The organism is Ruegeria sp. C9 (assembly GCF_056537585.1).
This window is the reverse complement of the sequence record NZ_JBQFRU010000001.1, coordinates 223903-685275: the sequence shown is the minus strand read 5'-3', so window position 1 is coordinate 685275 and position 461373 is coordinate 223903. Positions and strand designations below refer to the sequence as shown.

Annotated in this window: 390 protein-coding genes, 2 tRNA genes, 4 pseudogenes and 2 riboswitches (2 of these 398 cut by a window edge); of the genes and pseudogenes, 225 read left to right on the top strand and 171 right to left on the bottom strand. The window is 55.9% G+C overall.

Annotation, left to right across the window (positions count from 1 at the left end; genetic code table 11):
• The 7 genes from ACR0NE_RS03090 to ACR0NE_RS03060 form a co-directional block, all read left to right on the top strand.
• Positions 1 to 64 carry the final stretch of a peptide ABC transporter substrate-binding protein gene (locus tag ACR0NE_RS03090; protein ID WP_170596173.1) on the top strand. 1565 nt of this gene lie to the left of the window's left edge, so the window shows 64 of its 1629 coding nt (coding positions 1566–1629); its start codon lies beyond the left edge, outside the window; the stop codon is at positions 62 to 64.
• A gap of 66 nt (positions 65 to 130) precedes the next feature.
• Positions 131 to 1054, top strand: coding sequence for an oligopeptide ABC transporter permease OppB (oppB, locus tag ACR0NE_RS03085; protein ID WP_170394485.1), 924 nt, complete (start codon positions 131 to 133; stop codon positions 1052 to 1054).
• A 10-nt stretch (positions 1055 to 1064) separates the two neighbouring features.
• Positions 1065 to 1994 carry an ABC transporter permease subunit gene (locus tag ACR0NE_RS03080; RefSeq protein WP_170407802.1) on the top strand — a complete coding sequence of 310 codons (930 nt, stop codon included), beginning with the start codon at positions 1065 to 1067 and terminating at the stop codon, positions 1992 to 1994.
• A 1-nt stretch (position 1995) separates the two neighbouring features.
• Positions 1996 to 3801 (top strand): ABC transporter ATP-binding protein, encoded by a 1806-nt coding sequence (locus tag ACR0NE_RS03075; RefSeq protein WP_170596175.1) that lies wholly within the window; start codon positions 1996 to 1998, stop codon positions 3799 to 3801.
• 242 nt (positions 3802 to 4043) lie between these two features.
• Complete coding sequence (galU, locus tag ACR0NE_RS03070; RefSeq protein WP_170407796.1) at positions 4044 to 4937, top strand: UTP--glucose-1-phosphate uridylyltransferase GalU; 894 nt, start codon at positions 4044 to 4046, stop codon at positions 4935 to 4937.
• A gap of 77 nt (positions 4938 to 5014) precedes the next feature.
• Positions 5015 to 6445 carry a mannose-1-phosphate guanylyltransferase/mannose-6-phosphate isomerase gene (locus ACR0NE_RS03065; RefSeq protein ID WP_170596177.1) on the top strand — a complete coding sequence of 477 codons (1431 nt, stop codon included), beginning with the start codon at positions 5015 to 5017 and terminating at the stop codon, positions 6443 to 6445.
• A 180-nt stretch (positions 6446 to 6625) separates the two neighbouring features.
• The gene (locus ACR0NE_RS03060) at positions 6626 to 7702 is read left to right on the top strand and encodes a DUF2793 domain-containing protein (protein WP_170561532.1); all 1077 of its coding nucleotides are present in this window, start codon (positions 6626 to 6628) and stop codon (positions 7700 to 7702) included.
• 172 nt (positions 7703 to 7874) lie between these two features.
• Here the strand turns inward: ACR0NE_RS03060 and ACR0NE_RS03055 are convergent, their stop codons facing one another.
• From ACR0NE_RS03055 to ACR0NE_RS03045, 3 genes are read right to left on the bottom strand one after another with little or no spacing between them, the layout of a single operon-like run.
• On the bottom strand, positions 7875 to 8954 hold the full coding sequence (locus ACR0NE_RS03055; RefSeq protein ID WP_170561534.1) for a helix-turn-helix domain-containing protein: 1080 nt from the start codon (positions 8952 to 8954) through the stop codon (positions 7875 to 7877).
• A gap of 59 nt (positions 8955 to 9013) precedes the next feature.
• A complete protein-coding gene (locus ACR0NE_RS03050) occupies positions 9014 to 9751 on the bottom strand; it encodes a hypothetical protein (protein ID WP_170596179.1) in 738 nt (245 codons plus the stop codon).
• Positions 9748 to 10272, bottom strand: coding sequence for an RNA polymerase sigma factor (locus tag ACR0NE_RS03045; RefSeq protein ID WP_255612221.1), 525 nt, complete (start codon positions 10270 to 10272; stop codon positions 9748 to 9750). Before ACR0NE_RS03045 ends, ACR0NE_RS03050 begins: the two co-directional genes overlap by 4 nt.
• Positions 10273 to 10370: 98 nt before the next feature.
• Here ACR0NE_RS03045 and ACR0NE_RS03040 point away from each other — a divergent pair, with 98 nt between their 5' ends.
• Positions 10371 to 10952: a YceI family protein gene (locus tag ACR0NE_RS03040; RefSeq protein ID WP_170509625.1), complete on the top strand. Its 582-nt coding sequence runs from the start codon at positions 10371 to 10373 to the stop codon at positions 10950 to 10952.
• A gap of 37 nt (positions 10953 to 10989) precedes the next feature.
• Here ACR0NE_RS03040 and ACR0NE_RS03035 read toward each other — a convergent pair whose 3' ends face one another.
• The 3 genes from ACR0NE_RS03035 to ACR0NE_RS03025 form a co-directional block, all read right to left on the bottom strand.
• Positions 10990 to 12012 (bottom strand): trans-3-hydroxy-L-proline dehydratase, encoded by a 1023-nt coding sequence (locus ACR0NE_RS03035; RefSeq protein ID WP_170422843.1) that lies wholly within the window; start codon positions 12010 to 12012, stop codon positions 10990 to 10992.
• Positions 12013 to 12075: 63 nt separating this feature from the next.
• On the bottom strand, positions 12076 to 13134 hold the full coding sequence (locus ACR0NE_RS03030) for a sn-glycerol-3-phosphate ABC transporter ATP-binding protein UgpC (RefSeq protein WP_170394453.1): 1059 nt from the start codon (positions 13132 to 13134) through the stop codon (positions 12076 to 12078).
• Positions 13131 to 13925: an IclR family transcriptional regulator gene (locus tag ACR0NE_RS03025; protein ID WP_170394450.1), complete on the bottom strand. Its 795-nt coding sequence runs from the start codon at positions 13923 to 13925 to the stop codon at positions 13131 to 13133. Before ACR0NE_RS03025 ends, ACR0NE_RS03030 begins: the two co-directional genes overlap by 4 nt.
• 140 nt (positions 13926 to 14065) lie before the next feature.
• On the opposite strand from ACR0NE_RS03025, the gene ACR0NE_RS03020 reads away from it, so the two are divergent.
• From ACR0NE_RS03020 to ACR0NE_RS02965, 12 genes are all read left to right on the top strand, one after another.
• The gene (locus ACR0NE_RS03020) at positions 14066 to 15325 is read left to right on the top strand and encodes an ABC transporter substrate-binding protein (RefSeq protein ID WP_170394448.1); all 1260 of its coding nucleotides are present in this window, start codon (positions 14066 to 14068) and stop codon (positions 15323 to 15325) included.
• A gap of 94 nt (positions 15326 to 15419) precedes the next feature.
• Positions 15420 to 16346, top strand: a complete 927-nt coding sequence (locus tag ACR0NE_RS03015) for a carbohydrate ABC transporter permease (protein WP_170394445.1) — start codon at positions 15420 to 15422, stop codon at positions 16344 to 16346.
• 1 nt (position 16347) lies between these two features.
• Positions 16348 to 17196 (top strand): carbohydrate ABC transporter permease, encoded by an 849-nt coding sequence (locus ACR0NE_RS03010; RefSeq protein WP_170394442.1) that lies wholly within the window; start codon positions 16348 to 16350, stop codon positions 17194 to 17196.
• A 22-nt stretch (positions 17197 to 17218) separates the two neighbouring features.
• Complete coding sequence (melA, locus tag ACR0NE_RS03005; RefSeq protein ID WP_170407771.1) at positions 17219 to 18559, top strand: alpha-glucosidase/alpha-galactosidase; 1341 nt, start codon at positions 17219 to 17221, stop codon at positions 18557 to 18559.
• Between the two features lie 54 nt (positions 18560 to 18613).
• On the top strand, positions 18614 to 20323 hold the full coding sequence (locus ACR0NE_RS03000) for an IlvD/Edd family dehydratase (protein ID WP_170407768.1): 1710 nt from the start codon (positions 18614 to 18616) through the stop codon (positions 20321 to 20323).
• Entirely contained in the window at positions 20323 to 21090 is a 768-nt protein-coding gene (locus tag ACR0NE_RS02995) for an SDR family oxidoreductase (protein WP_170596181.1), read from the top strand. The genes ACR0NE_RS03000 and ACR0NE_RS02995 overlap by 1 nt, the downstream gene beginning before the upstream one ends.
• A 4-nt stretch (positions 21091 to 21094) precedes the next feature.
• Complete coding sequence (locus tag ACR0NE_RS02990) at positions 21095 to 21988, top strand: 2-dehydro-3-deoxygalactonokinase (RefSeq protein ID WP_170596183.1); 894 nt, start codon at positions 21095 to 21097, stop codon at positions 21986 to 21988.
• Positions 21985 to 22590 (top strand): 2-dehydro-3-deoxy-6-phosphogalactonate aldolase, encoded by a 606-nt coding sequence (locus ACR0NE_RS02985; RefSeq protein WP_170596185.1) that lies wholly within the window; start codon positions 21985 to 21987, stop codon positions 22588 to 22590. Before ACR0NE_RS02990 ends, ACR0NE_RS02985 begins: the two co-directional genes overlap by 4 nt.
• The gene (locus tag ACR0NE_RS02980) at positions 22587 to 23447 is read left to right on the top strand and encodes an SMP-30/gluconolactonase/LRE family protein (RefSeq protein WP_170511969.1); all 861 of its coding nucleotides are present in this window, start codon (positions 22587 to 22589) and stop codon (positions 23445 to 23447) included. Before ACR0NE_RS02985 ends, ACR0NE_RS02980 begins: the two co-directional genes overlap by 4 nt.
• Entirely contained in the window at positions 23444 to 25357 is a 1914-nt protein-coding gene (locus tag ACR0NE_RS02975; protein ID WP_170596187.1) for a beta-galactosidase, read from the top strand. The genes ACR0NE_RS02980 and ACR0NE_RS02975 overlap by 4 nt, the downstream gene beginning before the upstream one ends.
• 67 nt (positions 25358 to 25424) lie before the next feature.
• Positions 25425 to 27269 carry a family 1 glycosylhydrolase gene (locus tag ACR0NE_RS02970; protein WP_170596189.1) on the top strand — a complete coding sequence of 615 codons (1845 nt, stop codon included), beginning with the start codon at positions 25425 to 25427 and terminating at the stop codon, positions 27267 to 27269.
• A 39-nt stretch (positions 27270 to 27308) separates the two neighbouring features.
• Positions 27309 to 28235: a carbohydrate kinase family protein gene (locus tag ACR0NE_RS02965; RefSeq protein ID WP_170422864.1), complete on the top strand. Its 927-nt coding sequence runs from the start codon at positions 27309 to 27311 to the stop codon at positions 28233 to 28235.
• A gap of 135 nt (positions 28236 to 28370) precedes the next feature.
• On the opposite strand, the gene ACR0NE_RS02960 is transcribed toward ACR0NE_RS02965, so the two are convergent.
• The 3 genes from ACR0NE_RS02960 to ACR0NE_RS02950 all read right to left on the bottom strand — a co-directional run bounded on the left by ACR0NE_RS02960 (position 28371) and on the right by ACR0NE_RS02950 (position 31509).
• A complete protein-coding gene (locus tag ACR0NE_RS02960; protein WP_170596191.1) occupies positions 28371 to 29636 on the bottom strand; it encodes an ABC transporter permease subunit in 1266 nt (421 codons plus the stop codon).
• The gene (locus tag ACR0NE_RS02955; protein WP_170394409.1) at positions 29633 to 30439 is read right to left on the bottom strand and encodes a taurine ABC transporter ATP-binding protein; all 807 of its coding nucleotides are present in this window, start codon (positions 30437 to 30439) and stop codon (positions 29633 to 29635) included. The genes ACR0NE_RS02960 and ACR0NE_RS02955 overlap by 4 nt, the downstream gene beginning before the upstream one ends.
• A 74-nt stretch (positions 30440 to 30513) precedes the next feature.
• Positions 30514 to 31509, bottom strand: a complete 996-nt coding sequence (locus tag ACR0NE_RS02950) for a taurine ABC transporter substrate-binding protein (RefSeq protein ID WP_170394406.1) — start codon at positions 31507 to 31509, stop codon at positions 30514 to 30516.
• A gap of 176 nt (positions 31510 to 31685) precedes the next feature.
• Between ACR0NE_RS02950 and ACR0NE_RS02945 the strand changes: the two genes are divergently transcribed.
• The 4 genes from ACR0NE_RS02945 (at position 31686) to hisD (ACR0NE_RS02930) (ending at position 35906) form a co-directional block, all read left to right on the top strand.
• Positions 31686 to 32660: a LysR family transcriptional regulator gene (locus ACR0NE_RS02945; RefSeq protein ID WP_170394403.1), complete on the top strand. Its 975-nt coding sequence runs from the start codon at positions 31686 to 31688 to the stop codon at positions 32658 to 32660.
• A gap of 218 nt (positions 32661 to 32878) precedes the next feature.
• Positions 32879 to 33892 carry a D-cysteate sulfo-lyase gene (gene cuyA / locus ACR0NE_RS02940; RefSeq protein ID WP_170561560.1) on the top strand — a complete coding sequence of 338 codons (1014 nt, stop codon included), beginning with the start codon at positions 32879 to 32881 and terminating at the stop codon, positions 33890 to 33892.
• A gap of 35 nt (positions 33893 to 33927) precedes the next feature.
• Positions 33928 to 34623, top strand: coding sequence for a cysteate racemase (gene cuyB / locus ACR0NE_RS02935; RefSeq protein WP_170561562.1), 696 nt, complete (start codon positions 33928 to 33930; stop codon positions 34621 to 34623).
• A gap of 8 nt (positions 34624 to 34631) precedes the next feature.
• Positions 34632 to 35906, top strand: coding sequence for a histidinol dehydrogenase (hisD, locus tag ACR0NE_RS02930; protein WP_170561564.1), 1275 nt, complete (start codon positions 34632 to 34634; stop codon positions 35904 to 35906).
• Positions 35907 to 35939: 33 nt separating this feature from the next.
• On the opposite strand, the gene ACR0NE_RS02925 is transcribed toward hisD (ACR0NE_RS02930), so the two are convergent.
• From ACR0NE_RS02925 to ACR0NE_RS02905, 5 genes are read right to left on the bottom strand one after another with little or no spacing between them, the layout of a single operon-like run.
• On the bottom strand, positions 35940 to 37406 hold the full coding sequence (locus ACR0NE_RS02925) for an aldehyde dehydrogenase (protein ID WP_170596193.1): 1467 nt from the start codon (positions 37404 to 37406) through the stop codon (positions 35940 to 35942).
• Between the two features lie 9 nt (positions 37407 to 37415).
• Positions 37416 to 38453 carry an LLM class flavin-dependent oxidoreductase gene (locus tag ACR0NE_RS02920; protein ID WP_170407735.1) on the bottom strand — a complete coding sequence of 346 codons (1038 nt, stop codon included), beginning with the start codon at positions 38451 to 38453 and terminating at the stop codon, positions 37416 to 37418.
• Position 38454: 1 nt separating this feature from the next.
• On the bottom strand, positions 38455 to 39375 hold the full coding sequence (locus ACR0NE_RS02915) for a flavin reductase (RefSeq protein WP_170596195.1): 921 nt from the start codon (positions 39373 to 39375) through the stop codon (positions 38455 to 38457).
• Entirely contained in the window at positions 39372 to 40184 is an 813-nt protein-coding gene (locus ACR0NE_RS02910) for an alpha/beta fold hydrolase (protein ID WP_170596197.1), read from the bottom strand. The genes ACR0NE_RS02915 and ACR0NE_RS02910 overlap by 4 nt, the downstream gene beginning before the upstream one ends.
• Complete coding sequence (locus ACR0NE_RS02905; protein WP_170596199.1) at positions 40156 to 40758, bottom strand: amino acid synthesis family protein; 603 nt, start codon at positions 40756 to 40758, stop codon at positions 40156 to 40158. Before ACR0NE_RS02905 ends, ACR0NE_RS02910 begins: the two co-directional genes overlap by 29 nt.
• 102 nt (positions 40759 to 40860) lie before the next feature.
• Here ACR0NE_RS02905 and ACR0NE_RS02900 point away from each other — a divergent pair, with 102 nt between their 5' ends.
• Complete coding sequence (locus ACR0NE_RS02900; RefSeq protein ID WP_170596201.1) at positions 40861 to 41547, top strand: GntR family transcriptional regulator; 687 nt, start codon at positions 40861 to 40863, stop codon at positions 41545 to 41547.
• Between the two features lie 100 nt (positions 41548 to 41647).
• Positions 41648 to 42622 (top strand): LysR family transcriptional regulator, encoded by a 975-nt coding sequence (locus tag ACR0NE_RS02895; protein ID WP_170596203.1) that lies wholly within the window; start codon positions 41648 to 41650, stop codon positions 42620 to 42622.
• A 14-nt stretch (positions 42623 to 42636) separates the two neighbouring features.
• Here ACR0NE_RS02895 and ACR0NE_RS02890 read toward each other — a convergent pair whose 3' ends face one another.
• A complete protein-coding gene (locus ACR0NE_RS02890; RefSeq protein WP_170596205.1) occupies positions 42637 to 44154 on the bottom strand; it encodes a trimethylamine methyltransferase family protein in 1518 nt (505 codons plus the stop codon).
• A 189-nt stretch (positions 44155 to 44343) separates the two neighbouring features.
• On the opposite strand from ACR0NE_RS02890, the gene ACR0NE_RS02885 reads away from it, so the two are divergent.
• The gene (locus ACR0NE_RS02885) at positions 44344 to 46779 is read left to right on the top strand and encodes a GcvT family protein (protein WP_170596207.1); all 2436 of its coding nucleotides are present in this window, start codon (positions 44344 to 44346) and stop codon (positions 46777 to 46779) included.
• An 8-nt stretch (positions 46780 to 46787) separates the two neighbouring features.
• Here the strand turns inward: ACR0NE_RS02885 and ACR0NE_RS02880 are convergent, their stop codons facing one another.
• Positions 46788 to 47705, bottom strand: coding sequence for a GlxA family transcriptional regulator (locus ACR0NE_RS02880; RefSeq protein ID WP_170596209.1), 918 nt, complete (start codon positions 47703 to 47705; stop codon positions 46788 to 46790).
• 95 nt (positions 47706 to 47800) lie between these two features.
• Here ACR0NE_RS02880 and ACR0NE_RS02875 point away from each other — a divergent pair, with 95 nt between their 5' ends.
• From ACR0NE_RS02875 to ACR0NE_RS02860, 4 genes are all read left to right on the top strand, one after another.
• Complete coding sequence (locus ACR0NE_RS02875) at positions 47801 to 48961, top strand: acyl-CoA dehydrogenase family protein (protein WP_170596211.1); 1161 nt, start codon at positions 47801 to 47803, stop codon at positions 48959 to 48961.
• Between the two features lie 7 nt (positions 48962 to 48968).
• A complete protein-coding gene (locus ACR0NE_RS02870; RefSeq protein WP_170596214.1) occupies positions 48969 to 50984 on the top strand; it encodes an acetate--CoA ligase family protein in 2016 nt (671 codons plus the stop codon).
• A gap of 3 nt (positions 50985 to 50987) precedes the next feature.
• Positions 50988 to 51767, top strand: coding sequence for a carnitinyl-CoA dehydratase (locus ACR0NE_RS02865; protein WP_170561597.1), 780 nt, complete (start codon positions 50988 to 50990; stop codon positions 51765 to 51767).
• Positions 51768 to 51914: 147 nt separating this feature from the next.
• Positions 51915 to 52496 (top strand): XRE family transcriptional regulator, encoded by a 582-nt coding sequence (locus ACR0NE_RS02860; RefSeq protein WP_170561599.1) that lies wholly within the window; start codon positions 51915 to 51917, stop codon positions 52494 to 52496.
• Between the two features lie 14 nt (positions 52497 to 52510).
• Here the strand turns inward: ACR0NE_RS02860 and ACR0NE_RS02855 are convergent, their stop codons facing one another.
• The 3 genes from ACR0NE_RS02855 to ACR0NE_RS02845 are packed head-to-tail and all read right to left on the bottom strand — an operon-like array spanning position 52511 to position 54575.
• Positions 52511 to 53308, bottom strand: a complete 798-nt coding sequence (locus ACR0NE_RS02855; protein ID WP_170596216.1) for a metal ABC transporter permease — start codon at positions 53306 to 53308, stop codon at positions 52511 to 52513.
• The gene (locus ACR0NE_RS02850; RefSeq protein ID WP_170394347.1) at positions 53308 to 54060 is read right to left on the bottom strand and encodes a metal ABC transporter ATP-binding protein; all 753 of its coding nucleotides are present in this window, start codon (positions 54058 to 54060) and stop codon (positions 53308 to 53310) included. Before ACR0NE_RS02850 ends, ACR0NE_RS02855 begins: the two co-directional genes overlap by 1 nt.
• Positions 54061 to 54062: 2 nt before the next feature.
• On the bottom strand, positions 54063 to 54575 hold the full coding sequence (locus tag ACR0NE_RS02845) for a Fur family transcriptional regulator (protein WP_170512013.1): 513 nt from the start codon (positions 54573 to 54575) through the stop codon (positions 54063 to 54065).
• A gap of 56 nt (positions 54576 to 54631) precedes the next feature.
• On the opposite strand from ACR0NE_RS02845, the gene ACR0NE_RS02840 reads away from it, so the two are divergent.
• Complete coding sequence (locus ACR0NE_RS02840) at positions 54632 to 55756, top strand: metal ABC transporter solute-binding protein, Zn/Mn family (RefSeq protein WP_170512015.1); 1125 nt, start codon at positions 54632 to 54634, stop codon at positions 55754 to 55756.
• A gap of 335 nt (positions 55757 to 56091) precedes the next feature.
• Here ACR0NE_RS02840 and ACR0NE_RS02835 read toward each other — a convergent pair whose 3' ends face one another.
• The 3 genes from ACR0NE_RS02835 to ACR0NE_RS02825 form a co-directional block, all read right to left on the bottom strand.
• On the bottom strand, positions 56092 to 56565 hold the full coding sequence (locus tag ACR0NE_RS02835) for a 6TM ABC transporter family protein (RefSeq protein WP_170596218.1): 474 nt from the start codon (positions 56563 to 56565) through the stop codon (positions 56092 to 56094).
• A gap of 371 nt (positions 56566 to 56936) precedes the next feature.
• Positions 56937 to 58085, bottom strand: coding sequence for a TolC family protein (locus ACR0NE_RS02830; protein ID WP_170596220.1), 1149 nt, complete (start codon positions 58083 to 58085; stop codon positions 56937 to 56939).
• Positions 58086 to 58530: 445 nt separating this feature from the next.
• Positions 58531 to 59724 carry an alpha-D-ribose 1-methylphosphonate 5-triphosphate diphosphatase gene (locus tag ACR0NE_RS02825; protein WP_480459514.1) on the bottom strand — a complete coding sequence of 398 codons (1194 nt, stop codon included), beginning with the start codon at positions 59722 to 59724 and terminating at the stop codon, positions 58531 to 58533.
• On the opposite strand from ACR0NE_RS02825, the gene ACR0NE_RS02820 reads away from it, so the two are divergent.
• Positions 59723 to 60394, top strand: a complete 672-nt coding sequence (locus ACR0NE_RS02820) for a DUF1045 domain-containing protein (protein ID WP_170596221.1) — start codon at positions 59723 to 59725, stop codon at positions 60392 to 60394. The two genes, ACR0NE_RS02825 and ACR0NE_RS02820, sit on opposite strands and share 2 nt — an antisense overlap.
• Here the strand turns inward: ACR0NE_RS02820 and phnN are convergent.
• Genes phnN through phnG form a run of 7 tightly spaced genes read right to left on the bottom strand, consistent with a single transcriptional unit; the run spans position 60370 to position 65326 of the window.
• Positions 60370 to 60921 (bottom strand): phosphonate metabolism protein/1,5-bisphosphokinase (PRPP-forming) PhnN, encoded by a 552-nt coding sequence (gene phnN, locus ACR0NE_RS02815; RefSeq protein ID WP_170596223.1) that lies wholly within the window; start codon positions 60919 to 60921, stop codon positions 60370 to 60372. The two genes, ACR0NE_RS02820 and phnN, sit on opposite strands and share 25 nt — an antisense overlap.
• Positions 60918 to 61601, bottom strand: coding sequence for a phosphonate C-P lyase system protein PhnL (gene phnL / locus ACR0NE_RS02810; protein WP_170596225.1), 684 nt, complete (start codon positions 61599 to 61601; stop codon positions 60918 to 60920). Before phnL ends, phnN begins: the two co-directional genes overlap by 4 nt.
• Before the next feature lie 3 nt (positions 61602 to 61604).
• A complete protein-coding gene (gene phnK, locus ACR0NE_RS02805) occupies positions 61605 to 62375 on the bottom strand; it encodes a phosphonate C-P lyase system protein PhnK (protein WP_170596227.1) in 771 nt (256 codons plus the stop codon).
• Positions 62372 to 63223 carry an alpha-D-ribose 1-methylphosphonate 5-phosphate C-P-lyase PhnJ gene (locus tag ACR0NE_RS02800; RefSeq protein WP_170596229.1) on the bottom strand — a complete coding sequence of 284 codons (852 nt, stop codon included), beginning with the start codon at positions 63221 to 63223 and terminating at the stop codon, positions 62372 to 62374. The genes phnK and ACR0NE_RS02800 overlap by 4 nt, the downstream gene beginning before the upstream one ends.
• On the bottom strand, positions 63220 to 64308 hold the full coding sequence (locus tag ACR0NE_RS02795) for a carbon-phosphorus lyase complex subunit PhnI (protein ID WP_170596231.1): 1089 nt from the start codon (positions 64306 to 64308) through the stop codon (positions 63220 to 63222). The genes ACR0NE_RS02800 and ACR0NE_RS02795 overlap by 4 nt, the downstream gene beginning before the upstream one ends.
• Positions 64308 to 64871 carry a phosphonate C-P lyase system protein PhnH gene (gene phnH / locus ACR0NE_RS02790; RefSeq protein ID WP_170596233.1) on the bottom strand — a complete coding sequence of 188 codons (564 nt, stop codon included), beginning with the start codon at positions 64869 to 64871 and terminating at the stop codon, positions 64308 to 64310. Before phnH ends, ACR0NE_RS02795 begins: the two co-directional genes overlap by 1 nt.
• On the bottom strand, positions 64871 to 65326 hold the full coding sequence (gene phnG, locus ACR0NE_RS02785; RefSeq protein ID WP_170596235.1) for a phosphonate C-P lyase system protein PhnG: 456 nt from the start codon (positions 65324 to 65326) through the stop codon (positions 64871 to 64873). The genes phnH and phnG overlap by 1 nt, the downstream gene beginning before the upstream one ends.
• 81 nt (positions 65327 to 65407) lie before the next feature.
• Between phnG and phnF the strand changes: the two genes are divergently transcribed.
• Complete coding sequence (gene phnF, locus ACR0NE_RS02780) at positions 65408 to 66127, top strand: phosphonate metabolism transcriptional regulator PhnF (protein WP_170422919.1); 720 nt, start codon at positions 65408 to 65410, stop codon at positions 66125 to 66127.
• On the opposite strand, the gene ACR0NE_RS02775 is transcribed toward phnF, so the two are convergent.
• From ACR0NE_RS02775 to phnC, 5 genes are all read right to left on the bottom strand, one after another.
• Positions 66124 to 66741: a DapH/DapD/GlmU-related protein gene (locus ACR0NE_RS02775; RefSeq protein ID WP_170596236.1), complete on the bottom strand. Its 618-nt coding sequence runs from the start codon at positions 66739 to 66741 to the stop codon at positions 66124 to 66126. The genes phnF and ACR0NE_RS02775 overlap by 4 nt on opposite strands.
• Positions 66741 to 68066 carry a phosphonate ABC transporter, permease protein PhnE gene (phnE, locus tag ACR0NE_RS02770; RefSeq protein WP_170596238.1) on the bottom strand — a complete coding sequence of 442 codons (1326 nt, stop codon included), beginning with the start codon at positions 68064 to 68066 and terminating at the stop codon, positions 66741 to 66743. Before phnE (ACR0NE_RS02770) ends, ACR0NE_RS02775 begins: the two co-directional genes overlap by 1 nt.
• Entirely contained in the window at positions 68063 to 68938 is an 876-nt protein-coding gene (gene phnE / locus ACR0NE_RS02765) for a phosphonate ABC transporter, permease protein PhnE (RefSeq protein ID WP_170596240.1), read from the bottom strand. Before phnE (ACR0NE_RS02765) ends, phnE (ACR0NE_RS02770) begins: the two co-directional genes overlap by 4 nt.
• Before the next feature lie 65 nt (positions 68939 to 69003).
• Complete coding sequence (phnD, locus tag ACR0NE_RS02760; protein ID WP_170407648.1) at positions 69004 to 69915, bottom strand: phosphonate ABC transporter substrate-binding protein; 912 nt, start codon at positions 69913 to 69915, stop codon at positions 69004 to 69006.
• A 58-nt stretch (positions 69916 to 69973) separates the two neighbouring features.
• Entirely contained in the window at positions 69974 to 70789 is an 816-nt protein-coding gene (gene phnC, locus ACR0NE_RS02755) for a phosphonate ABC transporter ATP-binding protein (protein ID WP_170422930.1), read from the bottom strand.
• Between the two features lie 218 nt (positions 70790 to 71007).
• On the opposite strand from phnC, the gene ACR0NE_RS02750 reads away from it, so the two are divergent.
• Complete coding sequence (locus ACR0NE_RS02750; RefSeq protein ID WP_170407642.1) at positions 71008 to 71301, top strand: hypothetical protein; 294 nt, start codon at positions 71008 to 71010, stop codon at positions 71299 to 71301.
• 86 nt (positions 71302 to 71387) lie between these two features.
• On the opposite strand, the gene ACR0NE_RS02745 is transcribed toward ACR0NE_RS02750, so the two are convergent.
• On the bottom strand, positions 71388 to 71774 hold the full coding sequence (locus tag ACR0NE_RS02745) for a carboxymuconolactone decarboxylase family protein (protein ID WP_480436495.1): 387 nt from the start codon (positions 71772 to 71774) through the stop codon (positions 71388 to 71390).
• 198 nt (positions 71775 to 71972) lie between these two features.
• A complete protein-coding gene (locus tag ACR0NE_RS02740) occupies positions 71973 to 73064 on the bottom strand; it encodes an aromatic ring-hydroxylating oxygenase subunit alpha (RefSeq protein ID WP_170509504.1) in 1092 nt (363 codons plus the stop codon).
• A 214-nt stretch (positions 73065 to 73278) separates the two neighbouring features.
• Between ACR0NE_RS02740 and ACR0NE_RS02735 the strand changes: the two genes are divergently transcribed.
• From ACR0NE_RS02735 to ACR0NE_RS02720, 4 genes are read left to right on the top strand one after another with little or no spacing between them, the layout of a single operon-like run.
• A complete protein-coding gene (locus tag ACR0NE_RS02735; RefSeq protein WP_170596241.1) occupies positions 73279 to 75753 on the top strand; it encodes an FAD-dependent oxidoreductase in 2475 nt (824 codons plus the stop codon).
• Between the two features lie 47 nt (positions 75754 to 75800).
• Positions 75801 to 76916 (top strand): mandelate racemase/muconate lactonizing enzyme family protein, encoded by a 1116-nt coding sequence (locus tag ACR0NE_RS02730; RefSeq protein WP_170596243.1) that lies wholly within the window; start codon positions 75801 to 75803, stop codon positions 76914 to 76916.
• Positions 76917 to 76929: 13 nt separating this feature from the next.
• Positions 76930 to 78033, top strand: coding sequence for an enolase C-terminal domain-like protein (locus tag ACR0NE_RS02725; RefSeq protein WP_170596245.1), 1104 nt, complete (start codon positions 76930 to 76932; stop codon positions 78031 to 78033).
• Positions 78034 to 78062: 29 nt separating this feature from the next.
• Entirely contained in the window at positions 78063 to 79424 is a 1362-nt protein-coding gene (locus ACR0NE_RS02720) for an aminotransferase class III-fold pyridoxal phosphate-dependent enzyme (protein ID WP_170596247.1), read from the top strand.
• A 173-nt stretch (positions 79425 to 79597) separates the two neighbouring features.
• On the opposite strand, the gene ACR0NE_RS02715 is transcribed toward ACR0NE_RS02720, so the two are convergent.
• Together ACR0NE_RS02715 and ACR0NE_RS02710 are read right to left on the bottom strand one after the other, a co-directional pair.
• Positions 79598 to 80077: an invasion associated locus B family protein gene (locus ACR0NE_RS02715; RefSeq protein ID WP_170407630.1), complete on the bottom strand. Its 480-nt coding sequence runs from the start codon at positions 80075 to 80077 to the stop codon at positions 79598 to 79600.
• 18 nt (positions 80078 to 80095) lie between these two features.
• Positions 80096 to 93307 (bottom strand): autotransporter outer membrane beta-barrel domain-containing protein, encoded by a 13212-nt coding sequence (locus ACR0NE_RS02710; protein WP_170596249.1) that lies wholly within the window; start codon positions 93305 to 93307, stop codon positions 80096 to 80098.
• Positions 93308 to 93690: 383 nt separating this feature from the next.
• Between ACR0NE_RS02710 and ACR0NE_RS02705 the strand changes: the two genes are divergently transcribed.
• Positions 93691 to 94728 (top strand): zinc-dependent alcohol dehydrogenase family protein, encoded by a 1038-nt coding sequence (locus ACR0NE_RS02705; RefSeq protein WP_170596251.1) that lies wholly within the window; start codon positions 93691 to 93693, stop codon positions 94726 to 94728.
• 65 nt (positions 94729 to 94793) lie between these two features.
• Here ACR0NE_RS02705 and ACR0NE_RS02700 read toward each other — a convergent pair whose 3' ends face one another.
• The gene (locus tag ACR0NE_RS02700; RefSeq protein WP_170407624.1) at positions 94794 to 95597 is read right to left on the bottom strand and encodes a helix-turn-helix domain-containing protein; all 804 of its coding nucleotides are present in this window, start codon (positions 95595 to 95597) and stop codon (positions 94794 to 94796) included.
• 131 nt (positions 95598 to 95728) lie between these two features.
• On the opposite strand from ACR0NE_RS02700, the gene ACR0NE_RS02695 reads away from it, so the two are divergent.
• The 11 genes from ACR0NE_RS02695 to ACR0NE_RS02645 all read left to right on the top strand — a co-directional run bounded on the left by ACR0NE_RS02695 (position 95729) and on the right by ACR0NE_RS02645 (position 109906).
• Complete coding sequence (locus ACR0NE_RS02695; RefSeq protein WP_480459508.1) at positions 95729 to 97705, top strand: CocE/NonD family hydrolase; 1977 nt, start codon at positions 95729 to 95731, stop codon at positions 97703 to 97705.
• A 25-nt stretch (positions 97706 to 97730) separates the two neighbouring features.
• On the top strand, positions 97731 to 99296 hold the full coding sequence (locus tag ACR0NE_RS02690; protein ID WP_170509482.1) for an ABC transporter substrate-binding protein: 1566 nt from the start codon (positions 97731 to 97733) through the stop codon (positions 99294 to 99296).
• A gap of 86 nt (positions 99297 to 99382) precedes the next feature.
• Positions 99383 to 100321 (top strand): ABC transporter permease, encoded by a 939-nt coding sequence (locus tag ACR0NE_RS02685; RefSeq protein WP_170422950.1) that lies wholly within the window; start codon positions 99383 to 99385, stop codon positions 100319 to 100321.
• An 11-nt stretch (positions 100322 to 100332) separates the two neighbouring features.
• Entirely contained in the window at positions 100333 to 101190 is an 858-nt protein-coding gene (locus ACR0NE_RS02680; protein ID WP_170512064.1) for an ABC transporter permease, read from the top strand.
• Positions 101187 to 102167: an ABC transporter ATP-binding protein gene (locus ACR0NE_RS02675; RefSeq protein ID WP_170596255.1), complete on the top strand. Its 981-nt coding sequence runs from the start codon at positions 101187 to 101189 to the stop codon at positions 102165 to 102167. Before ACR0NE_RS02680 ends, ACR0NE_RS02675 begins: the two co-directional genes overlap by 4 nt.
• Positions 102164 to 103108, top strand: coding sequence for an ABC transporter ATP-binding protein (locus tag ACR0NE_RS02670; RefSeq protein ID WP_170596257.1), 945 nt, complete (start codon positions 102164 to 102166; stop codon positions 103106 to 103108). The genes ACR0NE_RS02675 and ACR0NE_RS02670 overlap by 4 nt, the downstream gene beginning before the upstream one ends.
• A 3-nt stretch (positions 103109 to 103111) precedes the next feature.
• Positions 103112 to 104755 (top strand): amidohydrolase, encoded by a 1644-nt coding sequence (locus ACR0NE_RS02665; protein WP_170596259.1) that lies wholly within the window; start codon positions 103112 to 103114, stop codon positions 104753 to 104755.
• A 1-nt stretch (position 104756) separates the two neighbouring features.
• Positions 104757 to 106262 carry a M81 family metallopeptidase gene (locus ACR0NE_RS02660; RefSeq protein ID WP_170596262.1) on the top strand — a complete coding sequence of 502 codons (1506 nt, stop codon included), beginning with the start codon at positions 104757 to 104759 and terminating at the stop codon, positions 106260 to 106262.
• Between the two features lie 613 nt (positions 106263 to 106875).
• Positions 106876 to 107961: a hypothetical protein gene (locus ACR0NE_RS02655; RefSeq protein ID WP_170596264.1), complete on the top strand. Its 1086-nt coding sequence runs from the start codon at positions 106876 to 106878 to the stop codon at positions 107959 to 107961.
• The gene (locus ACR0NE_RS02650; protein WP_480459507.1) at positions 107951 to 109234 is read left to right on the top strand and encodes a glycosyltransferase family 2 protein; all 1284 of its coding nucleotides are present in this window, start codon (positions 107951 to 107953) and stop codon (positions 109232 to 109234) included. Before ACR0NE_RS02655 ends, ACR0NE_RS02650 begins: the two co-directional genes overlap by 11 nt.
• Before the next feature lie 12 nt (positions 109235 to 109246).
• Complete coding sequence (locus ACR0NE_RS02645; protein ID WP_170596266.1) at positions 109247 to 109906, top strand: sulfotransferase; 660 nt, start codon at positions 109247 to 109249, stop codon at positions 109904 to 109906.
• Between the two features lie 289 nt (positions 109907 to 110195).
• Here ACR0NE_RS02645 and nadC read toward each other — a convergent pair whose 3' ends face one another.
• The 5 genes from nadC to ACR0NE_RS02620 all read right to left on the bottom strand — a co-directional run bounded on the left by nadC (position 110196) and on the right by ACR0NE_RS02620 (position 117453).
• Entirely contained in the window at positions 110196 to 111047 is an 852-nt protein-coding gene (gene nadC / locus ACR0NE_RS02640) for a carboxylating nicotinate-nucleotide diphosphorylase (RefSeq protein WP_170596268.1), read from the bottom strand.
• Between the two features lie 12 nt (positions 111048 to 111059).
• Positions 111060 to 112598, bottom strand: coding sequence for an L-aspartate oxidase (locus tag ACR0NE_RS02635; protein WP_170596270.1), 1539 nt, complete (start codon positions 112596 to 112598; stop codon positions 111060 to 111062).
• Positions 112595 to 113566: a quinolinate synthase NadA gene (nadA, locus tag ACR0NE_RS02630; RefSeq protein ID WP_170596272.1), complete on the bottom strand. Its 972-nt coding sequence runs from the start codon at positions 113564 to 113566 to the stop codon at positions 112595 to 112597. Before nadA ends, ACR0NE_RS02635 begins: the two co-directional genes overlap by 4 nt.
• A gap of 77 nt (positions 113567 to 113643) precedes the next feature.
• On the bottom strand, positions 113644 to 114525 hold the full coding sequence (locus tag ACR0NE_RS02625) for an NUDIX hydrolase (RefSeq protein WP_170561666.1): 882 nt from the start codon (positions 114523 to 114525) through the stop codon (positions 113644 to 113646).
• Positions 114526 to 115389: 864 nt separating this feature from the next.
• Positions 115390 to 117453, bottom strand: coding sequence for an alkyl sulfatase dimerization domain-containing protein (locus tag ACR0NE_RS02620; RefSeq protein WP_170596274.1), 2064 nt, complete (start codon positions 117451 to 117453; stop codon positions 115390 to 115392).
• Between the two features lie 293 nt (positions 117454 to 117746).
• Between ACR0NE_RS02620 and ACR0NE_RS02615 the strand changes: the two genes are divergently transcribed.
• Positions 117747 to 119444, top strand: a complete 1698-nt coding sequence (locus ACR0NE_RS02615; protein WP_170596277.1) for a tetratricopeptide repeat protein — start codon at positions 117747 to 117749, stop codon at positions 119442 to 119444.
• Between the two features lie 565 nt (positions 119445 to 120009).
• Here the strand turns inward: ACR0NE_RS02615 and ACR0NE_RS02610 are convergent.
• Both ACR0NE_RS02610 and acdA read right to left on the bottom strand, forming a co-directional pair.
• Positions 120010 to 120363, bottom strand: a complete 354-nt coding sequence (locus tag ACR0NE_RS02610; protein WP_170509429.1) for a hypothetical protein — start codon at positions 120361 to 120363, stop codon at positions 120010 to 120012.
• Between the two features lie 341 nt (positions 120364 to 120704).
• The gene (gene acdA / locus ACR0NE_RS02605; RefSeq protein ID WP_170561667.1) at positions 120705 to 121922 is read right to left on the bottom strand and encodes a 3-sulfinopropanoyl-CoA desulfinase; all 1218 of its coding nucleotides are present in this window, start codon (positions 121920 to 121922) and stop codon (positions 120705 to 120707) included.
• Between the two features lie 95 nt (positions 121923 to 122017).
• On the opposite strand from acdA, the gene ACR0NE_RS02600 reads away from it, so the two are divergent.
• On the top strand, positions 122018 to 122902 hold the full coding sequence (locus tag ACR0NE_RS02600) for a LysR family transcriptional regulator (protein ID WP_170596278.1): 885 nt from the start codon (positions 122018 to 122020) through the stop codon (positions 122900 to 122902).
• A gap of 287 nt (positions 122903 to 123189) precedes the next feature.
• On the opposite strand, the gene ACR0NE_RS02595 is transcribed toward ACR0NE_RS02600, so the two are convergent.
• Positions 123190 to 124101 (bottom strand): LysR family transcriptional regulator, encoded by a 912-nt coding sequence (locus tag ACR0NE_RS02595; protein ID WP_170596280.1) that lies wholly within the window; start codon positions 124099 to 124101, stop codon positions 123190 to 123192.
• Positions 124102 to 124208: 107 nt separating this feature from the next.
• Here ACR0NE_RS02595 and ACR0NE_RS02590 point away from each other — a divergent pair, with 107 nt between their 5' ends.
• From ACR0NE_RS02590 to ACR0NE_RS02570, 5 genes are all read left to right on the top strand, one after another.
• Positions 124209 to 124985 carry a CmcJ/NvfI family oxidoreductase gene (locus ACR0NE_RS02590; protein ID WP_170596282.1) on the top strand — a complete coding sequence of 259 codons (777 nt, stop codon included), beginning with the start codon at positions 124209 to 124211 and terminating at the stop codon, positions 124983 to 124985.
• 13 nt (positions 124986 to 124998) lie between these two features.
• Positions 124999 to 125964, top strand: coding sequence for an LLM class oxidoreductase (locus tag ACR0NE_RS02585; RefSeq protein ID WP_170596284.1), 966 nt, complete (start codon positions 124999 to 125001; stop codon positions 125962 to 125964).
• Positions 125965 to 125976: 12 nt separating this feature from the next.
• Positions 125977 to 126765, top strand: coding sequence for an SDR family NAD(P)-dependent oxidoreductase (locus tag ACR0NE_RS02580; protein WP_170596286.1), 789 nt, complete (start codon positions 125977 to 125979; stop codon positions 126763 to 126765).
• A 91-nt stretch (positions 126766 to 126856) separates the two neighbouring features.
• Positions 126857 to 127702, top strand: coding sequence for an enoyl-CoA hydratase/isomerase family protein (locus ACR0NE_RS02575; RefSeq protein WP_170596288.1), 846 nt, complete (start codon positions 126857 to 126859; stop codon positions 127700 to 127702).
• Positions 127703 to 127784: 82 nt separating this feature from the next.
• On the top strand, positions 127785 to 128771 hold the full coding sequence (locus ACR0NE_RS02570) for a zinc-dependent alcohol dehydrogenase family protein (RefSeq protein WP_170596291.1): 987 nt from the start codon (positions 127785 to 127787) through the stop codon (positions 128769 to 128771).
• Positions 128772 to 128953: 182 nt separating this feature from the next.
• Here the strand turns inward: ACR0NE_RS02570 and ACR0NE_RS02565 are convergent, their stop codons facing one another.
• From ACR0NE_RS02565 to ACR0NE_RS02550, 4 genes are read right to left on the bottom strand one after another with little or no spacing between them, the layout of a single operon-like run.
• A complete protein-coding gene (locus ACR0NE_RS02565; protein WP_170407528.1) occupies positions 128954 to 129751 on the bottom strand; it encodes an ABC transporter permease in 798 nt (265 codons plus the stop codon).
• A complete protein-coding gene (locus ACR0NE_RS02560; RefSeq protein ID WP_170423024.1) occupies positions 129748 to 130500 on the bottom strand; it encodes an ABC transporter permease in 753 nt (250 codons plus the stop codon). The genes ACR0NE_RS02565 and ACR0NE_RS02560 overlap by 4 nt, the downstream gene beginning before the upstream one ends.
• A 9-nt stretch (positions 130501 to 130509) precedes the next feature.
• On the bottom strand, positions 130510 to 131274 hold the full coding sequence (locus ACR0NE_RS02555) for a transporter substrate-binding domain-containing protein (RefSeq protein WP_170394204.1): 765 nt from the start codon (positions 131272 to 131274) through the stop codon (positions 130510 to 130512).
• A gap of 41 nt (positions 131275 to 131315) precedes the next feature.
• On the bottom strand, positions 131316 to 132113 hold the full coding sequence (locus tag ACR0NE_RS02550) for an ATP-binding cassette domain-containing protein (RefSeq protein WP_170407522.1): 798 nt from the start codon (positions 132111 to 132113) through the stop codon (positions 131316 to 131318).
• Between the two features lie 77 nt (positions 132114 to 132190).
• Between ACR0NE_RS02550 and ACR0NE_RS02545 the strand changes: the two genes are divergently transcribed.
• Genes ACR0NE_RS02545 through ACR0NE_RS02530 form a run of 4 tightly spaced genes read left to right on the top strand, consistent with a single transcriptional unit; the run spans position 132191 to position 136415 of the window.
• Complete coding sequence (locus tag ACR0NE_RS02545; protein WP_480459505.1) at positions 132191 to 132847, top strand: TetR/AcrR family transcriptional regulator; 657 nt, start codon at positions 132191 to 132193, stop codon at positions 132845 to 132847.
• A complete protein-coding gene (locus tag ACR0NE_RS02540; RefSeq protein ID WP_170509399.1) occupies positions 132844 to 134028 on the top strand; it encodes a pyridoxal phosphate-dependent aminotransferase in 1185 nt (394 codons plus the stop codon). Before ACR0NE_RS02545 ends, ACR0NE_RS02540 begins: the two co-directional genes overlap by 4 nt.
• Positions 134025 to 135629, top strand: coding sequence for a 5-guanidino-2-oxopentanoate decarboxylase (locus ACR0NE_RS02535; protein WP_170509397.1), 1605 nt, complete (start codon positions 134025 to 134027; stop codon positions 135627 to 135629). The genes ACR0NE_RS02540 and ACR0NE_RS02535 overlap by 4 nt, the downstream gene beginning before the upstream one ends.
• Before the next feature lie 3 nt (positions 135630 to 135632).
• A complete protein-coding gene (locus ACR0NE_RS02530; protein WP_170596293.1) occupies positions 135633 to 136415 on the top strand; it encodes an arginine deiminase family protein in 783 nt (260 codons plus the stop codon).
• Positions 136416 to 136534: 119 nt separating this feature from the next.
• Here ACR0NE_RS02530 and ACR0NE_RS02525 read toward each other — a convergent pair whose 3' ends face one another.
• The 3 genes from ACR0NE_RS02525 to ACR0NE_RS02515 all read right to left on the bottom strand — a co-directional run bounded on the left by ACR0NE_RS02525 (position 136535) and on the right by ACR0NE_RS02515 (position 140556).
• Entirely contained in the window at positions 136535 to 137923 is a 1389-nt protein-coding gene (locus tag ACR0NE_RS02525) for a glycosyltransferase family 2 protein (protein WP_480459503.1), read from the bottom strand.
• Positions 137924 to 138144: 221 nt separating this feature from the next.
• A complete protein-coding gene (locus ACR0NE_RS02520; protein WP_170596297.1) occupies positions 138145 to 139275 on the bottom strand; it encodes a glycosyltransferase family 61 protein in 1131 nt (376 codons plus the stop codon).
• A 522-nt stretch (positions 139276 to 139797) separates the two neighbouring features.
• Positions 139798 to 140556: a hypothetical protein gene (locus ACR0NE_RS02515; protein WP_170596299.1), complete on the bottom strand. Its 759-nt coding sequence runs from the start codon at positions 140554 to 140556 to the stop codon at positions 139798 to 139800.
• A 588-nt stretch (positions 140557 to 141144) separates the two neighbouring features.
• Here ACR0NE_RS02515 and ACR0NE_RS02510 point away from each other — a divergent pair.
• From ACR0NE_RS02510 to ACR0NE_RS02450, 13 genes are all read left to right on the top strand, one after another.
• On the top strand, positions 141145 to 142140 hold the full coding sequence (locus tag ACR0NE_RS02510) for a glycosyltransferase family 2 protein (RefSeq protein ID WP_170596302.1): 996 nt from the start codon (positions 141145 to 141147) through the stop codon (positions 142138 to 142140).
• A gap of 72 nt (positions 142141 to 142212) precedes the next feature.
• A complete protein-coding gene (locus tag ACR0NE_RS02505; protein ID WP_170407497.1) occupies positions 142213 to 142908 on the top strand; it encodes an FkbM family methyltransferase in 696 nt (231 codons plus the stop codon).
• Between the two features lie 396 nt (positions 142909 to 143304).
• A riboswitch (TPP riboswitch) is annotated at positions 143305 to 143405 on the top strand.
• Positions 143406 to 143484: 79 nt separating this feature from the next.
• Entirely contained in the window at positions 143485 to 144273 is a 789-nt protein-coding gene (gene thiD, locus ACR0NE_RS02500) for a bifunctional hydroxymethylpyrimidine kinase/phosphomethylpyrimidine kinase (RefSeq protein ID WP_170596304.1), read from the top strand.
• The gene (locus ACR0NE_RS02495) at positions 144270 to 145298 is read left to right on the top strand and encodes an FAD-dependent oxidoreductase (RefSeq protein ID WP_170596306.1); all 1029 of its coding nucleotides are present in this window, start codon (positions 144270 to 144272) and stop codon (positions 145296 to 145298) included. Before thiD ends, ACR0NE_RS02495 begins: the two co-directional genes overlap by 4 nt.
• Positions 145295 to 145492, top strand: coding sequence for a sulfur carrier protein ThiS (thiS, locus tag ACR0NE_RS02490; RefSeq protein ID WP_170596308.1), 198 nt, complete (start codon positions 145295 to 145297; stop codon positions 145490 to 145492). Before ACR0NE_RS02495 ends, thiS begins: the two co-directional genes overlap by 4 nt.
• Position 145493: 1 nt before the next feature.
• The gene (locus tag ACR0NE_RS02485) at positions 145494 to 146264 is read left to right on the top strand and encodes a thiazole synthase (protein ID WP_170596310.1); all 771 of its coding nucleotides are present in this window, start codon (positions 145494 to 145496) and stop codon (positions 146262 to 146264) included.
• Positions 146261 to 146857: a thiamine phosphate synthase gene (locus ACR0NE_RS02480; RefSeq protein WP_170596312.1), complete on the top strand. Its 597-nt coding sequence runs from the start codon at positions 146261 to 146263 to the stop codon at positions 146855 to 146857. The genes ACR0NE_RS02485 and ACR0NE_RS02480 overlap by 4 nt, the downstream gene beginning before the upstream one ends.
• The gene (locus ACR0NE_RS02475) at positions 146854 to 147822 is read left to right on the top strand and encodes a HesA/MoeB/ThiF family protein (RefSeq protein ID WP_170596314.1); all 969 of its coding nucleotides are present in this window, start codon (positions 146854 to 146856) and stop codon (positions 147820 to 147822) included. The genes ACR0NE_RS02480 and ACR0NE_RS02475 overlap by 4 nt, the downstream gene beginning before the upstream one ends.
• Before the next feature lie 42 nt (positions 147823 to 147864).
• Positions 147865 to 148773 (top strand): ABC transporter substrate-binding protein, encoded by a 909-nt coding sequence (locus ACR0NE_RS02470; protein ID WP_480459563.1) that lies wholly within the window; start codon positions 147865 to 147867, stop codon positions 148771 to 148773.
• Entirely contained in the window at positions 148770 to 149441 is a 672-nt protein-coding gene (gene tenA, locus ACR0NE_RS02465) for a thiaminase II (protein WP_170423092.1), read from the top strand. Before ACR0NE_RS02470 ends, tenA begins: the two co-directional genes overlap by 4 nt.
• Entirely contained in the window at positions 149438 to 150163 is a 726-nt protein-coding gene (locus ACR0NE_RS02460; RefSeq protein ID WP_170596318.1) for an ABC transporter ATP-binding protein, read from the top strand. The genes tenA and ACR0NE_RS02460 overlap by 4 nt, the downstream gene beginning before the upstream one ends.
• The gene (locus tag ACR0NE_RS02455) at positions 150160 to 150813 is read left to right on the top strand and encodes a TenA family protein (protein ID WP_170596320.1); all 654 of its coding nucleotides are present in this window, start codon (positions 150160 to 150162) and stop codon (positions 150811 to 150813) included. Before ACR0NE_RS02460 ends, ACR0NE_RS02455 begins: the two co-directional genes overlap by 4 nt.
• Complete coding sequence (locus ACR0NE_RS02450) at positions 150810 to 151553, top strand: ABC transporter permease (protein ID WP_170407462.1); 744 nt, start codon at positions 150810 to 150812, stop codon at positions 151551 to 151553. Before ACR0NE_RS02455 ends, ACR0NE_RS02450 begins: the two co-directional genes overlap by 4 nt.
• 258 nt (positions 151554 to 151811) lie before the next feature.
• On the opposite strand, the gene ACR0NE_RS02445 is transcribed toward ACR0NE_RS02450, so the two are convergent.
• From ACR0NE_RS02445 to ACR0NE_RS02435, 3 genes are all read right to left on the bottom strand, one after another.
• Positions 151812 to 152741: a glycosyltransferase gene (locus ACR0NE_RS02445; RefSeq protein ID WP_170596322.1), complete on the bottom strand. Its 930-nt coding sequence runs from the start codon at positions 152739 to 152741 to the stop codon at positions 151812 to 151814.
• Positions 152731 to 154479 carry an ABC transporter ATP-binding protein gene (locus ACR0NE_RS02440; protein WP_480436466.1) on the bottom strand — a complete coding sequence of 583 codons (1749 nt, stop codon included), beginning with the start codon at positions 154477 to 154479 and terminating at the stop codon, positions 152731 to 152733. The genes ACR0NE_RS02445 and ACR0NE_RS02440 overlap by 11 nt, the downstream gene beginning before the upstream one ends.
• Before the next feature lie 137 nt (positions 154480 to 154616).
• Positions 154617 to 155330, bottom strand: a complete 714-nt coding sequence (locus tag ACR0NE_RS02435) for a DnaA N-terminal domain-containing protein (protein ID WP_480780084.1) — start codon at positions 155328 to 155330, stop codon at positions 154617 to 154619.
• Positions 155331 to 155770: 440 nt separating this feature from the next.
• Here ACR0NE_RS02435 and ACR0NE_RS02430 point away from each other — a divergent pair, with 440 nt between their 5' ends.
• Positions 155771 to 157078 (top strand): AAA family ATPase, encoded by a 1308-nt coding sequence (locus tag ACR0NE_RS02430; protein WP_170423104.1) that lies wholly within the window; start codon positions 155771 to 155773, stop codon positions 157076 to 157078.
• A complete protein-coding gene (locus ACR0NE_RS02425) occupies positions 157075 to 158181 on the top strand; it encodes a ParB N-terminal domain-containing protein (RefSeq protein ID WP_170596324.1) in 1107 nt (368 codons plus the stop codon). Before ACR0NE_RS02430 ends, ACR0NE_RS02425 begins: the two co-directional genes overlap by 4 nt.
• Before the next feature lie 881 nt (positions 158182 to 159062).
• Here the strand turns inward: ACR0NE_RS02425 and ACR0NE_RS02420 are convergent.
• Genes ACR0NE_RS02420 through ACR0NE_RS02385 form a run of 8 tightly spaced genes read right to left on the bottom strand, consistent with a single transcriptional unit; the run spans position 159063 to position 166347 of the window.
• Positions 159063 to 159905 (bottom strand): fumarylacetoacetate hydrolase family protein, encoded by an 843-nt coding sequence (locus ACR0NE_RS02420; protein WP_170596326.1) that lies wholly within the window; start codon positions 159903 to 159905, stop codon positions 159063 to 159065.
• Positions 159906 to 159922: 17 nt separating this feature from the next.
• Positions 159923 to 160678 (bottom strand): SDR family oxidoreductase, encoded by a 756-nt coding sequence (locus ACR0NE_RS02415; protein ID WP_170596328.1) that lies wholly within the window; start codon positions 160676 to 160678, stop codon positions 159923 to 159925.
• Between the two features lie 8 nt (positions 160679 to 160686).
• The gene (locus ACR0NE_RS02410; protein ID WP_170596330.1) at positions 160687 to 162189 is read right to left on the bottom strand and encodes an aldehyde dehydrogenase (NADP(+)); all 1503 of its coding nucleotides are present in this window, start codon (positions 162187 to 162189) and stop codon (positions 160687 to 160689) included.
• A 12-nt stretch (positions 162190 to 162201) separates the two neighbouring features.
• The gene (locus tag ACR0NE_RS02405; protein ID WP_170596332.1) at positions 162202 to 163314 is read right to left on the bottom strand and encodes a fumarylacetoacetate hydrolase family protein; all 1113 of its coding nucleotides are present in this window, start codon (positions 163312 to 163314) and stop codon (positions 162202 to 162204) included.
• Between the two features lies 1 nt (position 163315).
• Positions 163316 to 164146: an amidohydrolase family protein gene (locus ACR0NE_RS02400; protein ID WP_170596334.1), complete on the bottom strand. Its 831-nt coding sequence runs from the start codon at positions 164144 to 164146 to the stop codon at positions 163316 to 163318.
• Positions 164143 to 164571, bottom strand: a complete 429-nt coding sequence (locus ACR0NE_RS02395; RefSeq protein ID WP_170596336.1) for an RbsD/FucU domain-containing protein — start codon at positions 164569 to 164571, stop codon at positions 164143 to 164145. Before ACR0NE_RS02395 ends, ACR0NE_RS02400 begins: the two co-directional genes overlap by 4 nt.
• Positions 164561 to 165613, bottom strand: a complete 1053-nt coding sequence (locus ACR0NE_RS02390) for an aldo/keto reductase (protein WP_170596355.1) — start codon at positions 165611 to 165613, stop codon at positions 164561 to 164563. Before ACR0NE_RS02390 ends, ACR0NE_RS02395 begins: the two co-directional genes overlap by 11 nt.
• Positions 165610 to 166347 carry a GntR family transcriptional regulator gene (locus ACR0NE_RS02385; protein ID WP_170596357.1) on the bottom strand — a complete coding sequence of 246 codons (738 nt, stop codon included), beginning with the start codon at positions 166345 to 166347 and terminating at the stop codon, positions 165610 to 165612. The genes ACR0NE_RS02390 and ACR0NE_RS02385 overlap by 4 nt, the downstream gene beginning before the upstream one ends.
• Positions 166348 to 166431: 84 nt before the next feature.
• On the opposite strand from ACR0NE_RS02385, the gene ACR0NE_RS02380 reads away from it, so the two are divergent.
• The 6 genes from ACR0NE_RS02380 (at position 166432) to ACR0NE_RS02355 (ending at position 176105) form a co-directional block, all read left to right on the top strand.
• Positions 166432 to 167985, top strand: a complete 1554-nt coding sequence (locus ACR0NE_RS02380) for an altronate dehydratase family protein (protein WP_170596359.1) — start codon at positions 166432 to 166434, stop codon at positions 167983 to 167985.
• Between the two features lie 29 nt (positions 167986 to 168014).
• Complete coding sequence (locus ACR0NE_RS02375; RefSeq protein WP_480459497.1) at positions 168015 to 169553, top strand: sugar ABC transporter ATP-binding protein; 1539 nt, start codon at positions 168015 to 168017, stop codon at positions 169551 to 169553.
• On the top strand, positions 169550 to 170557 hold the full coding sequence (locus tag ACR0NE_RS02370; protein ID WP_170394139.1) for an ABC transporter permease: 1008 nt from the start codon (positions 169550 to 169552) through the stop codon (positions 170555 to 170557). Before ACR0NE_RS02375 ends, ACR0NE_RS02370 begins: the two co-directional genes overlap by 4 nt.
• Positions 170558 to 170604: 47 nt before the next feature.
• On the top strand, positions 170605 to 171549 hold the full coding sequence (locus tag ACR0NE_RS02365; protein ID WP_170407420.1) for an ABC transporter substrate-binding protein: 945 nt from the start codon (positions 170605 to 170607) through the stop codon (positions 171547 to 171549).
• Between the two features lie 839 nt (positions 171550 to 172388).
• Positions 172389 to 173639: an aminotransferase class V-fold PLP-dependent enzyme gene (locus tag ACR0NE_RS02360; RefSeq protein ID WP_170596361.1), complete on the top strand. Its 1251-nt coding sequence runs from the start codon at positions 172389 to 172391 to the stop codon at positions 173637 to 173639.
• A 21-nt stretch (positions 173640 to 173660) separates the two neighbouring features.
• Positions 173661 to 176105 carry an FAD-dependent oxidoreductase gene (locus ACR0NE_RS02355; protein WP_170596363.1) on the top strand — a complete coding sequence of 815 codons (2445 nt, stop codon included), beginning with the start codon at positions 173661 to 173663 and terminating at the stop codon, positions 176103 to 176105.
• Between the two features lie 16 nt (positions 176106 to 176121).
• On the opposite strand, the gene ACR0NE_RS02350 is transcribed toward ACR0NE_RS02355, so the two are convergent.
• Positions 176122 to 177009, bottom strand: a complete 888-nt coding sequence (locus tag ACR0NE_RS02350) for a LysR substrate-binding domain-containing protein (RefSeq protein ID WP_170394131.1) — start codon at positions 177007 to 177009, stop codon at positions 176122 to 176124.
• A 203-nt stretch (positions 177010 to 177212) separates the two neighbouring features.
• Here ACR0NE_RS02350 and ACR0NE_RS02345 point away from each other — a divergent pair, with 203 nt between their 5' ends.
• From ACR0NE_RS02345 to ACR0NE_RS02315, 7 genes are read left to right on the top strand one after another with little or no spacing between them, the layout of a single operon-like run.
• Positions 177213 to 178568, top strand: coding sequence for an MmgE/PrpD family protein (locus tag ACR0NE_RS02345; protein ID WP_170596365.1), 1356 nt, complete (start codon positions 177213 to 177215; stop codon positions 178566 to 178568).
• Between the two features lie 16 nt (positions 178569 to 178584).
• Positions 178585 to 179826, top strand: coding sequence for an FAD-dependent oxidoreductase (locus ACR0NE_RS02340; RefSeq protein ID WP_170596367.1), 1242 nt, complete (start codon positions 178585 to 178587; stop codon positions 179824 to 179826).
• 1 nt (position 179827) lies between these two features.
• Positions 179828 to 180091, top strand: a complete 264-nt coding sequence (locus ACR0NE_RS02335; RefSeq protein ID WP_170596369.1) for a sarcosine oxidase subunit delta — start codon at positions 179828 to 179830, stop codon at positions 180089 to 180091.
• Positions 180091 to 182928, top strand: a complete 2838-nt coding sequence (locus ACR0NE_RS02330; protein ID WP_170596372.1) for a 2Fe-2S iron-sulfur cluster-binding protein — start codon at positions 180091 to 180093, stop codon at positions 182926 to 182928. Before ACR0NE_RS02335 ends, ACR0NE_RS02330 begins: the two co-directional genes overlap by 1 nt.
• Before the next feature lie 2 nt (positions 182929 to 182930).
• A complete protein-coding gene (locus ACR0NE_RS02325; RefSeq protein WP_170596374.1) occupies positions 182931 to 183479 on the top strand; it encodes an aminomethyltransferase family protein in 549 nt (182 codons plus the stop codon).
• The gene (locus ACR0NE_RS02320; protein WP_170511600.1) at positions 183476 to 184441 is read left to right on the top strand and encodes a D-2-hydroxyacid dehydrogenase; all 966 of its coding nucleotides are present in this window, start codon (positions 183476 to 183478) and stop codon (positions 184439 to 184441) included. Before ACR0NE_RS02325 ends, ACR0NE_RS02320 begins: the two co-directional genes overlap by 4 nt.
• A gap of 4 nt (positions 184442 to 184445) precedes the next feature.
• Positions 184446 to 185984, top strand: coding sequence for a trimethylamine methyltransferase family protein (locus tag ACR0NE_RS02315; protein WP_170596376.1), 1539 nt, complete (start codon positions 184446 to 184448; stop codon positions 185982 to 185984).
• Positions 185985 to 186026: 42 nt separating this feature from the next.
• On the opposite strand, the gene ACR0NE_RS02310 is transcribed toward ACR0NE_RS02315, so the two are convergent.
• The 5 genes from ACR0NE_RS02310 to ACR0NE_RS02290 form a co-directional block, all read right to left on the bottom strand.
• Positions 186027 to 186767: an aspartate racemase/maleate isomerase family protein gene (locus ACR0NE_RS02310; protein WP_170596378.1), complete on the bottom strand. Its 741-nt coding sequence runs from the start codon at positions 186765 to 186767 to the stop codon at positions 186027 to 186029.
• Positions 186764 to 187831 (bottom strand): aminotransferase class I/II-fold pyridoxal phosphate-dependent enzyme, encoded by a 1068-nt coding sequence (locus ACR0NE_RS02305; protein WP_170596380.1) that lies wholly within the window; start codon positions 187829 to 187831, stop codon positions 186764 to 186766. Before ACR0NE_RS02305 ends, ACR0NE_RS02310 begins: the two co-directional genes overlap by 4 nt.
• A complete protein-coding gene (locus ACR0NE_RS02300) occupies positions 187828 to 189480 on the bottom strand; it encodes a hydantoinase B/oxoprolinase family protein (protein ID WP_480459493.1) in 1653 nt (550 codons plus the stop codon). The genes ACR0NE_RS02305 and ACR0NE_RS02300 overlap by 4 nt, the downstream gene beginning before the upstream one ends.
• On the bottom strand, positions 189480 to 191576 hold the full coding sequence (locus tag ACR0NE_RS02295; protein WP_170596384.1) for a hydantoinase/oxoprolinase family protein: 2097 nt from the start codon (positions 191574 to 191576) through the stop codon (positions 189480 to 189482). The genes ACR0NE_RS02300 and ACR0NE_RS02295 overlap by 1 nt, the downstream gene beginning before the upstream one ends.
• A gap of 257 nt (positions 191577 to 191833) precedes the next feature.
• On the bottom strand, positions 191834 to 193441 hold the full coding sequence (locus ACR0NE_RS02290; protein ID WP_170596386.1) for an ABC transporter substrate-binding protein: 1608 nt from the start codon (positions 193439 to 193441) through the stop codon (positions 191834 to 191836).
• Positions 193442 to 193659: 218 nt separating this feature from the next.
• Here ACR0NE_RS02290 and ACR0NE_RS02285 point away from each other — a divergent pair, with 218 nt between their 5' ends.
• The 4 genes from ACR0NE_RS02285 to ACR0NE_RS02270 all read left to right on the top strand — a co-directional run bounded on the left by ACR0NE_RS02285 (position 193660) and on the right by ACR0NE_RS02270 (position 198296).
• Positions 193660 to 194640 (top strand): ABC transporter permease, encoded by a 981-nt coding sequence (locus tag ACR0NE_RS02285; RefSeq protein WP_170596387.1) that lies wholly within the window; start codon positions 193660 to 193662, stop codon positions 194638 to 194640.
• Positions 194637 to 195557: an ABC transporter permease gene (locus ACR0NE_RS02280; RefSeq protein WP_170596389.1), complete on the top strand. Its 921-nt coding sequence runs from the start codon at positions 194637 to 194639 to the stop codon at positions 195555 to 195557. The genes ACR0NE_RS02285 and ACR0NE_RS02280 overlap by 4 nt, the downstream gene beginning before the upstream one ends.
• Positions 195547 to 197187, top strand: a complete 1641-nt coding sequence (locus ACR0NE_RS02275) for an ABC transporter ATP-binding protein (protein ID WP_170596391.1) — start codon at positions 195547 to 195549, stop codon at positions 197185 to 197187. The genes ACR0NE_RS02280 and ACR0NE_RS02275 overlap by 11 nt, the downstream gene beginning before the upstream one ends.
• A gap of 797 nt (positions 197188 to 197984) precedes the next feature.
• Positions 197985 to 198296 (top strand): helix-turn-helix domain-containing protein, encoded by a 312-nt coding sequence (locus ACR0NE_RS02270; protein WP_170611906.1) that lies wholly within the window; start codon positions 197985 to 197987, stop codon positions 198294 to 198296.
• An 83-nt stretch (positions 198297 to 198379) separates the two neighbouring features.
• Here ACR0NE_RS02270 and ACR0NE_RS02265 read toward each other — a convergent pair whose 3' ends face one another.
• The 7 genes from ACR0NE_RS02265 to dctP all read right to left on the bottom strand — a co-directional run bounded on the left by ACR0NE_RS02265 (position 198380) and on the right by dctP (position 205436).
• Positions 198380 to 199054, bottom strand: coding sequence for an adenylate kinase (locus tag ACR0NE_RS02265; protein ID WP_170596395.1), 675 nt, complete (start codon positions 199052 to 199054; stop codon positions 198380 to 198382).
• A gap of 121 nt (positions 199055 to 199175) precedes the next feature.
• Positions 199176 to 199583: a universal stress protein gene (locus ACR0NE_RS02260; protein ID WP_170423167.1), complete on the bottom strand. Its 408-nt coding sequence runs from the start codon at positions 199581 to 199583 to the stop codon at positions 199176 to 199178.
• Between the two features lie 127 nt (positions 199584 to 199710).
• The gene (locus tag ACR0NE_RS02255) at positions 199711 to 201225 is read right to left on the bottom strand and encodes a malonate--CoA ligase (RefSeq protein ID WP_170596397.1); all 1515 of its coding nucleotides are present in this window, start codon (positions 201223 to 201225) and stop codon (positions 199711 to 199713) included.
• A 5-nt stretch (positions 201226 to 201230) separates the two neighbouring features.
• A complete protein-coding gene (locus tag ACR0NE_RS02250) occupies positions 201231 to 202487 on the bottom strand; it encodes a malonyl-CoA decarboxylase (RefSeq protein ID WP_170423171.1) in 1257 nt (418 codons plus the stop codon).
• Positions 202484 to 203800 carry a TRAP transporter large permease gene (locus tag ACR0NE_RS02245; protein ID WP_170423173.1) on the bottom strand — a complete coding sequence of 439 codons (1317 nt, stop codon included), beginning with the start codon at positions 203798 to 203800 and terminating at the stop codon, positions 202484 to 202486. The genes ACR0NE_RS02250 and ACR0NE_RS02245 overlap by 4 nt, the downstream gene beginning before the upstream one ends.
• 5 nt (positions 203801 to 203805) lie before the next feature.
• Positions 203806 to 204348: a TRAP transporter small permease gene (locus ACR0NE_RS02240; RefSeq protein WP_170423175.1), complete on the bottom strand. Its 543-nt coding sequence runs from the start codon at positions 204346 to 204348 to the stop codon at positions 203806 to 203808.
• 101 nt (positions 204349 to 204449) lie between these two features.
• Positions 204450 to 205436, bottom strand: a complete 987-nt coding sequence (gene dctP / locus ACR0NE_RS02235) for a TRAP transporter substrate-binding protein DctP (protein WP_170596400.1) — start codon at positions 205434 to 205436, stop codon at positions 204450 to 204452.
• A 138-nt stretch (positions 205437 to 205574) separates the two neighbouring features.
• Between dctP and ACR0NE_RS02230 the strand changes: the two genes are divergently transcribed.
• The 11 genes and pseudogenes from ACR0NE_RS02230 to ACR0NE_RS02180 all read left to right on the top strand — a co-directional run bounded on the left by ACR0NE_RS02230 (position 205575) and on the right by ACR0NE_RS02180 (position 214137).
• Positions 205575 to 206231 (top strand): GntR family transcriptional regulator, encoded by a 657-nt coding sequence (locus tag ACR0NE_RS02230; protein ID WP_170423179.1) that lies wholly within the window; start codon positions 205575 to 205577, stop codon positions 206229 to 206231.
• Positions 206232 to 206411: 180 nt separating this feature from the next.
• A complete protein-coding gene (locus ACR0NE_RS02225) occupies positions 206412 to 206669 on the top strand; it encodes a metal-sensing transcriptional repressor (RefSeq protein ID WP_170465639.1) in 258 nt (85 codons plus the stop codon).
• Between the two features lie 4 nt (positions 206670 to 206673).
• Positions 206674 to 208011 (top strand): MFS transporter, encoded by a 1338-nt coding sequence (locus ACR0NE_RS02220; protein WP_170596402.1) that lies wholly within the window; start codon positions 206674 to 206676, stop codon positions 208009 to 208011.
• A gap of 756 nt (positions 208012 to 208767) precedes the next feature.
• Positions 208768 to 209715 carry an ABC transporter permease gene (locus tag ACR0NE_RS02215; protein WP_170596404.1) on the top strand — a complete coding sequence of 316 codons (948 nt, stop codon included), beginning with the start codon at positions 208768 to 208770 and terminating at the stop codon, positions 209713 to 209715.
• On the top strand, positions 209621 to 210361 hold the full coding sequence (locus tag ACR0NE_RS02210) for an ABC transporter permease subunit (RefSeq protein WP_170596406.1): 741 nt from the start codon (positions 209621 to 209623) through the stop codon (positions 210359 to 210361). The genes ACR0NE_RS02215 and ACR0NE_RS02210 overlap by 95 nt, the downstream gene beginning before the upstream one ends.
• A gap of 95 nt (positions 210362 to 210456) precedes the next feature.
• Positions 210457 to 211197, top strand: coding sequence for an ABC transporter ATP-binding protein (locus ACR0NE_RS02205; RefSeq protein WP_170596408.1), 741 nt, complete (start codon positions 210457 to 210459; stop codon positions 211195 to 211197).
• Positions 211151 to 211714 (top strand): annotated as a pseudogene (locus ACR0NE_RS02200) (ATP-binding cassette domain-containing protein); the annotation flags it as partial. The gene ACR0NE_RS02205 and the pseudogene ACR0NE_RS02200, both read left to right, overlap by 47 nt.
• The gene (locus ACR0NE_RS02195) at positions 211688 to 212179 is read left to right on the top strand and encodes an oligopeptide/dipeptide ABC transporter ATP-binding protein (RefSeq protein WP_480459560.1); all 492 of its coding nucleotides are present in this window, start codon (positions 211688 to 211690) and stop codon (positions 212177 to 212179) included. The pseudogene ACR0NE_RS02200 and the gene ACR0NE_RS02195, both read left to right, overlap by 27 nt.
• Positions 212180 to 212343: 164 nt before the next feature.
• Positions 212344 to 212712 carry a hypothetical protein gene (locus tag ACR0NE_RS02190; RefSeq protein ID WP_170596410.1) on the top strand — a complete coding sequence of 123 codons (369 nt, stop codon included), beginning with the start codon at positions 212344 to 212346 and terminating at the stop codon, positions 212710 to 212712.
• A 59-nt stretch (positions 212713 to 212771) separates the two neighbouring features.
• Positions 212772 to 213500 carry a HupE/UreJ family protein gene (locus tag ACR0NE_RS02185; protein WP_170596411.1) on the top strand — a complete coding sequence of 243 codons (729 nt, stop codon included), beginning with the start codon at positions 212772 to 212774 and terminating at the stop codon, positions 213498 to 213500.
• 16 nt (positions 213501 to 213516) lie between these two features.
• Positions 213517 to 214137: a transmembrane anchor protein gene (locus tag ACR0NE_RS02180; RefSeq protein ID WP_170596413.1), complete on the top strand. Its 621-nt coding sequence runs from the start codon at positions 213517 to 213519 to the stop codon at positions 214135 to 214137.
• A 568-nt stretch (positions 214138 to 214705) separates the two neighbouring features.
• Here ACR0NE_RS02180 and ACR0NE_RS02175 read toward each other — a convergent pair.
• Together ACR0NE_RS02175 and ACR0NE_RS02170 are read right to left on the bottom strand one after the other, a co-directional pair.
• Positions 214706 to 214844: pseudogene (locus ACR0NE_RS02175) on the bottom strand (IS5/IS1182 family transposase); the annotation flags it as partial.
• Between the two features lie 884 nt (positions 214845 to 215728).
• The gene (locus ACR0NE_RS02170; protein ID WP_170596415.1) at positions 215729 to 216490 is read right to left on the bottom strand and encodes an aldolase/citrate lyase family protein; all 762 of its coding nucleotides are present in this window, start codon (positions 216488 to 216490) and stop codon (positions 215729 to 215731) included.
• 200 nt (positions 216491 to 216690) lie between these two features.
• On the opposite strand from ACR0NE_RS02170, the gene ACR0NE_RS02165 reads away from it, so the two are divergent.
• Complete coding sequence (locus ACR0NE_RS02165) at positions 216691 to 217581, top strand: SMP-30/gluconolactonase/LRE family protein (protein WP_170509122.1); 891 nt, start codon at positions 216691 to 216693, stop codon at positions 217579 to 217581.
• Here the strand turns inward: ACR0NE_RS02165 and ACR0NE_RS02160 are convergent.
• Positions 217578 to 218576, bottom strand: coding sequence for an ester cyclase (locus ACR0NE_RS02160; protein ID WP_170596418.1), 999 nt, complete (start codon positions 218574 to 218576; stop codon positions 217578 to 217580). The genes ACR0NE_RS02165 and ACR0NE_RS02160 overlap by 4 nt on opposite strands.
• 157 nt (positions 218577 to 218733) lie before the next feature.
• Here ACR0NE_RS02160 and ACR0NE_RS02155 point away from each other — a divergent pair, with 157 nt between their 5' ends.
• From ACR0NE_RS02155 to ACR0NE_RS02085, 15 genes are all read left to right on the top strand, one after another.
• A complete protein-coding gene (locus ACR0NE_RS02155; protein WP_170394099.1) occupies positions 218734 to 219783 on the top strand; it encodes an ABC transporter ATP-binding protein in 1050 nt (349 codons plus the stop codon).
• An 85-nt stretch (positions 219784 to 219868) separates the two neighbouring features.
• Positions 219869 to 221095 (top strand): extracellular solute-binding protein, encoded by a 1227-nt coding sequence (locus ACR0NE_RS02150; protein ID WP_170394097.1) that lies wholly within the window; start codon positions 219869 to 219871, stop codon positions 221093 to 221095.
• 63 nt (positions 221096 to 221158) lie between these two features.
• Positions 221159 to 222187, top strand: a complete 1029-nt coding sequence (locus ACR0NE_RS02145) for a carbohydrate ABC transporter permease (RefSeq protein ID WP_170394095.1) — start codon at positions 221159 to 221161, stop codon at positions 222185 to 222187.
• A 1-nt stretch (position 222188) separates the two neighbouring features.
• The gene (locus tag ACR0NE_RS02140) at positions 222189 to 223070 is read left to right on the top strand and encodes a carbohydrate ABC transporter permease (RefSeq protein WP_170394093.1); all 882 of its coding nucleotides are present in this window, start codon (positions 222189 to 222191) and stop codon (positions 223068 to 223070) included.
• A 178-nt stretch (positions 223071 to 223248) separates the two neighbouring features.
• Complete coding sequence (locus tag ACR0NE_RS02135; RefSeq protein ID WP_170596420.1) at positions 223249 to 224238, top strand: nuclear transport factor 2 family protein; 990 nt, start codon at positions 223249 to 223251, stop codon at positions 224236 to 224238.
• A gap of 132 nt (positions 224239 to 224370) precedes the next feature.
• Positions 224371 to 224907: an ester cyclase gene (locus ACR0NE_RS02130; RefSeq protein WP_170407056.1), complete on the top strand. Its 537-nt coding sequence runs from the start codon at positions 224371 to 224373 to the stop codon at positions 224905 to 224907.
• 4 nt (positions 224908 to 224911) lie between these two features.
• Positions 224912 to 226243, top strand: a complete 1332-nt coding sequence (hisD, locus tag ACR0NE_RS02125) for a histidinol dehydrogenase (protein WP_170596422.1) — start codon at positions 224912 to 224914, stop codon at positions 226241 to 226243.
• The gene (locus ACR0NE_RS02120; RefSeq protein WP_170596424.1) at positions 226240 to 227292 is read left to right on the top strand and encodes an ester cyclase; all 1053 of its coding nucleotides are present in this window, start codon (positions 226240 to 226242) and stop codon (positions 227290 to 227292) included. Before hisD (ACR0NE_RS02125) ends, ACR0NE_RS02120 begins: the two co-directional genes overlap by 4 nt.
• 1 nt (position 227293) lies before the next feature.
• A complete protein-coding gene (locus ACR0NE_RS02115) occupies positions 227294 to 228061 on the top strand; it encodes an SDR family oxidoreductase (RefSeq protein WP_170596426.1) in 768 nt (255 codons plus the stop codon).
• Positions 228061 to 229080: a LacI family DNA-binding transcriptional regulator gene (locus ACR0NE_RS02110; RefSeq protein ID WP_170596428.1), complete on the top strand. Its 1020-nt coding sequence runs from the start codon at positions 228061 to 228063 to the stop codon at positions 229078 to 229080. The genes ACR0NE_RS02115 and ACR0NE_RS02110 overlap by 1 nt, the downstream gene beginning before the upstream one ends.
• Positions 229077 to 230066: a nuclear transport factor 2 family protein gene (locus tag ACR0NE_RS02105; protein ID WP_170596430.1), complete on the top strand. Its 990-nt coding sequence runs from the start codon at positions 229077 to 229079 to the stop codon at positions 230064 to 230066. The genes ACR0NE_RS02110 and ACR0NE_RS02105 overlap by 4 nt, the downstream gene beginning before the upstream one ends.
• 152 nt (positions 230067 to 230218) lie before the next feature.
• Complete coding sequence (locus ACR0NE_RS02100; RefSeq protein ID WP_170596432.1) at positions 230219 to 231181, top strand: cupin domain-containing protein; 963 nt, start codon at positions 230219 to 230221, stop codon at positions 231179 to 231181.
• Between the two features lie 102 nt (positions 231182 to 231283).
• Complete coding sequence (locus ACR0NE_RS02095) at positions 231284 to 232408, top strand: cobalamin-independent methionine synthase II family protein (RefSeq protein WP_170596434.1); 1125 nt, start codon at positions 231284 to 231286, stop codon at positions 232406 to 232408.
• Positions 232405 to 233109, top strand: coding sequence for an alpha/beta fold hydrolase (locus tag ACR0NE_RS02090; protein WP_170596436.1), 705 nt, complete (start codon positions 232405 to 232407; stop codon positions 233107 to 233109). The genes ACR0NE_RS02095 and ACR0NE_RS02090 overlap by 4 nt, the downstream gene beginning before the upstream one ends.
• Positions 233110 to 233572: 463 nt before the next feature.
• Positions 233573 to 234295 (top strand): response regulator, encoded by a 723-nt coding sequence (locus ACR0NE_RS02085; RefSeq protein WP_170596438.1) that lies wholly within the window; start codon positions 233573 to 233575, stop codon positions 234293 to 234295.
• On the opposite strand, the gene ACR0NE_RS02080 is transcribed toward ACR0NE_RS02085, so the two are convergent.
• Positions 234274 to 235650 carry an ATP-binding protein gene (locus ACR0NE_RS02080; protein ID WP_170596440.1) on the bottom strand — a complete coding sequence of 459 codons (1377 nt, stop codon included), beginning with the start codon at positions 235648 to 235650 and terminating at the stop codon, positions 234274 to 234276. The two genes, ACR0NE_RS02085 and ACR0NE_RS02080, sit on opposite strands and share 22 nt — an antisense overlap.
• 300 nt (positions 235651 to 235950) lie before the next feature.
• Here ACR0NE_RS02080 and ACR0NE_RS02075 point away from each other — a divergent pair, with 300 nt between their 5' ends.
• The 6 genes from ACR0NE_RS02075 (at position 235951) to ACR0NE_RS02050 (ending at position 248582) form a co-directional block, all read left to right on the top strand.
• Positions 235951 to 237726, top strand: coding sequence for a type I secretion system permease/ATPase (locus tag ACR0NE_RS02075; RefSeq protein WP_170596442.1), 1776 nt, complete (start codon positions 235951 to 235953; stop codon positions 237724 to 237726).
• 39 nt (positions 237727 to 237765) lie between these two features.
• Positions 237766 to 239097, top strand: coding sequence for an HlyD family type I secretion periplasmic adaptor subunit (locus ACR0NE_RS02070; RefSeq protein WP_170596444.1), 1332 nt, complete (start codon positions 237766 to 237768; stop codon positions 239095 to 239097).
• A 323-nt stretch (positions 239098 to 239420) separates the two neighbouring features.
• Positions 239421 to 240083, top strand: a complete 663-nt coding sequence (locus tag ACR0NE_RS02065) for a hypothetical protein (RefSeq protein ID WP_170596446.1) — start codon at positions 239421 to 239423, stop codon at positions 240081 to 240083.
• A 308-nt stretch (positions 240084 to 240391) separates the two neighbouring features.
• Positions 240392 to 243286 carry a hypothetical protein gene (locus ACR0NE_RS02060; RefSeq protein WP_170596448.1) on the top strand — a complete coding sequence of 965 codons (2895 nt, stop codon included), beginning with the start codon at positions 240392 to 240394 and terminating at the stop codon, positions 243284 to 243286.
• A gap of 355 nt (positions 243287 to 243641) precedes the next feature.
• Positions 243642 to 246236, top strand: a complete 2595-nt coding sequence (locus ACR0NE_RS02055) for a hypothetical protein (RefSeq protein ID WP_170596450.1) — start codon at positions 243642 to 243644, stop codon at positions 246234 to 246236.
• Positions 246237 to 246653: 417 nt separating this feature from the next.
• The gene (locus tag ACR0NE_RS02050; protein WP_170596452.1) at positions 246654 to 248582 is read left to right on the top strand and encodes a heparinase II/III domain-containing protein; all 1929 of its coding nucleotides are present in this window, start codon (positions 246654 to 246656) and stop codon (positions 248580 to 248582) included.
• Between the two features lie 204 nt (positions 248583 to 248786).
• Here ACR0NE_RS02050 and ACR0NE_RS02045 read toward each other — a convergent pair whose 3' ends face one another.
• From ACR0NE_RS02045 to ACR0NE_RS02020, 6 genes are all read right to left on the bottom strand, one after another.
• Positions 248787 to 249704 carry a lysylphosphatidylglycerol synthase domain-containing protein gene (locus tag ACR0NE_RS02045; RefSeq protein WP_170596454.1) on the bottom strand — a complete coding sequence of 306 codons (918 nt, stop codon included), beginning with the start codon at positions 249702 to 249704 and terminating at the stop codon, positions 248787 to 248789.
• Between the two features lie 4 nt (positions 249705 to 249708).
• Complete coding sequence (locus ACR0NE_RS02040; protein WP_170422656.1) at positions 249709 to 250542, bottom strand: class I SAM-dependent methyltransferase; 834 nt, start codon at positions 250540 to 250542, stop codon at positions 249709 to 249711.
• Positions 250543 to 250555: 13 nt separating this feature from the next.
• Complete coding sequence (locus ACR0NE_RS02035) at positions 250556 to 251527, bottom strand: glycosyltransferase (protein WP_170596456.1); 972 nt, start codon at positions 251525 to 251527, stop codon at positions 250556 to 250558.
• 209 nt (positions 251528 to 251736) lie between these two features.
• Positions 251737 to 253413 (bottom strand): glycosyltransferase family protein, encoded by a 1677-nt coding sequence (locus ACR0NE_RS02030; protein WP_170596458.1) that lies wholly within the window; start codon positions 253411 to 253413, stop codon positions 251737 to 251739.
• Positions 253406 to 254392 (bottom strand): glycosyltransferase family 2 protein, encoded by a 987-nt coding sequence (locus ACR0NE_RS02025; RefSeq protein WP_480459485.1) that lies wholly within the window; start codon positions 254390 to 254392, stop codon positions 253406 to 253408. Before ACR0NE_RS02025 ends, ACR0NE_RS02030 begins: the two co-directional genes overlap by 8 nt.
• Positions 254393 to 254673: 281 nt before the next feature.
• Positions 254674 to 255636 carry a LysR family transcriptional regulator gene (locus tag ACR0NE_RS02020; protein WP_170511772.1) on the bottom strand — a complete coding sequence of 321 codons (963 nt, stop codon included), beginning with the start codon at positions 255634 to 255636 and terminating at the stop codon, positions 254674 to 254676.
• A 127-nt stretch (positions 255637 to 255763) separates the two neighbouring features.
• Between ACR0NE_RS02020 and ACR0NE_RS02015 the strand changes: the two genes are divergently transcribed.
• The 7 genes from ACR0NE_RS02015 (at position 255764) to ACR0NE_RS01985 (ending at position 263405) form a co-directional block, all read left to right on the top strand.
• Complete coding sequence (locus tag ACR0NE_RS02015; RefSeq protein WP_170394045.1) at positions 255764 to 256771, top strand: TAXI family TRAP transporter solute-binding subunit; 1008 nt, start codon at positions 255764 to 255766, stop codon at positions 256769 to 256771.
• 80 nt (positions 256772 to 256851) lie between these two features.
• On the top strand, positions 256852 to 259065 hold the full coding sequence (locus ACR0NE_RS02010) for a TRAP transporter fused permease subunit (RefSeq protein WP_170596462.1): 2214 nt from the start codon (positions 256852 to 256854) through the stop codon (positions 259063 to 259065).
• A 4-nt stretch (positions 259066 to 259069) separates the two neighbouring features.
• The gene (locus ACR0NE_RS02005; protein WP_170596464.1) at positions 259070 to 260308 is read left to right on the top strand and encodes an FAD-dependent oxidoreductase; all 1239 of its coding nucleotides are present in this window, start codon (positions 259070 to 259072) and stop codon (positions 260306 to 260308) included.
• 30 nt (positions 260309 to 260338) lie between these two features.
• On the top strand, positions 260339 to 261082 hold the full coding sequence (locus tag ACR0NE_RS02000; protein WP_170596466.1) for an aspartate/glutamate racemase family protein: 744 nt from the start codon (positions 260339 to 260341) through the stop codon (positions 261080 to 261082).
• Between the two features lie 76 nt (positions 261083 to 261158).
• Positions 261159 to 261911 (top strand): TSUP family transporter, encoded by a 753-nt coding sequence (locus tag ACR0NE_RS01995; RefSeq protein ID WP_170596468.1) that lies wholly within the window; start codon positions 261159 to 261161, stop codon positions 261909 to 261911.
• A gap of 16 nt (positions 261912 to 261927) precedes the next feature.
• Positions 261928 to 262944 (top strand): D-cysteine desulfhydrase family protein, encoded by a 1017-nt coding sequence (locus tag ACR0NE_RS01990; protein ID WP_170596470.1) that lies wholly within the window; start codon positions 261928 to 261930, stop codon positions 262942 to 262944.
• Between the two features lie 116 nt (positions 262945 to 263060).
• Positions 263061 to 263405, top strand: a complete 345-nt coding sequence (locus ACR0NE_RS01985; RefSeq protein WP_170394035.1) for a RidA family protein — start codon at positions 263061 to 263063, stop codon at positions 263403 to 263405.
• Positions 263406 to 263851: 446 nt separating this feature from the next.
• Here the strand turns inward: ACR0NE_RS01985 and ACR0NE_RS01980 are convergent, their stop codons facing one another.
• The 11 genes from ACR0NE_RS01980 to ACR0NE_RS01930 all read right to left on the bottom strand — a co-directional run bounded on the left by ACR0NE_RS01980 (position 263852) and on the right by ACR0NE_RS01930 (position 278421).
• The gene (locus ACR0NE_RS01980; RefSeq protein ID WP_170596472.1) at positions 263852 to 264940 is read right to left on the bottom strand and encodes a ferritin-like domain-containing protein; all 1089 of its coding nucleotides are present in this window, start codon (positions 264938 to 264940) and stop codon (positions 263852 to 263854) included.
• Positions 264937 to 266841, bottom strand: a complete 1905-nt coding sequence (locus tag ACR0NE_RS01975) for a GMC family oxidoreductase (RefSeq protein ID WP_170596474.1) — start codon at positions 266839 to 266841, stop codon at positions 264937 to 264939. Before ACR0NE_RS01975 ends, ACR0NE_RS01980 begins: the two co-directional genes overlap by 4 nt.
• Positions 266838 to 267314: a hypothetical protein gene (locus tag ACR0NE_RS01970; RefSeq protein WP_170511783.1), complete on the bottom strand. Its 477-nt coding sequence runs from the start codon at positions 267312 to 267314 to the stop codon at positions 266838 to 266840. Before ACR0NE_RS01970 ends, ACR0NE_RS01975 begins: the two co-directional genes overlap by 4 nt.
• On the bottom strand, positions 267301 to 268242 hold the full coding sequence (locus ACR0NE_RS01965; protein ID WP_170596476.1) for a hypothetical protein: 942 nt from the start codon (positions 268240 to 268242) through the stop codon (positions 267301 to 267303). The genes ACR0NE_RS01970 and ACR0NE_RS01965 overlap by 14 nt, the downstream gene beginning before the upstream one ends.
• A 43-nt stretch (positions 268243 to 268285) precedes the next feature.
• Entirely contained in the window at positions 268286 to 271645 is a 3360-nt protein-coding gene (locus ACR0NE_RS01960; RefSeq protein ID WP_170596478.1) for an adenylate/guanylate cyclase domain-containing protein, read from the bottom strand.
• A 208-nt stretch (positions 271646 to 271853) separates the two neighbouring features.
• The gene (locus ACR0NE_RS01955) at positions 271854 to 272222 is read right to left on the bottom strand and encodes a putative quinol monooxygenase (RefSeq protein WP_170561940.1); all 369 of its coding nucleotides are present in this window, start codon (positions 272220 to 272222) and stop codon (positions 271854 to 271856) included.
• Positions 272223 to 272553: 331 nt separating this feature from the next.
• A complete protein-coding gene (locus ACR0NE_RS01950) occupies positions 272554 to 273786 on the bottom strand; it encodes a Tm-1-like ATP-binding domain-containing protein (protein WP_170596480.1) in 1233 nt (410 codons plus the stop codon).
• 73 nt (positions 273787 to 273859) lie between these two features.
• The gene (locus ACR0NE_RS01945; RefSeq protein WP_170596482.1) at positions 273860 to 275344 is read right to left on the bottom strand and encodes an aldehyde dehydrogenase; all 1485 of its coding nucleotides are present in this window, start codon (positions 275342 to 275344) and stop codon (positions 273860 to 273862) included.
• A 5-nt stretch (positions 275345 to 275349) separates the two neighbouring features.
• Positions 275350 to 276882: a tripartite tricarboxylate transporter permease gene (locus tag ACR0NE_RS01940; protein ID WP_170407148.1), complete on the bottom strand. Its 1533-nt coding sequence runs from the start codon at positions 276880 to 276882 to the stop codon at positions 275350 to 275352.
• A gap of 10 nt (positions 276883 to 276892) precedes the next feature.
• A complete protein-coding gene (locus ACR0NE_RS01935) occupies positions 276893 to 277429 on the bottom strand; it encodes a tripartite tricarboxylate transporter TctB family protein (RefSeq protein ID WP_170394014.1) in 537 nt (178 codons plus the stop codon).
• 62 nt (positions 277430 to 277491) lie between these two features.
• Positions 277492 to 278421, bottom strand: a complete 930-nt coding sequence (locus ACR0NE_RS01930) for a tripartite tricarboxylate transporter substrate binding protein (protein WP_170394012.1) — start codon at positions 278419 to 278421, stop codon at positions 277492 to 277494.
• Between the two features lie 109 nt (positions 278422 to 278530).
• On the opposite strand from ACR0NE_RS01930, the gene ACR0NE_RS01925 reads away from it, so the two are divergent.
• Both ACR0NE_RS01925 and ACR0NE_RS01920 read left to right on the top strand, forming a co-directional pair.
• Positions 278531 to 279310: an IclR family transcriptional regulator gene (locus ACR0NE_RS01925; protein WP_170596484.1), complete on the top strand. Its 780-nt coding sequence runs from the start codon at positions 278531 to 278533 to the stop codon at positions 279308 to 279310.
• Positions 279311 to 279341: 31 nt separating this feature from the next.
• Entirely contained in the window at positions 279342 to 280694 is a 1353-nt protein-coding gene (locus ACR0NE_RS01920; RefSeq protein ID WP_170596487.1) for an aminotransferase class III-fold pyridoxal phosphate-dependent enzyme, read from the top strand.
• 34 nt (positions 280695 to 280728) lie between these two features.
• On the opposite strand, the gene hpaR is transcribed toward ACR0NE_RS01920, so the two are convergent.
• Positions 280729 to 281169 (bottom strand): homoprotocatechuate degradation operon regulator HpaR, encoded by a 441-nt coding sequence (gene hpaR, locus ACR0NE_RS01915; protein WP_170394006.1) that lies wholly within the window; start codon positions 281167 to 281169, stop codon positions 280729 to 280731.
• Positions 281170 to 281274: 105 nt separating this feature from the next.
• Between hpaR and ACR0NE_RS01910 the strand changes: the two genes are divergently transcribed.
• The 7 genes from ACR0NE_RS01910 (at position 281275) to ACR0NE_RS01880 (ending at position 287857) form a co-directional block, all read left to right on the top strand.
• A complete protein-coding gene (locus ACR0NE_RS01910; protein ID WP_170596489.1) occupies positions 281275 to 281658 on the top strand; it encodes a 5-carboxymethyl-2-hydroxymuconate Delta-isomerase in 384 nt (127 codons plus the stop codon).
• A gap of 2 nt (positions 281659 to 281660) precedes the next feature.
• Positions 281661 to 283172, top strand: coding sequence for a 5-carboxymethyl-2-hydroxymuconate semialdehyde dehydrogenase (gene hpaE / locus ACR0NE_RS01905; protein WP_170596492.1), 1512 nt, complete (start codon positions 281661 to 281663; stop codon positions 283170 to 283172).
• A 51-nt stretch (positions 283173 to 283223) separates the two neighbouring features.
• Positions 283224 to 284075, top strand: a complete 852-nt coding sequence (gene hpaD / locus ACR0NE_RS01900; RefSeq protein ID WP_170561957.1) for a 3,4-dihydroxyphenylacetate 2,3-dioxygenase — start codon at positions 283224 to 283226, stop codon at positions 284073 to 284075.
• 12 nt (positions 284076 to 284087) lie between these two features.
• Positions 284088 to 285071, top strand: a complete 984-nt coding sequence (gene hpaD / locus ACR0NE_RS01895) for a 3,4-dihydroxyphenylacetate 2,3-dioxygenase (RefSeq protein ID WP_170393998.1) — start codon at positions 284088 to 284090, stop codon at positions 285069 to 285071.
• A 63-nt stretch (positions 285072 to 285134) separates the two neighbouring features.
• Positions 285135 to 285989 carry a fumarylacetoacetate hydrolase family protein gene (locus ACR0NE_RS01890; RefSeq protein ID WP_170596494.1) on the top strand — a complete coding sequence of 285 codons (855 nt, stop codon included), beginning with the start codon at positions 285135 to 285137 and terminating at the stop codon, positions 285987 to 285989.
• A complete protein-coding gene (hpaH, locus tag ACR0NE_RS01885) occupies positions 285986 to 286786 on the top strand; it encodes a 2-oxo-hept-4-ene-1,7-dioate hydratase (RefSeq protein ID WP_170596496.1) in 801 nt (266 codons plus the stop codon). The genes ACR0NE_RS01890 and hpaH overlap by 4 nt, the downstream gene beginning before the upstream one ends.
• 12 nt (positions 286787 to 286798) lie before the next feature.
• Positions 286799 to 287857 carry an aldolase/citrate lyase family protein gene (locus ACR0NE_RS01880; protein ID WP_170596499.1) on the top strand — a complete coding sequence of 353 codons (1059 nt, stop codon included), beginning with the start codon at positions 286799 to 286801 and terminating at the stop codon, positions 287855 to 287857.
• 303 nt (positions 287858 to 288160) lie between these two features.
• On the opposite strand, the gene ACR0NE_RS01875 is transcribed toward ACR0NE_RS01880, so the two are convergent.
• Positions 288161 to 290533 (bottom strand): 1-deoxy-D-xylulose-5-phosphate synthase N-terminal domain-containing protein, encoded by a 2373-nt coding sequence (locus ACR0NE_RS01875; RefSeq protein ID WP_170596500.1) that lies wholly within the window; start codon positions 290531 to 290533, stop codon positions 288161 to 288163.
• Between the two features lie 14 nt (positions 290534 to 290547).
• Positions 290548 to 291747: a methionine gamma-lyase gene (locus tag ACR0NE_RS01870; protein ID WP_170596502.1), complete on the bottom strand. Its 1200-nt coding sequence runs from the start codon at positions 291745 to 291747 to the stop codon at positions 290548 to 290550.
• Between the two features lie 115 nt (positions 291748 to 291862).
• On the opposite strand from ACR0NE_RS01870, the gene ACR0NE_RS01865 reads away from it, so the two are divergent.
• Positions 291863 to 292318 (top strand): Lrp/AsnC family transcriptional regulator, encoded by a 456-nt coding sequence (locus ACR0NE_RS01865; RefSeq protein ID WP_170596504.1) that lies wholly within the window; start codon positions 291863 to 291865, stop codon positions 292316 to 292318.
• A 140-nt stretch (positions 292319 to 292458) separates the two neighbouring features.
• On the top strand, positions 292459 to 292860 hold the full coding sequence (locus tag ACR0NE_RS01860) for an XRE family transcriptional regulator (protein ID WP_170596506.1): 402 nt from the start codon (positions 292459 to 292461) through the stop codon (positions 292858 to 292860).
• A 239-nt stretch (positions 292861 to 293099) separates the two neighbouring features.
• On the opposite strand, the gene ACR0NE_RS01855 is transcribed toward ACR0NE_RS01860, so the two are convergent.
• The gene (locus ACR0NE_RS01855; protein WP_170596508.1) at positions 293100 to 298217 is read right to left on the bottom strand and encodes a RecQ family ATP-dependent DNA helicase; all 5118 of its coding nucleotides are present in this window, start codon (positions 298215 to 298217) and stop codon (positions 293100 to 293102) included.
• An 803-nt stretch (positions 298218 to 299020) separates the two neighbouring features.
• Between ACR0NE_RS01855 and ACR0NE_RS01850 the strand changes: the two genes are divergently transcribed.
• From ACR0NE_RS01850 to ACR0NE_RS01835, 4 genes are all read left to right on the top strand, one after another.
• Positions 299021 to 299890 (top strand): LysR family transcriptional regulator, encoded by an 870-nt coding sequence (locus ACR0NE_RS01850; RefSeq protein WP_480459482.1) that lies wholly within the window; start codon positions 299021 to 299023, stop codon positions 299888 to 299890.
• A 106-nt stretch (positions 299891 to 299996) separates the two neighbouring features.
• Complete coding sequence (gene wrbA, locus ACR0NE_RS01845; protein ID WP_170596512.1) at positions 299997 to 300620, top strand: NAD(P)H:quinone oxidoreductase; 624 nt, start codon at positions 299997 to 299999, stop codon at positions 300618 to 300620.
• Positions 300621 to 300678: 58 nt separating this feature from the next.
• Positions 300679 to 301575, top strand: a complete 897-nt coding sequence (locus ACR0NE_RS01840) for a DMT family transporter (protein WP_170596514.1) — start codon at positions 300679 to 300681, stop codon at positions 301573 to 301575.
• A gap of 226 nt (positions 301576 to 301801) precedes the next feature.
• Complete coding sequence (locus ACR0NE_RS01835; RefSeq protein WP_480459558.1) at positions 301802 to 302302, top strand: tyrosine-type recombinase/integrase; 501 nt, start codon at positions 301802 to 301804, stop codon at positions 302300 to 302302.
• A gap of 220 nt (positions 302303 to 302522) precedes the next feature.
• Here the strand turns inward: ACR0NE_RS01835 and ACR0NE_RS01830 are convergent, their stop codons facing one another.
• Entirely contained in the window at positions 302523 to 303617 is a 1095-nt protein-coding gene (locus ACR0NE_RS01830) for a site-specific integrase (protein WP_170596516.1), read from the bottom strand.
• Between the two features lie 308 nt (positions 303618 to 303925).
• Here ACR0NE_RS01830 and ACR0NE_RS01825 point away from each other — a divergent pair, with 308 nt between their 5' ends.
• On the top strand, positions 303926 to 304372 hold the full coding sequence (locus ACR0NE_RS01825) for a helix-turn-helix domain-containing protein (RefSeq protein ID WP_170596518.1): 447 nt from the start codon (positions 303926 to 303928) through the stop codon (positions 304370 to 304372).
• Complete coding sequence (locus tag ACR0NE_RS01820) at positions 304362 to 304772, top strand: hypothetical protein (RefSeq protein WP_170596520.1); 411 nt, start codon at positions 304362 to 304364, stop codon at positions 304770 to 304772. Before ACR0NE_RS01825 ends, ACR0NE_RS01820 begins: the two co-directional genes overlap by 11 nt.
• A gap of 196 nt (positions 304773 to 304968) precedes the next feature.
• Here ACR0NE_RS01820 and ACR0NE_RS01815 read toward each other — a convergent pair whose 3' ends face one another.
• Positions 304969 to 306141 carry a restriction endonuclease gene (locus ACR0NE_RS01815; RefSeq protein ID WP_170596522.1) on the bottom strand — a complete coding sequence of 391 codons (1173 nt, stop codon included), beginning with the start codon at positions 306139 to 306141 and terminating at the stop codon, positions 304969 to 304971.
• Positions 306142 to 306290: 149 nt separating this feature from the next.
• Here ACR0NE_RS01815 and ACR0NE_RS01810 point away from each other — a divergent pair, with 149 nt between their 5' ends.
• Genes ACR0NE_RS01810 through ACR0NE_RS01790 form a run of 5 tightly spaced genes read left to right on the top strand, consistent with a single transcriptional unit; the run spans position 306291 to position 311893 of the window.
• Positions 306291 to 306476 carry a hypothetical protein gene (locus ACR0NE_RS01810; protein ID WP_170596525.1) on the top strand — a complete coding sequence of 62 codons (186 nt, stop codon included), beginning with the start codon at positions 306291 to 306293 and terminating at the stop codon, positions 306474 to 306476.
• 5 nt (positions 306477 to 306481) lie between these two features.
• Complete coding sequence (locus tag ACR0NE_RS01805) at positions 306482 to 307984, top strand: DNA cytosine methyltransferase (RefSeq protein WP_170596527.1); 1503 nt, start codon at positions 306482 to 306484, stop codon at positions 307982 to 307984.
• 10 nt (positions 307985 to 307994) lie between these two features.
• Positions 307995 to 308474 carry a very short patch repair endonuclease gene (locus ACR0NE_RS01800; RefSeq protein ID WP_480459480.1) on the top strand — a complete coding sequence of 160 codons (480 nt, stop codon included), beginning with the start codon at positions 307995 to 307997 and terminating at the stop codon, positions 308472 to 308474.
• A 48-nt stretch (positions 308475 to 308522) separates the two neighbouring features.
• Positions 308523 to 310628 carry an ATP-binding protein gene (locus ACR0NE_RS01795; RefSeq protein WP_170596530.1) on the top strand — a complete coding sequence of 702 codons (2106 nt, stop codon included), beginning with the start codon at positions 308523 to 308525 and terminating at the stop codon, positions 310626 to 310628.
• Complete coding sequence (locus ACR0NE_RS01790) at positions 310625 to 311893, top strand: hypothetical protein (RefSeq protein WP_170596531.1); 1269 nt, start codon at positions 310625 to 310627, stop codon at positions 311891 to 311893. The genes ACR0NE_RS01795 and ACR0NE_RS01790 overlap by 4 nt, the downstream gene beginning before the upstream one ends.
• A gap of 122 nt (positions 311894 to 312015) precedes the next feature.
• On the opposite strand, the gene ACR0NE_RS01785 is transcribed toward ACR0NE_RS01790, so the two are convergent.
• The 6 genes from ACR0NE_RS01785 to ACR0NE_RS01760 all read right to left on the bottom strand — a co-directional run bounded on the left by ACR0NE_RS01785 (position 312016) and on the right by ACR0NE_RS01760 (position 316655).
• On the bottom strand, positions 312016 to 312285 hold the full coding sequence (locus ACR0NE_RS01785; protein ID WP_480459478.1) for a hypothetical protein: 270 nt from the start codon (positions 312283 to 312285) through the stop codon (positions 312016 to 312018).
• A gap of 41 nt (positions 312286 to 312326) precedes the next feature.
• The gene (locus ACR0NE_RS01780) at positions 312327 to 313829 is read right to left on the bottom strand and encodes a relaxase family protein (RefSeq protein ID WP_480459475.1); all 1503 of its coding nucleotides are present in this window, start codon (positions 313827 to 313829) and stop codon (positions 312327 to 312329) included.
• Between the two features lie 65 nt (positions 313830 to 313894).
• Positions 313895 to 314323 carry a plasmid mobilization protein gene (locus ACR0NE_RS01775; RefSeq protein WP_480459473.1) on the bottom strand — a complete coding sequence of 143 codons (429 nt, stop codon included), beginning with the start codon at positions 314321 to 314323 and terminating at the stop codon, positions 313895 to 313897.
• A gap of 19 nt (positions 314324 to 314342) precedes the next feature.
• Positions 314343 to 315122, bottom strand: coding sequence for a helix-turn-helix domain-containing protein (locus ACR0NE_RS01770; RefSeq protein WP_170596538.1), 780 nt, complete (start codon positions 315120 to 315122; stop codon positions 314343 to 314345).
• A gap of 214 nt (positions 315123 to 315336) precedes the next feature.
• Positions 315337 to 315413: transfer RNA gene (locus tag ACR0NE_RS01765), tRNA-Pro, on the bottom strand.
• Positions 315414 to 315539: 126 nt separating this feature from the next.
• Positions 315540 to 316655 (bottom strand): THUMP domain-containing protein, encoded by a 1116-nt coding sequence (locus ACR0NE_RS01760; protein ID WP_170596540.1) that lies wholly within the window; start codon positions 316653 to 316655, stop codon positions 315540 to 315542.
• Positions 316656 to 316954: 299 nt separating this feature from the next.
• On the opposite strand from ACR0NE_RS01760, the gene ACR0NE_RS01755 reads away from it, so the two are divergent.
• From ACR0NE_RS01755 to ACR0NE_RS01725, 7 genes are all read left to right on the top strand, one after another.
• Positions 316955 to 318298 carry a Na(+)-translocating NADH-quinone reductase subunit A gene (locus ACR0NE_RS01755; protein ID WP_170596542.1) on the top strand — a complete coding sequence of 448 codons (1344 nt, stop codon included), beginning with the start codon at positions 316955 to 316957 and terminating at the stop codon, positions 318296 to 318298.
• Positions 318299 to 318303: 5 nt separating this feature from the next.
• Positions 318304 to 319512 carry an NADH:ubiquinone reductase (Na(+)-transporting) subunit B gene (locus ACR0NE_RS01750; RefSeq protein ID WP_170596544.1) on the top strand — a complete coding sequence of 403 codons (1209 nt, stop codon included), beginning with the start codon at positions 318304 to 318306 and terminating at the stop codon, positions 319510 to 319512.
• Complete coding sequence (locus ACR0NE_RS01745; protein WP_170393983.1) at positions 319505 to 320320, top strand: Na(+)-translocating NADH-quinone reductase subunit C; 816 nt, start codon at positions 319505 to 319507, stop codon at positions 320318 to 320320. The genes ACR0NE_RS01750 and ACR0NE_RS01745 overlap by 8 nt, the downstream gene beginning before the upstream one ends.
• Positions 320320 to 320973, top strand: coding sequence for an NADH:ubiquinone reductase (Na(+)-transporting) subunit D (locus ACR0NE_RS01740; RefSeq protein WP_152460184.1), 654 nt, complete (start codon positions 320320 to 320322; stop codon positions 320971 to 320973). Before ACR0NE_RS01745 ends, ACR0NE_RS01740 begins: the two co-directional genes overlap by 1 nt.
• Positions 320973 to 321581, top strand: coding sequence for an NADH:ubiquinone reductase (Na(+)-transporting) subunit E (nqrE, locus tag ACR0NE_RS01735; RefSeq protein ID WP_050603817.1), 609 nt, complete (start codon positions 320973 to 320975; stop codon positions 321579 to 321581). The genes ACR0NE_RS01740 and nqrE overlap by 1 nt, the downstream gene beginning before the upstream one ends.
• 10 nt (positions 321582 to 321591) lie before the next feature.
• On the top strand, positions 321592 to 322815 hold the full coding sequence (nqrF, locus tag ACR0NE_RS01730; RefSeq protein ID WP_170596547.1) for an NADH:ubiquinone reductase (Na(+)-transporting) subunit F: 1224 nt from the start codon (positions 321592 to 321594) through the stop codon (positions 322813 to 322815).
• Between the two features lie 134 nt (positions 322816 to 322949).
• A complete protein-coding gene (locus ACR0NE_RS01725) occupies positions 322950 to 323729 on the top strand; it encodes a metallophosphoesterase (protein ID WP_170596549.1) in 780 nt (259 codons plus the stop codon).
• Positions 323730 to 323733: 4 nt separating this feature from the next.
• On the opposite strand, the gene ACR0NE_RS01720 is transcribed toward ACR0NE_RS01725, so the two are convergent.
• Positions 323734 to 324258, bottom strand: a complete 525-nt coding sequence (locus ACR0NE_RS01720; RefSeq protein ID WP_170596551.1) for a CBS domain-containing protein — start codon at positions 324256 to 324258, stop codon at positions 323734 to 323736.
• 120 nt (positions 324259 to 324378) lie between these two features.
• Between ACR0NE_RS01720 and ACR0NE_RS01715 the strand changes: the two genes are divergently transcribed.
• The 7 genes from ACR0NE_RS01715 (at position 324379) to ACR0NE_RS01685 (ending at position 331676) form a co-directional block, all read left to right on the top strand.
• On the top strand, positions 324379 to 324564 hold the full coding sequence (locus ACR0NE_RS01715) for a hypothetical protein (RefSeq protein ID WP_170393974.1): 186 nt from the start codon (positions 324379 to 324381) through the stop codon (positions 324562 to 324564).
• Between the two features lie 67 nt (positions 324565 to 324631).
• Entirely contained in the window at positions 324632 to 325657 is a 1026-nt protein-coding gene (locus ACR0NE_RS01710; RefSeq protein ID WP_170596553.1) for an FAD:protein FMN transferase, read from the top strand.
• Between the two features lie 15 nt (positions 325658 to 325672).
• Positions 325673 to 325903 (top strand): (Na+)-NQR maturation NqrM, encoded by a 231-nt coding sequence (nqrM, locus tag ACR0NE_RS01705; protein ID WP_170393970.1) that lies wholly within the window; start codon positions 325673 to 325675, stop codon positions 325901 to 325903.
• A 15-nt stretch (positions 325904 to 325918) separates the two neighbouring features.
• On the top strand, positions 325919 to 327589 hold the full coding sequence (locus tag ACR0NE_RS01700) for a sulfatase-like hydrolase/transferase (RefSeq protein ID WP_170596555.1): 1671 nt from the start codon (positions 325919 to 325921) through the stop codon (positions 327587 to 327589).
• Positions 327590 to 327675: 86 nt separating this feature from the next.
• Positions 327676 to 329193 carry a 2,3-bisphosphoglycerate-independent phosphoglycerate mutase gene (gene gpmI, locus ACR0NE_RS01695; RefSeq protein WP_170393966.1) on the top strand — a complete coding sequence of 506 codons (1518 nt, stop codon included), beginning with the start codon at positions 327676 to 327678 and terminating at the stop codon, positions 329191 to 329193.
• A complete protein-coding gene (locus ACR0NE_RS01690; protein ID WP_170465596.1) occupies positions 329190 to 330323 on the top strand; it encodes a peptidase M23 in 1134 nt (377 codons plus the stop codon). Before gpmI ends, ACR0NE_RS01690 begins: the two co-directional genes overlap by 4 nt.
• A 6-nt stretch (positions 330324 to 330329) precedes the next feature.
• Positions 330330 to 331676, top strand: coding sequence for a S41 family peptidase (locus ACR0NE_RS01685; protein ID WP_170596557.1), 1347 nt, complete (start codon positions 330330 to 330332; stop codon positions 331674 to 331676).
• Positions 331677 to 331722: 46 nt separating this feature from the next.
• On the opposite strand, the gene ACR0NE_RS01680 is transcribed toward ACR0NE_RS01685, so the two are convergent.
• The 3 genes from ACR0NE_RS01680 to ACR0NE_RS01670 form a co-directional block, all read right to left on the bottom strand.
• Positions 331723 to 333249, bottom strand: a complete 1527-nt coding sequence (locus ACR0NE_RS01680; protein WP_170596559.1) for an MFS transporter — start codon at positions 333247 to 333249, stop codon at positions 331723 to 331725.
• A gap of 63 nt (positions 333250 to 333312) precedes the next feature.
• The gene (locus ACR0NE_RS01675; RefSeq protein WP_170596561.1) at positions 333313 to 333678 is read right to left on the bottom strand and encodes a hypothetical protein; all 366 of its coding nucleotides are present in this window, start codon (positions 333676 to 333678) and stop codon (positions 333313 to 333315) included.
• A gap of 10 nt (positions 333679 to 333688) precedes the next feature.
• The gene (locus ACR0NE_RS01670) at positions 333689 to 334450 is read right to left on the bottom strand and encodes a DUF6478 family protein (protein ID WP_170562004.1); all 762 of its coding nucleotides are present in this window, start codon (positions 334448 to 334450) and stop codon (positions 333689 to 333691) included.
• 233 nt (positions 334451 to 334683) lie between these two features.
• On the opposite strand from ACR0NE_RS01670, the gene ACR0NE_RS01665 reads away from it, so the two are divergent.
• Genes ACR0NE_RS01665 through ACR0NE_RS01650 form a run of 4 tightly spaced genes read left to right on the top strand, consistent with a single transcriptional unit; the run spans position 334684 to position 340931 of the window.
• Positions 334684 to 337779 (top strand): ABC transporter transmembrane domain-containing protein, encoded by a 3096-nt coding sequence (locus ACR0NE_RS01665; RefSeq protein ID WP_170596563.1) that lies wholly within the window; start codon positions 334684 to 334686, stop codon positions 337777 to 337779.
• The gene (locus tag ACR0NE_RS01660; protein WP_170407256.1) at positions 337769 to 338668 is read left to right on the top strand and encodes a type II CAAX endopeptidase family protein; all 900 of its coding nucleotides are present in this window, start codon (positions 337769 to 337771) and stop codon (positions 338666 to 338668) included. The genes ACR0NE_RS01665 and ACR0NE_RS01660 overlap by 11 nt, the downstream gene beginning before the upstream one ends.
• Before the next feature lie 59 nt (positions 338669 to 338727).
• Positions 338728 to 339660: an acetyl-CoA carboxylase, carboxyltransferase subunit beta gene (gene accD / locus ACR0NE_RS01655; protein ID WP_170393952.1), complete on the top strand. Its 933-nt coding sequence runs from the start codon at positions 338728 to 338730 to the stop codon at positions 339658 to 339660.
• Positions 339657 to 340931 carry a bifunctional folylpolyglutamate synthase/dihydrofolate synthase gene (locus ACR0NE_RS01650; protein ID WP_170596565.1) on the top strand — a complete coding sequence of 425 codons (1275 nt, stop codon included), beginning with the start codon at positions 339657 to 339659 and terminating at the stop codon, positions 340929 to 340931. The genes accD and ACR0NE_RS01650 overlap by 4 nt, the downstream gene beginning before the upstream one ends.
• A 31-nt stretch (positions 340932 to 340962) precedes the next feature.
• Here the strand turns inward: ACR0NE_RS01650 and zapE are convergent, their stop codons facing one another.
• Positions 340963 to 342021, bottom strand: a complete 1059-nt coding sequence (gene zapE, locus ACR0NE_RS01645; protein ID WP_170465594.1) for a cell division protein ZapE — start codon at positions 342019 to 342021, stop codon at positions 340963 to 340965.
• Between the two features lie 148 nt (positions 342022 to 342169).
• Between zapE and ACR0NE_RS01640 the strand changes: the two genes are divergently transcribed.
• The gene (locus ACR0NE_RS01640) at positions 342170 to 343411 is read left to right on the top strand and encodes an MFS transporter (RefSeq protein ID WP_170596567.1); all 1242 of its coding nucleotides are present in this window, start codon (positions 342170 to 342172) and stop codon (positions 343409 to 343411) included.
• Between the two features lies 1 nt (position 343412).
• Here ACR0NE_RS01640 and ACR0NE_RS01635 read toward each other — a convergent pair whose 3' ends face one another.
• The 5 genes from ACR0NE_RS01635 to ACR0NE_RS01615 all read right to left on the bottom strand — a co-directional run bounded on the left by ACR0NE_RS01635 (position 343413) and on the right by ACR0NE_RS01615 (position 347957).
• Positions 343413 to 344033: an HAD family hydrolase gene (locus ACR0NE_RS01635; RefSeq protein ID WP_170596569.1), complete on the bottom strand. Its 621-nt coding sequence runs from the start codon at positions 344031 to 344033 to the stop codon at positions 343413 to 343415.
• A gap of 142 nt (positions 344034 to 344175) precedes the next feature.
• Entirely contained in the window at positions 344176 to 344631 is a 456-nt protein-coding gene (locus ACR0NE_RS01630) for a YaiI/YqxD family protein (RefSeq protein WP_170596571.1), read from the bottom strand.
• The gene (sthA, locus tag ACR0NE_RS01625) at positions 344628 to 346088 is read right to left on the bottom strand and encodes a Si-specific NAD(P)(+) transhydrogenase (protein ID WP_170393939.1); all 1461 of its coding nucleotides are present in this window, start codon (positions 346086 to 346088) and stop codon (positions 344628 to 344630) included. Before sthA ends, ACR0NE_RS01630 begins: the two co-directional genes overlap by 4 nt.
• Positions 346089 to 346091: 3 nt before the next feature.
• Positions 346092 to 346925 (bottom strand): S-formylglutathione hydrolase, encoded by an 834-nt coding sequence (fghA, locus tag ACR0NE_RS01620; RefSeq protein WP_170596573.1) that lies wholly within the window; start codon positions 346923 to 346925, stop codon positions 346092 to 346094.
• Between the two features lie 102 nt (positions 346926 to 347027).
• Positions 347028 to 347957 (bottom strand): AEC family transporter, encoded by a 930-nt coding sequence (locus ACR0NE_RS01615; protein WP_170393935.1) that lies wholly within the window; start codon positions 347955 to 347957, stop codon positions 347028 to 347030.
• Positions 347958 to 348118: 161 nt separating this feature from the next.
• Here ACR0NE_RS01615 and ACR0NE_RS01610 point away from each other — a divergent pair, with 161 nt between their 5' ends.
• The 4 genes from ACR0NE_RS01610 to ACR0NE_RS01595 all read left to right on the top strand — a co-directional run bounded on the left by ACR0NE_RS01610 (position 348119) and on the right by ACR0NE_RS01595 (position 352206).
• Positions 348119 to 348736 (top strand): TetR/AcrR family transcriptional regulator, encoded by a 618-nt coding sequence (locus ACR0NE_RS01610; RefSeq protein ID WP_170393933.1) that lies wholly within the window; start codon positions 348119 to 348121, stop codon positions 348734 to 348736.
• Between the two features lie 237 nt (positions 348737 to 348973).
• Positions 348974 to 350158: a site-specific integrase gene (locus ACR0NE_RS01605; RefSeq protein ID WP_170596575.1), complete on the top strand. Its 1185-nt coding sequence runs from the start codon at positions 348974 to 348976 to the stop codon at positions 350156 to 350158.
• Positions 350158 to 350790, top strand: a complete 633-nt coding sequence (locus ACR0NE_RS01600) for a hypothetical protein (RefSeq protein ID WP_170596577.1) — start codon at positions 350158 to 350160, stop codon at positions 350788 to 350790. The genes ACR0NE_RS01605 and ACR0NE_RS01600 overlap by 1 nt, the downstream gene beginning before the upstream one ends.
• A gap of 1074 nt (positions 350791 to 351864) precedes the next feature.
• A complete protein-coding gene (locus ACR0NE_RS01595) occupies positions 351865 to 352206 on the top strand; it encodes a hypothetical protein (protein WP_170466483.1) in 342 nt (113 codons plus the stop codon).
• 132 nt (positions 352207 to 352338) lie between these two features.
• On the opposite strand, the gene ACR0NE_RS01590 is transcribed toward ACR0NE_RS01595, so the two are convergent.
• From ACR0NE_RS01590 to ACR0NE_RS01580, 3 genes are all read right to left on the bottom strand, one after another.
• The gene (locus ACR0NE_RS01590) at positions 352339 to 352764 is read right to left on the bottom strand and encodes a CAP domain-containing protein (RefSeq protein WP_170596579.1); all 426 of its coding nucleotides are present in this window, start codon (positions 352762 to 352764) and stop codon (positions 352339 to 352341) included.
• Positions 352765 to 353345: 581 nt separating this feature from the next.
• On the bottom strand, positions 353346 to 354272 hold the full coding sequence (locus ACR0NE_RS01585; RefSeq protein ID WP_170398064.1) for a DMT family transporter: 927 nt from the start codon (positions 354270 to 354272) through the stop codon (positions 353346 to 353348).
• Positions 354273 to 354395: 123 nt separating this feature from the next.
• Positions 354396 to 354662: a hypothetical protein gene (locus ACR0NE_RS01580; protein WP_170398061.1), complete on the bottom strand. Its 267-nt coding sequence runs from the start codon at positions 354660 to 354662 to the stop codon at positions 354396 to 354398.
• Between the two features lie 158 nt (positions 354663 to 354820).
• Between ACR0NE_RS01580 and ACR0NE_RS01575 the strand changes: the two genes are divergently transcribed.
• From ACR0NE_RS01575 to ACR0NE_RS01555, 5 genes are all read left to right on the top strand, one after another.
• A complete protein-coding gene (locus tag ACR0NE_RS01575; RefSeq protein WP_170466477.1) occupies positions 354821 to 355513 on the top strand; it encodes an SOS response-associated peptidase in 693 nt (230 codons plus the stop codon).
• Positions 355513 to 355851, top strand: coding sequence for a hypothetical protein (locus ACR0NE_RS01570; RefSeq protein WP_170596581.1), 339 nt, complete (start codon positions 355513 to 355515; stop codon positions 355849 to 355851). Before ACR0NE_RS01575 ends, ACR0NE_RS01570 begins: the two co-directional genes overlap by 1 nt.
• Positions 355852 to 355910: 59 nt before the next feature.
• Positions 355911 to 356156 (top strand): hypothetical protein, encoded by a 246-nt coding sequence (locus ACR0NE_RS01565; RefSeq protein ID WP_170596583.1) that lies wholly within the window; start codon positions 355911 to 355913, stop codon positions 356154 to 356156.
• Positions 356153 to 356587: a hypothetical protein gene (locus ACR0NE_RS01560; RefSeq protein WP_170596584.1), complete on the top strand. Its 435-nt coding sequence runs from the start codon at positions 356153 to 356155 to the stop codon at positions 356585 to 356587. The genes ACR0NE_RS01565 and ACR0NE_RS01560 overlap by 4 nt, the downstream gene beginning before the upstream one ends.
• 83 nt (positions 356588 to 356670) lie before the next feature.
• Positions 356671 to 357798: a hypothetical protein gene (locus ACR0NE_RS01555; protein ID WP_170596586.1), complete on the top strand. Its 1128-nt coding sequence runs from the start codon at positions 356671 to 356673 to the stop codon at positions 357796 to 357798.
• Here the strand turns inward: ACR0NE_RS01555 and ACR0NE_RS01550 are convergent.
• The 5 genes from ACR0NE_RS01550 to ACR0NE_RS01530 form a co-directional block, all read right to left on the bottom strand.
• Complete coding sequence (locus ACR0NE_RS01550; RefSeq protein ID WP_170596588.1) at positions 357764 to 357961, bottom strand: hypothetical protein; 198 nt, start codon at positions 357959 to 357961, stop codon at positions 357764 to 357766. The two genes, ACR0NE_RS01555 and ACR0NE_RS01550, sit on opposite strands and share 35 nt — an antisense overlap.
• Before the next feature lie 443 nt (positions 357962 to 358404).
• The gene (locus tag ACR0NE_RS01545; protein WP_170596590.1) at positions 358405 to 358995 is read right to left on the bottom strand and encodes a hypothetical protein; all 591 of its coding nucleotides are present in this window, start codon (positions 358993 to 358995) and stop codon (positions 358405 to 358407) included.
• 44 nt (positions 358996 to 359039) lie between these two features.
• Positions 359040 to 359207 carry a hypothetical protein gene (locus ACR0NE_RS01540; RefSeq protein WP_170596592.1) on the bottom strand — a complete coding sequence of 56 codons (168 nt, stop codon included), beginning with the start codon at positions 359205 to 359207 and terminating at the stop codon, positions 359040 to 359042.
• 1391 nt (positions 359208 to 360598) lie between these two features.
• A complete protein-coding gene (locus tag ACR0NE_RS01535) occupies positions 360599 to 360859 on the bottom strand; it encodes a hypothetical protein (protein ID WP_170596594.1) in 261 nt (86 codons plus the stop codon).
• Between the two features lie 157 nt (positions 360860 to 361016).
• Complete coding sequence (locus tag ACR0NE_RS01530; RefSeq protein WP_170596596.1) at positions 361017 to 361223, bottom strand: hypothetical protein; 207 nt, start codon at positions 361221 to 361223, stop codon at positions 361017 to 361019.
• A gap of 294 nt (positions 361224 to 361517) precedes the next feature.
• On the opposite strand from ACR0NE_RS01530, the gene ACR0NE_RS01525 reads away from it, so the two are divergent.
• From ACR0NE_RS01525 to ACR0NE_RS01510, 4 genes are all read left to right on the top strand, one after another.
• Positions 361518 to 362543, top strand: coding sequence for a Hint domain-containing protein (locus ACR0NE_RS01525; RefSeq protein ID WP_170596598.1), 1026 nt, complete (start codon positions 361518 to 361520; stop codon positions 362541 to 362543).
• Positions 362544 to 363042: 499 nt separating this feature from the next.
• On the top strand, positions 363043 to 363306 hold the full coding sequence (locus ACR0NE_RS01520) for a hypothetical protein (RefSeq protein WP_170596600.1): 264 nt from the start codon (positions 363043 to 363045) through the stop codon (positions 363304 to 363306).
• A complete protein-coding gene (locus ACR0NE_RS01515; protein WP_170596602.1) occupies positions 363303 to 363734 on the top strand; it encodes a hypothetical protein in 432 nt (143 codons plus the stop codon). Before ACR0NE_RS01520 ends, ACR0NE_RS01515 begins: the two co-directional genes overlap by 4 nt.
• A gap of 57 nt (positions 363735 to 363791) precedes the next feature.
• Entirely contained in the window at positions 363792 to 364283 is a 492-nt protein-coding gene (locus ACR0NE_RS01510; protein WP_170596603.1) for a hypothetical protein, read from the top strand.
• 268 nt (positions 364284 to 364551) lie between these two features.
• Here the strand turns inward: ACR0NE_RS01510 and ACR0NE_RS01505 are convergent, their stop codons facing one another.
• The 5 genes and pseudogenes from ACR0NE_RS01505 to ACR0NE_RS01485 form a co-directional block, all read right to left on the bottom strand.
• Complete coding sequence (locus ACR0NE_RS01505; RefSeq protein ID WP_170596605.1) at positions 364552 to 365967, bottom strand: FAD-binding oxidoreductase; 1416 nt, start codon at positions 365965 to 365967, stop codon at positions 364552 to 364554.
• A 117-nt stretch (positions 365968 to 366084) separates the two neighbouring features.
• A complete protein-coding gene (locus ACR0NE_RS01500; protein ID WP_058283661.1) occupies positions 366085 to 366342 on the bottom strand; it encodes a DUF4242 domain-containing protein in 258 nt (85 codons plus the stop codon).
• Between the two features lie 26 nt (positions 366343 to 366368).
• Positions 366369 to 369053 carry an ATP-binding protein gene (locus tag ACR0NE_RS01495; RefSeq protein WP_480459557.1) on the bottom strand — a complete coding sequence of 895 codons (2685 nt, stop codon included), beginning with the start codon at positions 369051 to 369053 and terminating at the stop codon, positions 366369 to 366371.
• 105 nt (positions 369054 to 369158) lie between these two features.
• Positions 369159 to 369968 (bottom strand): annotated as a pseudogene (locus ACR0NE_RS01490) (adenylate/guanylate cyclase domain-containing protein); the annotation flags it as partial.
• Between the two features lie 729 nt (positions 369969 to 370697).
• Positions 370698 to 370782: transfer RNA gene (locus ACR0NE_RS01485), tRNA-Leu, on the bottom strand.
• Between the two features lie 768 nt (positions 370783 to 371550).
• Between ACR0NE_RS01485 and ACR0NE_RS01480 the strand changes: the two genes are divergently transcribed.
• The 12 genes from ACR0NE_RS01480 (at position 371551) to ACR0NE_RS01425 (ending at position 387257) form a co-directional block, all read left to right on the top strand.
• Positions 371551 to 371964: a hypothetical protein gene (locus tag ACR0NE_RS01480; RefSeq protein ID WP_170393931.1), complete on the top strand. Its 414-nt coding sequence runs from the start codon at positions 371551 to 371553 to the stop codon at positions 371962 to 371964.
• 2 nt (positions 371965 to 371966) lie between these two features.
• Positions 371967 to 373967: a dynamin family protein gene (locus ACR0NE_RS01475; RefSeq protein ID WP_170596609.1), complete on the top strand. Its 2001-nt coding sequence runs from the start codon at positions 371967 to 371969 to the stop codon at positions 373965 to 373967.
• A gap of 8 nt (positions 373968 to 373975) precedes the next feature.
• Positions 373976 to 375625: a dynamin family protein gene (locus tag ACR0NE_RS01470; protein ID WP_170596611.1), complete on the top strand. Its 1650-nt coding sequence runs from the start codon at positions 373976 to 373978 to the stop codon at positions 375623 to 375625.
• Between the two features lie 25 nt (positions 375626 to 375650).
• The gene (locus ACR0NE_RS01465; protein WP_170393925.1) at positions 375651 to 376052 is read left to right on the top strand and encodes a hypothetical protein; all 402 of its coding nucleotides are present in this window, start codon (positions 375651 to 375653) and stop codon (positions 376050 to 376052) included.
• 22 nt (positions 376053 to 376074) lie between these two features.
• Positions 376075 to 376938, top strand: a complete 864-nt coding sequence (locus ACR0NE_RS01460; RefSeq protein ID WP_170596613.1) for a hypothetical protein — start codon at positions 376075 to 376077, stop codon at positions 376936 to 376938.
• 68 nt (positions 376939 to 377006) lie between these two features.
• The gene (locus ACR0NE_RS01455) at positions 377007 to 379049 is read left to right on the top strand and encodes a dynamin family protein (protein ID WP_170407302.1); all 2043 of its coding nucleotides are present in this window, start codon (positions 377007 to 377009) and stop codon (positions 379047 to 379049) included.
• Positions 379046 to 380335 (top strand): dynamin family protein, encoded by a 1290-nt coding sequence (locus ACR0NE_RS01450; protein WP_170596615.1) that lies wholly within the window; start codon positions 379046 to 379048, stop codon positions 380333 to 380335. The genes ACR0NE_RS01455 and ACR0NE_RS01450 overlap by 4 nt, the downstream gene beginning before the upstream one ends.
• Positions 380336 to 380675: 340 nt before the next feature.
• On the top strand, positions 380676 to 382859 hold the full coding sequence (locus tag ACR0NE_RS01445; RefSeq protein WP_170596617.1) for a serine/threonine protein kinase: 2184 nt from the start codon (positions 380676 to 380678) through the stop codon (positions 382857 to 382859).
• Positions 382860 to 383059: 200 nt separating this feature from the next.
• Positions 383060 to 384043 (top strand): FHA domain-containing protein, encoded by a 984-nt coding sequence (locus ACR0NE_RS01440; RefSeq protein WP_170422734.1) that lies wholly within the window; start codon positions 383060 to 383062, stop codon positions 384041 to 384043.
• Positions 384043 to 384822 (top strand): PP2C family protein-serine/threonine phosphatase, encoded by a 780-nt coding sequence (locus ACR0NE_RS01435; protein WP_170393913.1) that lies wholly within the window; start codon positions 384043 to 384045, stop codon positions 384820 to 384822. Before ACR0NE_RS01440 ends, ACR0NE_RS01435 begins: the two co-directional genes overlap by 1 nt.
• A gap of 22 nt (positions 384823 to 384844) precedes the next feature.
• Positions 384845 to 386107 carry a transporter substrate-binding domain-containing protein gene (locus ACR0NE_RS01430; protein WP_170596619.1) on the top strand — a complete coding sequence of 421 codons (1263 nt, stop codon included), beginning with the start codon at positions 384845 to 384847 and terminating at the stop codon, positions 386105 to 386107.
• Positions 386108 to 386150: 43 nt separating this feature from the next.
• Positions 386151 to 387257: a transporter substrate-binding domain-containing protein gene (locus ACR0NE_RS01425; RefSeq protein WP_170393909.1), complete on the top strand. Its 1107-nt coding sequence runs from the start codon at positions 386151 to 386153 to the stop codon at positions 387255 to 387257.
• 384 nt (positions 387258 to 387641) lie between these two features.
• Here ACR0NE_RS01425 and ACR0NE_RS01420 read toward each other — a convergent pair whose 3' ends face one another.
• The 4 genes from ACR0NE_RS01420 to ACR0NE_RS01405 form a co-directional block, all read right to left on the bottom strand.
• Positions 387642 to 389855, bottom strand: coding sequence for an NADP-dependent isocitrate dehydrogenase (locus ACR0NE_RS01420; RefSeq protein WP_170596621.1), 2214 nt, complete (start codon positions 389853 to 389855; stop codon positions 387642 to 387644).
• Between the two features lie 210 nt (positions 389856 to 390065).
• The gene (locus tag ACR0NE_RS01415; protein WP_170596623.1) at positions 390066 to 391031 is read right to left on the bottom strand and encodes a sensor histidine kinase; all 966 of its coding nucleotides are present in this window, start codon (positions 391029 to 391031) and stop codon (positions 390066 to 390068) included.
• Positions 391019 to 391696, bottom strand: coding sequence for a response regulator transcription factor (locus ACR0NE_RS01410; RefSeq protein WP_170393903.1), 678 nt, complete (start codon positions 391694 to 391696; stop codon positions 391019 to 391021). The genes ACR0NE_RS01415 and ACR0NE_RS01410 overlap by 13 nt, the downstream gene beginning before the upstream one ends.
• Positions 391674 to 393140, bottom strand: coding sequence for a DUF4153 domain-containing protein (locus ACR0NE_RS01405; protein ID WP_170596625.1), 1467 nt, complete (start codon positions 393138 to 393140; stop codon positions 391674 to 391676). The genes ACR0NE_RS01410 and ACR0NE_RS01405 overlap by 23 nt, the downstream gene beginning before the upstream one ends.
• A 166-nt stretch (positions 393141 to 393306) precedes the next feature.
• On the opposite strand from ACR0NE_RS01405, the gene ACR0NE_RS01400 reads away from it, so the two are divergent.
• From ACR0NE_RS01400 to ACR0NE_RS01375, 6 genes are all read left to right on the top strand, one after another.
• Positions 393307 to 395613 carry a Tex family protein gene (locus tag ACR0NE_RS01400; RefSeq protein ID WP_170596627.1) on the top strand — a complete coding sequence of 769 codons (2307 nt, stop codon included), beginning with the start codon at positions 393307 to 393309 and terminating at the stop codon, positions 395611 to 395613.
• Between the two features lie 209 nt (positions 395614 to 395822).
• Complete coding sequence (locus ACR0NE_RS01395; RefSeq protein WP_170393897.1) at positions 395823 to 397403, top strand: ABC transporter substrate-binding protein; 1581 nt, start codon at positions 395823 to 395825, stop codon at positions 397401 to 397403.
• A gap of 149 nt (positions 397404 to 397552) precedes the next feature.
• The gene (locus tag ACR0NE_RS01390; protein ID WP_170393895.1) at positions 397553 to 399118 is read left to right on the top strand and encodes an ABC transporter substrate-binding protein; all 1566 of its coding nucleotides are present in this window, start codon (positions 397553 to 397555) and stop codon (positions 399116 to 399118) included.
• A gap of 88 nt (positions 399119 to 399206) precedes the next feature.
• Positions 399207 to 400184, top strand: coding sequence for an ABC transporter permease (locus ACR0NE_RS01385; RefSeq protein WP_170393893.1), 978 nt, complete (start codon positions 399207 to 399209; stop codon positions 400182 to 400184).
• Positions 400181 to 401131: an ABC transporter permease gene (locus ACR0NE_RS01380; protein WP_170393891.1), complete on the top strand. Its 951-nt coding sequence runs from the start codon at positions 400181 to 400183 to the stop codon at positions 401129 to 401131. The genes ACR0NE_RS01385 and ACR0NE_RS01380 overlap by 4 nt, the downstream gene beginning before the upstream one ends.
• A gap of 4 nt (positions 401132 to 401135) precedes the next feature.
• Entirely contained in the window at positions 401136 to 402848 is a 1713-nt protein-coding gene (locus ACR0NE_RS01375) for an ABC transporter ATP-binding protein (protein WP_170596629.1), read from the top strand.
• 31 nt (positions 402849 to 402879) lie between these two features.
• On the opposite strand, the gene ACR0NE_RS01370 is transcribed toward ACR0NE_RS01375, so the two are convergent.
• Together ACR0NE_RS01370 and ACR0NE_RS01365 are read right to left on the bottom strand one after the other, a co-directional pair.
• Positions 402880 to 403617 (bottom strand): creatininase family protein, encoded by a 738-nt coding sequence (locus tag ACR0NE_RS01370; RefSeq protein ID WP_170562064.1) that lies wholly within the window; start codon positions 403615 to 403617, stop codon positions 402880 to 402882.
• Positions 403618 to 403662: 45 nt separating this feature from the next.
• A complete protein-coding gene (locus tag ACR0NE_RS01365) occupies positions 403663 to 404433 on the bottom strand; it encodes a transporter substrate-binding domain-containing protein (RefSeq protein WP_170393886.1) in 771 nt (256 codons plus the stop codon).
• A gap of 120 nt (positions 404434 to 404553) precedes the next feature.
• On the opposite strand from ACR0NE_RS01365, the gene ACR0NE_RS01360 reads away from it, so the two are divergent.
• The 5 genes from ACR0NE_RS01360 (at position 404554) to ACR0NE_RS01340 (ending at position 409057) form a co-directional block, all read left to right on the top strand.
• Positions 404554 to 405294, top strand: a complete 741-nt coding sequence (locus ACR0NE_RS01360) for an amino acid ABC transporter ATP-binding protein (RefSeq protein ID WP_170407352.1) — start codon at positions 404554 to 404556, stop codon at positions 405292 to 405294.
• Positions 405295 to 405304: 10 nt separating this feature from the next.
• On the top strand, positions 405305 to 406066 hold the full coding sequence (locus ACR0NE_RS01355; protein WP_170407354.1) for an amino acid ABC transporter permease: 762 nt from the start codon (positions 405305 to 405307) through the stop codon (positions 406064 to 406066).
• A gap of 11 nt (positions 406067 to 406077) precedes the next feature.
• Positions 406078 to 406413, top strand: coding sequence for a carboxymuconolactone decarboxylase family protein (locus tag ACR0NE_RS01350; RefSeq protein ID WP_170422754.1), 336 nt, complete (start codon positions 406078 to 406080; stop codon positions 406411 to 406413).
• 41 nt (positions 406414 to 406454) lie between these two features.
• Complete coding sequence (phnY, locus tag ACR0NE_RS01345; RefSeq protein WP_170596632.1) at positions 406455 to 407903, top strand: phosphonoacetaldehyde dehydrogenase; 1449 nt, start codon at positions 406455 to 406457, stop codon at positions 407901 to 407903.
• A 140-nt stretch (positions 407904 to 408043) separates the two neighbouring features.
• Positions 408044 to 409057 (top strand): NAD-dependent epimerase/dehydratase family protein, encoded by a 1014-nt coding sequence (locus ACR0NE_RS01340; RefSeq protein ID WP_170596634.1) that lies wholly within the window; start codon positions 408044 to 408046, stop codon positions 409055 to 409057.
• A 55-nt stretch (positions 409058 to 409112) separates the two neighbouring features.
• Here the strand turns inward: ACR0NE_RS01340 and ACR0NE_RS01335 are convergent, their stop codons facing one another.
• Genes ACR0NE_RS01335 through ACR0NE_RS01325 form a run of 3 tightly spaced genes read right to left on the bottom strand, consistent with a single transcriptional unit; the run spans position 409113 to position 412256 of the window.
• A complete protein-coding gene (locus ACR0NE_RS01335) occupies positions 409113 to 410195 on the bottom strand; it encodes a DegT/DnrJ/EryC1/StrS aminotransferase family protein (RefSeq protein WP_170596636.1) in 1083 nt (360 codons plus the stop codon).
• A 4-nt stretch (positions 410196 to 410199) separates the two neighbouring features.
• Entirely contained in the window at positions 410200 to 411306 is a 1107-nt protein-coding gene (locus tag ACR0NE_RS01330; protein WP_170596638.1) for a formyltransferase family protein, read from the bottom strand.
• Positions 411303 to 412256 (bottom strand): Gfo/Idh/MocA family protein, encoded by a 954-nt coding sequence (locus tag ACR0NE_RS01325; RefSeq protein ID WP_170562081.1) that lies wholly within the window; start codon positions 412254 to 412256, stop codon positions 411303 to 411305. Before ACR0NE_RS01325 ends, ACR0NE_RS01330 begins: the two co-directional genes overlap by 4 nt.
• A gap of 163 nt (positions 412257 to 412419) precedes the next feature.
• Here ACR0NE_RS01325 and ACR0NE_RS01320 point away from each other — a divergent pair, with 163 nt between their 5' ends.
• Positions 412420 to 413922: a glycosyltransferase gene (locus ACR0NE_RS01320; RefSeq protein ID WP_170596640.1), complete on the top strand. Its 1503-nt coding sequence runs from the start codon at positions 412420 to 412422 to the stop codon at positions 413920 to 413922.
• Here the strand turns inward: ACR0NE_RS01320 and ACR0NE_RS01315 are convergent.
• Complete coding sequence (locus ACR0NE_RS01315; protein WP_480459555.1) at positions 413919 to 414221, bottom strand: UDP-N-acetylglucosamine 2-epimerase; 303 nt, start codon at positions 414219 to 414221, stop codon at positions 413919 to 413921. The genes ACR0NE_RS01320 and ACR0NE_RS01315 overlap by 4 nt on opposite strands.
• Positions 414222 to 414451: 230 nt before the next feature.
• On the opposite strand from ACR0NE_RS01315, the pseudogene ACR0NE_RS01310 reads away from it, so the two are divergent.
• Positions 414452 to 414704 (top strand): annotated as a pseudogene (locus ACR0NE_RS01310) (transposase); the annotation flags it as partial.
• Positions 414705 to 414836: 132 nt separating this feature from the next.
• Here the strand turns inward: ACR0NE_RS01310 and ACR0NE_RS01305 are convergent.
• The 5 genes from ACR0NE_RS01305 to ACR0NE_RS01285 form a co-directional block, all read right to left on the bottom strand.
• The gene (locus tag ACR0NE_RS01305; protein ID WP_170596646.1) at positions 414837 to 417629 is read right to left on the bottom strand and encodes a bifunctional aconitate hydratase 2/2-methylisocitrate dehydratase; all 2793 of its coding nucleotides are present in this window, start codon (positions 417627 to 417629) and stop codon (positions 414837 to 414839) included.
• A 291-nt stretch (positions 417630 to 417920) separates the two neighbouring features.
• Positions 417921 to 418409: an aminomethyltransferase family protein gene (locus ACR0NE_RS01300; RefSeq protein ID WP_170596648.1), complete on the bottom strand. Its 489-nt coding sequence runs from the start codon at positions 418407 to 418409 to the stop codon at positions 417921 to 417923.
• A 1-nt stretch (position 418410) separates the two neighbouring features.
• On the bottom strand, positions 418411 to 421281 hold the full coding sequence (locus ACR0NE_RS01295) for a 2Fe-2S iron-sulfur cluster-binding protein (RefSeq protein ID WP_170596650.1): 2871 nt from the start codon (positions 421279 to 421281) through the stop codon (positions 418411 to 418413).
• A complete protein-coding gene (locus tag ACR0NE_RS01290) occupies positions 421268 to 421525 on the bottom strand; it encodes a sarcosine oxidase subunit delta (protein WP_170596652.1) in 258 nt (85 codons plus the stop codon). The genes ACR0NE_RS01295 and ACR0NE_RS01290 overlap by 14 nt, the downstream gene beginning before the upstream one ends.
• Before the next feature lie 14 nt (positions 421526 to 421539).
• Positions 421540 to 422790: an FAD-dependent oxidoreductase gene (locus ACR0NE_RS01285; RefSeq protein WP_170596654.1), complete on the bottom strand. Its 1251-nt coding sequence runs from the start codon at positions 422788 to 422790 to the stop codon at positions 421540 to 421542.
• Positions 422791 to 423063: 273 nt separating this feature from the next.
• Here ACR0NE_RS01285 and ACR0NE_RS01280 point away from each other — a divergent pair, with 273 nt between their 5' ends.
• Positions 423064 to 423867 (top strand): phytanoyl-CoA dioxygenase family protein, encoded by an 804-nt coding sequence (locus ACR0NE_RS01280; protein WP_480459465.1) that lies wholly within the window; start codon positions 423064 to 423066, stop codon positions 423865 to 423867.
• Positions 423868 to 423901: 34 nt separating this feature from the next.
• On the opposite strand, the gene ACR0NE_RS01275 is transcribed toward ACR0NE_RS01280, so the two are convergent.
• Both ACR0NE_RS01275 and ACR0NE_RS01270 read right to left on the bottom strand, forming a co-directional pair.
• Complete coding sequence (locus ACR0NE_RS01275) at positions 423902 to 424951, bottom strand: aromatic ring-hydroxylating oxygenase subunit alpha (RefSeq protein WP_170596656.1); 1050 nt, start codon at positions 424949 to 424951, stop codon at positions 423902 to 423904.
• 96 nt (positions 424952 to 425047) lie between these two features.
• Positions 425048 to 425977 carry a LysR substrate-binding domain-containing protein gene (locus ACR0NE_RS01270; protein WP_170596658.1) on the bottom strand — a complete coding sequence of 310 codons (930 nt, stop codon included), beginning with the start codon at positions 425975 to 425977 and terminating at the stop codon, positions 425048 to 425050.
• Positions 425978 to 426048: 71 nt separating this feature from the next.
• On the opposite strand from ACR0NE_RS01270, the gene ACR0NE_RS01265 reads away from it, so the two are divergent.
• The 3 genes from ACR0NE_RS01265 to ACR0NE_RS01255 all read left to right on the top strand — a co-directional run bounded on the left by ACR0NE_RS01265 (position 426049) and on the right by ACR0NE_RS01255 (position 428578).
• Positions 426049 to 427158, top strand: a complete 1110-nt coding sequence (locus ACR0NE_RS01265) for a hypothetical protein (RefSeq protein ID WP_480459464.1) — start codon at positions 426049 to 426051, stop codon at positions 427156 to 427158.
• A gap of 154 nt (positions 427159 to 427312) precedes the next feature.
• Positions 427313 to 428257 carry a fatty acid desaturase family protein gene (locus ACR0NE_RS01260; protein WP_170596660.1) on the top strand — a complete coding sequence of 315 codons (945 nt, stop codon included), beginning with the start codon at positions 427313 to 427315 and terminating at the stop codon, positions 428255 to 428257.
• Between the two features lie 3 nt (positions 428258 to 428260).
• Complete coding sequence (locus ACR0NE_RS01255) at positions 428261 to 428578, top strand: non-heme iron oxygenase ferredoxin subunit (RefSeq protein ID WP_170407016.1); 318 nt, start codon at positions 428261 to 428263, stop codon at positions 428576 to 428578.
• Between the two features lie 7 nt (positions 428579 to 428585).
• Here the strand turns inward: ACR0NE_RS01255 and ACR0NE_RS01250 are convergent, their stop codons facing one another.
• Genes ACR0NE_RS01250 through ACR0NE_RS01235 form a run of 4 tightly spaced genes read right to left on the bottom strand, consistent with a single transcriptional unit; the run spans position 428586 to position 431981 of the window.
• The gene (locus ACR0NE_RS01250) at positions 428586 to 429467 is read right to left on the bottom strand and encodes an amino acid ABC transporter permease (protein ID WP_170407012.1); all 882 of its coding nucleotides are present in this window, start codon (positions 429465 to 429467) and stop codon (positions 428586 to 428588) included.
• 53 nt (positions 429468 to 429520) lie between these two features.
• Positions 429521 to 430354: a transporter substrate-binding domain-containing protein gene (locus tag ACR0NE_RS01245; protein ID WP_170393843.1), complete on the bottom strand. Its 834-nt coding sequence runs from the start codon at positions 430352 to 430354 to the stop codon at positions 429521 to 429523.
• Positions 430355 to 430390: 36 nt separating this feature from the next.
• Positions 430391 to 431233 (bottom strand): amino acid ABC transporter permease, encoded by an 843-nt coding sequence (locus tag ACR0NE_RS01240; protein ID WP_170407009.1) that lies wholly within the window; start codon positions 431231 to 431233, stop codon positions 430391 to 430393.
• 1 nt (position 431234) lies between these two features.
• Complete coding sequence (locus tag ACR0NE_RS01235) at positions 431235 to 431981, bottom strand: amino acid ABC transporter ATP-binding protein (RefSeq protein WP_480459463.1); 747 nt, start codon at positions 431979 to 431981, stop codon at positions 431235 to 431237.
• Positions 431982 to 432250: 269 nt separating this feature from the next.
• Between ACR0NE_RS01235 and ACR0NE_RS01230 the strand changes: the two genes are divergently transcribed.
• The 3 genes from ACR0NE_RS01230 to ACR0NE_RS01220 are packed head-to-tail and all read left to right on the top strand — an operon-like array spanning position 432251 to position 434829.
• Positions 432251 to 432829, top strand: coding sequence for a peroxidase-related enzyme (locus ACR0NE_RS01230; protein ID WP_170596662.1), 579 nt, complete (start codon positions 432251 to 432253; stop codon positions 432827 to 432829).
• A gap of 11 nt (positions 432830 to 432840) precedes the next feature.
• A complete protein-coding gene (locus tag ACR0NE_RS01225) occupies positions 432841 to 433428 on the top strand; it encodes a helix-turn-helix transcriptional regulator (RefSeq protein WP_170393837.1) in 588 nt (195 codons plus the stop codon).
• Positions 433429 to 433440: 12 nt separating this feature from the next.
• Positions 433441 to 434829, top strand: a complete 1389-nt coding sequence (locus ACR0NE_RS01220; protein WP_170562108.1) for an MATE family efflux transporter — start codon at positions 433441 to 433443, stop codon at positions 434827 to 434829.
• On the opposite strand, the gene ACR0NE_RS01215 is transcribed toward ACR0NE_RS01220, so the two are convergent.
• From ACR0NE_RS01215 to ACR0NE_RS01200, 4 genes are read right to left on the bottom strand one after another with little or no spacing between them, the layout of a single operon-like run.
• Complete coding sequence (locus tag ACR0NE_RS01215; RefSeq protein ID WP_170596665.1) at positions 434804 to 436048, bottom strand: FAD-dependent oxidoreductase; 1245 nt, start codon at positions 436046 to 436048, stop codon at positions 434804 to 434806. The genes ACR0NE_RS01220 and ACR0NE_RS01215 overlap by 26 nt on opposite strands.
• Before the next feature lie 11 nt (positions 436049 to 436059).
• Entirely contained in the window at positions 436060 to 437073 is a 1014-nt protein-coding gene (locus tag ACR0NE_RS01210) for an Ldh family oxidoreductase (protein ID WP_170596667.1), read from the bottom strand.
• Between the two features lie 60 nt (positions 437074 to 437133).
• Positions 437134 to 438654, bottom strand: a complete 1521-nt coding sequence (locus tag ACR0NE_RS01205; protein ID WP_170393827.1) for a trimethylamine methyltransferase family protein — start codon at positions 438652 to 438654, stop codon at positions 437134 to 437136.
• Positions 438655 to 438669: 15 nt separating this feature from the next.
• Positions 438670 to 441123: a GcvT family protein gene (locus ACR0NE_RS01200; protein WP_170596669.1), complete on the bottom strand. Its 2454-nt coding sequence runs from the start codon at positions 441121 to 441123 to the stop codon at positions 438670 to 438672.
• A gap of 255 nt (positions 441124 to 441378) precedes the next feature.
• On the opposite strand from ACR0NE_RS01200, the gene ACR0NE_RS01195 reads away from it, so the two are divergent.
• A complete protein-coding gene (locus tag ACR0NE_RS01195; protein WP_170422562.1) occupies positions 441379 to 442272 on the top strand; it encodes a LysR substrate-binding domain-containing protein in 894 nt (297 codons plus the stop codon).
• A gap of 54 nt (positions 442273 to 442326) precedes the next feature.
• On the opposite strand, the gene ACR0NE_RS01190 is transcribed toward ACR0NE_RS01195, so the two are convergent.
• Genes ACR0NE_RS01190 through ACR0NE_RS01175 form a run of 4 tightly spaced genes read right to left on the bottom strand, consistent with a single transcriptional unit; the run spans position 442327 to position 445446 of the window.
• Positions 442327 to 443340 (bottom strand): iron ABC transporter permease, encoded by a 1014-nt coding sequence (locus ACR0NE_RS01190; RefSeq protein ID WP_170509083.1) that lies wholly within the window; start codon positions 443338 to 443340, stop codon positions 442327 to 442329.
• Between the two features lies 1 nt (position 443341).
• Positions 443342 to 444289, bottom strand: a complete 948-nt coding sequence (locus tag ACR0NE_RS01185) for an ABC transporter substrate-binding protein (protein ID WP_170509081.1) — start codon at positions 444287 to 444289, stop codon at positions 443342 to 443344.
• An 18-nt stretch (positions 444290 to 444307) separates the two neighbouring features.
• Complete coding sequence (locus ACR0NE_RS01180) at positions 444308 to 445093, bottom strand: ABC transporter ATP-binding protein (protein WP_170596671.1); 786 nt, start codon at positions 445091 to 445093, stop codon at positions 444308 to 444310.
• Positions 445090 to 445446 carry a DUF1636 family protein gene (locus tag ACR0NE_RS01175; protein WP_170596673.1) on the bottom strand — a complete coding sequence of 119 codons (357 nt, stop codon included), beginning with the start codon at positions 445444 to 445446 and terminating at the stop codon, positions 445090 to 445092. The genes ACR0NE_RS01180 and ACR0NE_RS01175 overlap by 4 nt, the downstream gene beginning before the upstream one ends.
• A 102-nt stretch (positions 445447 to 445548) precedes the next feature.
• Positions 445549 to 445757, bottom strand: a riboswitch (cobalamin riboswitch).
• A 258-nt stretch (positions 445758 to 446015) separates the two neighbouring features.
• Between ACR0NE_RS01175 and ACR0NE_RS01170 the strand changes: the two genes are divergently transcribed.
• A complete protein-coding gene (locus ACR0NE_RS01170) occupies positions 446016 to 447083 on the top strand; it encodes a catalase family protein (protein WP_170422551.1) in 1068 nt (355 codons plus the stop codon).
• Positions 447084 to 447101: 18 nt separating this feature from the next.
• Positions 447102 to 448763 carry a peroxidase family protein gene (locus tag ACR0NE_RS01165; RefSeq protein WP_170596677.1) on the top strand — a complete coding sequence of 554 codons (1662 nt, stop codon included), beginning with the start codon at positions 447102 to 447104 and terminating at the stop codon, positions 448761 to 448763.
• On the opposite strand, the gene ACR0NE_RS01160 is transcribed toward ACR0NE_RS01165, so the two are convergent.
• Positions 448760 to 451762 carry an AAA family ATPase gene (locus ACR0NE_RS01160; protein ID WP_170596679.1) on the bottom strand — a complete coding sequence of 1001 codons (3003 nt, stop codon included), beginning with the start codon at positions 451760 to 451762 and terminating at the stop codon, positions 448760 to 448762. The genes ACR0NE_RS01165 and ACR0NE_RS01160 overlap by 4 nt on opposite strands.
• Positions 451763 to 452343: 581 nt before the next feature.
• On the opposite strand from ACR0NE_RS01160, the gene ACR0NE_RS01155 reads away from it, so the two are divergent.
• Positions 452344 to 453660 (top strand): UDP-glucose dehydrogenase family protein, encoded by a 1317-nt coding sequence (locus ACR0NE_RS01155; protein ID WP_170596681.1) that lies wholly within the window; start codon positions 452344 to 452346, stop codon positions 453658 to 453660.
• Between the two features lie 30 nt (positions 453661 to 453690).
• Here ACR0NE_RS01155 and ACR0NE_RS01150 read toward each other — a convergent pair whose 3' ends face one another.
• From ACR0NE_RS01150 to ACR0NE_RS01125, 6 genes are all read right to left on the bottom strand, one after another.
• Complete coding sequence (locus tag ACR0NE_RS01150; RefSeq protein WP_170596683.1) at positions 453691 to 454623, bottom strand: hypothetical protein; 933 nt, start codon at positions 454621 to 454623, stop codon at positions 453691 to 453693.
• 6 nt (positions 454624 to 454629) lie between these two features.
• Positions 454630 to 455943 (bottom strand): TRAP transporter large permease subunit, encoded by a 1314-nt coding sequence (locus ACR0NE_RS01145; protein WP_170393803.1) that lies wholly within the window; start codon positions 455941 to 455943, stop codon positions 454630 to 454632.
• A 4-nt stretch (positions 455944 to 455947) separates the two neighbouring features.
• Positions 455948 to 456481 (bottom strand): TRAP transporter small permease subunit, encoded by a 534-nt coding sequence (locus ACR0NE_RS01140; protein ID WP_170393801.1) that lies wholly within the window; start codon positions 456479 to 456481, stop codon positions 455948 to 455950.
• A gap of 70 nt (positions 456482 to 456551) precedes the next feature.
• Positions 456552 to 457526, bottom strand: coding sequence for a TRAP transporter substrate-binding protein (locus ACR0NE_RS01135; protein ID WP_170393799.1), 975 nt, complete (start codon positions 457524 to 457526; stop codon positions 456552 to 456554).
• A gap of 52 nt (positions 457527 to 457578) precedes the next feature.
• Entirely contained in the window at positions 457579 to 458829 is a 1251-nt protein-coding gene (locus ACR0NE_RS01130; protein ID WP_170596685.1) for an NAD(P)/FAD-dependent oxidoreductase, read from the bottom strand.
• On the bottom strand, positions 458826 to 459959 hold the full coding sequence (locus ACR0NE_RS01125; protein WP_170596687.1) for an enolase C-terminal domain-like protein: 1134 nt from the start codon (positions 459957 to 459959) through the stop codon (positions 458826 to 458828). The genes ACR0NE_RS01130 and ACR0NE_RS01125 overlap by 4 nt, the downstream gene beginning before the upstream one ends.
• Before the next feature lie 96 nt (positions 459960 to 460055).
• Here ACR0NE_RS01125 and ACR0NE_RS01120 point away from each other — a divergent pair, with 96 nt between their 5' ends.
• Positions 460056 to 460976 carry a LysR family transcriptional regulator gene (locus ACR0NE_RS01120; RefSeq protein WP_170406952.1) on the top strand — a complete coding sequence of 307 codons (921 nt, stop codon included), beginning with the start codon at positions 460056 to 460058 and terminating at the stop codon, positions 460974 to 460976.
• Here ACR0NE_RS01120 and ACR0NE_RS01115 read toward each other — a convergent pair.
• Positions 460937 to 461373, bottom strand: partial view of a thiamine pyrophosphate-binding protein gene (locus ACR0NE_RS01115; RefSeq protein WP_170596689.1) — the 3' portion only. It continues 1258 nt past the right edge of the window; the window shows 437 of its 1695 coding nt (coding positions 1259–1695); its start codon lies beyond the right edge, outside the window; its stop codon occupies positions 460937 to 460939. The two genes, ACR0NE_RS01120 and ACR0NE_RS01115, sit on opposite strands and share 40 nt — an antisense overlap.

Below are 461373 nucleotides of genomic sequence, written 5' to 3'. Positions count from 1 at the left end.
CTGGCCGGTGAACAACGTCGAGCAGAACTGGTACTCGAAGAACCTCTACAAGCTCGCTGAATAATCGTCTTTGAACCACGCCCTGCCCCGGAGACATCCGGGGCAGGGCCAATAAACACGGGGGCATGAAATGCTTGCCTACAGTATAAAGCGGCTGCTGGTCGCTATTCCGACGATCCTGTTACTGATCGTCGCCTGCTTTTTCCTCATGCACATCGCGCCTGGCGGGCCATTCACCTCGGAACGGCCATTGCCGCCGCAGGTTCTGGCCAATATCGAGGCGCGTTATGGATTGGACCAACCGCTGTGGAAACAGCTTTGGGACTATCTGTACAACATCGTGGTGCATTTTGATTTCGGACCGTCCTTCAAATTCAAGGATCGGGATGTGAACGACATCATCGCGCAGGGTTTCCCGATTTCGCTAACCTATGGTTCGTTGTCCTTTCTGGTGGCAACATCCGTTGGCGTCGCGCTGGGAATTGCCGCTGCAATCAAACACAACAGCTGGATTGACTACTTTGCGGTGGGTCTGGGTATCGCCGCTCAGGCGCTTCCGAACTTCATCATGGGGCCGATCCTGATCCTGACCTTTACCCTGTGGTTGGGGTGGCTGCCGGGTGGCGGCTGGCATGGCGGTCAATGGCAGTATCTGGTGATGCCGGTGATTGCGTTGGCGACCTCCTACATGGGCTCAATCGCAAGGATTACGCGGTCATCGATGCTGGAGGTTCTGAACTCGAACTTCATTCGAACTGCACGGGCCAAGGGATTGCCGACAAGAACCGTGATCTGGCGCCATGCGCTTAAGCCGACATTGCTTCCCGTTGTCTCGTACCTCGGGCCGGTTTTTGTCTACGTTCTGACCGGTTCGGTTTTTGTCGACATCTATTTCTCAACCGGTGGTCTGGGGCAGGCCTATGTCGGCTCGGCTTTGTCTCGCGACTATGCTGTGCTGCTAGGGGTCACCATCCTTTACGGCGCGTTGACCGTGGTTGTGAACCTTCTGACCGACCTGGCCTATGCCTGGTTCGATCCAAAAATCCGATACTGAGGGGCAGGCAATGCTTGGAAAATCACAAAAAGCCGCCCATCTGGCCGAGGAAATCACTGATTACACGGTCATTCAGGGGCGCTCGCTTTGGCAGGACGCACGGATACGTTTTGTCCGCAACAAGGCCGCAATGGCCAGCGTTTTCATTTTGGGTCTGATCGTGTTGTTCACGATTGTTGGGCCTTACTTCGCGGTCTGGAACAATGAAGAGATCGATTGGAACGTCATGGGGGACGTGCGCGGCATGGGGATGCCATCCATCGAAACCGGACACTATTTCGGCGTCGATGATCTGGGGCGCGACCTATACAGCCGTGTCATTCAGGCCACCACCACATCGCTGCTGGTCGGTTTGATCGGGGCCGCGACCGCTCTGATCGTCGGCACCTGCTATGGCATCACCGCTGGATATATTGGCGGGCGCACCGACAGCGCCATGATGCGGTTCGTGGACATCCTGCTGGCAATTCCGGCAACACTGATCATCATTTTGCTGCTTGTCGTGGCGGGACGATCCTTTTTCATGCTGTTCATCGCCTTGGGCGCTGTTGGTTGGCTGACGATGGCACGGATTGTTCGGGGGCAAACCCTGACCTTGAAGAACCGCGAATTTATCGAAGCCGCGCGCGCCGCCGGTGTCAGCGAATTTACCATCATGTACCGTCACATTCTGCCCAACCTGTTAGGCGTTGTGATCGTGTACGCTTCGTTACTGGTGCCTGAGATGATCCTGACCGAAAGCTTCATCTCGTTCCTCGGCCTCGGAATCTCAGAACCCTACACATCGTTGGGCCGCCTGATCGCCGAAGGGGCTGGCACCATGGCGTATGGTACGCTCTGGCAGCTGATGTTCCCTCTTACTTTTTACGTCGCCATCATCATCACCATGTTCTTCATCGGTGACGGTTTGCGTGACGCTTTGGACCCGAAGGATCGCTGATATGAGTCTGTTTTCCGTTAAGGACCTGAGCGTCCGATTTGATACGCCCGATGGCGTGGTTGAGGCTGTAAAAGGCATCAGTTTCGACATCAATCCCGGCGAATGTCTGGGCATCGTCGGCGAAAGTGGCTCGGGCAAAAGCCAGACGTTCATGGCAGCGATGGGGCTGTTGCCCTCCGCTGGCCATGCGTCTGGCTCTGCTTTGCTGAATGGTCAGGAAATCCTGAATCTACCTGTGAACAAAATCAACAAGATTCGTGGCTCAGACGTCGGCATGATTTTTCAGGATCCGCTGACCGCCCTGACCCCACATCTGCGAGTCGGCCAGCAGATGCGCGAAGTGCTACAGGTTCACGAAGGTTTGCAAGGCTCGGCTGCCCGCCAACGTTGCCTTGACTGGCTGAATCGCGTTCGCATCCCCGAAGCGAAACGGCGGCTGGATCAATATCCACATGAATTGTCTGGCGGCATGCGTCAGCGTGTGATGATCGCCATGTCGATGCTGTGTAATCCCAAACTTTTGATCGCGGATGAGCCGACTACTGCGTTGGATGTGACCGTTCAGGCCGACATTTTGGACCTGATGGTACGGTTGCAAAAGGATGAAGGTACGGCCATAGCTCTGATCACCCATGACATGGGCGTTGTTGCGCGCATGTGCGACAATATTCAAGTCATGCGTATGGGTGAGTTTGTGGAGGCCGGTGACACGCGCGAAGTCTTTCGTTCTCCTCAGCATGATTATACCCGAACGCTACTTGAGGCTATGCCGCGAATTGATGCGGGCGATGCTCCGAAGGCTCTTACGCAGACGGAAGAACCGTTACTGAAAGTGGATGACGTCAAGGTGCATTTCCCGATCCATGTCTCGGGTGGTCTTTTTGGGCACAAGGTACCCCTAAAAGCCGTTGATGGCGTGAGTTTCGACATCCGAAAGGGCGAGACCCTGGGTGTTGTTGGAGAATCCGGCTGTGGCAAATCCACGCTGGCCCGGGCTGTGCTGCAACTGATCGAACCCAGCGCGGGCAATGTCAGCTGGCTGGGGCATCCGATCGTCGGGCTGAAACGGGCCGAGTTGAACAAGTACCGCAAGGACCTGCAGATCGTGTTTCAGGACCCGCTGGCGAGTCTTGATCCACGGATGACGATCTCGGCCTCGATCGCAGAACCGCTGAAAACCTATCGCCCGGATCTGACCGAGCGGGAACGCAAAGAGCTGGTCGCAGAGATGATGGAGCGTGTTGGCTTGAAGGCCAATATGATCAACCGGTATCCGCACGAGCTGTCCGGGGGGCAAAACCAGCGTGTTGGAATCGCGCGTGCCATGATCAACAAACCAAAACTGATTATCTGTGACGAGGCAGTTTCTGCGCTGGATGTGTCCATTCAAGCCCAGATCGTAGGATTGTTGCGTGAACTGCAACAAGAGTTTGGCCTATCGATGATCTTCATCAGCCACGATTTGTCTGTGGTACGCGCGGTTTCGAACCGGATCATGGTTCTATATCTGGGCCGCATCGTTGAATTGGGCGATGGTGAAGTGATCTGTTCCGAACCGAAACATCCTTACACTCAGTCCCTGATTTCGGCGGTTCCGATCCCTGATCCGGATGTCGAGCGCAGCCGCCAAAGGCTTAAACTACCGGGAGAATTGCCTTCTCCCATGGATCCGAAAGCAGCTTTGCGCTTTTTGCCCAGCAGATTGTCTATGGGTGAGACCGACTATGTACCTCAACTCAGTGAGATTGCCCCGGATCACTTCGTCGCCGAACACGATCCGCTTGAGGCGATTATGGCCAATGCATAATCTTACGCGCCCCGATCTAAGGGGCGCGTTTTAAACTTCATAGAACAAGTGATTAGTGGATTGGTTCGGTGATCCCGCTTTCGGTCGTGTTTCGTTTTGACTCTGCCCTTAAGTTAATGGCAGATTCCAGCGAACCCGTAGCAGACCAGCCGGGTGTGATTGATTGGTAGGATTTTAGATTATATGTGGGGGCTCCGGCATCACCGAGAGTCGTCGGCAATATATAGAATTAGTGAGGTAATATGGTACGCAAAGTCACCAAGGCGATATTTCCCGTAGCGGGAATGGGCACTCGGTTTCTTCCGGCGACAAAGTCGGTGCCAAAGGAAATCATGACATTGGTTGATCGTCCGCTGGTCCAATATGCCATCGACGAAGCGCGTGCGGCCGGGATCACTGAATTCATCTTCGTGACATCACGCGGAAAATCAGCACTTGAGGACTATTTCGATCACAATCTCGTGCTGGAGCAGGACCTCAAGTCTAAGGGCAAAGACGAACTGCTTGAAGTCTTGAACGCAACCAATATGGAAAGCGGAGCGATTGCCTATATCCGTCAACACAAGGCTTTGGGATTGGGGCATGCGGTCTGGTGCGCCCGTCGACTGATCGGGGATGAACCCTTTGCCGTGATGCTGCCCGACGATGTGATTGCCGCCGACAAACCCTGCCTACAGCAGATGGTCGAAGCCTATGAGGAAACCGGCGGCAACATGGTCGCCGCGATGGAAGTTCCCAACGAAAAAACCAGCTCCTACGGTATTCTGGATACCGGCCAGAATGTTGGAACGGTTGTCCGTGCCAAAGGAATGGTTGAAAAACCGAAACCCGAGGACGCGCCATCCAATCTAGCGGTGATCGGTCGTTACATCTTAGGTCCTTCGGTTCTGTACAATCTGAACCAGAAAAAGAAGGGAAGTGGCGGCGAAATCCAACTGACCGACGCAATTGCTGAGGATATTGGCAATGGTGTCCCTGTCTTTGGCTACAAGTTTGACGGACAGCGGTTCGATTGTGGTTCAAAGGCTGGCTTTCTGCAGGCAACGGTCTCGTTCGCATTGGCTCGCGATGATCTGCGCGACGACCTAAACCAATATCTGCATGAAGTCGTGGCCTCTGATCGGGCCGCGCAGTAGGCCTAGTTGTGTCAGCTATTCCGATTTCAATTCAATAGTTTAAGCTAAAAGGTTCAAAAGGGGCAGGCACCGTGAGCATGGTCTATCCTGTAATTTTATGTGGCGGTTCCGGCACTCGGCTTTGGCCGTTGTCGCGTAAAAGCTACCCCAAACAGTTTGTTCCGCTGATTGGTGAAACCAGCCTGCTGCAGCAATGTGCCGAGCGGTTGAAAGGCCCGACCGACACGCCTTACGCCAAACCTCTGATCCTGACCAACGAGGCTTTCCGCTTTGTTGTCCCTGAACAGTTGATGGCCATCGGAGTCGATCCGGGTCCGATCTTGATCGAACCCGAAGGACGCAATACTGCACCTGCAGTGCTGGCCGCTGCCCTGCACCTTTCATCCACTGACCCCGACGCGATGATGCTGGTGGCCGCGTCGGATCACGTCATTCCAGACAGTGCGGCCTTTCATGCGGCCGTCGCAGAAGGGGTCCGCACAATAGCCGAGCGTGGAGATCTGGTGACGTTTGGGATCACACCCGACCGACCCGAAACCGGATATGGCTACCTTAAGCTCGCCCAAGCACCGGACTCGTCAGGCGCTTCTGTGCAACTTGACCGGTTCGTTGAAAAACCCGATCTTGAAAACGCCAAGGCAATGGTGGCTGAAGGGAGTTATCTTTGGAACTCGGGCATCTTTTTGTTCGCGGTCCGAGATATCCTTGAGGCGTTCGACCAGCATGCACATGATCTAATAACGCCCGTTAAGAAGGCGGTTGAACAGGCGCAGTGTGATCTGGGCTTCCTGCGGTTAGATCCCGAGGCCTGGGCGACGGTTCAGGACATCTCTATCGACTATGCGGTTATGGAGAAGGCCGACAATCTCAGCGTTGTCCCTTATGCCGCCGGGTGGTCAGACGTGGGCAGCTGGTCTGCCGTACAAGAGCTGAGCAACCCCGATACGGACGGCGTTGCAACTGCCGGCGAAGTGACCGCCATAGATTGTCGCAACGTGCTGGTGCGTTCTGAATCGCCCGCGCAAGAAGTTGTTGCAATGGGGTTAGAGAACGTAATCACCGTGGCTATGCCTGACGCAGTTTTGGTCGCCAGCATGGACCGGGCGCAAGACGTCAAGCAGGCCGTCGCAGCATTGAAGGCAAAAGGCGCCAAGCAGGCGGAAGCATTGCCCGTTGATCATCGCCCTTGGGGATGGTTCGAAAGCCTCGTCATCGGCGATCGGTTTCAGGTCAAACGCATTCACGTCCATCCCGGCGCTTCGCTGAGCTTGCAATCGCATCACCATCGGTCCGAGCATTGGATTGTCGTGGAAGGCACCGCCGAGGTGACTATTGACGACAAGGTACAGCTCGTGTCTGAGAATGAATCCGTCTATGTGCCGCTCGGGGCCGTGCACCGGATGGTAAACCCAGGCAAAGTGCCAATGGTTCTTATCGAGGTGCAGACCGGGACCTATTTGGGTGAAGATGACATTATTCGCTACGAAGATGTCTACGCGCGTGACTGAGATCTGATTTCAAGAACTGATCCAAGTTTGGGGCATCTGCAAGGCAGATGTCTCCATATATCTGAGACCAAATCTTAAAAATTCGAAACCTGGGAGTTCGGCTGGGTCAGGCGGGATTTACGCACATCACGGCAGTGTGGCGCGCAATCATCATCGGACCGACACCACAGGAGGATGCCCATGCCACAGAACTCTCCCCGTCTAAATCTGCCCTATCTGCAACCCGCGCAGGCCCAAAAACATGTGACCCATAACGAAGCGCTGCGTGCGCTAGATCTGGTGGTGCAGCTAAGCGTTGCGTCCGTTAACGCGACGATCCCACCAGCTGCTCCTGATCAGGGTGAAACCTATGCATTGGGCACGTCTCCGACCGGGGCATGGTCCGGACAGGGTGGAAAACTGGCGGCTTGGTTGGACAACGGGTGGCATTTCTTGACGCCCGACATGGGCTGGCGGGCTTGGGATCAAAATGCAGGGCTGTTGAAAGTCTGGGACGGGTCGGCGTGGATCGACCAGCCGGTCAATACACAGAACCTTTCCGGGATCGGCGTCGCAACCGGATCAGACAGCACAAACCGTCTGGCAGTACGTAGCCCTGCCACCTTGTTGACGCATGAGGGCGCTGGCCACCAACTCAAGATCAACAAGGCTGGTGCCGGTGATACTGCCTCGCTGCTGTTTCAATCGAACTGGACCGGCCATGCCGAAATGGGCCTATCCGGCGATACAAATTTTTCAATCAAGGTCTCGCAGGATGGCGGAAGCTGGGTCGATGCTTTGCGGTTTGACGCCACAACCGGAACAGCCAGCGGAGCGGCTGTGCAAAGCAGCGCCGATGACACCACCTCGGGTCGCCTGATGCGGGCAGATTACGGGTACGGACCGGGCAATGTGCTGGGCACCGTATCCGAAAGCAGCGGCGTACCCAGCGGAGCGGTGATCGAGAGGGGCGGCAATGCAAATGGTGACTACACGCGCTTTGCCGATGGAACCCAGATTTGCACCGCCGTTCTAAGTGCTGTGGCCTGCACGACCGCAACTGGTAGTATGTTCGCCAGCGGTACCGCCAATTGGGATTTCCCTATTGCCTTTGCTGACAGCAGTTATCCCGCTCTCAGCGGGAACGGCGGCGGTATTGGCCGATTTATGGGGTTTGATGCACCTTCAGAAACTCAAGCGACTTATCAGGTGATGGCTCCATCCTTGGACGCTACCAGTATAGCGCCAACAGTGATCGCAGTCGGACGTTGGTACTGAATAAAGACCGTTCGGGCCATCGCCCGGACGGTTATCGTTCTTGCAAATTGGTTTCTGACCGATCCAGACAACACGCAAAGATCTATCTTATCCTGTACCCAAGATCGATACTAGGAACCCAGCTAACAACCCTATCATTTCACTCTTTGTGAAAGTGGCAGATCAAGGCCAGTTACAAGGCCGCCGTCCATACGCGATATCGACCCTGCCCGGTTACTTCGCGGATCAGCCCCCTATCGCTGAATTTGTCCAAATTTCGCTGTGCCGCTGCACGCGAGGCATGGGTCAGTTCTTCGGCCAGCGGGGCGGAAACCATCGGCCAAGCCGTCAATGCATCAATCAGCACGGGTGGGGTACGACCGCTTAGGTCCGAAATAGCGTCGCGGGCGCGCCCTTCCCAAGCGCTGATCCGGTCCAAATGCAGCAAAGCCGCAAGTGAGGCCTGGCCTGCCCCCTGAATCCAAGCCGAAAGTTTCTCGTCCAACGATCCTGCCCCCCGCAATGCACCTGGGCCCGACAGAGAAAGCGGCATGAACAATGCGCCACCTCGACCCATCGCGGAGGCATGACGGGCCGCGATGACAGCGGCCTCGGTATCTTGTCCAATGCCAGGAGACAACGCGCGCCACGCGTGAAATCCGATGGCGGCCTGGGTAACCGGGTGCAAACCGGCGACATTTCGCATGGTTTCCGCCAGATCAATCACTGCTTCGGGTGTATCTTCGAAACCTTGGGCCTGACGGTCTAGAAAAGCGGTCAGCCCCGCATCCCAGCCGCCCTCTGATGGCGCAGCACCCGACGACAGCCGCCTCACTGCCCATCCCGCCCGATACAAAGCCTGCACATCATCACCGGTTGCTCCGATCCGCAAACCGGTCCAAAGCGCAAGGCGGTCGACGCTGATCCGGTCGCCCGTCCACCAGCCCAGATCCGAGACCTCCATCAGGGCCAGACGGTGACCCCACCCCTTGGGACCCGCGCGCAAACGTTCATCCAGAGCTCCAAATGTGACGGCCAGATCGGCAAGTTCAGCCGATAACTCGGATTGGGCCGCACGCCAGTCCCTTGGGTCAAACAGCAAACGCTGGTCCGGTCTCGGTACAGAGGGCAGAAATTCTCCCGGGTCTTCTTCGCCGTTGGGCGGAAGGAACCACAAATCGTCGTCTTCCGGCGGATCGGCGTCATAGATGCTGCGCGGCCCTTCTTCCAAGGCCTCATCATCCGGGTCCGGTATCTGAGGGTTCGGCTTCATGTCGGGTATTCTTCGGGCATTTACCGCGGTTCACAAGTGGTTTTGCGGATTCTTGTCGCTCAGCCTGAGAACGCCTCGGTCAAAACACTTAGTTCTCCACTCAGGTCTGTTTGCGCATCTCCACCCAACAGCATATAGCCGTAGCCATCATTCGCCCATGTCGCTGTCGCAAGACCACTGAGCACCGCAAGGTTCACATCCTTGACCGGTGCTCCCGCGCCTTGCCGGATCACACAAAACGCCACCGGATTGCCCTGGGCGTCAGCAAAGACCACCTGCACCAAAGGTTTACCTTTGAACGACAGTACCTGAGCACGTTTCAGATCAAGGCCCGGCAGAGTTTCCAACACGTCCCGGTTCAGTGAACGACCCAACTGAGCCTCGGCCTGAACAAACTGCGCGTCCAGGGTTTGCTGAGAATTGTCCAGATCGGCAATCGTGTCCGGTGAATAAAGCGATTGATAGATCGCAGCCTGCTCCGCCCAGCCCAATGCCTGTGGTCGCGTGGCCCAGAATGTTGCAGACGCAGCAATAACAGCAACTGAGGCTGCGACCGCCAGCAAACGGAGCGGTCCGGCATTGGATTGTTGAGCGCTCGGAATGGGCAGATCGATCGAAGGCGCCTCAGTTGGAATGCCTTCAAAAGCCTGCTGCACAACCTGGGCAAATGGGTCGAGCGCCATGAGTCGGTGTTCGAGTGCAGAATCCTCGGCCACCGCGTCTTCGATGGCGCGGGCTTCGGCCTCATCGAGGCTGCCTTCCAGATAGGCCAGAAGTGTTTCGTCGGAAAACTTCATTTGCCACTCCGTTGCACGGTGTCAGCCGCATCGTGCTGCATAACGGTTTTCAGTTTCTGCCGGGCATTGGAAAGCCGGCTCATGATTGTGCCGATGGGTACGTCCAGCATATCCGCAGCTTCGCGGTAGCTGTAGCCTTCGACAAACACAAGCATCACCGTTTCACGTTGCGCCTCTGGCAGCTGCATCACTTGAGTAAACACCTGAGCGGCGAAAATATTCGTTTCTGAATCAGGCCCTGTCGCGACTAATTCCGCCTCGGGCGTGACTGAAAGCGCCTGTGCCTTTCTTACGGATCGCGCCCGTATCTCGTTCAGCCATATTGAACGGCAGATCGTCATCAGCCAACTGTCCAGCCGTTCATACGAGGTGACCTGGTGGTGCTTCTCCAACGCCCTCAACGCCGTCGCCTGCAACAGATCATCTGCAACATCCGACGCCCCCGACAAAGCCAGCCCAAACCGCCAGACCCGTTTCGAGTGGGTCTGGATCGCGCCGCGCACGGCTTGTTCGGTGCTCATCTCAACACTCATCGAATAAAACGCGACCTGTGTGTGTTTGCTTTGACATGGGACCGGGCCCGCTTGGTCAGAACTGTCATAGATCCTGGAGGAAAGAAATGAAACTTCTGTTCAAAACAATCACGATTGCGTCGGCTATTATTGCAGGCCCGGGTCTGGCTGCAGATTGGACACTAAACCCGGATGCGTCTCATCTGGCTTATGGAACGGTCAAGATCGATGATGTTGGAGAGGTCAATTCTTTCACCAACCTTTCGGGTCATGTCAGCGAAGATGGCAAGGTTAGTATCGATATCGATCTGTCGTCGGTCGAAACGAATATCGACATCCGTAACGAACGGATGATCGAGTATGTGTTTCGCAAAGCCGCGACCGCAACCTTGAGCGCGAATATTGATATGGACCAAGTGTCGAAGCTGGATGTGGGTGCCAGTAATACGATTGAGGTGGATGCGAAGCTGGCTCTGGCGGGGACCGAGGTGGAATTCTACACCGATATGTTTGTCCTGCGTGTGGCCGAAGATGCCGTCATGGTTTCAACCAACGACATGGTGTTCATCAGCACCGAGGATGCGGGCGTTTCGGCAGGCGTAGACAAGCTGATGGAGTTGGCACAACTACCCAGCATCACCCGCACCGTACCGGTGACCGCACGATTGATGTTCAGTCTCGAAGGCTGAAACCTAAGAAAAGTACGGGGTCGAATTTGGCCCCGGCTTATGCCCCCCAAGTGTCGCTTAGGCGATAGCCGCCAGGCCATGGGTCATCGGGGTCCAGCATGTGCTGGTGCGTACCCGTAATCCAGCCTCGCCCCGAGATTTCCGGGGTGATCGCCACGCGGCCGTTCAGATCATGCCGCTCTACGATACGGCAGCGAAATTCACTGTTGATGACTGAACGCGCGTGGTAGCGATCGGTCATCGTCATTTCTCCCTTGGCCAGCAAAACCGCCATCCGGGCTGAAGCACCGGTGCCACAAGGTGAACGATCCAGCTTACCCGGTTTGATGGCGACAGTATTACGTCCGATGAGAATATCGCCCTGACGATCGAGCGGGCCTGCAATCTGGCAGAACGAAATGTGGCTCCAGTCTTTAGTAGGGTGATCGAAGCCAAGCTGCTCATTGGCGGCATCGGTGATACGCGCGCCAGTCCTTGCAAGATCAGCCCCTTCATCAGGGGTAAGCTCGAAACCCAGATCGGCGGCATCTACAATTGCAAAACTGTCGCCACCAAACGCGGTATCCACGCGCAACGTCCCGATGCCCTCAACCTCGATCCGGGCATCCAGCTTGTCGACGAAACTTGGCACATTATGCACAAAGATACGTTCGGCCTTGCCATTTCGGCATTCGGCGCGGACGCGGATCAACCCTCCTGGGGCTTCCAATGTCAGATGGGTTTCAGGCTCGTGCATCGGAAGAATGCCACTGTCCAACAGAACCGTTGAGACACAAATCGAGTTGGAGCCTGACATCGGTGGCGTGTCTTCCGGTTCCATGATGATGAACGCTGCATCGGCCTCGGTTTTTTTTGGTGGAACCAGAAGATTCACATGGCGAAAGACACCGCCGCGAGGTTCATTCAGCATGAAATCCCGCAATGTCTGGTCTTCAGCGATAAAGGTCCTTTGGTCCCATACCGTCTCTCCCGGAGGCGGAGCGACGCCGCCGACGATAACGTCGCCCACTTCGCCTTCAGCATGGGCCGAGATCACATGGATGGTTTTGGAACTGCGCATAAAGCCTCCGGAAAGCCGATGGATAATGCGCAGTCATGCAAAACAGATCCGGTCTGGCAAGCCCTATCGCAGCCGCTGACCCGTCTCGGGATCGAACAGCATCGCACGCTCAGGACGAACCGAAAGCCCGATGCGGTCACCGGTCGTACTGCGTTGGTCTTCCCGTTCTTCCACAATCAGCTTATCGCCATTTGGCGTCAGCAGATAAGAATATGAAACACCACCGAGAGCTTCGGTCAGATCAACTGTGCAGGTGTCACCGTTTCGATCCACCTGAATATGCTCGGGGCGAATACCCAATGTTACTTTCGTCGCTCCTTTGGGAACGCTCTCGGTGACCGGGACATCATCAGTAAGTGCAGGGTGCCGCACCATGCCGTCCACGATATCGCACTCAAGGAAGTTCATTGCAGGAGACCCGATGAAACCCGCCACGAACTTATTGTCGGGGTCGCGATACAGGTCCATAGGGGCTCCCACTTGCTCAATCCGACCGTCGCGCAATACCACAATCTTGTCGGCCATGGTCATCGCCTCGACCTGATCGTGCGTAACGTAGATCATCGTCGCGCCGATTTCCTGATGAAGCCGCGCAATTTCAACCCGCATTTCCACGCGAAGTTCTGCATCCAGATTCGAGAGCGGTTCGTCGAACAGGAACACCTCGGGGCCGCGCACAATGGCACGCCCGATCGCGACCCGCTGACGCTGACCGCCGGACAACGCTTTGGGTTTGCGTTTCAGATATTGGTCGAGCTTCAGAATATTTGACGCTTCCTGAACCTTCTGATCGATCTCGGCCTTGGCAACACCGTTCATCCGCAGACCAAATCCCATGTTCTCGGCCACGGTCATATGGGGATAGAGCGCATAGGTTTGAAAAACCATCGCCACTCCGCGTTTGGCCGGATCCACATGCGTGACTTCACGTGCGCCGATATGGATTTCCCCGTCCGAGGTTTCTTCCAAACCCGCGATCATCCTCAACAGCGTGGACTTACCGCAGCCCGAGGGGCCCACGAACACGCAAAACTCACCATCTTCAATCTGCAGATCAATCCCGTGAATGACCTGCGTCTGGCCATACCGTTTGATCGCGCCTTTCAGGGTTACACCTGTCATGTTGCTTGCATCCTATTCTGTTGGCCCTCGGGGAACCGCCACGCCTGTGCTTCTGTGCCGATCTGTTCAGCGACGCGCCGGACGCGCGGCACCCAAGATTGCAATTGCTCGAAATCCATTCGCCCCGTCGATCCTGTCACCGAAAGGGCCCCCAACATGCGGCCCCCGTTAGTCAGAATCGGGCAGGCAATGCAGATGATGCCGGGCTCATGCTCTTCATCATCAACTGCGTAACCACGGCTGCGGATCTTAACGAGATCAGCCCGCAATGCCTTTTCCGAGGCCAAGGTCTTGTCAGTGAACCGATGAAAGCTTTGTTGCGAGATCGTCTTTTCCAACTGTGCCTCGTCCAAATAGGCCATCATCGCTTTGCCAACGCCTGTGCAATAGGCCGGGCCGACCTTGCCGGCCTCAGAATACATCTCAATTGGTCGTTGCGCGTTGCGCTTATCCACATAAAGCACCTGCCCGGAATCAAGTTGCGCCAAGTGCACGGTCTCCCCTGTCTCGGCGCTGAGAGCGTCCAGGAAAGGCCGCGCAATTGGAGCTAATGAGCTATGCGTCCATGCCGAATGCGCCAGTCGCACCAATCGCATACCTGGCGAATAGGTCTGCCGTTCCGGTTCGTAGTGCAGCATGCCCTGATTGGTTAGCGACTGCAGAAAACGGTATAGCGTCGCCTTGGGAAATTCACTGCGTTCCAGCAATTCCCCGAACCGCACCGGGCGTTCGAAGGCCGCGACCTGTTCCAGCACGTCACATGCTTTTCCTATTGTTCCGTCACCTGCCACGGGTGCCTGTTCTCCTCCACTTTCCCTCGGCTTTGGGCACGAGGGTCTTGACAAGAGTAGCCGAGTCGATGTGTAGTTTTCAATATATAAAACAAGGTTTCAATATTTGAGACCAATATGGAAGCTTAAGGGAGGAAACTATGCATTCCATGTTCAAGCGCACAGCGGCTGCTTTGGCTGCCAGTGTGGCACTTGCTGCGCCCGTCGCGGCAGAGCTGACCGGCGAGCTGCGAATCTTCCTCGATACGTCCAACCCGGCGCCGCGCGCGACGATGGAAGCGATGATCGAGCGATTCGCGGCCGAACATCCCGGTCTGGAAATCGAAACCACCGTGATCGACCGTGAGGCCTACAAGACCCAGATTCGCAACTTCCTGACGGCTGACACGCCAGACGTTGCCACCTGGTATGCAGCCAACCGGATGAAGCCTTATGTTGAAGCGGGTCTTTTCGAAGACGTCTCGGACCTGTGGGCTGAACCTGAAATCGCCGACAATCTGGCCTCGACCAAAGGTGCGATGACCATTGATGGCAAACAGTGGGGTGTTCCGTACACCTACTATCAATGGGGCGTTTATTACCGCAAAGACATCTTTGATGAGCTGGGTCTGACCGAGCCGACCACTTGGGAAGAAGAACTGGCCAATTGCCAGAAGATCGTCGATTCCGGCCGCGCCTGTTATACCATCGGCACCAAATTCCTGTGGACAGCAGGTGGCTGGTTTGACTACCTGAACATGCGCACCAACGGGTTCGACTTTCACAATCAACTCGCAAATGGCGAGATCAGCTGGGAAGACGACCGGGTTAAGCAGACCTTCGCCAACTGGAAACAGCTGATCGACATGGGCGCATTCATTGACAACCACCAGACCTATAGCTGGCAAGAAGCCCTGCCCTTTATGGTCAACGGTGAGGCCGCCGCCTATCTGATGGGTAACTTCGCTGTGGCTCCGCTGCGTGAAGCAGGCCTAACCGACGATCAGTTGGACTTCTATCAGTTTGTCGCCATCAACCCCGATGTTGAACTGGCTGAAGACGCGCCGACCGATACGTTCCATATCCCGGCCAATGCCTCGAACAAGGAAGCCGCGCGTGAGTTCCTGCGTTTCGCAGTCTCTGCGGACGAACAGACCGAAATCAACAACGGTGCAAACCTCGGCCAGTTGCCTGTGAACGCGCAATCTGCAGTGGACGACGACAAGTTCCTGCAGCAGGGCTTTGTCATGCTATCGTCTAACAGCCCCGGCGGTGTTGCACAGTTCTGGGACCGCGACGCACCAGCGGAAATGGCAAAAGTGTCGATGGAAGGCTTCCAGGAATTCATGGTCAAGCCGGACAACGCTGACAAGATTCTGGCCAAGCTGGAACGTGCGCGCGAGCGCATCTACGACAACTAAATCTTGTCCAGGGTCGGGCTGAAGCCCGGCCTACACCTTGCACAATAGTAGGGCGGGCTTCAGCCCGCCTTCACCCACCAGATCCGAGATGCCCATGACCGCTGCCGTTGACGCCCCCGAGCAAGAAAGCTGGTTCCACAGAAACCAACAGCGCATCGCGCCCTGGCTGTTTTTGGCTCCGGGTCTGTTGTTCTTCATGGTCTATGTGATCATCCCGGTTTTTCAATCTTTCAATCTGTCTCTTTATGAATGGGACGGTTTAGGTGCAGCTGAATATGTCGGCTTTCGCAACTATGAAGATCTGTATTGGGAATGGGTGGACCGCGACGCTTTCTACATCTCGCTCAAGAACAACCTGATCTGGCTGATACTGTATCTGGCCGCAATCCCTGCAGGCTTGTTTATCGCACTGTTCCTGAACCAGACGGTCTGGGGCATCCGCCTCTACAAGTCTTTGTTCTTCTTCCCCTTCGTCATCTCTCAGGTCGTCGTTGGGCTAGTATTCACATGGTTCTACGACCCAACCTTTGGCCTTCTAAACGAATTCCTAAGCCTCTTTGGCCTAGGTCCACTGAACGTGCTGGGGGATGAGCGCTTCGTAACCTACGGCATCATCTTCGCAGGTCTATGGCCACAAACGGCCTATTGCATGATCCTCTACCTCACCGGCCTGAACGCCGTCGACCCCGAACAGATCGAAGCCGGGCGTCTGGACGGCGCAAAAGGTGGGCGAATGCTGTGGCACATTATTCTGCCGCAGCTGCGCCCGGCAACATTCATCGCATTCGTTGTGACAATCATCGGCGCGCTGCGCAGCTTTGACCTGATCTCGATCATGACACAGGGCGGTCCTTTTGGCTCGTCCCGCGTGCTGGCCTACTACATGTTCGAGGTCGCGCTGTCCGAATACGGCTTCCGCATGGGATATGGCGCAGCTATCGCTGTGATCCTGTTCCTGATTATGCTCTGCTTCATCGCCTACTTCCTGTGGTCGATGTACCGCGAAGAAAGGGGGCACTGAGATGTTTCCCAAACCGATCGAAAAACAACCCCGTGCGGCACAGATCACTTATCAGGCGATGTTGCCTCTGGCACTGCTACTATGGCTGGGGCCCCTTTTGGCGGTCGCACTTTTCTCGGTCAAACCAGCCGCAGACTTCACCAATGCGAATTACTGGGGGATGCCGTCCAGTTTTGAGGGCGCGTTCAACTATGGTCAGGTCTTTTTCAATTCGGATATGCCACGTTACTTGATGAACTCGTTCCTGATCACCGTACCAACGGTAATCGGGGCCGTTGCGCTCAGTTGCATGACAGGCTTCGCGCTGGGGATCTACAAATTCAAATCGAACCTCTGGATCTTCTTCATGTTTGTGGCGGGCAATTTCGTACCCTTCCAGATCCTGATGGTCCCTGTGCGCGATCTCACGCTGGAGTTGGGCCTTTACAACACCAAAACAGGGCTTGTGCTATTCCACATCGCCTTCCAGACCGGGTTCTGCACGCTCTTCATGCGCAACTTCATCCGCGCCCTGCCATTCGAACTGATCGAGGCCGCACGGGTCGAGGGCATTAGCGAATGGCGAATCTTCTGGTACGTCGTTCTACCACTGATGAAACCGGCCATCGCCGCACTCAGTGTCCTGATTTTCACCTTCATCTGGAACGACTATTTCTGGGCTGTTGTTCTGACCCAAGGGGCCGAAAGCCAGCCCGTGACAGCCGGGATCACCAGCTTTAACGCGCAATTTCGCGCTGCTTATCAGTTGATGAGTGCCGGTTCTATAGTGGCAGCCCTGCCGCCGGTTGCCATGTTCTTCCTGATGCAGAAACACTTCATCGCGGGCCTGACCCTCGGTGCCGTAAAATAACGTCAAACCAGAGGTTTACCTCATGACCAAGATCACCTTTGTAGGTGCAGGTTCCACGATCTTCATGCAGAACATCGTGGGCGACGCCCTGCTCACCCCTGCCCTTGCAGACAGCCACTTTGCGCTGATGGATATCGATCCGGTGCGCTTGGCTGAAAGCGAGGCTGTGGCCAAGGCCATGATCCGCTCAGTCGGCACGGCTGCAACCGTCTCAACCCACACGGATCGTCGCGCGGCGCTGGACGGCGCAGATTTCGTGATCACTGCCTTTCAGGTTGGCGGGTATGAGCCTTGCACGGTGACAGATTTTGAAATCCCAAAACAATATGGCCTGCGTCAGACTATCGCCGATACGCTGGGTGTTGGTGGCATTATGCGCGGCCTGCGCACTGTACCCGTTCTGTGGGGCGTCGCGCAGGACATGATGCAGTTGTGCCCCAATGCAACGCTGCTGCAATACGTGAATCCGATGGCCATCAACACCTGGTCTCTGGCTGAGCGCTTCCCTAATCTGAAACATGTCGGCCTGTGCCATTCTGTCCAGAACACGGTCGAAGAACTGGCGCATGATCTAGACCTGCCCAAGGCGGACTTTCGCTACAAAGTTGCCGGTATCAATCACGTCGCGTTCTTCCTCAAGCTCGAGCATGAAGGCCGCGATCTGTATCCGGCTTTGCGTCAGGGCTATCGCGCCGGGCATTTACCCAAGCCTCCGCTGCTAATGCCGCGCTGTCCAAACAAAGTCCGGTACGAAGTGATGGACCATCTTGGATACTTCTGCACCGAAAGTTCCGAGCATTTTGCAGAATACGTTCCTTGGTTCATCAAAGACGGTCGCAATGACCTGATCGAACAGTTCAGCATACCGCTGGACGAATACCCGACCCGCTGTGTCGAGCAGGTGGCCAATTGGAAGGAACAGGCAAAGACCCTGACAGATGGTCGGAACATCGAAGTAACCCGAAGCCATGAATTCGCCGCCGACCTTATGAACGCAATCGTGACAGACACACCGTACACAGCCTACGGCAACCTGCCAAATACGGGTCAGATTCCGCAACTACCGCTAGGTGCAGCGGTTGAAACGCCGTGTCTGGTTGACTCGAATGGCGTCCAGCCTTCCGTGGTCACGGATATCCCGCCACAACTGATCGCGTTGATGCGGACCCAGATCAACGTACAAGAGCTAACGGTTCGCGCGCTGACCGAAGAAAACCCCGAATACATCTATCACGCCGCAATGATGGATCCCCATACTGCGGCCGAGCTGGATCTGCGCCAAATTCGCGGCCTCGTCACCGATCTGCTTTCTGCCCATGGCGATTGGCTGCCAGATTGGTGCCGCCCCGCCCGCGCAGCTTAATCTTCGTCTTCTCAAAAAACACTCAATTCCAACGCCAGACAGACAGAGCCAATAATGACCAAGAAACGCCGTTCACAGCATTGGTACGGAAAACTCGATAAGGACGGGTTCATTCACCGGTCCTGGATGAAAAACCAGGGCTTTCCGGATCACGCTTTTGACGGGCGCCCCATCATCGGCATCTGCAACACATGGTCGGAACTGACGCCCTGCAATTCGGGCCTTCGTGATCTAGCCGAAGGCGTGAAACGGGGCGTGTGGGAGGCGGGCGGCTTTCCAGTGGAATTCCCCGTTATGTCGCTGGGCGAGACCCAGATGAAACCCACCGCCATGCTGTTTCGCAACCTGCTGGCGATGGATGTCGAGGAATCGATCCGCGCCTATGGTATCGACGGCGTTGTCCTGCTGGGTGGATGCGACAAGACCACCCCGGGGCAGCTGATGGGTGCAGCCTCGGTCGATTTGCCGTCCATCGTGGTTAGCTCTGGCCCGATGCTGAACGGCAAATACCGGGGTCAGGATATCGGCTCGGGCACTGATGTCTGGAAGTTTTCCGAAGCTGTTCGTGCCGGAGAAATGACACTTCAGGATTTCATGAACGCTGAATCAGGCATGTCGCGTAGCGCGGGTGTGTGCATGACTATGGGCACCGCTAGTACCATGGCCTCATTGGTTGAGGCGATGGGCATATCGCTGCCCACCAACGCCGCCCTGCCTGCCGTTGATGCCCGCCGCATGGCACTGGCGCATCTGACCGGCAAGCGCATTGTCGAGATGGTGGACGAGGACCTCAAACCATCAGATATCCTGACCAAGGAGGCGTTTGAGAATGCCATCCTCGCCAATGCAGCCGTCGGAGGATCGACAAACGCAGTGGTCCACCTGTTGGCACTTGCAGGTCGCGTGGGTGTCGACTTGACGTTGAAAGACTTTGAAATCGGATCGGAAATCCCCCTGCTGGTCAATTGCATGCCTTCTGGCAAATACCTGATGGAGGATTTCTGTTATGCAGGCGGTGTGCCAGTGGTTCTGAGCGAACTCAAACCTTTCCTGCGCCCGGCAAGAACAGTTCTGAACAAGGACATCTCGGCCCACTGTGAAGGGGCTGAGTGTTTCAACACAGACGTCATCCGCCCATTTGACGATCCGGTAAAACCCGCCGCAGGCCTGCGGGTTCTGCACGGCAATCTTGCGCCCAACGGGGCAATCGTGAAGCCTTCGGCGGCCACAGATGCACTGCTGGAAACCGAGGCCGAAGCATACGTTTTTGAGAGCATCGAAGATCTGAAAGCCAATATCGACCGCGACGACTTACCAGTAACACCTGAGACCATTCTGGTCCTCAAAGGTTGTGGGCCCAAGGGCTATCCAGGGATGCCCGAGGTTGGGAACATGCCGATCCCGGCCAAGCTGGTCAAAGACGGCGTACGCGACATGATCCGGATCTCGGACGCGCGTATGTCTGGTACTGCATTCGGGACAGTTATCCTGCATGTCAGCCCTGAGGCTCAGGCTGGTGGTACGTTGGCGTTGGTCAAAACCGGTGACCGTATTCGCGTGTCCGCCAGCAAGGGCGAGCTGCAGCTGCTGGTCGACGAAAAGGAACTGGACGCCCGCCGCGCCCTGTGGCAACCGGACGATCCGCATTACTCGCGCGGGTATGCGAAGCTTTATATCGACCACGTGTTGCAGGCTGATCGCGGCGCGGACCTTGATTTCCTTGTGGGCAAAGACACGCGCCTAGTGACGAGAGAGAGCCACTGATGAATCAACCTGCTACATTTCAAGACCTCAACGGAGCCTCTGTTTATATCACCGGCGGCGGTTCGGGCGTTGGTGCAGCGTTGACTGACGGGTTCATGGCCCAAGGGGCTAAAGTTGCCTTTATCGGTCGGTCAGATGCCGGTGAATTTGTCGAACAGATGCGTGACAAGCACGGCCGCGTCCCCTTGTTCCTGCAGGGTGACATGACTGATACCGAGCTGTTGCACGCCACCATGGCCAAAGCAGCTGAAGCCCATGGCCCGATCAAAGTGCTGGTCAACAACGCCGCGAATGACAAGCGGCACTCACTTGAAGAATCTACAACCGAGTTCTGGGACTGGATGATCGAAGTCAACCTAAAGGCCTACTATTTTGCCTGTCAGGAAGCCGCGCGACAGATGAAGGACAAAGGCGGTTCGATCATCAATTTCAGTTCGATCAGTTACCTGATGGGGAACGCAGGTTATCCAATCTATACCAGTTCAAATGCGGCAATCACCGGCATGACACGCTCGTTGGCGCGTGAACTTGGGCCACATAAAATTCGCGTCAACGCGCTGGCACCGGGATGGGTTCTGACACAGAAACAGCTGGACATGTGGGCCACACCCGAAGATCTGGCTGCGCATATGGATCGTCAGAGCCTGAAAGAGCATCTGACGCCCGAAGACATGATCGCACCAACCCTGTTTCTGGCTTCAAGCGCAAGCCGTGCAATGACCGGGCAGTGCATGGTGGTTGACGGCGGCGTGGTAGGAACGGGGTGATGCTATGAATGTCGAGTGGATCGCTGTTGACTGGGGAACATCTCATCTGCGGGCATGGGCCATGCAAGGGGACAGCATTCTGGCACAGGCCGCGTCGCAGGATGGTATGTCCCGCACAGCCGGCGGAGGATTTCAGGCAGCCCTGCTGGCTTTGATCGAAGATTGGCTGCCCGGGCTACCGGTAGATGTGATCGCCTGCGGAATGGTCGGGGCACGACAGGGTTGGGTCGAGGCCCCGTATTCTGCGGTTCCATCCGAGCCTATTCCGGTCGTACCCTTCCGCGTTCCAAACACCGATCCGCGTATTCGGGCCTTCGTCGTTCCTGGGCTGAGACAGAACAGCCCCCCCGATGTGATGCGCGGGGAAGAGACGCAGATCGCGGGGTTCCTCAGCACGCATCAGAATTGGGACGGTGTGATTTGCCTGCCCGGTACTCATACGAAGTGGGCCCAGATCAGTGCCGGAGAGGTGGTCAGTTTCCGAACCTTCATGACCGGCGAGTTGTTTGATCTGCTGCGCGGGCAATCCGTTCTGCAGCATTCAATTGACGAGGGCTGGGACGACGCGAGTTTTACCGAAGCGGTTGCCGACATGCTGTCGAAACCCGAGCAGCTGGCAGCGCGCCTATTCGGGCTTCGGGCCGCTGATTTGCTGCACGGTCAAAGCAAGAGCGTTGCACGCGCCCGTCTTTCAGGGTTCCTGATTGGCGCCGAGCTTGCCGCATCGCGGCCCTATTGGCTGGGTCAGCAATTGGCGATCATCGGCTCGGAAAGCTTATCCAACGCCTACGCAACCGCCTTGCAACAACAAGGCGCAATGGTCGAAACCGCGGACGCCATGATCGCAACCCTTGCAGGTCTGTCTCAGGCCCGAACATTAACGAGGCAAACCGCATGAGCCGCCCAATCATCGCCATTCTGCGTGGGTTAACCTCTGACGAGGCGCTACCGGTCGGTTACGCCCTGCTGGAAGCGGGAATTGACCGGATTGAGGTTCCGCTGAACTCTCCCGATCCGCTGGAAAGTATCCGAGTTCTCGCCTCGGAGATTGGGGACCGCGCGCTTATCGGAGCGGGCACTGTATTAACCCCCGATCAGGTTGACGCGGTTGCCGATGTCGGGGGCAAACTGATCGTTTCGCCAAATTGCGATGTGTCCGTGATCCAACGCTCTGTCGCACTTGGGCTGCAAAGCTGGCCGGGTGTGTTCACCCCGACCGAAGCCTTCGCAGCGCTCCAGGCCGGGGCTACAGGGTTAAAACTTTTCCCCGGTTCGCTTGCCGGTCTTGCAGGGTTGGCTGCGCTGCGCCCTGTTTTGCCGCCGGGTGCTCAGGTCTTTGCCGTGGGCGGTGCAGGCCCCGAGAACTTTGGAGCCTGGATCGAGGCCAGCGCCGACGGCTTCGGAATTGGATCTGCGCTGTATAAGCCCGGAATGTCAGTTGGAGATATAGCAAACCGTGCCCGGCAAATCGTTGCTGCCTATGATGAGGCCGTTGGATGAGTCAGGTCTATGACGACCGCCCCTGCGAATTGGGCGAGGGGCCATTGTGGCACCCTAAACGGCAACAGCTTTTCTGGTTCGATATCATCGGCAAGCGATTGATGACGCGAGAAAATGAACAAGCGCATAGCTGGGCGTTCGATGAACATGTCTCAGCCGCAGGATGGGTAGACCGTGACACTTTGCTGATCGCGTCGGAAACCGGCCTGTGGCGATTTGGGCTTGAGAGTCGAGCCAAAGATTTGATCGCCCCGCTTGAGGTCGACAATCCGGTGACTCGATCCAATGATGGGCGCGCCGATCCTTGGGGCGGGTTCTGGATTGGCACCATGGGCAAACAGGCAGAAGTAGGCGCAGGTTCGATCTATCGCTATTGGAATGGCGAGCTACGGCCATTGGTCCGAGATATCACCATCTCAAATGCAATTTGCTTTGCGCCGGACCGATCCTGCGCCTATTACAGCGATACCGCCACCAAGCTGGTCATGCGTTGGGAACTGGACGCGCAGACAGGCTGGCCCATAGGAAAAGCGGCGGTCTTCCTTGACCTGCAAAGCGAAGATCTGAACCCGGACGGTGCCGTGGTTGATCACGACGGAAACATCTGGATCGCCCAATGGGGTGCCAGCCGGGTTGCAGCCTATACGCCCGGCGGTCAATTCCTGAGAGCGGTTGGTTTCGATGCCAAACACACTTCGTGCCCAAGTTTTGGTGGTGATGACCTGACTACACTGTTCTGCACCACCGCCCGCCAAGGGCTGGACGCGGACACTCTTGTAAGAACGCCGACGAATGGCATGACACTCACCGCGCCAAATGTGGCGCAAGGTCAAGCTGAACACAGAGTTATACTATGAAGCCGGAACTTGGCGTTTGCTATTACCCTGAACATTGGCCCGAAGAAAACTGGGCTCAGGACGCCGCGCGCATGGTCGAGACTGGCTTGAAATGGGTCAGGATCGGCGAATTCGCCTGGAGCCGAATGGAACCCACTGCTGGAGACCTGCAATTCTACTGGTTGGATCGCGCGATTGAAACCTTGGGTGCGGCAGGGCTGAAGATTGTGCTGGGCACCCCGACGGCAACACCTCCGCGATGGATGCTGGACAAGCATCCCGACATGCTGGCTGTGGATGCTGATGGCAATCTACGCAAGTTCGGCTCACGCAGACATTATTGCTTTAGTCACACCGGCTATATCGACGAATGCAAGCGGATCACGAAGATCATGGGTCAGCGCTATGGCCGCAACCCGCATATCGCTGCTTGGCAAATCGATAACGAATATGGCTGTCACGATACGACGCTCAGCTATAGTGCTGCGGCGTTGTATGCTTTTCACCGCTGGCTGGCGAACCGATACAACTCGATCGACGCGTTGAACAATGCCTGGGGGAATGTGTTCTGGTCGATGGAATATAACAGCTTCGATCACATCGAGCTGCCGAACCAGACCGTGACCGAGCCCAACCCGGCACACGTCTTGGCGTTTCGCAGGTTCAGTTCGGATCAGGTGGTGGCGTTCAACAAGGCCCAGGTCGATGCGCTGCGGCCGCTGACGGATCAACCATTGCTGCACAATTACATGGGGCGCGTGCTGGAATTCGATCATTTCGATGTAGGCAGGGATTTGGACATCGCGACGTGGGACAGCTATCCGATTGGCTTCCTGTCGGATCGGTTGGAAGTGGACGAGCCGCACAAGACTGCATTTCTGCAGCAGGGTGATCCGGACATGCAGGCCTTTCACCACGACCTATACCGCGCCGTCGGTCGAGGCCGTTGGTGGGTCATGGAACAGCAGCCCGGCCCGGTGAACTGGGCCCCCTACAATCCAGCGCCCCTGCCCGGCATGGTGCGCCTCTGGTCACTTGAGGCGGTGGCCCATGGCGCCGAAGTGGTCAGCTATTTCCGCTGGCGGCAAGCGCCATTTGGGCAGGAACAGATGCATGCCGGTCTACTTACCCCGCATGGCGACGAAGCACCCGGTTTGGCAGAGGCGCGTCAGACCGCCGATGATCTGGCCGCGATAGACACGGTTCAGCCTATCCATGCGCAGGTTGCTATCGTCTTCGATTATGCATCTGATTGGGCCTGGACAACGCAGCCTCAGGGCGCGGGGTTCGATTATTTCCGGCTCGTATTCTCTGCCTACCGCGCGTTGCGGCGCGCTGGGTTGTCGGTAGATTTCGTGCCTCAGGACGAGGTCGGCAAGGAGCACTATAATCTGATCCTAGCACCGGGCCTGGCTGCCTTAGGCGATCTTGAACAAAGGCTAATACAAGGGTGTAATCTTGCTGTTCTGGGACCGCGCAGCGGGGCAATCACCGCAGATTTTCAGATCCCTGATTCGGGGCGCCCAGGTCTTGATGGCCTCAGCAGCCATGTCGATCTGATCGAAACTTTGCCACCCGGCGCAACCCGTATTGTCGAAGGGGGTGGTGCTGCGGAACATTGGGTTGAGCGCTTGTCAGGCTCTGCCCAAAATTTGCTCTCTTTCGCAGATGGCACTGCGGCGTTGCATGGCGGTGCTGGTCTTTGGTACCTAGCAGGGTTCCCCGATGGGGCCCTTTGGGATCGCGTCATAGCCATGGCAGCCCAGAAAACGGGTCTGGCGCTCCATCCGATGCCCGAAGGGCTGCGACGGCGCGAGACGCAGTCGCACGAAGTGCTGATCAACTATAATGCGCATTCAGTGACATGGGACGGCCAGCAGATCGAAGGATGTGATGTCCTGTTCAGGACGCGCGGTTCATATAAACGTTAATCTAGATACCGCTAACATAACCTGTTAGATGGCGTGACGCTGGTCATGGCTCCAACAGGTTGCGACAATGAGATATACCCGTTCTGACTTTCCCAATGGCTTTCTGTTTGGTGCGGCTTCCCCTGCAGAACCGGCAACTGGGCTAGACATGCACCGCTTTACAGTTCGTTGGCAGCACATCATGCCAGACGGTCGCATTCCTGATGCAAGCGCATTGGATCAGTGCGAGCAGCGGATTGATCAGCTTTTGGCACACAGCATTCGGCCATGCATCGTGCTGGATCACAACGATATCCCCCCAGCGCTGGAGGATATCGGCGGGTGGCGCAATCGAGTAATGGCCGACTATTTTGCTGCGTTTTCCGAGGCGATCGTCGCCCGAATGGGTGACCGGATATTCAACATCTCTACCATAAACCCGTTCGTCGAAAGCGACTTCGATCCTCGCACCCAAGCCCGCAGCCTGCACCATAAGCTGCTTGCACAAGGCGCGGCGCGTCAGGAAATGCGGAGCTATGGGATGGCCAATCTGGGTGTAGAGGTCGTTCCGTTCATCCTTGATACGATAACCAACGGGCAATACCCGCAGTCTTTGCTGGATCGATTGGCCCGCCACTTTCCCGAAAATTGGCGGGATGATTTTTCCATCATCGCCGAGCCGATTGATTGGTGCAGCGTAGTCGTGAAAGAGGGCGCTGACATAGACATACTCATGCGCACAACACATGAGCAATCTCTGCCTTCATTCGTGACCGTAGCCGCCGATGCGGGTCATGACTTGGTGCATTCGCTGGCGCGCGTGCATGACGCGCTTGAATCCGACACCTTGGTACACGGCATTTTCGTTCAGTCCGGGACCGACGTCGAGGCGTTGCAGACAATCCAAACAAGTGACGCCCAGCCGGCCCCATGGGTTAGACCCAAGGGAGGGTTACACGCACATTGGAATCTGGTGGCCGATATCGGCGGCACTAATACAAGATTGGGCGTCGTAACCGAGGGGGCGCTGACCGATCTTCGCAAACGCCCCACGGGCACTGTAAGCGACCTGCAAGACGCATTACACAGTTTATGCGACGAGGTCGGGACACAGCCGCGCGCTGTGGTCGCGGCCGGGGCGGGGCCGGTTCAGAACGGCACCATTCGCCTGACCAATGCCAATCTTGATCTTTCCGAAGACGCTCTGGCCCGAGCGACCGGCGCGCACCATACCTATGTCATCAATGATTTCACTGCTGCCGCATGGTCAGTCGCCGAGATTACCGAGAATGATGTTGAGGTATTGCAGGGCTCAGCCGCTCCACCATTGGGGACACGGCTAGTTGTCGGGCCGGGAACCGGGCTGGGCGTGGGCGCCCTGCTCTACTCTGAAGGACATTTTCACACCGTTTCCGGCGAGGGCGGCCATGTTGGATTGTCCCCGCGCCATCTTGACGAGGTCGAGGTTTTCCGCGCAGCGCGCAAGATCATACCCGAGTGCTTTTTTGACGATACGCTCACCATCGAGGCCGAGATGTTCCTGAGCGGAACTGGCCTACCGGTTCTCTATCAGGCGATCGGAATGGCCGAAGGTCAGCCCAACGGCATGATACGTTCGGCAAAAGACATTCTGCAGGATGCTCAGGACGGCTCGGATGCCTGCGCTGTTAAGGCGGCGCGAATGTTCACCGAGCATCTGGGCGCCATAATGGGCGATCTTGCTGTTGCTCTTATCCCCTTCGGAGGTGTGTTTCTTGTTGGCGGGGTGGCCGAAAAGAACCGCTGGCTGTTTGGTCAGGATTTTCTGCGTGCCTTCAACGCAGGAGGTCGGTTTGATGAACTGCGGCGATCAATGAACCTGTATGTGTCGGAGCAGAATGAGTTTGGCATTGTTGGCGCTAACAATTTCTGTAAGAATGCCTTGGCACGGTAATTTGGCCGTGCATTTTTAGGCAGATCGAAGGGTAGCGGAATGATCCTGTGCTGTGGAGAAGCTCTGATCGATATGATCGCCGAACCAACGGTTTCTGGCAGCAAAGGGTTTGTCCCACATTCCGGCGGCGCGATCTTCAATACAGCAATTGCACTGGGTCGTCTGGGCATACAAACGGGGCTGCTGTCAGGGCTATCTACCGACATGTTCGGAGAGCAGTTGATCGCCGCCTTGCAGATCAGCCATGTCGCGACCTCGCACGTTATCCGCTCGGACCGTCCTACGACACTTGCATTCGTGCAGTTGAGGGATGGGCACGCCACATACAGTTTTGTCGATGAGAATACGGCGGGCCGGATGCTGCGGCCCGAAGACATGCCGGATCAACTACCGGGCGTTTCCGCACTGTATTTCGGAGGGATCAGCCTGGCTTGCGAACCATGCGCTGATGCGTACGCGGCCGCACTTGATCGTCATGGCGCGGATCATGCAGTGATGTTGGATCCCAATATTCGACCCAGCTTTATCAAGGATCAGACGCGATACCGGACCCGCTTGAACCGTATGATCGCAAAGACCGACATCATTAAAGTTTCCGATGAAGACCTTGATTGGATTATACCGGGCCCCGAAAGCCATGCCGAGAAAATTCCACTGCTGCTTCGTGCAGGACCAGCGATCGCAATCGTGACCAAAGGGGGGGATGGCGCGACAGGCTATCTTTCTGATGGAACGGACGTTTCCGTGCCCGTCCAGAAGGTTAAGGTCGTGGATACTGTTGGTGCTGGCGATACGTTCAACGCAGGTGTGCTGGCTGCGCTAAGCCAAACCGGTCATCTCAACAAGCCCGCCTTGCGCACTTTGCCCACAAGCAGTCTTCGCGACGCGCTTGAATACGGTGCAAAGGTCGCTGCCGTCACCGTATCCCGAGCGGGGGCAAACCCGCCTTGGGCACAGGAGCTCTGAAGGTATACAGACCGATGCCGTGTTCAAGCTAAGTTAGCAGCAGGGTCCAACGCCGCGTTCTTAATCGCAGCTGAAACAAAAGGCCCCCGAGATTGCTCGGGGGCCGCTTTGTTACCACAGTATCGGAAAGACCGATCAGCTGCGGCCTTTCCATGGCACCAGCCAATTCTCGGCCTTGCGCATCAGGATATCGATTCCATATCCGATCACCCCGATAAGGACGATCCCCATGATGACAATGTCGGTCAGCTGGAATTTGGATGCGGCGATGATCATCATGCCGGCGCCCTTTTGTGCGGCAACCAGTTCAGCCGCAACAACAGTTCCCCAACAGACACCCATAGCCACACGTGCACCGGTGAAAATCTCGGGCAGCGAGTTGGGCACGATCACATGGCGCATGATCTGCCATTTCGACGCCCCCAGAGAATACGCTGCGTGGATTTTCGAGATGTTCACACCGGACACACCAGCCCGCGCGGCGATGGTCATGATCCAAAGGGCCGCAAGGAACAGCAGAACGATCTTGCCGGTCTCCCAGATGCCGAACCAGATGATCACCAGTGGGATCAGCGCAAGTGGCGGCACCGGTCGCATGAACTCGACAATCGGATCGAACCAGCCTCGGAACCAACCGGATAGGCCCATTGCATAACCCAGCGGAATCCCCACAAGCGCACCTGCGATAAACCCAGCAATCACGCGCAACAGCGACCAGCCCAGATGCTCCCAAAGCGAGAAGTTCTGGTAGCCTTCATTCGCAATCTCAAAGAACCGGGCCACAACGGTTTCAGGGGCTGGAAGCCAGATGGGGTTCATCTGCAAGCCCTGTTTGGGGGTGAAACTGATCGCCCCTTTACCGGTCAGCGTTACAGTACCATCGCCTGTATCAACCTTTTGGCCTTCACCTATAGGTGTGCCGTTGATCGCGACGATCTTTGCACCCTCATTACGTTTGGCATCATCGTTCTTGTCGAACAGGATCGTCGATGAGCGGCCCGCAGCAGCGGCAACCGCATCGTCTTTGGCAAATCCGCCGCCGGGCTCGACCTCGAATTTCTCTGCTTCCTCACCGAAGGCTGGAACGCGAACAAAAATCGTGGCTTCATCCGTGCTGCCATCCGCGTTTTCGAGCGTATAGGTGAATTGCGTATCACCTACAAATGGGCCCGGCACATGGATCGGAAACAACTTCGAGCCGGTGAAAGCCGCCCAGATTACAAAGATCACGAGAACTGAGATTATCGATGCAGCCCTATCCGCTCGTACGGCACTTTCGTCGCCGAAAGTCACAGTTTTCAAGCTTGTGAAATCCTGACGCGATTGCAAACCGCGGCGTAACGCGTAGACGATGAAAAACGCGCCACCGAACAGGCCGATATAGAAGAGAAGTACAATCATGATGCCTGCTCCGTCCGACCCATAATTTCTTCTTCCATCTCCCAGATCATCGAGAGGATCTCATCGCGCTTTTCCGCAAAACCTTCGGATTTCTTCACATCACGCAGATCGGCATTCACACCGCGTTCAGCAAAAGGCAGATTGTATTCGCGGTGAATGCGCCCCGGTCTGGGGGCCATGACAATCAAACGCTCACCCAGCAACAAGGCCTCTTCGACCGAGTGGGTGATCAGGATGATCGTCTTGCCCGTTTCTTTCCAAAGCTTCAGGACAAGGCCCTGCATTTTCTCACGGGTCAGCGCATCCAAAGCACCCAGCGGTTCGTCCATCAGGATGACGTCCGGCTCGTTTGCCAGGCACCGCGCCAACGCAACACGCTGCTGCATCCCGCCCGATAGTTCATAAACCGCCTTGTCCTTGAAATCCTGCAGCCCCACGACCTCAAGCAGATGGTCGGAAATCTGGTCACGCTCGGCTTTGGGCATGCCTTTCATACGCGGGCCAAACTCGACATTTTCCCGCACGTTCATCCATTCGAACAACGCGCCCTTCTGAAACACCATCCCGCGTTCAGCATCAGGGCCTTTGACCAGATGGCCGTTCAGTTCAATCTTGCCAGATGTCGGCGCCAGAAATCCTGCAACGATGTTCAGCAACGTCGTTTTACCACAGCCCGACGGGCCAAGGACAGACATCAGCTCACCCTCTTTAAGGCTGAGTGAAACATCTTGTAGGGCCTGTACTGAGGAGCCGTTGGGTAAGTCAAAGCGCATGGACAATTCTACGATGTCCAGTTCAGGCATCCTGCCTCCTTCCTGCTTTCATAGCTGTCGACCGGCCCGAAACCGGGGCCGGTCGCATGAAATGTCCTGCGTGATTAGTTATTCGCAGCTGTCAGCGGGCCTGCATTAACGGCACCATCATACGAATCCAGAGCGGATTCGATGCTGCCTGCCGACACGAACACGTTTGCAACACCCTGCATGAAGTCTTGCGCGCCACCTCCCAGCCACTTCTCGGACAGCTGGTCTTCAACTGACGGGAAGGTGAAAGTCGCGATTGTGGCTTCAGCGTCTGCAGGATCCATACCAGCATCCTTTGCAATCACCGGCAGCATTTCATCTTTGCTGTCGCCTGCGTTCCACTTGGCGTTGGCATCTGCGGTAACCTTAAGGAACTTCGACAGAAGCTCGGGCTCTTCTTCGATGAAGCTTGCCGGAGCGCTTGTGACGTCGAACACCAGGATACCGATCTCTTCTTTTTCAGCACCGGTCAGCAGGATGTTGCCATGCTCAGTCATACGACGAAGCGCGCCACCCCAGCCGCAAACCATGTCGAGGTTGCCCTGCGCAAATGCCGCGGCGCCATCGGCCGGAGCCATGTCAACAATTTCCATTGAACCGATGTCGACACCAAAGTGAGACATTTGCGACAGGAAACCGTAATGCGCAGCTGTACCGATCGGAACACCGACCTTCTTGCCGTTCAGTTCACCCGCGTTGCCCTTGTCGATTTCAAGCGCTTCGGCAACAACGCAGTTGTCGTTGTCTGAATAGCTAACCGCCACATCGACGATCTGGATGTCCTGACCGGCCGAAGTGGTTACCACAAACGGTGGTACCCCTTGGCTGACCGCGATCTGTACATCACCCGAGGCCATCGCAGCTGACATGGCGGTACCGGTGTCGAAAGACACCCAGTTGATCTTGACGCCCAGTTCTTCTTCGTAGGTTCCGTTTGCTTTCGCATACTGGAACGGCATCGGCCATTCGAGGAAATATGCAACCGTCAGTTCATCAAGCGCGGCGGCTTGTGAAGCGGTAACGGCCGCAATCCCGGCATATGCTGTTGTGAGCAGATATTTCTTGATCATTTTGACTATTTTCTCCCTGCTGGTTCCACTTGTCGGCTCTTGAAACGTCCGAACTCTGGAACAGTAGAAAAACCATAGTCCTTACGCGTTGAATTAGTAAATCAAAATACTGGTTGCGTAAAAAGCGAAACTTTGTTTCGCTTTTGACTGATAGTTCGCTGGTTTGGGAGCCCCCGATGACAAAGAAAGCACTCAGTCTCAGGTGGCTGGAGGTCTTCCAACTTATTTCCAAGTTGGGTTCAATCCAAAAGGTGTCAGCTGAAACCGGTTTGTCAATCAGTACGGTCTCCAATCACTTGCGCAGTCTTGAAAAGGCGCTGGATGTGGATTTGGTGGACCACAGCCGCAGACCCATGGGTCTGACACCCGCAGGCACGGTGTTCTCACGACATGTGCATGACGGCCTGATCGCCTTGAAACGGGGCGAGGCCGAGCTTCGCTCGGGCAGTTGGCAACATGCAACAGATTTGCGTCTGGGCCTGATTGACGATTTTGACAGCCGGGTCGCGCCAGAACTCTTCCGTCATCTCTCTGCAAGCCTGCCGCGGTGCAATTTTCGCCACTTTACCCGCCCCAGCCATGAGATTCTTGACAAACTGCAGTCTCAAAAGCTGGATGCAGGCGTTGCGACCCGACCTCCTGAGCACTTTGAGGGGTTAATCGAATTCCCGCTACTTCGAGATCCGTTTATCGTCATTCTTCCGCCTGCATATGACGGACCGGTCGAGGAACTGACCAAATCAGACAGTCCGCTTCCGCTTTTACGATATTCGCGTGATCACACCATAGGCAGACTCATCGAAATTCAGCTAACCCGCAGCAAGATTAACCTACCCAACCGGTTCGAACTTGAATGTAATCAGTCAATTATCGGACTTGTCGCCGGGGGCAGTGGTTGGACGATCACGACTGCCGCCAGCTACTATCGCGCACGGCGATTCCACAAAGATACACGCGCATTACCTTTCCCGGGCAAAAGCTTTGCGCGTACCGTATCGTTGTTCACGACCAATATCTATCCGTCGACAACCACACGACTGATCCACAACACACTGCAAAACCTGATCCGTCGTCATGTGACCGAGCCTATGAATTCGCGGTTTCCGTGGTTGAATGACGACTTTCGAACCATTCCCGCACCCCCCGAATGAGCAACCAGGTAATCTGAGCGCAATATCGAAGTTATTTTCCGGCTTTTTCGAAACCGGGTACAGTGCGCTTGACCGACGCGCCCCATCCGCTGTGATTAGGCCTGACCTTGCGGCTTGAATACAGGCGGCATTCTAAACCCAGAAACCTACCCAGCGGCCCGTGTTGGCAAGACCTACCGGTCTTGAACCATGTGCCGGGCCCAGATCAGGACAGCTTGATGCATCTTTCCCGTTTTCCCCGTGTTTTTCTTGCCCATCTGCCAACACCGCTTGAACGGATGGATCGTATGTCCGAGGCTCTGGGAATCGATCTGTGGATCAAGCGAGACGACTGCACCGGCATGTCGACGGGTGGCAACAAGACCCGCAAACTAGAGTTTCTGTTCGGCGAAGCGCTCGAACAAGGCGCAGACATGGTGATGACACAAGGGGCAACGCAATCGAACCATGCGCGTCAAACCGCTGCATTCGCTGCCCGGCTGGGTTTGAAATGTCATATCCTACTGGAAGACCGCACCAGCTATAACAACGCCAACTACAACAACAACGGCAACGTTCTGCTGGATCATTTGCATGGCGCAACCACCGAGAAGTTTCCCGGCGGCCACGACATGCCCGCCGAGATGGAGCGTTCGGCCGCGAAGAAGCGTGAAGAAGGTCACAACGTCTATGTCATTCCGGGCGGAGGTTCGAACCCGATCGGAGCGCTTGGCTATGTAAACTGCGCGCTAGAGCTTGTGAGCCAGGCCAATAACGCCGGTCTCAAAATCGATCGCGTGGTGCATGCGACGGGCTCCTCGGGCACGCAAGCCGGGCTGGTCACCGGGCTTTGCGCCATGAATACGGGCATTCCGGTTCTTGGCATTGGCACCCGCGCACCGCAGCCCAAGCAAGAGCAGATGGTCTATGATCTAGCCCGCAACACGGCTGAGAAATTGGGTTGCCCAGGCGTGGTGCGGCGCGAGGAAGTGATGGCCAATACCGACTATGTAGGCGACGGCTACGGCTTGCCGACCGAAAGCGGCATTGAGGCGATCCGCATGTTTGCCGAACTGGAAGGCATTCTGCTCGACCCGGTCTATTCCGCCAAAGGGGCCGCCGGTCTGATCGATCTGGCGCGCAAGGGCTCGTTTAAGGATGAGCGTGTGGTGTTCTTGCATACCGGAGGCTCGGTTGGCCTGTTCGGTTATGATTTCGCTTTCGATCACACCGACCGCTGGGTCAATCTGTAAATCACGGTGATAAGTTCCAGCAAGCAGGTCTTCGCATGAAACCCCGCGTCACCGGCATATTGGGCGGAATGGGCCCCGAGGCGACAATTCTGTTGCAGCAGCGCGTGTTATCCACGGTACAGGCGGCGGATGATGCCGATCACCTGCCACTACTGATTGACATGAACCCACAGGTGCCTTCCCGCATCGCGCACCTGATCGAGGGCAACGGGTCTGATCCCGGGCCGGTTCTGGCCGATATGGCGAGAGGATTGGAGCAATCAGGGGCAACCGCGCTTGCGATGCCTTGTAACACCGCACACCACTATGCGGCGCAGATAGAGGACGCCGTCTCGATCCCCTTTCTGAACATGGTAGACCTGTCCGTGGATCAAGCGTCGCGGCTCCTGCCTTCTGGCAGCCAGGTCGGAATTCTTGCCTCACCAGCGCTGCGAAAGGTCGGAATTTTTGACGCCCCCCTGAACCGCGCTGGATTTACCGCAATCTGGCCCGAGGATGAAGATAGGATGCTCGGCACGATCCGCCACATCAAATCTGAAGGGCCAACCGGCGCTGCACTCAGCACACTTTCCGACGCTGCTAACGCCCTTTCGGGCCGGGGTGCCGCACTTTTGTTTGTGGCCTGCTCCGAATTCTCTCTGCTCACCCGCGACTTACCCAAAAGCGTTCCGATCATCGACACCGTCGATGTTCTGGCGGGCGCTATCCACTCCCACTCTCTGACGCGTTGAGGTTTCCCATGGCCGTCTCATATCTGAAAACCGCCCTGCCCCGCCCCGATGCAGAAAATTCGGATATCCGCGATATCGTCGCAATCATGCTCTCCAATATCGAGCTCGAGGGCGAAGAGGCCGTTCGGCGCTATGCCGGAACGCTCGATGGCTGGACGGGAGAGTTCGTGTTGACTGATGAAGCGCGCAAAGCCGCATGTGACCGCGTGCCTGAACAGGTCAAAGACGACATCCGCTTTGCCCATGCCAATATCCGTCGATTCGCCGAAGCGCAGATGACTACGGTGAGCGAATGCGAGATCGAGGTGATGCCCGGCCTGATTGCAGGTCAGAAACAAATCCCGATCTCGAGCGCGGGATGCTACGTTCCTGGTGGTCGGTATAGCCATATCGCAAGTGCGTTGATGACGATTACCACGGCAAAGGTGGCTGGGGTGTCCCACATCACGGCGGTCTCGCCACCGCGTCCCGGTGCGGGCATCCCTGATGCAATAGTTTATGCGATGGACCTTAGCGGTGCAGATCTGATCCTGAATTTGGGCGGAGTTCAGGGGATTGCTGCGATGGCCCATGGCTTTTTTGGTGCGCGTCCTGCCGACATTCTTGTCGGTCCGGGAAATTCCTATGTCGCCGAGGCGAAACGGATGCTGTTTGGTAAGGTTGGCATCGACATGTTTGCAGGTCCAACCGATACCTTGGTCATTGCCGATCACACAGCATCGATCGAGACCGTCGCCTGGGATCTGGTGAGCCAAGCCGAGCACGGCGTCGATAGCCCTGTCTGGCTGGTCAGCACTGATAAAGCTCTGGCCCAGGGCGTTATCGCACGCGCCGATGCCCTGATCGAAAGTCTTCCCGAGCCAAACGCTAGTGCAGCGCGCACGGCATGGCGCGACCGGGCCGAGATTATTCTTTGCGACAGCCGCGACGAGGCTGCCAGGGTCGCCAACAACTACGCGCCCGAACATCTGCAGGTGATCGCCGAGGACCTGGATTGGTGGCTGGACCAACTGACCACCTATGGATCGCTGTTTCTGGGTGCCGAAACAACAGTGCCCTTCGGCGACAAGACGTCCGGGCCAAATCATGTTTTGCCAACAAGCGGAGCGGCCCGATATACCGGCGGTCTGTCAGTGCATAAATTCACCAAAACGGTGACTTGGCAGCGCTGCACAGCGCAAGCCTCGCACGAGCTTGCTGAACGCACTGCCAGGATCAGTCGGATGGAAGGCATGGAAGGCCACGCACGCGCGGCAGAGATGCGATTGTCTAAAGTGTGCTAAATCTGGCCCAAGGATCCTGTTGATTGGTCAGATTCACCGCATCACGAACGGATCGGGGATCGGATCGTCGCTTGTGCGCAACCAGACCGATTTGACCCGCGTGTAATCAAGCGCCGCCTGTAGGCCCCCTTCGCGCCCGTGGCCCGACAGTCCATGACCTCCGAATGGAGCAATCGGGCTGACAGCGCGATATGTGTTAACCCAGACAATGCCAGCCCGAATTCTGCGGATCATTCGATGTGCGCGGGTCAAGTCTTTGGTAAAGACACCCGACGCCAGCCCAAACGCGGTGTTGTTGGCTATTTGTATCGCTTCCGCTTCGGTCCCGAAACTGACGACCGAGAGGATCGGACCAAAGGCTTCGCGCGTCAGACAGGGCGCATCAGGCGCGTCCGTACAATCAATGATTGTCGGTGGAAAATAGTGCCCCTCACGGTCCAAAGGTTGCCCACCCGCTATCACGGTAGCCCCTGCCGAGACGGATTCAGCAACCAGATCTGCAGCAGTCACAAGCTGAGCCTGAGTGCACAGCGGGCCAACCTCGGTCTTTAGGTCATCGGGCGCCCCGATCACGATCTCACCCGCTTTTTCGATGAGCCGGGCCAGAAACTCATCTTTGATCTTGTCAGAGATTACCAATCGCGATCCCGCCACGCAGCTTTGCCCGGTAGCAGCAAAGATCCCCGAAACCTGCGCGTTCACAGCACTTTCGATATCGGCATCTTCGAACACGATGAACGGGGATTTTCCGCCCAGTTCCAACGAAGTCGAAGCGAGGTTTTCAGCCGAGTTGCGCACGATATGGCGCGCGGTTTCCGGGCCGCCTGTAAAGGCAACATGATCGACATCCGGGTGACTGGTCAGAACGGCGCCGCATTCCGGCCCGAAGCCGGTGATGACGTTCAGAACTCCGGGCGGGAAGCCTGCCTGATCGAAAATACGCGCGAATTCCAGCATCGGGGCCGGACCATCTTCGGATGCTTTCAGAACGATTGTGCAACCGGCGGCAAGCGCCGGGCCAATCTTGACCGCAGACAGGAACAGTTGCGAATTCCACGGCACGATGGCGGCCACCACACCAACTGGTTCGCGGCGCAGCCAAACCTCCATGTCGGGCTTGTCGATCGGCAGGTGCGCCCCTTCGATTTTGTCCGCCAATCCGGCATAGTAACGGTAGTAGTCCGCGACATAGGCGATCTGAGCAGAGGTTTCGCGAATGATCTTGCCGGTATCGCGCGTTTCAAGCTCGGCTAAGGTCTGAGCATTTTCGGCGACCAGATCGGCCAGCCGGTACAACAGTTTACCACGCGCCGTTGCTGTCATGGTCGCCCATTCGGGGGCATTCAGCGCTGAACACGCAGCCTCAACCGCGGCGTTCACATCATGTGTTCTGGCCTCAGGCATTTTCGCCCAAACGGTGCCCGTCGCGGGATCAAGGCTGTCGAAATGCGCGGTCCCATCCGAAAACGTGCCGCCGATATAGTGCTGAAACTGCCGCATTTTCTCTCCTTAGGCGAAGGCGGGCATGACGTCCGCGATGAACCGCTCTAGCGAGGCTTTCTTGCGCTCAAAGCTCATCCCACTGTCGATCCAGAAAGAATACTCATCATATCCAAGATCGCTATAGCCCTTGATGCGTTCGATTGCTTTGTCGGGCGTGGCGATCACGTTGTCCCGGATCATCGCCTCGGGCGAATAGAAGGGATGGTTAGCGATGTCGTCATCGCTCAGCGCCTGGATCAGTCCCTGCGACACAGGGCGTTCGTTTTTGAACCACGCGCCGAAATAGCAATAAAAGCGATTGATCTCTTCCGCCGCGCGACGGGCATCCGCCTCGTCCGAGGCGATGTAGGTGTGGTTCAAAAGCATGATTTCGGGGCGCGGGACGTCATGGAATTTGGCGCAGGCTGCGTTGAACGTATCCATCAGCCGGGTGATCTCTTCGTCGCCCTGCCACAAAGGGGTGACCTGCACGTGACAACCGTTTGATACCGCAAACTCATGACTGTTGGGATCGCGCGCGGCAACCCAGATCGGTGGACCGTTTTGTTGCAGAGGCTTGGGTGAAGATGTGGTTGCCGGGAAAGAATGAAACTCTCCGTCCAGCGCATGATCGCCTTCCCAAAGACCCCGCACTGCCGGAACAAGCTCGCGCATACGCTGGCCTGCCTCCCAGGCGTCCAGCCCCGGCACCATCCGCTCGTATTCATAGCTGTAGGCGCCACGCGCGATGCCCAGATCCAAACGGCCATTCGTGATCATGTCCGTCATTGCGGCCTCTCCGGCCAGCCGGATCGGATGCCAGAACGGAGCGATAACGGTTCCGGTTCCCAGACGCACATTGTTGGTCTGGCGTGCCAGATCGACGATATTCAGGAACGGGTTCGGCGAGATGGTGAAATCCATCCCGTGATGTTCGCCGGTCCAGACCGCATGCATACCACCCGCATCAGCGATCTTGGCCAGTTCTATGAAGTTTTCATACAGCTCCTGCTGGTCCTGATCGGGAGAGGTGCGTTCCATATGAACGAAAAGCGAAAACCGCATGTCAGTGACCTCCTCGTGTAATCGGGCGAACCTCGCCGCTGTTCTTGTTTCCGTAGTAAATGCCAAAATCTCCCAGCCGGGATTCCTCGGACAATCGTTCCAGCATGGTTCGGGTCGCCGTGTCGGTTACAGTGCCAAAGGATACGACATCCAGCGGGACGAAATTACCTTTCTTCGGCTCACCATCTGCGGCCTGACACAGAAACGCGATGTGTTGACGCTTTTTCTCTGCATCCTCGTAAACCGAATAAACAAAGCCAGGCTCTGCGGTCAGTCCGGTGGCCTCAATCAATTGTTCCAATGCCGCTGAAACACCTTCTGACCCAACCACTGCCTCGGGCGGTGCAAGCGCGCCGTCACCAGCATCGATCAACAGAACCTCACCTGCGCGTTCGATCAAGGCTGAGACGATCAGGCCGGTGTCCTGCATCAAGGCACCAGCAGCTGTTGATGGTGTTACATAGGCCCCCCTGACATATCCGAGACCGGGTGCCGGAGTATTGTCGAAGGCTTTGACCTCGCCGATCAGGATCACATGATCCCCCGCTTCGACGGTTTTGTGCATAGCGCAGTCAAACCAGGCCGACGACCCATCGATCAACGGCGATCCCGCAGGTCCACGCCGCCACTCGACGCTGGCAAACCGGTCTTCGACGGGCCGGGCAAAGGTATTGGATACCTCGATCTGTGTCTCTGACAGGATATTGACGGCAAACCCGTCTGCGGCAATCAATGCGTCATAGTTCTTTGAACTGTTGGCGAGACAAACCAGCACAAGCGGCGGGTCTAGTGAGACGGATGTGAACGAGTTCGCGGTAAACCCGATCGGGTTACCTTGGGTATCATGCGACGTAACCACGGTGACGCCCGTCATGAACGCTCCAAATGCATTTCGCAGCGTGCGGGGATCAAGCGAGGTCATTGCGCAATCCTTTCTTCGGCCGGCTGGCCGAGCCATTCAACCAGATGCGCTGTTACTTCATCGGGTGCTGTCAAGTTCACCATATGTCGGTGGCCTTGGATCACAACGGCCCGACCGTTTTGAACTGCTGCGGCCATAGCTTGTGACATAGCCGGGGTTGAGTTCGAGTCTCGGTCGCCGGTGAGCGCCAGAAACGGGCACGAAATCAGATTCATCTTGCTGGCGTAAGTGGCATCGCCCCGCGCAAAAGCGGAATAGGCGATGGCGTAGCCTCGTTGATCCACAGACCCAAGCCACGACGCCACCTGCGCACGGGCAGCCAGATCACCCGGACTGTCACCAAACCAGCGCGACAACGGCGTTTCCAGATCAACTCGACCCGCGCTGATGTCAGCGGCCCGTTGGATGACTGCGGCGCGGGCTGAGGCATCGCGACAGAAGACGCCGTTCAACATAGCAACACGGCTAGTGATATCGGGGTACTCTGCCGCAAAGCCGGCGGCAATCAGTGCCCCCATTGAATGACCGATGATTGCGACCGGAGCCAGATCCAATGCGTCGACAACATCATGCATCCAGCCGACAAAATCCGGCAATTGGCTTCCAGATAGCAGACGGTCACTGCCTCCATGCCCCGGCAGATCAACCGCAATTACACGGCAATGCTGGCTCAGCGTGTCAAACTGAGGGCCCCAGGCCGCAGATTGCATGCCTACGCCATGGATCATAAAGACCGGTTGCCCTTCGCCCGCCTCTCTGAACGCGACTGATCGGCCCGAGTTAGACAGCCGCAGGGTTGTCAACGTCATGACCAAGTTCCTCGATGTCCTGATAGCGATCCCCGATCCGGTGGTGCGGCCGCCCTCCAATCGATGCACCCAGTGCAATCAGAATCTCATCTGCCGCAGGTGCATCTGCGACCGAAGTCTGGATCGTAAGGTAGTGAGAGCGACGACCCCCATCATGCTTGTCCATCAAGGGGATCAGCAGCGGCGCATTGGCAGGGCCGCGCGTATTGCAGAAGGAAAGGTAGGATTTCGCGCCGACTGCTTTGCGATAATGATTGCCAAAATGCAGCGTGTGGATCAGGGCCGACGCATGCTCGACCTCTCCGTTCAAGCCCACAATCGCGGATTTTCCATAGGCTTCGACCCGGTCGCCGCCACCTGAAGCATCCAAAATCAATTTGGTCAGCAACTCCCCCAATCCGGGGGCGCAATCGCGGATCGCGGGGCCAAGATCTTCGACAAAACCCTGACCAGCCCAAGGGTTCCGAATGACAGCTATTGCGGCAATTAGCTTCAGCGGAGTGTCCGCCAACTTACCACCCTCGATCAGAGTGTCTTCGACATGCAGAAGCGTTTTTCGAATTTCGGCGGACATGGTGATTCCTTTGGCAAGCCTTTGGTCGAGAATATGGTATACCATAATACGATATGTCAATCATACTTGTTCCGGATCCGTACCACAGATATGAAAGCGTCGATGATGAACACCGACTCCACCCTACAAAAGATCGAAAAAGCACCGCAAACATTGCGGGATATCGTGCAAGCGCGCCTGCGCGAAGCGATCATCGCCGGGCATTTTGCCCCCGGTGAGCGGCTTGTTGAACGCCCGCTTTGCGATCAGCTTGGTGTCAGCCGCACCGTCATCCGCGAGACGATCCGGTTTCTGGAAGCCGAAGGTTTGGTTGAGATTATCCCCAACCGCGGGCCAATCGTCTCGACCCTCAGCTGGGACCAAGCGCGGCAAATCTATGACATCCGCTTACAGCTAGAAGGCTCAGCCGCCGCCGCCTGTGCACAAGCGCATGAGACAGGTTTCGCAAACGATCTGGGCAAGGCATTGAAAGCAGTGGGCGCGGCGCAGAATGACACCGAATGGTCAAATCTGCTACAGGCCACAACTCGCTTCTATGAACTGATTTTTCTACAGGCTGGGCACAGCATCGCCTGGGATGTCGTGCAACGTCTGAACGGCCGGATCAGCCGCCTACGGGCCTTGACCCTCGCAGCGCGGAATCGAGAGCGTTCTGGGATGAGCCACATGACTGCCATCCATGATGCCATCCTCAGTGGTGATCCTGCCAAAGCCCGAAAAGCAGTCGAAAGCCATATCGCGGATGCTGCACAGACCGCGCGCGGCTTTTTGGAACGCTCTGAAACCTGATTGCTCGGCAATTGAGCCAGAATTCCAAGATTCTGATATCAAAGCTCTCATTATCTGCGTAGATTTGCCGGGAATGCCCTGATCTCACGAAAGCACCGGAATGCCGCGTCAGTCTACTCCGAAAGATCTCAGCCTCAAATGGCTGGAACTGTTTCAGATATGCGCGCAGAAAGGGTCGCTGCAGGCGGCCTCAAAGGAAACAGGGCTGACGATAAGCACCGTTTCCCATCACCTGCGCAATCTCGAAGACCATCTGGGCGTTGAGCTGTTCAACCACACCCGTAGACCCATGGTTCTGACCCCAAAGGGCCGGGTCTTCCTGCGCAATATCGACGATGCGCTACACCTGATCCGAAAGGCCAAGGCCGAAGCGTCTGCAGGAAGCATCACCGAGGCCAGCTATCTGCGTTTCGGCACGATCGAAGACTTCGACAGCGACATCATTCCAGAGCTGGCGGTCTATCTTTACGCGAATATGCCCGCCTGTGATTTCATGTACCACACGGATTCCAGCCACGCGATTATCGACATGCTGCGCGACAGGCAGTTGGATCTGGGGATTTCCACTACTCCTAGCGAACGAATGCGCGATCTGCAGGATCGCCCCCTTCTGCGCGATCCATTTGTGATCGTTTTGCCTGCGGTGAGTGACAATTCTTTGCAAGACATTGTTGAGGGTCGAACCAAATTGCCGTTTCTAAGATATTCCAGCAATCTGATCATCGCGCGCCAGATCGAGTCCCAATTACGCCGGATGGGGATTTCGTCCTCTCACAGGTTTGAATGCAGCAACAATCAGACGCTGATGTCGATGGTGTCCTCCGGTGCGGGTTGGACCATCACGACGCCGCTGCTGTATTCTCGGGCAAAGCGGTTCCAATCAAAGCTGTGCATGCACCCGTTTCCGGGCAAGAGCTTTGCACGCACACTGGCGCTGGTCGCGACGCCGGATTGTTCAAGATCAGTGATTGAGCTTGTGGATGCCAAAACCCGATCACTGATCAATGACCGCATCATTTCCCCACTGCGCGATGATATCCCGTGGCTGACGGATAGTTTCAAACTTATCGAATAGCACTGGATCAGCCTTCAAAGAATGTTGAAGCGATCTCGGATTTGCCGATCCTGTTCGTCTGACAGGTATCTTGGCGTATGGGTCTGCAAAATTTCTTGCGCCCGATGTCGCGCGCGGCTCCAGGCATCTTGCGCTCCGTTTTCTGCCCAGGTTCGCGGCTCGTCCCTGTCTGCGAGTGAGGGATAAAAGTAATCCCGTTCCATGGCCGCAAAAGTATGCTGACCAACCAGAAAATGGCCCTCGCCCAGAACTGCTTCGCAGATCGCGTCAAAGCCCAGATTCTCGTGTGTCACCTCTATGCCCCTCAAAGCGCGGTAGGTGTACGAGTGCATCTCATCATCCAGCACGAACGCCTCAAAACTTGCACCCAGCAACGAGGCCGTCATGCCCGAGCTTTCATAGATCAGATTACCACCTGCCAGCGCTGCCGCCATTGAGGTCAGTCCCTTTTCCATCCCGTATTGAGCGTCGATCGCCTTGGCATCAGACATCGAACAGGCCACACCTGAAGGCAGCCCAAGCCAATTTGATAATTGTGCTGATGCTGCATTCAGGACAGCCGTCTCTCCGCTGCCACCTGAGAACGCGCCGGTCCGAAGGTCAATCACCAGTGGCCAATTCGAAAAGACCATAGGAAACCCGGGCTGGATCGCGTGGACCATTACTAGACTCGCAAGAGTTTCTGCCAATGACTGCGCCAGAAAACCAGCCAAGGTCGCTGGTGCAGTCGCGCCGGCCTGAGCAGCGGTGATGCAAGAAATCGGAATATTGTGTTCGATGCAGGCGTAGACCACATCCACCGCGTCTTCGCCGTAGCGCATCGGCGAGATCACCGGGCTTATATGTGCTTTCATGAACGGGCGTTTTGCGAATTCACCGGGTCCCCCGGCTGCGATATCCAATATCTCAACAATTGGCGCAACGTGCTGCGCCAATGTAAAAGACGTCGCGGTGGGCTTGGAGGTATTCTTCAACAGCGCATAGACGGTGTTCACATCCAGATCGAAGGTTTCCTCCAGATCGGTTGCAACGCAACAGCGGGTGAACCAGCTGACATTTGGCAAGACATCTTGAAGACGCGTGAAATCATGCAAGTCCTGCAAGGTTGAAGGCCGATAGCGACCACTGCGCAGATCAAGCGTCTGAACCGCCGCCCCTCCGGTTCCGAAATAGACGCGATTACCGCCAACTTCGATGGATCGGGCTGGATCACGCCCGTGCAGAACGAAGGTCTTGGCGGCCTGATCAATCGCCTGTTCCACAAGTTGAGGCGAAAAAAGTATCCTCCCCTCCCCGCTATCTTGCGCCCCAACCGCCAACAAATCAGAACGCAAGCGATCCGGCACCTCGCCGATCCCCAGCTTCTCAAGAAGATCCAGAGCTGTGTTGTAAATCCGCTCAAGCTCAACCCCAGTCAAGGGTTTGTAAGCGCCTCCCGGTTGACCTGGCGGACAGGGGTCGAGCGCAGGCTTTTCAGCCCGCTGTGCGATACGTCCTTTTCGACCGGACCTTTTCGCCTGCGGCGCAGCCATTTGTGATCCTCCAACCGCATCAGGTGGATCAATTCAACTAAACGCCTAAAGCCAATTTCAACCGCATTCGAATTACTACGAGTTAATGAGCTTTTATTTTCGATTTTTTACGTAACAATATCCAACCGCTTGTGAACCAACTGACAGAACAGGCTAATCCCCAAAAGACTACCTACCGGAGGGTCCTTGATGAAATCGCGCACTAAAGTGGTCGTCATTGGCGGCGGTATCGCCGGCTGCTCGACTCTGTATCACTTGACCCGTGAAGGTTGGTCCGATGTGGTGCTGGTCGAGCGCGATGAGTTGACCAGCGGCACAACTTGGCATTCGGCCGCGCAGGTGACCAATTTTGGCATGAACCAGACCATGGTTGGTCTGAAGACCCACTCGATCAACCTGTACAAGGAACTGGCCGAGGATCCGGACTATCCTATCAACTACCACCACGGTGACGGCGGCATCCGGCTTGCAAATACGCCTGAGCAGATGCAGGGGTACCATCATTTTGCGTCTATGGCGCGCGGAATGGATGTGCATTTCGAGGTCATAGATGCAGAGGAATGCGCCCGCCGGCACCCGTTGATTTCCACCGACAACCTTCTCGGTGGGCTATGGGATCCGCTAGATGGCGACATCGATCCGGCTCAACTGTGCCAAGCTCTGGCGCGCCGTGCTCGCAAAGCCGGGGCCGAGGTTTATCGCAATACTCCGGTCACAGGACTGACACAGCACAAGGACGATACCTGGACGGTTCGCACGGAACACGGCGATATTGATTGCGATATCGTAGTTAACGCTTGTGGTTATCGGGTCAACGAAGTGGGCGCGATGATGGGCGTGCACCACCCTGTCGCTTCGATGGAGCATCAGTATTTTCTGACAGAAGAAATCGCAACGATCCGCGACGCAGGCCATCGGATGCCCCTGCTGCGCTGTCCGATCAGCGACTATTATTGTCGGCAGGAGAAGAACGGCTTGCTGGTCGGCTTCTACGAGCAGGATTGCAAAACCTGGGGCATGGACGGGATCGATCCGAATTTTGTGAACGCGCTGTGCCCTGACGATCTGGACCGCGTGACGGATGTGCTGGAAGGTGCCTTCGCACGCATGCCTGCACTGATGGATGTCGGCATTCATACAGTGGTGAATGGTCCGATCACCTACACAATTGACGGCGCACCTTTGGTCGGGCCAATCCCAGGAAAGCGCAATGCTTTCTGCATCATCGGCCTACGCGCAGGTCTAGGTGAAGGAGGAGGCCACGGCTGGCTGCTGGCCCAACAGATCGTTCACGGCGAGGCCTGCTATGACACCTGGTGCCTTGATCCGCGTCGGTTTACCGGCCACACAAATGTGGAGCTGACCGCGCTGAAAGCCATCGAAGATTACCAGAATGAATTCCGCTTTCATTTCCCGCACGAACACCGGCCTGCCGGTCGCCCCGCCAAAACCACACCGCTGACCCCGATCCTCACAGCAGAAGGGGCTGAATTTACAGTGGTCAACGGTTGGGAGCGGGTCGACTACATCAAGCCTGCACCAGATTTTCACCCAACGCTGAGTTTCAGTTTTGATGAGACCTTTGACGTCGTGGCAGCGGAAATCAGAAACCTTCAAGAAAATGTCGGACTGGCCGAAGTGAACGGCTTCAACCGGCTGGAAATCACTGGAACCGATCGGCATCGGTTTCTGGATCGGATGATGTGCGGCGCGGTGACAAAACGCGACGGGCGGGTCGGCCTTGGTTATCTGCTGAACCACCACGGGATGGTCAAAGCCGAGGCCACCATCGCCAACCTTCCCGCGAGTGATCGCGGCCCGGCACGGGTCTGGTACGGGTCCGCCGCCGCCAGCGAATACCATGATATGGACTGGCTAAAGGCGCATCTGCATGATGGCGAAGATGTGCAAATCCGCTCACTCACCAATGATCAGACAATATTAGTGCTGGCCGGACCCAAATCGCGCGACGTGCTGTCCGCTTGTGCTCGAGGAGACTGGTCGCGAGAAGCTTTTCCCTGGCTGTCAGTTCGCGAGTGCTTTGTCGGGTTCGCGCCAGCAACTGTATTGAATATCAGCTTCTCAGGGGAACTGGCCTACGAGATACATGTCCCGAACGCCTCACTATACGCGACCTATCTGGCGCTCAGAAAAGCTGGCGAGACGCATGACTTGAAATTATTTGGTGCTCGCGCCGTCGAGTCCATGCGGATGGAGAAAGGGTTCTTGCACTGGAAAGCCGATCTGCTCACAGAGTTCGACCCGTTTGAGACCGGTTTGAATCGGTTCGTGAAACTGACCAAAGGCGATTTCATTGGCCGAAATGCGTTGCAGAGACGCCTTGAGAGCGGTCCGAAGAAGAAACTGGTAAGCCTGAAAATCGATGCAACCAAAGCACCGGCGCATGGTGGAGCCTCCCTGATGTTGGACGACATGGTTATTGGCACAATCACGTCAGGTGACTGGGGCCACAGAACAGGGCTAAACCTTGCTTACGGCTTTGTGAATCCGGAATTTTCCGAACCCGGCAGCCGAATGCAACTTGACCTGTGCGGAGAAATGATCGCGGCCGAGGTGATTGCGCCGTCCCCGTATGACCCGGACCTCTCACGCGTGCGAGGCTAATCCCAAAGTTACTCCCCGTTTCGATAGGCTGTTGGTGTCTGCCCGAATTGCATCCGGAACGCCCGCGTCATTGCGCTTGGGTTCTCATACCCGCAGCGGCTGGCGATCTCGGCCACGGACTGCTGGGTCTCGACCGCAAGTTTACGCGCCAAATTCAGACGCAGGCGACGATAGAGCGCCTGCGGTGTTACACCCAGCTCGGACAAAACCCGGGTCTCAATCTTCTTTTGAGAGCACCCGAGCTGACGAGCGATATCCTTTATCATTACTGGCGCATCCAACGTGCCCTGCATGACGCCCAGCACCCGATTCACCAGCCTGTCTTCGGATTTCATCTGTGGTGAAGCAGCACTTGGTTCACCACGGTTCATCAGAAGATGCGCCACCTCCATCGACAACAGCGGCCCGTGATCCGCAAGAATCAGCGCAGTCGCCAGATCATAAGCAGCCATCGCGCCTGAGCAGGTGATCCGGTCCCGGTCGATCACAAAACGTTCCTGCACGACCTCGACATCGGTAAAAGTTTCTTCGAACCGGGAAAGTTCATCCCAGTGAATGGTCGCGCGATGCCCTTCCAACAGTCCCGCACGCGCGAGCAACCAACTCCCTGTGTCCAGACCAGCCAAATTGCGATGACGGGTTGCGGCCCTGCGCAAAGCGCGATGAGTATCGGGAACCGAGTGTTCCAGATACCCATAAGACGGCATGACAACCAAAGCATCACCCGCCTCAATGCCCATCGCTCCATGCGGCGCGACCTGCAACCCGCTGGAACTTTGGACAGGCGCACCATGGGGTGAATAGAACTGCCAGGCATAGAGATGCTGACCCGCCAATGTATTTGCCGCGCGCAATGGCTCAACCATGTTGGCGAGGCAAAGGTTCGAGAACCCGTTGAACAGCAAAAAGTTATAGATCTGTGTCAAATTTTTCTAACTCGGCATGATATCGTACGATTACTGCATGTCATCGTGTCAGGCAATTACGTTTCATTGCCAATCAGACATCAGGGGAACGCGTCATGCAATTTGGCTTAACCGAAGAACAGGAAATGATCGTCTCAACAGTGCGGAGCTTTGTTGAGAACGAGATTTACCCCCACGAAGCTGAGGTCGAACGCACCGGACAGGTGCCGCAAGAGCTGGGCGACGAAATCAAGCGGAAATGCATCGAACTGGGGTTTTATGCCTGTAACTTCCCCGAAGAAGTTGGTGGCGCAGGTCTCTCGCATCTTGATTTCACTCTTGTCGAACGCGAGCTCGGCCGAGGTTCGATGGCATTGACCCATTTCTTCGGTCGCCCGCAGAATATCCTGATGGCCTGCAACGCCGACCAGCGTGAACGCTATTTGTTGCCTGCCGTGCGTGGCGAAAAGATGGATGCTCTGGCTATGACCGAACCTGACGCGGGGTCAGATGTTCGGGGCATGAAATGTCAGGCCGTTCGCGATGGCGGTGACTGGGTCGTCAACGGTTCGAAACACTTCATCTCGGGCGCGGAGCACGCGGATTTCTTCATCGTGTTCATCGCAACAGGTGTGGATGAAACTCCGAAAGGCCCCAAAAAACGGATCACTACATTCCTCGTAGATCGTGGCACGCCGGGTTTTGAAGTGCGCGAGGGGTACAACTCAGTCAGCCACAAAGGCTACAAGAACTATATCCTGTATTTTGACAATTGCCGCCTGCCCGACGCACAGGTTCTGGGCGAGGTCGATGGCGGTTTCGCCGTGATGAACGAGTGGCTCTATGCAACGCGCCTGACGGTTGCTGCTTTTTCGGTCGGGCGCGCGCGGCGCTGTTTTGATTACGCACTGAACTACGCGGCTGAGCGCAAGCAATTCGGCCAGCCGATCGGCAAGTTTCAGGGTGTCGGCTTTCAGATCGCCGACATGATCACCGAGATCGACGCTGCTGACTGGCTGACGCTCGCGGCCGCATGGCGTCTGGATCAGGACTTGCCCTCAAATCGCGAGATCGCCTCGGCCAAGCTTTACGCTTCGGAAATGCTGGCTAAGGTCACGGATACGACGCTACAAATCTATGGTGGCATGGGTCTGATGGACGACTTCCCGATCGAACGGTTCTGGCGGGATGCGCGCGTAGAACGTATCTGGGATGGTACGAGTGAAATCCAGCGGCATATCATCAGTCGTGATCTGCTGCGGCCTCTGGGTGCCTGAGGACCGAATGAGCAAAGATATCTCCCGTCTTCTACGCCCCGAATCCATCGCGGTGATCGGCGGCGGCGCGTGGTGCCAGCAGGTTATCCTGCAGTCGGAACGCATGGGCTACGCAGGGAAAATCTGGCCTGTCCATCCCAAGGCGGATGAAATTGCCGGGCACAAGGCCTACGCACGGATTGAGGACCTGCCATCGTCCCCGGACGCGGCCTTTGTTGGCATCAATCGTCACGCCACCGTTGAGGCAGTTCAGGTTCTGTCAGACATGGGCAGCGGCGGAGCAGTTTGCTTTGCCTCTGGCTTCTCGGAAGCTGCAGCCGAGGACCAGGCAGGAGGAGATCTGCAATCAGAGTTGATCAATGCAGCAGGCAGCATGCCCATTCTTGGGCCAAACTGCTATGGCTTTATCAATGCGCTTGATGGTGCGCTATTGTGGCCCGATCAGCATGGAGCCGCTCGGGTAGATCGAGGCGTTGCCATTCTGACCCAGAGCTCCAACATCTCGATCAACCTGACTATGCAGAAACGAGCTCTGCCGATTGCCTATATGGTGACTTGCGGGAACATGGCGCAGACCAGTCAGGCTGAGATCGCCATGTCGCTGATCGATGATCCACGGGTCACTGCCGTCGGTTTACATATCGAGGGTTTCAAGGATATCCGCGAATGGGAGGCCCTTGCTGCCAAGGCACATCGGAAAGGCGTGCCTCTGATCGCACTTAAGGTGGGCGCATCCGAACAGGCGCAGGCAGCAACAGTTTCTCATACCGCCTCACTGGCTGGGAGCGATGCGGGTGCGCAGGCTTTGCTAAACCGGCTGGGCATCCCGCGCCTGTCCTCGCTGCCCGAGTTTCTGGAAACCCTGAAATTGTTGCATTGTTATGGGCCTTTGCCGGGGGGCAACATTGCTTCGATCAGCTGCTCGGGCGGCGAGGCCAGCCTGATCGCAGATATGGCGATCGGCACTGACCTCAGATTTCCAGAACTGTCCAGAGACAAGCAAACCCGATTGCGCGATGCGCTTGGTCCGATGGTCGCACTAAGCAATCCACTCGATTACCACACCTATATCTGGCGCGATGAAGATGCGATGGCGAAAGCTTGGGCCGGGATGACAGGCGACGATCTGGATCTGACCTTCTCGATCGTCGACTACCCGACCACCGATCCAACGGATTGGGCTGCCGCGACGCGCACGGCACTAAAGGTGCGGGCAGAAACGGGCGCGCGCTTCGCAGTGGTTTCTACACTGCCCGAATTGTTCCCTAAAAACACTGCGCAATCCCTGGTAGAAGGCGGTGTAGTTCCCTTCATGGGCCTTCGTGAAGCGCTTGCCGCTACACGCGCGGCGGCTCAAGTCGCCGCGCCTTCGGACACGCCAATCTGCCTGCCGGGCACATTAGATGCCACGCAGACGCTGACCGAAGCCGAGGCGAAGCAGGCTCTGGCCGCGCATGGCTTGCGCATTCCTCAGAACAGGTCTGTCCGAGGCGCCGAAGAAGCCCTAAGCGCGACGCGCGAGATGGAAGCGCCCTTTGCCGTCAAAGGTGTCGGCCTTGCCCACAAGTCCGAACATTCCGCTGTACGATTGAGGGTTCAGGCTGCCGATGTGACAGGTGTGGCAGCGGACATTGGAACTGATGAGATTCTGATCGAAGAGATGATCACGGGTGCGGTGGCTGAAATCCTCGTCGGTGTGGTGCGGGACCCTGCCCATGGCTTTGTGCTGACAATAGGGGCCGGTGGTGTCTTGACCGAAGTATTGCGCGATACCACCTCTCTTCTGGTCCCGGCAACATCCGACAGTATTCGCGCTGCTCTCGGCGAACTAAAGATCGCGTCATTGCTGACAGGCTATCGCGGCCAACCAGCGGCTGATATGGATGAAATCGTTGCCGCCATTCAGGCCGTTCAAGACTATGTAATGCAAAATGCCGAAACGCTCGGCGAGGTCGAAATCAACCCGCTTCTCTGCACGCCCACCCGGGCGGTGGCGGTGGATGCGCTTATCAGAAAGGCCTGAGAAATGGACCCGATCAAGACCCGCCGTGACGCCGCAATTCTCGAAGTGACGCTGGATCGGCCAAAAGCCAATGCCATCGATCTGGCAACCAGCCGGATCATGGGGCAGGTATTTGCCGAATTTCGCGATGATCCCGAGCTGCGCGTCGCTATCTTGACCGGAGCAGGCGAGAAGTTCTTTTGCCCTGGCTGGGACCTGAAAGCCGCAGCCGAAGGCGACGCCGTGGATGGGGATTATGGTGTCGGTGGCTTTGGTGGTTTGCAGGAGTTACGCGATCTGAACAAACCGGTCATCGCGGCCATCAATGGTATTGCCTGTGGTGGCGGGCTCGAGCTTGCGATTTCAGCCGATATGATCCTGGCCGCTGAACACGCAACTTTTGCCCTGCCTGAGATTCGATCCGGAACCGTTGCAGATGCGGCGAGCGTCAAGCTACCCAAACGCATTCCCTACCACATCGCGATGGAGCTATTGCTGACTGGACGCTGGTTCGATGCCGAAGAAGGTCAGCGCTGGGGCTTGGTCAATGAAGTCCTGCCCGCCGATCAACTGATGGATCGTGCCTGGGAATTGGCGCGTCTGCTCGCCTCGGGTCCTCCGCTGGTTTATGCTGCGATCAAAGAGGTCGTGCGCGAAGCTGAAGACAGCAAATTTCAGGACGCCATGAACCGCATCACCAAGCGCCAGCTGCGCACCGTCGATATCCTCTATTCCAGCGAGGATCAGCTTGAAGGCGCAAAGGCCTTCGCTGAAAAGCGTGATCCGGTCTGGAAAGGAAAATAAGTTCAAAACACCGCTGCCTTCATCGCATTGGCGCAGTTTTGCGCCAATCGCTCAGCTAAGCTTGTTTTTTGTCAGAACACACTTTTACTATCCTGCAATTCAGGCCACAGCTACTTTAACTGGAAGAAGGAATGTCAAAGCGGCCCGATGCAGGACAAGAAAACAGAACCAGAACTTGAGATCGGGCGCACCCTGCAGCGTTTGCGACAGGAACGTCAGCTCACGGTGACCGAACTTGCTGCGCAGTCAAAGGTTTCCGCGCCCATGATCAGCCGAATCGAAAATGGTCATGTTTCGCCGTCCCTTAGTACCTTGCACGCGTTGGCAGATGCACTATCTGTCTCTCTGATGGCGATGTTCAGCCATACCGACACGACCTCGGATGTGCATCACGTTCAGGCGGGAACCGGGTTGCCGTCGCGGCGTATCACACCAGACCATGCCCATGACTATCTACTGCTCGGCAAACACAGCGGGCCTAGCGGGTCATTCCAATCCGCACGCATCCGCATCTCAAAACAAGACCAACGCAAGTTGCCTAACTATCAGCACGAAGGCTACGTCTTCATCTACATGATTGAAGGCAGTGCCATCTATGGCTGTGGGACCGAAGAGTTCGAGATGTCAGAAGGTGACACGCTCAGCTTCGACGCCAAGCTCCCACATGGGGTGCGGGACATCCTGTCAGACGAAATTGAATTCGTGACCGTGTCGACGCGACCGCATTGATCTTCGCAGATGCCCTAGGTTCCGCGCCGCGTTTGCCATCCGATCAGGCTGAAACATGCAAACACTACTGCAGCAACACAAACAATGGATGGCCCTGCAGGCGTATCAAACATGTAAGCAGCCCGTAGCCCGGCGATTGCGGAGAATGCGCCAATCGCCGCCGCAATCAATGCCATCGCTTCCGGAGATCTGGCCAAACTGCGCGCAGCCGCCGCCGGGATGATCAGCATTGCAGCAATCAGTAGAACACCTACGACCTTTATCGCCACGGCCACTGTAACTGCCAGAGACAGCGTCAGGATCAACTGCTCTCGCTTGGGGTCAAAGCCGCTGGCATAGGCCAGCTCTTCATTCATGGTCGCTGTCAATAGCTGCGACCAGCGCCATACGATCAGGGCCACGACAAGCGCTGCGCCCCCCCAGATCACAACCAGATCGGTGCGTGACACGGCCAGAATATCACCGAAGAGATAGGCCATCAGGTCGATGCGAACACCGGACAGGAAAGATACGGCGACTAGACCGAAGGCAAGTGCAGAGTGTGCTAGAACGCCCAGCAGTGTATCCATCGCGTAACCACGTCCGGACAACAGTGTCACGGTAAGTGCCATCGCAAGTGCAACAGCTAGCGCCCCAGTAAAGACGGACAACTGAAACGTCAGCGACAAAGCGACACCCAGGATTGCCGCATGGGCGGTGGCATCCCCGAAATAGGCCATTCGGCGCCAGACAACAAAACACCCCAGTGGTGCCGCAGCAAAAGCAACGCCAACACCTGCAAGCGTCGCGCGCGTCATGAAATCATCCAGCATTATTCTGCGGCTTCCTGAGAGGTTTCACAGTGACCGTGATCGTGATCGTGATCATGGTCGTGATCATGGCGATAGAGGGCCAGTGCGCCTCCGGTACCCGTTCCGAACAGGGCCCGATATTCCGGGGCCGAAGCTACGACTGCGGGGGACCCTTGGCAGCACACATGACCATTGAGACAGATCACCCTGTCCGACGCGCTCATGACCACGTGCAATTCATGGCTGATCATCAGTATGGCGCATCCGGTTTCACGCCGGACCTCTTCGATCTGACGATAAAACGCCGCAGAACCCGGTTGGTCGAGACCCTGAGTGGCTTCGTCCAAAAGCAGAACGTCGGGCCGATTGATCAACGCCCGCGCCAGCAAAACGCGCTGAAACTGTCCGCCTGACAATTGCGACATTTGGCGCTTTAGCAGATCCGGCACCCCAGCAGTTTCAAGCGCTTCTGTACATTGAAGCCTAGAGACACGATCCGTCAGACGCATGAATCTTTCGACTGATATCGGCAGGGTCGGATCAATGTGCAGTTTTTGGGGGACATACCCGATTTTTAGCCCAGGCTTCAGCGTAACCTTACCTTCCGCAGGCTTGGTCGCGCCTATAACGGCCCGCAACAGGCTAGTCTTTCCCGATCCGTTTGGACCAACGATCGTCACGATTTCACCAGCCTCAATCGTCATGCCGACATGGCGCAGAACGGTATTCGCGCCATAACGCACGCTGAGATTTTCAACGGTGATCAGGGTCATGTCTACGCCTTCTCGGTGCAGTCTGGGCAGAGTCCCTCGGCTTCTACAACGGTTCGCTCGATTTCGAAACCCGCCGCGCGCGCGGCTGCGCCGAGGACGCCATTGGACGGTGCCGACTGAGCTTCGGCGACAGCGTCGCATTTTCTGCAGATCATGAAGGCCGGGGAATGGACCTCTCCGGGATGAGAGCAGGCCACAAAGGCGTTCAAACGTTCAATCTTATGGACGAACCCGTACTGGACCAGAAAATCCAGCGCGCGATAAGCCACCGGCGGCTGCGAACCAAAACCGGCTTCGCGCAAACGGTCCAGAATAGCGTATGCCCCGAGCGACTTGTGGTCTTGCAACAGCATTTCAAGAACTTTTCGCCGCACAGGGGTTAGCCGCAACCCTTCTTCCCTGCACCGAGCATCCGCTGTGGCCAACGCCGTTTCGACGCAATTCTTGTGATCATGCTCCTGAAATCCTACCGGCGCATCTTCACCAACCGAAATGGGGTGCATCTCACTTGTCATGTTATACCATATCATATATGCCGCTCGTAACGTTATAAAATCACACAGAGGGTCTGATGTCCAGAAAGCTGCTCCCACTATCGATTACCGCTGCATTGATGGGCGGAACCGCCATGGCGGATGCACCCAAGGTTGCGGTTGACATCGCACCCGTTCACTCACTCGTGGCCCGGGTGATGGAGGGGGTAGGAACGCCTGAATTGATAGTGCAGCCCGGTGCCTCGCCACACGAATACAACCTTCGTCCGTCAGAAGCAGCCGCACTGCAAGAGGCAGATCTGGTATTCTGGATTGGCGAGGACCTGACCCCGTGGATGGAAGGCGCTGTCGAGACGCTCAGCGACGGGGCGACTGTTACGGTGTTGCTTGAGTCGGACGGAACGGTTCTGCTCGATTTCCGTGAAAGTGCTTTGTTCGAAGCGCATGACCATAGCGACGACGAAGATCATGGGGATGACGATCATGACGATCACGACCATGCTGAGGATGATGGTCATGATCACGACGACCACGACGATCATGCAAAAGACGATGACCACGATCACGAGGATCATGCCGAGGACAAAGAGCATGATGATCATAATCATGACGAAGAGCATGCGGATGAGCATGACCACGATGATCATGAGGACCACGCCGGACATGACGACCATGAGGGCCATGCGCATGGCGAACATGATCCGCACGCCTGGCTCTCTCCGGTCAACGCAGAAATCTGGCTGAAAACGATCGCGGCGCAGCTTTCTTCGGCTGACCCAGACAACGCAGGTGCTTATTTTGCAAATGCGGCAGCTGCGCGTGAAGAAATGGCTGCTTTGTCAGCGGAAGTGGCCGAAACGCTGGCGCCGGTCAAAGGTGGCAGCTTCATCGTGTTCCACGATGCCTATCAATATTTCGAAGATGCCTTTGGCTTCCCGGCCTCGGGTGCAATTTCCCTCAGCGATGCGACCGATCCAAGCCCGGCAAGGATCGCCGAAATTCAGGGGCGTATCCGCGACGAAGGTGTGGATTGTGTCATGGCTGAACCCCAGTTCAACCCCGGAATTGTCGCAACCGTTCTCGACGGCACCGAAGCTAAAACCGGCATCATGGACCCGCTGGGATCTGATCTGGAACCCGGAGTAAATCTGTACCCGCAACTCATCCGCAATCTGGCCAAAACACTGTCTGAGTGCCTTTGACTCAATCAACAGCCTGGTTGGGAGTTGGTTTTGGCCAGGCTGAAATCAGACAGAGTTCTCCGCTCATCGTTCCAACAAAGTCATCAGTATTCGGCTACCGGCCTCTCTAAGCTGTCCAATTTGGCGGCTAAGCTGCCGGCGCAAGTCAATCATCGCCAGCGAACTTTCGATGCCGCGCTCGACCAGAGGTTGGATCACGCCAATCTATTCCTCCAGAAACGCCGCCTCCACACCTGTACGGTCGGGAAGATCAAATTCTTGTCCGGATATCTGAGCCTCAAGTCTCGCGCGCGACGCGATCGCAATCGCCTGTCGCGGCCTGCCAATCGCCTAGATCACGCCACGAATACGAAAGGGAAGGGCAGATCGACCAAAGCAACCAGCGAGGCAGACGTAAAGAAATCCCTCACGACTTCAAAGTCCTGAAGGATCGAGGCCATGCGTCCATTCTGCCCGCCCCGGGCTTTCATTATAAGCGCCATCAACTGATTGAACAGCCGCTCGGTGATCTTCAGGTCCGCCTGTTTTCCCGCTGCATCGATGAACCGTGTCCGCAATTTCTTGATCAGGAAATCGAACAACAGTGCAAGGCCAACCCCGACGACTAGAGCCAGCAAGCTATCAACCAATTCGTTTGGCAGATTGGGGTCTTGAACGACCATGGTGAATCGCGACGTCACCAGCCCAAGCACGCTTGTCACCATCGCGGCCAATATGATCTGAATGTAGACCCCGCGCAGATCGCTGAACGCGGACCAAAACCGATGACCTTGCGGCCTAAACGATTCTCGTTCCAGCGGCGCGAGCATTATGCACGCAATATCCTGCGCGTCTTGCGCAGTCGTGTTTCCTGTCGCCGCCAGATCTGAGGTTCGCTGAATCCGCTGCTGGCATCGATCACAAGAAAGCGTCGGTGTCTTCTCGATCCAGAACCACTAAAGGTTGAACATCTGGGGCAAATGCCAGGACCAGAAACAAGTTCAGGTCCAGTTTCAGTAACCGCGCTTTCCCAAAACCTGACTGTAGCCCACCGCTTCCACTGCGCTGACCGCATATGCGACTTCAATGCCCTAGAACACCCGAAAGATATCCACCTCGGACAAACCGGAACCCAAATGCTCGGTCAGAAGTCGGAGGTGCGTATTCAGCGGGTTAGTCGCAGTCGGGTTCACGACGGATATCACAAGGTTGGATCGGTCGGCTGTGCAACCCCCAACGCGTCCAGGATATCGCCCGTGACCGCCAGCACGGCATATTCTGCACGACGTGCCTGAGCCTCAAGCTGGATCACCCGAACCTGCGCAAGATTCAACTCGCGCAACGCATCCAATATCTGTACCAGCGTGCTGCGCCCGATATCAAACTGTCCACGAGCTGCATCCAGCGCTTGCTCATTGATCTCGACAGCGCGCCGGGCTGTGGCGAGCCGTCGCTGGATTGAATTGGTCTCTTCCAAGGCCTGGGAGAGATTACGTTGCAACTCGCGCCGCAATTCTTCTTCATCAGCCCGGCTTTGTTGAAGATTCGCCCTTGCGGTTTCGACATTGGCGCGCGCGGATCCCCCTTGGTAAATCGGGACCGTTACACCCAATCGGGCCTGCACACCGTCGTCGATACTGCCCTGGTCGAAATCTGTCTCAAGAATCGCAGAGAGTGTTGGGCGGGTCGCTCGTTCGGCAACCACAACCTCTTGCGCACGCACTTGACTGAAGGCGACCTGAGTACGCAGACGCGGGCTGCGTGCAACCATTTGCTGCGAGGTGGCCGCTGCCAGAATGGGTGCGGGGGGGATGGTCGGAATAGCACCGGGTCGCGTTCCGAAGACTTCGACCCATGTTGCCGTCGCCAGTTCCACATCCGTCTGAGCCTGCGCTAATTCTGTCTCGGCGTTAGACTTCCGCCCCTGCCCCGCCAGCAAATCTGCCACCGACCCGGCCCCGGCATCAAAACGGGACTGGAGGTCGCTGACCAAAACGTCCGTACGATCCAGATTCTGCTGGGCTAGTTCTTCGAGGCGGCGATTTCGATCCAGATCAATTATGGTTTCGATGGCCTCGAAGCTCAGCGCGCTCAGCTCTGACAATTCGTTTAACCAGGTCTGCCGGGCTTCAATCTGACGCAAACCCACACGACCCGAGACTTTGCCACCATCATAGATGATCTGGCTAAGCCGCAGGATCGGTACTGTATCCCCATCGGACGTCAGGGATGTCTCGGCCTCGATCTGCGGCAGGAACGCGCCTTGCTCGGCATCAATGCGGGATTTCGAAGCCAGAACGCTGGCGGCTCCGGCTGCGGTGGTGGGCGATGTCGCGACAGACCTTCGCACCAACTCAGCGAATTCAGTGCGTGCGACATTTCCCTTCAGATTATTCCCCCCCGATAAGGGGGCGAGAGCTGGTGTCGCCCCGGGATCAAAGGACTTGGTTCCCTGTAAATCCTGACTGCAGCCCGCCAAAATAATAGTGGCTATCACAACCGACAACCATGCCCTCATCCCGCTAAAGCTCCTGATTTCAACTCTGAGATAAGCAACAAATTTCCAGTCAGTTAATCGTGGAACTTGCTGCCCGCATTTTGCGTTACAGGAGAAAGTGCGGTAAAAAAGTAACCATATTCTTTACGAGTTTAATGTTCTGGCACGACATCAGTTTATCAAGATGCGGGTCCAGAAAAATCAAGCGGAGCAAGGGCGCAAATCCCATCTGGTAATCCGCGAGCTTTCGACCGCCAGCCATGTTCTGTTTGGCAAGTTTGATTCAACCAATCACAACTCATCCAACCTTGTTGCCTTGGCTCCAGACACCGCGCAAAACTGGTGTTTGACCCATGCGACGCACACGCAGAACGTCACCGCGCAGACCTACTTTCAGGATGCCACGGTCATCAAGACCGACAGCCATTGCAGGATTACGTGTAACCGTGGCCACAGCACGTGGCAGGTCGTCCCAAACACTGGCAAGATGAAAAGCCGACAGCAGTAGCGCAGAAGGCACATAGTCGGAAGACACAATTTCCAGAAGATCGGCCTTTGCAAGATCTTCAGCCGCGACATTGCCGGAATGCGAGCCGCCACGGATCAGATTCGGGGCACCCATCATGACGGCGATGTTGCGGGTACGGCAGGCCTCGGCCGCCTCGAACGTGGTTGGGAATTCGGCGAAAGCCACACCATTTTCGGACGATTTTTCGACATGCCGCGCCGTGGTATCGTCATGGCTGGCCAGCGCGGCGCCAAGACGGGTGGCCTCGATCACTGCACCGGCTTCGTGCTTTTCTCCGAAACGCTGCTGTAGACCACGCAGGTTCTCGACATGTGCAACGAAATCGGCATCGGTCATACCGCGCTTTTTGGCGACATAGGTCTTCAATGCACTCAGATCGCTGAATTGACGTTGACCCGGCGTGTGGTCCATCAGACTGACAATGCCAACCCTGTCTTCCGGCCCGAAGGTCGCCAATTCCTCAAGCAGTGTCTCCGAGCAGATCTCGGCTCGCAGGTGAAGGAAATGGCTGATCTTGAAAAAGCCTGCGGCGCGCGCCGACAACAGTTCGTCCGCCAGTTTGCGGGCATAATCGATGTAACGGCCCTTGCCGCTGTGAATGGAACCTACTCGCATGGCGTCGAACACGGTTGTGATTCCGGTCGAGGCCAGCTCGCTATCATGCGCGATCAGGGCCGGAAGATGAGGCCAGTCCACTTCCGGGCGAGGCTCGATATGACGTTCGATATTGTCGGTGTGCAGCTCGACCAGTCCCGGAAGGATGTAATCACCTGCACAATCGACTGCGCCGGTCGGAACATGATCCCCTTCGGTGATCTCGGAAATGACGCCCTGTTCGATTGTCACCGAACCGGTTACTACCCGATCGGGCATCACAAGCTGGGCATTCGCAAGGCACAGATTATCTGACATATCGCTGTCACAAGCCTTTGCCAAAGAGGGCGCGGGAAAAGGGGAATTCATGTCATACTCTCGATTTGCAATCTACTACGTGCCGCCCGAAGGACCATTGGAACAGTTCGGCGCGCGCTGGCTGGGATGGGATGTCGTGCAGGGCTGCGAGGTGCCTCAGCCCGATCTGCCCGATTTGCATGACGTTACGATGACACCGCGCAAATACGGCTTTCACGGAACGCTGAAACCACCCTTTCAACTTGCCGGAGGTTATTCGCTTGAAGCCCTGAAAGCGGCGGCGTCTGAGATGGCCGCTGGCCTGGCGCCTTCGAGCTGTGAACGGCTGAGTCTGACGAGGCTGGGCCGGTTTCTCGCTTTGACCCCACAGGGCGATGTTAGCGGCTTGCAAAGAATTGCTGCGGCCTGTGTACGTGAGCTTGACCCGTTTCGCGCCCCAACCAATGAGGCTGAACTTGAGCGGCGGCGCGGTGCAAGGCTGAGCCCACGTCAAGACGCACTGTTGATCGAGTGGGGTTATCCCTATGTGATGGACGAGTTTCGGTTTCACATGACGCTGACGGGTCGGCTGCCGAATGGCGATATTCCTGTGTGGACCGAGGCGCTGCACCGCCATTTGCCAGCCTTGCCCGAGCCCTTCGTCATCGACCAAATTGCCTTGTGCGGCGAGCGCATTGATGGGCGTTTCGAGCTTATTCATCGGTACGCGCTCGCTGGTTGAAGGACCTCCGCGGCGCGCGCAACCGTCTCGGCCAGTGGGCCATCGTTGGAAATGGTGATAACGCCCAACCCATCGGGCAAGGGTTTTTCTGCCTGAGCAAGCCGATTTGCAATCTCGCTATCGCTTTCTCGGCCGCGAGCCGCCAAACGCCGGGCAAGAGTTTCCGGCTTCGCGGTGATATTCAGGACAATGAAGCGCGGGAAATTTTCTGCGGCCTCGAGCAGAGCTTTACGCGAGAAATTTGCCAGACAGTCTGCGCCATCACTCAGCCGATCTTTGACGGCAACCGGTATCCCGTAGCAAAGCCCATGAGCAACCCAATGCATCGCAAAGGCGCCATTCGCCGCCATTTCTTCAAATTCGGCGAGTTCGACGGCGTCATAGTCTTCCCCGCCCAACTCTGGTGCCCGGGTGATGACGCGGCGCACCAAATGCAAATCGGGCAACAAGTCACAAAGCCCTAGCATCACACTGTCTTTGCCAGCCCCCGACGGGCCAACCACAGCGATGAGGCGACCCCGGGTCATGCCGCGACCTCGGGCGAAAACTGACTGGCGTCGATTTCGCGATCACAAACGCGCGCCCTAGCCGCTTCGTCATGGAAAATGCCGATGATTGCAGTACCACGCGCCTTTGCCTCTTCGATGAGCCTTAGAACAACCTCGCGATTGGCCGCATCCAGACTGGCAGTCGGCTCATCCAACAGCATCGCGGGATAAGAATGGGCGAACCCGCGTGCGATGTTGACACGCTGCTGTTCACCACCCGAGAAGGTAGTCGGTGAAAGGGTCCAGAGCCGCTCGGGAATGTTCAGTTGCCGCAACAGAGATTCAGCCCGCGCCTTCGCGTCGGCAGCGGAAATGCCCACAGCCCGCAAGGGCTCGGCCACGACATCGACGGTGGGCACGCGCGGCACCACACGCAGGAACTGGCTGACATAGCCCAGAACCTCGCGGCGCAGGGCGATAACTGTCCGAGGCTCTGCCTGCACGATATCCACATCACCGATGCGAATTTCTCCGCTTCGGGCCAGATAATTGCCATAGATCATACGCATGAGGGTGGACTTGCCCGCCCCCGACGCGCCCGTCAGCGCCACGCATTCGCCCGGAGAGACCGAGAAGGATACATCGCTCAGCACCTCGATCACGGCCGCACCTTGATTATGGAGAGTGAAAGTCTTTGAGACGTTGTTAAGCTCAATCATTGCTCACACCTGCAAAACGGAACTGACAAGAAGTTGGCTATAGGCGTGTTGCGGGTCATCAAGCACTTGATCGGTCAGGCCTGCCTCGACCACGCGGCCCGATTTCATCACCATCAACCGATCTGCCAGCAGGCGCACCACGGCCAGATCATGCGTGACGATGATCGCCGACAAGTCCATGTCGCGAACTAACCCACGCAACAAGTCGAGCAACCGCGCCTGAACGGACACGTCCAGACCGCCCGTTGGCTCATCCATGAACACCAGCCGAGGACCGGTCACGAGGTTTCGTGCAATCTGCAGGCGCTGCTGCATCCCACCCGAAAAGGTCGTCGGGCGATCATCCACACGGGAGGCATCGATCTCCACTCGTTGCAGCCAATCCGTAGCCTTGTCACGTATGTCGCCATAGTGACGCTCTCCAACGGCCATCAGCCGTTCACCTACATTCCCACCGGCACTGACGCCCATGCGCAACCCGTCGCGTGCATGTTGGTGGACAAAGGCCCAATCGGTACGGCTCAGCATCCGGCGCTCGGGCTCGGACATCGTTACCGTGTCCTGCGGACCTTTTGCGCGGGTGTCGAACACAACCTCTCCGGCATCCGGGGTCAGATGCCCGGCCATGCAATTCAGCAGTGTCGACTTACCTGACCCGCTTTCGCCAACGATCCCCATGACCTCACCGGGATAGAGGTCGAATGACACATCGGCACAGCCAATATTTGGGCCATAGCGCTTTGTGATGCCACGAACAGACAGCAAAGGTGTCATGCGGCGTCCTTTCCTTTGTGGCCCGCCGCCTGGCGCGCCTCGCAATAGTCGGTATCCGAGCAGACAAACATTCGCCCGCCCGCATCGTCGATAATCACCTCGTCAAGATAGCTGTCTTCGGCCCGGCACAAGCTGCAGACGTGTTCGGCCTTGGATGCTTCAAATGGGTGATCCTCGAAATCCAGCGAGACAACCTGCGTATAGGGCGGCAGCGCGTAAATCCGTTGCTCACGCCCCGCTCCGAACAGCTGGATCGCAGCCATATCACCAAGCTTTGGGTTATCGAATTTCGGGATTGGCGACGGGTCCATTACATAGCGGCCTTCGACCTTCACCGGGTAAGCATACGACGTCGCGATATGCCCGTGACGACTGATATCTTCGTACAGCTTCACATGCATCAGCCCGTATTCCTCAAGGCTGTGCATCTTGCGGGTTTCGCTCTCTCGTGGTTCGAGAAAGCGCAACGGCTCGGGGATAGGCACCTGATAGACAAGGATCTGACCTTCTTGCAGCGGCTCCTCGGGAATCCGGTGGCGGGTCTGAATGACGGAGGCGTCGCTTGTCGTTGTGGTTGTTTCAACCCCCGCAGTGCGCTCAAAGAAGGTGCGGATCGAGACCGCGTTTGTGGTATCGTCTGAGCCCTGATCGATCACTTTGAAGGTGTCATCCGGGGTTAACACAGCCGCCGACACCTGCACACCGCCCGTACCCCAGCCATAAGGCATGGGCATTTCGCGCGAGGCAAACGGCACCTGATAGCCCGGGATCGCAAGACCTTTCAGGATTGCACGGCGGATCATCCGCTTGGTCTGTTCGTCCAGATAAGCAAAGTTATAGGCGTTCATTCCGCAGCCTCCTGCACCTGATCTGCGCCAGCCTCGCGCCGCAGTTTGCGCACCAGTTCCAGTTCAGACTGGAAATCGACGTAATGCGGCAGCTTGATATGCTCCAGAAAGCCCGTCGCCTGAATGTTGTCCGCGTGATAGAGGACAAATTCGGCATCCTGAGCAGGTGCGCCCATATTGTCCTCACCCAGTTCTTCCCAGCGCAATGCGCGATCCACCAAGGCCATCGAGATGGCTTTGCGTTCCGTCTGGCCAAACACAAGCCCGTAACCTCGAGTGAATTGCGGTGGCTCGGTTTTCGATCCCGTGAACTGGTTGACCGTTTCGCATTCGGTCAAAACGACTTCACCAATTTCGATGGCAAAACCCAGTTCAGGGATCTCCATTTCAACCGGCACGGATCCGATCCGAAGCTCACCAACAAAGGCATGATTGCGCGCGTATCCGCGCTGTGTGGAATACGCCAGACCGAGGGTGAAACCTTCATCCGCGCGGGTCAGCGCCTGAAGGCGCAGGGCGCGATCGGCGGGCATTTCAAGCGGCTCGCGGGTCAGATCAGGTGGCGGCGTATCGTCATGCGGCGCTTCCTCGATCAGGCCTTCGCGATTGAGGAAATCCGTGACATGCGGCACATCACCCAGTTCAGCTTCGCGCGCTGGGGCTTTGGGCACCTCACCATCAGCAGCCAGTTTGAAATCCAGTAAGCGATGAGTGTAGTCGAAGGTCGGCCCAAGCACCTGCCCGCCCGGCAAATCCTTGAAGGTTGCCGAAATGCGCCGGTCGCAAGCCATTGCCCCGGTATCAACAGGCTCGGATGCGCCAAAGCGTGGCAACGTCGTGCGATAGGCGCGGATCAGGAAGATCGCCTCGATCAGATCGCCGCGCGCCTGCTTGATCGCAAGCGCGGCCAGATCCGGATCGAACAACGAGCCTTCGGCCATGACACGATTGACCGCCAGGCTCAGCTGTTCGCGGATTTGCGCGATGCTCAGTTCCGCCACATCGGTATCACCACGGCGTTCTTCGGCAAGCCAAGCGTGGGCGTTCTCAATCGCGCGCTCACCGCCTTTTACTGCGACATACATCAGGACACCTCGGTCGTTCTTGGCAAAGCCGCTAGGCGGCTGCTATTCGTGAAGATGAAGTCGAGTCCCAGTGGATATAGCGTCTGATTATGCTGAAACGCCTCAAGCTCGGGCAATGAAAGCGCGGCTTTATCCTTGATTCCCGGACCTGTCAGTGTCGCCCCTGAAGCGATGAGTTCGGGGCATTCCACGATCAACGTGGCAGAACGATCCGGATATTCAGACGTCCCGATCGGGTATGCGTTCAATGGTCCCAGATCCGACCACGCACTAATGGCAAACATACAATGCGACGGGCCGGTCAGCGGTGCGCCGGTGTGGAATGCAAGCCAGCTGCGTACGGCGTCGCAATCCAGCGCACCTGCCAGATAAACGGGCGTCTCAGTGTCGCAAAGCGTCAACAACACCGCACCTGCTGCTGGTGACATTGGGGCCGGAGGAACTGCGCCAGAAATCTCTTGCACGGTACCGGGACGCGCCATTGCTTCCATCACGCTGCGAAAGGCGTGAGCAGATTGGATCGCGGGATCCTTGAAACCGCCGATCAGGGCTTCTGACTGCATCAATCCTCTCCTCGTACCATGGTGAAGAAATCAACCTTAGTGGCTGCGGCTTTGGCGGCACGCGCGGCCTTTGCATTGGTCAGCTCATCTCGCAAAGGGGTCAGCACTTTTATTCGCAACAGATCAGACACATCTGTCTGCATCAGTGCATCAACCAGCGCGGCGACTTCGGCATCTTCTTTCCGACGGCCTTGCATATAGGCATGCCCGACTTCGCCCGTTCCCAGCGTCAGCGCACAGCGTGTTACCGTCATTTCGCCCAGATTGAACGGCGCACCAGTCCCGCCAGCGCGAGCCCGAACCATGGTGCTGCCAATCTCAGGAGCACGCAGCCATGTGAAGCCGGGGCGAGGCATCGCTGCATCCAACAGGACGGCCACGCGTCCCTCCGGCGCTTTGGCCAGCAGGCTCATCCAAGCCTTCCGGTCCGCGTTTTCATCAAAAGTGTCTTTCATCTCGACAACTTTTCCATATACTATACAACTATACACATCTTATCATATTTGCCGCCGTCAGACAGAGGAATTTTGTGAAACTTGCGTGACACTCCCACCAAAACCCCGATCTGGAAGGCCATCGCCGACGCACTTCGCAGCGATATGGCCGAAGGGCGCTATGGCCCGGGTGATAAGCTGCCAACCGAAGCGGCACTGGCAGAGCGGTTCGGTGTGAACCGCCATACGGTGCGTCACGGCATCTCGGCCCTTGTGGATGAGGGCCTAATCCGAACGCGCCGGGGCGCGGGCGCTTTCGTGGCAGCCACGCCCACCGATTACCCCATCGGCTCGCGGGTGCGATTCCATGAAAACCTCATCGCTGCTGGTCGCAGACCAGAAAAGAGGGTGCTTCATGTTGAAGAACGGGCAGCGACCGAGGGCGAGGCCACCGCACTGACCGTTTCACCCGGTGATCAGATCTGTGCGTATCACGGGCTCTCATTGGCGGACGGGCACCCGATTGCCGTGTTTGAAAGCATGTTTCCCCTTGAGCGCCTGCCTGGCATCACTGCTGCGCTGCAAGAGACCAGCAGCGTTACCGAGGCGTTAAACAGGTCGGGCGTCACTGACTATACTCGGGCCTCAACCCGTCTGACGGCCACGCGCGCCACGGCCACCCAAGCGCTACATCTGCAGGTTTCAGAAGGTGATCCGCTGCTTAGATCATCCGGAGTGAATGTTGACGAACAGGGACAACCGGTTGAATTTGGCCGAACCTGGTTTGTTGGAGATCGGGTGACACTGACCCTTGAGAGCTAAGGTTCGTATTTCTCCAGAAACGCATCAGCCGTCAGAGCACGGAAATCGTCGAGCGCTATCCGCAACTTGTCATGAGACCAATTCCACCAGGCCAATGCGATTAACCGATCGGCGATGTGTCGTGGCTGACGCAGTCGCAAGGGTCTTGCAGGTGTACCGGCAACAATTGTGTAGGGGTCTACATCCTTCGTCACCAAGGCACCCGCAGCCACAACAGCCCCGTCACCCAGTGTGACCTCGGGCTTTATCATCGCGCCTGCGCCAATCCATGTATCGTTCCCGATATGGACAATTCGGGATTTGCGGTGACTGAAAAACACCTCGTCCCGATCCGCATCGTCCCAATAATCGTTCGAGCGATACAGGAAATGGTGACAGGACGCCGTGTGCAGCGGGTGATCAGTCGCGCCGATCCGCGAAAACGCGGCGATGTTGGCGAACTTACCGACCTTCGCGTTGGCGATGTCGGCATAACGATCGCAATAGCTGTAATCGCCCATTTTTGTATGTACGACGCGGCTGCCCTTGCCGATTTCAACATAGGCCCCGAACGTGCTTTCGGTAATCTCACATTCGGGGTGAATGCAGGGATGTTCCGCTGAAAGCCGCGCCATCAGTCTTTCCGCCCGATCAGCTTACCGCGCAACCAGCCCGAGGCCCAATCCATGAACATCACCATGATGATGATCAGGACAATATAATAGGCGACCTCTTCCCAATCTTTCTGCGTCTGGATGGCTTGCGTCAGCATCAGTCCGATGCCGCCACCGGTGATCGCACCGATGATCGTCGCAGAACGTGTATTGGATTCGAGGAAATATAGAATCTGGGCCAGCAGCACAGGAACAACCTGCGGGATCACCCCGAACCGGTATCGCTGTAGCGGTTTGGCCCCGGTCGAGGACACCCCCTCGATCTGTTTCTGATCAACGTTTTCCAACGCCTCCGAGAAGATCTTGCCAAACGTGCCCGTGTCGGTAATCAGAATCGCCAACGCGCCGGTCAATGGTCCGGGGCCAAAGGCCCGAGCCAGAACCACAGTCCAGATCAATGCGTCCACACCGCGCACAAAGTCGAAAAGACGGCGCGTTGCGGCGCGAAGCAACATGATCGGCGAAAACCGTTTGGCGGCGAGAAAGGCCAATGGCAGCGCGATCATAGCGGCACCCATCGTACCCAGAAATGCCATCAGGATCGTTTCTCCGATGGCCCAGGCCACATCCTTATGCCGCCACATCGCGTTGTTCCACCAGTCAGAGACTGCGCCTGCGATATTCGAACGGCTTTGATCGATCTGCGCGCCAAACAGGATTTCACCAAGCCCATGGCCGTGGTAGGGACTGTCAAGCGTGAACCAGAACAACTCCCAACCCGGGAAATAGTTGAACACTTCAGTCCGAGCGCCCGTCATGGTGATCCGGCCCTCAGGCGTTGTGACGCCAACACGCCGTTCAGATGCGGAAATCCAGTCGGGCAGTTCAGAGGGCAGATTTGTCGTCAGGCGACGTCCCTTGGCCTGCACTTCGATCAGCTGGAAGTCGGGTATTTCAATCTCGGTCCGGTTGTCAGGCAGGAACCGCACGATATGATTGCGGCCCAGATCGATCGTCGTCACCTCTTCACCCGATACCCAATCGGGGCGCTGACCTTCGGGATAAGTGCCCTTACGCTCGCCCTCAACAGCATAGGTCACCTGGCCGGACCGGTTATTGCGTGTGACATGCACTTTGTGTGACCAGCTATCAGAAGCCAGTGTAACGGCGTTGTCCAGATTGGCACGTTGCGCAAGGCCCGGCAGGTCGAAGGCAAAGAAGATGTAGGTGAGATAAACGAGGATCACGACAGGGATGCTAAAGCCGATCAATCGTTTACGCTGAAATAGCTTTTCGGCGTCAAGCTTGGCCCCGTCCAGCCCGAAGTTCCAATCAATCGTGGTCATTGGCCCTGCCCTTCGGTCAGACGGTTGCGGTAGCGGCTGGACACCTGATCGAAGAATACGATGGTGCTGAATAGCAGGATGAAAATCGCGCCGGCCTCGTCAAAACGACCCGGACCCCAAGCCATGGCATTGCGCAGTTCGTAACCCAACCCTCCCGCGCCGACAAAGCCGAGGATGGCAGAAGCGCGGATATTGATCTCAAATCGCAGCAACGTGTAGCTGATATAGTTTGGCGCGACCTGTGGCAGGATACCCAGCATCATCTGTTTCGACCAAGTCGCCCCGGTCGAAGCCAACCCCTCAACCGGTTTCAGGTCAGCGTTTTCGGATACTTCCGAGAACATTTTACCAAGCGCCCCTGCGGTGTGGATTGAGATAGCGATCATCGCCGGCACCGGACCGCCCCCAAGGACGAAGATCAGCACAAGCGCGATAACGATTTCCGGCACTGCGCGCATAACATCCGAGATACGCCGGAAGACCGGGATTAAACCCGGCCATTTCGCCAGCCCGCGTGTGCCAAGAAGCGACAGGATCAGACCACCGATGGCCCCGATCAACGTGGAAACTGCGGCAATGTTCACCGTCTCAACCAGTGCAGGGAAGTACTTCACGATCAGGCCAGGCAGATCGGCCCGCTTTTCCCAAGCTTCAGACAGCACATCCGCCGGGTAATCACCGATCTGATGCAATCCGTCCCAGAACCCACCCGCGTTTCGGGAATCCGCAATGTTGAAACCTGATACCATCAGGACCACAAAGATCAGCAACGTCAGCCCGCCATAAAGCCTGCGCTTGTGAACTTGTGCCATATAGCTGGATTGAATGGTCTCGACGCCGCCTGGCGCCGCACCGATTGATAAATATGCCATCCCGAGCCCCGAATGAATAAAGACCGGCAACCCCAATGGGTTGCCGGAAACGTCATGTGCGCGCGTTAGCCACCGATTTTGGCTTTGCGGGCCTCAACAATCGAGATGTAGGTGTCATGCGATACCGGCTGGAAACCCAGCGTCTCGCCTGCCGCCACACCATAAGCGCAATCGGGGTCACGCTCGTGCAGGCCATCGACAAGATCTGTCATGGTCGCGCGGACATCGGCAGGCAACGCCTTGCGCAGAACTACAGGGCCTTCGGGGATAACGTTCGATTTCCAGATCTGGACCATGTCGTTCATGTCGACAAGACCTGCGTCAACCGCTTTGCGCAGGGCACCAGAATTGTATCCATCTTCCCAGTTGCCCTGACCATCGGCCCAGGTCACACCACCATCAATGTCGCCATTATTCACAGCGACGATCGTCTGCTCGTGGCCACCAGTGAATTTGACCTCACCGAAATACTCACCCGACTCCATGGTGATACCTTCTTTGTATTGCGGGATTTCGATCGACGGGATCAGATAACCTGAGGTCGAGTTCGGATCACCAAACCCAAACACTTTGCCTTTCATGTCGTCCAGTGAGGTGACGCCACTATCCTTACGGGCGAACCCGATCGAGTGATACCCGATTGAACCATCCACATTGACCTTGATCAGAACGGGCTCAACTGCTTCGGGGTCTTGCAGATAGGTGGCCGCGTAAGAAGAGGCACCCAGCCATGCCATGTCGAGTGTACCGCCCAACAGGCCCTGTATCACACCGTTGTAGTCCGCCGGGGCGAATAGCTTGGTCTCAACGCCTAACGCCTCAGAGGTATAGTCTGCAAGACATTGGTACGAGTTCATGCGGTCCTGGGCATTTTCACCACCGAGGATGCCAATGCGAAACTCGGTGATTTCTTCGGCAAGAGCAGCAGTGCTCAAAACGGTCGTGGCGGCAAACGCCAGTGCGAGGGTCTTTTTCATCGTTTTCTCCGTTCGGTTAGATGAAGGTAGCCCGCGACGGACGCGGGGGGAAACTGGCTCAGACGTAGGCTTCCGCTTCGCGGACCTCGGGCCTGTCCAGTGTTTCGATCTCGGTCGAGGTTGCGGCCTCGGAAAAGTCAGCACCTGCACCGTAGATGTCGCGCGCTACGCCCGTGGTCAGCTGCGCAGGGGTGCCGTCGAACACAATCCGACCATCACGCATTCCGATGACCCGGTCGCAGTAGCGACGTGCGGTATCCAATGTGTGCAGATTAGCAATGACCATGCGGCCGTCTTCTTCGTGAATGGCGCGCAGCGATTGCATCACAACCTGCGCATTCATCGGGTCGAGCGAGGCGATCGGTTCATCCGCCAGAATGATCTTCGGGTCCTGCATCAGCGCGCGGGCGATGGCGACGCGTTGCTGCTGGCCGCCTGACAAGGCTTCGGCTCGCTTGGGTGCTTGCTCGGCAATGCCTAGCCGATCCAGAATTTCAATCGCCTTATGAATATCCGACCGCGGGTACAGGTTGAACATCGTCGAAAAGGTCGATTGCCTGTTCAGCGTGCCATGCAAAACGTTCGAGACGACATCCATGCGCGGTACAAGATTGAACTGCTGGAAGATCATCGCACAGCGCGATTGCCATTCGCGTTTGGCAGCACCGCGAAGCGCAGAGATCTCTTCGCCTTCAAAAGTAATTGTGCCGGTCGTTGCATCGCTCAGACGGTTGACCATGCGCAAAAGCGTGGATTTTCCAGCCCCGGAGCTGCCTATAATCCCGATCATGGTTGGCTTGTTGACGACGATATTCGCCGAATCCACGGCCCGTTTGTCACCAAACTTTTTGGTCAGCTTTTCAATTCTCAGCATATCGCCCCCATCGTTGCGAGGCGGATAGAACGTCAAAACAAAAGCTTCGTGACGCTTTTGAATCGTTTCGTTTACATCTACGCGAAAGATTTGTGACAGGCGCGATGATTGCCTGGTTCTGCAGCGTGTGGCGTTTCTCGCAGGACTCTGCGCGAGTTTTATCCACAGGGCGTCACAAAACTGTTACGCTTGAGCGCAGAAAGAACTAACCTTCACCTATGACCCGTCTTCATGCCAGCCTTCTTCTTCTATGCCTTGCGGTGCCTTCTACTGCGCAGTCCAAAATGGCGGATGTCAGCTGTGATGACAGCGCGCGGATGGCACAGACACTGAAACAGGTTCTGGGGGCCGAACGTCAGGGCATGGGTTTGCGCGATCCCGAAACAATGCTGGAGGTTTGGGTCAAACGTACAAGCGGAGACTGGATGATCGTTCAGAACTACGCCAACGGTACTTCATGCATCGTCGCGATGGGGGACCATTGGCAAGGTGAGGTGCCAGACCCGGCTTAGGCAGGTGTCAGCAGACTGCGCGAACTGCAGACGCGCAATCTCGCTGATTGTGTCGTTCCTTCTAAAGATCTCGCGAAGGGATCAGGTCAGTCCAGCAGCCCACGTTCGGTCAGGACTTTGCGAGCGACACGGAAGCATTCAAGAGACTGCGGGACGCCACAATAAATGCCGATCACATGAATGATTGATCGGATTTCCTCTTTGGTGACACCATTGTTCAACGCGCCGTTACAGTGGATTTCCCATTCATGCATCTTGCCGAGTGCCCCAATCATAGCGAGGTTCATCATCGAACGAGTCTTGTGATCGATCGTGTCATCCCCCCAGCCGAAGCCCCAGCACCAAGCAGTCATGTTCTCTTGGAATGAGCGGGTAAAATCATCCGCCGCTGCCAGGTTCTTCTCAACATACTCGGCGCCCAGCGTCGACTTGCGCTGCTTCAGGCCATGTTCAAACAGGTTGTCGTCCATCATTCTCTCCTCAGGTGAAACGACCGATCTGCAACTTAGTCGGTCCTGGCTCGATATTCCGCTAAAGCCGCCGCCCCTGTCTTACAACCAACCCCACCACCGAAGGCAAGGGGCTCGATCGCGTCGTTCTGGTCGGGTGTGCCCTTTGGCACAGCGTTGGCTTCGGTGATGTCTTATCTGGCCCATCCACAGCACGTAACGTTATTCAATCGCCTCGCGCATCCATTGTTGAAGCTTCGCAACGGAATGCTCGCTCATGACGCCACAGGCCGGATCAAGCACCAGCGGTCCCGGTTTGTACCCTTTGGATTTCAGGCCGCGGTGAACGGATTCCACTAACCGAATATCCTCGGCCACAGTCGTTTCGCGATCCTGAGTGGCAAGGCCACGGATCACGTCGCTTTCATGACCGCCTTCTGTGTACCACCCGCGCCAGACGGTACAGCTGTCCACTGTATTTGCCCGCCAATGATAGGTGTTCAGAACATTTCCCGGATAGCATTGGAACGAGAACATCGGCCACAGGAACCAGCTTTGATAGTCGCCCGCGTGCATGTTGCTTTCCAGATCAATCGGATAGGTCATCTTTTCGAGGCTTTGGCACTCGGTCGTGTGACGCAGCACGTAACCTCCCGACACATCGGGCTGAATGTCATAGGTTTCCGGTTTGATCACGCCTTCTGCAAAGGTCGGGTGATTAGTTGGGCAGTGATAGCATTCCGAGTAATTCTCGATCGAAACCTTCCAATTGCAGTTCTCGGGAATTTCCACCCACTCTAAGGGGGCCAGAGCGTTAGTGTTCGGCACGAACTCAGACAACTCGTCCCGGACACCGGGATACCATTCGTCCATCGTTGCCGCGTTATCGTCCAAATTGACAAAGATGAACCCAAGGAAGTCTTCGGTCCGTACTTCGGTCAGACAGATTTTCGCGCGATCAAAACCGGGAACTTTCTTGATGTTCGGCCCAGACCGCAGGCCGCCGGTAAGCTCATAGGTCCACTGATGATAGGGACAGACCACTACACGGGTATTTCCGGTTCCGGTCACCATTTCATGCGCACGATGCTGGCACACGTTGTAGAAAGTCCTGACAAGATTGTCGCGTCCGCGAATGGCAAAAAGGTTCTGACCAGCGATTTCGAACGCAAAGTAATCGCCTACATTTGGGATATCTGCCGCATGACCTGCGTATTGCCAAGTTCTGCACAACAGGCCGTTCATCTCTTTGTCGAATATGTCAGGATCCGTATAGTACCGGGCCTCGAGCGAGTGGGTTGGCAGGACAGTCATATTTTTTCTCCTGATACAAACCGAGCTGGTGTTTCAGTCAAAAAGATCGCGTCAGGATTCGTAACATCCGTACGCGTCACAATACCACTTGAAACATCTGTACCGCACATTGCTTACCTCGGTATGTACATTTGTGCCATTTTTCATTGACAATGGTACATATGTAGCAATAGGAAGTCCACAGAATTCCATGTCTCGGAAACAGGAAGTTGCGATGTCTAAAAAGGAACTGCCTGCACGCGCAAAGGTCGTCATTGTCGGCGGTGGCGTCATGGGTTGCGGACTGGCCTATCACCTGGGCCATGAAGGTTGGGGCGAAGACACGGTACTGTTGGAAAAGGCCGAGTTGACTTCGGGCTCCACCTGGCATGCCGCTGGTCAGATCACTCACTCCACCAGTTCCTACGGGCTGGGCAAGATGGTCGACTATAACATTGGCCTCTATTCCAAGACACTTGAGGAAGAAACCGGTCAGGCGGTCACGTGGCACGGCTGCGGTTCATTCCGTCTGGCCTATACCGAGGATGAGATGGACTGGCTGCGCCACACATTATCAGTTGGCCGAGCGCTGGGGTTCAACATCGAGTTGGTAGGGCCTGACTTCATAGCTGAAATGCACCCCTACTATAACCTCGACGGTGTCATTGGCGCGCTTTACACGCCAGATGACGGTCACGTTGATCCTTCGAACGTGACTATGGCCATGGCCGCTGGGGCCCGTCAGAAAGGTGTGAAGATTTTCCGCCACTGTCGCGCGACCAACATCACCCAGAACGATGCAGGTGAATGGGTGGTGAAAACCGAACAAGGCACCATCACCTGCGAACACGTGGTCAACGCCGGTGGCACATATGCCCGTCAAATGGGCGAATGGTCAAACCTGCAGTTGCCTATGACCTCGATGACCCATCATTATTTTGTCACTGAAGATGTGCCGGAATTCAAAGACCTGACAACTGAGCTGCCGGTGATCCGCGATGACAAGATGGTTTCGGGCTATATCCGCATGGAACAGAAAAAGGGCCTGATCGGGATCTATGAAAAGGAGAACTCGAACTCTGTCTGGCATGATGAATGCCCATGGGAGTACGAAAACTGGCTGTTCGAGGCGGATTATGACCGTGTTATGCCATGGCTGGAAAACTCATTAGAACGGATGCCGATCTTTTCTGAACTGGGCATCACCCGTGAAGTCCATGGTGCAATCAGCCACCCGCCAGATGGCAACCCGATGGTCGGCCCCGCACCGGGCGTCAAGAATTACTGGTGCTGCTGTGGCACGCAGATCGGCATCGGTTGGGGGCCTGGTCTGACCCGTGAACTGGCCAAATGGATGGTACACGGTGCTGCTGATATCAATATGCGTGACTACGATCCGCGCCGCTTTGGCAGCTATGCCAAGAAAGACTGGCAGGTCATCAAGGCGCATGAGGATTACAAGCTACGGCACGAGATCCCCTTTCCGCATTTCAACCGCCTTGCAGGGCGTCCGATCAAACCCTCGCCGCTTTATGAAATCCTCAAGGAAAAGGGCGCGGTCTATGAAGAGGTTTTCGGCCACGAACGCCCCCGCTGGTTCGCGCGCAATGGTGTTGAACAGCGTGATCACTATTCGTTCCGCCGTAACGAGGTTTTCGACATGGTGGCGCTGGAATGCCAGGCCGTACGTGAACGCGTCGGCATCATGGACGTGACCGCGTTCACCAAAGTCGAAGTTTCAGGCCCCGATGCCTATGCCTATCTTGACCGTCTGACGGCCAACAAGATGCCGCAGAAAGACGGCTCGATCACGCTGACCCACTTTTTGAATCGCCGAGGCCGGATCGAGCTTGAGACGACCATCGTTCGCATGGCTGAAGATCGGTTCTACCTTGTATGTGCCGCCTTCTTCGAACAACGCCTTGTCGATCACCTGAACCAGAACCTCACGGGAGAGACAGTCTTTGTCAAAACGCTCTCCGAAGATTGGTCGGCTTTGTCCCTGAACGGGCCAAATTCCCGCGAGGTGCTGGCCAGATGCACCGACGCGGACCTGTCCAACGCCGGGTTCCGCTGGCTGTCGGCTCAGGAAATCACCATTGCGGGGCACAAGGTCTGGGCCTTCCGCATGTCCTATGCGGGCGAACTGGGCTGGGAATTCCATATGCCGGATGAAGCCTGTTTTGACGTCTACAACGCACTGTGGGCTGCCGGCGAGGAATTTGGCATCGAAAACTACGGCTCGTTTGCGATGAACAGCCTGCGCATGGAAAAAGCATTCCCCGGTGCTGGAGAACTGACCAACGAGGTCACGCTGCCAGAGGCCAATGTCAGCCGGTTCTTCAAGCTGGACAAAGAGTATCTGGGTGTCGAAGCAACGCGCGCCAGTGCCGCTCAGTCTGAGGCGGGCGAGATGCCTTGGATTTGCGCCTATTTGGAGATCGAACCGGATGGGGTCGAAGATGGTCATGGGGGTGAGGCTATTCGGATCAACGGCGAGGTTGTCGGTGCAATAGCCTCGGTCGCCTATGGCCACAGCGTCGGCAAAATCCTCGCCTTTGCTTACGTCAAGCCACACGTGAATGTTCCGGGCACAAAGATCGAAGTAGTTATCGCTGGTGTACCCCGCAAAGGGCGTGTCCTCGGCGAAGCAGCCTATGATCCGAAATCCGAACGCCCACGCACGGACGCAGTTCGTGAACTGGCGTGATCTGAAAACCAGAGCATCGGCCATCGCGGAAGCCCTATGGTGACGCCATGAAGATAACCCGTATCCGTGTGTTCAAAACCCCCCTGCCCTATGTCGGCGGATCATACGGCTGGGGCGCGGGCAACGCGATCACAACGTCGATGTCTTCGGTAGTGGTGATCGACACGGATGCGGGTCTACAGGGCTGCGGCGAGTTTGCCCCATGCGGCGAGAACTACATGATCGCCCATTCCGAAGGCGTCGAGGCCTTTGCCCGCCTCGTCGCCCAGCGCTTGCTGGGGGAAGATCCCCGCCAGCTGTCCAAGATCGAACGGTTGATGGATGGCACGGTCCAAGGTCACGGCTACGCCAAAGCGCCCTTTGATGCAGCGTGTTGGGATATTCTGGGACGGTCCACCGGACAACCTGTTTGGATGCTGATGGGCGGCAAACTCACCGATGGTGCGCCGATGTACCGGGTTGTGCCGCAAAAGCCTGTCTTGGAAGAAACCATCGCCGAGATGGAGCAGCACCGCGCAGCGGGATACCGGCAGTTCCAGATCAAGGTAGGTGGCGACTGGGTGACCGATATCGACCGTATCCGCGAAGGCGTGCCCCTGCTGAAACCCGGTGAAAAGGCTATGGCAGATGCCAATCAGGGTTGGCGCGTTGACAACGCCATCCGTGTGGCGCGCGCAACCCGCGATCTGGATTTTATCCTCGAACAACCCTGCCACAGTTACCACGAGTGCCAGCAGGTGCGCCGCGTAGCCGAGCAACCAATGAAACTGGATGAATGCGTCACCGGGATTGAAATGGCCCGACGCATCGTGAACGATCGGGGTGCCGAAATTTGTTGCTTGAAGATTTCTAACCTGGGCGGCCTGTCCAAAGCCCGCCGGGTGCGTGATTTTCTGATTGATCACGGTATTCCGGTTGTTTCAGAGGACACATGGGGTGGGCAGATCACCACTGCTGTGGTGGCTCATTTTGCGGCCTCAACACCCCAAGAGATGCTGATCAACTCGACCGATCTGATGAACTACAACACACGAAACACCGGGATTGGCGGCCCCACAGTAAGGGACGGTAAACTCTATGCCACAGATACTCCGGGGCTTGGGGTGACGCCGGACTTTGACAGGCTTGGCCCACCTGTCGCAACCTACGAATCCTGCGCCTGATGGAAACCGCCTGATGAAGATTACTCGCATCACCGCCTGGGAAGTCCCGCTGACCTCGCATGACACCTATTACATGGCCGAGGGCAAGACCTGCGATACGACGGTTTCCGTGGTCGTCCGCCTGGATACCGACACCGGCGCATCGGGCTGGGGAGAGGTTTGTCCGATCCCGCATTATTTACCCGCCTATGCCAAGGGCGTGGCTCCAGCGCTTGAAGAGATGGCACCCGTTGTCATCGGCGCTAACCCGGTTGGTCCCGAAGCGCTGATGGAGCGCCTTAATAAGCATCTGATCGGGCATGGCTACGCCAAGTCAGCCATTGATACAGCGCTTTGGGATCTGACCGCACAGGCAGCAGGACTGCCGCTATATGCTTTGCTCGGTGGGCGCGCCGTTGCCGATATGCCGCTGTATCATTCAATCACCTGTATCGCACCGGAAGAAATGGCGCACATGGCGCGCGATGCCTTTGATCAGGGCATGCGACAGTTTCAGGTGAAGCTGGGTGCAGATAACAACTGGGAAGCCGACGTTGCTCGTTTGATTCAAGTGCGCGAGGCTGTTGGTCATGGCCCGTTGGTTTATGGAGACTGGAATTGCGGGTCAGATACGCTGACCGCCACACGAGTTGGCCGCGCTGTCTCGCATCTGGACATCATGCTGGAACAACCTTGCGCCACGATCGAGGAATGCGCCCATGTCCGCGCCGCGACTGGTCTGCCGATGAAGCTGGACGAAAGCGCCTGTGACATTCATTCGGTTCTGGCAGGACACCGCGCTGGCTGCATGGATGCTGCTGCGCTGAAACTGTCGAAGATGGGCGGCCTTTCGACGATGCGTCAAATCCGCGATCTCTGCCTGTCGCTTGGCACGCAGATGTGCATCGAGGATACCTGGGGCAGCGATGTTACGACGGCCGCCTCGCTGCATCTTGCGGCCTCAACCCCAGCGCACGGCATCATGAATACATGCGATCTGTCCCACTATGTCAAACCGCGTCTCGATCCGAATGTACCTAGCCGCCGGAACGGTCGCATCGCCCCACCCGAAGGCCCCGGCCTTGGCGTCAGGCCTGATGCAGACGCTTTGGGCCAGCCAGTAACCATCATCGATTGATCCCAACCCCGCACGCCAAGAGGCCTGTTATGGAAGACTTCAGCAACGCCTACCCCTCCCATGATCCCGAATGGGTCAAAGACATGCACGCGGACCATTACCTGCAAAGCTGGTCAAAGCAGGGCAGCCGCCCGCGCGTCATAACCGGCGCCCAGGGCAGCTGGTTCTGGGACAGCGATGGCAAACGCTACCTCGATTTTCAAAGCCAGCTGGTGAACGCCAATATGGGTCATCAGCACCCCAAGATCGTACAAGCGATTAAGGATCAGGCGGACAAGCTTTGTTATATCGGCCCGGCCATGGGCTCGGATGTTCGATCAGAACTCGCGGCAATCATGACCGAGATCACACCTGCCAACATCACATCAACCTTTTTTACAACAGGAGGGTCCGCCGCCAATGAAACCGCGATCCGTTTGGCGCGGCATTACACCGGTCGGACAAAGATCATTGCCCGCTACCGTTCCTACCACGGGGCAACCGGTGGCACGCTATCGCTGACCGGCGACCCGCGCCACCATCTGACCCGCGCCGATATGCCGGGCATCGTGCGGATGCTTGATCCTTACGTCTATCGGTTACCAACAGGCCACAAAGACCCGGCCCAGTGCCCGGTCGCCCAAGGCGGGCCGCATCTGGAAGAAATCCTGATGTATGAAAACCCCAACACCGTGGCCGCTGTCATTCTGGAACCTATTGTCGGCACAAACGGGATCATCGTGCCACCCAACGGATATCTGCAATCTATTAAGGCAACCTGCGAGAAATATGGCATCCTACTGATCGCGGATGAGGTCATGGCCGGGTTTGGCCGGACCGGGAAATGGTTCGCTGTGGATCACTGGGGTGTTCAACCGGACATCATCACCTCGGCCAAAGGCATTAACTCGGGCTACGTCCCGCTTGGCACAATGTCCGTCAGTACCGAATTGCATGATTGGCTGCGCGACACCCCGCTACCCGGGGGTCTGACCTATGCTGGCCATCCCCTTGCCTGCGCCTCAGGCGTCGCCGCGATCCGTGCCATGCAGGAAGAAGGCACGCTGGACCATGCCACCGCGATGGGTGAAAAGATGCGCGCAGAGCTGCACAAGCTGGCAAAGAAACACCCCTCGATCGGGGATATTCGCGGCAAGGGCATGTTTAACGGGATCGAACTGGTCAAGAACCGCGACACCCGCGAACCGCTGGTGCCGTTTGCCGCCAAAGGTGCGGACGCCAAACCCATGAGCGAGATGATGAGCTTTGCGATGAACGAAGGCCTCTACCTGTCCTTCTTCTCGAACGTGATCCGCCTGACCCCACCGCTCAACATCAGTGAAGACGACCTGATGACAGGGCTGGCGATTCTGGACCGCACCCTCTACATCGCCGACCGGGAGTGTCTCTGAGAACTAGTCGGCGCGAACGATCGCATTTCGGAAATCCAAAGCCATCACATAGCCCTACGCCGCAGCCTCCGTTCGTTGCGAGCGCAATCACAAAATGAACGCTCTGGTCAGACCCTTCTACGCGTTGCTGACCAAGAAGGCCTGCGCGGCCTTCTGGAAGGAAGGCCAAGCAATCACGGCAGCATATCGGATATTCTGCTAAATCCCGCCAGATCGAAACCAAAGGAAATCGGATCGCCGACCCGGTTTACGCTTTCAATACTCAACAGATTGCCAGCGCGCATCTTTGACATCCAGTCCTGAGAAACAGGAGAACGGGCAAAACAACCCTGTGCTTCGCAGGTTAGAAAATCCAGCCGCGCGATCTCGGCATCATCCACTTTAGCAATCAGCCCTTCAGAGAACAGCAGGCCAAATGGCAGTGTCAGCACCGCTTCGATCTCGTCTCTGCCGGCAGGTTTGACGAACGCAATCGAGGCAAGCCTTTGATTGTTCTCGGTTAAGATAATGGTCTGGGTCATTTCACAAATCAATTCAGTTCCGTTGACCTGATTGCTGCAGTTGACCGACCACAATGGCGCTTCGTTTTCCTGTGCGCCAAGTTGAGTTGTCAAACCGAACGACGCCACCAAAGCGTAGATCCAAGTTTTCATACTGCTGTTCCTCATAAACTAGAATTGTATCCCAAGGCCAATGCCAACCTGCAGGGCTTCGGTTGAGTCTCCAAACATATGGTCCAGGCTCAGGTTGATAAAGCTGCTGTCATCCAAAGCAAACAATCCCAACCGCGCGGACACGACGCCGTGGGCGTCACCGATATAGCTGGTATTCACGAACCCTCCGTCGGCGGCGCTGGCCCCACTGAAGCCAGCGGTTATCGACACTGTGTCGTCAGACGAGAGGATGGCACCGGCGCGCAAGCTCGCACGCAGTTTCTGCGAGGCGCTCAGGATCTGCTCGGTCCCGATCTCAATCGACGGCGTCAGCGAATAGATCACCTCGTTGTCGTCCTGCAAGACGACACCTGACAAAGTGGCATCGCCATTGCTTTCCGTCGCCAACCGCGTCGCATCGACGGCCAGTTCGGGGCGCAGATACGCTCCACCAGCGCCAAGTCTTTGATCATACGCCAGGCTGAGCCGCAGGTTCTGGTTGTTCATCTTGTGCTTGATCTCGCTGACACCAACGGTGTCCACAATTGTGCCATTGGGCAAAACGCCCCGGATCCCACCTGCACGGCTTGTATCGTAGTTTGACCAACCTGCCGACAGCATGGCCGTAAACTCCCACGCGCCTGTGTATTTGGTCAGCGATGCACCCAGATTGAACCGATCGCCGGATGCATTGTATTGCGATCCGTTCTGCAGGCTGATCTGGTCGTAGCCCAGGGCAAACCCTGCATACAACTCATCCCCCACCGGTAGACGGACACCCGCCGACCAATTGGTGTTATTGACGTTCAGATCGTTGTAAATCCCGGTCTGCTCGCGGTCGAAGAAATAGCGGCCGCCGGTAAACCAGATACAGTTACGCGGATCATCCCCGGCTTGATAATTGGTGTAGCGTTCGCAGTTTTGCAGCGTATCCGCGAATACCCGCGTGCCAAAATACGCATCCACCGCATCTGCGGCGTAGTCCGCTGTCGACAAGCTCTCAATGGCCGCGATCACATCGGCCTCGGATTGCATGTTCCCGATCAGCGCCAAAAGCTCGCCCTGTTCGGACGTTCCCCGCCCGTTCAGGACATCATTGATATAGTCACCGATCGCGGTCTGGTTGGAGTTCATCCTAGGCGTCGAATAGTCTGGTGTGATCACCAGATCGATCGAACTGCCGTCCGACGTCGCCCCGTTCAAACCAATGGAGTAATCAAGAACCACAGTGTCCTGGATGGTCGTGCCAGCATCTGCGGCCGTTCCATCGGGATTGATGATGACAAGCGGCAACGCGCGTTCGAGCGTGTTCAACCGCGGCACCAATGTACCACCAATGGTGGCATCCCCGGTGACATTGATCAGATCGCTGTCTCCACCCGATATGCCAGTGGTTCGGAAATACACGTCGAACGTTGAAGTCGCAGTGCCGCCAAAGGCCAGACTTCCGGTCACGTTCGTGGTCTGGCTGACATTTTCGGTGAAGGAAAAATCATCCGCTTGAACAGCAGCCGTCAGGCCTCCGTCGACGCCCCAATTTGCGCCCAGAACCAAGTTGCCATCCACCTGCATGAGCCCGGCGTCGCCCAGATTCACGGTATCCAATGCATAGAAGGTTGCACCATCTTCCACGGTCAGGCCATTCGTCCCGTCACCAAGGTTCAGGTTCCCAAGCGCGCGTCCGGACAGCGTAATTTGTTCATTGCCATCGCCGCCGTTCACCAGTTGGTTATTGCCCGCGATCAGCACCGTGTCTTCTGATAGGGTCAGCGTGTTGTCGGTACCTCCGTCGACAATGATCGAGGCAACCGAATTCGCTTGCCCGGTGCCGCCCATGACAACACCATCGAAACCAAGCATGATGGCGTCTGCCCCGTCACGGCCTTCGGATTGAGCAAAGACACCAATGCCCCCGTCGCCGACCGACAACACATTGCCGGTCAGGGTCATGTCGATAGCACCGCCCGACCCGGCGCCACCTGCGGCACCCCGGAATATGGAGTCGACGATGCCGCCACCGCCACCCAGCGATTGCACTGCAACACCGATCGCGTTCTCTCCGCTGGTGATCGTGTTACCAGTTTGCGAGATTAGAATGTCCCCGCCGTCCCCGCCATTTGCAGCTGACAGATTTACGGTCACCTGGCTGGGGTCCAGGTCTGTCGTGACAAGACCACCGCCACCACCGATGCTCTGGATCACGAACGCATGCGATCCGGTACCACTTGTGTTTACGTCACCGGTATTGGTGAAATCGACGTTGCCGCCATCTCCAGTTGAATCGTCCTGCGCCCCGAGGGTCACATCGACGCCTCCAAGACCAGCAACGACAGCTTCACCACCGCCCGCGCCGATGCTTTGAACGCTTTGGCCAAAGGACCGGTCACCGCTGGTGAAGACATCTCCATTCAGATCAAGATCGATATCACCGCCGTTGTTGCGGAAGCTTGGATCGGACCCCAGGATTACCGAAGCAAACCTGTTGGTATCAGCCGTGCCCGTGCTGTTGAGCACCAGCTTACCGCCGCCGCCGCCAATAGATTGCGCCGTACCTGCCGAGGAAAACGCACCATCAGTGCCGACATCGCCCGTCCGGCTGCCGAACACATCGCCACCTGCTGCATCATTCGTATCAATCGCGCCCAGGCGCGCATCAATCTCGATACCGTCGCCATCCTGAAGGCTGATGTTGTTGGCCGATGTGCCACCACCGCCGCCAACACTCTGCAGCATCAGACCTGTCGAGCGGTCGCTGGTGGTCGCTATGTTACCGACGTGCGACTGGGCAACCTGGCTGCCCGCTGTGCCCGAAACATCATCACCGCCCAGCGAGATGTCACTGATATAAACAGTGCCGGTTCCACCCGCGCTTACCGTCGCAGTCGTAAAGTCGACCGATGTTTCAGAGTTGCCGCCGCCGCCGTTAACGGATTGTGCGAAGATGGCCTCGCTGCCTGCACCATTCACCAGAATGTCACCAGTTGAATTGACATTCGCGGTTCCCACCGATCCGGTGGTCCCTTCTCGCGCGCCCAACACATGAGAGATCGTGTAATCCAGCGCCGAGACTAAGGGCGACGATACCGAATATCCTGCATTGCCGCCGCCGCCACCTACGGATTGGGCATAGATACCGAACCCGTTTTCAGCGTTCACGACAATCGTACCGGTATGGTTGACCGTGACATCTCCACCATCCGCCCCGTCACCACCAGAACCGCCAATGGCGATCTTCGAGTATGACTGGCCGGTCATGGTGTTTTTGAGGTCGTTCACATCCATCGCGACGGCCAAACCACCGTTACCGCCGCCGCCACCAACGGATTGCGCGAAGATACCGTAGGCCCCTTCGCCATCAACGCGGATGTCGCCGGTATTGGTGACAACCGCGTTTCCGGCAGCATTGCCACTGCCACCCGAACCACCGATGTTCAACTGCGCGGTCGGAGAGCTGCTGTCCCCCGTCTTCAGCCGCAAAGTCCCTGTGATCGAACTCCCACCGTTGCCGCCGCCACCACCAACGGATTGAGCAAAGATGCCATGCGCACCTGCACCAATGGTGAGGATCGTACCTGCATTTGTGACGGCCACGTTGCCTCCGGTTCCACCGGAACCACCCGAGCCACCCAGGCCAAACTGCAACGCCCGCCGAGTGCTCGCCTCGGCCCCGCCATAGCGACCATCAACCGAGATTGTCGATCCGCCATTGCCGCCGCCACCGCCGACAGACTGTGCGAAGATACCGTGGCTTTCGGCTCCGCTGGTCACGATCGTACCATCGGCTTCGTTCACAACAGTGGTTGTACTGCCAGAACCACCGGTGCCGCCGGTGCCACCAATAAGGATCGCGTTTGTCGTAGACCCCTCCGAGGACCGGCCCAGAATAATGTTTCGAACCTGCTGTGCATCACCACCGCCACCGCCGACCGATTGCGCGTAGATACCCACCGACTTGTCGCCCGTGGTCAGGATCACGTCCCGGTTGGTCACAGATACCGCCGCCGACATCGCACCCGAGCCGCCGTTGCCGCCGATGGACAATGTCGCGGTGTTTCCAATCTCCTTACGCAGGCTGATGATGCGGTTTTCCACGACACCACCCATGCCGCCGCCGCCTCCGACGGACTGCGCAAAGATACCATGGGCCATGGTGCCTGCAGTGTTGATTATTCCGTCACTCACTACGGTAACGATGTCCGAGGTCATACCGTCCCCACCGGTACCGCCTATGTTGATCGATGCTGTGGTGCCGACTGTGGACGGGTTGACCACAGCTTTGATGGTATCGAGGTTCGATTGTCCGGCCTGTACCATGCCGCCAGTTCCGCCTGCGCCACCGATGGATTGCGCCATCAGCCCAATCGAGCGATCTCCTAACGTTGCGATCTGGGCAGTGTTGGTCACGTCCACCGTGCCACCAACGCCTCCGGTGCCGCCGGTACCACCGATGGACAAGGCAATTGAAGTACCCTTGCCAGCCGAGTTGCTGGCCTTGCCACCATTGCCGCCGCCGCCGCCAACGGACTGGGCAAATACGCCATGTGCGTCATCGCCCTGTGTGACAACAGTGCCCGCCACCACAGAAGTCACATCGCCTGCTGCGCCACCCGTACCGCCTTCAAGCCCGACTGACAGGCTGGCTTTGTTGCCTTTGCTGTCGCCGGATTTCGGGGTGCCGATGCTGACCGAAGTTGATGACGAGTTACCCCCGCCATTGCCGATGGACTGTGCAAAGAAGCCATAAGACCGGTTGCCCGTCGTGCTGATCGCGCCGTTCGAGCTGGCATAGACGTCCCCACCGCTGCCCCCGGTTCCACCCGTGCGGCCGATCTGGATGTTTACATTGCCGCCATCAACCGACGTCGATGCCGAATTGTAGCCAGCATTGCCGCCTCCGCCGCCAACTGACTGCGCAAACAGACCATGGGAATCTGCGCCCGAGGTCGCGAGGTCGCCTGTATTGCGCACATCCACCGAACCACCGATGCCGCCCTCACCCGTGCCGCCGCCAATAGCCAAGCCAAAGCCTTTGTTGGTCGCGTCGGAGGCAAGCTCATAGGTCATGCCGAGGTTCAAGGCGGCGTTGCCGCCGCCACCGCCGATGGATTGCCCAAACACACCGTGGCTGCCATCTTGCAAGGTGACGATATCACCATAGTGGTCAACATCGACCTCGCCACCGTCCCCTGCCGTACCTGCATCGCCACCGATGGCAACCACCGCCGACACTCCGGTTTTGTTGCCCGAGGAATCTGCAGGGTTCACCTTGCCTTCAAGCTCATCCAAAACCGCGTTGTAGCTGGCGATGACCGAGTCATCGACGCCGGTATTGGTCGGTGTCTTGCGATCCGTGGAATCGCCGGTGCCGCCGTTACTTTGATTGCCGGTGGTCTTGCTGATACCCACAACTGCGTTGATCCCGGCATCGCCGCCGCCGCCGCCAATGCTCGACGCCTCGATACCGTGCGATCCAACGCCATCGGTCGTGATTGTCCCCGCAGCAAGGGCCGCTGTGCCACGCGCGACGGTCACGTCACCCGCATCGCCGCCACCGCCGCCAAAGCCGCCGATCCCCATCGCGATCGGTGAGCTGTCCTTAGTACCAACAAAGGTTGCATTGATGCCGCCAGTGCCACCGCCGCCGCCGATGCTCTGGGCAAAGATTCCGCGCGCGTGATAGCCATTTGTTGCGATGTTGCCGGTCTGAGTGACCGACACGTCACCCGCATCCGCACCAGTACCTCCGTGGCCGCCAAGGCCGCCCACAATGCTCAGATCCGTTTTGCCGTCCGAGTTGTTGGAGTCGCCATAGTTCAGCTGCCCGGTCACGTTCAAAGCACCGTTGCCACCGCCGCCTGCGATCGACTGGGCCAAAACTCCATGTTTCCAGTTGCCGGCGACTGACACAGTTCCCGCGTGATTGACGCCCACATTGCCCGAGACATTGCCGTCACCGCCAAAGCCTCCGACGCCAAACGTAACCGAAGGGATCTTGCCATCTTTGCTGAGCGCAATACCGCCCGAGACATTCAGACCGCCATTGCCGCCGCCTCCGCCGATGGACTGTGCCAGCAGACCCGCCGAGCCATCGGTATCGGGTTTTTCTTCGTTGAAGACACCCATGTCGATGAACAGGCGTTCCAACCCGAAGTTCGACGCCAATTCCTCGGTCTCATCTACGATCGAGTCGCCCAGGAAATCGCGCAGTTTGTCTTCGAAGGTCGTTGTGTTGGGGATCGAGATATCGTCCGGGTTCGTTGTAACCGTAATATCCGCTTGCGAGGTGACCGTGACGTCTCCGGCCTGACCGCCATCGCCTGCGAAACCACCGACGCCCACGATCAGAGAGCTGTCGGATACGATCCCGCCTGACACGTTCAGACCACCGTTGCCACCGCCGCCGCCAACGGATTGGGCCAGCAGGCCGGATTGGCCAGTGCCGTGAGCTGTGATCGTACTGCCTGCGCCAATGTTCACATCGACATTTCCGGCGTCTCCACCGCCGCCACCAAAGCCCCCGACGCCCACGACAACCGCGTAGGATTTGCTGCTATCTGTCTGGCCTGCGCCGGGTTTGCCGCTGATCGCGAGGCCGCCCGAGACGTTCGTACCACCGTCACCGCCGCCGCCGCCAAGCGACTGAGCAATGATGCCACTGGCTCCTTTGCTTTCATCAACAGCGAATGTTCCATCCGGTTGCTCGACCATCGGAACGGCCTGCACATTGCCGGTATAGTCCAGATCGACGTCACTTGCGTCACCGCCAGCCCCGCCAAAGCCGCCAACACCCGCTGAAACCGAAAAGATCGTGTCCGACCCCGATGGTTTGGTCAGCGCCAGAGTGCCCGAAATATTCACGCCCCCGGTGCCGCCACCGCCACCAAGGCTTTGCGCAAACAGACCATGCGATCCGTCGCCCGCCGTCACTACATCGCTTTGAACATCCAACGTGACCGCATCGGCATTGCCACCACCGCCACCAAAGCCACCAAGTCCCAGGGCAACCGCTGCACCGGATTTGCCGGTGAGATTGACAGCGCCAGAAACGTTCAGACCGCCGTTACCGCCGCCGCCGCCGACCGATTGGGCCATGACACCAATACTGTCTACGCCAGTGGTTACCACCGAAGTTGTGCCACTGCTGTCCGTTCTTGAGCGCAATGTGCTGTTCACTTCACCAGCGTTACCCGCCCCGCCACCGAAGCCGCCAACGCCCAGACTGACCGAGCCGCCATTTTCCTGGCTGATACCCAACGAGGCCGAGATATTAGTGCCGCCGTTGCCACCACCGCCGCCAAGGCTCTGTGTCAGGATCCCGGTGCTGCGATCACCTGTTGTGGTTACTCCACCGGTGATTGTCGATTGCACCAACGCTCCGGCATCAGCGCCGCCGCCGCCAAAACCGCCCACACCGATGCCGACCGCCGCATTGGCTGATCGGGACAGAGACAACGCTGCCGAAATGTTGGTGCCGCCGTTGCCACCACCGCCGCCGAGGCTTTGCGTCAGAATGCCGACCGAGTCATCACCGGTTGTCATGACATCTCCGGTGACCCGCTGCGTGACGTTATCTGCCGCACCACCGTCCCCGCCAAAGCCGCCGACGCCGATCCCCAAACCGCCGGAATAGTTGCTGGCTACAGAAATGGCCCCGGAAATGTTTGTGGCGCCATTGCCGCCACCTCCGCCAAGGCTTTGTGCGATAATACCTGCCGACCGCGGACCCGAGGTGCTCACATTGCCCGAGAACGTGTTGTCGACTACCCCGCTGGTCCCGCCACTGCCGCCGAAGCCGCCCACGCCGATACCTGCCGCACCCGATCCAGTGCGTGCGATGCTCAGAGCGCCCGATATGTTGACGCCGCCATTACCGCCGCCGCCGCCAACGGATTGGACCAGAACGCCCGCCGCGTTCTCACCACTTGTAGTGACATCGCCGGTGACCGACCCCGTCGCCGCGCTCGCAGCACCGCCATCGCCACCCGAGCCACCGATGCCAACCCCAACGGCGCCGCCTCCGGTGCCCGAGATGTTCACGGCGGCTGATACATTCAGCCCACCATTGCCACCGCCGCCTGCAGCAGATTGCACCAAAACGCCGCCTGAATTGTCTCCTGAAGTGGTGACATTGCCCACGACCGTGCCTTCGGCCGTATCCGCATCGCCCCCGTCGCCACCGCTGCCGCCAAGACCGACAGACGCACCGCCGCTGCCGGTTCCGGCAACAGTGACTGTGGCGGAAACATTCATGCCTCCATTGCCACCACCGCCGCCAAGGCTCTGCACGATCACCCCGCCGGATTCATCGCCTTGTGTCGAAACGTTGCCGTTCAATGTGGCTTCAACTGTGCCTCCGTTGCCACCGGTGCCGGACGCGCCGCCAAGGCCTACTGACGCGCCACCTGATCCGGTGCCCGCCGCGGCCACTGCGACCGAGACGTTCATGCCACCATTGCCACCGCCGCCGCCCACAGATTGTGCCAAGAGACCGCTAGAGGTTTCACCTTGCGTGATCAGATTCCCGGTTACATTCGCCGTGACCGCCGAGGCGTCACCGCCGCCAGTTCCACGGCCGCCCAAGCCAACTGCCGCAGCGCCAGAACCCGTACCTGCGCCACCGACGGAAGCAGAAACGTTGAACCCGCCATTGCCGCCGCCGCCGCCGATTGATTGCGCCACAACTGCGCTGGACTGCGCACCTTCGGTTTGAACACTATTGGCAACCGTCAGGCCAACAACACCCCCCGTGCCGCCGCTGCCACCGGACCCACCCAGGCCAACGCTGATCGCGCCCGATCCGGTGCCGGCCCCAGCCAAAGCCGGTGAGACATTGAAGCCACCATTACCACCGCCGCCACCAACGGACTGCGCGAGGATACCCACCGAAGCCTCCCCTCGGGTTACCACGTTAGCTGTTGTGCTGGCCGTCACCAAACTGCCGTCACCCCCGGCGGACCCTGAGCCGCCCAGACCAACCGAAACTGATCCCGCACCCGTTCCAGCCCCGGACACGGTGGGCGAGACATTGAACCCGCCGTTACCACCGCCACCGCCAAGCGACTGCGCAACAAACCCGCTAGAGGCGAAGCCATCCGTCAGGATGGTGCCATTCGAGGTCAGCGTGACAATGCCGCCATTGCCGCCGGTATCACCTGAACCACCCAGTCCTACACTCACCGCACCACTGGCTGTACCTGCGCCCGACAGAACCGGGGCTACGTTGAACCCACCGTTGCCGCCTCCGCCACCGATGGATTGCGCTACGACGCCCGAGGACTGATCCCCCTGCGTTTCAACCGCATTGTTCGATGTGGCATCGACCGTGCTGCCATCGCCGCCACCGCCGCCGTTGCCACCCAATCCGACCGAGACGCCAGCCCCTGCAGTGCCCGATCCCTGAACCGATGCGCTGACGTTAAACCCGCCGTTACCTCCGCCACCGCCGATGGACTGCGCAAGGAATGCTGTCGCCGAGTCGCCTTGCGTCAGAATTGTCCCACTGGATCTTAGCGTAACCGACCCGCCATTACCGCCACCTGCGCCCGTTCCACCAAGCCCGACGCTGACCGCACCGCTTGCAGTACCTGCACCGGCCCCAGTCCCCGAGATATTAAACCCACCATTGCCGCCACCACCGCCGATGGATTGGGCGACGACGCCTGAAGAACGGTCCCCGACAGTTACAATCGTATTTGTAATCGTCAGATTGACTGTGCCACCCGTCGAGCCCGTACCTGCGTCGCCGCCAAGGCCAACTGAAACTGCACCGCTCGCAACCCCAGCCCCTGCAAGTGACGCGCTAACATTAAAAGCACCATTGCCACCGCCGCCGCCAACGGACTGTGCCAGAACGGCAGTTGAGTCCGCGCCACCGGTGCTTACGGTGCCTGTGACTCGACCGGTCACCGATTGACCGATTCCACCTCCTGAGCCGTCGCCACCAAGGCCTACGGTGACGGCACCGCCACCTGCCCCCGCACCAGCAACACCGGCCGTCACGTTGAAGCCACCATTGCCACCACCGCCGCCGATGGATTGGAAAACTACGCCGCCTGAACCTTCGGACACTGTTGTGACGTTTCCTGCAACCTGGCCTTCAACCACGCCGCCATTGCCGCCTGTATCGCCGTTGCCGCCGAGCCCGACGCCAATTGACCCAGCACCGGCTCCTGCCGCTGCCACTCCGGCAGTGACATTGAAACCACCATTACCACCGCCACCGCCGATGGATTGAATAACGACAGCCGTCGAGCGTGCACCTTCGGTCCGAACGTCGCCGTTGACGCGCACGCCGGTTACCGTACCGCCTATGCCGCCGCTGCCTCCGTCGCCGCCAAGTCCGACTCCAATCGTTCCGGCACCGCCACCGCCGGCCGCCAAGCCAGCAGCGACGCTGAAGCCGCCATTGCCACCGCCACCGCCGATGGATTGCACCACGACCGCACCGGCATCGTCCCCACGGGTTGTGACATCCGCATCAACTTGGGCCGTCACTGTACCGCCCGCACCTCCACCGCCAGCTTTACCGCCGAGGCCTACACTGATGGACCCGGCAGCGCCGCCCGCAATATCGGCACTGGCACCGATGGCATAACCACCATTACCACCGCCGCCGCCAACGGATTGCGCAACGACACCGCTGGAGAATGCGCCACTGGTTTCGATTGAGGTCCCACCGGCACGCAAAGTGACGTTGCCACCGATACCGGCACCACCACCATCTCCGCCGACACCGACGTTGATCCCGACCGCAGCGCCTCCGCTTGCGCTGATACCGGCCGCGATGCTTCCACCACCATTACCGCCACCGCCGCCCACGGTTTGCGCGATAATCGCGCTGGAGCTTGTGCCAGTCGTGGTCACGTCAGCATTGGTATAGACCTGAACAAGTCCACCATTGCCCGCACTGCCGGCCTTGCCGCCAATTCCAACTGATACGTTGCCCGAAAACAGAGCCGAGGCGCCACCGGTCGCAGCGACCGCCAAACCACCATTGCCACCACCCCCGCCGACGGACTGGAACAGCATGCCTGTCGATCGGTTTCCGGTCGTGACGACAGTGCCTTCAAACCCAGCTGCCGTTGCGACGCCACTACCATCGAACTGGCCAACCGTGACCGGACCACCCGTGCCGCCCGTACCTCCGTCACCGCCAACCCCAACAGCCAGCGAACCCGATACCGGACCTCCAGAGGCTGCGACAGATACCGCATAGCCACCATTGCCGCCGCCACCGCCAACAGATTGCAGCATCACCCCAACCGAGTCGTCGCCTCCGGTCTGCACCGAAGCTGAACCGCTGCCGCTAAGCGTGACCGTCCCACCGTTGCCACCATTGCCAGCGGACCCACCAACCGAGACCGATGCCGCGCCAAATGCGCCAACCGCAACCGAGACCGCTCCGCCACCGTTGCCGCCACCGCCGCCGACGGATTGTGCAAATACACCTGCCGAGCGCGCGCCCGAAGTCCGGATAGCCGACGGCTGGCTGCCATCGGTGTTGGATAAGGTTACGTTGACATTGCCACCGGTCCCTCCGGCCCCGCCATCACCACCGATGGCTACCCCGACAAACGCACCTACCGAACCGGACGAACCACCATTGCCGCCACCGCCACCAATCGACTGGGCCAGAATACCCATCGCCTCATCACCCGAAGTGGTGATGATCCCGTCATTCACGATCGTCACAGTGGACCCGCTGCCACCGCCGCTGCCATTGCCACCGACCGAGACCATTCCACCGGACGAGCCACCATCACCGCCACCGCCGCCGATGGATTGCGCGATAATCCCGCGGGCGTTGTCGTCTTCGGTTACAATACGCCCGTAGTTGCTGACGCTTACCGCAGCGCCCGTTCCGCCCCGAGATCCTGTGCCACCAATCGCAACAAGCCCATAGGAGTTTGCACCGGTTCCGCCGCTGCCGCCGATGGATTGCGCCATGACACCGTCAGCCCCAATGCCCGAAGTCAGGATGCTTCCCGAACCTTGCACAGTGACATTCACCGAGTCCCCGCTACCGCCGTTCGAGCCCACACCACCAAGAGAAAGTGATACCAGGCCGCCTGCAGTTCCGCCCGAACCACCGCCGCCGCCGATGGACTGGGCAACAATACCGCGCGCGAAATCACCTTGTGTTTCAATCGCGCCACCATGCGAGACGTTAACCCTGCCTCCATTTCCGCCATTATCGGCCCCGCCAATGAGCGAAACCAACAAGTTGCCACTTGTCCCCGCTGACCCCCCCGAACCGCCGATGGATTGGGCGTAAATACCGTTCGCATAGTCGCCGGTCGTCAAGATGCTACCGCTTGAGGTCGTGTTTACCGTTACGGTGCCACCGCTACCGCCATAGCCTCCGTTACCGGACGAGCCAACCAGCCCCCATTGTGACCCACCATTACCGCCGTTGTTCGAAACGCTCAGCGCATAGATGCCATCAGCCGAGTCGCCGGACGTAGAAATGTCACCCCGCTGCGTAACGGTTACGTCGCCACCATCTGCCGAGTGGCCACCGGTGCCCCCACCCGGAGCCGCGAAGCCGCTGCCACCATCACCAGCCTCGCCGCTGCGGCTGAAGGCAAATATACCGTCATAGCCGTCGCCCGATGTCTGGATCGTGCTGCTGGAGGATTGTGTTGCGTTTACCGTGCCGCCTTCCCCGCCGTCGCCGCCATCGCGCCCGTCCCAAAAGCTCAGATACGAGTCGCCGCCCTGACCACCGTCACCGCCAACGCTACCCACTTGCCAACCGACATTGCTGGTTGCGTTGACATTCCCGCTCAGGGTTTGAGTCTGGGTTGGGCCATCGGCACCGTTTCCACCTGAACTTGGTGGCACAACAAGCGCACCATCGCGCCCATTGCTGCCATCTCGCCCGTAAACGACCTGGCTCACACCGTTAGGTCCGGAGACGTTCACCGGCGGGGTGACAGAGCCAGGAGTACCCGAACTGTTGAAGTTGCTGTTGTACTGAGACAGGGTCAGCTGAGTGGACAAGCTGGCCGTTCCGGTCGCACCAGAATTACTGATCTGAGCCGTTGTTCCCGTTATGGATACAATCTCAAATGCCAGTGGGGGATTGTCGGAGTTGTAAATTGTATCGCCGGCATCTTTGACGAGAAACACATAGCCATCCGCCGTCTCAACAAAAGCCGTCGTCCCGGCTGTAGGTGTTGAAGCGGGATCCACGATCAGTGCAGTGACTGTCGTATCCAGACCAGTCACAGGGTTGTTAACAGTGTCTCCAACAATTGAATCTGCAGTCGGCGCGGCAAGCAAAGGTGTTGAATTAAATAGAAAAATAGAAAGCGCAAACAGCAGGTTTGAAAACTTTGACACCTTGAGACCCTACAACCCAATTCACCAGCACAGAAGGCAAAGAAGAGCTGCACCCAAAAGCAACACATTGCTTTTGGGAATTTCCCCATCACCACCTAAAGAAAGATATGCGCAAGTTTAAGGAGAGTGGATTTCTTAAATTTGTCTAAAACTGGATTTGGTTAAAATAGTGCTAAAATGCCACAACCTGGGTTCATCCCTAAGGCTGGATCAGTTCGGCTGAGTTGGTTTAGGTACACACTACTTTTCGAAAAATGAAAGAGCACACTATGAAGGCTGTCCTGTTCGAGAAGTTCCAACAAACCCCCAAGGTTGTCATAGTCGACGACCCTGCACCCGATACTCATGGCGTTGTTCTGAAGGTCGAAGCCACTGGCGTTTGTCGCAGCGATTGGCACGGGTGGATGGGGCATGACAGTGATATCGAGCTGCCTCACATACCCGGTCATGAGTTGGCTGGCGTGGTCGAAGCCGTCGGACGGGATGTAAAGAACTGGAAAGTTGGCGACAAGGTAACCGTGCCTTTCGTCTGCGGCTGCGGAACGTGCAGCGAATGTCACGCAGGGCATCAGCAAGTCTGTCTGTATCAAGAGCAACCCGGCTTTACCCATTGGGGCAGTTTCGCGGAATATGTGCCAATTCATCAGGCTGACCTTAATTTGGTCGCGCTGCCTGAAACCATGGAATTTGCAACCGCCGCCAGCCTTGGCTGCAGGTTTGCCACTTCATTCCGCGCGATCGTCGATCAAGGAAGGGTCTCGGCCGGTCAATGGGTTGCCGTACATGGCTGCGGTGGGGTCGGTCTGTCAGCCGTTATGATTGCTGCCGCCGTCGGGGCCAATGTCATCGGGGTTGATCTAGACGAAGCCAGACTCGAACTTGCGCAAGAACTGGGTGCAGTTGCGACCATTAACGGTACAGATGCTGATGTTCCCGAAGCGATCCGCGAAATTACCAAAGGCGGCTCCCATGTGTCAATCGACGCTTTGGGTCATCCCGTCACTATGACCAACTCGATCCTCTGCCTGCGTCCGCGCGGCAAGCACATTCAGGTCGGTCTGATGCTGGGTGATCACGCTTCGCCAGCAGTACCCATGCCAAAGATCGTAGGACAAGAGATCGAATTGCTTGGTTCGCACGGGATGCAGGCGCATCGCTATGGCGCGATGCTCGACATGATTAAAAATGGCAAGTTGGATCCGGCGCGATTGGTGGGGGAAAAAATCAGCCTGGAAGACGCACCCAAGGCCTTGATAGGGATGGATAAGTTTACCTCAATCGGTGCGACGGTCATCACAAGGTTCTGAGTCACAAACTGGATCCGCCCCGTGCGAAAATGGCGCCACTAAACGGCGATTTCAAAATGCATCACTCAATTGGCAAGTTCTGTTGGTATCGCTGAAAAATGGGCATCGCCTGATCCCAAAAGGTACTTTCGGACCGCCAGGTCGATTGATTTACTCTGTTCTGAATAGACACCGCAGGCAGTGAGCGCTTCACGGGCGGTAATGCGCTCATCAAGCCGTTTCCAGATTGTTTTCGCCGCATAAGGGTGTGGAAACGGCCGCCAAGCCACACCCATTGTCATGCCACGCAAGTATTTTAGCTGTTGGCGATGCGCGGAATAAAGGATGGTCTGCGCAATGCTTCCTTCCTTGCCGCATTCATGTTCCGTGGCGAAGATCCTGTTACCGCGCAGGGCAACCAGCCCTTCGTAGCGCGAAATCTGCCGAACGCTTTTGTCCGGGGACGTGGCGTTTTCGTGCGAGCGGATCGTCACGACGCCATCCACCTCCTTAAGTCGGATCAGAGAACAAAAAATGCGCCCCTGCCAAGACGGTGTGCAAAAGAAAGAATGATAGAAGCCCACATAGCGTCTGAGATTCTTCACCTGATCACTGTACGGCTTAACAAACAAGCTGGCAGGAGTTTCTTTCCGACGGACGATCGAGTCTTTCAATGTTTCTTCAAAATCCGTCCGAGGCGCAAAAAGCTGCGCCTCAGGCAGATCGAAATACCGAGCGATACGGCGCAGGTTGTGGGCTGATGGCAAGCTTTCGCCGTTGAGGTAGCGATTAAACTGCTGCCTGTTCAGGCCGATTTCTCGACAGACTTGCGAGATATTGCCTCGCTCGGCGCACAAAGACCGTAAATTTGCGGAAAAACTTTCGGACATAAGCGTCATTTCTTTCGCGTTTTGACGCTATAATGCTAAAGATTGAATAAAAGCGCGTAAAGTAGCTCAGTTCAATAATTTTCGGAATGCGGGTTGGCTGTACCAAACGCAACAACGGGACCTCGCTCCGAATGTCCACAAAAATCATCGAAAACACCTGGATCCCCCTGCCGGATGGTCGGAAACTGGCTGCACGAATTTGGTTGCCCGAAACCGGGCCGTCACCCGCCATTCTGGAATACCTCCCCTATCGCAAACGGGATGGAACTGCGCCGCGAGATGCAACCACTCATCCAGTATTTGCCGAGGCAGGATACGCCTGCATCCGCGTCGACATTGCCGGAACCGGTGATAGCGAGGGGCAGTTCGACGACGAGTATTCGGAACAGGAACTCCGCGATGGTGAAGCCGTTCTGAGTTGGATCGCCGCACAAAACTGGTGCGACGGAAACATTGGGATGATCGGTATCTCGTGGGGAGGATTCAATGGGCTGCAGCTGGCCTTTCGCCATCCGCCCGAGCTCAAGGCGGTGGTCAGTGTCGCCTCGACCGTGGATCGGTACGCCGATGACATACACTTCATGGGCGGCTGCCTGTTAAGCGACAATATCAACTGGGGCAGTCAGATGTTCGCCTATTTGACACGGCCCGCAGACCCCGAGCTGCGATCTGATTGGCGAGAAGACTGGCTTGCCCGACTTGAGAATGTACCATTCTCAGCAGCCGATTGGCTGCGTCATCCAACGCGCAGCGCGTTCTGGAAACATGGCTCGGTTTGCGAGGATTGGTCGGCGATTCAAGCTCCGGTTCTTGCGATAACGGGTTGGTCGGATGCATATGTCAACGCTCCGCCAGCGCTGGCAGCAAATCTGGCCGTGCCGTCAAAAGCGCTGATCGGACCGTGGGAGCACCGCTATCCGCATATCTCGAAACTAGAGGCTGGGGATTTCCACTCCGAGGTGATCGGCTGGTTTGATCGCTGGCTGAAGGGGCAGCAGAATGGCGCCGAAGACCTGCCCGCCTACCGAACCTATATGCAGGATCATTTTGGCCCGAGCAAAAAGAACAAACCCAGGCAGGGCCGCTGGATCGCCGAGACAGAATGGCCGTCGCCCAATGTCAGCGATGAAGTCTGGCATTTGGGATTGGGTGGGTTTTCCGACGTCGCCACTACGGCCGAGACAGCCGTATCGAATCCGGCCCATATCGGACAGGCTGGCGGGTATTTCTGCCCGGGCATGCGGATCGACAATGAGTTGGCCGAAGATCAAGCAGCCGATGACGCAATGTCGCTTTGTTTCGATACGGCACCGCTGGACAAGCCGCTTGAACTGCTTGGACGGGCGCGACTGAAACTGTCCTTCACCGCGGACAGACCGGTAGCCCAACTGATTGCGCGATTGTGTGATGTCGCCCCGGATGGGGTTTCTCAGCGGATCACCTATCGGGCGCTGAACCTGACGCACTACAAGAGCCACGAGACCCCTGAAGCGTTGGTTCCCGGTCAGGTCTACAGTGCGGAAATTGCACTAAATGAGTGCGCGCATCGCGTGAAACCCGGTCATATCCTGCGTCTTGCGCTGTCTACCTCTTACTGGCCAATCGTTTGGCCCGCGCCAGAAGCAGCAGAGGTGACGTTGCAACTGCAAGGTTCGGCGCTGTATTTACCGGTTCGGACGATGTCTGAGGAAGCTGATCCTGCACATCCCGGACCAGCGCAGGATTATCCGACGTTGCAAAGCACCGAGCTGCGCGCGCCGTCGGGCCGATCCGAACGGCGCATCGAAGCGGACGGAACCGTCATACTTGAGACATTCGACGACTACGGCAAAGCACAGGACCCCGGCCACGGCCTGATCGTCGGAAGCCACGTCGCCATGCGCTATGCGATCCATCCTGATGACCCAGCGACCGCGCAATTCACGGCGGGCTGGCGTTTCACGTTCGAGAGGGACGAATGGCAGGTCGAGATCAGCACCGAAAACGCGATGACCTGTGACGTCGAGAATTTCTATCTGCATCGAAAACTGCGCGCCACCGAAGGCGCGGACAAAACAGAAGTTCTGACAAAGGAATGGAACGAAACCATCCCGCGCAGGCTTCTGTAAACGATCTGACCCAAGGGAGAACATCATGAAAATCGAATGGACAAAAGCAAATGTCGGGCGCAGGGGCTTCTTGAAAGGGGCAACTGCGCTTGGGGCGGCATCCGCGCTGCCTGCAAGCTGGGCCAATCGCGCCTTCGCCGCTGATGACGGGGTGTTGCGGGTGCGCGCCTACGGTGATGCCCAGAACATGGACCCCGCACATTCCGTCGGTGTTGTCGAAGAAGAAGTGCATGCCTCGATTTACAACAAGTTGATCCAATACAAGCCCGGCGAGGAATGGGGTTGGCAGCTGGATGCGGCGGCGATGATCGAGCAGGTTGACCCGACCCATATCAAGTTCGCACTACGCGATGATATCGGTTTCACCAATGGCTTCGGTGCGATGACCGCTGAAGACGTGAAATTCAGCATGGAGCGCATCGTGGACGATGCGACCGAAAGCCCGAACAAGCCCGATTTGGGTCCGTTCAGCCATGTCGAAGTGAGCAGCGAACGCGAAGGTACCATCGTTCTCAACGAGCCGTTTGCTCCGATTTGGTCGATCGCCCTGCCTTACATAACCGGCAACATCGTCTCGAAAGCTGCGGTCGAGGCCGCAGGGGGCCGCATCGGGGCTGATCCGGTCGCTGAATCCGGCCCTTATCTGCGGGACAGCTGGTCACCCAAAGAAAAAACCGTGCTTAAGCGCAACCCGGATTGGAAGGGTGACGCACCAACATGGGACACAATCGAAATCCTGCCGATCGACGACGAAAACACCGCCGAGATCGCCTTTGAGGCGGGCGAACTAGACATGACTCGGGTTTCGCTGGGATCGGTCGAACGCTATCGGGCCGGTGTTCCGAATGGCGGATCTTTGGTCGAGAAACCCTCACTATTCTATGTCTGGTTGGGCATGAATCTGGATCACCCCAAGCTTCAGAACCCAAAACTGCGTCAGGCGATTCAACATGCAGTCGACGTACCAAGCATCCTAGAGGCGGCCTATTTTGGAGCCGCTGAACCCTCGACAGGCATCATCGCACCTGGCCTTGCGGGCCACCGCCCGCAATCTCTGGTCCCTCCGGCGGCAAACTTCGAGAAAGCGGCGCAATTGCTGGCGGAATCTGGCGAGACCAATGTGACGCTTACGCTGGACACGCTGAACAAGACCACTTTCACAACGACGGCTCAGATCATTCAGGCAACTCTGGCGCAGATCGGGATCACGGTCGAAGTCAACGTACTGGAATCCGGTGCATTCTGGGCAAGCGGAGACAACGAGAACCTGCAACTGGTTCTGAACCGCTTCTCGATGACCCCCGATCCATATTATGCGACGGCCTGGTTCACCACCGAACAGGTCGGCATCTGGAACTGGGAGCGGTTCAGCAACGCTGAATTTGACGAAATTCACAACTCGGCATTCAAGGAAGCGGATGTGGCCAAACGCGCTGAGATGTATCAGCGGGCGCAGGATCTGATGGAAGAAAGTGGTGCCTACCGCTTTATCACCCACGAGGCGACACCGGTGATTCATTCGGCGCGTGTCACCCCCGCGCTAAGACCCGACGGTCTGGCACTGCTGCGGTACTTCGGCAAGGCGACCTGACCTCCCCAAGGTCGGCTATGTCCGGCGGGGTTTGACGCCCGCCGGACAAAACAGCTCGCCACCCATCCACAAGGAGCCAGCTTTTCATGTTGAAGTTTGCAACCCGCCGCTTCGGGCTAGCGCTGCTTATCCTGTTCGTGGCGGTTACCGTCATGTTCCTGATGATCCGCGCCGTCCCCGGGGACCCGGTCCAGATCATGTTGGGGCCACGCGCAACACCTGAGCTTCAGGCCCAGCTCACCGCTGCGTTGGCGCTGGATCAACCAATCTGGAAACAGCTGGTCATATTCTATGGAAACCTGGTCCGTGGCGATCTGGGAATCGACGTATTCTCGGGCCGGTCCGTGACAGATATCGTGTTTCAGCAGCTACCCTACACTCTGGAACTGATCTTTGCGTCGATCCTGTGGTCCGCCACTTTGGGAATTGCGCTTGGGGCATATGCCGCCGCCCATCCAAACACTCTGATCGATCGCATTGCGGCGGCGATTTCGGTCAGTTTTGTTGCAGCACCCGCCTTTGTCGTAGCACTTCTGTCGCTATTGGTCTTTGCCGTGCATCTTCAGTGGTTTCCAGCCATCGGCGCGGGCGAAGGCTTCTGGGGTCGCATTGATCACCTCGTTTTGCCCGCCTTTGCCATCGGGCTAAGCTGGGTGGGCTACATCGCGCGGTTGGTGCGCGCCTCGATGTTGGAAGTCTTAGGCGAAAACCACGTTCGGACAGCACGAGCCTTCGGTATCGCAGAGCGCCGCGTGGTGATGGTTTATGCCTTGCGTATCGCCATTCTTCCGGTTGTCACGGTGATCGGCGTCGGCATGGGTTTCCTGCTGAGTTCGGCCGTATTCGCCGAAATAGTGTTCGCGCGCCCGGGTCTGGGCAAGCTGGTGATCGACAGCATAACCACCCGCAATTACCCGATTGTCATGGGCTCGGTTCTGATCTCAACCGGTTTGTTCGTCGTGTCGACCGCACTGGCGGATCTGATCAATGCGTGGCTCGACCCACGCGCTAGACAAGCGCATTGAGGAAAGCCGAAATGGAAAAATCTCGTTCTGAACTTGGTCAGATCATTGTCGGCGTCGCCCGCGACCCTCTGGGTCTGATTGGTTTGGTCATTGTCGGCACCATCGTCTTCTGTGCGATTTTCGCCTATTGGATTGTGCCCTATGATCCTGTGGCCATGGATATCAAAGCCCGGTTGCAAGGCCCGTCTGCCGAGCACCTTCTGGGTACGGACCAACTTGGCCGCGATACGTTTTCCCGCGTGATTGCCGGCGGTCAGGTTGCGTTGAAAGTCGCCTTGCCTGCCGTCTTTGGTGCTATGGCAATTGGCCTAACCTTGGGAATGATTGCGGGGTATGGGCCAAAATGGCTCGACAACCTGTTGATGTTGTTCTTTGACACCATCCGATCCTTCCCAACCGTGATGTTCGCGCTGGCCGTTGTGGCCCTGGTCGGTCCCAGTTTGCAAACGGTTGTGTTCGTGGTGATGGCGACTTCGATCCCAACCTATGGCCGTGTGGCGCGAACGCAGACCCTGACGTTGCGCAACTCCGAGTTCATTCTGGCCGAGCGGTCGATGGGGGCCAGCATGGCCCGCATCTTGGGTGTGCACATGCTACCAAATATCGTGGGGGTTTTGGCCGTCCTGGCTGCTATGGACATCCCGACGGTAATCGCGCTTGAGGCGGGGCTGTCCTTTCTCGGGCTTGGCGTGAAGCCCCCAACCCCCAGTTGGGGCGCACTTCTGAAGGACGGGTATTCCCTGATCCGACAGACACCTTGGCTGGTGGTGGGCGGCGGTCTGCCGATCATTCTGGCAACCCTGGGCTTTACGTTTTTAGGGGAATCCCTGCGCGACGTGGTTGATCCCAAACTGAGGAAACAGCGATGACCGAAACTCTTCTGGAAATCGAGAACCTCAGCGTCGATTATGAAACGGCACGCGGAGATCTCAAGGCATTGCGGGATATCACCTTTGACATCCGCAAAGGTGAAATCGTGGGTATTGTCGGTGAGTCTGGTTGCGGAAAATCAACCTTGATCTCGTCGATCCTGCGGCTGACCGCACCGAACACGCGGTTCCGGCAAGGCGAAATACGCTTTAAGGGGCAGGATCTGTTGCAAGTGCCTGAACGCAGGATGCGTGATCTGCGCGGGGCCGATATCTCGATCATCTTTCAGGACCCGATGCAGACCCACAATCCGGTTCTGACCATTGGCCAGCAGATGGTCGATATTCAGCACCGGTCCAAGGCTAGTAAGCAGGAAAAACTGGCCAATGCGGCAAAGATGCTGGGGGCTGTCGGTATCCCGGACCCAGAGGCGCGGTTAAAGCAGTTCCCGCATGAGTTCTCGGGCGGGATGCGGCAGCGGATCGCGATCGCCATGGCGTTGATGTCAGAAACCGACCTGCTGATCGCGGATGAGCCGACCACCGCGCTGGACGCCACGCTTGAGGTGCAGATCATCGAACGCCTGAAAGAGCTGCAGCGCGAATTCCATTGCGCCATACTATTTATCTCACACCATCTGGGTGTGATCGCGGAACTGTGCGACCGAGTGGTTGTGATGTACGCAGGCGCCGTGGTCGAAAGCGGCGAGGTGCGCGAGATTTTTCACAATCCCAAGCACCCTTACACACGCCGTCTGATTGATTGCGATCCCGGCCATATCAAGGAACGCGCGCGGGTTCTGCCAACTATTCCGGGCGAAGTGCCCGATCTGGCCAACCTGCCCGGCGGCTGTATTTTCCGCGACCGCTGCGATCAGGCGATGCCACGCTGCGCAACGGTCGTTCCGCCGTTGGATCGTCTGAAAGAAGGGCATCACGCCGCCTGCTGGCTGAACCATGAGGAGGCCGTGACATGAGCCTGCTGAATGTCCAAGACCTGCAAACCAGCTATGGCCCGGTCAACGTGCTGGCGGGCGTCAGCTTTGAGGTCGAAGCTGGCGAAACCTATGCGCTTGTCGGCGAAAGCGGTTCGGGCAAGACAACTGTCATTCGTGCGATTGCGGGCCTGGCCCCGGCGCAGGCCGGTTCGGTCGTGTTTGACACGCAAGAGATACGAGGCGCGCCGGAACGGGTAATGCGTCCGCTGCGCAAGGACATGGCGATGATGTTTCAGGACCCTGTGGGCAGCTTGTCACCACGCCTGACAATTCGAAGCCTGATCACGGAACCCTATCGCATTCAGGGCATGAAAGATCGCGATCTGGATGCCGAAGCCAAGCGTCTGCTGGAAATGGTGAACCTGCCGGTGCATTTCGCGGACCGCTACCCCTATCAATTGTCCGGTGGCCAGGCACGACGGGTTGGTGTTGCCCGCGCTTTGGCGCTGGAGCCGAAACTGATCCTGGCGGATGAACCAACGGCAGGGCTGGATGTTTCGGTACAGGGTGAGCTGCTGAACCTGCTCAACGACCTGCGGGAACGCCTGGGCCTGGCGATGGTGATCATCACCCACAACCTGAACGTGGTGCGCCACGTGGCAGACCGCATGGGCATTATGTATCTGGGTCGACTGGTCGAGGAAGGCACGACAGAGGCGATCTTCGACGATCCGCGCCACCCCTATACCCGCTGCCTGCTAAGCGCCAACCCCGAGCCGGACCCCGATGCGCGCCTTGAACGGATCGCGCTCAAAGGTGAGCCGCCCAGCCTCTTGCAACGCCCGTCGGGCTGTGAGTTCCGCGAAAGATGCCCGTTTGCCAAAGACATCTGCACACAGACACCGCAATGGGAGATTGCGGCGGGCCACGGGCTGCGCTGTCTCGCACCCTTGTCGGGTGCGCCTGCTCCGGGTCACTAAAGGATGAGGGAAACACTCTATTTCGGCGGTCCCATCCTGACGATGGACGCCGACAATTCCCGACCCGAGGCGGTGTTGGTGCGGGACGATGTCATCATTGCGGTGGGGGACGAAGCAACGCTGCGGCGGCAGATGTCATCCGATGCGGGTGCTTGTGATCTGGCTGGCCAGACCCTGATACCGGCCTTCTTCGACTCGCACGGCCACTTCCCCGATCCCGGCTTCATCCAGCTGTTTCGGGTTGATCTTGCATCACCTCCGCGCGGCGTGTGTATGGATATGGCGCAAGCTTTGGAAAAGCTGCGCTGCCGGGCCGAAGAGACGCCCGAGGGCGATTGGGTGATGGGCGTTTTGTTCGACAACACCGCCATTTCAGAAGGCCGCATGCCTACCCGGGCCGAACTGGATGATGTCTCAACGGCGCATCCAATCTGGGTTCTGCATGCTTCGGGTCACAACGGCGCGGCCAATTCGATGGCGCTGAAGCTGCATGGCGTCAATCGCGACACCCCGAACCCGGCCGGAGGGCGTTATGGCCGCGACCCCGATACCGGCGCCCTGACGGGGCTGGTCGAAGGGCTGTCGGCCATGGGCGAAATGGGCGACACTGATTTTCTGATCGGCCGGGACAGGTTCTGGCAAGGGTTCAACGCCTGCCGTGATGAGTATTTGTCCCACGGAGTAACTTATGCACAGAACGCTTGGGCATCGCAGGTTATGCTCGACCACTTTGCCAGCCTTCCTGCCGATCAGGATCCCGGCATTGATTTGGAATTGTTGCCAATTGCCGATCTGGAACCGGCTCTGAGCCAGGGCTGGATCGACGATAACTGGCCCGGCAACCCACATTTTACGCTGGGTGCGCGCAAGCTGTTTACCGATGGTGCGTTCCAGTTACAGACTGCCTATCTGTCTGCGCCCTACCACAAGTCGCTGGACCCCGATCACCCCTGTGGCATGATCTATGCCACGCAGGTCGACATGGATTCCGAGGTTCTCCGCCTACACGCTATGGGGTTTCAGATTCACTGCCATTGCAACGGGGATGCCGGGGCCGAGATGTTCATCGATGCGGTGGACAAGGCCTTGTTAGCGCATCCGCGAGACGATCACCGCCATACAATCATCCACGGCCAGGTTCTGCGCGACGATCAACTGGACCGCATGGCGCGGCTTGGAATAACTGTCAGCTTCTTTTCAGCACACGTGCATTTCTGGGGGGACCGACATTACGATACCTTCCTCGGCCCGGAGCGCGCTGAACGGATTTCGCCAGCCGCAACTGCGGAACGATACGGTGTACGCTATACGATCCACAATGACGCGTCGGTTACGCCAACGCGGCCAATCCATCTGGCGCATTGCGCGGTGAATCGACTGACTGCATCCGGCCGGCAACTGGGTGAAAAGGAAAGGGTCAGCGTACTGTCTGCGCTCCGGGCACAAACTATCGATGCGGCGTGGCAAGTGTTTAAAGAAGATGAGCGCGGTTCGATTGAGCCCGGAAAACTGGCAGATTTCGCCATCCTTTCTCGCAATCCCCTAGATGATCCTGAACGGCTGCTCGACACATCGATTGTTGCAACCATCCGGCGAGGACAGATTGTGTTTGGCGCCACCAAATCCAGAAAAGAACTGGAATTTTAGAATGATAGCCAAACGCATTGCCATTGCCGGATTTCAACACGAAACCAACTGCTTCGGAGCGACCAAAGCGGGTCTGCCCGAGTTCGAGATGGCAGATTCCTGGCCCGAAATGTTGCATGGCGCGCGTGTCATCGCAGACACCAAAGGCATGAACCTACCCATCGCCGGGTTTTCTTCCGCCGCGAACCAGGCAGGTTTCGAGCTTTTCCCAATCCTGTGGTGTGCGGCGGAACCTAGCGCTCATGTCACGGATCACGCGTTCGAGAAAATATGTACTATGATCTTGGATGGCCTTCGCGGCGCGGGACCGCTGGACGGAGTGTATCTTGACCTGCACGGTGCCATGGTGACTGAAAGCCTTGCTGATGGTGAGGGAGAACTGTTGCGCCGAGTACGTGATCTGGTAGGGCAGGACGTTCCGGTCGTGGCGAGCCTGGACCTGCATGCCAATATCTCTGACCAGATGATCTCGCAGGCGGATTATCTGGCAATTTTCCGCACGTACCCGCACCTCGATATGGGCGAAACCGGTGCGCGATGCGTACCGGTTCTGCAAAGGCTACTGGCCGGAGAGAAACTGCACAAAGCCTTCCGGCAGGTGCCCTATCTGATCCCATTACATGCGCAATACACCTGGGCTGCACCGTTTGATGAGATTTATCAGTTGCCCACCCGGTTCGAACAGGCCCATGTCTATGCAGAAATCGCACTGGGTTTTACAGCGGCAGATTATCCCGATACTGGTCCGTCCTGCGTTGCCTACGCGACCAGTGCCGCGCAAGCGACCGCCGCAGTAGATCAAATAGTCGACCTTTTTCTGGCCCGCGAACCTGATGTGGACTGCTCTATGTTGTCGTTGGACGAAGCCGTTCTGGCCTGTCGTTCGCATCGCGACAAACCGCTCGTGTTAGCGGATGTACAGGACAACGCAGGCGCAGGCGGCACATCCGATACCACCGGACTTCTGGCCGCTTTGATCGAGGGGGAAGCGCAGGAGGTTTTGATGGGTCTCTTCCACGACGCCGAAAGCGCAGAGAAAGCGCATCGTGCAGGCCAAGGCGCAAAACTGAACCTGGCCATCGGCGGAAAATCAGGTCTGCCCGGGCACCACCCCGTTGAGGCAAAGTTCGAAGTTCTGGCCATCGGAGATGGCATCTGCCGATACTCAGGTGAGATGTACGGAGGCGGCATCGCGACGCTTGGCAAAACGGCCGCTCTGAGGATGATAGAGGCTGGCGCGAAGATAGACTTGGTCGTCACCAGTGTGCGCAACCAATGCCTCGACCGCGCTCATTTCACCCATATCGGCCTGAATCCCACATCCTATTCAGTGATCTGTGTCAAAAGCACCACACATTTCCGGGCGGATTTCCAGCCCATCGCAAGCGACGTGAAAGCCGTTGCCGCTCCAGGCACCTTTCTCTGCGATCTGGACCAGATCCCCTACTACAACATCGCAGGCAAACGCCGCATCGAAACACGTGGACCCAAAACCAGAACCCATTGATTTCCCACCCGCATCGCAGCTCGCAATCGACATAGCAGGCGCAGAAACTGCATTGAGATCCCGCTTGTAAACTAAGAGATTGGAAACTTCTCGCTTCACGTTTTGACAATGCCGCCTCATCTTTCGCTTCAAATTGATAGAAGATAGGGCTTAAACCGCTTCTGTTCGGCAGAAACCCAAACCCATTACGACCAAGCTTTGATAGAGCAACCCTGCGGCAAATCCCGACCCAGCAAACGGACCTTGCTAGCGCGATTCACGGTTCGAAATCGAGCGGTGAATATGTCTGACTTATATTGGTTGGCTGGCGCAAATATAGCGCGTCTTGAGCCCTTATTCCCCAAATCACACGCCAGTCATCTACGCGAGACCCGCGGAGTTACAGACCCAGATTGTGATGATCTGCTAAAACCCGCTTTTTATCGGAATAGTGAACGAAACCGCAACGCTGGGAAATACCATCACACCGGATACCTCTGCTCAAACAATCTGGTCTGAGATCCGGCCTGTTCGGCGTTGGATGTAGACGGCAAGTGTAGCTATCGATAGACAACTTCCACAGGGTCAAACCGAAAACGAGTGCCCGAGGCAACCCAGGCAACAGGAAGAAACTATGAAGCGCTGTGCAATTGTACAATTTGAACCGCGCCATGAAGAAGTCATCCCCAGCTTGGTGGCCGCCTGTAATGCCAACGGGTACCGACCACGAATCTTTCTGCATCGCCGGATCTTAAAGCTGCGCGGAGATATCATGGCCTTGGTCCCGGGATTGGAATTTGATGTTGAGTATGTGCCTTTAAGCACGCCGGATTACCGGGCTGCGGATGCACCAAAACATATCAAGTCTACTATGGCTGCAATTGAAGCGGCCGAACATGACTTCGTCCTCATGGCCTCTTTGAGTCGTCCAAAAGCGGCAAGCTGGGCGCATGGAGTGAAGAAGCCATTGATCATGGTCCTGCATAATCTGGATCAGTTCAGCCAGATGGCACCCCTGCGCGAGACGCTTCAGATGCCAAATGCGCGCTACATCAGCCTGAGTGCACATGTCACGGCTGAATGGATCAGCCGGGTGGGCAAAGCCCATATGGACAGGATCGCGACGTTGGAGCCGTTTTATTGGATCGATGATCCGGAACCAAAGTTGGGCCAGCCGCGTCAGGTCGTGATCCCCGGCAACGTTAACATGCGGACACGTGATTACCCTGGCCTGCTGGAACTTCTTGGCAATCGACCGGACGCCTTTCAGAATCTGCATTTCATCCTGCCGTCAGGAGGCGGAGATCGCGCCAAGGTTGAAAGTGAGATCCAGGACCGAAAGCTTGACGCGCGTTTTACGTGCGTGCCTTTGGACAACAGCGGGCAGGTCGGGCATGCCGCGTATTTTGACGCACTGGCGGGCGCTCAGGTGATACATCCGCTCATGCCATTTGACTATGAACAATATCAACGGATCAAGATCACATCTGCCCTGTCCTCTTCGGGTGGATTCTGTGTGCCGATCGTCATGGACCGCTGGTCAGAGGCCTGTTACCGACCACCAATGCTGATTGCTGACAATGGGTTAGAGGCAAGCCTGACCCGCATTTCAGAGGCGAGTGATGCAGAACTCAGCGATCTGCAGGCAGCGCTGAAGTCTTACCGCCGATCTGCACTTTCAAACGGAGCTGTAGGGCTAAGACGGCTAATTGAACAATAAGTGCATCTATTCGGTTCACTCTCAGCCTTTTAGATCCACCTACCACCGAGTTGGAAATCACCCAAGTTGGCAACATGATGCCACGCCGTACTTTTTTCGTTCCTACGCGAAATTCGCAGTTCAGAACATCTGCAAAACCGTTATTCTCAATGAGCACCACATGACATGCGGTCTGGCGGATGACCAGACTGAAGCGTCGGATCAAAGGAATAGAATGACACGAAAGCTAGCGATCCTGACGGTCAAAGATGAAGGCGCGCTCCTGTTGGAATGGCTCGCCCATCATCAGATGGTTGGTTTCACTGATTTTCTGATCTTCTCGAATGATTGCGCGGATGGCACCGATCTGATGTTGCACCGACTCGAAGAGATGGGGCAAATCACTCATGTCAGCCATGAAGCCAAGCCCGATAAGAGCGTACAGTGGCAGGCTATGAAACAAGCCGCCAAACATCCTCTATTGAAAGAAGCAGACTGGATACTGGCGCTCGATATTGATGAGTTTGTAAATATCCATATTGGCGACGGCTCATTAAACGCGCTCATCCATAGCCTCCCCGAGGCGGATGCGATCACGCTCACCTGGCGGCTATTCGGAAATGCAGGGATCGTTTATTTTGAAGATGCGCCGGTGACCCAACAGTTCACTTCGTGCGCCCCCAAACCCATCCTTTGGCCGTGGCGCGCCTCGATGTTCAAAACGCTTTATCGCAACAACGGGATTTACCGTAAACCAGGCATTCATCGGCCAATTTCGCCTGATCAGACCCGCGTGGATGAGGCGCGCTGGTATGATGGATCAGGCCGTTTGCTTGGTGGCGATCATCGCCGCCAGCGGGTATTTTCCAACTATACCCAAGATACGACCATGAGGGTTCAGCTTAACCATTATGCTTTGGGCGCGATGGACTCCTTTCTGCTCAAACGTGCGCGTGGACGTGGGGTGCATTTTAAAGAGAAAATCGGCATGGATTATTGGGTCGATTACAACTTTAACAGCGATCAGGACGTCTCTATTTCCCGCTACCAATCGGCACGGGCTGCTCGGGTTACCGAGCTAAAATCAGATGCCACACTGAAGAAGCTACATGACAAGGCCTGCGAATGGCGGCACAAGCGATTTAAGGAACTTTTGGAGTCAGAACCTGAACGCGCGTTTTTTGCTCGCCTGATGATGGCTGGCCAAACCACACCTCTGACGGAGCATACGGCCCGTCAGCTTATTTCAGTTGCCATGCGCGCGAACCAGAAAGCCGCCGCAGAGTCCGAGTAGGAGCCTTCCTTCGTGCCGCAATCATCAAAAACCCATCCTGAATATCTGTCTACTCGTGCAGGCCGTACGCGGCGGATATTTCAGGTCGGTTTCAACAAGTGCGGCACAAGGTCGATTTCCGCCTTTCTAGATAACAACGGCATTCCGACGGTTCACTTCAAGCGTGGCAATCTGGCCCGCGCGCTCGCTAACAATCTTAAGTATGGTTATGCGCCGCTCAATGGCATTGACCGTTGGGTCGGCTACACCGACATGCAGATGGTGAGCGGCTCGCGCGTGATTGAAGGTTGCCGTTATTTTCGTCAACTCGCGGCATATTATCCCAATTCCTATTTCATATTGAACACTCGAGACAAAGACAGGTGGATCGCAAGTCGCCGAAACCATGGCAATGGGTTTTATGCCGAGCGTTATCGTAAGGGTATGAATTTCGAGTCGGTTGATCAGGTAATTGATCATTGGTCAGAAGAATGGGATCGGCATCATCAGGAGGTGCCCGAATTTTTTAAGGACCAACCGGATAAATTATTGATATATAATATAGAAACAGACAGCCCTGACCAGATGTCCAAGTTCCTTGCGCCTGATTTTGAGACTGATCCGACTTTCTTCGGCCATGAGGGTAAAACGTCCGGAGGCAATGACGCCGACGAAGCGGTTTCTCCGAATTGAGATGTCATGGCCTGCTTATTTGAGCAGCATAAGAAATCGAGTGTGGGCGAGAACGAAAGGTTCGGTCGCCAACTCTCTGACGAATGAATGCGACTTAAAACTTGCCCAGCTTAGCTGGCTAACGGAGTGACAAGACTGAACAGGCAGGCTGCGCCGCCGCGCACCTTTTGATTGCCTTGATTCCTATGGTGCGCGCGATGCTCTTGCCGTTGGCAATCTTTTGGAAAGGCCGTTGATTTCGACAATTTGGGCAATGAGCGTCGTAACTGTTGGTTTACTCTTGGCGCTGTTAGAGCACAAAATCCAGACCAATATCGAGGCAGTGTGCACTATGGGTGATCCAGCCCATAGAAATCAAATCAACACCGGTGTTCGCCACAGCCCGCACATTATCTGGGGTTATCCCGCCTGAAGCTTCGGCAATGGCTTGACCATCAATCATGCGTATAGCTTCGTTTAAGGTTTTTGGATCCATGTTATCCAGAAGCACCGCATCAACACCGATTTTCAGTACTTCGGCCAACTGCTCCAGCGTGTCGACCTCGATCTCGATCTTGACCATATGACCGACTGTCTCTTTGGCCCGCGTCAAGGCCGGGCGGACACCCCCGGCTATGGCGATGTGGTTGTCCTTGATCAGCACCGCGTCACTTAGGGAGTAGCGATGGTTCATGCCGCCGCCTGATCGCACAGCGTATTTCTCTAACGCCCGCAAACCGGGCGTTGTTTTTCGGGTACAGACGATGGCAGCACGCGTGCCTTCGACGCGGCGAACCATATCGGCAGTCACACTTGCAATACCCGATAGATGACCCAAGAAGTTGAGCGCCGTACGTTCAGCAATCAGCAGACTGCGCGACGGCCCTTTGAAAGTGGCGATCACTGTGCCGGGCGCGACTGTCCCACCATCCTCGACATGGCGGATTACTTTGATCGACGGATCTATCAGCTCACAAGCCAATTCAGCACAATCCAGACCGGAAATACATCCGGATTGACGCGCGCAAGCCACAACTTCGGAAACATGATCCGAAGGAATAACAGCCGAAGAGGTGACATCTCCGGCGAGGCCCAAATCTTCATCAAGTGCGCGGCGGATCACCGGCTCCAGCATCGTTCGGGGCAACGGGGCTAGGGGCATGATAGTCATTTCTCAAGCAGTCCTCAAAAAGGGTTCCTGACTGGTCAAACTCGCATGAGCAAGTACTTCGGTCAGAGTCATCAAAAGAGATTGCGCGTTCGCCTCAGGATTAGGGAAGTCACTTCGGTAATGTCCGCCCCGCGATTCTCGGCGCAGATCGGCAAAGACCGCGATCGAAAGCGCGACTAGTGCCGGGTCAGAAGCGCAGGCAGCGGTTTCGACCAACGGCAACAACTTTGAAATGGCAAAACGTAGGCCCGTCTGGTCACGGATCACACCCAGATATTTTGAAACCAAAGGCCGGACAAAGCTTGGATCAGAATTAGGCAGCACGTCCACCGCAGGAGCAAGTGAGAGATTTCGCAATTCACTCGTGGCAACATCATTTGCGGCACGGCGTCCCATCACCACCGCCTCCAGCAGTGAATTGCTAGCAAGGCGATTGGCACCATGCAGGCCAGTCGCCGCGCATTCACCTATGGCCCAAAGGCCTGACAAAGTGCTTCTTCCATACTCATCAACGGCGATACCGCCCATGTGGTAATGCGCAGCCGGAAGTATCGGTATGGGATCGAGCGCCGGATCAATTCCGCTTGCTGCGCAAAATGCATGGATGCCAGGGAACCGCTGGACAAATTCGGCACCAAGCGCGGCACGAGCATCAAGAAACACTCGCCCACCTTCCAATATGACCTGATGCACGGCACGAGCCACCACGTCGCGCGGGGCCAGTTCAGCCCCCGGAATATGCGACATGAAGCGCTTGCCGGTTTGGTCGATCAGAATTGCGCCTTCGCCCCGGACGGCTTCACTGACCAATGCCAGTGGTGTCTGCTTGGCATCCAGCGCTGTGGGATGAAACTGGACAAATTCCATATCGCGCAAGGCTGCCCCGGCACGGGCGGCCATCATGACACCCTGGCCGAGATTACCTGAAGGGTTGGTGCTGACACCAAACAGACCGCCGCAACCGCCTGTCGCCATAACGACCTGAGATGTGCGCAATACCTCTGCTTGGGCATCTTTTTGCAGATGAACGCCTGTGACGTGTCCGTCTAGCGTTAACACCCGTCGGGCTTCGACTCCGGTCAAGCAAGTGATCGACTGGCATTGCAACACGGCACTCGCAAGGGCCGATGTGATTTCGGCTCCGGTGCGGTCGCCGCCTGCATGCAGTATGCGGCGGCGGGAATGCGCGGCCTCGCGCCCCAAGGCATATGTGCCGTCGGCGGTTCTATCGAAACGAACGCCATGTTTCTCTAAACCAGTGATCGCCTTTTGCGCTTCGCAGAGAATGGCCGACGCCAGGGTTTCGTCGCACAGCCCGTCGCCCGCCCGCAAAGTATCGGCCAAGTGTTGCGCAGGATCACCATCCGTGCCTAGTTCGGCGGCAACCCCTCCTTGAGCCCAAGCGCTGGAACATTCCTGGCCCAGCCCTGCAAGGGTGATTAGTACTACGGGTTGTGGAGCCAGTTCCAGCGCAGCCGTCAGCCCGGCGATGCCGCCACCGATGATGGCAGTTCGACCATGAAGCCCTTCGAGCCCGATCATTTCACTGCCAGCATCCGTTCTACCGCGCGGCGCGCATCTTCGGCGATGGCCGGATCGACGGTGACTTCGTGATGACCCAGTTCCAATGCCTTGCGAATGTTGCGCAGACTAATGCGCTTCATATGTGGACACAGGTTACAGGGGCGCACGAATTCCACCTCAGGATGGTTCAGCGCCACGTTGTCGCTCATCGAGCATTCGGTCAGCAGGCAAACCCGCGTCGGTTTTTTATCGCCGACGAAATCCGACATGACTGCGGTAGAGCCAGAAAAATCTGCTTCGGCAACCACTTCGGGCGGGCATTCAGGATGGGCCAGGACCGTAACACCCGGCCACGCTTCGCGCATTTCACGTATATCGGCTGGAGTAAACAGTTCGTGCACCTCGCAATGTCCATGCCATGCGATCAATTCGACATCGGTCTCTTTGGCGACGTTCTTGGCGAGATACTCGTCCGGGATCATCAACACGCGCGACACCCCGAGGGATTCCACCACCTTTACTGCGTTGCCCGACGTGCAGCAGATATCCGATGCCGCCTTCACCGCTGCCGAAGTGTTTACATATGTGATCACCGGAACGCCGGGATGGGCTTCGCGCAAAAGCGCAATATCCTCGGGTGTGATGGAATCCGCCAGTGAACACCCCGCCCCCAAATCTGGGATCAGCACTGTCTTATCCGGATTCAGCAGCTTGGCAGTTTCCGCCATAAAATGCACACCAGCCAACACAATTACATCGGCATCAACCTCGACAGCTTCGCGCGCAAGCGCAAGGCTGTCGCCCACGATATCGGCAACTCCATGGAAGATCTCCGGCGTTTGATAATTGTGGGCGAGGATGACCGCATTCCTCTCACGCTTGAGATCAAGGATGGCTTCCAGATCATCTTCAAACAGCATCCATTCGGGTTGCGGGATGATCTGCTTTACCCGGTCGTAGAGGTCTGGAAGGCGAAAATCTTTCATTGGCTTCTCCATTTATACTCGAATCGAGTATATTGAGGTCATGCTTATTCTCGAATCGAGATTATGTCAAGCGAGGTTCAGGACCGGGAGAGAGGTAATCTGACGCCCGACAGCATGCGAGCCTCTAGAATGGCCGGCCTATATCGGAACAGGCGCGCCGGGCGACCACCGGTGCCGCTGGACATTTCACCGGTATCTTCAATCAATTCCTGCTGATCAATCTGGCGGCGAAAATTGGGTTTGTGCAGGTGTAGACCAGACAGCGCTTCGACTGTGCGCTGTAACTGCAGTAAGGTGAAGCTTTCGGGCATGAGCTCGAACACCACCGGAGAGTATTTTATCTTGGCCCGCAAGCGAGATATGCCGGTGGCGAGAATGCGACGGTTGTCCGCTTCCATGTGACGACCGAATTCAGGAGTGTCAACAAGCCCTGCTTCGTACATCAGCTCATAACGTTGCAAAACCAGTTCTTCGTTCCAAGTCTTCCCATTCAAACCAAACAGATAGTCCACACGCTGCAGTTTTAGCGGATCACTTCCTGCCCAAGCTGAGATACGTTTGATAATTTGCGGTAGCTCTTCTGGGCTGCGATCACGATGATCCTCCCACGGGAAGTACTGATACCAGCTACGCCATGCCGGACGTCCAGCACCGGTAGTATCCTGCTCCCGCACCAGACCGAGATAGCTGATCGAGATACGCTGAGAGTTGTCGGCATAACCCGAGCGTGGATCCCGATCCTTGTCTGCAAAGGTATAAAGCTGTTCAAGATATCCCACCGGATGGCCGGTCTGCGCCTCAATCCAGGCCCGCAAGCCGCTTTGCAAGCTGCGGTGTGAAGATTCGAACGGTCCCGAAGGTAGCGCGTTACCGCCACGCAAGGTCATGACACGCGGCTGATCATCAGTCACGGCGATTAGGATTGCGATCAGTTCGGCAGGGGCTAGTCCACTTGGCAAGGAATTTCCTGTTTGTAGAATGTCGCGAAGCGTTGGTTAGAATGTGCGTTCTAACCCAAATTTAGTACCTTGGCTTGAAGAAAAATACAGTGTGACGGGTGCTTCTTCAGAGAACAAGCATTTCTGGCCCAGTTAATCGTCCCACTGTTCTAACATCAGGTTACTACTTTCGGTCCAATGAACCTGAAATACAGTTTCGTCTCACGACTTGAGAAGTGTCGCAAGATATGGGTTCGGGCTGACCAAACAGCCAGTTGAGGTGTTCGTTTCGCTAAAGTAGTTCTCGAACCGGTCTTACATATGATCTTCTAGAGGCTGCCGTTTCCGCAAAGACATTATTGATTACACTAAATACTTCGATTTGCGACACACAGTGTCTTATCGAAATTTGGAAGCGATCATCGCATGTCGCAGCTGAAGTCTGACCACGTCACATTCGACAATTGGGTTGTGAAGCTTCCTCCAATTCGAAGATACCCATCCGACCCGCGGCGCTAAGCGGCCAGTTCTTTGAATCGTTGTACGCAACGAGGTCCAGGAGTGAATTGAAATCTACGGATCGGGACCTCTAGGTATTTTGATATCTTGGCTGATGTTCACAAATTGCAAGTTTCAGAACATCCCAGTTTGAATTTTGCGTCATGCGCTTTGGCTTTCTTAGGCTGAAGATTCTGATCCCGCATTGACACCACGGATGAAAGAGTCCGCGCACGGCGGTAGCAATCCAGCAGTCGTTCGGGCGGGGCATTCTGCTGCTCCGATACCAGCACTACTGGTCGAAAGCTTCTCCCGGTCCAATAGTCAGAAAGAGAGAGGCCCAGGGCAGCAAAACCCTGAGCCAGCTTTCAATCGGACGGTCCCGTCTCAGCCGCCACTCGAGTTTGCTAACCCGGGCTGGGCAAAATCATTGGCGGGTGGTGTCAAATCCTGCGCGCCGGTGCCGGGCATCAACTCGAAACCCAAATCGAATTGATCCAGGGTCGAAGCCAGTTGCGCTACGATCTCGGCGTTGCCCTCAGACTGCGCGGTGCCATCAGCGAGCATCTCGTTCAATCTGCGCTCACCGGTCATGACCTTTTCCAGGTCCGTGCGGCTCAGACTGATCGAAAGATCGGCGTCTTCCGCCACCTGATCGACGATATGAGTCAGAGTGGCATTGCTCATCTCGACAACGATGTTCTCGTCCCGATCGGGGATCGACAGGTTGATGGTGAACTCCATATCGGCGGCTTTGGCGCTATTGACACGAATGGCCAGAAAGTCGAGCCACATCGTGGTCTGCATGGCCTTGATCGTATCGGGACCGGTGGTCTCGATAGTAGCGCCCTGAGGAATACCGTTGCGCAGTTCGAACGCCGCGCCAAGGAACGAGTTGCGGACCGAAGGGCTTTCCTTCTGATACCCGATCTGCTCAAACGCGTCGGCCAACAGGTCCTTGGCGGCCTGGTTCTGTGGTTCGGCGTAGACCAGTTTGTTCAGAATCTCGGTCGCTTCAAGGTATTTGCCGGTGTCGACCAATTCCTGCCCTTTCGACAGGATCGGTTCGGCGCCGCCCATCATCTCGACAAACAGCGGCGCGCTGTCTTCTGGCGACAGAGGTGTGAGCGTGGTGGGGTTGGCATCCCAGTAGCCCAGATAACGGTTTATCACCGCCCGGCTGTTATGCTCGACCGAGCCATGATAGCTGCGTGCGGCCCATTGCTGCTGCAGGCTTTCCGGCACGTCATAGACGTTGTGAATCTGATTGATGGTCACGCCCTTGTTGGCCAGATTCAACACCCCGTTGTTAAGATTGGCGTAAGTGTCACGCTGCGCACGCATCACTTCTTGAATGCGCTCATTTCCGTAACGGGGCCAAGAGTGAGAGGCGAACATCAACTCGGCATCCTGCCCAAACTTGTACAGCGCGTCATTGACATGCTTGGACCAGCTCAGCGCATCGCGCACCAGTGCGCCACGCAAGGTATAGATGTTGTGAATTGTGCCAGTGATGTTTTCCGCCGCCCAGAATGCCTTGAGGTCGGGGAAATAAGTATTCATCTCAGCAGGTGCTTCAGTACCCGGTGTATTCTGGAAGATCATACGCACGCCGTCTACGATGATCTCTTCATACGCGTCCGAGACATAGCGGGTCGGTTCGATCAGGCCCGTGGTGCCAGCCGAGATGTTCTTGCCGATGGACTGATCCACATGGCCGAACGGGCTGCGCGGCAGCAATACACCGTATTGGAAAAACAGACGGCGGTTCATCACGTTGCCCGCATAGACGTTTTCGGAAACCGCATGTTCCATGAAACCTTCGGGCGCGATCACCTCCACGCCGTTGGCCACGTCCTCATCGGTGATCACTCCGCGCACACCGCCATAATGGTCGGCGTGGGAATGCGAATAGACAACCGCCTTGACCGGAAGTTCGCCCACGGTGTCGTTCAGCAGCTTCAGGGCGGCGGCGGCGGTTTCTTTCGACGCCAGCGGGTCAAAGATGATCCAGCCGGTATCGCCACGAATAAAAGTGATGTTGGACAGATCGAAGCCGCGCACCTGATAGATGCTGTCGTCGAGAATCTCGTACAGGCCGAAATTCATGTTCAGGATCGCCTGACGCTGCAACGACGGGTGGATCGAGTCGAACTCTTTGCCCTCGAGCAGATAGTCATAGCTGCCGATGTCCCAGGCGACGGTGCCATCCTCGGTTTTGATCTGGCGGTATTCTGGAACCGCAATTAGCCCCTTGCGGCTTTCTTCAAAGTCACGTTCGTCATCGAACGGCAGGTTATTGCGTAGAGTTTGCTGGAATTCGATCGTGTAATCCGAGGGCAGCTTGCCCTTTGGGTCAAAGTGCTGAGGACCATCTTCCTGCGCGACGGCAAGACCTGAGGTCAGCGTCAAAAGGGTGAAGGTCAAGAGTAAGGTGGTTCGGCGTGGCATATATAATCGGTTCCTATCATGAACGCTTCAAAAGAGATCGCAGCGCAGGAGGTCTGACGGGACGAACCACGAGGTTGAAATTCGTCCCGCCGGTGCATTGACCTCCAGAAGTGCCGAGATGCGCGATCTTTTGGAAGCCGGGTGCCTGCCTGTACGACCAGCAGTGCGGCCCTCTTATCCGCAGAATTTTTCCCGAGAAGTGCAAACATGTTGCCACCTGTCGAAAAACACATGTATCAACGAGGCCAACATAATGGTTTTCCTTGGTTTTCCCGAGGCAGAGGGATATTGAAGTGGATACTACCGAGCGCGAAATTCGGGTACAGATGCAACGTATCCTGGATCATCCGGATTTCACCGCCAGCCCCAAACGCCGCGCATTTCTGAACTATATCATCGAGGAATATCTGGCTGGTCGTTCAGATCAGATCAAAGGCGTGTCGATTGCCATGTCCGTCTTTGACCGCGACGAAAGCTTCGACCAGCAGGTCGATCCGATTGTCCGACTTGAGGCGCGGCGACTAAGGCAGGACATTGACACCTACTATGCCGGACCCGGTCGGGGCGATCCGATACGTCTCACCATACCCAAAGGAGGATACGCGCCGCGGTTCGAAAAATCTTCACTGCCCAGCCTTGATCAGGCACCTGCTGACGCCCGACCCAATGCCGGGCTCAGAGGGCGACGACGCGCTGGGATTGGACTGGCTGTCGCCTTTGGCCTGGCATTGTTTGGGCTGATCTGGGGATTGGCCCGTTCAGGGACGCCCGAGGAACAGGCAAATCACAGCTTGCCCAAAGGACCCGTCGTGGCTGTACTGCCCTTTGAAACTCCGGGAGAGGGCCCCGAGTACCTCGCCGATGGTCTTACCCGGCAGTTGACGACCGAGTTGATCCGGTTCCGGGACATCTGGGTCTTGCCCCTTGGCAGCACACTGCATTCTGGTGAAACCGAGATTGATACGGCGAGCTTGCGTACAGAATTCAACGCTGATTTCGCGCTGGAAGGCAGTGTGATGGACAGGGGCGACACCTTGCGCCTGTCCGCACGCCTCATTGATCTGAAAGACCGAAGATATATCTGGTCGCAAAGCTATGAGGTCAGCGATACCTCCAAGGAGATCTATGCGGTACAGGACAGCATTATCCGAGATGTAATGGGTAAACTGGCCGGGAAATACGGGCTACTGACGCTTGGCGCGATGCGAGATGCCGATAGAATTCCACCCAACAATCGCGATGCTTATGACTGTGTGCTTGGTTATTACAGCTATCAGGTAACCATCAATCTGGATCGCCATGCCGAAATCAAATCCTGCATCCTGAACGCGCTTGAGAAGGCTCCGGATTATGCCGAGGCCTGGGCGGTGCTGTCGAACCTGTATCTGCAACAGATACGTTTTGGGCTGGGCGGAAATCGCGAACAGATTCTGGCCGCAGCCGATGCCGCAGCACGCCGGGCGGTCGAGATCGACCCAAATCTGGCGGCGGGACATCTGATGATGGCCAATATGCGGTTCGTGCTCGGTGATTTTGCCGGGTTCCGCGAGGCCGGGCAACGGGCGATTGACCTGAATCCGAATGACACCGACATTCTGGCCCATTACAGGATGCGTCTGGCGTTCAGTGGCGAATGGGACAAAGGACTTGCTATTGTAGACCGGGCAATCGCTCTGAACCCTGTGCATCCTCAGTGGTATCTGTTTCCGCGGGTTTTTTACGAGTTCGACCAGGGCGACTATGAAGCGGCGCTGGCACAATTGGAACAAATCGATATGCCAGGTTTCTTCTGGACCCATCTATGGCAGGCCGCGCTACACAGCAAACTGGGAAATGGGGAACAGGCCCAGGCGGCCCTACGCAGTTTGTTGGTTCTACGCCCAGATTTTTCATCTGTTGCATCGGATATACTTGCCATTTGGCAACTTGACGCCACTTTTAACGAGAAACTGTTGGCCAGCCTTCAGAAGGCTGGTTTGTCAGATTCTTGACCGGCTTATCCAGTTTCCGCACACCTATTCATCGGTGGGCTTCACTGTTATCTGGAATCGCATCACCCTTGTACGCAGCAATAAGCAAACCACGTCAGATGGCTGACTTTAAATCATCAGATCGTCGTTCGATTTTCTAGCTTTCACGCAAGCGGGCCAACGGTCGCTGCCGGTCCATGTCTGGAATGGTTTGTCAGAGTTGGCGCATTTTGGGGACGGCCTTTTACGTAGTTTCGGCATTGCAAAGCACTTTGCTCATCGGTGCTCAACATGCGGAAGTTGATTACCTGTAGCCTGAAAGAAGCGCGCTTCTGGGTGGGATATGTCAATTCGATGCGCCAAAATGCAAGGCAATCGAGACGCGTCTTCGGAAGATCTGCGCGACACAGTTCACCCACCCAATCAGGCCGGTTTCTTTATCTGTTACAACTGAAACGTTTATTCGGCATCAGAGCACTCCTTCTCTGGTCAGAGTTTGCCCCAAATTACGAACTCTGTTCGGACCCTTTTCTGAGTCACGGCCAAGGCCCCTTTCGATAAACCACTGAGTAATCTGCAGCCATTACTAGCCCACCACTCCGTGACCACGCACCTGCATGCAGTTCACAAGCACATGACGCCGCGCCATTTCGTCATTGTACTGGCCGCGCACAGATCCGACTATGCCACCTGCGATCGCACCTCCGATGACATCTTCCTTCTCGCCAACAACCCAACCAGTGACCGCGCCATCAATAGCGCCGAACGTAGCATCCATTTTACGCTGCCCGGGATTGAAACTCGCGGCCATCAATCGGCATTCAGCCTCATCTGTGTAGAAGGTCGCATTCCTGGTTCCGTCAACCATCAGTGGCTTCTGCATCGGGTACTGAGTGCATGCGGTAAGACCGATGAGAGCAACAAAAATGAACTTTTTCATCGCAGCTTTCCTTTCGGGAATCGAAGTAATTGCTTGGCGTACACGCTAAACTTGCCTGCCTAGGCAAATCTCATTTAGGAAGTTTACGATTGTCGAAAAATAGCCCCGCCATTTTACGCAGCGTAAAATTGCATTTGTTTCGCTGGCTCGGACGCAAACTTCTCTGGCGCATGAATGCAGCGCCTTTCTTGCGCAGCTAAGTTGGCTAAATAGGCAACTAGATTAACGCGAAAAAACCGTCGGCCGAGCATGCCGAAGGCGTGACGGCACGCAGCCGCGTAGGGCTGCGGCACAAGAAAGTCGGCGGCCCGAAAGTCCTTTTTCAATTTTTATAGGGTCTTCTATTCAGCCGCGTAACGCTCCATGTCGGCAAGGCGCGTGTATCCGTCCCGCGTCTGTGGTGTTTTAATGCCTAGAATATTTCCGGCGATTTGGGTCCGGAGAATCTGTGCGGTCCCGCCGCCGATAGTGAACATGCGCACATCGCGATACATCCGCTCCAGAGGTTCACGATCGCTGTAGCCGCGCGCGCCGAACATCTGCAGCGCATCGCTGACCACCTTAATAGCCATCTCGGACGCAAAAAGCTTGGCGCGGGCGGCCATGGTCATATCGGGATACTGACTGCCGTTTGGGCCACGCGATCGTGCCGCTTCTTGGAGCAGCAGCCTGGCTGCATGAACTTGCGTGTCCATATCGGCCAGCATCCATTGAAGCCCCTGGAATTCTGCAAGCGGGCGCCCGAACTGTTCACGTTGAACGAGGTAGCGTTTTGCATGTTCAAGTGCCCCTGCCGCAACACCCATAGCAACTGCTCCCGCACCGACGCGTTGCGAATTGTAAGCGTTCATCAGGTCGGCAAAGCCACGCTTCAATCCTGAAGGCGGTTTGACCAGCCATTTCTCGTTGATCTCGACATTTTCGAACCGCAATTCTGCTTCGGGCATACCGCAAAGGCCCATCGTGTATTCGCGACCCACCACGGTGAACCCCTTGGGCGTATCTCCTGACATCGGGTCGGCAAACAGAATGAAACCGCCAATCCCCTGATCGACGCCTGCCTCATCGAGCACGCGGGCAAAGATCAGGTACAGCTTCGAGACCCCTCCACCAGTGATCCAATGCTTGGACCCGTTGAGGATGTATGTGCGACCCTGTTTCCGCGCGGTAGTCTGCATATCGGTCGCGGCACTTCCCGAGTCAGGTTCGGTTATGCAGATCGCAGGCTTATCTCCTGCCAGGACATGCTGAGCACAGAAAGCCTTCTGCTCGTCATTGCCGTACCCCATGACCGCACTGATGCCGCCCATGTTGCCCTCGACAACGATGCGGGCGGTCAGGGTGCAGGTTTTTGCGATCTCTTCCACCACCATGGTGACATCCAGAAAACTCGCGCCCTGCCCACCATATTTCTTTGCAATGGTCATACCCATGATGCCAGCATCGGCCAATTCGCCAACATTCTGCCAGCAATACCTGCGCGATCTGTCCCAATCTGCGGCACGTTTCTCAAATTCTGGGGCCAGTTCTTTCGCAACGTTCACAAGCGGATGCGGCATGCGTGTCCCTCGTCTCTGTTTCTTAACAGAATACGCTTGCAGTAATACAACACAATCGAATAAAATTGGATATCTAATCCAATATACCTTAACTTATGCAGACACGTTCTCTCAGAACCCTCATACGGGTCTCGAATGTCGGCTCCTTTGCGAAAGCGGCCGAGCAGCAAAACATGACATTGTCTGCACTTTCAATGCAGATGAAGGCGCTTGAGGCGGAGCTTGGCGTCGACCTCTTTGACCGCACCGTACGACCACCGCGACTTACGCCAATCGGCCGGAGCGTCGTCGAGGCAACGATCCCGCTCCTGCAGCACGAAGACAGCCTTCTCAAAATCTGTCGCCCGACGGACACGCTTGTCGGGCATTTCCGAATAGGATTTGTCACAACTGCTGCCGTTCGCTTGCTGCCGAACTTCCTGAACAACGCAAAACGTCAAACACCGCAAGCGACCTTCTCATTCGAAACCGGCCTGTCCAAGGTTCTACAAGAAAAGGTTGTAAGCGGTCAGCTTGATGCCGCCCTTCTTACCGATGCAGAAGGTGTTCCCGACACGCTTGCGGAAAAGGTGCTTCGAGAGGAACCCTTTGCCTTTGCAGCCCATAAGAAATTGCTGAAAGACGGCCTCGCGGGTTTATTGAATGCGCAGCCCTTCTTTCACTTTATGCCCGACACCGGGATCGGAAAACTCATTGCTGGAGAGATGCTTAAGCACAAAAGACCAAAGGGTTCCGAAACCATTGTCCTTGATAACCTTGAAGCGATTATGGAATGTGTTTCGGCAGGGTTGGGTTTTACGCTTCTGCCTGTCCCCGATGTTTTGCGGTATCGGTCTGACGACGTCAAAAGTATTTGTCTTCCACAATCGTCGGCTCGGAAACTTGTTCTTGCGACCGTGCGCAAGGGCGCTCTGGCTGGAAGTGAGGCGATGCTTGCCGCGCTATTCTCGACAGGCGAGGCCGTCGCTGCGGGCGAATAAGAAACACCTTTCCTGCACTCGCGGCTTCGGCTGGATCGACTAAGGTCTTGAAACCCTCTTTTGGATTCACACAAGAACGACCGGAACCGGCCTTGGATAAACCGTTTAGATGCTGCGATGCAGCCTGTCGAACTAGCCACTCGCTACGGGAGCGATGGCCGCGTTCACGGGAACACATAAATCGCGGAACAGATCAGGCTATTGCAATTGTAAAAGGCGTGTCCGCCTCGTGCATTTCTCCAAACTGGCGCCGTGATGTCTTAAAGCGCGCTTGACCAATATTGGGGTCATGTTTCCCAAGGTGGATTTGAGCCAATCTCTGCGATCAGAAAATCCATGAATACCCGAACTTTGGGGGATAATACGTTGGACTTGGGATAGATAAGCCATAGAACATTGTCTTCCGTAGCCTCAAAGTCTGGCAGAATTTGCAACAACCGGCCCGATTTCAGGTGATCATACACGCTCCACAGTGCGTTCAGGGATATTCCGGCGCCGGCCAGAGTGGCGCAGACCTGGCTTTGGCCGTCGTCTATGATCAATTGACCCTTAGCCACCGCTGGGTCAAATGCGGCTTTCTCACCTGCCTGACCCGTTAGCGTGCGCAGTTGGCGATTTTGGAAAGCGATCAGGTGGTGGCTTTTCAGATCGGCAGGTGTTTTGGGTGTGCCGTATGTGTCAAGATAGTGCGGCGCGGCGCACAGTATGCGTCGGTCATCAGCCAATTTTCGGCCTTTCAGGCTTGTGTCGACAAGCGGCGCATTTCTTAGTGCAAGGTCGTAACTCCCCTCGATAAGATCGAACTGCACATCCGACAGGCGCAAATCGAGCGTCAGATCGGGGTGCTGTTGAAGAAATTTCGGCAGGATTGGAGCAATGTAGAGCTGAGCAAAGGTGCTGGGTGCAGCGAAGCGCAATGTACCGCGGATGGTCGCTGTTTGTTTGCCCAACGCCGTAAGTGCCGCCTCTTCCTGCGCAATAATCTCTCGGGCGAAGGGCAGGAAATCGGCACCTTCAACAGACAGCGACACCTTGCGCGTTGTGCGATGTAACAGTTCGGATCCCAGGCTTTGCTCCAACTTGGCAAGCTTTGCGCTCGAGACAGCTGGAGCCATGCCCAAAGCGCGCCCCGCCGCACTGATGTTCAGCCTTTCTGCCGCCGCTACAAACAATCTCAGCGCGTCTGTATCAAGCCCCATTATATCGCAAACCCGAATTATCAATCCATGAATGGGCAGTTTATACGCAAATAGATTAGCGTTAAATCCCCTTCATGGATGCAACTCGGCATGGGAAGGAGGCGCAGATGACGCGGACAGCCACAGTCAACTACCACGTTCACAAGCCCTGGCGGCAAGCCTTTGAACTAGATGCAGGCGGGATTGCTGGTAATTTGATTTCGCCCGAACTGGCCAGCACGGCTGTTGCATTGACAGATGCCCGCACCACGAGCAACACAGTTACATTTGCGTCTGATGCTGTTGAGTTCGCGCTGCTGGAAACGCAGGTACAAGATTTTACCGGCGAGGTCTGGAAACCGACATACGATGCGGAACTAACGGCAATGCTCTCGAACAAGTTAGGTGCGCGCGAGGTTGTGGTTTTTGATCACACGGTTCGGATAGATGACCCAGGAGCGACGCGCAAACCCGCGCGCAACGTCCACAGTGACTATAGCAAGGACGGAGCCGAACAGCGGCTTGTCGATCTTTTGGGTGCCGAGGCCGCAGCGGAGTGGGCGCGCGGTCACTATGCTTTTGTTAATGTGTGGCGCCCTGTGGATCATCCTATCAACTCAGCACCCCTGGGCTTTGTTCGCCCGTCATCAGTTGAACCGTCTGATTGGATTTTATTGGACCTGATCTATCCCGACCGCAATGGGCAAATAATGGGGCTGGTAGGAAACCCCAGGCATGAATGGATTTATCAATCGAAGATGACGCCAGATGAGGTCGCGATCTTCAACATCTATGACAATCAAGGTGCTCCGTCGATCGCGCATAGTGCGCTTGATATGGTCGAAGATTCAAACGTCAACACCGTTCGCAAAAGCATCGAGAGCCGCACCTTGGTGCGCTATTAAAGGAGAGCCGGACATGTTGGATAAAATGCAGCCTGCTGATTTTGCCCAAATCAACGTGGCCTATAACCGGGTATTTCGACCGGGACGGCTGAGCGTTGGCCTTGTGTTGCCGCTCGAAGCATATGCAGTCGGTGCAGAGCCGACGCTTCGGGCTCATCTGGAAGCGGCTCGGAAAGCGGAGAACCTCGGGTTTGCATCACTTTGGCTGCGCGACGTGCCATTCAACGTTCCAAGCTTTGGTGATGCAGGACAGATTTTCGATCCATTTGTCTATCTGGGTGCGCTTGCTGCGGTGACGGACCGAATTGCCCTTGGAACGGCGAGCGTGATCTTGCCATTGCGTCACCCCGCTCATGTAGCCAAGGCGGCGGCGAGCGCGGACGTGCTCTCGGGCGGACGGTTGCTCTTGGGTGTAGCCTCCGGGGACCGGCCTGAGGAGTATCCGGCTATGAACCAGAGCTATGATGACCGCGGGGCACGTTTCCGCGACAGCTTTGACTACATCCGCGCCGTTGGATTGGACTATCCCGAGCGTGAAAGTGCACAGGGTACGCTGTCTGGCGGGATTGACCTGCTGCCAAAGCCGCATGGGACCCGCCTGCCGATGATTATTACGGGTGGTAGCCAGCAATCCCCCGATTGGGTGGCGCAGAACGGCGATGGTTGGATGACCTATCCGCGCAATGCGACTGCCCAAAGGCAGGTTATAGCGCACTATCGGAGGCGCGGGAATGAAGCCGGCCAGCCAGACAAGCCTGTCATGCAATCCCTGTATATCGATGTCGTTGCCGATCACGCCGCACCACCGCGCCCGATCCATCTTGGGTTTCAGTCTGGCACCGATTTCCTGCGTAGCTATTTACGTGAAATAGAAACGCTTGGGGTCAATCACGTTGCACTGAACCTACGGTTCAATCAAGCGCCCATCGATACAACGCTCGAACACCTGGCGGATACCGTACTGCCCGACTTTTCCTAAAGGATCAGATCAATGACCAAGACTATACTCATTACAGGTTCAACCGACGGCATTGGTTTGCTCACGGCAAAGAAGCTGGCCGCCGATGGACACAAAGTACTTCTGCATGGACGCAGTACCTCCAAATTGGACAGCGCGGCCTCCGAAGTCGGCGGCGATGTCGAAGCTTATACCGCTGATCTGAGCGATCTGTCCGCAGTGCGAGAACTGGCTGAAAGCGTAAAGGCCAAACATGACAAACTGGACGTGTTGATCAACAATGCAGGTGTGCTGAAAGCTCCGCAAACCGTGCTTGCGAATGGGCAGGACATCCGCTTTGTCGTCAACACACTCGCACCCTATTTGCTCACAGAATTGCTGATGCCCATCATTCCCGCCGACGGGCGCGTCGTGAACCTGTCATCGGCAGCGCAGGCCCCGGTGAATATAAATGCACTGGAGGGCAGTGTACCGCTGGCTGATATGGAGGCTTATGCGCAAAGCAAGCTGGCGATCACCATCTGGACCCGGGAATGGGCCAAATCTCTGTCCGATGCACCCGTCATGGTCGCGGTAAATCCGGGATCGCTGTTGGCCTCAAAGATGGTGAAAGAAGGATTCGGCCTAGCCGGGAACGATATGAACATCGGCGCTGATATCCTGATTGACGCAGCATTGGGTGATCGGTTCGCTGATGCGTCAGGTGCCTATTTTGACAATGACAGCGGTGCCTTCGCGAATCCACATGCCGCAGCACTGGACAAAGCACATGTTGCCGACGTCATGAACTCGATCAGAGGTTTGATTAACCAGACCAACTGACCCGCGCTGCGCTAAATCCAGACGCGCTTCCAACTTTAACCTCCCTTACCCCTCGCGCGTGCCGCGTCGAGGCCCAAGAAAGGACTGTCTGATGAAATATGAGAGCTTTCAAACCTTTGACGTTGCTGTTGAAAACGGCATCGCAACAGTCACATTCAACTTTGGCACCGTAAACGTGCAAGGCCAGGAAATGCTGGCCGACCTCAACAGTCTGGCCATGCGGCTAGAGCGAGACCGCGAAACCAAGGTCGTGATCTTTCAATCCGCCAACCCGGAAATCTGGGTCTGCCACTACGATACCGAGCTGCTCAAGGATATGTCGACTGAGGCCGTATCCCGCGAGGACGCACAGCTTTTGGACCTTCAATCGGTCTGCGAGCGGATCAGCAAGGTGCCACAAGCCACCATCGCAAAGCTGGAAGGGTTCGCACGTGGTGGCGGACACGAGTTGGCGTTGGCGCTCGACATGCGATTTGCGGCGCGGGGTAAGTACAAGTTCATGCAGATGGAAGTTGGAATGGGCATCCTGCCTTGCGGCGGCGGTGCTTCGCGCATGGCACGTCAAACCGGCCTTGGAAAAGCGCTTGAGATCATCCTGAGCGCACAAGACTACGATGCGGATGATGCAGAACGTCTGGGCACCATAAACAAGGCTTTGGAGCCAGATGAGATTGGCCCGTATGTGACAGCGCTCGCCGAGCGGATCGCAAAATTCCCGGCAGAGTCGATCAATGCCTGCAAGCAGATGGTCTATGAATCCATTGACAAACCAATTGATGAAGCGCTGAAGGCCGAAGCCTATTGGCTGTATCAGGCCACAAGCAAAACCCCGGCGGTCAAACGGTTCACCATCGCGGATGAACAGGGTCTGGAACACGACATCGAAAACCAGCGCAAGTGGGGCGATCTGGTTATGCAGGTTCAGGATATCAACTGATCCGTCCTCCAACACAATGATCACGTCAGGCGTGCGCTGTTCAAAGCCGCGCCTGACACTTCGCTAAAAAAGGAATATCCCAATGAAAGCAATGGTTCTGAACGCCTACGGACCCGATGCACCGTTCGAGCTTGTAGAAATGCCTGACCCGGTCGCAACGTCTGGGCATGTAGTCGTCAAAGTGGCCGCGGCCAGCGTCAATACCGTCGATACAATGATCCGAAGCATGGGCGCGGATCTACCTCTGTCCCCCAATTTGCCCGCGGTCCTTGGCATGGATTTTGCTGGCACAATCACAGCCGTTGGCGAAGGTGTTATAGGTTTTTCCATAGGCGATGAGGTGTATGGCTGCGCCGGTGGTTTGATGGACCTCCCTGGTTCGCTAGCCGAGTACATCAATGCGGATGCCCGCCTGATTGCACACAAACCCAAGACGCTGAGCATGCGAGAGGCCGCGGCGCTGCCTCTCGTAGGCATCACCGCCTACGAAGGATTGACCCGCGCCGGTGTCGGCGAAGGGCAGACCGTTCTGGTTCAAGGCGGTGCCGGTGGCGTTGGTCATGTTGCCGTTCAAGTTGCGCGCCACTTTGGCGCAACCGTTTCGGCAACAGGTCGCGGAGCAGATCAGTTAGCCCTGATCGAGGGTCTCGGTGCGCGCCCGTTGGATTTCACAACCCAAAAGGTCGAGGACTACGTGGCCGAACACACTGATGGCGTGGGCTTCGATGTGGTGTTTGATAGCGTGGCTGGGCCTAACATGACGAACTCGTTCAAAGCGGCCAAGCTCAATGGCCAAGTCGCCTCAACCGTCGCGATGGTCGAGATTGATCTGACACCTGTGCATTTCAAAGGTCTGTCTCTGCACGTCGTCTTCATGCTGATCCCGATGATGCATGATGTCGGGCGTCAATCCCATGGTGACATCCTGAAAACTCTGGCGGAAATGGCGGACGCGGGCCAACTCAAACCAATTGTTGACGAACAGAGGTTTGGGTGGACCAATGTCGATGCAGCCTATGAGCACCTGACAAACGGAGCGGCGGTCGGGAAAGTTGTTGTAGAGCTGTGAACGGAACCGGCCGGGATTGGTGCGCAGAGATATAATTGTGCACCATTCCAGTAGGGCCTGATATTGATATCGACCATCAGTACTCAGCCAAGCTGAATGCAAGTTGCAGCTCAGATTGCTATGAACTCAAAGCACTGGTCGGAGCTGACGCAGCACATGGATCCCCTCCGCTGCTGGCGATACTAACTGGTACCGCCATTGCGGTTTCCAGTCCCAAGAACCTTTACTTCCAGCCAGTGGAAACCAAATGCGATCACGCCCGCGACGAGAATATAGAATACGGCCAACAGGATGAGCGGCTCGTAAATAATGAAAGTGTCGGAGCGCACACGTGAAGACACGGCGTAAATGTCGACGACAGTGATCGTCGCAACCAATGGAGTTGCTTTGAGTTGCAATATGGTTTCACCGCCCAATGTCGGCAGGACGTTGCGGATAGCCTGCGGCAACCAGATACGGCGAAACATGGTGAAACGTGGCATGCCAAATGCCTTGGCTGCCTCAAGCTGACCCTTGGCGACCCCTTTGAAGGCACCGCGCATCACCTCTCCTTCGTAGCCGGCATAGGACAACGTCAGCGCCAGTACTGCATAAGGCCAGGCCTGCCGCAAATAGGGCCACAACTCGGAAGAGCGTATCCAAGGGAACTGCGGAAACAAAGACCCAAGCCCATAATACAATAACCAGAGTTGCAGCAGCAGCGGTGTGCCGCGGATGATAGTGCAAAATGCCTTGGCCGGGGCGGCAAGATACCAAGGCCCAACCGCCTGTGCCAATCCAAGTGGAACGGCGAGTAGGAAACCCAAAACTACGGTGACCACCAACAGCCAGATTGTCGTCCAAATGCCCTGAAGGGCGAGCGGCGCATATTTCGGGATCCAGTCCCACTGAAGAGAGACGGCGCACCAGACAACGATTCCAGCGAATATCAGCATCATCACAATGCGATGTGGTTGCATCAACGATCTGAAATCAATCATCTGCCCCCTCCTTTAAGGGAGGGTTGGCCGCGACGCGCCCATTTCTCAATCCGAGCGAAGATGCCGCCCGAACACAGCGTTACCATGAGATAAAGAAATCCCGCTGCCAGAAAGAAAGTAAAATAGGCGCGTGTGCTGCTTGCAGCCTGGCGGGTTTCCAGTGTCAGTTCATTAAATCCCACAACAGCGAGCAACGCGGTATCTTTGGTTGCAATCAGCCACAGGTTGGCAAGACCTGGCACGGCGAAGCTCATCATGGCCGGGATTGTCACGCGGCGCATGGTCATAAAGGCGGGCATACCGTAGGATTTGGCGGCTTCGATCTGACCGGGCGGAACCGCCTGAATTGCGCCGCGCAAAATCTCGGTCGCGTAAGCACCCTGGACAACACCCAGCACCCATATGCCTGCGCCAACACCACTGACCTCAACCCGACCCCCGCCCATTGCGGCGGAGATTTTGTTTATGATGTCAGATCCCACGTAATACAGGATCAGTATCAGGACCAGCTCGGGCACAGCCCGGATCACCGTCGTGTAGATGGCGAGAAGATCGCGCGTGACCTTCCCGCCATAGAGTTTGCCATAAGCTCCGAACAATCCGATCACGAGACCGAGGGCATAAGCGCCGAAAGCGATCTGCAATGAGTGGGACAATCCGCGCAGCAGATTGGCCCCCCATCCCGGCGGCGAGAGCGACAAAAGCTCTGCGCTCTGCGCCAATCCAAGTGAATCCAACAGTCCGTTCACAGCAGCGGCTTAGTAAATGCTGGCCGAGAAATAGTTCGACGTGATCTTCTCGTGCGTGCCATCGGCAAGAATTGCGGCGATGCCTTTGTTCAGCGCCTCACGCAGGTCATCTTGCCCTTTGCGCACGCCAGCCCCAACGCCGCGTCCCAGAATAGCGGGATCATCTGCAACGGCGCCTTTAATTTCACAGCAAGCGCCCGCATCCGAGTTTACAAAGTCGGCCATGGCGATGCTGTCTGCTTGAGTTGCATCAATACGGCCTGCGAACAGGTCCTGATTGGCCTCATCCTGTGTCTGATAAACCCGCAGTTCAGCATCCTTGAAATATTCCTGCGCATAGGCCTGGTGGATGGTCGAAGCCTGAATGCCAACAACTTTACCCGCCAGCGACTCCGGTGTCGCTTCGATATCCATCGATTTGTCCGCAACGATTACAGCGGGTGTGTTGTAGTAAGGATCGCTGAAATCAATGGTTTTCAGCCGCTCCTCGGTGATCGACATAGAGGCCATGATGGCGTCGATTTGCTGCCCGGTCAGCGATGGGATGATACCGTCCCAGGCTACAGGCGTTATAACACAGTCCAGTTCGGCAGCTGCACAGACGGCATTGATAACATCGATCTCCCATCCAACCCAGTTGCCTGAGCTGTCAAGCGAAGCGAATGGTGGATAAGGTTCAGCCGCGATACCGATCTTGACCTCTTCGGCACTGGCGACACCAACTGAAAGGATGGCGGCGGCAACTCCGGACGCAAGCAGTTTCTTAAGGTTCATTTTGTTACTCCCTTTTGGTTCATTAGTTTGTTTTGACTGAATCAGGCGACCGAGCTGAGGAACTGCCTCAACCGCTCTGATTTTGGATTACCGAAGACCTCGGCAGGTGGACCCTGCTCTTCAATGCGGCCTTCGAAAAGATAGACAACGTGGCTGGCAACTTCGCGCGCAAATTTCATTTCATGGGTGACGAGCAGCATGGTGCGTCCTTCACCAGCGAGATCACGGATCACGTTCAAAACTTCGCCGACCAACTCGGGGTCCAGCGCCGATGTGGGCTCATCGAAAAGCATCACCGAAGGATCTACGGCAAGCGCACGGGCAATGGCGGCGCGCTGTTGCTGACCGCCAGATAGATAGGCCGGAAAGGTGTCGGCCTTGTCACCAAGCCCTACCCTTTTCAACAGGTCGTGCGCCCGCGAGATAGCCTCTGCCTTTGGCACCTTTAGGACATGTATCGGCACTTCGATCACGTTCTCCAGAAGCGTGCGATGCGTCCACAGATTGAACTGCTGAAAAACCATTGCCAGCCGCGTTCGGATACGCTCGATCTGGCGGCGGTTCGCGGGGCTACCATCGGCGTGCATTTCAACCAATTCACCGCCTATGGTGATTTTTCCCGAGCTCGGCGTTTCCAAGAAGTTGATACAGCGCAGCATGGTGGATTTGCCCGAGCCTGACCCCCCGATGATTGCGACAACGTCCCCCTTGTTGGCAGTCAGGGAGACACCCTTCAGGACCTCTAGCGCACCAAAGGATTTGTGCAGGTCCTCAATCTTTATCGCCTCAATGGACGCAGTGGCTTCGGGTGTGGGTGATGCTGCTTCGGCTGTGTCCATATCCAACAATCTTCTGATTTCAGCTTGCAGTAAGCCTCGAATCTCGCAATTATGCAAGTGTATAATAACTCCATGCCATGGATGACACTGACGTGCAGGACGACAGCCGCAAATTTAAACGTGAATCTGCTGAGTTTCGGCGCGAGGCGCTGATATTGGCGACTTTGGACCTGATCGCCGAGATGGGCGTCCGCGGTGCCACGGTGCGTGAGATTGCAGCCCGCGCGAACGTGACCCAAGGGTTGATCCGTCATTATTTCTCTTCAAAAGAAGAGTTGGTTCAAGCGGCGTATGAGCACCACATGAATACGCTAACCGATCAGACAGCAGCTTCGTCAGGAATGGGAAGCCCGGTATCTCAGTTGACCAACTTCGTTGACGCGTCGCTACGACCACCAATCGTTGATCCAAGCGCCGTGGCGTTGTGGGCCAGCTTTCTTAACAAGGTGCAACATGATTCAAAAATGCAGCGCATTCACCAGCAGACCTATAACTATTTCCGGGGTCACCTCGAGGAGCTGATCGTCGCCGCATTGCAGGAAACCGGACGTTCAGTCGCTGCGACGGAGGCAACGCAACTGGCCATTGCTTGCAACGCGGTAATCGACGGCCTTTGGCTGGAAGGCGGTGCGCTTCCGGACGCGTTTTCCGAAGGGCAACTGGCGCAGATCGGCTTGGACTCGGTAAGCGCCATCTTAGCGATACCATTGAACAAAGAGGCGGAGCAGCCATGAAGACCACATCTGTGACTGAGCGTTTAGCGGGGTTGGGTGGTGCCAAATGGGGTGTACACCTGAAAGCACGCGACCTTATCAAAGCCGGAGTGGATATCGTCGAAATGACGATTGGAGAACCGGATGTGCCCGTGCCAGCCGCATTGGTAGAAGCCACCGTAACCTCCTTGCGGGCACAACGGACAGGGTATTCCAACGGGCGCGGTGAAGCCGGACTGCTTGACGCGCTTGCTGCTCGCTATTCAGCCTCTCGTGGGCGGCCCTTCGGACCCGAGAACTTTTTGTGCTTTCCCGGGACGCAAACCGCCCTTTTCGCAGTGATGTCCGGGATTGCAGAGGCCGGAGACGAAGTTTTGGTTGGTGATCCGATGTACGCGACATACGAAGGAGTCGTGCGTGCATCCGGGGCGGATATGGTGCCTGTGCCGCTTCGGCCAGAGCACGGGTTTCGCATGCAAGCCGAAGATATTGCTGCACGCATCACTCCACGCAGCCGCGCCATTCTTCTGACAACGCCACACAACCCGACAGGTGCAATTCTGACTACCACGGAAATTGCCGAAATCGGGCAGCTCGCCATGGCGCACGATTTATGGATCATCTCGGACGAGGTCTATGAAGAACTGATCTTTGACGAGGCCGAATTTGCTTCACCATTGGCTGACCCGAAACTGGCGGATCGTGTCATAGGTGTATCATCCATCTCGAAATCACATGCTGCCCCAGGGTTTCGTAGCGGTTGGTGTGTCGGACCAGCAGCGTTTTGTGAAGCGCTGCTGCCGTATTCCGAAACAATGCTCTTTGGCAATCAGCCCTTCATCGCGGACATGACCGAAAAGGCAATCCGCGACGGGTCCGAGGTTGCGCCCGGCATGGCCGCTCGTTTCTCTGGCCGCGCCACCCTGCTGGCTGATCGTCTTGAAGCAGAAACGGATCTGACGGTTCATCGCCCAGAGGCGGGAATGTTCGCCCTCATCAACGTTTCTGCCACCGGGTTTGATGGCGAAGCTTATGCGTGGGATCTGTTGCAGGCCGGGGTGGCTGTCATGCCAGGGTCCGCCTTTGGCGACGGTCTGAAAGACTGGGTCCGGGTCGCGCTGACGATTAGTGACGCCGATTTTGCCACAGCGGTTTCTCGCATCATTGATCACGCCAACAGCAAATCACGCGAGGTTGCATGAGCGGAATGACAATCGGTGAAGCTTTGGTTGCCAAGCTTCGCCAAAGAGATGTGACCTGCGTCTTCGGAATTCCGGGCGTTCACACGGTCGAACTTTACCGCGGTCTTGCAGCTTCGGGCATTCGTCATATCACGCCCAGGCATGAACAGGGTGCTGGTTTCATGGCTGATGGCTACGCGCGTGTTTCGGGGAAACCGGGTGTGACCTTTGTGATCACCGGCCCCGGATTGACCAACACCTTGACACCGATGGCGCAGGCGCGCGCTGATTCAATTCCGATGTTGGTGGTCTCTGGTGTCAATAAAACCGCTTCACTTGGCAAGGGCTTGGGACATCTGCATGAATTGCCAGACCAACTGGGGCTGGCCAGAACAGTTGCGTTGGTGTCAGAACAAGTTCCCGACACCAACGCTCTGGACCCGGTCTTGGACCGTGTTTTTCACGACCTTACCAACGGTCGCCCAGGGCCGGTGCATATAGAGGTCCCGTTGGATGTAGCAGCAGAAAAATATCAAAAAACACCAGTCGAGACGCTCGATCCAGCACCCCCGGTCAATCCAGACTTAATCTCACAAGCGGCAAGGCAACTGGCTGAAGCAAATAGAGTTGTCATTCTGGCGGGTGGCGGCGCGAAACAAGCTGAAACCGATTTACAGACATTGGCTGAAACTCTCGATGCCCCCGTCGTGCAAACCGTCAACGCACGGGGCCTGATGCACGGACATCCACTGACCGTTCCGGCCAGCCCCAGCCTCAAAGCAGTACGCGAGCTGATAGAAAGCGCTGATTGCGTTCTGGCTTTGGGAACCGAATTGGGGCCAACCGACTATGACATGTACGCCACCGAGCAAATAGCAGGAAGGTCAGGCCTGATCCGGGTAGATCGCTGCAGCGATCAACTGGCGCGACATGAGGCAGCGCTTACCATTCAAGGTGACGTTAATTTGGTTGTACCGGCGCTGTTTGGGGCATTGTCCAATGAGGCCAAGCAAGACGACGGTGCCGAGCGCGCCAGCAAAACACGCCGCGCCGCCTGGGAGGAAATAGGTCCGGACTATCGCCATCAGGTCGAAATCCTGAACGCCATTCGCTCGGCAGTTCCGAATGCACTGATGGTCGGAGACTCAACCCAACCAATTTATGCCGGCAATCTTTTCTATGACCACGACCGGGCCGGGGGTTGGTTCAACGCTGCAACGGGATATGGCGCGCTCGGCTACGGGATACCCGCTGCCATCGGCGCGTCGATCGCCGATCCGACTGCAAGGGCGATCTGCATTGTCGGCGATGGAGGTGCACAGTTTTCATTGCCTGAAATCATGGCCGCAGCAGATGAAAACCTGCCGGTCACCTTCGTGATCTGGAACAATCATGGATACCAGGAAATTGCCGCGTCGATGCGGGATGTGGGTGTGACCGTCATAGGTTGTGATCCTTCGCCCCCGAATTTTTCTGCATCAGCCAAGTCTTTTGGCATTCCATTCACCAAGGTTCCGGCCGAACCACAGGCTGTCGCGCAGGCGTTGCGCGAAACTGTCGCTTTAGATGGGCCTGCAATGATCGAAGTCATCGCTCCGAAATGTGAACCTCAGAAAGATTGAAACATGTCAGACCCGACCTTTGAGTTCTCCCGCGCCATCACCCGCCGCCCGGCTGCGACCATTGCTGGCGGTTTGCGTGCAAAGGATATTGGAAACCCCGATTTCGAAGGGATGATGGCGGCACATAAGGCTTACGTGGCTGCACTGAAAAGCACCGGGGCTGAAGTGATCGAACTTGATCCCCTTGACGCGTTCCCCGACGCACAGTTTGTCGAAGATACGGCCCTTTGCCTGCCGCAAGGCGCTGTGCTGATGCGCCCAGGCGCACCATCGCGGATGGGTGAGGTGGCAGAAATGGCGCCAAATCTTCGCGCTTGCTACGAGACGGTTCTGGAAATCAACGGCCCCGGCCATATCGAGGGCGGAGATATTCTTGTAACCGGTCGCGAAATTTTGGTGGGCAGATCAGACCGCACTGACGCTGAAGGTGTCGCCGAGCTGTCTAAAATCACCTCCGCGTGGGGCCACAAACTGCGCGAAGTGTTTACACCGGAAGGCGTTTTGCACTTCAAGACAGATTGTTCACTGATGGATGCCGAAACAATCCTGTCTACCCGAAGACTTGATGCATCAGGCTGCTTTGAGGGCTACCGAGTGCTTCATGTTGCTGATGGGGAAGAAGCTGCTGCCAACGCAATCCGCTTCAACAATCTGGTGCTGATGGCTGCTGGCTTCTCACGCACAGCAGACATATTGGATCGTGAAGGGTATGAGATCGTAGAAATTGACAACACCGATTGCGCCAAGCTGGATGGCGGCATGTCATGTCTCTCGCTAAGACTTTGAAGGGTTATTCGCCAACTTTTGGTCATCGGCGGTCTTTTAGTTGGCGAATGAATATCAAGCCGCACGCTATCTGCGACAGCCGGGCCGTTCTAAGAATCGGTTCGTCGCGGCAGGACAAGTCAGCTATGCATATCCGCATCTATGATGGCGCGGATCCGTTGCAAATCCTCAAGTTCGATGCCGGTGATCTCGTCATAAAGGTCGCGAAACTCGGGCTCATCCATCAAAAACTCAATCTTAGCCTGGTGCCAGGCAACAGCTTTTTCGTGTAGCCGCGCAATCTGGGGAATGGCTAGCAACGCTTCCATCGCCACTGACAATCTGGCCAAGTTGCGTTGGATAGTGACGTCCTGATACTGGTTCCAATCCATCCGTATCCAGTAGTTGCGCCCGACAGTGCGATCCACATGCAGGGCCCGTCCGCGTTGACGCTTGACCAAGAAAGACTGCGCAGATCTTAGTGCGTAGTGGTTTAGCTGGACCAGCTCATAGCCGATGGTCTTGATATCGGACCTCCAACCATTCTTTGCCACTTTGTGCGTGATATCCTGACCCGATCCATTGACCCATAGCACCTGTTCGGCTTTTGCTTCTTTCAGCTTATTTGGCCGGTGACAGCTTAGTTTACGATAGGCACGAATATTCCTGGTGGCGGTCTTGAAGCCCCAAGCGGTATGCGGTTTGGGCAGATATGACGGAGCGCATCGGTCAAATTGCGCAATGACCGGCCTGTCCTCGTAGGTCTTTATCCCGGCCGACCCAAATTGCCGCCAGGTCATGGCAATATTGCTGACCCCCTCGGGCAGGCGCTTATAAAGTTCCGGCAGTGTCCCGTTACCAAAGCGGATGTTGATAAACTCATCCACATCAATATGGATAACCCAATCGGCACGTTTGACCACCTTGAGCTTTGCAGACTGGTTCAGAGCCCACTGTTGCGGGGAATTGCCCTTCCATTTGTTGTTGTCGACATGCGTGACCAGACCGGTTTTGGCCAGCGCATCCAGCATCAGATCCGTGCCATCCTCGCAGCCATTGGTATAGATAACAAAGTGATGCACACCGATCGATTGGTGGTATGCAATCCATTCCAATAGGAAAGGGCCTTCGTTTTTCATGCAACCGATCAGCACCGTGCCGCTGGTACCCTCTGGCGGCCTGTGGTCCACCGGCACCGTGTCACCCATGGGTCGACTTTCGTCAAAACTTGTAAGGTCATTGCGCGGCAAGAAGCGACGGGCAAATGGCAGCACTTCTTTTGGAGTGGATTCTTCTTTTGCAGAGGAGGCCAGGGTAGAGAATGCAGGAGGCTGCGCAGTCAGATCATCTGGCCATTCAATCCGGTTAGCTATCGCATCTGCACCAAATTGTGTGGCCCAAATTCTGGCGCGATCAGATCCTGAATCAAGATCAGTCAAAATCAGGATGTCGGCCGCCAATTGCCCCAAAGCTTCGTGGACTCGACCAACAGAGACTTCCGTGGTGAGGTTTTCTGCTAGCCCTGGCATGGCCAAAAGCATGAACCGCGGTCGCTCATTAGCAATCGCACTGGCGAGTGCGGGCAAAAATTCGGGCGGCTCGGCCTTTGCACGTCTTCGCCGCGTAATCTGCGCAAACGTAACCAGTTGCTGCTGCAAACCTGCATTATCGATACTCAAAACAGACGCAACCCCATTGGCTTGGCGCGCCTGATCCCGAGCTGTGTCGCGTATATCCAGGATTAGCTGCATTAGTCAGCGGGCTCTTGATGGATGGGAACCAGCTGGTCGCCAAGGGCTTTTTCCAGTTTTCGGATGGTTCGCCGCCGCTGCCGCCAGAACATTTCTTCCCAGGCCAGATCAGGTGAGACAAATCCTGCATCGGCAAGCATTTTATGCAATCTGGACATGTCAAGCTCTCCAAGTGAATGGCGGTTGGGGCGACCGCGCGAAGCCAATACCCAATCAGTGCGAATGGCATTGGCGACTAAAGGCTCTTGCCCGCAAAAGGCCGCTAGCTGAGCTGAGATATTGTGATGCACCGAAGAAGTGCGGCGCGGGATCATTGCAACCTGCTGATCTGGACGGCCTACCAGAGCAAAAAGATGCAGTGCCGACCCGTCTAGTGCAACGATCTGACGGGCGGCTTTGTAACGCGCGATCTGCTTTTCCATCGGGTGTTGTTCCGGATAGAAAATCTCGTACCCGTTCTGGCGCAAATTCTCTTCGAGAAACTCTTCTCCGATAACGCCACCCCGCCGTATTCCAAGACCTGCGCGCGAGATATAAAGCCGCTCCGGCCCATCAGGGGGAACGTCGGCGCCAAAATTTTGATGGATCAAGGCACGATATTCAGGCGTTCCCGCCACAATCGGACCCAGCCCAAACCCCTGACCGGGCACATGCAGATGTTCTATCTGAGTTGGCTCGGTCACCACTTTGATTGGAAGATCAATACCCAGAAGCGTAAAAAAATTATGCTGCATAGGGCGTGTTTCATCCCCATTGGCGGGTCGCTTGGGGGTAAAGAGGACCCCATCAATATCCTTCGCGATTGCCGGCAGCGGCCAAAGACGTGCGGTGCTTTCAGCCAGGAAATGACCAAAGTGTACCCATAACAGCCCGGCATAAAGCCAGCGACCCGACAATTGCGGCAAAGGGTCTGTTGGCGATACCGGTTGGGTGGTCATGGCACGCTTTCCCCGCCAAAGCGCCCCATGCGCGCAATATTCCCGGTCTTCAGTCAGAACACCGGCTTCCTGCACCGTATCGGAGACTGCGGGCGGAACCACGATAGCCCGCTCAAGTGCAACAAGTTCACGTGACCATCCTTGATCAGGCTGAGGAGGTTGGTTCAGATCATTATCGTTAAGCGTAGACATCTTTGTTCACACCCGGTCAGAGCGACCGGGTCGACAAAGACATGCTTTTAGTCGGTCTTCTGGTGTTAAAGGCCGGGATAGATGATCGGCGAATATCCTTGTGATCTGTAGCCAGCTTCTTTGACATTCGCCTATCCCATAAACTGGACCCCAGATTAATCCAAGATCTGTGTTCGGGCTTCATAACATTCGGCCCTATTCACCCCAGTATTCTGATATGGCCGTACCTGCGCCGCTGCAAGTAATCGTAGTGAAATTTCTACGCCAGAAAAAGTAAAGGCTCCATCCGCAGAAGGACAATCGAATATGTTGACAGTGTCGCAGTTTATCATCCTTGCCTGCAGCGACCGCCATTACTTTGATTGCCAAGTTGTTGTCCGTTGTACTCAATGCAATGGCCGGTTGGGAAACCGTCCGCCATACAACTTGGCACTACGATGTTAGCAGATGAACCCTAGTGTTATTGATTGCGATCGTCCGAAACTTGGACACAGACTGGCGCTTTTGACTTGCCCAGACACTTTAATCTTGGTCAACAGACTTCAGCACATCCTGTGGCATCGCCTTAGAGGGATCGATGTCATGTTTCTTGCATAGCTTGGCGACCTGGCTGTTGGGATGCGGCAAAGGAAACCCACCATCCATATTGTATTTCTTGCGCATGCTTGAGCCGCCAATGTGATGAACCCCCAACGCGTTTTCATCGAGCGATATGCGGGAAAACCGCGGCCGGAAATAATTCAAGCGCATGGCCGTAGGTTCTTGGGAATAGAATGACTCGGGTGGCAGGGCGTGTTTAACTTCACCGTTTTTGCCCAAAAAATAAGAGATAGCCTGAGGCCCGAACGTATAAAATGGCAGCTGCGACAGGTTTTCCAACGGTACCGAGAAAGAGCCGTCTTCATTGGACTTGCCGATGGAAACATCAATATTTTTTTTCCACGGCCAGTCATTGGGGATCACGATCTCAGACCCGTTCATAAAGTCATGCATACCCTGCAATGTTGGAGAACTGTGCGGCAGCCGGAGAGCCGCATTGTTATAATAGCGTTTCTCTTTTGCGAAAATATACGGAATGTCGGGGATCGGCTGCATACACAACATATCGCAATCCATCCAGATTTCGTCGGATTCCCGAAGCATGTTGATCCTGAAAAAATCCGACAACGGGGCATAAGCGCTGTTTCGCTTTTCGTTTCGCCATATTTTTAGGTGGTCAGGTAAGAAAATACGTGCATCCGCATTTTCAACGCCCGGTGGCGTATTCGTGATTTCATTCAAAGAGTACAACTTGACCTTATGGCCGTGATCCACAAAGCTTTTGAGGCAGAGTTGCTCGAAAAAAGTCAGACTGGATCCATGCCAAAACGATGAAATTACTGGAGAAATTTCCATGCTGGATCAATGCCCGTTATATTTTTCGCTTGCTCCGCATTAGCATGGCTCCGGTATTCGATCCACTGGTTTAATGATCCCGATACAAGCGCAATCGTGATGGTGACCCAACCGTCCAATATGAACTGTCTGTAGCGCAGGTCCGTTAGTCAGAATTCTCGCACCTTTGTGTTTCGCGAAAAAGAACGAGCGGTAACGATCAAACTTTAGGGGCTCGCAATAAGCGGTAATTGTTTGGTTACCTCAACTTTGGTCCAGTTTTCTCAGTCCTCCCCGACAAAGGTCGCAAGATCACCCAAACTGTCTTAAATCGGATCGTCCAATAAGACCTCAGGATGCTCTTGCTTAAGGCGGAAAATTCACCGATCAAGGTTGCCACAAATCCAGACTTACTGGGCAATAGAGGAAGCCGGTGACTCTAAAGACGTGCAATCAGCGAATTTGGCTCTTCCCAAACACAGGACTCCTTTGAAGATGGCCACCTGGGGTGTCGTTACCATGGTCAAAGAGCCGCCAGAGCTGGTGGCTATATTTGCTTCCTATTATGCGTCACTCGGCGCGCAAGAGATCTTTATCTTTCTGGATGGTGATGATCCGAAAGCGCGGCAACTTCTGGCTCAGATACCGAACTGTCGCGTTGAAGTGATGGATGACACGTTTTTTCGAAGAAACTGGGACTGTGCTTATCCAGAAAACAGTTTCAGACGCCAAAGACTGATAGCGACAAAAGCCTATCGAGAAGCAACGGTCGATTGGATGCTTTTCCTCGATGCAGACGAGTATCTGCAAGCCGATGATTTTGCGCAAGAGCTTGCTGACCTGCCCTCGGATGTTGATACGATTTCAATTCCTAATGGCGAGCGCGTGTTTTCGACCGAGGACACCACACCCGGACTTTTTGGTGGTCTTATGCTGAAGCCTAAGCACACCCGCGGCTATGTCGCCCGAAGCTTATTCGGAGAAGAACGACTCAAGTACAGCGACAGAGGATTTTGTGCGCATCGTTTCGGAAAAAGCGCCACCCGAACGGGGAAGAACATCAAGTTAGGTGTTCATGCACCACAGCGGTGGAGAGGCAACATCAAGCGACATGTTTCTCAACAATCGGTCATTTGTCACTTTGACGGACTGACCGAAATTCACTGGATGCTCAAATTGCTGAGATATCATGATATGGGAACATATGAATCACCCAAGGGCGGCAACGATTTCCGCTATGAACAGGTCCAATTCCTGAAAAATTCATCTTCTTTGAATGCTGTTCAAGAGCTTCATGACATTATCCGAAAATACGACAAGGACACCGAAGAAAGACTAAGGGGTCATGGTCTTCTCGATGATGTGCAGGTCCGCCCTTTCCGGGGTTTGGATTCCTATTATCCTGACCACGAGTTTGACTTGTCGGTTGAGTGGTTCAACGATGTTCTGAAGATGAATATGTCGGACCTCTATGCGAGATTACCGACATGATGTTTGATGCAAATAGTCTGACCTTATGCAAAACATGCTCTACCGACCGCTCATCCTTGGAATGGAGCAAGAATGACCGAAACGAACCCTGATGTTGCGATCCAGTACCGTGGATTGAAGATACCTTCATCGCCATTTCTGGACGAAACGATTATAAATCTGATCGAGCAGGACAATTATGAAAGCTGGGAAATGGATGGCGCTTTGAGCGTCGTTCAACCTGAGGATCGTATTCTGGAAATGGGCGCCGGGCTGGGTATCGTGAGTGGTGTTGTCGCGCTCGAGAACAAACCAGAGGCTATTCTCAGTTTTGAAGCCAATCCAAATCTAATTCCACACATCCGTCGTTTACATGCCCTAAATGGGCTTTCAGACCGGATCGAAGTCCGGAATGCGATACTAAGCGCCAATCCAAAGGATCCCGACTCTATTCCGTTTCATATTGACGCTTCATATCTAGGGTCTTCAGTTTTTGATAATGAAGGTGAATCAACAACATCAGTGCGCGTAGCTAAAGCGGACTTCGAAGCGGTGAAACGAGAGTTCGCTCCGACGGTTCTTGTGATGGATATTGAGGGGGCGGAACTGGATTTCTTGAGGAATGCGGACCTGTCGGGCATTCGAGCCATTGTTATTGAATTCCATCGCCTCATTTATGGGCACAAAGGTGTCCGGGCCTGTAAAAGGATTCTTTCGAACGCGGGTTTTCTACGGCTGGACGATTTGTCCTGGAGGGTTGTTTGGACCTGCACACGAGATCTTGGCTGAACCGCGTCATTGAGACGAGCATTTTCGAACTATGCGAATTGGCCAAGGCAGTTGAGCGCCCTGAAATGAAACGTTTAGCCGACTTGTGACCAGAATTTGCCCATAGCAATTTATTCGTTGCAACTATGTGCATCTGCGGACGGGAACTTGTGACAGGACCTCAAAGAACTGTTTCTGCCTTCAATCTCGGATCGCGGGGCTGGGTCAACGACCACGATGTCGGCGCTGGGTGTCCCTGTCTTATTGTGCCGTTTTCCGGTCATAGCATCTGGAAACACCACCATTTTGCGACACCGGCGACACCCCGAGTTAACTGCAAAGCTCAAAGCGAAGCCGCACCCATCATACGGTGTGCAACAAAACTGTTGACGAGACCTGATCTCATCAATAATCGGTAACCATCTGTTGGGGTGCCCCTCGGGGCTGAGATGCAGACATGCAAACCCATTGAACCTGACCCGGTTAGGACCGGCGGAGGAAACAGGCATACCGGGCGCCCCGTGTCACAACTCGTGTCACTACGCAGGCTCTGGGTCTTTCCACGCACATCCTGACCATGACAACGAAGGATGTGCCATGGTTGCGACTGCATTGACGATTGCCGGTTCCGACAGCGGAGGCGGCGCGGGCATTCAGGCGGATCTCAAATCATTCGGCGCAATGGGCGTGTTCGGTTGCAGCGTAGTCACCGCGATAACCGCGCAGAATACCTGTGACGTGACCGCAGTACATCCGGTACCCGACAATGTGGTCGCGGCTCAGATCAAGGCGGTCCTGGACGACATCCGCATAGACGCCATCAAGATCGGAATGCTGGGCACGCCATCAATGGTCGAAACAGTGGCCCGTGCATTGGGAGGTTTTTCCGGACCTGTCGTCCTCGACCCCGTCATGGTGGCGAAATCCGGGGTCGCCCTGCTTGAGGATCAAGCGATTGCCGCGCTTAAGCAGTATCTTCTGCCGCACGCTGACCTGCTGACACCAAACCTGCCCGAGGCGGACAAGCTGCTGGGACAAACCCATAAAGGCGAAAGTGCCGGACTGGTTGCGCCGTTGCTGGCGCTAGGTCCTAAGGCAGTTCTGATCAAGGGCGGCCATGCCGATGGCATTGAGTGCCTTGATGTGCTGGCAAAGTCAGGGTTGGTTGTCACGCTGGGGGCACCGCGGATCGCGACCCGCAACACGCATGGTACTGGCTGCAGTTATTCCGCAGCAATTGCGGGCTGCCTTGCGCGGGGCATGGATCTTGAGACTGCGGTGCGGCGGGCGCATGGCTGGCTGCACGCTGCAATAAAACGTGCCGACGGGTTGGAGATTGGACAAGGCCACGGCCCGGTGCATCATTTTCACGAGATGTGGGCATGAGCGCTGTCACCATACTGGGTGCAGGGGTTGCCGGGCTTTGCGTTGCAGCCGAGCTGGTGTCACGCGGTGTTTCCGTACGGATGATCGACCCGGCAGGTCCCGTGAATACGCATTCCTGCAGCTGGTGGGCCGGGGGCATGTTGGCACCGGAATGCGAGGGCGCTGTCGCCGAACAGCCCGTTGTGGAACACGGGCGCAAAGCAGCGGATTGGTGGCAAAAGCAAGGGGCGCAGTTCGGCCAGGATGTGATCCGGAACGGTACCATGGTTGTCGCTTTGGGTCGGGATCAGAGCGAGCTGGTGACATTTGCACGGCGCACCGAAGGTGTGGAATGGCTGGACCGTGAGGGCATCGCCCTCCATGAGCCACATCTGGCCGAGCAATTCGGCAAGGCGTTGTTCATCGCGAGTGAAGCGCATCTCAATCCCCGCCCGATGTTGACCGGGTTGCATGCGCAGCTGGTGGCCTCGGGCGTTGAGTTTCTGACCACAAGCGAAACGCTGGGTCAGGTCATCGACTGCCGTGGTCTGGCCGCGCAGGATCGGCTGAGCGATTTGCGCGGGGTAAAGGGTGAGATGCTCATCGTGCGCTGCCCGGACCTGTCGCTATCGCGTCCCGTGCGGCTGCTGCATCCTCGTTTCCCGCTCTACATCGTACCGCGCGGCGATGGCGTATTCATGTTGGGCGCAACCCAGATCGAAAGTGGGCAGCGCACCCGCGCAAACCTGCGATCCGTGATGGAACTAATGAATGCGGCCTATGCGCTGCACCCGGCATTTGGTGAGGCCGAGCTGCTGGAAATTGGCGTCGATGCCCGCCCGGCCTTCGCGGACAATCAGCCGCGCATCCGCCATTTCGAAGATCGCATCATGGTGAACGGGCTGTTCCGGCATGGCTATCTGCTTGCTCCGGCGTTGGCGGGGATGGTGGCAGATCTGGTGACCTGCGGCACGCAGCCCGCGCTTTGGTACGAGAACTGCCAAAACACGAAAATCGCACACAAAACACTGGGGAGAACCACATGAAACTGATGGTGAATGGTGAGGCCGTCGAGGCCAAGGGCCCCAGCCTTGCCGATCTTCTGATCGAACTAGGCAAAGGCAATGACAAACTGGCCACGGCGGTGAACGAGGTGTTCGTTCCGGCATCAACACGTGCGGCGCAAATGCTTTCCGATGGGGACCGGATCGAGCTGGTTTCGCCGCGGCAGGGGGGCTGACATGCCGGAATTCTACGGCAAGGAAATAGCGTCGCGCCTGATGTTGGGCACCGCGCAGTATCCGTCGCCCGCAGTGCTCGCCGATGCGTTTCGACGTTCGGGCGCAGGCATTGCCACGGTGTCGCTGCGTCGCGAGGCGGGTGGTGAAAGGGCCGGGCAGGATTTCTGGTCTCTGATCCGTGATTTGGGTGTCGCGGTGTTGCCCAATACCGCCGGGTGCCACTCGGTACGCGAAGCGGTCACCACGGCGCAGATGGCGCGCGAACTGTTTGAGACCAACTGGATCAAGCTTGAAGTGATCGGCCATGCCGATACACTGCAGCCCGACCCGTTCGGCCTTGTGGAGGCGGCGCGCATCCTTGCCGACGAAGGGTTCGACGTCTTCCCCTATTGCACTGAAGACTTGGTGCTGTGTGAGAAACTGATCGAGGCTGGCTGTCGTGTGTTGATGCCTTGGGGGGCGCCGATCGGCACCGGACTGGGGCTGAACAACCTTTACGGCCTGCGCTCGGTACGGGCTCATTTTCCCGAGATGCCTCTTGTGGTTGATGCAGGGTTGGGCCTGCCATCACAGGCGGCACATGCCATCGAAATCGGCTATGACGCGGTGTTACTGAACACGGCGGTCGCTAAGGCAGGTGATCCGGCGGCGATGGCCGAAGCGTTTGCCCGCGCGGTCGAAGCGGGGGCCTTGGCCTTCGGTGCCGATGCGATGGAACCACGCGACATGGCCTCGCCTTCTACCCCTGTTTTCGGAAAGGCCATGCTGTGACGCTGCCTTCGTTCTACCCGATATTCGATGACATCTCATGGCTGCGCCGAATGCTGCCATTCGGGGTGCGGTTGGTGCAGCTGCGCATCAAGGAACATCCCCTGGATGCGGTGCGCGCGCAGTTGGCGGAGGCGCGGGATTTGTGCCGCGACCACGGCGCGCTGTTGGTGGTCAATGACTATTGGGAACTGGCGATTGAGCTTGGCTGCGACTGGGTGCATCTGGGGCAGGAAGATCTGGACACCGCTGATGTTGACGCGATCCGGGCCGCCGGGTTGAAACTTGGCGTCTCAACCCATGACGAAGCAGAGCTTAAGCGTGCGCTGGTTTTGCAGCCGGACTATGTGGCGCTTGGGCCGGTGTATCCGACCATCCTCAAGAAGATGAAGTGGCACCAGCAGGGTGTCGAAAAGCTGACCGACTGGAAGGCGCGGATCGGACCTATTCCGCTTGTGGCGATAGGTGGCATGTCGGTCGAGCGCGCGCCGGGTGCTTTCGCCGCCGGGGCCGACATCGTGTCCGCCGTGACCGACATCACCTTGAAGGACGACCCAGAGGCCCGTGTACGCGAATGGCTAAGGATCTGCCCATGAGCCGCTATGCCCGCCAGATTGCTGTACCTAGCTTTGGCGCGTCGGGGCAGGAAAGCCTGCGCACCGCGCATGTGCTGGTGATCGGCGCAGGAGGGCTTGCCGCACCGGTACTGCAATATCTGGCTGGGGCCGGTGTGGCCCGCATCCGCTTGGTTGATGCTGATAAGATAAGCCTGTCGAACCTGCACCGCCAAACGCTGTTCCGCGAACGCGACATTGGGCAGCCCAAAGTGCAGGTGGCAGCGCGTGAAATGATGGCGCTGAATGATGAGGTGCGGATCGAACCGGTCGAAACCCGCTTTGATCCGGCCAATGCCCAGCAACTTTGTCAGGACGTCGATCTGGTGCTGGATTGCGCCGACAGTTTTGCCGCCAGCTATGTGGCCTCGGATGTTTGCCTTGCTGCCGATTTGCCGCTGATCAGCGCCAGCGTGGTGGGCTCGGAGGGCTATGTCGGGGGCTTCTGCCACAAGGCTCCGGGTCTGCGCGCGCTGTTCCCGGATCTGCCTGCAAGGCTGGTTTCCTGTGACGCCGATGGCGTGCTTGGCCCGACGGTGGGTATGATCGGCAGTCTGCAAGCGCAGATCGCGGTTGCGGTGCTGAGCGGGGACCTTACGCCAATGGGGCGTCTGGTGACCTATGAGGCCACCAGCATGCGCTTTGGCGGTTTTCGCTTTGACGGCGCACCGGATCCTGCACCAGAGCCGGACTTCATAGCGCGCGAAATGCTTCGGGCCGACGATCTGGTAATCGACCTACGCGCCGCAGATGAAACTGGCCCGGAGCTGGCCGGGGCTCGGCGCCTCAGTGTCGATGAAATCGATCCGCGTGACCCCCTTTTGCAAAACAACAGACGCCTCATCCTTGCCTGCCGTTCCGGTCTTCGGGCCTGGCAGGCGGCGATGCGGATTTCCACGAAAAACGGGCCCGAAATCAAACTTCTGGCCCTAGGTGACAACAACTGAAACGAGGAAACCGAATTGAAACATTTTCTGACCGTAGCGGCGATGCTGATGGCTACACCGGCGCTGGCACAAGACAAGATGACTCTGCTGCTGGATTGGTTCGTAAACCCTGATCACGGTCCGATCATCGTAGCGCAGCAAAAAGGTTATTTCGCAGACCAGAATCTTGAGGTCGAGATTGTGCCGCCTGCTGATCCCTCGGCCCCACCGAAACTGGTGGCCGCCGGGCAGGGTGACATCGCCGTGAGCTATCAACCAAACCAGCACCTCCAGGTAGCCGAAGGTCTGCCGCTGATGCGCGTAGGTACACTTGTGGCAACGCCACTCAGCTGTCTTCTGACACTAAAGGACGGCCCGATCCAAGAGATCAGCCAGCTAAAGGGCGGCAAGATCGGGTTCTCGGTTGCCGGAGTGGAAGAAGCGGTGCTGAGTGCCATGTTGGGTAAGCACGGCGTCGCGCTGGACGAGATCGAGATGATCAACGTCAACTTCTCGCTCAGCCCCTCGGTCATGTCCGGGCAGGTCGATGCGGTGATCGGTGCCTATCGCAATTTTGAGCTGAACCAGATGGAAATCGAAGGCGTCGAAGGCCGATGCTTCTATGTCGAAGAAGAAGGCGTGCCGACATATGACGAGCTGATCTATGTCGCCAACCCCGAGCTGATGGACAAAGACAAGGTGCGCCGCTTCCTGCGCGCCACCGAGCTGGCCACGCAATACATCGTCAACAACCCGGATGAAAGCTGGGAGGCTTTCAAAAGCTACGCGGAAGAGCTGGACGACGAGCTGAATGCAAAGGCCTGGGTCGACACCCTACCCCGCTTTGCCTTGCGTCCTGAGGCGCTGGACGAAGGCCGCTATATCCGCTTCGAGGAATTTCTGGCCAGAAGCGGCCTGGTCGAGGGCACCCGCCCAGTATCGAAAATCGCGGTCGATCTGGGGGCACAATGAACTACGGCACCTCATTTGAGGCGTGGCGAGCGGCGGCCGGGGAAACCTGGCCTGCCTATACCCGCCACGCATTCGTGCGGGGCATGGGTGATGGAACCCTCCCGCGCGCAGCGTTTCTGCACTATCTCAAGCAGGATTATGTCTTTCTGATCCATTTCGCCCGCGCTTGGGCGCTGGTGGTGACCAAGGCCGAGACCGTCGCGGATATGCGCCTCGCCGCGGGGACTGTGAATGCACTGATCAATGACGAGCTTGCCCTGCATATCGGCATCTGTGCCAAGGCTGGGATTTCCGAGGAAGAACTTATTGCAACGCAAGAGCGTCAGGCTAATCTTGCCTATACACGCTATGTGCTGGATGCCGGGCATTCAGGGGATATGCTTGATCTGCTGGCCACACTGGCCCCCTGCGTCATGGGCTATGGTGAGATTGGGGCAGAGCTTTCGGCGACAAAGACCTCGGAAACCTATGCCGATTGGATCAACACTTATGGCGGGGAAGATTACCAACAGGTCTGCTGCGATGTTGGCGCGCTGATCGATGGCGTGGTAGCGCGGCGCATCGGGGATGACCCGCAAAACTGCCCACGTTGGGCAAATCTTTGCGACCGCTTCCACAAGGCGACCGAGCTTGAGGTCGGCTTTTGGGGCATGGCATCGCAGCCATGAGCCCGGCCCCTGCCCTATATCTGCGCGGATCACTGTCGATTGGCGACACATCCATCGCGCGCGGCATTGATCTGCGACTTGATGCAGGGCGGTGGACCTGTCTTCTGGGGGCCAGTGGTGTGGGCAAATCCACAGTGCTCAAGCTGCTGGCCGGACTGGGAGACCATGTTTCTTTGAACGGTGAAATCTGGGCCTCGGACGGTGGCGCGCTGACTGGGCGGGTGGCCCTAATGGCGCAGAGTGATTTGTTGCTGCCTTGGCTATCAGCGCTCGACAATGTGGCAATAGGGGCCCGATTGCGCGGCGAGAAATTCGATCGGGGCCGGGCCGAGCAGGTACTGGAGCAAGTTGGGCTAGGCACACATCTGGGCAAGAAACCGGACAAGCTCTCCGGTGGGCAAAGACAGCGCGTTGCCTTGGCCCGAACCCTGATGGAAGACCGCCCCATTGTGCTGCTGGACGAACCTTTTTCTGCCCTTGATGCCCTGACACGGGTGCAGATGCAGGACCTCACCGCACAGCTGCTGAAGGGACGTACGGTGCTGCTTATCACCCATGACCCGGCCGAAGCGGCGCGGCTGGGGCAGAACATCATGATCATGACGCGCGACGGGCTGCACCCGGTCGAAACTCCAATGGGCAGTATCCCGCGCCCTGTTGATGATCCGGGCGTGCTGCGCATCCAGGCCGCGCTGCTTCAACAACTCGGGACGGACAGATGAGCGCAAGCGAAACTCTCAGGGCGCTGAACCAGGACGACTGGACAGCGGCCACGACACATGACTTTACCAATGCGCTGGCAACCGGAATGCTCGATCACGACAAAATGGCTGGCTATTTACAGCAGGATTACCTTTTCGTGGAAGGCTTTGTGCGGCTGCTGGCCTCAGCAGTGGCGCATGCACCCAACCTCGCCGATGCTGTGCCGGGCGCGCGCTTTCTGGGCCAGATCTGCGGGCCAGAGAACACGTACTTCCTGCGTGCATTCAGCGCGCTGGATGTGCCGCAGGCAAGCGAAGCCGCACCCGAAACACTGGCGTTTCAAGCCCTGATGGACGAGGCTCGTGCATCAGGGCGTTATGAGCGGATGCTGGCGGTCTTGGTCGTCGCGGAATGGGTCTATCTGGATTGGGCTAGCCCGGTCGAAAACCGCGCCGATAATCTGCCGTTCTGGCTGGGTGAATGGATCACCCTGCACTCCGGCGACGGGTTCGAAAGTGTGGTGGCCTATCTGCGTGAGCAATTGGATGCGATCTGGCCGACCCTTTCGGACCAGGCGCAGGCCGAGGTTGCCGCCACCTTCGAAAAAGCCGTGGCCCTAGAGCGCGCCTTTTTCGATGCCGCATGGGCAGGATTCCCGGTTGCCCGATGACAGGTTGGCCTGCAGGAATCGCTGCAGCCGCAGTGGCAGTGTCGCTTTGGCAACTGGTGGTCTGGGCCACCGGCTTGCCGCGTTTTATCTTGCCCCCGCCAGCGTTGGTTTCCGAAACCATTTGGAACAGCCGCAACCTTCTGCTGGAACATGGACTGGTCACCGCGACCGAAGTGCTGATCGGGCTGGCCCTTGGCGCAGTGCTGGGCGGGCTGTCGGCCATCGGCCTTGCCGCCTCACCGCTAGCACGCGCGCTGGTGCGACCAATTTTGGTGTTTTCCCAGACCATCCCCGTCTTTGCCCTCGCACCGATTCTGACCCTGTGGCTTGGCTTCGGGCTCGAGGCCAAAATCGCCATGGCGCTGCTGATCATTTATTTCCCGGTTACTTCGTCTTTCTTTGATGCACTGATGCGCAGTAATCGCGACTGGCTGGATCTGGCTCGGGTCATGGGGGCGTCACCTGCCCGAGTAATGTGGCACATCCGTATTCCATCTGCTCTGCCCGGATTTGCCAGCGGCCTGCGTCTGGCTGCCGTCTATGCCCCGATCGGTGCCGTCATCGGTGAATGGGTCGGAGCGTCGCGTGGGCTGGGATATCTGATGTTGCTGGCCAATGGCCGTGCCAAAACCGACCTGATGTTCGCCGCGCTAATCGTGTTGGCGCTACTTACCATCATCCTGCACGCAACAGTCAATGCCCTGTGCAATCGGTACCTGGATCAGCGTGATCAGATATGAACAAAGTACTGAACATCAATATACACGAACGCGGAGATCGACTTTAATCGTGCCACCAGCTGTGATGAAAGAGCTCAAAGCTAGAGTACATTGATTTCCAGAGCGCCATGTTAAACAAAGCTAATTGGTCGAGCGGCGAACGCAGAGTGTGCCGCAGTCACTTGTCCAAGAGTCCTACCGTAAGGATCAACTTGAATTAAGCCGAACCAGAACGCGTAGAGTCATGGTCTGAAGGTGGTTTATCATTGCCAGTGGCCACTACTTCCGCTGGTCAGGCCTCCGCAGCCAGAGAAGCCGAATGGTTTCCGTAATCTTTGCAACGCGGATCACATAGTGAACGCCCCACACACCAAAAGCCTGTTTGGTTGACAGATTCTGATTCCTCAGAAGGTTTTTCAACGTCTTGAAGGAAGGGATCAATTTCTGCACAGGCGGGATGTAATTTACGATGCCGCGCTTGGCATTGCGGCGCAGCCTAGCCCCCTCAATACGACGGGCTTTGGTGATGTGATCCTCAAGACTGTCGCGCGCCGGATGACGGACGATGGCGTCTTCGGCAAACACAATCGCTTCGCCCGCAGATTGAGCACGATCATTCCATTCCATGTCCCCGCCGGACAACACCGTGTCGTTGAACCGACCGATGCGATCCATAAGCTCCCGCCGTACGATCAGATTGGCCGTAACCGCACGCCCCCGTTCCACCCATTTTTTTTGCTCTAACCCCAAATGAACATCATAGAGTTCGGTCGTCTTCCAATCCTGCCCGTTCGGGATCAGCACAACATTGCCGCCAAAGCGATTAACCTCGGGGTGGTCTTCGGCTATTTTCAACCCGGCCTCTAGATAGAGCGGGTCAGGCTGACAATCGGAGTCGGTGAAAAACAGCAGCTCCGAGGCGGCTTCTTCGATTCCTCGGTTGCGCGCTGCGTATGAGCCGGGTTTTGCCTCACTTAGAATGCGGGCGTTGGCGGGCAGGCGAAACCCGTTGGGCATGGGGTCGGTCGGGTCATTGTTGACTGCAAGTATCTCGAACTGGTTTGTGTTCAGTGTCTGAGAGGCGAGCCCATCCAGACAAAGCTGCAATTGGTCCCAGCTTTGATAGGTCGGGATGATCACTGACGCGCTCAGGGACGAACGCGCCGGTGTAATGTCAGGCCGTTGGATCACGTCGGGATCATTCGGCATTGACGGCGTTCGAGTACTGATGGTCATACAGGGTTTTGAATGGCCCCGGTTTCTTCAGCAACTGTTGGGCGCTGCCCTGCTCAAGAACTTCACCAGCCTCAATCACCACGATCTTGTCCGCATGCATGATGGTTGAAAGCCTGTGAGCCACGATGATTGTCGTACGCCCTTCGGTCAGGCGGCCCAAGGCTTCCTGAACCAGATGTTCCGACCGCGAGTCCAGCGCACTAGTTGGTTCGTCCAGCAGCAGGATCGGGCTGTCGCGCAGAAGCGCGCGCGCAATCGCAAGGCGCTGTTTTTGACCACCGGACAGGAAGGCACCATTTTCACCAACCAGAGTGTCAAAGCCTTTCTCAAGCGACATGATGAAGTCATAGGCATTCGCGGCCTTGGCAGCCTCGATCACGTCGTCTTGCGAGGCACCCTCACGGCCAAAACGGATGTTGTCGGCGATTGAGGCCGAAAACAGAAACGTCTCTTGCCCGACGAACGACATGTTCTGGCGCAGTGATTTGAACGAGGCGTACTTGATATCCTGACCATCGATCGATACCGAACCACTGCTCGGGTCATAAAGGCGCAGGGCCAAATTCAAAATGGTCGACTTGCCGCCGCCGGACAGACCAACCAGAGCGGTGGTCTTGCCAGCTTCGAACGTCAACGAAAGCCCTTTCAGGATCGGATCGCGACGACGGTAGCCGAAAGTGACGGCGTCGAACACCACCTCTCGCGGACCATCAGGCAGGCTTTTGGGATTGGCCTCTTCCGGCAGAGTTTCAGGCTCGTCCAACATATTGAACAACATCTGCACCCGGCGCAGACCCAGCTCCATCTTCACCCGCACCTTCGTCAGGCGCTTCGCGGGCTCATAGGCCATCATCACAGCGGTCACGAACGACATCAGTTCACCCGGAGTGGACGCTGCAGCGCCAAACAGCTTACCAGCGCTCAACCCGATGACCGAGGCAATTGCAAACCCGGCCAGGATATCCGTCAGCGGGCTCGTCGCAGCTTGCAAACGCGCAAGCTTGTTGCGGCGCTTCTCAACGCTTTTCACCGCCGAATTCATTTCGAGGGCCATGCGCTCTTCCAATCCGAAGGACTTGACCACACGTATACCAGCCGAGGTTTCTTGAATGACCTTCATGATCGCGCCCATCGATTGCAGCTCCATATCCGCAATCTCTCGCACTTTGCGAAGCAGCATGCGAACACCCAAGATCGCCAAAGGGCCGACGATAAGCGTAAACAAAGACAAGATCGGTTGCTGGTAGAACATCACGGCCAAAAGACCAATCAATGTAAGCATATCGCGCACCGCCGTGGTCACCATGATCTCGATCACCGTGCGCGCAGCCTGGGCGGTTTGTGTCACCTTCAACAACAGATCCGAGCTTTCGGTCAAATTGAAGAATGACACCCCTTGCCGCAAAAGTTTGTCGTAAAGCTTGATCTGCTGTTTCGAGACGATCCGGTTACCGGCACGGGTCAGAGCCACAATCTGGACGTAAGTCGCAATCCCTTTGACCAGGAAGATCGAGAATACAGCCATCGAAACGCCGAAAATCTTGGCTGAGTTTTCACTGTCAAACAGCGAATCCACCACATCACGCATGATAAAGGCGATACCTGCAGTGGTTGCCGCAACAAATACCATCGCGATGATCGCGATTGTATAAGGGACCGCTTGCTCGCGCATATTTTCGGAGAGCAGTCGCCACAGGACGGAATCACTCAATACGGCCGCAAATTTTGATTTGATCTTTTGCAATGCACATGTCCACTGTGATCAGGATCGAGCTATGTCACATCTGACGCGCTCATAAACAGTTTCCGCTAGATAGTCGCCTGTTGCCAGTTGAGCAAGCCCGCGCCCTATTCTGCCGCTTCAATGCGAATTGTTCGAACCGAAGGGTCTACACGTGAATAAGCGGCCAAAACCCTCCCCGACCATTTCTGTGCAATGTAATCCGCCATAAAACGCGTTGGTGCAATCAGAGTCGCCAGGCCCCCTGCCCTTTCGGCTTCGTTCAGATGCTTGAACCAACTGGACCAAAGTTCTGGGTCACGCTCATGTAGGATCGATTGAACCTGTGCCCAAACGTCTTCACCCTGCGGCGGCGGGATCGATGGCTTTGACTGAAATGGCACAACATTGGTATCGCGCTCTGGCTTCTGCTGCATTCGTTCCTGGAAATCCGTTCCGATCACGGGCCAGGCTTCCATTGTGTCCAGCATGATCTGCTTGAGGTCGAGTTCATAAACCGCAACCCGACCCCGAGCGGCGGGTCGTTTGACCGCAATCCAGCCTGCGCTGCGCAGCTTAGCCATCTCACGTTTAACTGTGCGTTCGTTCACGGACCACAACCGAGCGATCTCTTCCCGGCCAATCGACAGTTCATTGGAGCGCCAGTTATAGCGCGTGGTAATTAACGTCATGATGCGAAGAACACTGCGATGACGATGTTTGTCACCTGATAAGGCGTGAACGGCGAGCGCCGACAAGATATCGTACTTCAGTGCAGGCGCATTTCGCCCGACCGGTTTCGCAACCTGCATCCGTTTCCTCACCGCTCTTTTTTGCCTCATGCGGGTTGATCCCGCCGTAATCGCGCCGTTTCCCAACGCTTTTCGTGATTGTTCACTGATTAGCGTCCAATACTTCGATTCTGTCAAGAGTTCGTTGAGATCACGCTATTTGATAGGTGCTATTCGCTATCAAAAAATAAAAGAAATAGGTGAATTTATGGTGATGGGGGACATACTGGGTGTCCCCTTATGGAACAATAATGTCCCCCTATATGCCGTATTTACTTCAGTTGTGACCCCCTAAATCTGGTAGGATATCCGAAGTCAGGACGATTGCAGAGAGCAGCAGCGTTCCGAATCGGTCAGCATTACATACAGCCATATTTTCTTACCCGTGGGTAACATCACAACCTTACAATAATTTCTTTTGCCAAATATGCAAATCGAGCGTAAATAACAAAAGAGAGAAAAATAACGTCCAGAAGAATGAGAACTGAGGCATGTACACGCACGAAGACCTGAATGCATTGCGCACCCAGTCCCTGAAATTGCAGGGCTGGATTCGCCAGCAGACTTTCAGCCCTGAGATGGAGAAGACGCTAAGGCGGTTCTCAAGCTGGGAGGTGTCCGAGCTGATCTTTAAGGTGAACCAATCGACTTTCCGAGGAAAGCTGGCCGCCGATCCTTCATTGCCGGGAGGCGAGGTCGAGCCTGATGGGCGGCAGCGTTGGTTTAGTCTGGAAGAGGTAAATGAGCTCAGGCGGCGGCTTAAGGTCAATCGCAAGGCGCTCACTCCCCCACGCCCCGCAGGCAAGCGGGCGGTTCGGGCCGCTGTTGCCAATTTCAAAGGGGGGGCTGGCAAGTCGACCGTGGCGTTGCATCTTGCGCACGCCGCTGCTCTGGACGGCTACCGAGTATTAGTGGTGGATTTTGACCCTCAGGCGACGCTCAGCCATTCGATGGGTCTGACCGATGTCGCTGAAGATTTCACCGTCTGGGGTATCATGGCGCGGGATCTGATCCGTGAAACCGAGCGCATGAATAACCGCCCTGCGGCTGCGGAGTCAGGAACCGCCCTGCCCCGCCGAGAGTTACCACCTTCCATCACGGATATGGGCCTCGGCGAACTGCGCATTTCTGATTTTATCAAGCAGACCTCATGGTCAACGATTGATGCGATCCCTTCTTGCGCCAATGCTGCTTTCGTCGAATTCGCATCAGCACAATATCGGCACCTGAATCCTGAGTGGTCTTTTTTTGCAGCTGTGTCTCGCTATCTGGATCAAATACCGAATGATGCTTATGACCTGATCCTGTTCGATTGCCCGCCTGCGATAGGATACCAATCGATGAATGCGGTGTTCGCAGCAGACATGTTGTATATCCCGTCGGGGCCCGGATACTGGGAATACGATTCAACCACCTCATTCATTGGACAGTTGGCTGAAGCCCTCGAAGATCTGGCCTATGGTTTCGACAAGACCTTACCCACGGGTAAGATTGGTTTACCCAAGACATTCTGCGAAATTCGGTTTTTGCTTACGCGCTACGAACCGGGGAATGCACTGCACACAGCGATGTATGACGCATTCCGCAAAGTCTTTGGTGAGCACCTCGCCGAGCACCCGGTCGAGATGACGCGCGCGGTCGAGCAATCGGGTCGATTCCTGAGTTCAGTTTATGAGATGGATTACCGTGAGATGACGAGGGAAACCTGGCGTCGCGCGCGTTCGACATTTGATAATGTTTATGATGAATTCCGGGGCGTCATGCTATCGGCCTGGGACAAGCTGGAGGATGACGTATGAGCCGAAAACGCAGAATGTTCGATATCGACATGCCAGCGATGGAAGAAATCCCGGTTGGCAAGGTTCCGGATAAAGCGCTTGAGAAAAGGCGCGGACCAATGGCTACTGCAATCTCCGAGAACGCTAATGCGCTACGCGACCAGCAAACTACCGAAGATGCAATCAGAGTCGAAAATGACAGGTTAGCGCACGAGCTTGTGCGACTACGATCAGAAGGGTATGTTACTGAACAGATCGCATTGGCGGATGTTGTCACCGAGCGTCTGACGCGCGACCGCAAGCCTGGCCCTGATCCTGAGTTGGATGAGTTGAAGGCTTCTATTCAGGATGTGGGTCTTTCGAACCCGATCCGGGTCGAGCGTCGCAACGATGGACGCTTTGAGTTAATTCAAGGAATGCGCAGATTATCGGCATTTCGCGCATTACTTGAGGAAACTGGCGACGCGCGATTTGCGACGATTCCGGCCGGTGTTTCTGACGTTGCCGAGCTGGATGATAGCTATCGTCGCATGGTCGATGAAAACCTGATCCGAAAGGATATCTCGTTTGCGGAAATGGGCGCGCTTGCGCGTGCCTATGCGGAAGACCCCGCCAATGATTGTCCGGATGTCGACAAAGCGGTTTCAACCTTGTTCAAATCTGCAAGCTATACCAAGCGCAGCTATATTCGGGCGTTTGCGAGTTTGCTGGCCATGTTGGAAAAGGTTCTTATGCACCCAAACGACATTCCACGGAATGTGGGTGTTGAACTCAAACGAAAGCTCGACTCTGATCCTGGATTGATCCGACAAGTCAGTACGGCTTTGGTGAGTGAACCAAATCGCGACAGCGTGCGCGAAGTGGCCATTCTTCGCGATTTTCTCACAATCGAAAATGCGACCGCCGCCAAGCCAAAGGCTGAAGCCGTTGGTAAACCACGCCGCGCGAAGACAACGTTTCAGGTAAGGGGCAGGGCAGGGATTGCAAAATGTTCTGCATCCAGCGGAAGGATCGAACTTCGCTATGATCTCGACTTTACTCGTGTCGATAGGGCTAAATTAGAACGTGCTGTGGCCACTTTGATCGAGGATCTGCGAGAAGAAGACGATCTTACCCACGGGTAAGACGGGCTTAGCGAGATAGATCCGAAGCGCGGCGCTGGTTAATCTCAGCGCCGTTTTTTTGCACAAACAGACCAATCGTGTAATACGGTACCCTGGGGGACCATCTAAACGCTTAGCTTTTACCGCCCGGCCTCAAATTCTTGTTTTTTAGTTCGGGCAGGTACGTTCCGAGCAGAGTTAAGGACTACGAGTTCAGGCCATCAGTAGAAGGTTTCTTAACGTATTGATATGGAACTAGGGCGGATAATCTACAATTTATGTAGTTAGTCGCGGCTGAACAGCTACACAGTTTTCGCGGCAGGGCAGGGACGACGCCATCGCTTCAATCTTCGAGCGCTCCGGTACGACATTTCATCGGGAAGACCAACATAGCGTGCCGAAACATATTCGAACCGCGTGAGCAAATAACGGATTGGCCGTGAGTACTTATCAATGATGGATATGATTGTACTGTGGCTTGCCAAAGAAAAGGCAGCGATGAGTTGAATGATTGATCGAGTAGAAGGTCATGTGGACGTAGTGTGCAAAATACTTTAATAAGTACTATTAAGATCTGTATCGGTCTGCCTACTTTAATGCTAAGGGCACCCATCTTGCCGGCTTAGGGGCATGCTGAATCGTGACTTAAGGACAGGCTTTGTCAAAGCTTGCTTAAAAAACAACGACTCTTCTCAGTATTGAAACGCCCGAAGCAACCAGAAAGATGTTCGGTATCCTGATCCGATACTACAAATACCAGATTAATCGCGCGAGAAGCGCCTATAAGAATATTTACTGGCCTGATAGATAATCGGTATACGGGCGGCGTTATCTGAGACAAAACCTTCTCGCTTACTTTTGTTGCTTCAAGGCTACATATGGCGTTCGCCTACAGCGCGCTCTCATCCCTGGATGACGTTCTGACGTTGCGTGCCCAGCCCCTGAATACCAAGCTCCATTTTGTCGCCGGGATTCAAGTAGGTCTGCGGGTTCTGTCCCATACCAACACCCGGGGGTGTGCCTGTAGAAATCACGTCACCGGGTTGCAAAGACATAAATTGCGACAGATGCGAGATGACCGTCGCTACGCCAAAATGCATCGTTTTGGTTGATCCGTCCTGATATCGGTGCCCGTTTACCTCAAGATACATCGGAAGGTTATGCGGGTCGGGGACTTCGTCTCGTGTTACCAGCCAGGGGCCAATTGGGCCGAACGTGTCCGCAGACTTTCCTTTGACCCATTGGCCAGAGCGATGAAGCTGAAAGTCACGTTCTGACAAATCGTTCACTACGCAGTAGCCGGCGACGTGGTCTGTGGCTTCCGCCTCAGAGACATATTTGGCCTCTTTGCCGATAACGACGCCCAGCTCAACTTCCCAATCGGTTTTGACCGATCCGCGCGGGATTTCTACGGTATCGTCGGGGCCGGCGATGGCCGAGGTGGCTTTGAAGAAGATCACGGGCTCAGCAGGCAATTCCATGCCGCTTTCTGCTGCGTGATCGGCATAATTCAGGCCAATGCATATGAACTTTCCAACATTGCCAACGCAAGGACCGATGCGCGGGTTGCCGTCTACCAATGGCAGGCTGGCCAAATCTAGTGCGCGGAGCTTTTCAAGAACGACATCGCCAAGAGTATCGCCCGAGATATCATCCACCACACCGGAAAGGTCGCGAACTGAGCCGTCTGAGGCCAAAATGCCGGGTTTCTCAGCGCCCTTCGGGCCATAGCGTAGTAGTTTCATTGTTAGGTCCTTCCTGCTCAGATCGTCCAGCCGCCATCTATGGCAAAGGGCTGGCCCGAAGTGTACTTGCTGGCATCACTGGCCAAATACAGTGACAGTTCAGCGATCTCTTCCGCTGTGCCAATACGGCCCATCGGTTGACGGGCGATGAAATCAGTCATTGCCTGCTCATAATCCCCGGTGGTGCGAAGCCGGTCATGCAGGCTGGGGCTGTCCACCGTACCTGGACAAATCGCGTTGCACCGAATGCCCTGGGTCACAAAATCGGCTGCCACAGACTTGGTCAGGCCAATCACCGCTGCTTTTGACGCGCAATACGCAAATCGGTTGGGCACGCCTTTCATGGACGATGCGACCGACGACATATTGATGATCGATCCTCCGCCTGCTTTCAGCATTCCGGGTAGAGTCAGTTGGATCAGTCTGAACATGGCCTTTACGTTGAGGTCAAAGCTGAAATCCCAATCCTTTTCAGTGCATTCAAGAATTGATCCCCCCGCTACATAACCTGCGCAGTTAAACAGAATGTCCAGTTGCGGCAGATTGACCGCTGCATCTGTAACGGCCTTATCGTCCATTACGTCCAGTTGCAGCGGTTCGATACCCGGAATACCGCCCAATTCGGCAAGCGCAGCATCGTTGATGTCGCTGGCTATCACCCGTGCGCCTTCGGCAGCGAACAATTCGGCGGTTGCACGGCCAATGCCTTGGCCAGCTGCTGTGATGAGAGCGGTCTTATCTGCAAGCCGGTTGGATGGGTTGATTGTCGACATGAACAACCTCACAATTTCTCGGGTAGAAGCTCGGATGGGATGTCCTGATAACAAACCGGCCGCAGGAAACGGCGTATCGACAATGTTCCCACGGATGTTGCGCCAAAGTTGGTTGAGGCGGGGTAGGGGCCTCCGTGAACCATGCTGTCGCAAACTTCGACTCCGGTCGGAAAGCTGTTGGCCAACAATCGCCCAGCCTTTCGTTCAAGCAGCGGTAGCAGTGCCTGAGCGTCCGCTTTGTCACCTGCGTCCAGATGCAGTGTGCAGGTCAGTTGCCCTTCGATGGTCCGGGCAATCCGTTGCATCTGAGCGCGGTCTTTCACACGCACGATGATGCCTAATGGGCCGAAAACCTCTTCTTGCAGCTTCCGATTGGCCAGCCAGTCATCACCAGAAACAGTGAACAGGTAAGGGGCCGCATCGCGTGACTTGCAGCTTGTGCCCATAATCTTCGATACACCGGTACCAGCAGCTACACGCGAAACTCCGTTTCGGTATGCCTCCGCAATTCCATCGGTCAGCATTGTCTGCTCAGCCACCGAAGACAGGCCAGCCTCTGCCGCTGCTTGAAACGCGTCAGCATCCGGACCTTCGATGATAACGGCGATACCGGGATTGGTGCAGAACTGTCCAGCGCCCAGGGTTAGAGACGCGGCCCAGCCATTGCCGATTTCAGCACCGCGCGCGGCCGCCGCTTGCGGCAGTATGAACATCGGATTGACTGAACCCAGTTCGCCAAAAAACGGAATGGGTTCATCGCGTTGCGCGCATAAATCGAACAGCGCCCGTCCGCCTCCGAGGCTGCCCGTAAAGCCAACCGCCCGGATCAAGGGATGTTGCACCAATCGCGTGCCCACATCCCGTTTGCCACCCTGTACCAATGAAAACACTCCGGGATGAATTCCTGTCGCTTTGATGGCGGCGTCGATTGCCTGGGCGACAATTTCGCCAGTGCCGGGATGGGCCGAATGGCCTTTGACAACGACAGGGCATCCTGCGGCTAATGCTGCGGCTGTATCACCCCCTGCGACTGAGAAGGCCAATGGGAAGTTCGAAGCGCCGAACACCGCAACAGGACCCAGCGGGCGCTGCATCATGCGCAGGTCGGGGCGGGGCAGGGGTGCACGATCCGGCATGGCCGGGTCATGGCGCATGTCCAGATAATCGCCCGCTTCAATGTGATCGGCGAAGAGGCGCAGCTGGCCGACGGTACGGCCACGTTCCCCCTGCAGGCGTGCCTCGGGCAAGCCGGTTTCCTGAGTGCCGATTTCAGTGATGGCATCCCCGCGGGCATCAATCTCATCTGCGATCTTGCGCAACAGCGCGGCACGTTCGGTACGAGAGGACCACCCGAAAGTGGCAAATGCCGACTCTGCTGCCTCCACTGCGTTATCAATCATCGCCGCTGTCCCTACAGAAAAGTCATGGCTTGGTCCATGCGCTGGTTCTGACGCAAAAGTGGTGTCTGCGCCGATCCATTCGCCAGCTATCAGGTGTTTTCCGGTCAACATATTCGTTCTCTCTTACAGCAGGCCGCGATGGGCGAGGTTTCGCATCAGGTGTGATGCCCCAAAGGTCCATTCGGGGCATTCCGTCGACAGGCGCACGGTGTTTGTCAGCGATCCAAGGCGCGTATTGGAGATAGTGACGACATCGCCAATTTTGTGAGTGAACCCACCGCCAGGTGTGTCACGGTCTTGGGTCGGGGCGAACAGGGTGCCAAGGAAAAGCATCAGCCCATCAGGATATTGGTGATGGCGCCCGATAGTCTGCTTCACAAGGTCTGCAGGATCGCGACTGATCTGGGACATAGATGAGCTTCCGTTCAGCACAAATCCATCCGATCCGGTCACGGTCAGCGCAAGTTCAGCCTGGCGTACATCGTCCAGTGTGAACCCATCATCGAACAACCGGATCATCGGTCCGATCGCGCAAGAGGCATTGTTGTCCTTTGCTTTGCTCAGCAACAAAGCCGAACGACCTTCAACGTCACGCAGATTGACGTCGTTCCCCAGCGTAGCGCCCTTAATCTCGCCCTTAGAAGTAACGGCCAGAACGACCTCGGGCTCGGGGTTGTTCCAGGTCGAAATCGGGTGAAGACCAATTTCTGAACCGAACCCGACCGAAGACAAAACTTGTGCTTTGGAGAACACCTCGGCATCGGGGCCGATCCCGACTTCAAGGTACTGACTCCAGAGGCCTTCGGCGATTAATGCTTCTTTGACATCTGCGGCGGCGTTTGATCCCGGCACGATGTTCGAAAGGCTGTCCCCAATCCGGTCTCCGATGCGCGAGCGGATGGCATCGGCTTTGGCAGGATCGCCTGCGGCCTGTTCCTCGATCACGCGTTCGACCATGGACCCCGCAAATGTAACACCACAGGCCTTAACCGCCTGAAGGTCGCACGGCGCGAGCCATTGGTGGTCGGCGTCCGAAGGGCCGATTTCTTCACCTTGGGCGTTGCGCACATAGTCTGCCGAATCTTCGCGTTCCAGAATGTCCCGGACGGTTGGTGCCGTTTTCGACGTAATGTCGATAACCTGCCCATTGCGCAGGGTGACCACGATGGGTCCGACCCCAGCACACTCAACACGCCCGAGCCACAGCCCGTTTGGTTCCAATGTAGATAAAGTCATTTCAGCCCCTGAGGTTATAGGCTCGGGCGGTGTTACCCCCCAAGATCGCCTGGCGTTCTGTGTTGCTCAACTGGATCAGCAGCGCGTCGGTGGTTTCACACCAGTGCTCGTAACTGCTGGCCAAGGTGCAAACCGGCCAATCGCTGCCCCAGATCAGACGCGACGGGCCGAAGGTGTTTAGCAGGTGGTCCACATAGGGGCGTAGGTCTTCGATCGTCCAATCTGCGGCAGCCTCGGTCACGAGGCCGGATAGCTTGCACCATGCGTTTGTATCTCGAGCCAAGGCCGCCATGTTGTCAGCCCAATCATACAGGATTGCGTCTTTGATCAACGGTTTCGATCCATGGTCGATGACAACGCGCATATCGGGGTGACGTTCAAGAAGTTGCCTGAGCGGGCCCAGATGTTGGGGCACGGTCAACGCATCGAATGTAAGGTCATGCTGTTGGACAGCCTCAAAAGCTGGTGTCAGCGTGTCGCCGAGCATCCAAAAAGGGTCAGCGATGTCCTGTATCATCGGGCGAAGGCCAACCAGTGCCGGGTGGGCGGCCAAAGCAGCAATTTGCGCGCCAACATCATCGGCTTCAAAATTGACCCAACCGACAACACCTTTGATGAACGCATTCTGGTCGGCCAGAGAGAGCATGTATTCGGTCTCAGCCATAGTAGGGGCCGCTTGGACAAGGACCGTGCCGTCAATCTCGGCAGCTTTTAGCAGGGGCATTAGATCGTCCGGGGTGAAATCCCGGTAGATTGCGTCCAGATCAGGCGTCAGCCAGCCATAGTCGCCGCGCGCCAAAGCCCAGAAATGCTGATGCGCGTCGATCCTCATTCGATCACACCCTTTTTCAGGATGATGTTGCCATAAAGCCTGTGCTCGCCGGTCTGAACGATGGCAAAGGCGTTGGCCGCACGGTCGTAGAATGCAAACCGTTCCAAGCTCTGCACCTTGGCAGAGTTGTCAGCGGACGTGTCGATGATGCGCTGAAAGTCCGCGACTGAGTCAGGCACCGCCTCCGGGTCGCCAACAACCTGCATGGTCAATGCCGGATCAGGAACGAACGTATCCAAAGGCATCACAGAAAGTACGGCCTTCAACATTTCACTGGCCGTAGACCCATCGGCCCGGATGCAGTCTGGTCCCATGCTGGCGCCCGGAAAATTTGCATCTGCGATAACAATCTCATCCCCGTGGCCCATGACCCTGAGGGTGAAAAGCAACTCCGGCGAAAGGATCGGGTCGATGTTACGCAGCATCAGCTGTCTCGCTTGGCAGTGGCGCATCAGGTCGGATCAGGCCTTCGGACCGCAAGTCCGACCACAGGCCGGAAGAAATGTTGCGCTCCATTAGTGCCACGTTGGATCGTACTTCGGATGCGTTTACGGCTCCGGGAACTACTGTTTTGACGCAAGGATGACCCAGAACAAATTGCAGTGCTGCAGCAATCAACGGAGTGTCGTGCGCCGCGCAAACGGCTTCGATTTTGCGAACCCGGTCCAGAATGTCTTCGGGCGCGTCAGCATAATTGTACTTGGCGCCGGGCACTGCTCCGGTCGCGAGAATGCCTGAATTGTAAGGTCCTCCGAGGATGATCCCGACATCGCGCTGCTCGCAGAGTGGCAGGAAACTGTCGAGGGCCTCTTGTTCAAGCAATGTATAGCGCCCAGCCAAAAGGAACCCGTCGAAGTCGCCCAGCCCAAGAAGTTTCTCGCAAACCTGCCATTCGTTTACACCTGCGCCGATTGCTGCGATTTCACCCGCATCGCGCAGCTCGGTCAAAGCCTTGTAACCTCCGCCATCAAACAGTTCACGCACCTTGGCGTCCGAAACCTCTTGGCTGCCTTGGCTGAAGACACAGACATCATGGACCAGAAGAATGTCAGAATTGGCGACACCGATCCTGTTGCGGCTTGCGTCGTAAGACCGCATGACTCCGTCATAGGTATAGTCAAACACGATCCGTTTCTGCGGTACATCGACGAAAGCTTCGGGCGTTACTTCATGCGGTTCGCAATCCAGTAACAGGCGACCGATCTTGGTTGAAAGCTGGATGTTTTCGCGCCCGAACCGACCAATCGCCTGCCCAAACCGATGCTCTGATCGGCCAAGCCCGTATTGCGGCGCTGTGTCGAAAAACCGGATGCCTGCGTCATAAGCGGTCTGCAATGCCGCCTGCGCGTCCTCGTCCGAGACTTTGCGGTACAGGTTCCCCAATGGTGCCCCACCGAACCCCATGCGGGTCAGGGGAACGGGCCGCGTGGTCCGGTTGTTCAGTAATTCTGTTTGGGAAACGGTCATCCTGCCTCGCTATTCAGCTGTGGGGTGAGGTTGAACAGATGCGGCTTCAGTTGCTCCAACTGCTCAATGCGCGGCATCAACTGCCCGAGGTGGGCGCGCATAGCGACCTGCGCGGCCTGTTCGTCGCGATTACTGATTGCTTCGAAAATGGCCCTATGTTCCTCTAGTGTCTCGGCAATTCTGCCGGGGGTGGGCAGCAATAGCATGCGTGCGCGGCTGACCTGTAAGGAAACGGTTTGGGCAACGTCGGCGAGGCGGCGGAAGCCTGTAAATTCCATCAGAAGACTGTGGAACTCTTCATCGGCCTGATAAAAGCCTGGGATATCATCATCCATGATCAACAGTTCCTGCAGACGCATGTTGCGGCTTAACCTTTTACGCTGAACGTCGGTTATGTCGCGCGCGACTTTGGCGACAGTTGCAAGTTCAAGCGCTTCACGCAGGAATACGCCTTCGCGGATCTCGTCCATCGAAAAGTAGGATACGCGAGTGCCTGATTGCGGCACTACATCCACCAGCCCTTCCGAGGCCAAACGCGCAATCGCATCGGCCACAGGTGCGCGCGACACTCCCAATCTCTCACACACAGGTGCCTTCCTAAGGTTCGCTCCGGGTGGGAAATCCAGCGAGAGAATCGCCTGCTTCAATGAGTGGTGAACCCGCTGAGCGAGCGGTCCTTCGATCGTTGTGATCTCGGGCAACAGTTCGGCATCAATATCTTGGTGTTTGTTCATACTGCATAAGTTAGCATTCTAACATGTTAGTTGACAAGTAGAGATATTGGATTTAGCAACATTGACCAAGCAAGTGGAGAAGAGATGCGAGCGAACGGCGGCATAAACGTTTTGGAAGAGGCGACTCGCGATGTCGTAAAGCTAAATCCGCAGGACAACATCGTTATTGCTTTGCGTGACTTGCAGGCGGGTGAGCAGCCGGCACATGTTCCCGTGCAATTGGCTGCGCCCGTTACACGCGGCCACAAGCTAGCCGTGTCATCAATCCAATCTGGCGAGAATATTGTCCGCTACGGTCAGATCATCGGGCAGGCCAAATGCGATATCGCGCCTGGCGAACATATCCATGTGCACAACCTTGGCATGGGGGCGCATCAGCAGGACTATGCACATGCCAGCGCCAACACCCCGCTGCCTGTTCTGACTGAAAAGCGTACATTCGACGGATACCATCGATCTGACGGTAAAGTGGGAACCCGAAACTACATCGGGATTCTAACCACCGTGAACTGCTCGGGTTCGGTAGCGCGTTTTATCGCCGACGCAGCGGAAAAGACCGGGTTCTTGGAAAGCTATCCCAATGTTGACGGTGTGGTCCCGATTGTGCACGGGACCGGATGTGGAATGTCCAGCAAGGATGAGGGTTATGCCACCCTGTTTCGGACGTTGGCCGGCTATGCACAGCATCCGAATTTCGGGGGTATTCTGCTGATCGGTCTGGGCTGCGAAGTCATGCAGGTGGCAGATCTTGTCGGCGGTCGACCAATCCGCGCTGACGGTGCGCTCCGTTATATGACCATTCAGAACGAGGGCGGAACACGCCGCACTATCGAACGGGGGCTGGCGGAGTTGCGCGGCATCGCCCATCTGGCCAATCAAGCCGAACGCGCCCCGGCTCCGATCAGTGCCATCACGGTCGGTATGCAATGCGGCGGCTCGGACGGGTATTCTGGGATAACCGCGAACCCGGCGCTGGGGTATGCGTCGGATTTACTAGTGCGCCATGGCGGAACAACGATCCTGTCGGAAACCTCGGAAATCTATGGTGCCGAACACCTGCTCACCCGGCGGGCCGAGACTGTTGAGGTGGGTGAAAAACTGATCGAACGCATCCACTGGTGGGAGGACTACACGGCCCGAAACGGCGGTGAGATGGACAACAACCCAAGCCCAGGCAACAAGCGCGGGGGGCTCACAACCATTCTTGAGAAATCGCTTGGTGCCGTAGCTAAGGGAGGCACCGCGCCACTGCGAGACGTCTACAAATTCGGTGAGATGATCGACAAGAGCGGGTTTGTCTTCATGGACAGCCCCGGTTTTGATCCGTGTTCGGTCACCGGGCAAGTCGCTTCGGGTGCGAACCTGATTGTGTTTACCACCGGGCGCGGTTCGGTGTCTGGATATCAGCCAACGCCCTGCATCAAGCTGGCCACCAATTCCGAAATGTATGCCCGCATGACCGAGGATATGGATCTGAACTGCGGTGACATCGTGACAGACGGGATCAGCATCGAGAGCAAGGGCGAAGAACTGTTCGAAATACTGATCCGTGTCGCCTCAGGCAAGAAAACCAAAAGCGAGGAACTTGGATTTGGGGGCGTTGAATTCGTCCCCTGGCAAATTGGTGCGGTGATGTAAACCGCGTTGGCCCAAGGGGAGAGGGGCAAATGGGAGGCAATAAAAATAGACTGGTCGAAATGACGGGGATTGATAAGTTTTTCCCCGGCGTGCACGCGCTGAAATCCGTGCAATTCGATCTTGAACCGGGTGAAGTTCACGCGCTGATGGGCGAGAACGGTGCCGGTAAAAGTACGTTGATGAAAATCCTGTCGGGTATTTATCAACGTGACGGTGGGACCTTGAAGATAGAAGGGCACGAAGTCAGTCCGACAATCCCGCGCGAGGCGCAGGATCTAGGTATTGGGATCATCCATCAGGAACTGAGCCTGATGAACGACCTGACTGTAGCCCAGAACATTTTTATCGGACGCGAACCGCGTAAGAGCTTTGGCCGTTTGGACGAGGCGGCGCTGAATGCGCAGACTGCCGAAATCTTTGCTTCGATGAACCTCAGCCTTGATCCCAAGGCGTTGGTTGGCAGCCTGACCATCGCAAAACAGCAAATGGTCGAGATCGCCAAGGCACTGTCCTTTCGGTCCAAGGTGCTCATCATGGACGAGCCAACAGCGGCTCTGAATGACGCCGAGATTGCTGAGCTGTTCGTGATCATCCGCCGCCTCAAGGCTGAAGGTGTAGGCATCGTTTACATTAGCCACAAGATGGACGAGCTGAAGCAGATCTCGGATCGCGTGACGGTTATGCGCGATGGGGAATATGTCGGAACAGTTGGGGCTGCTGAAACCCCGATCAGCCAGATCATCGCCATGATGGTGGGCCGAGAGGTCAAGGAAGAACCGCTGGACGTGCCCGATCTGGGTGATGCGGAGATGTCTCTGCAGATCACCGGGCTGAGCCGGAGCAACGAAATTCAGGACGTCAGTTTCTCGGTCCAAAAGGGTGAAATTCTGGGCTTCGCCGGTCTTATGGGCGCAGGTCGCACCGAGGTCGCGCGCGCCATATTTGGGGCCGACCCCAAGGATAGCGGAGAAATCCGGGTACATGGTCAGGTGGTGTCGATCAAATCACCCACTGACGCCGTCAAAGCGGGGATTGGGTACCTGTCCGAGGATCGAAAGCATTTCGGCCTCGCTACTGGTATGAATGTACGCGACAACATCGCGCTTGCCTCGATGGACCTGTTCACCGGCGCAGGCGGGGTTCTGCACGATGGTGAAATTAGCGACACCGCCAAAAGCTACATCCAGCAATTGGGCATTCGAACACCATCGGATGTGCAGGAGGTTCGTCTGCTGTCAGGCGGCAATCAGCAGAAGGTTGTCATCGCCAAATGGCTGCTGCGCGACTGCGATATTCTGATCTTTGACGAACCGACCCGCGGTATCGACGTCGGCGCGAAATCCGAGATTTACAAGTTGCTGGAAGAACTGGCAGGGCAGGGCAAGACGATCATCGTGATCTCGTCTGAACTGCCCGAAATCATGCGCCTCAGCCATCGCATCGCGGTGATGTGCGAAGGGCGGCTGACCGGCATTTTGCCCGGCGGAAAAGACACCACTCAGGAAGACATCATGCATCTGGCCACGCAACGTGCAGCGGCGATGCAGGTAACAGGGACAGTCCAATGACCACAGCAACCGACATCGAAAAGAAAAAGCCACTCTCGGGTCTTGCGGACAGCGGCGCGTATCAAAAGCTGTTGGCCTTTGCCAGTTTGATCGTTCTGCTAATCGGTTTTTCCATTGCTTCACCCAACTTCATGCAGACGTCGAACATGATTGCCATCCTACAGGCAACATCGGTCAATGGCGTTCTGGCCGTCGCCGCGACACTGGTTATCATCACCGGTGGGATCGACCTGTCTGTCGGCACACTGATGACCTTTTGCGCGGTGATCGCCGGCGTGGTGCTGACATATTTGGGAATGCCGTTGCTGTTAGGCGTGGCCGCAGCCATTGCAGCTGGAGCATTCTGCGGGCTTTGCTCCGGTACTTTCGTCGCCAAGATGAAAATCCCGCCCTTCATCGCCACACTTGGGATGATGCTGATTCTCAAAGGCCTGTCGCTGGTGATCTCTGGGACACGGCCAATCTACTTCAATGACACGCCGGGCTTTGACCAGATCTCGCGCGGGTCGCTGATCGGTGAGGTTTTCCCGTCACTGCCCATCCCCAACGGTGTGCTGATCCTGTTCCTGGTTGCCATCGCGGCTTCGTACATTCTGGGGCGCACAGTTCTGGGTCGTTACACCTTTGCGCTTGGCTCTAACGAGGAAGCGGTGCGTCTGTCAGGCGTGAACACCGACATGTGGAAGATGCGTATTTATGCGCTGGCCGGAGCGATCTGCGGCATCGCCGGTATCCTGATCGCCTCGCGCCTGAACTCGGCGCAACCGGCATTGGGTTTGGGATACGAATTGGAGGCGATCGCAGCCGTAGTGATCGGTGGCACGTCTTTGTCCGGTGGGCGCGGCACGATCCTGGGCACGCTGATCGGCGCCCTGATCATGGCTGTACTGACCAACGGATTGCGCGTGCTGTCGGTCGCGCAGGAATGGCAGACCGTTGTCACCGGCGCGATCATCATTCTGGCCGTCTATGCCGACATGGCGCGGCGCAAGAAATCGGGATGACCAAGCAACTAAATCAAAGACCAAAACGACCAACTGGAGGAGAAAACATGTTAACACGTCGTTTCATTCTGGGTGCGCTCAGCGCAGCCACCCTGGCAGGTCCCGCCTCGATGGCGGTAGCCGAAGAGATTTACATTCCACTGGTATCCAAAGGGTTCCAACATCAGTTCTGGCAAGCGGTGAAGTCCGGCGCCGAACAGGCAGCAGACGAGTTTGATGTCACCATCACGTTCGAAGGTCCGGATAACGAAACAATGGTGGACCGTCAGATTGACATGCTGGCTGCGGCGCTGGCCAATAATCCAAAGGCAATCGGTTTTGCTGCGCTGGACAGCCAGGCTGCTATCCCGCTTTTGAAACAGGCCAACGAAAAGGGCATTCCGATCATCGCCTTCGACAGTGGTGTTGATAGCGATATTCCGCTTTCAACTGCGACAACGGACAACCTGGCGGCAGCAGGGTTGGCAGCAGACAAGATGGCTGAAAAAATCGGGGGCAAGGGGAAGGTTGCTGTTGTCGCCCATGACCAGACAAGCCGCACAGGTATTGATCGTCGCGACGGTTTCGTCAATCGCATGGCTGAGAAGTATCCTGATATCGAAGTTGTTACGGTTCAGTACGGCCAGGGCGACCACCTGAAATCGACCGAAGTCACCAAGGCGATCCTGACTGCTAACCCTGATCTAAATGGTATCTTTGGCACCAACGAAGGCTCAGCTATTGGTGTTGTAAACGGTGTTCAGGAGCTGGGCACCGAGGGTTTGGTGATCATCGGTTATGACAGTGGCAAGGCCCAGAAAGACGCAATCAAGAGCGGTCTGATGGCGGGTGCGATCACGCAAAACCCTGTGGGCATCGGCTATGAGACTGTGAAAGCAGCGGTTGCGGCTCTCAATGGGGAAGAGGTTCCAGGTCTGATCGACACAGGCTTCTACTACTACGATGCCTCGAATATTGACGACCCGAAGATCTCGGCCGTTCTGTACGACTAAAAGTACTTATTAACACTGTTCGGCCTGCCTTTTTGGTGGGCCGGACAACCAATGTTCATCGTTCAGGTGAATTATGTCAGTTTTTGCGGGGTAACGGCGTTTGGGTCGCAACACCGGTCTGTCGCTGCTCTGCGTATGTCCTTGGTGCGTCGATGATGGGTTTAAGCCTAATTAGCAGAAATTTTGGCAAATTGATTTAATACTCGAAGTCTGGACATAAGCTAACCTGTTGCAGACGATTAACTTTCCAGCTTTCAATCAGCAAGCTCTATACACCAATATGTTACAAGCTATTGACCATCGACGAATGCGCCACCAGCGCGTGAGTGGTTCGCGGTATCGCCGCGTCGAAGGCAAGTTCGTGATCTCTTACAATGGTGATTAATCAGGTCTGAAAGGCGTGACGAAATCCCAAACTGCTGTAAACAAATGCATGAATCGCTATCTATCTAAATACCCCAGCCGATATGGGAATATCTGGGATGCAGGATGCATGCCCGCTCCTACGATGTCTGGTTTGTGATGGCGGTACAGGCTGCGCCAATGAGGTTGGATCGTCACTCTCTCAACACCGTCCTGCAAAGCGATGTCTCTAGAACAACGCTCAGGTTACAAACCGTCGGCCTGACCAGCGGTTTCTCAACCGAGCGAAGGCATGCGTGAGGGTGTGATCGGGCCGACGAAATTGAAATTCGCGAACCATATTGTTCTTGTGGCTGAGCTCTCTTGGCTCGATGGTCTCAATTTCCACCCACAATGCCCCAAGTTTTTTTGTGAGTAGTTTTGCAAAAGGGCGCATATATCTTGCCAGAATGACATTTTCGCAGGAATGGTTCCCGATGACCAAGATCACTCCAGAATTGCTTGAACAAATCCGTGCCCGATTTGCGCAGGTTGACCACTGCCCGCAGCAGGGACCGCGTATTTTCTTTGAAAACGCGGGTGGGGCGCTGACGCTGAATTCGGTTGTGAGCACCTCGCAGGCTTATGCTGCGATCCCTGACAATCAGGGCCGCGACAACCCGGGAAGTCACGAACTGGTGCGGGTAATCAACAAGGCCAAAGAAGATATGGCCGTGTTCATGAACGCCCCCGGTGGCCAGTTCTTTGTCGGCGAAAGCGGGACCGAGCTGCTGTTTCGTTTGATCATGAACGCCTGTCTGGGCGCCGCCACCGGTCGGGTCCTGGGCACAACATTGGAACATCCCGCGACCCGAAGCGCTTGCGCGCGTTGGGCCGGGGTGGCCGGGCAAGATCATGTTCTGGTGGTCCATGACGACGCCACAGGCACCGTCACCGCAGATGCTTATGCGGCGCAGGTAACGCCGGACACAAAGGTTGCGACTATCGTGCACACCTCGCCGGTGACCGGTATGGGCGTGGATGTCGCGGCTGTGGTTGCCGAGATCCGCGCCGTTGCACCCAATTGCTTCATCATAGTCGACGGTATCCAGCACGCCGCGCATGGCCGGATCGACCTGACCGCCTATGATGTCGATGGCTATGTGATCTCGCCTTACAAGGTGTTCTCGCGCCATGGTTACGGGGTGGCCTGGATTTCTGACCGGCTGACCAAGCTGCCACATAACAGCTTGATCGACGGCCCCGCCGACAATTGGGAAATGGGGACGCGTGATACCGGCTCTTACGCTACAATGTCTGACGTAATCAGCTATTTCGAATGGCTGGGCGCACAGGTCAGCGACGCCACCGACCGGCGCGCAAAATTCGTCGCTGCCGGAGAGGCGATCCATGAGCAGGAAAAAGCGTTGACTGATGCGATGATCCGCGGAACCGGCAACCTGCCCGGGCTGGCCGAGATGGAGAAGGTGACCATTCTGGGCGGTGTCGATAACCCAGCACGCGAGGGACTGGTGTCACTGCAGGTCGAGGGCGTGCCGTCGGTCGATGTGGTCAAGCAACTGAACGAACAAGGCATCCGTACGCATTTGCGCAAGGCCGATCACTATTCGGGCAACATCTTGACACCGCTTGGCATGGACAGCTGCGTGCGTGTTTCGATGTGCCACTACAACAGCGTCGCCGAAGTGGCCCAGTTTCTGGGTGCAATGAAAACCGTCGCCGCCTGAGGCATTTGAGAGGGGAAGCTCATGAAAACGCATGCGCAAGCGGTTGTAATCGGCGGCGGCCTAGCCGGCTGTTCAATTCTGTATCATCTCGCCAAGTTGGGTTGGACCGATGTGGTCCTGCTAGAGCGGGACGAACTGACCAGCGGCTCGACCTGGCACGCGGCGGCCAACATTCATGGGCTGCATGACAACAACAATATCACCCGCATCCAGCACTATACGATGAATCTGTATAAAGAGCTGGAACAGGAAACCGGTCAAAGCTGCGGTGTGTTCCAGCCCGGCTCGCTCTATTTGGCGCAAACCGAAGAACGTGAGCATCAGCTGCGCCTGCAGGAAGCCAAGGCTAAATTTTATGGTTTGAACTTCCACGAGGTCAGTCGCGAGCAGGCCAAGGAACTGCACCCGCTGGCGCAGTTCGACGATATCCGCTGCATCATGTATGAACCCGATGGCGGCAATGTGGATCCCTCGGGCGTGCCCCACGCCTATGCTGCCGGTGCCCGCGCCATGGGAGCAACCATAGAACGGTTCTGTCCGGTGCTAGGTACGGATCAGCAACCCGACGGGTCTTGGATCGTGCGTACCGCAAAGGGCGATATTCACACGCAATGGGTGGTGAATGCCGCTGGTCTTTGGGGCCGCGAAGTTGCGGCGCTGGCGGGGCTGACTCTGCCGTTGCAACCGACCGAACACCAGTACTTCGTGACTGAATCCATCGAAGAAGTTGCCAATCTGGGCCGTCGCCTTCCGTCAATTGCAGACCGGGATGGCGAGTACTATTTCCGTCAGGAAGGCAACGGATTGCTGATCGGGGCCTATGAGAAGGACATGAAGTTCTGGGCCGAGGACGGCACGCCGCTGGACTTTGCCCATGACCTGTTCCCCGACGATTTGGATCGGATCATGGAAAACGTGATCCGCGCTACCGAACGTGTGCCAGTTGCCGCCACCGCAGGGGTCAAACGGGTGATCAACGGGCCGATGATCTGGTCTCCGGACTCCAGCGCCTTGTGGGGTCCGGTGCCCGAACTGAAGAACTATTTCCTCTGCGGCGGACTGATCCCGGGTTTCTCGCAATCGGGTGGCCTGGGCCTGCTGGCGGCGCAGTGGATGATCGAGGGCGAGCCGCAATACGACATGTTTGCATGGGATCTGGCCCGCTTCGGCGACTGGGCCGACAAAAAATTCACCAAGGCACGGGTTGAGGACCAGTATACCCACCGTTTTGCCATCCACTTCCCGAACGAGGAGCGTAGTGCAGGTCGCCCCGCCCGAGTCCGCCCTGCCTATGAAATGCAGAAAGACATGGGCTGTGTCTTTGGTCTGAACTGCGGCTGGGAGCATCCCCTGTGGTTCGCCGATCAGCCCGGCGTGCAGGAAACCAACGGCTTCACACGCCAGAACTGGTGGGAGCCGGTGGGACGTGAGGTACAGATGTTGCGGGAGAATGTGGGCGTCATCGACATATCGAATTTTGCGAATTACATCATCAAAGGACCCGGCGCGCAAGATTGGCTGGACCGCTTGGTCGCCAACCGCGTACCGACCGTGATCGGGCGGTCTTGCCTGACGCCGCTGATCTCTGTGCGTGGCGGCGTGGCTGGCGATTTCACCATAACCAAGGTGGCCGATGACGAATACATGATGATCGGATCGGGCATGGCCGAGCGCTATCATCAACGCTTTTTCAACATGATCGACCTGCCAAAGGACACAACCCTCGAAGTCGCCACCGACCGCATAGCAGGGTTCAACGTCGCCGGTCCGAAAGCGCGTGACCTGCTGCAGCGGCTGACCAATGCAGACCTGTCGAACGAGGAGTTCCGCTTTATGCGCTCGGCCACAATCGAGGTTGCAGGTGTCACCTGTCTGGCCATCCGCGTCAGCTTTACCGGCGATCTAGGGTGGGAGTTGCACTGCGCCGAAGAAGATCAGACCCGCCTGTACGCTGCGCTGCTGGATGCGGCCAAGCTGCTGGATGGCGGCCCCGTTGGCGGCCGCGCGCTGGGGTCGTTGCGGATCGAAAAAGGTTATGGCTCATGGGGCCGTGAGTATTCGCAGGAATACTGGCCGCAAGAGGTCGGGCTGGCGGGCCTGATCAAGCTGGACAAGGATTTCCTGCACAAGGATGCGTATCTGTCGGTCAAGGACAACGCCGCGCGCGAAGTGCTGTCAATCTTCGAGGTCGAAGTCTCCGAGGATGCCGACGCTACCGGCGGTGAGCCGATTTTTACCCCGGATGGTACCCCGGTTGGCCGCGTGACATCCGGTGCATACGGCTATTCGGTCGGCAAATCGCTAGCGCTTGGCTATATAAACCCTGGGGTCGCGCAACCTGGTGATACGGTCGAAGTGTTCATCCTTGGCAAGCCCCATAAAGCGAAAATCCTGTCCGAGCCTCCTTTTGACCCGGATGGAAACCGCCTGCGTGATGTTGAACCGGCACTGGAAGGGGCTGCCTGAGAAGCCCCGTTGCAGGTCAGCGGTTCATGCTGGCGGCGGCGTTTAGCAGCCAGTCCTGAAACAGCCTGACCGACGGTGAAACGGGTTTTTCCTTGAGACGCACGAAATAGGCCCAGGGGCTGTCCAAATCGAATTCGAACGGTTCGATCAGCAGCCCCCGGTCCACATAAGACCCGGCCAGGGAGCGGGGCAGGGCGACGCAGCCCAACGACTGCGCCGCCATCTCCATTGCCAGATTTGAAGCGTTGGTCCGCAGCCCTTCCTTCTGGTTCAGGTCTGCCAGATCAAAATGGCGTGCGACCCGTTCCCAATAAGCTGGACGACCCAGAATATGGATCAGAGGTGCCTCTTGCAGTTGCGCCGGATCGGTCAGCTGCGCGCCATTGACTGTGAATTCGGGCGCGCACACGACCGCAAGCTTTTCGGCCCACAGCTGCCGCGCGCCCACCGTCACATCGTCAATATGATTGACCGTTATCGAAATGTCCGAGACGTTCGGCTCGACATCAATCCAGACGGTGCCGTGTACCGTCAGGTCGATATCCGGGTGCTGGTCGCTAAAGCCCCGGATTACGTCCGGTAGCCAATTCTCGGCCAGGCTGACCGGGCAAGACACGACGACTTTGCGGGTGTGTGACCGCTGGATGACCGATTGTGTGGCCACGTCAATCTCATGCAGAGCATGCCGCACTGAAGGCAGATACGCCTCGCCCACGTCGGTCAGCGACAATGACCGGGCATGGCGCACGAACAGAGGCCGCTGCAAAAACTCTTCGAGCGAACGCACATGGTTGCTGACGGCCGATTGGGTGCAGTTCAGCTCATCTGCCGCGCTGGTAAAGCTGAGGTACCGGGCGGCGGCCTCGAAGGAGCGCAGGAAGATCAGGTGGGGCAGGTTCATCATGGCGACATATTCCTGGGCGGGCGGATGGGTGGTGCGCCGGGAATCCTGTTTCGCGGCGGGAATTGATCTGGTTCATATGCTACAATGGAGCGGAGCCAAAGCTACAAATTTTCCGGGGCCATTGCCCTCGTATTGTTTTCGTGCTGCGATGGGCAAACACACTTAGGTTTTGGCCGAACCCGAAACCTCATCTGTAGGGCATCGTGACCAACACATTTCAAACTATCGCAAAGTTTGCGCTAAATCGAAGGGTGCAGGATTTCCCCGACAGCGCGCTCGAAGCGGCAGCACTGATGCTGCTGGACACGCTGGGGATCACCATCGGGTCCGGACCGATGCAGGCCGGTCAGATCGCGCGTGACAGCGCTATGGCGCTTTACGGTGCGGGCGATCCGGGCCTCAGCGCACGGATGCTGTTCGATGGCCGCAAGGTTAGCGTTGCCGGAGCGGCTTATGCCGCTGCGACTCAGACCGATAATCTGGATGGCCATGACGGCTATAACCCCACCAAGGGCCATATCGGTGTTGCCGTTGTGCCGGCTCTGGCGGCTTTGGCGGAAACGGTCGCGGATTTTTCCGGCCCCGAGGCGTTGGCGACCGTAACTATTGGATACGAAATCGCCGGGCGCGCCGGGATTTCGTTGCATGACACAGTCAGCGACTACCACACTTCCGGCGCATGGAACGCGTTGGGAGTTGTGGCCGTTGCCGCCCGTCTGCGCGGGCTGAGTGCAGAACGGATGCGGCAGGCCATGGGCATCGCCGAATATCACGGGCCTCGCAGTCAAATGATGCGCGAGATTGCCAACCCCACCATGCTGCATGACGGCTCGGGCTGGGGCGCGCTGGTGGGTGTATCCTCGGCAGTGCTGGCCGAGAAGGGATTTACCGGCGCACCGGCGATCACCATAGAGGCGGATGAGGTCGCGCATCACTGGCGGGATCTGGGCAGCTTCTGGCAGATGGAACATCAATATGTGAAGCCCTATCCGATCTGTCGTTGGGCCCATGCAGCGATCGACGCCACCAGGGCGCTGATGCGTGAATATGGCCTGTCTCATCAGGACATTGCCGCGATTCAGGTGAACACTTTCCACGAAAGTGCCTGCCTGTTTCAGGGTATGCCGGATGACACTTCGAAGGCGCAGTATTCGCTGCCCTTCGCTGTGGCGACGATGGTGGCGCACGGCCGTATCGGGGTCGAGCATATCACCGGCGCGGGCCTCTCCGATCCGCTGGTCGCGGCGATTGTCGACCGTATCTCGGTGGCCGAGACCGCGCGCCATTCCGACCGCTTTCCTCAAAGCCGCGTTGCTGATGTCGTCATGACCTTGACGGATGGGCGGGAACTGGCGTCGGGCGACGTCCACGCGCGCGGCGGGCCCGAGGCACCCATGGACCGTGACGAAGTGATTGCCAAGTTCATGGAGTTCGCCACTCCACCGCTGGGGGTCAGCCGTGCCGCCGCCATACGCGACGCGGTTCTGGGGTTGCAGTCGCCGGACGCCAAATTCTCGGATCTCGGCGCGCTGATTTATGACGCCGCTGACAACCGCTGAAATCAGGACAACAAAAATGCCGCTAAGGCTGCTGAAATACGGGCTATCCGCCGATTACCCTGTCACCGGAGACATTCCGGCCACGCCAGAGCTTAAATCCAGTTACGATGTGGTCATCGTAGGTGGTGGCGGCCACGGAATGGCCTGTGCCCACTACCTATCAAAGTATCACGGCATCACCAATGTGGCTGTGCTGGAAAAGGGTTATCTGGCGGGCGGCAACACCGCGCGGAACACCACTACCATCCGTTCGAACTACATCACCAAAGAGGGCATCGCGTTCTACAAGGAAGGTGTGCAGCTTTACGGGGAGATGAGCGAAGAGCTGGATTTCAACGTCATGTTCAGCCAGCGCGGTCAACTGACGCTGGCCCATACCGAGGCGACGATACGCTCGTTCCATCTGCGGGCCGAGATGGGTAAACACGCGGGCACCCGGATCGAGGTCGTTGATGCGCAGACGGTCAAGGACCTGTCCCCGCATCTGAATATGGATGAGGGCGGGCCGTTGGAAATCATCGGCGGATTGTGGCACGCCGATGGAGGCACTGCGCGGCATGATGCGGTGGCCTGGGGCTATGCAGCGCAAGCCAGTAGGCGCGGGGTGGAAATTCATCAACGTACCGAGGTTGAAGGGTTCGACGCTGCCGGCGGCAAGATCACAAAAGTGCGCACCAATCGCGGTGATATCAGTGCCGGGCAGGTGATGATTGCTGTCGGGGGCATGAACTACGATATGGCGATGAAAGCCGGGGTAGAATTGCCGATCCGTTGCTATCCGTTGCAGGCGATGGTCACGCAGCCGCTGAAACCGTGGCTGCACACGCTGGTCAGTTCGGTCAGCCTGCACACCTATCTGGTGCAGTCATCGCGAGGCGAGATCGTGATCGGCGGTGGCTCGGACCCTTATCAGCTGTATTCCACCCGCTCGACACTGGACATGAAAGAACATCTGGCCGAAGGCGCGGTACATTTGTTCCCGTTCCTGCACGGGGTGCGTCTGCTGCGACAATGGGCCGGGATTACCGACATGACGCCCGATTACTCACCCATCATGGGTGCCAGCCCATTGTCCAACCTATGGCTAGATTGCGGTTGGGGCACCTGGGGGTTCAAAGCTACTCCGGTGGCGGGCAAGTACATGGCGCAGTCCATCGCCAACCAGAAGGTCGCGCCGATACTCGAACCCTTCACAATGGAGCGTTTCGCCACCTTTGATCTGCTCAATGAAATGGGCGCAACTGCCGCGAGCCACTGACATGAAGATCCTGATCTGCCCGATGAACGGGCCCCGCAATATTAATGAATTCCAGAGCTTCGGCCCCCTGCGCGCCAACCCCGACCCGGATGCAACCAGCGATCAGGACTGGGCGCGTCACCTGTTCCGCGGCGACAATTCACGCGGAACGCTGGTGGAATGGTGGCGGCACGTGCCCTCGAACTATTTCTTTCTGGCCGAGCGCAACGCCACCACGAACGAGGTGATCCGCACTTTTGACCCCTCAGAGCTGGAGCAAAGGTGATGGCCCGACTTCCCGCACCCTGGGGCAACAGGATCGATCGAGATGCGCCGGTATCGTTCAGCTTTGAAGGGCAGGCGTTTCAGGGATACGAAGGTGATGTGATCGCCTCGGCTTTGGCCGGGCAGGGGAAGTGGATGCTGTCGCGCTCGTTCAAATACCACCGACCGCGCGGTGCGATGTCGATGGCGGGCACCGAGGCCGATACGCTGGTGCAACTGCCCTCGGACCCGAACGTGCAGGCCGACCGGCATCCGATTTCGGCAGGGCTGCAAGTTAAGGCGCAGAACGTCAACGGATCACTGGCGCGAGACCGCGACGCATTCATGGACAAGCTGGGGCGATTCATGCCGGTGGGGTTCTATTATCGCACCTTCATGGGCCCGACGCGCAATAGCTGGCTGAAACTGTGGGAGCCGCTGATCCGCAAGAAGGCGGGGCTGGGCGTTCTGGATATCAACGCACCGCATGAAGACTACGAAAAGGCCAACCTGTTTTGCGATCTGCTGGTCGTCGGCGCGGGGCTGGCCGGGTTGACCGCCGCCATCGAAGCCGCCGAAGCCGGGGCTGACGTCATCCTGGCCGAGCAGGAGCCGGTCTTGGGCGGTGCGCTGACCTATGGCCGCGATGCCGACAGGCTGTCCGACCTGCTGGCGAAAGTGCAAAGCCTGCCGAACCTCCGCATCATGACCGGTACAGTGGTGAACGGCTGGTTCGAGGACAACTGGCTGCCGCTGATCCGGGGCAACAAGCTGTTCAAGACGCGCGCGCGCGAGGCTCTGCTGGCCACCGGCTGCATCGAACAGCCCGCGATCTTCCGAAACAATGACCTGCCGGGCATCTTGCTGGGCACTGGTGCGCAACGGCTTATGCGGCACTATGGTGTGAATCCGGGCAAGCGCGCGGTGGTTCTGGCCGCCAATCTCGACGGTTATCGGGTGGCGCAGGATCTGTTGGACGCAGGCGTAGAACTGGCGGCGGTGGTTGATCCGCGCCCCGGCGGCAGCGGCGGCGAGCTTGGCCAGCTACTGTCAACAAGGGGGACGCGTGTCATTCACGGCACCGTGGGCGAGGCGCGTGGCAAGACCCATGTTACCGGCGTAAAGGTCGGCGGCGACTGGATGGATTGCGATCTGTTGGTGATTTCGGTCGGCTATGCGCCAATGTGGCAACTGCCCTGTCATGCTGGCGCGAAACTTGGGTACAATGAAACGGCGGCGCGGTTTTCCCTGTCTCTGCCAGACGCTCCGCTGGGCATTGCCGGGGGTGTTGCCGGAGTCTTTGCGCCTGATGCGGTGGTAGCCGATGCGCAACGCGCGGCACAGACGGCGTTGACTCGTCTGGGGCTGCCAACCCGCGACATCGCGCAGGTCGAAGATGTCGAGGCTGCGTTGACGAATTTCGAACCTGCAATCGCCGGGCATCCCAAGGGCAAGGATTTTGTCGACCGGGACGAGGATATTCAAATCAAGGACCTGCAAAACGCGGTTAAGGAAGGCTATCGCGAGTTGGAGCTGATCAAGCGCTTTACCACCGTCGGTATGGGGCCGTCACAAGGGCGGCACTCGGCGCTGGCCACCGCCCGGGTGGTGGCCAAGGCGACCGACCGCACCATCGGGCAGATCGGCGTGACTACGGCCCGTCCGCCCTTTGGCCCCGAAACGCTGGGCGTGCTGTCCGGTCATCATCACCCGGCAGACAGGCGCACAGCGCTGCATCACGAACATATCCGGTTGGGGGCGGACATGCGCCCGGTCGGAGCGTGGTGGCGGCCTTATTTCTACGGCCCCAAACAAGACGCCAAGCGCCTCATCGAAGAAGAGGTGCATGCGGTGCGCAATGGGGTCGGCGTGCTGGATGTTTCAACTCTGGGCGGGCTCGAGGTGCGTGGCCCGGATGCGGGCGAATTCCTCAACCGCATTTACACCATGGCCTACAAAAAGCAGCCTGTGGGCCGTTGCCGGTACTGCCTGATGACAAACGAAATGGGCACGGTGATCGACGATGGCGTGGCGTATCGACTGGCCGAGGATCTGTTCTATGTCACCGCCACCACCGGGGCCGTGGCGCGGGTTTATTCGGATATGTTGTTCTGGAATGCGCAGTGGCGGTTGGATGTGGATGTGCTGAACGTCACCTCGGCCTTCTCGGGCTTCAACATTACCGGTCCCAAGGCGCGCTCCGTAGTCGAAGCGCTGGACAGCGACATCGATTTCTCGCGCGATGGCTTTGCCTATCTCGACGGACGTAGCGGCATGGTGGCCGGGGTGCCGGTGCGCGCCATGCGGATTGGGTTCACCGGCGAGTTGAGCTACGAGCTGCACTGCCCCACCAGCTATGCCCACACCCTGTGGGATGCGGTGATGACGGTGGGTCACGCGCACGAGTTGCGCCCTTACGGGCTGGAAGCCAGCCGGATTCTGCGGTTGGAGAAAGGCCATATCCTGATTGGTCAGGACACTGATGCGCTGACCTCGCCCGATGAGCTGGGATTCGAATGGGCGATCTCGAAGACCAAGCCGTTTTTCGTGGGCAAGCGCTCAACCGAGATGCGCCGAAACAAAGGCCTGCCGCGCAAGCTGGTCGGGCTGACATTCGACGGGCCAGATGTACCGGGGGAAAGCTGTCTGGTACTGAGGGACGATGTACCGGTGGGGCATGTGACCTCGGTCCTGTGGTCGCCGACGCTGAACACTCATATCGCGCTGGCATATGTGCATGGTGATGACGCTACGCAAGGATCGCAGGTCAAAGTGAAGTGCCGCAATGGCAAGCGCGTCGTAACAACTGTGCGCGGCCACACCTTTTTTGATCCTGAAAACAAACAGCAGGAGGTGTGATGATGCGAACCTATCCGCTTGATCCAAAGGGCGCTGCTGAAGGCACACCACTGGTTTCCGGGCAGATTATCGTGCAGGACCTGACCCATACGCCGCGTTTTGGCCTCAAGGGCCGAGGCACCGTGGCGTTTTTGCAATCGCAGGGCCTGAAGGTGCCAGACGTCAACGAAACCGCCGATGGCCTTCTGCGTCTGGGTCAGGAAGAGGTGGTGGTACTGGATGCGCCTGCCGACCTGTATGCTCGGTGGCAGGTCGCCGCCACGCCAAAGGGCTATTATTCCTGGCGCGAGGAAACCTGGGCCATGATGCACCTGACCGGCCCGCGCCTGTTCAATCTGCTGGCCAAGATTTGCCCGGTCGACCTGTCGCCCGGTGCCTTTCCAGTGGGAAAGATCGCCCAGACCCGCGTGGGCTATGTCGAGGCAATCACATGGCGCAACGACCGCAAAGGTGTGGGGTTCGATGTCCTTTTCGACATCGCCGCCACTGCTTTTTTCGCCAACGCGGTAGCCATTGCCAGCGCTGAGTTCCAACCGGAGGTACCCGCATGAAATCCCCCACCGTGATCTTGCACACCGATAACCCCGACGCTGCCCGTGCGGTTCTTGCTGAAGGTCATCCCGATCTGCCGATCCACACCTGCGACAGCTATGAGGCGCTCACGGGTTTGATCGAGGATACAGGAGCTGAGGTTGTATATTCCGTTCGCTTTGCGGGCACCCCCGGCTTTCCACGCGCAGCACTGGTCGAGAACCCGCAAATCAAATGGGCTTCGGTCGGCGGCTCGGGCACCGATCACCTGAACCCTTGGAACCCTGATGAGGTAACGGTGACAAATGCCGCCGGGGTCGCCGCCGATATGATGGCACAATATGCGCTGGGGGCGATGCTGCATTTCACGCTGGATTTCCCGGGCTTTCGTGCCGCGCAGGCGCGGCGGGACTGGATCGGCGGCAAAGTCGAGCCCATCGACAGCAAGACGGTGCTGATCATCGGCCTTGGCAAAACCGGAGAGGCTGTTGCGGCACGGTCCAAAGCCATGGGGCTGAACACAATCGGTGTACGGGCCCGCCCGAAACTGACCCCCAACGTGGACGAGGTACACGGGATGGAGGTTTTGCCCGATCTCTGGCCACGCGCTGACTTTATCGTCGTTTGCGTACCACTGCTGGACAGCACGCGCGGTCTGGTCAGGGCGGAGGCCTTCGCCGCCATGAAACCGACGACGGTGATAATCGACGTCTCGCGAGGTGGGGTAATTGACGAAGCACCTCTACTGGCCGCGCTGGAACAGAACCGGATCAGAGGCGCGGCGCTGGACGTGTTCGTTACCGAACCGCTGCCTCAGGGGCACAGGTTCTGGGAACTGGACAACGTGATCGTCACACCGCACTGCAGCTCGGTCTATGACGGCTGGGATCTGAAATCGGTCCGCATGTTTTCCGAGAACCTGATGCGCTATCGCAAGGGCGAGGTGCTGAACAACATCGTAAATCCACAACGGGGATACTAGGTCAATGGCACGAGACAGACGCAGCGGCGGGCGACGCGGCAAATCCGGGCGCGCGGCGGCGGGAATCGAACAGCTGCCCTGGCAACAGGTGCGCAACAGCTATCCGCCGTTCGAGCTGTTGAACCCTGAACAGATGGATCAGCTGCATACAACCTCGATGCGCATTCTGTCCGAGGCCGGTATCCGGGTGATGGGCGACAATGTTATGGACATTTTCGAACGCGCGGGGGCCATCGTAGACCGCGACACCAAGACCATCCGTATGGACGAAACCATTGTCGCCGAAGCGTTGAAAACGGTGCCCTCGGAATTCACGCTGACCTCTCGCAACCGCGCGAAACAGATTACGCTGGGCGGCGATCATGTGAATTTTGGTTTGGTTGCCGGGCCGCCGAACGTACATGACTGTATCAATGGCCGCCGTCAGGGTAATTACGATGACTATTGCAACTTCATCCGGTTGGCGCATCACTTCAACGCTATCCATCTGATCGGCAATCAGGTGATGGCCCCGATCGAAATGCCCGCCAACAACCGCCATCTGGACACCTACAACGCCAACCTGAGCTATAGCGACCTGAGCTTTCACTGCACCGCTATCGGGCGCGGGCGGGCGATGGATGGCATCAACATGATGGCGATTTCGCGCGGTCAGAAACCCGAGGACATGCGCGGCGATCCGGGGGTGATCACAATCATTTCGGTGAACTCTCCGCGCCTGTTCGACGATGCCATGGGTGACGGCCTGATCGCGATGGCCGAGTATGGTCAACCGGTGACGGTCACGCCGTTCACTCTGATGGGGGCCATGACACCGGTCACGCTGCCTGCCGCGCTGGCGCAACAGAACGCCGAGGCGCTGTTCGGTGTGGTGCTGACGCAGTTGGTCAGCCCGGGAGCGCCTGTCATGTATGGCTCGTTCACCTCGAATGTGGACATGAAATCTGGGGCTCCGGCCTTTGGTACACCGGAGAATGCCAAGGCGAATATTGTCGGCGGGCAGTTGGCGCGGCGCTATGGCATTCCGTACCGGACATCGAATGCAAATGCGTCCAACGTGGTGGATTTGCAGGCGGCATACGAAACGATGATGGCCACCTGGGGCGCGGTTCTGGGAGGGGCTAATATCGTCTATCATGCCGCCGGCTGGCTTGAGGGCGGGCTGACCGCATCTTACGAGAAATTCGTTATGGATATCGAGATCATCCAGAACATGATAGAATTCCTCAAACCGATGAAATTTAACACGGATGAACTGGGCCTGGACACCATCAAATCGGTGCCCACTGGCGGCCATTTCTTTGGCGTCGATCACACGATGGAACGCTATGAAACCGCGTTCTACAAACCGATGCTGTCCGACTGGCAGAACTATGAAAACTGGGAGGCGGCCGGAGCCAAGGACGCCCTGCAACGCGCCACCGAGGTTTGGCAGCAGGTGCTACGCGAGTATCAGATGCCCGAGATGGATCCCTCCGTGCGTGAGGAGCTGGATGCCTATATCGCCAAACGCAAGGAAGAGATCGGCAGCGGCGAACCCTGATGGAATATCGGGGCAGGGGGGTCGACCGCTGCCCCGGTTCGGTTACAGCAGATCGAACAACCGGCCCGGCAGCGCCTCGTGGCGTGGCAGACCCAGCGCCCGCATCAGGCAGAACATCATCGCCTGATTTGAGGTCACTACCGGCTTGTCCAGCGTGTCCTCGATCCGCGCGACCGCCTCGACCGCGCGCATGTCAGTACAGCTGAGCACGATGGCCTGCGCGTCCGGATGGTCGGCCTGACAGGCGAGGTCATAAACTTCGTCCGGGGTCAGCTCTCCCTGCCCGTAATTGCCCAGTTCGCGGCCCACATCAGCGCAACGCACGGTTTCGATACCGTTTGCGGCCATGAAATCCATCGCCTGCGTGTTGATCTCGCCCAGATAGGGCGAGGAAAAGCTCACTTTCGTTGCCCCAAGCGCCTGAATGGCGACGATCAGCGATCCGGCGGCGGTCAGCGATTGCGCTCCCGATCCGGCCTTGATCTGTTGCGCCAGATCGGCGTCGAAAGACGGCCCATGGGTCAGTGTGGCCGAGGTGCAACCATACAGCACCACATCCGGCCGCACGCCCGAGATCATCCGCAGATCGTGACTGATGTCCGAGGCCCCAAGCCCCGCCATCTGGTCAGAACCGGGGATTTCATCCACGTCATAACCACCCATGCGCTGGAAATGCACGGTGGTGTCCGGGCAGCGCATCAAGGCCATGTCGGCCTCAAGGTTGGTGTTGGTGAAGGGCACCAGAACGCCGATCTTGGCCCGGGTACGCGTTTCGTGGCTCATGACGTTACCTTTCTTAGAACGGCCAGACAGCGATCCATTACCGGCGTGTCGCAGATCGTGGCGCGCAGGCAGTCGGACAGACCATAGCCGCCCATACCGCGCATCAGCAGTTTCTCGGCCCGTAGCGCAGCGTCGGCCTGTTGCGCCTGCTCGGTCGAGGCAAAGTGGATCAGCACGAAATTGGTGTGGCTGTCCGGCACGATCAGCCCCAGATCGCGGCAGTCCTGCGCGAACCGATCGCGAATGGTTGCCGTTTTCGCGACCACGTCCCGCATATGCGCCTGATCGCGCATCGCCGCCGCTGCCGCAGCCTGCGAGGCAATCGAGATGTTGTTGGGGTTCAACAGCTTGCGCAGCTCTCTGGCGATGTCGGTGGGGAAATAGCCCCACCCGGCGCGTGCCCCGGCCAGCCCGTAAGCCTTGGAGAAGGTGCGCGTGATAACGGTATCTCCCCGGTCCGCCAGCCCGAAAACCTCAGTCGGATCGTTGGCGGCATCGGCGAACTCGGCATAGGCCTGATCGACCACCAGCAGCACGTCGCCGGGTAGCGCGTTGCGCAGGCGGGTGATTTCGGTGTTCGGGATCAGGGTGCCGGTGGGATTGCCCGGGTTACAGACAAACACGATACGGGTCGCCGGGGTGACGGCGGCCAGAACCGCGTCGACGGATACGGTCAGATCGACCTCGGGCGCGGCGACGTATTTGGCCTGCGCCTGCGCCGTGGCCGAGGCTACGAAGGCATAGCCATATTGCGTGCCCAGCACCTGATCGCCGGGCCCGGCAAAGGCGCGGATCAGGCAGCCGATCAGCTCCATCGAGCCCGCGCCACACAGCACCCGCGCCGGGTCGACCCCGTGTACCCCGGCAATGGCCGCGCGCATGTCGGGCCATTCGGGATCGGGGTATAGCGTCAGATCAGCCAGCGCCGCCTGCCCGACCGCCACGGCGAACGGACTGGCCGGAAAGGCGCTTTCGTTCTGCGCCAGCGAGACGGTGCCTTCTCCACCCAGATCGGCCAGCGCATAGGCACCCATGGCGCCGACATAAGAAACCGGACGGATCATGCGTCACCTCCGTAAGTTTTGGCGCCCTCGGCGCTGACCAGACCGCGTTTGAGGTCCAGCGCCAGCGCGTCAGGGTCACGGTCGCCCGGATCGCCGAAACCACCGCCCCCGGGGGTGTCGAAGATCAGGTAATCACCGCCTTCGACCCGCAGCTCTCCCTTGCCGGGAATGTCGCTGTCGCCTTCGCGAAAGCGGATGCGCCCGGGCGCGCCGGGTTTGCCGCCCATGCGCCCAAGGGCGGGGAACTTTAGTCGCTCGACCGACAGGAACACGATGAAGGGCGCACCGTTGGACGAGGTCATCTCGATCCGCTGCCCCAGCCCGCCGCGATACTTGCCCGCGCCGCCGGAATCCGCACGCAGTTCGCGCCGCCAGATGGTGACGGGCGCGACGCTTTCGGTGATCTCCACCTGCGAACCGAACACGCCCGAGGGGTAGGCGGTGGCTGACAGCCCGTCCGCATGTGGCCGCGCGCCGGTACCGCCATTATGTACCGGTTCCACTGCGAATTCGCGCCCACCATCGCGGGCCACCTCGGGGGCGTGGCGCATGGGCAGGTCGAACATGCAGCTTGCGCCCTCGGCGGGCACTTCATCAGGTAGTGCCTGATGCAGACAGCCCAGCACCAGATCGGGTGTCACCTGACCCAGCGTGTGCCGCATCGCCACCGGCACCGGGCGCTGTGCGTTCAGGATGCAGCCCTTGGGGCCGTCGACGGTGAACGGCTCCAGCGATCCGGCATTGTTGGGGATGTCCGAGCCGACGATGCAGCGCAGCGCGAACACCGTATAGGCGGTGGCATAGTTCAGCGGCACGTTGATGCCCTTGCGCGAACAGCCCGAGGTGCCGGTGAAATCCACATGCATCCCCGATTTGCTGACGGTCAGCGCGGCGTGCAGCTCCAGCTCATTCTCATAGCCGTCCATTTTCAGGACGTTTTTGTAGACCCCCTCGGGCACCTCGGCGATGGCCTCAAGCGTGCCGCGGCGCGAAGTGTCGATGATATAGGACCCCAACGTATCCAGATCGGTCAGGCCGAACTCTTCCATCATACTGACCAGCCGGTTCACCCCGGCCTCGCAACAGGCGATCAGGGCATAGATGTCGCCCTCGTTGGCGATGGGCTCGCGGCTGTTGGCGCGGATGATGTCCAGCAGCAGCGCGTTGGGGATGCCTTCCTCGACCAGTTTACAGGGCGGGATCAGCAGCCCCTCGTCATAGATGTCGGACCCTTCCGGCCCCATGCCCAGACCACCCAGATCAACCAGATGCGAGGTGCATGAGGTGAAGCCCACTACCTTGCCATCCTTGAACGCGGGCATCATCAGCAGGAAGTCGTTCAAATGCCCCGAGGCCAGCCACGGATCGTTGGTCATGTAGATATCGCCCGGTTTCATGGTCTGAACCGGGAAGGCGGCGCGCAGGTGCTGCACCGCTTCGGCCATGGTGTTGATATGGCCCGGCGTGCCGGTCACCGCCTGTGCCAGCATCCGACCATTGACGTCGAAAATCCCGGCGGAGATATCGCCGCACTCACGCACGATGGGGGAGAAGGCGGCGCGTATCAGGGTCTGGCCTTGTTCTTCGACCACCGCCAGCAGACGGTTCCACATCACTTGTAGGCGGGCGGGGGACAGATCGGTCGTCATCATGCGCCTCCTTTCTGGTCCTGAACCAGGACGAGGTTTCCTATGGCATCCACATGGGCCGAGAAATCGGCCGAGACCAACGTTGTGGTCTGCGGTTCGTGGATCAGAGCGGGGCCGTGTACGTGATCGCCGGGGTTCAGGTCAGCCCGCGCCACGAATGCGGCCTGTTTCAGCGCCCCGTCCACATCGCAGGTGATCGGGCGAGTGTCGGGTGCGGTGATGGTCGTCAATGCAGGTGTTGCGGGCACTGGTGGCACGGCGCTGTCAAGGGTCGCGACGCGCACCGCCCAGTTGAGAATCTCAATCTGCATCCCCGGCACCGGGCGTGAGAACTGCTTGCGATATTCTTCCTCAAAGGCGGTGGTCAGCGGTGCAATATCGTCTGCCGTCAGATGCCGGTCGGGCAGGGTGATCTCGATCTCGTGACCCTGACCGTTGTAGCGCATGAAGGCGGTGCGCTGGGTTTCGGTCGGGGCATCGCCCGCGCCCTGGGCAACCACGCCTTTGGCTTCGAAAATCATTGCGTCGAACAGCGCGTTGATCTCATCCATGTCCATGCTGTCCAACAACGAATAGCGCGAGCGGACGATTTCGAACGACACGGGTGCGAACAGGAAGCCCACGGCAGACCCCACGCCCGGATTGGGCGGGATTACAATGCGGCTGACCCCGGCGGATCGTGCCACCCGGCTGGCATGCAACGGCCCGTTGCCGCCAAAGGCAATCATCGTGCGCGGTCCAAGATCCTTGCCCGATTCCACCGCGTGCATCCGGCCCGCGCTGGCCATGCTTTCGTCGACGATGCGGCTGACGCCGTCGGCTGAGCCAACGGCATCGAGATCTAGTTTCGACCCGATCACCCGGCTCAGCGACTGTTTGGAGCCTTCGGGGTCCAGCTTGATATGCCCCTCGGCAAATGTGTCGGGCACGATGTAGCCCAGCGTAATGTCGCTGTCTGTCACCGTGGGCTCGGTGCCGCCGCGCATGAAGGCCACGGGTCCGGGTTCAGACCCCGCCGATTTCGGACCCACGGTCAGGCGTCCCAACCGATCCACCCCGGCGATGGAGCCACCGCCCGCGCCGATCTCGATCATCTCGATCACCGGGATGCGCACTGGCATGCCCGAGCCCTTTATGAACCGCGCGGCGCGGGCGATCTCGAACTGGCGCGAGGTCTGCGGGCGGGCCTTGTCTATCAGGCACAGCTTAGCGGTGGTGCCGCCAACGTCAAAGGACAGCACCTGATCCAGCCCGGTGCGGGCGGCGATGCGGGCGGCCAGAATGGCCCCTCCGGCGGGGCCGGATTCCACCAGCCGGATCGGAAAACGCGCGGCGGTGCGCACGGTGCACATGCCGCCGCCCGCCGTCATCATCAGGATCGGACAGGTCACGCCCTCGGCCTCGAACCGGTCGACGAAACGGGCCAGATAGGTCTGCATCAGCGGCTGGATATAAGCATTGGCAACGGTGGTGCACAGCCGGTCGAACTCGCGCGCCTCGGGGCTGACCTCGGACGAGATCGAGACGGTCAGATCGGGCCGCTTCTCAGCCAGCACATCGCGTAGGCGGCGTTCATGGGCGGGGTTGGCATAAGCGTGCATCAGGCAGATCGCTATGGCCTCTGCGCCGCTCGCGTCGATATCGGCCAGCAGTGCGTCGATGGCCGAGTCTTCGAGCTCGATCAATACCTGACCACCCGCCGACATGCGTTCGCGCACGGTCAGAGCACGCTCGCGCGGCACCAGCAGGTCAGGCTTCTCGAGGTTGATATCGTATTGCGAATAACGCCGCTCATACGCGATTTCCAGGATGTCGCGAAAGCCTTCGGTGGTCACCGTCGCCACCACCGCGCCGCGACGTTCGATCAGCGCATTGGTCGCCAGGGTGGTGCCGTGGATAAAGCCGGTCACCTGATCCAGCGTCCGGCCCGATTGCTGCATTACTCGCGCGGCCCCTTCCATGGCGCCGTCGGCAGGGTTCTGATGGGTGGTCAGGGTCTTGGTGGAGGCCAGGATTGTCTCTTCGCCAGAGACAAGGACCGTATCGGTGAAGGTGCCGCCAATATCGATGGCCAGGCGCAGCGTTTGAGTTGTCATGAGGTCTTCCGAAATTTCTGTAATCGCAGCGTAAAGCAAAAGGCCCGAGGCCCTGCTTTATGCAAGGATCACAAGATCACAGCCGGTTGCGCGGCGGTCCGTAGGATTCGGAATGTCAGTCTGTGTCATGGGCGAAATGTGCAGTTTCAAGATAGCGGCAGCAAGCTGGATTACGACAGAAAGGCCTGCAAGCGACATCTATCGTCTCTGCAGGCCAGAAATCTGCCGACACGGGCCACCAGACGGAGAGCGCGCGATCAGGCAAGCCACCAGCGTTCAGGGGCTTTGGCACCATCCATTTCCCAATTCGCGGCGATCTCGCCCTGGGCGACGGTTTTGGCAACACCCATGATATGATTGGCGAACATCGGAACGATCGCACCGCCATCATCATGAACCAAAGTCTGCGCTTCGGCATACAGAGTGCGGCGTTTGGCGTCGTCCAGCTCTGCACGGGCCTCGACCACGATGGCGTTGAAGCGATCGGCGGCTTCGCCTGTGCGCCAGGCGGTCTCGTTCCATTCGGTGTCGTTGGTATAGGCCGATGCAAACATCCAGTCCTCGGTCGGGCGGCCCGACCAGTACGAGAATGACCAGGGTTTCTTGTTCCAGACATTCGACCAGTAGCCATCCGAGGGTTCGCGAACCACTTCGATTTCAATACCTGCTTCGGCCGCGGATGCGGCGATCAATTGAGCCGCATCTACTGCGCCAGCAAATGCCGCGTCTGAAGATGACAGCTGCAGCGCGCCGCTATGGCCTGATTTCTTATAGTGATATGTGGCCTTTTCAGCATCAAATTCGCGTTGCGGTAGATCGCCGTCGAAATAGCGGTTGGCGGTCGAGATCGGATGATCGTTGCCCAATGAGCCATGACCCAACAGGATCTTGTCGACCAGTTCCTGGCGTTTGACTGCCAGCTTCAGCGCCATGCGCAGATCGTAATTGTCGAAGGGCGCGGCATCGACCCGCATTGGTATCGTGTAATGCAGGGTCGAGGTTTTCTCGAGGATGTTGATATGTGGTGCCCGCGATAACAGGGCGACCGTCTTGGGATCGACCCGGTCGATTGCCTGGACTGATCCGTTCATCAGCGCAGTCTGGCGCGCAGTCGGGTCGATGATAGTAAGGAACTCGACCTCATCGAAATGGGCCCGATCCTGTTTGAAGTAATTCGGGTTGCGGCGCGCCTTTACCCGCACGCCCGGCTCGTACACCTCAATGATATAGCCACCGGTGCCGATACCGGATTGCGGGTCGGTCAATTTGCCATCGGTCGAAGGCATTATGACCAAGTGATAGTCCGACAGGATGTATGGGAAGTCGGCATTGGCTGATTCCAGCTCGAACACCACGTTGTTGCCATCGGCGCGCATTGATTTGATTTGGGCGACCAAGCCGTTTACCGCAGATTTCGATCCCTCGCCACGGTGGTGGTCGATAGTGGCGATGACATCGGCAGGGCTAAGGATTTGGCCATTGTGGAACTCGACCCCTTCACGCAGGGTGAATACCCAAGTGATCGCGTCGTCCGAGGAATACTCGGTCGCGAGTTCGGGCACCAAATTGCCGCTTGCATCTACTTCGACCAAGTTGTTGCCGAACAGATAGGCGACAGCGGTGTTGATCGTACCTTCATAGGTTGCTGGATCTAACGAGTCGGTGGTCGAACCGCTGCCAAAGCCAAATTTGATCGCTCCACCTTTTTTGGGGACCTGCGCAAGTGCTTGTCCGGATAGGCTCAATGCTGCTGGAACGGCAAGGCCTGCAGCCAGTGCGCTTGACATGAAGCTGCGACGTGAAACCCGACCGCTCTGCAGTTTCTGCATCTGAGAGGACAGGAAAGGTGATCCGGGCTTTTTCATTTGGGGCCTCCTGGTTGAACCTGTTGTTCACAATGTTCTTTGAACCGCAGCACGCAGGCCCGTTCCGAACGTCCAAGCGAAGATCACTCGGCTGTACGGCTTCAACAAACGAAGAAAACGGGGACATAGGTCATGTTTTCTTTGTCAGTGTTGCGGAGATGATCTGTCTAGACTGCGCGCACCCGCCGAATGAAGCCCCGCAGACGCAAGGAGTTCAGATGCATCCGGTTCTGGTGACGATACTGAAACGCCTGGGACTTGGCGTAGTGACCCTAGTTGTCGTTTCCATCATTATCTTCTGTTCAATCCAAATGCTGCCCGGCGATTTCGGTGAGGTTGTACTGGGCCAGGCCGCGACTGAGGAAACGGTGGCGGCGTTCCGGGCCGAGCTTGGCCTCGATAAACCTGCCTATATCCGATATTTCGACTGGATCGGTGCGTTGGTGACCGGGGATCTGGGAACGTCGTTCTCAGGTCGGGCGAGTTCGGGTGTTGATCGATCACGTCCGGTAGTGGAACTGGTCGCACCGCGCTTATGGAACACATTGTTTCTTGCGGGTATGGCGGCGCTGATCTCGGTTCCGCTAGCGCTGTTTCTGGGTATTACCACCGCGCTGTGGCGCAATTCGCGCTATGATAAGCTGGCCAGCGCCAGCACCTTGACGGCGATCTCGTTCCCCGAGTTTTTTGTGGCATATATCCTAATTTTGCTGTTCGGAACGCTATGGCCGGTGTTGCCGTCGTTGGCCAATGTGGAGCCAGGGATGCCGCTGTTCGAGCGGATCGTCAAATGCATATTACCTGCGCTTACACTGACACTTGTAATCGTCGCGCACATGATGCGTATGACGCGGGCTTCGCTGATCAGTCTTCTAGCTTCACCCTATGTCGAGATGGCGCGGTTGAAAGGAGAGAACGCCCGCCGCGTGGTTCTGCATCACGCGCTGCCCAATGCGTGGGCGCCAATTTCAACGGTGGTCGCGTTCAACCTGGCCTATCTGGTAGTTGGAGTGGTCGTGGTCGAGGTGGTGTTCGTCTATCCCGGCGTCGGCCAACTGATGGTCGATGCGGTCAGCTCGCGCGATATCCCGGTGGTTCAGGCGTGCGCCCTGATATTCGCCGCCACATATGTCCTTCTGAACCTGATTGCCGACATCATTGGAATCGTCACCAACCCGAGGCTTCTGCACCCAAAATGAGCCAGACAAGCAAGACATATTCAGCCGCCGCCGAGGTGGGTCGCGTGCGGACCCGTCGCAGCAAGCGCGAGCGTATTTGGATCGAGCTGAAGAAAGCGCCGCCGACAGCAATTTTCGGCATGTTTGTGATCCTGTTCTATCTAGTCATGGCAATCGGAGCGCCGGTCATCGCGCCTTACGGAGAGGCCGAGGTATTCCCGACGCCTTACGCACCCTGGTCGTCCGAGCATTGGCTGGGTACCGACCAGATCGGGCGTGATATCCTGTCGCGGCTGATCTATGGCGCGCGCAACACCATCGGTATCGCTTTTGTCACTACGCTGCTGGCGTTCTTCATCGGAGGCGGTCTGGGGCTGATCGCTGCGATTAACCGCAGTTGGCTGGATCAATTGATCAGCCGGGGCGTAGATGTATTTATGGCCATTCCCAGCCTGATTTTCGCGCTGATGCTGCTGTCGATTTTCGGCTCGTCGGCGCTGTCGTTGATTTTGATTATTGCGATTCTGGATTCAACCCGCGTGTTCCGCCTGACTCGCGCTGTGGCGGTGAACGTGGCAGTGATGGATTATGTCGAGGCAGCCCGGCTGCGCGGCGAAAAACTGCCTTGGGTGATGCGTCGCGAGATTTTGCCCAACATCATGCCTCCGTTGGTCGCCGAGTTCGGGCTGCGATTCTGTTTCGTTTTCCTAACCATCGCTGCGCTCAGCTTTCTGGGCGTCGGTATTCAGCCCCCCACCGCCGATTGGGGCACAATGGTGCGCGAGACCGCCAATCTGATCCAGTTCGCCAAATATGATTTCAAGGCCGGGATCACGCCACTGCTGCCCGCTGCCTCGATCGCGTTGATCACTGTGGCGGTCAACTTTGTCGTCGACTGGTTCTTGCACAAAACAAGCGGATTACGCGATGAACACTGAGACTGATCTTCTGCTGGATATGCGCGACATCCGTATCGAGGGGTTCTCGGACGAAAAGTGGAATCCGATCATCAAAGGTGTCAACCTGACCCTGAAGCGCGGTGAGGTGCTGGGCCTGATAGGCGAAAGTGGCGCGGGCAAGTCGACGCTGGGCAAAGCGGCTATGGGATACACGCAGCCCGGCTGTCGTATCACGGGCGGTTCGATCCGGTTCAAGGGGCAGGAGTTGCGCGATCTCGACGACCACGCACTGCAGCATCTGTGGGGATCGCGGATAGCCTATGTGGCCCAATCGGCGGCTGCGTCGTTCAACCCGGCGCATAAGTTGTTGGATCAGACCGTTGCTGCAACGGTGCGCGAGGGACTGCAACCTGAGAATTTCGCGTGTGAGGATGCCCGCGCGCTTTATGCCTCGTTGTCGTTACCGCATCCCGAAACGATTGGTGACCGCTATCCGCATCAGGTCTCCGGTGGCCAGTTACAGCGGATCATGACAGCCATGGCGATGTCACCCCGTCCCGATTTGATCATTTTCGACGAACCGACAACTGCGCTGGATGTGACCACCCAGGTCGAGGTTCTGACTGCTATGCGCCGGATCGTCGAAGAATTTCATACCGCCGCAATCTACATAACCCATGACCTGGCGGTGGTCGCGCAGATGGCGGACCGGATCAAGGTGCTGCGCTATGGAGAAGAGGTAGAAGAGGCGGAAACGCGCAAAATGCTGTCTGCGCCCGAGCAAGAGTATACCAAATCCCTCTGGTCCGTGCGGCTGTTGCAAAAACAAGCCGAGACTTCGGATGATATCATCCTTAAAATTGACGGTGTGGATGCGGCCTATGGCAAGAGCGCCAAGGTGTTGCACAATGTGTCAATCAGCCTGCCGCGGGGGCGCACGGTGTCGATTGTCGGCGAATCCGGATCTGGTAAATCGACCACGGCGCGGGTGATCACCGGCTTGCTGCCCGCCACAAGCGGGCAGGTCACGTTCAATGGCGAGGTCCTGCCAATCGAACTGAAAAACCGCAGCCGTGATCAGCTGCGCAGAATTCAGATGATCTATCAGATGGCCGATACCGCGATGAACCCGCGTCAAACCGTAGGTGAAATCATTGGACGTCCGCTGGAATTTTATCATGGTCTGCGGGGCCGGGCGCAGGAAGACCGGGTCATCGAACTGCTTGAAGCCATCGAGTTGTCGGAAGACTTCTACGATCGTCTTCCCAGCGAATTGTCCGGCGGACAAAAACAGAGAATTTGCATAGCGCGCGCTCTGGCCGCGGACCCTGAGGTGATTATTTGTGACGAAGTGACGTCCGCACTGGACCAGATTGTGCAGGAGGGCATACTGCAATTGCTGATGCGCCTACAAAAAGAGCGCGGAATCTCCTATCTGTTCATCACGCATGACATTGCCACGGTCGAGGCTATTTCGGACGAGATTGTTGTGATGCTGAATGGTCAAGTCGTCGAGCAGGGATTGAAGAATACCGTTCTATCCGAACCCTTCCCGGACTATACAAAGCTGCTGCTAAGTTCGGTTCCCGAGATGGACCCGGATTGGTTGACGAACCTGCTGAAAGAGCGAAAAGAAAATCACTTAAATACAAAACATGACACTGCGTAGGCGCGGGCAATAACAACACTTGGGAATCTCAGTCGCAGTGGATTTCTCATTTTGCTTGTATTCCGAAACTCAGTTTTTACCGACATCTCGACAGATCGGTGTAAAGAGAACCTGCAACTCAGGAGCAACTCGCGAATTAAGGTGGCTTTTGACTGGATCGCATTGATGTTCTTGTTCACAATCAGTTCGATCCTCTTTTGGGCTGCCATAGGGTTAATATTTGAGGTCGCCGCAGGCCGTGTAATTGCCTCGTTCTTCGACACCCCATTGGTGACATGGGTTGCAGTCATCGCAACCTTCCTCGCCGGGTTTCCTCAGTCAGCGCGCGCGAAGCCTTGTCGCAAAATACGAGTGCAAGGCTGCGATCAATAATGTGCGAGCGGCGCTTGTCGTGATGACTGTCCCAATGGCATCATCTCCGACGGTCATGGGACTGCTCTCTGCAATGGGTGCTCGAGTAGTGGCTGGAATGCTGCAGAGCGCACCTTACATGCGTCGCAAAAAGATCTTACCGACTAAACTTCCTAGAACGACATAGTCCAATTTGGTGATGCCTCATGAACAATAGATCTGGGACCGAGTGAACGTCGATCTCAATCTGGCATCCCCTGTCTTGTTCGTTGGAGGTGGCAGTAGCACTTTGCCTACCAAGCTGCTCGCACCGCGACCACTGATGCAGGTCGCCCGGTTTTTTTCTGATCGACCCTGGCGAGCGGGCGCAGAGCTTTTACATCTCTTTTTCGCCCAACCTGACTCATGGGGGCAACGCAATCCTTCGAACGCAGCATTGAGTGCAAATGCGTTATGCGGGCCCGATCCCGGTTTCCGAATTGGCCCGCACCGCTCGACTTGAGCTGCGCACTTTTGGATTCCGATTCCTGACGGCCACGGGTTTCACGCCATCGGAATACCTGCAACAGCGTCGCATCACCAATGCCTGTCAGAGGCTGGAACTATCGCAGTCCAGTATCGAAACCATCGCCCGGGATATGAGGTATATGGATGTTTCAGCATTCCGCCGTATGTTTCACGAAATAGTCGACCTCTCGCCAGGAGATTACCGCAAGCGCTTTTCTTTTCTTAAAGACGCTTCGCATTTAAGAAAATGACGTCTGAACAGCCTTTCTTGGGTCTGTTTTTGCTTTGGCTAAGCGTAATTGCAAAGGTCTTATTCCTCTGCTTTCTTTTGTCATCACGACCTTGACGATATGGCGGCCTCGATGCTTCGATTGATTGCCTCGATCGGTCCCATTGCGTCAACATTCGCCAAAACGCCCATATGGCTATAGTAGTCGATCAAGGGTGAAGTCTGTTTATGATATTCAGTCAGTCGTGCGGCGACTGTTTCGGCCCTGTCGTCAGCGCGGCGCTTGAACTCAGAGCCTCCGCAATTGTCGCAGCGTTCCGCTGCCTCAAGCGGTTTGAATGTATCATGGTAACCTTCGCCACATCCTGCACAAGTAAAGCGACCGGAAATGCGGTCGACCATCTTCTTGTCATCCACCGCAAGACTGACGACAGCACTGATCTGCTGCCCCGTTTCCGCCAATAGTTGATCCAATGCGCGCGCCTGACTAAGCGTGCGTGGAAATCCGTCTAATATCACCCCTCCGGCACAGTCCGAATCCCTCATACGGTCACGCAAGATCGAAATGACGATGTCATCTCCGACGAGCCTGCCTTCAGCCATGATGGATTCCACCGCCTTGCCTGTTTCGCTGCCGCTTTCAATCGATCTGCGGAGCAAATCGCCTGTCGACAACTGAACCAAGTCAAATTTTTGCTCAAGCAGTCGGGATTGCGTTCCCTTACCGGCACCAGGAGGGCCGAGAAGGATTAACACTTTAGACGTATTCGGGCTGGTCACTCTTTTTCCTCTTAGAGAATATCGTAAACACGACTTGGAATAGACCGCTCAGTGCCATTTCAGATGTATTAGCGGTGTATGACGGTCGTGTGTGGGCGTTGCTTCTGATCCCTAGACCAGACTATCTCACCACGTGTACGGAACAATTTGCATGCCTGACTACGCGTGCCGCTGTGGACCCCAGAAGATAATCCTGCAATCCAGGCTGGTGGCTTGCGATAACGATGCAGTCTGCATTGTTATTCGTTGCATAATCGAGAATTCCACGGCCCGACTGTCCTTCGACAATTTCAATTTTGGAGTCCGCAACCCCGTCGACTAGTGGGCCCAGTTTGTCAGTAACGCTGGTCTTTGCGATATCCAGATGGTTTTCAGGAAGCAGGTCGCTTGTGTATTGCGGAAGGTGCTCAATGACATGCAATAGAGTAATATGACCACCATCCGAGCGGAGAGTTTGTGCGACATCCAGCGCTCTTTGCGCGTCGCGGTCGGTATCAAAGGAAACAGGGACTAGAATATTTCCATACATTTCTGGTTCTCCAGCAGGTAGAAAAATTCAACAACCAGAGAAGGGAACAGGTCCGCCTGCCCTGGTTGTTGAAGTTAGGCCCGTAGCATTATCGAGAAGAGGGGCTACTGGGCCGGGGAGGGTCATCTTACGCTGCCACGAACATGTCTTTGTATCGGTCGCGCAGGATGTTCTTTTGAACTTTGCCCATGGTGTTGCGGGGCAGTTCGTCCAGCAGGATCAGTTTGCGTGGATGCTTGAACCGCGCCAAGCTACCGCGCACGGCCTCCATCATTGCGTCCAGATCGGGGGTTTGGCCCCGCTCTGCAACGATCACGCCCAGAACAGTTTCGCCGAAATCGGGATGTGGAACGCCCACAACGGCGCTTTCCAGCACGCCGGACTGGTCATCCAGAATCAGCTCGATTTCTTTGGGATAGATGTTGTAACCGCCTGAAATAATAAGGTCTTTGTTGCGGCCAACAATATGAACATAGCCGTCTTCGTCGATCCGACCCAAATCGCCAGTGATGAAAAACCCGTTCTCGCGCAGTTCGGCGGCAGTCTTCTCCGGCATCTGCCAGTAACCTTTGAACACGTTGGGCCCGCGCACCTCGATCTCGCCGATCTCGCCCTGAGCCAGCGCATTGCCGTCTGAATCACAGATCTGCAGCTCGACCCCAGGCAATGGAAAGCCCACCGTGCCTGCGCGGCGGTCACCGTCATAGGGGTTCGAGGTGTTCATGTTAGTTTCGGTCATGCCATAGCGTTCAAGGATGCGATGGCCGGTGCGTTCTTCGAACTGTACATGGGTTTCGGCCAGCAAGGGTGCCGAGCCTGAAACAAACAGGCGCATATGTGCGGCCAGATTCTTGGTGAAGCGGTCATCGTCCAGAAGGCGGGTGTAGAAGGTTGGCACGCCCATCATGGTCGTGGCATTGGGCATCCGCCCGATGATCTCATCCAGATCGAACTTGGGCATAAAAACGATGCTACTGCCTGCAGCCAGCGTGACATTGGTGGCCACGAATAGTCCGTGAGTGTGAAAGATCGGCAGCGCATGCAGCAGCACGTCGTCGGATGTGAAGCGCCATTCTTTGACCAGCGTCTGTGCATTCGACAACAGGTTGTTCTGGGTCAGCATCGCACCCTTCGATCGGCCTGTAGTCCCCGATGTATAGAGGAATGCGGCCAGATCGTCGCCATCACGGTCAACGGTCTCAAAGCTGGCAGGCATTGCTGCAGCCTGCTCCATCAGGCTGCCGCTGCCATCGGCGTTCAGGGTTTCCACCTTCGCGCCTAGCTGCGCACCAACCGGGGCGAGTTTCTCTTCGCTGCGGCTGTCACAAACGATCAGCGAGGCGCCACTGTTTTCGATGAAATAGGTCAATTCATCCACAGTGTAAGCGGTATTGAGCGGCAGGAATACAAGACCTGCCTGCGCACAGGCAGCATATAGCGCCAGCGCTTCGGGCGATTTCTCGATCTGTGCCGCAACCCGGTCGCCGGGTTTCAGGCCCAGCTGCGTCGCCACATGGGCGATTTGTGCCGCGGTGCTCAGGAAGTCCTGATGGGTGATGGTCGTTCCGTTGAGCAACTGCAAGAAGGCTGTGTCTTTACCGGCATGTGCGCCGAACAAACCGTCATAGAGAGGATTGGCCATAAGGGTTACCTTTCCTGTGTCGTGGTGAGAGAGGCTGACGCGGCAAGCGATTTGGCCTCGGACGAGGCGATTACCTCGCGGGTGTTGGCGAACTGTTCGTGGTTCTGCGCTACGCGGCCAAGGTCATAAAGATAGTTGACCATGGTGCCACCGGACTGTGCCCGGCCCTTGTCCGAAACATCCGCGTCGGCATGAACCGCATGGACCAGTGCACCGTTGCCAAGATGGAACCGTGCCACCGGATCGAACGGCAGATCGCCCCGACCTTTGGCGTTCAACAGGTAATGTGCGGCCAGTGCTTTCATCTGATCGGGCTCTTCGATGTTCCAATCGATGCCTTCCTGCGACAACCATTTGGTCAGCCCCGGAATCGGCGAGAGCGTGACGAAGGTCTTCAGCCCCGCCAACTCAGCCGACAGGTCCGAGGCCACCTGTTTGATCAGCGAATTGCCGAAAGAGATGCTGGCCAACCCGGCCTGACAGTTGGAGATCGAGTAGAACACAGCCGTATCGGCCTGATCTTCAGGCAACGGATCGCGGTCTTCGGCGAGCAAGGCCTGTACGGAACCCGGAATACCGCTGTTCAGCGCCACTTCGACAAAGATCAGCGGCTCATCAGGCATCGAGGGATGAAAAAAGGCAAAGCAGCGCCGGTCAGTGGGTTCCAGCCTGCGGCGCAGGTCGTCCCAGCTGTCGATGGCATGGACCGCCTCATACGCAATGATCTTTTCCAGAATATGCGCCGGGCTTTCCCAGTTGATCGGGCGCAGCACCAGAAAGCCACGGTTGAACCAGCTGGCAAACAGGTGCCGGAAGTCCAGGTCAAGCGCCTGCAGTTCCGGTTCCTTGCCGCCCAGCCGCAGCAGATCAGCGCGCATCTGTACCAGTGCGCCGGTGGCACCGGGCACGCGGTTCAACCGGCGGATCATTTCCTGCCGGGCCGGTTCCACCGCAGCCGCAAAGGTGCGATAGGTCGCTTTCGAAGGGTTGCGCTCGTATTCGTCCAGTGACGAACGTACCGCCTCGGGATCGATATTCATGGCGGTGGCGAGATAGCGGAAGAACTCCAGCTTGTCGTCATCACTCAGCGTATCGAACCGGGTCAGGATTTCCTCGGCCAGCGCCAGCCCCGAAGTTTCCCCTGCTGACCCAACCAGCGCGTCGGCCAGTTCGGTCAGTGGTCGGCCATCCGGAGCCACCGCGCCGTCGCGGCGGTAACGCCGCTCGAACACGGTGGATAGAAGATCCGCCAGCAGGGTCATACCGCTGCTCCCATCACCAGGTCAGGCAGCCATGTGGCCAGACCGGGGAACAGGCACAGCAGGACAATCGCGATCACCATGCAGGCCACGAAGGGGAGAGAGCCTGTCAGGATGGTCTTCAGTGAGATATCCGGTGCGATGCCGTTGATCACATAAAGGTTCAGGCCGACGGGGGGCGAGATCAAGCCAATCTCCATGTTGATGGTCAGTACAACCGCAAACCAGATCGGATCGAAGCCAGCGGTGGTGATGATCGGCAGCAGGATCGGTGCCGCCATCAGGATCACAGCGACGGGCGGCAGGAAGAACCCAGCGATCAGCAGGAACACGTTGACTGCACCCATCAGAACCCAGCGGTTCACGTCCAGCGTACCGATCCATTCGGCAATCGCCTGTGTGATGAACAGCGAGCTGAGCATGTACGAGAACACACCGGCAGCGGCGATGATGAACAGGATCATCACGCTTTCCTTGGTGCTGTCGCGCAGCACGACCCAGATGTCCTTGGGGTTCCACAGCTTGTAGATGATCATCGCGATCAACAGGCAGAGCAGGGCACCGACAGCAGCCGTTTCCGACGGGGTGGCGATACCGCCATACATGGCGTAAAGCACACCCAGAATGATGCCGAGGAAGGGCAGCACGCGCGGCAGAATCTCGAACCGTTCGGCCCAGGTGTAGCTGCCCGAACCCAGACGGGTCGCGTCACCGGATTTCCAGGTCGAATACAGCGACCAGGCCATGAACAGACCCACCAGCATAAGGCCCGGGATCACACCGGCCAGAAACAGACGGCCAATCGAGGTTTCGGTGGCAATACCGTAAACGATCATGGTGACCGATGGCGGGATCAGGATTCCCAGAGTACCACCTGCAGCGATCGAACCGGCGGCGACGCCGTCAGGATAGCCACGTTTGCGCATCTCAGGGATGCCCATCTTGCCGATGGCGGCACAGGTCGCGGGTGACGAACCGGACATAGCCGCAAATAGGGCACAGGCACCGAGGTTTGATACGACGAGACCGCCGGGAACACGGGTCAGCCAGCGTTCCAGCGCTTCGTACAAATCTGCTCCGGCTCTGGTAGAGGCGATTGAGGCCCCCATGATGATGAACATCGGTATAGATAGAAGGGCGAAGTTATCGAGTTTGCCGAACAGGATTTCCGGCATCAGTTCCAGCGAGCGCGGGCCGTCGAAGACGATCAGGAACCCAGCCGAGACGATCAGCAGGCCGATGGCCACGGACACGCCCGAGAAAAGAACAAGGATGGTGGCGATGGCGACTATTGCGCCGAGCAGAAGGGGATCCATCGGCTTTACTCCAGACCAAATGGTTTATCGATGCCAAGCAGGACGGCGACGAGATCGGCGATCAGTTGCAACAACAGCAGACCAAAGCCAACTGGGATGGCGAGGTAGGGGATCCACAGACGAACGCCCCAAACGGTGTCGGATTTCCATCCGCGCTCCCATGCGAAGTGCCAATATTCGTAGCCGTAGAACAGCATGACTGAGACGATGGCGATGGACAGAACCGAAGTCAGGATCGCCATGTAAAAGCGGGCTCGAGGTGCGAGCGAAATCGGGATCAGGTCAACATTCACGTGACCGCGCAGGCGCTGCACATAAGGCAGACCGACCAGGGTTGCGGCGATGACCAGATAAATGACCGCTTCGGTTTGCCAAATGGTCGATTGATTCAGCACGAAGCGCACGATGATCATCTGGCAGGTGATGGCGACAGCAGCGACGATCATGCCTGCGGAACACCATCCAGCCAGAGTTGAAAGTGCAGCGACAAAGCGAAGGAAGGGATTGTTCCCTGTGTGGGAAGCAACGGCAGAGCTATGACCGGCCATTTGCGCCTCCTGTGATTGAGATGCAATTAAGTCTGAAGATCAGAGAAGATCAGAACCAAGATCGGATGCCGAGCGGCGGCAGGCCGCCCGGCAAGATGGGGTCATTCGACTGCCAGAGCCTTGTCCAGCAGGTCCTGCCCATCAGGAACCTCTTCTACGAAGGCCTTGTAAGATGTTTCCATTGCCAGCGTACGCCATGCTTCGAAGTCTTCGGCGCTCATCTCCGCAATCTCAACACCGGCGTCGGCAAAAACTTTGGCCGAGTTGGCGTCCTGTTTCTTGGCCTCTTCCAAATAGAAGGCCTGTGCCTTTTCCGATGCAGCCAGCAATGCGGCTTGCTGATCTTCGTTCAGTCCGTCGAAGGTGGATTTGTTCATCAGCAGCGGCTGATACATGAACCACAGCGCCACATCGCCCGCAGGAGTATAGCAGGCAACCTGCTCGTAGATGCGGTAGCTGACAAAGGACGAGGACGACGTGTTGGCCGCCTGTAAAACGCCGGTTTGCATGGCGTTATAGATTTCCGACGACGCCATTGATGCGATCGAGGCATCAGCGCCGGCCAGCATCTGCTCAAAAGATTTACCTGCCGCGCGGGTCTGTAGGCCTGCGACATCCTCAGGGTTCGTGATGCACTTGTCTTTACCGGCGAAGCCACCGGCCAGATAGCCATGCACCAGCACCATCACGTCGTCCTGAGCCATTTTCTCTTCCAACGCCTCCATGAAGGGCGAGTCGGCCAGACGGGCAGCGTGATCGTGGTTTTTCACCAAACCCGGCATCAGCGTCAGATTATAGGCAGGCTGCTGACCGCCGGCGTAGGACAGCGGCAGTATGGTCATATCCAATTGACCGCGGCTGAGCGGCTTGTACTGCTCGCGCGGCTTGAACAGCGATTTCGAGCCGAAAATCTTGATTTCCAGATCAACGTCCGCCGCCGCAACCTCGTCTGCAACAATCTGTGCTACTTGATGGCGAATGTCCTTGTTCGACCACTGATGTGACAGGCGCAGTTCCTCCGCTGACCCCAATGTACCTGCGGATGCAAGCGCCAACGCAGCGACGGCCGTTTTGAACACTGATTTCATTTTTTCCTCCCGTTTTCAGTCCCGGATGAGCCGGGGATGAATAGAAGCATAGGGCAGTAATGTTTTTTTAGTCAAGGTTTTTGTATACAAGATATGATTTCTTGAGTTCTCGCCTAATCACAAGTAAAACAGAAACCTATGGACCAACGACTTGCAGATACCATCGCTCAGGATTTGGAAGAGCTGATTTTTGACGGGACATTTTCGGACGGTGACCGTCTAGATGAGGTCAAACTGGCTGAGCAGTTCGGGGTCTCACGAACGCCACTTAGGGAAGCATTCCAGAGACTTGCCTTGTCGGGGTTGGTCGATCTGATAGCGCGGCGGGGCGCTTTTGTCCGACAGCCCGGCCCGGTGGAACTGATGGAGATGTTCGAGGTCATGGCCGAGCTTGAAGCCGTTTGCGGTCGACTTGCGGCGTTGCGCATTTCCGATGAAGCTTTGCTTGAACTGACCGAAGCTAACAGCAAATGCCAACTGGCCGTGGATGCGGGCAATCCCGATGCGTACTACCTGGAAAACGAGCGGTTCCATCGAATCATCTATCAACAGTCCGGCAATGCATTCTTAGAGCAAGAAACTTCCAAGCTGCACAGAAGGCTCAAACCATTCCGTCGACAGCAGCTTCGGTTCCGTGGTCGTATGGCCCAGTCCATGGCCGAACACGAAGAAATTGTCAGAGCCCTGAAAAAAGGCGTACCGGAAGAAACAGCGAATGCGCTGCGTGACCATGTCGCCGTACAAGGTGAGAAGTTTCGCAACCTTATGGCTTCACTCAAGAGCGCCGCTGAGTAGCAGTTGCCATTAATACACGCGGAATTTCATTGTGAGCGCGACTGGGTTGGTCAGCTAGCGTTGATGCCAGTGCGCCTTTGAATCAGATCTCAAATATAATCGGGTTAAATTTCGAACCCATATTGACGCGGCAGGATTTCCTGTTGTCCTATCCCCCTGGTAGGGATATCTGGTTGTGATATGAATCACAAGCACACCTCACACCCAACGATTATCGCGCGGCTTAAGCGGGCCGAAGGTCATCTTGCGAAAGTCATCAAAATGTTAGAACAGCAGAGTCCCTGCGCAGACGTCGCGCAGCAACTACACGCGGTTGAAAAAGCAGTTACGAACGCAAAACGAGCGCTTATTCACGACCATATCGATCACTGTCTGACGGGCAGGGATGATTCCAGGCAAGCCGCGGAAGAATTGAAGAGTATTAGCAAATATCTTTGATCCGATGCTTTCAGTTCTGAAAAATCGAACATATCGCCATCTGTTCTTCGCCCAAATCGTAGCGTTGTCGGGCACTGGTTTGGCAACAGTGGCTCTCAGTTTGCTCGCCTTTCAGCTTGCCGAAGATTCTGCTGCGTTGGTGCTGGGAACAGCGCTCACGATCAAGATGGTCGCATATGTCACAGTGGCGCCTTTAGCTGCCGCATTCTCGGAACGTCTGGACCGGCGCGTAATGTTGGTCGCGTTAGATCTGGTCAGAGCGGCAGTCGGCTTGGCGTTGCCCTTTGTTACCGAGGTATGGCAGATTTATGTGCTGATCTTCATCCTCCAATCGGCATCCGCCGGGTTCACACCGACCTTTCAGGCAACCATTCCTAATGTCTTGCAGGATGAGAAAGAATACACCAAAGCACTTTCTCTTTCGCGATTGGCCGTGGATATGGAGAGCTTGTTGAGCCCGATTTTGGCCGCCGCACTGCTAACGGTCATGAGCTATGACAATCTGTTCTGGGGCACCGTCTTGGGCTTCCTTGCATCAGCCGTTCTGGTTGCATCCGTATTACTGCCATCGCCGAAACCTTCCAAACCGAGAGGTATCTACGATCGGACAACACGCGGAATGCGGTTATATCTCAGGTCGCCCCGATTGCGAGGATTGCTGGCGGTAAATTGGGTCATCTCTGCTACGGGCGCCATGGTCATTGTCAACACAGTTGTCATTGTCCGCAGTGATTTGGGATTGTCAGAAAGTGCCGTCGCTTTGGTTCTTGCCGCTTTCGGGGCAGGGTCAATGATGATGGCGATGACTATCCCGAGCTTGCTGGATCACCACAGCGAGCGCGCGGTCATGCTATCCGGTGCAATACTGAATATACTTGCATTGGCGCTATTGGCCCTCAGCGTCGTAGCCATTCCTATATCAATGTCGACCATCATGGTTGGCTGGTTTGCGATCGGCGCGGGATACTCAGCAATGCTCACTCCTGGGGGGCGTGTTCTGACGCGGTCCGCCCATCCTGAAGATCGGCCTTCCGTGTTTGCAGCGCAGTTTGCATTGTCACACGCCTGCTGGTTGGTCTTTTACCCGGTTTCCGGCTGGTTGATCACTGAATTCGGAACCCTGGTTACGATGCTCGTGCTGGCGGTTCTGGCGTGCCTCGGCTTGATTACGGCATGGCGTATCTGGCCAATAGACGCAGATCTACCTGTAAAGCATGAGCATCCTGATTTGCCGCCCGACCACCCTCACCTGAAAGGTGCGGGGCCGCACAAACATGTGATCATCGTCGACAGTTTGCATCGCCAGCTGACGCGCTCGGTGCGAGCCTCTGATCGCCTATGAGGTGCTGCTATTCGAAAAGCCCTTAATAAATGTGTAGACATAATGATATATTGCATGTTTATAAAAGATGGTATTGGACGTGTTTATCCGTCTTCACTAGGCATTCAGTGCCAATGGTAAACACCTTTTGTCTGAACCACCCATGGATGGGAGCGAAGTTGGTTGCAGAGGTAAAACGTATAGAAGCACCACCCCGCTTCACTTTACGGGCTGTCTATACTGGGCCCGCACAGTGTATTTTGGACTGCTTCTTGATTGTCTGACAGCCTCACTTGTAGCTGGTTCTCATGTTCATAAAGATCGGGCAGTCACCCATCAGGCAGAAGCGTCAGCCAAATCGGCTCCTGTGGCTTCTGGGCTGGGTGCTCAATTCGCTTCACGACATGTGTCGCACAGTCAAAGTAACAAATCCTCGGACGACGATAGTGCTCCGGTAAAACTCACTGCCAACCAGAGCACGACGCATGTACATGAAGTACCTTTTGTCGCATTTCAGATGGCGACGGCGGCTGAGCGGGGTTATCGATCGATCTGCCTTATGTCGTCACGGTATTCGCAGGCAACAGACATTTTCCATTCCCCAAGACTTGGGTGATCGCACGCATGAAGTTCACGTATCGCACGGGCTGAAATCTTCTTCAGACTGATAGCGACGTGTCCGCCCACCCAGGCAATCTAATGCGCAATCAAAAGTCACATCAGAAGCTCTGAGTATCGACGTCGGACTTTCTGACCCAACAGTTTTGGAGAATCGAAATGCCAATTCTTACCCGCCACGCCGCGCTGATAGCCGAGCGTGTCGTCGGCCCTTTGGCTTCGGCGGAACTGGTTGCACAGATCGAGGACGAGCTGGGCCTGAACGACCCTCTGCCCGTCCGCTATGTCCGGTGGCTGGGCGATGCAATGACCGGTGATCTGGGCATCTCGCCGCGGTCTGGCAAACCCATCGGGCAGGAGTTCGCCGAACGCCTGCCCATAAACGCCACCCTTCTGATCTGGGGTGGTGTGATCGCCTTGTTCCTATCTCTGCTGGTCGGCCTTGCGGGCGCAATCAGCAATGGTGGCTGGATCGACAGGCTGCTACGGGCGTTTTCGCTGGTGGCGGCCTCGCCCCCCAATTTCTTTGTCGCGGCCCTGCTGGTGATTCTGTTTTCCGTCACGCTGGGCTGGCTGCCCGCATTTGGCGGCGCAGGCGTGGCCAGCAGGATCATGCCGTGCCTGACCATTGCGCTGTTTCACGGCGCGGTGCTCAGCCGTGTGGTGCGCGTCGGCCTGCAAGAGGTGATGGCTCGCCCTTTCGCCACCACTGGCTTTGCCAAGGGATATGGCCGGTCAGGCGTGCTGCTGCGCGAGGCGCTGCCCAATATAGCTGTGCCTTACCTGACCACATTCGGCGCGCAGTTCACGCTGATGATCATCGGGTCGATTGTGGTCGAGACGGTCTTTGCCCTCAAAGGCGTCGGCGCGTTCTTCATTGAGGCGATCCGGTTCCGCGATTTCGTCTCGATGCAGGCGATCCTGCTGACCTTCATCGTGTTCTTTGTGTTCGTTAACCTGTTTGTCGACCTGCTGTGCATGCTGATCGACCCCCGCATCCGGAGGCAGAAGAATGCATATCCTGAAAAAATTGCCGTGGCTGGTGATCACCCCTGTGGCCCTGTTCACCTTGATCGCCATTCTCGCTCCGTGGATCAGCCCTTATGATCCAACTGCGCAGAACTATGGCGCCATCCTGCAGGGTCCTAGTGCCGCCCATTGGCTTGGCGCCGACTATCTGGGCCGCGATATGCTCAGCCGTCTGATCAATGGCGCGCGTGTGTCTCTGTTTGCCATTTCGATGGTGCTGGCCTCGGCGTTGTTGATTGGCGTGGTGATCGGGTCTTTAGCAGGCTATGTCGGCGGCAAGGTCGAGCTTGTGCTGATCAGCGCCATCGACATCGTACTGTCGCTGCCTAGCCTGATCGTGGCGCTGGCTTTCATCGGCATCTTCGGCCCCGGCTACTGGTCGATGATCGCGGCGCTGACCATGGCATGGTGGGCCAACTATACCCGCATGAGCCGCTCGGTCGTCGCATCAGAACTGCATCAGCCGTATATCGAGGCCGCGCGGATCATGGGTGCGGGCCATGTACGCATATTCTCGCGCCATATCCTGCCGCATGTGCTGGCGATTGCCACGCTGTCCTTTCTGGGTTTGGGGGTCGAACCACCCACACCGGAATGGGGCCAGATGTTGGTCGACGGCATGAGCTATCTTGAGGAATATCCCCGCCTCGTTATCGCGCCCGGTCTTGCCCTGACCATGGTGGTGGTCAGCTTCAACCTGCTGGGTGAACATTTCGCGTTGTAAAAAGTGCCGCGCGCGCTGAACCCGCGCCGTTTGCGTAAGCTAAAACGGGAACGCCTCGGCGACGAGGCCGAGATTCAGGCCAAGGAGGTCAAAGCATGACCCAACCCGTCTTTCAAATCGAGGATCTTGTGATCGATCTTTACACTGAGCAAGTCTCGGTCCGGGCGGTCGATACCGCCTCGCTGTCGGTGATGCCGGGTGAGATTCTGGCAATTGTCGGCGAAAGCGGATCGGGCAAAACGGTGATGACGTTGGGCCCGTTGGGCCTTCTGCCCGAAGGCGTATCAGTCGATATTCGCGGCAGTGCTGTGTGCTGCGGGCAATCGCTGCTGAACCGCTCCGACCGGGTGCTGGCGGGCAATCCGCGCGTGCTGATCGCGGATGAGCCGACAACGGCACTGGACGCCACCGTGCAGGCGCAGATTCTGGAACTGATCAAGGATATCCAGCAACAGGAAGATATCGCGGTGGTGCTGATCACCCATGATATCGGCGTGGTCGCTTCGGTCGCCGACCGCGTGGCGGTGCTCTATGCGGGTCGGGTGGTGGAAAGCAGCACGGTTGCGCAGGTGCTAACCGCACCGGTGCACCCTTATACGCAGGGGTTGCTGGCCTCGGTCCCTGATCTGCGGGCCAACAGCAACGAAGTACCCAAGGGCATCCCTGGATCGTCCCCTGATCAGTCGCGGCTGCGCACCGGTTGCCCGTTCGATACGCGCTGTTCGCGCATGCTCCCGGTCTGCGCCACCCAACGCCCGGCGCTCATCCCGGTGCCTGAGGACGGGATTCATGTCACAGCCTGCCACGCGGCGCAGGCGGAACTGGAAAGTGCCTGAGATGGAGACGCAAAGCGCAATCGAGGTTCACGACCTGAAGGTTCATTTCCCCGGCAGCGGCCCCGACCGGATGGTGCGTGCGGTGGATGGCGTAGATCTGACCGTCGCGCGCGCTTTTCACGCCATCGTTGGCGAATCCGGCTGCGGCAAGACCGCACTGGCGCGAGCCATGGTCGGGCTGCAACCGGCCACATCGGGTTCGGTGCGCATTCTGGGGCAGGATCTGGCCGACGGGATGCGCGACCGTAAGGCGCTGGCAAAACAGATGCAGTTCGTGTTCTAGAACCCGCTGGGTGCGCTCAGCCGCCGCCAGACGGTTTATCAGTCGCTTGAGGAACCCCTCTCGATCCACAGGTTCGGTCGCAAGGATCGTCAACAGCGCATCGCCCGACTGATGCATCTGGTGGGGCTGCCTGAAACGGCGGGTGAGCGTCTGCCACGGTCTCTGGCCGGCGGGCAACGGCAGCGTGTCGCGATTGCTCGCGCCCTGATGCTAGAGCCCGAAATTCTGATCTGTGACGAACCGCTTTCGGCGCTGGATGTCTCGACTCAGGCGCAGATCGTGAAGCTGTTCGTAACCCTGCAGCAGGAACTCGGCCTGACGGTACTGATGATCTCGCACGACTTGGCGGTGGTGCGGGAAATGTGTAGCGACATGACAGTGATGTATCTGGGTCGCGTGATGGAGAAAGGTTCAACCGAGAACCTGTTTAACGATGCACAACATCCTTATACCCAAGCGCTTTTGTCTGCTGCCCCGTCTCCCGACCCGCGTATTGAGGCAACCAGGCAGCGCATCGTACTGCACGGTGACCCGCCCAGCCCAATGGACCCGCCACCCGGATGCCGTTTCCAGACGCGCTGTCAGCGGGCGCAAGACATATGCCGGCAAAAAGGGCCAATTCTCACAGGTCAACACAATGAACACGCAGTTGCGTGCTATTTTCCTGGTTCGGCTGCACCGCGAGAACACGCAAATTGAAGTCCTGATCTGTCGAGAAGGAGATCTTTAGGCCTTTTCGGCAGATCGGAGACTTCCCGCTGACAATGATATCCAGGGTTGCGAGACAACGATTATTGACGCTAAGTGATTACGATAGCGCATGAAGAAAAACGGACGTAAAACCGTCGCGGGCAGGAACAGTTATGCAGATTGTGTCGGGCAGACAACTGGCTGATTGGATCAGACACGCGTTTATCGCGATGATGGTTCTATGCGTATTTGCCTGGTCAGTGGCCCCGTCTTTCACACACTCTGCCAACTATTTGCTTAGCGTGTCAGAACGCAGCCAGATAATGGGTGATCACGGCCATTCCCATGGCGAAGCACTGGACAATTACTGGGCGCTGCATGGCCATAGTCACGATGCGGTCGATCATGATCACAGCTCGGCGATCCTGTTCCTGGTTGCCGAGGCGGAATCGGTCGTCAGATTTAGGTTGCCTGATGCGCTGGAACCGTTTCTGGACAAACCTGACCCCATATATAGGCTTGACCGACCTCCGCGCGTGTGACCGAACCCGCTTTTGCGGGGTTTGACGATCAATCACACAACATAGCGGAGAAATATCTCATGCAAACCGTCCAAAGGGGCCGGTTAGGGGAGGCTATGCGCCAATCCCTGACGCTGGCAGCCCTTGTCTTTGCGGCGCTCGCCTACAGCGCGTCTTATGCCGCAGCCCATAACGTCACGGCTGGCGATGCCGGCTATATTCAACAGATCTGGGGCGTCAAACTGATCCCCTTCGCCTATCTGGGTGCCAAGCACATGGTGACGGGATATGACCATATCCTGTTTCTGTTCGGGGTCGTGTTTTTCCTGTACCGGGCCAAACATGTCGCCACCTATGTCAGCATCTTTGCCGTGGGCCATTCCACGACCATGCTGCTTGGCGTCTACTACGGCTGGAACGTCAATGCTTACATTATTGATGCCATCATCGGTTTGTCTGTCGTCTACAAGGCGCTGGACAATCTGGGAGCGTATCAGCGTTGGTTCGGCCATCAGCCCAATACCAAATGGGCCACGCTGATCTTCGGCTTTTTCCACGGCCTTGGTCTCGCAGCCAAGATTTTGGACTATGATATGCCCGAAGACGGGCTGTTGCCCAACTTGCTGGCCTTCAACGTCGGCGTCGAAATCGGCCAGTTCATAGCCCTTGCCCTGATCCTGATCTTCATGGGGTTTTGGCGCAAATCCAAATTCTTCTGGAAACACGCCTATGGCGTCAACGTCGCGATGATGGCGGCTGGTTTCGTGCTGATGGGATATCAGCTGACCGGCCTGTTCGTCTCAACCTGAATAAACGGAGATACACATGTACAATTCTGAAAAACCAAGCCCCGAAGAACTGCCTAGCTCGGCCCAGTTGATCAAGTCCACTATCATTGCGGCCGTGGCCGCTGTGGTTTTGCTGGTGACCGTGGTTCTGCCCGCAGAATATGGCATTGATCCCACTCGGATCGGCAGTGTTCTTGGTCTGACCGAGATGGGAGAGATCAAGACCGATCTGGCCGAAGAGGCCGCTCGGGACGCGCAGCAGGCACCAGAAGATCAATCCAGCTTGTTTAAGGATATCTTTGGCGCCTTTGTGGGCGCCGCCTATGCGCAGCAAAGTGCCGAGCCCTGGGCGGATGAATTCTCGTTCACTCTGACCCCTGGAGAAGGAATCGAGTGGAAGCTGGTCATGGATGAAGGTGCTGTGACTGAATTTGATTGGGTTGCCGAAGGCGGCCGGGCAAATTTTGAACTCCATGGCGACAACGCTGACGATTCCATCAGCTATGAGAAAGGCCGTGGCAAAACCGGTGCAAAGGGAACATTGGTTGCCGCATTCACCGGCAATCACGGCTGGTTCTGGCGCAACCGTGATAAGCAGGACATCACGATCACCGTGAAGCTGCGCGGTGCCTACAGCGACATCAAGCGCACCTATTGATATCTTAACGCCCCGTTTCGTCTGAAACGGGGCGTTCCACAGATCATTTGGCTCACGACCCGTTGCGTGAAATTACTCTATCTCAGTTGCTTAATTTCATTCCTGAAAGCTTCGGTTGGGTTTGAACATCCGTGGCGCTTTCTTGTTCTCCTTCAAGGAATCCCAAACCGCTGACACATAGGACACAGGAGCGGCGATGCCTGCGTCTAGCCGACTGTGAGGAACCGATATTCGCTTAGAATGTGTAGGTTTAGGCTGGCCGAGAATTCCGGCGGCGAGGATTTGTTTTCCAAGCCTAAGTATCCCCACACAAATGCTACCAGTTACTGTCCCCGATCTTGAAATGAGCGGTCGAAAGCGAATTCCAATCGAAGGGGAGAATCCCAATCCGTTCGAAACAGGCTGGCGCAATCACTTTCCTTCAATTCTATGATACGCGCAGCTGTCTTGGTGTGTGATGTACTTCGAATTCCCATCAAATTTCGAAGTCTTCTTCTACGCGAATTTTTACAGATTAACCCTACATAAGCAGTCGATACCCAAGCCTTATTAGCTTCATGATACCATACTAATAGATGACGGTTTCCGCGAGCGCCGGCTGCGAGCAAGACCTTTGGACATCGGTCAAAGCGCGTCGCCACGCGTCTCCAACTCTTGAGTCTGTCGGACATGATCTCGTTGCGGTTTTGCCGTTTGTAACGGCGCTTCCGTCGGCTGTTGAGGGTCCTGCACGGGCCATAAGCGACAGGAGCGCCACACCAGCGCAAGCCATTGTGATTGAAGAAAACTATTCCGTTAAATACACACCTATCGTCGACCCGGGGCTTTCCAAGCGAGTTCGGCAAGAAGGACTTAGACGTGCGATCTGCCCGCCAGCCAGCCTGAAAAGATCACGCATTTCAAAGTTCCGTTATCGATGCCGTGAGGCATGCAGTGCGATCTTAATCAATGAAGCCGGGCGTTGGTCTCTTCTTTAGTGAATTCGTCGACCGCCTTTTCTTAATGGCGTTGCGCTGGTGGCAAATCTGCGGAGGATCTCGAAAAACTGGTCAACAGTTTCCGGGTTGAGGCGGACGAGCGTTTCCTATCCGGCCGCCGCGAACCTCTGCGTCAAACAGACGATCATAAACCCTAAGAACCAGTTCGGCGCAAGGTGGTCGAGTTTTTCCTGCTACTGGCAGAATCGCCGATCAAATAGTGCTGGAACGGCTACATTACGGATGCGGCAGATGGTCTGCCGCGTTTGCAAACTCTTACCTCTGGTCTCTGGACATCTATGGGGATTAACGTGTGCGGTTTAGGATAAGCGACGGTGACTGGTGAACTGCTAGACGAACTGATCTCGGGCCAACGCCGTGCAGTTTCCGATCTCGACTGTTACTGTTAAACCTAGCCCGTTTAGCGATTTTTGCCTGATCAAGGCGGGTACGGCGGACTGGAGAAAAACCGACAGGACACCGCTATTCAGCGAAGCGAATAATCCGCAATCGCGCATCGCATTTCTAGCAAAGAAAGTACTGTCGTCGCAGCATTTACCAGCCCGCGGATATTTCGACGCCAAGGCCCTTTCCACTAAAAAGCCCTGTGCGTTTCACGTCCTCGCGGTGCCATGGAAGTTCTCCGCTTCCGCGTTTGCAGCGCGAAGCATGAAGGCGTGTTCCGAAGCGACGAAGATCATGGTCACCCCATAGTCTCGCAGCTTGAGTCCGGCTTCTGCGCTGGCCGCAAAGGTCATCAGCGTCTTGTCATGTGCTTTGGCTGCATCGCCCGAGCGTCGCATTGCATCAAGAACCTGTGGGTCGGACTGATCGGTCACGCCGTAACATACCGCAAGATCCGCAGGTCCTACAAAAATCCCGTCGATGCCCTCGGTCCTGGCGATATCATCGACTTCTGCGACGCCTTCTGGTTCTTCGATTTGGGCAATGATAATCGTCTCCTCTTCGCTTTGCTTGAGGACGTCAGCCATGGATCGGGTCGCAAACCCTGCCCACCGGGTTGATCCGGCATAGCCGCGACCACCATGGCCAAAACGGCCCTCGCGCGCAATGCGACGGGCCTTTTCGGCGCTGTCGACATGCGGCACAACAATACCTGTCGCGCCACTGTCGAGCGCCTTGAGAATTTCGTCCGCAGACCCAGTCGGCACCCGCACCAACGTCGGCAACCCCAGAGCCCGGGCGACGGCGAGGCAAACATCCAACCGACCCCGGTCAAAGGGTGCGTGTTCCGCATCCAGGCACAAGAAGTCCAGTTTTGACTTGGCAATTATCTCGACCAGTTCATGGGCTGGTGTCTTGAGAAACGTTCCGACGAGAGGCTCGCCAGAAAGCATGCGTTGTTTGAAATTCATGGGAAAGTCCTGACGGTTTTGTTTGGGCGGCACATGGCAATTGGCAGCCAAGCGGTTTGGAAACATCGGCCATAGCGTAGAGCATTGAAGTTGGCAGGGCCAGACTATCGAACAGTCGTTATTGCGTTTTCACCCGAAACGCTGTTCTTGTCGAGGCTTGCCGGTAGTGTTGGCAGGCGCAACTCTGAAAAGGTGTTCACATGGTATTCGATATCCGTTCCAAATGCTTCACAGATCTGGTGCACCCTGACGCTCAACTGGAAGAAATCGCTAGCGGTCTGGGGTTTACCGAAGGGCCAATATGGCACCCCGAAGAGCATTGGCTGGTATTCTCGGACATTCAGGAGAGCCATCAATACAAGTGGAGCGAGGGTGAGGGAGTTCGCGTTTTTCGCACCCCTTCCAACCAAGCAAACGGAAATTGCTTCGACAAAAGTGGGGCAGTGATCTCTTGCGAGCACGCCAGTTCGCATTTGGTACGCCATGATCACGGCGGCAAGCGGGTTACTTCGATCGCCACGCATTTTGATGGCAAAGAACTAAACAGCCCCAACGATGTTATCTGCGACTCGCACGGTCGGATTTGGTTCACTGATCCCAGTTTTGGTCGTATCCGAGAGGATCTTGGCATTCTGAGAGAGCAGGAACTGCCGGTGCAAGGCGTGTTCCGGCTGGATCCCGACGGCACGTTACACCTTGTCGCGGATGATTTTCAGCAACCCAACGGGTTGTGTTTGTCAGCTGACGAAACAAGGCTGTTTGTCAATGACAGTTGGGGTGGCCATATCCGCGTCTTTGATGTCGCCACTGATGGCTCACTGACCGGTGGGGTGGTCTGGGCCGATGTTGTTGGCGATGGGGAAGGGGTACCGGACGGTATGAAGTGCACCCGCGACGGCCAGATTTTGTGCAATGGTCCCGGCGGTGTACATCTGTTTGATGCCCAAGCGCACTGCCTTGGTGTCATTCTGACGCCGCAGAAATCTACCAACTTCTGCTTTGGTGGAGCCGAGTTCAGCATGCTGTACATCACTGCCAGCACGTCCGTTTACCGTATTCCGACCAAAATGATCGGCCTGCCTATGATCTAAGAACCACTGTGGGTCATGCGGTCCAGAATATCGACACCCTGTTGCTTCCAGAAATGAAGCAGATCGATGAAAATCCAGTTCTCGGCCAGTTTATCACCTTTGCGACGATAAATGTCTATCACCCGGAACTCACCGGCTTTGTCAGTGGCAGGCATCCCCATGAACCCGCCGGTTGGTCGGGCGGTAAAGTTCGGCCAGCCAAAAAAGCCGCCATAGTGGCCCTCGGCGATGCGGCAGATATGGTTGGTTTTTGACCGGTCGGCAAACCCAGCACGGAACGGGCCTGCGTGTTGTTTGGCGTAACGTTCGATTGTGTAGGTCGCACCGATACCGGATGGCCCCCACCAGATCATGTCTTCGCACCATGTGCGGCGCAACTCATCTTCAAGGCTGAGCCCGCTGTCCCACCGCCCAAGATCGGAGATCATCGCGTTGATAGCGGCCAATGTCATTTGGCCGTCTTCGGCGGGTTGAGGCGTGAACATCAGGCCGTCATGGGTCATGGGCCCGGGCTGGACAAGTTCTGCAGCGGTCTGCGGCGGGAAGGGCCGCAACCCAGCCTGCATCATGAAATGCGGGATGTCGAAATACATCGCGGTTTCGACAATCTTACCTTTCTCAATCCTGTTGAACTCGCAATAGCGCAGTAAGGCCATTTTTCCGGTTGGCGCAATGCCCAGCCAGTCCTTGTCGAACAGCCCCATGAGATGGCCCATCGAAACAACCCAGACTGAATTGAACCCGTCGATTTCATTTTGACCAGCTATGAAAACGTCCATCCGACGCTGCAAGTTAGTTAGGCTGTGATTCAGCGGCTGCCAGAATTCTTGCGCCACGTTGCTAGCGCCACGCTGCTCGTTGAATGGGTGAAAGCCGCGCCACAGGAGGTCCTCGGCGCAATACTCAGAGATCACATCAGAGAGGGCTGATTCCTCTGCTTCGCTCAGAGCTTTGTAGAATTTCAGGACGATTTCTTTCTCGGCTTCGTAAGACATATTTTTTACTTTCAATGCTTTGCCCGGAGGGAAGCGTCAGTCTTTAGCAAGATTGCGGGCGCTTTTGCATTCGCTTGCAAAAAATACTTGCCAGATGTTCCTTTGGATGTCTATGCTTTTGCAAACGTATGCACTCAGGTGCAACTGGGAGGACAGTATGGCCGAGATTCAACTGCGCAATGTTGGAAAACGTTGGGGTTCGTTTGTTGGAGTGGACAATTTCGACCTGACAATATCCGACAAGGAATTTCTGGTGCTTCTCGGCCCGTCGGGTTGTGGCAAGACCACGACGATGCGCATGATCGCAGGTTTGGAAGACGCAAGCGAGGGTGATATTCTGATCGACGGTACCCGCGTCAACGATATGGAGCCAAAAGACCGCGACGTCGCGATGGTGTTCCAGTCTTACGCTTTGTATCCGAACATGAATGTCTACGAGAACATTCGTTTCCCGCTGAGGGTACGTGGCATCGACGCTTCCACCCATGACGAAAAAGTGCGCCGTGCGTCGGCGATGGTAGAGTTGGACGACTTTCTGCATCGTAAGCCGGCAGAGCTGTCAGGTGGTCAACGTCAGCGGGTGGCACTGGCGCGCGCGATTGTACGCGAGCCCAACGTGTTCCTGATGGATGAGCCGTTGTCCAACCTTGACGCAAAACTGCGTGTTTCGACTCGCGCGCAGATCAAGAACCTCAGCCATGAACTAGCCGTGACTACGATTTATGTGACACATGACCAGATCGAGGCGATGACACTGGCCGATCGCGTGGTGATCATGAAGCAGGGTGTTGTCCAGCAGGTTGGCTCTCCGACGGCGATCTACGACGAGCCTGCGAACACGTTTGTCGCCAGCTTTATCGGCAACCCGGCGATGAACCTGGTTGATGGCGATGTTCAGGGCGGTGTGTTCCGCGCGCAGAATACCGAAGTGCATGGTCTGAATGCTCCGGATGGCCCAATAACTTTGGGTTTCCGCGCCGAGGACGCCAATGTCGTAGAAAGCGGGGGCGAGATTAACGCGCCCATCTATACGCAGGAATTGCTGGGCGACAGCACCATGGTCTCGGTTCGGATCGGCGGAGCGCTGGTCTCGGTCAAGGCCGACAAAACCTATCGTGCAGAAATCGACGATCAGGTGTCGATTCATATCCATACCGATCACTGCCACCTATTCGATGCGCAAACCGGCGCGCGCCTTGAGATCTGAGAGACGAAAACCAATCCCGCAATGACGGGACAATCTCGGGTGCAGGCTTCGAAGATGCACCCAATCACCTAGGGAGGAATCAAAAATGTTTCTAAAGAAAATCGCATTGGCCGGGTCACTGACCGCCTTTGCTGCGAGCGCGGGTTATGCCTGCGAGATCACGGATCGGGTCAACATCGTCGGCAACGAATTTGCCGCCATTCAGGCTGTGGCCGCTGCCGCAAAGGAATGCACGGGCGCATCTGTTGAATCCAACCTGACATCCGAACACCAAACCATCAACGTGGCCGGTCTGTCGGGCAATCCGTCGGAATACACCTCAGCCATCATCGCCAACAGCTCGATTGTGGCGTTGATGAATGAAGACGTTATCCGACCGCTCAATGACCTGGTCGAAAAACATGGTCAGAACCTGCAGCCGGGACAGTTAATCAAGATCGGCGATGACATCATGGCCATCGCCTTCATGGCCAACGCTCAGCACCTGATGTACCGCAAGGACGTTCTGGAACAGGCAGGCGTCGAAGTGCCGACCACGTATGAAGAACTGCTCGAAGCGGCCGAAGCCATTCGCGCGCAGGGCATAATGCAAAACCCGGTTGGCGGTGCTTATGCTGCGGGATGGAATCTGGCGCAGGAATTCAACAACATGTTCCTTGGCTATGGAGGTACTCATTTCAAGCCCGGCAGCGCAGAGCCCAACGTCAATACCGAGGCCGGTGTCAAAGCGCTGAACATGATGAAGGCTTTGTCCGAGTATATGAACCCCGACTTTCTGACCCATGATTCCAATGCCACCAACGCGGAATACCGCGCGGGCAATGTGGCGATCATGAATATGTGGGGGTCACGGGCGTCACAGCAGACCACAACCGAAGGTGTCTTGCAGGAAGTAATCGATGGCCATGCCATTGCAGCGCCGCTGACCGTGGGTGGCGGCACGACTCCGGCCTCGACCCTTTGGTGGGATGGATGGACCGTCGGCAAGAACATCTCAGATGAAGAGGCTGAGGCGACTTTTGTCGCGATGACGCATGGCGTCCGCCCCGAAATGTTGAACGATGAAACCACGCCGCTGGCAGTCTGGTTGATCGAAGGGTACGAACCTGCAGACGACGCGCAGGGTGTATTTGACGCTGCCAAAATGGGCACGACTCCTTATCCGATGCTGCCCTACATGGGTTTGATGCACAGTGCACTCGGCAATGAACTTGCCGATTTCATGCAGGGCAAGGAAAGCGCTGAACAGGCGCTGGCCGATGTCGAGGCCGCCTATCGCGCCGCGGCAATCGAACAGGGCTTCCTACAGTAAAACGCCCCTCGCGGGTGCCCAATTTGGGCACCCGCCCAATCAAGCCGACACGGGAATTGCGACATGCGCCATAAGACATTCCTTTGGTTTTTCCTGCCCACAGGACTTGCAATGCTGCTGTTCATTGCAATGCCCATCGTCTCGGTGGTGATCCAATCCATTTATGCCCCACACCCGGCGGTTCTGGTGGAAGTCGAAAACTGTACTCCGCTTGTCGGGTGCACAACCGAGACCACCATCGATCAGGAAGCCACCGCAGCGCTTCGTGCCGAACAACCATTGGGCAGATTTGTCGGGCTGGATATCTACTTTGATCGCGGCCACCTGGCGATACAGGAGGTTGGCGAAATCTGGGCGGCGAGTGACACGTGGGGTGACCTTTTCTCAGAGGTCGGAAACTTGCCCTTCTATCGGGCCATGGCCTTTACGCTGACCTTCACATTCATTGTGACACCCCTCACGATCATTCTGGGGCTGGTGATTGCGCTGGCGGTCAACTCACTGCACCGGCACCTCAAGGGTTTGATGATCTTCTTCTCGCTCTTGCCCATGATTGTGACACCGCTGATCGGCTCGCTCATTCTGTTTTGGATGATTGACAGTCGTGGCGTCATCGGCAACGCCCTTGTAAACTTGGCCGGAGATCCGGATTTCAGTCTAAAGGCTTCGACCGGGCTGATGTGGGTGGCGCTGATGGTTTATGGCGTCTGGAGTTCGGCCCCCTTTGCCTTCGTGGTATTCTATGCCGGTTTGCAAACTTTGCCCAAAGATCAGATCGAGGCGGCCCAGATCGATGGGGCAACCCGCTGGCAACAGGTCAAATTCGTGGTTGTTCCCCATCTCATGCCACTGGTTACGTTTGTTGCGCTGATCCAGTTGATGGATAATTTCAAGGTGTTCGAACCGATTATCGGCTTCAGCGCCGGTGCCCATGCGCAATCGCTCAGCACTTTCATCTTCAACGACCTCGGCGGTGAAACGCGACAGCTGTCCTCTGCGGCCGCTACGTCTGTGATCACGATTATCGGGGTCGCCATTCTGTTGTCGCCCGTGCTTGTCCGCACCTGGCGTGACTTCAAAGGAGCAAGATAACATGGCCAGCCGTGCGCAAAGAATGCCCAAAAGCCTTCGGATTGCTTCGTCGCTTTTTGTGATCCTTTGGTTCATCCTGGCCGCTTTCCCGTTCCTCTGGACGGTTTGGGGGTCGTTCAAGGTAGAGCTGGATTTCTTCTCGATCGCCGATTGGACCAACGCCTTAACCGGCGCGCGGACCGAGGCAGTTTATGGCTCACCCTTTACCACCACCGGTTACGAAGGGGCTTGGATTCAGGAAGAATTTTGGCGGAATGTTCTGAACACGGGGATCGTTTGCGTCTTTGTGGTCGCCATCTCGCTGACCATCGGAACGCTGGGGGGCTATGCGCTTTCGCGGTCGAGCTATAACTACACATTCTGGCTTTTGATCACGGCGCTGATCTTCCGCGCGATGCCGCCGATCACGTTGGTTTCGGGTTATCTGTTGCCCTTCTTTGAATGGAATATCTGGGGGATACTGCCGACGACAATTATCGTACTTGTCGCGATCAACCAGCCGTTCACCCTGTGGATGCTACACGCCTTCTTCAAGAACATCCCCAGCGAGCTTGACGAAAGCGCAAAGGTCGACGGCTGCAACCAGTTTCAGGCCTTCCGCCGCGTGATCATTCCGGTGATGTGGCCGGGTGTGATCACCACGGGGCTGTTCTCGTTTCTTCTGGCCTATAACGACTTTGCCGTTGGGGCGATGCTGTTGTCAGAAAGCAACCGCACAATGGTTCCAGCCATCGCCGCGTTCCTTGGTACAACGCAAACCGAGGGCAACGTAATGTTCGCCGTTGCGGCCGTGGTTTCTGCGACGGTTCCGCTGTTCATCTTGGTGATGTTCTTCCAGCGTCAGATTGTGGGCGGTTTGACCGCCGGGGCTGTGAAAGGCTGACGCTGATGGGACGCACGCATCCTCAGTCCGTATTTGCCCATGCGCACGCAGCCAGCCTGAATATGGCTGCGTGCCGGGCAAGGCGACCAGGGCGAATTCCTTTTGCTTTGATGCGCGCAGGGCCTTGCGGGGCGTTTCTCCGCAGACGCCTTGAACAGATCCTATAGAGACAAAGTTAATGGAACGCCTCGACCGTAAACCCTTTCTGAATTTCACCGCCGCGCAACGCCATCCAGGCAATTTCCGGCCAGCCTATGAGGGGTTCTTCGCCCCCGGTGCACATGTCAACGTGGTGCATCCTTTCAACGAGGTCGCGGGTGGCCTCGGGCTGCACGATCACGTCATCGCACCGCTTGCAGCCTCCTTCGATGGGCTTTTTCGGCGCGACGATATCGTCATGGCCGGTATATTTGATGGACAGGGCTGGATCAGCGCCACCGGCTATTTCGTCGGTCGGTTCTCGCGCGACTGGCTTGGTATCCGCGCCACAGGTGAGCTTGCCTATCTGCGCTTCGGCGAGTTCCACCGTATGCAGGATGGCAAGGCGGTGGAGAGCTATATCTTCTTCGATATCCCAGAACTGATGCTGGCTGCAGGGCAATGGCCGATCACCGATAGCCCGGGCAAGACCCGTGGCTTCACCGGGATGATTCAGGGTCCAGCAAGCCATGATGGCATCTTGACCACGCCGCAAGACCCAGTCGAGGGGGCCAAGAGCTATCGTATGGTCACAGAAATGCTGGCCAAGCTTGCCACCAAGAACGAGGCCTGGCGCCCGTTCTGGCATGACAACATGGTCTGGTACGGCCCCGGCGCCTTCGGTTCTTTCGTCGGGCTCGAGAGTTTTGCAAGCTTCCAGGTGCCTTTCGAGGCCACCTTCGAAGGTTGGTCCGGAGGTAGTGCGGGAAATGGCATGACTGCGCATTTCACCCGCTTCGGCGAAGGCAATTACGTATGCTCGGGTGGCTGGCCTTCCTTGACTGGTGTCCAGGTGAAACCCTTCCTCGACCAGCCCGCAAGCGAAAAACGCGTCTTCATGCGGGTCTGCGACTGGTGGCGTCGAGAGGACGATCTGTTGGTCGAAAACTGGGTTTTCGTCGACATCCCGCATGTGTTGTTGCAGCTGGGATATGACCTTTTTGCCGACATCGCCGAGCAAGCCGCATGAGCAGCTCTGCAAGACATAACGCCGTTGGCCGCCACCCGGCGCTCAACCGGATGCCGAGGGATTTTCTGTCAGCTGATTGAGCTACCCGATGAAGACAGAATTTCTATTGGCACCAATACAAGGATGAGAAAGATGAAGGGTTCCCGCCCGGAACAGGCCGTGCTGACACGTGATACGGACCTCGACAAAACAGAAGACACCCGCCGTGTGATTGAAACCATGGTGGATGGTCTGAACGATCACCGCATAGATGACATCGGCGAATTCTTCTCGGAAGGCTTCCGCTGGATGGGCAATCAGGGCTGCGGCACAAAAACTGGCCTGAAACAGTTTCAGGACAATTGGCAACGCCCGTTTCAGGCGGCTTTTTCGGACAAGACCTGCATCGACGAAGCGCGCCTTTACATGGGCGAATGGGCGGCTGCGTTTGGCCGACAGGAAGCAACCCATTCGGGTGAGTTCCTGGGGATCGCCCCCACCGGAAAGCGGGTCGAGATCCGATATATGGATTTCTGGAAAGTGGTCGACGGCAAGATCGTCGACAATTGGGTGAATGTGGATTTCGCCCATGTAGCGGCACAGCTGGGTGTCGATCTGTTTAACGGTGAAGGCTGGGAAGCATTTGACCGGGGTGAGAAGTCTCCGCCCCGGCCTGAAACTAAGGATTAGGACAATGACAATCGAGTATCTGAAACGTGGTAAGTCCGATGCTGACCGGGCCGAGGATGACGCCAAAACACGCGCTGTCGTCGAAGCGACGCTGAAAGACATCGAAACACGTGGCGATGCTGCGGTACGCGAGCTAAGCGAGAAGTTCGATAACTATTCGCCAGTATCGTTTCGGTTGTCTCAAGACCAGATCGACGACCTGATCAATCAGCTGACGGATCGAGAGCTGGCGGACATCAAATTCGCGCAGGAACAAGTGCGCAACTTTGCACAAGCTCAGCGCGACTCGATGCTGGATATCGAAGTTGAGACTTTGCCGGGCGTCATTCTTGGCCACAAGAACATCCCGGTTCAATCGGTGGGCTGTTATGTGCCCGGCGGCAAGTTCCCGATGGTGGCCTCGGCGCATATGTCGGTGGCGACGGCCTCGGTGGCGGGCGTGCCGCGCATCATCGCCTGCACCCCTCCGTTTCAGGGCAAACCCAATGCAGCGGTGATCGCCGCCATGCATTTGGGTGGGGCGCACGAGATTTATGTCATGGGCGGCATTCAGGCTATCGGCGCCATGGCGTTGGGAACCGAGACGATTGATCCAGTCCACATGCTTGTCGGTCCGGGTAACGCCTTTGTCGCAGAAGCTAAACGTCAGCTATTTGGACGTGTCGGTATCGACCTGTTCGCCGGCCCGACCGAGACCATGGTGATTGCTGATGAGACCGCCGCAGACGCAGAGCTATGCGCGACCGATCTTCTGGGTCAGGCCGAACATGGCTATAACAGTCCCTGCGTATTGCTGACCAATTCTCGCAAACTGGCCGAGGACACGATGGCCGAAGTGGACCGGCTGCTGGACATTCTACCGACAGCGGGCACCGCAAAAGTATCGTGGGAGGAATATGGCGAAGTGATCGTCTGCGACACGTATGGTGAGATGCTGCAGGTTGCTGATGACATTGCATCTGAACATGTGCAGGTCATGACCGATCGCGACGACTGGTTCCTTGAGAACATGACTTGTTATGGCGCATTGTTCCTTGGCCCGCGTACCAATGTCTCGAACGGTGATAAGGTAATTGGCACCAATCACACGCTACCTACCAAAAAAGCTGGCCGCTATACTGGTGGTCTATGGGTAGGTAAATATCTGAAAACACATAGCTATCAAAAGGTTCTGACTGATGAGGCAGCAACCTTGATCGGCGAATATGGCTCGCGCCTATGCATGCTCGAAGGTTTTGTGGGGCACGCCGAGCAATGTAACGTCCGCGTAAGGCGTTACGGCGGCATCAATGTCCCCTACGGCGCGCCTGCACCTTACAGGGACGCCGCAGAATGAGTGATAGGCATACTGAGCACAAGACCCTTATCGCACAGGTCAGGGCTGCGATGTATGACTTTATCGAAGCCGGTGTCCGGCAGGCGTTGGATAAGATTTGTTCTCCCGACGCTGTGTTCCATCTGAGCTATCCGTTTGGCGACACCAATGGGAGTAATGCTTACTACGATTGTTGCTATCGCGATCTTCTGACCGCATGGCCCGATCTTGAGCGTCGCGATTATATCGTCATGGCTGGCCCTGATGAATTCGGGGCTGATTGGGTTGGATGCGGCGGGTACTATACCGGCACTTTCGCGGGGCCATGGCTGGAGATTCCGCCGACAGGCCATCAGGTCACCATGCGGTTTCACGAGTTTTACCGGATCGAAAATGGCAAAATCGCCGAGGTGCAGGCGCTTTGGGATATCCCCGAAGTGATGATGCAAGCGCAGGCCTGGCCCATGGCACCCGGTTTGGGGCGGGAATGGCATGTTCCGGGACCCGCGACGCAGGACGGGCTGGTGCCCGGCCCGTATGACAAGGCCAAGGGCAAAGAGACCTGCCAGCACATTGTCGACATGCTGGATCATCTGACCAAACATCCCGTAGAAGGTGGTCCGGAGGTGATGGAGATGGAGCGGTTCTGGCATCCTCGGATGAACTGGTACGGCCCCTCGGGGATCGGCACAGGGCGGGGTATTGCGGGGTTCCGTAATTGGCATCAGATTCCATTCCTCAACGCAATGCCGGATCGCGGGCAGGATGTAGATGACATCACCTGTCATTTCTTTGGCGACGGTGACTATGCGGCTGTTACGGGTTGGCCCAACATGATCCAGACTATCACCAATGATGGCTGGATGGGGATCGCACCGTCGGGCAAGAAGATCACGCTGCGCAGCCTCGATTTCTGGCGGCTTGAAAATGGCAAGATTCGCGAGAACTGGGTTCTGGTTGATCTGCTGGATACCTATCGCCAGCTGGGTGTTGACGTCTTTGCCCGTTTGCGAGAGTTCAACAAGGCGCGCGTTCCGGGCCGCATTCCATTTCCGGTTGGCGAGGTCTGATATGTCCCAATTTCCCAGCACCCCAAGTTTCAATCTTAACGGCAAACGCGCATTGGTCGCGGGCGCGTCGTCCGGTATCGGCATGGCCTGTGCCGTAGCACTGGCAGAGCATGGTGCCGAAGTGACACTGGCGGCGCGGCGCAAGGATGCGTTGCAGGATCTGGCAACAGAGATGACCGCTCGGGGATGGTTGGCGAATATACTTGAACTGGATGTTTCTGACGTTGCAGGCACTGCTGATGCTGTGGCGCAAAACGGGCCGTTTGATATCCTGCTGAACTCAGCCGGTCTGGCCCGACACAGCAGGGCCGTGGACACACGGCCCGAGGATTTTGATGCGGTAATGGATGTCAATGTCCGAGGGGCCTATTTTCTGACCCAAGCGGTGGCGAAAGGATTGTTAGAAGCTGGGCGCCCCGGATCGCTGATGAACATCTCCAGCCAGATGGGCCATGTAGGCGGGCGGGAAAGGGCCGTCTATTGCGCGTCAAAATTCGCAGTCGAAGGCTTTTCCAAGGCGATGGCGCTGGAGTTCGGTCCTGCAAAAATTCGGGTCAACACGATCTGCCCAACTTTTATTCTGACCGATTTGACCAAGTCGACTTTTGATGACCCGGACAAGCGCGCATGGATATTGGACAAGATCAAGTTGGGCCGCCCGGGCGAGATCGAAGACATCATGGGGGCAGTGGTTTATCTTGCCTCGGATGCATCGGCTTTGGTGACGGGCACCGCGTTGATGATAGACGGAGGTTGGACAGCAGACTGATGGCGGCGCAAAAAGTTACATCCATGGAGGTCGCCCGCCTCGCCGGGGTCAGCCAGTCTGCCGTTAGCCGTGTGTTCACTCCGGGGGCGTCAGCCTCGAAGAAGACGATTGAAAAGGTGCGTCAGGCCGCCAAGCAACTGGGCTATCGGCCGAACGTCCTTGCGCGTGCCGTAGTGTCCGGCAAAAGCCGGATCATTGGGCTTGTTGTGGCGTATCTGAATAATCAGTTTTATCCTGAAGCACTGGAAAGGTTGACGAATTCGCTGCAGGAGCGCGGCTACCATGTGATGATATTCATGGCGTCGAACCAGGCCGAAAACGTAGATAGCGTGGTCGAGGAATTGCTCGACTTTCAAGTCGACGGCATAATCGCGGCATCGGTGGCCCTGTCGTCGACCTTGTATGAACGTTGTCGGACCGTTGGCGTACCGATGGTGTTGTTCAATCGGGCACAGGATGACCTCACTATGTCATCGGTTACATCCGACAATGTCGCCGGTGGCCGAAAGGCAGCCGAGTTTCTGCTGGCTGGCGGTCATGAGAAGATCGGATATATCGCCGGGTGGGAGGGCGCTTCGACCCAGCGCGATCGCGAAGCGGGGTTCGTAGCGGCCCTGCAAGAGGCGGGTGTCAAACTGCACGCCCGTGGAGCCGGGAACTTCATCGCTGAACAGGCGCGTGAGGCAACGCTACGCATGTTCGCGTCCGATCCACCGGACGCTGTGTTCGTGGCCAATGATCACATGGCGATCTCTGTGATGGACACGCTGCGGTTCGAGTTGGGCCTGCAAATTCCGGCCGACGTCTCGGTTCTGGGATATGACGATGTCGCCGTTGCCTCTTGGCCAGCCTACAATCTGACAACTATTCGTCAGCCTGCCAATCGGATGGTTGCCGAAACCGTCGATATTCTACTTAGCAAGATCGAAAATCCCGCTGCTGCGCCCCGCCGCACCGAGATTGACGGACCTTTGATCGTTCGCGGCTCCGCCCGCATACCTGAAGGATGGAAGACATGAAGGGATTTGATCCCAAATTCAAAGATTTCCCGGACTATATCATCGGCATCACCAAAGAGATTTGGGAAGACCGTGGCATTGCGACTCTGCATCAATATTACAGCCCAGACATCGTCGTCCGCTCGCCCGGTTCGGTTGTGTTGGGTAACCAGAATGTCATTGGTGCAACAATGGCCACGTTGGCCGAGTTCCCCGACCGTCAGCTGCTGGGCGAGGATGTGATCTGGTCGGGCACCCCGGAAGAAGGCATGCTGAGCTCGCATCGTATCCTGTCGACCGCCACGCATCGGGGCAATGGTGTCTATGGCAAAGCCACCGGAACACGCTTGCGATACCGAATTCTGGCCGACTGCCACGCCATCGACAACATGATCGATGACGAATGGCTTATCCGAGATCAGGGTGCGATTGTCCGGCAAATGGGCTGGGATCCCAAGGAATATGTCGCCGATCTGATAACGCGTGAAGGTGGGGCCGAGGCCAGTGTGAAGCCTCTGTCACCCAAGAACGACATCGAAGGCCCCTACAAGGGGTACGGCAATGACAATGAATGGGGACACCGCCACGCGGATCTGCTGACACAGATAATGAATGCAGATATGGGCGCGATAGAACGAGAGTATGACCGAGGCGTGCAGACCGAATATCCCGGCGGTGTCACGGGCCATGGCTGGGATTCGGCTGATCGGTTCTGGATGTCTTTGCGTGCAGCCATGCCAAGCGCAACCTTCACCATCCATCATCAGATCGGGCGCGATGATCCGAATATGCCACCCCGCTCGGCCCTGCGCTGGAGCTTGCATGGCAAGCATGACGGTTGGGGCGTGTTCGGCAAACCCACAGGCGCTGAGTTGTATGTGTTGGGGATCAGCCATGCCGAATGGGGCGAGTTGGTTGGAGGCAACATCAGGCTGCGACGCGAATGGACCTTGTTCGATGAAACCGCAGTCTGGAAACAGCTTCTGTTGGAAACCGGGGATCTCTGATGCCTCAAACGCGCGTCGCATTGGATGCCAGTGAAGGAACTCGGCGGTACCACGGCCACCGGGCGTCCTTGCGGGCGCGGCGGCTGAATAATCGCCCTCCGGGTGCATGAGGATCGAGACCTCTTGTACCAATTCAATGAACGGAGACCATTATGAGCACGATCCAACAACGCATTGTCCGCTACGGCGAACTGCAGCCTTGTAAAACCGCATTTATTGACGCGCACACGCCCGGTTCGGACCAGAAGGAAAACTTTACCATCGTAGGCGGTGGCGTATCCGAAAGCCCCGATCAGCATGTCCACATCACCGACAAAATCGGCTTCAATATTGGCGCGGCGGGGCAACCTCCGAAATGCCGGAATTCGCTGCACAGCCACACCACGGCCGAGGTGTTCTTTGTCGCCAAAGGACGTTGGCGGTTCTTCTGGGGTCGCTATGGCACTGCGGGTGAGTTTATTGCCGAGGAAGGTGACATATTTAACATTCCAACTGGCATCTTTCGCGGTTTCGAAAATGTCGGGCAGGATTATGGGATGATCATGTCGATCCTGGGCGGCGATGATGCGGGTGGCGGTGTCACCTGGGCACCACAGGTGATCGAAGACGCGCAGGCGCATGGGCTGATGCTGGGCGACAATGGCGTGCTGTATGACAGCAAGAAGGGTCAGGAACTGCCCCACAACGTGCGCCCCATGCCGCTGCTGACCGAAAAAGAGCTTAAGAGCTATCCGGAAGTTCCGGTCGAAAATGTTATCGGCAAATATGTGGCACGCTATTGGGATCTGATGGCGCTTTCCGCTAACAAGCCAGCCAAAGTGATTGGCGAAGATGCCCTGATCAAGGATAAGCCGGGGTTTGAGGTAGATTTCCTCGGACGCGGCTCTTGTTTGAACGAACCCGTCGCGGCGCATATGCCCGTCGTCCTCATGCCTGCGAGTGGTCATTGGCGGATTACAGTCGATGGCTATGAAACAACTTTGTCCGCAGGCGATACAGCGCTGGTTCTGTCAGGTGAAAGCTACGGTATCGTGCCCTCAATGACCGGAGAGGCCGGTCTGTATCGTATCATGGCAACTGACGATCCCGCCGGTGCTACCTGGACCGGAGCATAAAGGCAAAGTTGCGCGCTCCGATCTTTTTCGGGGCGCGCAGTATGTGACCCGTGCTTCACTTTGGATTCGGCACAGGGAAGTAATTGAATTGGAGATGACAAGATGACCCGAATTTCAACCACCCATGTGGGAAGTCTGCCGCGTAGTCAGGAAGTCGTCGATTTCATCTTCGCGCGTGAGCGGGAGGAACCGTTCGATCAGACAGATTTTGATGCCTGCATGACGAACGCGGTGTCCGAGACCGTAGGCAAACAGGCTGCAGCGGGGATCGATATTGTATCGGATGGCGAGACTTCGAAAATCTCTTACGCGACCTACGTCAAGGACCGCTACACCGGGTTTGCAGGCGACAGCCCGCGCAACGCTCCGGCTGATCTGAAGATGTTTCCGGGCTTTCTTCAACGTTTGGCGAATGATGGCGGAACTCCGCAATACGCGCGGCCCATGTGCGTAGGCGATGTGCGCTCGAAAGGGCAGGGAGAGTTGCAGAAGGATATCGACAACCTCAAAAGAGCCATGGTTGAGCACGGGATTGAGCGCGGATTTATGAATGCTGCCAGCCCGGGTGTGATCTCTCTTTTTCTGCAGAACGACTATTACCCGACGCGCGAGGCGTATCTGGCCGCGCTGGCCGATGCGATGAAATCCGAATATGAAACCATCGTCGCGGCGGGCCTGGATCTTCAATTGGATTGTCCCGATCTTGCCCTGTCGCGCCATATGCTGTTCACCGACCTTTCTGACGAGGAATTTGTCAGTATTGCCGAAATGCATGTCGAAGCGCTGAACCATGCATTGCAGGATGTGCCCGCCGACAAGGTTCGGATTCACATCTGCTGGGGCAATTACGAAGGTCCGCATTGCTGCGATATCGGAATGGACAAGGTGTTCTCGACTTTGATGTCAACCAAGTCGCGCTATGTGCTGTTTGAAACCTCGAACCCGCGCCATGCACATGAATGGACGGTGTTCCGCGACCGCAAGTCCGAGATACCGGATGACAAGGTACTTGTGCCGGGTGTGGTCGATACCACCACAAACTTTGTCGAACACCCCGAACTGGTCGTGCAACGCCTTGAGCGGTTCGTGAACATCGTGGGAGCGGAGCGGGTGATTGGCGGATCGGATTGCGGTTTTGGCACTTTTGCGGGGTTTGGCGCTGTCGATCCTGATATCGCCTATGCCAAACTGGGCGCGCTGGCCGAAGGGGCTGCTCTGGTCAAATGACACCACTTGTCTTTTTGCCGGGCATGATGTGCGATGCTCGGCTATTCTCGCCGCAAATTGGTGCATTGTCTGGCAGATATCCGATATTTGTCGCCCCCATTGGTGCGCATGATACGATGCAGGCTTTGGCCGCCGAGGTTATAAGTCGTGCGCCCGACCGGTTCGCATTGGCCGGTCTTTCCATGGGAGGCATTGTTGCGATGGAAATACTGCGGCAAGCACCGGGGCGTGTAGCGGGGATGGCGTTGATGGACACCAACCCGCTGGCAGAGGTGGATCAGGTCAAGGCGAGGCGTGAGCCCCAGATTGAGGCGGTTAAAAACGGTCGGCTACGCGATGTGATGGCCGAGGAAATGAAGCCCAACTATCTGACCGATGGCCCTGATCGACAGGCAATTCTGGACCTATGCATGGATATGGCTATGGCCTTGGGGCCGGAGATTTTTGTTAATCAATCCAAGGCCCTACGAGATCGCCCGGATCAAAGTCACACATTGCGCGCTTTCAAGGGATCTGCGCTGGTCCTTTGCGGCCGTCATGATGCGTTATGCCCAGTCGAACGCCACGAATTGATGCATGACCTGTTGCCGCAAAGCCGGTTGGAAGTCATCGAACACGCGGGCCATTTGCCAACTCTGGAACAACCGCAGCAAACCACGGCGGCGCTGCTGCGCTGGCTGGAGAAAATCGAAGCAATCTAAGCCGGATTTCCGCAAGGCCGTAGATAGCCCTGGTGGAAACTGACTACGATATTACTCTGTCGGACTTGGAGCCCCTATCGTAGCATGGACGCAGCAGTAACGATTTAGAGTTTCTGAAGCACCCAAATCTGGTTCAGAGCCTGCTGTCGCGATCAAAACTGCACTTAAGTCGGGGCACACGCGATACACTAAATTCAAGGCCTGCTACCAAGTCTCTGACGAAGATTGCTTCGTTGCACTCAGCCACCTGCGGAAAGTGGTGGAAGAGGGAGGAATTTGCTGTTTGGCGTGACAAACTTTTCAATCGCCCGGAATGCCTCGGTGGATGATTGTCTGGTTTAGCCATGAGTGGCGATTGCGGTCGCTGCGTACCGGACAGTTTGATCGTTCTCTGCAACATTGACAGCTTCGAATAGCAAATGTTGTTATCGTAACGACAGGCATCGTCCCGAGGAGAAGAGCTATGCAAGACGTCGCGGATCAATCCGCTGGCTATGATGAGCACATTCTGATTTGTGACGATGACATCGAGTTTGCTCAGGGTGTTTGTACATTTCTGACTGACAAAGGGTACAAAATCGAACACGCGCAAGATGTACCCGCTGCGCGGTTGATGATGGCTGATGAAACCTACAGCTTGTTTCTGCTGGACCTCGTGATGCCAGGAACTAGTGGTAAGGTGTTATGTCACGAGATCGCTTCGCGCATAGATGCCGGGATCATCATGATCAGTTCGATTGATGACGACGCCGAGCGGATTTCCCTGCTGGAACTGGGCGCGGATGATTACATCATTAAACCATTCAACGAGTTGGAACTCCTCGCGCGCGTGCGTGCTGTGCTGCGCAGGCGTGCTGGTGGAACGCAGGGAAAATCCCGGGTTACCCGGTTCGGAGAATGGGAGCTTGTTGAAAACGAGCGGCATCTCAAAAGCGAGGATGGTCGGCTCATCACCCTCACCTCAAGTGAAGTGCGCGTCATGCGGTTTTTTGCTGAAAATCCGGACGTGTTGTGCACCCGGGAAGACCTACTTGCCGTCGCTCGAACGCGGCAGCATGGCGGAGCAGGGGACAGGAGCGTTGATGCTCTGATCAAACGGTTGCGGTCGAAGATCGAGAACGATCCATCAAATCCGGAATATATTCGAACGGTCTGGGGGCAGGGTTACATCTTTCGTCCAGGCTGAACTCCGGAATCAAGCGGCAAAAGCACATTAGCCCTAAGGCCCCCGCTAGGGCGGTTTTCAAGCGTAACAGTGCCCCCCTGATCGACAACAATCGCCCGGACAATAGCAAGGCCGAGGCCTGTGCCGGGTTCGGTGGCTCCAAGTCTCTGGAAAGGCTCAAACGCTGTTTCAAGTTGTTCGGCTGGGATACCTGGTCCTTCATCGTCTATGTGAATTGCGGCCAAATCGTTCGACGCGGTCAAAGAGACATTTGTTCGACCCCCGTATTTGACCGCATTCTCCAACAAGTTTCTAAGAACCCGGGTAAGCGCGTTATGTCTTCCTTTGACCACCGCAGATTGTTCGATTGTGCAGGTCACATCGCGACCCGCCTCAACCTGTTCATCTACAAGCGCCTCAACCAGTGAGCGCAAATCCAGGCGTGCAAGCTCTCCATCGTGATGCGTTTCACGATTGAGGTCGGTGACGGAGTTCACAATATCGCTGATGGTTTCCAACCGCTTGAGCAGTTGCTCTTTGGGTGCTGTTGGTTCCAATTTCTGGATCGCATCGTGCATCCGGGCAATCGGTCCCTTCAGGTCATGCCCGAGGCTACGAAGCAAGGTTGTCTTGTACTCAAGCGCCAGAACAATCCGGGCTTCCATGCGATTGAACGCAATAATTGTGTGGCGGATATCAATGGCACCCGCCTCGACGAGTGGGCCGACCTCTTCGCCCCGGCCGATCAACTCGGCATTGACGGCCATCGCGCTCAGCGGTCGCATCACTTTCTGAATAAGAAACGCAAGTGCGCAAAGCAGGGTAAGCGCGACCAGACTGTCGATTGAACCAACGATGACCAAAGGTACAATGTTCTTGTTTTTCATGAGCAAATAGCAGTTTAGCCATTCGTCATCATCCTTGAGCCGGACCGAAAAAACGCTCACCAGAAACGCGTCAACGCTTTCTGCATCGATAGGTTCGCCCGAGTGGCTCTTGAACAGTTGCAACAGTGCGCTTTGGTCGTGTTTGGCGTCAACGACCGTGTCTGCCACGGACAGTTCCGCGACGGCGATCCCGCGGTGTTCCAGCCGCGCCGTCAGCCAGTTAGCCAGATTCGGGCGGTCGCGGCCATTGGCCAAAGTGGTTGCTACATCCTGCGTGCCGACCCTGACACTCCATTCTGCAGGAAAGAAACCAAGCGCTGCTTCGGAGCGGCTGTCAGGAGGCACGCGGGCTAGGGTTGAAACCACCTGCGCAAGAAAGGCATCGCCCCTGTTTCGGATCTCTTCAGCGCGAGAGTTTCGGATCTGGACCACGTCGGTGACTACCGAGAACACGCCGACAATCGTCCAGCTGATAAGCACGATGCTCATAACTTGTGTTCGAAGTGTCAGATCATTCCAGCGCATTGCGCGTAGGCTCCCTGTCCCATCCCCCTCACTTGGGACGCTAATTCAAATACCGCCGCATTCCCAAGCGGAAATTGCAACCACCATGCCGCTGATGACGCAAAGGGGTTTCGCCCGCCGGTACCGCACTCCCAGGCACCCGGCTTCGTCAGCTCGGTAAACAACCGGCCAAATTCGTCAATTGAATCAAAGTGTGACAAGCCCTTGGGGCATCGGCGGCTGGTCTCCAAGTATCAACCACAGAGTTTTTATTGGGAGCCAGCTATGTCAAAGCATTCATCCGTTCATCCACAACTTGCCAGCGCCCGGCGCGCGCTGAGGGGCAATCTGATTGCCACCGGCGTTTTCAGCGGTGTTGTGAACCTATTGATGCTGACAGGGCCGATTTTCATGCTTCAGATCTATGATCGCGTGATGTCTAGCCAAAGCGTGAATACGCTAGTCGCGCTCAGCACACTTGTCGCCGGTCTGTACTTGTTCATGGCCTTGATTGACGGCGCGCGGACCCGTGTGCTGGTTGCCATGGGGCATCGCTTTGAACAAAGGCTCACCCGCACAGCGTTTGATTGCACTTTGTCCGAGCCGTCACGCAACCGTCCGGGTGGCAACCCTGCGGCGGCAATTCAAGATGTCGAAAAAATTCGCGGTTTCCTGTCGGGTCAGGGTGCCGGAGCTTTGTTCGATCTGCCGTGGATCCCGGTCTATCTGGGATTGGTTTTTGCCATGCACATGTGGCTGGGTATGGTCGGTGTAATTGGCGCGCTGGCATTGGTTGCCATTGCCATCGTTACGGATATCAAAGTCCGCGCTGCCGCGTGCGTTCAGTCTGAGCATTCGGCCAAGCGCAACCGCCTGGCAGAAGCCAGCCGCCGGAATGCCGAAATGGTTCGCGCGATGGGGATGCAGTCCAATCTGGGCAAGACCTGGCAAGATGTGAACGATCTCCACCTTGGTGCGAGTGCTAAGGCGGCCACTACTGTCGGAGTGTCTGGTAGCTTTACCAAGGTGTTCCGCCTGGCACTTCAGTCCGCCGTTCTTGCGGTCGCCGCTTATCTTGCCATCCATGGACATATATCGGCTGGCTCAATCGTTGCGGCATCGGTCATCATGTCCCGTGGCTTGCAGCCTATCGAGACTCTGGTCGGTAGTTGGCGCAATCTGGTTGCTGCCCGGCAAGCATGGGCTCAGCTGAAGCAAACTCTTTCTGGTGACGAAGCTGACCGTCGTATTTCCATGCCCAAGGCACAGAAGTCGCTGACCGTTGACGGCCTGATCGCTGCCCCTCCGATGGCCACTGCCGCTGTTCTCAAAGGTGTTGGTTTCGATATGAAAGCAGGCGAGGCACTGGCTGTGATTGGGACGACCGGCAGCGGAAAATCAACCTTGGCGCGCGCACTTGTTGGTGCATGGTCGGCGGCCAAAGGCAGCATCAGTCTCGACGGTGTGCCGATTGACCAGTACCTGCCTGAGGAGCTTGGCCCCCAGATCGGTTTTCTGCCGCAGGATGTTGAGCTCTTTGACGGAACGATCGCCCAGAACATCGCGCGTTTTGATCCCGAAGCGACGGACGAGTTGGTGATTGCCGCCGCCAAGGCAGCGGGTGTTCACGAACTGATCGCTAGTTTCAAAGACGGCTATGCCACCTCGGTTGGCGAGCGTGGCGCGGCCTTGTCCGGTGGTCAGCGACAGCGTGTTGCCCTTGCACGAGCGCTTTATGGTGATCCATTTCTGGTAGTTCTGGACGAGCCCAACTCGAATCTGGATGCCGTGGGTGAGGCCGCACTGAACCATGCCATTCTCGCCGCCAAGGCACGCGGGGCGATTGTGATCGTCATCGCGCACCGGGCGAGCGTGCTGGGTTCAGTCGACAAGATTCTGATTATGGAAGACGGTCGCGCCGGAGATTTTGGTCCTCGTACAGAAGTGATGGAGCGGTTGCGTCAACGCAATCAGGCCGCCGCCGGAGCTGCACAGCCTGCCGCTGAACAGAAGACCGTCGAACAACCCCAACAAACAGAAATCGTTGCCGCCACGGGCTGACCCAGTCCCGCGCTGTAAACAGAATGAATGGAGGAAGTCATGAATACCAACAAGAATTCCAGCACGAACAACAAAGGGTTTAGGGATTGTTCTGCCCAATCCATCGGCTTTGGTCTGGTCGCAATTGCTGTGCTCGCCATCGGATTCGGTGGTTGGGCGATGAAAGCCCCGATGTCCGGGGCGGTCGTGACGGCTGGTAGTGTGGTGGTCTCGTCCGACCTCAGAGCTGTGCAACATCCCGACGGAGGTATTGTCGGCGCCATTCACGTCAAAAACGGAGATAGGGTTCAGGCTGGCGATGTTGTTCTGACACTTGATGATCAGCTGTTGTCAGGCAGTCAAGCTTTGGTCGATGACAGGCTCGTGGCGCTTGAAGCGCAGTTAGTTCGTCTGACGGCCGAGCGCGATGGTCTGGACGATCTTGTACTGTCCGAGGAGCTTGCTTACCGGAAAGACGAAGACAAAGTTGACCGCGCACTCGCAACGCAGCGCGCGGTGATGGAAGCACGTCGTCTGTCGCAGGATGGTGAGGTCGCGGCCTTGGAAGAGAAAATCGAACAGGCAGAGCAGGAAATTGTGGGCCTGGAGGCGCAGCGCGAAGCTTCCGAAGAAGAGATCAAACTGATCGACAGCGAATTGGAGGGTCTGACGCAGCTCTTTGAAAAGGGTTTAGTGCCTGGCACCCGGGTGACGACTTTGCAGCGTCAAAGAAGCAGTCTTGTCGGTAATAGTGGCGGCCTGACCTCTCAGATTGCAGTCGCCCGTGGTCGTATCAGTGAGACGCGTATCCATATCCTGCAACTGGAAAAAACCTTCCGCGAGCAGGTGATGAACGAGATCTCCTCGCTGGAGGTCGAACTGGATGGCTTGAAAGAACGTCGGAGCGCGGCCGCGTTGCAGCTGGCGCGGGTTGACCTTCGGGCTCCGGCGGATGGCATCGTGCATGAATTGGGGGTGCATACAGTCGGCGGCGTAGTGTCTCCGGGCGAAACGCTGATGCAGATCGTGCCCGAGGATGACGGGTTGGTGGTGACCGCTAGTGTCATGCCACAGGACATCAACAATGTCGCCTTGGGCCAGGCTGCGAGCGTGATGATCGGGGCGTTCGATCAACATGTTGCCCCTCGGTTGGATGGGCACGTTGAGTTTGTCTCGGCTGATTTGAAAACAGATCAGATAACTGGCTTACCCTACTACGAGGCGCGGGTTGCACTAAGCGAGGAGGCTGTCGGACTTTTGTCTGACCGCCAGTTGAGCCTGCTGCCGGGTATGCCGGCTGACGTCTTCATCGAAACCGGCGAACGTACCCTGTTCCAGTACCTTCTTGATCCTCTCAGTAAACAAATCCGGACCACGTTCCGGGAGGTCTGATCGACCGCATAATGTGAGCTGCCCAATAGGAAGAAACAGCTAAAACCAGCGCCAGAAATGGCGCTGGTTTTTTCGATCCTGAAGGCGAGGAGGGGCGTTGGTGGTACCTGAGCGGGTGCTGGTCCACATCTTGGAAGCGCGTCCTGTCTGAAAAGAGATGATGCCCGGCTTGAGAGCCTATTTTTGTCATACTTTGTAACAATTTAGCCCCCTTTTTCGCGTTGTAATGAAGGGGCCGGATAACCATCTTTTTGTTATACCCGAGGAGGAAGTTTCTAAGATTTTTTGGGTGCTAAACAAAGTGTGTAACAAGGAGAAATACAATGAAACATGTAACCGCTACGAGCTTCGAGAAAGCCAACGACGATGTCATCGCCGTGCCCCCGATTCAGCCTTTTCCAAAGTGCGGAACCGAGGTGCCAAATGATGGTGAAGACCTGGTGGCTGTAAATCCGTTGCCGATTGATCCGCTGGTTGCCGATCCCATCGAAGATCTGGTTGCCGTGAACCCGCTGCCTTTTGGTGCGGTTCCTGCCGGTGAAGGTGACGACGTCACCGCAGTTTCCCCGATCATGCTTGACCCCCGGTGTGGTACCGAGGTTGCGCAGGATGGTGAAGACCTGATCGCAGTAGCCCCGCTGCCTTATGGTGCGGTTCCTGCTGGTGAAGGTGACGATGTGACCGCAGTTTCGCCGATCATGCCTGATCCCCGTTGCGGCACCGAAGTGCCTCAGGACGGTGAAGATCTGGTTGCAGTGAACCCGCTGCCCTTTGATCCGATCGTTCTGGATCAGGGTGATGACGTCATCGCTGTACCCCCGATCCTGCCGCTGCCCAAATGCGGCACCGAAGTACCGGAGGATGAGTATGACCTGACGGAAATGGCGCCTCCGCCGCTGTGCGAAATCGTACCGACTGCAGGCGGCGAAGACATCTGCGGAACCCCCGTTCCGACCGACAGCTTCTTTGTCGATATGGTTGCCTAAGTGGGGCGAAAACTCAGCGATCATCTATCGCTGCACAACCAAAATCCGGGCGTCTTAGTTCCTGTTGAAACGGACGCCCAGGCAAACAGAGGGAAAACCAAACTCACCGGCTGGGGCCTGAAACAGGCGCCAGCCGGATTGCTGGTTTTCTCAGGCCGTGGATTCCATTTTTGTCATACTTTGTAACAACTTAACTGGCTTTCGCCTGTTGAGATCAACAGCCTGAAAAACCACATCTTTCCTATGATCTGTGATGCGTATGGGCCCGAACCTCGGGTGTCGACCATCCAGGAAACAGGAGGAAAGACATGAAACATGTTAGCAAATCAAAATTCCAGCCCAACTCGGCGAGCACGCTCAACATATCGGTTGGTCTTGGTGAAACGGATGACGATCCTATCGTGATCCCGCCGGTTAGTCTGCTGTCGGAAGAAATCAGCGAATTGCAGGACTACGTCTGGGAAGATTCAGCCTCGGACGACGAGACTGTGGCCAGCAACAAACCTGATATTCCCGTCTGGATCGGTGGTAAATCACCTGGCGATGGCCACAGCGGTTGGTGGGATAAATATGGGACCCATCTGCATGACACCAGCGGCACCTATGTCGGCCGCGATGTCAAAGCCCGTGGTGAATACAAAATGGCAGACGGTGAGGTGAGCTTTGAAAACCTGATGCACCGTCTCTCAAGTGGGCAAAGCAAGGGGACATATCTTTACACCCGTATCGAAGGGAATGACGGGGATAACGTCATCCACGGTTGGAACCCCGAAAACTGGGATAACTATGATGGCGGCACCTCGATCAAGAATTACTATTCCAACTATCATCATCGGGACAATATCTCGGGCGGTGACGGAGATGACATCATCATCGCTTATCGTGGGAACGACCAGTTGTTCGGTGATGGCGGTAATGATGTCATCTATGGTGGCGGTGGCCACGACTACATCGATGGAGGTGAAGGTGATGATCAGCTGTTCGGCGAATCCGGCAACGACAAGATCATTGGCGGCGGAGGCAAGAACATCCTTGTTGGCGGCGAAGGCGATGACATCCTGATTGCCGGGAATGAAGGCGACAAACTGTACGGTGGTACTGGTAACGACCTTCTTGTCGGCGGTGACGGTGATGATGTCCTGTTTACCGGGCATATCGACGAAACCTCTGCCGACACGCTTTACGGTGGAAAAGGGGCCGACACGTTCGTTATTGGCTCTGTGCCTGAACCAACAACTCATGATCCCAACCATAACCAATCGAATGGTCTGGGCGAAGAGTGGCTGGAAGAGGCAGGTAATCTGGCACTCGCCAAGATGCTGCCGGGCGCGAAGCTGTTCATCAACCTTGCCAGAGGCCTGATCGACGGGATCAAGAACATGTTCAAGACCGAGGAGCAGGTTGTCGAAACCGTCAACCCGCCGAAGGTGTCTCTGGTCGAGATCCTCGACTTCAACCCGCTTGAAGACAAGATCATTGTACCAGTCAACGTGGAGGGGCCAGTAACGCTGGACCTGCAAGCATCGATCGTTGATGGCGCGGCATTCGATCTGGTCGCGCTTGATCCGGCCGACAACAAGTTCAAGGTGATTACAACCTTCTATTGGGATGAGGCGTCGAACATCTTTCCGGGCGCAACAAGTATCTCGCAGCAGAACACAGATGCCTTCATTCAACGGTTGAAAGAAACTGCTCTGATCACGGGGCCGGATGGTGCGCATTATGGCTTGGGCCAAAAGATCGACCTTGGCCTGAGCAGTGAAGACCTTGCAGGTCTTGGAACCAGCAAGTTCGTCACATTCGGGGCGTTCGGCGGTGTTTCGATGGTCGGCTTTCATGACGAGGATCGTCAGTTGGGAACAAACCACAACGACGTTCTGCAAGCCTATACGTCCGAGCGCGATACCCACGGCGGAAACGAGGCCGAAATCCGCAATGACGGCAATGATGTTCTCTACGGCTTTGGCGGTGACGATATCATGGCTGGCGGTGGCGGCTTTAATAAGCTGTATGGTGGAGAAGGCAATGACACGGCCTGGTATGGTGACAGTCTGAGCGGCATCTATGTCGACATGAACAACAAGGCGGAAGATGCCAGCGGTGAGTATTACTGGGCCTGGCATGGCAACAGCGCCAATCCGTTCGATCTCAATGACGAGATTCGCGACAAGGAAGGCTATGATCTGCTCTGGAGCGTCGAGAACATCTATGGCAGCGACCATGATGATGTGATCATCGGCGACGACGGCGATAACGTCTTCACCTCGGGTGATGGCAAAGACGTGCTGACCGGTAACGGAGGAGCTGACACCTTCATTCTGAACGGCGGCGGGAACACGATCACCGATTTCGATGCCAATGAAGGCGACCGTATCGAGATTGACCTCGACGCCTACGGGATGACCGGCTGGTTCGATCTGGATCACCGCATTGAAAACGGCCAGATCGTGCTGTTCAACAAGCTGACAGACGAGATCATCGTGCGCTATGACGATGACGGGAACGGATTTGACCCGTCATACATCGACCTGCGCAGCTTGGTTGGCAACGATGAAGAAGGCTATCAGGTTGTCTACGAACCGCCCTTTGGTGCAAACACGCTGGAGTGGTTCGAGAAGTATGGCAACCGGATTGATGCCGAGGTCGGCGAAGAGCTCGTTACCGTAGATGGCACCGATAGTTGGGACTACATGATCGGCGACACCGGCAGTGGTGGATTGACCCTGAATGGTGGTGCTGGTGATGACTACATTGTTGGCGGTGCGCTCAATCAGTTCGCTACTCTGAACGGCGGCGACGGCAATGACACCATCTTGATCCGCAAAGGCGCGATGATCACCAATGCAAATGGTGGAGACGGCGACGACGTCATCATCCTTGATGCAGACCAGTCTTCAGAAGCCGGGTTTGCCAATATGTTCGGTGGCGAAGGCAGCGATACTTTTGTCATCACCGGCCCGGGCAGCCAGTATGGTGGTCAGGTGATCCGGGATTTTGAGGCTGACGACTCGATTGTTATCGATCTGGAAGGGTTCGGGATCTCGTCTCTGGATCAACTTCAGATCGAATTGCGTTCCAGCACTCACTGGGTCACGGCAAATGGCCAAAAGGTGATCAGCGTACAGGGTGTTGATGAGCATTTCGATGTCATGCAGCACATCAGCGAGCTGACGGCTCAGCAATCACAGGATTGGGGTCTCTGATCATCGCCTGATAACAAAAAAAACGCCTCAGCCGGTCTGGATCGGCTGAGGCTTTCTTAACAGTTCGATCTGGCAATGATGCAAAGTTAATTATTGCGACATTCCAAATTTGGCGAAGACTCGCGCAACTGCACCTATCTTTTGCTCAAACCCCGCTATAACCCACTGACGTACAGCGTTTTTTAGCGCATCAAAAGGTTGGCCTAGGCCCGCATCCGCTCAGATTAATTCGTTAATGAACTCTTAACGTGTCCTGAACTTCTGACTTGTTACGCAAGTTGGGCCTGAATTCATCGGGCTAATAAAGCCGAAACACTTGGGCTGAAACAACGACAAGATGGGAGTCTGTTTCAAGATGAGTAATGGAACATATGAAGAATTTCGCGACGCTTTGCGTGCATTTGAATCTGGTTGGGATCGAGATCGATACGACGCAGGAATCATTCAGGATTGGCAGCTGAACCAATGGGCCGGTGGGGCCGTTGCTGACTTCTATCCAAGCTATTCCAGCTGGTCTGATCTAAGCAGTGATGAATGGGACGCGATGTCCTATCGCTCGATGAACTCGCTTGGTTTTGTTGGATATCAGTTCGGCGAGGCGCTGTTAATTGACCTCGGGTATTACACCGATGATGTCTATTATGGGAATGGCGCGGCTTCGAACACCTGGGATGGCAGATGGACCGGTAAGAACGGGGTGAATTCGCTGGCAGAGTTCACAACCGCCGAAGCGCAGGAGCGCGCGATTCAAGAAGCTTTTGGCTACAATCTTCAAGTCATCGAAACCGGGCTGGGCTATCAGGGAGAGAGCCTGTCCGACTATCTCGGCACGACACGCACCTATCTGGACAATGGACAGGCCGTCTCTGTCACGCTCAGTCTCACTGGCATAATGGCCGCCGCGCACCTGCGGGGGGCATGGGGTACGTTGGCTCTGCTTCAGGGTGGAAGTGTATCCACCGATGAATACGGTACTTCGATCCTGCGGTATGTCTCGCAATTCGGCGGTTATGACGCGCCGAGTATCGAAGACGCTATCAAGGTATACACCGACGGTGTCTTGCCCACGGATACAAATGGCGGCACCGATAACGGGAATACGTCGCCGCCCGTTGTCCCACCGGTCATACATCCGGAACCCACGGAACCAACCGACAACGGGACTGCTGACACCACAGAAGATACTGCGGATGTGGTGATTAACTGGGCTTGGGGCACGAATGCAACGATCCCGGATTTCGACCCTACGACCGATACGATCTTCATCGCATGGGTCGGTGCAGACGCGTTGGAGGTTGCCGAGGTTGATGGCGCGGTTGTGTTCTCGATCCCGTCCAATAACCAGGCCACGACCCTCAGCGGTGTGACACTTGCTGAGCTGAGCCCGGCAAACTTCACTATTCTGGACAATACCGCCGCAGCTGAAGTGCTTGGGCTGATAGGCACTGATGGCTCAATGCCGACCAGCGGTGGCGATGGTGGCGGAGATGGTGGTGGCGGTGGCCATAGCCACCAACATATGCACGTCATGCTGTGCCTTGCCAGCGAGGCACAGACGGTCGAAGGCTTCCTGCCCGCGATGGGAGATGTCATTGAAATCGGACCGGACATTGGGGCTGATAACTTCTCGATTTTCGAAGAGAGTGGGGACGCTCTGGGGCAGACCGTTAGAATTGAGCTGACCTCGGGCAATGTAACCAAGCAGATCGTATTCACTGGCTTTGGCCTGTCCGATCTTTCGCTCAGCAATTTCTCTATCACGGATCAGACGGTGTTGAACGAAGTGTCCACAGCTTTGGGGCAAGTTATCGTCTCGCCGAGAGACGGAGAGGGCTATGACCTCAGTTATGATGCAGACGGGTCAAACCCGCCCGCGATCACCGGCAATACAGACACGGGCGGGGTGAAATACCGGGCCGATAGCAACGCTGACGACATAACCGGATTCCGCCCCGGTGTGGACGAGTTGGACTTTGGCGGTACGTCGGTTCACGGCATGATCGTCACCAAATCCAAGGCCGGCGAGATTGTTATCGACAGCCCATGGTCGGACGCGGCGCAAATCGTGCAAGGTGTCACCTTCCAGGACGTGACCATCGACAGCTTTGGTGTGGTCGGCAACGAACACCTCCGTCAGGATATGGGCGGCGTTCTTAGTTGGGAGCAGGGCGTAGGACCTCGCGATGCTGACACAGTCTATGTTCGCAGCCACGAATATGGCGTGCACGAAGTTATTGACGGCTTTGATCCTTCAACGATGAAGATCAGCTTTCTGTATTTCGGAACCCGCGAGCGGATTAGCGTCGAGGACAGTAGCGATGGTCTGGTGATCTCATCCTTGCCGACCGGACAAAGCATCACGCTGACCGGCGTGACCAAGGCTGACCTGAACCCGGGTCTGGTCGAATACCATTTTGATCAGGTGATGGAGGACAGTCTCGAGGTACCATTTGGCTTTGACCAGAACGAAGTGACGTTGGTTGATCGCACCATACTGCTGACCCCACAGGCTCCTGTCGGGGCGACGACAGACGGTCATCAGACACGGGTCGGAGATCTGACAGGGGGATCGACCCAACCAGATATCGGTAGTGGAACCAACGAACCCGGAAACAGCCAAACACCAGGAGTTGTGACCTTCGGCGCTGAAGCGGATGTGGCCGAGCTTACCTGGAACTGGGAGGTGAAGACCCAGATCATCGGTTTTAATGCCGATGAAGATATCATCGATTTCAACGCTTTGAGCGAAAGCGATGTGTCGGTCACCGAAATTGATGGCGATCTTATCTTTGAAGTTGTCGGAAATGGCGGCCATACCGTTACACTTCAGGATGTTCAGGCCGAGGATCTGGATCTTGGTAACCTGACGGCTGATGACTGGAACAGGGTTGCCGAAGCAGAAAGCGCCCTGACAGACCAACTTGAAGCGCTTGGCATGTCCATCGCCTGAGGCACTCCAATAAGTGGTTCCCGGTCTGCGCTAGGCCGGGAACGAAAACAAACACATGAAAATCGATGGGCACTGGCCTCGTTTCCGGTTCGGTTCCGTGATCAAGCCATACGACCATAATATTAATGCTCGGATCGCTTGCGCTAGGTTCTCGTGGCTGGCTTTTTTATCGTTTGTCCTTCCGGCTCTACTTAAACATTACTCCAATAGGCTGTCGGGCGGAGCGTTTAGCATATCAATTTGCTAAGCCAAACTAATCGGATGTCTTTGACAGAAATTGGCCACCGCTGCAGAGTCGGGTTGCAGGCGTTTCCAGTGCGGAAGAAACCCATGATCGCAACCGTTAGAAGTGTGAATCCGATTAAAGCCTTCTTTTTGTTCGTTTTGTCCTTCGCTTGTTTTTGCGCTACAAGCGCTTTGTCCCAAAACTCAGTGCCGCAAGTCGTTCTAACGGATGAAATCGTCCAGCGCATAGAAACACAGCGCGCAGCCGATCAGGTGTTCGCGGCTGACTATCAGGCATTGATTGACAGTGCAGAAGCGCATTTGCAATCGCCTACTATTGTTGAGGCAGTTCGGAATGGAGATGGTCAGCTTCACGAAGCTTTTCGTGGATTTGGACAACGTCCGGTCGAACGCCTCACCACACTGGCTTTGGCTTGGCGATTGACCGGTGACAGTCGCTATGCCGATCGCGCCAGAACCGAACTCTTGCAATTTTCGGAACTGGAAACATGGCAGCCCGCACACTTTCTGGGATTAAGCCGTGTCACATTGGCGGTGTCGCTCGGATACAGTTGGATTAGTGACAATCTGGACGAAGAGGATCATCAAATCATTCGATCGGCACTTGTCGAGAAGGGGTTGAAAGAAGCCGCCAAAATCTACGCTCTGGATACGCTTTATTATGACAAGGGTTGGGTCGCCCCCCAACGCTGGGTGAATCCAGTATCTGTTCCCGCGTCGCTTCCTGATGGGACGGCTACTGCGGATATCGCCTGGCCCGTTGCATCCTTCAACTGGAACATCGTTTGTAATGTGGGAATGATCGTCGCTGCTCTGGTTGTGTCAGAAACAGAACCGGAACTGGCTGATCATATTATTGAGCAGGCTCAGGTTTCACTTAGAAATGGGTTGGCAATGTTTGCTCCGGATGGGGCTTGGCCAGAAGGACCGATGTACGGGGCTTTGTCCGCCCGGGACGCGGCGGTGGCGTTTGATGCGCTTGTTTCCGTCCTCGGGCATGATTTTGATCTCTCTAGAATGGTAGGGTTGGAGGATTTTGGGGAGTTCCTGATCCATGCATCTGGGCCAACTGGCATGCTGTTTAACTTTGGAGACAGCGATACAAGCACTGACCTTGTTGTGTTGACCTGGTTGGCGTCGCGGTTCAATCGTCCGGGCTATGGCACTAAGATAAATAGCAAAATGCGGTCTTCCCATCCAGCATTTGAGCTGATCTGGCAGCAGCGTCGCAATAGTGAACCAATCACTGCCCGATCAACATCCTATTGGTCTGGAGGGCTTGGGATCGTAACCATGCGGTCTGGTTGGAATGACCCTAAGGCCAGCTATATCGGCCTCAAGGCTGGGCCGCTTAGCAGCCATCACAATGACCTTGATGCGGGCACCTTTGTGCTTGAAGCCGACGGTGTACGTTGGGGGGTGGATCTTGGGCTCGGAAATTACCAATTGCCCGGCTACTTTACTGACAAACGTTTTGACTATTATCGAACGGCCACGATCGGGCAGAATACACTGACCTTTGACATGGCAAATCAAATCGAAACGGGGCGGGCCTATGTTGAGGAGTTGGCGCAGTTTCCGGGTTTCGATTTTGCAATCGCCGATCTTTCAGACGCCTATGGAAAGCCAAAGGGAACGGTCAGACGAGGCATAGCTATTGTCGATGGAACGACAGTGTTGGTTCAGGATGAAATTAGCCCTGATCAACGGGGGCGGGTGGCGTGGACAATGCATACCGAAGCGCAGGTAACAGTTGATGGCTCCAAGGCCACATTGCGTCAGGATGGGAAAGAACTAACCGCGCGCATACTGTCGCCGCCAAACGCCACCTTCTCTCAACTTTCAGCCAATCCTTGCGAAACGGCATTCAATTCTGAATGTGCGATGCAGAATCCGAATTCAAACGTTACACGGCTCATGATCCAACTTGATCTTGATGAAAGCGACAAGCGTGAAACCATTGTTGTTACTTTTGAACCTGATGCACAGGCCGCAAACAAGCCGGTCATCCCGTTAGGTGAGTGGCGACTGAACGCGACCCTCTCGAACGATGTTGTGAAAAAGCACATTGATCGGTTGCCTGCTGAAAACTCACGATAGGTTTGGGTCAAATTTGAACGACCTCAACCCTGGCTTTGGGCGATGCTGGGTGCGCTCAAGGAATGTAGTACGCACCAGAAGTCGCACTATGTTTGGAAACGAATAGAAGACGGCACCCTAGCGCCTGAGGCAGCGCATGGCGACCTTCAGATACGATAGACTCCGATTCAAGTTGTCTGGCTGACCCGATCCAAATTAATAAGCCTATACAGCTTCGTGCTCACCACTGCTTAGATATCGGCGCAGGGTTACGCCAAGCCCAAACACAGCTACATCCCCCAGAACCGAGATCGCGCGATGCGCGATCGCAGCGCTTAGACCGACTCCCTGATCAGTGAAAAGGCCAAGTCCGAGAGCAATAATTCCGTCTCGAATACCGATACCACCGGGTGCGCCCGGCATCAGAAAACCGATGACCCAGGCTGTCGAAAAGATTGCGATGCATTGCAATATACCGGCACCACCCTGAGGGTAGATCGCCCGTGCGACACACCAAAGTGACAAACCCAGCATCAAAAAGTTGAAGCTATGCAGAAACAATAGGATCAGGCATTTTGAAAATGTAAGTTTCGGTTTTCCCGCTTTGCGCCAAATCACAATCTGGCCAATCACTATGCAGGCCAGAATTCCGAAGAAGATGATTGTCATCTGTCCATCGAGCCAGGATCCTGGAAGGTCTGCAATTACTGCGGCGACAAGATCGGGCATGGTCAGGAGCACAATTCCGACGACCAGAGCACCGCTGGCGAGCAGAAAACCGATCTCGAGCAACAGAGATGACGCAATAATTGCGTATGGCACTCCATCACTCCTTGCGAGGGCGAAACGTCCCAAAAGGTGGGCAACATTGCCGGGGATGTATTTCCCGATCTGCGATACCATTAACTGACTTTCAGCGCGTGTGCGCGGTAGGGCAACGTCATAGATGTTTAGCGTCACCCCCCAAGCCACAGCACCTACGAGCTGCGACAGCACATAAAGGGTAAACCCACCTAGCAGTGCATAACGGGCGCGCCCTGAACCGAGGTCGAGCACTGCAATGTCTCCTGCGTGTCGAACCAGAATGATTCCTATGAAGATCAGGGCAGCAGCGGTGCCGATATAGCGCAGGGCGGTAGCCATGTGTTTAAGTTTTGCGCGCCACTACAAGAAAACCATTTCCAAATTCGGTGTTAAGGAACGGGCGTTGTAGCTGGAAAAAAAGCCGCATGACCGTGACTGCGGGTATGGAAGAAAACACAGGCCAGAAGCGCCGCTCAATGGAACGATCGCTACCGCTCTCGTTGGTAAGGTCGTTCGCTGTTTTACCAGATTTGGCGTTGGTTTCTAATATCTGCCCATAGGCCCGAGCACGCCAATACTCCATAATATTGGCCAAAGGAAAACCGTAGCACTCAACAGTTTCGACGGTGAAGCCGGCGTCCTGAACCGAATGTACTAAAAGTTCTTTACTGTAGCGTCGAACATGCCCTGCCCAAACGTCGGCCGCATTCCAGCGGGATGAGTGCGCAGGCGTCGACAAGATCATTGTTCCACCGGGTTTCAGATAAGTTTGCCATTCTCTCATGGCCTCAATATCTTGCTCCAAGTGCTCAATCACTTCAAATGACATGATCAGGTCGAAGGAGTTTTTCCAATCCGGGTCAAGCTCGGCCAAGAGTGTCATAGGGCTGGCTTGAGTGTTGAGCTTATCTGCCAGTTCAAGGGCTTGCTGCGAACGATCTACGCCATAAGCTTCAAAACCCTGTTCTGCCAGTTCTGACAATAGCGCAGCCGGTCCGCACCCGATGTCAAGCACTCTGCAAGGCTTCAGATTTTTGAGATGCCGCATAACCCGATCACGCCTTAGAAGATACCGCGGCGCGGGCACCCAATTGGATTGCGGCAGGGCCGGGCCAAAGTGCCTGTGATAGATGGCAGAAGCACTATGCTCTGCGGAATTTATGGCGGTATCAGTCATGTCGACCACAGTTTTATCCGGCTTGAGGTGCACAATGAAACAAGTATCCGCAAAGAGTCCGCGCAATCTCATGCGGCTGGGCCATTTTCAGTTTGTCTTCAGGCATTACCGGATAGCCCTCGTGCCTCAATTCAGCGATGGCATCCAGCAGCGCTTCGGGATTTGAATGAGGGATAAGCTTCACCCCGAGAGCTTCGGTGCCGAATGTTTCGATCATGGCAGGTGAGCTTCGGGTGATCACTGAACGCCCTGACAACAGCGCCTGATAAACCTTGTTCGGCACCACTGACGCAGCCTTGCCAGAGGCGCCAAAAATGCCGAGGCAGATGTCGGCATTTGAAATTGCCTCAGTCAGTTCCTCATAGGGAACCCACTTCTGCCAGGAGATATGCTTATGCTCCGCATCCACCAGAGCTGTCTCGAGCAATAGGCGCTCTTGCCCGGTGCCAATCAGGTGCCAATTGATATCGCGACCTCGATCCGAGGTAGCTGCCGTCAATATCGTTTTAAGCCCATGCAGCGGGATGAGCTGTCCATAAAACAACACTCTAGTGGGACCGTCGTGGCGCGCAGGAGGAGGCAGACGCTGGAAGGATCCCGGCTCAGCTCCCACCGGCACTGCTCCAAACCTGGATTCAGGCAAATTGAAGATCCGTGCAATATGCTCGGCATGCGCCTTCGTATCGAGCAAGACATGATGCGCTGCCCGACAGGCCAGCCATTCAGTGACCCAAAGCATCCGGCCCGGCAGTGACTTGGCCCCAACCATACTTCGATCGTTAACGACAGTGTCGTAAAGCGAAAGGAACATGTCCCAGGTGATCTGCCGCCGACGTAGCAGGGCAAAGGGCCACAACACCAAAGTATCGAGCGCGCCAAGATAGGGAACCATCACTGCATCATGACGAGGCGCACGCAAATAATGCAGGATCAGAAGCGGATAGGCCAAGAGCGCGCTGAACAACACTCGGATCATCACAGCCATGTTCAACTGGCTTTTATCCGCGTGTTTGGGCCAAATCTCTGCGTGGATTTCAATTACTTCTACGCCGAGCTCTTGCAATCCAGTTCGGAGAATTCGAGTACGCGGTTTGCTAAGATCATATGTTCCCCAAAAAATCACCCGCTTGTTGCCGGGCTCAGATGGCATCGGAGTGGTGCTGACCACCCGAGGGGAAAGAGGCATATCGGCATTCATGGCGATAGCATCCGGAAGCCGGTATAAACCTCTCGATCCAAGCTTTCTGGTGCGACCGGCGCCACACCAGTATCCCAGATCAGCCTGACAGAAACACCTTTCGGTCCGTTGATTGTTACTGCCTCTGCCACAATGCTGAGAATGTCTCCAGATGCGACGGCACTTGTATCAATCTGTACTGGCTGGCTGGTTTCGACCCGATACCTCCCGGGGAACGGAAGTGCCAATTCAACCGGTTCGCCGGTCAGCGTCACTGATCCTCCGGCAAGCCAGATCGATCCCGAATAGTGCACATATGACTCGCGTAATATCTTGTGGTCCTCAGGCAGCAGCACAGGCTCGGCTCCATTGGCCGAACTTGGGTCCATCGTCAGCGTCAGAGCAGTTTTGTTGGCGATGAGCAAAGGCGGCTGCTGTTCTGCGATGATTTTGGCAAATACGGGCTGGCCCGCCGCCTGATAGCGTGCAACGCCCCAGCCTGACATGAAGAAACCAGGATTCGGGAAACTTGCGATCATGTGGCTGTCATCAATATAGGCGACCTGATCTGGGAAAAGGCGATGAATTTCCGCAATAGTGGCGCGTTGGTTTCCTGCACGATCTTGCATTGCTAGGGCTGCCTGGACAAAAAGCCCCGCAAGCATCACCATCACCAGTTGTGCCGAGCGTCGTGATGATCCAAGCCTCTGTGCTCCGATCGCGACGGCTGCCATCAGGAGTGGGGTAGCGAAGGGGTAAAAATAGACAAAGGCATTGCGATAGATCACCACCGAGAGGAGCGGTGCAGCAAAGAGCGCAATCAGCAGAACCCGCCGAGCATTCCGACCGGCACACAGTCCGATCCCCACGAGAATGATCTGTGGGAGGCTGAGCATAGCCCAACTCATGAAATCAGTTGATCGTGGGAATATGCCGCTTTTCAACAGCGTCGTATTCAGCGCGTCCTTTGCATTGTTTGCCGTCTGGTTGCCTTCGGCGACGCGAAGGCCAGACGCATGCCAGAGGTAGAATGACACGCAAATGCCAGCCGCCAAGATACCCGTGATAGTGATGCGCCGTACCGCTATTCGATCTTCGATCCTCCATATCAGCACGGCCAGAAATGCGGGCAGATAGAGTGCCGATTTGATCGTAACCAGTACGGCCAGAGCGCTCAGAAGCGCTGCCGCCAGTGTTTGCCAGACAGACAGGCGCGTGGTCAGCAAGATTGCAATCGAAGAAGTCAGTAACGCCGCAGCAATGGGATCGGCACGGAAACTGGCGCCATAGGCCAAAACGTAGCCTGAAGTCAGGAAACCCAGAGCAGCGATATCGGCAAATCGCTGTTCGGTAAAATACAGGGCGATATGGTGCACAGAAATTGTGGTCAGCCCGACGCATGCAACCATCACAAGCCGGGCTGCAAATATCTGTTCCATCTCATGACCCGGCAGCGCATCGAGCCATGTGAAACCATGCACGAAGAAGGTCTGCATTGGACGGTCCAATCGACCGTCGAGGAAGGCATGGACATGTGACAGGAAATAGAATTCGTCCCAATTCACATTGTGAGTATACGCCAGCACCAGCATAAACACGAAGACAACGACAATGCTCGCACGTACCACTCGATCAAGAGTGATAGCCCCTACCAATCCGGCGTTTCGCTGATCGCCTAGCGCCGGATTATCCATTCTCTACCGCCCTGACCGGGTCGAGGGAAATTACTTCAGTAGGTCTAATCGGCGCGCGCAGCAACTCTCGGGCCCGGATGTCTTCCAGCAGACTACGGTTGGTGGCGATAAGATCGGCCAGGATACCAACGGCGAACAGTATCGTGGCCATTGCCAGCAGCACACCGGACAGAACCAGCGACTGAACATGCCCGGCCCCCCCGTCTGTCGCGTAATAATAGAGAAATCGCCCAACCCCGATTAAGCCAGGCAAGGCGAATAATGCCGAAAGCGTCAGGAAGAACTTCAATGGTGCATAGATCACAAAAACGCGCAGAATAGTTCTTGCTGAGCGGGTGACATACTCTCCGATACCTCTGAACAGACGAGACGGGCGTGTTACCTTGTTGACCCGAACAGGCACCGAGGTCATCGGGATATGTTTGCGTCCGGCCTGAATGATGGTTTCCAGAGTGTAGGTATAAGTGTTGACAACACAGAGTCGGGCAGCGGCATCTCGGGAATAGGCGCGAAATCCGCTGGGCGCATCAGGGATTTCTGACTTGCTTGCCAGTCGCACGACCCAACTGCCCAGCCGTTGAAGGGTTTTCTTCAACGGCGAGAAGCCCTCGATCTCTCTGATCGGGCGAGCGCCGACCACGATTTGTGCCTTACGCTTCAGTATCGGATCAATCAGGGCGGGAATGTCGTCTGCGCAATACTGATTGTCTGCATCGGTGTTGACGATCACATCGGCGCCCAAAGAAAGCGCATACTCGATGCCGGCACTGAACGCACGGGCGAGGCCGACATGGCTGCTCATTTCCAGAACGTGATCAGCTTTGGCATTCCAGGCGACTTCAACGGTCCGATCGGTGGAGCCGTCGTCGATGACCAGTACTTCAACTTTACTGACGCCAGGAATCGATCGGGGAATTGCCGCGATCGCTTCGGCAAGGGTTTCCTCCTCGTTAAGCGCCGGTATTTGGACGACAAGCATCATGATCATGCCACATTGATAACTATTGAGTGCAATTACATTTTATTTTGGGACAAAATTGTGTCCAAAAGGGGTAATTGTTGAGCCATCTGAAACGGTTGAAACGCTCCTTTGAAACAATTCGTATGAATACTCGATGGTTGGTGCGTCATCGGTGCCGACCGAAAACTGCGTTACGCTAAATCAGTGAATTCCGACCAGCCGTCGATCTTCTCAAATCAACTTGACGCTGTAAATCGCTTCGAGCGATCAAGAGATCAACTCATTGGGGCCGATCAGTATTACTCACGCCCGGCCTGGAAAATCCATTCTGTGTGAGGATTCGCCTTCACGTCTTCCAACATTTTTAAGACCTCGGCTTTCCATCCAGCTTTGATCTTTAAAGCCAGTTGAGACGGCGGCCGGTGGTTGGGTTCAAGGATCGCGTATTCATATCTGAGCGGTTTCTTGAATGGCAAAAAAGCGACCTTTCCGTCGGACAGGTTCAATTCTTGCTCGGTCACGACGGTCAGCGGATCAACGATGCTGCAACATTGCCCGGAGCTGACGAAGGGGATGAGCGGCTGAAAATACTGGCAGGTCACTGTCGGATTGTACTCAGCACCGACCTCCTCGAATTCCTGCCGGATTTTGCGCTGGAATGGGTGTGACGCATGCAAGCCGCCCATGGGCGTATCGTTCAGATCAGACAGTGTCAGGCTCTTACGCGAAGCAAGTGGGTGGGTGCGGTCAATGGCACAGAAGCAATCTGCTTTGATTAGTTCGGCAGAGTACTGCGGTTCTTTGCCCGCTGAATGTTCGAAATCAGCAAATCCGAAGTCGATGTTCTGGGTCCCTGCAAGCTCCATAATCTGAGGTGAACTGCGGGTGGAAAGAGTGATGCGAATATCGGGGTTTTCACCGACCGACTGGCTGATGAAACGCGGGAACAAAAAGGCGGACGGGCCAGGCATCGTTGCGATGTTCAGGCTGCCTGCATGCCCTTTGATCAACCCTTCCATTGTGCTGGAGATGGTGGCGAGACGGTCCAGAATGCCTGTGGTTTCGGCCAGAAGGTAGTGCGCTTCAGGAACCGGAACCAGGCGTCTTCCCTTGCGTTCAAACAGGGTCAGTCCCAGCGTTTTTTCCAAGTTTTTCAACGCAAGGCTAATCGCCGGCTGAGTGCGATTCAGTTTCTTGGCAGTTTGCGAGATAGAGCCGGTCTCCATCACTTCGCGAAACACTGTGAGCTGCATAAGGTTCATGGTTAATGTATAAATAAAACCTTAGTTTTGTGAAGTATAAAAAATTTGCATTTATGCGAATCGTCTCTACGCTGAGGAGATCGAATTCGGGAAAACCGAATCCAGCGATCCAACAACGGAGATGATTATGAAATTCGTGAAATGTTTGACCGGACTGGCCTTGGCAGGCGCGCTTGCCGCCCCTGCGCTGGCGCAGGATCCAACATTCTTCCGCATCGGGACCGGTGGCGCAGGCGGAACCTACTTCCCCATCGGCGGCACCATCGCCAACGGAATTTCTGCCCCTCCGGGATCTCGCCCGTGCGAAGAAGGTGGCCAATGTGGCGTCCCGGGCCTGATCGCAATCGCGCAATCCACGACCGCGTCGGTGTTCAACAATGCGGCAGTGCAGAATGGTGAACTTGAGGCCGGTCTGGCCGCAGCCGATGTGACCCGTTCAATGTATCTGGGCGAAGGCAAGTTCGAGGGTAAACCTCATCCCAACCTTCGCATCGTTGCAAATCTGTTCCCCGAGGACCTGCATCTCGTGCTGCCCGCCGGTCAGACGATCAACGACCTGGGTGATCTGGAAGGCAAGCGCGTCGGTATCGCACAGGCTGGATCGGGTACGCAGGTTGCTGTTCTGCAGATGCTCGACGCCTGGGGTGTAAACCGCGACAATATGGATGAAGCCGAACTGAACAACAGTCAAAGCGCCGAGCGTTTGGCTGACGGTCAGTTAGACGCCTATTTCTACGCTGCGGGCTGGCCAGTTGCTGCGATGGTACAACTGTCCTCGACCAAAGGCATGAACCTGCATTCGTTCAGCGATGAAGATCTGGCCAAGATCAACGAGATCATTCCGGCCTATATCCCTTCGGCCATTCCGGGTGGTGTCTATGAAGGCATAGACGCGGAAACCAAGACCCCTGCGGTCAGTGCTATGTTGGTCGTGTCCTCGGATCTGTCTGAAGATCTGGTCTATCAGCTGACCAAAGCCCTGTGGAACGACAACACCCGCAAGCTACTGGACAACGGCCATGCCAAGGGTAAGCAGATCACGCCCGATACCGCGCTGGATGGTGTAGAGGCGCTGGGTGTTCCACTGCATCCGGGTGCCGAGAAGTTCTACAAAGAAGCCGGACTTCTTCAGTAAACGCAACAAACTGAACCGTATCGTCGGTGCCCCTATGTGGGGCACCGCACACTGGAACTATGCGAAATCGGGAGGCCATCATGTCCGAGACCCAGAAACTTGATGACCACGAATTGACGGCCGAGGAACTAGCGGCCATCGAGGAACAGTTCGATGAAGGTGCCGCCGTCCGAAAGGTGACGCCCACCGCTGGAAAAGTTCTCCGTGTTGTGGCCCTGATTTTAGCGTTCTACGAATTCTTCACGGCCGGATTCGGCCTGCCCGCAGACCACTGGCACATGGGCATCTACCTCGCCCTGCTGTTCATTCTGGTCTACGCCACAATCCCGATTGTCGGGGCCAAAAGCCTTTATGCCCTTAAGGTCAGCCGGTTCCGCATCGGTAACATCCCGCTCTATGATCTGGTTTTCATGGCGCTTGGCATCATTGCCGCGCTCTATGTTGGCATAGCCTGGCGCGGCATTCCGTTCCTTGGGATCGAGGAACAGACGTTCCGGATGGGCAACCCCAACAACTATGATGTATTTCTGGGCGTCGTCATCATCCTTTTGGTGCTGGACATTGCGCGGCGCACGCTGGGCTGGGTGCTGCCCCTTATCATCTGTGTTTTCATCTCATACGCCCTGCTGGGGCCGTACTTCCCCGGACTGCTGCAGCATCCCGGCGTGAATTTCAAAACCTTCGTATCGTCGATGTATTTTCCGCAGGAAGGTATCTACGGCGTCACGCTCTGGGTGGTTTCGACTATCGTCTTTCACTTTGTTTTGTTCGGCGTCATCGCGCAACGCACCGGTCTGGGGCAGCTGTTCATCGACAACGCGACTATACTTGCGGGCCGTTATACTGGCGGTCCAGCAAAGGTATCAGTCGTGTCCTCAGCTTTCTTTGGCACGATCTCGGGCTCATCGGTGGCCAACACCGTATCGACCGGAGCATTGACTATCCCCAATATGAAGCGCCTCGGATACCCGGGCCATTTTGCGGGCGGGGTTGAGGCTGCGTCTTCGGCCGGCGGCCAGATTACTCCGCCGATCATGGGCGCTGCGGCCTTCATCATGGCCGAGTTCCTTGAGGTTCCGTACACCACCATTGTGATCGCAGCGATCTTCCCGGCAATTCTGCACTATGTCGGCGTCTTCGCTGTGGTGCACTTGATGGCACGCAAGCTGAACCTGAAGGGTCTGGCGAAAGAGCAACTGCCGCAACTCAAAGCCGTCTGGGCGGAAGGCTGGGCCAATATCGTGCCACTGATCGGCCTGCTGGTGGTGCTGTTTACGGGCTACACGCCATTCATGTCCGCTTTTTGCGGTATTTCTCTGGCGGTCATCGCGGGCATGTCGCGGATCAAACAGCCGCCAACGCTGGTCTATGCCGCGGCTTTCCTGGCTTTTGTGCTTTGGAAATTTTCGGATGGCGGGTTCGACCTGACGATGACCGCAATCCTTTGTGGCCTGTCGGTTATTGCCACGCTGAATCCACAGAAACGGATTGAAGTGCCCGAGATGCTGCAGGCGGTCGAACTGGGCGTGAAGTACTCGCTGGCCGTTGGTGCCGCAGCGGCTGCGGTTGGCATCGTGGTCGGAGTGATCAACACCACTGGCATCGGCTTTCGCATTGGCTTCATGGTGACACAGGGCGCGGGCAATCTGGCTTCAGATATTTACAACATGATCTCGTTCGGCAGCTTCCAGCTGTTTGCCATGGAAGACCTGCAGCTGTTCATCTCACTGGTCTTCATAGCCATCGTCTGTATCCTGATGGGCGCAGGTATCCCGACCACAGCGTTGTACATCATGCTGGTATCGGTCGCACAGCCTGCTTTGGCGCAGCTCGGCGTTCCTCCCATCGCCAGCCACCTGTTCGTGCTCTATTACGGCGTGGTGTCAGAAATCACACCCCCGGTCTGTACGTCGGCCTACGCGGCTGCTGCAATTGCCAACTCGAATCCGTTCCGCACTGGCCTGTCGGCATTCACTCTTGGATTGGGCAAGGTGATTGCGCCGATGGCTTTCGTATATGCGCCAGTTCTGCTGTTCGTATCCTCAACCGGCTTCAATTTCTGGGAGTTCACTTACACCGCCGCCAGCTGTATCGCCGGGGTCATCGCCCTGTCGGCTGCGGTTGTGGGCTACTGGCTGAAACCGATGAATGTTGCGGCGCGGATTCTGATGGCCCTTGCGGGGATTATCTTTGTCGCGCCCAGCCTGACGGCAGACCTGATCGCGCTGGCCGTTGCCTCGCCTGTCATCGTCACCCAATTGATCGCGCGCAACCGCAGTCAATCTCCGGCCTGAACTGATGACAGAACAAGTGACCATCATCGGCGCAGGAATCGTCGGCATCTGTTGCGCTTTGTCGCTGCAGGAAAGGGGCATTCAGGTTCGGCTGATCGATCGAGGTGAGCCGGGTCAGGAAACCTCGTTCGGGAATGCTGGTGTGGTTTCGCCTTGGTCGATCATTCCGCAAGCAATGCCCGGTATTTGGAAAATGCTGCCCAAAATGCTGCTTGACCCAAAGAGCGCGCTGTCAGTCAGGCCCAGCTTCTGGCCCAAAATGATTCCTTGGGGGTTGCGATTTCTCGGAAACTCAGGAGAAAAAACTGTTCGCGAAGTCTCGGACGCGATGGAGGTTCTTTGTCGCCCCTCCGTCGATCTGTACCGGCGTCATTTACATGGTACCGGGCACGAGAACCTGATCACCGATAGCTATTACATCCACGCATTTCGCCGACCGGAGCAGGCTGATCTGGACGGGCTTGGATATCTTATCCGCCGAGAAAAAGGCGGCGATCTGGAACGCGTCGACGGTGACGAACTGCGCCGATTGGAGCCCGCTATGTCCGAAGCGTTCAAAGGTGCGATCGTGATCAAAGGGCAAGCGCGTGTAACCGCTCCGGGACGTGTGGGAGCGGTTTTGGCCGAAAAGGCGCAAGTGCAAGGTGCTGAGATTGTGCAAACCGAAGTCACCAAGCTTACCCCCGCAGAAGAGGGTGGTTGGCAGATTGCAACTGCGCGGGATACGCTAACCGCCAGCCATGTTGTTCTTGCGGCAGGCGTATGGTCTGCCGACCTGTTGAAACCATTGGGATTGCCTATGCCTCTCGTGGCCGAAAGGGGCTATCATGTCGAATTCCCAACCCCTGCGGTCGAACTGAACAACTCGGTCATGGATGTGGATGCAAAGGTGGTCGCAAGTTCGATGCTTGGGGGGCTTAGGGTCGCCGGTACGGCTGAATTCGGCAGCGCCGATGCACCCGCTGACCCACGGAAGCAGCAAATCCTGTCCCAACAGGCCAAGGCCATGATGCCCGAGCTTGATACAGGTGAGGCGCGGTTTTGGATGGGTCGGCGCCCGTCATTCCCGGACAGCTTGCCCGCAATCGGGCAAGTAAAAGGCCAAGAGGGACTCTATGCAGCGTTCGGGCATTCTCATTACGGGCTGATGATGGCCCCGAAAACCGGCGAGCTAGTGGCGGATATCGTCTCGGATCGCATCCTGAATATCGATCTAGAACCGTATACACCAACCCGGTTTTGAACGTTCAAATCAAAAAAGGACCTGATGACAATGCCAATTTATCAAGGCGGCCAGAATATCTGCGGGGCCTCAATCGGTGTGCTTTGCCTTGAAAGCTATTTCCCAAAGCCACCGGGCCATATCAAGAACCCGTCCAGCCTGCCATTTCCGGTTCTGTATGAAATGATCGACGGGGTGACTGTCCCGAAACTTCTGAACAACCCTACGCCGGAATTGCTTGAACCCTTCATCGAAGGTGCCAGACGGCTTGAGGCCGAAGGCGTGCGCGCCATTACCGGCAGCTGTGGCTTTCTTGCGCTGTTTCAAAAGGAACTGGCGGCAGCGGTTTCTGTTCCCGTCTTTGCCTCCAGCCTGATCCAAGTGCCGCTGGCTTATCACATGACCGGCGCGAACGCTCCGGTGGGTGTTTTGACTGCAGACGCGTCTGCTTTGACCGCCCGGCATTTTGAAGGCGTCGGTGCCGCCGGTGTTCCGGTGGCGGTGAAGGGACTGGAGGACACTAGTGAATTTGCAGAAGTGATCTTGCGGAATACCCGCACCCGTATGGACACAGACCTGATCGAGGCCGAGGTCCTGAACGCAGCCCGTAGCCTGATGCTTGAGGCCCCTGATATCCGCTCGCTGGTTTTGGAGTGTACAGACCTGCCGCCCTACGCATCGCGCCTTCAGGAAGAACTGCGCCTTCCCGTGTATGATCTGACGACACTTGCGCAAATGGCACATTCCGTAGCGGCCCGCGAGCTATACTCTGGATTGATGCCCTGGCAGCGTTAGTGCGTGCCAATCAATTCGAATGAAGGAATGACATGGACCATGGCCGTAACCTCAGGATATCTGAGGTCTTGCAACAATGCCAAAGCTGCAGGAGTGCTATGTGACCATTGATCTGTCTATTTTGATGGCCGCCATTTGCCTCGGGGCAATGCTGCAGGTTGGCGTGGGCATCGGTTTCAGTATCATCGCGGGTCCCCCGATGATGATCCTGCTCGGCACCTCGACGGCGGTTCCCATATTGCTGTTGCTGAATACCCTTGTGTCAGTAGTCGCGACGGACCGTCATGTACTGAAGAACAACAAGCCACTCATTCTTAATGCGATCATCGCATGTTGTGTCGGTGTAGCTGCCGGTCTTACTGTTTATCCGTTGTTGAACGAGGCGTTTGTTCTGGCCTTGACGGCCTGCTTGTTGTTGATCGGCTTGATCACCACCCTGCTTCCCTTGCGCGGCACAATCGGGCGTTTTGGGTTTTCAGCCATTACAGGACTGTCCGGGCTTGCAACCGTCTGGGCGGCAACACCGGGCCCACTTATGGTGTTTGGTTTGATCGCAAAGGGCCGTTCAGCCAAAGAGGTGGCCAAGCTGGTGCAACCCATCGCGCTGGTGGCTTACGGCATTGCATTCCTGTTGCACAGCCTGTCCGAAACGCAGGCCATCACATACGGGCCGCAACTGCTCGGCTTTGTCATAATCACGCTGGTAGGCAGCCTGCTTGGACGGGCAGGGGGCCCTTACTTGCCGCAGTCGGTCGTCATAGCCGCGATCCGCGTGGTTTCTTTCATCGCTTGCTGTGTCCTGTTCCAGCGCGCCTACATGATTGCATAATCCCGGGAGGTACACGATGCAACGAAACGACAATCTGGAGAGATTTCCTCGCGCCCGGCTTATGTCGGGCCCGACACCTCTGGAACGGTTAGACAGGTTGTCGGCGGAATTGGGGATCGATCTCTGGCTCAAGCGCGATGATCTGACGGAGCTTGTGTTTGGCGGCAATAAAACACGGCAGCTCGAATTCTACCTCGGCGATGCTCAGCAACAAGGTGCCGATACCATTCTAATCACCGGTGCTGTTCAGTCCAATTTTGTCCGATCTGCAGCCGCGGCGGCCGCTAAGCTGGGCATGCAATCCGTGCTTCAATTAGAAGAGCGTGTCCCAGATATGGACGAAGAGTATTACAGGTCCGGGAACGTATTTTTGGCACAGATTCTGGGTGCCGAGCATGTGAGCTATCCCGAGGGCGACGACGAAGCTGGGGCCGACGCGGCATTGCACGCGCGTGCTGACGAATTGAAGGCCCAAGGCCGCACGCCATACGTCATTCATCTGGGCTTGAATCATCCACCTCTGGGGGCGTTGGGCTATGTCGTTGGCGGACAGGAATTGTGCGCCCAGATGCCCAATTTCGATGCGGTGGTTGTGCCGTCAGGCAGTGGTGCTACGCATGGCGGATTGCTGACCGGTTTAGCACTGGAAGGCAGCACGGCCCCGGTATTTGGAATATGCGTGCGCAGAGATCGCGAGAAGCAACACGCCCGCATGATGATCGTTCTACAGAACCTTGCAAACTTGCTGGATGTTGATGCCGCTCAATTGCAGGCGCGGATCGATGTCTATGACGATGCATTGCCGCCAGGTTACGGCAAAGTGAACGCAAGAACGCGTGCCGCACTAGAAAAAATGGCACGGACCGAAGGGGTTTTCCTCGACCCGGTTTATTCCGCCAAGACATTCGCCGGTTTGATGCATCTGGTTGAAAGCCAGAAGATTAAACCGGGTCAGAAGGTCATTATGCTGCACACCGGCGGGCTGCCGGCCCTTTTTGGATATCAAAATGAACTGGCGGACAATCTGACTTGAATGAACCTCGGCCTCGTAATGCCGGCTTCTGATCTATGGCTCCCATTGGCATTTCAACGCTTGTGCCGTGGGCAGCTCAAATCACTGCTAAATTCAACAATGAGAAAGTACAAGTTATGACAATCACCCGCATCGAAACCGGTCAGCGCATGAGCCGGATCGTCAAACACAACGGCGTTGCCTACCTGTGCGGTCAGACTTCGGACGCGCCGACCGTGGCAGATCAGACGCAGGACATTCTGGCCAAGGTTGAGGATCTTTTGCAAAAGGCAGGCAGCGACAAGACCCGCATCCTAAAATGCGAAATCTGGTTGGCGGATATGGCAGACTTTGCCGAGATGAATGCCGTTTGGGACGCTTGGGTGCCTGAAGGCCACGCGCCCGCCCGCGCCTGCGGAGAATCCAAGCTCGCCCGTGATGTATTGAAGGTCGAAATGATCGTGACGGCAGCTTACGACTGAGCGGCGGCTGATTGCGGTTAATAGGGTAGGTTTTCTGGACCTTTGCAAGTCCAGTCCCTCGGAGATTGAGCTATACACGGTCCAGAAAACACCCTAGGTCTTCGCTTCTGCGTTCGCGTGCCCACATTTGCGTCTCTGAAAGCGATTGCTGACGGGAGATGACGGCGATGCGTTAGTTTCGCAGTTTCACCACCAACTGGCATGTGATGCGCGCCCGGTGGGTTCATATCGATTGACCGAAGTCATCGTCGTGGATTCAAATCCTCACGCATCCTGGGTGAGTCAAGAAACAACGCACGATAAATAGCGCTATTCGAGTGCTATTTCAGATCATTTTGGCCGATTCAGGACTTCGCTATGCTGCTGTTAATACAGCAAATTATTGCTTTCCGAATTTGACCAAATAGCTGCGGCGTGTATTCATCGACTTGCAACGAAACGAGCGATCAACTCTTTCTCTTTGCAAGATACGTCCAGGTTGGTCCGGCAGTTTCCCCTGATCCATCCGGCAAAGGAATACGCATCAATTTCTGCGCCAGAGACTTGATGTCATACATTGCTGGGACCAATGACCTTAGCGCAGTCTTGTCCGTGTTGAACGCGATGTGCAGACCATCAAGCAGGCCGGACCAGGCCGCGTTAAATTCAGCAGATATTTCTGCGATCTCTGGCGCGTTTTTGAAATCCTTTTCGGACGGATCATCCCGCATCGGGGATACCGCGCTCCAATCGACGATGAGGTCGCCACCGGTGGGCGGGCCGTCTATGCTATCATCTGGCTTATAATACCGGCTGTGCAGGATTTCGTTGAATTTGAAATAGTGCGCAACATCCTCGCGGTGGTCAGGGCCAGGGATGATGTCATTGTCGCCAGCTCTGTGACCAAGGTCTGCGCCTTCCCCTTCATCCATGATTTTCTTTATCGCCTTCAGCGCGGCCTTACGGCGCTGCGACGGGGTGCCAATCACCTCGATCACCTCACCTCCAGCACCGAAATAGTCGGCGTCGGTGATTTGTCGTGCCTCATTACCAGTAAAAATCGCGGCATCCCCATAAGTATCACAGGCTTTGCGCAACCTTTCCCGGATGTAGATGTAAAAACCTCCGATCGTATGATAATCACCGCTCTTCGCAGCTCTTTCATCTTTTGGTGCCGTTTCAACGGCACGAAAGCTCTTGATTTGGTCTGGCGTAAACCTGCGCAGATAAACAGTTGGACCGCGCCCGTTTAGCAGTGGCTGGGGGTATTTGGGTAGCAGCTTAGGATTGTTCAGCTCCGGAGTTCCGCCTATCGAATTCATGACATTCGCCGCAAGAACCATGTGCAGCATTTCTTCGACCATAACCTGCCGGATCACTTCGATGGGTTCGGCGTTTACGATTGTTGGCTCAGACCGGTCATACTGGCCTTGTTCGAGGATCGAATAACACGCAGTCGCATAGGGAGGAATGGTAGTGAGTTCAAGAATAAGCGCGTCCTGAAACAGTTTATACAGTGTCGCGCGCTCTTTCTCCAGTTTGTCTTTCGAGGTCATTTTGCACCCCCTTTCCGAACAGCATCCGATATTGCTCTGGAGGCTCGGTAAGCCATTGCCGACATCGTGAGTGTCGGGTTCGATGTTGCGATTGTTGGCATTGATCCGGCGCCTACCATCCACAAATTGTCGTGATCCCAAGTTCGCATTACGTCATTAGTCACCGAATTGCGCGGGTGTGTTCCGATCCGATGGGTTCCGACAAGATGACCTGCGCCAAAGAACGTGTATCCCCGGCCGTCATAGGTGAAATATCCGGCGTCAGATGGGTTGTAGGCCGTGTGGTTTCGAATACCCAGGCGCTGAAAAATCTGGGTACAGGTGTCGTACGCCGTCGCCAAACCGGCCCGCGAATAGTCATCCAGATCATAGCTGATCACAGGGCGATATTCACCCATCGGTGTGCGATAGGCAGGATCAATCGTGACTCGGTTGGTTGCGCGGGGTAGTTGTTCGACCATCGTACCGATGCGAACCTGTCTTTGAACGTCGTGATATAGTTTGTCACGAAGGGCTTTGCCAAAGAGGTTCTCCTGCTCAACAAAGCGCGCCACATCCGTGTTTGGGGCCCCGGTGGCAAAGTTCCAGCCCCAGTTTCCGATCTCGAGCCTATGTGCGGCAGTTCTGTCACGAAAGGTCCCGTCCCGGAAATTGGCGTAGCTTGACGTCGATCCCGGCCCACGAAACGGACCAACCGGCTCGGGCGCGGAACCCCAAGTCATCATGTAGGGATGATCCATCAGGTTGCGGCCCAATTCGCCGCTGGTCCGACAAATCTCGGAAGCCAGCGCAAGAGTTACGTTTTCCACCGCTCCACCGGCAAGGACGTATTGTTTGCCTTTGGCACGGCGCAGTTCGTATTGCGCGACGCCGGGGAACGGGTACTTCTTGTAAACGATACCCGTAACCCGACCGCTTTCGGCAAGTTCGACCTTGGACGCCACAGCCTGCGTGATTGTCTTCATGTGATGTTTGCGGAGATGCCTGGCATCATCCAGCGTTTTCATCGCATTGTATTTTGCCTGGATTGGGCAGATCGGGATGCAGCTTGAGTTGCCCTCGCATCGTTGGCCCATATAAGCAAATGGACCGGTCGATCCTCGCGGGCGAAACTGATGCCGCATCTTGCGGCCCACGGGTATGCCATTGGCATTCTTTGGCTTACGCGGGGTTGAGTTGCGGCCTTGCGGCGTGCGTGAGACTTTCAGTTTGACCGTGTCTTTAGGGTCTTCGCCAATTTCAATGGGCATGCCGTCTGCCCGGGCAAAGAACCCGTCGATATAAGACGAGGGTATCGAGTGCATGGGGAAGTCATATCCTTTGGCAAAGTACCCACGGTTATCATGCTTGCCCGAGGTCTTTATTCCCAGCGCTCTGGGTGTCTGTTCCTCGGCGTCCGCAGAGACGCCGATTTCCCACTCGGCTCTTTCATAGTCGGATCGAATATCCTTGTAGCCAAATGGCCAATCGACCCCTTGGCCGAACCTGCTCTGCATTTCGAAATCTGCGGGCATCATCCGAAGGCTGGTGCCCAGCCAATGCAAGGAGGTTCCGCCATAGGCACGCAGATAGTTGCTGCCGAAGGGCAACGGGCCACGTTGAACAAAGTACCCGTTCGTGTCCGGTTCGGTGCCGCGAACCGCCGTAATGTCCAGCACCGAAGGTGACGGCAAAGTCGGCAGATCCGGATAGGGTGAGTTCGGTGTTTTCGCCAACGAGAGGTAGTACTGATCCAGATAGGATCGGTAGGTCTCCCACGTTTTACCGTGATCTGCACCGGCCTCGAGGATCAGAACTGTATGCCCTGCTGACACAAGCTCTTTCGCCAGAATGGCACCAGAAAATCCAGCGCCGACAATGACCACATCATAGGTTCTGTCGTCGTCTGTAATCGCGTTCATTGGCCCGCCTCCCGTTTCCGAGGAGGTTCAAGCGCCCAAGCACCAAAACCCTGCTGCTTTGCCCCCATGGGATGGGCACCGATGGCGTCCCAGACCAACCCTTCCTTGTACGAGCGTGTCGAGATGATCTTGACCACATCAAAGCGAGAAGCGCCGTAGCTTTCGCGCCATTCTTGCGAAAGCGGGACCCACTGACCCGTGTACCAAAGCTGAATCAGCGAACGCGCAATCGGGCCAAGGCACCTGTCCGACAGATAAGTTTGGCGGATAATCTGATCATCGTCCCCTTGCCCGAGGGATTGAGCGTGAGACAGAAACCGGCTCAAAATCTCTTCTGGTAGAACCTGTCGGAATTGATGCCAGTATTCCCCGGTGCACCCGGTCCCTTGCAACTCGGCACTATTGTAACCCGTCAATGCCGCGCTGACCGTCAGGAAGGCTTGATGGGCGGGACTGTTGTCATGCTGTGACATGGCGGTCTCCATCAATGGCATCCACGTAGAACCCGCGCGGCTCGAAGCAGGCGGGGGGGCTTTCAAAAACCTGTACGGCGACAGGGGTGAAGTCGGTGAACAACCGATGCATGTCCCGTGTCATCGGGAAATCGTTGTTGCCGAGTTTCAGTTTGAATGTCTTGGCGATGCGCTTGCCGTCCTTGTTGTCCAGCATTGCAGTTTCGAAGAGGCCCGAGATTGTCCAGCGGGTCCAAACAGTGCGGCCAAGACCGGTCGCGAATTCTGGGATCGGAGTGCAATTTGTTGTCGTCCACTGATTGCCACTAAGCTTTCCCAAATCGGCGGTCAAATCGTAGACGATGGTTTGCGGGTCGTCGGGGTTGACCAATTGAATCCACCAGGATTTCGGAGAGATTGGCGGATGGCCTTTCATCTTGGCGTTCAGCGACGGCACTTTGTAATTGAACTGCCCCAGAAACTTGGGCTCGCCAAAGGCCTGACGCCCAGCCTTGACAGCAACCGCATTGTCTGCGGCTACGTGTATTCGCAGATGCCCGATGGTCTTGGTCTGATCGCGGCCGTGCAGATACTCGGTCAGGGACATCTTCGGAACGCCGGGCACCCGGTTCGAAGGGTAAGCCAGAAGGTTAAATTCAACCTCGTTCACAAAGCCCAAGGAATTGTCATAGTGGGCGGTGTAGCGTTGAAAATTCAATAGAATGACAGCTTTGTTCTTTCCATTTTCATCGGGGAACTCCGCCACGCACAATCCTGTACCCTTGACGAAGGGTTTGGCGACTTCGACCGAGGTATACCAATACATCCATTGGCATTGCAGAGAGGCATAATAGAAGGGAAACGTATCAAACTGCTTGGGCAGTTTTGGCATGACACCGGTGACATTCGTCTGATGGCAGCGGTCACCTTTTGATTTCTTCTTAGTCATAATGGCTATGTCCTCCCGACTGGCTTTGACTATCTCGTATGTTTCAAATGTCCTGTGATGAGCTCTCCGTTTTTGCAGTTCCAAGTTTACTCAGAATAGAGCGTGTCTTGGCCAAATCCGGACCATCGAACCCGGCGACTTCTTCAACCGCTTTTTTGATCCGGTTCAGGCAATCGGGGGTTGGATCAAGCTTTGCCAGCTCTTTGATCGTACGCAGCAGCGGACCAAAATGCCCGCGGTCCAGCGCCAAACTGACAGCCTGCTCGAAATGATCGATACACGCTTCTTCATGACCTTGGGCAAGCGCCAGACGTCCTCTTAGCCGGGTCAAACCGACAATCCAGAATTGTTCACCCCCTCCCAAAGTGATCTTCTCGGCTTCGTCCAAAAGCTCTTCTGCGAGTTCGAGATGTCCGTGCAGGATGGCCGCGTCTGCATAAAGATACAGAAAGAAACTCAACCCCAGCCGGCAGCCGGTATCCCGCCATTCCTGAAGACCAAGTTCGATTTCCTTCAGCGTGCCGTCGCCCAACTCGTTCCGGCGTGCCCATCCGTTCATGATCCGCGCCCATCCACGCCAGAACTGAAACGAGTACTCCTCTGACAGCGCAATCAGATTGGCCGAGCTTTCCAGTACAAGGTCTTCATCACCGCGGAACTGCGAGATCCAACCCAGAAATGCATTTGCAAAGGATTGACTGAAGGGATGCGCTGTTTCTTCCGCGTGAAGCACGGCCTTTTCGATCGCTTCCAAAGCGCTTTTCGTGTCGCCTGACAACCAGCAAGACAGCGCACGATATCCCTGAAGCGCGACGGATAGATCAACGACGTCAAAATCCAGCCCCATGAACCGGTGCTCAAGCGACAGATTGACATCAATCCCTGCCTGCAGATGCGTTAGGGCGTCCTGCGGCTGGCCAAGATATGTCTGTAGCGAGCCAAGTGATCTCTCGGCGGATACAATGGCAAGAGGGCTTTTCAGATCCTGACAAAGCGACACCAGGCGATCCGCATTCTGTTTCGATACAGCATATTCGCCCCCCAGCATTGTCGATCGGAACTGGCCATAGACGACTTTGAACAACCGCTCTGTTTCGCCGTATTCACGACACAAGGTTTGTGCCCGGGCATATGCGGAAAGGACCGAATTGTGTGCGTATCCTCGTACAAACGCCAAAGGAACCGCGATGGTGATTTGCAGATCAATCTCGCGCCGGTCGCGGTCTTGCGACGCAGGCAGTTCCTGCAGACATTCCAGGGCGTGTTGCAGATGGGTGATGGCCTCAACATTTGCAGAATGATCCAATGCCTGGCGCGCGGCCCGCATAAGATTGAGCTCGGCCGCCAAATAATCACCGGCCCGCCAATAGTGATGGCCCAGAATCTCTGGCTCGTGTTTAACAATTTCCTTGTAGTTCTCTTCAAGAACCGCCGCGATTTGACCGTGCCATCTGGACGCTGTCGAACGCAGCATGGATTGATACGCCGCATCCTGTACCAAGGCGTGACGGAACCGATATGTGTCTTCCACGCCTCTCAGCCCGGCGGGAACAATCAACTCTGTTTCAAGCAGCTGCTCCAACGCTCTGGTGATTTCCTGGTCGCTCCATTTCAAAACGTGGCTAAGCAGGTTTCTTTCAAAGTTGCGCCCGATTGCAGCAGCGACCTGCACGATCTCGCGGCTGGCGGATAACCGGTCCAGCCGGGCCATCAAGGAATCCTGCAGAGACTCCGGAATTGCCATGGACAACTCGGCCTTGCTTTGCCCCCGGCTTGCCAGCAGACCGGATTCCATCGCCATTTTAGTCAGTTCTTCGACAAACAGCGGCACGCCATCGGTTCGGTCTGCCAACTGGGTCAGAACCTCATCCGAAGGCCGGATCCCCGAAATGCTTTCAACCAGTTTGAAGATATCGCGCCGGACCAGACGGTTCAGCTCCAAGGTGGTGACATGTGACTGGTTTCGCCAGGGTGACTGGAATTCACTGCGGGCCGTCATCAAGACCAGGCAGCGCCGGTTTGACAGTTGTTCAACCCATCCGTCGACAAACTCAAGCGTGGAAGCATCGAACCAATGTACGTCGTCCAGCAACAACATTAGCGGTGAAGATTGTTCTAATCCTGCGCAAAGCCGCAGCAACGCTTCGATCAACGCACCCTTTTCCCGTTCAGGCGCCATTGGTTCAGCCGGGATTGAAGTGTCTTCCAGCGCCACTAGGCGCAGAATGGGCATAACACAGTCAGGATCATCGAGACCGAGTTCAGACAAAAACCCGATGATCTTAGCCCGGTTCTGTTCTGGAGTCTCATCAGGTGTCATTCCGGTCAACGCCGTAAGCGCGTTTTTTATCGGGTAAAATGCGCTGCTTTGATGAAGCGGTGAGCCGAACAGAATGAATTGCGACGCATCTTCTTCGGCCAGATCATCGCTCAACCCAAAGGCGATCTTAGATTTTCCGACACCCGCATCGCCGGTCAGCAGCAGCACTTGCCCTTCACCTTCCAGCGCACCCTCCCACCGAGATCGGACCAAGGCAATTTCCGCCGTCCGACCGATGGTTGGTGTTTTGTCGTGTGAAAAGTCTTTGCGCCCCGTTTCGAACCCCAAAACCTTCTGCCGGGCCTCAAACAGCTCTAGCGGAGCGCTAATCCCTGCCAATTGCGGCGCGCCCAAAGACACAAAGTCGAGCCGTTCACCAATCAGGCGTCGCGTCACCTCGGAGATCACGACTTGCCCGACCTCGGCAACGGACTGAATACGGGCCGCCACGTTTGGTGTGTCTCCGAACAACCACATCTTTTCGTCCAATGACGAGCTGTTGGCGGTGCCAACAACAACGGGTCCGGTATGCATTCCGATGCGAACGTTGGTCGCAACCGGCTGGCTGGAAAATCCGACTTCAATACCCTCTGCCATCTGGGTAATTTCAAGCGCGCACAGCGCGGCCGAATAGTGACTCGCCTCTTGCGCGACGGGGTAACCAAAGACAGCCACAACGCCATCACCTGCATAGTTTGCGATCTCACCGCCAAATTTAGCAACCGTGCTACCGACCAAATCGCGATATTGGGTGATAAGCTCACGATAGTCTTCGGGATCAAATTTTTCGGACAACGCGGTAGAACCAACCAGATCGCAGAACATAACGGTCAGTTGCCGCCGTTCCGCAACATTTTCGGATGCAGGCGTTAGTGGTGCTGAATTGTCTGGCTCTGAGTTTTTGACCGACGCTGATCCGACCAAAGACGCACCGCAGGCCGTGCAGAACTTTGCCTTTTGCAAAGCTGGGGCTCCGCACGCTGTACACGTAAGGGACAGGGCGTTTCCACAGCTTTGGCAATATTTCGATCCGGCAGGATTGGCCGAACCACAATTTGGGCAATTAACGTCAGGACTTACCAAAATGGTCGCCTTCGTAAGTTTAGATAGATCAGGTCAAAATTAGAAACGATAGAACGAAATCACGGCTTCTTATAACATAATATCAACAATGCGTCGCCCAACAATTCCTGATGGATGAACCAGGCTGCAACTTTACCCGGCGCAAAGCCCCGTGGATCAACAAAATTACAGGGTTTCCTTGGGGCGGCCGGGATCGCCCGAGCTACCTTTAGCCGTTGCTCGACCCAGCTTCGGGGCGCACGAATCCCTGAATGCGATCCACGTTCATGACCTGAAAGAATGGGCTCTTGCTCCCTGGGGCAGAAAGAAAAAGGTGACCACTTTTTTTCAGGAACTTCGAAAAATCCGATCCTTTGCTCAGGTGTTTTTTGAATGCCTTTTCGTTTTTGTAGATTTCCACGAACACAATCTTATCGTCATCGCATGGCGGGACCGAGTCCGCGCCACCTGAGTGCACAAGGTAACCCCAGGTATCAGGTTCGTTTTTCTTGACGTCCCTAGCAAGCCGCCGGAGTGCAGCAATACCTTCGGACCGGGTTTCTGGGTTCAGATACCAAATCGCAATCGTGGTTAGCATTTCCTCGCTCCTTTCATGGGTTGGACCGATCGTCTAAATGCGGGTCCAACGGTTTGGTTGCCGCTCAATATTGGCAACGTCACCGGCGGAACGGGTCGCTAATCCTGGGCATTTGTTGAGTTCAATTCTTCACTTACTGCGCAGGTCTTTGGCCACCTTGAACCGGTGACACGGTTCCGCCGAAAAATAGTCTTTAACAAGTATCCAAGCGGTGATGGTTATGCATCCAACTGCAAGTCGGCCGCACGTGGAAGAATGCGCCCGAACTCACGCCCACCGAGGCTGTGTTTGACCTGCGTGTATATCATAAAGACGGGCGTAAATCCCGAATTTATGTTGCGACCACGCCTTCTGCGACCCATTCGTCGAACTGGGCCAATATATGATCGCAAAACGCGGCATCGTTGATATGTGCGTCTATTTCGGTCATAGGAACGCGCCCGGGCATGACTTTACGGGCCTCATCCATCATCTCGGCCAGGGCTTCGGGATCATACGCCTCTTCACCCTCCTTGTCCCAGGCTTCGACCCCGTGAACGGGCAGAAAAAAGTGAACCGGGCCAGTTGCGGCCTCCAATCGGTTGGCAAGCTCCCGCACCCAGGCACGGCGTTCATCGCCATTGAAGACCGAGCTTTTTATCAGGCGGTTGTGTTCATGAAATGGACGGTCGGCATACTGGTCAGGGATGTCCTGCCATCCGGCAAAGTCCAAAAGGTCCAGCGCGCCTGGCGCAACCAGCTGTGGTGTGCCCACACGCCCGGCATTTGTCACGCGATCCTCACCGCTGGAGACCACGGAACCCGCCATCAGGTTCCCGAATTCCTGCATGCAGAAGTCCATGACGCAGGCAAACGCCCCTTCACCCGCCAGTTTTTCGAATGCCATGCCGCCCATTCCGGTGGAATGAAAAACGGCAACCTCGAACCCGCGCTCTTCCAGCGCTGGTTTGAGCGTTTTCATATAGCGCAGACACGAGGACCCAAGGCTGGTCATCCCGATCAGCGGTTTGCTGCGATCCGGTATTGTGGCAGCTTTTGTGGCACCAACAACAGCGCCGGCCGCTTGCGCAAGCGAAGATTGGCAGATCGAATTCATACCGTAGAGCCCCCCGGCCCACAGGATCATCTGAATGTCCGGAGCCAGTCGGTGCGGCGGGATCAACGGAGAAAAACTGACGGTAGACACGATGTATTTCGGCACCCCCATTGGCAAGGCCTGCGCACAATCCAGGGCCAGATCGGTACCCATGGTCCCTCCAGTAGCCAGCATCCCATCAAATCGGCCATCCGCATAGGCTTGGGCCACGGTCTTCGAGGCACCATCTGACATCACGCGAAAGGCTTTGTTCTCGTCCCCTTGTGCGATGACATCTTCGATGGTCATTCCAGCCGCTTGGGCGACGTCGTGCTTGGAGATGTCGGTTGGCTCCAAAGGGTCGCCCAATACCGAGACATCCATCGTCAACACATCCGCGCCCTGCGCCTTGATCGCCTGTTCGATGAACCGCATCTCGGGTTCTTTCGTGTCGTAGGTCCCAATCAGCAGGATTGTCTTTGTGGTCATTGGTTCCTCCTATTCATGCGACCTATGGGCCCCAGACAAAGCGGTGAAAACATGTCGTACAGACACCCCGCAGTCAGAGCTTTATCCAGGCGGTTTTCAATTCAAAGTACTTCTCAAGCGCGTGCAAAGATTTGTCATGCCCGTTCCCGGATTGACCCACGCCCCCAAGCGGAACGGTCAGGTCCGAGCCGCCATAGGTGTTCACATGCATGACCCCGGTCCGCACTTCGGCCACCATGCGATGCGCGCGACTGAGGTTCGAAGTCCAGACTGCGCCTGCGAGCCCATAGACTGTGGCATTGGCAAGCCGGATCGCCTCGGCTTCGTCATTGAACGGGGTCACGGCCAAGACTGGGCCGAAGACTTCGTTCTGAAACAGATGATCCGTTTCTTTGACACCTGCCATTACTGTAGGGGACATATAGTAGCCCCCGGTTTCGGGCAGAATGCGGTTTCCGCCCGTACGACGTTCGGCACCTTCAGCTTCGGCCTTGGTAACGAACTCCAAATTGGCCTCTAACTCGGGCAGGCTATGCACGGCACCAATCTGGCTGTTCAGGTTCAACGGATCACCAACGCGATAGGCTGCAGCGTAGCGCGTGATCTCGGCGACAAAATCCTCGTAGATGTCCTGCTGCACCAGCAGGCGCGAGCCCGCGATACAGACCTGTCCGGAGTTGCGGAAAATCCCGGCGGCCGAGACCTTTGCAGCTTCCGCCAAATCGGGCGCGTCAGCGAAAACAATATTCGGAGACTTGCCACCCAATTCCAGATAGCAGCGTTTCAGATTGGACCGCGCCGAGTATTCCAGCAGTCGCCGACCTGTCGCGCCGGATCCCGTGAAGACCATGATGTCCACATCCATCGACAATGCCAGTGCTTCCCCCACGACCGACCCGCGCCCGGTCACCACGTTGAAGACGCCATCCGGAACTCCGGCTTCGGCAGCCAGCTCAGCGATTTTAAGCAGGCTGAGCGATGCGCTTTCTGCAGGCTTCAAGACGATGGAGTTGCCCGCCGCAAGGGCAGGGGCGATTTTCCAACTGCCGATCATCAACGGGAAATTCCAAGGCACAATCGCCCCGACAACTCCGACAGGCGCATGATGTACGAGGCCAAGAACATCGTTGCTCGTCGGGGCAATCTGCCCGTAAATCTTGTCGATGGCTTCGGCATAGTAGCGGAAAGTGGCCGCAGCCGTGAGCGCCTCGGCCTTATAGGCCATATTGATCTCGGTTCCGTTGTCGCGTACGCCCAGCACTGCGATCTCAAGCGCACGGGATTCGATCAGATCCGCCAGTTTCAGCAGAACCTTCTTGCGTCCTGCAGGGGCCATGCGCGACCACCGGCCATCCTCAAACGCGGTCCGCGCGGCGCGCACCGCTGCATTCACATCCGCCGGGCTGCCCTCGGCGATTTGAGCGAGAGGCTGGCCGTCGATGGGCGACAGCACCTCATGCAGGGCGCCAGTTTCACCGGCACGGACATCGCCATTGATAAAGTGTCCGCGTGTGGCAATCTCCTGCACGCGCAAGGCATCGATGGAAGACTGATCCATGAAAGCTATCCTTGTTGGTTCGGGTGATCGGAATCCACGGCTGGGACATGGGGTTCGGGGCGCAGCTTGTTTTTGAACTCGTAGTACAGCGTGCGGAAATGCAGGATCAGGATCAGCACAATCAGGCCGAACAGAATGGCTGCGATGGGCCGGTCGATGAAGTCCAGCGGCGTCTTGACCCGAGCCATTGCGCTGCGAAGCTTGGTTTCCATGATTCCACCCAATACCATGCCTAGGATGATCGGGACGATCGGCAGATCAAGCCGTTTGAGGATCAGACCAAAGACGCCAAACCCCGCAGCGATCGCGCAATCGGTGATCGAATTGCGCAGGCTGTATACTCCGACAAAAGCAAGGATCAGGATCATCACGCCGAGGAAGCGTGTGGGGATTTGAATGATCTTTAACAGCAGGTTTGTCGAAAACAGCAGAAAGACCAGAACGATCACATTCAGCAGGATCAGCGCCATATATAGGGCCATGACGAAATCCATCTGGTTCTCAAACAGTTGCGGGCCGGGGATCACGTTGTGAACATAGAAGACCGACAGCATCATCGCCGTAAGCGCTTCGCCGGGTATACCGAGGGCGAGTAGGGGGATCATCGCTGCCCCCGGCACGGCGTTGTTCGCGGCTTCGGATGCCACCAACCCTTCGGGCGAGCCATCGCCGAATTTGTCGGGATTTTTCGAGCTTTTCTGAGCATAAGTGTATGACAGAAACTGCGAAGTGAACTCACCCGTTCCCGGCACCATGCCCATGAATACCCCGATGCTTGAAGAAACGGTAGCGATCCGTTTCAGGCCCAACAGTTCCTTCAAACCTGCAAAGATATTCCCGCTGACATGGGTGTCCTCTGGAGCGTGGTTCTTTTCCAACAGCAAAAGAAAAGCCTGGCTGAGCGCAAACAGGCCCAGCACAACCACGATCAGGTCAACGCCTGACGCCAGCCAACTTTGATCGAATGTATAGCGGCGCGTATATTTGACGGGCTCCAGTCCGACCGTGTTCAAAAAGACGCCAAATGCAGCAAGCATACCTGCTGCAAAGATCTGTCCTCGATGGGCTAAAACGACCAGAACAATACCTAGCAACGCGGCCAAAAAAATCTCGCGGCTGCCAAAATGCGGGGCGATCATGGCCAACACGGGCGAGAGGACCATCAGGCAGATGATGGCAAAGACCCCCCCGAAGAATGAAGCTGAATAAGCCAGCGATAACGCCCTGTGGCCTTGGCCGCGCTTGGTCATTGGATAGCCATCATAGGTCGTCAGCGCATTGACCGCCGTGCCGGGCGTGTTGATCAGGATGGCCGGGATCGCGCCGCCATACATGGATGATCCGTAAATCCCCAACAACAAGGTCAGACCGACGATGGGCTCAAAGGCAAAGGTTGCGGGCAACAGGATGGCTATGGCAACGGCAGCGCCCACACCGGGCAGCGCGCCGATGATGACACCACCGATCGAGCCGATGAACAAGGCCACGATGACCTGCCATTGCAGCAGGATTGAAACACCGGACAGAAGGGTATCCATACGTGCCTCCCTACAAATATGTCAGCGCAAAGGCGCGGATCGAGTCGGGAAGGTATTCATAGACAGCCCCTGCCGGGATTTTGACTTGCAGAAACGCTCGGAACACGATGGTGACGACGAAGCCGAACAGGGCTGCGATACCGATCGCGCCCGAGCCTCGAAACCCTGAGCGCAGCGTCAGAAACACCGCGAACAACATGGTGGACGGCAGATAGCCAAGCTGTGGCACCAGTAGGACATAAATCAGGAAATAAGCCACATATTCCAGAGACCGGACCCAAAACCCGACCTCGGCCCAACGACCATCGATCCGATCGGATAAGGCAGAGCTGAGCCAATGTAAAAAGCTGAACAAGACCATGCACCACACGGCAACGGTGGGCCACAGACCGGGTTGAGCAAACCATTTGGTCCGCTTGACGACCTGCGTCTGCTCCCCAAGCTGAGACAGCAGAAACACCGAGAAAGCCAGGAACAATACGGCAAAGACAATATCACCCGGACGGCGATACCGTTTGAACATGTCCTGAAGCGTTCTTGCGATCATTTCATCCTCCCAGCCCTATGAAGAAGGCGCGGAAATCACTGCCCGCGCCTCGATCCGGGGTGTTACTCGCCTAGAATCTCTTCTATTTTGGCGAATGACGCTTTATCTTGCTCGATCTGGGCATTCGAAGCATCGGGATCCTGCCAATAGATCAGCGCACCGGTTTCTTCGGCAAGCTTTTTAGCCTTGTCCGATTGCAGTGCTTTTTGGGCTGCGGCGGTGATTTTTTCGCGAGCCTCGGGCGGCGTGTCTTTGTGAACAAACAGTCCGTTCCACAGCGCCAATGGCAGGTCTGGGTTAAGCTCAACCACTGTCGGCGTATCCGGTACCAGAGCGATCCGGTCGCCGCCGATGCTGGCCAGCACGTTCACTTCATCCAGACAGGGCAGAATAAGCTGGAGCGTGGTGTTGATGACATCAACGTCACCGGACGCCAAGGTGTTGCAGTCCAGCGCATCGAACGCGGCTTCGCTGGCAAAGTCGAAACCGCTGCTGACAGCGGCGGCAAAAGTAACCTGCGTGGGTGGCAGAACCGAGCCAAAGTGGCCGAGTGCCACGTCGTTTGACTTGCCGTGTTCCACCAACTCATCCCAGCTTTGGAACGGGGCGTCTTTGCTCGACGCGATTACGAACGGGTAGGTCAGGAAGATGCCGATCGGTTCAAACGGGTTCGGGTTCAATTCAGGAATACCAATCTCGGGCCCGATGACCGGAACACCAATCACAAACGACCCGATCGTATAGCCATCCGCCGGTGCTGTGGCGACTTCGACTGCGCCGGGGAAAGGACCACCACCGCCGCCGGGCTTGTTCACAACAGCTGCCGGTACCCCGTACATCGCCTGAAATTCATCTGCGATCATTCTGGTCAGGACATCTTCAAGATCACCCGGAGGCCAAGGAACCACAAAGGATACCGGCTTTTCGGGGTATTCTGCCAAAGCGGCCGTTGCAGAGGCGGCCATCACGGCTGCCGCAATAAACTTTTTCATTTACACCTCCCAGTGTGTGGTTCATTATATGAACCGTGTTAACAATAATAATCTTGCTTTGTTAAGTTCATTCTGTCAAGGATAACATCAACGGAAGGAGGCAAAACACATGGGTGCCGCACTTAATGCGCTAAAAATGCTGGACTTATTCTCAAACACGATGGCCGAAATCGGCCTGAGTCAGGCCGCGCGCCTGTCAGGGTTGAATAAGGCGACAGCCTTGCGTCACCTACGAGCGCTTGAAGAATTCGGGTTGATCGAACAAAACCCGCAGTCAAAGACCTATACCATCGGACCGGCTGCGCTGCGGCTTGCGGCACTGCGCGAGATTGCCAAACCCGGTCTTGAAGGCGCGCGCCAGAAAATGCACTTGGCCATGCAAGAGGTTGGCGAAAGCCTGCACCTAACGCTGCTGGAACAGGGTAGCCTGCAAACCGCCATCGTGGTTGAGACGACCAAGCACAGCGTTCGCGTCAGCCTTGATCCAAGCGAGATCATCCCGGTCAACGCGACTGCGGCGGGTCTATGTATGCTCAGCTTTGGCCCACCTTTCCTGCTGGATCGTCTGGATCAGGAAGCGCAGGTACGTTTCACCGAATCCACCCTGACAGACCCGGATCTGATCAAGGAAAAAGTTGCTCTGATCCAGCGGGCTGGCTGGGCTAACAGCAACGGCAGCTACGAAGAAGGTGTTTTTGGTTTTGCAACGCCAATCTTTGGCATCGATCAAATCGCCCTTGGAACCATTTCGATCGCCGTGCCCGAGATTAGAGCCACTTATGAGCGCCTGCCCTTGATCCTGAAATCCCTTCAATCCCTCTCGCGCGATCTGACCGCAAATTTCGGCGGCCAAATGCCCGAGGCCTTTCCAACCGAGTTCCACCCATGAGCGAAAGTGGACAACCCCGGAGAACCGCAACATGAAAGACTCCAACTTTCTTAAGGAGAACAACGCCCGCCATTTCTGGCATCCGATGGCGCACCCGGCCGACAGCCGGAACAACCCTCCGACCATTCTGACCGGCGGGGAAGGAGTTAGCATCATCGATGTGGACGGGCACAAGGCCATCGACGCCGTAGGTGGCCTTTGGAACGTCAACCTGGGCTATTCTTGCGATCCGGTGAAACAGGCGATCGCCGACCAGCTATACGCCCTGCCTTATTATTCGACCTTCCGGGGTACGAGCAACGACAAGGCGATCGAGCTGTCTTACGAGTTGGCACAGTTCTTTGCTCCTGATGGGCTGACACGCGCCTTTTTCACCTCGGGCGGATCGGATTCTGTGGAAATCGCACTAAAGCTTGCGCGTCAGTTCCACAAAGTTCGGTGTGAGGCCGGTCGCACCAAGTTCATTAGTCTCAAGCAGGGATACCACGGCACCCATTTCGCTGCCGCTTCGGTCAACGGTAATCAGAAGTTCCGCGCCGTGTATGAACCCATGATGCCAGGCTGTTTTCATGTGCCTGCGCCTTGGACCTATCGCAACCCGTTTGACGAAACCGACCCTGAACGCCTGGCTCAGCTTTGCGTCAAAGCGCTTGAAGCCGAGATTGCGTTCCAGGGGGCCAACACGGTTGCCGCCTTCATCATGGAGCCGATTTTGGGCGCTGGCGGTGTAATTCCGCCGCACAAAAGCTTTATGCCCATGGTGCGTGAGGTTTGTTCGAAGAACGGTATTCTGCTGATCTCAGACGAAATCATCACGGCGTTTGGTCGAACCGGTAGTGAAAGCGGAGCGAGACATTGGGGCGTCCAGCCTGACATCATGACGACGGCCAAGGCGATCACCAATGGCTATTTCCCGTTTGGCGCCGCGATGATCTCGGGGGCAGTTGCCGAGGTATTTGAAAATGACACAACCGGGTTGGCATCCGTTGATCAGGGATACACCTATTCCGGTCACCCCGTCGGCGCGGCGGCGGCACTGGCGGCTCTTTCAGAAATCAATCGTCTGCGGATTTGGGAAAACGCTGCAGCACGCGGGGATGAGCTGTTCGAGGGCTTGAAGAAACTGGCTGAAAAGCACGAGGTGATCGGTGACGTCCGAGGGGGCGAGGGCCTTATGTGCGCGCTGGAACTGGTCTCGGACCGCGCAACCAAAGCACCGATTGCTAAACAACTGCCAATACAGGTGCAAAAGGCAGCTTATGAGGATGGTGTGATGGTGCGCGTATCTGGCAACAACATCATCATTTCGCCACCTCTGATTGTCACATCCGACGATGTTGCGAAGATCCTGTCAGCGCTGGATACAGGATTGTCGAGTTTGTAGTCGTCGCGCAGACCCCGCTTGCCAACTGGCGGGGTCAAACCTTAACAGCTTGCAGCTCTTCAAGCAGGTCCAGTAGCTCATCAAGCTTCTCTCGCCCCATCTGCGCCTCAATACTATTTGAAATGGCCAATGACGCTTGCAGGTTGTCTTTCAAAATCTGCCGACCCGCATCAGTAATCATCACCATCGTCCGCCTTTTATCCTGGCTGTCCTGACGACGTGTGACCTGCCCATCGGCTTCCATGCTGCGCAATATTCGCGTCAGGCTGGGCAGCAACAGACAAGCTTCTTTGGCGATAGCGCTTTGCTCGACCTCGCCAAGCTCATCCAGTACGCGCAGGACGCGCCATTTTTGCTCGGATATCTGTATATCCTGCAGCATGTCCCTGATGGGGGCCATGATCGTTTCGCGGGCGCGCAATAATGCAATGGGAAGCGACCTTGAGGTGCTCTTGGTATGGCTTTGAGTGTTCATGCCGCCTTCTAGTGTGCTGCCCCAGGAAATGCAAAGATTAACAACGCAACTTCTTGACGACATAATCTCATAATGCTAAACATGTTAATTAATAACGGAGGAATCATGCCGCATTTTCACGTCGAATATTCCGGGAATCTGGAAGACAGGATCGACATGGGCGGTCTGTGCGATTGCATCCGTGCAACGGCCGCTGAGATTGACACCTTTCCGCTAGCAGGCATTCGCGTCCGAGCGATCCGTGTTGATCACCATGCCATCGCAGACGGAAATCCAAAGCATGGGTTCATCGATATCTCGATCCGGCTGCGGGCCGGTCGTTCGCAGGCCGACAAGAAGGACGCAACGCAGCGCATCTTCGAGGCGGCCCGAACCTATCTGGAGCCCGCCATGAGCCAGCATTCCATCGCGCTGTCGCTTGAGATGCGCGACATCGATCCCGACCTCTCCCCCAAAACCGGCACGATCCGCGACCATCTGGAGGCCTGACCATGAGTGACCTGCACAAGAATATTGAACGGCTTGATGGTTTCCTTGCCCGTTTCAAGAGGACTGGGATAAAGAACCGGATCGCAGGAGAAGATCAAGATGGGTCAGCAGGGGTGTTTCAGTCGATCTCTCCGGTGGATAAATCGGTGATCTGCGACGTTGCCCATGGCACGGCGGAAGATATCGATACAGCAGCACAGGCCGCGCATAATGCCTTTGCAGACTGGCGCGACATGCCCGCTACGGAGCGCCGCCGGATATTGCTTAAAGTTGCAGATGGCATTGAGGCAAGAGCCGAAGAGATCGCGCTGTGCGAATGCTGGGATACCGGCCAGACCCTGCGCTTTATGTCCAAAGCCGCCCTGCGAGGGGCTGAGAATTTTCGCTATTTTGCCGATCAGGTGGTTCAGGCGCGGGATGGTCAACACCTGAAATCACCGACACTGATGAACATAACCACCCGCGTCCCAATCGGGCCCGTTGGTGTCATCACGCCGTGGAACACCCCGTTCATGCTGTCGACATGGAAGATCGCTCCGGCACTGGCCGCTGGCTGTACGGTCGTCCACAAACCGGCTGAAGATTCACCGCTGTCTGCGCGGCTATTGGTCGAAATCGCGGAAGAAGCCGGTCTGCCCAAGGGTGTGCTGAACACTGTCAACGGTTTTGGTCCAGACGCCGGTAAGCGGCTGACCGAACATCCATTGATCAAAGCCATTGCCTTTGTCGGTGAAAGCCGTACGGGCAGCATCATTACCAAGCAAGGCGCAGATACGCTGAAACGGATGCATCTGGAGTTGGGCGGTAAGAACCCGGTCATCGTCTTTGACGACGCCGACATGGATCGCGCGTTGGATGCGGTGATCTTCATGATCTATTCGATCAACGGCGAACGCTGCACGTCTTCTTCGCGGTTGCTGGTACATGATACAATCAAGGAAGAGTTCGAAGCCAAGCTGATCGAGCGCGTGAACAATATCAAAGTCGGCCACCCGTTGGACCCTGCAACCGAGATTGGTCCTCTTGTAACGGAAGAGCATTACAACAAGGTCACTTCATACTTCGACATCGCCAAGGAAGACGGCGCGACCGTCGCGGCCGGTGGCGTCAAGGTGGGCGAAGAGGGGTACTTCGTACGGCCCACCCTGTTTACTAACGCTAACAATCAAATGCGCATCGCACGCGAGGAAATCTTTGGCCCTGTCCTGACCGTGATCCCGTTCTCGACTGAGGAGGAGGCGCTGCAGATCGCAAATGACACGCAATATGGTCTGACCGGCTATGTCTGGACCAACGATCTGACCCGTGCGTTACGTTTCACGGACAAGCTTGAGGCCGGAATGATCTGGGTGAACTCGGAAAACGTGCGCCATCTGCCCACACCGTTTGGCGGGGTCAAAGCATCCGGCATCGGGCGCGACGGCGGCGACTGGAGCTTTGAGTTCTACATGGAACAAAAGCATGTCGGCTTTGCCACAGGCCAGCACAAGATCATGCAGTTGGGTAAGCTATAGCGGCCCCTCAGACGACAATCGCGCGAAAAACCTTAACTCCAGGAGGAGACCATGGGAGAAATCGTTCTTGCCGCCAAAATGACCCATGTGCCGACTCTGCTCATGTCTGAGCAGGAAGGCCCGGTTAAAGGCAAACGCCAGCCTGCCATTGATGGTCACCGCAAAATCGCGCGCCGTGCAAAAGCGCTGGGGGCGACCACGGTGATCATCTGCGACACGCATTGGGTGATCAATGCCGGGTTCCACATCAACGCCAATGAAAAATTCGAAGGTCTGTTCACGTCGAACGAGTTCCCGCAGTTCATCCAGGACCTGCCCTATTCCTATGAGGGCAATCCTGAAATGGGTGATGCCATCGCAAAGATCGCGTCGGACAAAGGCGTCTACACTTTAGCGCATCACTTGGACAGTCTCGAACTGGAATACGGTACGCTGGTCCCGATGCGCTTCATGAGCCGCGAGCATGATATGAAAGTCGTCTCAGTCGCGGCCTGGGCCACGGTGCATAGCCATGACGAAAGCCGGGTCATTGGTGAGGCCATCCGTGAAGCGGTTGAGGCCAGCAATGAAAAGGTGCTGTTGGTCGCGTCAGGCTCGTTGTCGCACAAGATCTGGGCGAACAAGGATTATGCCGCCAATAACGGCACTTTCACCATCAGCTCGGAATTCAACCGTCAGATGGACTTGCATGTGCTCGAGATGTGGAAGAACGGCGACCACGCCACGTTCCTGAAAATGCTGGGCGACTATGCCAATTTCTGCTGCGGCGAAGGCTCGATGCATGACACGTCGATGCTCTACGGAGCGTTGGGTTGGGACGCCTATGACAAAAAATGCGAGGTTGTGACCGAGTATTTCCCAAGCTCCGGCACTGGTCAGACCAACGTCATCTTCCCCGTTTAACAGGAGGTTTCAATGCCCGTTCCAGCCCCCAACCTGTACCCCGACTTCAACACGATCCGGCTGAGCCATGTTTGCCTGAACGTCAGCGATCTTGTTGCTTCGCGCAAATTCTACTCGGAGGTTCTGGGTTTGCAGGTCTCGGACGAAAGCGACACACATGTCTACCTGCGCGCTATGGAGGAACGTGGACATCATTGTGTGATCCTGCAGAAATCCGATCAGCCGGCGACTGTCGAGGTCATGGGCTTCAAAACATTCGACGAGGATGATTTGGATCGGGCCGAGGCGTATTTTATATCCAAAGGCCGACCGACCTCATGGGTTGATCGCCCCTATCAGGGCCGGACTCTGTTAACCTCGGACAATATGGGCATACCGCTGGAGTTCTATCACAAGATGGATCGCCTGGAGCCGATCCATCAGAAATACGCACTCTATCGTGGTGTGAAACCGCTGCGGATCGATCACTTCAACTGCTTCTCGACCAATGTCGATGACAGTGTCGCATTCTACAGTGATTTCGGGTTCCGCGTGACCGAGTATACGGAAGACGAAGACAGCAAGAAACTGTGGGCCGCGTGGATGCACCGCAAGGGTGGGGTGCATGATATGGCCTTCACCAATGGCAAAGGCCCACGGATGCACCACGTGGCCTTCTGGGTGCCAACACCGCTGAACATCATCGATTTGCTCGATCTAATGGCCACCACCGGCTATGTGGACAACATCGAACGCGGCCCGGGGCGACATGGTATTTCGAATGCTTTCTTCCTGTATATCCTCGATCCCGACGGACACCGGATTGAGATTTATTGCTCGGATTATCAGACCGTTGACCCCGATCTGGAGCCGATCAAATGGGACCTGAAGGACCCGCAGCGTCAGACGCTCTGGGGCGCTCCGGCGCCGCGCAGTTGGTTTGAACACGGCACATCCTTTGTCGGTGTGGATGTAAACGAGCCAGACCTATCTGCGTCTCCCATCATCGCACCGTAAGCAAAGTATGCTTGATCTAAAACATCGTAGTATGGGCGGGTTCCATAACGCCGAGGAGGCCTGATGCGCATTGCAACCTACACTGCCAACGGTGAAACATTTTTTGGTGCGATCACTGATGAAGGCGCGGTCGCACTAAACAGCGAATTTGCCGAGTTCAAAAGCCTCTACGAGGTTGTCGCCGCTGGGGCGTTTAGCCAATTGGCCGAGGCTGCCGAAGGAAAGCCGGTAACCCATACGGATTTCACCTTTGAGATGGTGATGCCGGACGTTCGTCGCATTCTGTGCGTTGGTGTGAATTTCCCCGATCGCAACGCGGAATACAAAGATGGAAGCGCCCAGCCGAAATACATGTCGCTATTTCCGCGTTTCGCCAGTGGATTTACCGGCCATAATCGCCCACTGATCCGACCGCCCGAAAATCACACGCTGGATTACGAGGGCGAAGTGGCCATCGTGATCGGCAAAGCAGGCCGCCGGATTTCGCAGGACGATGCTTATGGCCATATTGCAGCCTTGACCCTGTGCAACGAAGGGACAATCCGCGATTGGGTTCGGCACGCCAAGTTCAACGTCACGCAAGGCAAGAACTGGGACAATTCGGGTGCCATCGGCCCTTGGCTGGTCCCGTTCACTGATGCCGCGCAACTGGATGGCGCCCACATTCAGACCCATGTGAATGGTGAGTTGCGTCAGGACGATACGTTGAACCGAATGATGTTTCCGATCCGGCGCGAGATTGAATACATATCAACCTTTATGACGCTTCAACCGGGCGATATCATCGTTACCGGCACCCCAACCGGCGCAGGTGCACGATTTGATCCGCCAAAATACCTGGCTCCCGGCGATGTGGTTGAGGTATCCGTCGATGGGATAGGCACCCTGCGCAACACCATCGAGGATGAGCAGATATGACCCCTGAAGACCATGCGCGCGCTGCCGCCGATCTGCTGAACGCGGAAAGGACGCGACAGCAGATCGGTCTACTGACATTGCGGTATCCCGAAATGGCGATGGATGACGCTTATGAAGTGCAGAATGCCATCTATCGGGCCAAGCTGGCGGAAGGGCGCAAGGTCATCGGCTGGAAGATCGGGCTGACCTCGAAAGCGATGCAATATGCTTTGAATATCGACATTCCTGATAGTGGTATCCTGTTTGACAACATGGCCTTTGAAAATGGCGGGACCGTTCCCGCAAGTCGTTTCATCCAACCACGTATCGAAGCCGAGATCGCCTTTGTCATGAAGGAGGCCATTGGTGGCGCCGATGTGAGCCGCGATCAGGTTTTGCGGGCGACCGACTATGTTACTCCGTCCATCGAAATCCTCGACACTCGTATTAAGCGGGCAGACCCTGGGACTGGAAAGTCCCGCACTGTATTCGACACAATCAGCGACAACGCCGCAAATGCCGGCATTGTACTAGGGGCGGAACGCCACCCAGCGGATGCATTTGACCTGCGATGGGTAGGGGCCCTAACCTTCCGCAACGGCGAAATCGAGGAAACCGGCCTGGGTGCGGGCGTATTGAATGATCCGGTCGAAAGTGTGGTCTGGCTTGCCCGTCGCATGGCGCAATACGGCCAGAGCATTGAACCCGGCCACGTAATCCTGTCCGGCAGCTTCATTCGCCCGATCGAATGCCCATCGGGTGCGGAAATCCACGCCGATTTCGGATCGTTCGGATCCGTCGACATCAATTTTGCCTAAAGGAGCAGCGACATGCCCGCACCAAAGAACACCTTTAAGGCCGCATTAAAGGCTGGAAAGCCTCAGGTCGGGTGCTGGATCGGAATGGCCGACGCATATGCAGCAGAAGTTTCCGCGACCGCAGGGTTCGATTGGTTGTTGGTCGATGGCGAACACGCACCAAACGACCTGCGCTCGACCCTTGAACAGGTGCGAGTGATCGAAAGTTCGGGCAGCGCGCCAGTTGCACGTCTACCGATTGGTGAGACATGGATGATCAAGCAATATCTCGATGCGGGTGTTCAGAGTATTCTGGTGCCGATGGTCGAAAGCGCTGATCAGGCGCGCGAACTGGTACGCGCGGTGCAATACCCGCCACACGGCGTGCGAGGTGTGGGATCATCCCTTGCGCGGGCTTCGCAATTTGCCGAGATCCCGGACTACCTCGATACGGCGGATGAGCAGATTTGTCTGCTGCTACAGGTTGAGAACAACGCGGGCATGGCCGCTCTGGACGACATTCTGACAATTGATGGAGTAGACGGAGTTTTTATCGGACCTGCAGATCTGGCCGCCGACATGGGTCATATCGGCAACGCCGGGCACCCAGATGTTGTAGGGGCAATTGAAGACGCACTGACCCGCATCGTCGCGGCAGGTAAAGCCGCGGGTATCCTAACACTGGACCCTGCAATGCAGCGTAGGTGTCTTGAGATCGGCGTGACCTTTCTGGCCACTGAAATTGACGTCACCCTTTTCGCAAAGAGTATGCGCGCAAAAGCGCAAAACGGCCTCGCGCTTTTGCCGCGACAAAACGCTATCGGATCGGCGACAACAGAAAATGCCAGCAAGTACTTACAGCAATTGTGCAAACATTGGTCACATAAGGGACAGGTCGAGTTCGATGCAAATACTGGAACCGTTTTTTTTGACAGTGGCAATGCCGTCGAACTAAAGGCGACGCCAGTAGCACTGGAAGTTCGCGCCTCGGCGCAGCCACGCGATGACCTGGACAGTTGGAAGACAGTGATTTCCGATCACCTGAAACGGTTTGCCTTTCGCGAAGAGTTTGAACTGAACTGGGATGACTAGCGACTTTTGCTAAGCTGGATATCGCAGAAAAACAAAGAGGCCCTTCAGGAACTTTGTTTTTGGTCGGAGTGAGAGGATTCGAACCTCCGACCCCTGCCTCCCGAAGACCGGTGCAGAGGGCCAAGTTATTGAATTTTAGTCAAAGGAGCCCTGTTTTCCAGGCGTTGTCGCCAATCAAACCAGCCAAGTTCAGGTTCGGCAGGTTCATTGAACCTCAGAGCACTGTCTACATGGTCCGCTAGTTATCGTGGTCTATGTTCAGTGCTAGTTTGTTCTCTACATTATTGCCCAGATCCAGCCTACTTATGCACGGTGAAGAGCTTTGCCGTGAGTCAGGCCGTTCACTTTCTCCAAGATTGCGTCTGCGTCAATGCTGTGGTGGCGATATAGATCGCCGATTGTTCCGGTCTGACCAAAATGCTCGACACCCATTGGGATAGTCTGATGTCCAAGGACTGCCCCGAGCCAGGATAGAGTTGCAGGATGACCATCGATAACGGTGACGAGCTTGCAGTGTGACGGAAGGTCGGACATCAGGGTTTCGATGTGAGAGCGTGCCGCTTGGTTGCCGCGAGAACGCGCTCGTTGAGCGGCGGTCCATCCGGCATTCAGGCGATCTGCGGATGTCACGGCCAATACACCTATGTCGCGACGGCCTTCACCAATCATACCGGCGGCCTTGATTGCCTCCGGCGCGACTGCTCCTTGATAGGCGACTACAACTTCGCAATTGGGTCCGGGTTTTCGTAACCAATAGGCCCCATCGATGGCGCCTTGGCGGAACTCATCGTCGACACGCTTTCCAGGCTGTTCAATCGGGTTGGTCGTCAGGCGCAGGTAGACAGACCCTCCGGTTTCATCGCGCAGCCATGTGCGCTCGTCGGGCTGTCCTTCGCCATCGCGCTGCAGGTAGTCGAAGGCCCATTCCATAATCACCGCCAGCTCGTCGGCAAAGGCGGGTTCAAAAGCGGCCAACCCGTCCTGGCTCATCCCGATGAGCGGTGTGCCAACGGATTGGTGTGCTCCACCTTCGGGTGCGAGTGTGACGCCCGACGGAGTGCCAACCAGCATGAAGCGCGCGTCCTGATAACAGGCGTAATTCAGCGCATCGAGGCCGCGGCTGACAAATGGATCATAGACGGTGCCAATTGGGATCAGCCGCTTACCGAACAGGGAATGCGACAGACCAGCCGCTCCCAGAAGCAACATGAGGTTCATTTCGGCGATACCGAGCTCGATATGCTGCCCTTCCGGCGTGAATTCCCATTTCGCCGTCGAAGGGATCCGGTGCTCTATGAAGGCGTCGGATTGTTCGGATCGGGCGAACAGTTTGCGCCGGTTCACCCAAGGACCAAGGCTTGTCGTGCCTGTCACATCTGGGGAGGTCGTCACTATGCGTTCGGCCAATGGGCTGTCGCCCTTTGATAGATCGTCAAGAATCTTGCCAAACGCCATCTGTGTCGAGATTTCGCGACTGGTGTCGATTTCGATTGGCGGCACATCCAATTTGTCATCAAAATAGCGGCGCGGACCTTTGGCAAAGAACGGGGTGCTGGCCAGAAAATCTTTGAATGCGTCTGGATCTTGCACCGTCGCAAGCGGCTCCCATTCTTCGCCCTTCGGCACACCCATATGCGACTGCCATGCGACGAACTGGCTGTTGTTCATCAGCCCGCCGTGATTGTCCTTGTGGCCTGCAATAGGGGTGCCCCATCCTTTGACGGTGTAGGCCAGGAAGCATGTCGGGCGATCATGATCGATGGCGGCAAATGTCTGGGCCATTGTCTCGACGCAGTTGCCGCCGAGGTTCTCCATAAGGGCTGCAAGCTCTGCATCCGTCCGTCTTTCAATCAAGGCAGTCACATCCCCCTGATCCCCCAGATCGTCCATTAGACGCTGTCGCCAATTCGCACCACCCATGAAAGTCAACGCCGAGTAGTCCTGGTTTGGGCAAGCGTCGATCCAATCACGCAGGCGGTTGCCGCCGGGCTCTTCAAAGGCCGCGCGTTGAAGAACTCCGTATTTTACGCGCACGACATCCCAACTGAATGCATCGAAGATTTTCTCGATCCGTTCAAACAGTCTTTCCCGGACGATACCGTCCAGCGACTGTCGGTTGTAATCGATGATCCACCACGTGTTTCGTAGGTCGTTTTTCCAGCCTTCCTGCAACGCCTCATAGACGTTGCCTTCGTCCAGTTCGGCATCGCCAACAAGTGCCACCATACGCCCCATCGGGGCGTCTGAACTCCAGCTTTTGGCCTTGATGTAGTCCTGAATGATCGAGGCAAACGAGGTGATCGCGACACCTAAACCTACAGACCCGGTCGAGAAATCAACATCGTCAATGTCCTTGGTCCGGCTGGGATAACTTTGCACACCGCCAAATCCGCGGAAATTCTCCATCTTCTCGCGGGTCTGATTACCCATGAGATACTGCATCGCATGAAACACCGGCGACGCATGCGGTTTTACTGCAACCCGGTCCTCAGAGCGTAGGGCCGAGAAGTAGAGCGCAGTCATGATCGATACCATCGAAGCAGACGAAGCCTGATGGCCACCGATTTTGATCCCATCCACCTTTGGTCGGACATGGTTGGCATGGTGGATCATCCAATGAGACAACCACAACAGGCGCTGTTCGACGATCTTCAGTTGGGTGGGATCGATGTGCATGTTGGTCTCCGGGTTTAGGCGGCGCTGCGAGCAGGGTAGGGCAAAGCTTGTTCTAGGTCTGCAAGGATATCTTTGACATCCTCCAGCCCGACGGACAGACGGATCAGGCCATCGCTAATCCCATGCTCGGCCCGCTCTTCCGGGGTATACGTCGAATGCGTCATGGATGCGGGGTGCTGGATCAGGGTTTCCGCGTCGCCCAAGGACACCGCACGCTGGATCATGTTCAGGCGGTTCATGAACCCAATCCCGCCGGACAGGCCGGATTTGATTTCAAACGCTATCATAGCGCCGGGTTGGGACATCTGGCGCTGCGCGACATCATGCTGGGTGAAACTCTCAAGACCGGGAAAATAAACTTCGCCGACAGCGGGATGTGCTTCGAGGAAATCTGCGACGACCTTGGCGGACGCACAGTGGCGATCCAAACGCAGGTTCAGTGTCTTCAGACCACGCAGGATCAGCATCGCGTTGAAAGGGGCCATTACCGCGCCGGTCATGTCCTTCATCCCAACAAGGCGTATCTCAGCAATCTGTTCGGCGGACCCGACAACCAGACCGGCAACCACATCGCCATGCCCACCGAGGTATTTGGTGGCGGAGTGCAGAACGATATCTGCCCCGTGCTCGATCGGGCGGGTCAAATACGGGCTAGCGTAGGTATTATCGACGACGACCGTTGCACCGACCGAATGCGCAATTTCGGCGCTCGCGGCGATGTCCACCAAGCGCATATTCGGATTGGCCGGAGTTTCGAAATAGACAACGCGGGTTTTGTCAGAAACGGCAGCTTTCAGGTTCTCAGGGTCTGTCATGTCTACATGCGTGATCGTGACTCCCCATTTTGCCAAACCGTGACGCATGAAAGCGAAGGTGCAGCCATAGAGCGTTTTGTCCACGATGACTTCGTCACCTGGCGACAGCAGGGTCCAAAGCACTGCCGTAATCGCCCCCATGCCGCTTGAGAGAGCTAGCCCGGCCTCGGCTCCTTCAAGCACGGCAATACGTTGTTCAAGAAGGTCGCATGTGGGGTTTGAAATACGGCTGTAGATATGACCTTCACGCTCTCCAGCGAACATCTCTCCGCCAGCCTCTGCGGTTTCAAAGGTAAACGTGGACGTCAAATGTAGCGGTGGTGTCAGAGCACCGTCATTTTTCAGAGGGTTATAAGCATGGTGAATGGCGCGGGTGGCAAATCCGGTTGAACGGGTCATTACAAGCTCCTGAATCATGTTGGAGCTAGTTTGCGCCTTAGTTTCGAGTTAATGATTGCTAAGTATGCCAACATGAGAATGAAATTTAGCAGATTCTGCTAAGAATGAGGGTAGAGTGGACGCTAAGGACAGGCAAATCATTCGAGCGTTGCAGCGGGACGGGCGCATGACGAACCAGGATCTTGCTGACGAGGTGAACTTGTCTCCCTCGCCGTGTTTGCGTCGGGTCAAAAACCTAGAAGCCAATGGAGTAATAAAGGGATACAGCGCCGACGTCGACGCTGCTGCGTATGGGATGGCCATTACTGTCTTCGTTCGTGTCCGATTGGAGCGTCACAATGAAACGGACGTTCAGAACTTCGAGAAACGCGTTCGGATGATCGATGAAGTTCTTGAATGCCATGTGCTGACCGGGGCAATGGACTACCAATTGCGGGTTTTGGTATCGGATCTCGAGGCCTACGAGGAATTTATTCGCCACCGAATTCATCCTATCGGTGGGATCGCCTCGATCGATACCAGCTTTGTCTATGGAACGGTAAAAGAGACCGCAATTTTTCCGCCCGGATAGATCGACCCAGTTAGAATGAGTTGTTGCCAATCGGCTAAACATTTTAGTTGAATCATTTTTTCCCTCCGCAATTTCCCATTCTCACCGTCGCTATATCAAAGACATGCAGCGCTTGCTGCATCACTTCTGAGAGGATAGCGATGACCAAGAAACCACACGAAAAAACAAGGTTGGCAAAATACGTCGAGCGCAGGGTGCTCGAATTGAAACCGACCAAGAGCCAGGCTGAGATTGCCGCCCTGGCCGGCTATGTGAACCAGAACATGATCACGATGATCAAGCAGGGTAGCTCCAAAGTGGCGCTCGATCGCGTCCCGGCGCTGGCGGTTGCGCTTGAGGCGGACCCTGCTTTCGTAATGCAGCTCGCTCTGGAGCAGGCAATTGGTCGGACGGCAGCTGAAGCAGTCGTGGAGGTATTCGGGGAGCCCGTTACGGCAAATGAAGTTGGCTGGCTGCAAGCGATCCGTGAGGCTTCCAATAATACCGATCCAAGGCTGACGAGCAGGTCCCAGGCTGCGATCAACGCGATCTTCGGGAGATAAAAACCATGTGTGATAAGACTGACGATTTGACTCCTAACGAACGCGCCTGGCTGCGCTTCCTGCGCGATGTTAGCAATGAAAGTGATCCCGGCATTACTTTGCACCGGGTGCAGTTACTCCGGCGTCTATGCGGCCTCAGGCGGCTCGATGAAAATCCATAGCATGACGGCGGTGAGGAATGATTGAAGTGCTGAGCTTCGTTGGATCCCTCTGGATGCATGAAAACTGTTGGTGATGTCCTAGTTGACGGACACGAAAACGAGCTCCGGCAAAACCACCTCCCATGCATCGCGGCGGAGAGTGTGCTGGAAGGCTTCACCTGAGTCTTCCTTTCGCCATGTAAGGATAGCGGCGACTTCACCCCGATCAAACCTGGTATTTGGCGGTGGTTCGAAGGATTTGGACATGCGGCTCAGCACTTGCCCTTTTTCGTTGTGTAGCAACCAGCGGTCGCCGTCCTTTACCAATAACGCTGCATCGCCGACGCGTGCCGCATTTACAGCACTCAGAGAAGAATGGCCTGGATGCAGGCGTCCAGCATAGGAAAGATCAACCATCCGCGCCTCAGCCGCCTGAAAAAAGCGACGGGGACCAGGCAACGCGTTCATGTCAGGCGTCACGCTACGGGTGAGAACTGAAGGTGCTCCTGTTGGTAGGTATTCATGGTTGTCGTTGCTCATTACTACAAGGCTGCGGCGGGCACGTGTCATAGCGACATAGAACAGTCGACGGGGAGCGTCCTGATCTTCGGACCGCGAGGGCCGCTCCCACCCGCCATCGAGTATAACTACATCGTCAAATTCCAGGCCTTTTGCGCGGTGGGCCGTCAGCAGCTTTAACCCTCTTTGTTCATCCCAGCTATCACGGGACCATTCCGCGAACCATTCGACAATGTCTGGGACGGGTAGGCTGCGCGACCCAACCTCGCGTGCCAGTAGGCCCAGTCCTTCACCAATACGATCGGTCCAGCGCGAATGCGAAAGTGTGTTCAGCACTTCGGTCAACTGATTGATCGAGTAAAGCTTTGAGGGTGTTTCGCGTAGGGTTTTGACAAACGTCTGCATCTCGCGCATCCGCCATAGGCTAGGTATGTTTTCGTTAGCCATTTCAACCGGTATTCCGAGGTTTTCGGCAAAATCGCGCACCGGTATCAGCTTTCGCCAATCGCGCGAAATAATCGCGGCGCGTGACCATGTCCAATCGGGGTCGAGACGAGAGAGGCGGATCAACTCGTCTAGTGCGGCCATAGCTTGCTCTTCATTACCAGCGGGGCACTCAAGGATCTGCACACGGCCTTGTGCTACTGGATCCAATTTGGCCAGAGATCCACCGGCGTCAGCCTTCGTCCGGGCCTGATCTACGGCAATATCATGGCCAAGTTTCATACGCGCGGCTGCCCCAGCGATCACGGCATTGGCGGTGGCGACGATATGACCGGTAGAGCGGTAGTTCTCGGTTAAGAAAACCGGTTTTGCTGCGTAGTCCTGTTCAAACTGGCGGATGTAGCGGATCGATGCACCGGAGAAGGCATAAATGTTCTGGTCGTCATCACCCACGGCAAAGAGACTGAGTCGCAGATCGGGATCATCCAGAGTTCTCCCTGCCACAGCAGCGATCAGCGCGTATTCATCTGGACCGATATCCTGATATTCATCAACTAAAATCCAGCGATACCCCTGTATCAGTGTTTCACGCAGCGCTTCGGCCTCTTGCTTGCTTAGACCGTCGCCCCGAAGCAGTGCCGCAGCCTTTTGCAATAGACCTTTGAAATCGGGGATGTCGGCTGTTTGAATGCCCGCGAAACTAGCTCCGACCAGGCGCATAGCCAGTGAATGCACCGTTGAGACGGTTACTAAGGTTGAGTCATCTCCAACTAACCGGCGAAGGCGTTCACGTATTTCAGCGGCTGCGTGACGGTTGTAGGCCAGCACGAGGATACCGCGGGGATCCTCGCGTTTGATGCGCAGCAGATAAGCGATGCGATGAACCAGGACTCGTGTTTTGCCCGAGCCTGGTCCTGCCAGCACAAGGACGTTGGTTTGTTCCCGGTTGTCACGCACAATTTTTTGCTGCACCGGATTGCCAAGGTTGTCGACAATTGCCTTATAGGTGGCGCCAGTGGCCTGACGCCGGAATTCGGTCCCGCGCCCCGGCATCCATCGGCGCATGAAGGCGTCTTGCTCCAGCACGAAATAGTCGTCGGACAAGCGCTGCGCTGTCTCAATGTTTTCCAGTCCTTTTTCCGCGTAGGCTGCCATCACATGGGTTTGGATGGTTTGTTCGTCATAGTGTTCCTCGAGTGGTGCGAAATGCTGGACGGTGAAACCACCTCCTTTGGAGCCAAGATGCACCGTTATGGCAGGGCGAAAGATGGACAGTCCGCGTCCCAACGTAACCACCTGCTGTTCATGCATCCACAAAAGTGATCGGTCCATTAAGCGGTTTGGATCTTTGATGCTGGTGCGCAAAAGCGTGTCGCCGTTAATCGTGGACAGCATCGCTCCCAGAGTGGTCTCGACCTGAATGTCCTTGCCGTGTGTGCCTTTCGGCACGAGGGTCAGAAGATGCGCCAGCAGGCGTTGTGCGCCCTGATGGCGCAACTCGGCGGTTTGAGCGACAAAGCGCCAAGACTGTTGAAGTCGCACAAGGATGCTACCGCGCACTGATTTACGCAGAGAAAGGTTGCCACGCCCTCCCTCCGTATCACGTCCATCCTGTGCCATACCGCGCAGAAGGGTCTCCACCAGATACGGACGCACCTCGCCATGGCCGCGCTGTTGCAACTCCTGACAGGCAATGGAGAGGTTGAACGGAATCGGTTCAGCCTGATCGGCATCTGGGGCCATTTCGCGCATCACGGCGATTAGGTCTTCTTCTAGTCGCGCGGCCCGATCCAGCCGGGCTTGCGATGCGTCGGTCACGCCATAGTGCACAAAAATGGTTATATTGGTGTCGTCGCTGGCAATTCCAATCGCCTCCAGATCGGTCAGCGCCTTGCGCAACTCAGCGGAGGAGAGCCCGCTAGTTCCTGCTAATTCGTCGGTGGAAACACCTTCTCCCACTGGTGTGTTTACGATATGGCGCACTATCGCCAGCAGTTGCTTGCGCCGAGCGCCCGAGATATCTGCCTTTTCCAACAACGTGGCTGCGGTATTCACATCGCGCACGAGTAAGGAGGCGGGGAAGACTTGCACGCTGTTTTCTTCACGCCGCAACAGGCTCGCCTCCTCGAGCCAAGCAATAGCTGTTTTTACGCGCGTGTCTTCAGTGTTGTTATCGCGCAGAAATTCAAAGTCCTTTTCTTCTCGCACAATCTCGCCCGGAGTGGCGACGATCTTACCTTCGTCTCGAGTGCGCATATCCAAGCGACGTAGCGCTTTAAGGATGGCACCTATTTCATGCCGCGCAAGGCGGGAGCGGGCCGAAAGGCTGAATTGGCGTTCAACATCCTCTATGTTGAACAATAACACGCAGCTAGCGGGGTCGCGGTCGCGTCCCGCGCGTCCTGCCTCTTGTAAGTAGTTCTCCAACGAGCCTGGCACGTCGCCGTGGACTACTAGGCGGATGTCAGGTTTGTCGATGCCCATGCCAAAGGCGTTGGTCGCAGCAATCACGCGCAATTCGCCGGTCCGGAATTGTTCTTGGATCTCGTGCTTTTCTTCGGGAGGTAGGCCAGCGTGGAAACGTTCGGCGCTGACACCCTGTTGTTTCAGGAATTCGGCCACGCGTTCTGTCGCACCTCGGGTCGCGCAATAGACAACGGCTCCGGAGACGCCAGAGGCGGGCAAGCCCTGCTCGATCGCGTTCAGAATATCTGCGAGTTTCGTCGCGCGCTGGGTTTCACGCACCGAAAAAGAAAGGTTCGTGCGCGACGCACCACCGTCCAGCAGGATCAGATCCTGATCCAGTCGTGTTTTGAAATGCTCTCTTATATCGCGCACTACCTCGGGTTTGGCAGTGGCGGTAAGGCAAAGTATCGGAGCGGGGGCATCGCCGGAGTTTTCTTTGATGAAGCGGCTGACGTAGCGGTAGTCGGGCCTAAAATCATGGCCCCATTTTGAGATGCAATGTGCTTCGTCTAGCACCCAAAGGCCAATTTCGCGTTGTGTCAGGGCGCTGCGAACTGACTTGTTGCGAAGCTGTTCGGGTGAAATCATCAAGATCGCAGCATCACCCATGCGCACTTTGTCCAGAGCGTCGTGACGTTCAGGCAGCGACAGAAGGCCGTTGATCGTGACGGCGGAGGATATCCCGGCTCTCGCCAGGCCCTGCACCTGATCTGCCATGAGTGCGACTAGCGGTGAGATAACGACGGTTAGCGCACCGGTCTTGTCGAACCGTGAAAGGGCTGGAATCTGATAGCAGACTGACTTGCCAGTTCCGGTCGGAAGGATGCCCAGAACGCTTTTGCCTGCCATCGCTTCAGCCACAATGCGTTCCTGCAAGGGTTGACCGAATTCGTCCACGGGTTCGGGTCTGAAGGACGGAAAGCCGAACCAGCGATCCAGCGCCCTTTTAGGGTCGTTGTGTTCGACACACCATTGGCAAGAGTCCTCATTACAAGCAGCCTCTCGCAAGTGGCGCACAATCAGAGAAGCTTCGCGGAATTGCATGCGAACCCAGGGAGGCATGACGCTGTCGCCGCCAGCAACAGAAATCCACGACAAGGCATAGGCCAAAGGCCAGGCAAGGTTCGGGTTTTCCATCCGGCTTAGAGTCTGTTCGAGCCGATGCAAGCAGACTTGTCCAGCCAAAAGGCGGCGAACGGCGTCAAAGGCTTCTTGTTTATTGGGTCTGCTAGTGCAACGCACAGCAGTAAAAAGTGCGTCAAACCCTCCGCAGCGTGGGGGGCGTGTGGCAAGGAAATGATAGGCTGTCAGCGCATCCGGGGTCGTTGTGTTTAGCTTGGCGAACGCCTCGATCTGGTTTTGCAGAACCTCGAAGACCAGACGTGCATCCTTTTCGGGATCGTTGACATGACCCGATTGCAACCGTCCGTCGTGATAGTGTTTGACTAAATGGTGATAGGGGTTGCGCGGGAAGGCCAAAGGATTGAGCCAGAGTGTGTCGATTGGTGCCTCTGCCAAGGCGGCAAAGCGGGGCGCAGCAGCGGCTAGGTGGGGCAGGTCGTGGTGCAAGATGTTGTGGCCGATGACACTGTCGAAACCTTTACAATATGTGTCGAGTTGCGACAGTGCTGAGGCGGAGCTGCTTTTTTCAACTAGAGCCAGTTGGGAGTCATCGTTCGTTGTGGCAGCGAATGCGAATATCCGAGCGGATTTAGGATCCACTTCTAGGTCAATCGATACACAGCGCTCAAGAAAGCGCGAAATGTCCACCTGACCGTTCGTTATCATTGCTCGCCAAATTTTCTCTTTTAGTGTCTCCTTGATAGCTACCGGATTACAGACAAAAGAGAAGGTGCGTTTCAAATTGCTCTTCGCAATGTGGATTCCCCGCACTCCTCAATGGTTGCATAAGGTTGACAAAGGTTTACATCAGCCCCTCGCGGGATCGACGGATGTAAACCTTTCGACCTCAAAAACACCCCAAAATCAGGCCAAAGGTTTACACTAAGTTTACATTAAGTTGACAGATCCGGACCGAAATCGGGATTTTTCCGGAGAAATGTAAACCTTTGAATCAGACAAACCCATAAAAACAACGGTTCTCGGAAAACACATATCCGAAGACAGGCCAGAAAAGCGCGCACAGCGACGAAACACAGGCCTGCTCACAACGCTCCTGAGAGAGAACCACATTGAGAGCGTAAGCACACGTCTATGCCAGGCAGTGTATTGAGCTACTCCGGAGAGTAGAAACCGACGATTGCTAATAGTGGGGATTAGTCGTGAAAAGTGAGCTGCACCGGATAAAGGCTGACTGTGCCTAGATATGCAAAGTAGTGCTAGGTCCGTCCTAAAAGCTGGTAATTTAATAGGGATGCTGGTGACGGGAGATTGTAGGGAGGAGTTCTTAGAACCGAAAACTGTTCCCGAGCTCAAGTTCACAGGTGTGGTGGATGCTCCGCAAACAGAATTGAACTGGATCAGCTCGACTTGAAAGAATGTGAGTTTGGGCATGTCGTAGACCCGATCTATCGCGTAACACATCAAAAGCAGCTTTTTCGAAGGGTGATAACTTGGACAAACTTTCAGTCATGCAAGCTTTTCGCCGTATCGTTGAACGCGGCAGTTTTGCCCGTGCGGCGGAAGATCTTGGTGTTTCTCCCGCGCTTCTCAGCAGAGAAATCAAGCTTCTGGAAGAAAGTCTAGGAACCGTCCTGCTCACCAGAACGACCCGATCCATGTCACTGACTGACACCGGCAGTCTCTATTACCAAGATGCAATTGGAATTCTCGATGCGGTCGAAAAAACGGAACAGACCATCAGGCAAGGTTCAAAAGCGGTGCATGGGCATCTTCGGGTGAATGCATCAAGTTCCTTCGGCCAAACCGTCATAGCACCTATGCTTCCAGAGTTTTTGGAATCCTATCCTGATCTGCGATTTACTCTTTCGATGGACGATAAAGTGGTCGACATGGTCGAGGGCGGGTTCGATCTATCGATACGTATCCGTGCTGCCATGCCGGATTCGGCCCTTGTCGCCCGACGGATTGGTGTGATGCGACAACGGATATATGCGTCGCCAGACTATTTGGAGATACATGGAACACCGGCCCAGCCTGCGGATCTGAAAAACCACGCGATCATCGGCTTTTTGCTTGCAGATCATTTGAAGAGTTGGAAGCTCTCGGCCGCCGATGGCGTCACATCATTGGAACTTGATCCGCGTGTGAGGGTTGGTAACAGCCTCGTATTGCGCGATCTGCTGATAGCGGGACAGGGTATCGGAACTCTGCCCGAGTTCGTTTCTGATGCTCCTGAAGCCAGCGGGGCCTTGGTGAGAGTTCTTCCTGACCACGAACTGCCTGCGCCGGAAGTATTCGCCGTTACAGCATCTCGCTTGGGAATGGATGCAAAGGTCACAGCCTTTCTTGATCATCTGCGTCGGGCGCTCAGGTCGTGACATTGTTCAATCCAGGTTAAGGGTGATGTCAAAGAGCGCTACTTAATTGGCGGCGCAACAAATTCCAATCTCTCAGGGAACAAGTCGCAGCCCTGAGAGGTATCCTATGTCACGTATTCTCGTTCTCTACTATTCAAGCTATGGCCACGTCCGCACATTGGCCGATGCCGAAGCTAAGGGCGCCAGAAGTGTTCCCGGCACTGAAGTTGACGTTCGGCGTGTGCCCGAAACCGTCCCTGAAGAGGTCCGTCAGCAGGCTGGCTATGTCGTAGATGATACACCTGCCGCCTTGCCGACCGATCTGGAAAACTATGATGCAATCATCATTGGAACACCGACCCGATTTGGCATGATGGCTGGCCAAATGAAGTCCTTCCTTGACCAGGCGGGAGGGCTTTGGGCCAGGAATGCACTGGTTGGTAAGGTCGGGGCGGTCTTTGCATCAACAGGTTCGCAACATGGCGGGCACGAGGCCACCCTTCTGACAACGCAAGTCCCTCTTCAACACTTTGGGATGCTGATTGCCGGAATGCCCTACACATTTGCTGGCCAGACTACATCAGAAGATATCATTGGCGGCGCACCATATGGCGCCGGAACGATCGCCGGTGCTGATGGTTCCCGCACGCCTACCGAAACTGACCTTGCCGGAGCGCGGTTCCAGGGCGCTCATGTTGCAAGGATTGCAGCGTGCCTCGTTGGATCAAACCTCCAAGCGGAAGCAGCGTAACCCGCGCGCCTCTGACGTCTCACTCAAATTCTCAAACGCTTTAGCCGGGAGACATACTATGTCACGCTCAACCGATATTCTTCTCACCTCACTCGCCCCAGCGGTATGGGGAAGCACTTATCTGGTAACTACCGAAGCGCTCCCGGCTGGCTATCCGATTACCCTGGCTGCGTTACGAGCTCTGCCTGCTGGCTTGTTGTTGCTTGCAGTGACGCGCTGCGTTCCACCACGGGAATGGCTCGGCCGAACTTTCGTCTTGGGCGGTCTTAACTTTGCTCTGTTCTGGGTGCTCCTTTTCGTTGCTGCGTATAGGTTACCTGGTGGTGTCGCCGCCACCCTAGGATCGTTGCAAGCAATGATTGTGATTTTGATGGCGTGGGGATGGCTGGGAACCCCAATACGACTTGGTGCACTCGGTGCCGCCGCGACTGGCGTAATGGGTGTGTCTCTGCTGCTGATCGGGCCAGAAGCACAACTTGATTGGATCGGTATAGCAGCTGGTTTGGGAGGAGCCGCGTCAATGGCTGCCGGCACTGTTCTCAGCCGGAAATGGCAACCTCCGGTCTCGGCGCTGAGTTTCACAGCGTGGCAATTAACAGCCGGTGGTTTGATACTGCTGCCGGTCGCACTGTTCTTTGAGCCGCTTCTACCTGCGCTCAGCGCAACAAACGTCGCCGGCCTTATTTGGCTTGGGTTGATCGGTGCTGCTGCAACCTATGCTCTTTGGTTTCGTGGCATAGCGCGCCTGGAGCCCAGTGCGGTCTCGATGCTCGGTATGATGAGTCCAATTACAGCTGTCGTGCTCGGCTGGGTATACTTGGGACAAACGCTTAGCCTCACTCAGTCTATAGGAGCAGTCATAGTTATTGGCTCTGTTGTGGTCGGCCAGAGCGTGAGTCGAAGAGACAATTCGAGATTGAAAAAATGGAGACCAGCAACAGCTGGATCTGTTTGATGGGTTTGGCGCCTTTCGTCCGGAACAGATAAGCGTGCGGGACTGTAAAGCCTACATCGCTGATCGGCGGCAGGCAGGTATTCAAGACGGCACAATCTGGACACAGCTTGGCAAGCTAAGGACCTGTTTGAATTGGGCTGAGAAGACCGGGCTGATTGATAGGGCACCCTACATCGAGCGCCCCAGCAAACCGGCTCCCAAGGAGAGGTATCTAACGCGCCAGTAGATTTCACAGCTCCTGGCGGTCGACTGCGCACCGCATATCAAGCTCGCTATTTGGCTAATGCTGTCGACGGCGGCTAGAGTAACGGCCGTGTTAGAACTCACATGGGATCGGGTCGACTTTGAACGCCGCCAAATCAATCTCCGCACTGGCGACGGGCAGAGGAAGGGCAGGGCCATCGTCCCCATGACCGAGAGCCTGTATTCTGCGCTTTTGAACGCCCAGAAGGCCGCATTATCTGAGTATGTCGTGGAATGGGCTGGCGGGCCTGTGAAGTCGATCAAGAAAGGCTTCAAGGCGGCCGCAGTCGCGGCGGGTCTGCTTGATGTGTCACCACACGTGCTGCGGCACACAGCTGCAGTTCATATGGCGGAGGCAGGCACTCCGATGGATGAGATTGCTCAGTTTCTCGGTCATTCAGACTCTCGGATCACCGCGTCCGTTTATGCACGCTATAGCCCCGAGCACTTGCGTAAGGCTGCCAGTGCGTTGGAGTTCGACTAACGCTCAGGTTCAACGAACCTCGGATCACTGTCTTAAAAACAACAAAGGCGCCCTAGGGCGCCTTGTTTTATTGGTCGGAGTGAGAGGATTCGAACCTCCGACCCCTGCCTCCCGAAGGAACGGGTCTCTTGTTAACTGGTTGAAAAATTTATATTTCATCGCTTTTCTGTCGCGTCCTATGACTGTTGGTTTCGGTCTGTATCCGGAAGTTGCACGGAAGTTAGATTAGATCGGATGCGCCTCTTTGATGATTTGGGTGATGATGCCCGTAATTGCGTTCAAGCGTTTCCATTGACATTCCCAAGAAACCACATGCGTCCCATTTGGGTGCGCCTTTCTGCATCAGCCAGGTTGCACAAGTATGCCGTAGGGTGTGGGGAACGACCTTCTTGTTACCTTCGCTCTCAATATTTGCGGCCTTAACTGCTGAGGCGAATGATCTTTTAACGTCGTCGACAGGCTTGCCACGGTGCGTGATTACATAGTCGTCGTGGGGAAAGCGCGCCTTGCGCCGTCGTAGATACTTTGTCAATCGCGTTGGGATGCGAGAAGTCGGCCTTTCCTTCTTCGTACGCCGCCTGCCTACTGGATTCCAATAGATGATCCCACTTTGAAAATCGACGTCAGCCCACTTCAGTGATAGTATTGCCTCTTTGCGTTGGCCAGTTAGCAAGCCAATTCGCAGGAACAGAGTTAGATGTTCTGTTTTACTTTCGACAAGAACACCTGCTTCGGTTGGTGCGTCAAAGCTCCTCGAGGCTCGGATCATTTCTATTGCCTCGTCGCAAGTAAGAAACCTTATTCGACCCTCTGGCTTCGAAGGAAGTGGTACCGATACAAGGCGTGTTATCATCTGGTCATCGTACGCTCGCTTAATTGCACTGGACAGCAAGCTAAGTTCTCGGCGTAGCGTTCCAGGTTGAACCACTCTTCCATTTCGGGTGTTTTTGCGTTTGCTGCAATATTCCAAAATGAGAACTTCATTCAAATCGCCGACGGTGTAACCATCAAAGAACTCGATGACAGGTCGAGCGGCATTGGCTAGTCGTTCGGGGTCGGCAACGTGATTCATGCGCTTGGAGAGGTAGTTTGCAACCGCGTTGGCGACAAAGAACTCGTGCGGCTCAATCGCTCTGTCTGGCCTGAGACGTCTTAGTTTCCATTCTGCGAAGTAGATTTCGGCTTGTTCGCGATCCCGAGTGCGAGTCGAGTGCTCTCGGCTGCGCCCGGCCTCAGTCCAGTAGACGTAGTAGTTGCCATTTTTCTTGTTTTTGCGGTCGCGTTCGAGGCGCGGAGGGGTTGGGGTTCTGGGCACGACTTCACCATTATTCTGTCTAGACAACGCTCCCAAGCGCCAGGTGGAATCTTGGGGTTCCTTTGACCTGGCGACGTGAAAATATGATCGAGTTGCTTGGACTTAATTAGGTATCGAATATTCGACACAGGGACACCTGCTCGCTTCGCAAGCTGCGCTGGTGTTTCCAAGGGCATTTGAGTAGGATTCTGTTCCATTTTATGACATTCTTGAGCAAATTACCGATTCTGGGTTGTATCGGAGTGAAATGATCACGTATGTGGTCAAATGGCAATAGATTAGATCGGCTTGGTAGCGATAATGGAAAAATGTCCGAACTGGCAAAGAAAATGATTGGTAGTCGATTGGATGAGGTGCGCAAGCGAGAAGGCTTGTCGCAAGGCGAGTTTTGTAAGGCGCTCGGTATCAGCAGAACCAGCTTGCAAAATTACGTCCGCGGTGGGCGCGATATTCCTACATCGATATTGGCCCGCTTGCTCGAACTGTATTCAGTAGATCCATCATGGATGATTCAGGGTGATATCTCTGAAACAGCTCTACGTAACAAATCAGAAATCCTTGCTCAGATTCGTGCCATTGGTCTGGCGGTAGAAAACAGAGCTGCAGAAAGGGAGATTGCCCTGTCGCCTGAAGAACGTTGGCGTGTCACATCGCAGCTATACACTGTTGCTGTTGTTCAAACAGGGAAGGCTGACATTGAACGCTCCACGAGCAATTTTGTCTTAGATCAAGTATTTGAAAGCAATGGATATTAAAGAAGTACACCACACCGCTCCGAAAAAAGTCGTAACCTTCCGCCGTAATAAAATACGCAATGAAATGAAGGCGGACCAGATGAAGATTGATTTTTCGGGGACAGGGATAGTTGATGATTTGACGGATCGTGCCAAGCAAAATGTATGCCCTTCGAGCCGCAACTGGCTTATCTTCGCATCGCTCTTCGCCTTCGTTCTCGCGTTTGGTGCGTTTTCTTTGATGTTCAGTGCGCAGGCAATGATCACGGAAACGATTGGCTCAATACCCCCTGAAGTCGACCCAGCTGAATATGCTCAATACGGTCAAACATCGGCGATCGCATTCTTTGGGGCGTGTTTCAGCGCAGTACTGGGTCTAATGATGATCAGTGTAGGCCTAATTACTCGCTTGCAGAGATAAACAGCTCATATTCCCAAATAGATGACCAATAACTAACTAAATTTCTTTGCCTCGACGTGAGTTTTTTGCCTGCGGCGAGAGTTTGACATTTCTGAAGTAAGCTAAATTCAGGCACGATATGGATTATGTGCGCGCATATCGCTGGCGGTCGTTTGCCCAAATTTGATAGATATCTAATCCGTCGCGCTTACTTCTTTTAGGGAAAATTGGTTTCAAGCCAAGCTAATACAGTATCACTGTCATGACATCCTTGATCTTTGAGCAGGGACACAATGTCGCCCGATGCAATGACAATAATTGGATGCTGGTCTTCTTTGATCTCCTGATATGCTTGGCGATCGACATAGCTGGTAGTAACCAGTATTCCAAACTGCCGGTGCCGTAGCCTCGAGATTAGCCGGGACATCGGGCGGACCCCAACGCTGTTGGTAAGCGCGAAGCACTTTGCTTCGAGGGCAAAGTCTACGAGGATGGCGGATGCTCCGGTTCCGATCCGCAGCTGCCCAATAGCGTCACGACCACCATCACGGGAGGGTCGCGTTACGTCGATGCTTGCAATATCGGATATCATCAGTTGCGCTAGCTTAGCAGCGCAATGCTCGAAAGCGTGCGGATTGTCTTCAAAATAGCGGTGAAGACACTCGATCATAGTGCGGTCGTTGCGGTTTGCTGGCAACTGTTCAGCCTTCGTCCGATACTCGAGTGATCGTGTTGCCCGCAACGGGCGAAAGCTGCCATCTTCTACCCAGTCTAGCCATTCCTGCGGTGCATTCCTGGAGTGGGGGGTGCGATTGATGATATCTGTGATCCAAGCCCGGCTGATAACCGGCGCATTAAGCACGGTAAATCGTGCCCGATAGTTCTGGAACCGAGCACCTTCGGCAATCTTCCAAATCGCGACCAGATCTTCTGATGAGTTCAGGCTGACCGAACCGGGAACTGCGAGGCCAAGGAAGCGGAAATCACGCCATTCACCCGTGCTTGTAAAGACAAAGATTGGTGGCACCTTCCGCCGCCCGTCCGAACCAGCATGCGCGCGGTCAAAGATCCGACGTAACAGTTCGTTTCCAAAGCGAGGGGTCTCGTGGAGGGGGCGTCCGGGTTTTTTGTTGTCACCGTAGTAGGTGAATACTCCCGTTTCCGGGTCAAGTAGATCTGGCCAGTCCGGATCCTTGAGCGAGGAGGTTAAAGCGACCATCTCCAGCGTCTCAAGATTCCCGCGATATCGGAAGCCTCCGCTGTTGCTCACACTGATGAGGCGTGGCAACGGTTCGTCACCTGCATTCCCACGTCGGCCGCTCTGATAGATTGCGTCAACATGTAAATCGGCCTGTTCAAGCTCGGAAAAGGGAATGATCTCATCAGCCATATCTTAACACCTTATTATTCTAACATTTTGTCAGAATTTATTCCTTGCTCGCACCTGGCTCATATGCCGCAATCATACACAGAAATATGTAATTCTGTTGAGTTCTACACATTTTGGGGATACTAAAGCAGAAACGGAGGCAGGCGTAAATGAGCGGTCCCAATCGAATCCAAGTGTTGATGCCGAAAGATGAAGCTGATCGGTTCGAGGCCTATTGCCGTGAAAAGGGCTTCAAAAAATCACCACTGATAGTTCGACTGATCCGCGAACATCTGGATCAGGCTGGTTACAGGAATCAGCGGAGTCTTTTTAATGATGACGATAAGGAACGGTGACGGAGTTGAGCAACGCAGCCATTGAGCGGAAGCTGACGAGACTGAGTTCGGGCGCAGCCCCTAGGGTCTTGGATCTCTTTTCTGGTTGCGGGGGGCTGTCTTTGGGATTTCAAAGGGCTGGGTTCGAGATTAGTGCTTCGGTAGAAAGCAACCCGATTGCAGCGGCTTCACACGCGCGGAACTTCCACGGTAGTGATCCGCGTCATGCAGAAGCGTTGGACATCACACAGGTGAAACCTGTGGAACTGGCTCGAAAGCTCTGCCTGGGTCAGGTCGCAGAAGCGATCGACGTGATCATAGGCGGACCGCCTTGTCAGGCGTTTGCACGGGTTGGCCGTTCAAAACTTCGGGAAGTTGAAGAGCACCCAGAAGCCTTCCAACACGATCCTCGAGCAAAACTGTATACTACTTACCTTGAGTATGTGCGAGCTTTCAAACCGCTGGCCATTCTTATGGAGAATGTTCCGGATGTAATGAATTTCGGTGGGCAAAATGTTCCTCAGGAGGTTTGCGAAAACCTTGAAAGCCAGGGTTATGTTTGCGCTTACACTCTCCTCAATGCCGCTTTCTATGGTGTGCCTCAAATGCGAGAGAGGATGTTTCTTGTCGCATATCGCCGCGAGATTACAGACCATGTTGAGTTTCCTGTGCCTACGAATTGGATTGAACTGCCCCCGGGGTATTCTGGCTCACGAAATGTCGCGCTGAAGCAAGTCTCAGCAGCACGTAAAACTGACAGCGGCTGTAACTATATCAATCCGCCCGCAGCAACTGCCCCATTACCTCCCGCGATTACGGCTTTCGAAGCCATCGGAGATCTGCCGAGAATCCAGGCTCGTGAATTGCTAAAAAGTGGTGTCTTGAAGCGTGGGGCTCGCCGCTTCGACAAGCTTATTGCTTACGATCCGGGACAAACGGTCTCTGCATATTCACGGGACATGAAGGAGTGGACTGAATTTGAAGCAAGGGAAGGGATTTTTGATCATGTCATCCGTTACCTGCCCAGAGATTTTGAGATTTTCGCTCGAATGAATCCAGGAGATCAGTACCCGCAAGCTCATGATCATGCGCTAGCGCTATTCCAGGAGCGTCTAGATAAAGCCAGAAGACAGGGCCAGAACATTGCTATTGGGTCTTCCGAGTACAGCGAACTTCTCAGAAGGATCGTCCCGCCCTATGATCACACTAAATTCCCGAATAAATGGCGGAAGATGTGGCGGGATATGCCTGCACGTACTTTAATGGCTCATTTGGGCAAAGATAGTTACAGCCACATTCATTACGACAGTGATCAGGCGCGAACGATCTCGGTCCGCGAAGCAGCCCGACTGCATTCCTTTCCGGACGGGTTTGTGTTTGAAGGCGCAATGAACCAAGCATTCCAGCAGATCGGTAATGCCGTTCCGCCACTTATGTCTTTTTCTCTAGCGAAGATCATGAGGAAAACGTTGATGGATATTAAGATTAACTACGAACCAAAGGAAGTCGCACTGGCGGCTTCCAGCTGAGGGTGTCTTGGTGGACGTGCTGACACCGGAACAGCGCCGGTATAACATGCAATGCGTAAAAGGGAGAGACACCAAGCCTGAAATGTTGCTTAGGCGAGGCTTGCACGCTAGGGGCTTTCGATATCGACTCCATTGCAGCAGTTTGCCCGGGAAACCAGACCTAATATTCCCGAAATTCCAAGCTGTCATTTTTGCCCACGGTTGCTTTTGGCATGGGCATGGCTGTCATTTATTCAAATGGCCCGTCTCACGTCGGGACTTCTGGCGAAAGAAGATCGAGGGCACCCAAACTCGTGATCACCTTACAATTGAAGCATTGCGTCGAAAAAGTTGGCGGATTTTGGTGGTTTGGGAATGCGCGTTACGTGGGCCGATTCGTCCTCCTCTGGAAGAATTACTAAATGAAATTGAGACCTTCTTGACACATAGCCGCCAAGAACTTCGTTTTCTTTCCGGGAGCGAAACGAGTATTAGAGAATCGAGATTCTAACCATGAATGCCCGTTCAAAACCTTTCACAAACGAGTTTGCGAATTTCAATGAAACGAACTGAAACTGCTCCGTTCCGACCGCGGGCTCGCCTGTTGCAACTGCTAGGTGATGAACTCATTGCCTCTCCGCGGCTAGCTGTCTTCGAACTCGTAAAGAACGCCTACGATGCAGATGCTTCGACAGTAGCGGTTAAGATGCGCCTCGACCGTTCGCCCGTTTGTATCACCGTCGAGGATGATGGCACCGGAATGACTCTTGAGACCATTCGCGATGTCTGGTTAGTCCCGGGAAACGGTCACCGTGGGGAGCAGCGTAAAAACCTAGACCGCACAAAGCTGTACCACCGGCTCCCCCTGGGTGAAAAGGGGATTGGGCGGTTCGCGGCACATAAGTTAGGTGAAAGAATCGAACTAGTAACGCGCGCGAAAGACTCCCTTGAATGCCGCGTCGTCATCGATTGGGCGAGGCTGATTAGGAAGGATTTTCTCAGCGATGCTCCGGTCAGGATAAAGGAGAGGGAGCCGCAAGTCTTTACTGGAAACAAGACAGGAACCCGTATCAGGATCAGCAGCTTACGTACTACCTGGCAACGGGGAGACGTCCGCAGGCTGTACAATCAGATTCTTTCTATGACTTCACCTTTCGAAGGTGCGGGTGAATTTCACGCCGAGTTCGAAGTTTCTGGTCGAGAAGATTGGTTCGACGATCTGTATGGTCCAAGTGAAATACTGAACGCTGCACCTTGGAAGTTCATGTTCGAAGTTAATGAAATGGGTCGGATCATTTGGAGCTACTCATTCCGAGGTGTGCCCGGAATAAAAGTAGCTCCGCGATGGACGCGATCCAAAGTGCGCGCTCAACTTCCTTTACCGAACCGTAAAGGTGCGCCGCGTAAAACTGCAGATGCCAGCACCATGCAGGGTATAGGTCCCATTCGCGGGGTAATCTACGCTTATGATCGAGAACATGATGTACTCTCGAAGATGCCTAACGCAAAGTCGTTTACTGATTACCTTGATGGGAACGGCGGCATCAGAGTCTATCGAGATGGGGTGCGTGTTTATAATTATGGCGAAGCAGGTGACGACTGGCTCGGGCTCGATCTTCGCCGAGTAAATACGCCAAAACGGAAACTCAGCAGAAACATCGTCTTAGGCTCTTTGTCGCTCGATCTCGAGTATTCGGACGGCCTTGTTGAAAAGACCAACCGTGAAGGCTTCGTTGATAACAAGTGTGTCGAAAACCTACAAGATGTTGCTCTTGGTGCAATTCAGATTCTAGAGGCCGAACGCTTTAAAGACAAAGATAAAATGCGCGAGCGTGTGGTTGTGACGAAGCCTGGAGGTCGCCCAGGAGTCACAGGTACAATCGAGGCCCTCCGAGATCGTCTCCGTAAAGGTGGCGTATTAGATACGTATGCCCCATACGTGAACAGTATCGAAACCGAATATGCTGCAATGCAGGAAGCACTGTTGCAGGCGGGTATGGCTGGCGTCAATCTCGCCCTCATCTTCCATGAGGTCGAGAGAGGCGTGCGCTCACTCGATGCTCAACTAGGCCAAGGGGAGTCTTCGAACCCCTTTAGTGGGCAGGTGAAAGAACTCGTCCACCTGTTACAAGGCTTTTCCGCTTTACTTCGACAAGATCAGCGCATCCAACACCCCGCAAAAGAGTTGATCGAAAACGCCCGTCTACGAAATACAAGCCGGTTTAGGGCACACGACATCAAGCTAGAGTGTCCTTCCATGAACTCCGCGGATCCCGGATTCCATGCCACCTTTCAGTTTGGGCTAGTGATTGGCGCACTAAACAACCTAATCGACAACGCGATATACTGGCTTGATGTTGCTGCAGAAAATGAAGGCGACAGTTTCACCCCCAAACTCTACATAGACGTAACACATGACCTGCCGCAGGGCCCTGCAATTGTTGTAGCAGACAACGGGCCTGGATTTGGCGCAGACACGCCGCAGGACGTTGTGCGTCCATTTTTCTCACGCCGCCCTGACGGAATCGGCCTCGGTTTGTACTTCTCCCGCATGGCCATGGAGAGCATGAGCGGAGAGCTTGTATTTCCCGAGCCAGGGCAGATAGATTTGCCCGCTGATTATGACGGAGCCGTCGTCGCAATTGTTTTTCGGAAAGCCTCATGAAACTTCCACAGCCACGTGTACTAGCAATCGATAATGAAGACAGTCATCTGCAGCCACTTGTAGAGGCTTTAAATAGGTATGGAGCGGCGTGTCGACCAATCCTATTCAGTGGCAGCGTCACGCAGATTTCGCCTGCTCCCCACGCTCGGGTCATTTTCTCTGACCTTCATCTTGAAAGCGGAGCGACATCTGCCCAGAAGAACAATCATTTTTCTATTATTCAGTCGATACTTGAAAGACTCGCGCCTGAGGGCCCGTACGTATTAATTCTCTGGACGAGATATCAAGAAGACTCAGAAAAATTGGAAGACTACTTGCGCGATCGTATGGAAGATCAGCAGACACCTTTTGCAATTGTTCCGCTCGACAAAACCACCCACATGCCCACACCAGCTCAGTTCGGAGACGTTTCGAAAATTGTCGACGCGATCGATGGTCTGTTTGACGACAAACCTCATGTTGCTGCGCTGCTTGATTGGGAAGATCGTGTCAATGGCGCATCCGCTGACACGATTACAGGAATACTAGGAGTCGCGGTTTCGGACGAAGGCCCAGATGTAAGTCGTGTCCTTCTTGATCTCGCTGAAGGAGTTGTCGGCGCTAAAAATACTAAAGGTCGGGTAGGCCGTTCTGTAGCCGAGGCGTTGTTGCCAGTGCTCTTCGATCGCCTTAGTCAAGGTTCCAATCCGACCGAAGAACTCTGGGCTGCGGCAATAGAGAAAGCGCGTGCGAAAAATGGCGATGATAAAGAAGGCCACGCTCGCCTCAATGCGTTTACGCATCTCGACACGAACGTAAGCGAATGCTCCACCCGCGGTGCCGTGATTACATTGCCGAAGATCATTAAAGATCGTTTTTCAGATCATTTTGGCGAACTCGATCCAAATACCTTCTCTGAACAGTTTGGCGTCAAAACGGATGATCAACCATTCGACGACTGGCTGTTGGTACAGGTGCTTCCAGCTTGTGATGAGGCTCAACCGAAGCCTGGTCCGCTTCCGTATCTTCTCGCGCGTGAATTCACGTCAGATCGCCGTGGCCAAAAGCTCGGAGGGTTGTGGCGATCCCCGACCTATGTCCGAAAGAACGCGGAGGGCATCCGGGCACTAGCTGTTAACTCTCGGTTCGCCGTCAATATTCCCCCTGATCTCCTTGCCGGTGCAAAGTTTTGCTTTCGGCTGCGCAACGAGCTTTTGTTTGAGCTAATACACGCAGCGGGCAGTCATTCATCTCGCCCGGGCATAGTGTCATATGGAGGGCGCTAAAGGCATAAGGTGAGATCGCCAATAGGCAAAGCAGTCGTGTTCCTCAATAAAACAATAATGACGTTTGCTCGGCACACTTTCTACCGCACCTCCGAACGCAGGTGCAATTGGCGTGAATGTAGTCATTCGGTTTCAGAAAGGTAGAAAAACTGACCCACTTCAATCGACTTCGCATCCAATCCTAATTCCCTAATCAAAAATCCTTTGTCGCCCCAATTCTGGATGTAGCGCATGTAGCCGTTGCCTTTGGCATCCAGGAACAGACAACGGATGTCGCTGTATTCGCCCCAAACACCTGCAATGGCGATCAACGGGACTCCCTGCGGCAAGCAACGCACTTTCTCGAAGTCGCGATAGTCGATCCCGAAGTCGAGTGCCTGGCGAAAACTCATGGTGAAGCGTTTGTGTGGAAATTGCATTTTCTTCCTTCAGATTAAAGATGGAAGCCGTAGTCACGGTCTCGTTCGAGCTGCCGTTCGTTCAGCTCTCTTTCAGCTGTGTTTCGGCGGCTCTCGCTAGTTTCAAGCTGGTCTGCAAGTTCGCTTCCAGCGCCGTGTAACTCTGCTCTTCGGTTAGCAAGTCGGCCGACGTGCAGACTGACACGAGATGCGATTTCATGAGCAGCTCCACGCACTGCACTAAGCCATTCAGTCTGGCTTCGATCCCGGTCGTCGAGCGTTCTTCCAAACTGCGCAATTCCTTGGCGGAGGTCTCGCAAGCCGTCACCAACCGCTCGACGCACGCGAGCAAATCTCTCTCCAAGGCTGTCAGGGGCTGATCCATCTAGTTCGGCTCCACTCTGATGCAGGAAACCAATCGGCTCGCCACCGAACAGGTGCGCATGCTTGAAGTCTCTGGCGGCAAGATCAAATAAGTCGCTTGCTCGTGTAGCACCGTCTGAATGCCCAACCTCTCTAGTTGCGTCGTGGTCGCAATCGTTGAAAGTTTCCAACTCCACAGAAAGGTTAGCCCTGATATTGCTGCGATCAGTACCAGACAGACAGTCGCCGTCGCCCAGGGTGAAATCCGTAATATTCGTTTGATCGTGTCTATGTGACTCTGCCAAGCCGTCCCGCTCCAATCCAGAAACATGCGGGTATCGGCTTCGATTGTATTCCGCGCGCGTGTCACACACTTCTGAATATCGTTCCTGAAGTTCTGCAATTGAGACTCCATTAAGGCGGCGTGTTCTTTGCGGATCTCGTCCAGATCCGCGTTCAATTTCTCGCTCAGCCGAGTCGGCTTGCCAGTCGTCACAGAATATTTCTCCTTTCAATCGCCAGCGTTCGCCGGTCTCAGGGTCTTTGGCGGTGATGTAGTTCTTGCTGGCGCGGGGGATGTCGAAGCCAACATCCGCCAAGGCATCAAGCATGCTAGCGCGGTCAGTGATGGCGCCGATGCTGATCTGGTCGAGGATCCAGCGGTGCAGATCTTCGCGGCCTAGCGCGCGCGTCGGGGTCTCCAGAGTCGCCTGCACATCTTGCGCCCGCTCTAGCTCCAACGGATCGGCCCAGCCGTGCGTCTTGTTCATCAGGTCACGCAGGCTGTCGTAGGCAGTCTGATAGCCTGGAGGCGCGATGTTGAGGCTCTTGCCTGTGGTCAGCTCCAACCGCGGTGTACAGAAGTGCAATTCAATGCGATCTTCGTGGCTGTGGCGAACCCAAAGCACATCGTATTGTTCGCTATCCAATCCCGCAAAAGCCAGATTCTCGAAGGCCTCCATGACTTCGGCTTGCTGAGCTTCTGTGGGTGCATCTTCGATGGCGAAACTGATGACACCCGCGCGGTAGGTCCATTGGTTGTGGCTCGCGTCGATTAGTGCTTCGGTGCGGTTAGGGTCGCCGCGGAGGACTTCCGGCTGCGGATCGCGCGTGACCATCACCGGGTGACCATCGGCATCGCGGATCAGATCGCGATTGGAATCATAGGCCAGCACCTCACGCGCAACAAGATAACCGACTGGTCCAGCACCTGCGCCTTTGCCATTGGGAAAGAACTTGATCAGCATTGCCGCGCTTCTTCGATAATCTGAGCAAGTTGACGCTCGATAACGACCAGTTGGCGGGCCACGGCCAACGCATCAAGGTTAACTCGACCAACCAGAAGCGCCCGGTTCACAAACCGCGCAACCTGGTTGAGATTTCCGCCGATGCGTCCGACCGCAAGAACCAACGCTGGATCAACGCGCGGTGCGGGCTTGCGACGGCGAGCTTCGGTCAAGCCAAGCGCCTCGCGCAGGAGTGTCGCTGCGGGGACGCCAGCGGTCTCAGCCTTGGCACGAAGCTCAGCCTTCTCGGCAGCTGTACACCGGAAAACGAAGGTCTCGGTCAGCTGCTTTTTGGAGAGGGGCTTGCCCGCGACGGTGGGGTTCGAAGGGGAGGCTTGCCACCCCTCGCAAGGTCCCGTGTCAGCAGCGCCAGTGTATGACATGGGTCGCCTTGCTCCTTGCTCAACTCGCATGGCGCACTTCCAGCTCAGATGGCTCGAAAACGGTCCAACCCTCCTTGATGAGCCAATGCTGCCAAGCGGGCCAGTCGTCTTTTTTCGTTGGTGGAAACCTGTCCGGAAGCCAGTATCCGTTAGTGCCGTTCACCCAGGCCGCTGGCAAGACTCTGTCGATCCATGTGCCAAACATTCGTTCAGTGAACGCTTCCCATTGGCGACATCCGAACGATGATCGCGGAACGAATACAGCCTGTGCTCCACCCCCACGCGCTGAGCCAGATGGTCTTCCATCAGGCAAATCCGGCTCAAGGGCAGGGTTTTCTATTATTTTTTCTTTGTCTTTTTTTAGGGGACATTTTTGTCCGTCTCGTTGAGACATTTTTGCCTGGGATTGCGGCTTTCTGATCGGCAGTTTTGAGCGCTTAAGGCGGACAACCTTGTCTGTCTTTTCAGTCTCCTCTTCTTCTCTTAGTGTATGAGCAGCCTGATGCGATGCTTTGGACGGTACGTATTCGGTTGAGTGTTTTAGACCATTCCCGTGCTTGACTTCGAACCACTTGCCCTGGAGTTCCTTGATCAAGCGCTGGATGGTCTTTTCGCTCTTTAGGCCGAGGTCCTTGCAAACCGTCTTGTGTGAGGGCCAAGCCTTTCCTTCCTTGGAATTGTATCGGACTACCGCGAGATAGGTGGCGAATTGTACAGCGCGGGCGCTTAGCGTCTTGTCCGCAACAAGCAGGCGTAACCATTGCAGTTGGATTTCTTTGAAGGGACGCAGTTCATTCATGCGGCACCTCCAACACAGAAGGAAACGCCGCTGAATTCAACAAATACTTGCGTGCAACGCAGGACGTGTCTCTGTGAGAATTCACACTGAGAGGTCAGAATGAAATGGTAAATTTTACGCCGCATACGGCGAGGAAATCCACCCAAATCCGGAAGTAATCCGGAAGGTCCGTCCCATGCGAGGCAGCATGTTGCCTGTAAGTATTTGATTTTATTGGTCGGAGTGAGAGGATTCGAACCTCCGACCCCTGCCTCCCGAAGACAGTGCTCTACCAGGCTGAGCTACACTCCGACCGTGGCGCGTGATCTATACCTCGTCATATTGATGTGCAAGAGGGATTTTGGGCGTACACACATATGTCGTCGCTGGATTCGAGGGGTGATTGAAACCGTTCTCCTGATCTGCGATTTCGCTGAGTTACTGCAACGGATTTGTTCGATACAGTCGGATTTTTGTTCCGCCGTGATCAACGATTGGGCCGGGGGGAAGCATTGGCAATCGCGTTGCGCGGGCAAGTCCGGGTGTGGTGGTGATGATGCCTACACGCCATCGCTGGAAACGACTGGATAATACCTTGCCTAAACTGCCATAGAGCGACCGCAGGCGCTTTTCATCACCGATGCGTGTCCCGTAGGGTGGATTGACGATGACCAGCCCAGCTGGGCCTTCTGGCGGCTTGATATCACTGACCGAACAGTGCTGAAATCGGGTGGCATGATCCACTTGTGCCTGTCGGGCGTTAGAGCCTGAAGCCTCGACTGCGCCTGTATTGCGATCTGAGCCAAAGAATCTCAGCTCTGTTTCGGGTTGACCGGTACGAGCGCGCATTTTTTGCCAGACATCTGGATCGAAGCTTGCCAAATCTTCGAATGCGAACTGACGTGAGCGGCCTGGGGGCAGACCAAGTGCAATTTCAGCCGCTTCGATAACGAATGTTCCAGAGCCACACATCGGGTCCAGAACCGGTTCAGACCCGTCAAACCCACACTCACGCAGGAACATCGCGGCCATTGTTTCCCGCATCGGGGCCTTGGCGACTGCAGGCTTATGACCGCGCTTGTGCAAGAGCTCGCCGGATGTGTCGACGGAGATCGTGCATATGTCTTTTTCGATTCGTAGCAGCACGCGGACTTTGCCATCGAGTGAGATTGAGGTGCCGAGCCCCTCGGATATGGCTTGTTCGATGCGCTGTCGCGCCGCTCCTGCATGATAGATACGAGATTTGCGGCAGGTTGCTTCGACCTTCACGGGAATGTCTGGCCTGAGATAACTCGCCCACGGGAACTTTCGGGCGCGCTTGTCCAATTGCGCCAAATGCACGGCGGGGAAACTGCCCAGTCGCATCAGAACCTTGTTGGCACCGCGCAATTCCAGATTGGCGCGCCAGACTTCCGGCCAATCGCCACGGCACACGACACCACCTGGAACGATCCTGGCGCCTGAGAATCCGCGCTCTATGGCCTCGGCACACAAAGGCGTTTCGAGCCCTGGAGTGGCAATCAGAAAAATCTCGAATTTATCATTGTTGTCCATTGTGGTTGCTTACACCGGTTGATCAGCCTGTGCGACACGCAAATTAAATGGGCAAATTGTTCTGAACGACCGTAAGCTCAAAAGAATGTGACATTCCTTTTCGATTTTGGGCGGTAACAGGTTTGCGTTTGCACTCATCCCCGCGTAAAGGAGCCGTGATCGGAAATACGCCTGCGGATTCTGGTCGGATAATGGCGCTTTCGCGACCGGACAGACGGGAAATTTCGTGTTATTTCCTGGCATCATTGTAAGATGGCGCGCAGCAGGCGCAGGACAAAGGCTTGGAAGAACGTAGCAACATGCAAACTTTCAAACTAAAAAAAGGGTTGGATTTGCCGGTTGAAGGCGCGCCCGAACAGAAAATCCAGCCGGGGCCTGAATTCTCGTCGGTTGCCGTTCTGGGCAGTGATTATATCGGATTAAAGCCCAAGATGCTGGTGCAAGAGGGCGACGCGGTCCAGCGAGGAACGCCGTTGTTCTGCCACAAGGATGCGCCCGACGCGATGATGGTCGCGCCGCTGACCGGTAAGGTCGTGGCAATTAATCGCGGGGCGCGGCGTGTATTGCAGAGCGTGGTGATCGAGGTTTCGGATGCCAATGACGCCGGCATAGATTTCTCGGGCACCGGCGATGCCGAGACCGCCGAAGGTGTTACGGCTAAGCTCTGCGCGGCCGGGCTGTGGACTTCTTTCCGGACACGTCCTTATTCAAAGATGCCCGAACCAGGCTCCAAGCCTACAGCAATCTTCGTGACAGCCATGGACAGCGATCCACTGGCAGGTGATGCGGCATTGGTTATTGCGGATGCGGGCGAGGCATTTGCGGCTGGTCTCGCAGCTGTCTCAAACCTGACCGACGGCAAGACTTATCTGTGCCAGCAAGAGGGGGCATCCATCCCCGGTTCCGATCTGCCAGGTATAGAAGCGGCTGCGTTTTCCGGCCCACACCCCTCGGGCCTTGCTGGAACTCATATTCACTTCCTTGAGCCGCTGGGAGGGGACAAGCAGGTTTGGACCATTGGCTACCAGGACGTGATCGCGATCGGTCGTCTGATGCAGACCGGTCATCTGGATTCAAACATCGTGATTGCTTTGTCTGGACCGGGCGCGCGCCAGCCGCGCCTGATCCGCACCGTGATGGGCGCGTCGACGGATGACCTGACCCGGGATGAAGTGAACGTCGACGGGATCGCGCGGATCATCTCGGGGTCGATCTTGTCGGGGCAGCATGCCGATGGTCCGACCGCCTATCTGGGCCGTTTTGCGCGCCAGATTAGTATTATTCGCGAAGATCATGATCAGCACACACTGGGCTGGATTCTTCCTATGCCTTCGAAATATGCGGTACAGCCTGTTTTGGGATCGGCTTTTGCCAAGAAACTCTATTCATTCACGTCAAACCTGAATGGTGGTCGCCGCGCGATGGTGCCGACGGGTGTATTCGAAGAGCTTATGCCCCAGGATTATCTGCCGACGCAATTGCTGCGGGCGCTACTGGTGATGGACACCGACACGGCGCAGGCGCTGGGTGCACTGGAACTGGACGAAGAAGATCTGGGCCTAGTGGGCTTTGCCTGCCCTGCGAAATATGAATATGGGCTGGCGCTGCGCGACTGCCTCACCAAGATTGAAAAGGAGGGCTGATCCACATGGGTTTGCGCAGCTTCTTCGATCGGATCGAGCCGAACTTTACCAAGGGCGGCAAGTACGAAAAATATTTCCCCATCTACGAGATGGTGGAAAGCTTTATCTACACTCCGAAAACCGTCACGACCGTCGCGCCGCATGCGCGCTCTTACGTGGATATGAAGCGGATCATGACCTACGTCGTGATTGCTACGATCCCCGCAATCCTCTGGGGGATGTATAACACCGGCTATCAGGCAAACTCGGCCATCGCCACGCTAGGACCGGATTCGGCAACAGGATGGCGGATTGCGATCCTGCAGATGTTCGGTATCTCGCTGAACCCTGACAGCATTTTCGCCAATGTGATGCATGGATTGATGTATTTCCTTCCGATCTACATCACCACACTGGTTGCGGGCGGTATTTTTGAGGTCATCTTCGCCACTGTGCGCGGCCATGAGGTCAACGAGGGTTTTCTAGTAACCTCCATGCTTTACACCCTGATTATGCCTGCGACTGCGCCATTGTGGCAGGTCGCGTTAGGCATCATTTTCGGTGTCGTGATCGGTAAGGAAGTATTTGGCGGCACGGGCAAGAACTTCCTCAACCCGGCGCTGGTCGGGCGTGCTTTCCTATATTTCGCCTATCCCGCGCAAATGTCGGGGGATTCAGTCTGGACCCCGGTGGATGGATTTTCCGGTGCGACGGCATTGGGCATCTCCGCTGCTGAAGGCGTTCAGGCACTGGCGGCCGACGGGATCACCTGGGCCAATGCGTTCTTCGGGCAAATTCAGGGTAGCTTTGGAGAGACATCGACGCTGGCTTGCATGATTGGCCTGGCCTTCCTGCTGATGACCAAGATTGCCAATTATCGCCTGATTGTGGGCTGTCTTGCGGGCACCATAGGCTTCACGCTTCTGCTGAATCTGATCGGATCGGACACTAATCCGATGTTCGCGATGCCTTGGTACTGGCATATCGTTCTTGGGGGCTACGCCTTTGGTCTGGCGTTCATGGTAACCGAGCCCGTTTCGGCCAGTCACACCAATATGGGCCGCTACATCTATGGCGCGCTGATTGGTATCATGGTTGTGATGATCCGCGTCATTAACCCAGCTTTCCCAGAAGGTATGATGCTGGCAATCTTGTTCGGAAACGTTTTTGCGCCGCTGATCGACTATTTCGTCGTCCAGGCAAACATCAAACGGAGGGCGCGTCGCCATGTCTGATACGCAATCCAATGAACCCAAGGGAGCGATTGCCAAGTTTCTGGCTGCTTCGCCAGATTCGGTTGGCAAGACTATCTTTGTTGCCGTTGCCGTCTGCCTTGTAGCCTCGATGGTCGTGTCTGCTGCTGCGGTCAGCCTGCGCCCGGTGCAGGAAATCAACCGTTTGAAGGATAAGCAAGTCAACGTTCTGCAAGTTGCCGGCATCTACGAACCAGGCATTGATGTGACCGAGGCATTCGCTGCCTTTGAGCCGCATGTACTGGAATTGTCTACAGGTGAATTCGTTGACGATCAGTTCGACGCGACCACCTTCGATGATATCGCTGCTGCCAGCGATCCAGAACTGAGCGTCGCTTTGGACGATGACCCGGCTGGGATCGGGCGCAAGTCCAAGTACCGCGTAATCTATCTGCTGCGTGATGATGCCGGGGCGCTCGACAAGGTAATCCTGCCGCTTCACGGCTATGGCCTCTGGTCCACGCTCTATGGTTTCATCGCGCTGGAAAACAACGGCAACGATATCTACGGCCTGCAGTTCTATCAGCACGGTGAGACACCGGGCCTTGGCGCCGAGGTGGACAATCCTCGCTGGAAGGCGCTGTGGAATGGCAAAAAGCTGCGCGATGATGCAGGCGATCTGCAAATCACCGTTGCCAAGTCGCAGCCTGCGGCAGGCCCCGATTTCTATGTCGATGCGCTGGCTGGTGCCACGCTGACGTCGGTTGGTGTCGATAACCTGGTGAAATTCTGGATGGGCGACGCGGGCTACGCCCCGTTCCTGGCCAAACTGCAAGCAGGAGAGCTCTGATGTCTCAGACCAAGAAAGAGATGCTGGTCGACCCGCTTGTCGACAACAACCCGATCACGCTGCAGGTGCTGGGCATCTGTTCGGCGCTGGCGGTGACCTCGTCACTGCAGGTGTCGATGGTGATGGCGCTGGCGGTGATCTTCGTGACCTCGTTCTCGTCCTTCTTTATCTCGTGCCTGCGAAACCAAATCCCGGGTTCGATCCGGATCATCGTACAGATGGTTATCATTGCCTCACTGGTGATCCTGGTGGACCAGATCCTCAAGGCTTATGCGTTTGAGATTTCAAAAACACTGTCGGTCTTTGTCGGCTTGATCATCACCAACTGTATCGTGATGGGCCGGGCCGAAGCGTTTGCCATGAAGAACCCCCCGGTCGCGTCCTTTATCGACGGTATGGGCAACGGCATGGGCTATGGTCTGATCCTGCTGCTGGTCGGCTTCATTCGTGAGCTGTTTGGCGCCGGGTCACTGTTCGGTGTCACCATTCTGGAGACCGTCAACAACGGCGGCTGGTATGTGCCCAACGGCATGCTGCTGCTGCCGCCGTCGGCTTTCTTCATCATCGGTCTGATCATCTGGGCCTTCCGCACATGGAAGCCGAACCAGGTGGAAGAGCGTGAATACAAAATCCAGCAGGTAGAGGCCCACTGATGGAAGGTCTGATTTCACTGGCCGTAAAGGCCATCTTTGTCGAAAACCTTGCGCTCAGCTTCTTTCTGGGGATGTGTACCTTCATCGCTGTTTCGAAGAAGATTTCAACTGCGCTGGGTCTGGGCATCTCGGTCATGGTGGTGCAGGCCATCACCGTGCCGGCGAATAATCTGCTGCTGAACTATCTGCTGAAACCAGGTGCGCTGGCTTGGGCAGGTTTCCCGGATGTGGACCTGACGTTCCTTGGACTGATCTCGTATATTGGCGTGATCGCAGCGATGGTTCAGATCCTAGAGATGGTGCTGGATAAGTATTTCCCCCCACTCTACAACGCGCTGGGGATCTTCCTACCACTGATCACGGTGAACTGCGCCATTTTGGGTGGTTCACTGTTCATGGTGGAACGTGACTACAATTTTGCCGAAGCGGCGACTTACGGTCTGTCCTCTGGCTTTGGCTGGGCTCTGGCGATTACTGCGATGGCGGGTGTTCGGGAAAAGCTGAAGTATTCGGACATTCCCGATGGTCTGCAAGGCCTGGGCATCACTTTCATCACCGCTGGACTGATGGCGATGGCCTTCATGTCCTTCTCGGGCGTGAAACTGTAAGGAGGGCGGAATGGAAACCTTTGGCTTAGGTGTAGCCCTTTTCACCGTTATCGTTCTTGGTTTGGTTGCCATCATCATGGCGGCGCGGTCCAAGCTGGTTTCAACCGGTAACGTGAACATCACCATCAATGATGAGAAAACAATCTCGGTCCCGGCGGGTGGCAAACTGCTGCAGACGCTTGCGGCAGAGAAGCTATTCGTGCCCTCCGCTTGTGGTGGTGGTGGCACCTGCGCGCAATGTCGCGTGCGCGTGCATTCCGGCGGTGGCTCGATCCTGCCGACCGAGGAAAGCCATATCACCAAGCGCGAGGCGTCTTGTGGTGACCGGCTATCCTGTCAGGTTGCAGTCAAGCAGGATATGGACATCGAAGTTCCCGAAGAGGTCTTCGGCGTCAAGAAATGGGAATGCACGGTGCGTTCGAACGAGAACGTAGCGACCTTCATTAAGGCTCTAACGCTGGACCTACCTGAAGGCGAAGATGTGAACTTCCGCGCCGGTGGTTACATCCAGATCGAAGCGCCTGCGCACCAGTTGGCCTATACGGATTTCGACGTAGAAGAAGAATACCGCGAGGATTGGGATCGCTTCAATCTATGGCAGTACAAATCCGTCGTCGCCGAACCGATCGAACGCGCCTATTCCATGGCAAACTATCCGGATGAAAAAGGTATGATCATGCTGAACGTCCGCGTGGCTTCGCCCCCTCCTGGGTCCGAAGGTATCCCTCCGGGTCAGATGTCGTCGTATATTTTCAACCTGAAACCGGGCGACAAGGTCACAATCTCAGGTCCCTTTGGCGAGTTCTTTGCTCGCGAGACAGAAAAAGAGATGGTCTTCATCGGTGGTGGTGCTGGTATGGCCCCAATGCGCAGCCATATCTTTGACCAGCTCAAACGCCTTGAAAACCGCAACCGCAAGATCAGCTTCTGGTATGGAGCGCGGTCGAAGAAAGAGATGTTCTTTGTCGAAGATTTCGACACGCTGGCCAAGGAATTTGACAATTTCGAATGGCACGTAGCGTTGTCGGACGCCCAGCCCGAGGATGACTGGAAAGGCTACACTGGCTTTATCCACAACGTTCTGTTCGAGGAATATCTGAAGAACCACCCCGCACCCGAGGATTGCGAATACTACATGTGTGGTCCGCCAATCATGAACCAGTCGGTCATCAACATGCTGCTGGATCTGGGCGTGGACCGCGAAGACATCATGCTCGATGATTTCGGCGGATAAACAGAATCGGTCGGTTCCAACCCTTGGGACCGACCATTTTCATTTTTAGGTCTGATGTTGGGCAGGCTGCCAATATCAACGTCTGCATTTGGCGAATGCTGCTCCATATTTTTCCGCATTAGGCAGCAGGTCTTATGTTAACCGGATGGATCAAAAGGCTTATCGCATCTCAAACACCGTCTGATCAGCCGGTGAATCTGTATTCATTGGCGCCTACAGAAAAATTCTACGCAATCGGAGACATACATGGGAGGTTGGATCTTTTACAACGGCTCCTGCCTGCGCTGGATAACGACTGTCCGGTGGTGTTTGTAGGCGACTATGTTGACCGGGGCGGATACAGCGCGCAGGTGTTGCGTCAGCTACATCACCTCGACACGAACCCCGAAACCCGGGCGATCTGCCTGAAAGGCAATCACGAAGATATGCTGCTTGGGTTTTTGTCCGATCCAACACGGATGGCGCGTGTCTGGCTGTATAATGGCGGTGCTCAGACTTTGGCTTCGTTTGGGCTTGCGGATATTGACCAGTCCAACCCGCAAGCCGTTGCCGAACAACTGCAGCAAGCGATGGGACAACCGCTTCTGGACTGGTTAAAAGATCGGCCGCTGACCTGGACAAGCGGGAATGTAACGGTTGTTCATGCCGCGCTTGATCCTTCGCAGCCGGTCGATCGGCAACAGGACAGAACTTGCCTTTGGGGGCATCCTCAGTTCCGCAAGAAACGCAGGAAAGACGAGCAATGGGTGGTGCATGGCCATACCATCGTCGACGAAGCTCGGGTCGAGCATGATGTCATTTCGATCGATACAGGTGCATTCGCCACCGATCAGCTGACGGCTGCGGAAATCTCGCCTGGTTCTGTCCGATTTATCTCGACCGCGCACACCGGAATCGCGCGCCTATCAACGTAAGTCGCTAGCCGACGATCATTTGCTTCATTCTAAGTGCTTCATATTCCAGTTCTTTCAAGCGGAAATGAACCACATCGCCAATGGTGATCACCCCGCGCAGATTTCCATCACTCAGTATGGGCATATGCCGGAACCGGCCTTCGGTCATGGTTTTCAGCACGTCGTTCAGATAATCTTCGGGGCTGCAGGTTTTAACCTCAGTCGTCATAAGATCAGCCGCGGATTGGGGTAGGGTCTGGCCGGGCGTTTCCGCCATACGGCGCACGATATCACGTTCGGAAAGGATACCCTGCAGGGCACCATTCTGATCCGTCACAACAACGGCCCCGATGCGTTTTTCGCGCAAGATATCCACGACCGAGTGAATCGTGTCGTTGGGCCGCACCGAAAACACAGCATCACCTTTGCCTTCCATCAGTTTCGCAACCGTTGTCTGGGTATGCGACAGATTGGTCTCAACTGATTGACTGCGGGTTGTCGCCGCGGCCTTGTCGCCGCGTGTCGGAGGCTGGTAAGAGCTTGGGGCCATGGGCGGTCTCCTCTTTCACCGGTATTGTCTTTACAACCTACCTTACCGCAGGGACCGGCCCTGTATAGGGTGCAATTTCGAAAACCGGCGTAACTTGGCCACTTCAAAAGGAAATTGCTTGTGAGCAACCTGTATCTGACGCCACCAGTTGCCGCGCTGATATTCTTTATCGTGGTGGTCTGCGGCCATAATTTTCGCATGGCTTGGAAACAGCAACCGGAAGGTTGGCAAAAGCGCGCTTGGCTGTTTGGCGTCCCGGCAGCAATCGGGCTTTTTACATTGGCGTTTTTGCCGCTCAAGATTTGAGGCCGGTTTGACTCTGAACAGGCTCACTGGCATATGCCGGGCAAGAACACTCCCGGGAGATTGCACCATGCGCCCACTGATCGCACTGGCCTTACTTTTGACTGTTTCGGCCTGCTTGTTTGGCAAAGAGCCTGACGTGGTACGCCTGTCCGGCGAGACGATGGGCACCACGTTCAACATCACCGCAATCGGCGATGATTTAGACGAAGCAGCGCTGGGGCAAGCGGTTCAGGAGACCCTGGCGCAGGTCAATGCCAAGATGTCCAACTGGGACCCGAATTCCGAGGTCTCGACCTTCTCGGCCTCAGGCAGCACGGACCCCATGCAAGTGTCAGACGAATTTGCCTTCGTAATCGAGGCCGCAAATGAGGTTCACGAGAAATCCGGTGGTACGTTTGATGTTACCCTTGGTCCGCTGATCGAATTGTGGGGGTTTGGACCGCGAAAACCTGAAGACCCAATTCCGGCAGATGACGAGATCGCGACAGCGCTAGGGCAAGTGGGACAAGCGCGGTTGTTAGACTTGGATCGCGGAGCGGGCACTTTGGCCAAGTCAGAGGCCGGAGTCGGGATCAACCTGTCTGCGATTGCCAAAGGTTATGGCATCGATGCGGTTGCCGCACAGCTGCGCGAGGCCGGGATCGAGAACTATATGGTCGAGATCGGTGGTGATCTGGTGACCATGGGCGAGAATGACAAAGGCGAAAGCTGGCGGATCGGGATCGAAAAACCCGAGACTGGCGCGCAATCAATCCAGTTGATCGTGCCGCTCGACAATCTGGGAATGGCGACCTCGGGTGATTACAAGAACTTCTTCGAACAGGACGGGGTGCGCTATTCGCATATCATTGACCCGACGACGGGCCGCCCGATTACTCATCGCACCACTTCGGTTACTGTTATAGCAGACAACGCCATGATGGCGGATGCGTGGGCAACGGCGATGCTGGCATTGGGTCTGGAAAAGGGTCTGGAACTGGCCGAAGAGCATAAACTTGCCGTGTTCTTCATCTCGCGGGATGTGACAAGCGGAGAAGAAGCCTATATCACCGTACAAAGCAGCGCCTTCAAGGATGCGCTGGGGACCAACTGACCGGTAGGAACCGCTATGAGCACCTTTATTCTAGCCTTTTTCCTGTTGCTGATCGTCATGGTTGGCATGGCGCTGGGTGTGATGTTGATGGGCAAAACCATCAAAGGCAGCTGCGGTGGCCTGAACGCGATCTCGGGTGCCGATAAATGTGTGGTCTGTCAAAAGGATATCGATCCCGACAGCCCTCTGCGCGACCAGTTGCAGTGCAAGCGTGCGAAAAAGATGCTGCAACAGATGGAAGGCTAGGATAACCCTCTTGGCATGAACAAAGCCAAGAACGTCCTCTTCATCATGTTCGACCAATTGCGCTGGGATTACCTCAGCTGCTACGGACATCCACATCTGCATACGCCAAATATTGACCGTCTCGCCTCGATGGGTATGCGGTTCACACGGGCCTACATCCAGTCACCGATCTGCGGCAGTTCCCGTATGTCGACCTATACCGGCCGCTATGTGCATTCGCACGGCGCGTCATGGAATGGAATCCCGCTGAAAGTTGGTGAGGTCACCATGGGCGATCACTTGCGCAAGGCAGGGATGGATTGCTGGTTGGTTGGCAAGACTCATATGCGCGCAGACGCCGAGGGCATGGCTCGTTTGGGGCTTGAGCCCGACAGCCTGATCGGGGCACGCCTCGCTGAATGCGGGTTTGATGTCTTTGAGCGCGATGACGGGATGCGCCCCGAAGGGCCGGATGGGTTTTATGACCCGGATGGCGCCAAAAGGTACAACGAGTATCTGAAAGACAAAGGCTATGAGAGTGACAACCCCTGGCACGACTTCGCCAATTCGGGGCTGGATGAAGAGGGCAATGTACTTTCAGGTTGGTTCCTGAAAAATTCGTCAGAGGCCGCGAATATCGCCGAGGAAGACAGCGAAACGCCTTATCTCACCTCTCGCGGCATGGAGTTCATGGAAAACCATGAGGGGCCGTGGTGCTGCCACCTCAGCTACATCAAACCGCATTGGCCCTATATTGTGCCAGAACCCTACGCCTCGATGTATGGTCCCGAACACATTCTGCCTGTCATTCGGTCCGAAGCTGAACGGCAGAACGCTCATCCGGTGCTGAAAGCGTTCATGGAAACGAAAATCGGCCAGACCTTCTCGCGTCAGGATGTACGCGAGGCCGTGATCCCAGCCTATATGGGCCTGATCAAGCAGGCTGACGACCAAATGGGGCGGCTGTTTGAGTGGATGGAACAGACCGGACGAATGCAGGACACGATGATCGTGCTGACCTCGGACCACGGGGATTTTCTGGGCGATCACTGGATGGGAGAGAAGACCTTCTTCCATGACGCCTCGACCAAAATGCCGCTGATCATCTATGATCCATCGCCCGAGGCTGATGCCACGCGCGGCACCACATGCGATGCATTGGTTGAATCCATCGATCTAGCGCCCACGTTTCTGGAGGTTGCAGGCGGTGAACCCGCAGGGCACATTTTGGAGGGGCATTCGTTGCTGCCCATCCTGCACGGTCAGGCCGAAAGCACTCCGCGCGATGTGGTGATTTGTGAGTACGACTACTCCGCATCCCCCATTGCGCAGACACTGAACGCCTCGGTTCGGGATGCGGTCATGTTCATGGTTGCAAACGAGAAATGGAAGCTGATCCATTGTGAAGGGGGCTATCGCCCGCTTTTGTTTGATCTAGAGAATGATCCGAGCGAGCTGACGGACCTGGGCGAAAGCGATGAACATGCAGACATCATCGCCGAGATGTATGATCACCTGTTCACCTGGACGCGGCGCCAGTCGCAGCGCACGACCCGGTCGGAAGAACAACTGCTAAACATGCGTGGATCAAGCCGAGGAACAGGCGTGGTGATCGGTATTTACGACGAAAACGAGATGCCGCTTGAGCTGACCGTTAAATACCGCAACCGCAAAGCGCGACCCTTTGGGGACTACAAGACAGATTAATTCTTCATTCGCGGCCCTAATGACGGTTCAACCTTGAGCGGGCAGGGGGTAGAAGACAGCAACGCCGCCTCAATCGGAGAGCTTTCATGACCGCCCCAAAGCCCGTTGTCCTTTGTATCCTTGATGGTTGGGGCCTATCCGACGACACCAAGGCCAATGCGCCTTATCTGGCAAATACGCCAACCTTTGATGCTCTCATGGCTGAAGGTCCTCATGCGCAACTGATAACGCACGGGCCGGATGTGGGTCTACCTAGTGGTCAGATGGGTAATTCCGAGGTTGGTCACACCAATATCGGGGCTGGGCGCGTGGTTGCGATGGATCTGGGGCAGATTGACCTAGCCATAGAAGACGGTTCTTTCTTTCACAATGAGGCGCTGCAGAGCTTCATCGCTAAGGTGAAAGCTGCAGGCGGGACAGCGCATCTGATGGGGCTGGTATCGGATGGGGGCGTGCACGGGCACCTGGATCACATCGTAGCTGCCGCCAAAGCGGCTACCGATGCGGGTGTGCCTGTGGCGCTACATGCGATCACCGACGGGCGCGATGTGGCCCCGAAATCGGCCTTTACCTACATCGCCGAACTCGAAGACCGGTTGCCCGATGGCGCAAAGGTCGTCACCGTCTGTGGGCGCTACTTTGCCATGGACCGCGATAATCGCTGGGAACGCGTCTCCGAGGCCTATGACGCAATAGTCAAAGGTCAGGGGCGCACTGTGGCCTCGGCCCATGAGGCCGTCGACCATGCCTACGCCCAATCCGAAACCGACGAGTTTATCGCGCCCACGGTTCTTGCTGGTTATTCCGGTATTAAGGACGGTGACGGGTTCTTTTGCCTGAACTTCCGCGCCGACCGTGCCCGAGAAATCCTGCGGGCAATTGGGGAGCCCGGTTTTGCCGAGTTCGACTCCGGTCCGCGCCCGCAGTTGTCGGCGTTACTGGGCATGGTTGAGTATTCCGATGGCCATAACGATTATATGACGACCGTATTTCCCAAGCGGGATATCGTGAACACGCTGGGCGAATGGGTTGCTAAGCAAGGCCTGCGCCAGTTCCGGCTGGCCGAGACCGAGAAGTACCCTCATGTCACTTTCTTCCTGAACGGTGGCAAAGAGCAGCCTGAGGGTGGCGAGGATCGCTTCATGCCCAAATCGCCCAAAGTGGCGACATATGATTTGCAGCCCGAGATGTCCTCGGCCGAAGTGACAGAAAAGTTCGTCGAGGCAATCCACGGCGGATATGATCTGATCGTCACCAACTACGCCAATCCCGATATGGTTGGCCATACCGGTGATCTGAAAGCTGCGATCAAGGCCTGTGAGGCTGTTGATCAAGGTCTGGGGCAGGTGGTTGCAGCGCTGAAGCAGGTCGGGGGTGCGATGATCGTGACCGCAGATCATGGTAACTGCGAAATGATGGTCGATCCGGAGACGGGCGGTCCACATACGGCCCATACGCTGAACCCCGTGCCTGTTGTTCTGGTCGGCGGCCCCGAAGGTTCAAGCCTGCGCGATGGGCGCTTGGCCGATCTTGCTCCAACTTTGTTGCAGCTTATGGAATTGCCGAAACCCGTTGAAATGACAGGGGAAAGCTTGCTGACATGAGATTGAGCCCGATCGTTGCTGCAGCGCTGATTTGGGCCACCCCTGTCGTCGCCCAAACCAGCCCGTCAAAGGCGGCACTAGAAGCGGCCGAGATGCTGGAGCAAGCCTCGATCGCGTTGACTGAGGCCGAATCTGCCCGCGACCGGGTCAAAGCTCTGACCGAAACCATAAAAGCCTACGAGGCTGGTCTGAGCGCCATGCGCGACGGCCTGCGCCGCGCGGCCTTGCGCGAGGCGCAATTGACTGCAGAATTGCAGGTTCAAGAGCAGGAGGTGGCGCAGCTGTTAGGTGTTCTGCAGACGATCGAAACCACCGCGCCTCCAGTACTTATGCTGCACCCGTCCGGCCCACTTGGGGCCGCGCGCACTGGTATGATGTTGTCCGAAGTCACGCCTGGGTTGAACGCGCAGGCTCAGGCGCTTGCAAACGAATTGCAAGAGGTACAGACACTGCGACAGCTTCAACAAAACGCTGCCAATACGCTGACCGAAGGGTTGGAGGGTGTTCAGGATGCCCGCACGCAGCTTAGTGAGGCGATAGCGGACCGGACCGATCTGCCGCGCCGTTTCGTAGAAGATCCTGTGCGTACAGCGATCCTGATATCCTCGACCGAAACGCTGGATGGGTTTGCCAGTGGGTTATCCGAGATCACCGATGGTGAGATTGAAGATACAAATGCAGATGTCTCGGGCCGGAAAGGTCAAATCGCCTTGCCCGCACAAGGGGTCATGCTGCACCGGGCGGGCGAAACGGACGCAGCGGGGGTAACGCGCCCCGGGCTGGTGCTGGGCACGCGACCCCGCGCATTGGTCACCGCGCCAACGGCTGCCACGATCCGTTACCGCGGGCCCTTGCTGGATCTCGGGAATCTTGTGATCCTTGAACCCCAGCCCGGATTGCTATTCGTGTTCTCAGGTCTGCAAGAGGTATATGGTCTGACCGGGGAAGTGATACCCGAGGGTACTCCGGTAGGTTTGATGCCGGGTGAAACTCCGGAAATCGGCGCTATTATGTCAACAAGCGGTGATGGCACTGGAACTGACTGGTCAGAAACGCTCTATATAGAAGTAAGACAGGATAACAGCCCAGTGGACCCGGAATCATGGTTCCGGACGGACAAGGATGGATAAACGAGTATGAAGAAATTTGTGATGGCCGGACTGGCCGGCACCGTGGCAGGGATAGTCGCAACAACTCAGATCGCAGGCCCTCTGCTTGCGCAAGAAGCCGAGAACAAGGCAAGCGTTTACGAACAACTTGATCTGTTCGGTGACATTTTCGAACGTATTCGCGCCCAGTATGTCGAAGAGGTAGAAACCGACGAGCTGATCGAGGCTGCGATTGACGGGATGCTGACCTCGCTAGACCCGCATTCCAGCTACCTGTCGCCTGATGATGCCGAGCAGATGCGCGTGCAGACACGTGGCGAGTTTGGCGGGCTCGGTATCGAAGTCACGCAGGAAGAAGGCTTTGTCAAAGTAGTATCGCCCATCGATGACACCCCAGCGGATGCTGCTGGTATCGAAGCGGGCGATTTCATCACCCATGTGGATGGCGAGAGTATTTTGGGGCTGACGCTGGATAAAGCCGTGGACCTGATGCGCGGCCCGGTGGGATCGGAAATCGTGATCACAGTCGTGCGTGAAGGCGAGCAGGAGCCATTCGACGTGACGATCGTTCGCGACACGATCAAGCTGACCGCAGTTCGTGCACGTACCGAAGGTACAAGTGTCGTGTTGCGTGTCACGACCTTCAATGACCAAACCTATCCGAACCTCAAGGAAGGACTGGAAGAACAGATCGAAGAGGCCGGTGGCATCGAAAACGTCAATGGCATCGTTCTGGATCTGCGTAACAATCCGGGCGGGCTATTGACACAGGCCATTAAGGTCTCTGACGCGTTCCTGGATGAGGGTGAAATCGTCTCGACCCGGGGTCGCAATCTCGAAGATGGTGAGCGATTCAACGCAACACCCGGCGATCTGACCGGGGGCAAGCCCATCGTTGTGCTGATCAACGGTGGTTCGGCCTCGGCGTCGGAAATTGTCGCGGGCGCCTTGCAGGATCACAACCGCGCCATCGTGGTTGGCACAAAGAGCTTCGGCAAGGGATCGGTGCAGACGGTCATGCCGCTTCGGGGTGACGGGGCTATGCGTCTGACAACCTCTCGCTACTACACGCCCTCGGGTCGTTCGATTCAGGCGCTTGGCGTCAGCCCGGACATCATCGTCGAACAACCACGCAACAACCCGGTTGACGAGGAAGAAGAAGATACAAACACCCGCACCCGGTCCGAGGCCGATCTGCGTGGCAGCCTGAACAATGACAGCCTCAGCGAGGACGAGATTCGCCAGATCGAAGAGGATCGCGCCAAGGCCGAAGCCACCGCGGAGCTGCGGGAAGAGGATTATCAACTGGCCTATGCCATCGATATTCTCAAGGGCCTGTCCGCATTCAATCCGACTGGAGGACCGTCACAATAAAGGGTAGGGGCCGCCACCAGCGGCCCCATACTTACACCTGTACGGGTTACCCTTCGACCTTGTGCAGCTTTTTCTCATCCAGCATCAGCGCTAGGACGATTCCAGCAGCGACTGAGATCGTGGCGAATACAAAAGCCATATTCATTCCGGTATCAAAGGCCGCCGCAATGGCGGCCTGAACCTTTTCAGTTTCACCTGAATTCAACTTTTCAAGCACTGCTTTTGCCGAGTCTGTGTTCAGCGTTCCACCATTGATCGCTTTCTGATCAGCCTCGGACATGTTGATGTCTGACGCGGTCAATCGGGTTTTCAGGCTGGACAGGCTTGTCACATACATGACCGCCGTCGCACAGGCGACCGCGATTGCCCCATAGACAAGATGGGTCATGAAACTCAGGCCGCCAACCAGTCCGGCGCGTTCCGGCTTGACCGCGCATACAGCGGCTGTTCCCGAAGGCCCGACCGTCAGCGTTGCGCCCAAACCAATCAGCGCCATTCCGGGCAGAATCTGAAAATATCCGGTCCCGGAAGGCATGATGACAACGCTTGCCGCCCCGACTGTGGCGCAAATATATCCCCAAAACAGCAGTCGCTTGGGCCCAAAATCGTTATACAGCGTACCCGAGACGATTGATCCGACCGCTAGCAACACCGTCAGCGGTGCCAAACCCAGCGCCGATTGGAACACAGACCATCCCAAGACTTTTTGCATATACTGCGGAAAATAAAGCAGCCCGACAAAAGCTGCCGAGACGTTGAACATATTCAGACCCAAGGTAATCAGAAACTCTCGGTTCTGCATCAACTGAGGCATTAGCAAGGGTTCCTTGACCCTCTTTTCGACTTTCGGAAACAGGAAGAACAAAACGGCGCTGACAAAAAACAGCAGCAAAAGCGGCAGCGAAGTCCAGCCCCAATCGGCACCAACGTCCAAACCGTAAAGCAAGAGCAAAACTGCAAAAGACAGGATACCCATCCCGGCAAAGTCGATGTGTTCACCTTTCTTATGCTCGGTCTCACGCTCCATCAGCAGGATCGCAGTCGTCATCGAAATGCTGGAAAACACCACATTGGCGAGGAAAAACAACCGCCAATCACCCAGATTGACCACCGCGCCGCTAATCATCGGTCCAAAGACATTACCCGTGGTGACACCCGCCAGTATCAGCCCCATCACCAACGCGCGGTGTTCTTCTTTCGACACTTTGGTGGCTCCAAATGCAAGCGTGCAGGGCCACACGCATCCCGCCCCGATCCCCTGCAAGGCGCGTGCGCCGATCAGGTAGTCCAAACCGGGTGAGACAAAGCATAAAACCGACGCAAACAGAAAGATCGAAAGACCGATGATCATCAACTTGCGATGACCATACATGTCACCCAGGCGACCTCCGGCCACCATCGTCATTGCAAAGAACAGAGCGTAAATATTCAGAACCCACTGGGTGCTGGTGATGTCGGCGTCAAAGCTGTTTTCGATTGCCGGGACCAGCATCAGGGCACCGGTAAAATCGATCCCGATCCCGAAACCCGTCACCATCAGCGCGATGACCTTTATGATGCTGTTGCGATCCATAGGCCAATCCAATGATGCACGTATGGATCTGAAAAGATAGGGACAATCCTGTCGGTACTGTGGTCAGGTTTCGCTTTGAGATGCCTGAGAGCGGCGGAACGCGCGCTTTAACATGTCCAACTCGGCGCGCAACAAAGCGACTTCGGCCCTCAGATCATCTGCGGCGGGTGAACCGGCGATGATGGTGAAATCCCCCAGCTTATGGCCTGTTGTTCCATCGTGAATCACGACAGTATGGACACCTTCCGACAGGGCGGCGGGCGGCACAGGGATGCGCAAGGCCCAGCCATCTGTTGCTGGTTCCAACTCAACATCAGTCAAAGGCTCACCAAGAAACAGCACCTCGATCTGAGGGGGGCTTTCGCTGGTCAAATGGCCTTCCCACAGGCCATTTTCGAAGCGGATTGGTGTCAGGGTGGTATAAGACATTGAGTACCCTTTACAGATCAGCCCGGTGGTAACGGCAGAATGTCAGGTCACGAAACACCACACGGTTCATCGCGGGTTGATCAATGATCAGATCCAGCCAGAGTTTTTCAATTCGACGCTCATTCACGTTCAGATGGGCCAGATCAAAATCTACAGTCGCCGCAGGTGTTGAAAGATCAAGTTCGCGCAGAACCTGCTCGGTATTTGGGCCATGCTGAATGTTCAGGCGGGCGAAGACTACGGTAGAACGCTCGCACTCAACCAGAGTGTCGACCCGCATCAGATGCTGGCGGGACAGATTTATGGCGGCATCCGTGGGCAGATCAATGGAAAGCGACAGGAAAGATCCCTGAAAATCAAATACCTCAACGGCCAGACTGAAAGGCGCCAAATCCTTGTCTCGCCGATTTCGGATTTGCTGCAGCCCGATCTCGACCTGGCTGCAATCGTGAAACAGGATGACCTGCCCATCCATCCGCGCCTTGCGCGGGGCCGAGGCTATACCTTTGCGGATCAGTGGCGTCCGCCACAGGTCCGGTCGCCACGACCAATCCGTTCCCAGGGGTTTTGGAAACTGCGTCGCCCCAATCAAGGGTTGGATCAGGCGAGCATCAGCTTTTTGAATTGCTTGTTCAAGTTTGCCGCGCAACCGCCGGGCGTCATCACGTTGGCGGCGAAGCTCAGGCAGTGCGAGGTGGTCAGACTGCTGCGCGGCACGCTGCCAGCGCCCCAGAGCCTTTAGTTGAATATATCGATCCAGTAACCTGCCCATCGCCCCATCTTTCAAGACAGCCCCTCTTTAGTCAAAGTCGGGGCAGGGGACAAACCAGTCTTACTTGATTAGCGGATAAATCTTCCCGAATCCTAAATGTGATCTCCTATCCAGCTGGTTTCTGCGTCGCAAAGAGCCGCCATTCTTGCAATAGCTCGGGCCGAGGCTTACCGTCGGCGCTCGGACAATCGGCATTTGTCCCGGATCATACAGGCTCATCATGAGGCAGGGGAATGGAACCCACCCTATTTTCATTCATATGGAAGCATTCGAAAAAACAGCAATTGGTCCTGCTATTGCTGACCGTTTTGTCATTTCCGTTCCTTTACGCTTCGTTGGAGCTTCCTAAGCAGATCATCAATGACGCGATTGGTGCGCCCGCAGACACGGTAACGGTACTCGGTATCACCGTGACGCAGGTGCAGTACCTGCTGATTCTGTGCTTTGCCTTTTTGGCAACTGTCATCGCCAGTGGCGTGATGAAAATGCGCATCAATACCATGAAAGGCATTCTCGCTGAACGGATGTTGCGTCGCCTGCGCTTTACCTTGATCAGCCGCTCGATGCGCTTCCCCAAATCCTATTTCGCCACCACCAGCCAAGGTGAACTGGTATCGATGATCACGTCCGAGGCCGAACCAATGGGCGGGTTGATGGGAGACGCCATCGCGCAGCCCGTTTTTCAGTTCGGCCAGATGATGACGATTGTCACGTTTCTTTTCATGCAAAGCGTGTGGTTTGGTCTGGCCAGTATTGCATTGATCCCTTTGCAGGCTTGGCTGATTCCCAAATTGCAGCGTCAGATCAACCTTCTGAACAAGGATCGCATTCAGGAGGTCCGGCGGCTGAGCTCTGAGATTGGCGAAAGTGCTGCTGGTATCAGCGATCTGCGCACCAATGGCGGCTGGCGCTATCGTCTGGCGCAATTCAGCCATCGGCTAGGAACCTTGTTCGAGATCCGCTTTAAGATCTACAACAAGAAGTTCTTCATGAAGTTCCTCAACAATCTGATCACTCAGATGACACCCTTCCTGTTCTATTCAGTAGGCGGCTATCTGGCGATCACGGGCGAGGTGACAGTAGGCGCATTGGTCGCCGCGTTGGGCGCATATAAAGACCTCAGCGGCCCTTGGAAGGATCTTCTGACCTACTACAACCAAGTACAGGACATGTCACTGCGCTGGGAAATTGTGACCGAACGGTTTGCCCCATCGAATATGATACCCGAACAGTTGTTTGAGGGCGTCCTCGAGGCAATCCCGCACCTGACCGGCGATATCGAACTGCGCAACGTGACCGTTCGTGATGATGACGGCAAGACCATCCTTGAGGATATTGATCTTACCATTCCCCAAGGCGCTCGGGTTGCGATTCAGTCGAAACACGCTTCGGAACGCAGTGCGCTTGCGCAGTTGCTGACGCGCGAAGTGCTGCCGGTTCAAGGCGAGGTTCTGATGGCTGGCCACAACCTCAACAGCCTGCATCAGGCGGTGATTGCGGCGCGGATCGGCTATGCCTATTCACGCCCTTACCTGTTCGACGGAACATTGGGTGATAACCTGCTAATGCCGCTGCGCACGCATCCTCAACACGAAAGTGGTGCATTGCAGGCCCCCTCACGCCGCCAGATCGAAGCCGTGCGCGCCGGGAACCCACCCGATTCACTGTCCGATGAATGGATCGATCCAAGCCTCGCGGGTCTTGATGACATCGAGGATATTCGCGATTGGTGGTTCCAGCTTGTCGAAGCGATGGGCATTGATGAATTTATGTTCCGGCGCACTTTGCGCTCTCAGTTCGACCCGGAAGTACACCCGGTGTTGGCGAAAGAAATAGTCGATCTGCGAGATACCGTTGCCACACGCCTGCAAGAGCGCGGTTTGGACAAGTATGTCTATCGGTTCGATCCTGACCAGTTCAATCCCGCCGTGCCCTTGGGCGGGAACCTGCTGTTCGCTTCACCGACGCATGATATCGCACCGGACATTCTGGCGGGGGACCACCGGTTTCTGTCATTGCTTACGGGCAATGGCCTGGATGATGACGCGCTCAGCATCGCTCAGGCCGTTCTGGAAACCCTAAACCAGACTTTCGGGCGAGATGGGGCCGATCACCCATTGTTCTTGCGGCTTGGCATGTCAAAAGACATGTACCACCGTCTGCTCGATATCGAAGAGCGCCGCAAAACCAAGGGCGAAGAAGCCATCGGCGATCAGGAACGTGCGCTGCTGTTGACCGTCCCATTCATGCTGACCGCTGAACAAATCGGCCCAAGTTTCCCTGAGGAGTACAAGGACAAAATCCTTTCCATTCGTCACAGTCAGGCCGAACGGCTGCGGGGCGCTATGGGTGCGATGTTCGTGCCGGTGTCACCGGATGTCTACGTTCCCCGCCTGACAGCAATGGAAAACGCTCTGTATGGTCGGGTATCCATCATGGCTGGTGCTCATGCAGAAGAGATCGAAGATCTGGTCGCGGAGGTTCTGAACGAAGCCGGGCTGCGCCGAAGGGCCGCCGCGATCATCTACGACCTGCCGTCCGGGTTAGGTGGGAACAACCTTCCGACAGTGTTTCAGGAGCGTGCTGCCTTTTCTCGTGCCGGGATCAAACGCCCCGATATCCTGATACTCGACAAGGCACTGGCCAGCCACGACTCTGAAAGCCGCCTGCGGACCCGTCTGAAGCTGCGCGAGTTATTACCCGACTCGATCATGATCTTTATGGAGGATCATTTTGCCCATCCGGAAGCCTATGATTTATTTGTTGAAATAAAGGACGGGCGCATCGATGGTGTCTCACGCGTGTCCACCGATGCCGAAGACACCGGGACGGACGACCTGAGCCGGAAACTCAAGATCATTTCTTCGACCGAGTTGTTTTCACGAGTCGATGGGCGCAACCAGCGTCTTCTGGCGTTTTCGGCCCAATGGTACGAGGTCGCGGCAGGTCAAACCATTTTCGCACGCGGCCAGGCTCCCGACGCGGCATATTTGTGTATTTCAGGTTCGGCGAGCCTGAATTGGCTGAATGAACACGGTGAAATGCGTTCGCTCTCGATAGTAGAACCCGGGCGCCTTATCGGCGATCTTGCGATTATCACCAATGAGCCGCGACAATTGGATTTGGTGGCCCTCACGGATTGCTCGTTCCTGCGGATCGGCGCGGAGGAATTGCGTGCTGTGATTGAAAGTGACGCGGGCGTTGCGATGAGGCTGCTTGAAACCGTGGCCGGATACCTGTCCACGGTGTCCGAGCGGTTGCGTGACCCCAACACTCCAATTGGGGATGACCTGCCTTCTGTAAGTGCTGAGCAATCCGATGAGCACTAACGAAAGGCGCGGTGCCTATTCAAGTCATCAGCAATTGCTAGGTGCCGCCCGCAGATATCCCGAGATATGGCGCTTGTTGGCTGGTCTTGCGCTGGTCTCAGTGGTTGTGGTCACGCTCAATGCAATCTTGTTCGCAATCGTTGCCAGTCTTGGCTCATCAGGGTCGGCGGTCACATTCTTGAATGGATCGTCGCCAACAGCGCTCCTTATTGTGCTCTCCAGCTTTATTTTTGTCACTATTGGCGTGGCGTTGGGGGCACGATTATTTCAGCACCGGTCACTTGCCTCGGTCCTGGGCGAACAATCCATCGCAATCTGGCAGTTTTGGCGCGTTGTTCGCGCATTGCTTCTGCTGGGTGCAGTCATATTCATACTCCCCCCCTATGACCTTGGTGCACCATTGGTGGCGAATCTCGCGTTAACCAAATGGCTTTTGCTGCTTCCCTTATCCGCTGTTGCGGTGCTGATTCAGACCAGCGCCGAGGAAATCCTGTTCCGAGGCTATATGCAACAGGGCCTCGCCGCGCGGTTTCGGTCTCCGCTGATCTGGATGGGTCTGCCATCAATCTTGTTCGCAGCTGGCCACTACAGCCCCGCGACGGTCGGAGACAATGCGGTCTTGATTGCCATCTGGGCGCTGACATTTGGGCTTTTGACCGCCGATCTGACCGCGCGAGCGGGTACGCTGGGCCCCGCCATTGCGCTGCATTTTTTCAATAACATCGCGGCTCTGCTTGTCATTTCGCTTCCCGACAACCTTGGTGGCCTGGCCTTGTTCCATCTTCCTTATGAGGCATCGGACGCCGAAGCGTTGCGACCTTGGTTGCTAGTCGACTTTGCGCTGATGATCGTGGGGTGGCTCACCGCAAGATTGGTCCTCAGGCGCTGATTGCATTTCCCGGCATTGCGTCTTATTTGACGTCAACGCCGCATTATCAAGGTTCCGACATGAACTGGATCACAAACTACGTCCGCCCCCGGATCAATTCGATCTTCTCGCGCCGCGAAGTGCCCGAAAACCTTTGGCACAAGTGTGATGAGTGTGGAACCATGCTGTTCCACCGCGAATTGGCGGAAAACCAGAATGTCTGCACCCAGTGCGACCATCACATGGCAATCACGCCGCGCGATCGGTTCCAACATCTGTTTGATGGCGGTATTTTTTCCGAGGTTGATGTCCCGGCACCGAAAGACGATCCCCTGCAGTTTCGGGATCAGAAAAAATACCCTGACCGTATGAAGGCGGCCCAGAAAAAGACCGGCGAGAAAGAAGCGATGCTGGTCGCCGTTGGCGAAATCGGCCGTACCCCGATCGTGGCAGCCGCGCAGGATTTTTCGTTCATGGGCGGATCGATGGGCATGTATGTAGGCAATGCCATCATTGCTGCAGCACAGGAGGCTGTTAGGCTACAGCGGCCCCTGATCCTGTTTTCGGCAGCCGGCGGCGCGCGGATGCAGGAAGGCATTCTGAGCCTGATGCAAATGCCGCGTACGACGGTCGCAGTGGAGATGCTTAAAGAAGCAAACCTGCCCTATATTGTTGTCCTGACCCACCCGACTACAGGCGGCGTTACAGCCTCGTACGCGATGCTGGGTGACGTTCATATTTCGGAACCCAATGCCCTGATCTGTTTCGCCGGACCCCGTGTGATCGAACAGACCATTCGTGAGAAACTGCCCGAAGGATTCCAGCGCGCTGAATATCTGCTGGATCACGGGATGCTCGACCGAGTGACCAAACGCACCGAGATGCGGGATGAGCTGATCACCATCACCCGAATGCTGATGAAGCAGCCCCCTGCGGTCAAAGGCGACCTTCCTGCGCCCGAGCCGGAAGAAGCCCCAACCGAGGCACCCACCGAGGACGCGGTCGAAAAATGACCTCCCCATCTTCGGATGCCATCCTAGACCGGATGATGGCGCTGCACCCCAAGATCATCGACCTGACCTTGGACAGGGTATGGCGTTTGCTGGCGGCACTAGACAATCCTCAGGTTAAGCTGTCTCCGGTCATTCATATCGCTGGAACCAATGGCAAGGGCTCGACCCAGGCCATGATCCGGGCGGGGCTTGAAGGGGCAGGGCATGCGGTCCATGCCTATACCTCACCTCATCTGGCCCGGTTTCACGAGCGAATCCGACTGGCAGGTGAGCTGATTTCCGAGCCCGACCTTACCGCCGTGCTGGATGAGTGTTACGCCGCAAATGGCGGTGAGAACATCACCTATTTTGAAATCACCACCTGCGCCGCGCTGCTGGCATTTTCCCGCACCAAAGCTGACTATACGCTGCTCGAAGTCGGGCTGGGCGGGCGGCTGGACGCCACCAACGTGATCGAACGGCCCGAGTTGACGGTCATCACCCCCGTCTCGATCGACCATGAGCAGTTCCTGGGCGACACTTTGGGCAAGATCGCCGCTGAAAAAGCCGGAATCATCAAGCCGGGCGTTCCCTGCATCGTCGGCCCGCAGCAAGATGAGGCGCTGGAAGTCATCGAATATACCGCAGCCCGTCTGGGCGCTCCGCTAATGGTCCACGGGCAGCACTGGCATGTTCATACTGAGAACGGTCGCCTTATTTATCAGGACGAAACCGGTTTGCGCGATCTGCCTATGCCAAACCTACTGGGTGCTCATCAGATCGAAAATGCAGGCGCGGCGTTGGCTGCGTTGCGCCACCTGCAAATGGGCGATGATGCCTACGAGGCCGCTGTGGCCAAGGCCGAATGGCCCGCGCGTATGCAGCGGCTAAAAATCGGTCCTCTGGTTGAGCAGGCCCCTCAAGCTGAGTTGTGGTTGGATGGTGGTCACAACGCGGCTGCAGGCACTGCTTTGGCCGAGGTTTTAGCGTCACTACCAGAACGTCCCACGCATTTGATTTGTGGTATGCTGAATACCAAAGATGTCACCGGTTATCTCGCGCCATTGGCCCAAAGGGCAGACAGCCTGACGGCCGTATCGATCCCGGGTGAGCAGAATACGCTGAGCGCGGACGAAACCGCCGCCGCTGCTGCTAAGGTGAATCTGGCCGCCACGACAGCAGACAGCGTCACAGACGCGCTCGCCGCAATCACCGCTCAAACCCCTGATGCACGCATTCTGATCTGCGGGTCGCTTTATCTTGCGGGAAACATCCTTAGAGAAAACGCCTGATGAAAAAGATCCTGCGCCAGGGCAGCAGCCCCTATCTGCCCCAATCCTTGTCTTGCATCTCCCGCAGGCGCGAGGCCGTACGCTCAAACTCAAAGGTTCCTTCTCCTTCGACATAGAGCATCTCGGGCTCGGCAGCGGCGGAACAAATCAGCCGAACTTTCGCCTCATAAAGCGCATCGATCAGGGTGACGAAGCGCTTTGCCTCATTGAAGTTATTGCGTGACAAACGCGGGATGTCTTCAAGAACCAATACCTTCAGCGCTTCTGCGATAGCCAGGTAATCTCCTGGACCCAACATTCGTCCGCAGAGGTCATAAAACGAGGCCCGTGCAACGCCGTTGCGAAAGGCGGGCAGGACAACTTCGCGACCCTTCACCTGAAGGGCCAGCTCTTCTGCCGGTCCACCCGACAGATCATTCCACACCTCACGAATCTTTTCCCGCGCTTCGGGCCCGATGGGGGTGAAGTAAACCGGCGAGCCTTCAAGTCGGTTCTGCCGGTAATCCGTGGGTGAAACCAACTCCCACACTTCCAGTTGCTCTTTGATATGCTGAATGAAAGGCAGAAAAAGCTGCCGGTTCAACCCATCCTTATATAGATCATCCGGATGTCTGTTCGAAGTCGTAACGATAACGACACCACCCTTGTAGAGCAGATCAAACAACCGCCCCACGATCATCGCGTCGGTGATATCGACGATCTGCATCTCATCAAAGGCCAGCACCCGCGCCGATTTGATGACTGCATCGGCCACAGGGACCAGAGCGTCCTCAACGCCGTCTTCACGCGCCTTGTGCAGACCGGAATGGATTTCCTGCATGAACGCATGAAAATGCACCCGTCGAACTGGGATTTCACCCAATGTCTCGACAAACATGTCCATCAACATCGACTTGCCGCGCCCAACACCTCCCCAAAGATACAAACCCTTGGGTGGCGGCGGCGCTTTGCGGAAAAATCCACGCTTAACCGGTTCGGCCAAGGCTGCCCGAATGCGCTCAAACCGGGGCAGCACAGCCTCTTGCGCGTCGTCCCGGGTCAGTGTCCCATCAGCAATAAGATCTTCATAGTGTGAAATTAGATCCGTCATGAGTTGAGCCATACCGATCGCTTCGTGTGTTGAAAAGAAACCTTTTTTCCAGACACATCAATTTTGCTGAACTGGCGTCACAAAACTCCTGAATTGACGCGCCGAGTTGTACCGCTAACGTCTGCTGGAACCAATCTTCGGAGCCTTAATGTCGCAATCCACCCGTTTGCTGAACCCGATCCTGATCGTCGGCTGCATCGTAATTACAGTCAGTTTTGCCGTACGCGCCTCTTTTGGTGTGTTCCAGATACCGATTGCGGATGAGTTCGGCTGGCTACGCAGCGATTTTTCGATGGCGATCGCCATACAAAACCTGGCTTGGGGGATCGGCCAGCCGATCTTTGGCGCCATTGCGGAAAAGATTGGGGATCGGCGCGCCATCATTCTGGGCGCTCTGACCTATACGGCGGGAATGGTCCTGACGGCATGGTCCGTTACCCCGTTTGAACATCAGATGTATGCCTGGCTCGTGGGTTTCGGGATCGCTGGGACGGGGTTTGGCGTGGTCCTTGCGGTCGTAGGTCGTGCCTCATCGGATGCGAACCGCTCGATGTCATTGGCGATTGTCACCGCAGCGGGCAGTTTCGGGCAAGTCATTGGCGCACCCACAGCGGAGTGGTTGCTGACTTTCTTACCCTGGCAGCAAGTGTTTCTGATCTTTGCGGTGGCTATCCTTGCATTGATCCTGACATTGCCATTCATGCGCGCGCCTCAGCCCGTCAGCAGGACGGAGCTAGAAGAGAGTATGGGGCAGATCCTGTCCAAGGCATTCCGCGACCCGTCTTATTCGCTGATTGCGATCGGCTTTTTCAGTTGTGGCTATCAACTGGGCTTTGTCACAGCCCATTTCCCCGCCTTCGTCACCGAGATGTGCGGCCCGATCCAACCCGGAGGCCTCTTACATTCGATGGGGATCACCACAACTTCAGCCTTGGGGGCGATTGCGATTTCGTTGATTGGGTTGGCCAATATCGGCGGAACTCTTTTGGCCGGATGGGCTGGAAATCACTTTCCGAAGAAGTACCTGCTCGCGGCGGTTTACACCGGCCGAACGCTTGCCGCAGGTGCCTTCATCGTGTTCCCAATCACGCCCTTGTCCGTGATCGCATTCTCGCTTGTGATGGGGTCGCTCTGGTTGGCGACCGTACCGCTAACATCTGGCCTTGTCGCACATCTCTACGGCCTGCGGTACATGGGCACGCTCTACGGGATCGTATTCCTGAGCCATCAGATCGGCAGTTTTCTGGGCATCTGGTTAGGCGGGCGCATGTACGACCAATTCGGTGATTACACCATGGTTTGGTGGATCGGCGTCGCTATCGGAGCGTTCAGCGCCATCATTCACCTGCCCATCCGCGAAAATCGCTCACCAACCGGCGTGACAGCCTGAGCTATGCGGCCTCTTCAGCGGTCAGCAGCCCCTCAGAAACCAATCGATCCGCCCAACCCTGCGGATCGATGAAGTGATGCGTTTGCCATCCGCGCGCCCTTGCTGTTTCGATATTCTCGATCCTGTCATCTGCAAACAAAAGCGCCGAGGGAGGGATGCCGCAATCGGCCTCAACCATTTCGTAAATTGGCATATGAGGTTTGACCGTCTTCATCCGACCCGAGACGTATTGACGATCAAACTCATTCAGAAACGGATAAACGGTAGTGGCATAGTCAAAATTCTGAACCCCAAAATTCGTCAGGGCAAAGACCGGGATCTTCTTGGTCCGCAACGCGCGCAGCAGTCGCGCTGAATGTGGGATCTCGGGCGCGGCCAGTTCGATCCAGTTGTCATGCCACATTCGGATTTCATCGCGCCATTCCGGGTACTTGTCCGCCCAATTGTAAATCGTATCCGTGAAATGATGGCCCTGATCTACCAGATCATTCATCCCATGCAGATCGACCTCGTCAAACATGGCGCGACGACGATCCTCGCCGATTATTCGATCATAATAGCGCTCGGGCTGCCACTCGATCAGCACATTTCCGATGTCAAATATGACGGCTTCAACGGCCATGACTTAATCCCATACCAGTTCAATCACCACCGACTGAACCAAGCGCAAGTCAGAGATGCAAGCGCCAACCGCCGCGCGGCACGCGCTGCCCAGCCCAACGGGAGGATACGCATCTTTGATGCGTCTCTGACCGGCGGGAGCACTACCTGCGAAGGGCAGCGCGTATCTCGCGCTCAAGCGCATCTAGAAAACGCGACCGGTCGGCTTTGCTAAATGGTTTTCCCCCGCCACCTGTCCCCAGCGGGTTCGCCGCGCGAAGGTCCGCCATCAGATCGCGCATTGCCAATTGCTGGCCGATATTGGCCGCGGTGAAAGCCTCACCACTGGGCCGAAGCACGCGTGCTTCGGCTTCAATACACTTGGCGGCCAGCGGTATATCAGAGGTAACGACAATATCGCCGGTGCCGCAGCGTTCGGCAATCCACTTATCCGCCTCATCTGCTCCCGAGGCGACGATCACTATCTGCACCAACGGGTTGGCGGAGGGGCGTAGCCCTCCGTTTGAGACCAGAACCATCGGCACCTTGTGCCGGGTTGCCACCCGTTCAGCCTCGGCCTTGACCGGGCAGGCATCCCCGTCGATGTAAAGCGTCGTCACGCCTCTTTGACCTTTGGCGCTGACTTTGCCTTTGGCGTCGATTTGCGCACCTTGAATTCGTCCGGAATGGGCATCCGGTTAAAGGCATCCAGCCCCGCGATTTTGTAAGCTTCGGCAAGGGTCGGATAGTTGAACGTGTTCTGCACGAAGTAGTCCACCGTGCCTTTCAGGTTCAGCACCGCCTGCGCAATATGGATCAGCTCGGTTGCCCCTTCGCCAACGATTTGCACACCTAGAACCCGCCGGGTCTTGAGCGAAAATAGCATTTTCAGCATGCCATGCTCCAACCCCATGATGTGCCCGCGTGAGGTTTCGCGGAAACGGGCCACGCCCACTTCGTAGGGAATACCACGCTCCTGCAGTTCTTCCTCGGACATCCCGCAGGTTGAGATTTCGGGGACCGAGTAGATCCCATACGGATACCAGGGGCTTTCCGGCAGGGTTGGAGTCTCCAGCGCATGACAGGCCGCGACCCGCCCTTGTTGCAACGAAGTTGAGGCCAACGACGGATGCCCGATGACGTCTCCGGTGGCATAGATATGCGGCACCGAGGTCTGATAGGTCTTGCGGTCCACGCTGATACGATTGCGATGATCCGTTTCAATGCCAACCGCGTCCAAGTTCAGCGCCGAGGTCGCCCCCATCCGGCCGGCTGCAAACAGCAGCATCTCGGCCCGGACGTGCCGCCCATTGTCCAGCGTGATCTCAACATGGCTACCGGCGTCTTCTATTTTCTCGACGGCTGCCCCCAACCGCAGATCGACGCCATTTTCACGGATTTGATGTGTGAAATCGTGGATCAGTGTCTTGTCGATGAAATCCAGAAACGTCTCGCGCGGTTCGATCAACGTCACCCGGACATCAAGCGCCGAGAACATAGTTGCATATTCAACGCCGATCACGCCCGCACCGATCACGCAGAGCGAACGCGGGATTTCCTCCATCTCAAGGAAATCATCCCCATCGACGACAGTTTTGCCATTGAAAGGCACGTAATCTGGCCGGTAGGTCTTGGTGCCGGTGGCGATCAGGAATTTGGCTGCTGTCAGACGCGTGGATTCGCCTGCATCCGTAGCCACCTCGATCTCGTGTGGCCCCGTGAACGTCGCCAACCCGTTCAGCGTTTCAACATGGTTGCGGTTGAACTGATGCTCCAGCACATCGACCTCATGATCGAGTGTCATGTGCAGCCGTGCTTTCAGATCCTCGGCGCTGATCTGATCCTTGACCCGGTAGGAGCGCCCATAAAAACTGCGCTCGCGCCAGCCTGACAGGTTCAGCACCGTCTCTCGCAAGGTTTTCGATGGGATCGTTCCGGTATGAACAGAGACACCACCAAAACGATCTTTGCGGTCAATCACCAGCACCCGGCGCTGCAATTTGCCTGCCTGAATCGCCGCCGCCCGGCCTGAAGGGCCCGAGCCGATGATGATCAGGTCATAGTCATATTTGCTCATGCCTCAGTCCCCATACAGCGCTTCGGCGTGGAAGGTGATGTGATCCTCCATAAAGGTGGACACGAAATAATAGGAATGGTCATAGCCGGGCTGCAGTCGGTAAGTGGCCTGCTGGCGACGCTCGGCGATTGCCTGCGCCAGTGCCTCCGGGCGCAACAGATCCATAAACTGATCGTTTGCACCGGTGTCGATCAGGACCGGTCCGTCAAAGCCTGTGCTTTTCATCATCGCCGACGCATCATGCTTGGCCCATGCGGTCTCATCATCGCCTAAATACGCGCTGAGTTGCTTGCGACCCCAATCCGCCCCCATGGGGTTCGAGATCGGCGAGAAGGCCGAAACAGACCGGTAACGCCCGGGCAGGTTCATCGCCAGCGTCAATGCGCCATGCCCACCCATCGAATGCCCGGTGATGGCCTGACGATCAGGATCAATCGCAAAGTTCTCGGCCAGAAGGGCCGGCAGCTCTTCGGCAACATAATCCCACATGTTGAAGTGAGGCGTCCAAGGGCTTTGCGTGGCATTGACATAGAACCCTGCGCCTTGGCCAAGGTCATAGTCTTCGTGATCTGCCACGCCTTCGCCGCGTGGTGAAGTGTCGGGGAACACCAGCGCAATGCCCTGTTCGGCCGCCCAACCCTGGGCACCCGCCTTCGTCATGGCATTTTCATGGGTGCAAGTCAGGCCCGACAGATACCACAGAACAGGAACAGGGCCGTCCTTGGCTTCGGCTGGAAGAAACTGGCCAAATGTCATGTCACATTTGCAGGCCGAGGAAGCATGGCGATAAACGCCCTGCACACCACCAAAACAGGCATTTTCCGAAAGGGTTTCCATCAAGCTGATCCTTACGTTGTGTCCGGGCCATGGCTACCGCTCTGCAGCGTCGGCGTAAAGTGCAGCCACCTCTGGAAAGCTCATTTTTCGAAAAGGTGAAGATCAGAATCCGCTGACCCATCCTATCGCCAGCGGGACGGTCAGAATGCTGGCGATGGTAGATAACAGGATGGCAGCAGATGCCCGTTGCGGGGCCACACCGTAGTGCGCGGCCAGCATGTAAACATTGCCTGCAACTGGTAAAGACGCCGCCGCGATTGCGACCATCGCAGGGAATGAGGCAACCGGGATCAGCCAAATCACCATAAGTGCCACGAAAAACGGATGCAGCACCAGTTTGCAAAAACTCAACCAGCCCGCGATCTGGATGCGCTCGGCCGATTTGTCTGCCAGTGACGCCCCGATGGCAAACAGCGCCCCCGGCGTAGCCGCACCGCCCAGAATTGTCAGAAAATCATTAAGCGGGGCTGGTACAGGCACCTCTAACGCAGACCAGATCAATCCGGCGGAGATTGACAAGATCATGGGGTTTCTCAGCAGGCCAATCCCGATCAGGCGCATCGTCCCCAGGCTGAGCCGACCATCGCGGCCACCGTTGATCAGGATCACGATCAATGAGGAAAACACAACCAGATCAACTGTCAGCACCAACATCACTGGACCTATGGCAGCTTCGGAGAATAAAAGCGCAAGCATGGGCAGGCCCAGAAACCCAACATTGCCAATAGCAGCACATTGCGCCTCGACCGCGGCGGTGGGGATGTCCAGCCCTCGGAGATAAGCGATAGCCGTCGCCAGCGCATAGACGCCAGCAGTGCCGATCAGATACCCGATAACCAGCCGACCGTTGAAAATTTCGGCAAAGGGCAGGGTGGCGGCAAACCGGAATAGCATAGCCGACAAAGCAAAGAAAAACACGAACTTGGTTAGATATGCTGTCGCCTCGGGAGGGAAAAACCGGCTGCGTCCGGCCCAGAACCCCAGGCCGATGATTGCGAAAAAGGGGAGAGTGCGCAGAAATATCTCGACCATGGCAACGTGTTAACATGGCTGGTCAGGCTCGCAAGGTTGACGCACGGTCGGCGGTACGATTGAAGCCGTAACGTTGTGCCAAAACCGATATCGGAGTGAAAAGCGTTGAAACTAAACCGAACGGTTTATAGTGTTGCAGGATATCGCAATTCGGAGACATCATGACCCAAGCCGCCACCATCCTGCGTACAGGCCGTAAATTCGACCAGGTGTTACGTGGGGCCCGAGAGGTTTTCATGGCGGATGGGTTTGAAGGCGCAAGCGTCGATGACATCGCGCGTGCGGCGGGTGTTTCGAAGGCAACGCTATACAGCTATTTCCCCGACAAGCGACTGTTGTTCACCGAGGTTGCCCAGACCGAATGCCGCCTGATGTCTGAACGCATCCTTTCGATGATCGATGAGACCAAGCCAGCCCGCGAGGTGCTGACGATAGCAGCCACTCAGCTTACGGCTTTTCTCGTCTCGGACTTCGCGCAGCAAGTCTTTCGCATATGTGTGGCCGAGCGCGACCGATTCCCCGAGCTTGGTAAAGCGTTTTATGAAGCAGGACCGAAGAACGGCCAACGCCAGATGGCCGAATATCTGACCAAGGCAGTTGGCAAAGGTGAGTTGGCGGTTGAAGACGTCAACATCGCGGCCGAGCAGTTTTCTGAACTGTGCAAAGTCCGACTATGGGGCCGCGCGGCTTTCGGTATCCAAAATCGATTTGACCAGAACGAGATAGACGAGGTTGCATTACAGGCCGTCGACATGTTTATGGCCCGCTACGGCGTTTGAACTGCGTAAGTTCGCCAGCGATCAATCACATTGATGGTAAGAAGTCGTGTTGGTGCGGGTGGAGGGCATTGAACAGCCCTTCCTACATGTTCTTTTGTATTCCGGCATGTCTGCTCAGTTCTGGAAATCTCAATAAACATTAACATTTATCGTTCCGGGTTGTTCCGGAGCGCTCCGTGATATACAAGATATAGAAGTGGGACTGGAAGTTGGACCAGTAGGAAAACCTATACAGCCATGCGCCAAACAAACAAGCTGAGCGGAGCCAAGGTCAGAACCGCCGATGCCGGTAAGTATGGCGATGGTGGCGGGCTGTGGCTGCATAAGCGGGACACCAAACAAGGTAAGTGGGTGCTGCTGGTCACCGTACACGGTCGCCGCAGGGAAATGGGCTTAGGTGCCTATCCGGGTGTGTCGCTGAAAGAGGCGCGCGAAGAAGCTGAGAAATGGCGCGCAGTCGTTCGCAAGAACCTGGACCCGATAAAAGAGCGAGAGCGGGAGCGTAGACAGGCAGAGCGGAATATGAACCTGCTCAAAGACATTGCCATTGATGCGTTTGAATCCCGCAAGGCAGAGCTAAAGGGTGATGGTAGGGCAGGACGGTGGTACTCGCCTTTAGAACTGCATGTGCTTCCGAAGCTTGGAAAGGTCCCAGTCGCTGACATAGACCAAATTGATATTCGGGATACGCTGGCCCCGATTTGGCACGAGAAGGCCGAAACCGCCAGCAAGGCAATGGATCGCCTGGGCATCTGTCTAAAGCATGCCGCCGCCCTTGGTCTAAACGTGGATCTGCAGGCCACAATGAAAGCCCGAGCGCTATTAGGAAAGCAACGTCATAAACCCAAGAACATCCCGGCACTACCTTGGTCAGAAGTTCCAAGCTTCTATGCCAGTCTGAACGGCGGCACGACGACACACCTCGCTCTGCGTCTGTTGATTCTGACGGCGGTCCGCTCTGGGCCAGTGCGTAAAGCGTACGAGGGTCAGTTTGAAGGCGATGTTTGGACGATCCCCGCTGAAATCATAAAGGGGCGCAGGGATGCCACCGAGGATTTCCGAGTCCCGTTATCAGATGCTGCGCTGGATGTTATTGAAGCAGCTAAGAAGCAAGCGCGCGACGGCTTCCTATTTCCGAGTGTCCGCAAGGGTGTCATCTCGGACGCAACAATGTCTCGCCTGATGGAGCGCAGGGAAATGGAGGCGCGGCCCCATGGGTTCAGATCCAGTTTCCGAGATTGGATCGCTGAAACCACAAACACCCCACATGAAGTCGCGGAAACGTGTCTGGGTCATGTTGTCGGCGGAACTGTTGAACGCGCATACAGGCGCACGGATCATTTGGATCAGCGTCGAATACTCATGCAGCGCTGGTCAGATTTCGTGACAGCAAAACAAGCACACATCGGGAGGATTGGGTGATGTCTTCGAGTGATGAGCTTTATCCTCCTCTTGAAGGGGACGGCAATGAACCGTTTCGCGATATTGGTAAGTTTGTTGGATGTGACGAATGGGCTGTGATGGACGCCTTCAGAGGATTGCGTCTTCCTGAATGGTCGACGCCGGAACATCAGCGAGCTTTGAAAAACGCTGCTGGCAATCTGAACGAAGCCGTTAGGCACGCTAAGAACCTGGCAAGGTCATTGAATCGCCTATCAAAAAATGAACTGGAGCTTCTAATCCAGGCTGGAACTATCACACCGCAGCAGATTGAGTTTCTGATTCGCACAATGCAGCAAGACGCCGACCAGATAGGCGGCTGGAGAGACGAACTGCCATCCTCAACAAGTAGAAATCATGCTGCTTACATCGTTTCCGAAGGTGTAAGACGGCTCTTTCGGCGGTTGAGAAAAGAAATTTCGTACGGACAATCCGCCGAAGGCGGCGCGCCATCAGGCGAGTTTTGTAAGACTGTCGATTTTGCAATTGGCGCTTTCGGAATCGTGGCGAGTTGGAGAGGCCCCGCAAAGGAAGCCTGGGAGAAGCATCTCGCTATCGAGAACCGTTACCGGTTGTTGAAAATGAAAAAGCATATATCGGATGGAGCGTGTTGAAGTGAAAGAAGGTGGCCAAGCCATTGTTGGTGACGTTCACCACGGGGGGCGGGCTGATGATAAAAAGTGACTCCAACCCCATGCACAAGGCTCACGCGGCCCCACGATGCACGGCGAAGTCAAAACGCACCGGACTTCCTTGCAAAAACCCTGCGGTAAAAGACTGGACGGTTTGCCGGATGCATGGCGCAGGCGGTGGTCACGGTCCTGGAAAAGCAAACCCGGCATACAAGCACGGTTTGCGCACCAGAGAGGCTCAGGAGATGAGGAAAGACATCAACGAGCATGTGCGTCTGGCTCGCGCTTTGGAGCGGCTTCTAGCTGGTGGTGGTTAGAACTCAGGATTCCTTTTCGGCGTAATCTGTTTTCCTAGTTTGACAGGTACTGGGAAATATTAGCTATGACAGCAACAACCACTGCCAAGCTAGCTAACCAGTACCACATTGCCGATGCAGTTTGCGTGTGGCCTGCCAAATCACCCTTTTCTCGCGTCGTGCTTCTCAACCAAACGAACCAGCCTTTCAATTTTGGGTCTGCCAGTTCCTTGTACAATTCTATTGAATACTCGCCGGTCAAATTTATCGACCTGGAGAATGTCTTCAACCTGTGGAGTGTAAAAACACAAGCTATGACTGGGACCCACCAAACGAAGTAGTTTACAAATTTAAAAGCACCTGAGTGTGGGTACATCGCAGCAAAGGCCCAAATCGCGAGGACTGCAGTGAGCGCGTTTCGCTCAAAGCTTGCTCTCTGATCCTGCCACCGACCTACTTCGACCCGAAGGTCAAACAATTCTTTTTCGTGGAAGTTCTTTGTCCTCTCATCCATGGTCGACCCTTTCAACAATTTCTTTGAGACATACTCACTCTAATGCAAGAATCTTAGAAAGAACGCCCATCCTGCCATCGTGAGCGTTTCAGATTTGGTAGAAACCACGATTTTAGTCACATTGAAGGCGGGCTGGTGCTGAGTTCATGCGCCGTTTCGATCAGGCTGGCAACCTTCTAGGCAAAGGCGTTGGGGCCACCGTGACTCTGCGCTGGGATGTCAAATGAATTTGATGGGAAGCACAAAATGAGCGTTCGCAAAAGACTAGAAAAGCTTGAGCAAGTATCTGCAAAAGGCCCAATCTTCGTTTTGCCTGATATAGAGTTTTACTCCCGAGATGGGCGACTGGTGCATAGCGTCTCGAGTTTTTGTCGTGCACCTGATGATTTCTCGGAAAGGCTGGAACCTGACATTTTCTTTGCCACAGCCAAAATCGATGGGTTGGAAGACATCAAGGTCGAGCGACTTGATGACGAAGAGTTTAGAGACTTCAGCCATCGGATTGATGATGCGTGCCAGACGGTGCTCAGCACTGAAAACAAAAGTCGGTTTTTGCCCGCTGTTGGTTGGCAATTTGCTTGGCACTGAACAATGTGGGGTCTAGGAAATGTGGAAAGCCACCAATGAGCACGTTCGAATGATGCGTTCAATGGAACGGTTTGTCGAAAACGAAAGTTAGTGAATCGCTTATTACGTTGTTCGCCAATCCTCATCACAACGCTACCGACAGGGTGCGGCTAGAACCATCACCCAGGTACGATCCGCAGCCTCGTACAGCGCAAACTCCTTGGCCTTGCGTGACAGCATATTGGCACGATGCCCCCGTGACTGCGCCCAAGCCGACATCACAGCGTCCAGACCATTTTGACCTTTGGCAATGTTCTCAGCAACGAAACACCAATCATAGCCTGCCTTGCGCACCCGCTTACCCACGTCAGAGCCGCTAGAACCGGTATGCGAAAAGAGCCCCTTCTTCACCATGTCTTCAGCATGAGACTTGGCGGCTTTCTCCAACTTCCGACTATAGACTAACCCTTGAAGACCTTGGCTTTTTCGAAACGTGTTCAGTTCGTCAGTCGCAGTGGGATTTGCAGCGAGTGGCGCGGGCAAAAGAAACACCAGAATTAACAACAAACGCGTCAGCATTTTTCCACCAGGTTTTGCCTAGAATGGTTCACACGGATTCATTGATAGCATGTTGAATTCCCACCGGTCTTGATGAACCAACAATATCGCACCAAGGATTCTATTTGCATAGACAATAGCTTCGCTGGTTGGAGGTACGACGCGCCAAACTCGTACCCCCTCATCGAAATCGCTAATCCCATCACGACGCGCCGCGCCTGCTTGGTATCGGTGCAGCGTGTTTGAATTGTGTCTGAGATAAGAAAATAAGGGGTCTACGGGAATCCCCCAATTTCGGACAAGGCGCTAACGGGGTAGATTGGGTTCAACGGAACAACACTACCACTCCGGATACCCCCTCAAGAGAGAGGGGCTGGCTAAGACCCCCAAATCCAGCCCCTCACCACCTTCACTCTCAATCATTTGTGAGACGGTGGGTTCTTCCCCTTCTCCCGAACCGGGAGGCCCGCACAGTATAGCACAAAAAACCCGTCATATTCAGCCCGCGATAAATGGGGGGTGTTCGGCAGGCCTATTGTCAGCAAATTTCGAGTTCTGCACTAACACATCGACTTGGTCGGATGTCGGCTATTAGCCCACTACTAACGTCTCGGTGAATTTGCGAGCACGGTAGATACGGTGCGCGTCTTTCTACTTCTTGTAATCACGATTGCGCCCAACACTAAGGCACATGCCAAAGCTTGAAGCAAAGAGATGGCTTCTCCAAAGGCAAGAAATCCCACGGCAAACATCGTAGGTAACTCGATGCTCCCGACTACTGCGGTTTGGGAAGCTCCGATGACAGGTGAGCAAATCGTGTAAATTAGCTGGGGCACGAACGCGGTGACTAGTCCAATACCAGCTATGAGAAGCCAATCAGATTGCTCACGCGGGAGAAGCTCTCCAACGTCAGCACCGAGAATGAGCGGAGCGAGGCCAAGAACAGACCCTAGAGAAACTGACGCTATGCGCGCTAATGGCGCAATCCGTGACAACCTGTGCACCAGGACGCAAATTCCGAAGCCAAACCCGAATGGAGCGGCAAGTGATATAAGCAGCGTTGGTACATGCTCTGTAGGGACTGACGCGGGCGAACCAGCAATGACAGCCGCGACCACAATCAGAGCAGCGGCCAACATGGCGCGTCGCGTGGGTGCATCGCCAAACACAGCCCAGGCAATGACTAGGGTGAACACCGGATAGGTCATGTATAGCACACCCACTGTCGATGCGGGCAACTTCTCCAGCGCCGTCACATATCCGATCCAACCAAGTCCCATTATGGCTCCGGCTGACAGGCCCCAAGTTATCTCTCGCCATGCTTTTCGGTGCAGGATGAGAACAGGAAGCAGAAGGAATGCCGCAACAACATAGCGATAAAATGCGACAGCATAAGGCGCGACGCCCTGTTCAGTCAGGTTACGGCTAAAATAGGGAACCAGTCCGAAACAGATTGAAGCAAAAAGGACACCAATAACCGCAAGTGCGTTAGGGATCGACGGTCGAATTCGCGCAGATGTCGTTGCCATAATCTGGAGCTATCACGCATTTGATAATTCGTCTTTAGATATTCGACGAGCCACAGCTTTGTCCTGCTTTGCAGCCTTAGCTCCGCTCCCGTCTTGCTGACTTCGAATGTCTGCTACGAGCCCCTAACGCCCCTTTTCCCGCCGACGACCTTCATCTGCCAAAATGTTGACGACTAACAATAGCGCTACAAATGCGGCGCAGGCCAATAAACCGAGAACCTTGCTCCAAGTGAAGAGAAAGACTGAGACAAGCATCGTGAGCATTGCAGCCGTGAAGACAATCAATGAACTGATTACAAGTCTTAAGGTGGTCTTTGTGGCAAATTCCCAAATCCGTGAATTTTCGATGCTGAGACGAACTTGAAGATATCGGTGCAACAAAAGCTTCATCATATGACTGTGATATCCCTGCGACATTTATTCAAGGCAAAGCGGCTCGTTTGGTTTATTCGTCGGTTGTCCGTTTAGTCCGCACAATTGCCGCCAGTCTCGTCGCCAACCATCAAAAAGTTCACCAAACGTTCCCCCTGTTTTGCTAAGCTCACCGAATGTGCGGACGACTCGGCAGACCCGAAATGACGTGGGCGGAGCTTTATGCTCTGCAGAACTGGATCGTGAACGGCGTTCCTAACCCAACTGAGCGCGATCCAAACGCCAAAGACCTGTCAATGAGCTGGAACGTCAAGCCAACTCAGATGTTGGATTTGGCGTTCATCCATGAAGAGCGACTGATTAGCTCCACGGCCCGCTGGTGGCTTGTACCGCACTGGTTCAAGGAAGACGTGAAACAGTGGAAGCCAACCACTTTCAACGCGAAGATTGAAACAGCGCATAAGCTAGGTTCATTCCGGGTCGCCTGGAAGAGCAGCAGATGCATTATCCCGGCCAGTTTCTACTATGAATGGACAGGCCCAAAGGGGGCCAAACAGCCTTGGGTTATCAAGACAGATACCAATGACCCCTGCATGTATTTCGCAGGCCTCTACTCGCGCCTCTCGTCTGGTCTGAACACCTGCACAATTCTCACTCGCCCTGCGTTGCATCAAATCGAACACATACATGCACGGTCACCGGTAATTCTAACGAACGAGAACCTTGTGCCGTGGATGTCAGGCGAGATTGACCACGACGAAGCGCAGAACTTGGGCACGGAATGGGATGGGCGTATGCGTTATCACAAGGTCGCACCGATTGGCCGCGATGATGACGGGCCGGAGTTAATCGACGTTATCGAGGCGTAATGGTCACGCGCAGCAGATCACCAAAGAAAGCAGCGGATGAGAAGTACTTCCCAATCAGAGTGCGGGTTCAAGTTCCCGAAGAAGGGTTCGGCTACAAGCTTAGTGAGATACATTGCTGGCTAAGTACTCATGCCGGACGGGGACGCTGGGGTTGGAATGCTGACAACGTGCTTTCTCGCGGCGCTCGGGATGCGGTGTCATTCTATATGCTGGACGAGCAATTGATTGCGCCGCTCATTGAGGCATTCGAACTGGAGCTTGCACAAAGTGAAGCGGACCTGTGCGGCAGCGGCTCATTCAAACTCATCGCTAAAACAAACTCGGAATGGTGTTCGTAACCGCGTTTGTTCCCCTCCCGTTCTTGAATCATTTGGGGTAATATGATACCATATCGCATATGATCATGGACGGACAAAAGGCGATGTTTGACCCAGTACTTAGCGGGATATTTGCCGCAAGCATGCAGAGGGCAAAGGAGGAACGAGAGGTTTACCGCTGGCTGGGCGGTGAACGCCAAGAACCCCTGACCACTGAGTTGAAATCGCGCTTTGTTTGCATGGTGGATGAAGAATTCGGCGTATACGCCGCCGCCAAAGCCATGGACCAAGTAGCGACCAATTACATGCCGCAGGTGATTCAATGAGCAGGTTAGACCACTCGATTATTTTGGCGGGCCGACAGCCCAATATCGTCAACGCATTTGCGCAGGGGCAGCAAGCCCGTGCCAGAGCCGACGAATACGACAAGCGAAACGCACTAAGCCGCGTGTTTCAGACGCAGGGAATGAACATCCTTGCGGGTGATCCTGAGGCGCTTGGAGCCGTTGCCCAATACGATCCGGGCTTGGCCGTGGAAATTCGGGGCCATCATCAGGTTCAGACGCAGCGCGCGCAAAAGATGGACTATGACAGGCGTGAAATGGAGATGATCCTTCAAGAGCGCATGGCGAAAATGGAGTCTGCTGAAGTTGAGCGTGAACTTGCAGGCCTTCGTCAGGGCGTCGCTCAAGCCACGTTCCTTTACGAACAGGGTGACTTGAATGGTGTAAACCAGATCCTGCAACGCGCAGAATAGACGGTGTGGCGAAAGAGCTGAGCGACGGAATACCTGCCGACCAGTTGGACGCCTCACAGGCTGTAACCGCCCGCTTGCAATCAATGAGCGAAGCCGAGAGAGCCGCTGCACAGGCCATGTACAAGGCCGCAGACGATGCCGGAGTATCAGTGCGCGGAAACGTGGCTAAGGGCGTCGTACAGCGCGTACAGAGCCGCCTTGCTGACGAAGAGATAGACCTCACCAGTGATATCTACTCAAACGCCCGTGCCTACATGACACGCCTGCAGAAACGCGGCGAAGGTGATAGCGGTGTATCACTGCGGCTGATTGAGACCTTCCGTAGGGATTTAATTGCCTCTCTTGCCAAAGCAAAGCCTGAAGACAAACGCGCCCTGTCTATCATCAAGAACGAATACGACTCCTGGGTTGATGATGTGGTAACGGCCAAGCTGTTTGATGGCGACGAATCCGGGTTCGGGGATCTGAGGGAAGCCCGCAGGCTCTGGGCGCAGTATTCCGCTAAGTATCGAGGCGCTGACAAGGGTTCACGGTTTCTGCAGGACATGATTGACGCAGATGCCAGCCCGGATCAGGTCATGCGCTGGATGTTTGGGGCCTCTAAGCTGGGTAGTGGAAAAATGAATGCCCCGCTGGCGGCAAAGCTCAAACATACGTTGGGGCAGAGCTCCGAAGAGTGGAGTCTTGTTCGACAAGCTGCATTCCGTCAGTTGACTCAGAAACCCGGCACCGAGACACCCGGAGCGGCAGGCCCTATTCCTTGGGGTCCGCAAAAGGTGTCGGAGAACATCCGCGCCTTCTTCAATAGCCCTCAGACAAAGCCACTGGCTAACTTGTTGTTCACTCCGAAAGAACGTGGCCAGATGATCCGGCTATCAACGTCCCTGAATCGGTTGGTCCCACCCAAGGGTGCTGTGAACCACTCAGGCACGGGGTACGAGAACGCCCGAATGGCAAAGAAGATGTGGGAGGGCGCGCTAACCCTTATCGGTTACAAGGCCGGTGGTCCTGCTGGTGCAGTTGCCGGTCGCGCCGCAGCTAAGGGTACCGAGAAAGGCGCTGGTTGGCTGCAAGCGGCTAAGATTGGTCAGAAGGTCAAGGGCGAAAAACCAATCGGGCCGGTTGCGGCTGGTGCAATCCCCGGTGCAAGCGCGGGTGGCTTCGCAACCGATATAGCTACCAGCCTATTGTACCCATACCTGCAAGAATGAGGCCGCCACCAACGAATGCCACCAGAGCACCCATCATTACCGCCATATTACCGTCGCCCCGGTTCCAATGGGCAACGGCATTCTTGGCACAGAACACCACGCAGTAGGCTATCAATATGCCTGCTGCCACTTCCAGAGCTAACGGGGGATCGGCTGGGTTCATACCAACAACCTAGTCACCCCGGCACACAACGTCCAGACAGGGGGCACTGCAATGGCGGGTTCGAGTTTTGCGAGGCCCTAAAGACACGAGTATCGCGACCAATACGCGCCCGCCCGCGCGTCATGGAGTTAAATACGATTACCCAGCAATATCAAAGGTAGTTCCCGGATAAGGTACACACATGACTGACCGCGATAACTCAACAATCTGGATTGAGGAACTGAACCCGCCTCACGTGCGGCTCAGCTTCACCCACTTCCCATGGCAGAATGCACAGCGGATAGCACAGCGCGCCCAAAAGCTGGCGCAGAACTATTCAAAGGGCTGGCACTGCGCATACTGTGGCAACCTCATGCCGGAATGGAAACGGGTGGACGCCAGGTATTGCAAAGAAGGCTGTCGCAAGATGGCCGCACGGAAGCGAAGGTCTAAACCGATTTAGTTCAATACCATGCCGCGAATAATTGCAGCGACACTATCAGTACTAATGCCGTTGCCAGAGCTTTTATAAATAGCTTCTCAAGGGGTGATGCCTCGCGTCCTGGTAGCTCTCCAATGCTTTCTATCTCTTCCTTCGCATCGTCCGATATTTCATGTCCATACAACGTGAAGGCGGCATGATATATTTTTTGTGCCGCTATAGTTAATCCGAATATAGCCAAAGAGCTTGCAAGCGAAAGAAAGATGCCGTTTCCAGAAGCCGCAACTAGCAAAAAAAATGACAATAATGAAATCACTATGAATTGCGTGATCGAAAACACAACTGCAGTTGTCATATCGGTTGAAACTAAGAAGAGGCCGAAATGGTAGATTGCGAATGCAATCAATACTAACCACCACACGGATACCGGTGTCAGAAAAAGGTACGAAAACGCCGTATAAAACGCCCATACCAAAAGCACTAGCTCCAGTAAGGCCAAGAGCGATTGATGCCTTGGATTGCCAACAAAGCTCAATCGGAGCAAGGCGCTAGCGCAGATGGACGCAAGGGCCAAATCGAAAGTTAAGAATGCGATGTAGCCATTCAATGTCATTGGTCGCAGTTCCCGACGCAGGCCGCTCTCCGGCGCTAAGAGCGCTATCCCTGCAACGCTGGCTCTGGCGTGATTAGTTGTTCATACCGCTCAACAGCAGCCAGATATTCTACGAGTTGCTTGCCTTCCTTGGTATCCGGTTCAGATCCCCACAGGTACTCAATTTCCCGCAGGGCGGCGCGGTATTCAGTCGGGGTGCGTACAGTGGTCATGGAAACACCTCAGAGCTTAAATCAATGTCCAGTGGCATACCTGAAATTGCGCGATTCTGATAGGTAGTCACCGTCGCAGAATTGCACCCGCTGTTACAAAAGCTTCACTAGATACCAAAGAGAACTATCCAAACCCCGTAGAATGCGGGTCCAACTACTGCGCCAAGGAATACAAGCCCGACAATCACATATCTCGACCAAGATGGTTGTTTGTCAGAGTCAATGATTACATTCATCAACGCCCAACAGACACCTGCAAGCAGCGAAGTTGAGGCAGCAATAACGCAATACAGTTCAAGGATCGTTAGTTCAGATATGGTCATTTATTAAGAATGCATCCCTACAGAAACAACTTGACCAAACTGAGTTAAACCCAACAAAAACACTCCGTTCATTCTAGGTTAACTTGCATTCGAACCGTCGTGCTCCTGGCTGGTTCTACCATAGGGCTAATTGTGCGTGTTGGATGACGAAGGCTTTGCAACAAAGTCATACGAGGGCGAGGATTGTTAACTGAATGTTAACGGTTTGTTTTTCACACATTAAACTGGGTTGTTGCAACTTGGCGCAGTCGCTGGTTCGAGGACACGGCGGCACACCTCAGACGTGTGAAAACGAGAGACAGTGTAACAAACCAAGTACTGAACGGCTCGGTTGCTGTGGCAGTGAAACTCATTGGTTTCAATGTGACCGTTAACCTCATCTGATGGTCATAGTACTGCTGTCGTGGCGAAACAGTCTCTTAACCTTCACTCTCACTGAAACAGCCGTGGTACATAACGCCCGGTTAAGCTCGGTGGGGCTGGCGCTACCCCCCGGCCAGCCCCACCAACCGACCAAATTTACACGAACATGGAATCTCCTGTGGCGAAGCCCGAAAACAGCACACCAAGTAAATTCTTCAGGTTATCTGATTGTTAACCGCGTATTAACAGCGCGTTCTCTGTCCATTCAACAATGCTCTGCATACTAAAGGTGAACCTCCTTTGGCACATCACTGTCAAAACTATTCATTTATTGAGGCTTGAGAATCCAATGTTGAACCTAATCCTAACACTCTCCACAGCATCAATGGGGATTATGTTAGGGTTTCTGGCAAGCATTGTTTTTGTGTAATTACGTGTCGCACAACTCAAAATCCAAACACTCCACGACAGACAGCGCGATTGCGAATGCGTTTAAACTGCACAGAACATGGTCAGATTATGATGCCGCGATGTGGGCAGCATGCGCACTTTTTGCGCTACACAATGACAAATCAGAGACGCAGAGAGCGTACGCACACATTTGGGCCAGCAAGGTGAAATCAAATAGTTCAGAAAGAAATTGCACCGGTCAGACGTGAAATGGGCGGCCAGCGCCGCCCACAAAGAAGTTCGATTCCGGTTGTGTTACCGTCCTTCGAACCTATCAAGCGCCGAAGGATAGTTTCTGTCGTTCCTCGAGCCGCCGTTTGTGCTCTTTGACGAACTGGTGCCGCCTGAGAAACTCCCGGCATTTGTCGTATCGGCACCGTTGCCCCAGCCGTTATCGCCCTTCTTGGTTTCAGACGGCGGCTCAGGGTCATCAGTTTCTTCGACAGCTAATACAGGTGCGGAAAAAGCTAACGACGCCGCTAAGAAACTGATGATAGTAAGTTTGGAATTTTTCATAATGTTTCCCCCAAAATGGTTCATACTAAGGTGGTCGAAATTGGGACCACCGAACCTATGCTACCCGAACGAGATTGAACCAATTGAGAATGCGCCGTTCACCTAGGATTAACACTCTTCGACATTCAATATTGAATGACACCTGAGGTGCGTGGTTTCATCTCTTTGCCGTAGAAAGAGGATCTCGTGTCTTGAGCTTCTCGGCCCAGATTTCAGCATATTCCTGCAAAAGCACCGAGCGCCTGTCGTAAAGCACCATGAGTTGACTGCCTGCCCACATTGCCATGCTCTTTTCCAGGTCGTTGGCAGCCAGCTCGTACGCGTGGACAATTGCTGATTGGGCGGTTGCGGGGATAAACTTCATCTGGAACACACCTTGTTACTCATTCACTGCACTAAAACACCGTAACTGCCCGGAGTAAGTGAAATTGGGCACTCAAGAGACGTTATAGCGGCAAAACTATAAATTACGCCTGCGCCGGTTAGCTGGTTTAGCGGTTATTGTGAGGTCAGGTCTAAATCTGAGTTTTTTATCGGCTTTTACCTAGGGCACGTTCCAAGGCAGCCTCAATAACGTAACAGAGCTTTATCTTTTCTCCATAAGGTTGCATTCTTCTAATTGAACTATTGATTGGGTTGTATATCGAGGGATAGCGCTTTGGCTTTCATTACGATTCTTGAAATTGACAATGATCCATTAAGCTTCACAGACGTCACCGTGCTTAACTCTTATCAGGTAGAGATTATTGATGATGATGATGCGCTTGAAGATCCTGATGCAGATGGAAGCCAGCAACTCGACGTCTCGGGGGTACCTAGTTTCTTAGGTGACTCTACCAACTTTCAAACGTTTGAAACCTATAGCGGTGACATAGGTGGGCAGCCTGTAACATTCACACTGGTTCAGTTTTCCAACCCCCAGTACATCATTGTTACTTCTGGCGATGTGGATGTCGGTGACACGATAGAAAACACTAACAACAGCATTGTTACTGCACCTCCTTCAGATTACGACACTTTGCCCTCCTTTGTATGCTTCACACTTGGGTCGATGGTTTTGACACCTCTGGGCTCACAACCAATTGAGACCTTGCAACCCGGCGACCTAGTGACAGTTTTCGATGGGACAGCAAAGCCTGTTCGCTGGATCGGCAAACGACGCCTCACCGTTGGCGATTTACAGCAAAGTCCGCATCTCTGTCCGGTTCGCTTTCGTGCAGGTAGCTTCTCAAGCAAATGCCCGACACGGGATCTGACGGTTTCGCCACAACATCGAATTGCTGTTACCTCGCCAGACATGCAGCTGTGTTTCGGCGAAAGCTTGATGCTAGCGCCTGCCAAGGGCTTACTGGATGGTGAAATGGTTTTCCAACTCTCACCCGAGCAAGAAGTTCATTATATCCACGTTCTCTTTGACCAACATGAGCTAATTTGTGTTGAAGGCGTATGGTCCGAGTCCTTTTTCCCCGGCGATACTTCTCTAGACGCGATGGATCGCGCAACGCTGCGCGAGGTTTTCGAACTATTTCCCGAGCTGCGTCAGAGAAGAGAACGATTTGCCGAAACCGTCCTGCCCACACTGAAACCCTATGAGGCAGTCTTACTGCGCGAAGGTCTCTATTCGCCCAGTGAGATGGCCTACTCTGTCAGACCTGAGAACAGGGGTCACCAGTTTGATCTATGAATACCAGCAAAAAAATGTTTCTGAACAGCGTGTGCTAGTTAGAATCCTGGTCGTTCAGTACTTGCTTTGAAATTGGTTTATCCAACCAAGCCAGGAAGTCGTCAAAGAACTCCAAGTGTTCTTTTCATCAGTCACCTTTATTGACCAAAACCACTCCGACCCCGTTAGCCGTATCACCTGCATCCAGGAATTGGATGCCTTGGGATTCATACCATGCTTTAAGCACAGCAATTGTAGCGGTATTTGGTCCACGCACGCTTTGAGGCGTCTGTGCTTCGGTTCGTGAAACCGTATTCGGTGTCACCCCAGTTTGGGTTGCCACTTCCCTAACACCTACCTTTAGAATTGCCCTTGCTGCCCTTGCCTGTGCTGGCGTCATTATCGATACCCTGTATCTTTTTGGTTGCCTTGTATTGACAAATACCCTGTCCGTTAATAGATACAGTGTATCGTTTTTAGGGGCAACATCGGCCCACCTATTTCGTCAGGAGGAAACACAATGACTGAACAACGCGTTCGCGCGAACGGGGAAAGTGTGTCCGGGCCAATCTTCGACGTTCCTTCGTCGCCTGACACCTATGACAAGGCGCTGAAGATACTGGCCCTGGCCCGTACCGGCGTCGCGGCCTCCGACAGCGCAATGAACATTGACCTCACAGTCAGGGGATATGGAGAACTTCTCGAAGTGATTGGGCAACTCGCCTCCGACATCCTCGACATGCAGCCCGGCTTTGAGCCGCCAAAACCAGGAGAAATGCAATGAACGCTGAGACCAAATCGACTGAACTGGACGTAAACCCAGACATCTTTGTCACAGACTTTTCTGACTTGATTACCTGCCAGCAGCGCGTAACCGCCTTCTGCCGATGGTTCGACCTGCCGGACCCTGGTCTGAGTTTCGATGAGGATGGCGATATTCTCGTGGATGATGTCTTTCTGCAGTGGTGCAAAGAAGAAGGCATTTCTATCGACTGGCTGGCGTGCGGCGATCCGAAAGGCATGGCTGCAGAGTTCCGCAAGTCTTTAAAGAATGAGCATAAGTTCGCAGTGAATCTGAAGAAGCTCAACGACCAAGAAATTCGAGCAATCGAGATTGGTATGAAGGCCTACATCGAGGGTTTGGCTCCGATGGAGCAGACAATCAAGGCTGCAAAACAGGCATTGAAGGAAGTCAAAGAAGAAGCCGCGTAACCGGCACAAATTAAGGGCGCGGTATTCTCTGCGCCCATTTTCTTTGTGAGAATTGATATGAGCTTTTACACCGTCAACCGGCACTGGTCGGATCAGTTCCTGCCTGAGATAAAGAGCATTATCGGCAGCCATATCCTACAGGCCGCGCCAGATCCGCTGGACCACTTTCAGGCCACTGACCTGTTGATGCTAGACGCTAAGGACATGCGGATAGCGGCCAGGGTAAGGCGTCACGGTTATGCCACCAGATATCCGCACCAATTCACCATCAGGGCCAAGTTACCAACCGGGGCTGAAACGGAGCTGTCCAAGATAGTGAACGGCCAAGGAGATTGGATGTTCTACGGTCACGCGGGGCCTGATGGGCAGACTATTCTGAATTGGTGGTTGATAGACCTGCGGGCGTTTAGGGCGGCACTAATACGACACAGGACAGCAGGAGCGTTCCTGCACATGGGCGACAAGCGCAATGCGGATGGAACGTGCTTTAAGTGGTTCGACATCCGGTCGTTTCCCAAGGAACCGCCGTTGGTGGTGGCGCGGGGGTGATATGTTGCCGACGCCAAGCGGAAGCCGCCCCTCGAACCGGTCGGTTTCTTTGCGCATGTCCGCAATGAGCCCAAAGCGGACACATACGCATATTGAATTTCTTGGCCGTTTCTACGGAAACCACTACCCATTGGGTGCATGATCACCAGCGCGATCGTCGCTTGGATGCTCCACTTGGCCTGAAGACTAGCCAACGAGAAATGCGGCGTGACGACAAAGCAAAACAATCAACATCAATCTGGATCAATTTATGCAGTTCAGGATTTCATCACACAGGCAAGATATTGTGGTTTACCCTGAACAAGTTGGTGGGGTCGTACGTGCCCTTGATCTTAGAAAGCTTCTCACCGTTGTCACCATATGCACCTGCCATGTGGTCCGCTTCGTCTTCGGGCATAAAGTTGACATACGCACTTCCGGTCGCATGCGGTTGCATCTGGTCGTAAAGATCTCGCGCCCAAGAAATACAATCGGCATCCTTGCTGGAATCCTCCCAACGCGTGTGAACATTCATGATGAAGTGAGCAGATCTTTGGGGGTAAGCGGTTGAACCGGCCTCGACGCGCGCCATTGCTCCGCCCACATGGGCAATAAAAACTTCACACGCCGGGTCAGGAAGGCTGGAAATCGCTTCCAAGAGTCCTGAGATTGCATCCGAAGAAAGCGCTTCGAAATCATGGCTCTTCCAGTAATTTCTGGCGCCTGGCGTCAACAAAGGATCAAATGCGGCCTGCCAGTCTACGAATTTGTGGGGAGATATCACATCGGCGATTGGGTCACCTAGCGCGCGTAATGCTGCCATAGCTTTTTCACCTTCCTCCATCGGCCCGCTATAGCAGGCTGCAAAGACCAGCACCTCTCGCCCATGCCACTCAGCTGGCAGAAACGGTAGAGGAGGCGCTTTCCGCATCACGCTCCAGACGGTCAGCTCATCCGGGGAATTGTCTGCAATCGTAGCAAATTCAGCGAGGAGCTCTGGCGCATTTTCTATCGGATGAACTATGAGGCCGGACAGGACATCGGGTCCTAGCTCATGCAGTTGGAATTCAAATGAGGTTACGACACCGAAGTTTCCACCCCCACCGCGGATAGCCCAGAAAAGTTCAGGGTGACTTGCAGGGGATGCAGTTACAATAGCTCCGTCCGCAGTCACGACTTCCGCTGAGAGCAGGTTGTCGATCGTCATGCCAAATTTCCGAGTGGTCCATCCAAAGCCGCCGCCAAGGGTGAGGCCCGCGATGCCCGTGGTTGAGTTGATGCCAACGGGAACGGCAAGCCCATGGGCCTGAGTTTCGCGATCCACATCTCCAAGCAGTGCTCCCGGCGCAACCCGAGCGGTCTTGTTGACAGGGTCGACGTGAACAGATCGCATCTGGGACAGATCGAGCATCACAGTTTCATCTGCGACAGCGTGCCCAGCAATCTGATGCCCACCTGACCGAACTGACATAACGAGGTCGGTCTCTCGCACGAAATTCACTGCCTTCTGCACATCGCTTGCCCCCAGAGCGCGGATCACGAAACCTGGGTAACGTTCGAACATGCTGTTCCACGTTGTTCTTGCGTCTTCGTATTCCGGGGTGCCTTTCTGGTAGACCCCGCCGCGAAGTGATGCATCAAGAGCGTCCAAGGTGTCTTGATGCACAATAGCTGTACTTCCGTCGAGTGTTTTCAGGTCAAACATGCGTAAGCCTCCCAATAGTCAGGTCAGACTTCTTGCAGGGCTGCCTCAGCTAATTGTTAATTCCGTCGCGTTGTCTCGCGAAGTCGTTTCATTGAGTTGGGTAAAATTGGCTGCTGGTCAGGCGAATATTGCCGGATCAATCCGATCCACGGGTGTTATGACATCGGCAGGAATATTCAGGCGCTCAGCCGCCTTCCTGAGGCTCTCCTCATCAGGGGCTTCGTACAAGCAGTATGTTTTGCGCTTATCTGCACTGAGAAATGAAAATATCCATTCAACGCCGACTTCGTCATTGATTTCTTTGATGTGAATTTTGTCATCATCGCTGACGTTTAGTTGCTCAGCAAAGTTTCGTTCAATTATGTACCTAGGCATAAAGTCCCCCAAATAATTCAAGTGCCTTAACTCGCTACTCCTTCGAGCTTTGACTTTAGGGAAACCATACCCAAATCTTGCGAAATTGCCAACGCTTCCCCTTCCAGTTGAAACGCCTGTTCCACATCCTTCGGGCGTCCCCTTCGCCTCAATGCGGATGCATAAGCGGCCTTGCTGTGAGCGATCCAAGGTGGGCATTTCATGCGAGTGTCAATTTCTATAGCCTTCTGGAACATCTTCTCAGCAGCATCCCAGTCTTTCAAAACCGTGCCCAAACTGCCGAGGCGTCGTGCCGCCGCACCTGCGCACACCGTCGTTGCCCCTGCAGTAACCGTCAGTTCTTCGTACGGAGCCAGTAAATCATAGAGCGTCTTGGCATGTTCCTGATGTTCAATGGCGACACATATGTCAGTCAAATAAGATAAGGTCGTTGAATACATAGCGTCGAGTGGAAGATCGAAGCCATTGTCGGCCATTTCATTCAGTATACGTTCAGCAGGTTCCTTGTACCCGAGCTCGGCAGCGATAAGGCCAAATCCTGGTTTCCACGAAATGTCTTCGGGACTGTCCGTCATCAATTTCTTTATCACAGGTGCGACCTCGTGCAGTCGGTTTTGCTCGCGGCGGATTGTAAACATCTGAACCCCGTAGACGCCCTCGACATGCTCCCCATGGGTCTTTCGGCCGATCTTCACCGCCTCGGTGGCGTGTTTTTCTGCTTGCTCAAAATCGCCGTCCATAATTGCAACCATGGCGCGTGCGTGTTTCTGAACCCAATAGAGTTGCAGATGATTGTCCTTTTCCGAAATCTCGGTAAGCAAACTCAGAGAATGGTCCATCAACTCGCGGTCGGCCATTTCGGCACCTACAAACAAGCTAAGAGTTCGGTCTCGCCCTTGATCGATACTGCCAAGATGCTCGGCCACGCCATGCATGGCCTCCAGATTTTCGCGCCACTGGTAGGCCTCTCTTCCCGTCCTCGCGACGAATGGCGCGCCAAAATGCATCATCATTACTGAGAACTGGGATTTATAGTCGCCCAATTTTGCGGCCAGTTCCATGGATTGCTGGCCGTAACGCGCCCCTTCGGAAAACTGACCTACGAACATATAGGCGCGCGCAAGTTGGCTCATCAATCTGCACCGACGGACTTCATCATTATCGGGCAAATCTTTCAGTGCGTTATCGCAGAGTTCGATCGCCTCGCTGTGCCTTTCGCTGGACATCATGCATGAGTCGGCGAAGTGATTGGCCGCGTCAGCCGCTAGCGCCACGTTGCGCACCGCCCGGGCAGCGTTGGAAGCGTCTTTCAGAACTGCTATCCCTTCAGGCAATTGGCCCAGACTGTCATGGCTGCGGCCGACCAGGATCTTGCCTTTGATCAATTCTGTATTGGAGTCTGAACCAAGTTTTTCGGCAGCTCTTAAAGTTTCCTTGGCGTTCGTCATTGCTTCTTGGCTGGCAGATCGCGCCAACGCCATTTCGGTCGCAATCTGCCATTTTTCAAACGCGGCGCTCCAGTCCTCAGCCTCAGAAAGGTGGCGCGCGACCAGTTCAGGGCGACGCTCAATCTCAGATGACCTAATCCGCACCAAAGCACGCGCCACGTCTGCGTGCTGTTGTCTACGGGTTGAACTCAACATGGATTGATAGGCGGTATCGCGAATAAGGGCATGGCGGAAAACGAAGTGCCCGCGATTGTGTCCGCTTTCAAAGATCAAACCTGTTCGAGAAAGCTCTTCTAGGCATTTGTTGATATCAGATACTTCAAGGCCTTTCGCAGCACATAATATGCTCGGCTCAAACTCCCGGCCAATAACCGATCCAGTAAGGGCGACCTGTTTTGCCTCTGGCGATACTGCATCGAGCCGCGCCATCAATGCGCCTTTCAATGAGGATGGTATGTGGCCTTGCCCCTGCTCGCCGGATTCGACAATGGCTCGGGTCACTTCTTCCACGAACAGTGGAACACCATCTGTTTTTTCAATTATTGTGGTAATTAGCGCTTCGTCCGGTCTCTTGCCTGTAATGTTTTCGACAAGGTTTGAGACATGCACGGAATCAAATCGGCGCAAAACTAGAGACTGTACGTGCGTGTCCCCATCATCACGGGCCAATTCCCAACCGGGTCTGTGGGTTATCAAGATCATCAGACGAAGATCGGTGCATATCGACTTAAACCGCTCCAACAAGGCCTGTGTGGATGGGTCGATCCAATGAGCATCTTCTACGCAAAGAATAACCGGGCGTACGCTCGACCGCACCTGCACTGTGTGAATCAATGTCTGGATTGTTGTGTCGCGCTGCTCCTGCGGTGACATCTCGAGCACCTTTTGGGCGAGCGCACTACGAGGTGCGACCAACGCTGCAAAGACAGGCAGAACTTGTTCCCAGTCCAACCCTGGCCGTCCTTCAAGCATCTTTCTGACATGCTCAAGGATCAGATTGTCATCAAAGTCCGGTTCAACGCCCGCATCCTGGGATATTCGTTGGGCTACCGGATGAAATGGGCTGCTGCTGAGATAGGGGGAACAGTTCAGCCTTATGACATCGGCTTGGTCGTTTTCAGTGATTTCTGAAAGGAATTCCTCTGTAAGCCGTGACTTTCCAATTCCGGCTTCACCGGAAAGCAGAACAACGTCTCCGTGACCGTTCTGAGAACGTTGCCATGATTGCAATAGGATACCCTTTTCGTAGTCCCGGCCAACCATGACGCTGTCGACATCGTCTCGATGTGAGGCGCGGAACCGGCTTTCCGCGCTGCGTTCCGACACCACTTTCTGCAGACTACGTGGTTCGGCAAACCCCTTTAGCTCTGCCTGCCCAAGAGATTTGAACTCAAATATCCGATGCAAAGCTGTCTCGGTTTCCTCAACTGACAAAACGACTGAGTTTGGTTCTGCATGTTCTTGAATCCGTGCCGCAAGGTTGACGACCGGACCAGTCATGGCCCCCTCCTCATAAGTGTTTTCGCCAATGGTATCGCCGACAACGACATCGCCGCTCGCAACGCCCAGTCTGACTGACAAAGGCTCTCCGTCAGGCGTTTTGAGCTCTTTGACTCGGTGCACAGACTCAAGGCTGGCTTTTACTGCCCGAATTGCGTGATCTTCATAAGCCCGCGGCCATCCAAAAAACACGAGAAGACCATCGCCCAAGTATTTTGCAACATAGCCACCATATCGGCTTACGGCTCCTGCAACGGCATCTTGATAGCTCTGTAGCAAGTCCCGCATGTCTTCGGGATCAAAACGATTGGTGAGTTCTGTCGACCCGACAAGATCGGCAAACAAAACAGTTACGTGACGCCTCTCTGCAGTAGGCGGTTCAACATGCTTCTGTTTGCGCAGATCATCACTTTGTGAAATGTCTGAGGTGGGCGCTTGTTCGCCTTCGGGCGTTTGTTCACGAACTGCTTGTGACGGCGAGGTTGCGTGCTGTTGGTCGACTAGCTCGTGAATTGCAGCGAGGATGATTTTGCGATGACCAAGGCTTACTCCGAGCTCTTTTAAGTCGTCGCCAGATAGTAGTGGCAGAACACGCGCATCGATATCGTTTTCCGCAAAAACATCTGCGTACTGACTCAGGTGGAGATCGTTTAACCATTTGTCTATTCCAGCCGACATCTTTGGATCATGCTGAGATACGCGACACTAATCAAGAAAACGCTTTCAAAATGAACTGACTATTCAATGAATGGGGTCTGTTTCATTTTCTTCAGGTCACTCTACAATTCCGGCTCTTGCCACTGCGTTCTAGATTTACACGACTGGCTGATTGGCTGCACTCGTTTGATGTTTTGCCATTAACGGCGACTTTGTTCGCTGAGCCGACACTGATTGCTGACCACGGCACACGCGGCTTAGTGCATCCCAGCACCTACACGCCCTACTGTCTGGACTTATACGAAGTGAACGGATGGTATCGTGAACTAAGTTGACCACTCCAGCTTGTAGCCGGTCCAGAAATGGGCCGGTTGTTTCATTGGGGGCCGCTTTCTAGCGGGGAATAGCGGGCAAAACCTGACCAGCAGGCAGGTTATGTGCGGGGCCTGGATCACCCGAGCTTTCCGTTATGCAGGAAAGGTCGAATAGCGGAAATAGCCAGAATAGCAGCCGGTCGTGATTGTTGGCGCGCGCCAGATTCGCGTTCAGCCTCAACTCCGCCCGTGCAATGACCTATCGTGGTCAAAGGGGGTCAAATCCTTGCGCGAGTCGGTGAAGGAGGGCAGGGGGGGTTCCGTAATCGCCTTAAATTAGTACTCCAACCATGCGCAACTAGTTGGGCTAAAGATGGGACTGCTCAACGAGGCCAATATCTAACGTATTGTTATTATTAGTTATTATGAAATATGTTGGTGCGGGTGGAGGGACTTGAACCCCCACGCCTTGCGGCGCCAGAACCTAAATCTGGTGCGTCTACCAATTTCGCCACACCCGCAACCCGATGCCGAAGCACCGCGACGACGCGCTGAATAGCAAAGCTTTTGAATGAGTGCGAGAGGTAAAATCAAGCGAGAGGGCAGTTTATTATCGTCTCGCTGGAAACAATCTTTTGCCCAAGTAAGTTTAACCAGAACTCGCATGTGCCAAATGTTAAAGAACGTGCCTCGGACAGTGAGAATGCAGTTTGGCCAGTCTTTCCAGCACGAACAGTGCTCAGGTGCTGGTTTTGGTCGTAATTTCACCTGTGTGAAGGCCCGTTTTCTGGTCCTTCTTTTTGTTTCCATTTAGCGAACATTTATCGCAATTTTTCTCTTTATCTTAAACTCGCATACGTTGAGTCGCTGAAAGATTACTTTGTGTGGGGCACATTTCAAAAAAGTGTAACTTGAGGTGAGTGGTTTCGTATCGAATTTCAATCAGGGGTTCCTTCGATCACAGAAATAGAAATTATTTCTATATATTTCAAAAAAGTAAGAAGCAGCATGTAAATCCTTGACGCCACGGAACCTCGGACTTTTTAACAAGCAATCAAAGCCATAAAAACTTGGGCAACTCTTCAACGTCGTGGCTTACACTCTCATAGGTTGAGGTTTTTCTATGAGACGCCATCATAATTGTGCCACATTTCAAACGCCAAAATATCCTATTCGCGTCAAAATAACACCGCGGTAATCGTAATTGATTGGGCGCAGGAGTTAATGAGTCTTTTTGCCTTCTGGCACCGTGCGAGTTTCTGCTCAACTCCAGAACAAGGGTCTCTGTCGTGACCAACCAGATCAAATCCGTTGCTTCCGAGCAAGACGCTGTCAGCCTTGCGCGTGAAAGCTTTATTGGCGAACTGAAAACCCTGAACCGTCAGCACCCTGGCACAGGATTCGGCGTCGCTCTTCGTACGCATTCGGGCAATCGCTACTTGCTGGCTAATGCCCGCATGCCGCTGCCTGCCAACAAAACAGATGATTTTCCGACCGGACGCCGTGTGGCTTGTTTGGAAAATGGTGAAGGCTTCAGTTCAATCGAAGTTCTGGCTGATTCTTTCGCATATGAATCGATTTCACCGCGAACCGAGGCCGCAATCCTCGGCAACGCGCTGGACCTGATCGCACGAATCGACACGCTTGCAAGCCTGCCTGACGGGGCAGGGAACCACATCGCTGCAACTGGTACCGGAGGCTGACCATGGCGCGTAACGACCACCTTCTGTCTGTCGGAAACGAGTCCCTGTCTGAGATGACAGAGGCAATGACCTCGTTGACGACACAGATCGACCAACTGACAGAGGTGGCGGATGCACGGTCTTCCGCACGGCTGGCTGCGCTCAAGACCAAAATGGAGAATTTTACCGCCAGTGTCACGATGGTGGGGCAGGTGAAGGCCGGCAAATCCTCTATCGTGAACATATTGGCCGGGCGGCCAAATCTTTTGCCTTCGGATGTGAACCCGTGGACCTCGGTGGTTACAACGCTGAACATCAACACCCGCACAGAAGGCGACACCCGTTCCAAATTCACATTCTTCGAGCAGGAAGAATGGGACAATCTGATGGTTGGCGGCGGTCGTCTGGGCGAGTTGGCCAATCGAGCCGGTGCCGATGATGAGATGGACGATATTCGCCGTCAAATCGGCGAGATGAAGGCCAAATCAGAAGAGCGGCTTGGGAAGCACTTTGACCTGATTCTCGGTCAGAGCCACCAGTATGATTATTTCGACGATGAACTGATTCAGCGGTATGTCTGCCTCGGGGATGAGGATGACCCGGATATCGACCCCAAGACGGGTCGTTTCGCCGATGTGACTAAATCGGCCGAGCTGTTCATGGATATCCCGCAATATCCGATCTCGCTCAAGCTCTGCGATACCCCAGGTGTGAACGATACCTTTATGGTGCGCGAACAAATCACCCTACGCAGCCTGCGTGGATCAGAGGTGTGTGTTGTTGTTTTGGCTGCCAGCCAGGCGCTGACTACGATGGACATGGCACTAATGCGGATCATCGCGCAGTTCGAGAACCGCCAGATCATCCTGTTCGTGAACCGCATCGATGAATTGTCAGACCCGGTCAATCAAGTGCCTGAGATACGTGATCGTATTCAAGACACACTGAAACAGAACAACATAGACGCCAACACCAGCGTTGTTTTTGGCAGCGCTCTGTGGGCCGAGGCTGCGCTAACCGGAAACCCGGACATTCTAACTGAGGAATCGCGCGAGGCGTTGAACACCTTCTATCTGGCGGCTGGATTTGGCGATCAGGCTGCATCGCTGGATAAGATCTGGGCGCTATCAGGATTGCCTGATCTGCTGCTCGCCATGAATGAGCGTATCGCTGAGGGTGCAGGAACGCGTCTTTTGGATCGCGTTCGCCATCGGGCGCGCAACATCGCCAGCCAGATCCGGGCTACTGCAGTGGCCAAGACGCTGTCAAACTCCGACGGTATCGTTCGGGATCTGGACGGTGCGTCGTCCGAAGAAGCGATCGCAAAGGTTTCGGCTGAGTACGAAAAGAAAGCCTCGGAACTGACAACCAAGCTTCGCGACAAGGTATTAGAGCGACTTGCGTCTGCGGAAGCAAATTTTGTCAAACGTGCGACGGATTCTCTGATCTCACATCTGGAACAGAATGGTGAGCAGGGTACATGGCAATATGATCCGGCAGGTCTGCGCACCTTGCAGAAGGCGGCATATTTCAGCTTTGCCCGATCCATGCGTAAGGATGCCGGTGCTCTGTATTCGGCTGCTGCAGCGGATGTCGAGGCACTGTATCAGAAGCTGCTGGGCAACCACTTGGGTGAATTCAACATCGAAGCCCCGATCGTGCCGCGTGTACCCCCGCCATTAGGGATTGGCCGCACAATCGCACTGGACCTGCAGAGCACATGGTGGCGACGTTGGTGGCAACGCCGCAAAGGGTTCGAAGCCTATGCCGCAGATTATACGCGACTGATCGCGTCCGAGGCAAACTCGATCACCAAAGACATCGAGGAAAACCAGATCGCCGCCGTACTAGAGAACGTGCGGGCCGCGCTGACAGACTTTATTGCCGAACAGAAAGACACGCTGCTCAGCATCTCGCAATCGCCTGAAAGGGCTGCGGCCCAGATGGCCGAGCAGAAGCCGCAGAAATCACGTGACGATATTCTGGGCGATATCCTGAAAGACCTTAGTAACGAAGCAGCATAAGAAGAGTTATGGTAAAAGAATCACAAACCCGCTTCGTCTCTCCCAAGGCTTGGAACCGCATCGAGCAGTGGTCCCGCCGCAAACCTGTGTTTGCGCTCATGGGGGAATTCAGTGCAGGCAAATCGACGTTGATGAATTTCCTGCTGCGCAAACAGGCACTGCCGACGCAGGTCACAGCCACGCAACTGCCGCCGATCTGGTTCAGTTGGGGCAATCGACCCGCCTATATCAAACGCCATGATGGTAGTACGCAGAATATCGAATTGGATCAGCTTGAACAGGTTGGTGTCAACGACGCGCAGTTCATTCGCATCTTCCTCGAAGCCGACATTCTTGAGGCGGTCGACCTGATCGACACACCCGGCATTTCGGACCCGAAGATTTCGACGGACGTCTGGCAACGCGCAGTTGGCCAGGCCAATGGTGTGTTGTGGTGCACGCACTCGACCCAAGCTTGGCGCGAGACTGAACGTGCCACTTGGGTTTCGCTGCCAGAACGTCTGCAGCACAAGTCGCTGCTATTGGTGACGCGCGCAGATGCCTTGAATCAGAAAGACCGTCAAAAGGTCTTACGCCGTGTAAATCGGGAAGCGGGTCATTTGTTCAATCGCACGATCCTGTTCTCGGCCCGTGATGCCATCATGGCCCGTGACAAAACCGGCGACGCCGAGCTGTGGTCACGCAGCGGCGGAGGCAAGATGGTCGACAGTTTCCTTGAGATCACTGAGCAGATCATGGACAGCCGTGCGGATATGCTGTCGCGCTATCAAATTGACAAATCCCTGTCAGACGCACCCAAAGTTCAGCCATCGCGGCCCGAGAAAACCTCTGGCGATGCACCGCTGAAACTTGTCACGCCGATGGAAGATGACTCTGCCGAGAATGATGTGGTTACAAGTTTCCCAGTACGCCCTGCCCGCGTGGAGCGTCGCACCGAGGAGTCCGGACAGGCGCGGATTGATGCAGAAGAAGCCGAGCGGATGCGCGCGAAAATGGCTACCGAAGCGGAGCCTGCTGATGAAGACTTACGTGCCTTGTTCTCTGACAAGACGGAAGATCCGCTGGATCTGAACCTCTTGGCAAATCCCATCACCGACGTGGACGAGTTTGATTTCATGGATGACGATGATGAGGAAGAGCAGGAAGATGCCGAACTGATCGTCTTGGGCGAAGAAGAGGACGAAGCGGAAGCAGTCGAAGCTGCGGACACCGAACAAGAGCCGTCGGAAGACGCCGAAGAATCATCAGATATCGAAGTATCGGTTTCGTCGATTACGGCCCTGTTGGCGGAACAGTCGGAAAACTCGGCAGACGAATATGAACCGGAGCCCGAATCGAATGCGCTGGCTCCAAACCGCGTCGTATCAATGGTGGGTGAAGCTGCTGCCGAAGAGATTGAAGATGCAGCCGATGACAAGGCAGATGATTTGGGCGATCGCCTCATAGAAACGCCACTCAGTGCTGCAGCAATGTGGGGTGAAATCGTGGCGCGTGAGAACCTGCCTGACGATGCAAATGGCCTGAAAAGCGCCTTTGCAGCATTCTTGTCCGAGTTTGACCAGATTGCGTTGGAACATGACGCTAAGCGGAATCAAGACATACCGCGCGCCGTTTCTGAGGCTCGCAAAAACGGCGGAGCGGAGTGGCATGCGATTTAGATTAAACCCGAAGGTGGGCATCTGAATGTCGATTGAATCTGCTCTGGCTTCGGCCATCGAAACCATACCCGACTGCATCGCAGCCGGGTATGTCGACATGGAGACCGGCATGTTATTGGGCGTCGACGCGTCGGACCAAGACAGCGCTGATGCGCTCGAAAATCTCGCACTTGCAGTAGCTAATCTGTTTCAGGGACGCGGTATGAAGGGATTCGAAGAACTCCTGCGTGCGGCAAAAATCGACGATACTGAACACCCCGGATTTGGGGAAATCGCGGTGTTCTCAAACGACCGGCTGCACATCTTTCTCAGGACAACAGAATATCCTGATCACGTGGTATGCTATATCTGCCGCGACAGCGCGAATGTCGGGCTGGCGCTTACGAAATCACATCTCAGCCTCGGGCCGGTGGCGGCCGCGGTGTAGACGGGACCAGAGGGGGTCACGCATGATGGATAGTGAAATACTGGATATGCTCGAAGGGATCGGGCGGACTTCGGTCGCGCGCTTATCGCCTGCAATCTACCTATCGGGTAGCAGCGCACTGTTACGCCGGAATGAGATGCTGGGGGCCATCCGGGGCACGATCTTGCCTCGGCGTTTGGAATTTACGGCGGCTGACGGGGCAACTTTGGCTATCGAAGTCAACAGCTCTCGGGTCACCGACGTGTTCCGCTGTGCTTCGGGCCCTGTCCCGGATTTTGAAACCGAAGCACGCGAAAAACTGATCGAACGACTGGCGCAATTGGTGTCGGAAATTGCAACGGCACCCGGCCCGCTTGAGTTGGTTTCTCTGCGCCCGGATACGGCGCTTGAGGCTGATGACGTAGGGGTTACCTTTTCGGAGGTCGAAGCGGCCTGCGCGCGGATTGAACTAACCGAAGAGCCGCGCATGGCCATCGTTTCCGACCAGACTTTAAAACCGGAAGCTCAGCCAGAAACTGCGTCACAAGGCGCCACCAGTATTGCCGGAAAATTCTTTGAGGGCGCGGATCGGTTCGCATTAGGTCGAATACTGATTGGGTCGACTGAAGACGAGATGCAATTTGACGGGTTGTGTGCGCAGGGCCAAGACGCACATCCGGACACGGATATATTGGCCCAATTCACCCGGGATCTGGCGGGATGGCAGGCCGATGGTTCCGATGCTTTAACTGATCCACAGCTGATCGTCATTCGCCCGACAGGTGGACAAGGCGCGGGTCTCGCCATCTTGTGCGACGGTCAGGAAACCGCCGCCGCCGTTCATGACGCCCGCAAGCTGGGCGCTGTCGTCAACCTATGGAAAACATTGAATAGCGCCGTTGAATAACCGCGTTCCTGCCAAATAGTGTCCACTTTGCAAAGTTAAACAAAATACGAGTTACCAGGGTAAATCTTATGAGTGAGTTAAACCGCCGCGAGCTTATTCGCATCGCAGAAGACATGAACGGGACGAGCAATGACGAAACGCGTCACTTCATCTCGCGCATCGTTGACGACTTGTCGAACCTCAAGCCTTCGATAGCATTCGTAGGTCAAATCAAGGCCGGAAAATCGCGTTTGATCAACGGTTTCACCGGGCATGCAGAATATCTACCCTCGGACGTGAACCCATGGACGACAGTGATCACCGACATGCATTTCGGTCATCCGTCCGGTCGGACGTCGGGCGCCGAGTTTCATTTCTTCGACAATCGCCAATGGCAGGCCCTGATCGCCGAAGGTGAAGAGTTGCGCAACATGTTCCCTGATGAAGAGGACAGCTACAAGCGCGAGATGATCGAAGAGCAGGTCGAGGCAATGAAAACCCGCGCCAAGCTACGCTTGGGCGAAAGCTATAAGCACCTGCTTGGCGAGCATCACGATCTGGATGAACTGACCTCGGATGACCTGGCGCGCTATGTCTGTGCCGGGGATGACCCGACAGATGAAGACCAGTATGACCCCGGTTCAGATCGGGGCCTTTACAGCGACATCACCCGTAAGGCCGAGGTCTATTTTGACATTGGCCATTTTCCGTATCCGGTGACAGTCACAGACACACCCGGTGTCAATGACCCGCTGCTGATCCGTGAAGAGATTTCGCGCCAGTATCTCAAGGAATCCGACTTTTTCGTCGTCGTGCTGTCTGCGCATCAGGCGTTGTCGCGGGCTGATCTGAAGCTATTCCGCCTGATGCAAGCGCTAGAGCTTGGTCAGATCGTGGTCTTCATCAACCGCGTGGACGAGTTGGGCGGTGGCGCCGAAGATGCCGGCAAGGTGCGCACTGACGTATTGGACGGGCTCGAACAGGCGCTTGGCAACTCGGAGATTGACGTTCTGATGGGCAGCGCCCAATGGGCCCATTATGCGCTGACCGGGGATGAAACCGGAATCGACCATGATCAAATATTGGCGTGGCTGAGGGCGCATCCCGAACAGATGAAGCAATATCTTGACGGCGTCGAAGAGATCAAACAAGGTCCCGGCCCCATCAGCCGCGAAGGTGTATTGCGATTTGCCGCGATGATCGCGTCGGGCTTGCCCGATCTGCGCCGTCATGTGACCAAAGCCCTGACCGAAGGACCGCGCCAAGAACAGCTTAATATTGCGTGGCAGCACCTCAACAGTTTTGCCCAAGGTGAGCTTGAGCGCAGCACTGCGCGGCTTCGTGCGATTGAAGAAAAGGATGGTCCCGACACAGCGGATGTCGAAGAAAACAACAAAACGCTTTCTGAGTTGCGCGCGCTAGTTGAAGATAAATCCAAGGCCATCACCAATGATATGGACGATGTATTGGCCAATTTGCGGGGCGTTATGGATGACACCGTCGCCGAGGCTGTCTCGATCGTTGTGCGCGGCCCTGATGGGCAATCGCCTTTGCTGGCCAAAGACGGAGATACCGAGCTGAACTTTACGCCTCTGCGTGAGCGGATGCGCGAGCTTGTCCAGGGCGCGACCCAGGTGGTGCGGCAGCGTATGCTTAGTGAGCTTTACGCAATCGATATGCAGACCAATGCTGCTTTGCGCGCCCTGCCCGGATGGCAGGAGCCCGTGGACAATCGCATGAATACCAGCGCGGTGCGTTGGTTCCGTCCGAATACAAGCGCGCTGACGCGTGGCATTACGGTTGAGTTGCGTGTGACATGGCTGTCGCGACTGATATCGCGTCGCAGTGTGTTGAACCGCGCCGAACGGATGATCGTTCAAGAGTTTGAGATGATCGGAGACGATCTTGTAGATACCGCCAGAAGCGACCTGATCGAACGGATGAAAACCGTTCTTGACCATTATATGGCGCTGCTGGCCGGGCATCTGGAACATCGCGCAGGCCCCGATGGGTCGAACGCGCGCGCCGAAGCGCAACGTGCGGTTGACCAAGCGCGGCGCATCAGCGATGAACTAGGGGCGGTGCACGGAACTGCACCCGTGGACACTCGACAGGCAGAGGCCGCAGAATGATTGAATTCCCCGGAACCGAGAAGGAAGTGCGCCAGCTAGAGCGTTTCCTGACCGCCACCGAAAATGCGCACTCATCGGCAGAGCTGGATGATATGCGCGCCCGCGCGCTGGCCCATGCCGAGCGGCTTTCGAACGCGGTTTCAATTGGATTTGCTGGGGAGTTTGGAGCCGGAAAGTCCAGCCTTGCCAACATGCTGGCGGGGGCAGACATTCTGCCCACCGGGCCGCAGCATCTGAAATTGCCCCTGGTGATCGTGGCCTATGCTGATACGCCTGAGACAACCGTTGGTTGGTGGGACAAGGAACCCAAAGTCTATTCGGGTATAGCGCTGGAAAAGGCAGCGGCGGACGAACCCGATTTCATCTCGGTCGGGTTGAACACCCCTGCCCTGCAGGAGATTTCGCTGTTTGATCTGCCCGGTGCCGGTGCACTGGATGATACCTACAAGCAGACTCTAAATTTGCTCGACTATGTGGATTGTGCGATCTGGTGCACCAACGGCACCAACGCCTGGCGTGAAACCGAACGCCATTTGTGGTCGCAGGTCCCCCAAAAGCTGCGCAATAACAGCTTGTTGGCTGTAACACATGCCGATTTGCCTCCGGTGCGGGATGCTCTGGATCGGGTAGTCGCACGCCTGAACAAGGAGAAGGGCGATTTGTTTCGCGCGGTTGTGACCATCGGCACCCCGGTAGCGGTACGGGCCATGGAACAAGAGCCTGAACCCGACTTTGCTTTGTGGGAAACCTGTGGCGGGCAGAACTTGGCAGAACAGGTTTTGCACATAGCCTCTGATCACCGTCGCCATGATCTTGAGGCCGCCCAAAAAGATCTGGCTGAAGAGTTTATGCCTTATCTGGAGAACCTTACTGGTGCGGCTTCGACAGATGGCGCTGAGGCCGACGGCAATACTGTGCAGGCAAGCCTAGAGGCCGCCCTGCCCCCCCTGGACAATCCGATCCTTGAAGACTGGCTTGCGGCCATCGCCAGCATTTACAACGATCTGCGTGAAAGCTCGGATATTGAACCGGCGGCCTTCCTGCAAAGCTGTCAGGAAATCGTCGAGGATTTTGCCGAAAGGTTAGAATCTGGTACCGAAATCGATCCCAAAGCAGACTGGGTTCCGGCCGAGTTTGAAAAGGCCACTGACCTGTTGCTGTTGCTGCAGTTTGAAACCGGGGACGCACCGCTGAAGGATGCAATAAGCATTCTCGCACAACTCAGCGACAATCTGGCTTGGGCGGGCAGCTCTGTTGCGTCGGCGCCCCCAAAAACCGGCACATAAGTTTTTCCCGCTTGAATTGAGCCGCATCGCAGCGATTCGAAGCGTTCGGAATCAGCGCGATATTGTTTCGAATTCGTGGACCAAGCGTCTATTTCGGCGGTATAGAATCCATTTCTTCCATCAGGCAAACACAACATATAGTGTAATGAAGGTTTGGACTGACTATATAGGCGATTTCGTTTTTTGTGATCCATAGTGAAGCCATCAGGCGGCCCCAATAAAGTCAAATTTGAAACGTCTAACCGTCTTAAGTGTCCTGCGGTTGTGTTTGGTTGTGAGTTCGCGGGCTGAAGCCCTGGTTATCTATGCCGCAATAAACGAGTAGAATGGGCGGGAAGAAATGAGCCACAACCAGGCGGTCGGCGCAACGCACGACGAACCTCAAATCGAAGGATTGCAGCCAGGCGCAAAGCTGCTGCGCGGACAGTATGAAATCCTCCGGTTCCTAAGCAACGGCGGGTTTGGGATCACCTATCTCGCGCGCGATAGTCTGGATCGCGATGTGGTCATCAAAGAATGCTATCCGGGGGCGCTCTGTCAGCGGAATGGTGATCTGGTCGAACCTGCCAACCCTGACCACAAAGAAGACCTGCGCTCCATTATCGACCTGTTCATTCAGGAAGCACGCAACCATGCGCGGCTGGTTCATCCCAACATCGTCGACGTGCATCAGGTGTTTGAGGACAACGACACCGCTTATATCGCGATGGACCTGATCCGCGGATGCGATCTTCTGGATTATGTCGAAAAACCCGAAAACAAGAGCGGACCGGACTTTATCGTTCAGGTCACCGAAAAAATGCTGTCTGCGGTGTCGTTCATTCACCAAAGCGGCATGCTACATCGCGATATTTCACCCGACAATATCCTGATCGATGAGAATGGCGAACCCATCCTGATCGACTTTGGCGCAGCACGCGAGCAGGCGGCACACAAGTCAGCGGCGCTATTGACGCTGCGCGTGATTAAGGACGGGTACTCGCCGCACGAATTTTATGTGCGTGGCGCGGATCAGGGCCCCAGCAGTGACCTCTATGTACTGGCTGCAACGCTGTATCATGCGATCAGCGGCGAGCGACCGATTGATGGCCAGACACGTTTGAATGCGTTCAACAACGGCCAAGACGATCCTTATGAACCGCTGACAGGGCGATTCAAAGGTTATCCTGACGGGTTCCTTGAGGCGATCGACAAAGCAATGGAAGTGCACGCCACTGACCGTGTGCAAACCGCATTGGACTGGCTGCGTATGTTCCGTGGTCCCGGTGTGATGTTCGACAGTTTCGCGTATCGCCCTGTTTCGGTCATTGTTGGCATGGATCGCAAAGACGAAGAGGCCGAAAAAGAACGGATCAAAGCCGAAAGCGAGAATGCGGAGGCCGTCGTGACCGCGCTGCTGGCCGGGAACTCTGATCTGGCCCTCGGGAACGAGGAAAAAACGGAAGACACTCTTGCTAAATTTGCACCTCAGGACGAGGCCGTTGCTGCAGTCGACACCGTTGTAAAAAGCGGCTCGGGCGGCAGTGGCAAGATGATCGCGGGTATCGCGATTGTATTGGCGGCTCTGGCCGGAGGTGGATACTTCGTAATGACGGGCGATCAGAAATCGCCCGAGGCAACTCCGGTGACTGCAGAGGCTCCGACTACTCCGGTGCCCGCAGAAACAGCTCCGGAACCCGTCGAGCAGACTGCCGAAGCCACAACAGAGCCGCAACAGGCCGAAGTCGCTTTGGCATCAGAACCAGAAGCGGCGCAGGAACAACCTGTCGAGCAGGCTAATGAGGTGCCGGAAGCCGCCATTGTGTCAGAGCAGCAACCCGAAGAAATCGCCTTGGTGGAACCTGAAGTAGTGGAACCTGAAGTGGCGGAACCTGCGGGTGAAGACATCACACCCATCGCACCTGCGACGCCGGTAAATCTAGCCGAAAACCAAGTCGCATTTGGGCACTGGGATATTGAGATTCCATTCACGATGTCCAAGCGTCGCAGCTCGACCGGGAGTGTCATTGCCATCAATGGATTGAACGCCGGTCAAGATAGGTCGGTGATCGGGGATTGGGTCGAACGGGGCGCTACGATTTTTACTCTGAATGGTGAACCTATTCGTCCGGACACAACGCTTGCATCGTATGTTCTAGATAACTTCTCGGTCGATCCAGACGGGTATATCCGTGTAGCAGCGCGCTATCGCAGTCTGGGCGAAACACGCGCGCAGAATGGATTGCTGGCCCTGCCCGCCTTCCGCAGTTTTGGCCTTCTGAACGGTTATTCGTTTGATGTGGCTCATGCGGGCGAGGCAGGTTGGCAAACCGTCGTCGCATCTGTTCCGGAAGAAGTTGCTGGCAGTTTGCAGCGGGGGGATGTGCTGCTGCGCGAAACACAGACTGGTGTCTCGATCAATGAGCCCGAGAGTCTGGACGGCATCCTTGCTCAACTTGTTTCCGACAACCAACCCGAGGCGCGCCTGAGCATACTGCGCAACGGAGCTGAAAGTACTGCGGTCATGCAACTAACGCAGGAGTGATCGCCCAGTTGATGTGACTATCGCCAGTTTCAGTGTGCTGGGGGTGCCGCCCATCGCGTCACCCCGTCGGGGACCAACCCGTCGCGACGTAAATGTTTCTCTGTTTCCTCTTCATCAGTGCCCTGCGCCTACGGCGAAGCGGTTTGTAGCAGTCCCGCGGGTGAAACCCCGCATCAGAAATCAAAGAAGGTGACGACACCATGTTCAAATACAAAAGCCCTCTGAGCCGGCTTCTAGAAGGTGCCGGAAAACCGAAAGAAGAAGATGCGGTGGAAACCGAAACCGAAACCGTTGCGGAAGCGGTCGAAACAGAAAGCGCTGCTCCGATTGCGGATTTCAACGCCCTGCGCGCGGCCCTTGCGGGTGGAAACGTTAGCTCGGACAGCTACGAGGAAGCAGACGAACTGATCCCCGAAGAACCGATGCCCGAGTTTACGGAAGACCAGATCGAAGATCAGGCGACCGAAGAAGAAGTGGCCGAGGTTCAAGAGGTCGAAGAAGATGAACAGATTGTCACGCTTCATCTGACTGCGGAAGACGAGGTTCAGGACGATGAACCCGAAGTCACCGTAGAAGAACCAGACGCCATCGAACCTGAAGTCGTATCTGAAGTTGCGGGCGAGGTGGAAATCGTCGCAGAACCCACACCGGAACCGGAGCCTGTTGATGTAACCCCGGAACCCGCCATGGTCGCACCCGCACCCGCACCCGCACCGGCTGAAGATCGGCGTTCTCGTGTGAAGACGACGTTTTTGGGTTTCGAGCGTGCAGACACGCATGTTCAGGAGCTGATGGAAACAGCTGAGCCCGTTGAAAAGACAGAAGCGGCCGAACAGACATTCCCGGTTGGCTGGCTGGTTGTGACCGCCGGACCGGGTCGGGGTGCCGCGATTACCTTGACCGAGGGATTGATGCAGATCGGTCGGAATGACGATCAGGCTATTCAGCTGGATTTCGGCGACACCGGGATCTCTCGCAGCAATCACGCCGTCATCGCTTATGACCCAGAGGACCGGAAATGCTATCTGGGCCATGGCGGCAAGGCCAACTTGGTGCGCCTGAATGGCAAGCCTGTGCTCAGCACCATAGCCTTGTCCAGCGGCGATCTGATCCGGATCAGCGAAACCTCGATCCGCTTCACCGCTTTCTGTGATGACGGCTTTGACTGGCGGGATGCCGATTAATGCTGGCGACTCCTGCATATGATATTGCCCTGATCCTGGACCAGGGTCAGCGCGACTCGCAGGAAGACGCGATTGCTGCGCGGGTCTCTGACGCGGCAGACGCGGGTTATGTCGTGATTGCCGACGGTATGGGCGGCCATGAAGCGGGCGAAGTTGCTTCGCAGTTGGTCATTTCAGCCTGGCGCGATGCGATGGATGCCCAGTTGGATGGGCCCGACCTTGCTGAGAGCGCACTGCTCGACGCTCTGCCGTTGGCCGCGATGCAGGCCAACGCCGCTATGGCGAGCCATAGTGAGGAAAACGAGGTCAATCTGGGCTCCACCCTTCTGGGCATGTTGATGCTGGATCAACGCGTATTCTGGATCTCGATCGGTGACAGTCCACTTTACCTGTTCCGCAATGATGCCCTGTCACAGGTCAACGAAGATCACTCGATGGCCCCGGTGATCGACGAACAGCTCGCACAAGGATTACTGAGCGCGGAAGAGGCGCAGGGCCATCCGGATCGTAACCAACTGACTTCGGTGATCATGGGGGCTGCGATCCCAAAAGTGGATTGTCCGGAACAACCATTGGCGCTGATTGCGGCAGATGTACTGATCCTTGGCAGTGATGGCCTGCAATATCTCGGCAATTCCGAGATCGAAACGCTGGTGCGCACGCATATTCATTCCCCGGCTCGCGATATTGCTGATGCGCTGCTTCAAGCACTGCATGCAAAGGCAGACCCGGATCAGGACAACATTTCAATCGCCGTGGTCAAACCGGCACAGACTTAGACAGGCAGTGAAACAGGACAAAATGCGAAACCATCTTATCATATCCACCCTCGCTCTTGCTGCTGCAACAGGTGCAGCATCGGCGCAAGAGGCGTGTTCGACTTATGAAATCCAGCCCGGTGACAGCTTGCGGGAACTGGCAATTGCCGTCTACGCGACGGAAGATTACCGGGTCATCTATGATGCGAACCGGGAAACGATCGGGTCGAACCCCAATATCATTCGCGTCGGTGATGTCCTGACTTTCCCTTGTCTTGAAGATATCGGGCGCGCGGCGCAACTGCCGGATACCGAAGCTGGCCGCATGGCTGCGGAAATGGCCTCGGAACTGGTCAAAGCTGCCGAGGAACGGGCTGAAAAAGCCATTGCCGAGGCCGAAGCCCGCGTGGCCGCTGCAGAGGCCGAAGCTAAAAAGACCAGCGAAGAAGCCGTAGTCGCGGCCAAGGCTGCGGCCAAGAAAGAGATCGAAGCAGCGCGTGCGGAAGGTGCCGCATTGATCCGCAACGCGGATGGTGGCGAAAGCCCTGAAATTCGTGACCGTCAGATTTTGTTGATCACGGGTGGTAACTACGCCCCGTTTACGGATGAAGCGCTGCCAAATCGTGGGCTTTATACCAACCTGGTTGAAACCGCGATGCTGCGGGCCGCGCCCGAGCAGTCCTACAAGATTCAGTTCGTTAATGACTGGTCGTCGCATCTGGACCTATTGATGCCGACTCTCGCCTTTGACGCCACATTCCCTTGGTCGCGGCCGAACTGTGAACAAGCCGCTACGTTGTCGGAAAATGATCGTTCACGGTGCGAAACCTATAATTTCTCAAACCCATTCTACGAGGTCGTTGATACGTTCTTCGCAAAAAGCGGTTCGGGTTACGAAGAGACTCTGACTTATGCAGATTTCGCGGGCACAACGATTTGTAGGCCGGAAGGTTGGTCACTGTCGCATATGGATGCAGTTGGTCTTTACGAGCCTGCAATCACTTTGATGCGCCCCGTTTCACCCGATGATTGTTTTCGCGCAGTCATGGATGGCACAGCCGATATTGTCGCGATCGAAGCGCATCTGGCGGTCGAAGCAATCGGGCGTCTGGGCTACGAACATCAGATCATCGAAAACCCCAACCTAGCGGCAATCAAGTCGCTTAACGTCATGACCCACAAAGATAATCCGGATGGGGAAGCGATCCTTGAGACGCTCAACCAGGGTCTGGCGATCATGCAGCAATCAGGCGAGTGGCGCGACATCGTATCTACCGCACTGCGCTATCAAATGGAAAATGGCTAAGGCCTTGATTGGCCCAACGAAACAAAGTCTGGAGGAAGTGGACATGTTTAACAAGAAATTGAAGAAAGCAGTACTGTCGGCATCAGCCTTCACCGCCCTGAGCGCAGGTGCAGCCGCCGCTCAAGAGGCCTGCTCCAACTATACGGTTCAGGATGGTGACACATTGGCGACCATCGCCATTGCCGCCTACGGCACCTCAAACTATCAGCCGATCTTTAACGCTAACCGCAATGCAATCACCAATCCCGGTTCGCTAACGCCCGGTCTGGTACTGGCGCTGCCCTGTGAGGATGGCAGCCTGCCCAACGGTCAGAGCGCGCAAGAACTGATCGCGGCAGAAGAACAACGTGCTGCAAGCGTCAAGCGCTCGAATGTCTACGCGCCTCCGATCAAGATGGTCGCTGGCAACGGTTGGGAACCGTTCACTACTGAAGATCTGAGCGGCGGTGGCATCATGACCCGTCTGGCGACGACAAGCCTTCAGCGTGCTGGTAACAGCCGCGATTTCTCGGTCAGCTTTGTAGATGACTGGAGTTCGCATCTGGACACACTGTTGCCACTGGGTGCGTTTGATATTTCGATCGCGTGGACTGTACCGGATTGTACCAACCGCTCATATGAGTGGTCTGCAGAGACCGAAGCCCGGTGTACCCAATTTGTCGCTTCTGTTCCGGTATATGACATTGTCGGAGGTTTCTTCACTTTGCCTGAAAGCGAATACGCAAAGGCGACAGATTTCTCCGACCTTGAGGGCTCGACCGTTTGCCGCATGGCAGGCTGGAGCATGGTGGTGCTGGAAGAACAAGGGCTGAACCGCGAGAACACAACCGTGGTCCAACCCAATTCGGCTCGCGAATGTCTCGATGCCGTATTGACCGGTACGGCAGACGTGGCTGCATTCGAAGTCGATCTGTTTGCCTCGACAATGAAAGACATGGGTTTGACCTCGGCGGACATTGTTGAGAACCCGTATGTCTCGACACTGTCTTCGATGAGCTTCCTTGCACACCGCACCAATCCATTCGCGCGCGAGTACATCGCGATGATGAACAAGGGTTTGATCGAGATGCGCGAATCCGGCGAATGGTACGCGATTATTTCCGACACGCTGCGCGAACAAAATGAAAAGCTGAACGCAGCATCAAACTAATCCCTCGGTCGTTATGACCTTTCTTTGGGGCCGGTCTTCGGACTGGCCCTTTTTTTGTCGGTGGGTCAGTATCTTCAATGACAACGGCAAAGCCAACTGACTAGGCCTCAGACGTGGCGCAGTCAGCATTTGGTCTTATTTGCGCATACATAATGATTATTTTTATCCTTAATCGCTCATAAAAGGCGGCCGTCTACGGGAATCCCCGAATATTCAGCGTGAACGATAAGCGTAGGATGAACTCAACTGCACCGGTGAGGCGTAAGCCCCGCCACTCACTCAGAAAGAGGCTGGCTATGGGGGCTGGCCTTTTTCTTTTTCAGGGCACGAAAAAACCGGCCCTCTTCGGACCGGTTTCTCTTTAGGCGTTTATGCAACCCTGGCTTATCCGATGATCGCATTCAGGGTTGCACTTGGCCGCATCACCGCAGCCGCTTTGGCCGGATCAGTGTGGTAGTATCCACCCAGATCGGCGGGTGCGCCCTGCGCTGCCGCCAACTCGGACAAAATCTGTTCTTCTTTGTCCGCCAACTCTTTCGCGAGCGGTGCAAACTCGGCGGCAAGCCCAGCATCATCGGATTGCCCCGCCAAAGCTTCGGCCCAGTAACGAGCGAACCAGTAGTGGCTATCGCGGTTATCCGGCTGGCCGACTTTGCGGCTGGGTGACTTGTTGTTATCCAAAATTCCTTGCGTGGCAGCCTCGGCAGCGGCTCCCAGGACGCCCGCTTTGGCGTTGCCCTTGCTGTCAGCAAGGAAGTTCAGGGATTCTCCGAGCGCACAGAATTCACCCATGGAGTCCCAGCGCAAGTGGTTTTCTTCAACCAGTTGCTGAACATGTTTCGGCGCCGAACCACCTGCACCGGTTTCGAACAGACCGCCGCCATTCATCAGTTTAACGATTGATAGCATCTTGGCCGACGTCCCCAGTTCGAGGATCGGGAACAAGTCGGTCAGATAATCCCGCAATACGTTACCGGTGATGGCGATGCTGTCCTTGCCCGCCGTGATAGTTTCCAGCGACTGGCGGGTTGCTTCACGCGGGGCCATAGTCAAGAACTTGTCGGCCACGCCTGCAGCTTCAAGCGCTGGTTTGACATACTTGATCAGCTCGGCGTCATGTGCGCGGTTGGCATCCAGCCAAAAGATCGCCTCGGACCCGGTCAGGCGCTGACGGTCCATCGCCAGCTGGATCCAGTTCTCGATCGGGGCCTTCTTGACGGTGCAGGCGCGCCAGATGTCGCCCTTTTCGACGTCATGGGAATGCAGCGTTTCGCCATTGGCCAGAACGATACGGATTGTACCATCTGCGGGCGCTTCAAACGTCGTCGGGTGCGAGCCGTACTCCTCGGCCTTCTGCGCCATCAATCCAACGTTGGCGACGGCTCCTGCGGTGGCTGGGTTCAGTGCACCATTGGCTTTGAAGAAATTGATGGCCTCATCATACACCGGTGCATAGCAACGGTCAGGGATCACACAGTTAGTATCGCCCTTGGCGCCGGTTTCGTCCCAACCCTTGCCGCCAGCACGGATCACTGCGGGCATCGAGGCGTCGATGATAACATCAGACGGGACATGCAGGTTGGTGATGCCACGGTCCGAGTCCACCATATACATCGACGGACGATCCCCTTCGATCGCATTGATTGCGGCGACGATGTCTGCGTTGCCCTGAACCCGCTCAAGCAGGTCCCCCAGACCCGAGTTCGGGTTTACACCCAGTGCGTCCAGCTCTGCACCGAATTTTTCGAACACGGGGGCAAGCCAGGCCTTGACTGCATAGCCGAAGATAATCGGGTCACTGACCTTCATCATCGTCGCCTTCATGTGCAACGAGAACATGGTGCCGTCTTTCTTGGTGTCCTCAATGGCTTCGGTCAGGAACGACGACAGCGCCTTGACCGACATGAATGTTGCGTCGGCCACAGTTCCTTCGGCCAGTGGCCAAGCGTCTTTCAGAACCGTAACGCTGCCATCTTTGCCCACAAACTCAATTTTGGCATCGCCGGCTTGCGCCGCAGTGATCGTTGCCGATTTCTCATTGGCGTAAAAATCATTGCCCGGCATCGAAGACACTTTGGTCTTGCTGTCCGCGCTCCACTCTCCCATCGAATGAGGGTTCTTCTGGGCATAATTCTTCACAGCGCGCGCTGCGCGGCGATCGCTGTTGCCTTCGCGGAGGACCGGGTTCACGGCCGAACCCTTGATGGCGTCATAACGCGCACGGATCGCCTTTTCGTCGTCCGTCGAAGGCTCTTCGGGGTAGTTCGGAATGTCATAACCCTGTGATTGCAGCTCTTCGATGGCTGCCACCAGCTGGGGCACCGACGCCGAGATGTTGGGCAGTTTAATGACATTTGCGTCCGGTGTTTTCACCAGCTCACCTAAAGCAGCCAGATCATCAGTAATACGCTGTTCGTCTGTCAGCTTTTCGGGGAAGGTCGCGATAATACGCCCGGCCAGCGAAATGTCTTTGGTTCCGACGCTGACACCGGCTGCTGACGCAAACTTGCGGATAATGGGCAGGAACGAGGCGCTCGCCAGCTCGGGCGCTTCGTCTACAATGGTATACAATACGTCGAAGTTCGATTTTTCTGCCATATTCCCTTACCTTTTTTAAGCCTTTCAGGGGCGCGCGATCCAAGAGCATGTGCCGCCGTGACATAGGCACCAATCCCAAAGGGGACATGACGGCCCCACGGGTGACTCTGATTTGACAGGGCCTCCCTTAAATGAGGATTGGCTTGGGATCAATCGTATTGAGCGGCGCAAATTGACACGGGTCGAATTAGTTTGGGCTGTTGAGTGATATCACGCACCCGGAAACACCAACTCAAATCGCGCACCGGTCTTGGAAGGCACCAGCAAAATCCGCCCGCCATGTGCCCCCAACAGGTTTGTAACGATGGTCAGGCCCATCCCGGTCCCTCCCTTCTCGCGCGCGGTTGTGAAGAATGGGTTGAAGATGCGGACCCGATTACCGTCGGATATGCCGGAACCATCGTCTTGGACAACCAATCGACCGAGTTCTGCGTGCAGGACCACCTGCCTTGCCCCGTGACGGCATGCATTGTCCAGAAGATGTTGCAGGGCAATTTTCAGGCCAGAGGCTGCAAGGTTCAATGCCTGATCGCCGCCTTCTATGCTGATGTCCAGTTCGGGAAACGAAGCGCGCAACTGATCGGCAAGATCGTTCAGGCTTGCCTCCCCATGATGTTCCGGCACTCGTGCCTGTGCAACCGTGTTAAGAGCGCTGAGCTGCGTTTGCATCTGATCGCTTGCGCCCAATATCTGTTGCAGCAATGCGTGATCCTGGTCCGAGAGCGTTTCGGCCTCGGCCAACAACTCTCCTGCCGCACGGATCGCGGTGACAGGGGTTTTCAACTCATGCGTGACATGATCTGCAAAGACGCGGATCGAAGCTTCGCGCCGTTGCAGCGTATCCGCCATGCTCAGAACCGAACCGGCGAGGCGGGACAGTTCTTGTGTGCCGTAGTGATCGGGCGGCTCGGCGCGTTGCCCTTGTTCAATGGCCCCTGAATAGGTCGCCAGCGACGTTATGGGGCGGAGCAGAAGCCGAACCATAAGGTATCCGACTACTCCGGTCGCACATCCGATCACGATCGCCAGCAAGCCCGCAGCGTTTCGAAACCCGATCTCAGGTCCAAGATACCGCAGCGCGATCAGACCCAGCAGAGACAGGGCGAGCGTACCCGCGAGACCTCCGCCAAGAACAAAACCCAGCGAAGGGCGCCATTTGCGTCTCAGCCCGGCCATGCACCCATCCGCAATCCGATCCCATGCACGGTTTCGATGGCACCGGCCCAGCCCTGATCCCCCAACTTGCGTCGTAAGTTCCGCAAATGACTATCCAGTGTCCTATCCGAGACCGGACTGCCTGCGCCATAAATCGCATCAACCAATTGTGGTCGCGAGACGATGGCGGCGGGCGTTTGCATCAGGCGACGCAAAATCGACAGCTCGGTTGCGGTTAAGGCAAGCGCATTGCCGTCGACCCGAACCAAATGCGCCGACACATCCATTTCAACCGGGCCATGCCGCAGGAGAAGCTCTGCAGCACCCGGTTTGCTGCGTTTCAGGATGGCTTTGATCCGTGCAACCAACTCACGGGGGCTGAAAGGTTTGGTCACGTAATCATCCGCTCCCAACTCGAGGCCCAAAATGCGATCAATCTCGTCATCACGCGCGGTCAGGAACAAGATTGGTACGTCCGAGCGTGCCCGCAAGCGGCGACAAACCTCAAGCCCATCGATCTCAGGCAGGCCGACATCCAGCACGACAAGATCAGGCGCTTCCCGCATCGCGTGGGTTAGAGCCATTTGGCCATCGCGGGCGGTAACCGTTTGGTAGCCCGCGCGCTCAAGCGTGATCGAGACCAGCTCTCGCAGGCGTGGATCATCATCCACGACGAGGATTTTCATCTACCTTCTCCGGCATGGGTTCGACGGCCAGATTACGGATCACCCGATCTGCGCGAAAGCCCCAATTCCTCCAATTGTCGACGACCGGAGGGGTTACGCAATTGCGTACCCGTTTGTCCTTCAGCAACTCTGCCGCCGCCATCTCATTGAGCTGACATGCGTAGTAGGCATCAAACCGTATCGGATTTTCCAGATTCCAACGGGCGATTAAGGCTGAAAAATTCACGAAGCAGCATGCATAGAGCACGCCAATCCCCAGGATCGCAGATCGCAGCAATAACCAACGGTTCGATTTACCCAGCAAAATTTGCCAACCGGTCAGACACAAGCCCACAGCAACCAGCGCCATCCATATTGCCGCATGAACACGCAAATAGGTCAGCCCGTAGAAATCAACGTAAAGCGACAGGCGCATCAGCGATGAGATCACCAGCAGTACATTCTGCGCCAGCCACAGCATCATCCATCTTGTCAGCCCCTGCCGCTCGTTCAGATAGGGTCGCGCGGCCAAGGCAAATGCGCCCGCCAGCAAAGCTGTGACCAAGAGTGGGTATGCCCCGCGATGAGCATATTCAGCATAGGTCATCCCCTCGGGCAACTTGGCGCTGCCCCAGAGATAAACCATGTCCATCCCCGTTTGCACCGCCAGCAGCAAGTTGAACACGATTAGCGCATTGGCAACGGATTGGGCATTCAAGCCAAAGGCAGGCAATGGGCGCTTGCGTCCGGGGCCAAATCGGGGGGCAAGCAAGTCAGGCCGCAGGGTGACCGCAAGAAAGGGCCAGATCGTGATTGCCGCCCCGATCCAGAATAGCAGTCGGTCGAACCGCAGATCAAATCGCCAAATCCGATCGATCCAATCAGACAAGACCGGATTGGCCGCAACCATCAGCGAAGCAAGGATCAGTGCGCCTCCGATCGGGAAACTCCAGTTGCGCAGTGCACGAAGGGCAACCCCGTCAATGCGGGAAACCGAATGACCTTTCTGAACCGCCTCTATCCCGTGTCTGAGCGCCAATATTGGAAACAGAGACAGAAACCGGCGAACCGAAGCGACATCATGATTGCCCAGCACGGCCCAACACAGCGCAATGGTCGATCCACCTAACAAGAAAGCTACGGACAGGGCTTGAACATATTCCACCACCGGAAGAATGCTAAGCAGCAAAAGAAGGGCTGGCCCGACAAGTCCACCACGGCGGCGCAGCAAGGCAAACACGACAGCGGAAACCGCCAACATAAAGAGCGCGATTGAAAGGCCAGGAGAATGGTCGAAAAACAGAAAATCGGCGAGCGCAACCAGAAACACCAAACCCAAGAAAGCATGGCGATTGCCGGGTTCCGCTAAGCCATCGGCTCGGTTTGTGCCTCGATCAGGGGTGTCCAGCCACCAACTATCTTGTAAAACTGATGCCGGTACGCCGCGCACGATGAACTGTCCCATTTAACTGCTCCTTGTTTGTGTTGGTTCTGTCTGGCCTAGGCAGGTGCAGATCACCGCGTAAGGGTCGTGCATTTTTTGTGCAGAGGTGCTTTTAGCAGCGCAGCCTCTTCCCCTTGCGCGTGCCGGTGGCTAAGACGATCTTCCAACCGCAAGTCAGGAGGCCCCTTTGGACCGTATCACCCGCACCATCGCCACCGAGATTAACGCCCGCGCGGAACAGGTTGGGGCCGCGGTCAGGTTGTTGGATGAAGGTGCGACCGTGCCCTTTGTCGCCCGTTATCGGAAGGAAGTGACCGGCGGGCTGGATGATACCCAATTGCGCACCCTTTCCGACCGACTGAATTATCTGCGTGAGCTTGAGGCCCGGCGCGAGGCGATTCTGTCCTCGATCAAGGATCAGGGGAAACTGACGGACGATCTGGTGAAATCGATCGCCCAAGCCGAAACCAAGGCGCAGTTGGAAGACATTTATCTGCCGTACAAGCCCAAACGCCGGACCAAGGCGATGATTGCACGCGAGAATGGTCTGGAGGCGCTGGCCGATGCGATTCTGTCGGACCGGTTGGCCGAACCAGAAGGGCTGGCTGAGGGGTATCTGATTGAGGCTGTCCCCACGACCAAAGACGCGCTGAATGGTGCACGGGACATCATCACAGAGCGGCTTACCGAAAACGCTGCTTTGTTGGGAGAGCTACGTAACTTCATGCAGCGTGAGGCGTTGCTGAGCGCGAATGTTGTCGAGGGTAAAGAACAAGCAGGGGCCAAGTTCAGCGATTACTTTGATCATTCCGAGCTTTGGTCGAAAACCCCGTCGCATCGAGCGCTGGCAATGTTGCGCGCCTCGAAGGAAGGGATCGTAACGCTAGACATTGCTCCCGAACCCGAAGCGGGCGCCGCGCGGGCCGAGGCCATGGTTGCGGCTCATCTGAACACGCGGGGCGATGCGCCGGGTGACAAATGGCTGCGCAAGGTTGCGGGCTGGACATGGCGGGTCAAGCTGTCGCTGTCGATGATGGTCGAACTGATGGCCGACCTGCGCAGCCGCGCACAAGACGAGGCAATTCAAGTGTTTTCGCGCAACCTAAAGGAACTGCTATTCGCTGCTCCGGCGGGGGCACGTCCGACGCTTGGGTTGGATCCTGGCATTCGCACCGGGGTCAAAGCCGCCGTGGTGGATGCAACCGGTAAGGTGGTTGCAACGGATACGCTATATCCGTTTCAGCCCAAGAATGATCTGCGTGGTGCACAAGCGGCAATCCTGAATCTTATCGCTACACATAAAATCGAGCTTATTGCCATCGGCAACGGCACAGCCAGCCGCGAGACTGAGCGTTTGGTGGCCGATACGCTGTCGCTTCTGCCCAAGACTGTCAAAGCACCGACCAAGGTCGTCGTTTCCGAGGCTGGAGCCTCGGTCTACTCGGCATCCGAGCTTGCCGCACGCGAATTTCCCGAGCTCGACGTCTCACTACGTGGAGCGGTCTCGATTGCCCGCCGGCTACAAGATCCCTTGGCTGAACTGGTCAAGATTGAACCCAAGAGCATCGGCGTCGGTCAGTATCAGCACGATGTTGATCAGCACCGCTTGTCACAGTCACTGGAGTCGGTGATCGAAGATGTGGTGAACGCTGTGGGCGTGGATCTGAATACAGCTTCAGCCCCCTTGCTTTCGCACGTCTCGGGTCTGGGACCGGGATTGGCCGAGGCGATCGTCACGCACCGAGATATTCATGGTGCCTTTGCGTCTCGCAAGGATTTGCTAAAGGTGGCGCGTCTTGGTCCACGCGCCTTCGAGCAGTGTGCAGGTTTCCTGCGAATTCGCGACGGTTCAGAGCCTCTGGACGCCTCCTCGGTTCACCCCGAGGCTTACGATGTCGCCCGTCGGGTAGTGGCAGCATGTGGGCGCGACATTCGCCAAATCATGGGGCATGAAGGCGCGCTGAAAGACCTGCGCGCCGAGCAGTTTTTGAGTGACACCTTCGGCTTGCCAACGGTTCGCGACATTTTCACCGAATTGGAGAAGCCCGGCCGAGACCCGCGACCCAGTTTCAAAACGGCGTCGTTTACGGACGGGGTTGAGGAAATCACGGACCTGAAGCCCGGCATGGTGCTGGAGGGTACCGTCACCAACGTCGCCGCCTTCGGCGCGTTTGTCGACATTGGCGTGCATCAGGACGGGTTGGTTCATGTCAGCCAACTGGCCGATCGGTTCGTGAAGGACCCGCATGAGGTGGTCAAAACCGGGCAAGTTGTCAAAGTGACGGTGGTCGAAGTCGACGTTCCACGTAAGCGCATTGGGCTGTCCATGCGCAAGGACGGTGGTGCTTCGGCACGCGAGGGCAATGCACTCCGTGGCAAGGGCAAACCGGCACGAACACCCAAGCCAGGGGAACAGCGGCGCAGCCATGGGGGTCAGAGCACCCAGAACGGGGCCTTTGGTGACGCTCTTAGAGACGCCTTCAATAAACGTTAGGCGGCAACCCTGTCATAGGGCTAAATACGAGGCGTGTTTCTGCATGACCTACATTCACCTAAGCCCCGGCAGACAGAAAGAAAAGCAGGGCGCTAACATTCGGGTGTTGCAACTCGGACCATGATCTGGATGATGCTGGCCCATGATGGCCGAAAAATTCGGCCAACCGTATGAAAATGCGGCCACAACAAAAAATGGGGAGACGACTTATGTCATTCAAAACTCTGATGCTTGCCGCCAGTGCAACGGCGATGATCGCGGCGGGCGCTTCGGCGGAGACGCTGCGATGGGCCCGTGCAGGTGATGCGCTGACGCTGGACCCGCATGCGCAAAACGAAGGCCCGACCTCGGCCATGGCGCACCAGATCATGGAAACGCTGGTGATGCGTGATCACTCAGGTGCACTGGTTCCATCGCTGGCGACCGAATGGGCACCATCGGAAGAAAATCCGAATGTCTGGGTGTTCAAACTGCGCGAGGGCGTTACCTTCCACGACGGTGCCGAGTTCGACAGCGAGGACGTCGTGTTTTCGCTGAACCGCGCGATGACGCCGGATTCGGATTACAAAGAACTGCTGGCGTCTGTGAAAGAGGTGCGTGCGCCCGACAAGTTCACGATCGAGATCGAAACTGACGGCCCGAACCCGATCATGCCCAACAACCTGACCAACATGTTCATGATGGACAAAGGTTGGGCCGAGGCAAACAACGCTGTCAAGGTTCAGGACTATGAGGGCGGCGAAGACACGTTTGCGGCCAAGAACGCCAATGGCACCGGTCCCTACAAGCTGGTCAGCCGCGAGCCGGACGTGAAAACCGTCCTGGCCGCCTATGACGGCTATTGGGGCAAGGATGAGTTCCCGCTGCAGGTAACCGAGATCATCTATACCCCGATCCAGAACGCCGCGACCCGTGTTGCCGCGCTGCTGTCGGGTGAGGTTGATTTCATTCAGGACGTGCCCGTACAGGACCTCGAGCGTGTAGCCGGAACCGATGGTCTGGACGTACGCACCGCGCCGCAGAACCGGGTGATTTTCTTTGGCATGAATATGGGCGATGCTGATCTGACCTCGGACAATGTGGATGGTAAGAACCCGCTGGCTGATGTCCGCGTTCGACAGGCGATGTCAAAGGCGATCAATCGTGATGCGATCAAACAGGTCGTGATGCGTGGTCAGTCTGCTCCTGCTGGCATGATCTCACCTCCGTTTGTGAATGGTTGGGATGCAGATATGGATGCGTCCTCGTCAACCGATATCGAAGGGGCCAAGGCGTTGATGGCCGAAGCAGGCTATCCTGATGGTTTCTCGCTGACCCTGAACTGCCCGAATGACCGCTACATCAATGATGAGGCGATCTGTCAGGCAGCGGTTGGAATGCTGGCCCAGATCGGCGTCACAGTTAACCTGGACGCCAAACCGAAAGCCCAGCATTTCCCGTTGATCAACAACCTAGAAACAGATTTCTACATGCTGGGCTGGGGTGTTCCGACTTATGACTCGGAGTACATCTTCAACTTCCTCGTCCATTCGAAGGGCGAAAAGTACGGCTCGTGGAATGGCACACGCTATTCCAACCCGGATCTGGATGCCAAAATCGTGGCCCTTGCCTCTGAAACTGATCTGCCCGCACGTGATCAGCAGATCGGTGATATCTGGCAGGTTGTTCAGGACGAACAGCTTTATATCCCGATCCACCATCAGGTGCTGAACTGGGGCATGAAATCGGGCGTGGGCACCATCGTCGAGCCGGAAGATTCACCGAAGATCAAGTACTTTGAGATGAACTAAACTATCCTTTGTGATGGTATGCAGGGCGCGGAAACGCGCCCTGTTCTTGTTTGCGCCGTCGGTAACGGACATGTGATCTCGGCGCAGGAACGGCTTTACGTGGCAGCGAAAAAGCTGGATTGTTTCAGCGCTAACAGGGAGATTTCGCCATGATCCTCAGAAACAGTGCAATCGGCCTGACCATGTTGCTTGCAAGCGCCGCGCAGGCGGCCGAATTCAAGTGGGCCTCGACCACCGATCCGCAGACGATGGACCCTCACGCGGTCAACTCGGCCCCAGTTCTCGGTTTCCTGAACAACGTCTACGAAGGGCTGGTCCGCCGCGGTAAGGATATGAGCGTTGAGCCCGCGTTGGCTGTCAGTTGGGAGCCGATCGGCGACGGCGAAGGATGGCGGTTCAATCTGCGTCAGGGCGTGACCTTTCACGACGGAAGCAGCTTTGACGCGCAAGATGTGCTGTTCAGCTACCAACGCGCCTCGGGTGAGGCGGCGGATACGCGCAGTTGGTTCGCTCCGGTCAGTGACGTCATTGTAGTTGATGACTACACCGTTGATATCATGACCACAGCACCTAACCCGCTGTTTCCGTCATCGATTGCCAACTGGATGATCATGGATCAAGACTGGACTGAGGCCAACGACGCCGTGGTCCCCGACAAAGAAACCGGAAACTACGCCACCATCAACGCCAACGGCACCGGCGCGTTCAAGGTGACCGAGCGCGAGCCGGGTCTTAAGACCGTGTTGGAACCTTATGAAGGCTGGTGGGGGGATGTTGAACACAACATCACCCGTGCAGAATTTAATCCGATCCAGAATCCTGCCACGGCCGTAGCGGCGCTGCTATCGGGCGATGTGGACATGATCAACCCGGTCCCCATTCAGGACGTCGCACGGCTGCAGCAGAACGCAGAGGTCGATGTCATCCAGGGCATTGAAGCGCGTGTGATCATGCTGGGCTTCGACCACGAGGCTGATACGCTGAAATACACAGACGATGCGGGCAAACCCAACCCGTTCCGTGACGCGCGCGTGCGGCAGGCAGTTGCGCAAGCGGTGAATGTCGACGCCATTCTGGCCACGATCATGCGCGGAAATGCCGAGCCCGCATCGCAGCTCGTCAGCCCAGCCATGAGCGGGTTTTCCGAAGCCAACGCCGGACGCCCCGCGTTTGATGTGGAGTCGGCAAAGGCGCTGCTGGCCGAGGCCGGATATGCAGATGGTTTCTCATTTGGCCTGAAATGCCCCAATGACCGCTACCTTAATGACGAGGCCGTCTGTCAGGCCGTCGTTGGTATGCTGGCTCAGATCGGGATCACCGCCGAGCTGGACGCGATGCCAGTGCGGAACTATTGGCCGGAACTGCGCGAAGATAATTACGACATGTACCTGCTGGGCTGGAGCCCCGGTACGTTCGACGCCGAGCATCCGGTCCGGTTCCTTGTCGCAACCCCGAACGAAGAGAAAAAGCTGGGTAGCTGGAACTTCGGCGGCTTCTCGAATGCACGTGTCGATGAGCTGTTGCCGATGATCCAGTCAGAACTGGATGAGGCCAAGCGTCAGGCGATGCTGGACGAGGTTACTCAAATCTATCAGGACGAACACGTTTATGTGCCGATGTATGTCCAGCCGCTGGTTTGGGGCACGCGCAGCAATGTCGAGGTCACGCAGCGTCCGGACAACTTCTTCCTGCTGCGTTGGGTGAATGTGAATTGATCGGCGGCAACGTCGCGTTGAGTTGACAGCACTCTCTTGACCATCTGGTCAAGGTCGGCCTAGAGAGACCGATCTACGAGGGAAACATATGTTCGCATATATCGTCAGACGGATGTTCCAGTCCGTCATAGTGCTGTTGGTCGTGGGGTTGGTCGCCTTTTCGATGTTCCGATTTGTTGGCGACCCGATCGACAACATGCTGGGTCAAGAGCGCACGCAGGCCGACATTGACCGCCTACGGACCGAGCTTGGGTTGGACCAACCTTTTGTGGTGCAATACGCCAAGTTCCTGCAAGGCGCCGTTCAGGGCAATTTCGGTGTGTCTTATCGCCAGGGGCGACCGGTCTCGACCATCCTGGTGGAGCGCGCTCCGGCGACGTTGGAATTGGCCTTTGTATCCGGCTTTCTTGCGATCACGATGGGCATTGCCCTCGGTGTCTTTACTGCAATCCGACGACAAGGGATCGCTGCCAATGTGATCATGACTGTTTCCTTGATCGGGGTTTCTCTGCCGACGTTCCTCATAGGTATCCTGCTGATCTATGTTTTCTCGGTTGAACTTGACCTACTGCCCAGTTTCGGGAGGGGCGAGACCGTTATGATTGGCAGTTGGTCCACCGGGTTTCTGACGACCTCGGGGCTCAAGGCGTTGATATTGCCTGCAATCACGCTGGGCCTCTATCAAATGACGCTGATCATGCGGCTTGTCCGGTCCGAGATGCTGGAGGTTCTGCGCGCTGACTATGTCCGCTTTGCCCGCGCCCGAGGGCTGTCGGACCGGGTGATCAATTTCCGCCACGCGCTGAAGAACACTCTTGTGCCGGTGATCACCATCACGGGCCTTCAGCTGGGGTCGATCATCGCTTTTGCCATCATCACCGAAACGGTGTTCCAATGGCCGGGCGTCGGCTTGCTGTTCATCAACGCGATCCAGTTCGTGGATATCCCCGTTATGGCTGCCTATCTGATGCTGATCTCAGTGATGTTCGTGACAATCAACCTGATTGTCGACCTTCTGTACTATGCCATTGACCCGCGCCTGCGTGTCGACGCGAGGGCCACATGACCGAAACGATGGAAACCCCGAAAGTCGCGCCTAAATCGCGAACGGCTAAATTCTGGGACAGCGATTTCGCCTGGTCTTTCCGGCACTCTCCGGTAGCCATGATCGCATCTTTGGTCGTGGTCATTCTGGTGCTGGCGGCGATCTTTGCCCCGCTGATCGCGCCATATAACCCGTTCGATCCAGCAACACTGAACCTGATGAACGGGTTCACACCGCCAGGTACGCCCAATGCGTTCACGCAAGAGACCTTTTTGCTAGGCACGGATGACCAAGGGCGCGATGTGTTCTCGACCATCCTCTACGGGTTGCGCATTTCATTGTTCGTAGGTGCCTCTGCTGTGCTTCTTGCCTTGATCATCGGCGTGATCCTCGGTCTGATCGCTGCGTATTTCGGAGGTTGGATCGAGACGCTGATCATGCGTATCGCAGACGTGCAACTGACGTTCCCGGCCATTCTGGTCGCAATGCTGATCTTTGGGATTGCCAAAGGAATCACTCCGCCGGAATACCGCGATGAGATGGCAATCTATGTTCTCATCATCGCAATTGCGTTGTCGGACTGGGTGCAGTTCGCACGCGTCGTCCGTGGTGCTGCTCTGGTTGAGAAAAACAAGGAATATGTACAAGCCGCGCGCCTGATCGGGCGTGGATCGTTCCCGATCATGTTCCGTCACATCCTACCCAATGTCCTTAGCCCTGTTCTTGTTATTGCTACCATCTCGCTGGCGCTGGCAATCATTGCTGAGGCCACATTGAGTTTTCTGGGTGTGGGCGCCCCCCCGACCCAGCCGTCGCTGGGAACACTAATCCGGATCGGGCAAGGTTTCCTGTTCTCGGGCGAATGGTGGATTTTATTCTTCCCGGCCTGCACGCTTCTGGCCCTCGCCCTGTCGGTCAACTTGTTGGGCGACTGGCTGCGCGACGCGCTGAACCCAAAACTGCGGTGATTTCATGAGCCTTCTGACCATCCAAGACCTCACCGTCGAATTCCCGACCCGCCGCCAGCTATTTACCGCAGTGGACCACGCCAGCCTTTCTGTAGAACCCGGCGAAATCCACGGGCTTGTGGGCGAATCCGGGGCAGGTAAATCCACCATCGGCGCTGCCGTGATGGGCCTTCTGGAACGCCCAGGTCGCATTGCCAGCGGCCAGATTAAGCTGGGCGGCGATAAGATCAGCGGCATCGATGCCGAGGCGATGCGCGGGCTGCGCGGCAAGAAGATCTCGATGATCTTTCAAGACCCGCTTACGTCGCTGAACCCGCTATTTACAGTGCGCGAGCAACTGGTCGAGACGATCCAGACTCATCTGGGTGGATCCGAGGCCGAAGCAAGCAAGCGCGCCCGTGATTTGATCGATCGCGTTGGCATCCCAGACCCGGATACTCGGCTGGATCAGTACCCGCACCAGTTCTCGGGCGGCATGCGGCAACGCGTGGTGATTGCTCTGGCACTTTGCACCGAACCGGATGTGATCATCGCCGATGAACCCACGACGGCTTTGGATGTTTCGGTTCAGGCCCAGATTCTGGACCTGATCAAGGAACTAGCACAAGAGCGTCAGGTGGGTGTCATCCTGATCACCCATGACATGGGCGTGATCGCCGATACAACTGACCGCGTGACCGTGATGTATGCGGGCAAGGTGGTTGAAAGCGGCACCACGGCACAGGTGATGGGCCAGCCGCAACACGAATACACCAAGTCCCTGATCGCCGCCGTACCACGCCCGACGCTGAAACTGCATCGCTTCCCTCAGATCAGCTATGGCGGGCGTGAAACGCGTTTCGCGATCGAGGATATGGCACGCCACTGGCCCAAGGTGGATAACGACGCCAGCAAACCGATCTTTGAAATCCGCAACCTGACGAAGAAATTCCTGCAAAAGCGTGGATTACTGCCTTGGGATCGTACCTACTTCACCGCTGTCGACAACGTCAGCTTTGACATTCGCGCAGGTGAGGTCTTTGGGGTTGTCGGTGAGTCTGGATCGGGCAAGTCCACCGTCGCGCGGATGATTGCGGGGCTCTATCCTGTGGATGGTGGTACCATCACCTTTGACGGGCAAATGGTAAGCGATCTGAGTAATCGTACGGTGCAGGAAGAGTACCGCAAAAACATCCAGATGATCTTTCAGGACCCCTACTCGTCTCTCAATCCGCGTATGCGGGTGGATGAAATTGTGGCGGAGCCGATCCGCCATCACCGCCTGATGGAAGGTGCCGACGTCAAGCGCCGCGTGGACGAATTGCTGGATCAAGTGGGTTTGGGGTCAGAGGCCGGGCTGAAATATCCGCATGAGTTCTCGGGCGGTCAGCGCCAGCGCATCTCGATCGCACGCGCACTGGCGACACAACCCCGGTTCCTGATCTGCGATGAGCCCACAAGCGCGCTCGACGTTTCGATCCAGGCGCAGATTTTGAACATCCTGAAAGACCTGCAAGAGCATCTGGGACTGACCATGCTGTTCATTAGCCACGACCTACCTGTGGTGCGCCAAATGTGTGACCGAGTTGCGGTCATGAAACAGGGACAAATCGTCGAGGTTCAGGACACCAGCGATCTGTTTGCCAGTCCGAATACCGAATACGCGCAAGAACTGTTGCGGTTGATGCCGAAACTCGATGACCTGTCGACTGACGGGCTTGGGGTCGAAGCAGAATAGGGCCGCGACACCCGTTGCAGGCGCTCCGTGACTAGAAGCCTTGTTCGAATGCCCGGAACTCGGCAGCGATAGCCGCAGCTGCTATCGCCAGCAGACGCTCGCCATCCTGAGGATTGGCCAAAGCTGAATGCGATCCAACGCGGCCATCCGGGAAGTCCGCGCGATGTTCGTCGGGTGGACCATGGCGATCCCCTGCGTGATCCCGGATGTATTCGGCGCTGAGTTTTTGGGGCGGCTCAGCGGCCTGATTGGCAGGCAATGGTCCAAGCAAAGACTGGGTTATGGCAATCTCCGAGGGGGTGGCGTGCATCCCTTCCCAATCACCATAGAGCTGCTGCCGCAAAACGTTCACAGCGTTCGGCTCCCACCAGCTACGGATCAGCAATTGACCACCAGCAATTTCGCTTTCGATCTGCCGAAGAGGCGCCAGATTGGCCCCGTGTCCGTTCACTATGAACACTCCAACGAAACCTTGCTGCAAAAGCCCCCGGATCACCTCATCTGCGATGGTGCGAAAGGTTTCGGCTGAAATAGACACCGTTCCGGGAAATCCCGCGTTGAAAGGCGCTGGCGTGTAGGCCAGCGCCGGAGCGACGATACCCTCGCATTGCATGGCGGCAGCGAGTGCGACAGCCTCGGCGCAAATCGTGTCGGTGCCAATGCGACCCATCGGGCCGTGCTGCTCGGTCGATCCAACCGGCAGCAACACGGCCGCACCGGCATTGATACGAGTGTCAACCTCGTACCATGTCATGTGCTCAAGTTTCATGACTTTGAAAACTCTCGCAGGCGCTCCAGTTACTAGGGCCTCTGATCAGAGGCCCCAGCGTTCCCGGTTTTCGTCAAAGAAGCCTTGGGCTTTTTTCACTTCAATCCAGTTGTTCACATAGTTGATCCAGACCTGATCGCTTTGCGGCAACAGCATCGCGATGGGAGAAGGAGAACGTGGACCGGCATTTTTGACGCGGACGACCGGGAATTTTGCTTCTAATGTTGAGCCCTCGATATTCGAGGTTATGAACACATCTGCACGACCGGCCAAGACCTCCTGAAAACCACGCGCGGGGGCTTCGACTACTTTGATATCCGCATCGGGGAACCATTCGCGCACGCGCTTTTCAAAGGTGGTGCCCAGAGTAGTAGCAACCTTCACGTCTGGCTTGTTGATCGAGTCGTAGCCATCAAATTTGTCGGCCTTTTCCTTGGTTGTGTAGGGAAACAACTCAACCGCGATGTAACTGTCGGAAAACCCTGCAACTTTCATGCGCGGAGGTGAGATAGAAGCCGAACCGGTGATGTGGTACTTCCCCGCTACCACACCATTGACCAATGTTTTCCAGTCGGTGGGCACATATTCGACCTCAACACCCAGATCAGCGGCCAGCGCGTTCATGATGTCGATATCATAGCCTTTATAGCTGTTAGTCGCCGGGTCGCGCAGTGACATCGGATTCCAGTCACCGGTTGTCCCCACTTTCAGCACGCCGTCATCCAAAATTTCATTCAGAGCCGACTGTGCTTGCGCAGCGCCGCTGATCACAAGACCGAGCGCAGCCGCAGCCGCGACTTTAACAAAACGTTTCATGTGGTTCTCCCGTTGGTGGCGTTAGTCTTTTATTACGACATTGCTTCTTGATTTAAGCGTAAAGAAAAAGATAACCTCAAGCAACTAATTAACTCATAGTAATCACAAGTGGGCCAGCAGATGCCAAACGCAGCGATCGAGCTTGTCGACGTAGACAAGTGGTTTGGCACATTTCACGTGCTCAAGAACATCAACCTGACAGTCAACAGTGGTGAAAAGGTTGTGATCTGCGGCCCATCCGGATCGGGTAAATCAACGGTCGTAAGATGCATCAATCAGCTTGAGAAACATCAAAAGGGCACCATCCGCATCGATGGGGTCGAACTGAACGATGATGCCAAATCTGCAGCCACCATCCGGTCAGAAGTTGGCATGGTGTTCCAGCAATTCAATCTGTTCCCGCATCTAACAGTGCTGGAAAACCTGACCCTTGGTCCGATCAAGGCCCGCGGGTTGAGCCGAAAAGAAGCCGAAGACAAAGCGCGCCACTACCTTGAGCGTGTTCATATACCCGATCAGGCCGACAAGCGCCCGATACAGCTTTCGGGTGGACAGCAGCAGCGGGTGGCAATTGCCCGTTCGCTTTGCATGGAGCCCAGGGTCCTTTTGTTCGACGAACCCACCTCGGCGCTCGACCCTGAGATGATCTCCGAGGTGCTCGACGTGATGGTCGAACTTGCCGAGGAAGGCATGACCATGGTTGTGGTGACCCATGAGATGGGATTTGCCCGAAAAGTGGCCGACAACATGGTGTTCATGGATGCAGGCGAGATTGTCGAACAAGGTAAGCCCGAGCATTTCTTCACCAATCCAAAGTCTGAGCGGTGTCAGAAATTCCTGAGCCAAATTCTACAGCATTGAGTTGGGTCCGATGAAAAAATCACTTCTCTTCCTTCCCCTTTTCTTGCTGATCACGGGCTGTTCGTCCTCACAGACCTGGGGTTGGTACGTCATTGACCCAACCACGGCTTCAGGCTGGACCAATGTAAAATTCCTGATTTCGGGCATGGGTGCGACCATTCAGATTTCGCTGATTGCGGCGATTTTGTCGATTGTCATTGGATTGCTGGTCGCCCTGCCGGGTCTGTCGGAAAAGCGCGGCTGGCGGCTGGTAAACCGGGTATATGTCGAATTTGTCCGCTCGATCCCTCTGTTGCCTATGCTGTTTTGGGTGTTCTACGGGTTGCCGATTGTCTTTCAGTCGATGGGTATGGACATCCCAATCGATCCCTTCTGGGGCGCAATTATCACCCTTGCGATATCGGACAGCGCCTTTACCGCCGAGATCTACCGTGCTGGTATACAATCTATCGCAAAAGGGCAAAGCGAGGCGGCGCAAACGATTGGCCTGAACTATTTTCAGACCATGCGCTATGTGATCCTGCCGCAAGCGATCCGGCGTATACTGCCACCGCTCGCCAACCAATTTATCTACATTGTGAAGATGAGCGCATTCGCCAGCGTCATCGGCATGCAAGAACTGACACGCCGTGCGAATGAGCTGGTAGTGACGGAATACCGCCCGCTTGAGATCTATACCTTGTTGATCTTCGAGTATCTGGTGCTGGTACTGATCATCAGCGCCGGTGTGCGTTGGCTCGAGCGCCGGATGGGTGCAGATGAGCGCGGATAAGGAGCAGAGAAATGGACTGGAAAGACTTCATGGCCGAGACCGAGGCCAATATTGGTGCATTCTCGAAAGAAGTGCCCGAAACCGTCCGTGGTTTTGGCATCATGGGTAAGGCCGCCAAAACAGATGGTGCGCTGAGTGAAAAGACAAAGGAATTCATGGCGTTGGGGATTGCCATCGCGACGCGCTGCGACAGCTGCATCGGTTTTCATGTCCGCTCATTGGTGCGGCTGGGTGCGACCCGCGAAGAGCTGTGCGAAGCGCTGGCTATGGCCACCTATATGGGCGGCGGCCCGTCTTACGCCTACAGCGCCAAGGCGTTGAAGGCGTTTGATGTGTTTTCAGAGTAATAGACCGGTAAGCGGTCCGATTTCATTGGATGGTTCTTGCCATGGCAGTCACCGAAATCCGTAATGAAGGGATGCGAATTGGTGGCGAGATCATCATTACCGCTGAGACCATCCCGGTTCACTACCCCTATACCAATGAGGTCGTGGGCCATGTGCCTGCAGGACAGGCTGAACACGCGCGCCGCGCCTTCGAAATTGCGACCAACTACAAGCCCGAACTGACCCGCTATGAACGCAGCCAAATCCTGCAACGGGCTGGAGAGCTGATTGGTGAACGTCGCGATTACCTCACCAAATGGCTGGTGCTTGAGCTTGGCATCTGCCATCAACACGCGATCTACGAGACCAAGCGCGCGCAGGATGTCTTTCAATTTGCGGCGGCCGAGGCACTGAAGGATGATGGCGAAATCTTTGCGTGCGATCTGACCCAAAACGGTAAAGCCCGCAAGATTTTCACGATGCGCGAGCCTGTGACCGCGATCAGCGCGATCACTCCATTCAACCATCCACTCAACATGGTCAGCCACAAGGTTGCTCCGTCGATCGCCACCAATAACTGCATGGTCTGCAAACCGACCGAGTTGACGCCTCTGACCTGCCTGACGCTGGCCGATATCCTTTATGAGGCAGGCCTGCCGCCTGAGATGTTTCAGGTGGTCACTGGCTGGCCACAGGACATTGGGAATGAGATGATCACCAATGAAAACATCGACATCATAACCTTCACCGGTAGTGTTCGCGTGGGCAAGATGATCGCAGAGAAGGCGGTTTACAAACGTCAGGCGCTGGAGTTGGGCGGTAATGATCCACTGATTGTTCTGAATGACCTCAACGATGCCGATCTAGACAGGGCCGCAACGATCGCCGTAGCCGGGGCCACCGGCAATTCGGGACAGCGCTGCACTGCGATCAAGCGAATTCTGGTGCAAGAGAGTGTCGCGGACACCTTTGTGCCTTTGGTGCTGGGGAAGGCCAAAAAGATCAGGTTCGGAGATCCGCAGGATCCTGAGACCGAGCTGGGTTGCGTGATCCACGAGGAAGCGGCCAAGCTTTTCGAAGATCGTGTTCACTTGGCCCAGAAAGCGGGAGCACAAGTCCTTTACCGCCCCGGACGTCAGGGCGCGCTGCTGCCGCCGATCGTGGTCGACAACGTTCCCCACGACTCCGCGTTAGTGATGGAGGAAACTTTCGGCCCAATTGTTCCCATCATTCGCGTGCCCGACGACGATGACGAGGTCATGCGAATCTCGAACTCTACTGTGTACGGCCTGTCGTCGGGGGTATGTACCAATGACCTGAACCGCGCAATTGCCTATATCAATGGGCTGAGCGTGGGCACCTGCAATATCTGGGAACAACCCGGATACCGTATCGAAATGTCCCCCTTTGGCGGCATCAAGGATTCGGGCAATGGTGTCAAAGAAGGGGTCATCGAGGCCATGAGGTTCTTTACGAATGTCAAAACCTACTCGCTTCCTTGGCCCGGTTGAAGGCTTGTTGAAGATTGCAATGCACACCACCAGTGATGCATGCTCGCTCAGCCAAGAAATGACCGCTTGAGCCCTTCGGCTCTTGGCGTCATATGTGCCTTCGAACGCACGCGCGATGCCCCGAAACAAGGAAATACCTCATGCAAAAGGTTCTGATCACAGGTACTGCCGGATTTATCGGGTTCCATCTTGCCAAACTTTTGCTTGAGAACGGTTGCCGGGTTCATGGCTTTGACGGGTTGACTGATTATTACGATGTCCGCCTCAAACAGAGCCGACATGCGCTGTTGCTGGAGAACCCAAATTTTTCGTGCGATGAAGGGATGCTGGAAGATACCGCCAAGTTCGACCAGATCGCTGATGCTTTTGAACCGGACGTGATCATCCACCTCGCGGCGCAAGCTGGCGTCCGATATAGCCTGGAAAACCCACGCGCCTATGTCGAAAGCAATGTTGTCGGGACGTTCAACGTGATGGAAGCTGCGCGGCGGCACAAAGTGCGGCATCTGCTGATGGCTTCGACTTCGTCGATCTACGGGGCAAATCCTGACATGCCCTTCGACGAGTGCGAAAAAGCAGATCATCAACTCACTATGTACGCAGCCACCAAAAAGGCAAATGAAGCGATGGGGCATTCCTATGCCCATCTTTGGGATATTCCGACGACAATGTTCCGCTTCTTCACAGTCTACGGTCCTTGGGGGCGCCCGGACCTTGCGTTCTTCAAATTCACGGACGCTATCCTCAACGACCGCCCGATAGACATCTACAACCACGGCGACATGTATCGTGATTTCACCTATGTGGATGACCTGGTGCGCGCAATCTCTCTGCTGATCGACGTTGTGCCTGTTCGCCCCAAAGCCCCCGAAGACATCGCCGAAGGTGACAGCCTGAGCCCGGTCGCTCCCTATCGCATAGTGAACATTGGAAATTCAGACAAAGTGCGTTTGTTGGATTTCATCGACGCCATCGAAGAAAGCCTCGGCAAACCCGCGATCCGAAACTATATGGAGATGCAGTTGGGCGATGTGCCTGCAACTTGGGCCAATGCCGATCTGCTGCACCGCCTGACCGGTTATCGCCCAAAAACCGAAATCAAGGACGGCATTCAGGCCTTCGTGGACTGGTATCGCGTATATTACGGTAAATAGAACCTGCCTAAACCTGAATTCGCCGGCCACAGCACCGATTAAACCGTCAGCGCGATCAGATCGCTTTTTTCAGTGCCTCGATTATCTGCTCTTGCGAATTCTCCTGCAGATACGGGTGCATCGGCAGGCTAATCACTGTTGCGGCGGCCTGATCGCCAACAGGCAAATCGGCATTTGGGTCAGAAACAGCTGGTTGCTTGTTCAACGGCAGTGGATAATGCACAGCGGTCGGAACCCCGGCGTCTTTGAGCTTAGCTTGCACATCCTCACGATTGTCCACGCGTATCGTGTACTGCGCCCAGGCGCTGGTCGCCCCCTCCATCAGCGTCGGAGCGGCGATATTGGTTTCCTTCAGTAGCACTTTGTAACGGTCCGCGACGGTGTCTCGCAGGACCAGTTCATCCTCGAAAATATCCAGCTTGCACAGCAGGATCGCAGCCTGCAATGTGTCCAGACGGCTGTTAACGCCAACCCTGATATGGTGATAACGCCGGTCCTGCCCGTGCCGGGCTATCTGGCGAAGAATGATGCTCAGATCATCGTCCGAGGTGAAGATAGCACCACCATCGCCGTAGCAGCCAAGGGGTTTCGATGGGAAAAAGCTGGTGCAGGAAATCGTTGACAGGTTTCCTGACCGTTTGCCACGCAAAGATCCGCCAAAACTCTGAGCAGCATCCTCGATGACAGGTAAGCCGTTTGCCACAGCTACCTCGTTAATTCGTTCGAAATCAGCAGGTTGGCCATACAGCGACACCGGTATAATTGCCTTTGTCCGGGGTGTGATCGCAGCGTCAAGCTTGTTGGGATCAAGGTTATAACTAGTCTGGTCGATATCGACATAAACCGGCTTTGCGCCCAGCAATCTGACGGCTTCAGCCGTGGCGATATATGAAAATCCGGGCGTGATGACCTCATCCCCCGGCCCGACTTCAAGCGCCATCAAGGCAATTTGCAATGCATCCGTTCCATTCGCGCAGGTGATGCAATGTTTAGCTCCCGTAAAGGCAGTCAGCCGTGCCTCTAGTTCAGCCACTTCTGGGCCAAGAATGTACTTTCCATGCGCCAACACATTGGCAATGCCAGCATCAAGCTGATCCTTGATACGTTTCTGTTGTTCCGCCAGGTCAATAAATTGCATTGATCTAATGACGCCCTATCTTCTCTTGAAAATATCGTTCTAGGTGCTCTGCCTTTGCATCCTTTACATAATCCATAAGTGCTCGGCCATGCATATCTGTTCGCAAAGGATCTGCTCCACTTGCCAACAACGTATCCAAAAGTTCAAAACTTGCATTTGGATGAGCCATAAGCGCGGTTTTTGCATACATTAGAACAGTAGTGCCGTTTCTTCCGGTCGCGTTCGGATTTGCCCTGTGCTCTAGCAGGTAGTTTGTCAATTCAAGGCGCTGATTGAAGGCAGCCATGATCAGTGGCGTCCACCCTTTTTCAGTGCGCTCTTCCAGAAGATCAGGGTGGATTTCAAGTATCTTCGAAACAGCCTGTACGTCACCCTGGTTGCACGCCACCTTCATGCTTTCAAATGCCTGCGTACGGACCCTAGTTGCACGCCAAGCTGGGAAGTTAAGTAAGGTTTCCCATTTTTTGGAGGGTGCCATGGGCTCATTTTTAGTGGGCCTATGAAGCGCAGTTGGCGACAGCTCCGATTTGGTCCAGCAATCCAAGAATTGTCTTAGCGCTGTGATTTGCAGTCGATAGGTGTTTTCCTGAACTATTTCAGGAGTATCCGTCGCGCTGATTTGAGTAGCGTCAAATGCCAGATGTTGCCCCGCGTCAACCCTGGGGTCGATCAGGTGAGTCGTAACCCCGGCATCGACTCCATTTTTGAGAGTATAGAAAAATGCATCCAGGCCGGATGTCTCGGGAATCTTTCCAGGATGAAAGTTCACAATACCCTGCTTGAAGGCTTCGATAACTGGTCGTTTGAGGATTCGCGCGCCGGATATGATACCTAGCTCCAAACCATGCTCATCAACCAGATTAATGATGCCGTCGATATCACTATGCGGCATTTCAACGAAAGAAAAACCTAAGCGCTCGCAGAGTTCCTTTGTATCAAGCGGTGGTACTGCCCTGAGCGTATGTGGGAAGTAAACTGTGCGATCCATTGATGGCAGCTTTTGAAAAGGTGCACCGATTACGGTCACCTCTCGTTGACCCATCAGCGCTAGCTCTACGAGAAAATCATGAGATTTTCGATGAGGAAACGCGTAGGCGAACACTGCAATCATTGATCAGTGCCGGAATTCAACTTGGGGTGCTGCTCGCCCTTGCGAGCTTCGATTGGTGCATTGCGGATATAGTTGACCATACCAATCGCTGGTCGATTTTCGTTAAGCCCAAACCCGTTCCCTTTCAAAATCTCTTCGTAGCTTCGCGTATGCAAATCAGCGAAACCACCAGAAAACTCGACCTCTTCTTCATTGATCGTGATCGACCGATAGGTTCTGGCTCCAGCTTCCCGCGCATCTGCCGGAACGTCGTTAATATCCAACGACAAAAACCAACGGCACCGGGCATGTTCGAACTCCAGATAACCCGCAGCCTTTGTCGGGGCATTGAGATGGACGTGGTTTGCCTGAAGGTCTCCGAAGAGAAAATGCAACATGTCAAAGAAATGTACGCCGATGTTGGTGGCAATACCACCAGATTTGCGGACATCCCCCTTCCAGCTCTCCAGATACCAACGTCCACGGGACGTGATGTAAGTCAGATCGACCTCGTACTTGGTATCTTTGGGGCTGTTTCGAATCTTGTCCCTCAGAGCAATGATCGATGGATGTACGCGCAACTGCAGGATCGTGTTTACGGTCTGTCCGGTCGCCTGCTCGATCGCTTCCAGACCATCGATATCCTCGGGGTTCAACACCAGCGGCTTCTCGCAAATCGCATCAGCGCCTGAACGAAGGGCAAACCGCATGTGGCTGTCATGGAGATAATTCGGCGAGCAGATCGAAACATAATCAACTTTGCCCGTTTCGCTGCGACGTAACATGTCAACGTAGCGATCAAAACGCTCAAACTCTGTGAAAAAATGTGCATCGGGGAAGTGGCTATCGATAATCCCAACGGAGTCGCTTGTGTCCAGAGCAGCCAACAAAGTGTTTCCGGTATCCGTTATCGCCTTCATGTGGCGCGGCGCGATGTATCCTGCGGTTCCTATCAGTGCGAAGTTGCTCATTCGGTGCGTCCCAAGTGCTCAAATTGTGCTACAGCGCTTCCAAGAATTTCTTTGGGAAGTCAATAGAGGCAGGCATTTCAAGCATCACCAATCGCGCTGGAAACCCCGATCAACCTCTGTTAGAGCAGTTCGGAATTGTCAGAGCTAGATTGATCTTCGACCGATGTCAGACACCCGTGCCAAATCTCAAAAAACCGTATTCTGTCTTACCTACCACGAAATTACGGCGGATGCGCGCGTTCTCAAAGAAGCGCGCGCGCTTCAAGCAGCGGGCCACAATGTCCACATTTTCTGCGACTGGCCTGGAGGCTCGCCGCAAGAAGAGGTCATTGATGGCATTCAGATCACTCGATTCAACTGGCAGTCTTCTGAGAACATCACTGAAAAATTGCTTGAACGTTTCTCGTTTATGGAGCGAACGTCCGCTCAAGTCGAGCAACGTGTCTTACCGTATGTCGAATCCGCTATTCAGCTAAATTCTTTAAAAACCTGGTTGAAGACTTTCCTCACGGACGAAGCCGTCCAAAAGCTTGACCCGATGTACTACAAAAACTTCGGTGGTGATGAAAGGCGGGCTAGAAAACTCGTACACAAGCGGCTGCTTTGGAAAACACGGCTTGGACTTGGATTCGGAAAGGGCCCGAAAAACCTCAAGTCATTTATGTTGATGGCCCGAAAAGTCAGAGAGAATTTCTTTAAACTCTATCAGTTGGAATCATTGATTTACGCAGAAAACCTTTGCCACCTTAAATTTGATGATACCCCGGACGTCATTCACGCTCATGACATCTATTGTCTCCCGGCGGGCGTTGTGCTTGCAAAACAGTTTGGGGCGAAGCTTGTATATGACGCACATGAATATGAACCAGCGCGGGCGACGAAGAATCCAACTGATGGATCGAACTTCGCCGAAAGCCTAGAAGACGATTGCCTCCCCTTCGTCGATCATATGATCACCGTATCGTCGTCCATCGCAGATTTGTATGCCAAACGCTTCAAAGATAGTCCGACACTTATCCTCAATGCTCCAGAGATAGATGTCGATTACATGGAGAGTCGTAATAAACAGGAGTTGGATCAGCTTTCAATCCGTGCTCAGGCAAACGTTGCTGACGGGTCGCCCTTGATTATTTTTACTGGCGGCATTCAAACGTCGCATCGTGGGCTAGATAAAGTCCTTGAGGCTCTGGTTCAACTTCCTGAGGTCAAGTTAGCTACGATGGGGCCACGAAACCATAGAAACGACAAGTGGTTCATGAGTGTCGCTCATGACTTAGGAGTGGATGATCGCGTTACCTTGCTTCCACCAGTGGCTGCTCCAGATGTACCCATAGCGATTAGTACCGCAGATGTTGCCGTCATTCCGATTCAAGATGCGTCATTAAGCTATCGGTTTGCAATGCCCAATAAGCTGTTCGAAGCCGCGTTCGCAGGATTGCCGATCTGTGTCTCCGATCTTCCCGACATGCGCCGTTTTACAGAGTCGCTCGGTTTGGGGCGAGCAATGGATGAAACCGACCCCCAGAGCATTGCTGAAGCTATTCGGGATGTCCTGGATCATCCCGAACGCTTTACGTTGAGCGCCGACAACAGAATGAAGCTTTGGGAGTCCTACAGCTGGCCCGCGCAAGCCAAGAAGTTGGCGGCGCTCTATGACGGTATTTAAGCTCGCGTGGCCAATATCTGTGCGATTTGTTGTGATGCGGTTCCATCACCATAGATTTCCACCTGATTTCCGGTAATCCCTATCGTACTGACGGTCCCACCTTCGATATTCCCTTCTATGGGCGAATCGATACGATTCCAGCCGCTTTCATCAAGCTCAATCGACCCTGTTTCCGTTCTAATAGTGACGCAGGGGACGCCGTAGAGATACGCCTCTTTCTGCATTCCGCAAGAGCCCGTAGAAACCAGCACCGCATTGCTTTCTAGAGCGACCATATCCAAGTACCCGACTGGGTTTATCGTTTAGACATGTTCGAATTTACGACCGATTCCATTTATCCTTGCGGCAGTATGTTGATGAAATGGCAAGACAACCGGATTTTGTTTCGCAACCGCCTCCAGACCATCCACAATGCTTGTCAACGTTTCTAGCGAACCCGTATTTTTAGCTCTAAGGATCGTCGCGAGTATGAATCCCTTTGCGTCAACCCCAATGTCAGTCGAGATCGTTGATTTCTGCTTGGACTCACCTCGCAGATCGCGGCTCTGATGCAAACCAGTTCAGGGAGTCTTCACAAGACAAGGGGATACGCGCTGGCATTCCAGGCCGAAAGCAACAAAGTACAACTTCAATACGACAAACGCAGATGCAAGCGGCAAAACCGCGTTGAAATCATGTTCAACAGGCTCAAGGGCTGTAGACGCGGCGCAACGCGCTATGAACGCTGCCCAAAGGTCTTTCTCACAGACATCGCTCTCGCGGAAACCGTCATCTATTGGTTGAGGATCATGACCCTACTGAAGTGGCCAAAATCTCTTACCACAATACAAGCATTGCTAAACTTATCGATTCAGAATGGGTTCTATTAAACAGCATAAGGCCGGTGCGCCTGAGCGGCGACCGGCCTTCTCCAATCAGAAATGTGCCGAATTGGAATTTGCGGGCTTGGCGACCGGAGGTGCAAAGCGGGTCAAGTCGATCCCTTCGACAGCGGCCTTGTATTCCTCGATTTTCGGAGTTCGCCCGAGGATGGCAGACAGTACAACTACCGGTGTGGAAGCCAGAAGGGATTCACCTTTCTTATCTTCCGAGTCCTCGACAACACGCCCTTGGAACAAGCGGGTAGATGTCGCCAGAACAGTATCACCTTTCTCAGCCTTTTCCTGATTGCCCATGCAAAGGTTGCAGCCCGGACGCTCAAGATACAGCGTGTTTTCGTATTCGGTTCGCGCTGATGTCTTGGGGAAAAGATCGTCGAATTCGAAACCGGAATATTCCTGAAGAATGCTCCACTCACCTTCTTCCTTTAACTCATCAACGATGTTGTAGGTTGGCGCCGCGACGACCAGAGGGGCCTTGAATTCAATCTTGCCCTCCTTCTTCTCAAGGTTCTTAAGCATCTGCGATACGATGATCAGATCACCCTTGTGGACCATGCAAGATCCGACAAATCCCAGATCCACTTTCTTTTCCCCTTTGTAGTAGGAAACAGGCCGGATCGTATCGTGCGTATAACGCTTGGAGACATCCGCGTTGTTCACATCAGGGTCGGCGATCATGGGCTCGTTGATCTCGTCCAGATCAACGACCAGTTCGGCAAAATACTCGGCATTGTCATCCGGCCTCAGGGCTGGAACTGCGCCGGATCTGATCTCGGCTATACGTGCGTCGGCTTTGTCGATCAGGCCTTGCAGGGTCCGTGCCTCATTCTCCATGCCCTTGTCGATCATGATCTGAATCCGACCTTTGGCGATTTCCAGTGACTCGATCAGGGTCTCGTCTTCGGAAATACAGATCGAAGCCTTCGCCTTCATCTCGGCCGTCCAGTCGGTGAAGGTAAAAGCCTGATCCGCCAGCAGGGTTCCGATATGAACTTCGATAATACGCCCTTGGAACACGTTATCGCTGAAAGCCTTCAGCATCTGCGCCTGTGTCGCGTGGACCACGTCGCGGAAATCCATGTGATCGGCCATTTTGCCTTTGAACGTCACCTTCACGGATTCCGGAATGGGCATGGTTGCTTCGCCCGTGGCCAGTGCCAAGGCAACGGTGCCCGAATCCGCCCCGAAAGCCACACCTTTGGACATGCGCGTATGCGAGTCGCCCCCAATGATGATGGCGCGATCATCCACGGTGATATCGTTCAGAACCTTGTGGATCACGTCGGTCATCGAGTGATATTCACCCTTGGGATCGCGCCCTGTGATCAGGCCGAAATTGTTCATAAACGCCATCAGTTTGGGGATGTTGGCTTGCGCCTTCTTGTCCCAGACCGAGGCGGTGTGGCAACCGGACTGATACGCACCATCGACGGTTGGAGAAATCACGGTCGCCGCCATCGCCTCAAGCTCTTGCGAGGTCATCAGGCCAGTGGTGTCCTGCGATCCTACGATGTTGACCTTGACCCGTACGTCCGACCCGGCGTGCAAGACCGTGCCTTCCAGTACTCCCAAAGCGTTGCGGTTAAAGATCTTTTCGACCGCGGTCAGGCCCTGTCCATCTCGGCTGATCTCTTTCGAAGGCGCAAATGCCGACTTCAGCTCGACTCCCAGTGTCTGTGCTGCAAATGTTTGCAACTTCTTGCCGAACACGATGGCGTAGGATCCGCCGGCCTTCATGAACTCCTGCTTTTGCGGAGTGAAGGACGAGGCAATATCAACAAGCTCTTTGGCGCCATCGGCGTCATAAAGCTTTTTGTCTTTCGTATTGATCGTGAGCACTGTCCCGGTTTCGACCGAGTACTTTTGCTCCAGGATAGGGCTGTCGTCATTGTTGAGGATCGGATTCCCCTCGGAATCGACTTTTTTGACCCAGTTTTTCAGGTCGATACCAATCCCGCCCGTCACACCAACGGTGGTCAGAAAGATCGGAGAGATACCGTTCGTGCCGGCCACGATCGGGGCAATGTTTACGAATGGCACATATGGGCTGGCCTGCTTGCCGGTCCAAAGCGCCACGTTGTTGACACCCGACATCCGGGACGAGCCAACTCCCATTGTCCCTTTCTCAGCAATCAGCATCACGCGTTTATCTGGGTGCTGGCGCTGTAATTCTTGAATCTCGTCTTGCGCTTGCCGCGAGATTAAGCACTTGCCATGCAGCTCCCGATCCGAGCGCGAGTGTGCCTGGTTGCCCGGCGACAGCAAGTCAGTCGAAATATCGCCCTCGGCAGCGATATACGTGACAACTTTGATCTCTTCCTCGATATCGGGCAGCTTGGTGAAGAACTCGGCCCGCGCATAGCTTTCAAGAATGACGCGTGCGACCGGATTTCCGGCAGAAAACGCCTCCTTCAAACGATCCGTATCAGCTTCATATAGGAAGACCTGTGTTTTCAGCACTTCAGCCGCCTGCCCTGCGATCTCGGGATCACCACCCAAGGCCAGATCAAGAAGAACCTCAACCGAAGGACCGCCTTTCATGTGCGACAGCAGTTCAAAGGCAAAGGGTACTGAAATTTCGTCAACCAGCGCTTCGCCCTGAATGATCTCTTTCAAAAAACGTGCCTTCTCGCCAGCGGCGCTGGTCGTGCCAGGCAGCGTATTATAGATGAAATAGTTTAGAGAATCCGCACGATGCGTATGATCGACGTCCTTGATCTGCGTAACAAGCTCTTTGACAAGCGCGCCGTCATCAATCGGTTTCGGATGCAGACCCTGCGCTTTGCGGGCTTCAATTTCGTCGAGGTAGTTGGTGTAAAGGCTCATGGCTCGTTCCGGTATATGTGGCTCGATTAGCAGGGGCTCAAAGACGTTATGAACGCCCGAGGATCCTAATTGTATGCGGCGGTATACTAAATGACCGGAACTTGCAAGCCTTGCACCTGTGGCGCGATGTCCCGTCTAAAAGCAACACTTCACAAAGGATTTTGTGCCAGCCAATGATTTTCGATAAATCCGATAGGTCCTTATCTGAACCCTGTTCCCAGACGATACGCATATAGACCGCCGAGATAATGAATAGCCATGAGGCGTAAACCGCCCCTGCTTCGAATTGCGTCAGGCGGTTGCTCGGGTCAGATAATCCTGAACCATGTCGCCAAAACTCTGTTCAACCGCAAACTCAAAACCAGCCTCGCAGCGCATCACAAGTGCTTTTAGGCCAAACAACTCGGAATAGGTTACTGCGTCTTCATCAAAAGCGGTGACATGCAGATCAAGCGGGCAGGCAATAGCCATCACTTCAGCGGCTTGGGGTCCGGCGACACCAAAGAAGGTAAGGGTGTCCGATATCCGCACTATACTGATGTCCGCAGGGCAATCCGTTGGTTTGAGCTGTGCTTCCAGTGCCTCTTCCAGTTCCAGCGAAGCACGTACAATCCAGTGATTGCGTCCAATGTGATATACCTCAAACGCTTCCTGCATCGCCCTCGTGTTGGGGCGGCTTGGCAGAGAAAATTCGGCCCAATTTTGAACGACCTCGGGATCCCCTTTGAGGTCAAACAGCGCATTCAGGGTTTGGCGTTCGATCTTGACGTCGTAGCTCATCTCAGGACCTCAGGCGCTGACCCTCGGGGTCATGGAATACAGGCTTTGTGATGGTCACCGGGATCACCTCGTCTTTCAGCCGAACATGCGCGGTTTGCCCGTGTCGCTCCTGCCCGTTCTTCAGCAACGCCAGGCCAACCCAGCGATTGTTGACGACGCTCCAGACGCAGGCGGTAACCAATCCTTCGGTCGCTTCTTTGCGACCTTCGGGGGTCAGTGGCGCGCCTTCGGGCACTTGCTTGTCAGGGTCTTCGGGCAAGATGCCGACCAATTCCCGGCGTTCCCCTACCGCTTCACGGCGCAAGTGGACCGAGCGCTTGCCTAGGTAGTCGGGCTTTTTCTTCGACATTGCCCAGCCCATGCCCAAGTCATAGGCGTCCACGGTACCGTCGACCTCGTGCCCCAGCGAAAGAAAGCCTTTTTCCACACGCAAGACATGGCTGGATTCCGATCCTACAGGCAGGATACCAAAGGGTGCACCAGCCTCCATCACCTTGTCCCACAAGGCGGCCATGTGGCGTGGGGCAACGTTGACCTCATAGGATAGCTCACCGGTGAAACTGACGCGCACAACCCGCGCAGGGAACCCCGCAACCGTACCGTCCCGGAACGACATGAAGGGGAATGCCTCGGGCGACAGATCGATATCCGTACACAGCGCGTGCATGACATCGCGCGCGCGGGGACCACAAATGGTGGCGTTGTTCCACTGGCTTGTCACAGTTGTGATCATGACTTGCCAGTCAGGAAACTCGGTCTGAAGCAGCTTTTCCATGTGCTGGTTGATGGCGTCCGCGTGACCTGTTGAGGTCGAGATCATCCAGCGGTGCTGATCCAGCCGAAAGGCCACCCCGTCATCTATGATCAGACCGTCATCCGACAACATAAGACCATAGCGACCATCGCCGGGCTTCAGGCTGGACATGATGTTCGAATACAGAAAATCCAGAAAGCGCGGAACATCGCGCCCTTTAAGCTCGAACGTGCCGAGCGGCGAACCGTCGTATACGCCAACGCCTTCACGCACCGCGCGGCATTCCCGGTTCACCGCCTCTTGCAGGCCCTCACCGGGTTTGGGAAAAAACCCCGGACGGCGCCATCGGGCACCAGCCTCATACATCACTGCGCCATAATCCTTGTTCCATTGGGTCACCGGCGTGTGCCGGTAGGGGAACAACACCGAGTCCTCACGCAGCCCCCCAATCGCACCGAATGAGACCGGCGTGTAGGGAGAGCGGAATGTCGTCGTGCCAACATCTTGCAATGGAACGCCCTTTTGCAAAGCAACGGTGCCAATAATGTTGATATTGCCCGTCTTGCCCTGATCTACGCCCATCCCGCCAGTGGTGTAGCGTTTGACATGTTCCACGTTGTCATATCCTTCACGCAGCGCCAGATGCACATCGCTGACCGCAACATCGTTCTGAATATCCAGGAATGCCTTTCCGCGTTGCCCTGGCACATCTACGCGCCATAGCGGTTCAATCGAATAAGGCAGCTCTGAACCGTCATCGATGATCCGATCCAGTGTGAGATCCCCCGCCGCCGCGCCGACGGCCCGACAGGATTGAATCGGTTGATCGGGCAAAAACGCAGCGAGTTCTTCATCAAACCGAAGTGTGCTGCGGGACTGAGACCACAGGTGCACCGTCGGATTCCAACCGCCGGAATGAGCCAGCAAGTCGCAGTCGATCCAGGTGCCTGCGCCCCCGGACTTGGGAACGGCCTTGACAGCACGGATGCTTTTGTACCCTCGGATATCGGCGGCTACTGTTCCGGCATGGACGGTTATCCCCGACACCAGATCAAGAGATTCCCTTGGAACCGTGTCGCGGCTATCGAGGATCGCGTTAACCGTTACCTCAGCTGCGACCAGATCGGCGGCCACTGCGTAAGCGCTGTTGTTGTTGGTGAACAGAACCACACTCTGACCGGGTGTCACGCCCCAACGATTGACATAGGCCTGCACGGATGAGGCCAACATGACGCCCGGCCTGTCATTATTGGCAAACACCATCGACCGTTCCGTAGCCCCGGTGGCGATCACCACCTCAGCAACACGGACCCGCCAGTTGCGTTCTAGAATGCTGGCCTGATCCGGCTCGCGTTCATTGACGATCAGTAGGTTGTGTTCGCGATAGGCCCATACGGTCGCGTTCTGAAGATGGGTGACGTTTGCCATTTGGCTTAGTTCTTCAACCGCTTCGCCCACCCAATCCATCGCCGGACGCCCGCCAATGGTCAGGGTGCGGTTCAGGAGGCTGCCGCCCGCTTCGGTTCCCTCGTCTGCGAGGAAGACACGCTTGCCCGCCCGACCAGCCTCAAGTGCAGCTTGCAGGCCAGCGGGACCTGCTCCTGCAATCAAGACATCTGCATGAGCGTAGCGCGCTTCGAAATGCCCCGATGAAGGCGGGTGCGCAGGCGCTGCTGCCAGCCCCGCCGCCTTGCGAATAGACGGTTCAAACAGATGCCAGTTAGGCCATTTGAAAGTTTTGTAGTAGAAGCCCGCAGGAATAAAACGGCCAATCAATTGATTGATCCCGCCCAGATCAAACTCGGGCGATGGCCAGCAATTGACCGAGCGTGCATTCAGCCCTTCGCGCAATGGAACCGTGGTCGCTGGACGGTTGCCCGAGGCGTCCTCGCCTTCCAGCTCCACAAGCGTTCCTGGCTCTTCGGGACCGTGTCCGACAATGCCGCGTGGGCGGTGGTACTTGAAACTACGGGCTGTTACTCGCACCCCGTTTGCCAGCAAGGCCGAGGCCAGAGTGTCCCCTTCGAACCCTTTGTAAGTTTTCCTATTGAACTGGAACGTCAGAGGGCGGCTTCGATCAACACGACCACCCACTGCGCGGCGATTAATCTGAGCCATCGGGCACCTCCACAATGTCATGTGTCACGGTATCCCGCCAGATTGTCAGCCACTCGCCGCAGCCCCGTGCGTGCCACCACCGCTCTTGCACAGGCCCCATCGGGTTGGGCGTTATGGTCAGGTATTCGACCCAATCAGCATCGCTGACGGCGTTGGCATCGGGTCGAGTAGCACCGACCGGGCCGCCATAGACGAACTCGCTTTCATTGCGCTTGCCACAGAATGGGCAGGGGATGAGCATCATGATCCTGTCCCTTCCTATCTCGTCGTCGTGGTCCCGGCTTCCATCACAAATTCCAGATGGCGGAAGCGGTCCAAAGTGAACGAGGCCATCAGCGGATGCGGCTCGCCTTTGGCGACCAGATGCGCAAGCGTCAGTCCGCCCGCAGGAATGGCTTTGTATCCGCCCCACCAGCCAGCGGTCACGAACAGCCCCGGTACGTCAGTCTGATCCATGATGGGCGAGGCATCATGGGCAATATCAAGATGCCCACCCCATTGGCGCATAAGTTTGAGTTTCTTGAAGCTCGGGAAAAGCGATAGCATCGCGGTCACAGTGTCTTCGAACACATGTTGCTTGATGTCGCGACGAAAGCTTTGCCCCATATCAGGAGCGCCGCCGATCACCATCTCACCCTTGTCAGACTGGCTGAAATAGAACCCACTGTCCGGGCAATTTACGATGACATCCACCAAGGGCTTCACAGGCTCGGACACAAAGGCCGTCAGGTTCATCGTGCGCAATGGCAGCTTGAGCCCCGCTGTCTCGGTCAACGTCGTGGTATGGCCCGATACGGCCACCACAACCTTTTTCGCCCGCACGGTGCCGCGATTGGTCTCGACACCTTCGATGCGCCCATCAGCGCCACGGATCAATGCTTGCACGGCGGTCTGTTGGTGCATCTCCACCCCCATCGCATCCGCCGCGCGGGCATAGCCCCAGGCCACCGCATCATGACGGTTTACACCTGCGTCCGTGTGGACCATTCCGCAGATGATCGGCAGGCGCGCATCTGGCCCACCGCCTGTCAGCGCAGGTATGCGTTTGCGCAATTCTTCTGCGGTGATTTGTTCATATGTCGAGCCATAGATGTCCATGACCAATTGCCGTCGCCGCAACTCTCGCAGTTTGGGCCAGGTCTGCACCACATCCACCATGGTGCGCTTGGAATGCATCATGTTGAAGTTCAACTCATGCGTCAGCCCTTCGTACATCTCGACGGATTTGACGTAGAACGGGATCGACTCGTCACGCATGTAATTTGACCGAATCGTAACCGTATTGCGCGCTATGTTTCCGCCGCCCAACCAGCCCCGTTCCAGCACGGCGGCGTCGGTTATGCCAAACTCTTTGGCCAGATAATAAGCCGTGGCCAGCCCGTGACCCCCTGCCCCGATCACCGCCACCTCGTACCGGTCTTTGAGCGGCGGGCTCCGCCAGGCTCGGGACCAGTTCTTATGACCAGAAATCGCGTTACGGGCGAGTGAAAATGCCGAATATTTTTGCATAACAAGCACAATATTTATCAGAAAAAATATATCGTCAATAAATATATTTACCATTACGCAAAAACTGCTTGGGCAATCAAAGGTCGTGGGCTACCATGGCGCATGACCTTCAAAATTGAACAGTTTCATCGGAATCTTGCTGGCAAATGGTCGGCCCGATCCCGCTGGCCCTGCTTTATCATAAACTGCCGCAGTTCACCCTCTCTCTGACTCCATGCAGACCGTGGCGCTTTGCGCCTGAATTCAAACCCGCCGGGAAATGAGGCGGATGCTATGGATGGAAGAACTATGATAAACACACCGGATACAGATACTGTTCAGCAAACGTATGCGCGCGACGGCGTCGTTTTATTGAGAAACATCCTCAGGGACGATTGGTTAAATAAGTTGCGTGATGCCGTGGACGAAGAGGTCAAAAAGGGTGACCGGTATTTTGCCTATAAAAATATGCGTGAAAAACCGGGTATCTTTCAGGACTATTGTCTGAACTCAGATATTGGAAAGCGCGTGGCCGAGGTGGCGGGCAGCCCCTGGACTTCGTTGATCTATGACCAAATTTTCGTGAAAGAACCTGGCACACGCACCCAGACCGGCTGGCATACAGATCAGCCCTATTGGCCTGTGGCCGGTCCCATCATGACAATGTGGATCGCACTTGATCCTGTCGACCCAGACAATGGAGCGCTGGAATTTGTCCGTGGCTCGCACGCTTGGGGCGCAAAATACCGGCCTTTCAAAACTGACCAGCTTGGCAAGTTTCTTCACTATCTGGAAGAGGATAACCCGGACTATATCGACATGCCCGATTTCGAGGCGGATCGCACTAAATATGACATATTCCACCATGAACAGATGGAACCTGGCGATGCACTGGCCTTCGATGGAATGACTGTGCATTCGGCGATGGGCAACCGAACCTCGACCCGTCGCAGGCGTGGATATGCGGTACGTTTTGCCGTTGAAGGTGCCACCTATGAACCGCGCGATAGCGTCACTGAATGGCTGCATGATGACGACCTGAAACCGGGTGCTCCCTTTGCCGGTGGGCGCTTCCCTGTCATCTATAGCAACACCTAAGATAAGGGGCCGGGAACTGGCCTCTGTTCAAGTTTCAGGCTTGCCGAATTGCACCCTCTGGCACAGCGGCCTCGGCCTCGATCGCTCGGTCGAGCACGCGTCGGTATGTTTTTGCCCCGGCATCCAAACCCAGATCAATAGGCGGTGTCTGAGCATTTTTCATGCCCTTGTGCACTTTTTCCAGCACATCTTTGTCTTCAAGAAACGCCATCCGGGCACCGTCATTCATGAACTTTGAAACCTCGGCATTGTCCGGATCAGAGTTGCGATGCTGGAACCAGAAATACCTGGTCTGATCCTCGTTGATTGGCGTCATGAAGTTGTAAGAGATGTTGATGAATGTCTCATCGACAGGATCTTTGTCATATCCACCCGTGCCAACCGGAGTATAGATGGACTTATTCAGCCCGATTGCGGGCATGCACATTTCGTAATGCTGCAAGCGGTCGCAATCGCCGTCGAACGAGACCAGTTTGGCATAGTAAGGCGATGGAGGTTTGTTTTCGATCCAGCGCGAGACAATCACGCCGCGATCTGTCTTTTTGACGTCCAGAGGCTCTTCATCCGTTCCCGCGCCGGCGAATGACGAGACATGTACCCAGGCCACGTGGCTGGGATCAAGCAGGTTGTCGCAAACCCAAAGATAATGGCAATCGATATCCATCACCCCGCCATCGGTTAGGCCCCAGCTCGTGTCATCAAAGTTTTCGATTGGGAAAATCAGGTCCGGATCAGCCAGTTCAGGATCGCCCATCCAGATCCAGAGCAGGCGATAGCGGTCGACAACTGGATAAGACTTCACCACCGCGCGCCGAGGCGTCATCCCCCGCTGCGTTGGGCTGTCCGTACATTTGCCCGAACAATCGAATGTCAGCCCGTGGTAGCCGCATTCGACCAGATCCCCTTTCAGATTGCCATCGGATAGCGGGAGCTTGCGATGCGGGCAGGCATTCTCAAGCGCAACGGGCGTCCCATCCTGCTGACGATAGAGCACAATGTTCTCACCCAGATATGTCTCAGCCTTCAGTTCACGCCCGATATCCTTGCTCCAGGCGGCAACATACCAGCAATTTCTGAGGTACATGGTTTGCTCTCCAATTTGATCAGTTGGCTTAGCGCCATTATGACAGCGTCAGTGCAATACACCATTCTGGATTTGTAATGATACATATAAGGCAAGCTAATTCGGCAGCATTACCGTCGGGGGCAGATCGGGCTGCGAAGCAACTTCGGCCTTGATCCAGTTCAGGAACTCGCTGACTTTTTGGCTGTCTTTGCTATCAGGGCGCCGGACGAGCCAATAGGAAAGTGGCGATTGGGTCAGTTGCTGAAACGGTCGCACCAGACGGCCATCGCACAACGCATCAATAACCAGCGGTTCGCGCCCAAGCGCCACCCCCAGCCCCTCAATCGCTGCCTGTATGACCATGTTTGATTGACCCAATCGGCGCGTGCGCACTCCAGACGGCAATGTCAGATTGGATTGCCGCGCCCAGAACTCCCATGTTGGGCTGGACGTACCATGGTGCAGATTTTCATCTACCAGCAGTGTGTGCTGTGACAAATCTTCAATGCGCTTTAGTTCAGGCAACAGCGCAGGCGCGCAGACGGGAAACAGCCTTTCCCGCATAAGCAAATCCACTTCAAACCCGGGATATTCACCAAGACCATATCGAATGCCGATATCGGAATCTGCGCCGGAAAACGGATAGTATCCCGTATCCGTCGCGATCGAAATAGACAGGTCCGGGTGGGCCAAATCAAAGTGCAGAAGCCTTGGAAACAGCCAGTTGAATGCAAACCCCGGCAAGCATGAAATCACGATGGTCCGGTCCGCACGCGTTCGATCGCGAAGTTGCGCACACACATCTGAAATGCGCCCCAACCCATCCGAGATTGCCTGCGCCAATTGCTCACCTTCGCGGGTAGGTCGTGATTGCCGCGCACCGCGCACCAGCAAATCCCGCCCAAGCCATTCCTCAAGCGATCTGACGTGCTGGCTGACGGCACTTTGGCTGACCCCCAGCTCCTCGGCGGCGGGTGAAAAGCCGGAGTGGCGTACAACTGCCTCAAAGGCTCGCAGCGCGGAGTATGGCAGATTCAAGATCATATTAGTCATCCTAATGTCAGCCATTATCACTTTCAAATGGATTGCCGGCGGCCCTGGGCCGTAAGTTGATAATGTCAAATAATCAGGAGATGTCGATGTCCGACATGACGCCAGAGCGGGGCGCTTACAATCTGCTGGTCAATTGCGCCCGCGCGGCGGCGGGTGACAGGCTGCTGATTGCCTATGAACCTGCAGAGTTTGGATATTTCGACGCCGACAGCGTAAATGTTGTCAGTCAGGCGGCCCGTCAACTTGGGCTGGGGGTCGACACGGTTGATGTAGGCTTCAATCCGGACAATCCGCAATTATCGCCCGATCTGCTTGCCCGGTTCGAAGCGGCAGACATCATTCTATTTCTGGCCCGGCTTGGGGATCAGTTGCGGTTCTCGGACATGCCGCAGGGTAAGAAAGTCATCGTTAGCTTCGCTTTAACCAAAGAAATGCTGGGATCTGGTTTCTCCAACGGCCACCACGATGCGTTCATGGAGCTTAAGGCCGATATCAACACGGTCTTGGACGCGGCCAGCGAGGTGCGGATCACCTGCCCGTTGGGCACTGATGTAAGCGGTCGGCCGGTGATGAACCTGCAACCCTCGGGCGACACCTCGATCCTGCGCTTTCCGATGTCAGTCTTTACTCCGGTTCCTGCCCACAGTTTCTCGGGCCGTGTGGCGATCAGTTTTCTGACGGGAACGGGGTCGAAGTATTACGATGACTACACCATCGAATTCGACCACCCTGTCTTTGCGATGATGGAGAATGGACGGCTGCAGCGTTTTGACGGCGATCCCGCCAACGCCGCACGGGCCGAGGCGCATTATGACCGGGTAGCCAACCAGTTGGGAATTGATCGCAATTTCGTGCACTCTTGGCATGCAGGTATCCATCCGGGCTGCGGCTACCCCTGGGATATGCGCGAAAACTATGAACGCTGGGGCGGCTCCGCTTTCGGAAATCCACGCATCCTGCATTTCCACACCTGCGGGGCGTACGCCCCCGGTGAAATCAGCTGGAACGTTATTGATCCTTCCATCGAAATCGATGGGGTAACTTATTGGAACCACGGTACATTCCATGCCGAACGGTTGCCTTGCGGCCAATCAATCCTAGATCGGCACCCTTGCGCGGCCGCCCTGTTCGCCCATCCCGATCCGGATATCGGTCTGCGTGCAGTTGGCTGATCAATAGCGGCTTGATCGAATCACAAGCTGTGGAAATACTCTTTGATAATAGGGTCTGTTCGAGTTGGCCCTATGGTGCGGAGCACTCCCGTCTCCGGTGCCGGAATATGCGCAGAGGGCAAGACCCCCGCTCCGGCAAAATCATGGAAATCACATGTCAAAAGCTATCGTCACGCCGCTGACTCAGGCTCTGGCCGAAGGAAAACTGACACGCGAAGAGCTTAAAGGATTCATGCAACGCTCGAACGGGCCCGGATTGCGCCATTTGGCGCTTTGGTTTCTGGTTCTGGCCTGCACGACAACGCTGATCACTCTAGCCTGGAACAGCTGGCTGATCTGGCCCGCGATGTTTCTGCAAGGGGTCGTCTTGGTGCATCATTTCTCGCTTCAGCATGAGTGTGTGCACTATACCGTGTTTCGCACCCGGTGGTTGAATGATCTGGTTGGTCAGATTTGCGGGCTGATCATCATTCTGCCCCATCGGTTCTTCCGATACGAACATTGTGATCATCACACATATACGCAATTGAACGGAGAGGATCCCGAACTAATCCCGCTGCCCAAATCCCTTCGCGAGTACTTTCTGTACCTGTCAGCCCTGCCTTATTGGCGCGGTAAGTTCACTGAGCTGTTCCGACATGCCTTTGGGAAGCTCAGCAAGGCCGAGTTGAGTTTCATTCCCAAAGAGGAGCATCAGTCGGTCTATTGGGACGCGCGCCGCATGCTGGCCATTTACGCTTTGATCTTTCTGGCTATGGCCTTCACCGGATGGTGGGGATTGATCTGGTATTGGATCATACCCCTGTTTCTGGGTGAGCCGGTGATGCGATTCATACGAATGACCGAGCATGTCGGACGTCCCACCGTGGCGCAGATGTCAGAAAACACGCGCACCAATCTGGTGTCAAAGCCGATGTCATTTTTATGCTGGAATATGAACTATCATGCCGAACATCACTATGTCGCCTCAGTTCCCTTTCACGCTCTGCCCCGTCTGCATGAGAAGTTAAAGGATCATATCTTCGTCGAGAAAGGTGGATATCTGGCTGCGCATCGCGACATTCTGCGGCAGATCATGCAACGCAAAGCCGAGGCCTGAGAGATGGTGGCAGACAAATCTTGGCGCGATGTGATCGAGGCATCGAAGCTGGAAGAAAACTGGGTCACGCGGGTTCAGATCGGGCCGAGATTGATTGCAGTTTATGATACACCCAGCGGTGTCTATGCCTCGCTGGCATTGTGCAACCATGGTGGGGCTGATCTGTGTGACGGCTATTTTGATGGGCATGTTATCGAATGCCCATTGCACCAGGGCGCGTTCGATGTGCGTGATGGCAAGCCCGTTTCAGCGCCCGCGACCCGAGCAATGCGGGTTTTTGAGACACGGATTCAGGATGGAATGGTTCAGGTCCGAATGTGACCTGAACCTAGCGCTTGTCAGATCGTTTCTCTAGCCGCGCAAAGATGCGGCTGAGGCCGAAGCAGACGACAAAATAGAATGCAGCCGTTGTGATCCATGCCTCAAAGATCATCCGGGACGAAGCGACCAACTCGACGGTCTTGTAGGTCAGTTCCTGAACCGAGATCAGCGACAAGATCGAGCTGTCCTTGATTAGTGAGATGAACTGGTTGGCCAGCGGCGGCACGACCTTTTTCATCGCCTGCGGCAGCACGACATAGCGAAGCTCTTGCAAACGGCTCATCCCGATCGAGCGTGCAGCTTCGCGCTGACCTTTCGGGATCGACTGGATACCTGCTCGGACAATTTCGCCGACAAATGCGCTTTCAAACAGCGCCAGAACGATGACACCTGAGACAAGCGACGGAAAACGCCGCATCTCACCAAAGAAAAATGTCCAGATCTGGTTGTCTTCTTGCCGCGCAATTCCACGTGCCCAGCGTTCAAGGTTTAGTGCGTCGATCAGTTGCTGCGACAGGAAGAAAAAGAAAATAAAGACAACAACAACCGGTGGCACATTACGCAGAAATTCAAGATAAGTGCGTGCCAGCATGCGTATGGTCAGGTTGGCAGAACAGCGCGCGATCCCCAGAATTGTACCCAGAATGAGCGCCAAAATGCCGGAATAGATGCTGATACGAACCGTCGCCACCAAGCCTTGCAGCAATAGATTGGCAAAATACTCTTCTCGCCCAGTATGCCAGCCGACGATGTAGCTGGGGATCAATTCCCACCGCCACTTATAGTTCAGCGTACCTTCGATCGACAGCCAGATATATCCGAAGAAGGCGATCAATACCGCCACGATCAGATAATCTGGCCATCTGAGTTTTTTAAGAAATTCAGGCACCTGGGCGCTCCGCTTCAGGCCCGAGGGCGGCTGACCCGCCCCCGGCTAATTGGTTATTGGGCAACCTGGTCTGCCCACTCTTCAGTTGCGAACCAATAGTTGTGACGCTCTTCCAACCAACCCGACCGCCAGTTCTGAGCGATCCAATTGTTGAAAAAGTTCATGGCATCCGGATCGCCCTTGCGTACTCCGAACGCTTCGCCACGCGGATCATAGAGGTTATCGAACGGAACGGTCAGAGTTTCCGGATGGCGACCGGCCTCGCGGTTCGGCGTAGGTTGAGCCGCCATCGAAGCATGCGCGTTTCCGTTTAGCACTTCTTGCGTTGATGCACCGTCTTCATCAAACAACAGCAGCGTCGCGTTGGGGAAGTTTTCCGCGATCACCGTAGCTGGTGTCGCCCCGCGACGAGCGGCAAAGGTGACCTCAGGTTTATTGAAATCTTCCAAAGACATACCATCGGTCAACTGTTTGTTAGCCATAATAGCTAGGCCCGAATACGCGTAAGGATCGGTGAAGTTGATCGTCAAGTTTCGCTGCGCAGTCACCGACATGCCCGAGATGATCACGTCGAAATTGCCAGATACGAGCGCCGGGATGATGCCATCCCAGGCGGTCGGTACAAACTCGACCTCTACACCCATGTCCTCGGCCAGCTTGCGACCGACATCCAGTTCGAACCCGATCAGATCACCATTCTTGTCGCGCATCGACCACGGCACGAACAGCGAAAGACCAATCCGGATTACCCCATCCTGTTTGATCGTTTCAATCACACTTTCGCGGGACAGTTCCTGAGTCGCACTTTGCGCCCAGCCTGAGGTCGCCATGCCTGTTGCCACGACCGCGCCCAGGGCCGCCCCGAGCATTCTGCGAGATAGCTTCATCTTGGTTCTCCTTGTTGTCCGGTTGAGTTCTTGTGGTTATTGGTCGACGGCATATTTCTTCTCCAGATAGCTAACGCCAATCGACAGGATCAGGGTCACCACCAGATAGACCAGCGCGATGGTGAACCATATTTCGAAACTCATATACGTGTCGGATATGATATTGCGTCCGAATGTGGTGAGTTCGGCCACGGCAATGACGCTGACAATAGCCGAGGATTTAATCAAGTGGACGACCTCGCCCGTCATGGGCGGCAGCATAAAGCGAACAGATTGCGGTAGAATGATATATCTGTAGGTCTGATAGGGGGTCATACCGATAGACTTGGCCGCCTCCCACTGACCAGATGGGATGGCGTTGATCCCCGCCCGCAGGATTTCTGAAATCAAGGCTGAATGAAACACCGCCAAGGTCAAGATGCTGGCGGTATATCGATCAAATCCAAAGATAGGACCCAGGACATAATAGAACAGGTAAAGCAGAACCAGCAGCGGGATATTGCGGATCAGTTCAAGGTAGGCAACCGCGACAGCCGTACCAATCACCAAGCCCGACAAGCGCAGTAGCGCCACCAGTAACCCGATGACGGTTGCCAGCAGAAACGATATGACGGACAGTTTGATCGTGGCGACCAGTCCGATGGGAATTTCGCCCCACTCGAACCCAATCTCGGTGTTGCGGTACAGGAATTGGGGCACGCGATACCACTGCCAATTATAGCCCATACCCTGCGCGCCAACATATGACCCGTAGGCGATCAACCCGACAATAACCGCATAGATCACGACGGACACTAACACCGAGCCAAAGAACCGCTTGTATAGTGGCGGCTTCGGCAGCGCTTGCCCGCGTCCCTGTGATATGCCCAGATCGGTCACGTTAGTGTTCCAATATCTGGTTCAGGAATAGACGGCAGCGCTCGCTTGACGGGTTGGTGAAGAACTGATCGGGCGGCGAGATTTCAACGATCTGCCCCGACTCCATAAAGACCATCGTGTCGGCGACCTTGCGCGCAAACCCCATCTCATGCGTGACAACCACCATGGTCATGCCCGTATCGGCCAGTTCAACCATCACATCCAGCACCTCATTGATCATTTCGGGATCAAGCGCGGATGTCGGTTCATCAAACAGCATGATCCGTGTTTCCATGCATAAGGACCGCGCGATCGCGACGCGCTGTTGCTGCCCCCCCGACAATTGCGCCGGGTACTTGTCGGCCTGCTCGGGGATGTGAACGCGATCAAGATAGTTGCGCGCGGTTTCCTCGGCCTGCGCCTTGGATAGCTTGCGCACCTTCATCGGTCCGATCATCAGGTTTTCAAGCACAGTCAGGTGCGGAAACAGGTTGAACTGCTGGAAGACCATGCCGACTTCCTGTCGCAGTTCACGGATTTCCTTGGCACCTTCATAGACTTCGATCCCATCGATCACGAGACGCCCGGAATTATGCCACTCTAACCCGTTGAAACAGCGGATCAGCGTGGATTTTCCCGATCCGGACGGGCCGCAGATTACCACCTTCTCGCCCTGATGAACGGTCAGATCGATGTTCTTGAGCGCATGGAAAGTCCCATAGAACTTATCCAGATTGGTCACTTCGATCATGGGGGAGAGCTGTGTCATGCCGAACCTGTCAAGATGCGGATCAGCTGGCGTCGCTGATCTATGACGCTGTGGTAGTGCGATCGCAACATGAAGTCATGCACGCATGCGCACGAAGTCATTCGCGGCGATTCAGGCAGAGTGGAGAGATCTGGCAAAGCTTCAGAATCCTCAAATTCGTTGCGCGCTGTTCAATATGGTTGCTTAATGTGCAATATTCGTCAATAAAAAACTCAGCCGAACGGCACACGCCGCGAAAATAGAAACAGAAAACACGAGAGGAAACGTGAATGTCCGCCTGGATTCGGATGATATCTGACGAAGATGCCGACGAGCACCTGAGAGCGACTCTGGATCTGGCGCGCACACCACACGGGACCGTGGACAACGTGATGCGCGTGCATTCACTGCGTCCCAACACCATGAAAGGTCACGTCATTCTGTATCGCGCGTGCCTGCATGATGAAGCCAATTCCATACCCATGTGGTTTCAGGAAGTCATCAGCTCTTACGTATCGACGTTGAACACCTGCCCCTATTCTTATGCCAACCATTGGGCAAACGCCCGACATCTGATCGGTGACGACGCACGCGCCGACGCAATCGAGGCCGCGTTAAAGGCCCATCGTCCGCAGGACACATTTGAAGGTGCGCAGTTGGCCGCGCTGATCTATGCGCAAAAGCTGACCCTGTCGCCGGGTGCAATGGAGGAATCCGAAGTTCGCGCATTGAAAGATGCAGGCTGGGAAGACGGAGAGATTCTCGAGATCAACCAGATCGTCGGATATTTCAATTATGCCAACCGATTGCTGAATGGTCTGGGTGTCACAACGGAAGGGGACGTGGTGGGCTACTACGCCGAGGATTGACGGATTGAATCATGCACGATGACACGCCGGGAAGACAGATTGATCGCGCTATTGGTGCCTCGCTCAGGGAGCTGCGCCAAAGCCGCAAGCAATCCGCCCGTCGGTTGGCAGAACAGTCTGGTATCTCGGCTGCAATGGTCAGCCGTATCGAAAACGGGTTGGTCTCTCCGTCAATCGATACGCTGGCTGCACTTGCCGAGGCGTTGGAAGTGCCAATCGTATCGCTGTTTCGCGAAGCGCGGACAGATCACACCGACTATACACTGGTTCGCCATGGCGAAGGGCTAAAGTCTACGCGACTGGCGGGCGGCCATTCGCACGAATACGTCAACCTTGCGCTGCATTCCCGGAAGGACCTGCGCTTTCAGGCCCGTCGTGTCACGTTGTTGCGCGACGAGGGGCAGCCACCCACTTATGTCGGCCATGGCGTCGTGTTTGTGCAGGTTCTCGAAGGGCAGGCCATCTATCGCTATGGCGAAGCCCGATTTACTCTTTCAGCAGGAGACAGCATCAGCGTCGATGCAGAGCTGAATCACGGCTTCGAAGAGGTTCTGACCCCAGAGTTCGTATTCCTGACCGTTCAGGCCGAACGTCCGTAGTGGCCAGTTGATATGGCCATCCCAACTGAAATTGATCTGACGCGCGGGCCAATCTCGACCCATTTCCGAACCCTGGCGATCCCGGGCGCAATCGGGATGTTGTTCAACACTCTCTACAACGTTGTCGACATGTTCTTCGCCGGCCTTCTCTCGACCAGCGCGCAGGCTGGATTGGCACTAGGGTTTCAGGCCTTTTTCATTGCCATTTCGGTCGGGGTCGGGTTGGGTGCCGCGATGAGCGCGCTGGTCGGCAACGCATTAGGCGCTGGAGACACTCGCGCAGCGCGGCGGTTTGCGGCACAGGGAATGATCTATGGCTTCATTGCAGCCTGTGTTCTGGCGGCGGCTGGTCTCTGGTACGGCCCTGCGCTGATAAATCTGGTTTCGGAACCGGGACCTTATCGCGATGCAGGTTTACGTTATTTCCACTGGCTCCTATTGGCCTTGCCCGGATTTCTACTGGCCTTCGGTTGCAATGGCATTCTTCAGGCACATGGTGACGCGGTATCGATGCAACGCGCCCTCATGGTGGCGTTTTTTGCCAATATCGGTCTGAACCCCCTCTTGATCTACGGCATTCCGGGCGTGATCCCGGGCATCGGATTTGATGGCCTCGCTGTATCGACGGTGATCAGCCAGACCGGTGTGATGGTGTTTCTGATCCGTCAGGTCCTCAGACGCCGCAGGATGAGGCGCATGCGCCCCCGAAACTTCATTCCGCGCCTACAGAAGTTCAAGGAGATCTCGGTTCAGGTACTTCCGACAGCGACATCTTTCTTCGTGATGCTGCTGTCAGGTTTCGTCATGCAGTTTGCCCTGAAGATCTTTGGAGAGCACGCAATCGCTGGCTTTGGCATTGCCATTCGGCTTGAGCAGATTTTGCTTTTGCCGGTGCTGGGGGTCACGGGGGCACTGCTGCCCATCGCGTCCCAGAATTTCGGTGCCCGCGACTATGAAAGGGTACGCGAGGCACTGTTTTATTGCTGGAAAGTCGGGTTCATCATGACCGCCATCGCAGCCCCCATTTTGTGGATTTTTGGCCGCCTTATGATGGGCTTTTTCACCGACGATCCCGAAGTGATCCGCGTCGGACTTAGCTATCTACGTGTCGATAGTTTGATCCTCCCGATCTACATGATGCTTTTTTCCATCAACTCGCTATTGCAAGCCTTGAAGCGACCGATCTGGACCGTGTGGATCAGCCTATATCGTCAAGGATTTGGCGTCGCCTTTTTTGTCTGGATTTTCGTCGGCCTGCTCGGCTTTAACGAAATTGGTGTCTGGTTCGGCACCGCAGGTGCCGTGGTGACTGGCTGGATGATCGCGTTGCTGATGACGTCCCATGTGGCTCAAAAAGAGCTGGGCGGGCTTTGGCTCAGGACGAGAACCGATCTGGGCTAAAGGCTTCTATATCGATGTCCGGTGATCTGCCAGCAATTACATCTGCGATTATACGCGCCGTCGTCGCGCCTAGTGTCAGGCCAAGCTGTCCGTGACCCGTCGCAAAGGCGACGTTAGCCAGTCGCCTGCTGCGGCCAATGATCGGACGTGTGTCCGGTGTAAACGGGCGGCGACCCATCCGGCGTTCCGCATTATCGGTCTTCAAACCCGGTAATACGCGGAATGCACGCCTGACCAGCACATCGGCTCGGTTCCAATTCGGCTGCGCGTTCAGGTCGGCAAATTCTGCGGTACCGGCCACTGCCAGCGCCTGCTGATACGGTGTAATGCCAAACCCGCCTTTGGCATAAAACACCGTATGGCGGAGCTCGACCCCGCTATCTTTCAACGCAGTCGAATATCCGATCACCCCTTCCATCCTCAGTTGAACGCCCAGCGTCTTGGCCAAGATTCTAGACGGCGTTCCCGCAGCGATGACGAAATCATCTGCGCTGATCGATCGCCCATCGCTCAGCTTCACGCTTTTCACATGTTGTCCGTCCTGCGTAAAACCGATTGCTCTTCCTGCCACGACAGCCCCGCCGCGGCTGCTAAAACTCTGCGTCAGCGTTTCAACCAATACCTTAGGGTCAGCCACAAAACTCCAGTCTCTAAGCAAAGCTGCATGTTTGAAATCAGATGCTATTGCAGGATCGATTTCATGCGCTTCCTGACCTGTAACTTGATCAATCGTGCAGCCCAACTCACGCGCCAACTCAAAAGCTGGGCGCATGGTCGCAAGGTCATTGTCGTCGTCAAACAACTTGATTACCGGCCGTTCGACCAAAACCTCAGGATGGCCTACATCTAAAAGCTGAGCCTTGAAATCCGCTGTTGCAGCAAACGTAAGTCTTGCCAGATCGGAGGCGATTGCGCGCATTTTCGAGCGACGCGCATTGGCCGTAAACCGTGCAAACCACGGCAGCAATTTCACCGCTGAGGCCGGGCGCAGTGTCAACGGGGCCTCGGCATCCAGCAACCAGCCCGGCACTTTCATCAGCATCCCCGGCTGCGACAACGGCACGATCTCACCCACTGCGATACACCCGCAGGAAGCCCAACTCGCGCCCTCACCAACCGGACCCGGTTCTACGACGGTGACCTCGTGGCCCTGCGACTGCAATGTCAGCGCACAGGATATTCCGACGATGCCGCCGCCAATTACAACCAACCGTGCCATTACTGGGACCCCTACAGAAGTTCGCGAAGTTGCTTCATCAAGTCCGCCGTGACGCGAACACCATCCGCTTCGGCGGCAGCACGGTTCTTCAAGCGGCCATCTCCGGGAACGCGGGCATCCCCGTTACCTTCAATCTCAGCGCAGATGCGTTGGACATAGCCTTCAAATGCGGCATTCCCGAAACGCGCCGGATCAATCGCGATCAACGTTGAACCGCCCTTGATATTCAAGGCACCGTGCGCTTCGCGGTTGGCATTGTCCACGGACAATGTTCCACCGGCCAGTGCCGCGCCAAGAACTTCGATCAGGAAGGCAATCGCAGCGCCTTTGTGCTCGCCAAACGGCAACAGACTGCGGGTCTCCAAAATCGCGTTGGGATCGCTGGTTGGCTGACCGTTCGGGTCAAGCCCCGCAGGGCGCGGCAATTCGTGCCCTTCGGCCGCGGCCATCCGGATGTCCATCAGCGCAACCATTGACGAGGCCTGATCCCAAACAACCGGCGCACGACCCGGTCGCGGGCAAGCAAAGGACATCGGATTGGTGCCGAAAACAGGGCGGATGCCGCCTTGCGGCACCACCATCGAGAGCGAGTTCACAACACCTAGCGCGACCAGCCCAGCGTCCGCTAGCGGACCTGTATCGAAACGTAGTGCCCCCAGATGGTGGCAATTGGCACAAGTAAACGCGGCAATACCATTCGCGCGCGCCATTTCAATAAGCTCGTCTCGAGCTTTGGCGGCCACGATCTGGTAATAGCCATTGTCACCATCTCCGCGCAGAACCCCCGGTGCGATCCGTTCGACACTCGGGTCGGCCTCGGGGTTGGCATATCCCGAAGAAAAGCTCTGCGCATAAACAGGTAACATCCTTAACCCATGGCTACGCGGGCCGTCGCGCTCGCTCATCCGCACAAGCCCGGCCAGAACCGTGCTGCCATGTTCATCCATGCCTGCAGCCACAAGGACAGATTTTGCCAATTCCTCTACTTCGTCGAGTGAGAGAGCGATCGTCGAGTTATCGGCCATGTGCCTAATCCTGTCGTTGGTTGAGGAAACGGGCACATAAGTGCCCGCTTGCAGATCTGTTTAGGCGCTGTATTCCACCCGCTTCTTAGCGACGAATTCATCCAACGCCCCGCGCTGATCGTCCGGCATTGGTGGCTGGACGTAGGTGTTCAGCATACGCTGCGCCTCTTCCGTGCCAACGGTTTCTGCGGTTTTAGCACCTTCTGCTTCCCACTGTTCAAAACTGTCATTGTTTTGCAAGTGGTTCATATGCATTGGGTTTTCGCGCGTGTGGTCAGTACCAAGGAAGTGCCCACCCGGTCCGATTTTGTCAATGTCGCCCAGCAACGTGTCCAGATTTTCTTCTTGCAGGCCGCTGAAGAAACGGTGGAAGTTCTCCAACTGCAACGCGTCCTGCACCCATTTTGAGTAGCTGACCCCAAGCGCGCCTTCAAGGAAGCCTGCTGAGTGTACGATGTAGTTTGCACCGCCCAGAAGCACCGGCCACATGGTGTTTGCGGTGTCGAACGCAGCCTGCATATCCGGGGATTTCGATCCGGTCCACATGGTACAGGTCCGCCATGGCACACCATAAAACCGTGCCATCTGACCCACCAGAAGGTTCATCAGCCCTGGTTCGGGCGAACCCATCATCGGTGCACCTGTCTTCATCGAAACGCCCATGATTGCCACCCCCAGCACCATCGGGGCTCCGCGCCGGATGATCTGGCTGTAGGCCATACCGGCCAGAGATTCTGCGATCAGCAGTGCCACACCACCCTGCGGGCTTGCAGGTGTGCTCGCCCCGGCAAGAACAAAGGGCGACAGCAGGCAGGGCTGGTTGGCGGCGGCATAGACGCGCAGGCTTTGCAACATGGTCTCATCCCAGACCAACGGTGTGTTGCAGTTCAGCAGAGCTGCCATCACGACATTGTTGTCAACAAATTCCTCGCCAAACACGATGCGAGTCATCTCTACCGAGTCCAACGCTGCCTGTTCGGATAGAACTGAACCCTTGATCGGTTTGTCGGTCAGCGTCAGTGCAGCATGAACCAGCTCCAGGTGGCGTTGCGGGACGGGTACGTCCTGCGGCTCGACCGGCAAAATACCCGGCACCATCATCGACTGACTCATCTGACTGAGTTTGAAGAAGTTATGCGCATCCTCCAGCATCGAAGGGCGGCGCACACCATCCAGACCATAGACAAACGGCGCGCCATACGCATTGGCAAAGACCGAATGCCGATTGCCCACCCGCAGCGAGCGTTCCGGGTTGCGCGCGGCATAGCCCCATTCCGAGGGAACGGCCGAGATCAGGTCCATCAGCATCTCGCGCCCGATGCGCACTCGCTCACCCTGCACATCCGCACCGTACTTCTTCCAATCAGCTAAGGCCACCGGATCGCGGAACTCAATCCCTGTGGTTTCAAGTATAGTCATGGCCGCGTTGTGGATTTTCTCAACGCCTTCGGGACCAAGCAGATCAATCGGACCAACTTTGCGGTTCAGCGTCGACAAGTAGACAGGGGGCGGGTTGGTGCGAGCCTTGACCCGCGCGGCACGTCCACCGCCACGGCCCGAGCGTGCTTTGACTTCTGCCATCTCAAATCCTCCTAATCAGGCGCGCGCGCGGGCGCTGGTGGGATCAACGGCGCAGGTATCGATCACTTCGGCCTCGCGCATTTCATTGTGGATGAGCACCTGCATTTTGGTGCCGGGTGCCGTCACCCCGTGTGGAACCAGCGCCATCGCAATGTCGTGGTTGCAGTAATACGAGAATCCGCCCGAAGTGATGCGTCCGATCAGCTTGCCATCGGCATAGACGCCTTCGTCAAACATCACCGAGGTGTCGCAGAACGGCAGCTTCAGTGTGACCAGTGTGTTGTATCCACCCTGCTCCTGCTGCTGTTGCAACGCGGCTTTGCCGATGAAATCACGTTCGGCCACCTGCCCGCCGATCTTCTCGGTCATTGCAACGAAACGGCCCAAATCGGCCTCATATGGGGTCAGGTCCTTGCAGATTTCGCGGTTGATCGCGCGATAGGATTTCTCAAGCCGCATCGACTCCAACGCTTCAAGCCCGAAGGGTTTCACACCCGATTTCAGCAGCAGATCAACGAGGTGGCGATTGTACCCGACCGGGTGGTGCAGTTCCCATCCCAACTCACCGGTGTAGGAGACGCGCAACAAGTGCACACCTTTGGCATAGCCCACCTCGCCCATCTGTGCCGACAGCCATGGGAATGCTTCGTTCGACAAATCATTATCGGTCAATGGTTGCAGGATGTCCCGTGCCTTGGGCCCGGCCAGTGCGATCACGCCCAGCTGTTCTGAGATATCCTCGATCACCACCGAGCCATCACCTGGCAGCACGCGCTGTAACTGATCCCAATTGTAGGCTCGCCAGTTCGGCGTCGATATCAGGTAGAAATCGTCGTCGGCATAGCGCACGATTGTGTACTCCGCATCCATGCCGCCCTTGTCGTTCAACATCAGCGACAAGGTCATGCGGCCCACCTTGGGCAGCTTGTTGGCCATCAGGCTATCCAGCCATTTGGCGGCACCCGGCCCGCGCACTGTGAACTTGGTCATCGGCGACATTTCGATGAAGCCAGCCTCTTCACGGGTGGTGCGCACCTCTTCCTGAACACGCTCCATATGGTTGGTGCGGCGGAAACTGTGTTCGGGGATCGCCTCTTCGGGCGATTTGGCAAACCAGCGAGGAAATTCGTAGCCGTTAAAGCTGGTCCAAACCGCGCCCTGAGCAGTCAAAAGATCATATGACCCCATGGTCTTCATCGGGCGCGCATCCGGGAAATCCTCACCCGGAACATGCGCATCCATATGGGTGCCCCATGTCTCGCGCACCTTATCCATGGTCCAACGTTTTGAGGCGTAGTCCGAGAATCGACGCGGGTCGAGCTCTGACATATCCATGCCCGGATCGCCATCGACGATCCATTTGGCCAAACGGTTACCAACGGTGCCGCCCCAGAGGATGCCACCAGGCATGCCTTCGGCCAGCCAAAGGTTCTCATGCCCCGGTGCGGGTCCGGCCAGAGGCAGCTCGTCCGGGGTCATCTGGAACGGGCCACGGGTGTTGGCCTTGATCCCAACCTCACCCAAGGTTGGCACCCGTTCGATGGCGCGTTCCCATTGGGTTTCCACGGCATCAAAATCCTCGGGCAACAGATCGGCTCCGAACTCGGGCGGGACACGATCCTCGGCGAATAGTTTGAGGTCTTTGGTGAATTCATACGGCCCGAACTGGATCCCGCCCACATCTTCGCGCAGATAAGCGCCGTAGTCCTCATCCCGCAGGATTGGGAATTCGGGCAAGCCTTGCGCCCGGCGCTCTTTCAACAGCGGCACCGTCTCGGTCGTCCAATACTGGTGAACGATCGGGATACATGGCAGGTCCAGCCCCACGCGGCGCGCATTTTCGCGGGCGTAGTTGCCGGTGGCAAAGATCAGATGCTCGCAGGTGATCTCACCCTGATTGGTGGTCACTTTCCAGTGGCCATTGTCCAGCTTCTCATAAGCCTGCGCTTCGGTGTTCTGGTATACCTTGGCGCCGGCATCCCGCGCGAGCTTGGCCAACGCCATGGTAATGTCGGCGGGATTCACATAGCCGTCTTCCGTGTGCAGAATACCACCCCGAATATCTGGACTTTGGTTCAGCAAGGGATGAATCTCGGCAATCTCCTCCGGCGTCAGCAGTTGGCAGGGCACGCCCGCAGCTTCGGCAATCGAGATATAGGACTGGAACTCATCCCAGCGCTTTTCGGTATTAGCCACCCGCAGCTGTCCTACCTTACGCAATCCGACCGAACTGCCCATCTTCTCTTCCACCTCGGTGTAGATGCGGATGGTTTCCATCGTCATCTTCGACACGTTGTGCGACCGCACAAAGGTTACTAGCAAACCAGCCGCATGCCAGGTGGAACCCGAGGTCAGTGTGGTGCGTTCCAGCATAACGGCATCAGAGCATCCATGTTCGGTCAGCCCATATAGAATTGACGCCCCGACGCATCCGCCACCGACAACCACGACTTTTGCATGTGACTGCATACTGCAACTCCTTCAAATTGTGCACGACCAACCGGGGATCGAATTGCATGAGGAAAGATCGATATGATGTCCAAGGGGCTTGAGGACCCTTGGCACATCCCTTGATCATGTCTCAAACGGTTGTGGCGCATTTTCACATTGAACTGCTGGCGGGCAATTGCAAAAAGATTCACTCTGCATAAGATGAACTAAGCCAAATCGCTGCTGATTGCGTTCTTATTATCGGGTTTTCAACTTGTCACAGGTCAAAACATCTTGCCCAACCGCCCATATGATCTTCCGCCCCTAAGCTCTCTGATCAGCTTTGAAACCGCAGCGCGGCATGTGAGTTTCAAAACTGCTGCTGAAGAGCTGAATGTTACGCCCGCAGCGATCAGCCATCAGGTCAAAGCGCTTGAGAACGAGCTGCAATGCGCGCTGTTTCTGCGCCATCATCGCGGCGTCGAACTTACCGAAAGCGGAGCCTATTTGCTGGTCGCCCTTCAACGTGGCCTTGAAGGGATCAGCGAGGCCCTTGGGCAGTTGCGCCGACAGTATGACCACAAAGGCGTGACGATCCGTTCCTCTACGGCGGTCAGCTCGCTTTGGCTTACACCACGGCTTGCCCAGTTTTGGAAAACGCATGGCCATGTTTCTGTGACACAAGTTGTGACCGATCTCGGGGTCGATACCTCAAAATGTGATCTAAGCATTCACTACGGTGATACACGCCGGGATTCAGGGATTATCAAGACCTTGTTTCACGACAACATCATGGCCTTATGCAGCCCTCGGTTTGCGAAACAGAACCCAATCGAGCATGTCGGCGAGATCGCCAAAGTGCCGCTCATCCATCTTGATGCACCAGATACCGGTTGGACCGATTGGCGGGCCTGGACCCGTAAACTGGGCTATGAAGGCCCGCTGAATTCCGCGCATCGGGTCAACAATTACACGATTGCGCTTCAGGCCGCTCAGGACGATATGGGCGCAGTGCTGGGATGGGAGGGACTGACCTCGGAGCTGACCGCATCCGGAAAACTGGTCAGACTGTTGCCGCAAACCATCTCATCGCAACTGGATTTCTACGTGAAACTACACAACACCTCATCCGACCGCGCCAAGCTTGTGTTCAAGTGGCTCGGCCAAGCGGCTGACGGAAAGGTTTAAACTCGGCTCAGACCTGATCAGGACGAAATATCTTGGGAGCGAAGATCGAGGGCCTTACCGTTGATTTCTCGCAGTCCTGAATAAAAGCAAGAACACAAACACCGATCCGATTGAAGTTGTGACGATCCCCACCGGCAATTCCTGCGGAGCCAGCAGAAGCCTGCTGAGAATGTCAGAGCCGGTCAACAAGGCAGCACCAACCATAGCGGCGGTAGGTAGAAGGTTTTTGTGCAGGGGACCTGCGATCCCGCGCGCAATATGCGGCACCATCAGACCGACAAAACCAATCACTCCGGCTACGGAAACAAACACGGCCGTTGCCAAAGCTGCGGTGAAAAACATGCTGAACCGCAGACCCCGAACCGGCACACCCAGAGTTGCGGCAGTCAAATCCCCGGTCAGCAGCGCATCCAACCAACGGCTGCGATAAAGCGAATAGCTCAGGATCAGCAGCAGACCGATGCACACCAGCGGGAACGTCTCCCAACGGGCCAGGCCCAGCCCCCCCAGCATCCAGAAGATGACAGAATGGGCGGCGCGGCTATCACCGGCGAAGATCAGATAGTTGGTGATGGCCGAAAACAAAAATGACACAGCCAGACCCGCAAGGATCAGCTTTTCCGGTGCGCTGGTGCGAAGCCCATGAACCAGCGCCAGCACGATGCCCGACGCCACAAGACCGCCGCAAAAGGCAGCCAGAGGCAGAGTCCAGAAACCCAGAATATCTCCGGTCACGGTAATTACAAACACCGCCCCCGCTGCCGCACCCGAGGACAGGCCGAACAGAAATGGATCGGCAAGGTCATTACGTGTGGTCGTTTGCAGCACCACGCCAACGATGCCCAGCCCGGCACCGATCACGGCTGCAAACAACGCGCGGGGCAATCGCAGGTCGAATACGATCCTATGCAGCGGCGACATCTCTCCGTCCTGCAACCCGGTACCGCGCAATATCGCGGTGAAGGTGTCGGACAAAGGAATCGAGGTTGTGCCGTAGATCGTGGAAATCAGCAAAAGGGCGGTCAGAACGACCGCCCCCAGCAACAACGTCAGGCCCAGTCGGCCCATATTAGCTCTGACCCGGATGCATCGCGCGCGCCATCTTCGAGATCGCTTCGATATTTGCCGGTCCGGGCGTCAGCTCTTCGTAGCGCAATCCGATCCAGCGTTCGTTCTTGACGGCATCAGTCTGCGACATGACGGGATGTTCCTGCAGGAACTTGAAGGTGTCCTCGGCGCCATTGCCGGTCTGATAATCCAACAAAACCAGGAATTCCGGGTTCGATGCGGCAACGGCCTCCCACGAAGTGCGGCCCCAGCTCGTGTCCATGTCATGAGTGACGTTTTCACCACCAGCGGCTGTGATCATCGCATCGGGAATCGCGAATTTACCGGCGGTAAACGGAGCATCTGCAGGACCATCCAGAAGAAAGACGCGGGGCTTGGGCAGTTCAGCAGTCTTGGCTTCGATCGCTGCCAGCTGCTCTTTCCAGCCCGAGACCAGAGCCTCGGCCTTGTCTTCGACTTGCATCACCTTGCCCAAGCGCAACACATCGCCAAACAGAAGATCCATGCTGGCTTCGGGGCGATCCTTGTCCAGATGGACACAGCTTTCCGTTAGAACCAAGGTCTTGATTCCGAACGGTTCCAATGTATCTGGGGTCACATCACCACCCGGCTTCATGCCATAGTACCAACCTGCAAAGAACAGGTCGGGTTCAACCGCCACCAGGTTTTCGACGGTCGGATATTTCGGCGCAAGCTCGGGGATGTCGCCGCGCAGGGCATCAAAATCAGGGCTGGTCTTGTACCAGCCGGTGATGCCGGTCAGGCCGACGATCTTGTCCTGCAGACCCAACGCAAAGGCCATATCGGTCATGTTCATGTCATGCACAACCAGGCGCTCGGGCGCGGTATCAAAAACCAGCGGTTCGCCGCAGTTGTCTACGGTGACTTCTTGCGCAGCAGCACCGCTTGCCATGGCGGTGGCCAACGCCACGGGCCAGATGTATTTCATCTCAGTGTGTTCCTTTGACTAAGTTGAGACTGTGGTTCTTCGAATATCAAGCGCCGGAATCACGCGGCCTTCGTGGAGAAAGCAGAGGAAATCAACGCCAAAAGTTTCGCGGACTCTTTCGGGTGTCAGCACCTTGTCCACCGACCCAAACTCGATCATGCGGGTCGATTTCATCAGCGCCACATGTGTGGCGAATTCGGGGATCATGACCAGATCGTGTACGATCATGACCACGGTGATCCCAAGCTCGGCGACCAAAGACAGCATCCGCCCTTTTGCATCAGGATCCAGATGGTTGGTAGGTTCGTCCAGAAACAGCAACGAAGGGTTCTGCGCCAAAGCGCGCGCGATATGGGCACGCTGACGTTCGCCTCCGGACAGTTGGGCCATGCGCTTGTCCGCGAGATTGGCGAGACCGGTCAGGTCTAAAATCCGGTCCAGCTCTTGCGTGTGGCCTTCGGCAGATCGGTCCGCACGGATGGGTATTTGCCCCAGCGCAACATAATCGCGTAACGCCAAGCGTCCATCGGGCAGTTCCTGCTGACCTACCACTGCAATCATGCGCGCACGCTCTTTGGCGGAGAGCTGTTTCAGACTGCGTCCTTTGATCCGAACATCGCCAAGTGCCAGCGGCTCAGCGCCGCACAACAGATTGAGAAGCGTCGTTTTCCCCGCCCCGTTCGGGCCGGCGATGGCTAGAATGGAACCCTCGTCCAACTCGAACGAGACGCCCTGCAACAGGACATCTCCGTTAAGGGCATAATACTCAAGGTTTTCGGCAATCAGAAAGGGTCGCAACGTCATTGCGATGCCCCCTGTTCGATCCGCGGCATGCGCGAGAGGGTTTTATTGAACAACGCCTGCGGGCGATCAGTGGCGTTTGTCCAGCCATCCGGGCTTTCACGATACTGCGCTGCAAACTCAGCCAGCGCCTGCACCTCATCCGCGGTCTGAATGCCACCAAAAAGGTATTGCGCCTTTCCTACGGCCTGGAACCCAACCGTTCTGGGACTATTGCAGCCTGCCATGCAAGACGACGCGCGGATCGCAAAACTGCGAGGTAATTTCCCAGTCAACGCATCGCAAATTTCATCAAGGCGCAGCCCTTCAGTGCAGCTTTCGCAGACTAGAATGAAATGATCAGGCGCATCTGGCATGGTCCACTCCACCTGTTTCCAAGCGCATGCGGAAGCTGCCGACAATGTAAACACGCGATTGACGCGCCATCAAAGCCTCCTTCCAGGACGCCCCGCCCCGGGTTGGTTGAACATCTGATGGCAGGTCTCCTGACTTGCGGGTCCGCGCTCGGCCAACCTTCCCGACCCTGTGGACCAGTGGCTGTTTGGCCTTGCTCACCGCTTACAGTTGCGGGGGCAGTTACGGAATTGGCACCATTTTGGCAAACCTCACCGTATTCCCTTTTCATCCCGCGGCAACGCCACCGGGAACCATCAATCGACTGAGTGCCCGAGAACACCGGACACGTCAATGATAAAGTCGAAGGCGCTCAACTCTGGTCGAGGATCGAGCGCGGGCAACCACGTGTCCGTAGCACCAACCGAATGGGTTGGGCTGCGCGCCGAATTTGTCTGGCCACGGTTGTCCATAGTTGGTGTGTTTGGAAATTAGACAATCTGAGGTAAGCTGAACAAATTTAGAGGTTTAGCTTTGTCAGCACCTTACCCCTGTTTGATCATTGCCTGGGTTTATCCAAGGAGACGGTTCTTTGACACATGTTTCGCAAAACGCATTGCCGCCGGATATTGTTGATGATGTCATTGACCACAATCTCGAGGCCGTTGCACGGTGGAAAGGCCATCGCTTAAGGGCTCAGCATGGGCGCAGTCACGGGTGTGTGGCTGCAATATTCACCGTCAGAAACGATCTACCAGAACAGTTCCGTCACGGCCTGTTTGAACAGCCCGCAGCCTATTCAGCCGCACTTCGCTTTTCCAACGGCGCGCATCTGGATGACCGGAAATCGGATGCCCACGGGATGGCGATCAAGCTTTTTGACGTGCCTGGCCCCAAGCTGATCGACGCCGAAGCACTTGCGCATCTGGGGACCACACAACTCAGCGACGAGTTCGATTTTGTATTGGTCGATCAGGATGTGTTTCCCAGCTACGTCCCCGATGAATATGAGCGATTGGGCAGGCTTGTCGCCACATTACAAGCGGTCCAGCACGCGATCAAAGGGCGACGAAAATGGAGCCTTAGGTTGATCACCAAAGGGCTGCGCGCAGGATTTCGAGCCTTCCTCACTCGTGAAGGCAAGCGTCAGTTTCGCGTCGCGAGTGATTTCGCCTCGAACTATATGCACTCGCCTTTTGAGGTCCATTTCTGGTCGACAACACCGTATCGGCTGGGCCCGGATCTAACAGTCCGATACCTAGCCCGCAGCGCTAAACCAAAAGTTCCGGCACATCCGGTAGACGACCCAGATGGGATCGGGCAGTGTTTGCGGCAAGACGTGGCCGATGGAGATAATCACTTCGAGCTGTGTGTGATTGAGCCCCCGCGCCCGGCCGACGAATTCGATGTGCTAGACAATCGCATCCGGTGGGCATGCGATCCGCAACCAGATGCACCTCTTGATCCGTACCATCATACCGTCACGCCCGTGGCGGATATCACGATTCCCAAAGGTGCAGAATTTGATCCGCAGAATGGCGACGCGATGAGCTTCTCGCCCTGGCGTGTCACGGCAGATCACGAACCTTTAGGACCGATTAATGCGATCCGGCTCAGAACCTATCTGAGCCTGGCCCGCGCCCGGTTCCCGAACCGATGACCAAACGGAGATGTATTGATGCTGGACGTTGATGATCTGATCAAACTCGGATTCAAGATCTCCCCACCCGTTACGAGTTATTTGGCCGCGATCAGGCTTGCAAACGCCGCGAAGATCCACCGACCGCGGCCCTATACAATGGGCGCAGACTACACGACATGGCCCGGCGTGTTTTCCCATCGCTGGATCGGTCGGCATACGACGCCAGAAGACCTCTCACCCGTCCTGCCGTCGGAAAGCGAAGTTGCTGATCTCTTTCGCCGACGGACACAAATGGATGGCAGCCCGCTTACCTTGATGTGCCCGCAAGGATCGACACTATTGTTTATCTCGGCCGCACAATGGTTTACCGACAGTTTCCTTCGCACCTTTGGGGCGAAAGGACCGGTTGATCAGACGGATTCGAACCACGAAGTCGATCTGTGCCAAATCTACGGGCTGAACGATTTTCAGACCGACATGCTGCGCGAACGCGATCCCGATACCAATGAACTAACGCACCGGCTGGCCTTTCGTCTGGATACACAGGGCGAGATGTGGGCTCCGAAGCTGTTTCAAAAAAACCAATCCGGAGGTGTTAAGCTAGCACCCCCTTTTGATGGCAGTCTCGCCACTGGCGAGAATTGCGGAAAGCCGTTGCACGATCCCTGCAAGCTGTGGAATGCGGTGAAACGGGCGCATCCGGGTCTCAGCGATCACGCAATCGACCAGCTACTGCTCGATTTTCATGCAACCGGGCTCGATAATGGCAATGGTACGATAGGCTATATCACGATCAATACACTGATGTTGCGCGCCCATAACACCTTTGCCGATCTGTTGTGGCGCGAAAAGCGCGGCATATCAGGCTGGGACAAAGAGCGTGTGTTCCAGACCACACGCTGCACCTTGATCGCATTGCTGATCAAGCTTGTGCTTGAGGACTACATCGCCCACATCGCCAATATGCCATTCAAACTGCCTGTTGGCGTCAATCGCTGGCAACCGTGGCATCATTCCAACCAGATCGCGATTGAGTTCAATTTGCTCTACCGCTGGCATTCGATGATCCCCGAGCGATTCATAATCGACGGCGCACAGGTTGGCCCGGAGGGGTTCAGATTCAATCCACGACTGGTCGAACAAACGGGCTTGGCGGAAATGATCCGATCATTGTCGCGCCAACCTGCGGCCCGCATGTCGCTGCGCAACACGCCCGATTTCCTGTTCCAAAGGCCTGCGCCCGGTGCTCCTGCCCCTGTCGAAGCTACAATTGCCCTGACGCGTAAGGCGCGTCTTCCGTCGCTGAACACTTATCGTCATCATTTCTGCCGCAAACCGCATTCAAGCTTTACTGAGATGGTTGGTGATCAGCCGTTTGCGGACGAATTGATTGCCGACCTGAGCCGGCTTTATTGCGACGTCAATAGGGTCGAGTTGTTCCCTGGTCTCTTTGCGGAACAGCACAAGGGCGATGTGATCATGGGCGATCTGATGACATCGATGGTGGCGTATGACGCAATCACGCAGCTTATGAACAACCCGATGGTGTCCAAAAACTTGTACTCGGCTGAGACTTTTTCAGAGAAAGGTTTTCAGTTGTTGAAGAAAACTTCGTCATTCTCGCAGGTGGCGCGTTTTGTTGGCTTGGACCTGCAACCCGAAGACTGCACTTTAGGTCGACGTCCCGGCGGGACCTAAGACGCGACCGCGCGCTCTTCCAGCTCAGCAATCCGCGCGGCAACTTCCGTATCGGCTGGCCGGATGCAGGCAAGATCACTCAGCGCGCGCAATTCATACAGCGCCGCGCCCTGATCATTTGCCACGGCTATAGCTTCACGCAAAGCCGCCTCAGCCGCGTCGAACGGACTACCTTGTTCCAGTAGAAGAGCCGCCTTTATCCGGTGGATTTCAGCCTCATAGTTCCGCTCGTCAGTGTTTTCTGCACATGTCAGACCAGCCTCCACCGCATCCAACCCTTTCTGAATCTCACCCAGAGCAAGATAGCCCCGTGCGAGCTCGGCGTTGACGAGCACGCCAGCCGCCTCGGCACCCGTTGCGTGCATCCTTCCCCAAGCGGCCTGCAGCATGGCCACGCCCTCTGTGGCCTCGCCGGTTCTGATGGCAGCCCCGGCAAGATGGGCCGTCGCAACAGCTTGGTAATAAGGGCCGCCCTTGTCCTGAACAGCCGCGCTCAGCGCCTTGGCCATACGCGCATAATCCGGGTGGTCCATCTGCATGTGGATTTCGGTCAACCAATGCATTGCATTTGCGATGATCAAGGGCTGGCCCGACGCCATCGCGGCGTCAACTGCCCGCTTGGCTTTGGCAAGTGCCGCCTCAGTTTTGCCCTGAAAGCTGTCAACCAGCGCGCTCATACTCTCGATTTGTATCACGGCTGCAATATCGGGGCTGTTTCCAGCTTCGGCGCGATGCGCATCCGCATGAGACGCCGCTTGTTCCAGAGCTGCTGCCGCATCCTGAAACCGACCGCGCGGGGATAGCGCGGCCCCACAGATGTAGTTTCCGACCATTCGGGTGTGGTGATCGTCATACGCATCGATGATCGCTTGCCCCCATTGCTCGGCGTTCTGGTAATCACCTTTGACCATTGCAGCGGTAAACAGACCCCTGCCCGCGCGCACAAGAGTACGTCTGTCGCCCAGCTTTTCAGCCAGTTCAAAACTGCGCCCAAAGGCATCGATTGCGGGCTCGGCACCATAACCGACATGCACGCGTTCGGCAGCGGCCAGAAGGAATTGCAAGTTCAATTCAGCTTTATCGCGTTGGTCTGCGGGCAACTCGTCCAACAGCCGCAATCCGTTTCGGGCATGCTGAGCCCCTTCGCGATTTGCGTGGCGCCTCAGGTTCAGCCGCGCGGCCTCCGACCAGGCGGCCACCGCCTTCGTTGTTTCACCGGCCAGTTCCCAGTGCCGCGCTATTTGTTCAGGCTGTCGGGCGGCTTCCGGTTGGGCGGCAAGGGCTTCTGCCGTGCGTCGGTGCAAATGAATGCGACGGTCCCGCACAAGGCTTTGATATGCCGCCTCACGCACCAATTCATGGCGGAACCGCCAGATCATTTCTGCGTCGTCATTCGCGCCGGGCAGATGTTGCAATATACCCGTGGCGGCGAGCCCAAAGATCGCGTCTTCGGACTCGTCTTCAGTCAGTTCACTGATCTGAGCCAGCAAAGGTGCCCCAAAGGCACCTCCTATAACAGCGGCCTCGATCGCGGCACGTCGGAGTTCTCCGACCTCGTCCACCTGTTGCGCCAGGAGGTCATGCAACGTGGCGGGAATGTTGTCCACGATACGTTCAGGCGACGCAGCGATGGCGGCAGAGCACTCCTTGATGAAAAGGGGCACGCCATTGCCCCGCGCCAAAATCTGCGCCGTAGTGCGGTCGTCAAGGCGCTCACCCGAGGCCGCCTTGGCCAGTTCTGACGATGTCGCATCATCGAGCGGTGGAAGCGACAATTGCTCAAGAGACGGTATGCTCTCTTTGATCGCTGATGGCGCCGGCATCCGCGAAACCATCAACATCAGGACGGGAAGTGATGTCAGATGCTCGGCCACGTCGCGCAGCACCGAAAGGGTCGATGGGTCGACCCATTGCATATCCTCAACCACGACAAGCACCGGCCCCTCTCGGCTGAGTTTTTGGTAGACGCGGATGAATATGTCACTCAGTTGCGCGCGCAGTTCGTCCTCACTGGTCGTCCCGCTGTCGCCAGGGCCCGGGGCAAGAATGAAATACAGCGTGCGAAGTTGCGCGTCGTCCAGAATATCGCTCAGATGTTCTGACAACCGGTTGCGACGCGCGGCAATATCGTCCTGATTGTGGATGCCGCACCACCGTTCGACCTGTGATATGAAGGGAAAGAACGGTGTGCTGACATGGAACGGGCTGCAGTGATAGGTCACCCATGCCTGCGGCCCGACCGACGAACGCAGATCACGGATCAGGTGCGATTTGCCAATCCCTGCCTCACCCAATATGTGAATCACCCGCCCTCTTCCGGCTTCCACATCTTTCCACGCGCGGCGGAGTTGTCCGCGTTCGGCTTTGCGGCCAAGCAACGGGGTGCGGTTATGGCGGCGTGCCTGATCCTTGCCTTCACCGGTCAATCGATAAACTGGAACAGGCCGGTCGAACCCCGCGAGGTTCTGAACGCCTTGCGGCTCGAACTCCATTTGTTCGGCCCCAAGCGCTCGTGTTGCCGCAGAAACCATTGTTCCACCGGGGGTCGCCAACGACTGAAGACGTGCCGCAAGATTTAGCGTCGATCCAAAAATCGCGTCCGGCTGAATATTGGTCCCAAGCGCGATGTCCCCGACAAGCACTACGCCGGATGCGATCCCAATCCGGCACCTGAGATCGAGCGGACCCGCCATTGCGGGCAGATCAGTATGGATGCGCAGCGCAGCGCGTAGAGCGCGCTCGGCATTATTTTCAGACGCAGCAGGCCAACCAAAGGCGACGAGGATACCGTCGCCCACGATCTGCAGCACCCTGCCCCCGAACTCAACGGCAATTTGTTCGACCAGTTTATGATAACGTAATGTCGTAGACAGCAAATCTTCGGGCTCAAGCATTTGAGCCAATACCGTGGACTCGACAAGATCCACCATCATGACAGTCAGATGGCGGTGCTCCATCGCGCCAAGATCAGTTTCCGGGCCGGTGGGGTGCAGCACCATCAGCGCGCTCCGCGACCGGCGCTCATGCGGCGTGGAGATTTAAGGCCAACGCCTTCCCCGGAACCCAAAAACGAGAACATGCCCCCCATCGCGAAGCCTTAAAATAATTAACAGATTGCTCGCACCGCCGCTCGACACCACGAAAACTGATTGTGAGACTATATGAAGCTTCGCATTCTGGCTATGCCCAACGCCTGCTGAAGCGAAGAAGTGCCTGATATTACATGTAGGATTGAGAATGCGCGCCAGCGGTCGAACGAATGACATCGTCGGAAATCCGATCTGGCAACGAATCTTGATCGCAACACGCCGTTCTTCGCCGAGACCAGATAGCCAGTTCAACTCAAGCCACGAACAGTACTTGAACAATTCACCACAACAAGCATATTCGGTCGCCAAGAGACAGTCTGATGATTTTGCCCTATCGCCCGCAACACCTCAGAAGTGCCGAGCTGTTGTCGAAAGCAAGCCGGCAATGCTTAGGCGGTTGTAATTATCGAGCCCCAAAAGCTCTTAGTTCAGCGGTTGAAAGAGACCAGGAAATGCGCCATTGGCGAAACCCAAATGAAGGAATTCGATAAATGCGCATTGCGATGATTGGCACCGGATATGTCGGTTTGGTGTCCGGGGTTTGCTTTTCGGACTTTGGCCATGATGTGATTTGCGTCGATAAATCCGATCGCAAGATCAAGATGCTTCAGGATGGAGAAGTGCCGATTTACGAGCCGGGCCTTGATGTGCTCATGGCCAAGAACGTGGCTGCTGGCCGCCTGACCTTTACCACCGACCTGGCCGCTGCGGTCGACGGCGCGGACGCGGTGTTCATCGCGGTGGGCACACCTACGAGACGCGGGGACGGGCACGCTGATCTGACTTATGTGATGGCCGCCGCCGAAGAAATCGCTCAGGCCATCACCGGCTATACGGTTGTCGTAACCAAATCGACTGTCCCGGTCGGCACCAACCGCAAGGTTCATGAAGTTGTCTCGGGTGCAAATCCGAAGGCGGAATTCGACGTCGCATCGAACCCCGAATTCCTGCGCGAGGGCGCTGCAATTGATGATTTTATGCGCCCGGATCGTGTTGTCGTAGGGGTCGAAAGCGAACGAGCGGCGGATGTCATGGCCGAGATTTACCGCCCGCTCTATCTGCGTGACTTTCCGATCCTGACCACTGATCTAGAAAGCGCCGAGATGATCAAATACGCGGCGAACGCATTCCTGGCGACCAAAATCACGTTCATCAATGAAATCGCCGGTCTTTGCGAGCGGGCAGGCGGCGATGTCAAAGAGGTGGCGCGCGGTATTGGTCTGGATGGGCGGATCGGCAACAAGTTTCTGCACGCAGGCCCTGGCTATGGCGGCTCGTGTTTTCCGAAAGACACCGCTGCACTTGCCCGGATCGGACAGGATTTTGCCCACCCGATGCAGATTACCGAAACCGTCATTCGTGTAAACGATGAGGTCAAAAAGCGGATGATCGAGAAGATCCGGGATGCCTGCGATGACAGCTTCAATGGCAAGACCGTGGCGGTTCTGGGTGTGACTTTCAAGCCCAACACCGATGATATGCGCGACGCACCTTCCCTGACCATCGTTCCCGCCCTGATCGGTGGCGGTGCCCAGGTCCGCGTTGTCGATCCGCAAGGCCATGCCGAGGGGGAAGCGCTGCTTCCTGGCGTCAAGTGGATGGATGATCCCTACGCCGCGGCCAAAGATGCGGACGTTGTTGTCTTGCTGACAGAATGGAACGAGTTCCGCGCCCTGAACCTGAGCGAACTGGCGGAGACGATGAAATCGCCCCGCATGGTCGACCTGCGCAATATCTACTCGTCCACCATGGTGCTGGGATCGGGTTTTGAGGCCTATGTCGGTGTCGGGGTCGGGGATCGGCAGTAGGGCTGGTTCCACCAACGTCTCTGACTTAAATCAACTGGTTGCGGAAGCCGTCTGATACAGTCGGCGCATGATCAGCGGCGTCAGGTACATCGGTATCTGATAGGCCCCGATGAACACCATAATCGGCGCGGTCACTTCAGGTGGCAGTGCAACGAAGAATATCGCGATGTTCCGGTTTCCGGCGATCAGAGACACCGCCGTAGCCTCGGCACCGGGCATTCGAGTTCGTGTGAATTGGAATGAGACAACCTGAGCCCCAAAGTTGATCAGACAGGCAAACGCGATCCAGAACAGCGCGAAATGTGGGTCCACAAGTGCGGTTGCGCTCAATGATGGCATCAGGCCAACAACGAAAACGGACAGAGTAATCGTTGCCGCACCTTCTACGTTCAAAAGCGTAGACTTTGAAGGTTGGCGCAGCACCGTGCGGCGCAATATGACAGCCGCGAGAATTGCTATTGTGATGGTAAGAAAAAGCCGAAGCGCGGTCATCAGGACCGCCCTGAGATCACCCAATTCCGGCATCAGCCAAAAGATCGGTAACGCGGTCAGTGGCAAAACAGCCGTTCCAACCACGACTAGTCGCATCGCCGGTTCCGCAGAATAGCCCATCATCAGGCACATATTGGGGCTGCCGGATATTGATGGGGCTGCAGCCATGACAAGCAATGCCAAAAAAACTGGCGAACCAGTCCATCCGCAGGCAATTCCAATCCCAACGACAGACAACGGCAAAACCAATTGAAAAGCGGCAATCGTTCCCGCAACTTTTCGCAGGTCAACCAGCGAACCCACAATGGCCCCCGGCTGCATTCGCAGCAGCGTCAAAAACAGCAGGAGCATGACCAAGGGCGGCAATAGAGGCCGCATCGGTGCGGCCAGCCCCGGCAGCAGAAGGCCTACGGCAAGGCCCGATACCAACACATATGGGCCGTGACGCGCCGCAAGGTGAAGCGGGTTCAACGGCGTCTACCCACCAGGGCTTTGACGCAGGTTTTCGGGCAGCCACGTCGCCAACTCGGGGAACCAGATCAGAACGAACACCATCAGCACCATGATCAGGAACATCGGGATCGCAGCGCGGGCGATATAGCTCATTTCATGGTTAGTCATGCCCTGCATCACAAACAGGTTGAAACCGATGGGCGGCGTGATCTGCGCCATCTCAACAACGACCACGATGAAGATCCCGAACCAGATCAGATCGATCCCGGCGTCCCGGATCATAGGCTCGACAACGGCCATAGTCAGCACAACCGAAGAAATCCCATCAAGGAAGCATCCCAGTATGACGTAAAAGACCAATAGAACCATCAGCAGTTCGAACCGGGTCAGTTCCCAGCCCGCGATCAAATCCGCAAGCCCGCGCGGCAGGCCGGTAAAGCCCATCGACAATGACAGGAACGCAGCACCCGCTAGGATCAGCGCAATCATCGCACTGGTGCGGGTTGCGCCCATCAAACTTTCAGTGAAGGTCTTCCAGTTCAACGATCCCTGCCCTGCTGCCAGTAGCAGTCCGCCGATCACACCGAAAGCCGCCGCCTCGGTCGCCGTAGCATAACCCAGATACATCGATCCGATTACCACCATGATCAGCAGGATCACTGGCAACAGAAAGCGAGAGTTCTTAACCTTTTCGGAAAAGGTCAACTTGCTCTCATCGTTGGGGTTCCAGTCTTTGCCAACTTTCGAATAGATGGCGACATAGCCCATGAACATTGCGGCAAGCACAAGACCGGGCAGGATGCCTGCAAAGAACAGCTTGGTGATGGACTCGTTGATCGTAACGCCGTAGACGATCAACGTCAGTGACGGTGGGATCATTAGCCCAAGTGTTGCCGCGCCGGTCAGCGTGCCGATGACCATGCGTTCGGGATAGTTGCGCTTTCGCAGTTCCGGGATCGACATCTTGCCAACCGTGGTCAACGTCGCGGCAGATGACCCCGATACCGCGGCAAACACCGTACAGCCTACGATATTCGTGTGAACCAGCCCTCCGGGCAAAGGTGCCATCCACGGCGACAGGCCTTTGAACATGTCTTCGGACAATCGCGTTCGGTAGAGGATCTCGCCCATCCAAATGAACATAGGCAAGGCGGTCAGGGTCCAGGAAGAGGACGCCGACCAGATCGTGGTGATCATGACATCGCCTACGGGGCGCGTCGTGAACAGCTCCATCCCGACCCAGGCGACGCCCATCAGGGCCAGCCCGACCCAGACACCGGTGCCCAGCAAGGTGAAAAGGACAAAGAGGAAGAGGATAATAACGGATATATTTTCCATGCTCTTACTCTCCGTGGCTCTGATCGGCCAGATCACGGGTGATGCGGTGATCACCCTTGAACAGGACATGGAACAGGTGATCGGTCAGCGCGATGGCCAGAATGACCGCTCCGATCAGCATGGTAGATTGCGGTATCCAAAGGGCGGTTTTATCTTGCCCCTGGCTGATATCGTTGAACTTCCAGCTCCAGTACACAAAGCGATAGGCATACCAGCAGAAATACCACATGACCGCCGAACCAATCGCAAAGCACCAGATTTCCAGAATTCTGCGAAAGCCATCGGGAACCGCGTTCAGGAGAATGGAGACTCTAATATGGCTGCCTCGGTTCAAGGCGTTGGCGAAGGCCAGAAAAGACGCAGCGGCCATCGCATATCCAGCATAGTCTGGCGCGCCGGGAAACACCTCACCGGTCCAACGGGCCAGCATTTGCACAACAATCAACACCAGAATGGCAATCAGGCTGAGCGCCGCCATAACCCCTGCTGCCAGATAAATGAAATCCAGTACGGACCTGAGCCCTCGCATTGCCGCCATGCTGTCCCCGCTGTGCTTTTTGTGGATTGGGAGCAGGCGGCAGGATGAACTGCCGCCCGCATTCGAATGGTTACTGAGAGTTGAACGCGTCGACGATAGCTTTGCCTTCGTCTCCGGCGGCCTCAAGCCATTCGTTGGTCATGGTGACGCCGATTTCTTTCAGCTCATTCGTCATCTGTTCGGATGCAGGACCAACTGTCATGCCGCCATCGCGCAGACCCTGAAGCGTAAAGCCGGTATATTCCTTGGCGCGCCAGTTACCTGCATACTCGGCCAGTTCCGCACAGCCTTTGATGACGTTCTTGTTCGCATCCGAGACACCGGCCCAGACATCCGAGTTCACCATCACGTAGTTGCGCGGCAACCAGGCATCCACTTCATAGAAGTAGTTCAGGCTTTCCCAGACCTTCCGGTCATAGCCGGTCGACCCGGATGATACCATGGAATCCGCTACTCCGGTGGCAAAGGCCTGGCTAATCTCAGCCGCCTCGATGGTGACGGGCAGCATCCCCGTCAGTTCGGCCAGGCGTGAGGTGGCGTTGTTGTAGGAGCGGAACTTGATCCCCTCCATATCCGCAACCGAGTTCACTTCGTTCTTGAAATAAAGCCCTTGAGGCGGCCAAGGCACGGCGTAAAGCAGCGTCAGGTTCTGTTCAGCCAGCAGCTTTTCGATGGACGGCTTTGCCGCATCCCACAGCTTGGCGCTGTCGTCGAACGACGTTGCCAGGAATGGGATCGAGTCAAAGCCGAACAGCGCGTTTTCGTTCTGGTGCCCAGACAGCAGCCGCTCACCAATCGGGGCTTGCCCGGTCTGGATCGCACGCTTGATGTCGGCACCTTTGAACAGCGAGCCGGACGGGTGTGTGACGATTTCAATCTCACCACCGGTTCCTGTGGTGACACATTTGGCGAACTCCGCGCCGGTGGCCGAATGGAAATTCGATGCCGAATAGGCCATCGGCATATCCCATTTCTCTGCCATTACTGGCGCTGCTGCGGCAGCCGTCAGAGCGGTTGCTGCCAGAAGGCTTGTCAGTTTTTTCATCATGTTTCTCCCTGTTGAGTTTTGAGACGCCGGCGTTCTTCGCCAGTCATTTCTATGTTGCGAAACGCGAGGGCGCGTAGACGCTCATGTCAGTGTTCGGTGTTCTGCCCGCAATTATCTGGGCCAGAAATCGCCCCGTTTTCGGCCCGCCTGTCAGGCCAATGTGATGGTGCCCAAAGCCCATATACGCACCGCTAATCCCCGGAGCCTCACCGATAATCGGGATCGAGTCGGTTGGTGCTGGGCGGTGCCCCATCCATTCCACTTCCTCCTTCCATGTCAAACCCGGGAAGGCCATCCGGGCATTCTTGCGCATCAATTCAAACGGCGCGCGTGAGGGTGGCGCATCAAGACCGCCAAATTCCACGATGCCAGCCAAACGAATGCGGCCATCCATCGGTGTGGCGACAAATTTGCCGGAAACCACCATGACCGGACTGCGCGGCATGGCAGAAGGCTCCACCAATTCAAGATGATAGCCGCGTTCGGTTTCAAGGGGAACAGAAATGCCCAAAAGCTTAGCCAAAGGTCCCGACCAAACGCCCGCAGTTACAATTGCCGTATCACACGCGATGGTTTCGCCTGCCGCCCGTATACCGGTTACGCGACCATTTTCCTGAACCACGTCATCGACCGCTGCACGTAGGATTGTGCCCCCATGTGCCTCGACATACGCCGCCAGATCTTTGACGTACCGACCAGGATCCGTGATATGGCCATGATCCGAAAGTTTCGCCGCAAAACCGATATCTTCACTATAGACCGGGTCATAGGCGTGAAAGCCCGGGCCTTCCAATTCTTCCCATGTGAATCCGTTCCTGCGCCGAATGTCCCAGCCAAACGCATCATCATTGAAATGCGCGCGGTCCTTGTACAGGAACAGATAGTCAGACGGCACGATCCACTTTTCAGCGCCTGTGCCCTCGGCCAGCGCTTTGTGGTCGTTCAGGCTATCGCCAACAATTGGCGTCAAAGCTGACGCGATGCGTTCCACATCTGATGCATTCGCATGACTCAAATAGCGGGTTAGCCAAGGGATCAGCTTTGGAAGATACCCCCATCTCAGAAACAACGGCTGAGACGGGCTGAGCAGCATTTTGGGCGCCTTCCGGAGCAGCCCTGGAACAGTCACCGGAACAATCGAGCATGACGCCAGCACGCCCCCATTGCCATGTGAGGTGCCCTCTCCCGGTCCGGCCTTGTCGATCAGGATTACCTCGTGACCATCCCGCTGCAGCCATACCGCAGCAGACACGCCAACGATCCCGGCGCCGATGATTGCTATGGTCTTCTTCTCGCTCATGCCCCCACCGCCTTGGCCACTGCATAATGCTCAAGCTTGGTTACATCAGGTCTGTTGCCGAGCCCGGGTGCGTCAGGAACTACAACTTCGCCGCTGCTTACTTGGAAGGGGCTTTCAAGAATGTCTTCTTTCAGGAAGTAGGAGGCTTGATAGAACTCGCAGCCCAACGTTATCTCAGGTGTTGCAGCAATCATATGTGTGCCTGCCAGATGCGCCAATCCGGCCTCGAACATATCACCGCCATAGGCTGTCAAACCATGTGCAGCAGCGATACGGGCCACAGTCTGGCCTCGCGTCGGGCCACCTGATTTCATGATTTTCACTGAAACCCCGTCACAGATACCGTCACGCGCTGCCCGTTCCATGTCTTCGGGGCCAAAGACGCTCTCATCAGCCAGAAGTGGGACGTCAATCATCTGTCGCAACTTGCCCATCATGCTGAATTGATGAGCGCGGACAGGTTGCTCAATGAAATCCGGAGCGAATTGCGCAACATCGCGAACCTGTGCCGGTGCATCCTCGATACTTAGCCCCTGATTGTAATCAACACGAACCCTGAAATCCGGATGGTTCTGCGCGAGATACTCCAACCGCATGATATCGAAGGAGCGATCCTTGAACCCGGTCTTGAGCTTTACAATCCGAACGCCATCGGCCTGCAATTGTGACAGCAGCTCAACATCCTGAGCAAAATCCGGGTTCGCAATTGAGCAACTGAGTGGAATGGTTCCACGGCACTTCCCGCCCAGCAGAGACCAAACAGGAACCTCGCTGATTCTGCCCGCAAGATCCAGCAAAGCGGTTTCCAATGCAGCTTTCGCCTCGGTGCAATGAGCCACGGCATAAGCTGCCTGTGCCATGATCGCTGAACGGTCGCCCACTCTGGCCCCAACCACAAGTGGGCGCAAATAGCGATCAAGGGCTGCATAAGTGGCCTCTGGGGTGCCCGTGAAGACAGACCAGGGAGAGGCCTCTCCAAATCCTTCACTGCCGTCCTCGGATCTCAGCCGCAGGACGACGACTTCGCATGTTCCTTCGACGGACCCGATGCCATGATCACGGCGAGACGTCACGGGCAACTCAAGGTGCCAAAGATCATAGCCGATGATTTTCTGTGTCAGATCGCCCATTGCACCCCCTGCCAATGGCCGAAGCCTGCCTTGACGAGGATATCATTTCAAATACTATATTATCTAGAGGTCATCAGGAAAAATGATACTATAGCGATGTCCCTGCGATTTCGTCAGCTACAGGCTTTTCACGCCATCATGGAAACCGGCACTGTCACGGGTGCGGCCTCGGTGCTTGGGATTTCACAGCCCGGGATCAGCAATCTGTTGGCACAGCTAGAGCGCGAAGCGCGTTTGCCGCTGTTTGAACGCAACAAAGGCCGGTTGCTGCCTACGCCAGAAGCTGAACTTCTATACCGCGAGGTTGATACGGTTGTTCGGGGGCTGGATCACGTAGCGCAGGCGGTCACGGATCTGCAGAACAAGCATCCGGGTCAATTGCAGATCGCCGCACCACATCTGCTATCCTTCGGCTTCATGCCGCGTGAGATCGCTCGCTTCGCAGAAAGCCGCCCGAACCTGTCGGTAAGCTTTCAGTCGCAGTATTCCTCGAAGATTCAAGAATGGGTAATCTCTGGCCTGTTTGAGATCGGCATTGTCGAGATGCCCATTCTGCATGACACACTGAACTATCAGGTCTTTGAGTTCGAAACGCTGGCGACCTTTCCGGAAACCAGCCCTTTGGCAGATTATGATGTACTCACACCTGAAATTCTTGAAAACGAACCATTCATCGTGATGGGGCCAGAGCATCAAACCCACCGACGAACTCGGGACATCTTCCAATCAGCGGGGCGCAACTGGCGGACCCAGATTCACACCCATCTGTCAGAAAACCTGCTGAGTTTCGTCAAGCAGGGTATGGGAGTCGCGATGATCGATCCCTTCACTGTCACCTTTGACGACGAGAGCGGGTATCAAACCCGCCCCTTCCGACCGGCTGTGATGCTTGATCTGGCCATTATCACCGCGAAAGGGCGACCCCTATCAACGATTGCACAGGATTTTCTGGCTCAGCTAACCCCTTCGATCGCCTCTTATGCCACCCATTCCGAAACCGGTGCAGCGGCCTCGTGAAGCGGTTGTGAGTAAATGTCGACCAATGTCGGGCCATCATGCTCGATAGCCTGTTTCAGAACTTTGGACAGGTCTTCGGGATCTTTGACAGTCCATGATTTAACACCAAAGGCGCTTGCAACAGCGGCGTGGTCGGTGCGGTTGAAATCAACATTGTAGTATCTCTGCCCAAACCCTGCGTCCTGTCCGGCCTTGATCCAGCCAAAGACCGAGTTCGAGAATACTATCGAGGTGATCGGCATGTTATGCCGCACCATGGTTTCGAACTCACCACAGGCAAAGCCGAATGAGCCGTCACCCATCACCGACAAGGTTTTGACCGAAGGCCGCCCAATATGCGCACCCATTGCAGCACCCAATGAATACCCCAACGCCCCATGCGCCCGGTTAGTGATGA

Excerpts from the sequence above, each read along its gene's own strand:
- ACR0NE_RS01360 (WP_170407352.1), top strand. The coding sequence starts at position 404,554 with ATGCCAAACGCAGCGATCGAGCTTGTCGACGTAGACAAGTGGTTTGGC.
- ACR0NE_RS01300 (WP_170596648.1), bottom strand. The coding sequence starts at position 418,409 with ATGAGCTACGACGTCAAGATCGAACGCCAAACCCTGAATGCGCTGTTT.
- ACR0NE_RS02075 (WP_170596442.1), top strand. The coding sequence starts at position 235,951 with ATGTCAAAGCATTCATCCGTTCATCCACAACTTGCCAGCGCCCGGCGC.
- ACR0NE_RS02135 (WP_170596420.1), top strand. The coding sequence starts at position 223,249 with ATGGAACGCCTCGACCGTAAACCCTTTCTGAATTTCACCGCCGCGCAA.
- ACR0NE_RS02845 (WP_170512013.1), bottom strand. The coding sequence starts at position 54,575 with ATGACAAGTGAGATGCACCCCATTTCGGTTGGTGAAGATGCGCCGGTA.
- ACR0NE_RS01350 (WP_170422754.1), top strand. The coding sequence starts at position 406,078 with ATGGACTGGAAAGACTTCATGGCCGAGACCGAGGCCAATATTGGTGCA.
- ACR0NE_RS02525 (WP_480459503.1), bottom strand. The coding sequence starts at position 137,923 with ATGCCAGGGCTAGCAGAAAACCTCACCACGGAAGTCTCTGTTGGTCGA.
- ACR0NE_RS02530 (WP_170596293.1), top strand. The coding sequence starts at position 135,633 with ATGTCAGACCCGACCTTTGAGTTCTCCCGCGCCATCACCCGCCGCCCG.
- ACR0NE_RS02555 (WP_170394204.1), bottom strand. The coding sequence starts at position 131,274 with ATGAACCTTAAGAAACTGCTTGCGTCCGGAGTTGCCGCCGCCATCCTT.
- ACR0NE_RS01880 (WP_170596499.1), top strand. The coding sequence starts at position 286,799 with ATGCCCGCACCAAAGAACACCTTTAAGGCCGCATTAAAGGCTGGAAAG.
- ACR0NE_RS01435 (WP_170393913.1), top strand. The coding sequence starts at position 384,043 with ATGCTGGCGACTCCTGCATATGATATTGCCCTGATCCTGGACCAGGGT.
- ACR0NE_RS01495 (WP_480459557.1), bottom strand. The coding sequence starts at position 369,053 with ATGGTTGGCCGGGACTACGAAAAGGGTATCCTATTGCAATCATGGCAA.
- accD (WP_170393952.1), top strand. The coding sequence starts at position 338,728 with ATGAACTGGATCACAAACTACGTCCGCCCCCGGATCAATTCGATCTTC.
- ACR0NE_RS01185 (WP_170509081.1), bottom strand. The coding sequence starts at position 444,289 with ATGAAATACATCTGGCCCGTGGCGTTGGCCACCGCCATGGCAAGCGGT.
- ACR0NE_RS01235 (WP_480459463.1), bottom strand. The coding sequence starts at position 431,981 with ATGACACAGCTCTCCCCCATGATCGAAGTGACCAATCTGGATAAGTTC.
- ACR0NE_RS01445 (WP_170596617.1), top strand. The coding sequence starts at position 380,676 with ATGAGCCACAACCAGGCGGTCGGCGCAACGCACGACGAACCTCAAATC.
- ACR0NE_RS01145 (WP_170393803.1), bottom strand. The coding sequence starts at position 455,943 with ATGGAAAATATATCCGTTATTATCCTCTTCCTCTTTGTCCTTTTCACC.
- ACR0NE_RS01160 (WP_170596679.1), bottom strand. The coding sequence starts at position 451,762 with ATGGTGCTGCACCCCACCGGCCCGGAAACTGATCTTGGCGCGATGGAG.
- ACR0NE_RS02275 (WP_170596391.1), top strand. The coding sequence starts at position 195,547 with ATGAACACTGAGACTGATCTTCTGCTGGATATGCGCGACATCCGTATC.
- hpaD (WP_170561957.1), top strand. The coding sequence starts at position 283,224 with ATGGGAGAAATCGTTCTTGCCGCCAAAATGACCCATGTGCCGACTCTG.
- ACR0NE_RS02740 (WP_170509504.1), bottom strand. The coding sequence starts at position 73,064 with ATGACTGTCCTGCCAACCCACTCGCTCGAGGCCCGGTACTATACGGAT.
- ACR0NE_RS01690 (WP_170465596.1), top strand. The coding sequence starts at position 329,190 with ATGAGATTGAGCCCGATCGTTGCTGCAGCGCTGATTTGGGCCACCCCT.
- ACR0NE_RS01680 (WP_170596559.1), bottom strand. The coding sequence starts at position 333,249 with ATGGATCGCAACAGCATCATAAAGGTCATCGCGCTGATGGTGACGGGT.
- ACR0NE_RS01285 (WP_170596654.1), bottom strand. The coding sequence starts at position 422,790 with ATGCAAAAATATTCGGCATTTTCACTCGCCCGTAACGCGATTTCTGGT.
- ACR0NE_RS02435 (WP_480780084.1), bottom strand. The coding sequence starts at position 155,330 with ATGAGGCAAAAAAGAGCGGTGAGGAAACGGATGCAGGTTGCGAAACCG.
- ACR0NE_RS01420 (WP_170596621.1), bottom strand. The coding sequence starts at position 389,855 with ATGGCAGAAAAATCGAACTTCGACGTATTGTATACCATTGTAGACGAA.
- nadC (WP_170596268.1), bottom strand. The coding sequence starts at position 111,047 with ATGCCCCTAGCCCCGTTGCCCCGAACGATGCTGGAGCCGGTGATCCGC.
- ACR0NE_RS02230 (WP_170423179.1), top strand. The coding sequence starts at position 205,575 with ATGGACCAACGACTTGCAGATACCATCGCTCAGGATTTGGAAGAGCTG.
- ACR0NE_RS02795 (WP_170596231.1), bottom strand. The coding sequence starts at position 64,308 with ATGTATGTCGCAGTAAAAGGCGGTGAGCGCGCGATTGAGAACGCCCAC.
- ACR0NE_RS03045 (WP_255612221.1), bottom strand. The coding sequence starts at position 10,272 with ATGAGCACCGAACAAGCCGTGCGCGGCGCGATCCAGACCCACTCGAAA.
- ACR0NE_RS01910 (WP_170596489.1), top strand. The coding sequence starts at position 281,275 with ATGCCGCATTTTCACGTCGAATATTCCGGGAATCTGGAAGACAGGATC.
- ACR0NE_RS01515 (WP_170596602.1), top strand. The coding sequence starts at position 363,303 with ATGAACGCTGAGACCAAATCGACTGAACTGGACGTAAACCCAGACATC.
- ACR0NE_RS02520 (WP_170596297.1), bottom strand. The coding sequence starts at position 139,275 with ATGTCTACGCTTAACGATAATGATCTGAACCAACCTCCTCAGCCTGAT.
- ACR0NE_RS02855 (WP_170596216.1), bottom strand. The coding sequence starts at position 53,308 with ATGCTGGATGATTTCATGACGCGCGCGACGCTTGCAGGTGTTGGCGTT.
- ACR0NE_RS02620 (WP_170596274.1), bottom strand. The coding sequence starts at position 117,453 with ATGCCACGCCGAACCACCTTACTCTTGACCTTCACCCTTTTGACGCTG.
- ACR0NE_RS02030 (WP_170596458.1), bottom strand. The coding sequence starts at position 253,413 with ATGGATAATCCGGCGCTAGGCGATCAGCGAAACGCCGGATTGGTAGGG.
- ACR0NE_RS01610 (WP_170393933.1), top strand. The coding sequence starts at position 348,119 with ATGACCCAAGCCGCCACCATCCTGCGTACAGGCCGTAAATTCGACCAG.
- ACR0NE_RS02420 (WP_170596326.1), bottom strand. The coding sequence starts at position 159,905 with ATGAAACTACTACGCTATGGCCCGAAGGGCGCTGAGAAACCCGGCATT.
- ACR0NE_RS01385 (WP_170393893.1), top strand. The coding sequence starts at position 399,207 with ATGTTCGCATATATCGTCAGACGGATGTTCCAGTCCGTCATAGTGCTG.
- ACR0NE_RS01580 (WP_170398061.1), bottom strand. The coding sequence starts at position 354,662 with ATGAAGCTTTTGTTGCACCGATATCTTCAAGTTCGTCTCAGCATCGAA.
- ACR0NE_RS02360 (WP_170596361.1), top strand. The coding sequence starts at position 172,389 with ATGACCAAGATCACTCCAGAATTGCTTGAACAAATCCGTGCCCGATTT.
- ACR0NE_RS03020 (WP_170394448.1), top strand. The coding sequence starts at position 14,066 with ATGCATTCCATGTTCAAGCGCACAGCGGCTGCTTTGGCTGCCAGTGTG.
- gpmI (WP_170393966.1), top strand. The coding sequence starts at position 327,676 with ATGACCGCCCCAAAGCCCGTTGTCCTTTGTATCCTTGATGGTTGGGGC.
- ACR0NE_RS02445 (WP_170596322.1), bottom strand. The coding sequence starts at position 152,741 with ATGCCGAATGATCCCGACGTGATCCAACGGCCTGACATTACACCGGCG.
- ACR0NE_RS01270 (WP_170596658.1), bottom strand. The coding sequence starts at position 425,977 with ATGATCTTGAATCTGCCATACTCCGCGCTGCGAGCCTTTGAGGCAGTT.
- ACR0NE_RS02585 (WP_170596284.1), top strand. The coding sequence starts at position 124,999 with ATGTTGGATAAAATGCAGCCTGCTGATTTTGCCCAAATCAACGTGGCC.
- ACR0NE_RS02955 (WP_170394409.1), bottom strand. The coding sequence starts at position 30,439 with ATGCCTGAACTGGACATCGTAGAATTGTCCATGCGCTTTGACTTACCC.
- ACR0NE_RS01935 (WP_170394014.1), bottom strand. The coding sequence starts at position 277,429 with ATGATCGCAAGAACGCTTCAGGACATGTTCAAACGGTATCGCCGTCCG.
- ACR0NE_RS02150 (WP_170394097.1), top strand. The coding sequence starts at position 219,869 with ATGTTTCTAAAGAAAATCGCATTGGCCGGGTCACTGACCGCCTTTGCT.
- thiD (WP_170596304.1), top strand. The coding sequence starts at position 143,485 with ATGGTTGCGACTGCATTGACGATTGCCGGTTCCGACAGCGGAGGCGGC.
- ACR0NE_RS02745 (WP_480436495.1), bottom strand. The coding sequence starts at position 71,774 with ATGATGGACGACAACCTGTTTGAACATGGCCTGAAGCAGCGCAAGTCG.
- ACR0NE_RS01825 (WP_170596518.1), top strand. The coding sequence starts at position 303,926 with ATGTCCGAACTGGCAAAGAAAATGATTGGTAGTCGATTGGATGAGGTG.
- ACR0NE_RS02510 (WP_170596302.1), top strand. The coding sequence starts at position 141,145 with ATGGCCACCTGGGGTGTCGTTACCATGGTCAAAGAGCCGCCAGAGCTG.
- ACR0NE_RS01760 (WP_170596540.1), bottom strand. The coding sequence starts at position 316,655 with ATGGACAACAATGATAAATTCGAGATTTTTCTGATTGCCACTCCAGGG.
- ACR0NE_RS02730 (WP_170596243.1), top strand. The coding sequence starts at position 75,801 with ATGAAGATAACCCGTATCCGTGTGTTCAAAACCCCCCTGCCCTATGTC.
- ACR0NE_RS01720 (WP_170596551.1), bottom strand. The coding sequence starts at position 324,258 with ATGGCCCCAAGCTCTTACCAGCCTCCGACACGCGGCGACAAGGCCGCG.
- ACR0NE_RS01280 (WP_480459465.1), top strand. The coding sequence starts at position 423,064 with ATGGATGGAAGAACTATGATAAACACACCGGATACAGATACTGTTCAG.
- ACR0NE_RS01330 (WP_170596638.1), bottom strand. The coding sequence starts at position 411,306 with ATGATTGCAGTGTTCGCCTACGCGTTTCCTCATCGAAAATCTCATGAT.
- ACR0NE_RS02295 (WP_170596384.1), bottom strand. The coding sequence starts at position 191,576 with ATGACAACTCAAACGCTGCGCCTGGCCATCGATATTGGCGGCACCTTC.
- ACR0NE_RS02245 (WP_170423173.1), bottom strand. The coding sequence starts at position 203,800 with ATGGATCCCCTTCTGCTCGGCGCAATAGTCGCCATCGCCACCATCCTT.
- ACR0NE_RS02595 (WP_170596280.1), bottom strand. The coding sequence starts at position 124,101 with ATGGGGCTTGATACAGACGCGCTGAGATTGTTTGTAGCGGCGGCAGAA.
- ACR0NE_RS02655 (WP_170596264.1), top strand. The coding sequence starts at position 106,876 with ATGAAGCGCTGTGCAATTGTACAATTTGAACCGCGCCATGAAGAAGTC.
- wrbA (WP_170596512.1), top strand. The coding sequence starts at position 299,997 with ATGTCACGTATTCTCGTTCTCTACTATTCAAGCTATGGCCACGTCCGC.
- phnD (WP_170407648.1), bottom strand. The coding sequence starts at position 69,915 with ATGAAAAAGACCCTCGCACTGGCGTTTGCCGCCACGACCGTTTTGAGC.
- ACR0NE_RS03080 (WP_170407802.1), top strand. The coding sequence starts at position 1,065 with ATGCTTGGAAAATCACAAAAAGCCGCCCATCTGGCCGAGGAAATCACT.
- ACR0NE_RS03000 (WP_170407768.1), top strand. The coding sequence starts at position 18,614 with ATGACCAAGAAACGCCGTTCACAGCATTGGTACGGAAAACTCGATAAG.
- ACR0NE_RS02040 (WP_170422656.1), bottom strand. The coding sequence starts at position 250,542 with ATGACTGATACCGCCATAAATTCCGCAGAGCATAGTGCTTCTGCCATC.
- ACR0NE_RS02080 (WP_170596440.1), bottom strand. The coding sequence starts at position 235,650 with ATGAGCATCGTGCTTATCAGCTGGACGATTGTCGGCGTGTTCTCGGTA.
- ACR0NE_RS01795 (WP_170596530.1), top strand. The coding sequence starts at position 308,523 with ATGAAACGAACTGAAACTGCTCCGTTCCGACCGCGGGCTCGCCTGTTG.
- ACR0NE_RS01930 (WP_170394012.1), bottom strand. The coding sequence starts at position 278,421 with ATGAAAAAGTTTATTGCGGCAGCCGTGATGGCCGCCTCTGCAACGGCC.
- ACR0NE_RS02980 (WP_170511969.1), top strand. The coding sequence starts at position 22,587 with ATGAGTCAGGTCTATGACGACCGCCCCTGCGAATTGGGCGAGGGGCCA.
- ACR0NE_RS02550 (WP_170407522.1), bottom strand. The coding sequence starts at position 132,113 with ATGGACACAGCCGAAGCAGCATCACCCACACCCGAAGCCACTGCGTCC.
- ACR0NE_RS02140 (WP_170394093.1), top strand. The coding sequence starts at position 222,189 with ATGGCCAGCCGTGCGCAAAGAATGCCCAAAAGCCTTCGGATTGCTTCG.
- ACR0NE_RS01265 (WP_480459464.1), top strand. The coding sequence starts at position 426,049 with ATGTCAAATAATCAGGAGATGTCGATGTCCGACATGACGCCAGAGCGG.
- ACR0NE_RS01245 (WP_170393843.1), bottom strand. The coding sequence starts at position 430,354 with ATGAAGCTATCTCGCAGAATGCTCGGGGCGGCCCTGGGCGCGGTCGTG.
- ACR0NE_RS01855 (WP_170596508.1), bottom strand. The coding sequence starts at position 298,217 with ATGATAACGAACGGTCAGGTGGACATTTCGCGCTTTCTTGAGCGCTGT.
- ACR0NE_RS01790 (WP_170596531.1), top strand. The coding sequence starts at position 310,625 with ATGAAACTTCCACAGCCACGTGTACTAGCAATCGATAATGAAGACAGT.
- ACR0NE_RS01545 (WP_170596590.1), bottom strand. The coding sequence starts at position 358,995 with ATGACATTGAATGGCTACATCGCATTCTTAACTTTCGATTTGGCCCTT.
- ACR0NE_RS03075 (WP_170596175.1), top strand. The coding sequence starts at position 1,996 with ATGAGTCTGTTTTCCGTTAAGGACCTGAGCGTCCGATTTGATACGCCC.
- ACR0NE_RS01970 (WP_170511783.1), bottom strand. The coding sequence starts at position 267,314 with ATGTCACAGCATGACAACAGTCCCGCCCATCAAGCCTTCCTGACGGTC.
- ACR0NE_RS01670 (WP_170562004.1), bottom strand. The coding sequence starts at position 334,450 with ATGGGCAGGTTACTGGATCGATATATTCAACTAAAGGCTCTGGGGCGC.
- ACR0NE_RS02720 (WP_170596247.1), top strand. The coding sequence starts at position 78,063 with ATGGAAGACTTCAGCAACGCCTACCCCTCCCATGATCCCGAATGGGTC.
- ACR0NE_RS01660 (WP_170407256.1), top strand. The coding sequence starts at position 337,769 with ATGAGCACTAACGAAAGGCGCGGTGCCTATTCAAGTCATCAGCAATTG.
- ACR0NE_RS03015 (WP_170394445.1), top strand. The coding sequence starts at position 15,420 with ATGACCGCTGCCGTTGACGCCCCCGAGCAAGAAAGCTGGTTCCACAGA.
- ACR0NE_RS02320 (WP_170511600.1), top strand. The coding sequence starts at position 183,476 with ATGAAATCCCCCACCGTGATCTTGCACACCGATAACCCCGACGCTGCC.
- ACR0NE_RS01355 (WP_170407354.1), top strand. The coding sequence starts at position 405,305 with ATGAAAAAATCACTTCTCTTCCTTCCCCTTTTCTTGCTGATCACGGGC.
- ACR0NE_RS02565 (WP_170407528.1), bottom strand. The coding sequence starts at position 129,751 with ATGATTGATTTCAGATCGTTGATGCAACCACATCGCATTGTGATGATG.
- phnN (WP_170596223.1), bottom strand. The coding sequence starts at position 60,921 with ATGACCCGGGGTCGCCTCATCGCTGTGGTTGGCCCGTCGGGGGCTGGC.
- ACR0NE_RS02990 (WP_170596183.1), top strand. The coding sequence starts at position 21,095 with ATGAATGTCGAGTGGATCGCTGTTGACTGGGGAACATCTCATCTGCGG.
- ACR0NE_RS03010 (WP_170394442.1), top strand. The coding sequence starts at position 16,348 with ATGTTTCCCAAACCGATCGAAAAACAACCCCGTGCGGCACAGATCACT.
- phnH (WP_170596233.1), bottom strand. The coding sequence starts at position 64,871 with ATGCAGTCAGAAGCCCTGATCGGCGGTTTCAAGGATCCCGCGATCCAA.
- ACR0NE_RS01320 (WP_170596640.1), top strand. The coding sequence starts at position 412,420 with ATGTCAGACACCCGTGCCAAATCTCAAAAAACCGTATTCTGTCTTACC.
- ACR0NE_RS02920 (WP_170407735.1), bottom strand. The coding sequence starts at position 38,453 with ATGCGGTTTTCGCTTTTCGTTCATATGGAACGCACCTCTCCCGATCAG.
- ACR0NE_RS02575 (WP_170596288.1), top strand. The coding sequence starts at position 126,857 with ATGAAATATGAGAGCTTTCAAACCTTTGACGTTGCTGTTGAAAACGGC.
- ACR0NE_RS02020 (WP_170511772.1), bottom strand. The coding sequence starts at position 255,636 with ATGAACCTTATGCAGCTCACAGTGTTTCGCGAAGTGATGGAGACCGGC.
- phnL (WP_170596225.1), bottom strand. The coding sequence starts at position 61,601 with ATGATTGAGCTTAACAACGTCTCAAAGACTTTCACTCTCCATAATCAA.
- ACR0NE_RS02035 (WP_170596456.1), bottom strand. The coding sequence starts at position 251,527 with ATGGCTGTGATGATCCGAGTGTTGTTCAGCGCGCTCTTGGCCTATCCG.
- ACR0NE_RS02390 (WP_170596355.1), bottom strand. The coding sequence starts at position 165,613 with ATGACCGTTTCCCAAACAGAATTACTGAACAACCGGACCACGCGGCCC.
- ACR0NE_RS02095 (WP_170596434.1), top strand. The coding sequence starts at position 231,284 with ATGACCCGAATTTCAACCACCCATGTGGGAAGTCTGCCGCGTAGTCAG.
- ACR0NE_RS02055 (WP_170596450.1), top strand. The coding sequence starts at position 243,642 with ATGAGTAATGGAACATATGAAGAATTTCGCGACGCTTTGCGTGCATTT.
- ACR0NE_RS02395 (WP_170596336.1), bottom strand. The coding sequence starts at position 164,571 with ATGCTGCGTAACATCGACCCGATCCTTTCGCCGGAGTTGCTTTTCACC.
- ACR0NE_RS02895 (WP_170596203.1), top strand. The coding sequence starts at position 41,648 with ATGCCGCGTCAGTCTACTCCGAAAGATCTCAGCCTCAAATGGCTGGAA.
- ACR0NE_RS03065 (WP_170596177.1), top strand. The coding sequence starts at position 5,015 with ATGGTCTATCCTGTAATTTTATGTGGCGGTTCCGGCACTCGGCTTTGG.
- ACR0NE_RS01155 (WP_170596681.1), top strand. The coding sequence starts at position 452,344 with ATGCGCATTGCGATGATTGGCACCGGATATGTCGGTTTGGTGTCCGGG.
- ACR0NE_RS01180 (WP_170596671.1), bottom strand. The coding sequence starts at position 445,093 with ATGACGTTGCGACCCTTTCTGATTGCCGAAAACCTTGAGTATTATGCC.
- ACR0NE_RS02365 (WP_170407420.1), top strand. The coding sequence starts at position 170,605 with ATGTTAACACGTCGTTTCATTCTGGGTGCGCTCAGCGCAGCCACCCTG.
- ACR0NE_RS02410 (WP_170596330.1), bottom strand. The coding sequence starts at position 162,189 with ATGTTGACCGGAAAACACCTGATAGCTGGCGAATGGATCGGCGCAGAC.
- cuyA (WP_170561560.1), top strand. The coding sequence starts at position 32,879 with ATGCATCTTTCCCGTTTTCCCCGTGTTTTTCTTGCCCATCTGCCAACA.
- ACR0NE_RS02215 (WP_170596404.1), top strand. The coding sequence starts at position 208,768 with ATGCCAATTCTTACCCGCCACGCCGCGCTGATAGCCGAGCGTGTCGTC.
- ACR0NE_RS01925 (WP_170596484.1), top strand. The coding sequence starts at position 278,531 with ATGGGTGCCGCACTTAATGCGCTAAAAATGCTGGACTTATTCTCAAAC.
- ACR0NE_RS02580 (WP_170596286.1), top strand. The coding sequence starts at position 125,977 with ATGACCAAGACTATACTCATTACAGGTTCAACCGACGGCATTGGTTTG.
- ACR0NE_RS02695 (WP_480459508.1), top strand. The coding sequence starts at position 95,729 with ATGTCCACAAAAATCATCGAAAACACCTGGATCCCCCTGCCGGATGGT.
- ACR0NE_RS02310 (WP_170596378.1), bottom strand. The coding sequence starts at position 186,767 with ATGAGCCACGAAACGCGTACCCGGGCCAAGATCGGCGTTCTGGTGCCC.
- ACR0NE_RS01290 (WP_170596652.1), bottom strand. The coding sequence starts at position 421,525 with ATGATGCTCATCCCCTGCCCATTCTGTGGCAAGCGCAATGAAAGCGAG.
- ACR0NE_RS02925 (WP_170596193.1), bottom strand. The coding sequence starts at position 37,406 with ATGCGGCAGTTTCAGCACTATATCGGCGGCACGTTTTCGGATGGGACC.
- ACR0NE_RS02545 (WP_480459505.1), top strand. The coding sequence starts at position 132,191 with ATGGATGACACTGACGTGCAGGACGACAGCCGCAAATTTAAACGTGAA.
- ACR0NE_RS01640 (WP_170596567.1), top strand. The coding sequence starts at position 342,170 with ATGTCGCAATCCACCCGTTTGCTGAACCCGATCCTGATCGTCGGCTGC.
- ACR0NE_RS01135 (WP_170393799.1), bottom strand. The coding sequence starts at position 457,526 with ATGAAAAAACTGACAAGCCTTCTGGCAGCAACCGCTCTGACGGCTGCC.
- ACR0NE_RS02115 (WP_170596426.1), top strand. The coding sequence starts at position 227,294 with ATGTCCCAATTTCCCAGCACCCCAAGTTTCAATCTTAACGGCAAACGC.
- hisD (WP_170561564.1), top strand. The coding sequence starts at position 34,632 with ATGGCCGTCTCATATCTGAAAACCGCCCTGCCCCGCCCCGATGCAGAA.
- ACR0NE_RS01890 (WP_170596494.1), top strand. The coding sequence starts at position 285,135 with ATGCGCATTGCAACCTACACTGCCAACGGTGAAACATTTTTTGGTGCG.
- ACR0NE_RS01440 (WP_170422734.1), top strand. The coding sequence starts at position 383,060 with ATGTTCAAATACAAAAGCCCTCTGAGCCGGCTTCTAGAAGGTGCCGGA.
- ACR0NE_RS01415 (WP_170596623.1), bottom strand. The coding sequence starts at position 391,031 with ATGGCCGGGCTGAGACGCAAATGGCGCCCTTCGCTGGGTTTTGTTCTT.
- ACR0NE_RS01615 (WP_170393935.1), bottom strand. The coding sequence starts at position 347,957 with ATGGTCGAGATATTTCTGCGCACTCTCCCCTTTTTCGCAATCATCGGC.
- ACR0NE_RS01665 (WP_170596563.1), top strand. The coding sequence starts at position 334,684 with ATGGAACCCACCCTATTTTCATTCATATGGAAGCATTCGAAAAAACAG.
- ACR0NE_RS02590 (WP_170596282.1), top strand. The coding sequence starts at position 124,209 with ATGACGCGGACAGCCACAGTCAACTACCACGTTCACAAGCCCTGGCGG.
- ACR0NE_RS02635 (WP_170596270.1), bottom strand. The coding sequence starts at position 112,598 with ATGATCGGGCTCGAAGGGCTTCATGGTCGAACTGCCATCATCGGTGGC.
- ACR0NE_RS02210 (WP_170596406.1), top strand. The coding sequence starts at position 209,621 with ATGCATATCCTGAAAAAATTGCCGTGGCTGGTGATCACCCCTGTGGCC.
- ACR0NE_RS01425 (WP_170393909.1), top strand. The coding sequence starts at position 386,151 with ATGTTTAACAAGAAATTGAAGAAAGCAGTACTGTCGGCATCAGCCTTC.
- ACR0NE_RS01785 (WP_480459478.1), bottom strand. The coding sequence starts at position 312,285 with ATGAGTTTTCGCCAGGCACTCGACTTCGGGATCGACTATCGCGACTTC.
- ACR0NE_RS01530 (WP_170596596.1), bottom strand. The coding sequence starts at position 361,223 with ATGAAGTTTATCCCCGCAACCGCCCAATCAGCAATTGTCCACGCGTAC.
- ACR0NE_RS02375 (WP_480459497.1), top strand. The coding sequence starts at position 168,015 with ATGGGAGGCAATAAAAATAGACTGGTCGAAATGACGGGGATTGATAAG.
- ACR0NE_RS01560 (WP_170596584.1), top strand. The coding sequence starts at position 356,153 with ATGAGCAGGTTAGACCACTCGATTATTTTGGCGGGCCGACAGCCCAAT.
- ACR0NE_RS01130 (WP_170596685.1), bottom strand. The coding sequence starts at position 458,829 with ATGAGCGAGAAGAAGACCATAGCAATCATCGGCGCCGGGATCGTTGGC.
- ACR0NE_RS01540 (WP_170596592.1), bottom strand. The coding sequence starts at position 359,207 with ATGACCACTGTACGCACCCCGACTGAATACCGCGCCGCCCTGCGGGAA.
- ACR0NE_RS02190 (WP_170596410.1), top strand. The coding sequence starts at position 212,344 with ATGCAGATTGTGTCGGGCAGACAACTGGCTGATTGGATCAGACACGCG.
- ACR0NE_RS02850 (WP_170394347.1), bottom strand. The coding sequence starts at position 54,060 with ATGACCCTGATCACCGTTGAAAATCTCAGCGTGCGTTATGGCGCGAAT.
- ACR0NE_RS02340 (WP_170596367.1), top strand. The coding sequence starts at position 178,585 with ATGCCGCTAAGGCTGCTGAAATACGGGCTATCCGCCGATTACCCTGTC.
- phnY (WP_170596632.1), top strand. The coding sequence starts at position 406,455 with ATGGCAGTCACCGAAATCCGTAATGAAGGGATGCGAATTGGTGGCGAG.
- hpaH (WP_170596496.1), top strand. The coding sequence starts at position 285,986 with ATGACCCCTGAAGACCATGCGCGCGCTGCCGCCGATCTGCTGAACGCG.
- ACR0NE_RS02260 (WP_170423167.1), bottom strand. The coding sequence starts at position 199,583 with ATGTATGGAAATATTCTAGTCCCTGTTTCCTTTGATACCGACCGCGAC.
- ACR0NE_RS02685 (WP_170422950.1), top strand. The coding sequence starts at position 99,383 with ATGTTGAAGTTTGCAACCCGCCGCTTCGGGCTAGCGCTGCTTATCCTG.
- ACR0NE_RS01380 (WP_170393891.1), top strand. The coding sequence starts at position 400,181 with ATGACCGAAACGATGGAAACCCCGAAAGTCGCGCCTAAATCGCGAACG.
- ACR0NE_RS01260 (WP_170596660.1), top strand. The coding sequence starts at position 427,313 with ATGTCAAAAGCTATCGTCACGCCGCTGACTCAGGCTCTGGCCGAAGGA.
- ACR0NE_RS01920 (WP_170596487.1), top strand. The coding sequence starts at position 279,342 with ATGAAAGACTCCAACTTTCTTAAGGAGAACAACGCCCGCCATTTCTGG.
- ACR0NE_RS02485 (WP_170596310.1), top strand. The coding sequence starts at position 145,494 with ATGCCGGAATTCTACGGCAAGGAAATAGCGTCGCGCCTGATGTTGGGC.
- ACR0NE_RS02045 (WP_170596454.1), bottom strand. The coding sequence starts at position 249,704 with ATGGCTACCGCCCTGCGCTATATCGGCACCGCTGCTGCCCTGATCTTC.
- nqrF (WP_170596547.1), top strand. The coding sequence starts at position 321,592 with ATGGAAACCTTTGGCTTAGGTGTAGCCCTTTTCACCGTTATCGTTCTT.
- ACR0NE_RS02335 (WP_170596369.1), top strand. The coding sequence starts at position 179,828 with ATGAAGATCCTGATCTGCCCGATGAACGGGCCCCGCAATATTAATGAA.
- ACR0NE_RS03040 (WP_170509625.1), top strand. The coding sequence starts at position 10,371 with ATGAAACTTCTGTTCAAAACAATCACGATTGCGTCGGCTATTATTGCA.
- phnG (WP_170596235.1), bottom strand. The coding sequence starts at position 65,326 with ATGAAAGACACTTTTGATGAAAACGCGGACCGGAAGGCTTGGATGAGC.
- melA (WP_170407771.1), top strand. The coding sequence starts at position 17,219 with ATGACCAAGATCACCTTTGTAGGTGCAGGTTCCACGATCTTCATGCAG.
- ACR0NE_RS01200 (WP_170596669.1), bottom strand. The coding sequence starts at position 441,123 with ATGCAGTCACATGCAAAAGTCGTGGTTGTCGGTGGCGGATGCGTCGGG.
- ACR0NE_RS02005 (WP_170596464.1), top strand. The coding sequence starts at position 259,070 with ATGACAGAACAAGTGACCATCATCGGCGCAGGAATCGTCGGCATCTGT.
- ACR0NE_RS02380 (WP_170596359.1), top strand. The coding sequence starts at position 166,432 with ATGCGAGCGAACGGCGGCATAAACGTTTTGGAAGAGGCGACTCGCGAT.
- ACR0NE_RS01335 (WP_170596636.1), bottom strand. The coding sequence starts at position 410,195 with ATGCAATTTATTGACCTGGCGGAACAACAGAAACGTATCAAGGATCAG.
- ACR0NE_RS02865 (WP_170561597.1), top strand. The coding sequence starts at position 50,988 with ATGGACCCGATCAAGACCCGCCGTGACGCCGCAATTCTCGAAGTGACG.
- ACR0NE_RS01450 (WP_170596615.1), top strand. The coding sequence starts at position 379,046 with ATGATTGAATTCCCCGGAACCGAGAAGGAAGTGCGCCAGCTAGAGCGT.
- ACR0NE_RS02110 (WP_170596428.1), top strand. The coding sequence starts at position 228,061 with ATGGCGGCGCAAAAAGTTACATCCATGGAGGTCGCCCGCCTCGCCGGG.
- ACR0NE_RS02535 (WP_170509397.1), top strand. The coding sequence starts at position 134,025 with ATGAGCGGAATGACAATCGGTGAAGCTTTGGTTGCCAAGCTTCGCCAA.
- ACR0NE_RS01460 (WP_170596613.1), top strand. The coding sequence starts at position 376,075 with ATGATGGATAGTGAAATACTGGATATGCTCGAAGGGATCGGGCGGACT.
- ACR0NE_RS01390 (WP_170393895.1), top strand. The coding sequence starts at position 397,553 with ATGATCCTCAGAAACAGTGCAATCGGCCTGACCATGTTGCTTGCAAGC.
- ACR0NE_RS01770 (WP_170596538.1), bottom strand. The coding sequence starts at position 315,122 with ATGAATGAACTGCGTCCCTTCAAAGAAATCCAACTGCAATGGTTACGC.
- ACR0NE_RS02165 (WP_170509122.1), top strand. The coding sequence starts at position 216,691 with ATGGTATTCGATATCCGTTCCAAATGCTTCACAGATCTGGTGCACCCT.
- ACR0NE_RS02180 (WP_170596413.1), top strand. The coding sequence starts at position 213,517 with ATGTACAATTCTGAAAAACCAAGCCCCGAAGAACTGCCTAGCTCGGCC.
- galU (WP_170407796.1), top strand. The coding sequence starts at position 4,044 with ATGGTACGCAAAGTCACCAAGGCGATATTTCCCGTAGCGGGAATGGGC.
- nadA (WP_170596272.1), bottom strand. The coding sequence starts at position 113,566 with ATGAAAGATTTTCGCCTTCCAGACCTCTACGACCGGGTAAAGCAGATC.
- ACR0NE_RS01985 (WP_170394035.1), top strand. The coding sequence starts at position 263,061 with ATGACAATCACCCGCATCGAAACCGGTCAGCGCATGAGCCGGATCGTC.
- ACR0NE_RS02540 (WP_170509399.1), top strand. The coding sequence starts at position 132,844 with ATGAAGACCACATCTGTGACTGAGCGTTTAGCGGGGTTGGGTGGTGCC.
- ACR0NE_RS03060 (WP_170561532.1), top strand. The coding sequence starts at position 6,626 with ATGCCACAGAACTCTCCCCGTCTAAATCTGCCCTATCTGCAACCCGCG.
- ACR0NE_RS02060 (WP_170596448.1), top strand. The coding sequence starts at position 240,392 with ATGAAACATGTTAGCAAATCAAAATTCCAGCCCAACTCGGCGAGCACG.
- ACR0NE_RS01120 (WP_170406952.1), top strand. The coding sequence starts at position 460,056 with ATGTCCCTGCGATTTCGTCAGCTACAGGCTTTTCACGCCATCATGGAA.
- ACR0NE_RS01395 (WP_170393897.1), top strand. The coding sequence starts at position 395,823 with ATGTCATTCAAAACTCTGATGCTTGCCGCCAGTGCAACGGCGATGATC.
- ACR0NE_RS01875 (WP_170596500.1), bottom strand. The coding sequence starts at position 290,533 with ATGCACATCGATCCCACCCAACTGAAGATCGTCGAACAGCGCCTGTTG.
- fghA (WP_170596573.1), bottom strand. The coding sequence starts at position 346,925 with ATGGAAACCCTTTCGGAAAATGCCTGTTTTGGTGGTGTGCAGGGCGTT.
- hpaD (WP_170393998.1), top strand. The coding sequence starts at position 284,088 with ATGCCCGTTCCAGCCCCCAACCTGTACCCCGACTTCAACACGATCCGG.
- ACR0NE_RS01755 (WP_170596542.1), top strand. The coding sequence starts at position 316,955 with ATGCAAACTTTCAAACTAAAAAAAGGGTTGGATTTGCCGGTTGAAGGC.
- ACR0NE_RS01570 (WP_170596581.1), top strand. The coding sequence starts at position 355,513 with ATGGTCACGCGCAGCAGATCACCAAAGAAAGCAGCGGATGAGAAGTAC.
- ACR0NE_RS02505 (WP_170407497.1), top strand. The coding sequence starts at position 142,213 with ATGACCGAAACGAACCCTGATGTTGCGATCCAGTACCGTGGATTGAAG.
- ACR0NE_RS01565 (WP_170596583.1), top strand. The coding sequence starts at position 355,911 with ATGATCATGGACGGACAAAAGGCGATGTTTGACCCAGTACTTAGCGGG.
- ACR0NE_RS02570 (WP_170596291.1), top strand. The coding sequence starts at position 127,785 with ATGAAAGCAATGGTTCTGAACGCCTACGGACCCGATGCACCGTTCGAG.
- nqrM (WP_170393970.1), top strand. The coding sequence starts at position 325,673 with ATGAGCACCTTTATTCTAGCCTTTTTCCTGTTGCTGATCGTCATGGTT.
- ACR0NE_RS01945 (WP_170596482.1), bottom strand. The coding sequence starts at position 275,344 with ATGGATCAGTCTTCCATCGATGCCTTGCGCGTGCAGGAGATTGCCACA.
- phnC (WP_170422930.1), bottom strand. The coding sequence starts at position 70,789 with ATGCTGAGAATTGAAAAGCTGACCAAAAAGTTTGGTGACAAACGGGCC.
- ACR0NE_RS01995 (WP_170596468.1), top strand. The coding sequence starts at position 261,159 with ATGCCAAAGCTGCAGGAGTGCTATGTGACCATTGATCTGTCTATTTTG.
- ACR0NE_RS01220 (WP_170562108.1), top strand. The coding sequence starts at position 433,441 with ATGGCCATCCCAACTGAAATTGATCTGACGCGCGGGCCAATCTCGACC.
- ACR0NE_RS01605 (WP_170596575.1), top strand. The coding sequence starts at position 348,974 with ATGCGCCAAACAAACAAGCTGAGCGGAGCCAAGGTCAGAACCGCCGAT.
- ACR0NE_RS01305 (WP_170596646.1), bottom strand. The coding sequence starts at position 417,629 with ATGAGCCTTTACACCAACTACCTCGACGAAATTGAAGCCCGCAAAGCG.
- dctP (WP_170596400.1), bottom strand. The coding sequence starts at position 205,436 with ATGAAATCAGTGTTCAAAACGGCCGTCGCTGCGTTGGCGCTTGCATCC.
- hpaR (WP_170394006.1), bottom strand. The coding sequence starts at position 281,169 with ATGAACACTCAAAGCCATACCAAGAGCACCTCAAGGTCGCTTCCCATT.
- nqrE (WP_050603817.1), top strand. The coding sequence starts at position 320,973 with ATGGAAGGTCTGATTTCACTGGCCGTAAAGGCCATCTTTGTCGAAAAC.
- ACR0NE_RS02220 (WP_170596402.1), top strand. The coding sequence starts at position 206,674 with ATGCTTTCAGTTCTGAAAAATCGAACATATCGCCATCTGTTCTTCGCC.
- ACR0NE_RS02890 (WP_170596205.1), bottom strand. The coding sequence starts at position 44,154 with ATGGCTGCGCCGCAGGCGAAAAGGTCCGGTCGAAAAGGACGTATCGCA.
- hpaE (WP_170596492.1), top strand. The coding sequence starts at position 281,661 with ATGAGTGACCTGCACAAGAATATTGAACGGCTTGATGGTTTCCTTGCC.
- ACR0NE_RS01205 (WP_170393827.1), bottom strand. The coding sequence starts at position 438,654 with ATGGCAGAAGTCAAAGCACGCTCGGGCCGTGGCGGTGGACGTGCCGCG.
- ACR0NE_RS01700 (WP_170596555.1), top strand. The coding sequence starts at position 325,919 with ATGAACAAAGCCAAGAACGTCCTCTTCATCATGTTCGACCAATTGCGC.
- ACR0NE_RS02195 (WP_480459560.1), top strand. The coding sequence starts at position 211,688 with ATGCTAGAGCCCGAAATTCTGATCTGTGACGAACCGCTTTCGGCGCTG.
- ACR0NE_RS02405 (WP_170596332.1), bottom strand. The coding sequence starts at position 163,314 with ATGACTTTATCTACATTGGAACCAAACGGGCTGTGGCTCGGGCGTGTT.
- ACR0NE_RS03035 (WP_170422843.1), bottom strand. The coding sequence starts at position 12,012 with ATGCGCAGTTCCAAAACCATCCATGTGATCTCGGCCCATGCTGAAGGC.
- ACR0NE_RS02300 (WP_480459493.1), bottom strand. The coding sequence starts at position 189,480 with ATGACGACCGATCTGTCCCCCGCCCGCCTACAAGTGATGTGGAACCGT.
- ACR0NE_RS01455 (WP_170407302.1), top strand. The coding sequence starts at position 377,007 with ATGAGTGAGTTAAACCGCCGCGAGCTTATTCGCATCGCAGAAGACATG.
- ACR0NE_RS02240 (WP_170423175.1), bottom strand. The coding sequence starts at position 204,348 with ATGGCCGGTCATAGCTCTGCCGTTGCTTCCCACACAGGGAACAATCCC.
- ACR0NE_RS02905 (WP_170596199.1), bottom strand. The coding sequence starts at position 40,758 with ATGTCCGCCGAAATTCGAAAAACGCTTCTGCATGTCGAAGACACTCTG.
- ACR0NE_RS02660 (WP_170596262.1), top strand. The coding sequence starts at position 104,757 with ATGATAGCCAAACGCATTGCCATTGCCGGATTTCAACACGAAACCAAC.
- ACR0NE_RS02870 (WP_170596214.1), top strand. The coding sequence starts at position 48,969 with ATGAGCAAAGATATCTCCCGTCTTCTACGCCCCGAATCCATCGCGGTG.
- ACR0NE_RS02145 (WP_170394095.1), top strand. The coding sequence starts at position 221,159 with ATGCGCCATAAGACATTCCTTTGGTTTTTCCTGCCCACAGGACTTGCA.
- ACR0NE_RS02950 (WP_170394406.1), bottom strand. The coding sequence starts at position 31,509 with ATGATCAAGAAATATCTGCTCACAACAGCATATGCCGGGATTGCGGCC.
- ACR0NE_RS01870 (WP_170596502.1), bottom strand. The coding sequence starts at position 291,747 with ATGACCCGTTCAACCGGATTTGCCACCCGCGCCATTCACCATGCTTAT.
- ACR0NE_RS01210 (WP_170596667.1), bottom strand. The coding sequence starts at position 437,073 with ATGGCCGATAACTCGACGATCGCTCTCTCACTCGACGAAGTAGAGGAA.
- phnE (WP_170596238.1), bottom strand. The coding sequence starts at position 68,066 with ATGACCACGATTGATTGGAACTTCGGGCTGGACGGGGCCAAGCTTGAC.
- ACR0NE_RS02915 (WP_170596195.1), bottom strand. The coding sequence starts at position 39,375 with ATGACCTCGCTTGATCCCCGCACGCTGCGAAATGCATTTGGAGCGTTC.
- ACR0NE_RS02130 (WP_170407056.1), top strand. The coding sequence starts at position 224,371 with ATGAAGGGTTCCCGCCCGGAACAGGCCGTGCTGACACGTGATACGGAC.
- ACR0NE_RS01635 (WP_170596569.1), bottom strand. The coding sequence starts at position 344,033 with ATGGCCGTTGAAGCCGTCATATTTGACATCGGAAATGTGCTGATCGAG.
- ACR0NE_RS01750 (WP_170596544.1), top strand. The coding sequence starts at position 318,304 with ATGGGTTTGCGCAGCTTCTTCGATCGGATCGAGCCGAACTTTACCAAG.
- ACR0NE_RS02000 (WP_170596466.1), top strand. The coding sequence starts at position 260,339 with ATGCCAATTTATCAAGGCGGCCAGAATATCTGCGGGGCCTCAATCGGT.
- ACR0NE_RS02860 (WP_170561599.1), top strand. The coding sequence starts at position 51,915 with ATGCAGGACAAGAAAACAGAACCAGAACTTGAGATCGGGCGCACCCTG.
- ACR0NE_RS02010 (WP_170596462.1), top strand. The coding sequence starts at position 256,852 with ATGTCCGAGACCCAGAAACTTGATGACCACGAATTGACGGCCGAGGAA.
- ACR0NE_RS02670 (WP_170596257.1), top strand. The coding sequence starts at position 102,164 with ATGAGCCTGCTGAATGTCCAAGACCTGCAAACCAGCTATGGCCCGGTC.
- ACR0NE_RS01500 (WP_058283661.1), bottom strand. The coding sequence starts at position 366,342 with ATGCCTAGGTACATAATTGAACGAAACTTTGCTGAGCAACTAAACGTC.
- ACR0NE_RS02455 (WP_170596320.1), top strand. The coding sequence starts at position 150,160 with ATGAGCGCAAGCGAAACTCTCAGGGCGCTGAACCAGGACGACTGGACA.
- ACR0NE_RS02750 (WP_170407642.1), top strand. The coding sequence starts at position 71,008 with ATGACCCGTCTTCATGCCAGCCTTCTTCTTCTATGCCTTGCGGTGCCT.
- ACR0NE_RS01820 (WP_170596520.1), top strand. The coding sequence starts at position 304,362 with ATGGATATTAAAGAAGTACACCACACCGCTCCGAAAAAAGTCGTAACC.
- ACR0NE_RS02715 (WP_170407630.1), bottom strand. The coding sequence starts at position 80,077 with ATGAAAACTTGGATCTACGCTTTGGTGGCGTCGTTCGGTTTGACAACT.
- ACR0NE_RS02875 (WP_170596211.1), top strand. The coding sequence starts at position 47,801 with ATGCAATTTGGCTTAACCGAAGAACAGGAAATGATCGTCTCAACAGTG.
- ACR0NE_RS02600 (WP_170596278.1), top strand. The coding sequence starts at position 122,018 with ATGCAGACACGTTCTCTCAGAACCCTCATACGGGTCTCGAATGTCGGC.
- sthA (WP_170393939.1), bottom strand. The coding sequence starts at position 346,088 with ATGAGCAAATATGACTATGACCTGATCATCATCGGCTCGGGCCCTTCA.
- phnK (WP_170596227.1), bottom strand. The coding sequence starts at position 62,375 with ATGACACCTTTGCTGTCTGTTCGTGGCATCACAAAGCGCTATGGCCCA.
- ACR0NE_RS02100 (WP_170596432.1), top strand. The coding sequence starts at position 230,219 with ATGAGCACGATCCAACAACGCATTGTCCGCTACGGCGAACTGCAGCCT.
- ACR0NE_RS02800 (WP_170596229.1), bottom strand. The coding sequence starts at position 63,223 with ATGAACGCCTATAACTTTGCTTATCTGGACGAACAGACCAAGCGGATG.
- ACR0NE_RS02270 (WP_170611906.1), top strand. The coding sequence starts at position 197,985 with ATGCGTTATGCGGGCCCGATCCCGGTTTCCGAATTGGCCCGCACCGCT.
- ACR0NE_RS01430 (WP_170596619.1), top strand. The coding sequence starts at position 384,845 with ATGCGAAACCATCTTATCATATCCACCCTCGCTCTTGCTGCTGCAACA.
- ACR0NE_RS02290 (WP_170596386.1), bottom strand. The coding sequence starts at position 193,441 with ATGAAAAAGCCCGGATCACCTTTCCTGTCCTCTCAGATGCAGAAACTG.
- ACR0NE_RS02945 (WP_170394403.1), top strand. The coding sequence starts at position 31,686 with ATGACAAAGAAAGCACTCAGTCTCAGGTGGCTGGAGGTCTTCCAACTT.
- ACR0NE_RS01125 (WP_170596687.1), bottom strand. The coding sequence starts at position 459,959 with ATGGGCGATCTGACACAGAAAATCATCGGCTATGATCTTTGGCACCTT.
- ACR0NE_RS03055 (WP_170561534.1), bottom strand. The coding sequence starts at position 8,954 with ATGAAGCCGAACCCTCAGATACCGGACCCGGATGATGAGGCCTTGGAA.
- ACR0NE_RS01475 (WP_170596609.1), top strand. The coding sequence starts at position 371,967 with ATGGCGCGTAACGACCACCTTCTGTCTGTCGGAAACGAGTCCCTGTCT.
- ACR0NE_RS02700 (WP_170407624.1), bottom strand. The coding sequence starts at position 95,597 with ATGTCCGAAAGTTTTTCCGCAAATTTACGGTCTTTGTGCGCCGAGCGA.
- ACR0NE_RS01230 (WP_170596662.1), top strand. The coding sequence starts at position 432,251 with ATGTCCGCCTGGATTCGGATGATATCTGACGAAGATGCCGACGAGCAC.
- ACR0NE_RS02205 (WP_170596408.1), top strand. The coding sequence starts at position 210,457 with ATGACCCAACCCGTCTTTCAAATCGAGGATCTTGTGATCGATCTTTAC.
- ACR0NE_RS01975 (WP_170596474.1), bottom strand. The coding sequence starts at position 266,841 with ATGAACGCGATTACAGACGACGACAGAACCTATGATGTGGTCATTGTC.
- ACR0NE_RS01860 (WP_170596506.1), top strand. The coding sequence starts at position 292,459 with ATGACCAAGAAACCACACGAAAAAACAAGGTTGGCAAAATACGTCGAG.
- ACR0NE_RS01990 (WP_170596470.1), top strand. The coding sequence starts at position 261,928 with ATGCAACGAAACGACAATCTGGAGAGATTTCCTCGCGCCCGGCTTATG.
- ACR0NE_RS02820 (WP_170596221.1), top strand. The coding sequence starts at position 59,723 with ATGTCATACTCTCGATTTGCAATCTACTACGTGCCGCCCGAAGGACCA.
- ACR0NE_RS01955 (WP_170561940.1), bottom strand. The coding sequence starts at position 272,222 with ATGCTAACCACGATTGCGATTTGGTATCTGAACCCAGAAACCCGGTCC.
- ACR0NE_RS02910 (WP_170596197.1), bottom strand. The coding sequence starts at position 40,184 with ATGACGTTGACAACCCTGCGGCTGTCTAACTCGGGCCGATCAGTCGCG.
- ACR0NE_RS02460 (WP_170596318.1), top strand. The coding sequence starts at position 149,438 with ATGAGCCCGGCCCCTGCCCTATATCTGCGCGGATCACTGTCGATTGGC.
- ACR0NE_RS02970 (WP_170596189.1), top strand. The coding sequence starts at position 25,425 with ATGAGATATACCCGTTCTGACTTTCCCAATGGCTTTCTGTTTGGTGCG.
- ACR0NE_RS01740 (WP_152460184.1), top strand. The coding sequence starts at position 320,320 with ATGTCTCAGACCAAGAAAGAGATGCTGGTCGACCCGCTTGTCGACAAC.
- ACR0NE_RS01505 (WP_170596605.1), bottom strand. The coding sequence starts at position 365,967 with ATGTTTGACCTGAAAACACTCGACGGAAGTACAGCTATTGTGCATCAA.
- ACR0NE_RS02965 (WP_170422864.1), top strand. The coding sequence starts at position 27,309 with ATGATCCTGTGCTGTGGAGAAGCTCTGATCGATATGATCGCCGAACCA.
- ACR0NE_RS02610 (WP_170509429.1), bottom strand. The coding sequence starts at position 120,363 with ATGAAAAAGTTCATTTTTGTTGCTCTCATCGGTCTTACCGCATGCACT.
- ACR0NE_RS01465 (WP_170393925.1), top strand. The coding sequence starts at position 375,651 with ATGTCGATTGAATCTGCTCTGGCTTCGGCCATCGAAACCATACCCGAC.
- oppB (WP_170394485.1), top strand. The coding sequence starts at position 131 with ATGCTTGCCTACAGTATAAAGCGGCTGCTGGTCGCTATTCCGACGATC.
- thiS (WP_170596308.1), top strand. The coding sequence starts at position 145,295 with ATGAAACTGATGGTGAATGGTGAGGCCGTCGAGGCCAAGGGCCCCAGC.
- ACR0NE_RS03050 (WP_170596179.1), bottom strand. The coding sequence starts at position 9,751 with ATGAAGTTTTCCGACGAAACACTTCTGGCCTATCTGGAAGGCAGCCTC.
- ACR0NE_RS02985 (WP_170596185.1), top strand. The coding sequence starts at position 21,985 with ATGAGCCGCCCAATCATCGCCATTCTGCGTGGGTTAACCTCTGACGAG.
- ACR0NE_RS02090 (WP_170596436.1), top strand. The coding sequence starts at position 232,405 with ATGACACCACTTGTCTTTTTGCCGGGCATGATGTGCGATGCTCGGCTA.
- ACR0NE_RS01650 (WP_170596565.1), top strand. The coding sequence starts at position 339,657 with ATGACCTCCCCATCTTCGGATGCCATCCTAGACCGGATGATGGCGCTG.
- ACR0NE_RS01510 (WP_170596603.1), top strand. The coding sequence starts at position 363,792 with ATGAGCTTTTACACCGTCAACCGGCACTGGTCGGATCAGTTCCTGCCT.
- ACR0NE_RS02900 (WP_170596201.1), top strand. The coding sequence starts at position 40,861 with ATGATGAACACCGACTCCACCCTACAAAAGATCGAAAAAGCACCGCAA.
- ACR0NE_RS01550 (WP_170596588.1), bottom strand. The coding sequence starts at position 357,961 with ATGAACCCAGCCGATCCCCCGTTAGCTCTGGAAGTGGCAGCAGGCATA.
- ACR0NE_RS02325 (WP_170596374.1), top strand. The coding sequence starts at position 182,931 with ATGCGAACCTATCCGCTTGATCCAAAGGGCGCTGCTGAAGGCACACCA.
- ACR0NE_RS02885 (WP_170596207.1), top strand. The coding sequence starts at position 44,344 with ATGAAATCGCGCACTAAAGTGGTCGTCATTGGCGGCGGTATCGCCGGC.
- ACR0NE_RS02840 (WP_170512015.1), top strand. The coding sequence starts at position 54,632 with ATGTCCAGAAAGCTGCTCCCACTATCGATTACCGCTGCATTGATGGGC.
- ACR0NE_RS01405 (WP_170596625.1), bottom strand. The coding sequence starts at position 393,140 with ATGGGACAGTTCATCGTGCGCGGCGTACCGGCATCAGTTTTACAAGAT.
- ACR0NE_RS01600 (WP_170596577.1), top strand. The coding sequence starts at position 350,158 with ATGTCTTCGAGTGATGAGCTTTATCCTCCTCTTGAAGGGGACGGCAAT.
- ACR0NE_RS02255 (WP_170596397.1), bottom strand. The coding sequence starts at position 201,225 with ATGGCCAATCCTCTCTATGACGGTTTGTTCGGCGCACATGCCGGTAAA.
- ACR0NE_RS01980 (WP_170596472.1), bottom strand. The coding sequence starts at position 264,940 with ATGACCTCGAAAGACAAACTGGAGAAAGAGCGCGCGACACTGTATAAA.
- ACR0NE_RS02355 (WP_170596363.1), top strand. The coding sequence starts at position 173,661 with ATGAAAACGCATGCGCAAGCGGTTGTAATCGGCGGCGGCCTAGCCGGC.
- ACR0NE_RS02170 (WP_170596415.1), bottom strand. The coding sequence starts at position 216,490 with ATGAATTTCAAACAACGCATGCTTTCTGGCGAGCCTCTCGTCGGAACG.
- ACR0NE_RS01535 (WP_170596594.1), bottom strand. The coding sequence starts at position 360,859 with ATGAAAAATTCCAAACTTACTATCATCAGTTTCTTAGCGGCGTCGTTA.
- acdA (WP_170561667.1), bottom strand. The coding sequence starts at position 121,922 with ATGCCGCATCCGCTTGTGAACGTTGCGAAAGAACTGGCCCCAGAATTT.
- ACR0NE_RS01725 (WP_170596549.1), top strand. The coding sequence starts at position 322,950 with ATGTTAACCGGATGGATCAAAAGGCTTATCGCATCTCAAACACCGTCT.
- ACR0NE_RS01775 (WP_480459473.1), bottom strand. The coding sequence starts at position 314,323 with ATGTCATACACTGGCGCTGCTGACACGGGACCTTGCGAGGGGTGGCAA.
- ACR0NE_RS02250 (WP_170423171.1), bottom strand. The coding sequence starts at position 202,487 with ATGACCCTGCTGGCGGATCTTCTATCCACCGTGTTCGAGCGGCGTTAC.
- ACR0NE_RS01190 (WP_170509083.1), bottom strand. The coding sequence starts at position 443,340 with ATGGGCCGACTGGGCCTGACGTTGTTGCTGGGGGCGGTCGTTCTGACC.
- ACR0NE_RS02775 (WP_170596236.1), bottom strand. The coding sequence starts at position 66,741 with ATGGCGCGGCTTTCAGCGGAACATCCCTGCATTCACCCCGAATGTGAG.
- ACR0NE_RS02825 (WP_480459514.1), bottom strand. The coding sequence starts at position 59,724 with ATGAATTCCCCTTTTCCCGCGCCCTCTTTGGCAAAGGCTTGTGACAGC.
- ACR0NE_RS02330 (WP_170596372.1), top strand. The coding sequence starts at position 180,091 with ATGGCCCGACTTCCCGCACCCTGGGGCAACAGGATCGATCGAGATGCG.
- ACR0NE_RS02350 (WP_170394131.1), bottom strand. The coding sequence starts at position 177,009 with ATGATGAACCTGCCCCACCTGATCTTCCTGCGCTCCTTCGAGGCCGCC.
- ACR0NE_RS01745 (WP_170393983.1), top strand. The coding sequence starts at position 319,505 with ATGTCTGATACGCAATCCAATGAACCCAAGGGAGCGATTGCCAAGTTT.
- ACR0NE_RS02015 (WP_170394045.1), top strand. The coding sequence starts at position 255,764 with ATGAAATTCGTGAAATGTTTGACCGGACTGGCCTTGGCAGGCGCGCTT.
- ACR0NE_RS01810 (WP_170596525.1), top strand. The coding sequence starts at position 306,291 with ATGAGCGGTCCCAATCGAATCCAAGTGTTGATGCCGAAAGATGAAGCT.
- ACR0NE_RS02155 (WP_170394099.1), top strand. The coding sequence starts at position 218,734 with ATGGCCGAGATTCAACTGCGCAATGTTGGAAAACGTTGGGGTTCGTTT.
- ACR0NE_RS02225 (WP_170465639.1), top strand. The coding sequence starts at position 206,412 with ATGAATCACAAGCACACCTCACACCCAACGATTATCGCGCGGCTTAAG.
- ACR0NE_RS01175 (WP_170596673.1), bottom strand. The coding sequence starts at position 445,446 with ATGCCAGATGCGCCTGATCATTTCATTCTAGTCTGCGAAAGCTGCACT.
- ACR0NE_RS02680 (WP_170512064.1), top strand. The coding sequence starts at position 100,333 with ATGGAAAAATCTCGTTCTGAACTTGGTCAGATCATTGTCGGCGTCGCC.
- ACR0NE_RS02835 (WP_170596218.1), bottom strand. The coding sequence starts at position 56,565 with ATGCTCGCGCCGCTGGAACGAGAATCGTTTAGGCCGCAAGGTCATCGG.
- ACR0NE_RS01225 (WP_170393837.1), top strand. The coding sequence starts at position 432,841 with ATGCACGATGACACGCCGGGAAGACAGATTGATCGCGCTATTGGTGCC.
- ACR0NE_RS01815 (WP_170596522.1), bottom strand. The coding sequence starts at position 306,141 with ATGGCTGATGAGATCATTCCCTTTTCCGAGCTTGAACAGGCCGATTTA.
- ACR0NE_RS02385 (WP_170596357.1), bottom strand. The coding sequence starts at position 166,347 with ATGAACAAACACCAAGATATTGATGCCGAACTGTTGCCCGAGATCACA.
- ACR0NE_RS01595 (WP_170466483.1), top strand. The coding sequence starts at position 351,865 with ATGAGCGTTCGCAAAAGACTAGAAAAGCTTGAGCAAGTATCTGCAAAA.
- ACR0NE_RS01295 (WP_170596650.1), bottom strand. The coding sequence starts at position 421,281 with ATGGCTCAGATTAATCGCCGCGCAGTGGGTGGTCGTGTTGATCGAAGC.
- ACR0NE_RS01675 (WP_170596561.1), bottom strand. The coding sequence starts at position 333,678 with ATGTCTTATACCACCCTGACACCAATCCGCTTCGAAAATGGCCTGTGG.
- ACR0NE_RS02705 (WP_170596251.1), top strand. The coding sequence starts at position 93,691 with ATGAAGGCTGTCCTGTTCGAGAAGTTCCAACAAACCCCCAAGGTTGTC.
- ACR0NE_RS01370 (WP_170562064.1), bottom strand. The coding sequence starts at position 403,617 with ATGAAACTTGAGCACATGACATGGTACGAGGTTGACACTCGTATCAAT.
- ACR0NE_RS02450 (WP_170407462.1), top strand. The coding sequence starts at position 150,810 with ATGACAGGTTGGCCTGCAGGAATCGCTGCAGCCGCAGTGGCAGTGTCG.
- ACR0NE_RS02430 (WP_170423104.1), top strand. The coding sequence starts at position 155,771 with ATGTACACGCACGAAGACCTGAATGCATTGCGCACCCAGTCCCTGAAA.
- ACR0NE_RS02085 (WP_170596438.1), top strand. The coding sequence starts at position 233,573 with ATGCAAGACGTCGCGGATCAATCCGCTGGCTATGATGAGCACATTCTG.
- ACR0NE_RS01685 (WP_170596557.1), top strand. The coding sequence starts at position 330,330 with ATGAAGAAATTTGTGATGGCCGGACTGGCCGGCACCGTGGCAGGGATA.
- ACR0NE_RS01555 (WP_170596586.1), top strand. The coding sequence starts at position 356,671 with ATGAGCGAAGCCGAGAGAGCCGCTGCACAGGCCATGTACAAGGCCGCA.
- ACR0NE_RS02425 (WP_170596324.1), top strand. The coding sequence starts at position 157,075 with ATGAGCCGAAAACGCAGAATGTTCGATATCGACATGCCAGCGATGGAA.
- ACR0NE_RS02025 (WP_480459485.1), bottom strand. The coding sequence starts at position 254,392 with ATGCTTGTCGTCCAAATACCGGCGCTTAACGAGGAGGAAACCCTTGCC.
- ACR0NE_RS02305 (WP_170596380.1), bottom strand. The coding sequence starts at position 187,831 with ATGATCCGTCCGGTTTCTTATGTCGGCGCCATGGGTGCCTATGCGCTG.
- ACR0NE_RS02160 (WP_170596418.1), bottom strand. The coding sequence starts at position 218,576 with ATGTCTTACGAAGCCGAGAAAGAAATCGTCCTGAAATTCTACAAAGCT.
- ACR0NE_RS02370 (WP_170394139.1), top strand. The coding sequence starts at position 169,550 with ATGACCACAGCAACCGACATCGAAAAGAAAAAGCCACTCTCGGGTCTT.
- ACR0NE_RS02400 (WP_170596334.1), bottom strand. The coding sequence starts at position 164,146 with ATGAGGATCGACGCGCATCAGCATTTCTGGGCTTTGGCGCGCGGCGAC.
- phnE (WP_170596240.1), bottom strand. The coding sequence starts at position 68,938 with ATGGCATATTTATCAATCGGTGCGGCGCCAGGCGGCGTCGAGACCATT.
- ACR0NE_RS01965 (WP_170596476.1), bottom strand. The coding sequence starts at position 268,242 with ATGACTAAGAAGAAATCAAAAGGTGACCGCTGCCATCAGACGAATGTC.
- ACR0NE_RS01140 (WP_170393801.1), bottom strand. The coding sequence starts at position 456,481 with ATGGCGGCAATGCGAGGGCTCAGGTCCGTACTGGATTTCATTTATCTG.
- ACR0NE_RS02285 (WP_170596387.1), top strand. The coding sequence starts at position 193,660 with ATGCATCCGGTTCTGGTGACGATACTGAAACGCCTGGGACTTGGCGTA.
- ACR0NE_RS02495 (WP_170596306.1), top strand. The coding sequence starts at position 144,270 with ATGAGCGCTGTCACCATACTGGGTGCAGGGGTTGCCGGGCTTTGCGTT.
- ACR0NE_RS01840 (WP_170596514.1), top strand. The coding sequence starts at position 300,679 with ATGTCACGCTCAACCGATATTCTTCTCACCTCACTCGCCCCAGCGGTA.
- ACR0NE_RS02735 (WP_170596241.1), top strand. The coding sequence starts at position 73,279 with ATGTCTAAAAAGGAACTGCCTGCACGCGCAAAGGTCGTCATTGTCGGC.
- ACR0NE_RS01365 (WP_170393886.1), bottom strand. The coding sequence starts at position 404,433 with ATGAAACGTTTTGTTAAAGTCGCGGCTGCGGCTGCGCTCGGTCTTGTG.
- ACR0NE_RS01575 (WP_170466477.1), top strand. The coding sequence starts at position 354,821 with ATGTGCGGACGACTCGGCAGACCCGAAATGACGTGGGCGGAGCTTTAT.
- ACR0NE_RS01950 (WP_170596480.1), bottom strand. The coding sequence starts at position 273,786 with ATGACCACAAAGACAATCCTGCTGATTGGGACCTACGACACGAAAGAA.
- ACR0NE_RS02470 (WP_480459563.1), top strand. The coding sequence starts at position 147,865 with ATGCTGATGGCTACACCGGCGCTGGCACAAGACAAGATGACTCTGCTG.
- ACR0NE_RS02315 (WP_170596376.1), top strand. The coding sequence starts at position 184,446 with ATGGCACGAGACAGACGCAGCGGCGGGCGACGCGGCAAATCCGGGCGC.
- ACR0NE_RS02975 (WP_170596187.1), top strand. The coding sequence starts at position 23,444 with ATGAAGCCGGAACTTGGCGTTTGCTATTACCCTGAACATTGGCCCGAA.
- ACR0NE_RS02280 (WP_170596389.1), top strand. The coding sequence starts at position 194,637 with ATGAGCCAGACAAGCAAGACATATTCAGCCGCCGCCGAGGTGGGTCGC.
- cuyB (WP_170561562.1), top strand. The coding sequence starts at position 33,928 with ATGAAACCCCGCGTCACCGGCATATTGGGCGGAATGGGCCCCGAGGCG.
- tenA (WP_170423092.1), top strand. The coding sequence starts at position 148,770 with ATGAACTACGGCACCTCATTTGAGGCGTGGCGAGCGGCGGCCGGGGAA.
- ACR0NE_RS02070 (WP_170596444.1), top strand. The coding sequence starts at position 237,766 with ATGAATACCAACAAGAATTCCAGCACGAACAACAAAGGGTTTAGGGAT.
- ACR0NE_RS01470 (WP_170596611.1), top strand. The coding sequence starts at position 373,976 with ATGGTAAAAGAATCACAAACCCGCTTCGTCTCTCCCAAGGCTTGGAAC.
- ACR0NE_RS02415 (WP_170596328.1), bottom strand. The coding sequence starts at position 160,678 with ATGTCGACAATCAACCCATCCAACCGGCTTGCAGATAAGACCGCTCTC.
- ACR0NE_RS01165 (WP_170596677.1), top strand. The coding sequence starts at position 447,102 with ATGCTGGACGTTGATGATCTGATCAAACTCGGATTCAAGATCTCCCCA.
- ACR0NE_RS02120 (WP_170596424.1), top strand. The coding sequence starts at position 226,240 with ATGAGTGATAGGCATACTGAGCACAAGACCCTTATCGCACAGGTCAGG.
- ACR0NE_RS01375 (WP_170596629.1), top strand. The coding sequence starts at position 401,136 with ATGAGCCTTCTGACCATCCAAGACCTCACCGTCGAATTCCCGACCCGC.
- ACR0NE_RS01940 (WP_170407148.1), bottom strand. The coding sequence starts at position 276,882 with ATGGATACCCTTCTGTCCGGTGTTTCAATCCTGCTGCAATGGCAGGTC.
- ACR0NE_RS01340 (WP_170596634.1), top strand. The coding sequence starts at position 408,044 with ATGCAAAAGGTTCTGATCACAGGTACTGCCGGATTTATCGGGTTCCAT.
- ACR0NE_RS01410 (WP_170393903.1), bottom strand. The coding sequence starts at position 391,696 with ATGAAAATCCTCGTCGTGGATGATGATCCACGCCTGCGAGAGCTGGTC.
- ACR0NE_RS01325 (WP_170562081.1), bottom strand. The coding sequence starts at position 412,256 with ATGAGCAACTTCGCACTGATAGGAACCGCAGGATACATCGCGCCGCGC.
- ACR0NE_RS02065 (WP_170596446.1), top strand. The coding sequence starts at position 239,421 with ATGAAACATGTAACCGCTACGAGCTTCGAGAAAGCCAACGACGATGTC.
- ACR0NE_RS02995 (WP_170596181.1), top strand. The coding sequence starts at position 20,323 with ATGAATCAACCTGCTACATTTCAAGACCTCAACGGAGCCTCTGTTTAT.
- ACR0NE_RS02690 (WP_170509482.1), top strand. The coding sequence starts at position 97,731 with ATGAAAATCGAATGGACAAAAGCAAATGTCGGGCGCAGGGGCTTCTTG.
- ACR0NE_RS02665 (WP_170596259.1), top strand. The coding sequence starts at position 103,112 with ATGAGGGAAACACTCTATTTCGGCGGTCCCATCCTGACGATGGACGCC.
- ACR0NE_RS02105 (WP_170596430.1), top strand. The coding sequence starts at position 229,077 with ATGAAGGGATTTGATCCCAAATTCAAAGATTTCCCGGACTATATCATC.
- ACR0NE_RS01520 (WP_170596600.1), top strand. The coding sequence starts at position 363,043 with ATGACTGAACAACGCGTTCGCGCGAACGGGGAAAGTGTGTCCGGGCCA.
- ACR0NE_RS02475 (WP_170596314.1), top strand. The coding sequence starts at position 146,854 with ATGAGCCGCTATGCCCGCCAGATTGCTGTACCTAGCTTTGGCGCGTCG.
- ACR0NE_RS02725 (WP_170596245.1), top strand. The coding sequence starts at position 76,930 with ATGAAGATTACTCGCATCACCGCCTGGGAAGTCCCGCTGACCTCGCAT.
- ACR0NE_RS01275 (WP_170596656.1), bottom strand. The coding sequence starts at position 424,951 with ATGTACCTCAGAAATTGCTGGTATGTTGCCGCCTGGAGCAAGGATATC.
- hisD (WP_170596422.1), top strand. The coding sequence starts at position 224,912 with ATGACAATCGAGTATCTGAAACGTGGTAAGTCCGATGCTGACCGGGCC.
- ACR0NE_RS01590 (WP_170596579.1), bottom strand. The coding sequence starts at position 352,764 with ATGCTGACGCGTTTGTTGTTAATTCTGGTGTTTCTTTTGCCCGCGCCA.
- ACR0NE_RS02960 (WP_170596191.1), bottom strand. The coding sequence starts at position 29,636 with ATGATTGTACTTCTCTTCTATATCGGCCTGTTCGGTGGCGCGTTTTTC.
- ACR0NE_RS02185 (WP_170596411.1), top strand. The coding sequence starts at position 212,772 with ATGCAAACCGTCCAAAGGGGCCGGTTAGGGGAGGCTATGCGCCAATCC.
- zapE (WP_170465594.1), bottom strand. The coding sequence starts at position 342,021 with ATGACGGATCTAATTTCACACTATGAAGATCTTATTGCTGATGGGACA.
- ACR0NE_RS01585 (WP_170398064.1), bottom strand. The coding sequence starts at position 354,272 with ATGGCAACGACATCTGCGCGAATTCGACCGTCGATCCCTAACGCACTT.
- ACR0NE_RS02675 (WP_170596255.1), top strand. The coding sequence starts at position 101,187 with ATGACCGAAACTCTTCTGGAAATCGAGAACCTCAGCGTCGATTATGAA.
- ACR0NE_RS01215 (WP_170596665.1), bottom strand. The coding sequence starts at position 436,048 with ATGGCACGGTTGGTTGTAATTGGCGGCGGCATCGTCGGAATATCCTGT.
- ACR0NE_RS03030 (WP_170394453.1), bottom strand. The coding sequence starts at position 13,134 with ATGACAGGTGTAACCCTGAAAGGCGCGATCAAACGGTATGGCCAGACG.
- ACR0NE_RS01850 (WP_480459482.1), top strand. The coding sequence starts at position 299,021 with ATGCAAGCTTTTCGCCGTATCGTTGAACGCGGCAGTTTTGCCCGTGCG.
- ACR0NE_RS01710 (WP_170596553.1), top strand. The coding sequence starts at position 324,632 with ATGCGCCCACTGATCGCACTGGCCTTACTTTTGACTGTTTCGGCCTGC.
- ACR0NE_RS01255 (WP_170407016.1), top strand. The coding sequence starts at position 428,261 with ATGGTGGCAGACAAATCTTGGCGCGATGTGATCGAGGCATCGAAGCTG.